This is a genomic window from Streptomyces sp. M41(2017), assembly GCF_002078175.1.
Classification (GTDB): Bacteria; Actinomycetota; Actinomycetes; order Streptomycetales; family Streptomycetaceae; genus Streptomyces.
The window spans coordinates 2862283-3323655 of record NZ_MWFK01000001.1; the positions used below are offsets into that span (position 1 = coordinate 2862283).

Here is a 461373-nt window from a genome sequence, read left to right on the forward strand (position 1 = left end):
CGCCCGGGTGGCTACACCCGTATCACCAAGATCGGTAACCGCCGTGGCGACAACGCGCCCATGGCTGTCATCGAGCTGGTCGAGGCCCTGACCGTGGCCCAGCAGGCCACCGGTGAGGCCGAGGCCGCGACCAAGCGTTCCGCCAAGGACGCCGAGGCTCCGGCCAAGGTCGAGGACACCAAGGTCGAGGACGCCACCGAGGCTCCCGCCGAGGAGTCGAAGGACGCCTGAGGCACCGCCTCGCTGTGAGTGGGTCCGTCCCTTCGGGGGCGGGCCCGCTTTCGCGTTTCCGGCGCCGACGCCGGGCTTGAGAGGATCCACGAGTGAGTGACGAAGCAGAGCCCGGGTTCGTACGGGTACGGATGGACCTGTCCTACGACGGGAGCGGGTTCTCCGGGTGGGCGAAGCAGGCCAGTGGCCGCAGGACCGTCCAGGGCGACATCGAGGACGCGCTGCGGACGGTGACGCGGACGAAGGACACCACCTACGAGCTGACCGTGGCCGGGCGGACCGACGCCGGGGTGCACGCGCGCGGCCAGGTGGCCCACGTCGACCTGCCCGAGGAAGTGTGGGCGGAGCACCGCGAGAAGCTGCTGAAGCGGCTCGCCGGACGGCTGGAGAAGGACGTCCGGGTGTGGTCGCTCACCGAGGCGCCCGCGGGGTTCAACGCCCGCTTCTCGGCGGTCTGGCGGCGGTACGCCTACCGCGTCACCGACGAACCCGGTGGTGTCGATCCGCTGCTGCGCAGTCATGTCCTGTGGCATGACTGGCCGTTGGACGTCGACGCCATGAACCGGGCCGCCGAAGGGCTGCTGGGGGAGCACGACTTCGCCGCCTACTGCAAGAAGCGCGAGGGCGCGACGACCATCCGTACGCTCCAGGAACTGAGCCTGGTGCGGGGCGCGGACGGCGTCATCACCGCGACCGTGCGGGCCGACGCGTTCTGCCACAACATGGTGCGCTCGCTCATCGGCGCCCTGCTGTTCGTGGGGGACGGCCACCGAGGACCCGACTGGCCGGGCAAGGTGCTCGCCGCCGGGGTACGGGACTCCGCCGTCCACGTCGTACGCCCGCACGGACTGACGCTGGAGGAAGTCGGCTATCCCGCCGACGAGTTGCTGGCCGCGCGGAACAAGGAGGCGCGGAACAAGCGCACGTTGCCCGGCGCGGACGGCTGCGCCGGCTGCTGACCGCCGGAGGCGGCCGGGGCGCACCCGGCCGCCGTACGGGGGGAGTTACTGCGCGGCGGCCGCGGAGGCCTGGGCCTCGCCGCGGCGGCGGATCTGCCGGAAGGCGAACTCGGCCAGGTCGTCGCCGCTCGTGAACACCGCGGTGTCCTTCGTCGTCACGTCCTTGCCGTTGCTGAAGCCGGCGAGGGTGAAGTAGGCGTACCGGCCGTAGGCGTTGGTGGTGGAACGGCAGACGGCCGCGTCGCAGAAGGCCTTGACGCCGTTGCCCGACAGGGACGAGATGATGCTCTTCTTGTCCGCGTCGGCCTTCGCCTTGGTCGCCTTGGCCTCGGAGTCGAAGACCGCGACACCGACCGTGACCGCGACGCCGTCCTTGCTGTAGGTGACGCGCAGGAAGCGGGTGCAGCCGTCCTTGGTGAGGACCGGCGGGAGCGTGCCCTTCGCGGCCGAGGCGCAGTTCTTCGTGTCGGCCGTCGGGCCCTTGCGGTAGACGCGGTCGCCCATGGTGAGCTGCGTACCGGGGAAGAGGATGTCCGGACTCAGCGGCGCCGTGTCCTTCTGCGCGCTGGATATGAACTCCTTCGGATCCAGCGGCGGCGGAGCCGAGGTCGGCTCGAACGACGGCGCCGGTTCCGAGGAACTCGGGATGTCCGCGGTGGCGGGCAGGTTCGACGGCTGGTTGGACGCCTGGTTGCTCCCGTTGGCGTTCACGACGGCCATGGCCACGGCAGCGCCGACCGCCACGGTGGCCACCGCCCCGCCCACGATGAACAGCAGCCTGCGGCGCTTGTTGCGCGTCTCGGAAGCCTCCGCCAGCGCGGCCCAGTCGGGGCTCGCGCCGGTCTGCTGGCCGCCCCACTGGGACTGTTGCTGAGAACCCGGCTTCCAGGGGTCCCACGGGGCCTGCCCCTGCCCACCCTGCCCATAACTCATGCGCCGCATCTTAGACGGGCGTTGGGGGGTGCCGTTCCGCTCCATCGAGCACTTGAGCCCCTAGCGTGATCTGAATGCGGACGGGCAAAAGTGACATCTCCGGGTGGTTGGTACGCCGGGCGTCCTGGCATGCGTGGGCGGTGACGGCTGTGGTGCTCTGCGCACATGTCGCCGGGGTCGCGCGGGCCAGTGCGGACGGTGGGATGGACAACGCGATCGTGGTCCGGGCCGCGCGCACCTGGCTGGACGGCGGATCGCCCTACGCCGACCGGCACTTCCTCTATCTGCCGAGCGCGGTGCTCGCCGCGGTGCCGCAGGCGGTGCTCCCGGACGCGGTGCTGCGGGCGCTGGTTCCGCTGACCGTGACGGCGCTGCTGCTCGCGGGCTGGGTGTGGGCGCTGCGGATCCACGGGGTGCCGGGACGCAGCCGGCTGGGGGTGCTCGGTCCCGCCGCCCTCGCGCTCGGGTTCGCGCCCTTCGGGCACCTCGTCTCGCTCGGCAACTGGACCGTGACGGCCGCCGCCGCGCTGCCGCTCGCGCTGCTGCTGGCCGCGCGGGAGCGCTGGGGGTGGGCCGGCGTGGTCGTGGGCGCCGCCGTGGCCCTCAAGCCGCTGCTGGCGCCGGTGGCGCTCCTCTTCGTCTTCGCGCGCCGGTGGCCGGGGCTCGCCGCGGTGGTGCTGGTGCCGGCCGTGGCGTCCGGCGGCGCGGCGCTGCTGATGCCCGATCCCACGGGGTTCGTGACCCGGACGCTGCCGTTCCTGCTGCGGGGCCACGACACGTTCGTCACGCTCTACGAGGCGTCGCCCGCCGCTGTGCTGCCCCGGCTCGGGGTGCCCGGCCCGGTCGCCGTCCCGCTCGCCTGCGCCGCTGCGGCCGCCGGGGTCGTCTGCGCGTACCGCCGCTGGTCCCGCGGTGCTCCGGGGCCGCTGCGGCTGGTCGAGACCGCGGTGCTGCTGATGCTGTCGGCGTTCCTGGTGTCCCGGCCGTCGTACGACCACTATCTGCTGGTCGTGGTGCCGCTGCTGCTCGCCGGGCTGCCGTATCCGGACTCGGTGACCCGGGGGCCCTGGTTCTGGCTGGCACTCGTACCACAGGTGCCCGGGGCGGACTGGCCCTGGCTGGAGCCGGTGACCCGACGCGCGTTCCGGGACTGCTTTACCCTGGTGGTGACGACCGCGGCAGTGGTGCTCCTGCACCGCCGCCATCAGGCTCTCCGCGGCCCAGGCCCCTTCGTCGCACAGCGACAGGGACGACGGGCCACGCGGGTGTGATCACTCGCGTTTTGACCCGTCCGGGGCACCGCGGGTAAGCTTGCGATTCGTTATGTGTATTGGCTTGCTCATTCTCACGTGAGGGGCCCTTACACCGGTCCACCGGGGCTGATGACCAGCGACCAGCACGCGGTATGCGTCACCGCAGTGCGGTCAGGGCTGTCGTGATCGTCCGTGGTGGCCATGTCAGGACCCACTCACTGAAGAAGCGAAGGCTACGACCGTGCGTACGTACAGCCCCAAGCCCGGCGACATCACTCGCCAGTGGTACGTCATCGACGCCCAGGATGTCGTCCTGGGTCGTCTGGCGACCACTGCAGCGAACATCCTGCGGGGCAAGCACAAGCCGATCTACGCCCCCCACGTCGACGCTGGTGACTTCGTCATCATCATCAACGCGGACAAGGTGCACCTTTCCGGCAACAAGAAGACCCAGAAGCTGGCGTACCGCCACTCCGGTTACCCGGGTGGTCTGCGCTCCGTCCGTTACGACGAGCTGCTGGCGAAGAACCCCGAGAAGGCCGTCGAGAAGGCCATCCGGGGCATGGTTCCCAAGAACACCCTGGGCCGCCAGGTGCTCTCGAAGCTGAAGGTCTACGCGGGCGAGAACCACCCGCACGCTGCGCAGCAGCCGGTCCCGTTCGAGATCACCCAGGTCGCGCAGTAGTTCCGGCCACCCCCTAAGACATAAAGAAATCTGAGGAGAATCGTGGCCGAGACCACTGTTGAGCAGCCGGTCGAAGAGACTGAGCTCGTCGACGTCGAGAACTACACCACCGAGTCCGAGGTGCCTGTCGAGGGCGAGTACACCTCGGAGTCGCTCGCGGGCCGCTTCGGTGACCCGCAGCCGGCCGCCGGCCTGGGCCGTCGCAAGAACGCGATCGCCCGTGTCCGGATCGTCCCGGGCACCGGCAAGTGGAAGGTCAACGGGCGCACGCTCGAGGACTACTTCCCGAACAAGGTCCACCAGCAGGAAGTCAACGAGCCCTTCAAGGTGCTCGAGCTCGACGGCCGCTACGACGTCATCGCCCGCATCTCGGGTGGCGGCGTCTCCGGTCAGGCCGGTGCCCTGCGCCTCGGCGTGGCCCGCGCGCTGAACGAGGCCGACGTGGACAACAACCGCGCCGCCCTCAAGAAGGCCGGTTACCTCAAGCGCGACGACCGTGCGGTCGAGCGCAAGAAGGCCGGTCTCAAGAAGGCCCGCAAGGCTCCGCAGTACAGCAAGCGTTAAGCTTCGCTGCCTGCACGTACGCGTTGTACGCGTAGCTTCGAACGCCCCGGCGGCACGCCACAGTGCCGCCGGGGCGTTCGTTTATCACAGCGCTGGGCGTATAACGGCACAAGGTGCTCAAAGGCTCATGTGATCGGATGACCTCCGTATTCTTCGGGGGGAATTTCGTACTCTGAAGCTTCCTCAGGAGGACAAGTGGGACGACTCTTCGGCACGGACGGCGTGCGCGGTGTCGCCAACGCGGATCTGACGGCCGAGCTCGCGCTCGGGCTCTCCGTGGCGGCGGCGCACGTACTCGCCGAGGCGGGAACCTTCGAGGGCCACCGGGCTGTGGCGGTGGTCGGGCGGGATCCGCGCGCGTCCGGGGAGTTCCTGGAGGCCGCGGTGGTCGCCGGTCTCGCCAGCGCGGGCGTGGACGTCCTGCGGGTCGGTGTGCTGCCCACCCCCGCGGTGGCGTATCTCACCGGTGCGCTCGGCGCCGACCTCGGCGTGATGCTCTCCGCCAGCCACAACGCCATGCCCGACAACGGCATCAAGTTCTTCGCCCGCGGCGGGCACAAGCTCGCCGACGAACTGGAGGACCGGATCGAGGGCGTCTACGAGGAGCACCGCACCGGTGCTCCCTGGGACCGCCCGACCGGCGCGGGCGTCGGCCGGGTGAACTCCTACGACCAGGGCTTCGACCAGTACGTCGCCCATCTCATCGGGGTCCTGCCGAACCGTCTCGACGGTCTGAAGGTCGTCCTCGACGAGGCGCACGGCGCCGCCTCCCGGGTCTCGCCCGAGGCGTTCGCACGGGCCGGTGCCGAGATCATCACGATCGGCGCGGAGCCCGACGGGCTGAACATCAACGACGGCTGCGGCTCCACCCACCTGGACCTGCTCAAGGCGGCCGTCGTCGAGCACGGCGCCGACCTCGGCATCGCGCACGACGGTGACGCCGACCGCTGCCTCGCCGTGGACCACACGGGCGACGAGATCGACGGCGACCAGATCCTGGCCGTCCTCGCGCTGGCGATGCGGGAGCGTTCCGTACTGCGCTCCGGCACCGTCGTCGCGACGGTCATGTCCAACCTGGGCTTCAAGCTCGCCATGGAGCGCGAGGGCCTCGCCCTCGTCCAGACGGCGGTCGGTGACCGCTATGTCCTGGAGGAGATGAAGCGGCACGGCTACGCCCTCGGCGGGGAGCAGTCCGGGCACGTCATCGTCCTGGACCACGCCACCACCGGCGACGGCACGCTGACCGGCCTCCTGCTGGCCGCCCGGGTCGCGCAGAGCGGCCGTACGCTCCGCGACCTCGCCTCGGTCATGGAGCGCCTGCCGCAGGTCCTCATCAACGTGCCGGACGTCGACCGGACGCGGGTGAACACCTCCGCCGAGCTGGCCACCGCGGTCGCCGACGCGGAGCGGGAGCTCGGCAGCACCGGACGGGTGCTGCTGCGCCCCTCCGGCACCGAGCCGCTCGTCCGCGTGATGGTCGAGGCCGCCGACATCGAGCACGCCCGCTCGGTGGCCGCGCGCCTCGCCGACGCCGTGAAGTCGGCGCTGGGCTAGGACCGTCCGGGAGACCTTCGTCCCAGCCGTGAGGCCCGGCACCCCCCGACGGGGGGTGCCGGGCCTCACGGCGTGCGGGGGCTACGCGGCGACCTTGCGCCCGCGCTGCAGCGCCCAGAACCACTTCTGGGCCATGAGCGTGAGGATGCCGGCGAGGACGATGCCGAGCAGGTTGAACAGCAGTTGCTTGGTGGAGCCCCAGGTCTGCCCCATGTCGCCGTAGCTCAGGGCCACCGCGGCGTTCGCCGCCGCCGGCACGGTCGTCACGGAGATCGCGACACCGACCAGGGCCCCGGACTTCGCCGAGGTCAGCGACAGCATGCCGGCCGCGCCCGCGAGGACCGCGACCACGAACGAGAACCAGTCCGGGGCGTAGACGAAGCCCGTGTTGGGGCGCGGGCCCTCCAACCGGGCCTCGGTGAACAGGCCCACCCCGTCCATGAACAGGCTGAAGAGCACCGTCACCGCCATGGCGATCGCGAAGCCGGCCAGCAACGCCGTCAGGGAGCGCAGCGCCAGGCGCGGGGCCCGTTGCACGGTGGCGGTGCACAGGCCGGCCAGCGGGCCGAACTCCGGTCCGACGGCCATGGCGCCCACGATCAGCACCGCGTTGTCGAGCACGACACCGCAGGCCGCGATCATGGTGGCGATCGTGATGAACGCGATGTAGGTGACCGACAGGGTCGACTCCTCGTGCGTGGCCTCCTCCAGGTGCTCCCACAGCACCGCGTCGGCGCCCTCGCCGGGGGCGTCCTCCTCCGCCTTGTCGGCGCGCTGCGACAGGGAGAGGTCGATGTCCTCGACCGCGATCGAGCCCGTGCGGTCGATGCCCAGGTCCCGGAGCCCGCCGATGAGTTCGTCGCCCGCCTCCCGCGCCACGTCGCACAGCACGACGTCCCCGGCCGGATTGCGGGCGGCTCCCGGCAGGACGACGACATGGGCGGTGCCCACCGTCGCCTCGATGAGGCGCACCACGTCGTCGGTCCGGTCGGCGGGGGTGATCAGGCGCAGATGCAGCATGGCCGCAGCGTAGTGGTCAGAGTTTGCGCAGGCTCAGGCGCTGCACCTTGTGGTCCTGGCCCTTGCGTACGACGAGGGTCGCCCGGCCGCGGGTGGGGGCCACGTTCTCCAGCAGGTTGGGCTTGTTGATGGTGCGCCAGGTGGTGCGGGCGTAGTCGAGCGCCTCGTCCTCGGAGACCTGGGTGTACTTGCGGAAGTACGAGTCCGGGTTCTGGAAGGCGGTCGCGCGCAGCTTGCGGAAGCGGTTCAGGTACCAGTGTTCGATGTCCTCGGCGCGGGCGTCGACGTACACGCTGAAGTCGAAGTAGTCCGCGAGGCCGACACGGGTGCGGCCGTCCTTGCCGGGCAGGGCCGGCTGGAGCACGTTCAGGCCCTCGACGATGAGGATGTCGGGGCGGCGGACCGTCAGTCGCCGGCCGGGCACGATGTCGTAGATCAGATGCGAGTAGACGGGGGCCGTCACCTCGTCCTTGCCGGCCTTGATGTCGGCGACGAAGCGGGTCAGCGCCCGCCGGTCGTACGACTCGGGGAAGCCCTTGCGGGACATCAGGCCGCGCGCTTCGAGCTCCTTGGTGGGAAGCAGGAAACCGTCCGTGGTGACCAGCTCGACGCGGGGGTGCTCGGGCCAGCGGGAGAGGAGCGCCTGGAGCAGACGGGCGACGGTGGACTTGCCGACGGCCACGGAACCGGCGACGCCTATGACGAACGGGGTGCCCGCCTGGGAGCCCTTCTCGCCGAGGAAGGTGTTCAGGGCGCCTCTGAGGCCGTCCGTCGCCCCGACGTACAGGTTCAGGAGTCTGGACAGCGGCAGGTAGATGTCCCGCACCTCGTCGAGGTCGATGACGTCGCCCAGGCCACGCAGTTTCTCGACCTCCTCGGCGTTCAGCGGGAGCGGCGTCTTTTCGCGCAGCGCGCTCCACTCGGCACGGGTGAGGTCGACGTAGGGAGTCGCCTCCGGCTTGGACCGGTGGGCGCTCCGCGGCAACGAGGAGACCGGAGAGATCACAGTCCATTGTTACGGGAGTATGGACGGGATGGAGGGTGGGGTCCGTCACGCCGGGGGCCGCGGGGTGGAATCGGGGGTCCGGCGGGCCTGTGCGGAGGGTGGCTGGAATTTCCGATATCGGGCACGGAATGCCGGTATCGGAACGGGGTCGGCCCGTACGCTGCCGCCATGTGCGGAATCGTGGGATACGTGGGGTCGCAGTCGGCGCTTGACGTGGTGATGGCCGGACTGAAGCGGCTGGAGTACCGGGGATACGACTCGGCGGGTGTCGCCGTCCTGGCGGACGGGGGGCTCGCCGCCGCGAAGAGGGCCGGGAAACTGGTCAACCTGGAGAAGGAGCTGGTCGACCGGCCGCTGCCGGCCGGCACGACGGGGATCGGACACACCCGCTGGGCCACCCACGGAGGGCCGACGGACGCCAACGCGCATCCGCACCTCGACAACGCGGGCCGGGTCGCCGTCGTCCACAACGGGATCATCGAGAACTTCGCGTCGCTCCGCGCCGAACTGGCCGAGCGGGGCCACGACCTGACCTCCGAGACGGACACCGAGGTGGTCGCCCATCTGCTCGCCGAGGAGTTCTCCTCGTGCGCGGACCTGGCGGAGGCCATGCGGCTGGTGTGCCGGCGTCTGGAGGGCGCGTTCACCCTGGTCGCGGTCGACGCGGACGATCCGGACGTGGTCGTGGGCGCGCGCCGCAACTCGCCGCTGGTGGTGGGGGTCGGCGAGGGCGAGGCGTTCCTCGCCTCCGACGTCGCGGCGTTCATCGCCCACACCCGTTCGGCGATCGAGCTGGGGCAGGACCAGGTCGTCGAGCTGCGCCGGGACGGTGTCGTCGTCACCGGGTTCGACGGCAGCCCCGCCGAGGTGCGTTCGTACCACGTCGACTGGGACGCGTCGGCGGCGGAGAAGGGCGGCTACGACTACTTCATGCTCAAGGAGATCGCCGAGCAGCCGAAGGCGGTCGCCGACACCCTGCTCGGGCGGATCGACGCGGCCGGTTCGCTGTCCCTCGACGAGGTGCGCATCCCGGTCCGGACGCTGCGCGAGATCGACAAGGTCGTGATCGTCGCCTGCGGCACCGCGTTCCACGCCGGTCTGATCGCCAAGTACGCCATCGAGCACTGGACGCGCATGCCGTGCGAGGTGGAACTGGCCAGCGAGTTCCGCTACCGGGACCCGATCCTGGACCGGCAGACCCTCGTCGTCGCGATCTCGCAGTCCGGCGAGACCATGGACACGCTGATGGCGCTGCGGCACGCCCGTGAGCAGGGTGCCAAGGTCCTGGCGATCTGCAACACGAACGGTTCGACGATCCCGCGCGAGTCCGACGCGGTCCTCTACACGCACGCCGGCCCCGAGGTGGCCGTCGCCTCCACCAAGGCCTTCCTCACCCAACTGGTGGCCTGCTACCTGGTCGCGCTGTACCTGGGCCAGGTGCGCGGCACCAAGTGGGGCGACGAGATCCAGGCGGTCATCCGGGAGCTGTCCCGGATCTCCCGCGAGGTCGAGCGGGTCCTGGAGACCATGGAGCCGGTACGGGAACTGGCGCGCTCCCTCGCCCACAAGGACACGGTGCTGTTCCTCGGGCGGCACGTGGGCTACCCGGTCGCGCTCGAAGGGGCCCTGAAGCTCAAGGAGCTGGCGTACATGCACGCCGAGGGGTTCGCGGCGGGCGAGCTGAAGCACGGGCCGATCGCGCTGATCGAGGAGGACCTGCCGGTGGTGGTCATCGCGCCGTCGCCGCGTGGCCGCTCGGTCCTGCACGACAAGATCGTCTCCAACATCCAGGAGATCCGCGCCCGGGGCGCCCGCACCATCGTCATCGCGGAGGAGGGCGACGAGGCGGTCGTCCCGTACGCCGACCACCTGATCCGCGTCCCGGCCACCCCCACCCTGCTCCAGCCCCTGGTCTCGACGGTCCCGCTCCAGGTCTTCGCCTGCGAACTGGCGACGGCCCGCGGCAACGAGGTGGACCAGCCGAGGAACCTGGCGAAGTCGGTGACGGTGGAGTGAGCGGGTGTCGGGCCCGCTCCGGTGGAGGCGCCCCGACGGATCGGTGACGCGGTTTTCGCGGCGGGTGTCGCGGGAGCCGCGGGCGCGCGGAAGGTGGTCCGAGAGCTTTAGGGTGCCGTCATGAGCATCATCGGGGTCGGGATCGACGTGGCCGAGATCGAACGGTTCCGGGCGTCTCTCGAACGGACGCCGGGGCTGGCCGAACGGCTCTTCGTGGAGCGGGAGTTGTCCTTGCCGAGCGGCGGGCGGCGGGGGGTCGCCTCGCTGGCGGCGCGGTTCGCGGCGAAGGAGGCGCTCGCCAAGGCGCTGGGCGCGCCGGCCGGCCTGCACTGGACGGACGCCGAGGTCTACGTCGAGGACAGCGGCCGGCCCCGCCTGCGGGTGAAGGGCACGGTCGCGGCCCGGGCGGCCGAACTGGGCGTGCGCTCCTGGCATGTGTCGCTCAGTCACGACGCCGGGGTGGCCTCGGCGGTGGTGATCGCCGAGGGGTAGCGGCCCGTCCGCCGGGGCACCCTCCCCGCGGCCGGGGCGGCGCGCCGTGCGGCGGTGCGGGAGACTCGGAAGCATGCGTACTGCGTACAGCGTGGAGACCGTAAGGGCCGCCGAACGGGAGCTGATGGCACGGCTTCCCGAGGGGGCGTTGATGCAGCGGGCCGCCGCCGGACTGGCCGCCGCCTGCGCGGACCTGCTGGGGCGGGTGTACGGCAGCCGGGTGGTGCTGCTCGTGGGCAGCGGAGACAACGGGGGCGACGCCCTCTACGCCGGAGCGCGTCTCGCCCGGCGCGGGGCCGGGGTCACCGCGGTGCTCCTCGCACCCGACCGGACGCACCCGGAGGGACGCGCGGCGCTGCTGCGCGCCGGGGGCAGGACCGCCGCGCCCGACAGCGCCGAACCGCTCCTGCGCCGTGCCGACCTCGTCGTCGACGGGATCGTGGGGATCGGCGGCAAGGGCGGCCTGCGGCCCGACGCCGCACGGCTCGCCGAACTCGCCGACGCCTCCCGCGCCGCGGTCGTCGCCGTCGATCTGCCGAGCGGCGTCGAGGCGGACACCGGCGAGGTGCTCGGCGACGCCGTCCGCGCCGACCTGACCGTAACGTTCGGCACGCACAAGCCGGGACTTCTCGTCGATCCGGCGCGCGGGTACGCCGGTTCCGTCCACCTCGTCGACATCGGGCTCGACCTCCCGGAACAGGCCGACCTGGAGGCGTTGCAGCACGCCGACGTCGCCGCCCGGCTGCCCCGGCCGGGTGCGGCCAGCGACAAGTACCGGCGCGGTGTCGTCGGGATCGCCGCCGGGTCCGCCCGCTACCCCGGCGCCGCGGTGCTCGCCGTCTCCGGCGCGCTGCGCGGCGGGGCCGGTGCCGTGCGGTACGTCGGGCCCGCCGCGGACGCCGTCATCGCGCGGTTCCCCGAGACGCTGGTGTCCGGCGAGGGGCCCGCGAAGGCCGGCCGGGTGCAGGCCTGGGTGGTGGGCCCCGGCATCGGCGACGACGCCACGTCCGTGGCGGAGGTGCTCGCCGCGGACGTACCGGTCCTGGTGGACGCGGACGCGCTCCGGCTCGCCGACCGGGAGACCGTACGGGCCCGGAGCGCGCCCACCCTGCTGACCCCGCACGCCGGAGAGGCCGCCGCGCTGCTCGGGGTCGCCCGCGAGGCGGTGGAGGAGGCGCGGCTCGCCTCGGTCCGGGAACTGGCGGGCCTGTACGGGGCGACGGTGCTGCTCAAGGGCGCCACCACGCTGGTCGCCGGTCCGGTCGGCGGCCCGGTGCGGGTGAACGCGACCGGCACGGCGTGGCTGGCCACCGCCGGCAGCGGGGACGTCCTGTCCGGGCTCGCGGGGTCGCTGCTGGCCTCCGGCCTGTCCGCCCTCGACGCCGGCAGCGTGGCCGCCTATCTGCACGGCCTCGCGGGCCGTTTCGCGGCGGACGGCGCCCCCGCGGGCGCCCACGACGTGGCCGCGGCCGTCCCGGAGGCGTGGCGCGACGTGACGGACTGAGGCCCGCGGCGGTCCTCGGCGCGACGGAGTCCGGGCCGGGCGGCGGCGGGGCCGGGCGGCGGCAGGGCCGGGCGGGCGGCGGCCGGCCGGGCGGGCGGGCGACGGAGTCCGGGCCCGGGCGGGCCCGGAGCGGGACCGCTCCCGCCCGCGGGTGGCCGCGCGCTGACCGGCCCGGCGTCGCCCGCCGTGGCGGGGCGCACCACGCTCCGGGCCCGCCCGGGCCCGCAGCGTGAGGGCCGCGTTGCACAGATCGGGGGACCCTGTGCGCGCGGCTCACCCCGGGGCGTCGGCTCGTTGCGTATGGCTGATCGCATGATGAGCAGACGAATGGCGTGCCGGGTGACCGCGGTGCTGCTGGCGGTGGCGGCGGCCCTGCCCGTGGGGACGGCCACGGCCGCGCCGGGACCGCCCCCGCCCGCGGGTGGCCGCGCGCTGACCGGACCGGCGTCGCCCGCCGTGGCGGGGCGCACCACGGCTGCGTGCGCTGCGGGGAGGGGCCCGTACCAGCGGCAGGTCGAACGGTGGCTGAGACTCGCGGTGGACGGCAGGCAGTCAGCCGCGGACTGCGAGGCCGTGCGGGCCTTCCAGACGCGGCAGGGCATCAAGCCGGCGAACGGTTACGCCGGCCCCGTCACCTGGGCCCGGATGCGCCTGCTGTCCGCCCGCACCGCCCCGACGGACGCGGGGGCGGAGGGGGCGACCGGCGCCGCGTCCGGTCCTGCGACCGGCGCCGTGGCGGGCCCCGCGAGCGGCTCCGCGGCCCGTCCCGCGAGTGGCGCGGTGACCGGCGGGGCGAGCGGCCCGGCGGCCGGCGTCGTGGCCTCCGCCGGCTGCCCCGTCCGCTCCTACCGGGTCGCCTGCGTCGATCTCAAGCGGCAGCTCACCTGGGTGCAGAAGGGCGGCAAGACCCTCTTCGGGCCGGTCGCGATGCGCAGCGGCGGCGCCGGACACCGCACCCGGACCGGCTGGTTCCGGATCTACTGGAAGCACAAGAACCACTGGTCGTCGCTGTACAACGCGCCCATGCCGTACGCCCAGTTCTTCAGCGGCGGGCAGGCCTTCCACGCCGTCCAGGGAAGCATCCACACCACCGGCGGCTCGATGGGCTGCGTGAACCTGCGGCTCGCCGACGCACGGAAACTCTGGAGCGTCCTCAAGACCCGTGACCACGTGTACGTGTGGGGCCGCAGGCCCGGCAGCTAGGGAGCCGTTCGGACCGGTCGGGGTCCACCGCCGGGCCCGTCGCGGGGGCCGGTGCCGGAAGGGGGTCGTGCCCCTCTGAGAGACTGGGGCGCGATGACAGAGACAGCACACCCGCGGACGGCACCCCTGCGCGCCCGCGCCGAGATCGATCTGGCCGCCCTGCGCGCCAACGTGCGGGCCCTGCGCGCCCACGCGCCGACCGCGGCCCTGATGGCCGTGGTCAAGTCCGACGCGTACGGCCACGGAGCGGTCCCCTGCGCCCGCGCGGCGCGGGAGGCCGGCGCCACCTGGCTCGGCACGGCCACCCCGGAGGAGGCGCTGGCGCTGCGCGCGGCCGGGATCCCGGGCCGCATCATGTGCTGGCTCTGGACCCCGGGCGGCCCCTGGGCCGAGGCGATCGAGGCCGACCTCGACGTGTCGGTCAGCGGCCTGTGGGCGCTGCACGAGGTCACGGCCGCCGCCGAGGCCGTCGGCGCGCCGGCGCGGGTGCAGCTCAAGGCCGACACCGGACTCGGCCGCGGCGGCTGCCAGCCCGCCGACTGGCCGGAGCTGGTCGCCGCGGCCCTCGCCGCCGAGGCCCGCGGCCTCCTCACCGTGACCGGCCTCTGGTCGCACCTCGCCTGCGCCGACGAGCCGGGGCACCCCTCGATCCAGTCCCAACTCACGCTGTTCCGCGAGATGGTGGCCCACGCCGAGCAGCAGGGCGTGCGCCCCGAGGTGCGGCACATCGCCAACTCGCCCGCGACGCTGACGCTCCCCGAGAGCCACTTCGATCTCGTACGGACCGGGATCGCCGTGTACGGGATCTCGCCGAGCCCCGAGGTCGGCACGCCGGGCGACTTCGGGCTGCGGCCCGTGATGACGCTGAGCGCGTCGCTGGCCCTCATCAAGCACGCCCCGGCCGGTCACGGCGTGAGCTACGGACATCACTACGTCACCCCCGGCGAGACCACGCTCGGCCTGGTCCCCGTCGGCTACGCGGACGGCATCCCGCGGCACGCCTCCGGAACCGGACCGGTCCTGGTCGCCGGCAAGTGGCGCACGGTCGCGGGCCGGGTGGCGATGGACCAGTTCGTCGTCGACCTCGGCGGTGACGAGCCCGAGCCCGGTGCGCAGGCCGTCCTGTTCGGCCCCGGCGACCGGGGCGAGCCGACCGCCGAGGACTGGGCCCGCGCCGCGGGCACGATCGCGTACGAAATCGTCACGCGCATCGGAACCCGCGTCCCCCGCGTCTACGTGAAGGTGAACGAGGAACAAGTGGGGTAACACCCCTGGGCCGACAGGTACGCGGGACCCGAGGGGCGGAACGCGGCGGGTGACGCGTGCCGTCCGGACGCCGGATCAGCAGCGCACGGCCGAGAGCCGACAGCCGGAACGAGGAGGAGCGGGACGTGAGCGAGAGCAGCGTGGAGGCCGTCGTGAGCGCGGCCTCGGCCGCCGCCTCCGCCGGGAACTGGCGCAGGGCCGGGGTGGCCGGCGCCGCGATAGGCGTGGTCGCGGCGGGGGCCGCGGCCGGAGTCGCGATAGAGCGGCTCACGGTCGGCCGCGGCATGCGCAGGAAGGCCCGTCTCGCCCTCGACTCGGCCGGCCCCTACGGCGCGCTGCGCGGCACCCCCGGCAAGGCGTTCGCCGAGGACGGTACCGAGCTGTACTACGAGGTCGACGAGGCCGAGCCGGAGGCACCACTCGGTCCGCGCCGGCGCCGCCTCTTCGGCCGCAAGGCCCCCGCCCCCGTCACCGTCGTCTTCAGCCACGGCTACTGCCTGAACCAGGACTCGTGGCACTTCCAGCGGGCCGCGCTGCGCGGGGTGGTGCGCACGGTGCACTGGGACCAGCGCAGCCACGGCCGCTCCGGGCGGGGCGCGGCCCAGCTGAAGGACGGCACGCCGGTCACCATCGACCAGCTCGGCGGCGACCTGAAGGCGGTCATCGACGCGGCGGTGCCCGAGGGGCCGATCGTGCTCGTGGGGCATTCCATGGGCGGCATGACGGTGATGGCGCTGGCCGACCGGTTCCCCGAGCTGATCCGCGAACGGGTCGTCGCCGTGGCCCTGGTGGGCACGTCGTCGGGGCGGCTCGGCGAGGTCAACTTCGGCCTGCCGGTCGCGGGCGTCAACGCCGTCCGGCGGGTGCTCCCCGGTGTGCTGAAGGCGCTCGGGCAGCAGGCCGCCCTGGTCGAGCGCGGACGGCGGGCCACCGCCGACCTGTTCGCCGGGGTCATCAAGCGCTACTCGTTCGCCGGCCGGGACGTCGACCCGGCGATCGAGCGGTTCGCCGAACGGATGATCGAGGGCACGCCGATCGACGTGGTCGCCGAGTTCTACCCGGCGTTCACCGACCACGACAAGACGGCCGCGCTCGCCCACTTCGCCGAGCTGCCCGTCCTCGTCCTCGCCGGCGTCAAGGACCTGGTGACACCGAGCGAGCACAGCGAGGCCATCGCCGACCTGCTGCCGGACGCCGAGCTGGTGCTCGTCCCCGACGCGGGACACCTCGTCATGCTGGAGCATCCCGAGGTCGTCACCGACCGCCTCGCCGACCTCCTGGTACGCGCGGGAGCCGTCCCGGCAGGAGCTACGGTGGGTGGCTATGGAAGCACCAGCAGCAGCGCACAACCCGGCTGAGTCCACGCGGGACGCGGCCGGCGCGCAGATCACCGTGACCTCCCCCGAACAGATGCAGGAGCTGGGCCGCAGGCTGGCCCGGCTGCTGCGCGCCGGCGACCTCGTGATGCTGAACGGCGAGCTGGGCGCGGGCAAGACGACGCTGACCCGGGGCCTGGGCGAGGGGCTCGGGGTGCGCGGCGCCGTCACCTCGCCGACCTTCGTCATCGCCCGGGTGCACCCCTCCCTCGTCGAGGGACCGCCGCTGGTGCACGTCGACGCGTACCGCCTGGGCGGCGGGCTCGACGAGATGGAGGACCTCGACCTCGACGTCTCGCTCTCCGACTCCGTGATCGTCGTGGAGTGGGGCGAGGGCAAGGTCGAGGAGCTGACCGACGACCGGCTGAACATCGTCATCCACCGTGCGGTCGGCGACACCACGGACGAGGTGCGGCACGTGACGCTCACCGGCCTCGGCGAGCGCTGGGCCACCACCGTCCTGGACACCCTCGCCGGCTGACCGGCACGAGCGCCGGGCCACCGGCCAGGGCCGCCGCCGCGTCGCCGGGCGGTTCGTACGTTCGGCCAAGTATCCGACAGGACGTCGGCAAGATATTGCGTTCGGTGTCCCGCCCGTGGTCACATGGACTCCAGTGCGTGGTTAGGTCTACCTAACCACGCTGGCCCCCGAAGCCCCAGGAGGCGTCCATGTCGGCTTCAGAGTCGGCCGCAGTGCCGGCCGCGGACCGTGAGCTGCCGATGGCGCCGCGCGCGACGGGCGGGGTGTCGATGAGGGACCTGCTGGCGGCCTCCGCCGCGGCGGAGGCGGTCTCCCGGCCGCCCCGCGCGCCCCTGGGCGAGCCGTACACCACGGACCGTGCCCACCGGGCCGCCGCCGAGGAACCCCGCAGGGCCGCCTGACGGATCCGCCGGCCCGACCGGGCCGTACGCGCCGTCCTACTTGATGACGACGACCTTCACGTTGACCACGGCGAACTCCCACATCGCGTTCGCGTCGGCGCGGGACGTCCGGATGCCGCCGAGCTTCTTGCTCGGGTCCGGCGCGGTCGTGGAGCCGTCCACCGCCGCGCTGAACCCGATCGCGACGCCGTTGACCAGCGTGAACCGCACGAGGTGCTCGATCGGCACGCCGTCGGACCCGGTGAGGGAGCCCGACCGTGTCGTCACCGCGTAGGTGCCGGGAGCCGGGTCGACCGTGCCGGGGGTGACCTCGAAGGTGCGCCGCACCTTGTTGTTCCCGCCGACCAGCCACACGCGGTCGTCGTCCGTCGAGTACACGACCCGCTCGCCGCTGCCGGACCGGCCGGGCAGCGCGGCGGGGTTCTTCTTGTCCCGGGGTGCCTTCGACGTGGAGGCCTTCGGTGTCGCGCTCGCGTTCGGTTTGCCCAGGGCGTCCGGAACGCTCGCGGACGCCTGGTAGGCGAGGAAGCCGACTACGGCGAGAGCCGCCACGGTGAGCCCGGCCACGAATCCCGAGCTGCTCCTAGCCACCTTGTGTGCCCACCTCTCGACCTTCGTACGTCTTTGCTGTGACGGTAGCAGCAGAGGGACGGGACTCCCGGGCGGCCGTACGTCCGGCTCGGGCGCCGTAGGCTGTTTGCGTGCTCTTGCTCGCTCTGGATACCGCCACTCCCGCCGTCACCGTCGCCCTGCACGACGGGACGGCCGTCGTCGCCTCGTCGAGCCAGGTGGACGCGCGACGGCACGGGGAACTGCTGCTGCCGGCCGTCGACCGGGTGCTCACCGAGGCCGGTCTCGGGCTGGACGCCGTCACCGGCGTCGTCGTGGGCGTCGGCCCCGGCCCGTACACCGGCCTGCGTGTCGGCCTCATGACCGCCGACACCTTCGGACTCGCCCTCGGCGTGCCCGTCCACGGTCTGTGCACCCTCGACGGGCTCGCGTACGCGGCCGACGTGGAGGGTCCCTTCGTCGTCGCCACGGACGCCCGCCGCAAGGAGGTCTACTGGGCGCGGTACACCGACCCCCGCACCCGGGTGTCGGACCCCGCCGTGGACCGCCCCGCCGAGATCGCCGAGTCGGTCGCCGGGCTGCCCGCCGTCGGCGCCGGCGCCCTCCTCTACCCCGACACCTTCCCGGACGCCCGCTCGCCCGAGCACGTCTCGGCCGCCGCGCTCGCCTCGCTGGCCGCCGAGAAGCTCGCGGCGGGCGAGGAACTGGAGCCGCCCCGGCCGCTGTACCTGCGCCGCCCGGACGCCCAGGTGCCCAAGAACTACAAGGTGGTCACCCCCAAGTGACCGCCGAGCTGCGCGAGATGCGCTGGTGGGACATCGATCCCGTACTGGAGCTGGAGAAGGAACTCTTCCCCGTCGACGCCTGGTCCCGGGGCATGTTCTGGTCCGAGCTGGCCCACGCGCGCGGGCCGCAGGCCACCCGCCGCTATCTGGTGGCCCGCGACGGCGACCTCCTCGTCGGGTACGCGGGGCTCGCCGCCTCGGGCGACCTCGGCGACGTGCAGACCATCGCCGTGCGCCGCGACCAGTGGGGCACCGGCCTCGGCGCCCGGCTGCTCACCGAACTGCTGCGGGCCGCGAGCGCCTTCGACTGCGCCGAGGTGATGCTCGAGTGCCGCGTGGACAACGTGCGCGCGCAGAAGCTCTACGAGCGCTTCGGCTTCGAGCCCATCGGCTTCCGGCGCGGCTACTACCAGCCGGGGAACGTGGACGCCCTGGTGATGCGCCTGCACGACCCCTCCTCCTCCGTACAAGGAACAGAGACCCATGGCTGACGAACCTCTCGTCCTCGGCATCGAGACCTCCTGCGACGAGACCGGTGTCGGCATCGTCCGCGGCACCACGCTGCTCGCGGACGCGATCGCGTCGAGCGTCGACGAGCACGCCCGCTTCGGCGGTGTCGTGCCCGAGGTCGCCTCCCGCGCGCACCTGGAGGCGATGGTCCCGACCATCGAGCGGGCGCTGAAGGAGGCCGGGGTCTCGGCCAGGGACCTGGACGGCATCGCCGTCACCGCGGGACCCGGTCTCGCGGGCGCGCTGCTCGTCGGCGTCTCGGCCGCCAAGGCGTACGCGTACGCGCTCGGCAAGCCGCTGTACGGCGTCAACCACCTCGCCTCCCACATCTGCGTGGACCAGCTGGAGCACGGCGCGCTGCCCGAGCCGACGATGGCCCTGCTGGTGTCCGGCGGGCACTCCTCGCTGCTGCTCTCCACCGACATCACCTCCGACGTACGGCCGATGGGCGCGACCATCGACGACGCGGCCGGCGAGGCCTTCGACAAGATCGCGCGGGTGCTGAACCTCGGCTTCCCCGGCGGTCCGGTCATCGACCGGTACGCGAAGGAGGGCGACCCGAAGGCGATCGCGTTCCCGCGCGGTCTGACCGGACCGCGCGACCCGGCGTACGACTTCTCCTTCTCCGGTCTGAAGACCGCCGTGGCCCGCTGGATCGAGGCCAGGCGGGCGGCGGGGGAGGACGTGCCGGTGCGCGACGTCGCCGCGTCGTTCCAGGAGGCCGTGGTGGACGTGCTCACCCGCAAGGCCGTCCGGGCCTGCAAGGACGAGGGTGTCGACCACCTGATGATCGGCGGCGGAGTGGCCGCCAACTCGCGGCTGCGCGTGCTCGCCCAGGAGCGCTGCGAGGCCGCCGGGATCCGGCTGCGGGTGCCGCGCCCGAAGCTGTGCACGGACAACGGCGCGATGGTGGCCGCGCTGGGCGCCGAGATGGTCGCCCGCAACCGCGCCGCCTCCGACTGGGACCTGTCCGCGGACTCCTCCCTGCCGGTGACCGACCCGCATGTGCCGGGGCACGCGCACACGCACGATCACGTGCACGAGGTGTCGAAGGAGAACCTCTACTCGTGACCGTCGCGCTGATGTGGGAGGCCCGGGCGGTCGCCGGGCGGGGCGACGACCTGCTCGCCTGGGTCCGGCGGCAGGAGGTCGCGGGAGCTCCGGTGCGGCGCGAGGTCCTGCGGGCGCCGCAGGACCGGGTCCTCGTCATCACCTGGTGGGACGCCGCCTACGACGCCGACCTGCCCGAACTCCCGGAGCCGGACGGGGAACTGGTGGCCCGTGCCGTGCACCGGTGGCGGTTCGAGTCGGTGGCCGGGGACTGACGGGACGCCGGCCGGCGCCGAGGGGGCTGCTGGTGCCGTCGCCGGAGGCGCCCTCGGCGGGACGGTGGACCTGATCCACCCGACCCCACGATTGCGCCCCCGGACCTGTCCGCGGGAGGCTCCCGCGGTGCACGTCAGGCGCCCGTCGACACCTCGCAGCGCAGCCGCCGGTCCGCGCCCGTCACCCGTCGCGGCCCGGTCAGTGTCAGCCGCGCGGTGTGCCGCGCCTCCGCGCTCGACGCCCCCAGCCGCAGTTCCAGCACTCCCGGCTCGACCACCCGCTCGCCCGAACGGTCGGTGAAGGCCGACAGGTCGGCGTGGAAGCCGAAGGTGACCCGGCGGGACTCCCCGGGCGCCAGGTCCAGACGCCGGTAGCCGATCAGGCGCACGTCCGGACGCGTCACCGACGCCACCGGGTCGTGCAGGTAGAGCTGGACGACCTCGGTGCCGGCGCGGTCGCCCGTGTTGCGGACGGTGAGCGAGACGTCGTAGGAGCCGTCCGTGGTGATCTCGGTGTCCCCTCCCTGGAAGTCCTCCCACGCGAACGACGTGTACGAGAGACCGTGGCCGAACGCGTGCAGCGGGGTCGGATCCAGGTTGCTGACCTCGTTCGCGAGGCCGAGCGGAGGCTGGAGATAGGTCCACGGCTGGGACCCGGGCAGCCGCGGCACGCTCACCGGGAGCCGTCCCGAGGGACCGACGCGCCCGGACAGGACGCCGGCCACCGCCGGACCGCCCTCCTCGCCCGGGAAGAACGCCTGCACCACCGCGCCCAGCCGGCCCTCCCAGCGGCCCAGCGCGTAGGGGCGGCCGGTCAGCAGGACGAGCACCACCGGGACGCCGGTGTCGACCAGCGCGTCCAGCAGCTCGCCCTGCACTCCGGGCAGCCGGAGATCCGCGGCGTCGCAGCCCTCACCGGAGGTGCCCCGGCCGAACAGTCCGGCCCGGTCGCCGAGGACCGCCACGCACACGTCCGCCTCGGACGCCCGCGCCACCGCCTCCGCGAAGCCGGACGCGTCGGGGTCCGAGACGCCGCAGCCCTCGGCGAACGTCACCTTCGCGTCCGGGAGTTCGGAACGCAGGGAGTCGAGGACGGTGGGGATGTCGATGCCCGCCGGGACGTCGGGGTGGTGCGTGAGCACATGGGACGGGAAGGAGTAGCAGCCGAGCATCGCGAGCGGATCCGCCGCGCGGGGGCCGACGACCGCGACACGGCTCCCGGGCGCCAGCGGCAGCGCCCCGGCCGGGTTGTCCAGCAGGACCACCGACGCCTGTGCCAGCCGGCCGGCCAGGTCACGGTTGGCCGTCGAGTCCAGGTCGACGGGACCCGCGGGCTCCGGCCTCCAGTCCTCGTCCAGGAGGCCCAGCTCGCACTTCTGCAGCAGTACACGGCGGGCCGCCCGGTCGATGAGCGCCTCCGGGGTGCTGCCTCCGCGTACGGCGTTCACCAGGGGCTTCCCGTAGCAGTTCACCGTCGGCAGTTCGACGTCGATGCCCGCCTCCAGCGCCGCGTGGGCCGCCTCGGCGGGGCTTGCGGCGACCCGGTGCAGGGTCTGCAGGAAACCGACGCCGAAGTAGTCGGCGACCACGGTTCCGGTGAAGCCCCAGCGCTCCCGCAGGAGTTCGGTCAGCAGCCGCGCGTCCGCCGACGCGGGCACGCCGTCCGTCTCGTTGTACGCCGCCATCACGGAACGGGCGCCGCCCTCGCGCAGCGCCATCTCGAACGGCGGCAGCGTGACGTCCGCGAACTCCCGTCCGCCGGCCCGCACCGGAGCCAGGTTCCGTCCGCCCGCCGAGGACGCGTACCCGGCGAAGTGCTTCAGGGTGGCGACGATCCCGGCCGACTCCAGGCCCCGCACGTACGCCGTGCCGATCGTGCCGACGAGGTAGGGGTCCTCGCCGATCGTCTCCTCCACCCGGCCCCAGCGCAGGTCGCGGACCACGTCGAGGACGGGGGCCAGGCCCTGGTGCACGCCGACCGAGCGCAGGTCGTCGCCGATGCGCCGGCCCAGCTCCTCGACCAGCCCCGGGTCGAAGGTGGCGCCCCACGCGAGCGGGACGGGGTAGGCCGTCGCGCGCCAGGCGGTGAACCCCGCGAGGCACTCCTCGTGCGCGACCGCCGGGATGCCGAAGCGGCCGGCGTCCGCGATCGCGCGCTGGGCGCGGGCCAGCGCCCGCGCGCCCAGCTCCGGGTCCACCGGGGCCGTGCCGAAGGAGCGGGTCAGCTGGCCGAGCCCGAGCGTGATCAGTTCGTCCCAGTCGTGGCCGGCGGTCATCTCGTGCTGGAGCGGGGCGACCCCGTCGCCGTCCGTGGCCGCGCCCACCCACACGCCGTACAGCTGTGCGGTCTTCTCCTCCAGGGTCATCCGGGAGAGCAGGTCGTCGACGCGGACGGCGGCGGTCAGCGAGGGATCGCGCCAGGGAGCGGTGGTCATGAAACTCCTGTCGGTGAATGGGGGGTCGACTGCCCCTGGTCGTACGTGTTCACTTGCCGCCCACACCCATGAGGCCGCCGACCAGCGCGCGGCGGGCCACCAGGTACACGACGAAGATCGGGACGCCGGAGAGGACCACGGAGGCCAGCAGCGCGGGGATGTTCACGCCGAACTCGCTCACGTAGTTGAACAGGCCGAGGGTCAGCACCCGCGGTCCGTCGGACTGCGTGAAGATCAGCGGGAAGAGGAGTCCGTTCCAGGCCTGGAGTGCGGCGTAGACGACCACGGTGCTGATGCCGCCCTTCGCCAGGGGGACGACGAGCTGGAACAGCATCCGGGTGGGGGAGGCGCCGTCCAGGGCCATCGCCTCGTACAGGTCCTCCGAGATGTCCCGCAGGGTGCCGGTGAGGATCAGCACGGACACCGGCATCGCGAAGGCCGCCGTCGGCAGGATGATCGCGAGCAGGCTGTCGTACAGGTCCAGCTTGGCGATCATCAGGTAGAGGGGGACCACGACGGCCTGCGCCGGGATCGCCACGCCCAGCAGGAACAGCCGGAAGGCGGCTCCCGACCAGATGCTCCGGGTCCGTACCGCGACGTACGAGAGCGGGACGCAGAGCACCAGGACGATCGCCACGACGGCGGCCGCCGCGAGGACGGTGTTCCACAGCAGGTGGCCGAAGCCGTTGTGCAGGACCGTGTCGTAGTTGTCCAGGGTCGGGTGGGACGGCGGCTTCAGGGCGTTGTGGCCCAGGGCCTCGCTCTGGTGGGTGAGCGACGCCGAGATCATCGCGTAGACCGGGACGACCACGACGGCCAGCCAGAGCACCGAGCCGAGGCCGGCGAGCGGGTTGGCGCGCCCGGACCAGTGCTTGCGGCGGCGCGGGGCCGGATCGGTGCCCGGGGCCGGGCCCGTCCTCACGGGGCGCTGCAACGTGTCGTGCGACACCTCGTCACATTCCTTCCCGGGTGCTGCGCATGGCGCCGAAGCCGGACAGCCGCACCATCAGCAGGGACAACGCGGTCGCGGCGATCACCAGGAACGAGGCGATCGCGCTCGCGTAGCCGAAGTCGTAGCTCTTGAAGCCCGCCTGGTACATCAGGTACGGCAGGATCGCCGTGTCGGTGCCGGGTCCGCCCTGGGTGAGGATCAGGACCGTCTCGAAGTACGTGAGCGAGCCGACGATCATCAGCACACCGGACGTGGTGGCCGTGTTGCGCAGCTGCGGCAGCGTGATCGAGAAGAACTGGCGCAGGCGTCCGGCGCCGTCGATGGCCGCCGCCTGGTAGAGCACCTCGGGGATCTGCCGTGCGCCGCCCTGGTAGATCAGCGTGTGGAACGGGATGAACTGCCAGCCGCCGACGAACACGATCGCGAGGAACGCGCCGCTGGTCGTGCCGAGCGTGTCCGCGTGGATGATGCCGAAGTTCGGGTCGAGCAGCGCGTAGAACAGCAGCGAGATCGCTGTCGACGACAGCAGGAACGGCGTGAAGAAGATCGCCGAGAGGATCGCGCGGTTGCGCTGCCTGCCCGCCGCCCACACGCCCAGCAGCAGCGAGATCACCGTCTGGAACGCCCAGCTCACCACGGTCAGCGCCACGGTGACCGTCAGCGACTGGGTGAGCCGGTCGTCGTTCAGGAGCTTGCGCCAGTTCGCCAGGCCGACCGGGCGGGGGTCGCCCAGGCCGTTCCACTGGGTGAAGGAGAGGTAGAAGGCCAGGACCATCGGGGCGACGGCGAAGAACGCGAAGAACAGGATGGCGGGCAGGGCCAGGGCGGCGCTCGGGCGGCCGGCCCTGTCGTGTGCGGCGGAGCGGGGGCGGCCCGCGGTGCGCGGGCCGCCCTTGACGTGCGCTGTGCTCACTTCAGCCCCTGGAGCGCCGACACGAACTGGTCCGGCGAGGACTTGCCCACGAACAGCTTGTTGACCTCGGTGAGCATCGGGGTCGACACGTTCGGGGCGACCGCCTGGTCCCAGCTCAGCGTGAACGCCGGTGCGTCCTGGACCATCTGGTACTGGAACTTGGCGAACTCCGGGTTGGGCGAGGCGTCCAGCAGGCTCGCCGCGTTCGAGGTGGCCGGCACGTCGCCGTTGGCGATGAGTTCCTTGGTGTAGGCCTCGGAGGCGCTGTCCCGCAGGAACGCGATCGCCGCGTCCTTGTTGGAGGTACGGGCGTTCACCGACCAGTAGTTGGTGGGGTTGCCGACCACGTTGCGGATGTCGCCGGCGCCGCCCTCGAACTTCGGGAAGGCGCACCAGCCCAGGTTCTTCCTGGCGAAGTCCGGGAACTTGCCGAGCTGCGTGGAGTACTCCCACGATCCCATCAGGTGCATCGCCGCCCTGCCCTTGGCGAAGACCGCCGGAGCGCCGCCGTTGCCGTAGCCGACCGAGCTGTAGCCCTTGCCGAAGGCGCCGTCGTCGATCAGCTCCTTGACGGTCTGGGCGGCCTTGAGGACGGCCGGGTCGCCCCAGCCGGAGGCGTCGCCGTTCTTGATCTTCTCGAAGACGTCGGGGCCGCCGATCCGGTCGACCAGGTACTCCAGCCACATCAGCTCCGGCCAGATGTCCGAGCCGCCCAGCGCGAACGGGGTGATCTTCGCCTTCGTCAGCTTGGCGTTGATGTCGAGCAACTGGTCCCAGGTGGTGGGCGGCTGGAGCTTGTGCTCGGCGAAGACGGTCTTGTTGTAGAAGAGGATCACGGGCTGCATGCCCCGCATCGGCACGCCGTAGTTCTTTCCGTCCAGGCCGCCCGCGCTGAGCACCGACGGCAGGAAGCCGCTCTTGAGCACGGGGTCGGACGCGATGACGTCGGTCAGGTCGACCAGCTGGCCGGCGTCCTTGTACGCCTTGATCGAGCCGCCGCCCCAGTTGAAGAACACGTCGGGGGCGTTGGGCGAGCCCATCGCGGTGCGCAGCTTCGCCGGGTAGTCCGTGGCGGGCACCTTCTGCAGCTTGACGGTGCCCTTGGTCTTCTTCGCCGCGGCCGACGCGTTGAACCGGCTGACGGACTTGACCTGGATCTTCGCCGCGTCGTCCCCGTAGACGAACGCGGTGAGCGTGCCGCCGCCGCCCGAGCCGCCGTCGGAGCCGCAGGCGGTGAGCCCGCCGACGGAGGCCAGGGCGGTCGCGCCCGCGCCGAGGAACCAACGTCTGCTGTAGGACTCCATGGGACGGCACCTCTCGGTATGCGCGACGACTCCACGACGAGCCGACGCGAATGTTTCGAGTTGAACTTCGAATGTTCCGGGAACGTAGGGCGATTGGGAGGGTTCGTCAAGAGGTCGCGCAGGGATACGATCGCGGACATGAAGCCTGGGAATTCCGTGGAAGCGCGGACCGCGACGCTCGCCGAGATCGCCCGTGAGGCCGGGGTCTCGGCTCCGACTGTTTCGAAGGTGCTCAACGGCCGCGCCGATGTCGCCCCCGCGACCCGCACCCGGGTCGAGGAGCTGCTGCGCGGCCACGGATACCGGCGGCGCGGGGGAGAGGCGGGCCGGTCCCCCCTCCTCGACCTGGTCTTCCACGAACTGGAGAGCGCCTGGGCGATGGAGGTCATCCGGGGTGTCGAGAACGTGGCGCGGGACGAGGGGCTGAGCGTCGTGCTGTCGGAGAGCGCCGGCCGGCTGACCCCGGGCCGGACCTGGGCCGACCAGGTCGCGGCGCGCCGCCCGTACGGCGTGATCCTGGTGCTGTCCGGTCTCGACGAGTCCGGTCGGGCGCTGCTGACCAGCAGATCCGTGCCGTTCGTCGTCATGGACCCGGCCGGCGACCCGGGCGACGGCGTGCCGTCCATCGGTGCCACCAACTGGCACGGAGGCCTCGCCGCGACGCGCCATCTCGTCGAGCTGGGCCACACCCGGATCGGCGCGATCACCGGGCCCTCGCAGATGATGTGCAGTCGCGCCCGGGTCGACGGCTACCGGGCCGCGCTGGAGACGGCGGGGCTGCCCGTCGACGCCGGTCTGATCCTCCCCGGCACCTTCCATCACGAGAGCGGCTACCGGGCCGGGCTCGAACTCCTGCGTCGGCCCGACCGGCCCACGGCCGTCTTCGCCGGCAACGACCTCCAGGCGCTCGGCCTATACGAGGCGGCCCGCGAGCTGGGACTGCGGATTCCCGAGGACCTGAGTGTCGTCGGCTTCGACGATCTTCCCGTGGCGCGCTGGGTGGGTCCGCCCCTGACGACCGTGCGGCAACCGCTGACGGAGATGGCCGAAGCGGCGGCGAAGCTGGTGCTCGAACTGGGCCGGCAGGAAAGGCCCGCGGCCGGGACGCGGATGGAATTGGCGACCAGCCTGGTGGTCCGCAGCAGCACGGGGGCGCCTCCCGCGTGACGTCGGGCCCGGCGAGCGGCTTCCCCGCGCGCCGTCCGAAGCCGGTCGGACCTGCGATCGAAACTTTCGAAGAGTTCCCGGTCGTGGAAGCGGGCCCGGCGAGGGTCCTGCGGGCGACGAGCAGCGCCGAGGCGTCCCCGCCCCGAGCGGACCCTTCCGAACAGCCCATTCCGCTTGGTTCCTTCGGGGGGTGCCGGCCCGTGCCGCGTACAACCAATGCGCCGACCGGCGAGTCTCGTGCGGTGAGCCTGAGACCGTGACGGGAGGGCCTCCTCATGAATTCCCCGCGTCCGCGCACCCGTTGGGCGGGAGCCCTCGCCGTCGTCGTGCTGGCCCTGGTGGCTCCCACCGGGCGCGGTCCGGCGGGCGCGACGACGGTGCCCGTCACACCCGCCTTCGTCCCGGTGCCCGCGGCCTCTCCCGTGCGCGAGGACTTCGACGGAGACGGATACCCGGACCTCGTGGTCGCCGACGGCACCGCCACGGTCGGCGGACGGCGCGGCGCCGGCCGCGTCACGGTGCTGTACGGCGGTCCGGACGGCCTGTCCGTGGGCGACGCCGGCCGGCGGGCCGAGATCAGCCGGGCCACCCGGGGTGTCCCGGGCGCACCGGTCGCGGGGGAGGGGTTCGGGTCCCGGGCGGCGCGCGGGGACCTGGACGCCGACGGCTACGCGGACCTGGTCGTCACCACCGCGGGGACGAGTGACGCCGTGATCGTCTGGGGCGGTCCGCACGGCCTGTCCGGAGCCACCTCGGTGCCCGCCGCCATCGCGTGGACGGGCGACCTCGACGGCGACGGCCTGCTGGATCTGGTGCTCCTGCGCCCCGCCCGCGGCGACGGAGCCCCGGGCACCCGGGCGACCGTCCGGACCGGCCCGGTGCGCCGTACGGGCGTCCCCGCCCGGGAGGCCGCGCTCGACCCGGGCGGACTCGCGCACGTCGAGGTCGTCGGCGGTGCCACCGGGGACGTGGACGGTGACGGCCGGGACGACCTGGTGCTCTCCGCGCGCTGCGGCGCTGGTGCCTTCTGCACGTACGTCTACCGCTCCACCGGCTCCGGGCCGGTCCGCACCGCCGGACACCGCGGCGGCCCCGCCGTCGCCGTCGGTGACCTCGACGGGGACGGCTACGCGGACGTCGTCGTGGACGCCGGCACCCGGGCCGATCCCGCTCCGGATGCCGCGCACGACGGCGGGCCCGCCCGGCGGTTCGACGTGGCGCACGGCTCCGCCGCCGGGATCGGCGAGCGCGTCGCGTGGACATCGGTGACGGTGCCGCCGACCTCCGAGGGCCCGGCGCCGTCGGGAGCCGGTGCGCGCGACGGCCGGTCCGGAGCCGCGGTGGCCCTCCTGGACACCGACGCCGACGGCTGCGCCAACCTGGCCGCCCCGGCGGCCGGCGAGGCCGCCGGGGACGGCACGTTCCGGGCCCTCTCCGGCTGCCCGGAGGCGGCCGCCGCGAACGCGGTGCGCAGGCGCTGACCTCGTCCGGGGAAGAGACTTCCGGGGGAGACGACAAAAACTTCGAGGAAATTCCGGGACGGTGTCGAAACCGTCCTCGCCCGATCGACGCACAGGTGAGAGGCGGGGACGATCCCCGTCCCGAGAGCCACCGAGACACGAGGAGTCACCATGCCCCGCTACCTGTCACTCGTCCAGATCGACGAGAGCACCGCGCCCGCCGAGGGCCCCAGCCCCGAGCTGATGCAGCGCATGGGCGAACTGATCGAGGAGATCACCAAGGCGGGCGTCATGCTGGAGACCGAGGGTCTGACACCCTCCGCGCAGGGCAAGCGCGTCCTGTGGTCGGGCGGCGAACTGACCGTCACCGACGGCCCCTTCACCGAGTCCAAGGAGGTCGTCGGCGGCTACGCGATCATGCAGTGCAAGGACATGGCCGAGGCCCTGGAGTGGACCAAGCGGTTCCTGAAGGTGCACGAGGAGCACTGGACGGTGACCTGCGAGGTGCGCGAGATCGCCGGCGGCTGAGCGGTCCGCTTGGCCGGGGGCCGTCGCGGGTGTCTGATGGTGGGCTGTGGAACAACAGCCCACCCAGGCCCCCGGCGGCGGCGTCGACACGGCCGTCGAGACCATCTTCCGCATCGAGTCGCCCCGCATCATCGCGGGCGTCGCGCGGATCGTCCGTGACGTCGGCATCGCCGAGGAACTCGCGCAGGACGCCCTGGTCGCGGCGCTGGAGCAGTGGCCGCGGGACGGTGTGCCGGACAACCCCGGGGCCTGGCTGACGGCGACCGCCAAGCACCGCGCGATCGACCTCGTACGCCGCAGGGAGCGCTACGCGCGCAAGCTGGAGGAGGTCGGGCGGGACCTCTCGCTGTCGGCGCCGCACCACGTCGACGAGCCCTCGGATCCGGACGACATCGACGACGACCTGCTCCGCCTGGTCTTCACCGCCTGCCACCCCGTGCTGTCCGCCGAGGCCCGGATCGCGCTCACCCTGCGGCTCGTCGGCGGTCTGACCACCTCCGAGATCGCCCGCGCCTACCTCGTCCCGGAGGCGACGGTCGCCCAGCGCATCGTGCGCGCCAAACGGACGCTCGCGGCCAGGGCCGTCGCGTTCGAGGTGCCGTACGGTCCGGAGCGCGAGGTACGCCTCGGGTCCGTGCTGGAGGTCATCTACCTCGTGTTCAACGAGGGGTACGCGGCCACGGCGGGCGACGACCTGCTGCGTCCCGCGCTGTGCGAGGACGCGCTCCGGCTGGCCCGTGTGCTCGCCGAGCTGATGCCGAAGGAGCCCGAGGTGCACGCCCTGGCGGCCCTGCTGGAGCTCCAGGAGTCCCGCGCCGCAGCCCGGACCGGACCCGGTGGCGAACCCGTCCTCCTCAAGGACCAGAACCGTCGCCGCTGGAACCGCATGCTGATCCGCCGGGGTTTCACCGCGCTGGGCCGCTCGAACGCCGTCGGCACCGGCAGCCCGGGTCCCTACGCCCTCCAGGCCGCCATCGCCGCCTGCCACGCGCAGGCCCTCACCTACGAGGACACGGACTGGCCGCGGATCGCCGCCCTGTACGGGGCGCTGGCGGCACGTGTCCCGTCGCCCGTCGTCGAACTCAACCGCGCCGTGGCCGTCTCCATGGCCGAGGGCCCCGGGCCCGCGCTGGAGATCGTCGACGCCCTCACCGGTGAACCCGCCCTGCGCGACTACCACCTGCTGCCCAGCGTGCGCGGCGACCTGCTGGCACGGCTCGGCCGGACGGCGGAGGCGCGGGCCGAACTCGAACGGGCGGCCGCGCTGGCGCGCAACGACCGGGAACGCGCCCTGCTCACGGACCGGGCGCGGGACCTTCCTGGCTCGTGACCCGGTGACCCGTCCGCGGGGTCAGGTCGTGGCTGGCCGCGCGGGGGCTCCGACGAGCATGGTGGGGGCGCCCGCCACCCGGGTGAGGAACACCGTCGCGGACCGGGGTCCCTGGGGCTTCACCTTGCGCCGCAGCTCCTCCGGCTCGACGGCCGACCCGCGCTTCTTGACGGTCAGGACACCGACCTCCCGCTCCCGCAGGAGCGCCTTCAACTTCTTCACGTTGAAGGGGAGCCGGTCGGTGATCTCGTACGCCGAGGCGTACGGCGTGGGGCGCAGCTCGTCCGCGGTGACGTACGCGATCGTCTCGTCGACGAGTCCGCCGTCCAGGTCCTCGGCCACCTCGGCGACCAGGTGCGCCCGGATCACGGCGCCGTCCGGCTCGTACAGATAGCGTCCGACCGTCCGGACCGCCGGGTCGGGCAGCCCGCGGCCGCGCAGTTCGCGCGGGCCCGGCAGCAGGGTGGCGCGCACCAGGCCCGGTTCGGTGCCGAACCACAGCACCGCCTCCTTGACGTCGCCGCCGTCGGAGATCCACTCGGCCTCGGCCTCGGCGGGGACCGCCTCGTGCGGGATGCCGGGCGCGATCTTCAGCGCGGCGACGGGAGCCTTCGTGGCGGCGCCGACCGCCCAGGACAGGGGCGGCGAGTAGGCCTCCGGGTCGAAGATGCGGCCCCGGCCGCCCCGGCGCCCGGGGTCGACGAAGACGGCGTCGTATCCCGCCGTGTCCACCTCGGTGACATCGGTCTCGCGCACCTCGATCAGGTCGGCGAGCCCCAGCGCGTCGGCGTTCGCCCGGGCCGCGGCGACCGTCAGCGGGTCGCGGTCCACGGCGAGGACGCGGATGCCCGCGCGGGCCAGCGCGATCGCGTCGCCGCCGATCCCGCAGCAGAGGTCGGCGACGGAGCGGACGCCCAGTACGCGCAGCCGTTCGGCGCGGTGGACCGCCACGCTCGTGCGGGTGGACTGCTCCACCCCGTTCGGCGTGAAGAACATCCGCCCCGCGTCCTCGGCCCCGAACTTCGCCACCGCCCGTTGCCGCAGCCGCGCCTGCCCGAGGGCCGCCGAGACCAGCTCGGCGGGGTGCTCACGGCGCAGCCGGGTGGCGACGGCCAGCTCCTGCGCCGGTTCGGTGCCGTGCACCTCGTCGAGCAGGGCGCGGCCCTCGGAGGTGAGCAGGGAGGCGAAGGAGACGTCGTTCACCCGGCCATTGTGGGCCAGTCGGTGGACGGTGTGCCTCCGGCCGCGGTGTCGGGGCCGCGTCAGGGAGGTGACCTGCGAGGATCCCGGCCCATGCGACCCGTACGACAAAACTATAAGAACGGCGCACATCGGGCCGGCGTGCGCTGCGGGATCGGCGCGCTGGCCCTCGCCGTCCTCGTCTCCGGCTGTGCCGCCGAGGGCTCCGGCTCCGGCGCCGCCCGGCCCGCCGCCGGTCAGCAGGCCGGCCGGCTCCAGGCCGGGCCCGCCCGCGCCCTCGACTCGTACGCCCTGCGGCTCCGCAAGGCGCAGGCCGCCCGCACGTCCGTCGCCCGGCGCTGGGGACTGCCCACCGCGCCCCTGATGCCCCCGGCGCCGCCCGCGAGGAAGCCGGTCATCGAGGCCCGCAAGGGATTCGAGGTCGACGGCCAGAAGGAACTGGGCCTGCCGCCCGTCTTCACGACCGTCCCCACCAAGGACAGGGTCGTCTTCCTCACCATCGACGACGGCGAGGAGAAGGACCCGCAGTTCCTGCGCATGATGAGCGAACTGAAGATCCCGTACACCGTCTTCCTCAGCGACTACCTGATCAAGGACGACTACGGGTACTTCCGGAAGATGCGGGACCGCGGCATCACCCTCAACAACCACACGCTGCACCACCCGTACCTGCCCGGCCTCTCCTACGCGCGGCAGAAGCACGAGATCTGCGGCATGCAGGACGTGATGAAGAAGCAGTTCGGCAAGCGCCCCTCGCTCTTCCGCCCGCCCTACGGCAACTACAACCAGGACACCCTGCGCGCCGCCAAGTCCTGCGGGATCAAGTACGCCCCCATCTGGGACGAGGAGGTGTTCGTCGACCACTGGGAGTACCGCGAGGAGGACCAGGACCTGCACCCCGGCGACATCGTCCTCACCCACTTCCGCGGTCCCAAGGACTGGAAGGGGACCATGCCCGACCTGGTCCGCCGCTTCCTGAAGAGGATCACGGCCGAGGGCTACGCGGTCGCGCGCCTGGAGGACTACCTGTGAGGCTGCGGGTGCCGGTCGCCGGACTGCTCGCGGCGCTGCTGCTCACCGGCTGCGCGCAGTCCGTCGACCCGATCGAGCGGCTGGGCAAGAAGGCGGCGCAGCGGGTGCACCCGCAGGAGACGGCGTACCGCCGCTGGGGCCTGACCGCCCCGCTGGCCCCGGCGCCCCGTGCGCCCGCCCGGACCGCCGCGCGCACCGCGGGCCCGGGTCTGCCGCCCGTCGTGGACCACGTCCGCACCCGCGACAAGGTCGTCTTCCTGACGTTCGACGACGGAGCCGAACGCGATCCGCGGTTCGTCGACATGGTCCGTGAACTGCGGCTGCCCGTCAGCATGTTCCTCACGGACAGTGTCGTCGGGCCGGGGTACGCGCACTTCGCCCGGCTGCGCGAGGTCGGCGCGACCGTCCAGAACCACACCCTCGACCACGCCTCCCTGCGCGGCCTGCCCTACGCGGGCCAGCGCGCCGAGATCTGCGGGCAGCAGGACAAGCTCCGGCAGCGCTTCGGCATCCGGCCCCGGCTGCTGCGGCCCCCCTACGGCCGGTACGACGCGACCACGCTGCGGGCCGCCGGTGACTGCGGGGTCAGCGCGGTCGTCCTCGGCAGGGCCCCCGGCGCGCACCGGCTCCGGCCGGGCGACATCCTCACCGGCTTCGACGAGCCCGACCTCACGGACGCCACGGTCCGGTTGCTCCGGCGCATCCAGGCGGAGGGCTTCACCCCCGCACGTCTGGAGAACTACCTCTAGAGCCGGAGCCGGACCCGGAGACCTACCTCCGAAAGGGTCCGTCCGCACGTTCTGAGGGGCCGTCCGGGCCGCGCCACGCCGCCGGCTTTGGCACTCCGCTTGACCGAGTGCTAATCGCAGTCATAGTGTCAGGCCTGGCACTCCCCCCTGGAGAGTGCCAATGGCGAAGGGCAGATCCGGCACCCGCGACGACGGATCGACCCGGTCGCCACCTCAGACAGTTAACCCCGTGAGATCTCCGAAGGGGGAGGTCGGATCGTGACGACCGCCAGCTCCAAGGTTGCCATCAAGCCGCTCGAGGACCGCATTGTGGTCCAGCCGCTCGACGCCGAGCAGACCACGGCCTCTGGCCTGGTCATCCCGGACACCGCGAAGGAGAAGCCCCAGGAGGGCGTCGTCCTTGCCGTGGGTCCGGGCCGCTTCGAGGACGGTAACCGTCTTCCGCTCGACGTCACCGTCGGCGACGTCGTGCTCTACAGCAAGTACGGCGGCACCGAGGTGAAGTACAACGGCGAGGAGTACCTCGTCCTCTCGGCTCGCGACGTGCTCGCGATCATCGAGAAGTAATTCACCGGGCAAGGGCGTCCGGGGGCTTCCCCCGGACCACCCGACACCCAGCATTGCAGTGAACTGCGCCCCTGGCCCCCGCTACTTCTCTTGAACCGGGCGCTGGGGGCGCCGTTCGTTTCTCCCAAAGTTTCCGAGAGGGCTGAACCGCTCCCATGGCGAAGATCCTGAAGTTCGACGAGGACGCCCGTCGCGCCCTTGAGCGCGGCGTCAACAAGCTTGCCGACACGGTGAAGGTGACGATCGGCCCCAAGGGCCGCAACGTCGTCATCGACAAGAAGTTCGGCGCCCCCACCATCACCAACGACGGCGTGACCATCGCCCGTGAGGTCGAGGTCGAGGACCCGTACGAGAACCTCGGTGCCCAGCTGGTGAAGGAGGTGGCGACCAAGACCAACGACATCGCGGGTGACGGTACGACCACCGCCACCGTGCTCGCCCAGGCGCTCGTGCGCGAGGGCCTCAAGAACGTCGCCGCGGGTGCCTCCCCGGCGCTGCTGAAGAAGGGCATCGACGCGGCCGTCAAGGCGGTCTCCGACGAGCTGCTCGCCACCGCGCGCCCGATCGACGAGAAGTCCGACATCGCGGCCGTCGCCGGTCTCTCCGCCCAGGACCCGCAGGTCGGCGAGCTCATCGCCGAGGCGATGGACAAGGTCGGCAAGGACGGTGTCATCACCGTCGAGGAGTCCAACACCTTCGGTCTGGAGCTGGACTTCACCGAGGGCATGGCCTTCGACAAGGGCTACCTCTCGCCCTACATGGTGTCCGACCAGGAGCGTATGGAGGCCGTCCTCGACGACCCGTACATCCTGATCCACCAGGGCAAGATCAGCTCCATCCAGGACCTCCTGCCGCTGCTGGAGAAGGTCATCCAGGCGAACGCCTCGCGGCCGCTGCTGATCATCGCCGAGGACGTCGAGGGCGAGGCCCTGTCGACCCTGGTCGTGAACAAGATCCGCGGCACGTTCAACGCCGTCGCCGTGAAGGCCCCCGGCTTCGGTGACCGCCGCAAGGCCATGCTCGGCGACATCGCCACCCTCACCGGTGGTCAGGTCATCGCCGAGGAGGTCGGCCTCAAGCTCGACCAGGTCGGCCTGGACGTGCTCGGCACCGCCCGCCGCGTGACCGTCACCAAGGACGACACCACCGTCGTCGACGGTGGCGGCAGCTCGGACGAGGTCGCCGGCCGCGTCAACCAGATCAAGGCCGAGATCGAGAACACGGACTCCGACTGGGACCGCGAGAAGCTCCAGGAGCGCCTCGCGAAGCTCGCCGGCGGCGTGTGCGTGATCAAGGTCGGCGCCGCCACCGAGGTGGAGCTCAAGGAGAAGAAGCACCGTCTGGAGGACGCCATCTCCGCGACCCGCGCCGCGGTCGAGGAGGGCATCGTCTCCGGTGGTGGCTCCGCGCTCGTCCACGCCGTCAAGGTCCTCGAGGGCAACCTCGGCAAGACCGGCGACGAGGCCACGGGTGTCGCGGTCGTCCGCAGGGCCGCCGTCGAGCCGCTGCGCTGGATCGCCGAGAACGCCGGCCTGGAGGGCTACGTCATCACCTCCAAGGTCGCCGAGCTCGACAAGGGCCAGGGCTTCAACGCCGCCACCGGCGAGTACGGCGACCTGGTCAAGGCCGGCGTCATCGACCCGGTCAAGGTCACCCGCTCCGCCCTGGAGAACGCCGCCTCCATCGCCTCCCTGCTCCTCACGACCGAGACCCTGGTCGTCGAGAAGCCGGCCGAGGACGAGGGCGACGCCGGTCACGGCCACGGCCACGGTCACTCCCACTGACGCACCGCGTCGTGAGCACGGCCACGCCCGCCGCGGCATGAGCACGTGAAAAGGTCCCCGTTCCCTACGGAACGGGGACCTTCTCGCGTAACGAAGCCCGACTCACGTCGTCATCCCCCTCACTGGGGGCCGTACTTGCGCCCCGTCTTCGACGTGATCCCGCCCAGCAGCGCGCGCGGTGTCACCTTCACCACCCCCATCAGGACCTTGTACCGGGCGTCGGGGATGGACAGCGTCCGGCCGCGTGCCAGGTCCGCCAGCGCCGCCGCGACCAGCTTGTCCGCGTCGAGCCACATCCAGTTCGGGATGTTGTCCGTGCCCATCCCGGCCCGCTCGTGGAACTCGGTCCGCACGAAACCGGGGGCCAGCGCCATCAGCCGTACGCCGCTGCCCGCGAGATCCTTCGCCGCGCCCTGCGTGAACTGCACGACCCACGCCTTCGACGCCCCGTACGTCCCGCGCGGCACGAACGCGGCCACCGACGCCACATTGACGATGCCGCCCCGGCCGCGCTCCCGCATGGCCTCGGCCGCCGCCGACGTCAGCCGCAGCACCGCCTCGCAGTGCACCTTGAGCATCGTCAGCTCGTCCGCCATCGACACGTCGAGGTAGTGGCCCTTGTTGCCGAAGCCCGCGTTGTTGACCAGCAGGTCGACCGGGCTCCTGCGGTCCGAGAGGCGGGCGGCGACCGCCTCGATGCCCTGGTCCGTCGCCAGGTCGGCGGTCAGTACCTCCGCCTCGATGCCGTGCCGGTCGTGCAGCTCGGTCGCCTGTTCGTGCAGCCGCTTCGTGTCCCGCGCCACCAGCACGAGGTTGTGCCCGTCCGCCGCCAGCCGCCGCGCGAAGGCGGCACCGATTCCCGCGGTCGATCCCGTAATCAGAGCCGTTGTCATGGCGCAAGGTTAGTGACCTGCTCAGCGGCCCCGCGCCCGGTGCCGCCCAACGCCCGGCCGCGCTCCCCGACTTCCCCGCACCCGGACCGGCCGGCCCGGGACACCCCTCATCCGCCGTGCTGCGCCACGTACTTCTCGGCGGCCGCCCGCGCCTCCGGATGCAGTGCCTCACCGGCCGCCAACAGGCCCGGAAGCAGCTCCCGTCGGGTCGTGACCGCGCGGAACTGGACGGCGACGGTCACCTCGTGAGCCGGCCGGTGGACGATCCGGACCGCGTCCCCGGCACGGATCTCACCGGGCACGATCACCCGCAGGTACGCGCCGGGAGCGCCCCGCAGGGTGAACCGCTTCACCCAGCCCTTCTCGCCCAGGTGCTCCTGGAAGGTCCGGCACGGGATGCGGCCGCTCGTGATCTCGAGGACCACCTCGGAGCCGATCCGCCAGCGCTCGCCGATCAGCGCGCCGGACACGTCGAGCCCCTCCGTCGTGAGGTTCTCGCCGAACGCGCCGTTCGGCAGGGGACGGCCCAGCTCGCGCTCCCAGGCGTCGAGGTCCTCGCGTGCGACCGCGTACACCGCCTGGTCGTCGCCGCCGTGATGGCGCAGATCGCACACGGTGTCCCCGGCGAGCCCGCTCGCGGCGATCCCCTTCGGACCGGGGGCCGTCACGCGCACGCTCCCTCCGACCGGCCGCTTGTCGATCCCGGTCACGCCGTCCGGGTGGTCCGTGTAGTCGACGGACCGTGCCCGGCCCACGTTCAGCGACAGAAGCTTCATGGAGACACGCTAAGTGATCCCTTCCAAAGCGTCGACGCAGTATTCGGCGCTGTGTCCAAGCCTCGCTTATGCTCAAGAAGTGATCGAGGCCCGTCATCTCCGTGTCCTGCGCGCCGTCGCCACTACAGGTTCCTTCTCGGCGGCCGGCCGCGAGCTGGGCTGCACCCAGCCCGCCGTCAGCCAGCAGATGAAGGCGCTGGAGGCGTCGGTCGGCACTCCGCTGCTCATTCGCACGGGCCGCGAGATGCGCCTCACCCAGGCGGGTGAGGCGCTGGTCCGGCACGCGGCGAGCATCCTGGCCGGCCTCACCGCCGCCGAGGAGGAGGTGGCCGCCATCGCCGGACTGCGCGCGGGCCGCGTCCGGCTCGTCTCGTTCCCCAGCGGCAGTTCCACCCTGGTCCCCACCGCCCTCGCCGCCCTGCGCGCCGCGCACCCGGGCACCCGCGTCTCCCTGGAGGAGGCCGAACCGCCCGAGTCCGTCGAGAAACTCCGGGCGGGCGACTGCGACATCGCGCTCGCGTTCCGGTACGAGGGCGCACCGGGCGTCGAGGAGTGGGACGACCTCGTCGTACGGCCGCTGCTGACGGACCGTCTGGTCGGGCTGGTGCCCGAGCGGCACCGGCTCGCCCGCGCGGAGTCCGTCTCCATCGGGGAGTTCGCCGCCGAGTCGTGGATCGCGGGCTGCCCGCGCTGCCGGGGTCAGCTCGTCGAGGTCTGTCGCGGCGCCGGGTTCGAGCCCCGCATCGACTTCGCCACGGACGACTATCCGGCCGTGGTCGGGCTGGTGGCTGCGGGACTGGGTGTCGCCGTCCTGCCCGAACTCGCGATCGAGTCCGTGCGACCGAAAGGTGCACGCACGGTGACGGTGGAGCCCGCGGTACGGCGCGAGATCGTGGCCCTCACGCTCCCCGACCTGGCCGAGGTGCCGGCGGTGGCCGCGACGCTGGACCGGCTCGCGCGGGCGGCGGCCCGCTAGGAACGCGCACGAGTGCCCTCAGGAGCACCCGTTATGCAGAAACGTTCCTTCAAGTGTTCGAAGAAGCAGGGCCGCTGCCGCTGCCGCCGCCGGTGGCCGATGCCGTGACCAGCCGGTTGCGGGCCCGTCCCATGAGCTCTTCGCGCTCGTCCTCGGTCAGTCCGCCCCACACGCCGTACGGTTCGCGCACCGCGAGCGCGTGTGCCGCGCACTCGGCGCGTACCGGGCATCTCATGCAGACCTCTTTGGCCGAGTTCTCGCGAGCGCTCCGTGCCGCACCGCGCTCGCCCTCCGGGTGGAAGAAGAGCGAGCTGTCGACCCCGCGGCAGGCCGCGAGGAGCTGCCAGTCCCAGAGGTCCGCGTTCGGACCGGGAAGGCGGGAGAAATCTGCCATTGCGTGTCCCCTTGTTGCCGTTCTGGGCTGCTCTGTGCCCACCGACCGTACATCTACGATCTAAGGAGATGAAAATATGACTCATTGCGAATCTAGCCGCAGACACCAGCAAAGGGGAAGAAAACAGGCTAAATGGGGCATAGGTTGTGATGAAACGTTGAGGGTCGGCGCGCATGTCTGCACCGTGTCCGCGCCCTCACGTACAGTGCCGATGACGACCGACTGCCCCGTAACTCTTTCGGGTGACCATCGTTGAGATGGACGGAGGCGGTCGAAGGAACAAGCGCTCGGGCAGACGGTCCTATCCGTCGGCGAGTGTCGACCGCACAGGTGACGATTCGTAACAGCCTGGAGGCTCAAGGTGACGCGCATCAGCTGCGGAGGGCGGCCATGACATCCGTCCTCGTCTGCGACGACTCCCCGCTTGCCCGAGAGGCGCTCCGCCGCGCGGTCGCGACCGTGCCCGGTGTCGAGCGCGTGACCACGGCGGCCAACGGCGAGGAAGTCCTCCGCCGCTGGGGTGCCGACCGCTCGGACCTGATTCTGATGGACGTACGCATGCCCGGACTGGGCGGCGTCGAGACGGTCCGGCGGCTGCTGTCCGCCGACCCCGGTGCGCGCATCATCATGCTCACCGTCGCCGAGGACCTGGACGGCGTGGCACTCGCCGTCGCCGCCGGCGCCCGCGGCTATCTGCACAAGGACGCCTCACGGGCGGAGCTGCGCGCCACCGTGACCCAGGCGCTCGCCGACCCCACCTGGCGGCTCGCGCCGCGCAGACTGCGTTCGGCCGAGATGGGCGCCGCGCCCACGCTCACCGCGCGGGAGATCCAGGTGCTCGAAGGGATGAGTCACGGCCGCTCGAACGCGGAGATCGGCCGTGAGCTGTTTCTCTCCGAGGACACGGTCAAGACCCACGCCCGGCGACTGTTCAAGAAGCTCGGCGCCTCGGACCGGGCGCACGCGGTCGCGCTGGGATTCCGCTGGGGTCTGGTCCGCTAGGTGAGCGGACTCGGGGGTATGACGGTAGTAGTCCCTACCCGCCGGACGGCGGGTGGGGCCGGGCCCTCGAAGAGAGTGTCTTCGGTGTCCGATCCCCGTTTCCCGGCGGATGCCGCATCCTTGAGGTGTGGAGTTCCTCGGGGACAAGTCGGACGAGCGGAAGGGGAGGGCGCAGGAGATGAGTTCCGGCGCACCTGCTCATAACGCTTCGGTGCACAACTACGGACGCGGTGCCGCGGACGCTTCGACGCCAAGGCACCATGGACCGATGCGCGAAGACGAGACGACGGGGATCGGTGCGCTCGTCCATCGCGCGGTCGACGGCGACGAACAGGCGACTCACGACCTGCTCGCCCACGTACACCCGCTCGCGCTGCGCTACTGCCGCACCCGTCTGTCCCGGCTCCCGGGCGACGCGCGGCACTTCGTGGAGGACCTGGCGCAGGAGGTCTGCGTCGCCGTCCTTCTCGCCCTTCCGCGGTACAAGGACACCGGCCGCCCCTTCGAGGCGTTCGTCTTCGCCATCGCCGCGCACAAGGTCGCCGACCTCCAGCGCGCCGCGATGCGCCACCCGGGGTCCACGGCCGTTCCCTCCGACGAGATGCCGGAGCGGCCCGACGACTCCCTCGGCCCGGAGGAGCGCGCGCTGCTCAGCAGTGACGCCGAATGGGCCAAGAAACTCCTCGCCAACCTCCCCGAGAACCAGCGTGAGCTGCTTCTGCTGCGGATCGCGGTGGGTCTCACGGCCGAGGAGACGGGGCAGATGTTGGGAATGTCACCGGGCGCCGTCCGGGTCGCCCAGCACCGTGCCCTGAGCCGGCTGCGCGCCCTGGCCGAGCAGTAGGAATCCCCTCCCGCATCCCCGTGCTCCGGCTTGCCGGGACGTCCTCCTCCGCTCCCGGCTGCGCGCGACGTCGTGCGATGCCGTACGCCGGCGATCGACCTGATTCCGCGCTCCCGGTGCTCGTCCTTCGTTGCCCTTCGTGTGCGGTGGGTCTCTTTCCCCCTGCGCGCGGGGCGCCACGCGTACGGAAATGCCACCCCGGCATCCTTCGGCCGGCTCCCCGGTCGTGCCCCGGGAGCCCCTCGGGGCACCGTTCTGAACACGGATGACGGAATACCCGTACGAACATACGAAGCCGGTGCTGACCCGGAACCGTGGAATGAGAGAGCCGTGCTTCCCGTTAGCATGGACATCCGCACCGATCAAGGCCATTTGGGGAAGGTGTCATGACTGCCAACGTCGACGGAGTGCCCGCCAAATTCGCGACACTCGGGCTGACCTACGACGACGTGCTGCTGCTGCCGGGCTCGTCGGACATGGCGCCCGACCAGATCGACACCGCCTCGCACATCTCGAAGAACGTCCGGGTCAACATCCCGCTGCTGTCCGCCGCCATGGACAAGGTCACCGAGTCGCGCATGGCGATCGCGATGGCCCGCCAGGGCGGCGTCGGTGTTCTGCACCGCAACCTCTCCATCGAGGACCAGGCCAACCAGGTCGACCTCGTGAAGCGTTCCGAGTCCGGCATGGTGACCGACCCGATCACCGTGCACCCGGACGCCACGCTCACCGAGGCCGACGCGATCTGCGCCAAGTTCCGCATCTCGGGCGTGCCGGTCACCGACGGCGGCGGCAAGCTGCTGGGCATCGTGACCAACCGCGACATGGCCTTCGAGACCGACCGTTCGCGCCAGGTGCGCGAGGTCATGACGCCCATGCCGCTCGTCACCGGCAAGGTCGGCATCTCGGGCAACGACGCGATGCAGCTGCTGCGCCGTCACAAGATCGAGAAGCTTCCGCTCGTCGACGACGCGGGCGTCCTCAAGGGCCTCATCACCGTCAAGGACTTCGTCAAGGCGGAGAAGTACCCGAACGCGGCCAAGGACGGCGAGGGGCGCCTGCTGGTCGGCGCGGCCGTCGGCGTGGCGGGCGACGCGTTCGAGCGCGCCCAGGCCCTGATCGAGGCCGGCGTCGACTTCATCGTGGTCGACACCGCGCACGGCCACTCCCGGCTGGTCGGCGACATGGTCGCCAAGATCAAGTCGAACTCCTCCGGCGTCGACGTCATCGGCGGCAACATCGCCACCCGCGAGGGCGCGCAGGCGCTCATCGACGCGGGCGTCGACGGCATCAAGGTCGGTGTCGGCCCGGGCTCCATCTGCACGACCCGCGTCGTCGCCGGCATCGGCGTCCCGCAGGTCACGGCGATCTACGAGGCATCGCTCGCCGCCAAGGAGGCCGGCGTCCCGGTCATCGGCGACGGTGGCCTCCAGTACTCCGGCGACATCGCCAAGGCCCTGGTCGCGGGCGCCGACACGGTGATGCTCGGCTCGCTGCTCGCGGGCTGCGAGGAGTCGCCGGGCGAGCTGCTCTTCATCAACGGCAAGCAGTTCAAGTCGTACCGCGGCATGGGTTCCCTGGGTGCCATGCAGACCCGTGGCGAGCAGCGCTCCTTCTCCAAGGACCGCTACTTCCAGGAGGGTGTCGCCTCCGACGAGAAGCTCGTCCCCGAGGGCATCGAGGGTCAGGTGCCCTACCGGGGCCCGCTCTCCGCGGTCGTCCACCAGCTCGTCGGCGGTCTGCGCCAGTCGATGTTCTACGTCGGCGGTCGCACCGTGCCCGAGCTCCAGGACCGTGGCCGCTTCGTCCGCATCACCTCGGCGGGTCTCAAGGAGAGCCACCCGCACGACATCCAGATGACGGTCGAGGCGCCGAACTACAGCCGCAACAAGTAGGCGCGCACCAGCGATCGACGGGCGCCACGCGTGCGTGGCACCCCGACAGGGCGGCTCCGGAAGGTTCCGGGGCCGCCCTTGTCGTGGGCGTCGGGGATACTGGGGAGCGCAGAAGCGAAGAGGGAAAGGCCACAACGTGACTGAGATCGAGATCGGGCGCGGCAAGCGCGGCCGCCGGGCGTACGCCTTCGACGACATCGCCGTCGTCCCGAGCCGCCGTACGCGGGACCCGAAGGAGGTCTCGATCACCTGGCAGATCGACGCCTACCGCTTCGACCTGCCCTTCCTGGCGGCCCCGATGGACTCGGTCGTCTCCCCGGCCACCGCGATCCGTATCGGAGAGCTGGGCGGCCTGGGCGTCCTGAACCTGGAAGGCCTCTGGACGCGGTACGACGACCCGCAGCCGCTGCTCGACGAGATCGCCGAGCTGGACGCGGACACCGCGACACGCCGCCTCCAGGAGATCTACGCGGCTCCCATCAAGGAGGAGCTGATCGGGCAGCGCATCAAGGAGGTGCGCGACTCCGGGGTCGTCACCGCCGCCGCGCTGTCCCCGCAGCGGACCGCGCAGTTCTCCAAGGCCGTCGTCGACGCGGGCGTGGACATCTTCGTCATCCGCGGCACGACGGTGTCCGCCGAGCACGTCTCCGGTGCCGCCGAGCCGCTGAACCTGAAGCAGTTCATCTACGAGCTGGACGTCCCGGTGATCGTCGGCGGCTGTGCCACGTACACCGCGGCCCTGCACCTGATGCGCACCGGCGCGGCCGGTGTCCTCGTCGGCTTCGGCGGCGGCGCCGCGCACACCACGCGCAACGTCCTGGGCATCCAGGTCCCGATGGCCACCGCGGTCGCCGACGTCGCCGCGGCCCGCCGCGACTACATGGACGAGTCCGGCGGCCGCTACGTGCACGTCATCGCCGACGGCGGTGTCGGCTGGTCCGGCGACCTCCCCAAGGCGATCGCGTGCGGCGCCGACTCGGTGATGATGGGTTCCCCGCTCGCGCGCGCCACCGACGCGCCGGGCCGCGGCCACCACTGGGGCATGGAGGCGGTGAACGAGGAGCTGCCGCGCGGCAAGAAGGTCGACCTCGGCACCGTCGGCACCATCGAGGAGATCCTCACCGGTCCGTCGCTCATCCCGGACGGCTCGATGAACATCTTCGGCGCCCTCCGCCGCGCGATGGCGACCACGGGCTACAGCGAGCTCAAGGAGTTCCAGCGCGTCGAGGTGACGGTCGCGGACTCGCAGCACAAGCGGTAGTTCTGCCGCTCGCACGCCGTATCGAGAAGGGCCCGACCACCGGACGGTGGTCGGGCCCTTCTCGTGTGCTCGGACCGTGTCAGGCGCCCATCAGGAACACCTGGCCGGGCATCCTCAGAGCCCGGCCTTGCGCGTGCTCTGGAACGCCACGTAGGCCGCGATCGCGAAGAAGACGAAGGTCAGCGGGTCGGCCTCGGCCTTCCAGGCTTCCTGGACCACGTCGAAGTGGTCGAAGAAGACCTCGCTGAAGCCGACACCGAACTGCTTGGCGCCGATCATGGCCTCGCCGATCAGCTGGCCGAGGTAGATGGACGCGACCGAGACGATGACGCTGACGACCGGCAGGGTCTGGTTGCGGCCTCCGAGGCGGCCCGCGGCGATGCCGACCAGGAAGCCGACGCCGACCGCGGCGTAGCCGATCTCGTGCTTGGTGGCGCCGATGATGAGGCCGTACAGGATCGCGGAGATCACACCGGCGCCGAGGGCGGCGACGACGCCGAGCACCAGGTTGTTGCGCACCGGCACGGCCGGGGCGACGGGCGCGACCGGGAAGCCCGGCTGGGGCGCGCCCTGCGGACCTGCCTGCTGCGGGAAGCCCGGCTGCGGCGCGGCCGGCTGGGCGGGCTGACCGGCGTACGGGTTGTTCTCGACCGGCGCGGCGGACTGGCCGGCGTACGGGTTGTCGTCGACCGGCGGACCGGGCGGCGGCGTGGTCTGGCTCATGTGGGATCCCCCCCAGGGATACGAGCACACCTGTGTGGTGCGCGGGAAGCGTTCGCGCACGCGTGCGGGACGCCCGGGACGTGGGCGTACTTGTGTGCGAGAGCTGCCGCAGATTAGCAGGCGGGAGTGACAATCCGTGAGGGGAATGTCCGGGGTCAGAGCCGGTGTGCCGCGCCGGTCGGGGTCGCTCCCCTTGTGTCCAGGAGGAGTTGGGCCTTCACGGACAGTCCCTGCAGGTCGTACGTGCGGTGCTGCTGCAGCAGGATCGTCAGGTCGGCGTCGGCCGCGGCCTCGTAGAGGGAGTCCGCGCGGGGCACGGGCCGGCCGAGGACGCTCCAGGCGGGGACGTGCGGGTCGTGGTAGCTGACGGAGGCGCCGAGTTCCATCAGGCGCACGGCGATCTCGTGGGCGGGGGAGCCCTGTTGGTCGGCGATGTCCGCCTTGTAGGTGACGCCGAGGAGGAGTACGCGCGCGGCGCGGGCGGATTTGCCGTGCTCGTTGAGCAGGGTGGCGGCGCGCTGGATGACGTACTGCGGCATGTGGCTGTTGACCTGTTGGGCCAGTTCGACCATCCGCAGGGGACGGCCCGAGTGTCCCGCGAGGTCCTGGGGGATGCCGTGTCCGCCGACGCCGGGCCCGGGCCGGAACGCCTGGAAGCCGAACGGCTTGGTCTCCGCGCAGCGGATGACGTCCCACAGGTCGACGCCGAGGTCGTTGCAGAGGACGGCCATCTCGTTGACGAGGGCGATGTTCACGTGCCGGAAGTTGGTCTCCAGGACCTGCACGGTCTCCGCCTCGCGGGGGCCACGCGCGCGGACGACCTTGTCGGTGAGGCGCCCGTAGAAGGCGGCCGCCGACTCCGTGCATGCCGGTGTGAGGCCGCCGATGACCTTGGGGGTGCCGGCCGGGGTGAAGTCGCGGTTGCCGGGGTCGACCCGGCTGGGCGAGTAGGCGAGGTGGAAGTCGCGTCCCGCGCGCAGTCCGGAGCCGGATTCGAGGAGCGGGCGGAGGAAGTCCTCCGTGGTGCCGGGGTGCACGGCCGATTCCATGATCACCGTGGTGTGCGGCCGCAGTCGGGCGGCGAGGGTGCGGGCCGCCGTCTCCACCTGGGTGAGATCGAGGGTGCCGTCCGCGCCCCGGGGGGTCGGCGCGCAGATCACGGCGGTGCGGACGCGGCCCAGCTCGGCCGGGTTCGCGGTCGTCCGGAAGCCCCCCGAGAGCATCCGGCGCAGTTCCGCGGGGGTGAGGGAGCCGCTCTCCGGCCCCGTTTTGTAGCCGACCGTGGAGATGCCGGCGGTGACCGCGGCCTGGGCCAGGGGCAGGCCGAGATGACCGAGTCCGATGACGGCGAGGTCTGCGGGCATGGAGTGGGCCGTCCTTCCCAGTAACCGAAGCGGGACAGGTGCGCAAGCCCTGTGGACAGGATGGGCGAGAGCAATGTCAGACTAGGAGTAAATATGACCGATTTGCGGGATTGTCCGCCCAAGATTCCCTGCGAGTCGCCGAGTGTTGTCCACAGGCTGAGGATGGACGGTGGCCGAGGAGGGGCAAGACGGTCAGACTTGGGCAGGTGGGGATGTGAGCCGGGCGTCGTCCGGCAGTGCGGCCAGCGCGACAACAGCGGGAGGCAGCGGTGAGGACAGCGACACTGGGGCCGGCGGAGCGAGCCGAGTCACTGGCGGGAATGGCCGAGCGGGAGCTGGACGTGCTGGTGGTGGGCGCGGGTGTGGTCGGCGCGGGCACCGCTCTGGACGCCGTGACACGCGGCCTCTCCACCGGCCTGGTCGAGGCGCGTGACTGGGCCTCCGGGACGTCGAGCAGGTCCAGCAAGCTGATCCACGGAGGACTGCGCTATCTGGAGATGCTCGACTTCGCGCTGGTGCGTGAGGCGCTGAAGGAGCGCGGCCTGCTGCTCGAACGGCTGGCGCCGCACCTCGTGAAGCCCGTCCCGTTCCTGTACCCCCTTCAGCACAAGGGCTGGGAGCGCCTGTACGCGGGTTCGGGCGTCGCGCTCTACGACGCGATGTCGATGGCCCGCGGCCACGGACGCGGCCTGCCCACCCACCGTCACCTCTCCCGCAGCCGCGCCCTGCGCGTCGCTCCGGCCCTGAAGAAGGACGCCCTGGTCGGCGCCCTCCAGTACTACGACGCCCAGATGGACGACGCCCGCTATGTGGCGACCCTGGTGCGCACGGCCGCGGCGTACGGCGCGAAGGTCGCCAACCGCGCCCGGGTCACCGGCTTCCTCCGCGAGGGCGAGCGGGTCGTCGGCGCGAGGGTGCGCGACGTCGAGGGCGGCGGTGAGTACGAGATCCGCGCCAAGCAGGTCGTCAACGCCACGGGGGTGTGGACCGACGACACCCAGGCGCTGGTCGGGGAGCGCGGCCAGTTCCACGTCCGCGCGTCCAAGGGCATCCACCTGGTCGTGCCGAAGGACCGGATCAACTCCTCCACGGGACTGATCCTGCGCACCGAGAAGTCCGTGCTCTTCGTGATCCCCTGGGGCCGCCATTGGATCATCGGCACCACCGACACCGACTGGGACCTCGACAAGGCGCACCCGGCGGCGTCCAGCGCCGACATCGACTATTTGCTGGAACACGTGAACTCGGTGCTCTCCGTCCCCCTCACCCGCGACGACGTCGAAGGGGTGTACGCCGGGCTCCGGCCGCTGCTGGCCGGGGAGTCCGACGCCACCAGCAAGCTGTCGCGCGAGCACACCGTGGCCCACCCGGTGCCGGGGCTCGTCGTGGTGGCGGGCGGCAAGTACACGACCTACCGCGTGATGGCCAAGGACGCCGTGGACGAGGCGGTGCACGGGCTGGACCAGCGCGTCGCCGAATGCGTCACCGAGGAGACCCCGCTGGTGGGCGCCGAGGGATACCACGCGCTGTGGAACGCGCGAGCGCGCATCGCGGCCCGCACCGGCCTCCATGTGGTGCGCGTGGAGCACCTGTTGAACCGCTACGGCTCGCTCGCCGAGGAACTCCTGGACCTCATCGTGGCGGACCCGACGCTCGGCGAACCGCTGCCGGCCGCCGAGGACTACCTCCGGGCCGAGATCGTCTACGCCGCCTCCCACGAGGGCGCCCGTCACCTCGACGACGTGCTGACCCGGCGCACCCGCATCTCCATCGAGACGTTCGACCGCGGCACCCGCAGCGCCCGCGAGGCCGCCGAGTTGATGGCGCCGGTCCTCGGATGGGACAAGGACCAGATCGAGCGCGAGGTCGAGCACTACCAGAAGCGTGTCGAGGCCGAGCGGGAGTCCCAGCGTCAGCCGGACGACCTGACGGCGGACGCGGCGCGGCTCGGAGCGCCGGAGATCGTGTCGTTCTGACCGGCGCGGTGCGGTGGGTGAGGGGCGGCTCCGGACGGGGTCGCCCCTCACCCGTGCTCGCACCGCCACCGGCCGCCGGTTCCCCGCTGCTGTCACTCGAAAGGATGCCGTGAGCTGGGATCTTCGCCCGGGGCCCGGCCGTTCTACGGGGTGCGGGGACAGAACTCGGCGGCGAGCACGGCCGGTTCGAGTGCCGGTCCGTGACCCCGCCCGTGTTCACCCGCCGCGCCGGCCCCGCGCGGGTCGAGCTCGGTGACGTCGGGACCGTCCGCGGTGTACGCGCGGCCGTGCGGCGGGGGCAGGGAGGCATGGGCGCCCGGGAAGGAGGCGCCGGTCGGGCGGAGGGGGGTGATGATGCGTCGCTCGGCCTCGGCGGCGTACGAGCGGCCGGTGTCCTGCTCGACGACCCTGCCGAGCAGGACGTAGTTGGTGTTCGAGCAGGCGAAACGGCCGAGGCCGGTGGGGGGATGGGGGAGCGCGATGCGTGCGGACTGAAGCGGTGTCAGGGGGACGGTGCCCCCGGTGTCCGAGGTGAAGTCGTACAGGCCGCCGATGTGGCGGAGCAGGGCGCGCCGTGGTGCGGCGGCCGTCGTCGCCCGCGCCGCGCACCAGACCGGGCGGACGGTCGTCCACGGAGTCGGACAGGGACAGCCGGTGTCCGGCGGCGAGTTGCGGGACGACCGGCGCGACGAACCTCTTGGTGACGCTTCCCGGGCGGAAGGGGTCGGAGCGGGCGATGCCGACACCCGCGTTCGCGAAGCGGGCGTTCGGCCCCTCGGCGGCGAGCAGCGCGGCGCCCGGAGCGCCTTCGTGGGCCACCAGGCGGGTGAGCGCGGTGTCCGAGGCCGGGTGGCGGGGCCCCGCGAGGCGGCGATGACCGTTTCCAGCAGGCCGGTTTGGGCCATGCCGAGGAGGGCCGGGGTCACGGGTATCGCCACGAGTGTCCGAGGTGTCCGGGGCTGCGGTATCGGCGGCGGTCTCCTTGGCGCGGCCCGGCACGGGGGACGTTTTTGTGCGGGAGGCCAGGTGGGGAGCGTGTGCGGGGCTCCGGGGGCCGGACGGGCGCTCTGGGTGGGGTGCGACCGTTGTGGGGGCGTTGGCGGGGGCCCGTCGTCTCACTGGCTGAGCTGTTGCGGTTCCAGGGCCCCCCAGGGCGTCGGGCACTTGTCGGGTGAGGGACAATGAAGGCTCTGTCAGGGCGGGTTGCATGAGGGGACGCATGTCGGAGGCGGAGCGGGCGGGAGCATCCCGTCAGGACAAGAGCGAACGTCTCCTCGCCGGGCGGTACCGGCTGGGGGATGTTCTCGGCCGCGGCGGCATGGGCACGGTGTGGCGCGCGCAGGACGAGACCCTGGGCCGCACGGTCGCCGTGAAGGAGCTGCGGTTCCCGTCGAGCATCGACGACGAGGAGAAGCGCCGGCTCATCACGCGCACGCTGCGGGAGGCCAAGGCGATCGCGCGGATCCGGAACACGGGCGCGGTCACCGTCTTCGACGTCGTCGACGAGGACAACAGGCCGTGGATCGTGATGGAGCTCATCGAGGGCAAGTCCCTCGCCGAGGCCATCCGTGAGGACGGGGTGCTCACGCCGAAGCGCGCCGCCGAGGTGGGTCTCGCCATCCTCGACGTGCTGCGCGCGGCGCACCGCCAGGGCATCCTGCACCGGGACGTGAAGCCGTCGAACGTGCTGATGTCCGACGACGGCCGCGTCGTGCTCACCGACTTCGGCATCGCGCAGGTGGAGGGCGACCCGTCCATCACCTCGACCGGCATGCTCGTCGGAGCCCCCTCCTACATCTCGCCCGAGCGGGCGCGCGGTCACAAGCCGGGCCCCGCGGCCGACCTGTGGTCGCTGGGCGGACTGCTGTACGCGTCGGTGGAAGGCGTGCCGCCGTACGACAAGGGTTCCGCGATCGCGACGCTCACCGCCGTGATGACGGAGCCGGTGGAGCAGCCGAAGAACGCGGGCCCGCTGGAGAGCGTGATCTACGGTCTGCTCGCCAAGGACCCCGAGCAGCGGCTCGACGACGCGGGCGCCCGCGCCCTGCTGAACGAGGTGCTGCGCGAGCCCGAGCCGAAGGCCGCCGAGCCGGAGCCGTTGGACGCGACGAAGGTCGTGACCCTGCCGCCGGTTCCTGAGGAGGGCCTGGGACGCCGGAGTTCGGGCAGCGGTACGGGCTCCGGAGCCCGGAAGGGCGAGGAGGCGTCCGAGCGGTTGCGCGGGGCGCTGCGTTCGGTGCGCAAGGCGGCTTCGGCCGCCGGAGCCGCCACCGCCGCGGCGACGACGCGTGCGAAAGCCCCGGGCGGGTCCGCGGAGATCTCCGGTGCGCGGAGCGCGGCCGGGACGGCTGACCAGGGCAAGGAAAAGGACAAGGCAAAGGGCACGGGCGGGAGCGCCGGCGCCGCGTCCGGTGGGGCCGCGGCCGCTGACGCCTCCGTGGCGTCTCGGTCCGAGGGGCTGCCGGGGCCCGCGGAGTCGGGCACGTCCGAGGACACCGGTCGTGACGGTTCGTCGGTGAACTCCAGTTCGGCCGGGGAAGCCGGTGCGGCGGGTGCCGCCACGCGGAGCACCTCCGGGTCCGGATGGCCGGCGGCCCCCGAGCGGCGGCCGCGGCCGGTGCCGAAGGCGTCGCTGACGGACGTCGTGCCGCGCCGCACGCTGGTGGTCATCGCCCTCGTGGTGGCGCTGGCGGTGCTCGGCACCGTCCTCGCCCTCACTCTCGGCGGCGGGGACGACAGCGGTACCGAGGACAACAAGGGCGGTGCCGCGCCGACCGCGTCCAGCGGGGCGAGCGCCGGCAGCGACAAGGACTCCGGCACCAAGAACGACGACAAGGACGACAAGGGCTCCGAGCACACCGACAAGGGCGACTCTTCGGGCTCCGGTTCGGGTTCGAAGGAGTCCTCGGGCACCTCGTCGGATCCGAGCGCCGGCGCCTCCGAGGGTTCGGGCGGCGACGACAAGGGCTCGGGCTCCACCGCGGAGTCGACGTACAGGAGCAGTCAGGGGTTCTCGATCGGGCTGCCGAAGGGCTGGAAGTACCAGTCGGCGGACTCCGCCGGGGCGCGGTTCTCCGGGCCCGACGGGCAGCGGCTCCTCGTCGGCTGGACGACGACACCCAAGGACGACCCGGTCGCGGACTGGCGCAACCAGGAGCGCTACATGACGCGCCCCCAGTACACGCGCCTGCGCATAGAGAAGGTGGACTACCGCGGCTGGAACGCGGCCGACTGGGAGTTCACCCACGTGGACGGCGGCACCAAGTACCGGTCGATAGACCGAGGTTTCGTTGTGAACGCGCATCAGGGGTACGCGTTGATGTACACGGCGAAGGCCTCCGCCTGGGACAGCACGCTGCGCAAGGAGACGTGGAAGACGCTGAGTCAGACGTTCCGGCCGAAGTCGTGACGTACCGCTCGCCGAGGTGACGTTCCGCCACGGATGGACGGCCTGAGATCTCGCATCACCGCTCTGCGGGTTGCCTCGGGCACGTATCGTGAGTGGTTGCGGACCGTACGAAGCCGTAACGGGACGCAGGGCGAACGGAATTGACCGACCGGTCGGCTGGGGGAGGCATCGTGGACGAATACGCGGGACGCGTACTCGCGGACCGGTACCGCCTGCCACTGCCGCCGTCCGACGAGTACGAACTCGCCGAGAGCCGAGCCTTCGACACCTACAGCGGGCAGGAAGTCCTGGTGCGGCAGGTGCCGTTGCCGGAGGTCGTCGAGGCCGAGATGCTCGACGCGGACGGCCTGCCCGAGGGTTTCGTCGCGCGGGACGGCGGGGCCCGGCGGGCGTCCGCGCGCACCACGCGCCGGCCCGCCGAACCGGCCGTGCGGCGTGCGATCGAGGCCGCCCAGGCCGCCGCGCAGATTCCCGACCACCCCCGGCTCGACCAGGTCTTCGACGTGTTCGCCGAAGGCGGGTCGCTGTGGATAGTCAGCGAGTTGGTGCCCGCGAGGTCGCTGGCGGCCCTGCTCGCCGAGAAGCCCCTCAGCCCGTACCGAGCCGCTGAGGTCGCCTCCGACGTCCTGACCGCACTGCGGGTCCTGCACGCGCACGGCTGGGTGCACCGGAACATCACCGCGCGCACGGTCCTCGTCTGCGACGACGGCCGCGTGCTGCTGACCGGACTCGCGGCGGGTGCGGCCGAGGAGGCGCTGTGCGGGTACGACCCGGTTCCGGTCCGCGAGGACGACCTCGGAGCTGAGCCCGGCCCCGGGGCCGGGACGGGCACCGAGACCGTCGCCCGCCGAGGCTTCGCGGGGCAGCCGGGGCCCGGCGGCCGGACCGGCCCGGGGGCGCAGCGGGGCACCGGCGACCAGACCGGCCCGCGCGGCCACGGTCCCGCGGGCGGGATCGGATTCGGAGGCGGCACCGCGCACGGGGTCGCCGTCGCGGCCACCTCGGGCGCCGACGCGGAAGAGGCCCGGCGCGCGGCCATCGAGGCCCGTGCCGAGCAGGGCACGCCCGTACCGGGCGAGCCCACGCCAGGAGCACCGGCCCGCGGCCCGCGCGCTCTCGAAGCGGGCGGCCCCGCCCGTCCGGGAGGCCCGCGGCCGGGACCCGGCGAACCGGTCGAGACGCCCGGGGCGGGCGGCCGGGCGGACGGTCCCGGGGGCGACATCCGTGCGGCGCGCGCGGGAGCCATCGCCGCGTACCGCGCGGGAGCGCGAGCCGCCGCCCGCGTGCAGGAGGAGCAGCGGGGCGATCCGCTCGCCCTCCCGGCGCCCCGGCCCGGGGCCGGCGGCGAGCAGGCCCAGGAGACCGAGTCGCACGGGCAGTACCCGCAGCAGGGCCCGTACGGGCAACCGCTTCAGCCGGGGCAGTACGGCGCCGGTCCCTCGCCGTACGGCCAGGGGTACGACCCGGCGGCCGACCCCCAGCAGGCCCCGGGGTACGGCTCCGCGGCCGACCCGCAGCAGACCCAGGCGTACGGCGTTCCCCAACTGCCCGCCCAGGGTGGACAACAGCGTCCGCCCAGCGCGCCCCCCGGCCAGATAGCCGACCCGTACGGAGTCGGCGGCGCCGGCTGGCACGGCGCGCAGCCGCGCTCCGCGCGAGGCCCCGGCGGGGACGGCGGCCAAGGGCGGCCCACGCTTCCGGGTGGAACGGCGGGCCGGCCGGGCCCGGGAGCCACGGGACACCGCAACCCCGCGTTGGGTCCGGCGCAGCAGCAGCGCTCCGCCACGGAGTACGGCGGCCGTCCCGGTGCGCCCGGGCCCGCCGGCGCGCCGGACAGCGGAAGAACGCAGGGCAACCGGGCCCCCGAGGGCTGGGTTCCCGACAACAGTCACGGTCCCGGCGGCCTCCGCGCCACCCAGATCCCGGGGCAGCAGCGCGGTTACCCGGACGCGGGCCACACCGGGGTGCCCGGCACCTCGCCGGCCGCGCCGGTTCCGGACCGCACCCGCGCTCCCGGTGCCCCTCAGCTCGCCGCTCCCGCCTCGCACGGCACCCAGGGTGCGAGCGGTGGATGGGGCGAACTGGTCGCCGGTGCGCCGCCGCGCCGCGGTCCCGCCACCGCGCTCGCCGCCGAGCGGGCACGGCAGGCCCGGATGGCCGTGGTCGGGCCGGTCACCGAACGCTGGGCACCGGAACAGGCCGGCCCCGTCCACGAGAACTGGCAGCTGGCGGCCCCCATCGGCCCCGCCACCGACCTGTGGGCACTGGGCGCCCTGCTCTTCCGCGCCGTACAGGGCCATGCGCCCTACCCGGAGGAGAACACGGCCGAGCTGGTCCAGCTGGTGTGTGCCGAGCCGCCCGCCTTCGCCGAGGAGTGCGGCCCGCTGCGTCCCGTCGTCGAGTCGCTGCTGCGTCAGGACCCCACCGAGCGGCTGGACTTCGAAGAGCTGCGCGGCTGGCTGCGGTCGCTGGTGCGCTCCGCGCCGGAACCCGAGGCAGGGGCGCACGTCGTGGCCGCGCCGCCCGTCGACCCGAGCCGGCTGCCGATCGTCCGGCGTCGGGGCGAGCTGGTCCGCAGGCGCCGCGCCGGACTTCCCGCGACGAGCCCGCACGCCCGGCACAGGCGCGGCAGGCGGGAGGGCTCCGGCAAGCCCCGGAGCCTGGGGCGCAACCTGGTCCTCCTGGTGCTGCTCCTGCTGGTCGCGGCGGTCGCGTACGCGATGGTCTTCCTGCCCAAGGCCGGTGAAGGCGGCACGGACGACCAGGGCACCGGTGCCGTCGGGCAGGTCAGCCCCGCCCCCGACACCGGTGGCGGCACCGACGCGAGCAGCGAGCCGCGGCCCGACCAGACCTCGCCGTCCGCCGACAAGAGCCCGTCGGGGAAGGCGAGTTCGACGTCCGGTGGCAGCGCCGGCGATCCCGATGTCGCACAGGGCTTCACGCTTCGCAAGGACCCCGCGGGATTCCGGGTCGCCGTCGCGAGCGGCTGGGACCGCACGCCGAAGAACGGACGCGGTCAGGTCGTCTACTCCCACGGGGACTTCGAGCTGATCGTCGTCCCGGGCCGGGACAGCACGAGCACCTACGGCAGCGACCCGATGACGTACCAGCGGGAGAGCGAGAAGGAGTTGCAGCCCTTCCGCGACTCGACGTGGGCCACGTCCAGCGGGATGCGGCGCATCGACGTGGGCGGCCGGGTGATGGCCGAGGGTCAGTTCACCTGGCAGGACTCGGCGGGACGTTCGCTCTATGTGCGCAACCTCGCGATCATTACCGGCGGGCACTACCACGTGGTGCAGCTGCGCGGCCCGGAAGCCGAACGCGACGAGGTGACGCGGCTCTACGAGCAGGCTTCCGCCACCTATCAAGTCACCGGCTGAGCAGGCTCCCTGACCGTCCGGCACGGTTCCGGACCGCGTGGGGCCGCGTTCGGGCAGCTGAGGACGGCCGAACACCGAACGGTTCCCTCCCCTACACGGAAGGGAGAACCGTCACAGTGCTGTCTCCGTACGACCCCGCTTGTTCCCTGCGCGGTGACCGATCTTTAGTCTGACCCTGTCAAGACCATTGCGGGGAAACGTGAATCAGATGCAGGGCCTGCTCCTTGCGGGCCGCTACCGGCTTGTGGACTCCATCGGCAGCGGTGGCATGGGCCGGGTGTGGCGTGCGCACGATGAGGTGCTGCACCGCACGGTCGCGGTCAAAGAGCTGACCGCCGCGCTGTACGCAGCCGAGGGCGATCGCGCCCGGCTGCTCGCCCGTACCCACGCCGAGGCGCGGGCCGCGGCCCGGATCAACCACTCGGCCGTCGTCACCATTCACGACGTGCTGGAACACGACAACCGGCCCTGGATCGTCATGGAGCTGGTCGAGGGCAACTCGCTGGCCGACGAGGTCAAGGACCGCGGCAGGATCGAACCGGCCGAGGCGGCGCGGATCGGGCTGTGGGTGCTGCGCGGGCTGCGCGCCGCGCACGCGGCCGGTGTGCTGCACCGCGACGTGAAGCCGGGAAACGTCCTGCTGTCGCCCGACCGGCGTGTGCTGCTCACCGACTTCGGGATCGCGCAGGTCGAGGGCGACACGACCATCACGCGCACCGGCGAGATCGTCGGGTCCGTCGACTACCTCGCGCCCGAGCGGGTGCGCGGCCACGATCCCGGCCCGTCCTCCGACCTGTGGGCCCTCGGGGCCACGCTGTACACGGCGGTGGAGGGACGTTCGCCGTTCCGGCGCACCTCCCCGCTGACCACGATGCAGGCCGTCGTCGACGAGGACCCCGAGCCGCCGCGGAACGCGGGTGCGCTGGAGCCGGTCATCACCGCGCTGCTCAGCAAGGAACCGGAGGCCAGGCCCGGTCCCGCGGAGGCCGAGGAGATGCTCGCCGAGGCCGCCGAGGGCCGCCGCCCGCGGACGGCGCAGGCCCACGTACCGACGGCCCAGCACACGGACACGCGCGTCGACCCGAACGCCGTCCGGGGGAACGGGCCCGGCGGGAACGGTACTCACGGGGGCGGAACCCACGGCGCCCCGTCCTACGGGGGCGGGCCCTATGGACCGTCCACCGGAGGGGCAGGTCCCGCCGGGACCGCGTACCAGCCGCTGCCCGCGCCCGGTGGTCCGGTGCCGGGGAGGCGGCGGCGCGGCCGTACCGTCGCGCTCGTCCTGGTCCTGGCCGCGGTGGTCGGGGGCGGCGGTGCCGTGGTCATGCGGTACGCGGACGACTGGCGGCACGACACCTCGTCCGTCTCGACGGGGGGCAGCAAGGGCACCGGCGACAAGCCGACGCCGACGCCCTCGGACAGCGCGTCCAAGGCGCCCGCCGACAGCCTGCCCAAGGGGTGGGTGCGGGTGAAGGACCCCCTGGGCTTCCGCCTCGCCCTGCCCGGCAAGGACTGGGAGCGCACGGTCAACGGCTCCCAGATCGACTACAGCCCCGACGGCGGCCAGCACTTCGTCCGGATCGCCATCGACGAGTCACCGGACTTCGACGACCCGTACCGCCATCAGCTCGACCTGCAGCAGCAGCTGAAGAAGCTGAAGAACTACACGAGCGACGGTCCCGGGGCCAACACCTTCCGGGACTGCCGCGGCTCCCTCTGGGACTTCACCTGGACCGCCGAGGAGGGCAAGACCGACTTCCCGGGACTGCGCCGCGCGATCGAGGAGACCTACATCTCCCGCAAGGGCGTCGAGTACGCGATCTACATGTCCTCGCCGCTGGAGGACTGGATCGTGACGCGTCAGCAGTTCGGCGCGGTCCTGCGCAGTTGGTCCGAGGCCGGATAACACCCACGGCGACGACACCGCTCCGGAGGGTCTCCGTCCGTTGGTGCATCATGGGGCCCATGGGGACCGAGGGGGAGAACGTCCGTTTGATCGCGGGCCGTTACCGGCTGGAGGCGAGAATCGGCCGGGGCGGCATGGGCGTCGTCTGGCGCGCCACCGACCACCTGCTCGGCCGTCAGGTCGCCGTGAAGGAACTGGTCCTCGACGACTCGCTCTCCGCCGAGGAGACCCGCCTCCAGCGTGACCGCACCCTGCGCGAGGCGCGAGCCGTGGCACAGCTGCACCACCCGCACATCATCGTCGTCCACGACGTCGTCGTGGACGACGAACGCCCGTACATCGTCATGGAGTTGATCGACGGCGGTTCGCTCGCCGAGCGGATCTCGGCGCGCGGTCCCGTCGACGCCCGCGAGGCCGCCCGCATCGGCATCGACCTGCTCGGGGCGCTGCGCCGAGCGCACGAGGCCGGTGTCCTGCACCGCGACCTCAAGCCCGCCAACGTCCTCGTCGAGGCCGGCACCGACCGAGTCGTCCTCACCGACTTCGGGATCGCCCAGGTCGCGGGCGCCACGACGCTCACCGAGACCGGCGCGTTCGTCGGCTCGCCCGAGTACACCGCGCCGGAGCGGATGGCGGGGGCGAGGACCGGACCCGAGTCCGACCTGTGGTCGCTGGGTGCGCTGCTGTGCACGCTGCTGAGCGGCGCGTCCCCCTTCCGCCGTGACTCGCTGGGCGGCATCCTGCACGCGGTCGTCGTCGACGAGATCCGTCCCCCGGCGCAGGCCACGCCCCTGCTGCCCGTCGTGCGGGGCCTGTTGGAGCGCGACCCGGAGCGGCGGATCGACGCGGCCGAGGCGGAGCGGCTGCTGCGGGCCTTCCGTGACACCGGCCGCACCCCGCGATGGTCCGCCCCGTACACGCCCACCCGGCGGGACAATCCGCTGCACCGGCCGGCGCCCAGGCCGTCGCCCTCTTCCGGTACGACGGAGGAACACCCGCCCAAACAGTCCGCGCGGGGTCTGCTGGTCGCCGCCGCGCTGGTCGCCGCGATGGCCGGGGCGGGAGTTTCGGCGGCGGCCCTGCTGATGCACGACGGTGGTGACGGGAACGGCCCGCCGCCCTCGTCGAGCGCGCCCGGCAGTACGACCCGCTCCCCGGGCGAGGGCCCTTCGGCGTCCGGTACCCGTCCGGCGTCGCCCGCCAGCGCCGCCCCCACGGTCACCGGCCGCGAACCCGCGACCGCCACCGGCTCCCGTCCCGCGCCACCCTCCGGATACCGCCTGGCGTCCGATCCGTACGGCTTCGCGCTGGCCGTGCCCGAGGACTTCACCCGGGACCCGCAGGGCGAGCGGGTCTTCTACATGTCACCCGGGCAGGTCTTCCGTCTCGGCGTCAAGGTGTCCGAACCCGCGTCGGGCGGCCCGCTCGGTGTGATGCGCCGGGCGGCGGACAAGGGGTCCTCCACCAACCCGGGCTACCGCGACGGCCGCGTCACCCGGACCACGCGCGGCGGGCACCCCGCCGCCCTCTGGGAGTTCACCTGGGACGGCTTCACCGCGGCGGAGGGTGCCCGGCACACCTACGACCTGTGCTGGGAGGAGGGCGACCGGATGTACGACGTGTGGGTGTCGGCGCCGGTCGGCCGGCTGACGGAGGCGAAGGAGTACTTCGACGTGGCCGTGGACACCTTCGCCCGCACGTGACGGCCCGGTCCTGAACAGGCGTTCGCGGAAGAGCAGTTCACGCATTCCGGCATGAACGGGAGATAAGGGATGGTGCGCGTCACGGGTCTGTGACCGGCGGGCGACAGGGCTGGATACCGACGGCCCCGCCGCGATAGAGATGACCCATGAGCGACAACGGGGGAGTCCCTCACGGGGGCGAAGAACCGACGAGTTTCGGTCTGCAACCACCACGGGCCGCCGCGCCGGGACACCGGCCGGAGGCGCAGGCCGCCGTCCCGTACCCGGGCAATCCGTACGCCACGCCGACCCGGGTCGTCCCGGAGCAGGCGCAGCCGGAGCAGGAGGCGCGTCCGGCGCCGCCCGTGCAGGACCCGGGCGCCGGGCGGCTCATCGCCGGCCGCTACCGGCTGCTCTCCAAGCTCGGCCACGGCGGCATGGGCACGGTGTGGCGCGCCAAGGACGAGACCGTGGACCGCGAGGTCGCCGTCAAGGAACCGCGCGTCCCGGACCATCTTCCCGAGCGTGAACGCGCCAATGTGTACGAGCGGATGCGGCGCGAGGCGCGCGCCGCGGCACGGCTCGACCACCCGGCCGTCGTGAGTGTCCACGATGTCGCGGTCGTGGACGGCCGGCCCTGGATCGTCATGGAGCTGGTGCGCGGCCGGTCGCTCGGTGACGCCCTCCAGGAGGGCACCCTCGGCGTCCGCGAGGCCGCCCGGATCGGCCTGGAGGTGCTCGGTGCGCTGGAGGCGGCGCACGCGGCGGGCGTCCTGCACCGGGACGTCAAGCCCGACAACGTGCTCCTCGGCCGGCACGACCGGGTCGTGCTCACCGACTTCGGGATCGCCCAGATCGAGGGCGAGACCAGCCTCACCGACACCGGCGGCTTCGTCGGCTCGCCCGAGTACATCGCTCCGGAGCGGGTGCTGGGGCAGCGGCCGGGCCCCGCCTCCGACCTCTGGTCGCTCGGCGTGGTGCTCTACACGGCGACCGAGGGCGTCTCGCCGTTCCGTCGCAGCAACACGCCCGCCACGCTCCAGTCGGTCCTCAACTCCACGCCGACGGCGCCCGCCTCGGCCGCGGGCCCGCTCGCCGAGGTGATCAACGGCCTGCTCGCCAAGGACCCCTCGCACCGCCCCGGCGCGGACCGGGTCCGGCGTCTCCTGGAGGAGGCGGCCCGGCCTCCTGCCCCGGCGCCGACGCAGGTGGTCACCGTCGCGAGCCCGACGGGGCCGGCCGGGACCGGCGGCCTCACCGTCCGGCTCGGCCGCAAGGCGCTGATCGGCGTGGGCGCGGCGGTCGTCGCCCTCGCGCTGGCGGCGTACCTGGTGATCGCCGACCCGTTCGCCGGACCGCTGCCCGACGGCTGGAGCAGGCATCACGTGACGGACGTCGCCGCGACGCTGGCGGTGCCGGCCGACTACCAGCAGTCCACGCCGGACCGGTCCTCGGACAAGACGCACTGGGTCACGTACACCGACTGGAGCGGCAGCATCTGGATCGGGCTGACCCTCGCGAAGAAGTCGGAGGACGCGAACAAGGAGATCAAGGACTCCGCGGCGGCCGAGATGTACGCCGACAACGGCGACTTCAAGCAGAGCGGCGAGTACAGCCTGAGCATGCCCGAGGGGCCGCATTCGAAGACCGAGGGCGACACGACCTACCGGGGCAGGAAGTCCGCCGAGAACACGCTGACGTACAAGACCACCGACAGCGAGAACCCGCGCCCGCGCGAGCTGCGGCTCTTCTACTACAAGTCGGCGGCCGGCGACATGTACAAGCTCACGGTCAGCTACCCGGGCAAGGGCGACTTCACCGATCGCGGACGCGAGGTCGCCCGGCAGGCCATCGCGAACCTGGACGTGGACAAGCTGTGAGCGAAAAACTGCGGCACCGGCGATCGCCGTACCGACAACGCCCTGATCAGCGTATTTGCTGCCAGTGATCGCTGGCGGTGTGTGAGTGGTCGGTGAAAGGACGTTACCGACGGGTACCCAAAGGGGGCGAGCGGGCATACCCTGCCGCTCATGACGGACTCGCAGGCCGCGGAGCAGGCCACGGAAAAGACCGGCACCGACGAGACGGCCGCCGCCGACGCGGCAGCCGGAGCCACCGCGCTGCCCGACACGGATCCGGCCCCCGCCGCCGAGGCACCCGACGCGGCGCCGGCAGCGGCCGCCGAGACGCCGGACGCCCAGACGCGGACCGCCGAGACGCCGGACGCCGCGGCGGTCCCGGTCGCCGCCGCCCCGGACGAGGCCGGCGTCAAGACGGCACCCGTCGGCACCAACCCCCTCGCCCCCGCCCCCTCCGGCGCGCGCACCGCGGCGGACGTCGTGACCCCCGAGCTGGTCGCGCAGCTCACCAAGGGAGTCGTCGGGTCCGGACGGACCGCCAACCACACGCCGTTCACCGGCGAGAAGCTGGCCGACCTGCCCGAGTCCACCCCCGAGGACGTGGAGAAGGCCTTCGAGCGGGCCCGCGCCGCCCAGGTCGCCTGGGGTGCCACCCCCGTCCGGCAGCGCGCCGCCGTCCTGCTGCGCTTCCACGACCTCGTGCTCGCCCGCCAGGCCGAGGTGCTGGACCTCATCCAGCTGGAGACGGGCAAGGCCCGGCTGCACGCGCACGAAGAGGTCCAGGCCGTCGTGGTCGCCGCCCGGCACTACGGCCGCAAGGCGCCCGCCTATCTGCGCCCGAAGCGGCACACCGGCGCCGTCCCCACCCTCACCAAGGTCACCGAACTGCGCCACCCGCGCGGTGTCGTCGGGCAGATCGCGCCCTGGAACTACCCGCTGGAGCTGTCGGTCGGCGACGCGCTGCCCGCCTTCGTCGGGGGCAACGCGGTCGTCATGAAGCCCGACACCGAGACCTGCCTGACCGCCCTGTGGGCGCGTGACCTGCTCGTCGAGGCCGGGCTGCCCGCCGAGGTGTTCCAGGTCGTCCTCGGGGACGGGCCCGTCGTCGGACCCGAGGTCGTCCGGCACGCCGACTACGTCTCGTTCACCGGCTCCACCCGCACCGGCCGCGAGGTCGCCCAGGGCGCCGCCGCCCGGCTCGTCGGGGTCTCCCTCGAACTCGGCGGCAAGAACGCGATGGTGGTCCTGGAGGACGCCGACATCGACAAGGCCGCCGCGGGCGCCGTCCGCGCCTGCTTCTCCTCGGCCGGCCAACTCTGCATCTCCATCGAGCGGTTGTACGTCCACGAGTCGGTCGCCGACGCGTTCGCGGAGCGGTTCGCCGCCCGCACCAGGGCCATGCGGCTCGGCACGTCCCTCGCGTACGGGGCGGACATGGGGTCGCTGGTCGGCGAACGCCAGCTGGAGACCGTGACGCGACACGTCGAGGAGGCCGTCGCCAAGGGCGCCACGGTCCTCGCCGGCGGTGTCGCCCGCCCCGACATCGGCCCCTACTTCTTCGAGCCCACCATCCTCGACGGGGTGGAGGCGCCGATGGCCGTCTGCGCCGAGGAGACCTTCGGGCCCGTCGTCTCCCTCTACCGCTTCTCGACCGAGGACGAGGTCGTCGAACTCGCCAACGCCACTCCGTACGGGCTCAATTCGTCCGTCTGGACGAAGGACGGCCGGCGTGGCCGCGCCGTCGCGGCCCGGCTGCGCACCGGCACGGTGAACGTCAACGAGGGGTACGCGCCCGCGTACGGCAGCGTCCAGTCGCCGATGGGCGGCATGAAGGACTCCGGCCTCGGCCGCCGGCACGGCTCCGAGGGCATCCTCAAGTACACCGAGGCGCAGACCGTCGCCCAGCAGCGCCTGCTGCCGATGGCCCCGTCCCTCGGCATGGACGACGAGAAGTACGCGGCGTTCATGAGCCGGAGCCTGAAGGTCATGAAGGCGTTCCGCCTCCGGTAGGCCCCGTCCCGCCCGCCCGGTCCCAACCGTTCTCGACGAGGAGAGCAGCACGTGTCACAGGAGAGCTCTGTCCAGGAACAGCCGGACGCGGCAGCGGACACCGGCGAGGGAACGTACGACTACGACGTGCTCGTCGTCGGCTCCGGCTTCGGCGGCTCCGTCACCGCCCTGCGGCTCACGGAGAAGGGGTATCGCGTCGGTGTCCTCGAAGCGGGCCGGCGCTTCACCCGTGAGGCGCTCCCCAAGAACTCCTGGGACATCAGGAACTACCTCTGGGCCCCGCGGCTCGGCATGTACGGCATCCAGCGCATCCATCTGCTGGGCAACGTGATGGTCCTCGCGGGCGCCGGGGTGGGCGGCGGTTCCCTCAACTACGCCAACACCCTCTACGTGCCGCCGAAGCCGTTCTTCGACGACCCGCAGTGGAAGGACATCACCGACTGGGAGGAGGAGCTGAAGCCGTACTACGACCAGGCCCGGCGCATGCTGGGCGTGCGGCTCAACCCGACGATGACCCCGTCGGACGTCCACCTCAAGGCGGCGGCCGAGCGGATGGGCGTCGGGGACAGCTTCCACCTGGCGCCGGTCGGCGTGTTCTTCGGCGACGGGCAGGACGCGGACGGAGCGGCGAAGGCGACGGCGGGCCAGGAGGTCGCCGACCCCTACTTCGGCGGCGCGGGCCCCGCGCGCAAGGCGTGCACCGAGTGCGGCGAGTGCATGACCGGCTGCCGTCACGGCGCGAAGAACACCCTCAACGAGAACTACCTCTACCTCGCGGAGAAGGCGGGCGCCGTCGTCCACCCCATGACGACGGTCGTGTCGGTCACGGACGACTCGCGGGGCGGGTACGCCGTACAGACGCTCCCGACGGACGAACGGCGCAAGGGGGAGGGGCGCACGCTCACGGCGCGCCGGGTCGTCCTCGCGGCCGGCACGTACGGCACCCAGACCCTGCTGCACCGGATGAAGGCGGGCGGGCAGCTCCCGTACCTGTCGAAGCGGCTGGGCGAGCTGACCCGCACCAACTCCGAGGCGCTGGTGGGCGCGCAGACCGACGACCGGCGGTACCGCAAGCTGCACGGAACGCCCAAGGCCGACTTCACCCGGGGTGTCGCGATCACCTCCTCGATCCACCCGGACGAGAACACGCACATCGAACCCGTCCGTTACGGCAGGGGATCCAATGCGATGGGCGGCCTCTCCATCCTCCAAGTCCCGTACGCGGAGAGCTCGTCGAGGGTCGCCGGCTGGTTCGCCAACGCGGCCCGGCACCCACTGCTCGTGCTCCGGTCGCTGTCCAACCGGCGCTGGTCCGAGCGCACCATCATCGGGCTCGTGATGCAGTCGCTCGACAACTCCCTGACGACGTACCTGAAGCCGAAGGGCGCGGGCAAGGGGCTGTTGACGGCACGTCAGGGACACGGCGCCCCCAACCCCAAGCAGATCAAGGCGGCCTCCCAGGCGGCCACCACTCTCGCCGAGGAGATCAACGGCTTCGCGGGCAGCAACGTCGGCGAACTGATGGGCACGCCGCTCACCGCGCACTTCCTCGGCGGCTGCCCGATCGGCGCCGGCGCGGAGGACGGGGTCATCGACCCGTACCACCGGCTGTACGGCCACCCGGGGATCTCCGTCGTCGACGGTTCGGCCGTCTCCGCGAACCTCGGCGTCAACCCGTCCCTGACCATCACGGCGCAGGCCGAGCGGGCGATGTCCTTCTGGCCCAACAAGGGCGAGGCCGATCCGCGTCCGGCGCCGGGAGCCGCGTACGAACGCCTCAAGGCGGTCGAGCCGTCCCGGCCCGCGGTCCCGGCCGACGCGTTCGGCGCGCTGCGGCTCCCGTTCCTGGGCATGCCGACGGTGCCGCCGAAGGCATAGACCGGACCACCCACCCAGGGCCCCGCGGAGGGCCCGAGCGGAGAAGGACCACGCGAAGAAGGACCTGCGCCCCCCTCCTGGCGCAGGTCCTTCTCCGTGTCCGGGCCGAGGCCCGCGTGCTGGGGTGTCCGTTCGTGTTACGCGGTCGCGTCACCGGACTTGCGGCGACGGACGACGATCAGCGCGCCGGCACCGGCGACGACGGCGATACCGCCGGCGAGCGCGATGGTCGGCAGGGCGGAGGACGAACCCGTCTCGGCGAGCGAGCCGGTGGCGTCCACCTTCTTGACGTCCTTGATCTCCTTCGCGCCACCGGTCTGCGGCTTGGAGTCCGGCGGGTCGCCCGCGTCCGAACCGGCGGCCAGGATCGCGAACTCGTAGATCCAGCCGTTCGGGTCGTCCGCGATCCAGCAGCCCGCGTCGTCCGCGTACTGCGCGAAGCCCGCGGTGATGCCGACGGCGTCCGGCACCTTGCCGCTGACGCTCAGCCGGAGCTGGTACGAGGTGGAGGCGCCCGCGTTCAGCGAGAACGGGGTGAACGTGCCGCCCTCGCCCGCCGCGCCGGCGACCTCCTTCCAGGAACCGGAGGCCTTGTCGAGGACCTGGACGGTGATCTTGCCCGAGTAGTCCCTGCCGTCCCAGCCCGCGGCCGCGACGCCGATCAGCGGGGTGATGTCCGCGATGGCGCGGTCGCCGTGGTTGGAGACGTTGTACTTGAAGGCGGTCCAGCCGCCGCCCGCGACGATCCGCTGGGGCAGGCCCGTCAGGCTGCTGGTGAGGTCGGCGCTCAGCTCGCTGACGTCCTCACCGTTCTCGTCGACGCAGATGTCCGCCGGGGTGCTCCCGCTCGGACTCGGCGAGGCGGAGGAGGACGGCGAGGCGGACGCGGACACCGAGGAGGACGCCGGTGCGGACGCGGAGGGGCCGGAGCCGCCCGGCGTGGTGGCCGTCGCCGGGGCGGACGTGGCGTCCGTGGGCTCGGGGGTGGTCTCGGACGAGCTCGGCGAGGCCGACGGGGACGGAGACTCGGACGGGGAGGCGCTCGCGCTCGGGGTGGCGCTCTCCTCCGCGAAGGCGGCCGGGGCGACCGACAGCAGCGCGAGCGGGGCTATGACAGCCGTCGCGGCCGCGGTGGCCAGGGCACGGCGAATCTTCATGAAGACCTCGGGAGTCCGGTGCGCGTCGACGCGAGGCGCACGGGTGGTTGGTGCGGTTGAGGCCTCCGCTGTGGGGCGCGGGTGTGGCCGTTGGTTCTGCAGGTGTGACCGGCGAAGGCCGCGAAGGGTTGTCCGGTACTTCACAGAATTCTTATGTGGGCTGAGTCACATCCATATGCGCCTTGTGTACATGCATTCGAACGGCTTAGAACTGACCCTCGTGTCTGAGAAGCAGCCCGAAGAAGCCGGGCCCCCAGCGGTTCCTGACGATGTGTGGGAGCGTTTCGCGCGCGACAGCGAGCGCGACATCCGGAGCTCCGCGCCGAAGGAGCCGTCCGCGCGGGCTCGCCTGGTGACGGAGCGGCTGCGCCAGGAGGACGCCCGGGCGGCCGAGCGCTCCCGCCGCACCTTCCGCAGGACCCCGCCGCGCCCCGCGCAGCCCGAGGGCTGGCGGACCGGCCCCGCCTGGCGCGAGATGGACGGACGCGCCGCCCGGCGCCGGAGGCTGTGGGCGATCCTCGGCATCCCGCTCGCCGTCGCCGTCGCGGTCGTCGCGATGAAGCCGTCCCTGCTGCCGGGTGACCCCTTCGGTACGTCGCCCGACACTCCCGTGGACACCCTCCCGCTGCCCGCGGAGACCACGGCACCGACCGCGCCGCCGTCCGCCGACGCATCCGGAACGCCCACCCTGGACCGGCCGTTCGCCGGATCGCCCGCAGAGCGCTGGGCCGACGGCGCGGCCGGCATCGTCCTGCCGAAGGCCACCCCGGTCGGCTCGCTCACCGAGGAGCAGGTCGCGACCGCGCTGGACAACACGAAGAAACTGCTCGTCGGGGCGAATCTCGCTCCGGCGACACTGCGCGGGGAGCGTCCCGCCGCGGCGATCGCCGTCCTCGATCCCAAGGTGCCCGGCATGATCCGTGACGTGAACCGGTGGCTGCGCGCACCGGACCGCGAGCACGATCCGCTGGTGCTCTTCAGCCGGTTCGACCCCGACGAGGCCCGCCCGGTCGGGAAGGTCGTCAAGACGCGTGGCCGGATCACGTTCAAGGCGGGCAAGAACGCGGCCGTGGTCGTCCACGCCGACTACACCTTCGTCTACCCGGTGACCCCGGCCGACGGGAACTCCACCGAGGTCGCCCGCACCATCGTGCGGCGCGTCGTCGATGTCGCGTTCTCCGACCCGCGGAAGTTCCAGGTCACCCCCGGCAAGGTGCGGATCGTCGAGTTCAGCGAGGACATCGGCAACTCGGCCTGCGACGTCTACGACGGCTTCCTGCACCCGCAGTTCGACTCGACCGGCACCCCCGGAGCGGCGCCGACCGGCCCGACGACCGACCCCTACGACCGCAGCCGTGACATCGGGAGTGCCACCACCGGCAGCTGTGGCACGGTGTCGCGCACCTGACCGCGTCCGCGGCCGACGCCCGCTCGCCCCGGGCCGTGTCCGTGCCCGGGCACGGCGAAGGGCCCCGCGGAACGGTGTCCGAAGGGCCCTTCTTCCGTCAGCACCGACGTCAGGGCAGCGCCGGTGCCTGGAGGCGGCGCCGGGGGGGGGGGTGCGCCGCTGGTCACGGGGTGGTCGCGGCGAGGGGGCCGCGGCACGAATTCAGTTGTGCGCTGTTCTCGCTCGTGCGGATGTCGCGACGGCCTCCGCAACCGTCCGGCATCCCTGAACAGATTCCGCCGGGCGGCCCCGGGCGTCCCCGGAGCCGACCGTCCATGAGTGACCGGGCTGCTGTCCCCTGCCGTCCGGTCACACCACCTGGAGCGAGGTCCCACGACGCACGGCACGATCCGTACGTCTCATCGCTCCAGCGGAGCCACGCGTGGTTCTTTCGGGCCCGCCCCTGGCTGGCACGGACACCAGGAGAAACGAAGCCCGCGCCGCCCCGGTCACGCGCCGTACGGGTGAGAGGCGATGCGTACGTGCGTACGCCGGGTAAGGGGCCGTCAGCCCTGGACGCCGGGGGCCCGTCGTCCTGTCGCGTGCGGGATCGGAGTCGCGTGGGCGGTCAGACCCGGCCGCGGCACAGTTCGAGGAGGGTCATGGCCAGCGAGGTGCCCGGCTTGCCGAGCGCCTCCCGGTAGTGGCCGAGGATCTCCATCTCGCGGGAGAGGTTCACCCGGCGGCCGCCGGAGGTCATCCGGGCCTCCTGGATCACCGCCGAGACGGCCATCCGTTCCTGGACGAGGCCGATGATCCGGTCGTCGAGTGCGTCGATGCGCTCACGGGCGCCGGTGATCACGTCGGCGGCCTCGTCGGTGCGGGCGCCGGTCTTGTCGAGTACGTCGGTCATGGCGGGGCTCCTCGGTGGAAGGGGTGCCCCGGAGCCGCCGGGCCCGGAAACGGCAGACGCCCCGGGCCTTGTCGGCCCGGGGCGCCTGGGAAGTCGCTTGTCAGTTGCTCAAGCAGCACGACCATGGCAGCCGGTGGGCCGGTTGCCATAGGTAAACAGGAACGTCGTGTGCGTGAGCATGACGGCAGTATGCACGCGTGCGGGGACCGCGGCCAAGCCGGTTCGGATCGTGAGACCCCGGGCCGGGAGACCGGGCGGCGCCACCCCCACCCAGGCCCCCGGTAGAATCGGCCCCACACCCTTTGCTCACCGCCGGAAGGCAGACCGTGCCAGAAGCGTCCCCCGCCGCCCCCGACACCGTCCTGGTCGTCGACTTCGGTGCGCAGTACGCCCAGCTCATCGCCCGTCGCGTCCGTGAGGCCCGGGTCTACAGCGAGATCGTGCCGAGCAGCATGCCGGTCGAGGAGATGCTCGCCAAGAACCCGGCCGCGATCATCCTCTCCGGCGGCCCCTCGTCGGTGTACGCGGAGGGCGCCCCGCGCCTGGACCGCACGCTCTTCGACGCCGGCGTCCCCGTCTTCGGCATGTGCTACGGCTTCCAGCTGATGGCGACGACCCTCGGTGGCACGGTCGACAACTCCGGCGCCCGCGAGTACGGCCGTACGCCGCTGCACGTCTCGAAATCCGGCTCCACCCTCTTCGAGGGCACCCCGGACGAGCAGCCGGTGTGGATGTCGCACGGCGACGCCTGCTCCGCCGCTCCCGAGGGCTTCACCGTCACGGCGTCCACGGACGTGGTCCCGGTCGCCGCCTTCGAGAACGACGAGAAGAAGCTCTACGGCGTCCAGTACCACCCCGAGGTCATGCACTCCACGCACGGCCAGCAGGTGCTGGAGCACTTCCTGTACCGCGGCGCGGGCATCACCCCGACCTGGACCACCGGCAACGTCATCGACGAGCAGGTCGCCCTCATCCGCGAGCAGGTCGGCACCAAGCGCGCCATCTGCGGGCTGTCCGGCGGTGTGGACTCCGCGGTCGCCGCGGCCCTCGTCCAGAAGGCCATCGGCTCACAGCTCACCTGTGTGTACGTCGACCACGGTCTGATGCGTCAGGGCGAGACCGAGCAGGTCGAGAAGGACTTCGTCGCCGCGACCGGCGTCCAGCTCAAGGTCGTGGACGCGGAGGAGCGCTTCCTCACCGCGCTCAAGGGCGTCTCGGACCCCGAGGAGAAGCGGAAGATCATCGGGCGCGAGTTCATCCGCGTCTTCGAGCAGGCCCAGGCGGAGATCATCGCCGAGGCCGCCGAGGGTGAGGATGTCGCCTTCCTCGTGCAGGGCACGCTCTACCCGGACGTGGTCGAGTCCGGCGGCGGCACCGGCACGGCCAACATCAAGTCCCACCACAACGTGGGCGGTCTTCCCGAGGACCTCGAGTTCCAGCTCGTCGAGCCGCTGCGCCAGCTGTTCAAGGACGAGGTCCGGATGGTCGGACAGGAACTCGGCCTGCCGGACGAGATCGTCCAGCGCCAGCCGTTCCCCGGCCCCGGCCTCGGCATCCGCATCGTCGGCGAGGTCACCAAGGAGCGCCTGGACCTGCTCCGCGCCGCCGACGCCATCGCCCGCGAGGAGCTGACCGCCGCCGGTCTCGACCGGGACATCTGGCAGTGCCCGGTCGTCCTGCTCGCCGACGTGCGCAGCGTGGGTGTCCAGGGCGACGGCAGGACGTACGGCCACCCGATCGTGCTCCGCCCGGTGTCCAGCGAGGACGCCATGACGGCCGACTGGTCCCGCCTGCCGTACGACGTCCTGGCGAAGATCTCGACGCGCATCACGAACGAGGTCGCGGACGTCAACCGCGTCGTGCTCGACGTGACGAGCAAGCCGCCGGGCACCATCGAGTGGGAGTAGCCCTCCCGCGAGGGGTGCTCCTCCCGCGGGTGGCGGTGATCCCGTCGCGCGTGGGTCCGACAGGCCCTAGGTCCGCTTGAGCGTGCGCACCGGCGCGCCGGGCTTCCAGACCTGGACGACCAGATATTTCTCGTCCTCCACGTAGGTCCGTGTGACCTCCGTCAGTTCGGTGCGGAAGAGGTGGAACGGCTCCGGCGGTTCCACCTCTTTCCCGTACGCGGCCTTCGCGGGGTCGCCGTCGCCGACCTCGACGGCCCGGCCGCTCACGCGGACGTCGCCGCCGCCCATGTCCGTGCCGGCCCCCGGGTTCGCCTGGAGCGCGAAGCGCGGGTCGCGGCGGAGGTCGAGGGCCTTCAGCGAGTCCGGCATCATGCCGAGCCACAGCTCGCCGCCGACGATGCGCACCTCGATGCCGGACGTACGCGGCGAGCCGTCCCGGCGAAGGGTCGCGAGGGTGTGGTGGGTGAAGGCGCCGAAGCGGGCCTCGACGGTGGCGGCGAGTTCGGGTTCGGCTGCGGAGAGGGCGTCCCAGTTCATGCGCTCCAGTCTGCCGTCCATACCCGACATCTTCTGTCGTGTTTCCGGCGATGCTCGGCCCCGTCCCGTCCTCTTCCGGGCCCCGTTCCGTTTTTTCTCACCCGGAACACCATCTCTCCCCGGCCACCCCTGTTCTCCTGCGCTGACCCCGGGTAACTTCCGCTCCGTACCGAACACGCCAGTGCTGGAGGACCTATGCACGGGCCCACCCCGCCCCTGCCCCGCCCCACCGACCAGCTGCGGTTCGCCATGCCGCCGATGCACGAGTCCCTCGACGACGAACGGCAGCACCGCAAGGAGCGGCTGGCCGGCGCGCTGCGCCTGTTCGGGCGGCTCGGCTTCGAGGACGGTGTCTCCGGGCACATCACCGCACGCGACCCGGAGTACAGCGACTGCTTCTGGGTCAATCCCTTCGGCATGCCGTTCAAGCACGTCACCGTGAGCGACCTGGTGATGGCCAACCAGGACGGCCAGGTCGTCCAGGGCCGCTATCACGTCAACCAGGCCGCGTTCACCGTGCACTCGCAGGTCCACGCCGCCCGCCCCGACGTGGTCGCCGTCGCCCACTGCCACTCCGTGCACGGCCGCGCCCTCGCCGCCCTCGGCGACCTGCTCGACCCGATCACCCAGGAGAGCTGCGCCTTCTACGAGGATCACGCCCTCTACGACGCGTACACCGGGGTCGCCGTCGACGCCGAGGAGGGCCGCAGGATCGCGAACGCGCTGGGCAGCCGCAAGGCGCTGGTGCTGCGCAACCACGGGCCGCTGACCGTCGGGGACTCGGTGGACGCCGCGGCCTGGTGGTTCCTGTCCATGGAGCGCTCCAGCCAGGTCCAGCTCACCGCGAAGGCCGCCGGCCGCCCCCTCCTCATCGACCACAAGCAGGCCGTCGCCACCCGCGAACAACTCGGCGGCGACCTGGTCGCCTGGATCAACTACCAGCCCCTGTGGCAGGACATCAGCCGCAGCGAACCGGATCTCCTGAGCTAAGGGCCGTCCCGTAATCCCCGGTGGATCAGCGCGCGGCGTCAGATGCGGTGCATCGCAAGGCGGAGGGTCGTCCTCATACTGGGCGTATTCGGGCGATCCGACAACGCGGCGAGGTGCCGTAGCTGTCGTCGTGCGCCCGCCGGGGATTACGGGACAGCCCTTGGGGCCGCGGGCGGCCCTAGAAGCCGCGCAGGACCGCCGCCTTCGTCAGGGCGAACTCCTCGTCCGTCAGGACGCCGTCGCGGTGCAGGTCGCCCAACTCCCGCAGCCGGCGCAGCAGTACGTCGTGGTGGTCGGAGCGCGGCGGCACGACCGCGGCCGCCCGAGGGGCGTCCGCGGCCTCGCCGGCGCGCGTCGAGGGATGCGGCAGCCGTGCCGTGACCGCCGCCGCGACCAGGGCCGTGAGCAGGTCGCGGCGGGTGCTGCCCCACAGGTGGAGGGCGTACGGGTCCTTCTCCGCCGGCAGTTTCGAGAACACGGCGTCCCGCGTCACGAAGCGCAGGAAGCCGTCCTCGAAGCCGGAGTTGGGCAGCCACTCGACCTGCACCAGGTCGCCCGTCGCGATGATCCGCGGCCCCGTCGCCCGCTTGACCCGGTCCGAGGTGTCCGCCCAGTCGATCCGTACCTGCGTCCCGTCGAAGGACACGGTCCCGTCGCTGGACCGGACCGACACCGGGACGGGCGGGCCCGTGAGCAGATACGCCGTCGCCGGCTCCTTCGGGATCTGGTCCAGGAGCAGTGCGCGGCGGATCTCCTCGGCGACGTACGCGGCGACACCGGAACGGTCCACGTCGACCGCCAGCCGGTAGGGGTCCGCCGCGTCCGGGAGCCGGCCCCCGGTCGCCTGGAGCAGCGGATCGGCGCCCTCGCGCAGCCGCAGTCTCAGCCGGCCGCGCTTGCGTTCGGGCTCGTGCGCGACACCCGCCACCGCCTCCAGCGGGACGGAGACCTCCCCATACGTCTGCCGGAACAGCGGGACGCTGCGGTGGAGTCCCGGCGTGATCCGGACCGTGCTGCCGTCGAAGGCCCAGGTCCCGTCCCGCTGGATGATCTCGGCCATGGGGAAATTCTCGCAGCCGGGTCAACACGGAGTCCCGCACTTCACCCGCGCTGACCCGACCTGACGAATGCGGCCGGTGCTCCGTACGGCACAATTCGCTGTCAATAAGGGGCAGTTGTGGGTCGGCTGTACGAGAGTTCCGGCGCGGGAAGGCGGCAGTGGGCGTGGCGGTGCAGGAGGCGAGACACGGTGCGGGGCACGGTGCCGGGTCGGGTGCCGGATCGGGCACCGGACAGGGCGGCGGGCAGGGCGCGGGCCGGGGTGGTGGCCCGGTCGGCGGGCAGGACGGGACACGGGGCGGGGGAGCGGGCGTGCACGAGGGTGGCTGCACGTGCGGGGACTGTCCGCACGGGGCGCGTACGGGGCACCGGCGCGCGGTCGCCGAGTTCCTCGCCAAGCGCGACGCGTTGGCGTCCGGACAGGGCCTGCCCGCCGGCGTCGCGCACTCCGCCTCCGCGTCCCGGCAGTGGGTGTCCGACGAACTCACCCAGTCCGCGGACCTCGTCGCCGAGCGCGGGCGCCTCGACGGCGAGGCCTGGCTGGGGCGGTTGTGGCGCTCCACCGCGTACACCGTCTGGGGCGCCACCGTCGCCCTCCTCCTCGTCCAGGCGCTCACCGCGATCGGCGCGGGCTGGACGGCGGCACGGACCGCCGGGCTGGTCGCCGCGGTCGTCCTCGCCGGACTGCTCACGGGGGCGGCGTGGCTGCACCGGGCGCGCGGCGGTGCTCTCGCTCCGGTCATCGGTGAGGACAATCGTCTCTCCACCTCCCGTGCGGTCGCCGCCGGTTGGGTCCTGCTCGCCGTGTACGCCGTGCTCGTGCTGGTGGGCCGGCTCGGCGCCGCCTCCGGGCACGGCCGGCGGGACGAGCTCATCGCCGGGCTGGAACTCGCCCGCGGCGCCGGGATCGTGACCGTCGTCGCCGTGGTGTGCGGGGTCGCGGTGCTCGTGCGCAGGGTGGTGGGGCTGCGGGTGCTGGGGCAGCGGCTGCAGAAGGTGCGCGCGGACCGGCCGCGCGCGGCCGACCTGCTGACCGACGACTCGGGGCGCGGCAGTTTCGCCGACATCCAGTACGTCGTGATCAGCGCGGTCGCTCTCGTCTTCGCGGCGGTGCGGTTGGCGCGGCGGCCGTCGCAGCTGCCGGACCTTCCGTGGGGGCTCGCCGTGCTGGTGCTGGTGTCGGCGGCCACCTATCTCGCCGGGAAGTACGCCGAGGGCGGCCGACCGGTGATCCTCTCCGTGGTCCGCGCCCGCGAGGCGGGCGACCTCGACGCGCCGATCCGCACCGGGGACGACATCGAGATCCGGGGGGCCGGCTTCGTCCCGCCGGGCGCACAGGGCGCCGCGCGGCTGTCCCGGATGGTCGTACGGATCGGGCCGGTGCACGTCCACGTCCCGCTGATCCCGGTACCCGGCGGCTTCAGCAACCCGACGGACGCGGTCCTGACCGTGCCGGTACCGGTGGACGTCGAGGCGGGCCGGGTCGAGGTCCAGGTGGTGACGGCGGCGGGCGTGGAGACGAATCGGTACGGCATCGATGTGACGGAGTAGGCCGCGGGGTGGCCGCGGTTCGCGGTGCCGGTGCGGTGGTGGGTCGGGGCCGTGCCGGTACATCCGCCCGTCGCCGTTGAATCAGACGTGGGTCGAGCAGCGGGACTGCTCGACCCGGACGTATGCGACGGGCATCTGATGTACCGGCACGGCCCCTTCCGCCGGATGCCGTCCGCGGTCCGTGTGTGGCCGGGGCGGTCTCGTCCGCTCGGGGGAAACTTGCAGCCCCTCCGGCGTTCGAGGAGCGGGGTCCGGGGCGGAGCCCCGGGTACGGGTCGGGTAGGGGCGGAGGGGGCGAGGGGCGGTTGGTGGGGTCGGGCCCGGGCGTCCTGGAAGTCGGGGCAGGAAAAGGGGGCGGGTGTTGAGCGCGGAAGCGTGTTCGTACGTATGGTCTGTTGAGGGGTCAACAGAACCCGGGTGAGAGGCGGCGCAGAGCGATGACTCACGGTATGCGGTCGGACACGCACGACCCGTATCTGGAGGAGAGGCGAAGCTGGCGGGACACCGCGAGCCGCTACGCCCTGCTCCCCCTACGCGTCTTCCTCGGCGTCACCTTCATCTACGCCGGCCTGGACAAACTCACCGACAGCGCCTTCCTGAAGTCCTCCGGCTCGGGCTCGATCGGCGACATGATGCGCACGGTCCGCGACTCCTCCGCGATCCCGGCCCTCGTGGACCTGTCCCTGAAGAGCCCCGTCGGCTTCGGGTACGCCATCGCGTTCGGTGAACTGGCCGTCGGCATCGGCACGCTCATCGGCCTGCTGGCCCGCATCGCCGCGCTGGGCGGCGCCCTCATCTCGCTCAGCCTGTGGCTGACGGTGAGCTGGGCCTCGGACCCGTACTACTACGGCAACGACCTGATCTATCTGATGGCGTGGCTCCCCCTCGTACTGGCGGGTGCTTCCGTCTTCTCGCTCGACGCGGCGCTACGGTCCCGGCGCGGGCAACGCGCCGGGTCCTACAACTAGGGCCGCCTGATCCGGGGCTGCGACCAGGAACCGGATCACGACGAGGAACCCACGCCGCGCGGGCGCCTGTCCGCGCGGCGTCCGCGTACCGCGTGGGTCACGGAGGCCACCGCGCTCGCCAGGCACAGGCCGCCGACGACGACCGGGATCATCACGAACCACGGGGTCACCCACCAGCCGCCGGCGTCCCCGGCGAAGGCGACGCCCGCGCCGGTGAGGGCGAAGCCCGCGACCAGCTTGCCCGGCTGGAACTCATGACGCGGCACGAGCCACCTCCGCCTGGCCCACGCCGACCTGGAGATCGAGGTCGAAGGTGCCGCCGTCCTTCACGACCGTCGCCGGAGGCAGGGTCAGCTGCTTGTGCTTGCCCGGTTGCACGTCCACGTCCTTCTCGTTGTCGCCCGGCAGTTGGATGTCCCCGACGCCCACCTCGATGGTGAGCCGTACCGTCGCGCCCTTGGGGACGATCACCTTCAGCCGGCCCGCGCCCACCTGCGCGTTCGTCTTCACCGTCTGCCCCTTGGCCAGGTCGACGTGGCTCAGGTCGAGGGTGCCGACGCCCGTGCCGAGGTCGTAGTCGGGCCGGACGTCGGCCGCCGACACGGGGATCCAGTCGGTCCGCACCCAGTGCGTGGTGATGTCCTTCGGCAGGGCGGCGGAGGCGGCCAGCAGGCCCGCCGTCACCACGGCCAGGAAGATCGACCCCGCGCCCGTCCGTCCGAGGAAGGCACTCAGGGCGATGCCCAGGCCGAACACGACGAGCGCGGCGGCGAGGCCGGCCTGGAGGCTGGTGCCGAGTGCCTGGTCGTCCCAGGTCAGCCCGGTGCCGAGGCCGCCGGCCAGCAGGGCGAGGAGGAAGACCCGGCCGCCGATCCACCGCGAGCCGCGCTGTCTCGGCTCGCGGCCTCGGTGCGGATCGGTCCGTGAGGTGCCGCGGGCGATGTTGAGCGCCGCCGCCACATCCCGGTCCTGGGCCTCCCCGGGGCCCCACAGATAGCCGGTGCCGCCGACGTGCGAGCCGTCCTTGACGATCGGGTCGCGCCACCAGGACGGGTACGACGCGGGCACCGGGGGGGCCTGTGCCGCCGGCGGAGCGTCGGCGGCCGCCTGGGCGGCGAGCGGGTCGGGGTCCGGGGCGTCCCGGTGCCGCGACCAGTACCCGGCGCCCGCCAGCAGCAGCGAGAGGACCACGGCGAACGTCAGCACGCTGCCGTTGTTGAGCATCGAGAGGAAGACACCGCAGCCGACCAGCGCGAACAGCACGGCGGCCAGCGCCTGACCGTCGACGCGGCCGGTGAGCAGCTTGCGGACCTCGTTCTCCTCGTCGTCGTCGTACGGGACGAAGAGCCAGGCGAACCCGTAGAAGATGAGGCCGATGCCGCCGGTCGCGGAGAGCACCGCGAGCACGACCCGGAAGATCACCGGGTCCATGTCGCACTGCCGGCCGAGCCCGGCGCAGACCCCGCCGATCATCTTCTGCCGGCGGTCGCGCCGGAACCGGGCCGGGATGTCGGAGACCGCGGTCGCACCGCCCCGTCCCGCCGTGCGGCCCTCCCCGGGAGCGCGCGGCTCGTCACCTGGCCCGGAGCCGGGGCCCGGCTCCGCCGCCGCGTGCTGCTGATCTGTCATGCGTCCATGGTGACGGGCGGGAGGGCCCGGCGGCAGTCGGGACGACCCTGGCAGAACCCTGATATCCGGCCCCGAGGGTGTCCGAGGGTGTCCCGAGGGAGAGGCGGGAGCAATCGAGGGGAGGGGCGGGGGCGTTCTCGGGCGCCGGATCCGGGAGATCCGTGGGGCGTCCCGGAAGATCAGGGGAGTATCCGGGGCCGACCCTGATGCCCGGGCCCGTCGGGCGTGTGACCATCGATGCCATGCCGGAAGCCGCAACCCTGCCCGTCGACGACCCGCGGCCCGCGCGCAAGCTCTACCGCAGCAGCGACGGACGCTGGCTCGGGGGCGTGGCGCGCGGGCTCGCCGGGCACCTCGGGCTGCCCGTGATCTGGCTGCGCCTGATGTTCGTCGGCCTGTTCATGGCGGACGGACTCGGCGCCCTGCTGTACGCGGCGTTCTGGTTCTTCGTGCCGCTCGGCGTCGGCGGCGTCGGCGCCGGCCGCACCCCGGCGTTCACCGCGGAGACCTCGCCGGACGGCCGCCGCAGGCTCGTGGCCCGCAAGCCCGACAAGGGTCAGATCGTCGCCCTGCTCCTCATGGTCGTCGTCGCCCTGGTCTTCGTCGGGAACGTGAATCTCGGCGGCGGCACCAAGGCGTACCTGTGGCCCACGGTCCTCGTCGGTGCCGGTGTCGCCCTGGTCTGGCGCCAGGCGGACAACGCGCGCCGGGCCCGCTGGGCCGAGGTCGGCCGCCGTCGCCGCACGCTCACGCTGCTGCGGTCCGCGGCCGGTGTCCTGCTGGTCACCGCCGGCGTCTCCGGGATATTCGTCCTCCAGGGCTCGGCGGCCCACCTCGGCTCGGTGCTCCAGGCCGCCCTCGCGGTCCTCGTCGGCATCGCGCTCCTCGCCGGCCCCTACCTCGTGCGCATGACCCAGGACCTCTCCGAGGAGCGACTGATGCGCATCCGCGCGCAGGAGCGGGCCGAGGTCGCCGCCCACGTCCACGACTCGGTGCTGCACACCCTCACCCTGATCCAGCGCAACGCGGAGAGCCCCGGCGAGGTGCGCCGCCTCGCCCGTGCCCAGGAGCGCGACCTGCGGGCCTGGCTCTACAAACCGGAGGGGACGGGCAAGGACGAGGACGAGGAGCCCGACACCCTCGCCGAGGCCGTCCGGCGCAACGCCGCGGAGGTCGAGGACAAGCACGGCGTCCCCATCGAGGTCGTCGTCGTGGGCGACTGTCCGCTCGACGAGGGCCTGACCGCACAGATGCAGGCCGCGCGGGAAGCGATGGTGAACGCGGCCAAGTACGGTGGCGACGGCGGCGCCGTACAGGTCTTCGCCGAAGTCGAGGGAAGGACGGTCTTCGTGTCCGTCCGCGACCGCGGCCCGGGGTTCGACCTCGACGCGATACCCGCCGACCGCATGGGCGTCAGAGAATCGATCATCGGCCGCATGGAGCGCAACGGCGGCACGGCGCGACTGCGCGCGGTGCCGGACGGCGGCACCGAGGTCGAGCTGGAGATGGAGAGGGCGGAGAAGACGTCATGAGCGACGCGAACGAGCCTGTTGAGTCCGGCGGCACCGAGGACGGACGCCGGGTGCGTGTGGTCCTCGTCGACGACCACCGCATGTTCCGTACGGGCGTGCAGGCCGAGATCGGGGAGACCGGGCGGACCGGCGTCGAGGTGGTCGGAGAGGCCGCGGACGTCGACCAGGCGGTCACCGTCATCACCGCCACCCGTCCCGAGGTCGTCCTCCTGGACGTGCACCTTCCCGGGGGCGGCGGCGTCGAAGTGCTGCGCCGCTGTGCCCCGTTGATGGCCGACGCCGAACAGCCGGTCCGCTTCCTCGCGCTGTCCGTGTCGGACGCCGCGGAGGACGTCATCGGCGTGATCCGCGGCGGCGCCCGGGGCTACGTGACCAAGACGATCACCGGCACGGACCTCGTCGACTCCGTCTTCCGTGTCCAGGACGGCGACGCGGTCTTCTCCCCGCGCCTCGCCGGCTTCGTCCTCGACGCGTTCGCCTCCACCGACGCCCCGCCCGTCGACGAGGACATGGACCGCCTCACCCAGCGCGAGCGCGAGGTCCTGCGCCTCATCGCCCGGGGGTACGCGTACAAGGAGATCGCCAAGCAGCTGTTCATCTCCGTCAAGACGGTCGAGTCCCACGTGTCGGCGGTGCTGCGCAAGCTCCAGCTGTCCAACCGCCACGAACTGACCCGATGGGCCACGGCACGACGGCTGGTGTGAGGCCGTCGGCCGGGCCCGGGGACCGGAACCCCCGGGTCACACCACCCGCGTGGCCCCCGCGAACGGCATCTGGTCGATCGGGGCCAGACGGACCGGCGCCGACGGGTTCGGGGCGTGGATCATCTGGCCGTCGCCCACGTAGATGCCGACGTGACTGATGCCCGAGTAGAAGAACACGAGGTCGCCGGGCTGGAGTTCGGAGCGGGAGACCCGTTGGCCCGCGTTGATCTGCGCGTACGTCGTCCGGGGCAGGGACACTCCGGCGGAGCGGTACGCGGCCTGGGTGAGCCCGGAGCAGTCGAAGGCGTTGGGGCCGGTGGCACCCCACACGTAGGGGCTGCCGAGTTTCGAGTAGGCGAAGGCGACGGCCTCCGCCGCACGCGAGGTGGGCGCCGCGGTCGTACCGGACGAGCCGGACGTACCCGCCTCGGCGGCGGTCACCGGGGCGGGTACGCGGGCCGAGGAGCGTGAGGCGCGCTGCTGTCCGCCCTCCGCGCCCTGTTCCGCGTACTGCGTACGCTCAGCGGGGCTGAGCCGGGCCAGCAGGCCGCGGGCCGCCTCCAGCTTCCCGGTGATCGTCTTCTTCTGGCGCTTCAGCTCGGCCTGTCGGGCCTTGAGCGAGGTCAGTTCGACATGGGCGGCGCCCCGCAACTGCTCGATCTCCCGCAGCTGTTTGCGCACCCCGGCGACGGCCGCCGACTGGCGGGTGCCGACCCGCTCGGCGAACGCGGCACCGTCCAGGTACCGATCGGGGTCGTCGGACAGCGCGAGCTGCACGGCGGGGTCGATGCCACCGCTGCGGTACTGCGCCGCCGCCATCGAACCGAGCGCCTCCCGCGCCGAGTTGAGCCGGTCCTCCTTGCGGGCCGCCTCGTCCCGCAGGGTCCGCAGGTGCTTCTCCGCCGTCTTGGCCTTCTCCTCGGCGCCGTTGTACTTCTCGGTGGCGACCTCCGCCTCCTTGTACAGCGTGTCGACCTTGGCCTTCACCTGGGTCGGCGAGAGCTGGGGATCGGCGTGGCCGACCCCGTCGAAGGCGGTCGCCGTCGCCGCGCCCGCGAGGGCGATGGTGACTGCAGTGCGGGCCGTGTTTCCACCGATAGAGCGCTGCCTGGTCCTGCGGTGCGCTGCCACGAGGGCCCACATCCTTCCGTGCGACCGTCCCTGTCGGGCCGGTCAAGCGGTGACATGTCCGGCGGCGGCCCACACAGGGGGAGCGTGCCGCCGCCGGACCTTCTCGGCGGTGGTGTCCGGCCGGCCGCCCCTGGCCCGGGCGGGTTGGTGGAACGCCGGTCACCTGGGGGAGGACGCTAAACCTGCGCGTGCGGCGTCGGTGACACCATGTACGGAACTGTCGCCACTGGATCGCCCGGTGACCGAACGCGACCGGTATCCCCGCCCGGCCTCACCGACTTCACCCAGCTCGCTGACCGAAGCGGCGAATCCCGGACGACCGGAGTGACTCCGGTGCTATGGCTGACGGCCGGTGCCCACGAGCCCGGGGAGGGCCCGGTGACCGGAGGGGCCGGGGCGAAGGGGTGGCCCGGTGGGAGGACGCCCGAGGGTGCCCGATTAGGCTCCGGCCCCATGGACGTACTCATCCATCTCTTCGTCGGCCTGCACATCATCGGCATCGCCGCGCTCCTCGGCGGCTTCCTCACCCAGATGAAGGCGATGGGCCGCGGCACCGCCCGCTTCGTCCCCGCGATGCTGCACGGCGCGCTCACCATGCTCGTCACCGGTGTCGCGCTCGTGGGCCTCAACCAGGCCGACGACAACACGGTCGACACCGTCAAGATCGGCGTGAAGCTGGCCCTGCTGATCGTGATCCTCGGACTCGTCTACGTGAAGCGGGACGACGAGAAGGTCGACAAGAACCTCTTCGGCCTCGTGGGCCTGCTCACCGTCGCGAACATCTTCATCGCGGTCCTCTGGACCTGACCGGCCGGCCTCCTCCCGGGTCGCCGGGTGTGGCACCCCGCGCCGTCGACCGCGCCGCCAGGACCGCGCCCGCGGCGACCGCCAGCCACGCCGCCACCGAGAGCCACAGCAGGACCTCTCCGAGCCCCTTGAGCCAGGACACGTCGAGGGCGGCCGAGACGGCGAGGGCGGCCACCGCCGTCATCCCCATCGGGAACACCGTCCCCCAACGCTCCAGCGCGTAGCGCGGGCGCGGCCACACCACCTCCGCCACGAGCAGCACGCAGAACCCGACGAGGGCCAGCGTCACCAGCACGGTGGTCGTCGCCCGCAGCGCACCCTGGTCGTCGTCGTTCCACAGGTACGGGTTCACGTGGTGCGCGGCGACGAGCGCGGCCCCCGCCAGCGCCGAGATGCCGAGGGCGCCGCCCGCGATCCAGTGGTCCCCGGCGCCCCGTGTCACCTCCCGCACGTCGAACCGCGTGTACGCGATCACGTAGAGGATGAGCCCCAGCCAGAACAGCACCATCGCGGCATGCGCGAGCCAGTCCCAGCGCTCGGCCGACGCGACCGCCGAGCCCAGCACCGACAGGCCCTGCGTGGCCACGCAGACGAGGAACACCCCGCCCGTCGCGCGCCGCCGCCAGTGCCGTACGACGGCCACGAGCAGCACGGGCCAGAGCAGGGCCGCCAGTGCGAGGAGGGCCTCGGCCAGGGTCTGCCACCCCAGTGCCGAGAAGCGGATGCCGAGCACGGTCGTCGCCGCGACGGCGGTCAGCCCGGCCGGTGTGCCGGCCTCCCGGACCCACCGGGCCCGGTCCCGCACCAGCCGGACGGCGAAGTCCGCGGCGAGCGCCAGCCAGCCGACGGACGCGAGGGCCAGCGCGATCCGGGAGAGGGTCTCGTGGTCGGTCAGATGCAGGCCGACCGAGAGGATGCCGGTGGCCATGACGGCGGCCCCGGCGGCGGGCGCCCGCCGCGCCCACCAGGCGGGGATCTGAGGACGGTCTGACGTATCCGGCATGTCGGGCATGCGCCCGATGCTAGGGACCGCGGGACCGGTTGCCGGTGGGGCACGCGTGCGTGGCGCCGATTCGGCCTCCCCGCGCGCGTGCCCGCGAGAGGCGCCTAGGCGGGGCGCACCACGCTGTGGATCGCCGAGGTGCCGTCGTAGTAGATCGACTCCTCGCGGACGTACGCTCCCGGCTTCGGCGCGTGGATCATCATGCCGTTGCCGATGTAGAGCCCGACGTGGCTGATGTCGTCGTAGAAGAAGACCAGGTCACCGGGCTTGGCGTCGGTGAGGGAGACCGTCGTGCCGGCGTTCACCTGGTCGTAGGTGACACGCGGCAGGGAGACACCGGCGGCCTTCCAGGCGGCCTGGGTCAGGCCCGAGCAGTCGTAGGAGTCCGGGCCGGTCGCGCCCCACACGTACGGCTTGCCGATCTGTGTGCGGGCGAAGGCGAGCGCCTTGCCGGCCTTCGTCGTGTACGAGGGGTCCGTGGCCGTCGCGCCGGACGAGCCGGTGGTGCCGCCCGACGACGACCCCTGCTCGGTGGTCTTCTCCTTGGCCGCCTTCTCCGCCGCGGCCTGCTGACGCGCCAGGTCCGCCGCCTTGGCCGCCGCCTGCTCCCGCTTCTTCTTCTCGATCGCCGCCAGCCGCGCCTTCTCCTCGGCGGTCAGCTTCGAGAGCAGGTCGCGGGCCGCCGAGAGCTTGCGCTGCACCGTCGCCTTGGACGTCTTGAGGGCGTTCTGTGAGGTGGTCAGCGACTGGAGGCTCTCGCTGGCCTCGGTGCGCTTCTTGGTGGTCGCCGCCTGCTCGGTGACGTAGTCGTCGACGGCCGCCTTCTGCCGGGTCGTCAGACGGCTCATCAGCTGCGTCTGGTCGAAGTAGTCCTGCGGGTCGTCGGCGAGCAGCAGCGTCGCGGTGCCGGGCGTGGAGGCACCCGTGCGGTACTGCGCGGCGGCGAACGAACCCAGCTCCTCGCGCGCGGAGTTGAGCTTCTCGGTGCGCTCGGCCACGTCGTCGAGGAGGGTGTCGACCCGCTTGCGCTGCTTGGTGGTCCTCTCCCGGGTGGCGTTGTACTTCTCGGTGGCCGTCTCGGCCTGGTGGTAGAGGTCGTTGACCTTCTTCTCGACCTCTTCGACGCTGGGCTTCGGCGCGGCCGGGGGCGCGGCGTTCGCCGTCTGGGAGAGCAGGGCCACGGAGGTGAGGGCCGCCGTCGCGAGGGCGGGGGTCCGTATGCCTGCCATGCGCGAACCCGTAGGACGCGACTTGCGGTGCGACGCCAAGAGAGGCGACTCCTTCCGTCATCCGCCTACCGGGTTAGCTGTCGGGTTCGGGCGGGTGGTTCCGGAAGGTTTGCCCTACGGTCCTGGCCCCTCGGGGCGGTCGGACCGATTCACCCCAGGTCGGTGGGTCCCCGGCTCCGGCCGCCTGGTGGGCGGGCCGAACTCGGCGGAGGCCGCTCGGCCCGGCGACGTTCGCCGGTTGCGGTCGGGCGGCCTTCCAGCACGCTAGCCAACTCGTGTGGCCCGTGTGAAGGTTGGAGTGCGATATGCCCGATACATTTTCGTGACCTTGGCCATGTGCGGCGTCGCGTACGCCCGATGTGCGTGGTGTGTGTCACTTTGCGGGGGCGCCCCGGGGTCGGCTCCTCGCTGGTCGGTTGCCGTGGTGGGGGCCGGTCGTACCCGCTCCGACGTGCGCGTACCGTGACGAGCCGGTCACGCGCACGGGTCACGGGTTCCCGTCGAGTTCTCGGGGTGGCCGCGGTGTGTCAGTGGGGCCGCCTAGACTCGGAGAGCGATGAGCAGCCTCTTTGACGACAGCTTCCTGGCGGACCTCAAGCCCTCCGCGGGCCACGAGGACGAGCACCCGCCGCCGCCCGAGGACGAGCACGCGCCGGAGCCGGCCGCGGACGACCTGTTCGGCGGCCGGTTCGACGTGCCGCCGAGCCGCGACGCGTACTACCGCGACGGCGCCCACCGGCCCGCGGTGGACCCCGCGGCCCTGCTCGACGGGCTGAACGAGAACCAGCGCGCGGCCGTGGTCCACTCCGGCTCCCCGCTGCTCATCGTGGCCGGCGCGGGCTCCGGCAAGACCCGCGTGCTCACCCACCGCATCGCCCACCTGCTCGGCGAGCGTCATGTGCACCCCGGCCAGATCCTCGCGATCACCTTCACGAACAAGGCCGCCGGCGAGATGAAGGAACGCGTCGAGCAGCTCGTGGGCCCCCGGGCCAACGCGATGTGGGTGATGACCTTCCACAGTGCCTGCGTCCGCATCCTGCGCCGCGAGAGCAAGCAGCTCGGCTTCACCTCGTCCTTCTCGATCTACGACGCCGCCGACTCCAAGCGTCTGATGGCGCTCGTCTGCCGCGACCTCGATCTCGACCCGAAGCGCTTCCCGCCGAAGTCGTTCAGCGCCAAGATCTCGAACCTGAAGAACGAGCTGATCGACGAGGAGGACTTCGCCGCGCAGGCCACCGACGGTTTCGAGAAGACCCTCGCCCAGGCCTACGCGATGTACCAGTCGCGGCTGCGCGAGGCCAACGCGCTCGACTTCGACGACCTGATCATGACCACGGTCAACCTGCTCCGTGCCTTCCCGGATGTCGCCGAGCACTACCGCCGCCGCTTCCGGCACGTCCTGGTCGACGAGTACCAGGACACCAACCACGCGCAGTACGCCCTCGTGCGGGAGCTCGTCGGCACCTCCGAGCACCCCGTGGACGTCCCGCCGAGCGACGCCGACCTGCCGCCCGCCGAGCTGTGCGTCGTGGGTGACGCCGACCAGTCGATCTACGCCTTCCGCGGCGCGACCATCCGCAACATCCTCCAGTTCGAAGAGGACTACCCGAACGCGACGACGATCCTCCTGGAGCAGAACTACCGCTCCACGCAGACGATCCTCACCGCCGCCAACGCGGTCATCGAGCGCAACGAATCCCGCCGCCCCAAGAACCTGTGGACGAACGCGGGCGCGGGCTCGAACATCACGGGCTACGTCGCGGACACCGAGCACGACGAGGCCCAGTTCGTCGCCGACGAGATAGACCGTCTCACCGACGCGGGCGAGGCCAAGGCCGGCGACGTCGCGGTCTTCTACCGGACGAACGCCCAGTCCCGTGTCTTCGAAGAGGTCTTCATCCGCGTCGGCCTGCCCTACAAGGTCGTCGGCGGAGTCCGCTTCTACGAGCGCAAGGAGGTCCGGGACGTCCTCGCCTACCTGCGGGTGCTGTCCAACCCCGAGGACTCGGTCCCGCTGCGCCGCATCCTGAACGTGCCCAAGCGCGGCATCGGCGACCGTGCCGAGGCGATGATCGACGCCCTGTCGCAGCGCGAGAAGATCAGCTTCCCGCAGGCCCTGCGCCGTGTCGACGAGGCCTACGGCATGGCCGCCCGTTCGACGAACGCGGTCCGGCGGTTCAACACGCTGATGGAGGACCTCCGCACGATCGTCGAGTCCGGCGCGGGCCCGGCCACCATCCTGGAGGCCGTCCTCGAACGCACCGGTTACCTCGCCGAGTTGCAGGCGTCGACCGACCCGCAGGACGAGACCCGCATCGAGAACCTCCAGGAACTCGCCGCCGTGGCCCTGGAGTTCGAGCAGGAGACCAGTGAGGACGAGACCCCGGCCGGACTCGCGGCGTTCCTGGAGCGGGTCGCGCTCGTCGCCGACTCCGACCAGATCCCGGACGAGGAGGACGGCAACGGCGTCATCACCCTGATGACCCTGCACACCGCCAAGGGCCTCGAATTCCCCGTCGTGTTCCTGACCGGCATGGAGGACGGCGTCTTCCCGCACATGCGCGCCCTCGGGCAGGTCAAGGAACTGGAGGAGGAACGCCGCCTGGCCTACGTCGGCATCACCCGCGCGCGGGAGCGGCTCTACCTCACCCGTTCCTCGATGCGCAGCGCGTGGGGACAGCCCTCGTACAACCCGCCCTCCCGCTTCCTGGAGGAGATCCCGGCGACGCATCTGGACTGGAAGCGCACCGGCGCGATCTCGTCCCAGCCCGCCGGCCCCGTCTCCGGTGTCGCGGCCTCCCTGTCGTCCACGCGCTCGCGGTCCGCGGCCTCGGGAGCGTCCGGGTTCGCCACCCGTCGTGGTGTCTCCGAGAAGCCGGTGGTCGCGCTCGCCGTCGGCGACCGCGTCACGCACGACCAGTTCGGCCTCGGCACGGTCGTCGGGGTGAACGGCACGGGAGCGAACGCCGAGGCGACGGTCGACTTCGGCGAGCCCAAGCCGAAGCGACTCCTGCTGCGGTACGCACCGGTGGAGAAGCTGTAGCCCGAGCGGCACGACAGCCCGACAGCGACGGTCCTACGGAGGGGTCCGGATCTCGACGAGAGGTCCGGACCGCTTTCGGCGGCGTGGGTTACGTGGGGTCCAGACCGTGGCTGCGCAGCCACGGGAGCGGGTCGATCGCCGAACCGCCGGCCGGGCGGACCTCGAAGTGCAGGTGCGGGCCGGTCGAGTTGCCGGAGTTTCCGGAGAAGGCGATCTGGTCTCCGGCCTTCACGGTGGTACCGGAGGACACCTTGTAGGTGGAGAGGTGGCAGTACCACGTCTCCGTCCCGTCCTTCGCGGTCACGATCATCATGTTGCCGTACGCGCTGTTCCACTGCGTCCGGACGGTCCCGTCGGTCGCGGACATCACCGTCGTCCCGTACGAGACGGGGAAGTCGATGCCCGTGTGCACGGACATCCAGTTGATGCCGGCCTGGCCGAAGTAGGCGCTGAGGCCCTTCTGCGCCACGGGAAGGACGAACTTCGGACGCAGCCGCTCCTTGCGGGCCGCCTCCTCCGCCGCCTTCTTCTTCTCCAGGACCTGCTGCGCCTTCAGGTCGATGCGCTCCTGGGTGCGGCTCGCCCGGTCGGCGAAGTCGTCCGCGCCGGCGGACAGACTCTGCAACTGCGTGTCCAGCTTGTTGTTCGCGGTCGACGGCTTCACCGCGGTCGCGTCCGAGGCGCTGGCCGTCGTTTCCTTGGTGTCGTCGCCGCCGACACCGCCCACCGAGGCCGCCGCGATCCCCGCGACACCCATCACACAGGCGGAGGGCACCGCGATGGTCAGCAGGGCGGAACGTTTCGCGGGACTGCGGCGCCGGGAACGGGAGGAGGTCCGCGACGCGGCGCGCGGCGCCGGCGTGATCTCCTCCATGTCGTCGAGCAGCGGGGTCTCCCGCTCGTCGCCATAGGCCTCGTACGCCTCGAAGTCGTCCTGCGCGCCCTGCTCTTCGCGCTCCGGGAAGGAGCCGTCCGCGTCGGCGGAGTGGCCGGCCTCGTCGAACTCGCCCTCTTCGGAGCCGAGTTGACCGAAGGTGGCGGGCTGGAAGGTGGCGGTCGCCTGCTGGTCGAAGGGGACCGGGGCGGCCTGCTCGGGCTGCTGCTCGTAGATCTCGGTCCGCGGGTGGTCGTACGCCTCCGTCTGCGGGTGGTCGTACGTCTCCGTCTGCGGGTGCTCGTACGGACCGTACGGGTCCTGGCCGCCGACGGTGTTCCACTGCGTCGCGTCGTACGCGCCGGTCTCCTGCGTCGCGGCGTTCCACTGCTGGGTGCCGTCGAGCTGCTGCCCGGGCTGGAGCCAGGCGCTCGCGTCCCACTGGCCCGAGGAGTCGGGGCCGGGGTGCTGCGCGGGGATGTCGGCGAGCTGCTGGTAACCGCCGGCCCAGGCCGTCGTGTCGTAGGCGCCGGTGTCGTACGCGGCCTGGTGCTGCGCCGCGTAGGGGTCGCCGTTCATCGTCTGGTGGGCGCCGGTGTTCCACTGCGTGGCGTCGTACGAACCCGTGCCGCCGGCCTGGCCCGGCATGTCGCCGAAGAGCGGGTCGGTGGCGAAACTCGCGGTGGCGTAGGCGCCGGTGGTGTTCGCGTTCGCACCGGGATCGTACGCGCCGACGGAGTGGTCGCCGTACACGGTGAAGTCGCCGTACTGGGCTTCCTGACCGCCGTAGGGCGCGTAGAGCGCGGAGGCGGCATCGGAAGCCGGGGCCGGGGGAGTTGCTGTCCCCGACGGGTGACGGTCGTTCACCAACTTCTCTTTCGCCTCGACAACAGGGGCTGGCAGAGCAGTGCGGTGACTGTACCCGGCGGTATGCGGGCGCGACAATCTTCGGCAGGTTTCCCCTGCGCGGGAAACGGGCATTCGGCCGTGTTTCGGGGGAGGGCGGGCAAGGCTTTGGCCTGGCGTTCGATGATTGTTCGAACTTTTGCTGTGATGGGACGCGGTCAGGCGACCGTGAGACCGCCCCTGCGGGCCGCGGGACGGGCCGCCGGCGCCTCCGTGTCGAGTGCCTGCCGGATCCCGGTCGCGACGGCCGGGTGCACCGGGAGCGCGAGATGGCCGACCCCGCTCACCCGCACGTTCTGCGCGAGCAGGTCGGGATGCTCGACGCAGGCCGCCTCCAGCGGGTCCATCAGGTGGTCCAGATCGCTCCAGAAGCCGACGAACTGCGTACGGCAGCCGGGGGCGGGCCGGGACAGCTCCTCGATCACCGAGGAACCGGGGCGCATCTGGCGGACGATCGGGTGCGCGTTCATCAAGGGGGCGACCCGGGTGCCCGAGTGCGGGGTGCCGAGGGTGACGAGGGTGCGGACGTGGGTGTCGCCGCCGAGGCACTGCGCGTAGTACCGGGCGATCAGGCCTCCGAGGCTGTGGCCCACGATGTCCACCCGGTCGTGGCCCGTGCGCTCGCAGATCTCCTCGATGTGGCGGCCCAGCAGCTCTGCCGCGGTGCGGATGTCGCACGTCAGCGGAGAGTAGTTCAGCGACTCGATGTGCTGCCGTCCGTGCTGGGCGAGGTTGCGGCGCAGCAGGAGGAAGACCGAGCGGTTGTCGATGAAGCCGTGCAGCAGCACGACCGGCGGCCTGGCCGGCGTGGGCAGCTTGGTCGCGTCGTCGTCCGGGGAGGGGAGCGCCGGTACGACACGGCGTTCCGCGGTGATACCGGAGGGGTAGAGGAGGAGGTGTCCGGCGAGGATCGCCAACTCCAGAGCCGTGGCCTTCAGCAGGGCCACCGAGATCCCGGCGAGTTTGGTCGGAAACAGACGCTGACAGAGGGGAAGAAAGGGCGATACCGTCCCTGGGACCTTCATGGCCGACCTCCCGTCGGCACGCGGCAGGACCGCTCTGTCCCCCGTGTGCCCTAGTGGAAAGCCGTGACACCGGTGCCGGCGGTGACCGACGGCGCCTGCCCGGCGCTGTCGTGCCCTCGCCGATGTGCCTCATCACCGCGGAGTCCCGCTGACGACGCGGTGGCGGGGCCACCTGGTCGGCGGCTCTCCTGTGCGCCGGCTCCGGCGAGGCCCGTACGCCGCACTCCCGTGCGGCGCCAGTGCCGCGATGCGGAACCTGCGCGGCGAACTTGTCCCACTGTGTGATTTCCCCCTCGGTCTCCGCCGTGAAACTGCCGGTTACGGGATGCTGGCGATAACGTTCGTTCACTTCCGTGGTCGACTATGACGCGGAACGCTTGTGCCGCCTGGCGTGTCCGGTCCTTCGGAGCGATCCGGAAGGCCGGGTGTGGCGAGGGGCTGAACGTGCGATAGGTGTCAGTGGTCAGTAGATGTCGACGGCGTCGGCAGTGACTGAGTGCTTACGCCAGGTGATGACTGGTGGCTTTCTGTAGTCGAATCTGCAGTCGCCGGTCGGTCGTCGCCGTCGTTCCGTGTTCGTCGTTGTGCAGTCGTTGAGTCGGTGTTCTTGCTTCATGGAGGCAGTGATGGGTGTGGCAGCCGGACCGATCCGCGTGGTGGTGGCCAAGCCGGGGCTCGACGGTCACGACCGCGGGGCCAAAGTGATCGCGCGGGCGCTGCGCGACGCCGGTATGGAGGTCATCTACACCGGGCTCCACCAGACGCCCGAGCAGATCGTCGACACCGCGATCCAGGAGGACGCCGACGCGATCGGGCTGTCCATCCTCTCGGGTGCCCACAACACGCTCTTCGCGGCCGTCATCGAGCTTCTCAAGGAGCGCGAGGCGGAGGACATTAAGGTCTTCGGCGGCGGCATCATCCCCGAGGCGGACATCGCGCCCCTCAAGGAGAAGGGTGTCGCCGAGATCTTCACCCCGGGCGCGACGACCACGGCGATCGTGGACTGGGTCCGGGAGAACGTGAGGCAGCCCGCGGGCGCCTGAGCGCGGCTGTCTGCCCGGGGCGCCGGGACACCTCGGGGCCCCGATCTCCAGGGTTCCTGTCCGACGGAGGGGCCGGCTCGCCGGGTGCTCCGGGCCCGGGCCGGCGAGCGGTGGCTCGCCCGTCCACCGGCCGCCGCGACGCGCCCTTCTGCTCCGCCCGTCCACCGGCCGGCGGGACGCGCCCTTCTGCTCCGCCCGTCCACCGGCCGGCGGGACGCGCCCCTCTGCTCCGCCCGTCCGTGCGGGTCGCGTGAGGCGTCACCCCGCCGCGGCCGGAGGCGTCAGCTCGGTGGCCATGGCTGCTCTCAGGCGCAGGGTCGTCACCAGGCGCTGGAAGGCCTCGGACCAGTAGCCGCCGGCGCCCGGTGTCGCGTTCTCCGTCTCGTCCGGGACCGAGGTGAGACCGTCGAGACGCCCCGCCTCCGCCGGGTCGAGGCACCGCTCGGCCAGCCCCATCACGCCGCTGAAACTCCAGGGATAGCTGCCCGCGTCCCGTGCGATGTCGAGCGCGTCGACCACCGCCCCACCGAGGTTCCCGGCCCAGGGAACCGCGCACACCCCGAGCAGCTGGAACGCCTCGGACAGGCCGTGCGTCCCGATGAACCCCGCCACCCACTCGGCCCGTTCGCCCGCGCCCAGGGTCGCGAGGAGTTTGGAGCGCTCGGCCAGCGACACGGCCCCCGGCCCACCTGCCTCCGGTGCGGAGGGCGACCCGAGCAGGGCCCGTGACCACGCGGGATCGCGCTGCCGGACCGCGGCCCGGCACCAGGCCGCGTGCAGCTCCTTCTGCCAGTCGTCCGCCACGGGCAGCGCGACCGTCTCCTCCGGTGAACGCCCGCCGAACCGCTCCTGCCAGGTCCGGAGCGGCGCCGCCTCGACCAACTGACCCAGCCACCAGGACCGTTCACCCCGCCCCGCCGGAGGCTTCGGCACCACGCCGTCCCGCTCCATCCCGGCATCGCACTCGTGCGGCGCCTCGACCACGATCATGGGCGTGTCGCGTGTACGGTCGACGGCCACGCACGAGCCCGCCCGGGCCGCCATCCGCGCGGCGAGCGCGGAACCCGGCAGCGCGGAGAGGAGCTCCGCGGCGGTCGCCCGTACGTTGCGACTGCGGTCGGACAACGCCCGCTCCAGGAAGGGCTCGTCGTCGGCGCCCAGCCGGGACCGCAGGGAGTCGAGGAACATCAGCCGGTCCTCGGCCCGTTCCGTGGTCCATGTCGAGACGAGCAACTCCCGCGCGGCGGCGGGATCCTCGGCCCGTACCGCCGCCAACAGCGCGACCCGCTCGGCGAACAGGCCCTCCTGCCAGAGCTGTTGGACCCGCTCGCTCTCCTCCGGTCCCGGCAGCGAGGTGCCACCGCCCGGTGCGGAACGCAGCGCGAACCGCCACTCCGGGTTCAGCCGCGCCAGCCACAGCGCCCGCGGCCCGGCGAACGCCAGCGCCGCGGGCCGCAGGTCCGTACGTCCCCGGGCGGCGTCGAGCAGTGCGGGAAGCGTCTGCGGTGGTGCGGCGAATCCATGGGCGTTCGCCGAGGCCAGCCACTGCGGCAGCAGTTCCATGAGGTCCGGGGCCGCTCCTCTGCGACCGCCGCCTCCCGCGCCGGGCCGGTCCGCGAGAAGCATCGCCAGTCTGCGGGCGGCGGCGGGCGGCAGCGCGGTCCGCGGATCCGGCGCGGCGGGCTCCGGGCGGGCCGCCGCCCGCGCCGGCCGCACGCCGGCCCGGCGCCGCACGGTCTCCACCGCGGCCGCGTCCAGCAAAGCCACCGGAGGTTCCTGTCCCGGGTCCCGCAGCGGCGGCGTGCGGCGCTCGGTCCCCAGGAGCGCCACGGTGACGAGATCCTCCCAGGAACCGCCGACAGGGGTGTCCGGCGAAGCCGACGTCGTGTTCATGAGCGACCTTTCCTTGTCGAGGAGATCGGCGGGGTCCTTGTGGCCGGCGGCGCCGACAGTCCCGGAGCCGAGAACGGACCGGAGACCCGGTGCCGGAAGCGGTGACCGGCGTGCTGCCGGCACTCGGGGAGCGTCCCGGAGGCGGGTCGAGCGGGTCGAGCGGGCCGAGCGGGCCGAGGGGGGCGGCCGTGGTCCGGCGTGGCCGGAACGGCGCGCCGGGTGCCGGCCCTCAGCACAGCGGCACCGCCTCGCCCCCGTCCTCCGGCCACGCCGTCAGGGGAGTGAAGCCACGGTGGCCGCACTCGCCGAAAACCGTGACCGGGGTTCCGCCGGAGAGGGCGACCAGACGCCACAGGTCGGGACGCGACCGCGCGGCGGGAGTGATGGGCAGAGCGAACTCTCCGTCCGCGTCCGCCAGTTGCCAGGAGTCGCCGTCGAGTGTCGGGACGACCCCGCCCAGGGTGACCGGACACGAGTCCAGCCAGGGGTCGGTGCGCAGAGCCTCTCCGTAGCGAGCGGCGGCCTCCGACGTGGTCAGGCCCTTCGGGCGTATCGCCGCGGGCGCGGGGGGCGAGAACCGCTCGCCCAGTGCCACCCGCACCTGTCCGGCGCCCGGGTAGGAGGACACCTCGGCCTCGAAGGCCAGCCCCACGGGAAGCGCCGGCTCGGGTGCCCGTCCGGCCGCTCCGTAAGAGAGGAGAAGCGCGGTGCGCCCCGACGCGGCACCGTGCAGCCAGATCCTGCGGGTCGTGAGCTTGGCGTCCGCCGTGTCGTACTGCGCGAGGACCAGCCAGTGGTCGCGCACCGGCGGACCGTCGGCCGAGCCGGACAGCCCGACGCGGGAACGCACCGTCGCCGCGAGGCCGTCCGGCAGTTCCTCACGGCGCAGCCAGCCCTGGTCGAGGAGATGGAGCAGCGCGCACTCCTCCAGCAGACGCACCGGCCAGCCAGGCCCCGAGGACGGGATCGCACCCAACTCCCGCACCCGGGCGGCCAGCCCGGGTGCCTGCGCGTCCACCATCCGGGCCGCCGTCTCCTCCCACATCCCGTACCCCGCGCGCTCCGCCGCGGCGAGACCGCCGCGCAGCAGGTCGGCCAGCCGCTGCTCCAGCTCCGCCGCACCCGCGCTGATCCGCTCGGCCCGGCGCTCCGCCCTGCGCCGCGCGGCCTCGGGATCAGCGGAGGCGGACGCTCCAGATCCCCCGCCCGCCGTCCTCCTGTCCTCCGCGCGCTTGCGCCGACCCGCCATCCACTCCTCGGCCCAGCCCGGCGCCTGCCCCGACGGCACCGCGCCGTCCGCACCCGACCAGAGCAGCAGCAGCCCGAGCGCGTGCTTGCACGGGAACTTCCGGCTCGGGCAACTGCACTTGTACGCGGGTCCGGCGGAGTCCGCGATGTCCACGACCGTCTGATACGGCTTGCTGCCGCTTCCCCTGCACAGTCCCCATACCGCCCCCTCGTCAGAACTGCCCGCCTCGGACCACGGGCCGGCCGCGCCGAGCTTGCTCCCCGCCTTGCGTGACGCGACGTCAGGCGCCAGTGCCAGCACCTGATCCGCCGTCCAGCGCACCGCCTGCTGTGTCATGCCTCCGAAGGTAGATCCCGCCACTGACAATCGGCCGCGGCGAGTGCATGTGTGCAGGTCAGGGCCGATTGTCAGTGGCGTGGTGCACGGTGGAACCAGATCCGAACCGGCCGAGCTGGAGGGGGACCGAGCCATGTCCGTGTCCGTTGAACCGACGTCCGCGCAGACACCCGCGGGAGAGAGCGGGCAGACATCCGCGGGAGCGCGTGCGGGGGGCGGCGCGAACGCGGAGGGTGAGGCGCTGCGACCGCACGCCGAGCACGCCTTCGCCGCCGAACTCGCCGCGCTCGCGGCACAGGACGACCGGCCGCGCCCGGTCCGCTGGCGGATGTCGCCCTGGGCGGTGGCCACCTACCTGCTCGGCGGCACCCTGCCGGACGGCACCGTGATCACCCCCAAGTACGTGGGGCCGCGCCGCATCGTCGAAGTCGCCGTCACCACCCTCGCCACCGACCGCGCCCTGCTCCTGCTCGGCGTGCCGGGCACCGCGAAGACCTGGGTGTCCGAGCATCTGGCCGCCGCCGTCAGCGGCGACTCGACCCTGCTCGTCCAGGGCACGGCGGGCACGCCCGAGGAAGCCATCCGGTACGGCTGGAACTACGCGCAGTTGCTCGCGCACGGCCCCAGCCGGGACGCGCTCGTGCCGAGCCCCGTCATTCGGGCCATGGCGGAGGGCATGACGGCCCGCGTCGAGGAACTGACCCGCGTCCCGGCGGACGTGCAGGACAGCCTGATCACGATCCTGTCGGAAAAGACCCTGCCGATACCGGAGTTGGGCCAGGAGGTGCAGGCCGTCCGCGGCTTCAACCTGATCGCCACGGCCAACGACCGCGACCGCGGGGTCAACGAACTGTCCAGCGCGCTGCGCCGCCGCTTCAACACGGTGGTGCTGCCGCTGCCGGAGACCGCCGAGGCCGAGGTCGACATCGTGTCGCGCCGGGTCGACCAGATCGGCCGCTCCCTCGATCTGCCCGCCGTTCCGGAGGGCATCGAGGAGATCCGCCGTGTGGTCACCGTCTTCCGCGAGCTGCGCGACGGGATCACGGCCGACGGACGCACGAAGCTGAAGTCGCCCAGCGGCACCCTGTCCACGGCCGAGGCGATCTCCGTCGTCACCAACGGCCTCGCGCTGGCCGCCCACTTCGGTGACGGCGTCCTGCGGGCCGGCGATGTGGCGGCCGGCATCCTCGGCGCCGTCGTCCGTGACCCGGCGGCCGACCGTGTCATCTGGCAGGAGTATCTGGAGGCCGTCGTCCGCGAGCGCGAGGGCTGGAAGGACTTCTACCGAGCCTGCCGCGAGGTGAGCGCATGAGCGAAATGCCGGACGACGCGCTGACCGGGCCGCGGCCCCCGGTGGCCGTCCGGGGTGCGGGGCCGCTGCTGCTCGGCGTGCGCCATCACGGGCCGGGGTCGGCACGGGCCGTGCGGGCCGCGCTGGAGGCCGCCGCCCCGCGGGTCGTGCTGATCGAGGGACCCCCGGAGGCGGATCCCCTGGTGCACCTGGCCGCCGACGGGGACATGCGGCCCCCGGTAGCCCTGCTCGCCCATGTCGTGGACGAGCCGGGGCAGTCGGCCTTCTGGCCGCTGGCCGAGTTCTCACCGGAGTGGGTGGCGATCCGCTGGGCCCTGGACCACGGAGTGCCGGCCCGTTTCATCGACCTTCCCGCGGCCCACACCCTGGCCTGGGGGAAGGCGGACGCGGACCGGGCCGGCGAGCGACCGGGCGGCACACCGCCCGCGGTACCGGACGGCCCTGTCGAGGCCCACGCCGCCCGACCCGGCGACCCCGGTCCCGGTCCCGGTGCCGGGACGTTTCCGGACACCGCTCTGCCGGACGGGACCGACGGCCCCGCCGGGGCGGACGGGAGCACGGACCGGGCAGCCCCGGACGGGGTCGGGCCGCGGGACCCGTCCTCCGGGGCCGGGGGATCGGGCGATCCGGAGGAGACCGCGGGGCCCGGTGAGGGCGTGGCCGAGGCCGTGCGGATCGATCCTCTCGCCGTGCTCGCCGAGACAGCGGGGTACGACGACCCGGAGCGCTGGTGGGAGGACGTGGTCGAGCACCGCGCCGCCACCGCCGGTGACCCCTTCGCGCCCTTCGGCGTGCTGGAAGAGGCGATGACCGCGCTGCGCGAGGCGTACGGAGTCGGGGGACACGACCGGGATCTGGTGCGCGAGGCGTACATGCGGCTCCAGATCCGCTCCGCGCAGCGCGAGTTCGGGGACGACGTGGCCGTGGTCTGCGGGGCCTGGCACGTGCCCGCGCTGCGGCAGAAGGCCACCGTCGGCGCCGACCGGGCCCTGCTGAAGGGCCTGCCGAAGGTGAAGGCCGATCTGACCTGGGTGCCCTGGACACACCGCAGGCTCTCCCGCGCCAGCGGATACGGAGCGGGCATCGACTCACCCGGTTGGTACGGGCATCTGTTCGGCGCCTCCGACCGCCCGATCGCCCGATGGATGACGAAGGTCGCCCGGCTGCTGCGCGACGAGGACCGGAGCGTGTCGTCGGCCCACGTCATCGAGGCGGTGCGGCTGGCCGAGACGCTCGCCGCGATGCGCGGGCGCCCGCTGCCGGGGCTGACGGAGACGACGGACGCGGTCCGGGCGGTGATGTGCGAGGGCTCGGACGTGCCGCTGGCACTGGTGCGCGACCGGCTCGTCGTCGGCGACGTACTGGGAGAGGTGCCGGAGTCCGCCCCGGCGGTGCCCCTGCAGCGGGACCTCGCGCGGTCCCAGCGCTCCCTGCGGCTCAAACCCGAGGCGTTGGAGCGGGAGGTGGAGCTCGACCTGCGCAAGGAGACCGACGCCGGCCGCAGCAGACTGCTGCACCGGCTGCGCCTCCTCGGGATCGGCTGGGGCGAGCCCACGACGTCCCGCGGCAGCACCGGCACCTTCCGCGAGACCTGGCGGCTGCGCTGGGAGCCGGAGCTGTCGGTACGCGTCGCCGAGGCGGGCGTGTGGGGCACGACCGTCCTGGCCGCGGCCACGGCCAAGGCCGAGGCGGATGCCGTGGGCGCACCCTCGCTGGCCGACGTCACCGCGCTCGCCGAGCGCTGCCTCCTCGCCGAACTCCCGCACGCGCTGCCCGTGGTGATGCAGGTCCTCGCCGACCGGGCCGCCCTCGACGCGGACGTCGGCCACCTCGCCCAGGCGCTGCCCGCGCTCGTCCGCTCCCTGCGCTACGGGGACGTGCGCGGCACGGACACCCACGCCCTCACCGATGTCGCCGCCGGTCTCGCCGAGCGCGTCTTCGTGGGCCTCCCGCCCGCCTGCGCCGCCCTGGACGGCGACGCCGCCGCGGAGATGCGCGGGCACGTGGACGCCGTGCACGGGGCGGTGGCGCTGCTCGGCGAGGCGACCGGCGGCGCGGCCCCGGCCGACGGCACCCGCGGGGGCATACGAGGGCGCTGGCACTCCGTTCTGCGCACCCTCGCCGTACGCGACACCGTTCCCGGCGTCATCCGGGGCCGGTCGGTCCGACTCCTGCTCGACGAGGGAGAGTTGGCACAGGAGGAGGCCGCGCGGCTGATGGGTCTGGTGCTGTCGCCGGGCACCGAGCCCGCCGACGCGGCCACCTGGATCGAGGGGTTCGTCGGAGGCGGATCGGGCGGCGGGATGCTGCTCGTGCACGACGAGCGGCTCCTCGGGCTCGTGGACACCTGGCTGACCGGGGTGCCCGCGGACGCCTTCACCGACGTGCTGCCGCTGCTGCGCCGGACGTTCTCGGCGTACGAGTCGGGGGTGCGCAGAACGCTCGGAGAACTCGTCCGGCGCGGCCCGGGAGCCCGTGCGAACACCGCCGCGGCGGGCTCCGGAATCCCCGGCTTCGCCCCCGACCTCGACACCGACCGCGCGAACGCCGTCCTGCCCGTGCTGAGCCTGCTGCTCGGCCTCGTCGCACCCGGCGGCGCGGACGGCACCGACAGCCCGGGCGCCGGCGCCGGGTCCGGCGGCCGCCCGGACGGAGCACGTCACGACAACGACCTTGTGAGGGTGACCCCATGACCGAGTCCGTGCTGAGCGCCGGGGACGAGCGGCTGCGCCGATGGCGGCTCGTGCTCGGCGGTGACGAGGCCGACGGCACCGGATGCGTGCTCTCCGGGAACGACGCCGCGATGGACGGAGCGCTCGGCGCGCTGTACGGGAAAGGAGGCAAAGGGCAGTCGGGGAAGGACCGTTCGGCGGGGCTCGGGGCGTCGGCGCCCTCGGTCGCGCGCTGGCTCGGCGACATCCGCACCTACTTCCCGTCCTCCGTCGTCCAGGTGATGCAGCGGGACGCCATCGATCGGCTCGGGCTCTCCGCCCTCCTCCTGGAGCCCGAGATGCTGGAGGCGGTGGAGGCCGACGTGCACCTCGTGGGCACGCTCCTCTCACTGAACAAGGCGATGCCGGAGACGACCAAGGAGACCGCGCGGGCCGTCGTGCGCAAGGTCGTCGAGGACCTGGAGAAGCGGCTCGCGACCCGTACCCGGGCGACCCTGACCGGCGCCCTCGACCGCAGCGCCCGTATCAGCAGACCCCGCCACCACGACATCGACTGGAACCGCACGATCGCGGCGAACCTCAAGCACTACCTGCCCGAGTACCGCACGATCGTGCCCGAGCGGCTGATCGGATACGGGCGGGCCTCCCAGTCGGTGAAGAAGGAGGTTGTCCTCTGCATCGACCAGTCGGGATCGATGGCCGCGTCCGTCGTGTACGCCTCCGTGTTCGGCGCGGTCCTCGCCTCGATGCGGTCCATCGCCACCCGGCTCGTCGTCTTCGACACGGCGGTCGTCGACCTCACCGACCAGCTCGACGACCCGGTCGACGTCCTCTTCGGCACCCAGCTCGGCGGCGGCACCGACATCAACAGGGCGCTCGCGTACTGCCAGTCGCAGATCACCCGGCCCGCCGACACCGTCGTCGTCCTGATCAGCGACCTCTACGAGGGGGGCATCCGCAACGAGATGCTGAAGCGGGTCGCGGCGATGAAGGCGTCCGGGGTGCAGTTCGTGACGCTGCTCGCACTGTCCGACGAGGGGGCGCCCGCGTACGACAGGGAGCACGCCGCCGCTCTCGCGGCGCTCGACGCACCCGCGTTCGCCTGCACGCCCGACCTGTTTCCCGAGGTCATGGCGGCGGCGATCGAGAAGCGGCCGCTACCGATACCGGACGTGCGATGAGAAGAGGCGGCAATCCGGACATGAATACCCATCGGTAACAGGGGACTTGCGCGACCTCGGGCGTCCCGTGGAGGATCGAAGCGGCCAAAGGGTCCCGTTCCGCCGCTCCTTGGCGGAGCGTGCCCCGGCGTGGGCAGTGTCAGGCCTTCGCGTTCGTTCGCGGCCCTTCGTATCCCTTCGCACGGGAGGACCCTCCCCGTCTTGACCCGGTCAGCGCCATCGTCGGGTGCTGTTCCGCGCCCGGCGCGCGGTGCGGCCGGTCGGCGTGCGCTGCAAGGGGCCCTGCTGGCAGGGGGGCTGTCCGCGCTCGGATTCCTCCTCGGAGGACAGGCGCACGCCGCCGACGGGCCGGCGCACCCGATCCGGCTGACCCATCCGGCACCGGCCCGGGGCGTCACCGAGACGCGCACCCCGCACGGGTCACCGCCGACCCGGACCGTGTCCGTCCCCCGCACTTTGCCGGGCCGCGTCGAGAAGCCGGGCGACCTCACCGGGCACCCCGTGGGCGACCGTGGACCGTCGGCCGACTCCGCGCCGCCGCTCTCCCTCTCCCTCTCCCTCCCCGGCGTCGACGTCGGCGCCGGGGACGCGGTGGGCGCACAGGCGTCGCCGTCCGCCTCACCCCGTCCACGCGGCCGTACGGCGGCCGACCCGGGTCGGGGCACGTCGCCCGGCAGCGTGCACCCGGGCCGCGCCGCCGAGCGACGGCCGGCGACCGGGGGCGTCGAGCGGGCGGTTCCCGAGGTCGTCCCGTCGGTCCCGTCGGTCCGCGAGCCGGTCCGGCCGGCCGGGAAGGCCGTGGTCCGGCCGGTGGCCGGAGCCGCCGGGCCGTCGGCCGCCGCGGCGGTCGTACGACCGGTCACCGGAGCTGCCGGGCGGCCCCTCGGCGCTCCCACCGACGTACTGAGCGGGGGGCTGCCGGTCCCCGCCCTGTCGGACTCGGACATCCTGCCGACCCTCCCGACCCGGCTGGGGCTCCCCGCGCTCCCCACACTTCCCGCGCTCCCTGTTCTGCCCGCCCTCCCGCGGACGCACCTTCCGGGTCTCCCGGAAGGTGCCGGGGCCGCGCTCCCGGAGGTTCCGGGGACGCCCGTCCTCCCGGCGCCCCCCGGCGTCGACCCGCAGGATCCGCTTCGGCCCATGACTGCGCGCGCGGAGCGCGGGGCCGTCGAGGAGCGGGCCGCCGGCCGGGCCGTGGCCGTGGTGGACGGCTCGTCCCTCTCCGGCCCCGCCGCCGTGGCGGCCTGGAGGCCCGCGCTCGGGCCGGGCCGGCCCGGTGCGCGGAGCGGTGACGTGGGGGTTGGCCGTGGCACGGACGGTGCGGACGTCCGTCCGGTCTCCGGCCGGCAGACGCCTCCCGGCGGAGCGACCGGGGCGACGGGCAGCCAGTCCGCCCTCGACAACGCGGCCCCGCGGCACGCGGAGGTCCCCGCGGTCACCCCGAGCCACAGGGCGCCGCAGCCCCTCGCGCGCGGCGTCTCCACGGCGACCCCCGCGTCCGGGACCGGCGACCGGTACCGGGACATCCCCGTCTTCCCCGGCTAGCTCCGCACCCCGCGGCCGGGCGGCGGACGGGGCCGGGGCGTGCGTGCACACCCCGCCCGCCCCACGGCGGCCCCGTACGTCTCGTGCACCTCGTCCGCCCATACCGGGTCCCGAGCATCGGGTGCATGCGCCGTCCGTCCGGGCGTCGCACTCCTGTCGCACCGCCGGACCGCACAGCACCGGCCGCGCAAGACCGTGGTTCGGCGCTGTGCACCGCGCCACCGCCGCGCCGGCGGAACGGTCGCGCGGCAGACCATCCGCTTCCGCGGGGCCATGGGCCGGAGGGCCGGAATCCACCGGATCCCTCCGCCCCAAACCCGCGGGAGGGCCGGACGACCCCCATTGGGGTGGGGGTCGTCCGCCCTGGGCCCTTCGGGGCCGTCAGAGGGGCCCCACCAGGCAAACCCCAGCCTGGTGGGGCCCCGTCCGGCCCGATCTGTGACAGGTATCACCGCTCAGGTGTGATCTGCGATTTAGGGACCCGCGTCCAGCGGCGATAACCTGCCGGACGGACATGCCGCGCACTCGGACATCGTGTGCGCCACCCTTGTGACAGCGGACGTCACGTTGCCCTTCGCGGCACGCCCACGCATCCAACGAACCGCGAGATCACTGATAGGGACGGACGCGCGTGGACCTGTTCGAGTACCAGGCGAGGGACCTCTTCGCCAAGCACGGTGTACCGGTGCTGGCCGGTGAAGTCATTGACACGCCTGAGGCAGCCCGCGAGGCGACCGAGCGTCTTGGCGGCAAGTCCGTCGTCAAGGCCCAGGTGAAGGTCGGTGGCCGTGGAAAGGCCGGTGGCGTCAAGCTCGCCGCCACCCCGGACGAGGCCGTCGCCCGCGCGACGGACATCCTCGGCATGGACATCAAGGGCCACACGGTCAACAAGGTGATGATCGCCGAGACCGCGCCCGAGATCGTCGAGGAGTACTACGTCTCGTACCTCCTCGACCGCACGAACCGCACCTTCCTCGCCATGGCGTCCGTTCAGGGCGGCGTGGAGATCGAGGTCGTCGCGGAGGAGAACCCCGAGGCCCTGGCCAAGGTGCCGGTCGACGCCAACGAGGGCGTCTCGATCGAGAAGGCCCGCGAGATCGCCGCCCAGGCGAAGTTCCCGGCCGAGGTCGCGGAGCAGGTCGCCGAGATCCTGGTGACGCTGTGGGACACCTTCATCAAGGAGGACGCCCTCCTCGTCGAGGTGAACCCGCTCGCCAAGGTCGCCTCCGGCAAGGTCATCGCCCTCGACGGCAAGGTGTCCCTCGACGAGAACGCCGAGTTCCGCCAGCCCGACCACGAGGCGCTCGTCGACCACGCGGCGGCCAACCCGCTCGAGGCCGCCGCCAAGGCCAAGAACCTCAACTACGTCAAGCTCGACGGTGAGGTCGGCATCATCGGCAACGGCGCGGGTCTCGTCATGAGCACCCTCGACGTCGTCGCCTACGCCGGCGAGAACCACGGTGGGGTCAAGCCCGCCAACTTCCTCGACATCGGCGGTGGCGCCTCCGCCGCCGTCATGGCGAACGGCCTGGAGATCATCCTCGGCGACCCGGACGTCAAGTCCGTCTTCGTCAACGTCTTCGGTGGCATCACCGCCTGTGACGAGGTCGCCAACGGCATCGTCCAGGCGCTGCAGCTGCTCGCCGACAAGGGCGAGGCAGTCACCAAGCCGCTGGTCGTGCGTCTCGACGGCAACAACGCCGAGCTGGGTCGCAAGATCCTGTCGGACGCCAACCACCCGCTGGTCCAGCGCGTGGACACCATGGACGGCGCGGCCGACAAGGCCGCCGAGCTCGCGGCTGCGAAGTAAGGGACGAGGGACTAAACAGCCATGGCTATCTTCCTCAACAAGGACAGCAAGGTCATCGTCCAGGGCATGACCGGTGCCACGGGTATGAAGCACACCAAGCTCATGCTCGCGGACGGGACGAACATCGTCGGCGGCGTGAACCCGCGCAAGGCGGGCACCTCCGTCGACATCGACGGCACCGAGATCCCCGTCTTCGGCACGGTCGCCGAGGCCATGGAGAAGACCGGCGCCAACGTGTCCGTCCTCTTCGTGCCGCCGGCCTTCGCCAAGGCCGCCGTGGTCGAGGCGATCGACGCGGAGATCCCCCTCGCGGTCGTCATCACCGAGGGCATCGCGGTCCACGACTCCGCTGCCTTCTGGGCGTACGCGAAGGCGAAGGGCAACAAGACCCGCATCATCGGCCCGAACTGCCCCGGTCTCATCACCCCGGGTCAGTCCAACGCCGGCATCATCCCGGGCGACATCACGAAGCCGGGCCGCATCGGTCTGGTCTCGAAGTCCGGCACGCTGACGTACCAGATGATGTACGAGCTCCGTGACATCGGCTTCTCGTCGGCCGTCGGCATCGGTGGCGACCCGGTCATCGGCACGACGCACATCGACGCGCTCGCCGCGTTCGAGGCCGACCCCGACACCGACCTGATCGTCATGATCGGCGAGATCGGTGGCGACGCCGAGGAGCGGGCCGCGGACTTCATCGCGAAGAACGTGACCAAGCCGGTCGTCGGTTACGTCGCGGGCTTCACCGCGCCCGAGGGCAAGACCATGGGCCACGCCGGCGCCATCGTCTCCGGTTCCTCCGGCACGGCCGCCGCGAAGAAGGAGGCCCTCGAGGCCGCCGGTGTCAAGGTCGGCAAGACGCCGACCGAGACGGCCAAGCTCGCGCGCGAGATCCTCGCCGGCTGAGCAGCCGCACGGCACACACGCCGGTGGGCCCGCACCTCTTGGGTGCGGGCCCACCGGCGTTTCCGTGCACCGGAGCGCCCGGTCCGGGACAGGGACATCAGCGGATGTCGGGGACCAGCCGCTCGGGACCGCTCGACGTCTGGGACCTCAGCTTGGCGCGCAGGACCAGTTCCTCGGCGGACAGGGGGCCGGGCGCCGAGCGGGGTGGCAGACCGTGGATGGTCTCCGGCGGTGACAGCGGCGCCTCGTAGTGGTCCGGCGCGGTGCGCAGCGTCAGCGCCGTCACGCCGATGAGCAGGACCGTGAAGGCGATGGCCGCGCGCGTCCACTGCCGGGCGCGGTGCTCGCCGTGATCGCGGACGGTACGGGGCTTCGCCGCGCGCAGCCGCTCCGAGCTCCCGAGTTCGGTGAGCCGCCGGTGCAGGTCCTCGGGGAGCGCCAGCTCGGGCAGCCGGGCCGCGACGGCCTCGCGCGCGTGGAGCACCCGGTTGGCGGCCGCGGGCGTGCTCGCCTCCGTCTCCGCCGCGGTCTCCGGAAGCCCGAGCCCGACCCCGTCGTAGAGGAGCAGCGTGCGCCGGTAGACCGGTGGCAGGGTGAGCAGGACGTCGAGGAGGGCCCGTTCGGAGCCGCCGGCGGGCGGTGCCTCCGGGTGCCGGTAGCGCGGGCGCAGCCGGTGCCAGGGGGAGAGCGCGTACTCGTACGCCGTCGCCCGCACCCAGCCGGCCGGGTCCCGGTCCACGGCCACCTCGGGCCAGCGGTACCAGGCGAGTTGGAAGGCCCGCTCCACGGACTCGCGGGCCAGCTCGCGCCGCCCGGTCAGCAGATAGGTCTGCCGTACCAGGGCGGGGGCGGCGAACGCGTAGAGGGCGTCGAAGGCCTGAGCGGGCGTCAGTGACGGCTCGCGTACGGCGGAGTCCCGGTCCGTGTCCCCCCGTTCACCCTCCCCGCCGGGCCGGTCCGCGTCCCTGTCCACGGCGCCGCGGTCCCTGTGCTCGGCGGGCTCCGGGCCGTCGGCCGTCCGGTCCTCGGAGGCGCGGCGGTCCTCGGAGACGCGGTTCGCCCGGGACGGCGGTGGTGCTCCCGCTCCCACCAGGGCGGGCACGGAGCCTTCCTGACGGCCACTCACCGCGTCGTCCGAAAGGGTCGTCCCTACGCCCAGCAGCCTCACGTACGCCTCCAGCTTGCGGCCGCGCGGTGTCGTCCGGCCGGTCTCCCACGAGCGCACCGTCGACCGGCTGACTCCGAGCCGGGACGCCAGTTCCGCCTGTGTCAGCCCCCGGGCCTCCCGCAGACGGCGGCGCTCCTTCGGCGCGGGCAGCGGGGTGGCGGAGCCCTGTGTCATGTCGGATCCCACCGGGCGCCCTTTCGTACGAAAAAGTACATAACTGCATATTGAGCGACACATCGGGGGTTCGCCTGTTACGACGAGAAAGCGCGTGTCGTTGGGAGCATGACGTGCGTGACCCAAATCACCGACCGCAGGCTCTCGTTGTCGCCCCTGCTCACCCGGATGCGCGACAGATCACCCGGACTGGCCGCCAGCCTCCTGGGTGGCGCCCTCGCCGCGGGGCTCGGACTCGGCTCGTTCGCCGTCCTCGTCATGGTGCTGTGGATCAGCTCGCCCTACCCCGACAGCGGGCCGGACGGAGCGCTCCATGTCGCCGCCGCGCTCTGGCTCCTCGCGCACGGCGTCGAGCTGATCCGCACCGACACCCTGTCCGGCGTGGCGATGCCGGTGGGGGTGACCCCGCTCCTGCTGCTCGCCCTCCCGGCGTGGCTGCTGCACCGGGCCGCGCGCGAGGCGGCCGACGTGACGTCGGAGGCGTCGCCGCGCACGGCCTGGGCCGGCGTGGTGGCCGGCTATCTGGCCGTCGGCTGGGCCGCCGCGCTCTACGCCTCGGGCGGCGCGTTGCGCCCCTCCTGGCTGTGGGCCGTGGTCTGCCTGCCGCTCCTCGCCGCGAGCGCCGCGGGAGCGGGCGTCTGGACCGCGTACGGACGCCCGTGGGGACCGCTGCCGCTGTCGCTGAAACGCGCGGTGGAGGCCGCGCCCTTCACCCGGGCGGGTCCCCTGGCCGGTGTGCGGCGTCTCGTCGCCGGGGACGACGACCGGCTGCTCGGCGGAGCGGCACGGGCCGCCGCGGCCGGGGCAACCGTCCTCGTCGGGGGCGGCGCGCTGCTGGTCGCGGTGTCCCTGGTGTGGCACGGGGGAGCGGCCCGGGGCTCGTTCCTCCAGCTCACCGGCGTGTGGTCCGGACGGTTCGCCGTCCTGCTGCTCTGCCTGGCGCTGGTCCCGAACGCGGCCGTGTGGGGCGCGTCGTACGGGCTCGGTCCCGGCGTCGTCCTGACCGCGGGGCATGTGGCCGGTCCCCTCACCGCCGCGGCCTCGGGGACACGCGGCCCGACCGATCTGCTCCCCGCGTTCCCGCTGCTCGCGGCGGTGCCGGGGGCGGGTTCGGGAGAGCCGCTGAACTGGCTGAGCGGTGTGGTGCCGGTGGCCGCCGGGGTGACGCTGGCGTGGTTCGTGGTGAAGGCGGGGACCGCGCCGCCCGGGACCGGCGGTCGGGCCGAGACCTGGTCGCGCGGCCGGACGGTGTCCGTCGTGGCCCTCGCGGCCTGCTTGTGCGGAGTCGTGCTCGGCCTGCTCGCCGGGCTCGCCGGAGGACCGCTCGGCGTGGCCGCCCTGGCGCACTTCGGACCGGTGTGGTGGCAGGTGGGACCGGCGGCCGCGATCTGGACGGCGACCGTCGGGATTCCCGTCGCGGTGGGCGTCCACGCGTGGAAGGGCCGGGGCGCCCCGGCGCCCGTGCGCGCGGTTGCCCCCCGCGGCGCGGCACCCCGCCCCGCCGGCCCCCGCTTCCGCCGGGTGCCCCGGGTACGGATGCCCGCGTGGACGCCGTGGCGCACGAAGGGCACGTCCGCTCCGTCGCCGGCGGCCGTACCGACGCCCGTCCCCTCGCCGTTCTCGCCCGCCCGGGCCGAGTCGGCGCAGCGGGTCGAACCGGCGGTGCTGGAATCCGTCCTCGAGGACCTCGAGCCGTACGACGTCCTGCCCGGCGCGGCGGCTCCGGCGGCTTGGCACGAGGACACCTCCCGGGAGGAGCGCTGGGCGGCGCTGCGCAGGGCGGCCGGGGCCGACGCCCCGGAGGCCGACGCCCCCTCCGATGCCACCTCCGATGCCGACGGCGGCCGGGGGACCCGAGACGCCCGGGGCGACGCGAGCGGCGCACCCCGGTCCGCGTCGGACGATCTGGGCCGGACCGCCGAGGACGAACCGCGCCTGTCCGGCGGGGACGACCAGAGGCCGTCCGGCGGGGACGACCCGGACCGCTCCGATCCGGACGGCCTCAGCCGCACCGGGAGCGAGAGCACCGGCGGCGCGGACCACTCCGGCTGAGTGGCCTCCGACCGGTCCCCGGCCGGCCGGGGACCGGTCAGGCGATCCGGCGGGCGAACGAAAGGGCCGGCTCCCCTCGTGAAGAGGGGAGCCGGCCCTTGGCGTCCGATGCTCCGGGACGGCCCGGTGCGCGGTGCTAGTCGCTGGTGCCGAGCACGCCGCGCAGTTCCTTCGGGAGCAGGTCGTTGCAGGACTTCTTCGCCGCGCTCGTCAGGGCGTCGTTCGTGCAGGAGTAGTAGTCGCTGTAGACGAGCTGGGCCGTGAACGTCGCGCCGACCATCAGGATGGCCAGCGAGGCGGTGACCAGGCCGCTCACCGCCGCGGTCGTCTGCGGACGGGCATGCGAAGCGGGCTGCTGGGGGCGGGCGTTCTGATCGGCCGCCGGAGCGTCCGGGGCCGGGACGCGCGCCTTGCCGCGCAGGGCGCTGACGCCCCAGTACAGCGCGAGCGCGCCGAGCAGCAGCGCCACGTACGGCCAGCTGAAGAGCGCGAAGAAGAACGCCCACATGCCGGAGAGCAGCGCATAGCGGGCACGGCGCTGGGAGGGGTCCGTCGGGTCCCAGCGCATGTTCGAGCCGGGGCCGCTCTGGGCCTCCGGGGTGTTCTGGCCCTGCGGCGCCCCGGGCCGGTCACCGAAGCCGCCGCCGCTGGAGGGACCGGGCTGCCGGTCGCTCCAGTGACTCCACGGGGAGTGCTCGGACCCGTCCTGGTCCCCGCCCTCGCCGTTCTGCCCGGAGCCCTGGCCGTGCCGGCGCGGCTGCCAGGGACGGTCGGGCGTGCCCTCGGGCGGCGGCGCGAACGGGTTGTCGTCCGCGTCCGGGGAACTCGACGGCTTCGACGGCTTGGAGAGATCGGCCGGGCCCGACGGGGGAGTGTCCGGGGTGTCGGGGCCGTGCTCGCCCGGGGTGCCGCCGTCGCTTCCCCCCGCCGAGCCGCTGCCGCTCCCGCCCGCGGAGCCGGGGCCGCCGCCTGTGGAGCCGTCCCCTCCCGACCTGGGCGGGGTGGACGAAGGGCGCCGCTCGCGCAGCAGGAGCGGAGGGAGTCGGAGACTGCGGTCCGGCATCAGGTGAGCGTCTTCCCCTTGGTGGTTCTGGCGGGCGGCGTGTGCGCACGGCAGCGGGCTCCGGGCCCCCGGGCGCGCGCCCCGGGCGTTTCCGGTGCGGGTGCAACTGGTGGTACCGGGGCCGGCTGCCCCGTGCGTGGTGGTGCTCGTCCCAGGTCAACGTCCCGTGTGCGCAGGGCGTTCCCCGCGCCGGACGGTCTTCCCGGGTGGATCCTCCCCAGACGCTACCTTCCGGCCCCGCCCCCGTCCCGTGGGGGCCGCCCGGTGTGCCGGTATCGTTGCTGACGGTCGGCCGCTTCGTAGACTTCCCCGTATCCCGGGGCGCGAAGCATTCGTACGACCGTACAAACGCTCCCCCGAGAAAGGGCCCCGTCGTGGCCAAGGCCAAGCGCCTCGTCGTGCTGGTCTCCGGATCAGGCACCAATCTGCAGGCACTGCTCGACGCCGTCGCGGAGGCGGGCCCCGCGGCCTACGGTGCCGAGATCGTGGCCGTCGGCGCCGACCGGGACGGCATCGAGGGGCTCGCCCGCGCCGAGCGCGCCGGACTCCCGACCTTCGTCCGCAAGGTCAAGGACCACGGCAGTCGGGACGACTGGGACCGCGCGCTCGCCGAGGCGACCGCCGCGTACGAGCCTGACCTCGTCGTCTCCGCCGGGTTCATGAAGATCGTGGGGAAGGAGTTCCTCGCCCGGTTCGGTGGACGCTTCGTCAACACCCACCCGGCGCTGCTCCCCAGTTTCCCCGGCGCCCACGGCGTCCGCGACGCGCTCGCGTACGGAGCCCGGGTCACCGGCTGCACCGTCCACTTCGTCGACGACGGCGTCGACACCGGACCGATCATCGCCCAGGGCGTGGTCGAGATCCGCAACGAGGACGACGAGAGCGCTCTGCACGAGCGCATCAAGGAAGTCGAGCGAAGGCTGCTCGTCGATGTCGTGGGGCGGCTCGCCCGCAACGGCTATCGCATTGAGGGACGAAAGGTAGTTATCCAGTGACCGCCGACAGCACAGTCACGGCCGAGAGCACCGAAGGCACCAAGCGGGTCGTCCGGCGCGCGCTCGTCAGCGTGTACGACAAGACCGGCCTCGAAGAGCTGGCCCGCGGGCTGCACGCCGCCGGCGTCGAGCTCGTCTCCACCGGTTCCACCGCCGCGAAGATCGCCGCGGCCGGTGTGCCCGTCACCAAGGTGGAGGAGCTGACCGGCTTCCCCGAGTGCCTCGACGGCCGCGTCAAGACGCTGCACCCGAAGGTGCACGCCGGGATCCTCGCCGACCTGCGCCTCGACAGCCACCGGCAGCAGCTCGCCGAGCTGGGCGTCGAGCCGTTCGACCTGGTCGTCGTCAACCTCTACCCGTTCCGGGAGACGGTCGCGTCCGGCGCGACCCCCGACGAGTGCGTCGAGCAGATCGACATCGGCGGCCCCTCGATGGTCCGCGCCGCCGCCAAGAACCACCCCTCGGTCGCCGTCGTCACCAGCCCCGACCGCTACGGCGACGTCCTCGCCGCGGCGCAGCACGGCGGCTTCGACCTGCGCACCCGCAAGCGCCTCGCCGCCGAGGCCTTCCAGCACACGGCCGCGTACGACGTCGCCGTCGCCTCCTGGTTCGCCTCCGACTACGCGCCGGTCGACGAGTCGCGGTTCCCCGACTTCCTCGGTGCCACCTGGGAGCGCGCGCACACCCTGCGCTACGGCGAGAACCCGCACCAGCCCGCCGCGCTGTACACCTCCGGCACCGGCGGCCTCGCCGAGGCGGAGCAGCTGCACGGCAAGGAGATGTCGTACAACAACTACACGGACACGGATGCCGCCCGCCGTGCCGCGTACGACCACGACGAGCCCTGTGTCGCGATCATCAAGCACGCCAACCCGTGCGGCATCGCGGTCGCGTCGAACGTCGCCGAGGCGCACCGCAAGGCGCACGCCTGCGACCCGCTGTCCGCGTTCGGCGGTGTGATCGCGGTCAACCGGCCGGTCACCAAGGAGATGGCCGAGCAGGTCGCGGAGATCTTCACCGAGGTCATCGTCGCGCCCGAGTACGAGGACGGCGCCCTCGAAGCCCTCACCAAGAAGAAGAACATCCGCGTGCTGCGCGCCCACAGCGCCCCGTCCGCCCCGGTCGAGATCAAGCCCGTCGACGGCGGCGCGCTCCTTCAGGTCACCGACCGCCTCCAGGCCGACGGCGACAACCCGGCGAGCTGGACCCTCGCGACCGGTGACGCGCTGAGCCAGGGCGAGCTGGACGAGCTGGCCTTCGCCTGGCGCGCCTGCCGCGCCGTGAAGTCCAACGCGATCCTGCTCGCCAAGGACGGTGCCTCGGTCGGCGTCGGCATGGGCCAGGTCAACCGCGTCGACTCCGCGAAGCTCGCGGTCGAGCGGGCCGGCGCCGAGCGTGCCCGCGGTGCCTACGCCGCCTCGGACGCGTTCTTCCCGTTCCCCGACGGCTTCGAGATCCTCGCCGAGGCCGGCGTCAAGGCCGTGGTCCAGCCCGGCGGTTCGGTCCGTGACGAACTGGTCGTGGAGGCCGCGAAGAAGGCCGGCGTGACGATGTACTTCACCGGGACGCGCCACTTCTTCCACTGAGCATGTGCCGACGACCGAGGCCCCCGGCCCTCCTCAGGGAGGGCCGGGGGCCTCGGTCGTACCGCGACGGTCCGTTCCCGACGGCCGTCGAGAGCGTCAGTGCTGGATGACCATCGTGCTCGCGGCCTTGTCGTGCCAGCCCTGCTGGCGGCCCGACTTGTCCCAGAACGGCGACAGGTAGACCACGAGCTGGCCGATGCCGCAGACGATGCCGCCGACGAGCGGGATGATCCAGCGGATGAACGAGGCGCCCAGGCCGGGCTTCTGGCCGGTGTCGGCCTTCACCACGCGTATGCCGACGGCGAGTTTGCCGAGGGTGCCGCCGACCAGACCGGTCATCAGCCACTCGTAGAGCAGGCCCACCACGGCGAGGATGCCGATCACGGCACCGAACTTGGCGGCGATGTCGGAACCCGCGTTGTCCATGCAGGTCTGGTAGTCCACGGCGTTCGGGTCGCAGTCCTTCGCGGCACCGACGGATCCGGCCACGCCGGCGAAGCCGAGGATCACGTAGATGACGAAGAAGGCGGCGCCGTCGATCGCGCGGGCGCCGAACCGGCGTCCCATCGACGCGACCCGCGGGCCGGGCCCTGCCGGGTAGCCGTAGCCGGGCTGGCCCTGCGGGTAGCCGTAAGCGGCCTGGTTCGGGTCGGGGTAGCCGTATCCGGGCTGGCCCTGCTGCGGGTAGCCGTAACCCTGCTGCGGAACGCCGCCCGGTGCCTGCGGGTAGGGGGGCTGGCCCTGCTGCGGGTAGGGCGGCTGTCCCTGCTGCGGATGGCCGTAGCCCGGCGGTGGGTTCTGCGGCTGTCCGTACGGGTTGTCCGGCGCGCCGAAAGACATGGCGAATTTCCTCCGTTGCAAAGGCGGGGACGAAGCGGATTGCGTGGAGGAACGTGGCGATACGAGCGGTTTGCCCCCCAGCACTGACCGCGATAGTGCGTCGTTCATCGTGATCGGGAGGGCGCATTTTGTCCAGCTCGTCGGATGAGCTGTTGTGCAGTCGCAATCTGCTTGATCACGCTCTTCGGGCGGCCGCGGCCCCTCGCCGCGTCCAGGGGTGCCCCGGATTGGAACCATGACCCCGTCATCCGGGAGGATGGGGTCATGACCGCCCAGATTCTCGATGGCAAGGCCACCGCAGCCGCGATCAAGTCCGACCTGACCGTCCGCGTGGCGGCCCTGAAGGAGAAGGGCGTCACGCCCGGCCTCGGGACGGTCCTGGTCGGCGACGACCCCGGCAGCCAGAAGTACGTCGCGGGCAAGCACCGCGACTGCGCCCAGGTCGGTATCGCCTCCATCCAGCGCGAACTGCCCGCGACCGCCACCCAGGAGGAGATCGAGGCGGTGGTCCGCGAGCTGAACGAGGACCCCGCCTGCACCGGCTACATCGTCCAGCTGCCGCTCCCCAAGGGCATCGACGAGAACCGCATTCTGGAACTGATGGACCCCGACAAGGACGCGGACGGCCTCCACCCGATGAACCTCGGGCGCCTCGTCCTCAACGAGCCGGCCCCGCTGCCCTGCACCCCGAACGGCGTCCTCACCCTCCTGCGCCGCTACGGCGTGGAGATCAAGGGCGCCGAGGTCGTGGTCGTCGGCCGCGGCGTGACCATCGGACGTCCGATGCCGCTGCTGCTGACGCGGCGCAGCGAGAACGCCACGGTCACCCAGTGCCACACCGGCACCCGTGACCTCTCCGCCCACCTCAAGCGCGCCGACATCATCGTCGCCGCCGCCGGATCCGCGCATCTCATCCGGGCCGAGGACGTGAAGCCGGGCGCCGCCGTCCTCGACGTCGGTGTCTCGCGCAGCGCCGAGGGCAAGATCGTCGGGGACGTCCACCCGGACGTCGCCGAGGTCGCCGCGTGGATCTCCCCGAACCCGGGCGGCGTCGGCCCGATGACCCGCGCCCAGCTGCTCGTCAACGTGGTGGAAGCGGCGGAGCGCAGTGTCGGCTGACGGCGGCATCCACCGGTCCGGCGAGGGCGCGGCCAACGGCGCGCGCACGGCCGACGACGCCGAGGCCCGTATCGAGGAACGGTCCGCGGTGCGCGCGGGCGCGCGGGCCGAGGCCGCTCCGGCAGCGGAGAACGGGACCCGCGCCGAGCGGGCGGCCGACGCGGAGGCGCACACCGGGGCTCCGGACCCGGCGGAGACAGAGGCGAGCGACCAGGTCGGGACGAAGGGCGTGACGGTCGCCGAGTCCGCCGCCGAGTCGGAGTCGGCGTCCGAGTCGGAGTCCGATGCCGATGCCGACATGACGGTGCGGGACGCCGTCAGCGCTCCTGACGCCGACGGCAGGCCGCGCCGCACCACGCGCCGCTTTCCGCTGTTCACCCGGGACACCGCGCGACCCGAGGGCGGTGGCCGGGCCGCGCCCCGTGACGCCCCGGCCCCCGCGCGCCAGTGGCCGATCCTCACCGTCCTCGCGGCGGTCGGGCTCGGCCTGCTGCTCACCGCGCTCGACGTGTTCCGGGCCGGCACGATCCTGATCGGCGCCGCGCTCATCGCGGGCGCCGTGATGCGCTGGGTCCTGCCGAGCGTGGGCATGCTCGCGGTCCGGTCCCGGTTCACGGACATGGTCACGTACGGCGTCCTCGGCGTCGTCATCGTGCTGCTGGCGCTCATGGCCCAGCCGAAGCCAGTGCTGGTGATCCCGTTCCTCGACGACACCCTGCATTTCACGGTCCGCTGAACCGCGGCCTCACGCGGGCGCACGTGACGGTGGCCCGTCCTCTCCCCGGGGAGGACGGGCCACCGGTCTTTTCAGGTGGTCGGTGGTGCGCGGTGCGGCGTGGGCCGGTCCGTCAGCAGACGATGTACGACATCGACAGCGACGAGAACGACGTGCCGCTCGGCGCCTTCAGCGTGACGGGCGAGGAGTCGCCCTTCGGTCCCGCCCAGTTGCTGTCGACGTGGCCGCCGTTGGTGAGCTTTCCGCGGACGAACGGGCAGCGGCCGTCGGACTTGGTGTCGTGGACCGTCCCCGTGACCTTCGTGTCGTAGTTGCACCACCAGCCGTTGGCGTAGCCCTGGCCGCTGGAGATGGACCAGTTCTGGGTGCAGGAGTCCGCCGCCGGCGCCTGCACCGCGGCGGTGGCCGCGGGGGCCATGGCGAGCCCGCCGCCGAGCAGCGCGGCGGCGGCCAGGGCACCCGCCACGCGGCCCCGGATGCCCGTGTTCGTGGCGCCGGTCGTCCTGTTGGTCGTCCTCGTGGTCATGGATCCGATTCCCCTCTTCGGATGCGGTCCGGCGGTCCGCCGGCCCGTTGTTCGAAGACGGCCGGTGGTCGGCCGGTCCGTCGTGTTCCCGAACGTACGGTCCGGCGCCACCGCGACGCATCCCGCGCCGGTTGCAACTCCGACCACACCAGCGGAAGTAGCGGATCACGGCTCTGCAACCACCGGAGTACCGCGCTGGGTTGACGCCCACGCTGTGCCGCGGCGCTACGCTGCGCCGATGCGCTTCCGGCCGCCCCGCCCGCTCGCCGTCGACACGCTGACAGCGCTCGCCATGGTGTGCGTGGCCGTACTCCTCGGCCAGGAGTCGGCGGCCCAGGGCTGGCCCGAACTCGACGGCCCCGCCTACGTCCTGGTGGTCCTCGCGCATCTCCCGGTGGCCCTGCGCGGCAGGGCGCCGCTCGTGGTCCTCGCGGCCGTGGAGACCGCGAGCGTGCTGTACATCTCCGCCGGCTACTGGCCGGTGGTGAGCACGTTCGGCCCGATGCTCGCCCTCTACACGGTCGCCTCGGTGCGGCAGGCCCGCACCACGGCCGTGTGCGCGGGTGTGTTCGTGGCCGTATGGGTCTACGCCGGGATCGTGAGCGACAGCGACGCCATGACCTCCGTGGTGGCCCAGGCGCTGGTCTTCTCGGCCGTCCTGTGGCGCTTCGGGCACCTGGCCCGGCGCGCCGCCGAACTCGCCCGGGAACTCCGCGCCGAACAGGCCGAACGGTTCCGCCGCGAGGTCGCCGAGGAACGCGGGCGCATGGCACGGGAACTGCACGATGTCGTCGCCCACCACATGTCGGTGGTCTCCGTGCAGGCGGGGCTCGCCCGTTTCGTCTTCGACTCCGATCCGGCCACCGCCCGCGCCGCCCTCGGCACCATCGGCGACGCCAGCGGTGACGCCCTGGAGGAACTGCGGCGCATGCTCCAGGTGTTGCGCGAGGAGGACCTGCGCGATCCGGACCGCGGCCCCGAGGCGCCCATGCCCGGACTCGCGCGCCTCGGCGATCTCGTCGAGCGGGTGCGCGCCGGGGGAGTCCCCGTCGAACTGCGCGTCGAGGGCACCCCGCGTCCGCTCGCCCCGGGCGTCGAACTCTGCGCGTACCGCGTCGTGCAGGAGTCCCTCACCAACATCCTCAAGCACGCCCACCGGGCGGCTGCGGTGGTCGAACTCCGATACGGGGAGCACGAGATGACCGTCGTGATCACGGATGACGGAGAGGGGGTGATTCCGGACAGACTGCCGGTCGGCGGCGGGCACGGCTTGATTGGCATGCGCGAGCGGGCCAAGCTCTACGGCGGGACGATCAGTATCGGCCCGCGGAGCGAGGGGGGATTCGCCGTGCGGCTGACCCTGCCCACCACCGCGCGGGCCGCACGGCGGGGGGACGAGACCACGGCATGACGACAGTGCTCGTCGTCGACGACCAGTACCTGATCCGGGCCGGTCTCGTCGGGCTCCTGAAGGCCGCGCCCGGTGTGGAGGTCGTCGGGGAGGCGGAGGACGGCGACGAAGCGGTACGCCTCGCCGCCGTGACCCGGCCCGACGTGATCCTCATGGACATCCGGATGCCCGGTACGAACGGCATCCTGGCCACCGAACGCATCCTCGCCGAGGCCGCAGACCCCGCTCCCCGCATCCTCGTCCTGACCACCTTCGACCTCGACGAGTACGTGTACGGGGCGCTGCGGGCCGGCGCGTCCGGGTTCCTGCTGAAGGACTCGGGGCCCGAGCGGCTGCTCGCCGCTGTGGCCGCGGTCGGCGGCGGTGACGCGCTCTTCGCGCCCAGCGTCACCCGCCGCCTCGTGGAGGCCTTCGCCCGCCAGGCCGGTCCCGTCCCGGGGGCGGAGGCGCCGCCCGACCTCGCCGCGCTGACCTCCCGCGAGGTCGAGGTCCTCAAACTCATCGCGGGCGGCCTGTCCAACCTGGAGATCGCCGACCGCCTGTACATCAGCGAGGCGACGGTCAAGACCCACCTCAACCGGACGATGACCAAACTCGCGCTGGACAGCCGGGCACAGGCGGTCGTCGTCGCCTACGAGACGGGACTCGTCACGCCGGGCCGGTGAACGCGGGTGCGGCCGGTCCGGGGCACGGGTCATCGGTCACGGGTGCGGAGGGCGGTCCGGGTACGACAGCGGCCCGTCCTCTCCCCCGAGTAAGGACGGGCCGCGATCGGGCGGGTGGACCGCCTGGGGTCAACCCTTGTGCACCGGGCACGGCCCGTTCAACAGCCGGCCGGTCCCTGTGGCACGGAAGTGACCGTTCCGGTACGGTGTCCGCGCCCTGCTACGGGAACCGCCCGACTGGGGCCGCCGGAACGGCAGTCGGGGCGCGGTCGCAACGCCGGTCGGGGCGGGTGGGCGAGTGCCCGCCGGGGCGGTCGTCGATGGCCCCGCTGTCCGCTGTCCGCTGTCGCTGTCGGTGTCCACCGCCCGGCCCGTCCTCCGCTCCGGACCGGTCGTCCGCCCTGCGGCTCCTGACCGCTTCTGTGGCCTCTGAGGTCACCCATGTGTCCTCGTTGTGTCGATGTGTTGACAAGTTTGGTGATGTGCGCCGAACGGCCTGTTCGTACGGGCTGCCGATGGAACACTGGATCGTGGTCCGGGCGGCGCACGACGGTGCCCGTCCCGGCCTGAATGCACCCGTGCGCCCCCGTTCCCGGAACTGGAGACCGGACCGGGCGCATCCCTGGGGGTAGCCAGAACGGGGACGCGGCGGGAGGCCGTGCCGCTCCCGCCCGACACGGCGACCGGGAGCACGGGAGACGCACGCGGGGGAAACGTCGTGCACGAAACGGGGGAAGAGGGGGGAAGGAATGCCTCGTTGGAAAGGCCTGCCGGACGAACTCGATCCGCAGGTCAAGGAGTTCGCCGGACAACTGCGACGGCTCGTCGACCGGAGCGGGCTGAGCATCGCCGCCGTGGCCGACCGCACGGGCTACAGCAAGACGTCCTGGGAGCGCTATCTGAACGGGCGGCTGCTCGCGCCCAAGGGGGCGGTCGTCGCGCTGTCCGAGGTGACCGGGGCGAGCCCCGTCCACCTCACGACCATGTGGGAGCTGGCCGAGCGCGCCTGGAGCCGCTCGGAGATGCGGCACGACATGACGATGGAGGCGATCCGGATATCCCAGGCGCGCGCCGCGCTCGGGGAGTTCGGGCCGGCGGCCGGTGCCAAGGGGGGCGCCGCGAGCGGGGGCGGCGGGCGGCAGGCCACGGCGGGCCGACGGGCCGGCAGCGCGACCGCGACGCCGGGGATCGCCGGGCCGGCGGGGGTCTCACCCACGATGCCGCCGAAGGCGACACCGTCGACGACGCCCTCGGTGTCGCCGTCCGTGCCGCTCCAGCCGACCGGGCGGGACGGGGGCGAACCGTCGTACGGCGGGACGTCGTCGTCCCGGTCGGGTTCGGGCTCGGGCCCACGTACGGGAGGGGGAGCGGGATCCGGTGGCGGTGGCGGTGGCGGTGGCGCCGGCGCTGGTGGCTGGGGGGTTGTCGCGCCGCCGCGCGGCGGCGCGACAACCGGTGCGCCCAGGCCCGGTGCGGACGCGGCGGCCGGAAAGCCGGCGCCGCAGGACGCGCGGCCCGCGGGGGCGGGGGAGGACCGCGCGCGGCGCAAGCGGCGGCTGGTGATGTTCCTCGCCGGGGTCGTGGGGGCCCTGGTGGTCGTCGCCGTGGCCGTGTACCTCACCGGCGGCGGGGACAAGAAGGAAGCCGGCGGTACCCGGAAGTCGCCGGCGGTGTCCGCGAGTACCCAGCCCGATCTGCCGCCCGGCGTGAAGTGCGCCGGGGCCCCGTGCACCGGCAAGGACCCGGAGAACATGGGCTGCGGCGGTGAGTTGGCCACGACCACCACCAGTGTGACGGTGGGCACCACGCTGGTGGAGGTGCGCTACAGCAGGACGTGCGGGGCCGCTTGGGCGCGGATCACGCGGGCGGCGCCGGGGGACCGGGTCGACGTGTCGTCCGGGTCCGCGGCGCGGCAGACGGGGGCGGTCGACGCGGACACGGACGCGTACACGCCGATGGTCGCGGTCAAGGACGCGGGGGACGCGCGGGCCTGCGCGACGCTGAGGACCGGGCAGAAGGGCTGCACGAAGTAGGCCCCTCACGTACCTCACGTACGAGAAGTAGGCCCTCACGTGCGAGGAGCGTCAGCCCCTCCGGCGTCGACGAGCGGAGCCCGGGGTCGGAGGGGCGGGTTCGCGCCGGTCAGGCGGAGGGGGCCGAGGGGGCAAAGAAGGTCTGCCGGGGGCCTCGGAGAAATTTCCGCCGGAGGGTGAATGAGTTCACGGAAAGGGGGCAGGCGAGCCGTACCCCCACGGGATCCGGCGCTGTCGGGAGAGGGCGAAACCGCCTCCCCCGACCCCGGCACCCACCTGGCGGCCGCCGAGCCCACCCCCTCTCCCGGGCCCGGCGACCGCCTCCCCCCGGGATCTGTGGGGTGGGCCACACGGACCCGGACGTACGGGGTCCCGGATGCGCGATAGCCTGACGGCGGATCTCTCTTGACGCCGAGAGATCGATCATCGAACTCCTTGATCGATCATTGCGGCGGTTGCCGGGGAAGATCCTGCACCCGGGGCAGGGACGCCCCACCGCCTGCTGTCATACGGAGAACGCCATGACCCGCACTCCCGTGAACGTCACCGTCACCGGCGCGGCCGGCCAGATCGGTTACGCCCTGCTCTTCCGCATCGCCTCCGGCCAGTTGCTCGGCGCGGACGTGCCGGTCAAGCTGCGCCTCCTGGAGATCACGCCGGCGCTGAAGGCCGCCGAGGGCACCGCCATGGAGCTCGACGACTGCGCCTTCCCGCTCCTCCAGGGCATCGACATCACGGACGACCCGAACGTCGCCTTCGACGGCACCAACGTCGGCCTCCTCGTCGGCGCCCGCCCCCGTACCAAGGGCATGGAGCGCGGCGACCTGCTCTCCGCCAACGGCGGCATCTTCAAGCCGCAGGGCAAGGCGATCAACGACAACGCCGCGGACGACGTCAAGATCCTGGTCGTCGGCAACCCGGCGAACACGAACGCGCTCATCGCGCAGGCCGCCGCCCCGGACGTACCCGCCGAGCGCTTCACGGCGATGACGCGTCTGGACCACAACCGCGCGCTGACCCAGCTCGCGAAGAAGACCGGCAGCACGGTCGCCGACATCCAGCGTCTGACGATCTGGGGCAACCACTCCGCCACGCAGTACCCCGACATCTTCCACGCCACGGTGGGCGGCAAGAACGCGGCCGAGGTCGTCAACGACGAGAAGTGGCTCGCCGAGGACTTCATCCCGACCGTCGCCAAGCGTGGCGCCGCGATCATCGAGGCCCGTGGCGCGTCCTCGGCCGCCTCCGCCGCCAACGCCGCCATCGACCACGTGTACACCTGGGTCAACGGCACGGCGGACGGCGACTGGACCTCCATGGGTATCCCGTCGGACGGTTCGTACGGCGTGCCGGAGGGCCTCATCTCGTCCTTCCCCGTCACCACGAAGGACGGCCGCTACGAGATCGTCCAGGGCCTGGACGTCAACGAGTTCTCCCGCGCCCGCATCGACGCCTCCGTCAAGGAGCTCGAGGAGGAGCGCGAGGCGGTCCGCGGTCTCGGCCTGATCTGACCTGCCCGGACCGCCTCCGCGGAGGCGGTCCCCGGCGGTGAACCACGACGCCCGGACGGCGAAAGCCGTCCGGGCGTCGGTGCGTTGAGGCTCGTCGGTGCGTTGGCGCTCGTCGCTCGACGGTGCTCCTCGGCAGTCGGGGCTACTCCATCCCCCGCTTCCCCGGCGCCCAGAACGGCTTCGTCACCACCGTGCGCCGGTCCCAGCCGGATTCCTGCACGAGGATCCGCCGCACGCTCTGCACGGTCCGGGCCTCGCCCGCGACGTACGCGACGCCGCCCGGCGGCGGGTTCAGCCCCCGTACCGCGTCGGCGAGGGAGCCGGTGCCGCGCAGCGTCCAGCGGAGGCGGTCCGCGTGCGGGAGCGGGAGCCTGTCCTCGGGGGTCCGCGTCTCCAGGCAGCCCGAGACGTCCGCCGACGCGGGCAGCGCCGCCAGCATGGACCCGAACGCGACCGACGCCGTCTCGTCCCCGACGAACACATGGTGCGTCGCGTCCGGACGCAGCACGAACGACCCCTCGGGCCCGCCGAATCGGACCGTGTCCCCGGTGCGCACGCTGCGTCCCCAACGGGCCCCGGGTCCCGCGCCCTCGTGGTCCAGCACGCACAACTCGACGGCGCCGGCGGGGTCGTAGCGCCAGACCGAGTACGTCCGCCGGGTCAGCGTGCCCTCCACCAGGACCCGCACCTGTTGTCCCGGCCGTGGACCGAGGCCGGCCAGGGCGGGGCCCTCGACGCGCAGACGCCGCATGCGCGCGGCCACCGGTTCGGCCTCGGTCACCGTGCCCTGGAGCATCAGCCGGTCGAGGACGCGTGTGAGCAGCGCGGGCATCGAATACTCCTCGGGGGAGGGGGTGTTGGGGCGTGAGCGGAGGGCGCGTTGTCACCGTAGAGGTGTCTGCGGGCGGGTTCCAGCGCGGGTTCGTCGCGGGACGTGTGCGCGGCTCGTCATCGTGAGCGGGGGGAGGAGGGCTCGACCGGCCGGCAGAGCGTGGGGATGTGTCGCGCGGGCGGACGGGGCTGGTGGGGCGTACGGAAAGTACGCATCGAACAGACGTGCTTTGTCGCCATAAAGAGGGGTGCTGCGGGGGCGAACGTCACTATCGTCGTTGCGTACGGTCCGCCCGGGTCAGGGGAGCGACCGGGTCCGGCGATCAGGCGTCGGGGCTCGGCCGGCGGACGGGGCCGTGCCGGAGCGGGGGTGACGGGATGGCGCAGCGATGGGACGCGGACCGCCGGCAGTGGGTCGACGACGGTGACGAGGGCGACGGCCGTGAGGACCGTGACCCTGCGAGTCCTGCCGACGGCGGCCGGGGGCAGGGGGACGGGGAGCAGCGGAACGGCGAATGGTGGGCCGCCGCCACCCAGGCCGGGGCCGTGCGGCCCGACCTGTACCCGCCGCCGCCCGCCGGGACGCCCGAGGGGCCGCCGTCGCCGCAGCAGTCCTGGCCGCCCCAGCAGCATTCGCCCGCCTGGTCGCCGCCCGCCCAGCCGTGGCCCGGGAGCGGGGCGCCCCCGTCCGACGGGGGCCGGGGGCAGGGGCCCGGGGACTCGCGGCGGCTGTTGCTGGTGATCGTCGCCGTGGCCGTTCTCGCGGGCGGCGTCGGGGGCGGGCTCTGGGCCCTCACCAAGGACGACGCGGCGAACCGTGGGACGCGGGGCGCATCGGCCGGACCCGCCGTGACCGTCACGGCGACCACCGGTGTCCCCTCGGACGGCCCCTACAACACCGGTGACGAGGGCGCCTACGCCGATCCGGCCTCGCCCACCGCCCCGGCGCCCTCCCCGGGATACAGCAGGGCGGTCGATCCGCTCGGCTACACCGTGGACGTGCCCGTCGGCTGGGCGCGCGACCAGACCCAGGGGAAGCTGGCGCCCGTCGTCACCTACACGGCCCCCGGCGGTGACCGCAAACTCATGGTGTTCCAGGTCAAGGAGGTCTCCGTGACGGACTCCTCGGCGCAGGCCCAGGACATCGCGGAGGGGTTCAAGGGCTACCGGTACCTGAACCGGCGGAGCGGCGCCGACTGGACGGAGTTCAGCTACCGCTACGACAGCAGGCAGTTCGGGGCCACCGAGACCATCGACCACCGCTTCCAGGCGGCGGACGGCACGCCGTACGCCATCGTCGCCAGCGGCCCCGCCGGTACGGACATGAGCGGCCGGCTCACGACAGCCGTGGACTCCTTCTGCCCGACCGGGTCCGCCTGCGGCGCCTGATCACCGCCGTACGGCCTGTCATTCGCCCCTTCTCATCCTGTTTTGGCGGGTTTTTCCGTGACCTGGCGCACTTTCGGTGCCCGGTTGTGCATGCATCCGAGGCCGAGGGGCATGTGCTCACGGCCCCCGGGGTCACACCTGTGTGACTCAGGGGCGTCGAACAGGAACGGAAGGCAACACCGATCATGGCCGGACAGCAGCAGGCAGAACAGACCATCCACGTGGGCGGCGAGTGGCGTGCGGCGCTCTCCGGCGCGACGCGCGAGATCCTCGACCCCGCCGATGCCCAGCCGTTCGCCGTGGTCGCGGAGGGCGACGAGAAGGACACCGACCTCGCGGTCGCCGCCGCGCGCCGGGCCTTCGACGAGGGCCCCTGGCCGCACACCCCGGTCGCCGACCGCGCCGCCCTGCTGCGCCGCGTCGCCGACCTCCTCGTCCGTGACCGCGAGGAACTCGGCCTGCTGGAGAGCCGGGACGCGGGCAAGACCGTGGAGGAGGGGCGCGTCGACATCGACTGCGTCGCCGACGCCTTCCGCTACTTCGCCGACCTCGTCGTCGGCGAGGGCGGCGGACGTGTGGTCGACGCGGGCTCGGCCGACATCCACAGCGTCGTCGTGCACGAGCCCGTCGGGGTCTGCGCGTTGATCACGCCCTGGAACTACCCCCTCCTCCAGGCCAGTTGGAAAATCGCCCCGGCGCTCGCCGCGGGCAACACCTTCGTGGTCAAGCCCAGCGAGATCACCCCGCTGACCACGGTCGCCCTGCTCGCCCTGCTCGCCGAGGCCGGCCTGCCCGACGGGGTGGCGGGCATCGTCACCGGCCCCGGCCACACGGTCGGCGCCCGCCTCGCCGAGCACCCCGACGTCGACCTCGTCTCGTTCACCGGCGGCCTGGTCAGCGGCACGAAGGTCGCGCGCGCCGCCGCGGACACCGTCAAGAAGGTCGCCCTCGAACTCGGCGGCAAGAACCCCAACGTCGTCTTCGCCGACGCCTGCGCCACCGAGGAGGGCTTCGACACCGCCGTCGACCAGGCCCTCAACGCCGCCTTCATCCACAGCGGCCAGGTCTGCTCGGCGGGTTCGCGCCTCATCGTCGAGGAGTCCGTGCGCGAGCGCTTCGTCGCCGAACTCGCCCGCAGGGCAGGCGCGATCCGGCTCGGCCGCGGCACCGAGGACGGCGTGGAGTGCGGCCCGCTCGTCTCCGCGCAGCAGCGCGAGAAGACGGAGGCGTACGTCGCCTCCGCGCTGGCCGAGGGAGCGGTGCTGCGATCCGGCGGCAAGCGGCCCGAGCCGTCCGACGTGCGGCCCGCCACCGGCTACTTCTACGAGCCGACCGTCCTCGACCAGTGCCACCGCGAGATGCGCGTCGTCCGCGAGGAGGTCTTCGGACCCGTCCTGACCGTCGAGACGTTCGCCACCGAGGACGAGGCCGTCGCCCTCGCCAACGACACCGAGTACGGCCTCGCCGGCGCCGTCTGGACCGCCGACGCCGGCCGCGCCCGCCGTGTCGCCGGCCGGCTGCGGCACGGCACGGTCTGGATCAACGACTTCCACCCCTACCTCCCGCAGGCGGAGTGGGGCGGCTTCGGCAAGAGCGGCGTCGGACGGGAACTCGGCCCGGCCGGACTCGCCGAGTACCGCGAGACCAAGCACGTCTACCAGAACCTCGCGCCGCAGCCCGTTCGCTGGTTCGCCGGCTGAACCCCGCAGGGCCGGCCCCGCCGGCCGGCCCGACGGCCGACGGCACGGCGCCGGGCGCCCGTCCACCGTCCGCGCGGGCGGCGAACCGAACCGCCGTCCTGCGCGGACCCGTACCCCGACATCCCCGGCGCCCCTCCGTCCCCATCCCCGTCCGCGTCTTCGTCCCCCTCCCCCTCCCCAACCCCCCACCGCACAAGGCACCTTGGAGCACATTCCATGTCCCAGCACGAGAACAGGTACGACTACGTCGTCATCGGCGGCGGCACGGCGGGCTCCGTGATCGCGTCCCGCCTCACCGAGAACCCCGACGTCACCGTCGCCGTCATCGAGGGCGGGCCCAGCGACGTGGGCCGCGACGACGTCCTGACCCTGCGCCGCTGGATGGGCCTGCTCGGCGGGGAACTCGACTACGACTACCCGACGACCGAACAGCCGCGCGGCAACTCCCACATCCGGCACAGCCGCGCCCGGGTGCTCGGCGGCTGCTCGTCGCACAACACCCTCATCGCGTTCAAGCCGCTGCCGTCCGACTGGGACGAGTGGGAGGCGGCCGGCGCCAAGGGCTGGGGCGCGGTCCCGATGGAGGCGTACTTCGCGCGGCTCCTCAACAACATCGTGCCGGTCGACGAGAAGGACCGGAACGCCATCGCCCGCGACTTCGTGGACGCCGCGCAGACCGCGCTCGACGTGCCCCGCGTCGAGGGCTTCAACCAGAAGCCGTTCACCGAGGGCGTCGGCTTCTTCGACCTCGCGTACCACCCGGAGAACAACAAGCGCTCCAGCGCCTCCGTCGCGTACCTGCACCCCGTGATGGACGAACGCCCCAATCTCACGCTTCTGTTGGAGACCTGGGCGTACAAGCTGGAGGTCGACGGGACCCGCGTCACCGGCGTCCACGTCCGCACGAAGGACGGTGAAGAGGTCCTCGTGAGCGCGAAGAACGAGGTGCTGCTCTGCGCGGGCGCCGTCGACTCCCCGCGCCTGCTGCTGCACTCGGGCATCGGCCCGGCCGGTGACCTGGAGGAACTGGACATCCCCGTCGTGCACGACCTGCCCGGCGTCGGCGAGAACCTCCTCGACCACCCGGAGTCCGTGATCGTCTGGGAGACCAACGGGCCGATCCCGGAGAACTCCGCGATGGACTCCGACGCGGGCCTCTTCGTGCGCCGCGACCCCGAACAGCAGGGCCCCGACCTGATGTTCCACTTCTACCAGATCCCCTTCACGGACAACCCGGAGCGCCTCGGCTACGAACGCCCCGCGCACGGCGTCTCGATGACCCCCAACATCCCCAAGCCGCGCAGCCGCGGCCGCCTCTACCTGACGAGCGCCGACCCGGCCGTCAAGCCCGCCCTCGACTTCCGGTACTTCACCGACGAGGACGACTACGACGGCCGCACCCTCGTCGACGGCATCAAGATCGCCCGCGAGATAGCCAAGGCCGAGCCGCTCGCCGGCTGGCTCAAGCGCGAGGTCTGCCCCGGCCCCACCGTCACGGACGACGAGGAACTCAGCGCGTACGCACGCCAGGTCGCGCACACCGTCTACCACCCGGCGGGCACCTGCCGGATGGGCGAGGCTTCCGACGAACACGCGGTCGTCGACCCCGAGCTGAGGGTCCGCGGCCTCGAAGGCATCCGGATCGCCGACGCCTCCGTCTTCCCGACCATGCCCGCCGTGAACCCGATGATCGGGGTGCTCATGGTCGGCGAGAAGGCCGCCGAACTGATCGGAGGCGGTGCGTGATGAGTACGACCACCGACGTGAACCCGCCCGCCGAGGACGACAGCACGGCAGTCGGCACCCCGACCACCCGGCCCGGCGAAGGAGTCGAGATGACCGGCGACGAGACCCAGCCCGTTTTCTCCGTACAGAACCTGTGGAAGGTGTTCGGCCCCAAGGCCGACCGCGTCCCCGGCGACCCCCGACTCGCCTCGCTCGACACCGCCGAACTCCGCGAGGCCACCGGCTGCACCGCCGCCGTCCGCGACGTCAGCTTCGACGTCCGCAAGGGCGAGGTCTTCGTCGTCATGGGTCTGTCCGGCTCGGGCAAGTCCACCCTCGTCCGCTGCCTCACCCGGCTCATCGAGCCGACCTCGGGCCGTCTCGCCATCGACGGCGAGGACGTCCTCGCCATGGACAAGGGCCGGCTGCGCGAACTGCGCCGCCACCGCGCCGCCATGGTCTTCCAGCACTTCGGCCTGCTGCCGCACCGCTCCGTCCTCGACAACGTCGCCTACGGCCTGGAGATCCAGGGCGTGCCGCGTGAGGAACGCCGCGCGAAGGCCGCCGAGGTCGTCGCCAAGGTCGGCCTGGAAGGCATGGAACAGCGCAGGCCGGGACAGCTCTCCGGCGGTCAGCAGCAGCGCGTCGGGCTGGCCCGCGCACTCGCCGTCGACCCCGAGGTCCTGCTCTTCGACGAGCCGTTCAGCGCGCTCGACCCGATGATCCGGCGTGACATGCAGGAGGAGGTCGTCCGGCTGCACCACGAGGAGGGCCGCACGATGGTCTTCATCACCCACGACCTCTCCGAGGCACTGCGCCTCGGTGACCGCATCGCCCTGATGCGCGACGGACGGATCGTCCAGCTCGGCACCCCCGAGGAGATCGTCGGCTCCCCGGCCGACGACTACGTCCGCGAGTTCGTCCGGGACGTACCCCGCGAGCAGGTCATGACCGTCCGCACGGCCATGCGGCCGGGCGACTGCGGCGCGACCGAACACCCCGGCGCCCTCGCCCCCGGCACCGTCGTCGCCGACGCCATCAAGACCGTCTCCGGCAGCGGACGCGCCGCCTGCGTCGTCCAGGACGGCCGCTGCCTCGGCGTCGTCGACCACGAACGGCTGCTCGCCGTCGTCGCCGGCTCCGACCTGAACACCGGCGCGGACGCCCGGCCCGGCGCGGACGCCCGGACCGGCGCGGACCCACGCGCCGGAGCGGACCTGCGGAAGGAGGCGGTGTGATGGCCACAGTCACCGCGTCCGCCCCCCGCACCGTCCTGCCCGCCCGCCTCCGGCACCCCGCCGTCGGCAAACTCCTGCTCCTCGCCGTCGTCGCCGCGGTCCTCGTGCCGCTCGCCGACGCCCGCTGGGCCAGCGGCAGCTGGCCGCACGCCCTCACCGTCGACCTGACCGAACCGCTCGGCAAGGCCAGCGACTGGATCATCGACAACCGCGACAGCCACCCGCTGTTCCTCTACTTCTTCGGCTACGTCAGCAACGCCGTCGTCCTCTCCGTACGCGGCGTCTACCTGCTGCTCCTCGCGGCCGGCTGGGCCGGAGTGACCGCCGTCGCCGCCGTGGTGGCCTGGCGCGCCGCCGGGGTCCGGCTCGCGCTCGGCACCGGCGCCGCGTTCCTCGCCTGCGGACTGCTCGGCATGTGGGTGCCCACCATGCAGACCCTCGCGGTCATGGTGGTCGCCGTCCTCGCCTCCGTCGTCCTCGGCGCCCTGCTCGGCCTCGCCGCCGGGCTCTCCGACCGCACCCACCGCGCGCTGCGCCCCGTCCTGGACACCATGCAGGTGCTCCCGGCCTTCGCGTACCTGCTGCCGGTCGTGCTGGTCTTCGGCATCGGCGTCCCCGCGGCCGTCCTCGCCACCGTCGTCTACGCCGCGCCGCCCATGGCCCGCCTCACCGCGCTCGGACTGCGCGACGCGGACGAGGGCGTGATGGAGGCCGTCGCCTCGCTCGGCACCACGGCCCGCCAGCGTCTGCTCACCGCACGCCTCCCGCTGGCCCGCAAGGAACTCCTCCTCGGCCTCAACCAGACGATCATGATGGCGCTGTCCATGGCCGTCATCGCGTCCGTCATCGGCGCCGGCGGTCTCGGTGACCGCGTCTACCAGGCCCTCGCCTCCGTCGACGTGGGCGCCGCCCTCTCCGCCGGCATCCCGATCGTGCTCCTCGCCGTCGTCCTCGACCGCGTCACCGGCGCGGCCGGCGAACGCCTCGGCGAGGCCCGCACGAGCACCCCCTGGCTGTACGGAGCGGCCGCCGCCGTGGTCGTCGCCGTCGCCGGGCGACTCGTCGGCCGGCTGGACTGGCCCGACGCCTGGGTCGTCGACATCGCCGAGCCGGTGAACAACGGCGTCGACTGGATGACCGACCACCTCTACTCGGGCGTCCCCTACATCGGCGGCACCGCCGACTGGGCCGGCCACTTCACCACCTGGGTCCTCGACCCCGTCCGGGACGGCCTCCAGTGGCTGCCCTGGTGGTCGGTGCTGCTGATCGTCGCCGTCCTGGCCTGGCTCATCGGCACCTGGCGCACTGCGCTCACCGCCGTCCTCGCCATGGCCGCCATCGGTGTCCTCGGCGTGTGGAAGCCGTCCCTCGACACCCTGTCGCAAGTCCTCGCCGCCGTCGCCGTCACCCTCGTGATCGGCTTCGCCGTCGGTATCGCCGCAGCCCGCAGCGAACGTTTCGAGCGACTGCTCCGGCCGGTCCTCGACGTCTTCCAGACCATGCCGCAGTTCGTGTACCTCATCCCCGTCGTCGCACTGTTCGGCGTCGGCCGCGCACCCGCCGTCGCCGCGGCCGTCGTCTACGCGCTGCCCGCCGTCGTCCGCATCACGACGCAGGGACTGCGCGCCGTCGACCCGGCGGCCATGGAGGCCTCGCGCTCGCTCGGCGCGACCCCCGCGCAGCAACTGCGCCAGGTCCAGCTCCCGCTCGCGCGCCCGGCGCTGCAACTCGCCGTGAACCAGGGCGTCGTCCTGGTCCTCGCCGTCGTCATCATCGGCGGCCTGGTCGGCGGTGGCGCGCTCGGCTACGACGTCGTGTTCGGCCTCGCCCAGGGCGACCTCGCCACCGGCCTGGTCGCCGGCGCCGCGATCGTCTGCCTCGGCCTGATGCTCGACCGGGTGACCCAGCCCACCGAACGCCGCGTGAGGAAGGGAGCCTGACATGCGACTCCGTACGACATCCGCGGCCCTGGCCGGTACATCGGCCCTGCTGCTGCTCACCGGCTGCGGCGCCGCCGACATGACCAAGCAGGCCTCGCCGTTCGCGAACGCCCAGGGCGCCAAGACCGTGACCCTGTCCGTGCAGTCCTGGGTCGGCGCCCAGGCCAACGTGGGCGTGGCGCAGTACCTGCTCGAACACGAGCTGGGCTACCGCGTCGACACCGTCCAGGTCGACGAGGTGCCCGCCTGGGACGCCCTCAGCCAGGGCCGCGTCGACGCCATCCTGGAGGACTGGGGCCACCCCGACCAGGAGAAGCGCTACGTCACCGACAAGAAGCTCATCGCCCCCGGCGGCGACCTCGGAGTGACCGGGCACATCGGCTGGTACGTCCCCACGTACTTCGCCAAGCAGCACCCCGACGTCACGAACTGGAAGAACCTGAACAAGTACGCCGACCAGCTCCGCACCCCCGAGAGCGGCGGCAAGGGACAGCTCCTCGACGGCTCCCCGTCGTACGTCACCAACGACAAGGCGCTGGTGAACAACCTGAAGCTGGACTACCAGGTGGTGTTCGCCGGTTCGGAAGCCGCGCAGATCACGCAGATGAAGCAGTTCGCGAAGGAGAAGAAGCCCTTCCTCACGTACTGGTACTCCCCGCAGTGGCTGTTCGAGAAGGTCCCGATGACCGAGGTGAAGCTGCCCGCCTACAAGGAGGGCTGTGACGCGGACGCTGCGAAGGTCGCCTGCGCCTATCCGCACACCCCGCTGCAGAAGTACCTCAACGCCGACTTCGCGAAGACCGGCGGGAAGGCCGCCGCCTTCCTGAAGAAGTTCAAGTGGACCACCGAGGACCAGAACGAGGTCTCCCTGATGATCGCCAACGACAAGTTGACGCCGCAGGAGGCAGCGAAGAAGTGGGTCGACCAGCACAGGTCGACCTGGCGGGCCTGGCTGCCCTCGTAGCCGGAGCGCGCGCGACGGGGGCGGGGCCGACCGATACGGCCCCGCCCCCCACCCATCACGCCGGTCCGCCGCGGGCCCTGCGCGGACTACCTCAGCTCCGCCGCGATGTCCTCCAGCGCCCTGGCGGCCCTGCGCTGCAGCCCCGGCCCGAACGTGACCCGGGTGGCGCCGAGTTCACCGAGTTCGGCCGCCGGTACGCCGTCGAGCCGGGCGAACACGTTCAGCGGACCGCGGATGCCGGACCGCAGCAGCGGCAGCACGCCGGCCGGCGCCCCGATCGGGTACACACAGTCCGCCCCCGCGGACACGTACAGCGCGGCCCGCTCGATGACCCGCTCCGGATCACCGTCGCCGTACTCGAAAACGTCGACGCGGGCGTTCACGAACAACTGGTCCGCCGCCGCGCTCCGCACCTCCGCCAGCCATGCGGCGTGCCGTTCCGCGTCCTTGAGGGCACCGGCCTCGGAGTCCTCCAGATTGCAGCCGACGGCGCCCGCCTCCAGGAGCCGCTCCACCAGTTCCTTCGGCGCGAGCCCGTAGCCACCCTCCACGTCCGCCGACACCGGCACGTCGACCGCCCGGGCGATCCGGGCGATCGCCGCGAACATCTCGGCGGCCGGCGTCTGCCCGTCCGCGTATCCGAGGGAGGCGGCGACGCCGGCGCTCGGGGTCGCCAGCGCCGGGAAGCCCGCGTCGGCGAACACCCGCGCGCTCGCCGCGTCCCACGGTCCGGGCAGCACCAGCGGATCGTCCGGCACGCGACCGTGATGCAGCGCCCGGAACCGCTCCACCCCGCTCACCACGCGGAGACCACGGCCGGAACCGCGGCGGTCCGCGCTCCGGCGGCGGTCACGCGTGCTGCCCGGCCCGGTAGTGACCGGGCACCATGCGGCAGGTCACGCCGAACCGGTTCCAGGAGTTGATGACCGTGATGCAGGCGATCAGCTGGGCCAGCTCGGTCTCGTCGAACTGCTGCGCCGCCCGCTCGTAGACCTCGTCCGGCACGAAACCGTCCGTGAGCACCGTGACGGCCTCGGTCAGCTCGACGGCCGCGAGCTCCCGCTCCGTGTAGAAGTGCCGCGACTCCTCCCACGCGCCGAGCTGCACGATCCGCTCCACGCTCTCGCCCGCCGCGAGCGCGTCCTTGGTGTGCATGTCGAGGCAGAAGGCGCAGTGGTTCAGCTGCGAGGCGCGGATCTTCACCAGCTCCAGGAGCACGGGATCCACCCCGCGCCGGGCCGCCGCGTCCAGCCTGACCATCGCCTTGTAGACGTCGGGCGCGAGCTGGGCCCAGTTCAGCCGCGGCGTGTGCTCGGGCGCGTACGGCGCACCCTCGCCGGCCGTGGTCGTGGTGTCCGTCGTCGTGCCGCTGGTCATGGCATTCCTCCCGGTGGTCCGCGCGGTCGGGCACCGCGCCGTCGTGTCACCGACACTACGAGGGGAGTAGCCCAGGAGTATGGTCCATTCCCATGGCGAAAACATGGGCCACTCTGGGCGTCGACCTCCATCTGGAACCCACCGGATCCGGCGTCCGCAAGGGGCTGACGGACGCGCTGCGCGAGGCCGTCCGGGGCGGCAGGCTCGCCCCCGGAACCCGCCTCCCCTCCTCCCGCTCGCTCGCCGCCGATCTCGGAATCGCCCGCAACACGGTCGCGGACGCCTACGCCGACCTCGTCGCCGAGGGCTGGCTCACCGCACGCCAGGGATCCGGGACCCGGGTGGCCGAACGGACCGTCGCGCCGCAGGGGGCCGAGCCCGCGCAGCGCCGCCGCGAACCGAGCCGCCCCGCCTACGACCTCGTCCCCGGCAGCCCCGACCTCGCCTCCTTCCCCCGCACCGCCTGGCTCAAGGCCGCCCGGCGCGCCCTGACCGACGCCCCCCACGAGGCCCTCGGCTACGGCGACCCGCGCGGCCGCCCCGAACTGCGCGTCGCCCTCGCGGGCTACCTCTCCCGCGCCCGGGGCGTCCGCGCCGACCCGGACCGGATCCTCGTCTGCTCGGGCTTCGCGGACGCGCTGACCCTGCTCGGAACGGTCCTGCGGCAGCGCGGCCTGCGATCGGTCGCGGTCGAGTCGTACGGGCTCGACGCGCACTGGAACCTCCTGCACCGGTCGGGCCTGCGCACGACCCCGCTCCCGTTCGACGAACTCGGCACGGACACACGGGACATGGCGGGTGCGCGCGCCGTCCTGCTCACACCCGCCCACCAGTTCCCGATGGGTGTGCCCCTGCACCCGGACCGCCGGGCCGCCGTCGTCGACTGGGCCCGCCGCACCGGGGGACTGGTCCTGGAGGACGACTACGACGGCGAGTTCCGCTACGACCGGCAGCCCGTCGGCGCGCTCCAGGGACTGGACCCCGACCACGTGATCCACATGGGCACCGCGAGCAAGTCCCTGGCCCCCGGGCTCCGCCTCGGCTGGCTCGTCCTGCCGCCGTCGCTCGTGGACGAGGTCGTCTCCCTGAGGGCGGGGGGCGGTTGGTCCACCGGTGTGCTGGACCAGCTGACCCTCGCGGAGTTCATCACCTCCGGCGCGTACGACCGTCACGTGCGCGCCGCCCGGCTCAGATACCGGCGCCGCCGCGACGCCCTCGTCGCCGCGCTCGCCGCCCGCGCGCCCGCCGTCCGTGCCACCGGCATCGCGGCCGGCCTGCACGCGGTGCTCCAACTCCCCCCCGGCACCGAGCGGTCGGTCGTCCAGGCCACCGCCTGGCAGGGGCTCGCCGTGCACGGCCTCGCCCGCCACCGGCACCCCGACGCCTCCGTCCCCCCGCTGGACGCCCTGGTCGTCGGCTACGGCACCCCGCCCGACCACGCCTGGTCCGGCGCCCTGGACGCCCTGTGCCGCGCCCTGCCGTGAGGCGATGCACCGGGCGGGGTGGGGCTGTGCGGGGCGAGGCGGTGCGCCGGGCGGGGTGGGGCGGTGAGGCGGCGGTGCGCCGTACCGGGCGGTACCCGGGCCCACGCGCTGTCCCGGGTCCTGCCGTGGAGGCGCGCGCTGTCCCGGTCCCCGCCGTGAGGCCGCGCGGTGTGCCGCGGGGTGCCGCGGGGCCCGTACCGACCAGGGGCGCCCGCCCTCACCCCTGAGGCGACCCGGCGTCCGCGGACTCGTGCTCCGTACCCGTCTCCGTGCCCGGTGCCTCACCGAACCGGGCCAGGGCCAGCGCGCCCGCCACGGCCACCGCGAACCCGAGGACCGCCAGCCAGGTCAGCCCTTCCCGCGTCCGGTCACCGAGCCAGATCACGCCGACCAGCGCGGGCCCGATCGTCTCCCCGATGACGAGTCCCGCGGTGGCCGTCGTCACCGACCCCCGCTGCAGGGCGGTGGTCAGCAGCAGGAAGGCGGCTCCACCACCGACGAGCAGCGCGTACGTCGCCGGGTTGCTCAGCAGGCTCCCCGGGTCGAGGTCCTCGATCAGCCGCACCGCCACCTCGACGACACCGAACCCGAACCCCGCCCCCAGACCCAGCGTGAGCGCCCGTCCCCGGTCGGGCAGCCGGCCGCCGACGAGCCCCAGCAGCAGGACCACCACGGAGATCCCCAGCATCGCGTACTTCAGTCCGAGGGACCCCGTCCGGTCGCCCTCCGCCCCCGACGCCAGGCCCAGCATCGCGAGACCCGCGCACACCACCGCCACCGCGCCCCACTCGACACGGCTCAGCCGCACATGGATCAGCCACGAGGCCACCACCGCGGTCACGGCGAGGCTCGCGGCGAGCGCCGCCCCGACCGCGTAGATGGGAAGGGACCGCAGCGCGGCGATCTGCAGCAGGAACCCGACGCCGTCCAGGGCGAGTCCGGCGAGATAGCGCCACTGCCGCAAGGCACGCAGCAGCAGCGTCGCCGCACCCGCGGCCCCGCTGTCGGTCCCTCCCTCACCGGCGGCGCGGGCGGCCATTGCCTGGAGAACCGTCGCCGTACCGAAACAGACCGAGGCACCAAGGGCGCACACCATTCCAAAGAGCACGAAGCGACTGTAGGGGACAGCGCGGCGCGGGGGGCCGACGCGGGCTCGGCGTGCGCGCTCTCTAATCTGGACTCCGACCAAAACATGATCTGCACAGAACAACGGGGGAACGGAATGGCAGACGTACAGCGCCGGCTGCGATCGGGCACGGTCGTCCTCGGCGGCATGGGACTCCTCGCGGCGGCTCTCACCGCCTGCTCCTCGGACGCCCCCGACAAGCGCTGTGTCGACCGTGACAGCTACCGGCTCGGCAAGGGCTACGAGGTCGTCTCCGACAAGAACTGCACCTCCACCAAGTCCTCGACCCACGGCACCTGGTACTACGGCGGCACGAGCAAGAGCGGCCGGATCGACGGCGGCTCCTTCACCAAGCCCAGCAAGGGATCCGGCAGTTCGAGCGGCGGCAGCCACGGAGGCGGCGTCGACCGCGGCGGCTTCGGCGGCGGCAAGGGCGGCTCGGGCGGCTGATCATCGCGGGCCGCACATTGCACGGCCGTTTCAAAGGCCCCCGCCCCGTACCCGCAACCGCCCCCGCGCCCTCCCCCCACAACCCCACCCGCGCCAGCTCGCCCGGCGCGCCCGCCGAACACCGACCCCGACCACGGACCCCGCCGACCACAGACCCCGCCGACCACAGACCCCGGACAGAGACCCGACCCCATGGAACGCCGCACCATCAGCCCCCGCCCCGGCTGGCAGCAGACCGTCGAGGAGCAGGGGCTCGTCTACCCGCTCACCCGCCACCCCGACGACTCGCTGCGCCCCTACTGGGACGAGAGCGCCCACTACGTCTTCTCGCTGCCCGAGATCGAGGCACTGGAGGAGGTCGTCGAGGAACTGCACGGCATGTGCCTCGCGGCCGCAGCGCACATCGTCGAGCAGGGCCGCTTCGCCGACCTCGGCATCGACGACCCGCGGGTCGCGGCGGCCGTCGCCGAGTCCTGGCACCGGCGCGCCGAACTCCCCTCCGTCTACGGCCGGTTCGACCTCCGCTACGACGGCACCGGACCGGCGAAACTCCTGGAGTACAACGCCGACACCCCGACCTCACTCGTGGAGGCCGCGAGCCCCCAGTGGTTCTGGATGGAGGACCGCTTCCCCGGCGCCGACCAGTGGAACTCCCTGCACGAACGCCTCGTCGCCGCCTGGAAGAAGCAGGGAGCCCTGCTGCCGCCGGGCAGCCCGCTCCACTTCGCGCACTCCGCCGCCGACGAACTCGGCGAGGACCTGATGACGGTCGCCTACCTGAAGGAGACAGCCGAACAGGCCGGCCTCGCCACCGACTGGATCTCCATGGAGGAGATCGGCTGGGACTCCCTCTCCGGCCGCTTCGTCGACAACCGGCTCCGCTTCATCCGCAGCTGCTTCAAGCTCTATCCCTGGGAATGGCTCACCGCCGACCGGTTCGCCGACCACGTCCTGGACACCCTCGACAACGGCGGCGGCACGGGGAGCACCCTGTGGATCGAGCCCGCCTGGAAGATGCTCCTCTCCAACAAGGCGCTCCTCGCGATCCTCTGGGAGCTGTACCCGGGCCACCCCAACCTCCTCCCTGCCTACCTCGACGGCCCCCGCGAACTGGCCCGCACGAACGGATACGTCGCCAAGCCCCTCCTCGGCCGCGAGGGCGACGGCGTGACGATCCACGAGCCCGGCGCCGACCCCGTCGTCCGCGAAGAGGCCTGCTGCTACCAGGAGCTGGCGCCGCTGCCCTCCTTCGACGGCAACCGCGTCGTCCTCGGCGCCTGGGTCGTCGAGGACGCGGCGGCGGGCCTCGGCATCCGCGAGTCCTCCGGCCTCATCACCGACGAGTACGCCCGCTTCCTGCCCCACGTGATCCTCTAGAGCCCCCGCCCCGGCCGGGACGGCGAGGCGCGCTCTACGCCCCCAGTACCTCCCGCAACTGCCCCAGCCCCCAGTCCAGGTCCTCCTTGCCGATGACCAGCGGCGGGGCCACCCGGACGGTGACGCCGTGGGTGTCCTTGACCAGCACACCCCGGTCCATCAGCTTCTCGGAGATCTCCCGCCCCGAGCCGAACTCCGGGGCGATGTCGACGCCCGCCCACAACCCCCGCCCGCGCACCGCCGTCACATGCCCCGAGTCGGTGAGCCGCGCCAGCTCGCGGTGCAGATGCGCGCCGAGCTCGGCGGCCCGCTGCTGGTACTCACCCGTCCGCAGCATCGCGATCACCTCCAGCGCCACCGCGCAGGCCAGCGGATTCCCCCCGAACGTCGACCCGTGCTCCCCGGGCCGGAACACGCCCAGCACCTCCGCGCTCGACACGACGGCCGACACCGGCACCACCCCGCCGCCAAGTGCCTTCCCGAGGACGTACATGTCCGGCACCACATCCTCGTGCTCGCACGCGAACGTCCGTCCCGTGCGCCCGAGTCCCGACTGGATCTCGTCCGCGACGAACAGCACACCCCGCTCCCGCGTCAGCTCCCGCACCGCCGGCAGATAGCCCGGCGGCGGCACCAGCACACCGGCCTCCCCCTGGATCGGTTCGAGCAGGACCGCCACCGTGTTCTCCGACACCGCCGCCCGCATCGCCGTGAGATCGCCGTACGGCACGATCTCGAACCCCGGCGTGTACGGGCCGAAGTCCGCCCGCGCCTCAAGGTCCGTCGAGAAGCTGATGACCGTCGTCGTCCGCCCGTGGAAGTTGTTGCCCGCGACGACGATCTTCGCCCGCCCCTCGGGCACACCCTTGACCCGGTACCCCCACTTCCGGGCCGTCTTCACCGCGGTCTCCACGGCCTCCGCGCCCGTGTTCATCGGCAGCACCATCTCCATGCCGCACAGCGACGCCAGCTCCCGGCAGAAGTCCGCGAACCGGTCGTGGTGGAAGGCCCGCGACGTCAGCGTCACCCGGTCCAGCTGCGCCTTCGCCGCCTCGATCAGCCGCCGGTTGCCGTGGCCGAAGTTGAGCGCGGAGTAGCCGGCCAGCAGGTCGAGGAAGCGACGCCCCTCGACATCCGTCATCCACGCCCCGTCCGCCGTCGTCACGACGACGGGCAACGGGTGGTAGTTGTGCGCGCTGTGCGCGTCGGCCGAGGCGATGAACGCCTCCGTCGTCTCCAGGGCATCCATGGCGCTCACCGGAACTCCGTTCTCCGACCCGCGAAAGGGTGGGCTTGTGGCCTCCTTCCTATCGTCGCTCGCATGGTGGACGCGGGAACCCGGTGATCCGGCGCGCCCGGTAGGCTGACCGGCGGGGCCGTGACTGGCGCGCTGGGATGGGACCGACCATCGGGGAGCGGCACCCACGCTGTGACTTCTCCGGGAACCGTCCCGGCCCTCCGGCCGCTGCATCCGGCCGCACGAGGGCACCGGGCCGTGTCCGGGCGGAAGCCCCGGCAACCGAGTGCCGTGCGCCTGGGCCGACCCGTGAACGCTGAACGCCACGTCCGGAGGCCGTCATGCCAGAGCCCCTTTCCACCGAGTCCACCGCCTTCCGCAGCGCCCTCGACGTGATCAGGGCCGTCGAGCCCCGCGTCGCCGACGCCATCGGCCAGGAAGTCGCCGACCAGCGCGACATGCTCAAGCTCATCGCGTCCGAGAACTACGCCTCCCCGGCCACCCTCCTCGCCATGGGCAACTGGTTCAGCGACAAGTACGCCGAGGGCACCGTCGGCCGCCGCTTCTACGCCGGCTGCCGCAACGTCGACACCGTCGAGGCCCTCGCCGCCGAACACGCCCGCGAACTCTTCGGCGCCGAGCACGCCTACGCACAGCCGCACTCCGGCATCGACGCCAACCTCGTCGCCTTCTGGGCGGTCCTCGCCGCCCGCGTCGAGGCCCCCGCCCTCGCCAAGGCGGGCGTCCGCAATGTCAACGACCTCACCGAGGCCGACTGGGCCGAACTGCGCCAGGCCTTCGGCAACCAGCGGATGCTCGGCATGTCCCTCGACGCCGGCGGCCACCTCACCCACGGCTTCCGCCCGAACATCTCCGGCAAGATGTTCGACCAGCGTTCCTACGGCACCGACCCCGCGACCGGCCTCATCGACTACGAGGCCCTGCGCACCTCCGCCCGCGAGTTCAAGCCGCTGATCATCGTCGCCGGATACTCCGCCTACCCCCGCCTGGTGAACTTCCGCATCATGCGGGAGATCGCCGACGAGGTCGGCGCCACCCTCATGGTCGACATGGCCCACTTCGCCGGCCTCGTCGCCGGCAAGGTCCTCACCGGCGACTTCGACCCGGTGCCGCACGCCCAGATCGTCACCACCACCACGCACAAGTCGCTCCGCGGCCCGCGCGGCGGCATGGTCCTGTGCGACGAGACCCTCGCCGAGCAGGTCGACCGCGGCTGTCCGATGGTGCTCGGCGGCCCCCTCCCGCACGTCATGGCCGCCAAGGCCGTCGCACTCGCGGAGGCCCGCCGCCCCGAGTTCCGCGCCTATGCGCAGGCCGTCGTCGACAACGCCCGTGCCCTCGCCGAGGGCCTGATGCGCCGCGGCGCCACGCTGGTCACCGGCGGCACGGACAACCACCTCAACCTCATCGACGTGGCCTCCTCCTACGGCCTGACCGGCCGTCAGGCCGAGTCGGCCCTGCTCGACTCGGGCATCGTCACCAACCGCAACTCCATTCCCGCCGACCCGAACGGCGCCTGGTACACCTCCGGTATCCGCATCGGCACGCCCGCGCTGACCACCCGTGGTCTCGGTGCGGCCGAGATGGACGAGATCGCCGGTCTGATCGACCGCGTCCTCACCGCCGCCGAGGCCGGCACGACCGCCAAGGGCGCTCCGTCCAAGGCGCAGCACGTCCTCGACGCGAAGATCTCCGACGAGATCGCCCACCGCGCCACCGACCTGCTGGCGCCGTTCCCGCTCTACCCGGAGATCGACCTCGGCTGACAGCCGCCCACCGGCCGGCTCCTACAGGTCGACCAGCTCCTGTCGTGGCTCCCGCGGCGATCCGGCGTTCTCGCGCCGGGTCGCCGCGCGGCGTCTGCACCAGGGAATGCCGGCGCCCAGCAGCAGCCCCGCCGCGACTCCGGCCAGCGCCCACTCCGCCCGCTCCCGCGCCGCCCGTCCCGTGGACACCGGCGCCGCACGCTGCGGACCGAACAGCTTTCCGTCCTGCGCCAGCTGCCCGAACACCGAGCGCGGCGCCCGATGCCAGCGGATGTCGTCGTCGACCACGTCGGGTGAGACGTCCGTGCGCACCCACGGTGTGCCGTCCGGCGCGAGGAACACCTGGTCCTGCCGCTCGACGGCGACGTCCCCGCCGGGGGCGCGAGCTGTCTGCGGCCAGCCCCCGACACCGGTCAGCCCCCAGACGACCGTGGCCCGCACCGCCGGATAGTCGCCCTGTGCCCATGCGTCGGGCACCTGCTCCGTGCCCGTGAACCGGGGCGCCAGCAGCCGCCACAGCCGCCCGAAGTCCCGGTCCTCGGAGCGCAGTGTCGTCGTCCGGCCGGTGTCGCCGGCGATCACCAGAGCCAGGTCCGGGCTGTCACCTCTGCCGAGGCTCTCGGTACCGACCGCGGCCCGGGACAGAGCGACGCCGACCGTCAGCGACGCCGACAGGGCCACCGCCACCAACACGAGGAACCGCCCCCACACCCCCGCCCTGCCCCTTCGATCCCACCGGCCCCTGCACGTCATCCGTCCCCCCATGTCGTCAGCCCCTCGTTCCCTCGGCCTCTCGGCTTCTCGTTCCTTGGCCGCTCGTCCTCTCGGCATCGCACCCGCCGTCCCGCCCTGGCGCGCCACCCTCAGCCGGTGGGGCCCGCACGAGACGTCTCACTCCTGGTACACCGCTCGACCCCTCGGGGTTCCCTCCCGGGACCCGCGGACTTCGGCCCGGTCGCGCGGGCAGCGGGGCGGGCTACGTCAGCGAGCGCGCGATCTCCAGCGCCCGCGCCTTCGAGGACACTCCCTCCAGCCGGAGCGTCACCTCGCCGTGGTGCGTCCACAGCAGCGTCGGCCCGGCGGTCCGCTCGGCGTGGTCGAAGCCCTCGCCGTCCGCGTCGAGGAGCCGGAAGCTCAGAACGTGCGGGCGCGCGAACCACAGCGCGGGACTGCCGAGCGTCTCCCCGTCGCCCAGGCTCAGCCACTCCGGCGGCTCCCGCACGGTCTTGGTGAAACCGATGTCCAGCCGGGCCGGAAACGCGTCGATCCGGACCGTGTGACCGTGCTCGCGCCAGCACAGGTTCATCAGCAGGCGCCCCTTCGGCTCCGGTGTCACCGTGATCGTGTCCGGCGCCCCCAGCGCGCCGGGCACGGGCGGGGTGAACCCGGCCCGCCGCGCTGCCTGAGCCGATGTCAGGGAGGGGCCGGGGCAGCCCGGCACCCGGGCACCGGCCGAGGGCGCCACCGACGGGTCGTACCGCACCTCGACGCCGCCGAAGTCGAACCAGTCGACGACCGCGGCGCGCACCGGAGGGGTGAGGACGAGCACCGTCAGCACACCGCACAGTCCCGCCGTCAGAACGCGCCAACGCTCCCGCGCCCAGCGGCGCACCGGCCGCAGCCGCGCGCCGGGCCGCGAGGGCCGGCCGGTCAGCGCGGACGGGGTCGCGCCGTGCCGCCGCGTCGAGGCCGGGGACGCCTCCATCGCGAGCAGTTCCGACAGCACCCGCTCGGCCATCGACTCGCCGCGATCCGCGCCGTCCGTTCCCGGTCCGTCCAGCGTTCTTCCGAGCGCCAGCAGTTCGTCCCGCAGCCGGGCGGCGTCGGCGGGCCCCCGCCTCCCGCGGCCGAGGCCCGGTCCCGCACCGGCGACGCCGTCGCCCTCGTCCGCGCCCGCGTCCTTGTACGGCTCACGCATGGTCGGCACCCCCTTGTCGGGGCTGCCGGGGCTGCCGGGGCAGCAGCGGCTCGTGGGGTTCGAGAGCGGGCAGGAGCCGGCCCAGTCTGCGCAGGGCGCGGTTGAGCCGGGACTTCACCGTGCCCCGGGGCCAGCCCAGCGCCTGGGCCGTCTCCGGCTCGTCCATCTCCAGCAGATAGCGGTAGGTGACGACGAGGCGGTGCTCCTCGCTCAGCTGGTCCAGGCCGGCCAGCAGCGCCGCCCGGCGCTCCGTCTCCAGGGCCGCGAGGGCCGGGTCCGTGGATTCCGGTATCAGCGGTTCCGCCTCGGTCAGCGCGGCCTCCCGGCCGGCCAGGGTGCGCTGACGCACCGCCGTGCGCACGGTGTTCCTCGCTTCGTTGGCGACGATCGACAGCAGCCACGGCTTGAACGCCGAGCCCTCCCGAAAGCGCTCCAGCGAGCAGTACGCCTTGATGAAGGCCTGCTGCACCACGTCCTCCGCGTCCGCACCCGCGCCGAGTGCTCTGGCCGCCCTGATCGCGATACCCGTGTGGGCACGGACCAGCTCCGCGTACGCCTCCGGCTCTCCGGCGCGTACGCGGGCGATGACCTCGGCCTCGTCGACGACGATGCGGCCCCCCTCCCGCGTCCTCACACTCTTGGTACACCGCTCGGGGCCCATCGGTTCCCACGCGTGTCCCCGCTGTTTCCGGCCAGTTCCGGAGCGGGTCCCGGTACCTGAGAGAATGGTGAGCATGGCCTCTGACAGTCCTCGCGTGCTCTCCGGAATCCAGCCCACGGCAGGCTCGTTCCACCTCGGCAACTACCTCGGCGCGGTCCGCCAGTGGGTGGCCCTGCAGGAGTCCCACGACGCTTTCTACATGGTCGTCGACCTGCACGCGATCACGATCCCGCAGGACCCCGCGGACCTGCGGGCCAACACCCGGCTCGCCGCGGCCCAGCTCCTCGCCGCGGGCCTCGACCCGGAGCGCTGCACGCTCTTCGTGCAGAGCCACGTGCCCGAGCACGCGCAGCTCGCGTGGATCATGAACTGCCTGACCGGCTTCGGTGAGGCCTCCCGCATGACGCAGTTCAAGGACAAGTCCGCCAAGCAGGGCGCCGACCGGGCGAGCGTCGGCCTGTTCACGTACCCGATCCTCCAGGTCGCGGACATCCTGCTCTACCAGGCCAACGAGGTGCCGGTCGGTGAGGACCAGCGACAGCACATCGAGCTGACCCGCGATCTCGCCGAGCGCTTCAACGGCCGCTTCGGCGCGACGTTCACGGTCCCGAAGCCGTACATCCTCAAGGAGACGGCGAAGATCTTCGATCTCCAGGACCCGGCGATCAAGATGAGCAAGTCGGCGTCGACGCCCAAGGGCCTCATCAACCTGCTCGACGACCCGAAGGCGACGGCCAAGAAGGTCAAGAGCGCGGTCACCGACACGGACACGGTCATCAGGTATGACACGGCGGAGAAACCGGGTATCAGCAATCTGCTGACCATCTACTCGACCCTCACCGGGACCGGTATCGCCGAACTGGAGCAGAAGTACACGGGCAAGGGCTACGGTGCGCTGAAAACCGACCTCGCCGAGGTCATGGTCGACTTCGTGACGCCGTTCCGTGAGCGCACCCAGCAGTACCTGGACGACCCGGAGACCCTCGACTCGATCCTCGCCAAGGGTGCGGAGAAGGCCCGTGCCGTCGCCGCGGAGACGCTCTCCCAGGCGTACGACAAGGTCGGCTTCCTGCCCGCCAAGCACTGAGGGACGGGGCCGCCGCGTCGGCGGGGGCCCAATCCGTACGGCGGCCCCTACCACAGCGCCTTCGGCAGTCAGTACGAGACGAGCGCGACACTCGTACGGCCGCCAATAGAGGGCCTCACCGCCGTACAGTCGATAGCCGGACAGGCCGTACAACGGCCCCTGTCCGCCCCGCACCACCACCGACCGGACCATGGAACGACGACAGGAGACGACGTGGGGACCGTAACGATCGGCGTGTCGATCGCGGTCCCGGAGCCTCACGGCAGCCTGCTCCAGGAGCGGCGCGCGGGCTTCGGCGACCCCGCGGCTTCCGGCATCCCCACGCACGTCACCCTGCTGCCGCCGACCGAGGTGGAGGAGACGGCGCTGCCCGCGATCGAGGCGCACCTCCTCGACGTCGCCGCGGCCGGGCGCCCGTTCCCCATGCGGCTGTCCGGCACGGGCACCTTCCGCCCCCTGTCACCGGTCGTCTACGTCCGGGTGGCCGAGGGCACGGAGGCCTGCACCTGGCTCCAGAAGCAGGTCCGGGACGCCTCCGGCCCCTGCGCCCGGGAGCTCCAGTTTCCGTACCACCCGCACGTCACCGTGGCCCACGGCATCGACGACGAGGCGATGGACCGCGCCTTCGAGGCACTCTCCGGCTACGAGGCCCAGTGGCCCTGCACCGGGTTCGCGCTGTACGAGCAGGGCCCGGACGCTGTGTGGCGCAAGCTCCGCGAGTACGTCTTCGGCGGCGCCGTGGTCCCCCCGCAGGCCTGCCCCTCGGAGCGCGGCACCAACACGACTCTGCCCGCGCTCTGACGGCGGTCCGCCGGCGCCGGTCCACACGCGCGTGCCCCCGGGCCCATGGCTCCAGGGGCACGGCGTGTCGAGTGCTTCAGAGCGGCAGGCGACGGAACAGCCCGCGCGGCGCGTGTCGCAGGGCGGACATGACCACCCGCAGCGCCCCCGGTACCCACACCGTCTCCGACCGGCGCCGCAGCCCCAGCTCGATCGCGGCGGCCACCGCCTCCGGGGTGGTCGCGAGCGGCGCCTCCGGCAGGCCGGCCGTCATCCGGGTGCGGACGAACCCCGGACGGACGATCATCACGTGCACGCCCGTTCCGTGGAGGGCGTCGCCGAGCCCTTGCGCGAACGCGTCCAGACCGGCCTTGCTGGAGCCGTAGATGAAGTTCGAGCGACGGGCGCGCTCGCCCGCGACCGAGGACAGCACCACCAGGGAGCCGTGCCCCTGCGTCTGGAGGGCCCGCGCGCACACCAGGCCCGACGAGACGGCCCCCGTGTAGTTGGTCATCGCGACCCGTGCGGCCGCGACGGGCTCGCGCTCGTCCAGCGCCTGGTCGCCGAGGACCCCGACCGCCATCAGGACCATATCGATGTCGCCCTCGGCGAAGACCTTGCCGAGCGCCTCCTCGTGGGACTCGGGGTCCAAGGCGTCGAAGGCGACCGTACGGGCGTCCGCGCCGAGCGCGCGCAGCTGTTCGGCGGCCTCCTCCAGGGCGGGCGTCGGCCGTCCGGCCAGCCACACCGTGCGGGTGCGCCGGATGATCATCCGGCGCGCGGTGGCCAGCGCGATCTCGGACGTGCCGCCGAGGATCAGCAGGGACTGGGGGATACCGAAGGCGTCCTTCATGACAGCTCCTTGGGACGGGGACGAAACGACGAGGCCGGGACAGGTGCCCGGGAACACCGGGGGAGGGGTGGCCGGATGCGCTCTACAGGCCCAGGCGGCGGGACAGGTCCGAGGTGAAGACGCCCCGGGGGTCCAGCTCGCGGCGCAGCGAGCGGAACGCGTCCAGCCGGGGATACATCGCGGCCAGCAGTTCGGGCCGGAGCCGCGCGTCCTTGGCGAGGTAGACACGCCCCCCGGCACCCGCCACCTGCTCGTCGAGTTCGTCGAGGAAGGCGCCGAGGCCCGGCAGGTTCGCCGGGATGTCGAGGGCGAGGGTCCAGCCGGGCATCGGAAAGGACAGCCAGCCCGGATCGCCTTCCCCGAAGCGCTTCAGGACGGCGAGGAACGACGGGCAGCGGTGTTCCGAGATCCGCCCCACGATGCGCCGCAGGGCCTCCTCCTGGCCGTGCCCGACGACGAACTGGTACTGCACGAACCCACCGCGCCCGTAGACGCGGTTCCAGTGCGGTACCCCGTCGAGGGGGTGGAAGAAGGTCGGAATGCGCTGGAGCTCGCCGGTACGCGCGCGGGGCGCCTTGCGGTACCAGAGCTCGTTGAAGAGGCCCACCGTCGTCCGGCCGAGGAGCCCCTCCGGTACGAAGGCGGGTGGCGCCGGCAGTCGTGAGGGGCGGAACGCCAGCGGGTGCCGGCGCGCCCGCGGGGGCAGCGCGTTCAGCGGGGCGTGGTCGCCGCGGGTCAGGACCGAGCGGCCCATGTTCGCCCCGCGCGCGAGGAGGTCGATCCAGGCGACCGAGTAGCGGTAGAGGTGGTCGGTGGCGGTCAGCCGGGCCATGAGGTCGTCCAGGTCGACCGCACGCTCGGTGTCGACGGACATCAGCGCGGTCTCCACGGGCTGGAGGCGGACGGTCGCCGTGAGGATCACGCCGGTCAGGCCCATGCCGCCCGCCGTGGCGTCGAAGAGGGGCTCGCCCCGTCCGACCGTCCGGATCTCCCCGTCCGCGGTCAGCAGCTCGAAGGAGAGCACGTGCCGGGCGAACGAGCCGGACCCGTGGTGGTTCTTGCCGTGGATGTCCGCGCTGATCGCCCCGCCCACCGTCACGTAGCGGGTCCCGGGGGTGACCGGGACGAACCACCCGAGGGGGAGCAGCACCTCCATCAGCCGGTGCAAAGACACCCCGGCGTCGCACAGGACCGTGCCGCCGCTCACGTCGATGGCGTGGATCCGGTCGAGGCCCGTCATGTCGAGCACGGCCCCGCCCGCGTTCTGCGCCGCGTCGCCGTACGCCCGTCCGAGCCCCCGGGCGATCCCGCCCCGGGTGCCGCACTCCCGGACGGCGGACGCCGCCTCCTCGTAGCTGCGCGGGCGGACCAGTCGGGCGGCGGTCGGGGCGGTGCGGCCCCAACCCGTGACGGAGACGGTGTCGGCAGGCATGCCCGTGACCGTAGCGCCGCCAAGGGTGCACACCGGGGCAATCCCCCCAGGCCCCCACGGCTCCTCACCGAAATGGGTGATTAATGGGATGTCGTCCAAGATTGCCGTAATTCTGCGGCTCCTCACTAGAAGAGTGAGATCACATGGACGAACTTGACGACCGTGACGACATGGATCGGCGGCTTGACGGCCATGGCCACCGTGGTGGCGAGAGAACCCGGCCACGCCACGACCATGACGAGCCCGACCGCATGGACCGGCAGCGTGACGCCGTCGATCGCCGGCTTGACGACCTTGATCGCATGGACCAGCTTGACGACCTTGACGGCTCTGACCGCATTGATCGCGTCGGTCGTCATCACGAAGGACACGTAGACGTCGACCGCTCGCGCGACGACATGCACCGCGACGACATGCACCGGGACGACGACAGCATGGACCGCGACGACGACAGCATGGACCGCGGCGGCCCAGCCGGCAGGGACCGGCGCGGCGGCCGTGCGGACCGGAGCCTCGACGGCATGGACCGGCGGCTGCTGTCCATGGTCCACGCCTACGGCGACCACCCGCGCATCGCGGCCACCGCCCGGGCTCTGTCCCGGAGCGGTGAACACGGCGCGCTCTGGCTCGCCGCCGGACTCGCCGGCGCGGCCGTCGACCGGGAGCGCCGAGGCGCCTGGCTCCGCGCGACCGTCCTCACCGCCACCGCGCACCTCGCGAGCATGGGGGTGAAGCGGATCGTGCGACGCCCCCGCCCCACCCATGTGAGACCGCTGGTGCGCACGGCGGGACGGCACTCCTTCCCCAGCTCGCACGCCACTTCGGCGGCGGCCGCCGCGGTCTCGTTCGGCGCGCTCGGCGCGCCGGTCGCCGTGCCGCTGGCCGCCGCGATGTGCCTCTCGCGTCTCGTGGTCGGTGTCCACTACCCGACCGACGTCGCCGCGGGCGCCGCCCTGGGAGCCGCGACGGCCGGACTGGGCGCCCGGTGGATCGGGGTGCGCCATGGCTGAGCGCACGGCGCTCCTGGAGCGCGCCCCCGCCCTTGCGCCGCCCCCGAGAAGCCTGACCGGACTGGTCCGGGGGCTCGTCAGGACCGCGCGCCCCCGTCAGTGGGTGAAGAACGTGCTCGTCGTGGCCGCCCCGGCCGCCGCGGGCCAGCTGTTCTCCCGCCACGCGCTCGGCCAACTCGCCGTCGTCTTCGCGCTGTTCACGGCCTCCTCCGCCGCCGTGTACCTGATCAACGACGCCCGGGACGCCGCCGCCGACCGCGCCCACCCCGTGAAGCGCCACCGTCCGGTCGCCGCGGGCCAGGTCCCCGTGCCCGTCGCCTACGCCGTCGGCGGCACCCTCGCGGCCCTCGCGCCCGCCCTCGCCGCCTGGCTCTGCTCACCGGCCGTCTGCGCGTTGCTGACCGCGTACATCGGGATGCAGCTGGCGTACTGCGTCAGCCTCAAGCACGTGCTCGTCGTGGACCTCGTCGTCGTCACCACCGGCTTCCTGATGCGGGCGATGGTCGGCGGCCTGGCCCTCGGCATCCCCCTGTCGCGCTGGTTCCTGATCACCACGGGCTTCGGGGCGCTGTTCATGGTGTCGGCGAAGCGTTACTCCGAGGCCGTGCAGATGGCCGGGAAAGCGGGCGCCACGCGCGCGTTGCTCACCGAGTACACGACCGGCTACCTGCGGTTCGTGTGGCAGCTGGCCGCCGGAGTGGCCGTCCTCGGCTACTGCCTGTGGGCCCTGGAGGAGGGAAGCGTGCCCAGCACCGGCCTGCTGCCCTGGCGCCAGCTGTCCATGGTCGCCTTCATCTTCGCCGTCCTGCGGTACGCCGTCTTCGCCGACCGGGGCACGGCGGGCGAGCCGGAGGACGTCGTCCTGCACGACCGGGCGCTCGCCGTCATCGGCCTCGTCTGGCTCGCGATGTACGGGCTCGCCGTGGCGAACTGGTGAGCGTCACCGAGCATCCCGCCGGCCCCGGCCCCGGCCCCGGCCCCGGCCCCGGCCCGGGTCCTGTCCCCGGTCCCCTCGCGTCCGGGGCAGTCCTCACGGAACCGGTCGTCCGAGGAGTCGCCCGTCCCGGGCCCGGACCCCGCACGCGGTTCCTCCGCGAGGTCGCCGGGTTCGCCGCCGCCGGCCTCCTCGCGTACGCCGCCGACCTCGGCCTCTTCCTCTGGCTGCGTGGTCCCGCGGGCCTGGATCCGCTGACCGCCAAGGCGCTCTCCTTCCTGGCGGGCTGCTCCGTCGCGTACGCCGGGAACGCGCTCGGCACCTACCGGCACGCGGCTCGGGGGCCCCGCCAGTACGCGGTCTTCTTCGCCGTGAACATCGCGGGCGCGCTGGTGCAGATGCTGTGCATCGCCGTCAGTCATTACGGGCTCGGGTTCACCTCACAGCAGGCCGACACCGTCTCCGGTGCGGGAATCGGCATGGCGATCGCCACTGTCCTGCGTTTTTGGGGTACCCGCACATTGGTTTTCCGAGGCGAGGGCAGAGTCGGATCATGGACTGGCTGAAAAAACTTCCCGGCGTGGGGCCTCTGGTCGTACGTCTGATGACCACGCACGCGTGGCGCTCGTACGAGCGGCTGGACCGGGTGAAGTGGACGCGGCTCGCCGCGGCGATGACCTTCATCAGCTTCGTGGCGCTCTTCCCGCTGCTGACCGTCGCCGCCGCGATCGGTGCCGCGACGCTGAGCACCCAGCAGCAGAAGGACCTCCAGGACAAGCTCGCCGAGCAGGTGCCGGGCATCTCCGACCAGCTCGACATCAACAGCCTCGTCCAGAACGCCGGCGCCATCGGGCTCATCGCGGGTGCCCTGCTGCTGGTCACCGGCATCGGCTGGGTCGGTTCGATGCGGGAGTGCCTGCGCGCGGTCTGGGAGCTCCCGGACCCCGAGGAGAACCCCTTGCTCCGCAAGGGCAAGGACGGCGGTGTGCTCGTCGGCCTGGGCGGCGCCGTGCTCCTGACGGTCGTCGTCTCCACGCTCGCGTCCACGGCGGTGGGCTGGTCGTCGCGGCAGATCGGCATCGACGAGAACGGCTGGGGGAGCGTGCTGCTCCAGGTCATCGCCTTCGCGGTGGCCGTCCTCGCCGACTTCCTCGTCCTGCTGTACGTCCTCACCCTGCTGCCCGGCGTCCAGCCGCCCCGCCGCCGGCTGATCGTCGCCTCGCTGATCGGCGCGATCGGCTTCGAACTGCTCAAGCTGCTGCTCAGCGGTTATATGCGGGGCGTTGCCTCGAAGAGCATGTACGGCGCCTTCGGGGTGCCGATCGCACTGCTCCTGTGGATCAACTTCACCTCGAAACTGCTCCTTTTCTGTGCCGCCTGGACGGCGACGGGGAGCAAGGAGGAGGAGCTGGGGCAGGCAGGGGAACCCGCGGAGGCCGACACGCCGACGACGACCGAAGAGGGCGCGGAGGAGGCCGAGGCGGACGCGGAGGCCGCCGAGGCGAGGGGAGCGGGCGCCGCGGAGGCGCCGGCCGGTCCGGGCGACCCGGGAGCCGGTCCCCGCGCGCCGTCCGGCTCGGAGGGCCACCGCACGGCCTGATTGCCGGGGACGGGTTCCCGAAGCCCCGGCACGGAGAAGTCCCGGCACCTCACGGGTGCCGGGACTTCTCCGTGCCGGACGCTCGGCGGCGCCGGCGTGTCAGCTCTTGGAGCGGCCGGGCCAGCGGCGGTTCACGAGGTAGACGCCCGCGGCGAGCAGGACGAGGACGCCGCCCGTGATGGCGAGCGCGATGCCGACACCGCTCGAACCGCCCTTCGCGGAGGCGGAGGAGGCCGCCACGGGCTTCTTCGAGGCGTCGGGGGTGGCGCTGCCCGAAGCCGTCGCGCCCGGCTGCGCGGAGGTGTCGACGCCCTTGGGCGGCACGAGTTCACCCACCGGCTGGGCCTTGCCCGAGGCGTGGAAGCCCCAGTCCAGAAGCCGCGCCGCCTCCTTGTAGACCTCGTTGTGCTCGCTCTTCTCCGGGTTCATGACCGTGACGAGCAGCACCTTGCCGTCCCGCTCGGCGACCCCGGTGAAGGTGGCGCCCGCGTTGGTCGTGTTGCCGTTCTTCACCCCGGCGATGCCCTGGTAGGTGGTGACATCGCTGTCACCCGTCAGCAGCCGGTTCGTGTTCTGGATCTCGAAGGACTCGCGGGTCGTCCGGCCCTTCGCGTTCTTCGCCGTCCCGCCGGGGAACTTGGCGCGCACCGTCGAGCAGTACTCCCGGAAGTCCTTCTTCTGCAGACCCGACCGGGCGAACAGCGTCAGGTCGTACGCCGACGACACCTGGCGGCTCGCGTCGTAGCCGTCCGGGCTCACCACGTTCGTGTCGAGCGCCTGGAGGTCGTCGGCGTGCTCCTGCATGTCGCGGACCGTCTGGTCGACGCCGCCGTTCATCGCGGACAGGACGTGCACCGCGTCGTTGCCGGACCGCAGGAAGACACCGAGCCACAGGTCGTGGACCGAATAGGTCTCGTTCTCCTTTATCCCCACCATGCTGGAGCCCGAGCCGATGCCCGCCAGGTCGGAGGAGACCACCTTGTGCGCGGTGCTCTTCGGGAACTTGGGCAGCAGCGTGTCGGCGAACAGCATCTTCAGCGTGCTCGCCGGGGGCAGCCGCCAGTGCGCGTTGTGCGAGGCGAGGACGTCACCGGACTCCGCGTCGGCGACGATCCAGGAGCGGGCGGTGACGTCCTTGGGCAGCACCGGCACACCGCTGCCGAGGTTCACCTGGCTGCCGGGGAGGCCGAGCTGCGCGCCGCCGACGGTCGACATGTTCGCCGGGGGAGTGGCGGACGGCGAGGCCGACGGGGACGCCTCGGGGCTCGTGTCGGCGTCCGCGAACGCGGGCGCGGTGAGGGACAAGGTCAACAAGGTGGCTGAAGTGACCAACAGGGATCGCTTGATGGTCTTTTTCGACTCGGGCACGGTCGAGAAATTACAGGGCCGAGGGCGGGAAGTCCTACCGCCGCCCGGGGAGGTGTGCGCGCCCTCCACACCCCGGCGCCGGGTCGCGGTCGGCGACGGCGATACTGAACCCATGAAGCTCAGCCGCCCCATCTCCTGGTTCCTGCTCGCCTTCGGGGTGTGGAGTTGGGTCATCTGGGTCACTTTCATCAAGAACCTGTACAAGGACGGCAGCGGGCTCGCGTTCGACGACGCGGGTGATCCGACGGCCTACTTCTGGGTGCATCTCACGCTGGCCGTCGTCTCCTTTGTCTTGGGGACGGTCGTCGGGGTCATCGGGTTGCGCGGCGTACGCGCCGCGCGCCGGACGTCGTAACGGAGCCGGGCGCCATGGTCATCGTGTTCGTGCTGGTGGGCGTGGCCGCACTGGCCGTGCTCGGCGGGTTCCACTGGTATGCCTGGCGCCGCCTGGTGCGGGACACCACGGCAGGCCCCGGAACGGCCCGCCGGGTGGGCGCCGCCCTCTTCGTCGCCGGACCGCTGCTGATGCTCGGCGCCGTGGTGAGCGAGCGCGCCGGCGCCCCCTTCTGGTTGCAGCGGACCCTGGGATGGCCCGGGTTCCTGTGGATGGCCCTCGCGCTCTACCTGCTGCTCGCGCTGCTGGTCGGCGAACTCGTACGGCCTCTCCTGCGACGGGCCCTCGACCACCGAGCCGCGACACGACGGACCGCGGAAGCGGAAGCCGTCGCCGACTCCGGCTCCGGCTCCGGCTCTGAAGCCGTCGCCCACGGAACGACGGTCGGCGTGCCTCGCACCCCGGGCGTGTCGGCCTCGACGGAACCGGCCGCCGAGGAACCGTCCGCGACGAAGCACACCGAGCCCGCCGCTCCGGAAGAGCCGCGAGAGCCGCGAGAGTCCGCAGTGTCGCCGGGCGGCACGGAGGCCCCCGTGGCCGGGCCGCTCGCGGCTCCGTCGCGCCGCCTCTTCGTCTCCCGCGTCGTGGGCGGCGCCGTCGCCGCCGCCGCGGTGGGCACCGTCGGATACGGCACGTACGGCGTGCTGCGCGGGCCCGCGGTGAAGCGGGTCACCGTGCCGCTCGCCAAACTGCCGCGGTCCGCCCACGGATACCGGATCGCCGTCGTGAGCGACATCCACCTCGGACCGGTGCTCGGGCGCGGCTTCGCGCAGAAGGTCGTCGACACCATCAACTCCACGCAGCCGGACCTCATCGCCGTCGTCGGCGACCTGGTCGACGGCAGCGTCAAGAACCTCGGTCCCGCGGCCGCCCCGCTGGCCGGGCTGCGGGCCCGGCACGGCGCCTACTTCGTCACCGGGAACCACGAGTACTTCTCCGGGGCCGCGCAGTGGGTCCGGGAGGTACGGGAGCTGGGCATCCACCCCTTGGAGAACGCCCGTACCGAACTGGCCGGATTCGACCTCGCCGGCGTCAACGACGTCCAGGGCGAGAGCGAGGGACACGGTCCCGACTTCGACAGGGCGCTCGGTGACCGGGACACCGCGCGGGCCTGCGTCCTGCTCGCCCACCAGCCGGTGCAGATCCACGACGCGGTACGGCACGGCGTCGACCTCCAGTTGTCCGGGCACACCCACGGCGGACAGCTGTGGCCCGGGAACTTCGTCGCGGCCGCCGCCAACCCGACCGTCGCGGGGCTGGAGCGCTACGGCGACACCCAGCTCTACGTCTCCCGGGGCGCGGGCGCCTGGGGGCCGCCGACGAGGGTGGGCGCGCCCTCGGACATCACCGTCGTGGAGCTGGCCTCGCGAGAAGCCTGAGAGCCCGCTGTGAGGCGTCCGGCGAGGCTGTCCGCATCGTTGTCGAACACTCTCCCGAAACCGCCTCCTCTCCTGAAACTCCTGTGATTAGGTGATCCGCGTCACCAGGGGAGTGGCCTGCGGTGGGCCTTGGGGAGGGCACCGATGCGATCGGTTCGGGTAAGAGTTCTGGCCGTACTACTCGTCCTGGCGGGCGTGGGTGTGGCGGGCTGGCAGTTACTGCCGAAGAAGGAGAACACCGACCGCACCATCACGGTCGGCACGACGGACGCCGTCACCTCGCTCGACCCGGCCGGCGCCTACGACGCCGGGTCCTGGGCGCTGTTCAGCAATCTGTTCCAGTCGCTGCTGACGTTCGAGCCCGGCGGCGCCGAACCCGTACCGGACGCCGCGAAGAGCTGCGCGTTCTCGGGCTCCGGCCTGCGGACCTATCGCTGCACGCTCCGCGACGACGTGGCGTTCCCGAGCGGACGCAGGATGACCGCCGAGGACGTGAAGTTCTCCTTCGAGCGGGTCAAGCGCATCAACGCCGAGGTGGGGCCCGCCTCCCTGCTGTCGACGCTCGGCACGGTGGACGCGAGCGGGCAGACCGTCACCTTCCATCTGTCCTCGCCCGACGCGACCTTCCCGTTCAAGGTGGCGACCGGTGCGGGCTCGATCGTCGACCACACCCGCTACCCGAAGCGCGCCCTGCGCACCGGGACCGCCGCGGACGGCACAGGACCGTACACGCTGAAGAAGTACGTGAAGGACCAGCAGGCCGTCCTCGCCCCCAACTCCCGTTACGAAGGCGCCGTCAAGGACCTCGGCAGGCCCGTCGTCCTGAGCTACTACCCCGACTCGCAGGCGTTGCAGGCGGCCTGGAAGGCGAAGAAGTTCGACGTCTCCGCACGCCAGCTGCCGCCCGCCATGCTCGCCCGTCTCTCGCCGAGCGACCCGAAGCAGCGGGTCACGGAGGCGGAGAGCGCCGAGACCCGCAACCTCGTGCTGAACGTCCGCGCGTCCTCGCCGCTGCACGATGCGCGGGTCCGGCAGGCCGTCGCCTCGCTGATCGACCGCGAGCAGCTCGTCGAACGGACGTACAGGGGGACCACCGAGGCGCTGTACGGGCTGATCCCCGCGGGGATCACCGGCCACTCGACGTCCTTCTTCGACGCCTACCCGAAGCCGGACGCCAAGAAGGCGCGCGCCCTGCTGACCGAGGCCGGGGTCACGCTGCCCGTGCGCTTCACCTACGGATTCGCCGAGGGCCGGGGCGCGGCGGGCGAGGAGGCCACCGAACTCAAGCGGCAGCTGGAGGCGGGCGGACTGTTCAAGGTGACGACCAAGGGCTACGAGTGGACGGACTTCCAGAAGCGGTACGCCGAGGGCGACCTGGACGCCTGGGCGGTCGGCTGGGTCGCGGACTACCCCGACCCCGACACCTTCGGCGCGCCCCTCGTCGGCACCGGCAACTCCATGAAGAACGGCTACAGCAGCAAGGACGTCGACCGGCTGATCCGGGAGACGCAGCAGGACAAGGACCGCAGCAGGACGACCGACTCGTTCCGGCGCATCCAGGAGTCCGTCGCGCGGGACGTTCCGCTGATCCCGCTGTGGCAGCGCAAGGACTACGTCCTCAGCAGCGAGGACGTCGGCGGTGGCCAGTACCTGTCCGACGGAACCGGCGTCTTCCGGCTCTGGAGGCTGGTCTGGATCTGACGGACCCCTCGGCCCCCGTGGCGCCGTCGGCGGCGCCACGGGACGGCCGTCAGGAGTGCGGAGTCGATCCGTACGCCGTCAGGAAGCGGTCCCGGAAGGCGCTCATTTTCCAGACCGGCGCGTTGTGCTCGGGCTGGAGGCCGTCCGTCCAGCCCCAGTCCGCGATCCGGTCGAGCACCTTCGGGTCCTTGGCGACGATCGAGACGGGTACGTCGCGGCTGGCGTGGTCGCCGCTGACCCGGGCGATCGGCTGGTGGTCGCCGAGGAAGATCAGGACGGTGTTCTTGTCGCCGTACTTCACCAGGTAGTCGATGAGGCTCGTCACCGAGTACTGGATGGACTTGCCGTACTCCTCCTTCGACTTCCGCGCGTCGGTGATGATGTCCCCGGGCCGCTTGCCGGCCTTCTCGATCGCGTCGTAGACCGATCCGTCGCCGACCTGGTCCTGCGGGACGGTCCTGGGGATGGGTGCCCACGGCTGGTGACTCGACGTCAGGATGATCGTCGACATGAGCGGCTTGTCGTGCTTCTTGCCGTGCACCAGGCGCTCGAACGCGGTCAGCGCGTACTGGTCGGGCATCGTGGACCAGCTGAACTTCGGGCCCCGGTAGCCGAGGTCGCGGGAGTCGTAGAGCTTGTCGATGCCGTAGAACTTCTGCTCGGGCCAGGCCTTCTGGACGCCCGGCATCACGCCCACGGTGTCCCAGTCGCCCGTCTTCGCGAAAGCGCCGGGGAGCGTGAGGTGATCTCCCGCGGTGACCGTGCGGTAGCGCTGCTGGTTGTTGATCCACAGGCCCGACAGGAAGGTCGAGTGGCCGAGCCAGCTGCTTCCGCCGTACGTCGCCGACGTGAGCCAGCCGCTCTTCGCCGCGAACCCGGCCCCGGTGAGCTTCCTGTTCTCCGCGGTCAGGGTCGCGTCGACGCCCGGAGCCATCACCGGGTCCTCGATGGCGCTGCGTCCGTAGCTCTCGATGAAGGTGATCATCATGTCCTTGCCGCGCAGGTCCGTCAGGAGCTGGTCCGGCGGTGTGTTCGCGAAGGTGTCCTTCTTCGCGATCTTCTGGAACTCGGCCTCGTCCCTGATCGTGTCGCGCACCCGGTGGGCCCGGTCCTGGACCGCCAGCGCGACATGCTCGGAGGCGATGGGCACGCCGGTGACCTGCACGCCGAGCGCCGCGCACGTCACCCAGACGATGGCCGCCACCAGCGTGGCGCGCGTCGCCACCTCGGAGTTGCGGGCCACCAGGTTGCCCAGCCGAACCACCGACAGCGTGACGAGCGCCAGGACGGCGATCACGAGCACCACGGCCAGGATCGCGATGCCGAGCGCCCCGCCCCCGCCGAAGGTGTCCTGGAGGTAGGCCTGCGCGTCGCTGAACAGGGCCCAGTCGAGGACGACGTTGAAGCCACGGCCCAGGTATTCGTTGAAGCCGACGTCGAGGAGGTTCAGCACGGTCAGGACGCCGAGGGCGAGCCCGGCGACCGCCGAGACGGCGATCCGCGGCCTGCGCGGCAGGACGAGCACCAGGGCGGCTCCGAACACCGCCTCCACCGGCACGCGCAGGAACTGCGCCGGGTGGAACTGGTCCGCCTTGCCGGGCATGAGCAGAGCGAACAGCACGAGTACGGCGGCGAGACCGGTCACCGTCCACGCGAGGACGGTCGCCGCTACCGGATACCGCCCCCGCCACCCACGCACCCGCCCGCTCGGCGGAGCGGCCTCTCCGACCCCTCCGGCCGAGGGGGCCGCGGGGCCCGTGTCCCCGTCCTCGTCCGTGCCCCCGTCCGTGCCCTCGTCCGCGTGGCCGGCCGGCGGGGGCGAGGAGACCGGGACCGGTTTGTCGCCGTCGTCCCCGCCGTCGTCCCCGCCCTCGTCGTCGTCGGACGAGGACCCGGCACCGCTCCGGGCCGGGACCTCGCCCTCCGGCGCCCGCACGACCGGCTCCGCATCGGTCGCGCCGCGCTCGGGCTCCGGGTCCGTCGCGTCCTGCGCGGTGCCGACGGCCGGTTCTCCCTCGGCGGCGGGAGCGGGCTGCTCGGGCCCGGAGGAGGACGCGCCCCGCCCGGGCTCCGCGTCGGTGGTGTCCCGCGCGTGATCGGGGGAGTCCGCCGACGCGTCCTGGGAGGCCGGGCCGGGCTGCTCGATTCCGGGGGAGGGCGCGTCCGGTTCGGGCGTCTCCCGTTCCGGCGTCTCGTCCGTGTTCGGCAGCTGTCGAGAGCTCGATGTGAACGACAACCCGGCGGTCCTTCCGTGCGCGGCGCGGTGGTGGCGTGACGGACCGGGGCGTGGAGACCGAGGCCGCCTTCATCGAGGTGTACGGGACCGTGCGCGCCGGTGTTCAATCGCCCGGGTCAGCATCTCCCCAAGTCCGTTCCCGCAGGTCACAACGGCGCCAGAGGGGTGCCTCAGCCGCGGCGGGTCGGGCGGGCCGGCCCGAGGCGCCCGCGGATCCGCCGCCTCACCGCACGGGCAGGGTGACCGTGACGTCGAGGCCCTCGCCGGGTGCCGTCCGCACGGCGACGCTGCCCCCGTGGGCCGTCACCACGCCGTGCACGATGGCCATGCCGAGTCCGCTGCCCGCGCCGCGACCCGTCCGGAAGAAGCGGTCGAAGACGCGCGTCGCGTCCTCCTCGGCGAGCCCCGGACCCTTGTCCGCGACACACAGCCGTACGACACCGTCCGCGCGCTCCAGGCCGATCCGCACCGGCACGTCGGCGGGGGTGTGGGTGCGCACGTTGCCCACGAGGTTGCCCAGCACCTGGCGCAGCCCGGACTCGTCGGCCTGCACGAGCAGGGTGCCGTCGGCGTCCACGGTCACCGGGCGGCCGGGCTGCTGAGCACGCAGGTCCTCGGCGGCGTCCCGCACCAGCCGGCTCAGGTCGACGCTGCGGAAGCGCAGTTCGGGCCGCTGGTCGAGGCGGGCCAGGGTGAGGAGTTCGTCGACGAGGCGGCCCATGCGGTCGGCCTCGCCGTTCATCCGGTCCCAGGCGCGGCGGCGCTCGACGGGGTCGGTGAGCATCCCCTTGTCGTAGAGCTGGAGGTAGCCGCGTATCGCCGCCAGCGGGGTGCGCAGTTCGTGCGAGGCGTCGCCGACGAACCGGCGCAGCTGGGCGGTGCTGCGTTCGCGGGTCCGGTGGGCCGATTCGACTTGCTGGAGCATGGAGTTGAGGGCGAGCCGCAGCTGTTCGACCTCCTGGGTCGGGCGGTGGCTGGAGGGCACGCGCCGGGTGAGGTCGCCGTCGGCGATGGCCGACGAGGTCTCCACCATGGCCTCCAGCGGCAGCATCCTGCGGCGCACGCTGAACATGGTGAGGCAGGCGAGGAGCGCCAAGAGCAGGGTGCCGACGGTCAGATCGAGCTTGAGGGCCTTCGCGATGCCCTTGTGCAGCCCGTCCGTCGAGGTGGCGAACAGGACGTACGTGCCGTCGGCGAGGCGGGCTCCGGTCGCCCGGTAGTCGGCGCCGTGGACGGTGATGTCGTGCGGGTCGTCGTCGCGGGCGAGTGCTCCGGGGTCGTCCACGGCGGTGGCGAACGCGCGCTGTGTGTCGGTGGGTTCGAAGCCGGCGACCTCGACGGCCCGGCCCCGCCGGTCGACGGCGGCGAAGAGGGAGTCGGGCTTGGGCGATCCGTCCACGGCCGGCCCGATCCGGTCCCGGACGAAGGTCAGGGCGGTCAGCGAGTCGATCTGGGTCATGGTGAGCCGGGAGACGCCGAGCGATTCGCGGGTCTTCACGAGCTGGGTGTCCACCTGGTCGAGGAGATAGTGCCGCATGCCCATCAGGCTCACGGCGGTCGCCGTCACGATGCCGAGGGCGAGGAGCGCGACGTTCGCGAGGGTGAGCTGGCCGCGGAGCGAGTGGACGCCGTGCCGGCGGCGCGGGCGGGGGAGCGAGGACCGGACGGGCGGCCTCACGCGAGCCCGTACCCGACGCCCCGCCGGGTCTGGATCACCGGTGGCCCGAGCGGTTCGAGCTTGCGCCGCAGATAGCTGATGTACGTCTCCACGACCGTGGACTCGGCCGGATGCTCGTACTGCCAGACGTGGCGCAGGAGTTGTTCCTTGGGCACGATCCGTCCGCCGTTGCGGACGAGGAAGCGCAGCAGGGCGTACTCCGTGGGGGTGAGCTCGACGGTGGTGCCCGCGCGGTGCACACGGTACGTCGTCTCGTCCAGTTCCAGATCGCCGTACCGCAGCGGCGGGCGCTGCGGCAGGACGTCGTCGGGCCGTGTCCGGCGCAGCACGGCGGTGATGCGGGCGACGACCTCGTCGATGTTGAACGGCTTGGTGATGTAGTCGTCGCCGAAGCCGAGGGCCCCGACGATCTCGGCGGGCGCGTCCCGCGCGGTGAGAAACACGATGGCCAGTCCGGGCCGGCGCGCCCGCAGTTCACGGCCGAGGGCCCGGCCGTCGCCGTCCGGAAGCATGATGTCGAGCAGGGCCGCGTCGGGGCGGGTGCGCTCGGCGAGTTCGAGGGCCTCGCGGACGGTCCCGGCGGCCATCACCTCGAACCGGTGGTAGCGCAGCGCGATGGTGAGGACGTCGGCGATGCTCGGCTCGTCCTCGACGACGAGGACGGTGGATCCCTCGTGTGCGCTCATGCCCCCAGTATCGGCGCGGCCGTCGACGGCGGGGGCGGTTCCCCCTTTGGAGTTCCTTGAGAGTCATGGGCGCGTCGTGTCGCCCGCTGCGCGGCGCCGTCGATCCTGGTGCGCAGGACCTGGGGGACCGACCGATCGACCAAGCGGACAAGGAGCGTTGAGCGTGGCGGCATTGGCACGTTGGTGCTATCGGCATCGGCTGGTGGTCCTGTTGCTGTGGGTGGGCGCACTGTTCGGTCTGGGCTTCGCGGCGACCACCGCGGGCACGGACTACGCGAACGTGTTCTCGCTCCCGAACACGGACTCCAAGCGCGCGTACGACCAGATGGAGAAGGCCTTCCCGGAGAGCGCGGGAGACACCGACACGGTGGTGTGGAAGGTCGAGGAGGGGACGGTCGGGGATGCGTCCGTCCGTTCCCGGATCCAGCCCGCGCTGGACGAGATCGCCGGCATGAAGGGCGTCGGCGCCGTCGCGGGACCGTACGAAGGGGAACGGGGCGCCGCGCAGATCAGCCGGAACGGCAGGATCGCGTACGCCCAGGTCACCTTTACCGAGCAGGCGAACGCCGTACCCAAGGAACTCGTCCAGGACGTCCTCGACACCGCCCGGGACGCCGGACGGGACGGGCTCCAGGTCGAGTTGGGCGGTCAGGCGATCCAGCGGGTGCAGGAACCGCCCACCGGGCTCGCCGAGATGGTCGGCATCCTGGCCGCGGCCGTCGTCCTCTTCCTCGCGTTCGGCTCGTTCTTCGCGATGCTGCTGCCCATCGGCATCGCCGTCTTCGGTGTCGGTACGGGCCTTTTCTCCACGCAGTTGCTCAGCCACAGCACCGACATCCCCGACCTGGCCCCGCTGTTGGCGACCCTGATCGGTCTCGGTGTCGGCATCGACTATGCGCTGTTCATCGTCACCCGCCACCGGCGGGGCATCCTGCGCGGCATGGAGCCCGAGGAGTCGGCGGTCACCGCCCTCAACACCTCGGGCCGGGCGGTGCTGTTCGCGGGCGGCACGGTGTGCATCGCGCTCGCCGGCATGCTCGTGACGAACCTGCGCTTCCTGGACGGGGTGGTCATCGGGACGTCCCTCACGGTCGTGTTCAGCGTCCTCGCGGCCACCACCCTGCTGCCGGCCCTGCTGGGAATGCTCGGTGCGCGGGTGCTCAGCCGCCGCCAGCGGCGCAGGCTCGCCGAGCGGGGTCCCGAGCCGGAGCGGACGAGCGGCGCCGCGGCCCGCTGGTCCTCGACCGTGCAGCGCCGGCCCAAGGCGATCGCCGCCGTCGCGCTGGCCGTCATGGCGATCCTCGCGATCCCCGTCCTGTCGCTGCGCCTCGGCGCCACCGACCAGGGCAACGACGACGCCACGACCACCACCAGGAAGGCCTACGACCTGCTCGCGGAGGGCTTCGGGCCCGGCTTCAACGGCCCCTTGCAGGTGGTGGTCACCGCCGGTGACACGGATGCCCTGGTGAAGGGCATCGACGGCACACCCGGCGTGGCCAGGGTCGCCGCGCTGCCGCCCGCGCACGGTGTGACCGTCGTCCAGGTGGTGCCGACGACGTCACCGCAGTCGCAGAGGACCGACGAGCTCATCGACACCCTGCGGGACCGGGTCATCCCGGACGCGGGCGCGACGGCGCACGTCGGAGGTGTCACCGCCGTGTCGAAGGACTTCGCCACGATCACCGGCGACCGGCTCCCGTACTTCGTCGCCACGATCATCGGGCTCGGTTTCCTGCTCCTGCTGGTCGCCTTCCGCTCGCTGGTGGTCCCGCTGACGGCCGCGCTGATGAACCTGATCGCCGCCGCCGCGTCCTTCGGCGTCCTCACCGCGGTCTTCCAGTGGGGCTGGGGCCTGGAACTCCTCGGCCTCGGCAAGGAGGGCCCGATCAACGCCTTCCTGCCCGTCATCATGCTCTCGCTCCTCTTCGGGCTGTCCATGGACTACCAGGTGTTTCTGGTGAGCCGCATGCACGAGGAATGGGTGCACACCAAGGACAACGCCCGGGCGGTTCGGGTCGGTCTCGCCGAGACCAGCCGGGTCATCAACTCCGCCGCACTGATCATGGTCTGCGTCTTCCTGGCCTTCGTCCTGAGCGGCGACTCGGGGGCCGCGATGGCCGGCGTCGGGTTGGCCGCCGCCGTCGCGCTGGACGCCTTCATCCTGCGTACGGCCCTGGTACCGGCCGCGATGCACCTGCTCGGCGACTCCAACTGGTGGCTGCCCGCGGGTCTTGAGAAGCGGCTGCCACACCTGGCGGTCGAACCGGCCGAGGCGCCGCCCGCCGAGGAGCCCGCCCCCGTCGAGGGCGGCGCGACCGTCGTCCACGGTCTCGTCCGCGACGCGGAGGGTGTGCCCGTCGACGGCGCGGTCCTCACCCTGCTGTCCAAGGGCGGCCGTCAGCTCGACCGCGTGACCTCGCTGGCCGACGGTTCGTACATCGTCTCGGTCCCGGCGCCGGGCACGTATCTGCTCTCGGCGACGGCCCGTTCGTACGGGGCACGGGCCCGGCACGTCGTGGTGGCCGACCAGCCGCTGGTGCACGACGTGGAGCTGACGGCGGGCGAGGTGGACGCCGACGCGGTCAACTGAGGCCACGACCCGGGTGAACGGACGGCGTAAGGGGCTCCCACCATGGACGGGCGCCCCTTACGCCTCCTTCTTGCCCGCCTTCTTCGCGGGCCTGTCCGTCTTCTTCGCCGGGTCGGGCAGCGCCTTCGTCATCCCGGGCAGGAAGTCCGTGAACAGCTCGTGCACCTCGTGGACGAGGGGACGCAGCAGCCGGAACCGGGCCAGCGAGACACCGCGCGCGGTCAGCCGCGCACCGCGCTCGGCGAGCCGGTAGCTGCGCTCGCGGCCCTCCGTACGGTCGAAGACCCAGTACAGGACGAGCCCCATCTGGGAGAGCCACATCAGCTCCGGGAGAATCTCGCGCAGCTCCTCGGGCACCTTCGTCCTCGCCCCGGCCAGCACCTCCTTGTGGACGCTGATGGCCTCCGCGCGCGCGTGCTCCGACTCGGGGGAGAAGGGGCTGAGCGGGCTGTCCGGGTCCGCGGCGTTCTTGAAGAACTGCACCGCGAACTCGTGGAAGGGCGTGGCGATGTCCAGCCACACCTTCAGCACGCCGCCCAGCCGGGCCTCCAGGTCGGTCTCGCGGTCCAGCACCTCGCGGACGGCCTCCTGGTGCTCGCTCGCGATCCGGTCGTAGAAGCCCTGGATCAGGTGCTCCTTGCCGGCGAAGTAGTAGTACGCGTTCCCGACCGAGACCCCGGCCTCCTGGGCGATGGCCCGCATGGTCGTCTTGTCGTAGCCCCGCTCCTGGAACAGCCGCATCGCGGTCTCCAGGATCAGGGCCCGGGTCTGCTCGCTCTTGCCGGGGCTCCTGCCCGCTTCCTTGCCCGCCGGGTCGGGGGAGGCGGAGGGCGCGGAGGACTCGCTGGGGCCGGGGCTGTCTGTCGGTGCTGGCACGGGACGAGCCTAACGAGTGGGAGCGGGGGAGCATCCGCCGCTGTCGCAGGGCGGCGCGTACGTCCAGCCCGCCGTCGGGTCGTAACTCCATCCGTCGCCCCAGTGGTAGGCCCCGCCGCCCCACCGCTCGGACCGCTGCGCCTCACGCCACTTGGCGGCGGCGAGAACGGCACCCCGGGCGAACTTCGCCCCGGTGGGGGTGCTCAGCCGGTGGGCCAGCGCCCGGTACTCGCGCAGCGCCCACAGGGTGACGATCCAGGCGGGCGCGCCCTGGTAGACCTGGCCCGCGTCGCCCACGACGGTGATCTCGCTCAGGGTGGATCGGTGGTCGAGCCCGGGGAAGCGGCGCCGGGCCTCTTCGGACCCGACGGGCACGAAGCGCAGGGGGACCAGCTGCGCCTGCCGGGCGAGCCAGTGGGTCAGGAAGGCGCACAGCGAGCAGCGCGGGTCGTGCAGGACGGTGAGCCCGCGGACCGGGACGCGTGAGGCGTCCCGGTCCGGGCCGGCCTGGATGCCGGTCACCGCTCTCACATCCCGGCCGCGGGCGCGGCCCAGTCGGTCGGCTGCACCGGCGGGGTCTGCTCCCGCTCCATGACGCCCCGGCGGCGGATCTTGTTGAGCACGTACACGTTGCCCAGGTGCATGACGCCGAGGACCAGCAGGACGACGCCCAGCTTGGTCGAGAGGGCCTCGAAGATCTCGCGGGCGTTGGCGATCTCGTCGCTCTGGTGCAGGTAGAGCGCGACGAAGCCCAGGTTGACCAGGTAGAAGCCCACCACCAGCAGGTGGTTGACGGCATCGGCGAGCTTCTCGTTCCCGCGCAGGACGTCCGACAGGAAGATCCGCCCGTTGGTGCTCAGTGTGCGCGCCACCCAGACCGTCAGCGCGATGCTGACGAGCAGATAGATGACGTACGCGACGACTGTGAGGTCCATGTCCCCACCCCTTCTTGAACGCGTTCAAAACGCTGTCAGGGATGAATGTAGACCTGCTTTTGAACATGTTCAAGTCGGATCCGGGCAGACTTCGGCGCCGAAGCCCGTACGTGTGCGCCGCCCCTACTCTCAGGCCCTGCGCGCGAGTTCCGGGCGCTTGGTGTAGTCCGTCAGGCCGATGACGTTGCCCCAGGGGTCGGCGAACTCGACGGTCCAGCCGGTGGCGACGGAGAAGGGCTCGTCGAGCGGCGGGATGCCCGCCGCCGCCAGGGCGCGGGCCGCGGACCGGGCGTCGGGCACCTCCAGCCACAGTCGTGGCGACGCCCACGGCGGCGGCCGGTGGCTCAGTTCGTCGTCGAGGCGCAGCAGCACCCCGGGCGTCTCCTTGCCGATCTTCAGCAGGGCGATGCCCGCCTCGTCGAGCCGGAAGGCGAGCGGGAAGCCGGCCCGCTCGTAGAAGCTCACCGCCTCGCCGAGATTCCCGACGGGCAGCAGTACGTTGTCGAGTCCGAGCAGCTCGTATGACACGTCATCTGACATTCCATCAGGTTAGGGAGCGGCAGGGACGGTGATCGCGGGCCGGACCGGGGGCCGACCATGTGATCACCCGTTGAGGCGATCCACGCCACCGTCACCGCCACCGTCACCGTCACCGCCGACGGCGGGCGGGGGCCGGAGCGGCGCCGGTCGGCGATCCTCGGCCGGCACCTTCGGGGAGCGGAGTGCGTGCGGCGAAGTCCGTGCGGCGAAGTTCGTGCGGCGAAGTTCGTGGGGCGGAGTCCCTGCGGTGGAGTCCGTGCGGTGGAGTCCGTGCGGCGGACCCACTTCTGTGCCGCGGGCCTCCTCCTGCAAGATGGCCTGACCGATCGTCGCCTTCGAACCCCAGTCCCGCGCCGTCCCGTGCGGGCACACCAGGAGTCAGCACCTTGACCGACCAGCCGCACCAGCCGCCGCAGCCCCCGAACCAGCCGCCCGGCTACGGCTACCCGAACGCCGGAGCGACCCCGCCCGGCGGTACCGGCCCCTACAGCGCCGGGCAGCCCGGCCCGTACGCCCAGCAGGGCCCGTACGACAACCCGGGTCAGTACGGCTACCCCGGGCCCGGCGGGTACCCGGGCCCGGGCGGCTACGCGGGGCCGGGCGGGTACCCGGGTGGTCCGGTCCCGCCCGGCACCTACACCGGCGACCCGAACGCTCCGTACGGCTACGACCCCTACGGCCGCCCGTACTCCGAGAAGTCGAAGATCGTCGCCGGTGTCCTCCAGCTCGCCCTGGGCAGCCTCGGCATCGGGCGTTTCTACATGGGCAACGTCGGCATCGGCATAGCCCAGCTCCTCACCTGCGGCGGCCTCGGTGTCTGGTCCCTGATCGACGGCATCATGCTGCTCGTCGGCAACAGCGCCACCGACTCCGACGGCCGGGTCCTGCGTGGCTGACTCCGTCGCGGCGCGCCGGTTCGCGCTGCGGCATCCGGCGGCGGCACCTCTCGCGGTGCTCGCCGCCGGGACGGCCGGGGCCGGCTATCTGTACGTCACCGATCCGCACGAGCCGGGCCACCTGCTGCCCGGCTGCCCGTTCCGGTATCTCACCGGTCTGCTCTGCCCCGCCTGCGGCGGCACGCGCATGGTCTACGACCTGATGCACGGTCACCTCGCCGCCGCCTGGCACGACAACCGGATGCTGCTCCTCGCCGCGCCGTTCGCCCTCGCCCTGCTGGCGCGCTGGATGGTCGAGGGGCTGCGCGGTCGCCGGTGGAGCCCTCGGCTGAAGCCGCGTACGCAGGTGCTGGTGCTTCTGACGGCGGTCGCCTGGACGGTGCTCCGCAACGTCGTCTAGCCGAGGGGCGGTCGCTCCCCCTCGGCAGCGAACGGATCATGATCACGGAATGGGCAAGATTGATCAATTTCTCTCCCATGACGTGCATGAATCTCCGTACGCTCCGACGGCACAGGGGGGACGACGTGCACGCCGGCCATGGGTGGTCTCCGCCATGGGACCCCTCCTGGGCGCTCACCGGAGCGAACCGCTCCGGCCGTCTTCAGTGATCCAGGAGCAGTACTCATGACCGTCCCCACCCCTGACGCGCCCTACGGCTACGACCCCCAGGGCCGTCCCTACTCCGACAAGTCCAAGGTGATCGCCGGAGTTCTCCAGCTGTTCCTGGGCGGCTTCGGCGCCGGCCGTTTCTACGTCGGCTCCACCGGTGTCGCCATCGCCCAGCTCTTCACCTGCGGCGGCCTCGGCGTCTGGGCCCTGATCGACGCGATCCTGTTCTTCACGAGCAACGACCGCACCGACAAGCAGGGCCGCGTCCTGCGCGGCTGACGGCATGCGGAAGGGCCCCGCTCCCGAGTGGGGAGCGGGGCCCTTCGGCCGTGCGGGGAACGGTCAGAAGCGACGCGTGATCAGCGCGCGCTTGACCTCCTGGATCGCCTTCGTGACCTCGATGCCTCGGGGGCAGGCGTCCGTGCAGTTGAACGTCGTGCGGCAACGCCACACGCCGTCCTTGTCGTTGAGGATCTCCAGCCGCTGCTCGCCGGCCTCGTCACGCGAGTCGAAGATGAAGCGGTGGGCGTTCACGATGGCGGCCGGACCGAAGTACTGGCCGTCGTTCCAGAACACCGGGCAGGACGACGTGCACGCCGCGCACAGGATGCACTTGGTGGTGTCGTCGAACCGCTCGCGGTCCTCGGCCGACTGCAGACGCTCGCGCGTCGGCTCGTTGGTGTCCTTCGTGATGAGGAACGGCATCACGTCGCGGTACGCCTGGAAGAACGGGTCCATGTCGACCACGAGGTCCTTCAGCACCGTCAGGCCCTTGATGGCCTCGACCGTGATCGGCTTCTCGGGGTTCAGGTCCTTGATCAGCGTCTTGCAGGCCAGACGGTTCTTGCCGTTGATCCGCATGGCGTCCGAGCCGCAGATGCCGTGCGCGCAGGACCGGCGGAACGTGAGCGTGCCGTCCTGGTCCCACTTGATCTTGTGCAGCGCGTCGAGGACACGCTCCTTGGGGTCGATCTCCAGCTGGAAGTCTTCCCAGACCGCGTCCGCCGAGACCTCCGGGTTGTACCGGCGGATGCGGAACGTGGCGGTGATGTACGGGGAGTCGGCGAAACCGGGCTCGGGCGTGCCGGCCGCGTCCGCCTTGTCCAGGGTGGGAGTAGCCATCAGTACTTACGCTCCATCGGCTGGTAGCGGGTCTGGACGACCGGCTTGTAGTCGAGACGGATGGACTCGGTGCCGTCGTCGCCGACCTCGCGGTACGCCATGGTGTGGCGCATGAAGTTGACGTCGTCGCGGCTCGGGTAGTCCTCGCGGTAGTGACCGCCGCGGGACTCCTTGCGCGCGAGCGCCGAGACGGCCATGACCTCGGCCAGGTCGAGCAGGTTGCCCAGCTCGATGGCTTCGAGGAGGTCCGTGTTGAACCGGCGGCCCTTGTCCTGGATCGAGACGTTCAGGTAGCGCTCGCGCAGCTCCGCGATCTTCTCGACCGCCGTCTTGATCGTCTGCTCGGTGCGGAACACCATCACGTTGGCGTCCATGCACTCCTGGAGCTCCAGGCGGATCGCGGCGACCCGCTCGGTGCCCGTGGAGTCGCGCAGGCGCTCGACCTGGGCCACGACCTGGGAGGCCGGGTTCTCGGGAAGCTCGACGAAGCCCGTCTTCTCCGCGTACTCCGCGGCGGCGATGCCGGCGCGGCGTCCGAAGACGTTGATGTCGAGCAGCGAGTTGGTGCCGAGACGGTTGGCGCCGTGCACGGAGACACAGGCGACCTCACCGGCGGCGTACAGGCCCGGGACGACCGTGGTGTTGTCCGAGAGGACCTCACCCTGGACGTTGGTGGGGATGCCGCCCATGGCGTAGTGCGCGGTGGGCTGGATCGGGATCGGGTCCGTGTAGGGCTCGATGCCGAGGTAGGTGCGCGCGAACTCCGTGATGTCGGGCAGCTTGGCGTCCAGCTGCTCCGGCGGGAGGTGCGTGAGGTCGAGGTAGACGTGGTCGCCCTCGGGACCGCAGCCGCGGCCCTCACGGATCTCCGTGTAGATGGAGCGCGAGACGACGTCACGGGACGCGAGGTCCTTCATGACCGGCGCGTACTTCTCCATGAAGCGCTCGCCGTCCTTGTTGCGGAGGATGCCGCCCTCACCGCGGGCGCCCTCCGTCAGCAGGATGCCCATGCGCCAGATGCCGGTCGGGTGGAACTGGAAGAACTCCATGTCCTCCAGCGGCAGCCCGCGACGGTAGACGGCGGCCTGGCCGTCGCCGGTCAGCGTGTGCGCGTTGGAGGTCACCTTGAAGAACTTGCCGGTGCCGCCGGAGGCGTAGATCACGGACTTCGCCTGGAAGACGTGGATCTCGCCGGTCGCGAGCTCGTAGGCGACGACGCCCGCCGAGTGCTTGACGCCGTCGACCTCGGTGATCAGCTGGTCGAGGACGTAGAACTCGTTGAAGAACTCCACGCCCTCCTTGACGCAGTTCTGGTACAGCGTCTGGAGGATCATGTGGCCGGTGCGGTCCGCGGCGTAGCAGGACCGGCGGACCGGGGCCTCGCCGTGGTTGCGGGAGTGACCGCCGAAGCGGCGCTGGTCGATCGTCCCGTCGGGCGTCCGGTTGAAGGGCAGGCCCATCTTCTCCAGGTCGAGGACCGAGTCGATGGCCTCCTTCGCCAGGATCTCGGCGGCGTCCTGGTCGACCAGGTAGTCGCCACCCTTGACCGTGTCGAAGGTGTGCCACTCCCAGTTGTCCTCCTCCACGTTGGCGAGCGCCGCGGCCATGCCGCCCTGCGCCGCGCCGGTGTGGGAGCGGGTGGGGTAGAGCTTCGTCAGCACGGCGGTGCGGCTGCGCTTCGTCGACTCGATGGCCGCGCGCATGCCGGCGCCGCCGGCGCCGACGATGACGGTGTCGTACTTGTGGATCTTCATGAGTGGTTGCCTCAGCCCCGTGCCTAGCGGATGTTCGGGTCGAAGGTGAAGATCACCAGCGTGCCCAGCAGGATCGTGAACACCGTGGCGGTGTACAGCAGGCCCTTCAGCCACAGGCGCGTGTTCGCGCGCTCCGCGTAGTCGTTGATGACGGTACGCAGGCCGTTGGCGCCGTGCAGCATGGCGAGCCACAGCATGGCCAGGTCCCAGACCTGCCACCAGGGGTTCGCCCACCGGCCGGCCACGAAGGCGAAGCCGATCTTGGAGACGCCGCCGTCCAGGACGAGCTGGATGAGCAGGTGGCCGATGACCAGGACGACCAGGACGATGCCGGACAGGCGCATGAAGAGCCAGCCGTACATCTCGAAGTTGCCACGGGTGGACTTCGGGGTCTTCTTGGTGCGCTTGCGGGGGGCCTCGATGAACGGGGCCGGGTTGTCGACGCTGTACGCCGAGAACTCTCCGGCACCCTCGACGGGGCCGATGCCGGAAGCGGCGGTGTCAGTAGTGGACATCTGCGTCAGCTCCCGAAGACTTCGCGGAATGCGTGCCCGAGCACGGGGTAGAGCGCCCCGGCCATCAGCACGACCCAGACACCGACGACGGACCAGAGCATCTGCTTCTGGTAGCGCGGGCCCTTCGACCAGAAGTCGACGGCGATGACACGCAGGCCGTTCAGCGCGTGGAACAGGATGGCGGCGACGAGGCCGTACTCCAGCAGCGCGACGATCGGGGTCTTGTACGTGGACACGACCTTGTCGTAGTCCTCGGGGGACACACGGACGAGAGCGGTGTCCAGCACGTGTACGAACAGGAAGAAGAAGATGAGGACGCCGGTGACTCGATGAGCCACCCAGGACCACATTCCTTCCCGGCCGCGGTACAGCGTTCCAGCCGGCACGGAAGAACCCTCCGGGAGCGGGGATTGGGGCCGCGCCGGCTTCTGTGTCGGACGGGCCCGGCCGGGTACGGTCCACCGGCCCCGGCCATCGTAGCGACGTGTTGTCGGAACGCTTACAGCGGCCCTATCAATGTGATCAAACTGGCAATCAATCAGCCACGTTCGGGCTATTACGGGCGCCCGGCATCGGCGTGACCCGGCCGGGGAGCGTCCGCGCCGGTGAACCGGACGGCGAGACGGGAGAGCCGGCCGCGGGCCAGCCGCCGCAGCTCCTCGGCGGTGGTGACCCGCTCCTCCTCGGGATCGTTCGTCAGCCGTGACCGGATGCCCGCGAGCACCTGGTCGAGCGCCTCGCCCGGGGGGAAGCCGTCCAGACAGATGACGAACACATGCCCGAACCGGCTCTCGTAGGCCGCGTGCGCGGCGCTGAGCGCGGTGTGGGCGGCCGAGTAGGCCCCGTCCGGGAGGAGCGTCAGCGACTCGCCGGCCAGGGCTTCGGCCAGGTCGGCCGGGGTCAGGTCGTACGCCGCCTCGTCGGAGGCGGCGAGCAGCGCGGCGAGATCCGGGTAGGGCCGGTGGGCGGCGAGCCGGTGCGCCCAGCGCAGGCTGCGGCAGCAGGTGAGCAGGGCCCGGGTGACCGCTTCGGCCGGCGCGGCGTTGAACTCGTCGAGGCGGGCCGGGGACGGAGCCGCGCTCTTCTGCTCGGGCAGGGCGACCTGGCCGGGGAGGCGAGGGAGACGGTGAGACGTCAGCGTGGATCCTCGGCGGTAAAGGGAGGAGGGGCGACGTCCCGTGAGCGTGACGTGCGCGCGATACGTGTGTTTCGGCAGGGGGAGAAGTGAAACCTGTGCCGCTCACGCTATCGAGGTGTGGCAAAGGCTGTCCGACGGACGCCCGAATTTCACCCGGACGGGAGAGTTTCGGAGCGCTCGGTGGACGGTAGCGGTGGCGGCCGGGGCAGAGTTCACGGTGGAGTGGGCAGGTGGACACCCCGACGGGGGAGTACACCTGGTCGGAAGAGTGGATCTTTTGGGGAGGGGCCTCGGTGACGGAATGAGGGTGACGGCGTGAGTGGAGGCAGGCGGCGTGCGCCGCGGCGGCAGGCATGGTGGCAAGGCCGCGCCCAGATCGCCGCGGGCGGTCTCGCCGTCGCCGGCGTCGTCGCGGTCGCCGTGATCGTCTGGCCGGGCGGCGACAGCGGGGAACCGGCCGGTGCGGGCGACGCCTCGAAGGCCGCGACCGCCGGCGTGTCGCCCAGTCCCAGCCCCTCGCCGAGCAGGAGCTACCCCCTCTCGCGGGCCCCGCGCACCATTCCCGCCGTACGGGAGCACACCGCGGCGCACGGCCCCGGCTGGCGCCCCGCCTCCGGTGGCCGGGTCGTCGTGGACGACTCCGGTCTCGCCGACGAGGGCAAGCTGCTGGCCGGGGAGCTCAAGCTGACGTACGCGGGCCAGGACGACCCGAAGGACGGCGACGTCGAGCTGGGTCTGAACGACGGCACCGCGGGCCCGGAGTCGTACACCCTCACCGTGAAGAACCACCGGGTCACGATCAAGGGCCCCGCGGAGGCCGGCGTCTTCTACGGCACGCGCACCCTCAAGCAGGAGGTGCACGGCGGCGGCACCGCCCCCGAGGGTGTGGTGAACGACCGGCCCGCGAAACCGCAGCGCGGGTTCATGCTCGACATCGCCCGCAAGCACTTCACGGCGGGCTGGATCGAGGACCGGGTGCGCGAGCTCGGCGACCTGAAGTTCAACCAGCTCGGCCTGCACTTCTCCGACGACCAGGGCTTCCGCATCGAGTCCGACACCCACCCCGAGATCGTGTCGAAGGAGCACCTGAGCAAGGCCGAGGTCCGCCGGATCATCGCGCTCGCCGCGAGCCGGCACATCACCGTCGTCCCCGAGATCGACTCGCCCGGACACCTCGGCGCGGTCATCGCCGCGCACCCCGACCTCCAGCTCCGCAACGTCTCCGGGACCGCCACACGCGGTGCCGTCGACATCTCCAAGCCGGCCGCGGCGGACATCGTCGACGACCTGCTCAACGAGTACGCGGACCTCTTCCCCGGCGCCTACTGGCACATCGGCGGCGACGAGTACCAGGCGCTGACGGTGTCGAACCCGGCAGCGTCCTTCCCGCAGCTCGCCACCGCCGCGCGCGCCAAGTACGGCGCGGGCGCGAGCGTCGCCGACCTCGCGACCGGCTGGCTGAACGACCGCGCGGCCGTGGTCCAGGGGCACGACAGGACAGCACGCGCCTGGAACGACGGCTTCTTCCGGGGCGGCACCGTCCAGGCCGACGGCGATCTCCAGGTGGCGTACTGGACCGGCAAGGAGATCGGGGCCCGCCCCCCGGCCGAGTACCTGTCGGCGGGCCGCAAGGTCATCAACTACAACGACGAGTTCCTCTACTACGTCCTCGGCGAGCCGCAGACCTTCGTCTATCCGACCGGACAGCGCATCTACGAGCAGTGGACGCCGCTCGTCCTGCGCGGCACGGCGGCGGTCCCGGCGACGTACGACCCCCAGATCCTCGGCGGGTCCTTCGCCGTCTGGTGCGACCTGGCGAACTCGCAGACGCAGGACCAGATCGCGGCCGGCATCCGGATGCCGCTGCGCGCCACGGTCCAGAAGCTGTGGGATCCGGGCAGGCCCGAGCTGTCGTGGACGGAGTTCTCGGCGCTCGCGAAGCGGCTGGGCTGAGCCCATGGGCCGAGCGGTCGGCCCAGGGCGATCGGCCCGGCCGCGCGACGCCGGCCCGCTGCTCGCCGCCATGCGTCGAAGGCACTGACTCGGGCAGTTCCCGGCGGGCTGGAGCCGGTCGCAATCGGCTGGCCGCGTGGCTCAGCAGAACCGTATCTTCCGGATACGTATTCGTGTGCCGGGCGTGACCCTGGGGAGGGGCGCGCCCGGCTCGTCGTGCCGGCACCCCGTCGTGCCGTGCACCTGGGGGTTCTCATGACCATGCCGCCGTCGCACTCCGTCCCACCGAGGCCCGTCTCGCCGATGCCCGCGGCGCGGCCGCTCCCCCCGCTGCCGCCCCTTCCGTCCCCGAACGGACCGGCCTGGCTGCGCTCACCGGTCGGCCTCGGCAGAGCCGCCGTCGCGCTGCTCGCGCTGGTGATCGCCGCCGACCTGTTCGCGGTCTGGGCGGACTGGACGATGTACGACGTGTCCGGGGCCCTCGCCGGCGGCGACTTCGGCGACGGCGTCCAGGACCGGGCCGCCGACGCGGACACGCTGGTCACGACGTCGGGCTACGCCCAGTCGGCCACGATGGTGGGGTCCGTCGTCGTCTTCCTCCTCTGGTTCCTGCGGGTCCGCACCAACGCCGAGGTGTTCAGCCCGCACGGGCACAGCAAGTCCCGGGCGTGGGCCGGCTGGGGATGGTTCGTCCCCGTGGTCAGCCTGTGGTTCCCGCGCCGCGTGACGCTGGACATCTGGGACGCGAGCGCTCCCGCGGGGTCCCGGAGCGGCCACGCCCTCGTCAACGTGTGGTGGACCTTCTGGGTCCTCACAATGCTCACCGACCGGGTGTCCAGCAGGTCGTACACCAAGGCCGGCACGGCCGGGGAGATCCACGACGCCGCCGCGCAGGTCCTGTTCTGCGACGTCGTCGACATCGTGGCCGCGGCCCTGGCGATCCTCGTCGTGCTGAGGCTGACCCGCATGCAGCACCTGAAGGCGCTCCAGGGCCCCGCCGCGCACGCCGGCTGACACACGTCCGACGGGCACCGGTTCGTCCCTTTCTCTGGTCAACCCCGGCACCCCTGTGGTGTATTCGGCCCCAGCCGCCGAACCGAGACACCCGGGGGGAACCGGTATGGGGTACTGGGGCTATTTCGTCGTGGGCAGAAGCGAGCAGCCGCTCTCCCGGACCGCCGCGCTGGCCGGGGTGCCCGGCCTGCTGTCCCGGACGACGGCACCCGGCGGCTGGCAGGTCTGGGAGTACCCGGGCGCGGGGACCGGGATCGGGAGCATGAAGGTGCTCGCCCGCGAGACCGGGGCACCCGCGCTCTTCGGGTACGTGATGGACAGTGCCTGCGTGGCGGTGGAGGCGGCGACGCCGTCCGGCGACGCGTGGAGCGCCTGCCTGGCCCGGAACGTCATGGCCGGCCATCTCGTCGGCGCCGACGGCGGACTGGGCGTGGACGACTACTTCCTGGAGCCCGCCGACGCGGCCGCGCGGGCGGTCGCCTGGGCGGCCGGGGCGGGCCACTCGGTGACCGCCGAAGCACTGCTCGCCGTCCTGGAGGCGGAGCCGGAGGCCGGGCCACAGGGCCCCGGCGCGAAGTCGGGAGAGGTGGCCGAAAATCTGCTCTTCCAGCTCCTCGACCGGCTCGGTGTGGTGCCACTGTGACACTCCTGGACCGTTGCACGCAGTAAGGGGAAGTGCGGGCTCCGTAAAGCGAGGGCGCCCTGTTGAGGCATTTCGAGGGAGTCGTGATGAGTCTGGTGGAACTGATCGCTCAGGCCGACGAGAGAAGTCTGGCAGCGAGCGGTCTGGCTTGTTTGGATCGGTGCGTTCCGCTGCTGGGCGGTGACGACGACGTCCTGCGCCCCCTGTGGGCGTGCCTCGTGGAGGCGGACGCCTGGGCCGAGTGGGGCACGCGTCTGGAGCAGGCGCGCGTCAAGCTGGACCCGGGGGTGCCCGAGCCGCCCGTCACCGACGAGGACCACGCGGCCCTCCTCACCCGCCTGATGCTCGACACCGTTCCGGAGCGGCCCTCGGAGGGGGAGTTGCGCGCCTGGGCGGACGTCTGCTCGCTGACGGCGCTGCGGGCGCATCGCCGTCTCGACCACGCCGACGACACCACGTCCTGGCCGACGGTGCGCGAGGAGGGCCGCACGGAGGGGCTGTCCCCGCTCGTCTCCGCCGAACTGCGCCGCCAGACCGCCGTCCTGGAGCTCCTCGCCGAACACGGCACGGGCGGACTGCGGTTCGTGCTGGACACGTCGGTCGAGGCCCGGCGCGTCCTGCGGGCGGTGGTGGCGCGCAGGGCGCGGGGACGGGCGTAGGACACGCGGAGACGGGGGCGACGGCCGGCGGCGGTCGGGGGAACTCCGGGCCGGCGGGGGCCGGGAGGACCCCGGCCCCGCGTTCCCGGCGGTCGCAGCCGGACGTCGACGGATCCGGCCCCGCGCCGCTCGGACCGGCGCGGGCCGGGCCTGCGGCGGCCTCGGCCGCCTCGGTGTCCGCGGTGTCCGGGTGTCCGCGGTGTGCGCGTGGCTCGGGACGGCCCGGCGGACGGCTGCCAAACCTGCGTGCCTGGGGGGTTCCTGTGAGTGTCCTGGGGTGGAGATGGCGGTCCTGGGACGGTGTCGCGAACCCCCGCCGATCCGGGTGACGAATCAGGCCGCCGCCACGCTCTACCGAATGTGAACGCTCCTCGGACAACCAGGCCTTCAGCTGCGACGAAGCCCGTTCGCTGGGCGGCCGACTCGGTCGCGACCATGCGGGAGGGCGCCCGTCTGCGCCTCGACTACTCCGCGCAGAGTCTGTGGCGGGTCGACCGCATGATCGACGAGATACGCAGGGAGGGAGCACCGTACGCAGCCGTCGAGAGCGTGCTGCGCGGGTTCGGCGCGTACGCCGGTGAGGTCGTCGCCCGCCGTACGGGCGCCGAGTGGTGGGAGACCGGTGGCGAACACTGGCTGCGCACCCCCGACGGCCGCCTCTGGGACCCGATCGACGAGGCCCGTCGCGCCTATGTGGGCGACGGCTCCCTGCGTCTGCTGTGCCGCGAGGCCACGCGGCGGTAGCCGGCCGTCCGGCGCGGACGCCGCCGGGGGCGGTCCGGGGCAGCTGACGTGCTGTGACATTTCCGTGGGGACCGGCGCTGATGACCATGAGGGTGTCGGCGCGGTCGGCCGTGTCGGCAGAACACACTCGGGCGAACTCGGCGTGAACGAGGACAGTGTTGGGCCAGGGAGGGGAACCCCGCCGCGGGCGGCCGTACGACGCGGAACTGGGCGTGGCCGTCGCGCGGGCGCAGGAGGGTGACGAGGCCGCCTTCGCCGTCGCGTACCGGACCGTGCAGCCCGGACTGCTCGGATACCTGCGCGGGATCGTCGGGGACGACGCGGAGGACGTGGCGTCCGAGGCCTGGCTGGAGATCGCCCGGGACCTGGGGCGGTTCCGCGGTGACGGCGCGGGGTTCCGCGGCTGGACCGCGACCATCGCGCGGCACCGCGCGCTGGACCATCTGCGGCGGCTGAAGGCACGGCCCCGGGGCACGCCCATCGAGCAGGACGTGCTGGAACTGCCCGGCGGACACAGCACGCATGACGAGGCGTTGGAGACGCTGTCCACGGAGTACGCGCTGGAGCTGGTCGCGGGGCTGCCGCGCGACCAGGCCGAGGCGGTTCTGCTGCGCGTTGTCGTCGGCCTCGACGGACCGGCCGCGGCGCGGGTGCTCGGCAAACGCCCGGGCGCGGTGCGCACCTCCGCCCACCGGGGTCTCAAGCGGCTCGCGCGCCTGCTCGCGGCCGAGGGTGTGACGGACGAGGCGCCCCCGACGCTGGGGGATGCGGGATGAACCCCGGAGCGGCGGGCTGAGAGGGAACCGGCATGGGACCGGACGGAGTGCCTGTGGAACCCAGGAAGGCGGCGGACCCCACGGGGCCCGGCGGGAGTGAACGGCGGGGCGACGACGGTTCCCCCGGCCGTCGGGTCGCCGACGCCACGGGCCCCGGCGCCGACTCCGGCGGACGGGTCGCTCTCAGGGGCGGCGGAGGCGGACGTGGTGTCGCCCTCGGGGTACGGGCCGCCGTCGGGTCGCTGCTCGCCGCCGCCATGCGCGGTCGCTCGGTTGACGGCGAGGCGGAGGCGCACGCCGTCGCCGCCTTCCGTGCCGCCCGGGACGACGGAGCGCACGCCGCCCCCACCCGCCGACGGGACGACTGGCGCCACCGGAGGGGCGCGGGCACGACCGGGAGCAGGGCGAACGCCGAACGGCCGGGGGACGCGGGGGAGACGGGGGAGGCGGGGAACACGTCGGACGCGGGAGCGCCGGACACGGCGACCTTCCCGGCGGAAACGGTGGGAGCGGCGGAGGCGACCGGCGGGGCGGCCGGAGCGACGGCGGTGGCTCGGGTTCAGCGGCAGGCCGGGGACCGTACGGATTGAGCCACGGCCGGGCCGGGCGGAGCCGGTGCATGTGCCGAGGAGTGGTGCCGATGGCAACGGCCGGGGCCGCCACCCCCCACAGGAGAGGCCCCGACCGTCGCGCGGCACGGGCCGCGCGGCGGCCCGTACTCAGTACAGCGCCGCGACTGCGTTTTGTGTCACACCTCGCTCCGTCACCAGGTAGTTGCACGTTGTACGAACATGGACGGGGAGCTGTTTCAGGCCGTAACGTTCCATTCGCGCCGGGTGCGGACGACCGACGGGACCGTGACCACGGGGACCGGAGACCGCGGGCCGCGTGGGCCTGTGACCAGAACCACGCGGGACCCGGGACCGCGACCATTCATCGAGGAAGCACGACGGCGAGACAACCGGTCCGCGAGAGCGGTACCGGACGGGGCGCACAGAGGGGCGCGGGGGTGCTGGGGGACGACGCGGAGCTGACCGCCGCGGTGCGTGCTGCGCAGGACGGGGACGAGACCGCGTTCCGGACTGTGTACCGCGCCGTGCACCCACGGCTGCTCGGCTACGTACGGACGCTGGTCGGAGAACCGGACGCGGAGGACGTCACGTCCGAGGCCTGGCTGCAGATCGCCCGCGACCTGGAGCGGTTCAGCGGAGACGCGGACCGGTTCCGCGGCTGGGCGGCGCGGATAGCCCGCAACCGCGCCCTGGACCACATACGGATGCGCGGACGCCGCCCCGCGACGGCCGGCGACGAGACCGAACTGGCCGGCCGGCCCGCCGAGTCCGACACCGCGACCGAGGCCATCGAGTCGCTGGCCACCGACAGCACTCTCTCGCTCATCGCCCAGCTCCCCCAGGACCAGGCGGAAGCCGTCGTCCTGCGGGTCGTGGTCGGCCTCGACGCCAAGTCCGCGGCCGAGACGCTGGGCAAGCGTCCGGGCGCCGTCCGCACGGCGGCGCACCGCGGTCTGAAGCGGCTCGCGGAGCTGCTCGACGCGGATGCGGAATCCACCGGCGCGCTTGACGCCGTTCCCCAGCAAAGAGGATCGCGCACCCGCGCGGTGACGTCCGCCGGTGTGACGCATACGCGTTCGCGGACGCAGAAGGACATGTGATGGCCGACGAGCACTACAGGTGGCTGGACGCCGACGCCGTGGAGCGTCTGCTGCGCGGAGAGCCGCTGGAAGCCGTCGACGCGGACACGCGCGAGCAGGTGGAGCGGCTCGCCGGAGCACTCGACGCCCTGATCGCCGAACCCGCCCCGAACAGCGACGAACTCCCCGGCGAGGCAGCCGCGTTGGCCGCGTTCCGTAAGGCGCGCGAGAACGCCGACGGAGCCGCCGCGCCGCTCGGCCGGCGCGATCTCGCGCGCTCCGCGGCCCATGCCGCCGACGCCGGTCTCGTACGGATCGGGCGGCCGGCCGCGCACGGACGGCGCACCCGGTGGGGGCGCCCCACCCGGATCGGGCTCGCCGCCGTGCTGGCCGCCGGGATGGTCGGCGGGGTCGCCGTCGCGGCCGGAACCGGAGCGTTGCCGACGCCGTTCACCCGCCAACACCCGGACCCCGCCGCCTCGGTCACGGCGATCCGGACTCCCGACCGTCCGCTCGGCTCCCCCGGGCCCACCGTCTCCGGCGGCATCGGTTCCGTGGTGCCGTCGCCCGACGGCCCCTCGGGCCGGCCGTCGGGCGACGCGCCGACGTCCGCGGGGCCGGACACCGCCGACGCGTCGGGCCGGCCCGGCGACGACGCCACCGAGAGTGCCGACCGCGATCCCGCGTGGTTGAACCGGGCGCGTACGTACTGCCGTGACGTGCTCGACGGCAAGGACCTCGCCGGGGAGCGCCGCCAGCTCCTGGAGCACGCGGCCGGAGGCGGCCGCAGGATCAAGCTGTACTGCGCGGGCCTGCTCGGCCGCCGGGCCGGCGCCGGTGACGGCAAGAGCGCAGGGGACGACGGCAAGCAGGGCTCGGGCCGCGGGTCCGGCCAGGACGGCCGGGACGACCGCGGGGACCAGGGCGACGACGACGGACACCACATAGGGCGCGGCAACGACCCCCGGGGCAACGGGGGCGTCGTCGCCCCCGTACGGCCCGGGCACCCCGCCCCGGTCCGGCGCCTGCCGGTCAGGCCCGGGACGTCCCCGGCGCCCCGGCCTGCGGCGACGCCGCTGCCCGCTCCCTCTCCGTGAGGCGCGGGGCCCGGTGCGGCCGCCCCTCGGGTCGCCGCTTCCGGGAGTCCGGCCTCCGCCCGACCAGGTGGTACGCCGCTGACCTGCAGTTTCGTTTTTCCTTGAACTTTTCCTCCGGCCCGGTGTGACGTTTTCAGCCGCCGTGACGCAGTAAGGGGTGAGCCGACTGGTCATCGGCCGTCGCACGGAGCCGGGGTTCCCCCCGTACCCACGGCTCCGTGCACCTGGCGCGGGCGGGACACGTTCCCCCGGTCCCGCCCGCGCCCCACTCCTTTCCCGCCCCACCCCCGCAGCGCCCCGTCACCAGTAGACGACGACCTTGTCGCCGTTCCGGACCTGCGCGAACAGGGCCGACACCTTGCTCTGGTCACGGACGTTGACGCAGCCGTGCGAGGCGCCGTAGTAGCCGCGCGCGGCGAAGTCCGAGGAGTAGTGCACGGCCTGGCCGCCGCTGAAGAACATCGCGTACGGCATGGACGTGTGGTAGAGCGTCGACACGTGATGGCGTGACTTGAAGTAGACGGTGAACACGCCCTCGCGGGTCGGCGTGTACTGCGAGCCGAACCGCACGTCCATCTCCGAGACGGTCCTGCCGTCGACCATCCAGCGCAGGGTGCGGCTGGTCTTGCTGACGCACAGCACCCGCCCCGTCAGACAGCGCGGATCGGGCTTCGCGGCCGGCTGCCCGCCGTACGGGTACAGCTCCCAGTCGGCCGGATCGTGCGTCATCTTCTTCAGACGCTGCCAGGTGACGGCGTCCATCTGCCCGGTGCTCGGCAGCCCCCGCTTGCTCTGGAACCCCTTGACGGCCGCGACCGTACGGTCGTCGTACGTCCCCGTCGGCGGGGTGATCAGCCAGGCGACCTGGTGCAGCCGGGCCTGCGCCGAGCGGATGTCGTCCCCCCGGTCGCCGCTCGACCAGAGGACCTTGGCGGGGACTCCCTTCGAGGCGGCCGGGGTGCCGGCCCTGCCCTCGGCGCCGGTCGTCGGCTTGTCGTCGTCGCCCTTACCGGGCGCGAGCGAACCGTCGATCCGCACGGGCGCCGCGGTCTTCCCCGACGCGTCCACACCCTGTGCCGTGCAGCCGCTCAGCGCGGCCAGCGCCACCAGCGCGGCCAACGGTCTCTTCATCCCTGTGGTACGCATCCGGACCCCTGTTCCACCCGTCCTGTCGTGCACATCAGGCCCCCCTCTCGCCCCGCGCCCCCTGAGATGCTCCCCGCGGGTGACCGGTCACGAACCAGGCGGCATGGGGGCAGCGAACACGAGAACCCCCCGCCCCCACGGACGCACATGCGGTCGAGGACGTTCCGACCTGGGCGATTCCTCCGTATGGGTGAGCGGGAACGGAGTCCGCGCGCCCGGGCCGTGCTCACCACGCTCCCCGGCGGCGAACGACCCGCCCGGGCCCCGGCCATGACGGACGTGTGAGACGGGGCGGTGCGGTGTCGTAGGTGCGTGCGACACTCACTTTCATGCTTGGTGTCATCGATCTCCCCACCTATCTGGCGGGGCTTGTGCTGATTGTCCTGTTGCCGGGACCGAACTCCTTGTACGTGCTGTCGGTCGCCGCCCGGAAGGGTGTGCGTACGGGGTACAGGGCCGCCGCGGGTGTGTGGTGCGGGGACACCGTGCTCATGACGCTCTCCGCGGCCGGTGTCGCGTCGCTGCTGCAGGCGAACGAGGTGCTGTTCGGGATCGTGAAGTACGCGGGCGCCGGCTATCTGACCTGGCTGGCGTTCGGAATGCTGCGGGCCGCGTGGACGATGTGGCGGGCCCGCCGGGAGGCCGCCGTCGAGAGCGCGGAGGCCGAGCCGGTGGCCGGGGAGCGGCCGTTCCGGCGAGCGTTCGTGATCAGCCTCTTCAACCCGAAGGCGATCCTGTTCTTCGTCGCCTTCTTCGTGCAGTTCGTCGACCCCGGCTACGCCTACCCGGCGCTCTCCTTCGTCGTGCTCGGCGCCTTCGCCCAGCTCGCGAGCTTCCTCTACCTGACCGCGCTGATCTTCAGCGGTACGCGGCTCGCGGCCGCCTTCCGCCGCCGGCGGCGCCTCTCCGCCGGCGCCACCACCGCGGCCGGCGCCCTCTTCCTCGGCTTCGCGGTCAAGCTCACGCTCGCCAGTGCCTGAGACCCGCCCTCAGCCGAGGGGCAGGCCCACCGTGGCCGCGTACGCCGGCAGCGTGCTCGTCGTGCTGCCGGCCCAGCCGACGTAGCCGTCGGGGCGGACGAGGAAGACGCCGCTGCCGTACTTCTGGCACGCGTCGACGCGAGCCGTACGGACGCCCGGCAGTGCCCGCGGTTCCTCGTCCATGCCGACCGTCAGCAGCGTCCAGTGCGGTCCCCGGAACACATCGAAGAGCCGGACGCCGCCGACCGTCGCGTCGGGGGCCCGGTCACCGGCTCGCAGCGCTCCGTCCGGCAGCTCCGTGCGGGTCTCCACCGCGAGGGACGAGCCCCGGTAGCCGAGGCCGAGTTGACGGGTCGCCGCCCCGCGCCGGGTCTCGCCGCGGTGCACCCGCGTCGACAGGCCGAGCATGTCGGCGGCGACGGGCCGCCGTTCCGCCTCGTAGGTGTCGAGAAGGGCGGCCGGTGCCGCGCCGCTCAGCACCGCGCCCAGCTTCCAGCCCAGGTTGTAGGCGTCCTGGACGCTGGTGTTGAGCCCCTGCCCGCCGGCCGGCGAGTGCACGTGCGCCGCGTCCCCGGCGAGGAAGACCCGGCCTGCCCGGAAGCGGTCCGCGAGGGCGGCACGTGGCCGGAAGTCCGAGGCCCACCGCACCTCGGTCACGTCCTCGGGCGCGAGATGGGAGCGCGCGGCGACGGTCTTCCGGGTGCCCTCCAGGGACAGGTCGACGTCCGTGCCCTCCGGGAACTGCGCCACGGCCTGGAAGTCCTCCGTGCCGGCCAGCGGGCAGATCGCCAGGAAGCCGCCGGAGTCCGGGCTCGGCGGGAAGACGTGCCAGTTGTCGCGGTCGAGGCCGGTGATCCGGACGTCCGCGACGAGCAGGGGATGCGGGTCGACGGTCTCCCCGGTCATGGCGATCCCGAGCGCGCGCCGCACGACGGAGCGACCCCCGTCCGCGGCGACGACGTACCGGGCGTGGACCGGCGCCCCGGAGGCGAACTCCACGGTCACACCGGCCCCGTCGTCGCCGGCCGCGTCGCCACCGGACCTCTCGGTCTCCTCGATCCCGACGACCTCGCGGCCGAAGGCGACCCGTCCGCCGAGTTCCTCCAGACGCGCGAAGAGGATCTCCTGCGTACGCCACTGCGGCACCATCCACGGTGTCGAGTACGGCGAGTCGTCGGTCGTGTCGGCCGGGTCGAACATCCGGTGCTCGCCGGCGCGCCGGCCGTCCTGCCAGATCATCCCCACCGGGTACTCGCCGCCCGCCGCCCGGATCGCGTCGAGCACGCCGAGGTCGTCGAAGACCTCCATGGTGCGCGGCTGGATGCCCTTGCCGCGTGAGCCGGGGAAGAGCGCGCCGGCCCGCTCGACGACCAGGGCGTCCACCCCGCGCCGGGCGAGATCCGCGCCGAGGGCGAGACCGGTCGGGCCCGCGCCGATGACGAGTACGTCCACGGTGTCCTTGTCGGTGCGCACGTCCATCCACTCCTTAACGCCGTTAAGTTCCTTGCTTCGGAGCATGCGCTTAACGGCGTTAAACTGTCAAGCGTGGCCACCGAGAGAACTCCGAGGACCCAGCGCCCCCGGCTGGACAAGAAGCAGGTCGTCGAGACCGCCCTGCGGCTGCTCAACACGACGGGCCTCGACGGCCTGACGCTGCGGGCGATCGCCAAGGAGCTGGACGTGCAGGCGCCCGCGCTCTACTGGCACTTCAGGAACAAGCAGGAACTGCTCGACGAGATGGCCACCGAGATGTACCGACGGATGGCCGCGGACGTGGGGGAGGACGCGGAGGGCGGCTGGCGGGAGCGGCTGCTCGCCGCCAACCGCGGACTGCGCGCGGCCCTGCTGAGCTACCGCGACGGCGCGAAGGTCTTCAGCGGATCACGCTTCAACGGCACCGTGCACGCGGTCGAGATGGAGCGCACGCTGAGGCTCTTCACCGACGCGGGCTTCACCCTCGACCAGGCGGTCCGCGCGGCCACCACCGCGTATCTCTACACGCTCGGCTACGTCACCGAGGAGCAGGGCGTCCAGCCCCTGCCGGGCGAGCGGCGCGAGGGCTACGACGTACAGGAACGCGCCCGCCGCATGGCCGACTTCCCTCTGTCGGCTGCGGCGGGCGCGGAGATCTTCGAGAACTACGAACGGCACTTCGAGGAGGGTCTGGAGCTGGTCGTGGCCGGTATCGAGACGCTCTACGGGATCGGCTGAGAAGGCGTCACCGGAGGGCCGGCTGCGGGCGCGGCTTCGCCAGGGCCGAGCGCAGCCTCGGAGTGAGCCGGTTCTCCACGAAGCGGTTCAGCAGCCAGGCCAGGAGCAGCATCGTGACGACCGTCGCCGGGAAGGTGGCGTAGGACGGCAGGTGCAGGGTCCGGTGATAGGCCTGGATGGCGACCCAGCCCAGGTGTTCGTGTACGAGGTAGAACGGGTACGTGAGCGCGCCCGCGACCGTCAGCCAGCGCCAGTTGGCCCAGTTCAGCCAGCCCAGGGCGATCGCGGCGACGGCGACGTAGCCGAAGGTGACGACCAGCATGATCCCGAGGGCCGAGCGGTCGGAGAAGAACTGGGGGTTCGGGGCGTGCCACAGGCGGTCGACGGCGTAGTGCTGGCCGATCAGCCAGCTCACCCCGACGATGCCCCAGGCGTACGCGTCCCGGCGGTCGCGGTGGACGAGGTAGAGGCCGACGCCGCCGATGAAGTACGGGGCGTACTCCGGCATCAGGACCATGTTGAGGAGCGGTTCGTTCACACCCTGCGCGACGGCCGCCGCCAGGGTCCAGCCCGCGCAGAACAGGATCACGCGCCGCCGGTCGGCGCCGGGCAGCACGATGCAGAGCGCGAAGAGGGCGTAGAAGCGGACCTCCGCCCACAGGGTCCAGCAGACGCCCAGTACCCGGTCCACGCCCAGCGGCTGCTGGAGCATCGTCAGATTGAGCAGCGCGTCGCTCGGCGAGACCGCCTTGTACGCGACGACGGGCAGCGCGAACACCGCGGTGACGATGATGATGGCGGCCCAGTACGCGGGCAGCAGCCGGGAGGCGCGCGAGGCGAAGAAGGAGCGCAGGGGCCGGCCCCAGCCGCTCATGCAGATGACGAAGCCGCTGATGACGAAGAAGACCTGCACGCCGAGGCAGCCGTACGCGAACAGCTGGTGCAGGGCGGGGAACTGGTGCTTCGGCGAGGTGCCCCAGGCCTGCGTGACCTCGCCGTCCCGGCCGCCGTAGTGGTAGCACGCCACCATCAGGGCCGCGATCAGCCGCAGGCCGTCCAGGGCGCGCAGCCGGTTCTCCCGGCGGGCCGCGGGCTTGGGCGCGGCAGGCGTCTCGGCAGGAGGCAGCACCGTGCGGACCACGGTGCCGGTTGACGTCCCGCGGGCCTCCTCGGGCGTGTCGATCACAAGGTTCCCCTCCATGGGACTCAGCTGGCCCACAGCACGTTAGTCCGATAGTCGGGGATGCTTGCGCCATGGCGAGGCCGGTTCGTCGTCCCGCCCACAGGCGTTCACCTGTGCGATACCCCGGTGTTGACAACTCTTCCGAATCGTCACAAATCGCCCAAGCGCTCTAAGGTGCGGCCGAACACGTGTCGGGGAACGACGGCGGTCCGGAACGAGGCCGGAACGGCAGAGCGGGGAGCGGGGCCCGGCCGCATCCGGCCGCTCCCCGCTCCCCGCTCCTCCGCCACCGGACCACGGCGCCTTCCCGGCCGCCCCGGATGCCGTCAGGCGCTCCGGTGGCGGCCTCCGCCGTGACCGGAGCCGAAGGCCCGCCGCAGTGCCGTACGGCCCGCCTCAGCGCCCCACGGCCCGCTTCAGCGAGCGGGCCCGCCGGGCGACCCGGCGGACCGTGGCGTTGCGCGGGATGAACGCGAGCTGTGCCGGGACCGCGCCCGGCAGAGCCAGCGAGGTGAGGCGCTTGCGCTTGAAGTAGCGCCAGGTGTGCTGGTCCAGATGCCGCGTCAGATAGCTCTCGGCCGCCGGGCGCAGATCGGGGTGGATCTTGGGCTGCATCGCGAAGCCCACGGCCCGCAGCAGCTTCGTCACGTCCGCCACGTCCATGCCGGTGCGCTGTCCCGTCACGGCCGCCCGGTCCGACAGCTCGGGCAGCAGCGCGTCGACGATCGTGACCGGGACCCGGTTGCTGTTCTCGTACGGGGTGAGGCGGTCCAGCAGCGAGCCGGTGCCGACCCGGGCGACCGGCAGGCCGTACAGCGCGGACGCCGTGAGCAGTGCCGTCGAGAAGCAGCCGACGACCAGGGCGGGCCGCATGCGCTGGTACAGGACCTCGGCGAGGACCGGGGTGTCGACCACCGTGAGGTCCGCCCCGAGCCGCTCCGCCTCGCGCTCCAGCAGGCGCGACCAGCGGGCCGGCGCCGTCGGGTGCGGCTTGAACACCACACGGGTGTGGCCGAGGGCGATCGCGCCCTTCAGCATCCGTACGTGGAGGTCCTCCTCTTCCTCGGCGGTGAGGATGCCGAGTGCGGAGAGGTACTGGCCGAGCAGCAGCGCCGGTTCGTCCAGGGCGGGCAGCGCGTCGCCGGTGTCCACGAGTTGCGCGAGCACCTTCACGAACGCGTCCGTGGGCACGATCTCCGGTTCGACGCCGAACTCGGTGAGCAGCAGCGGCGTGAGACCGGGGACCAGGTCCAGGTGCAGCAGCCGGGTCACCCGGGTGCCGACCAGCGGGTCGATCTTGTTGCGGGTGGGCCCGTAGCTCATCAGACCGTCGGCGTAGACGGTGACGGGCGCTCCCATGAAGATCTGCGAGATGCCGAGCGCCGGGTTGACCTGGATCGACTCCACGGCCAGCTCGACGTCGTCGTCGCCGAGGTTCCAGGCGAGCCGCAGGTGCCGCTCCCACAGCGGTACGTCGTCCGGGCGCGGGGCCCAACCGCCGGGGTGGAACGGGGAGATGGTCTCGTTCCAGGAGATGACGTCGTCGAAGCGGCCGCGCAGCTGCTCGAAGCCGGGCATCTCGTCCACGCCGGGCGTCGTCTCGGGCGTCGCCGCGTTGTTCGAGACGAGCAGGATGCGCCGGTCGGCGGGCCCGAAGCCGTCGGTGTCGAGGGCCGCGGCGAGCGTGGCCGTTCCGTACAGCGTGGACGCCATGAAGATCTGGGTGGTCACGCGGCCACCCCCGCGGTCGGCGCGGGGCGCCGGCGCAGTCGGCGCAGCCGTGTGGCGCGCTGCACGTCCATGGAGTCGAGGGCTTCGTCGAGCACGTCCTGCGGCATGCGCCGCAGCGTGACGGCGCTCATGGACTTCAATTTCCGTGCCACCGCCGGCTCGAACCTTTCGATGGATCCCAGGTGATGGGAAATGATCGCGCAATAGGTGCGCACGGCTTTCGGCAGCAGTTTGTCCGCGTCCCGGTCCTCGGCTGTTTCGGCCACCACCTGGTCGAACGCGCGAATGAAATCGAGTTGGCGCACATCGCCGATCTGGGTGAGCGAGGAGGCGACACCACGCCGGTAGAACACGCCCAGCAGCCCCACGGTGGCGAAGGATTCGGCCTCCCGGTGCAGCTTCCAGATCCACGGCCGGTCCTCGGCCGTGCGCAGCCCGTCGGTGAAGTGGAGCAGCCCGCGGTCGACGAGCCGGCGGTGGTAGATGCCCGCCCAGGCGTAGGCGTAGTCGACGGAGGTGGACCGGTCTGCGGGGAGGATGGCGTCGCGCGGATTCAGGACGACTCCGCGGCGGCCGTGCGGGACACGGTGCACCGAACGGGCCCGCGCCGTGCACTGGACATGGTCCGTGCGCACGAAGTCGCAGCCCAGGTCCTCGATGGAGGACAGGAGTTGTTCGTAGTAACCGGGGGCGAGCCAGTCGTCCCCGTCGAGGAACGTGAGGTACTCGCCACGCGCTCTGTCGATCCCGGTGTTGCGCGCGGTGGCCAGTCCTCCGTTCTTCTCGTGTCTGACATACACCGCGCCCGGGAGCTCGCGCTCCGCGCGCGCGAGAATGTCCGGTGTCTCGTCGCGCGAGCAGTCGTCGACGAGAATGAATTCGAAGTCCTGTCGTGCGTTCGCACGCAGGCTCTTCAGAGTGTCTGGCGCGTATTGCTGCACGTTGTAGAACGGCACGATGACGGAGAGCTTGACCACCCCTGTGACGTTAGGGGGCGGCCCGGCATTCGTCTTGACCGTTGGTGGGATACGAGGTGAACGACGCGTGGCGGTACCGTGAACCACGTCGTTTTCCGGGGCGTTCGCGGGCTGATTCGCCATTCGTCGGTGTGCTGTTAACCGTTTGTTGCATTCTGGTTGGGCCGCTCCTCGAAATGGCTTCCTAGCGTCTAGGACGTGCCAGCAAGTACCACGAAGTCCCTGCGGGTGGCCGTCCTCGCGGATTCCGACACCCGGTGGAAATGGGGTTCGCTCACCGCGACCCGCATCGCCCCGGCCGAGTCGGACGTCCGCCTCGACGGATTCCTCCTGCGCGGCCGTGCCACCCCGACCGCCCGCCAGCTCGAAGAGGTCGGCGTCCGAGCGGACTCCCTCCGCGAGGTCACCGCCGTCGAGTTCCTGCGTGAGCTGGGCAAGGAGAGCGACGAGGGCCGAACCCGCGACACCCACGACAACTACGACGTGGTCGTCCTCGCCCTGGTCGGCGGTGCCGTCCAGGCGGTGCTGCACGGCCTGGCCCGCGCCTGGGAGGGACGGGCGAAGCGGCCCCTGGTCGTCACCGGCTACGTCGGCGTCGTCTACGAGAAGCTCGCCGACGGTCTGCTGCTGCGGCACGGCGCGGACCTGGTCCTCGCCAACTCCCGTCAGGACGCGGACCGTTTCCGGGCCGTGTACGAGGGGGTCGGCGCCGACGCCGGGTCGGTGACCGAGGTCGCGCTGCCCTTCCTCGGCGGGGCCGCGTACACCGAGAACGACCCCTACACGGTCGTCTTCGCCGCCCAGCCCTCCGTACCGGAGAACCGCAAGGACCGTACGTACCTGCTCGACCGGCTGATCCGGCACGCACGGCTGCACCCGGACCGCGAGGTCCTGCTCAAGCTGCGCTCCAGGCCGGGCGAACACACCACGCACATCGAGGAACTGCCCTACCAGAAGCTGGTGCAGAAGGCGGACCCGCCGGCCAACTTCCGGCTGGTCTACGGACACATGGGCGAGGTCCTCGACCGCACCGACCTGCTGGTCACCATCAGCTCGACGGCCGCCCTGGAATCCCTGCACCGCCGCATCCCCACCGTCGTCCTCAGCGACCTCGGGGTGCGCGAGGCGCTCGGCAACCACCACTTCGTGGGCTCCGGCTGCCTCGCCTCCTGGGACCAGCTCGACGAGGGGCACCGCCCGGTGCCCGACGCGGCCTGGGTCGCCCGGCAGGGCGTCGCGGCCGAGGGAGGCGCGTACGAGAGGGCCTTCGACGCCGCCCGGACGCGCATCACCGAGCTGCTGGAGGCGGACGAGCTGCCGCCCCTGGCCCCCTACTACACACCCGTCACCGCGCCCGGCTACCTGCCCGGCATCCTCGCCCGCCATCACCTCGGCCCGGACGGCAGCCCGCTGCCCGGCGCCCCCGCCGCGGACCGGGAGCCCAGCCCCGTACGGCAGATCGTGCGCCGGGCCGCCCGCGGCGCCTACCGCCACGGCGTCCAGCGCGTCGCCCCCGTCATCCGGCGGATGGGCGACCTGTGACGGCCCCGGAACCCGGCGGCGCCCGGCGCCGCGCACCCCACGCCTCTCTCGCCTCCCGTCAAGGAGAACAGCGCATGACCAACTCGGAAGCGGGCCACCCCGCGCCGGTGCGCCGCGTGCTCGCGGTGATCCCCGCGCGCGGCGGCTCCAAGGGCGTGCCCGCGAAGAACCTCCTCCCCGTCGGCGGCGTCCCGCTGGTGGCCCGCGCGGTGCGCGAGTGCCGCTCCGCCCGCCTCGTGACGGACGTCGTGGTCTCCACCGACGACCAGGCCATCGCCGCCGCAGCCCGCCAGGCCGGCGCCGAGGTCGTGCTGCGGCCCGCCGCCATCGCCGGCGACACCGCCACCTCCGAGGCCGCCGTCCTGCACGCCATGGACGCCCACGAGGCGCTGCACGGCTCCCCGGTCGACGTGGTGCTGCTCGTGCAGTGCACCAGCCCCTTCATCATCCGCGAGGACGTGGACGGTGTGGTGAACGCGATCCTCGCGGAGGGTGCCGACACCGCCCTGACCGTGGCGCCCTTCCACGGCTTCGTGTGGCGGGACGCCGACGACGACCCGGCCGCCCCGGTGGCCGCCGACACCGGCCGCACGGCCGTCGCGGGCGGCACCGACACCCTCGTCGCCGACACCGCCGTCAGCGGCGGCTACGGCGTCAACCACGACAAGTCCTTCCGGCCGCGCCGCCAGGACCGCCCGCAGGACCTGCTGGAGACCGGCGCCGTCTACGCCATGGAGGCCACCGGCTTCCGCGCGGCCAGGCACCGCTTCTTCGGCCGCACCGAACTCGTGCGCACCGACCCGGCCCGCGTGCTGGAGATCGACGACCCGCACGACCTCGCCCGCGCCCGGGCCCTCGCGCCGCTCTTCGACGCGACCAGGCCCGGCTCCCTCCCGACCGCCGCCGACATCGACGCGGTCGTCCTCGACTTCGACGGCACCCAGACCGACGACAGGGTGCTGATCGACTCCGACGGACGGGAGTTCGTCTCCGTGCACCGCGGGGACGGACTCGGTATCGCCGCCCTCCGCAGAAGCGGACTGACGATGCTGATCCTGTCCACGGAACAGAACCCGGTCGTCGCCGCCCGGGCCCGGAAGCTCAAGATCCCGGTCCTGCACGGCATCGACCGGAAAGACCTCGCACTGAAGCAGTGGTGCGAGGAGCAGGGCATCGCGCCTGAGCGCGTGCTCTACGTCGGCAACGACGTCAACGACCTCCCCTGCTTCGCCCTCGTGGGCTGGCCGGTGGCGGTCGCGAGCGCCCACGACGTCGTGCGCGGCGCCGCACGCGCGGTCACCACCGTCCCTGGTGGCGACGGCGCGATCCGAGAGATCGCCAGCTGGATCCTCGGCCCTTCTCTCGACTCCCTCGACAAGTAAGGAACCTCCCCACCATGAGCACCAACTCCCGCCTGCGCCAGTTCGGTTCGAAGACCGCCGGTCCCGGCCACCCCGTCTACGTCGTCGGCGAGATCGGCATCAACCACAACGGTGAGCTGGAGAACGCCTTCAAGCTCATCGACGCGGCCGCCGAGGCCGGCTGCGACGCCGTCAAGTTCCAGAAGCGCACCCCGGAGATCTGCACCCCGCGCGACCAGTGGGACATCGAGCGCGACACCCCCTGGGGCCGCATGACCTACATCGACTACCGCCACCGTGTGGAGTTCGGTGAGGACGAGTACCGCCAGATCGACGAGTACGCCAAGAGCAAGAACATCGACTGGTTCGCCTCCCCGTGGGACACCGAGGCCGTCGCCTTCCTGGAGAAGTTCGACGTCCCGGCCCACAAGGTCGCCTCCGCCTCGCTGACCGACGACGAACTGCTCCGCGCCCTGCGCGGCACCGGCCGCACGGTCATCCTCTCCACCGGCATGTCGACGCCGAAGCAGATCCGTCACGCGGTCGAGGTCCTCGGCAGCGACAACATCCTGATGTGCCACGCGACGTCGACCTACCCGGCGCAGGCCGAGGAGCTCAACCTCCGCGTCATCAACACCCTCCAGGCCGAGTTCCCGAACGTCCCGATCGGCTACTCCGGTCACGAGACGGGCCTGCAGACCACCCTCGCCGCGGTCGCCCTCGGCGCCACCTTCGTCGAGCGCCACATCACCCTCGACCGCGCGATGTGGGGCTCCGACCAGGCCGCCTCCGTCGAGCCGCAGGGCCTCACCCGCCTCGTCCGCGACATCCGCACCATCGAGGCCTCCCTCGGTGACGGCGTCAAGAAGGTCTACGAGTCGGAGCTCGGCCCGATGAAGAAGCTGCGCCGTGTCCCGGGCGTCGTCGCCGAGGCCGAGATCGCCGCGGCCGCGGGCGAGCCCGTCTCGGTCTGAACGCCCTGAACTCCTTACGACGGGACGGTCGTACGACGATGAGCCCCCGCGCCGGATCCATCGGCTCCCACACTCTCGCCTTCGTCGAGAGCCCGGTACAGCTCCTGAACGTGCTGGAGTGGGCGCACACCCAGGCCCACGACGCCGCGGCACCCGGCGCGGGGTTCACCCTCGTCGTCCTCTCTCCCAACGACCCGATGACCCGCGGGCAGCTCCGTCGCATGGCGGAGCTGGCCCGCGACGAGGGTCACACGGTCCGCTGGGAGGAGGCCCGCGGCGGCACCACGGCCCCCTTCCACACCATCGGGGGACTGGCGCCCATGCTGCGCCGCGCCCGGCGGATCGTCATGGGGGACCCGTTCTCCCGGTACGTGCAGCTGTTGCTGACCATCACCCGGGCACAGGACCTGGTCGTGGTCGACGACGGCACGGCGACGATGGAGTTCGTCGCCCAACTCGCGGGCGGGGAAAGGCTGGTGCGCTGGCACCGGCGCGGAGGCCGGCCCGGACCGCGGGACGTCCTCTTCGCCCCCGTCTCCGGAGCGGCCCGCCGCAGACTCACGCCGAACGACCGGCGCAGCGTCGAGGTGTTCTCCTCGATGCCGATCGACTCGGCACCGGACGGCGTCCGGATCACCGCCAACGACTTCTCCTGGACCCGGTCCCGGTTCGGGCCGCCGCGCATCACCAAGGGCGCGGACCTGGTCGGCACCTCGCTCGTCGAGACGGGCGTCGTCGACCCGGACCGCTACCTGGACGCGGTCCGCGGGCTCGCGAAGGCCCACGGCGCCACCCGCTACTTCGCGCACCGCCGGGAGAGCACCGACAAGCTCCACCGGCTGGCGGTGGAGACGGGGCTGGAGATCGTCCGCCCCGACCTGCCGCTGGAACTGATCGCCCGCCGCGGCCCCATAGGGCGGACCATCCTGAGCTTCCCCTCCACGGTCGTGCACACGCTGCCGCTGGCCCTGGTCGGCACCGACGTGCGGGTCGCGGTCTGCGACATCGACCCGAGCTGGCTCACGGAGAACGCCTCGCCCCGCGCCCAGGGCTTCCTCTCGGGAGTCACGGGAACGGCCCGCGACGTCCACCGCCTCTCGGCGGTGTCCGCCGTCTGACCGCAGGACCGGGGCCGCGCCCCGGTCCGCACGACACCCCACCCCGAGCCCGGCGCCCACCGCGCCGGGCTCCTCGCGTCCGTCACCCGCCCGCGCGCGACGAGTGACACAGCGTGACGGCACGAGGGTGCCTCGACCACGCCTCCGGAAATCGGTCGCGCTCGTGTGAGACCGTGGAGAACAGGTGCGGGAAGGGACCCGGGCACGCCGGGTGTTCTCCGTACGGATCGGCGGGCGACCCCCGGCCGAGTCGGATCACAGCCGGTCACCAGCCCCGTCCAAGATCCAAACGTCCGAAAAGCCGGGCGAGTTTACCCATCCCCGAAGACAGCCATGCGTGGCGCGGCCAGTTTTTCTTCCCCTAACGGGCTGAACTTTTGTTGATCGTGGGTTAGTTGGCCGCCCGATCGCCTTACCCTTCAAAGGGTGAACCAACTGATGACCCGAGAGTCCGAGGCCGATCTCCCCGGGGAACCGTTGCTCCCCGGCGCGCTGCCCGAGGCACTGCGCGCCGAACTCGTGGCGTTCCGACGCGACTTGCACATGCACCCCGAGCTCGGCAACCAGGAGTTCCGCACCACCGCCGCGATCAAGGCGCGCCTGGAGCAGGCGGGCCTCGCGCCGCGCGTCCTCGCCATCGGGACCGGCCTCATCTGTGACATCGGAGGCCCGGACGACGTACGCCCCCGGCTGGCGCTGCGCGCCGACATCGACGCGCTCCCCATTCCGGACACGAAGAGTGACTGCGCGTACCGCTCCACGGTTCCCGACCGCGCCCACGCCTGCGGTCACGACATCCACACCACGGTCGTGCTCGGCGCCGGCCTCGTCCTCGCCGACCTGCACGCCCAGGGCCTGCTGCCCCGCCCCGTGCGGCTGATCTTCCAGCCCGCCGAGGAGGTGCTGCCGGGCGGCGCCCCGGACGCGATCGACTCGGGGGTCCTCGACGGCGTGGGCCGGATCGTCGGCGTGCACTGCGACCCGAAGGTCGACGCGGGGCGCATCGGACTGCGACACGGCGCCATCACCTCGGCGTGCGACCGGCTCGAAGTGTCCCTGGACGGCGCGGGCGGACATACCGCGCGCCCCCACCTGACCACGGACCTCGTCACGGCCGCCGCCCGCGTGGTCACCGACGTGCCGGCGCTCGTCGGCAAGCGCGTGGACGCCCGCAGCGGGCTCGCGGTGACCTGGGGGCGCATCGAGTCGGGCCACGCCTGCAACGTGATCCCGCAGCACGCCGAGCTGTCCGGAACCGTGCGCTGCCTGGATCTCGATGCCTGGCGGGCCGCGCCCGACCTCGTGCACGCGGCCATCGACGAGATCGCCAACCTCTACCGCGCGAAGTCCGAGATCAACTACATCCGGGGCGTGCCTCCGGTGGTGAACGACCCGGCCGTCACGGACCTGCTCCGCGACGCGATGACCGCCCGGCGCGGCGCGCAGTCCATCGAGGACACCGAGCAGAGCCTCGGCGGCGAGGACTTCTCCTGGTACCTGGAGCACGTGCCCGGAGCGATGGCCCGCCTCGGGGTCCGCACGCCCGGTGACCGCACCACCCGCGACCTGCACCGGGGCGACTTCGACGCGGACGAGCACGCGATCACGGTCGGGGTGGAGATGTTCACCGCCGCGGCCCTCCTGGACGAGCTGGTCTGAGGTCGGCGGGCGCGTCCGGTGACTCCGGTCGCGCCCTCGTGCCCCCCGTCGTAGCGTGGTGTCCCGCCACGTGACAGCGCGTGGCGGCCGGTCACATGTCGACCGTCGGGCCGTGGGCGGTGCATCCCCGAACGCACCTTTCGGTCCCGTGGTTCACAAGGACGTAACCGGCCATCGGCACGAATGGATAACGGCCACGCGGAACCCCGTTCCCTGGATGGTCTACGCGCGTTAATGTGCGCCGAACTCAGCACCCACTGCGGGGCTTTGGAGAATGGGGAGCTTCAGATGCGTCGGATAGCCAGCCTGACCCGCGTCGCGGTGGGGGTCGCGTCGCTCGCACTCGCCGCCACGGCCTGCGGCGGCACCAGCAACGACAGCGGCGGCAGCAGCGACAGCAGCAAGGACGCCAAGGGCCTCGCCATCGCGTACGACGTCGGCGGCAAGGGCGACCAGTCCTTCAACGACGCGGCGTTCTCCGGCCTGGAGAAGGCCCAGAAGGAGTTCGGCTACAAGACGGCCGACATCGAGCCCACCGACGGTGAGACGGACGCCGACAAGGAGCAGCGCCTGTCGTCGCTCGCCAAGCAGGGCTACAACCCGGTCATCGGCATCGGCTTCGCCTACGGTCCCGCTCTGGAGGCCGTCGCCAAGAAGTACCCGAAGACCACCTTCGGCATCGTCGACTCGGTCGTGGAGGGCAAGAACGTCGCCTCCCTGGTCTTCTCCGAGCAGGAGGCGTCCTACCTCGCCGGTGTCGCGGCGGCCAAGGCCACCAAGACCAACACCGTGGGCTTCGTGGGCGGCGTGGACGTTCCCCTCATCCACAAGTTCGAGGCCGGCTACACGCAGGGCGTCAAGGACACCAAGCCGAGCGTGAAGGTCCTCTCGCAGTACCTGACGCAGACCGCCGAGGAGGGCGGCTTCTCCAGCCCCGACAAGGGCAAGGCCGCCGCCGAGGGCCAGCTGGAGAAGGGCGCCGACGTCATCTACGCCGCGGCCGGCCTGTCCGGTCAGGGTGTCATCGAGGCCGCCTCGAAGGCCGGCAAGTACGCGATCGGTGTCGACTCCGACCAGTACAAGCAGGAGGCGCTCGCCAAGTACAAGGGCGCCATCCTGACCTCCGCGCTCAAGGACGTCGGTGGTTCGGTCTACACGCTGGCCAAGTCGGTCCACGACGGCAAGCCGCTGACCGGCACGCAGACCTTCGACCTCAAGGTGAACGGTGTCGGCCTCGCCGACAGCAACCCGAAGATGGCGGAGATCCCCGGCCTCACCGACGCGGTGGCCAAGGCCAAGGCGGCCATCGTCGACGGCACCATCAAGGTCAAGACCTCGTAGTCGTCCCGGAGTGGGGTGATGCGCGGCGGGCCGGACCCGCCGGCGCCACCCGGCATCACCCGGACGCGTCATGACGGAGCGGGCGGGCACCCCAGGTGCCCGCCCGCTCCGTCGTCCGTCCGCGGGGTCACCCATAGCCACGGTGTCTTTGCGGTCGGCAAGCCCCGGGCCCGTCGGCGGGTGGCGTCGGGCACAGCCGCATAACAAGGTGGACAGAAGGGGTTTTCTAGTTGGTCTACGCGCGTTAATCTGCGGCGAAGCCAGCGCCGAAGCTGAACCGTCAGGCGCTTGTACGACAGGAGCACAACGAATGCGCCGGGTTACCCGCATCGCGCTCGCAGGTACTGCGACCGCCTCTCTCGCCCTCGCCCTCTCCGCCTGTGGCGGCACCTCGACCTCCAGCTCGTCCTCGGACAGCAAGGGCGACAAGGGCCTCGCCATCGCGTACGACGTCGGTGGCAAGGGCGACCAGTCCTTCAACGACGCCGCGTTCGAGGGTCTGAAGCAGGCCAAGGCCGAGTTCAAGTACGAGACCGCCGACGTCGAGCCCACGGACGGCGAGACGGACGCGGACAAGGAGCAGCGCCTCGTCTCGCTGGCCAAGCAGGGCTACAACCCGGTCGTCGGCATCGGCTACGCCTACGGCCCGGCCGTCAAGGCCGCCGCCGCGAAGTACCCGAAGACCACCTTCGGCATCGTCGACGACTCCACCGTCACGGCGAAGAACGTCGCGGACCTGGTCTTCTCCGAGCAGGAGGCGTCCTACCTCGCCGGTGTCGCGGCGGCCAAGGCCACCAAGACCAACACCGTGGGCTTCGTCGGCGGCGTGGACGTTCCGCTGATCCACAAGTTCGAGGCCGGCTTCGAGCAGGGCGTCAAGGACACCAAGCCCGGCGTGAAGGTCCTCTCGCAGTACCTGACCCAGACGGCCCAGGAGGGTGGCTTCTCCAGCCCCGACAAGGGCAAGACGGCCGCCGAGGGCCAGATAGAGAAGAAGGCCGACGTCGTCTACGCGGCGGCCGGTCTGTCCGGTCAGGGTGTCATCGAGGCCGCCTCCGCCAAGAAGGTCTGGGCGATCGGTGTCGACTCCGACCAGTACCGGCAGGAAGCCCTCGCCAAGTTCAAGGACTCGATCCTGACCTCGGCCACCAAGGACGTCGCCAAGGCGGTCTACAACGTGGCTAAGTCGGTCAAGGACGGTAAGCCGGAGAGCGGTATCGTACGGGGCGATCTGAAGTCGGGTGAGGTCGGTCTGGCCGACTCCAACCCGGAGTTCAAGAGCAACACCGCGATCCAGGACGCCGTCAAGGCGGCCCAGGAGAAGATCATCAGCGGCGAGATCAAGGTCAAGTCCAGCTGACGAGCAAGACCTCAGGAGCAGCCAATGCGGTCCCGGGAAGGTGTGGGTACGCCTCCGTGTCGTCGGACACGGGGTGAGGCCCGTACCGCCCCGGACCCGCTTGGTAACCGTGGGGTTACGTCCGCTCAACGGGATACGAGGAGTCTGGCTCTTCGTATCCCGTTCTCGCGGCGCGTGGCCCCTTTCGTTGCCGTAGGGGCGCTACGCGCGTAGACGACCCCCTTTCCCTCAGGAGAGTGCGCCATCAACGCGTCCAGCAGCCCTCCGGCCGACGCGGTCGACGGTCAGGCGACCGCCGTCGAACTCGCCGGGATCACCAAGCGGTTCCCGGGCGTCGTGGCCAACCACGACATCCACCTCAGCGTCCGCAAGGGCACCGTGCACGCCCTGGTCGGCGAGAACGGCGCCGGCAAGTCGACGCTGATGAAGATCCTCTACGGCATGCAGAAGCCGGACGAGGGCACCATCGCCGTCGACGGCGAGCAGGTCACCTTCTCCTCGCCCGCCGACGCCATCGCCCGCGGCATCGGCATGGTCCACCAGCACTTCATGCTGGCGGACAACCTCACGGTCCTGGAGAACGTCGTCCTCGGCAGCGAGAAGCTGTACGGGATCGGCGGCAAGGCCCGCCGCAAGATCGTGGAGCTCTCCGAGCGCTACGGCCTCGGCGTCCGCCCCGACGTCCTCGTCGAGGAACTCGGCGTCGCCGACCGTCAGCGGGTGGAGATCCTCAAGGTCCTCTACCGCGGCGCCCGCATCCTCATCCTGGACGAGCCGACCGCGGTCCTCGTGCCGCAGGAGGTCGACGCGCTCTTCGACAACCTCCGCGAGCTCAAGGCCGAGGGTCTGTCGGTCATCTTCATCTCGCACAAGCTGGGCGAGGTTCTCTCCGTCGCCGACGACATCACCGTCATCCGGCGCGGCACGACGGTCGGCACCGCCGTCCCGTCCGAGACGTCGCCGCGCCAGCTCGCCGAGCTGATGGTCGGCAGCGAGCTGCCCACCCCGGAGACCTCCGAGTCGACCGTCACCGACAAGGCCGTCATCCAGGTCGAGGACCTCACCGTCCTCGCCAAGGGCTCCGTGTCGCTCGGCAAGGGCTCGGCGAGCCTGCTCATGGACGAGGTGGAGCGCGGCGCCGTCCGGCTCGTCCTCGACCACGTCTCCTTCACCATCCACGCCGGTGAGGTGATGGGCATCGCCGGTGTCGAGGGCAACGGCCAGACCGAGCTCATCGACGCGCTGATCGGCCTCAAGGCCGCCGACTCCGGTGTCATCCGTTTCACCGGCGACGACGTCACCTCCTGGTCGACCCGCAAGCGCCGCGAGGGAGGCATCGGCTACATCCCCGAGGACCGCCACCGCCACGGCCTCCTCCTGGAAGCCCCGCTGTGGGAGAACCGCATCCTCGGCCACGTCACCGAGAAGCCCAACGCCAAGGGCATGTGGCTCGACATCAAGGGCGCCCAGAAGGACACCCGTCGCATCGTCGAGCAGTACGACGTGCGCACCCCCGGCATCGACGTCACCGCGGCCTCGCTGTCCGGCGGCAACCAGCAGAAGCTGATCGTCGGCCGCGAGATGAGCCACAAGCCGAAGTTCCTGATCGCCGCCCACCCCACCCGCGGTGTGGACGTCGGCGCGCAGGCGCAGATCTGGGACCAGATCCGCGCGGCACGCCGCGAGGGCCTCGCCGTCCTGCTGATCTCCGCCGACCTGGACGAGCTGATCGGCCTGTCCGACACCCTCCGGGTGATCTACAACGGCAAGCTGGTCGCCGACGCCGACCCCGCCACCATCACCCCGGAGGAGCTCGGCTCGGCCATGACCGGCGCCGCCTCCGGCCACCTGGAGAACGAGGAGCTCGCCGAAGCGGCCGAGCTCGACGAGCACACCGACACTCCGGCAGACGCCCCGGAAGACGAGGCCCGCTGATGAAGAAGTTCGACAAGGAGCGCCTGCTCCTCGCAGTGGCCGGGCCGGTCATCGCGCTCGTCGTCGCCGTGGCACTGACCTCGATCGTGCTGCTCGCCTCGGGCAAGAGCCCGTTCGAGCCGTACTCGATCATGTTCGAGCAGGCGACGTTCTCCGACATCCAGGTCCTGATCATCAACCAGGCGTCGCTGTACTACATCGCGGCGCTGGCGGTGGCCATCGGCTTCCGGATGAACCTGTTCAACATCGGTGTCGACGGCCAGTACCAGCTCGCCGCCATGATGGCCGCGATCGTCGGCGCGCACGTCGCGCTGCCGGCCGCGCTCCAGGTGCCGCTGCTGATCCTGACCGCCGTCTGCACCGGCGCCTTCTGGGCCGGCATCGCCGGTGTCCTCAAGGTGACCCGCGGGGTCAGCGAGGTCGTCGCGACGATCATGCTCAACGCGATCGCGACCTCCGTCATCGCCTACCTGTGGCTGCCCGACGTCTTCGGCGTCAAGCTCGGCAACAACAACACCACCGGCGAGATGCACAAGTCCGGCTGGGTCCCCGGGTTCGACATGGGCGAGTCGGGCGAGATCTACGGTCTCGTCATCCTCGCGGCGGTCCTCGGCATCGGCTACTGGATCGTCCTGAACCGCACCCGCTTCGGCTTCGACCTGCGCGCCTCCGGCGCCTCCGAGTCGGCCGCCGCGGCCAGCGGCGTCGACCCCAAGCGCATGGTGCTCACCGCCATGCTCGTCTCCGGCGGCATCGCCGGTCTCGCGGGCCTGCCGATCCTCCTCGGCGACACCCACACGTACAGCCTCAACTTCCCGACCGGTATCGGCTTCCTCGGCATCGGCATCGCGCTCCTCGGGCGCAACAGCCCCGTCGGCATCGCCTTCGCGGCCCTGCTGTGGGCCTGGCTCGACAAGGCCTCCCCCGAACTCGACTTCCACGGGTACGACAAGGAGATCGCGGTCATCATGCAGGGCCTGATCGTGATCGCCGTCGTCGTCTCCTACGAGTCCGTGCGCGAGTGGGGTCTGCGCCGCCAGCAGCGCCGCGTCGGCGCGGAACTCGCCGCGGGCCACGCCCTCGCCACCGACAACACCCAGAAGGAGGTGGCTGGCCGATGACCACCGCAACCGACGTCAACCAGCCCACGCAGCAGCCCGCGGCTCCCACCGGCCGCCGGATGTCGCTCCCCGTCCTCCTGCTGGTCATCGCGGGCGGCCTGGCGCTGACCTCGATCGTCCGCATCATCACGGGCGCCGACGGCATCACCAACGTCAGCCAGATGTCGACCGCCCTCCAGCTGGCCGTCCCGATCGGCCTCGCCGGTCTCGGCGGTCTGTGGGCCGAGCGCTCCGGCGTCGTGAACATCGGCCTCGAAGGCATGATGATCCTCGGCACCTGGTTCGGCGCCTGGGCCGGCTACCAGTGGGGCCCGTGGACCGGTGTCCTGGTCGGCATCATCGGCGGCTGCCTCGGCGGCCTGCTCCACGCGATCATCACGGTCACCTTCAACGTCAACCACATCGTCTCCGGTGTGGCCATCAACATCCTGGCGCTCGGTGTCACCCGCTACCTCTCCCCGCTCGCCTTCGTGGGCAAGCAGGGCGGTTCGGCCAAGCAGTCCCCGCCGGTCGACTCGCTCGGCCACTTCACCGTGCCGGGGCTCTCCGACTGGCTGACCACCCTGAACTCCAAGGGCTGGTTCTTCATCTCGGACATCGCCGGTCTGCTCGGCGGCCTGGTCACCAACGTGTCCTGGCTGACCCTGATCGCCATCGCCCTGATCCCCGGGACCTGGTGGATCCTGTGGCGCACCTCGTTCGGGCTGCGCCTGCGGTCCTGCGGCGAGAACCCGGTCGCGGCCGAGTCGCTCGGCGTGAACGTCTACAAGTACAAGTACCTCGCCGTGATCATCTCCGGCGGTCTGGCCGGCCTCGGCGGCGTCTTCCTCTCCATCGTCGCCAACCCCTTCTACCTGGAGGGCCAGACCAGCGGACGCGGCTACATCGGTCTCGCCGCGATGATCTTCGGCAACTGGATGCCCGGCGGCCTCGCCCTCGGCGCCGGCCTGTTCGGCTACACCGACAGCCTCAACCTGCGCGGCGGCTCGGCGAACGTCCACGCCCTGCTGCTGCTCGGCGCGATCCTGCTGCTCATCGGCGCGATCTGGCTGGCCGTGAAGAAGAAGTACGTCTCCGCGGTCGTCACCCTGGCCGTCGGCGTCCTCGTCTTCCTCTGGTACTCCCTGACCAACGAGGTGCCGAACCAGATCGTCTCCGCCACGCCGTACGTCATCACCCTGCTCGTCCTCTCCCTCTCGGCCCAGCGCCTGCGCATGCCGAAGGCGGACGGCCTGCCGTACCGCAAGGGGCAGGGCAAGTGACCACCGCCGGCGCGGACCCCGCGCTCGTCGACTGGGAACAGCTGCGGGAGGTGGCCCGCGCGGCGATGAACCGCGCGTACGCCCCCTACTCGGGCTACCCGGTCGGCGCCGCCGCCCGCGTCGACGACGGCCGCACCGTCTCCGGCTGCAACGTCGAGAACGCCTCCTACGGCCTCTCGCTGTGCGCCGAGTGCGGTCTGGTCTCCGAGCTGCGCAACACCGGCGGCGGCCGGCTGACGCACTTCACGTGTGTCGACGGGCGGGGCGAGGTCCTCGTCCCGTGCGGCCGCTGCCGCCAGCTGCTGTTCGAGTTCGGCGGGCCCGACCTCGTACTGGAGACGCCTGCCGGACTCCTGCCCCTCTCCGAGATGCTGCCGCAGGCCTTCGGCCCCGCCCATCTCCGCCAGTAACGCCGTGCGGCCCCTCCCTGCGCGACCGACCGTCGCGGGGGAGGGGCCGCTCATCTTCCGGAAGGAAAGCCATGTCCGCCATGTCCATGGACGCCGTCTCCGTCATCCGCACCAAGCGCGACCGTGCCGAACTCAGTGATACGCAGATCGACTGGGTCATCGACGCGTACACCCGCGGCGAGGTCGCCGACTATCAGATGGCCGCCCTCAACATGGCGATCCTGCTCAACGGCATGAACCGCCGTGAGATCGCCCGCTGGACCGCCGCGATGATCGCGTCGGGCGAGCGCATGGACTTCTCGTCCCTGTCCCGCCCGACCGCCGACAAGCACTCCACGGGCGGCGTCGGCGACAAGATCACCCTCCCGCTGGCCCCGCTCGTCGCAGCGTGCGGCGCGGCCGTGCCGCAGCTGTCCGGGCGCGGCCTCGGCCACACCGGCGGCACCCTGGACAAGCTGGAGGCGATCCCGGGCTGGCGCGCCCTGCTCTCCAACGAGGAGATGCTGCACGTCCTCGACACCACCGGCGCGGTCATCTGCGCCGCCGGTGACGGGCTCGCCCCGGCCGACAAGAAGCTCTACGCGCTGCGCGACGTCACCGGCACCGTCGAGGCGATCCCGCTGATCGCGTCCTCGATCATGTGCAAGAAGATCGCCGAGGGCACCGGCTCGCTGGTCCTCGACGTGAAGGTCGGCTCCGGCGCCTTCATGAAGACCATCGAGGACGCCCGCGAACTCGCCTCCACGATGGTCGGCCTCGGTACCGACCACGGCGTGAAGACGGTCGCGCTGCTCACCGACATGTCCACGCCGCTCGGTCTCACCGCCGGCAACGCGCTGGAGGTCCGCGAGTCGGTCGAGGTCCTCGCCGGCGGCGGCCCCGCCGACGTCGTCGAACTCACCATCGCCCTGGCGCGCGAGATGCTCGACGCGGCGGGCGTGAAGGACGCCGACCCGGCGAAGGCGCTCGCCGACGGCTCCGCGATGGACGTGTGGCGCCGCATGATCGCCGCGCAGGGCGGTGACCCGGACGCCGCGCTGCCCGTCGCCCGCGAGCAGCACGTCGTGACGGCCCCGGCCTCCGGAGTCCTGACCCGCCTCGACGCGTACGACATCGGCATCGCCGCCTGGCGCCTCGGTGCCGGACGCGCCCGCAAGGAGGACCCGGTGCAGGCCGGTGCCGGCGTCGAGCTGCACGCCAAGCCGGGCGACACGGTGACCGCGGGCCAGCCCCTCTTCACCCTCCACACGGACACCCCGGACCGCTTCGACTACGCGCTCCAGGCGACCGAGGGCTCGTACGACATCGCGGCGGCGGGCACGGACTTCAAGGCGTCCCCCGTGGTGCTGGAACGAATCGCCTGACCTGCGGTTTCCCCTTTCGGGCGAACGGGACCGGTGGACCTCCACCGGTCCCGTTCGGCATCCGAGCCCGCCGCAAACGCCGCCGCAGGCATCCCGCTGCGCTTCCTGAGCCCGGCGAACCCGTCAAGCTCCCCACGCCGTTCGGCCTCGTCATCGAGACCAGCGACTTCCCCGCGAACTGTGCGGACCGCGCGGGCACCCCGCCTCACCCCAGCACCGCCGCCACCACCACGAGCACCGGTACCGCCGCGATCGTCGAGAGCAGGACCGACTCGCGGGCCAGGGTCTCGCCGACCCGGTAGCGGGAGGCGTACGTGAAGAGGTTCTGGGCGGCGGGGAGGGCCGAGGTGACCACGACGTCCAGCAGCGGGGCGCCGTGCAGGCCGAACACGGTGACGGCCAGGGCCCAGGCGGCCAGCGGCTGGCCCACCGCCTTCAGCGCCACCGACAGCAGCACCGGGGCCCGGTCGGCGCCACGGCCCGGCAGGCTGCTGCCGCACAGCGAGATGCCGAACGCCAGCAGCACGGCCGGCACCGACATCCCGCCGATGAGCTGCAACGGATCGAGGACCGGCCCCGGCACCTTCAGGCCCGTCGCCGACACCACGACACCGCTCAGCGAGCCCACCGCGATGGGGTTGCGCAGCGGGGCGATCAGCCGCCGCCACACCGGCCCCTTGTCGCCCTGTGCGGACAGGTCGAGCACGGTCAGGGCGATCGGCGTCACCATGATCTGCTGGAACAGCAGCACGGGCGCCACCAGCGAGGCGTCGCCCAGCACGTACACCGCGATCGGGATGCCCAGGTTCCCGGAGTTGACGTAGCTGGAGCAGAGCGCGCCGATCGTCGTCCGGCCCAGGCCCCAGCGCCGTACGGCCCCCGCCGCCACGAACACCCCGGCCGCCACGGCCGTACTCATCGCCGTCACCAGCAGCCGGGTGGAGAAGACCACCGACAGGTCGGCCCCCGCGAGCGTCGTGAACAGCAGCGCGGGCGAGGCCACATGGAAAGCGAGCTTCGTCAGCACCTCCCGCCCGTTGTCCCCGAGACAGCCGCGCCGCCCGATCACGTACCCGACGCCGATGACCACGGCGATCACGGCGAAGCCCGTCAACACCCCCTGCACGGCGCCTCCTTCGTGTGGAGGAGGCCGTCGGGTATCGCGGGGGGCGCCGGTTCGTGGGACATACACCCAACCCAACGGGGAAGGCTGGGCGCAGGTCAATGTGATCTGTGCGGGGCGCACCGCAGCACGCTCGCCGCAGGCTGCCGGGACGTGCCGCCGCGCCCGCGATGAGTTCCGAGCCCCCGGACGGTCTACTGACTGTGGATTCCGCGACACCCGCCGTACTCGTGCTGCCAGGACTCGTCACCCGCGACGAGGTGCCCCGGCTCTGCGCCGACGTCCGCGCCCGCCTGGAAGCGACCGGAGGAGGCGTCGTGGTCTGCGATGTCGCGGGCCTCGGACCGCCCGGACTCGCCGCCGTCGACGCGCTGGCCCGGCTGGAGCTCACGGCCCGGCGGGCCGGGGGCCGGATACGGCTGAAGGACCCCGACCCCGCGCTGCGTGCCCTACTCGACCTCGTCGGCCTCCGCTTCGACACCGCCGCCGGTGCCGCCCCGGACCCCGGAGGCCGTGAGTGCCGCGACCTCCTCGGGACCGTCCAGGTGCGGCGGGAGCCCGAACAACGGGAACCAGCGCGCGGTGTCGAGGAAGCAGTGGAACCCGGTGATGCGGCCCTTTGAGATCTCCAGCGCCTGGACCGCCCAGGGCACGTAGCCCCCGGCTTCCTCGTCCGGCTTGTAGTGCGCGAAGCCCGGCAGGCCGTTCACCTCGACCGGGATCAGCCGCGAGTTCGCGCAGGCGGCACCCATCGTCGTCATGAAGCCGGTGATGTCCGACGTGCCGCGCAGCCACAGGTCGAACGGCGGCATCGTCATGATCGCGTCCTCGTGGAGGAGCGCCGTCAACGCGGTCATGTCATAGCCCTCGAACGCCGCCACATAGCGCTCCAGGAGCTTCTGCTGCTCCTCGTCCAGCGGGTCCGAGGTGGCGGCGTCCGCGCCCTCCCCCTCGCTCTCGGCGAGGGTGGCGCGGGCTCGCTGGAGCGCGCTGTTGACCGACGCGACCGTCGTGCCGAGCAGCTCGGCGACCTCGCTCGCCCGCCACGCGAGGACCTCGCGCAGGATGAGCACCGCGCGCTGCTTGGGCGGGAGCTGCTGGAGGGCCGCCATGAAGGCGAGGCGCACGGACTCCTTGGCGACCGCGGCCTCCGCCGGGTCACCGGTCGTGGGCAGCACACGGGCGTCGGGCATCGGCTCCAGCCAGGTGTTGTCCGCGCGGGGGGTGAGGGCCGCCTGGGCGAGCGGTGAGGGGCCGGTGAGGTCCATCGGGCGCGCCCTGCGGTTGCCCGCGTTGAGCATGTCCAGGCAGACGTTCGTCGCGATGCGGTACAGCCAGGACCGCATAGAGGAGCGGCCCTCGAACTTGTCGTAGCTGCGCCAGGCGCGGACCATCGTGTCCTGCACCGCGTCCTCGGCCTCGAAGGAGGAGCCGAGCATCCGGTAGCAGTACCCGGTCAGCTCGACCCGGTGCTTCTCCAGCCGGACGTCCAGGTCTGCCGTCGTCGCCGTGCCCTCGCTCATAGCCAACCCACCCCTGTGGCCTGTTCTCCGTCCCGCGCGTCATTGCGCCGGCACTTCGGAAGCTACCGCAGCCCACTGACAATGGCGTGCGGAGCGGGGAAACCCGCAGGTCGAAGGGGTGGTGCGGGAGGCCGATTCCGCGCCTGCGCGGGCGCGGAATCGGCGCGCGGCGGGCTCTCAGCGGGCGAGAGCCCGCGCGCGGCACCCTCTCAGTGGGCGAGCGCGGGCGTCCTGCGGGCCGCGGCGCGTGCCGCGTGCGAGCCGGCCAGGGTGATCGAGACGACGCCGAGCACCGCGAGGAGCCCCATGACCACCGTGCCCGCCCAGCCGCCGGCGTGGAAGGCGACCGCGCCGAGCGTGCTGCCCGCGCTGGAGCCGATGTAGTACGCGGACTGGTAGAGGGCCGAGGCCTGTGCCCGGCCGTGCTGCGCGGTGTGGCTCACCGACGAGGACGCGACCGCGTGGCCGGCGAAGAAGCCCGCCGTGATCAGTACGAGGCCGAGCAGGACCAGGACCAGCGAGTCCCCGAGGGAGAGCAGCAGCCCAGCCGTCGTGGTCCCGCCCGCCAGGTACAGGGAGCCGCGGCGGCCGACCCGGCCGACCAGCCGGCCCGCCGTCGACGCGGACACCGTGCCGACCAGGTACACCAGGAAGATCGAACCGACGATGCCCTGGGGGAGCGAGAAGGGTGCCTCCGTCAGGCGGTAGCCGATGACCGTGTAGACCCCGCCGAACACCATCATGAACAGCGCGCCGATCGCGTACAGCCGGCGCAGCAGCGGGTTCGCGAGGTGGTCGCGCACCGTGCGGGCCAGCACCCGGGGCCGCAGCGAGCCCTGCGCGAAGTGCCGGGGTGCGGGCAGCAGCATCCGGAAGGCGACCGCGCAGGCCACGGCGATCAGCCCGATCACACCGACGGCCACCCGCCAGCCCCACTCCTGGGCGACCCAGCCGGTGATCACCCGGCCGCTCATCCCGCCGACGCTGTTGCCCGCGACGAACAGGCCGATCGCGGTGATCAGCGCCTTGGGCCGGACCTCCTCCGCCAGATACGCGGTCGCCGAGGCCGGGAGGCCCGCGAGGGCCGCGCCCTGCACCGCCCGCAGAGCCACCAGCGCGCCGATCGACGGCGCGAAGGGCACGAGGAGACCGACGGACACCGCAACCGCCAGGGAGGCCGTCATCAACGTACGGCGTCCGAAGCGCTCCGACAGGGCGCTCATCGGGAGGACGAACAGGGCCAGTCCGCCGGTCGCCGCCGACACCGTCCAGCTCGCCTCGCTCGCGCTCACCGCGAAGTCCGCGGAGACGAGCGGGAGGAGGGCCTGCGTGGAGTAGAGGAGCGCGAAGGTCGCGACACCCGCAAGGAAGAGCGCGAAGCTCATCCGGCGGTAGCCGGGCCCGCCCGGGGCCATACGGGAATCGGTGGTGTCGGTGTCGGGGGCTGACGAGGTGGCGGCCACCGTGGTGGACGCCCCGGTACTGGCGGAAGGCATGCCTCGAACGTAGGGACCCGTCGTTCATCCGTCCAATGCATGGAATCGCCATAATCGTTCCCATGGCGCATCAGCAGAGGTCAGAGGCTCACCTGTCACCGTTCAGTGACACAGAAGACATCGGGAACATGGCCGCCGTGCTCGCTCCGCGGCTCGCCCACTTCGCGGGTGTCGCGCGCACCGAGCACGTCACCCGCGCCGCGCAGGAGATGCAGGTCCCCCAGTCCACGCTCTCCCGGTCGCTGGTCCGGCTCGAACAGGACCTGGGCGTCGACCTGTTCGCCCGCCGCGGCCGGACCCTGTCGCTGACCCCCGCGGGCCGCACGTTCCTGTCCTCGGTGGAGCGCGCCCTCGCGGAGATCGAGCGCGCCGCCGACGAGGTCCGCGCCGACGCCGACCCGGCCACCGGCAAGGTCGCCTTCGGCTTCCTGCACACCATGGGCTCCGAGACCGTGCCCGGTCTGATCCGGGCCTTCCGCGCCGACCATCCGCGGGTGCGCTTCAGTCTCGTGCAGAACTACGGGGAGGCCATGCTGGAGCGGCTGCGCTCCGGCGAACTGGACCTGTGCCTCACCTCGCCGGTGCCGGACGCGCCGGACCTGGTGGGCCGCCGTCTCGACGAGCAGAAGCTGCGGCTCGTCGTGCCGGCCGATCATCCGCTGGCCGGCCGCAGGCGCGTGCGCCTGGCCGAGGCGGCCGACGAGAGCTTCGTGACCCTGGAACCCGGCTACGGGATGCGCCGGATCACCGACGACCTCTGCCAGGAGGCCGGGTTCCGGCCGCGCATCGCCTTCGAGGGAGAGGAGGCGGAGACCCTCCGCGGCCTCGTCGCGGCCGGCCTCGGTGTCGCCCTGCTGCCGCCACCGGCCGTCGCCCGCCCGGGAGTTGTCGAACTGACGGTCACCGCGCCGCGGGCCGTCCGCGAGATCGGTGTCGCCTGGCTCGACGGGCACCCGGACACCCCGCCGGTGGCCGCCTTCAAGAAGTTCCTGCTGTCCCGCAGGGGCCGCCTGCTGCCCGACTGACCCACCGCGCGCCGCGTGACCCGCCCTGGGGCGGGTCCGCGAAGTCTCGCCGGCCCGGGGACGCCTGGCACGCACGCTCGCCGCACCGGCCCCGGACCCGAGTACGTCCAGTGGGCAGGCCTGCGCCCTGCACACCGAGAGCACGCTTCCCCGAGCTCTCGGCTGCGTTCGAGCAGGGGAGGCGCCAATGACGCCGCCGGGCCCGTGCTTCGGCGGACGACGTGACGTCGCGGACACCCCCTAGCGGCGCAGCGACTGTCCGAAGCCCGCCGCGAGCGGCATCCGCAGGCCCAGCGGCGGCGGGGCGGCGAACGCGTCCTCGACGGGCCGGGAGAAGGAGTGGCCGAACAGCGACCCCAGCACGAAGTCCTCGGCCAGGGAGAGGACTTCGTGCCGGTGCTGGTGCAGCGCGTGTCCGTCGGAGTGGACCTCGAAGCGGCAGATGTCGCGGTTGGCCTTCTTCGCGCGTGCCGCGAGCCGGAAGGACAACTCCGGGTCGGTGCGCTCGTCGTTGGTGCCGTGCACGATCAGCACCCGTCGCCCGGCCAGCTGTTTCACCGGTTCGGGTGGCGCCGCGACGTCCTCCTCCGGCAGCCAGGGTGCCAGCGCCAGCACGGAGTTGACGGCGGTGTGGCCGCCGGCGCGCAGAGCGGCCCGGGCGCCCATGTCGATGCCGGCCAGGCACACGGGGACGTCCCCGTAACGGCGTACGACCTCGTCCGCGGCCCAGGACGCGTCGCCCGCGAGATGGGCCTCGCCGCCGTTCCAGCCGCGGACCCGGTAGTGCACCACGTGCGTGACCAGGCCTTCCGTCCGCCCCGCGCGGGACAGCCTGCGGCCCAGCGCGCGAACGGAGGCGGCCGCCATCATGGGAGAGGGTCTGCGGTCCGAGGTCTGCTCGCCGCCCGGCAGCAGCAGAACAACCCCGCTGACCGCCGTCGGCTCCGGGCCGAGCGCCCTCCCCAACCGGGCCATCCGAACCGGCGTCGCTTGCTGTGCCATGACAGAACAGTGTCAGAAGCATCGGTGTACGCCACCCGTCCGCACGGTCACCGTTACGTATCGACGGATCTGTGCACCAGGAGTTCTACGCGCGTAGGGGCTAGAGTGCGAAAATGACGAGCCAGATCCGGAACACCCCGAGCTCGGAACAGATCCGCCGGGCGCCCAAGGTCCTGCTGCACGATCATCTCGACGGGGGCCTGCGCCCCGGGACGATCGTCGAACTCGCCCGGGAGTCGGGCTACTCGAACCTCCCCGAGACCGATGCCGACAAGCTCGGCCTCTGGTTCCGCGAGGCCGCCGACTCCGGTTCGCTGGAGCGGTACCTGGAGACCTTCGCCCACACCTGCGCCGTCATGCAGACCCGCGAGGCACTGGTCCGGGTGGCCCGCGAGTGCGCCGAGGACCTCGCCGAGGACGGTGTCGTGTACGCCGAGGTGCGGTATGCGCCCGAACAGCACCTGGAGGGCGGGCTCAGCCTCGAAGAGGTCGTCGAGGCGGTCAACGAGGGTTTCCGGGAGGGGGAGCGGCTGGCCCGGGAGAACGGCCACCGCATCCGGGTCGGCGCGCTGCTCACCGCGATGCGGCACGCGGCCCGCGCCCTGGAGATCGCCGAACTCGCCAACCGCTACCGCGATCTGGGCGTCGTCGGCTTCGACATCGCGGGCGCCGAAGCCGGGTTCCCGCCCACCCGGCACCTGGACGCCTTCGAGTACCTCAAGCGCGAGAACAACCACTTCACGATCCACGCCGGCGAGGCGTTCGGACTGCCGTCCATCTGGCAGGCCCTCCAGTGGTGCGGCGCCGACCGGCTCGGCCACGGCGTCCGCATCATCGACGACATCACGGTGCGCGAGGACGGTTCGGTCGAGCTCGGGCGGCTCGCCTCCTACGTCCGGGACAAGCGCATCCCGCTGGAGCTGTGCCCGAGCTCCAACCTCCAGACCGGCGCCGCCGACTCGTACGCCGAGCACCCGATCGGGCTGCTGCGGCGGCTGCATTTCCGCGCCACGGTCAATACGGACAACAGGCTGATGTCCGGGACGAGTATGAGCCGGGAATTCGAGCACCTTGTCGAAGTGTTCGGTTATTCGCTCGACGACATGCAGTGGTTCTCGGTCAATGCTATGAAGTCAGCATTCATTCCTTTCGATGAACGACTTGCCATGATCAATGACGTGATCAAGCCCGGATATGCAGAACTCAAGTCCGAATGGCTGTTCCAGCAGACCGCCTCGACCAGCGGTTCTGTCGGGGATCAGGCCTGATCGGAGCGGGTGGAAAGCGGCCGGGTCTTCACTTCTTCTCCATGACTCGGCCGCTTTTCGATGTTTGCGGACGGCGGGTTCGCGTGTTTACGGTTCTGGACCGCTCACATCCCCGTCTTCAAGGACGCATTCAATATGAAGCAGTCTGCAGCCAAGACCCTCGGTGTCGCCGCTCTCGGTGCCGCGTTCGCCGCCGCCGGCGCGGGTGCCGCGAACGCCGCCCCGGCCGTGCCGGACGCCTCCTCGGCGCTGGACACCGTCACCCGGACGCTCCCCGCCGAGAACGTCGCCAAGGCGCTCCCCGGTGCCGGTGAGGCGCTCGCCCAGGGTCAGAACGCGCTCGGCACGGGCGTCGCCGCCGCGCAGCCCGCCGCCGCGCGACTGCTCGCCGACGGCCCCGCCGCGCCGGTGGCCGGACTGCTCGGTGGCCTGCCGGTGCAGGGCCTGCCCACGCACGGCCTGCCGGTGAACGGGATCCCGCTGGGCTGATCCCCCCCCGGCAGATCCGGCCCCCTTCCCCGCCGACCCGGGGTCTTTCTGCTGTGCGAACGCCGGTGGGGCGCACCCGAGACGGGTGCGCCCCACCGGCGTTCGCCGTGCGAGGGGCCGGGTGCCGCCCGGGTCACCGGGCCGTTCACCAGGCGGTGCGGGAGGCCTTGTCCTCGGAGGGGAAGAGGATCCACAGCGCGATGTAGAGCAGGAACTGCGGGCCGGGGAGCAGGCAGGACACCACGAAGATGACGCGCATCGTGGTCGCGGAGGTGCCGAAGCGCCGTGCCAGCGCAGCACAGACTCCGCCGATCATGCGGCCGTTCGTGGGGCGGGCAAGGGCGGTCATGGTGGCTCCTTCGCGAACCGTCGTGGAGTCCCGGCGAGCCGGTCTCCGTCGTCATCGGCGCGTTCACCGATGTCTTCGACAGTACGAGGACGAAGGGGGGCGAAGCGTCGCTCTACGGAGCGATGCCGACCCTGGGAATCGTCGGGGTCAGACCCTGAGCGGGGTCCTCCCGGAGAACGGTCGCCCGGTGCCGCGTCTCCGCCCGGCGACGGATCCCGGCGCGCACGGCGGGTACGACCGCGAGGTGCGCGAGGGCCACCCCGAGAGTGTTCAGCAGGATCGAGTCGATGTCGACGACCTGGCCGGGAACCCCGGTCTGGAGCAGCTCTATGCCCAGCGACAGCAGGGTGCCCGCGGCGACCGTCCGCAGCAGCGAACCGAGCGTGGAGACCGCGAGCCTGCCACTCGCCAGCGGCAGCAGCACCCCCAGCGGGGCGAGCAGTCCGAGCCCCGCGGCGATCCGGCGGGCCGCCGCCTCCGGGTCCAGTGCCAGGTCGGCTCTGATGCCGGCGAACGGCCGCAGATTGGCGGCACTCACCCAGGGGACGTCCAGCGGGCGCAGGGTGATCCAGGCGACGAGGGCGAGGTGTGCGACGAGGAGGACACCTCCTGCCACACGGACGCGGGTGACGGCACGGTCGCCGTCCGAACCAAGACGCTGCACGTCCCCCAAGACGCCGGGTCCGGCACGATCGGTTCCGGGGCCGGGATTTTCACCCCGGCCCCGCTCACGAACCCTCGACCGCCGTCGCTCCCGGGGACTCGGTGCCCGGCGAGGAACGCACCTCGGGCGTGCAGGTGTACGTGCGCAGCGGGTCGGGCGCCGGACCGCCGAGGACGACGGTGCCGTCGTCCCGCGCCGCGGCCGAGTCGGAGAACGTGCAGACGATCTGTGCGAGGGCCGTCGGCGTGAGGTCCGCGGGGGAGGTGCTCAGCCGCAGTGTGTCCTCGGGGTCCCGGCCGTGCGGCCCGCCGACCGTCATCCCGCCCCGCACGTCCGTCGAGTACCGAGCCTGCTGTTCCGGCGTCGACGGAGTCTCGGCGAGTTCGTCGAGCAGGCCCTGGGCCACCAGGACGCGGCGCGCCGCCTCCGCCGTGCCGTCGGGGATGCGCACCGACCGGTCGACGGTGACCAGCTGCGCCGAGCAGATCAGGAACACCTGGACGGGCACACCGCCCGAGGACGGGGTGGCCGTGTCCTGGCCGGACAGCGCGCAGGGAACACGGGAGGGAGCGGGTCCGAAGTCGGTGGGGACCTGCGTGGAGCGGATTCCGCACCCCGTGAGCAGCGCGGCCAGCAGCGGCAGCGCCAGCCAGGGCCGCATCCGCCCCGGCAGGGGCCGCCGGGCCGGGTGCGGGGCTTCGTCGTGGGCGTGGGCGCGTGCGGGGGTCATCCGGCGGTGCCTTCCGTGCCGTTTCCGTGCGCGGGGTCCTCGGACTGCTCGCCCGGGTCGTCGTCGAGAAGCTGCGACGCGTCGTGCGGCAGCCGCAGCGTGAACACCGCCCCGCCCTCGGGAGAGTTCGCCGCGGTGATCTCACCGCCGTGGATGTGCGCGTTCTCCAGCGCGATGGACAGGCCGAGACCGCTGCCCTCCGAACGCGGCCGGGACGCGCTGGCCTTGTAGAACCGGTCGAAGACATGCGGCAGGACGTCCTCGGGGATGCCGGGGCCGTGGTCCCGTACCGCGATGACCAGCTGCTCGCCCTCCACCCGTACCGCCACGCGGACCGGCGAGCCGCCGTGCTTGAGCGCGTTGCCGATCAGGTTCGCGAGGATCACGTCGAGGCGGCGCGGGTCGACCCGGGCCATGATGCCGCGCTCGGCGTCCAGTTCGACGGCGTCCAGCCAGGCGCGGGCGTCGATGCACGCGGTGATCTGGTCGGCGATGTCCACATGGTCCAGGACGAGCCGGGCGGTGCCCGCGTCGAAGCGGGTCACCTCCATGAGGTTCTCCACGAGGTCGCCGAGGCGCCGGGTCTCGCTGACGACCAGCCGGACGGCCGGCTCGATCATCGGGTCCACGCTGCCGGTCTCCGCGTCCAGTTCCTCTTCGAGGATCTCCGTGACGGCGGTGATCGCGGTGAGCGGGGTCCGCAGTTCGTGGGACATGTCGGCGACGAAGCGCCGGGACGCCTCGTCCCGCGCGCTCATGTCCGCCACGCGTTTCTCCAGCGCCTCCGCCGTATGGTTGAACGTCCTCGACAGATCGGCGAGTTCGTCCGTGCCGGAGACCCGCAGCCGGGTGTCCAGCTTGCCCTCGCCGAGCCGGCGGGCCGCGATGCCCAGCCGGTGCACCGGCTTGAGGACCGTGGTCGCGGCGGCCTGGGCGAGCAGCGCCGAGCCGATCAGCGCCAGCCCCGTCGCGATCCCCAGCGACCAGGCCAGCGAATTGAGGTCCTTCGCCTCCGGCTCCAGCGACTTGAGCATGTAACCGGTCGTGGTGCCGCCGATCACCCGCGCGCCGCCCACCAGGTACGGCTTGTCGTGGTCCGTGATCCGCTGCCAGTACAGGTGGTAGGCGGACTTGTTGTTCGAGGAGAGCGACTGCTTCTTGTCCACCGCCTTCTGGAGGGAAGCGGGCACGTCCTCCAGGGTGAAGGTGTCCAGCTCGGAGTTGCCGACGACCGTCTTCCCCGTCTCGTCCTCGGCGACCAGCAGCACGCTGAACCGCTGACTGCTGTTCGCCATCTGCCCGGCCGTGCGCTGCAGTTCGTCCTGGCCGGGGTGCACCGGCAGCATGCTCGCGTGGTTGCGCATCTCCTGCTGGAAGTCGCGCAGCACGGCGTCCTGCGTACGCGTCAGGACGGCCTCGCGGTTCAGCCAGTACGCGATGCCGGACGCCGAGACCGCGGCGGTGAGCGCCACCAGCCCGAACACCACGACCAGGCGCAGCCGCAGACTGGTGAAGCGCAGGCCGGACAGGAGCGCCTTGCGCGCCGCGGCCCAGCCGCGGAGCTTGCCGTGCGGTTTCGTCACTGAGGATTGTCCAGCCGGTAGCCGACGCCCCGCACGGTACGGATCAGGGTGGGCGACGAGGGCACGTCCTCCACCTTGGCGCGCAGCCGCTGCACACAGGCGTCGACCAGCCGTGAGTCGCCCAGGTAGTCGTGCTCCCACACCAGCCGCAGCAACTGCTGGCGGGACAGCGCCTGTCCGGGCCTGCGGCTCAACTCCAGGAGCAACCGCAGCTCGGTGGGCGTCAGTTGCAGGTCCTCACCGTTCTTCGTGACCGTCATGGCGGCGCGGTCGATGACCAGCGAGCCGAACGACGCCGAGTCGTTCGCCTCCCGCTCGCCACGGCGCAGCACGGCACGGATCCGGGCGTCGAGCACCCGTCCCTGCACCGGCTTGACCACGTAGTCGTCGGCACCGGACTCCAGCCCGACCACGACGTCGATGTCGTCGCTGCGCGCGGTCAGCAGGATGATCGGCAGCTGGTCGGTGCGCCGGATGCGACGGCACACCTCGAAGCCGTCGATGCCGGGCAGCATCACGTCCAGCACGATCAGGTCCGGCCGCTGCTCGCGCAACAGCTTCAGACCGTCCTCTCCGGTGGCAGCGGTGGCCACACGGTGTCCCTGGCGCGTCAAAGAGAGCTCCAGGGCCGTACGGATGGCGTCGTCGTCCTCGATCAGCAACAGGGAAGGCACGGACGTCATTCTGGCCCATGTCATGGCCGGGTATCGACCGTTGGAGCGCTCCCACTCCTCTCCTCCCCGATACCTGCCCCGCGCCGGACGGGCCGACGGCACCACGGATCCGTCTGCGTAGTCGTACCGCTCTTCTCTGTGACCGGCCTGTGCCGTGCCTGCGCGGGACCCCTGTGACAGGTCTGTGACAGTCGGCGGACACGGCCATGAAGTGGCCCGGGCAAGCTTTTCGTCACAAGGCAGGACGCACCACAGAACGACCGAAGCACCGGTACTCCACGACGGGGGGCGCGAGATGAACACACTGCACAGCACGATTACTGGCGCGGTTGTCACGCGGCTCCACGACGTCAACCGGGCTGCGGAGAAGTCCGGCGCCGTGATCGGGCGGGGGTGCGATCGCGGCGCCGGGCGTCAGCACACCGTGCACATGAAGGTGGTTGACGCCCGCACGGGGGAGAACACCACGGCGGCCACCGTCGTGGGCACGACCGGGGGGAAGGCTCACGGGGGAGCCGCGTACGGGGAGGTCTCGGGGGAGCGTCACTCGCTGTCGGAAGCGGAGTTCACCGCTTACGTCCAGGAGCGCCGCGCCTCCCTGTACGCAACCGCCTACCACCTGACCGGTGACCGCTTCGAGGCCGAGGACCTGCTGCAGAGCGCGCTGTTCTCGACGTACCGCGCCTGGGACCGGATCACCGACAAGGCCGCGGTCGGGGGCTACCTCCGCCGCACCATGACGAACCTGCACATCAGCGCGTGGCGCCGCCGCAAGCTGAACGAGTACCCGACCGAGGAACTGCCGGAGACGCCCGGCGACACGGACGCGATGCGCGGCACCGAACTGCGCGCCGTCCTGTGGCAGGCGCTCGCCCGGCTGCCCGAACTCCAGCGCACGATGCTGGTCCTCCGTTACTACGAGGGCCGCACCGACCCGGAGATCGCGGAGATCCTCGACATCAGTGTCGGTACGGTGAAGTCCAGCATCTGGCGCTCGCTGCGCCGGATGCGCGAGGACGAGGTCCTCAGCTTCGGCCGTGACGAGGAGGAGTCCTTCGGGGAGCTTGTCGCCTGAAGGTACGGGGGGAGCGGTAACAGACCGGGGGGCGTCGGTTCCGGGGGGAGCCGACGACGGTCGTGGGGGGATCCAACGGGGTCACGGGGGACCACGGGGGAGACGAAGAAGGTCCAGGCGGACGGGGGTCCGCCTGGACCTCTTTCGTTGGTCGTCGTCCTGCGTTCCTCGTCGCCCGCGCGGAGGGGCTCGGGGACAGCCCTAGGCCGCCGTGCGGTGCGAGGGCGTCCGGTGTCCGGCCGCCGCGGCGGTCAGCCGGCCCAGTGCCTCGGCCTTGTCGCAGGGGTGCGCGCCCAGCGCCGCCTGGCGGGCCACGATGGAACGCTCCGTACGCATCAGCCGCCAGCCGCGGCGCAGCAGGAACGGCACCGACTTGCGGCCCTCCCTGAGGTCCCGCACGAAGCGGCGCCGGAACGTGGTCACCGCGCCCCGCGACAGGCACAGCGCGTCGGCGAGGACGCCGAGTTCACGGCAGCGCTCGACGATCTCGGCGGCGAAGATGCCCTCCGCGATGAACACCGGGGTGCGTTCCATGCGCAGCGTCTCGGCGCCGGTCCGGGCACTCAGCGCGATGTCGTACACGGGGATGTCCGTACGTCCCGTGCGGCACAGTTCCTCGATGGCGGCGACCGCGGTGTCGGCGTCCCAGGACAGCGGGTGGTCCCAGTCGATGTCCTCGCTGCCCTCGACCTGGGGCAGCGTGGGGTCCGTGGCTTCCTTGTAGAAGTCGTCGAGACGCAGCACGGGGAGCCCGGAGTCGGCTGCGAGAAGGGACTTCCCGGAGCCGGAGGGACCGCAGAGCAGCACCACGCGGGTGGGTATCGGGGGGTGGGAGCCCAATTCACTGCACCTTCTGTGACAGGTCCGGCGGCGCCGCGCGACGGCGCGGCTCCCGGACATTATCCCCGGCTTCGGCGCCGCGGCCGACGGGTACCGGGCTTCCTTCACCGACTGGCGGTGATATGCCTGTTGACCCGCAGGGGCTAATCCGGCGCCCGTACCGCCCGTGACGGGAGCCCCGTCAACTACTCTGCGTGTCGATCCCGTTGCCCTCCGCCAGAGAACTCCAGTCAGAGAACTCCCGCTCTCCGCTAGTCAAAGAGGAAAACCCTGATGGTGCGACACGCAGCCCAGCCGACCTCCCTGGCCCGTACGACCGCGCGGATCGCCGCGGCGGTCGGTGTGGTGGCCGCCGGTGCCGCCGCGGCCTCCCCGGCCGTCGCGGACTCGGCCCCCGTCGTGGACGTCATGCGCACCCGGCCCACCTCGCTCGGCAGCATCGACCCGCAGGCCGGACTCCAGGCGCTGACCGGAACCGTGGGCTATGTCACGGGCCCGGTCGAGGGGTTGAAGCCCAACCCGCTGGCCGGCACGGGCGTCGACCCGCTCGACAACGGCGTGGGCACCCAGCTCGCCGACTTCAAGCCGCTGTCCTCGAAGGCCCTGACGGGACCGCTGGCGCAGGCCCCGTCGGTCGGCAGCATCCCGGTGCTCGGCCAGGTGACCGGCCTGCTGCACTGACCCGAGGCGGCCCCGGGCGGCGTCCCGGCGGCCCCGCGGACAGGAGAGAGCCGCGCTCCCCCCGGACGGAGGGGGAGCGCGGCTCTCCGTTGCCCGGAGCCCCAGGGACACGGATCGGGGCCCCGGCGGCGCGGACGTCGCTTCATGACGTCACCGCGTGGCCGTGCGGACGGCCACGGATCAGTACGAGGAACCCGAGACGCCCAGGGCGCCCGTCGGGTGCCAGACCGTCTTCGTCTCCAGGAACGCCGTCAGGCGCTCGGTGCCGGGAGTGCGCGCGTAATCCACAGCCTGTGGACGGACGACGCGCTTCAGGTTGTCCGCGGCGGCGATCTCCAGCTCCTCGGCCAGCTCCTCGTCCGCTCCGGCCAGGTCGATCGCGTTGACGTCCTGGTGCGCCGCCAGCGGGGCCGCGATCTCCGCGGTCCTGCCCGACAGGATGTTCACGACACCGCCGGGTACGTCGGAGGTGGCCAGCACCTCACCCAGCGACAGCGCCGGGAGCGGGGACTTCTCGCTCGCGATCACGATCACCGTGTTGCCGGTGGCGATCACCGGGGCGATCACCGAGACCAGGCCGAGGAACGACGACTCCTGCGGTGCCAGCACCGTGACGACGCCGGTCGGCTCCGGGGACGACAGGTTGAAGAACGGGCCCGCCACCGGGTTCGCGCCGCCCACGACCTGGGCGATCTTGTCCGTCCAGCCCGCGTACCAGACCCACCGGTCGATCGCCGCGTCGACGACGGCCGCCGCCTTCGACTTCGACAGGCCCTCGGCCTCCGCCACCTCACGGGCGAACTGCTCCCGGCGGCCCTCCAGCATCTCCGCGACGCGGTAGAGGACCTGGCCGCGGTTGTACGCCGTGGCGCCGGACCAGCCGCCGAACGCCTTGCGCGCGGCGACGACCGCGTCCCGGGCGTCCTTGCGCGAGGACTGCGGAGCGTTGGCCAGCCACGTGCCCTTCGAGTCGGTCACCTCGTACACCCGGCCGCTCTCGGAACGCGGGAACTTGCCCCCCACGTACAGCTTGTAGGTCTTGAACACGCTCAGACGCCGCTGCTCGGACTTCTCGACTGCGCTCATTTATCGCTCGCCCTCCTGGCTCGACGGGGCGAGGTACGCCTCCAGGCCGTGCCGGCCGCCCTCGCGGCCGTAGCCCGACTCCTTGTATCCGCCGAACGGCGAGGTGGGGTCGAACTTGTTGAACGTGTTGGACCAGATCACGCCCGCGCGCAGCTTGCTCGCGACGGCGAGGATGCGGGAGCCCTTCTCGGTCCAGATGCCCGCCGACAGGCCGTACTGCGTGTTGTTGGCCTTGGCGACCGCCTCGTCCGGGGTGCGGAACGTGAGGACGGACAGCACCGGGCCGAAGATCTCGTCGCGGGCCACGGTGTGCGCCTGGGTGACGTTCGTGAAGAGCGTCGGGGCGAACCAGTAGCCGGACGAGGGGAGTTCACAGGCCGGGGACCAGCGGTCGGCGCCCTCGGCCTCACCCTGCTCGACGAGCGAGGTGATCCGCGCGAGCTGCTCCGCGGAGTTGATCGCGCCGATGTCGGTGTTCTTGTCCAGCGGGTCGCCGAGGCGCAGGGTCGACAGGCGGCGCTTGAGCGAGTCGAGCAGTTCGTCGTGGATCGACTCCTGGACCAGCAGCCGCGAACCCGCGCAGCAGACCTGGCCCTGGTTGAAGAAGATGCCGGTGACGATGCCCTCGACGGCCTGGTCGATGGGCGCGTCGTCGAAGACGATGTTCGCGCCCTTGCCGCCCAGTTCGAGCGTGACCTTCTTGTGCGAGCCCGCGACCTGCCGGGCGATCGCCTTGCCGACAGCGGTGGAACCGGTGAACGCCACCTTGTCCACGTCCGGGTGCGCGACCAGGGCCGCGCCCGCGTCGCCGTACCCGGGAAGGATGTTGACGACGCCCCTGGGCAGGCCCGCCTGGCGGCAGATGTCCGCGAAGAACAGCGCCGAGAGCGGCGTGGTCTCGGCGGGCTTCAGCACCACCGTGTTGCCGGCCGCCAGCGCCGGGGCGATCTTCCACGCCAGCATCAGCAGCGGGAAGTTCCACGGGATGACCTGGCCGGCGACGCCCAGCGGGCGCGGGTTCGCGCCGAGACCGGCGTGGTCGAGCTTGTCGGCCCAGCCCGCGTAGTAGAAGAAGTGCGCGGCGACCAGGGGGAGGTCCGCGTCGCGGGTCTCCTTGATCGGCTTGCCGTTGTCCAGCGTCTCCAGGACGGCCAGCTCGCGGCTGCGCTCCTGGATGATCCGGGCGATGCGGAACAGGTACTTGGCGCGCTCGGAGCCCGGCAGCGCCGACCACTTCACGAACGCCTTGCGGGCGGCCTTCACCGCGCGGTCCACGTCCGCCTCGCCGGCCTGGGCGATCTCGGAGAGGACCTCCTCGGAGGAGGGGGAGACGGTCTTGAACACCTTGCCGTCGGCGGCCTCGGTGAACTCACCGTCGATGAACAGGCCGTAGGACGGGGCGATGTCGACGACGGAGCGGGACTCGGGCGCCGGGGCGTATTCGAATGCGGAAGCCATGATGGATCAGTCCACCGTCACGTAGTCGGGGCCGGAGTAGCGGCCGGTGGCCAGCTTCTGACGCTGCATCAGCAGGTCGTTCAGGAGGGAGGACGCGCCGAAGCGGAACCAGTGGTTGTCCAGCCAGTCCTCGCCCGCCGTCTCGTTCACCAGGACGAGGAACTTGACCGCGTCCTTGGTGGTGCGGATGCCGCCGGCCGGCTTCACGCCGACCTGCACCCCGGTCTGGGCGCGGAAGTCGCGGACGGCCTCCAGCATGAGCAGCGTGTTCGCGGGCGTCGCGTTCACCGCGACCTTGCCGGTGGACGTCTTGATGAAGTCGGCCCCGGCCAGCATGCCGAGCCAGCTCGCGCGGCGGATGTTGTCGTACGTCGACAGCTCGCCGGTCTCGAAGATGACCTTCAGGCGGGCGGCGCCCGAGGCCTCCTTCACGGCGACGATCTCGTCGTACACCTTCATGTAGTGGCCCGCGAGGAACGCCCCGCGGTCGATGACCATGTCGATCTCGTCGGCGCCCGCGGCGACCGCGTCACGCACGTCGGCCAGCTTCACGTCGAGGGCGGCACGGCCGGCCGGGAACGCGGTGGCGACGGAGGCGACCAGCACGCCGGAGCCGGCGACGGCCTCCTTCGCGACGGCCACCATGTCGGGGTAGACACAGACCGCGGCGGTGGTGGGCGCGGTGCGGTCCGTCGGGTCCGGGAGCACCGCCTTGGCGCCGAGCGCCCGGACCTTGCCCGGGGTGTCCGCGCCTTCCAGCGTCGTCAGGTCGACCATCGAGATGGCGAGGTCGATCGCGTACGCCTTCGCGGTGGTCTTGATGGAACGGGTGCCGAGCGAGGCGGCGCGCGCCTCCAGGCCGACCGCGTCTACGCCGGGCAGCCCGTGGAGGAAGCGGCGCAGCGTGCTGTCGGACGCGGTCACGTCGGCGAGGGCAGCGGGTGCAGAGGTGGGCATGGTCACCAGACGAGCATATCTACGCGCGTAGCTGCTGTACAGCCCCGAGGACGGGATCGGGAGGGACGGTCGCCCGGGGCGGCCGGACGCGTCGTCGAAGCCGGTGGGGCCGATGGGGCCGATGGGGGAAAGGCCATTGCCGGGCGCGTGGGGGCGGCCGTCATCGAAGCCGGTGGGGCCTTGTCGGGAAGCGGTTGTGGGGGCGCGGCCGTGGCGTGCGGCGCGGCGGGGTGTGTGTTTCCTCTCGGGGGCCGCTGCCGGGCCGGCCCGTGCGGCAGGCCCGTGCCGCCCCCGGTGCTCGGGGAATCCCGTTCCCTGAGCACCGGGGGTCGGGAAACCCCGTTCCGTGGGCGGCGCCCCGGATGCGGCGGGCGCCGGCAAGAGGGCGGCCCCGGGCTCCGAGGGGTGGGTCAGATCGCGGGCGGTACGGCCGGGGCCTTCGCGTCGATCTGCCAGCAGGCGGCCGTGAAGCGGATCTCGTCGGCGTGGACGAACGGCGCGAAGGCCGGGCGGACCGTCTCGACGACCCGCTCGCGCGTCGCCTCGTCCACCGCGCGCAGGGCCGTGCCGACCGGACCGAACCGGGTGAACCACCACACGAGCTTCTCGGCGGGGAGTACGCAGGTCGCGTCGACGGGCCGGATGTCGATGTCCTCCCAGCCGCCCTCCTCCAGCAGCCGGCGGACCCGGTCCGCGTCCGCGAAGGCGAACTGACCCGGGGCGTCGGGCTGCCGTTCCGGGAGGTCGGGCAGGAGCGGAGCCGCGGCCCGTTCGGCCGTCGTCATGAACGGGTTCTCCGCCAGGTCGCGCCAGGCGATGAACCGCAGTCCCGCCCCGGCCCGAGCGGCCCGGCGCAGGTTCGCGAAGGCCCGTACCGAGTCCTCGAAGAACATCACCCCGAAGCGTGAGACGACCGCGTCGAAGGCCCCGGCCTCGAAGGCGTGGTCCTGCGCGTCGGCGCGGACGAACGAGACCGGTACGTCCTCCCGCTCGGCACGCGCCCCGGCCGCCTCCAGCATCGGCCCGGAGATGTCCACGCCCACGCAGGCCCCCGCGGGCCCCAGCCGCCGCGCGAGGGCCACCGTCGTGCCGCCCGTGCCGCACCCGACGTCGAGCACCCTGCCCCCGCGTCCCTCCGGGACCGCCTCGACGAGCAGGTCCTGCAGCGGCCGGTACAACGCGTCCACCACGTCCTGGGCCTCGACCCAGGCGTTGCCCGACGGGCCGTTCCAGCGCGCCGCCTGCTCGTCGTCCGGCTTGCCCTTGGCTTCCATGACCGCCTCCTGTGGTTGCCCTCACGGCAGGGAGATGACACCGTCTTACTTCAAGTCGACTTGAGGTCAAGAGGATGCCGGACCTGGACATCGCCGAAGTGGCGCGCCGCGCCGCCGTGCCCGCCTCCACCCTGCGCTACTACGAGGAGAAGGGGCTGATCTCCTCCACGGGCCGGCGCGGCCTGCGGCGGCAGTTCGACCCGGGTGTGCTGGAGCGGCTGGCGCTGATCGCGCTCGGCCGGTCCGCCGGATTCTCGCTCGACGAGATCGGCCGGATGTTCGCCCCTGACGGGCAGCCGCGCATCGACCGCCGGATGCTCGCCGACAAGGCCGACGAACTGGACCGGACGATCCGCGAACTCGGCGTCCTCAGCGACTCCCTGCGACACGCCGCCGTCTGCCCGGCCCCGAGCCATCTGGAGTGCCCCACGTTCCGGCGCATCCTGCGCAGCGCCGCCACCGGCGTGGCCCCCGCGCGGGCGGTGCCCCGGAGGAAGGCGCCGGGCGCCTGACGGCGCACCGCCGCCGTCGCGGGCCGTCACGCGCACCTCGCGGCCGTGACGTCGGACACCCCGAGGCCGTCCTCGGACCCTGACGCGTCCGGCCCTCCGGTCACGGCCGGGACGCCCGCGCGCCGAGGCGGGGCGGGTGGTGGACCCGCCCGGCGCGTCAAGGGGGAGAGGAGAGTTCGCGACCATAGTGAGACCCCACCGAGCTCAAGCGCGCGGCGCTCGTCGGGCACAATCGGGGCCATGAGCACCCCGGACCACCAGTCACCCCTCCCGGACGCCTCGCGACCCGAGGCCAAGGACCGGATCTACCGGTCGCCCGCCGGGATCGCGGGCGGCGCCCTGCTGCTGTTCATCGCGGGCTGGCTCGGCGTCGACGCCCTGGTCTCCGGAACCGGCCGCACCCCCTGGCTGGCTCTCGCCGCGCTGATCCTGGTCGTCCCGCTGGTGGCCGCCTTCACGCTGCGTCCCGCGGTCTACGCGAACGAGGACCGGCTCCGCATCCGCAACCCGCTCCGCGTGATCGTGCTGCCCTGGAGCAGGGTCGCCTCGCTGCGCTCGTCCTACTCGAACGAGGTCGTCGACACGGACGGCACCAAGTACCAGCTCTGGGCCGTGCCGGTGTCGCTGCGCGCCCGCAAGAAGGTCGCCAAGCACCAGGGGCGGGCCGCCACCGGGAGCCGTGGTGTCGAGGGGCGGATGGCGGGGATGGGCCGTCCGTCGCCGTTCGGCCGCGGCGCCGCCGCCGACGCGCCGACCCGGTCGCAGACCGACCAGGCCATGGACGACCTGCGCGGACTCGCGGAGGCCCGGGCGCACGAGCCCGAGGCGCAGGGCGAGGTCACGGTGCGCTGGGCGTACGAGGTGATCGGCCCCGCGGTCGCGGGCGCGGTCGTCCTGGCCATCCTGATCGCCACGGGCTGAGCCCACCGGGCGCCGGGCCGCTCCCGTCCGGCCCCGTCCGGCGTCCCGTTGCTCCGGGCAGCACGAAGGGGGCGCCGCGTCCTGGAACGCGGCGCCCCCTTCGGCGTACGGGCAACCGGAACCGGCCGGTGCCCCGCGGTCAGATGCCGGCCGCCGCCGACAGGTCCCGCTTGATCGTGGCGAGCAGGTCGGCGGCCCGCGCGTGGGCCGCCGGGAGCGCGGCGTGACCGGCGACGGGCACCACGACCTCCAGGTAGCACTTCAGCTTGGGCTCGGTGCCGCTCGGGCGGACGACTACCCGGGCGCCGTCCAGGGTGTAGCGCAGCCCGTCCGTGGGCGGCAGCAGCTCCGTGCCCTCGGACAGGTCCTCGGCCCTCGTGATCGAGAGGCCCGCCAGCTCGGTGGGCGGCTGCTCGCGCAGCCGGCGCATGGCGTCCGCGATGACCGACAGGTCCTCCACGCGCACCGAGAGCTGGTCGGTGGCGTGCAGGCCGTGGGTGACGGCGAGGTCGTCGAGCAGGTCGAGCAGGGTCCGGCCCTGTTCCTTCAGCTCGGAGGCCAGCTCGGTGATGAGCAGGGCGGCGGTGATGCCGTCCTTGTCGCGTACGCCGTCGGGGTCGACGCAGTAACCGAGCGCCTCCTCGTAGCCGTAGCGCAGACCCTCGACACGGGCGATCCACTTGAACCCGGTCAGGGTCTCCTCGTACGGCAGGCCCGCGCCCTCGGCGATCCGGCCGAGCAGCGAGGAGGAGACGATCGACTCGGCGAACGTGCCGCGCGCGCCGCGCCGGACCAGGTGCTCGGCGAGCAGCGCGCCGACCTCGTCGCCGCGCAGCATCCGCCAGTCCCCGCCGGCCGGGACGGCCACGGCGCAGCGGTCGGCGTCGGGGTCGTTGGCGACGATGATGTCCGGGCCGCTCGCGCGGGCCCGGGCGAAGGCCAGGTCCATCGCGCCCGGCTCCTCCGGGTTGGGGAAGGCGACCGTCGGGAAGTCCGGGTCGGGCTCGGCCTGTTCCGCGACGAGCACCGGCTCCGGGAAGCCGGCCCGCGCGAACGCCGCGAGGAGCACCTCCTTGCCGACGCCGTGCATCGGCGTGTAGACGGTGCGCGCGGTGCGCGGCGACCCCGCGGCCAGGACGGCGTTCGTACGGGCCAGGTAGGCGTCCAGGACGCCCTCGTCGAGGATCTCCCAGCCGGACTCGGGGCGGGGTACGTCGGCGAGCGCCCGGACCGCGGCGATCTCTGCGGCGATCTCCGCGTCGGCGGGCGGCACGATCTGCGAACCGTCGCCCAGGTACACCTTGTAGCCGTTGTCGCGGGGCGGGTTGTGGCTGGCGGTGACCTCCACGCCCGCGACCGCGCCGAGGTGGCGTATGGCGTAGGCGAGGACGGGGGTGGGCAGCGGCCGGGGCAGGACGGCGGCGCGCAGGCCGGCGCCGGTCATCACGGCCGCGGTGTCCCGGGCGAAGTCGGCGGACTTGTGACGGGCGTCGTAGCCGATCACGACCAGTCCGCCGGTCTCGCCCCTGGCCTTCAGGTACGCGGCGAGTCCCGCCGCCGCCCTGATGACCACGGCGCGGTTCATCCGCATCGGCCCCGCGCCGAGTTCCCCGCGCAGGCCCGCGGTGCCGAACTGCAGGGTCCCGGCGAAGCGGGCGGCGAGCTCGGTGACGTCCTCGGCGTCGACGAGCTTGGCGAGTTCCTCACGGGTCTCCGCGTCGGGGTCCTCGGCCAGCCACGCCTTGGCCCGCGCGATGAGTTCGTCCTGCACCTCGGGTGCACCTCTCTTCGGTCGTACGGTTCCGTCTGCCCGGTCGTTCCGCCCCCGGAGCCGGGGACGGACCTCCCGCCGCCTACAGGCGGTCCAGCACCTGGGTCAGGAGTTCCCCCATGCGCACGGCCGAGTCGCGGCCCGCCTGGAGGACTTCCTCGTGGTTGAGGGGCTCGCCCGTCATACCGGCGGCGAGGTTGGTCACGAGCGAGATGCCGAGGACCTCGGCGCCCGCCTCGCGCGCGGCGATGGCTTCGAGGGTGGTGGACATGCCCACCAGGTCCGCGCCGATGGTCCGGGCCATCCGGATCTCGGCCGGCGTCTCGTAGTGCGGGCCGGGGAACTGGGCGTAGACGCCCTCTTCGAGCGAGGGGTCGACCTCCTTGCACAGCGCGCGCAGCCGCGGCGAGTACAGGTCGGTGAGGTCGACGAAGTTCGCGCCGATGATCGGCGAGGTGGCCGTCAGGTTGATGTGGTCGCTGATCAGCACGGGCTGGCCGGGGCGCATGCCCTCGCGCAGGCCGCCGCAGCCGTTGGTCAGCACGATGGTCTTGCAGCCGGCGGCGACGGCGGTACGGACGCCGTGCGCGACGGCGGCGACCCCGCGGCCCTCGTAGAAGTGGGTGCGGCCGAGGAAGACCAGGGCGCGCTTGTCACCGATCGCGTACGAGCGGACCTTGCCGCCGTGGCCCTCGACGGCCGGGGCCGGGAAGCCGGGCAGCTCGGTGACCTGGAACTCGGCCTCGGGGGTGCCGAGGGCGTCCACGGCCGGAGCCCAGCCGGAGCCCATCACGAGGGCGACGTCATGGGTGTCGGCGCCGGTCAGCTCGCGCAGGCGCGTGGCGGCGGCGTCAGCGGCGGCATGAGGGTCGCCCTGGATGTCGTCCGGAAGAAGAGATGCGTTCACGCGCATGAGGGTAGCCGGTCCGGGCCTACGCGCGTAGATGACAGAGCTCACGGTCTTGCGATCGTTGTCTTGTCGTTTCCGACGAAAACAGGGGAGGGACTGCCCGCGGGGGCGCCGGGCCCCGGAGAGACGCCGGGGGAGAGGGGCGCGCTCAGCAGGGGCGCTTGCGGATCTCCATGACGTAGTCGTGCGGCGCCCCGGCGGACTCGGCGGCGTCCGCCAGCTCACCCAGATACCGCGCCGAGGGGAGTCCCCCCTCGTACCCGTTCAGTACGTACACCCAGGCGGGCTCCTCGCCCTCCAGGGTGTGCACCCGTACGCGCATCCGCCGGTAGACGTCGAGGCCGACGCCCTCCCAGCGGTCCATGGAGTCCTCGTCCAGCGGCGCGATGTCGTACAGCGCCACGAAGACCTGGGACCGCGGAGCCTCGACGATCGTGGCCAGCGCGCCCTCCCAGCCCATGTGCTCGCCGCCGAACGTCAGCCGCCAGCCGGTCAGCCAGCCCGTGGCGCGCAGCGGCGAATGCGGGGCGCGGCGCGTCATGAGCCGCGGGTCGAGATTGCCGGCGTACGCGGCGTAGAGCGACATGGGGTCGAGGGTACGGCAGCGAAACGTCCGTCTCTCGCGTAACAAAGTGACCCGGATGCCCGCTCCGGGACCCCCTGGGCGGAAGCATCTTGAAGCGTGCGGGACAATGGAGTACGTGACTCGGATCGTGATCATCGGTGGCGGACCCGGCGGATATGAAGCTGCGCTGGTGGCAGCGCAACTCGGCGCGGAGGTGACCGTCGTCGACTGCGACGGTCTGGGCGGGGCGTCGGTGCTCACCGACTGCGTACCGTCGAAGACCCTGATCGCCACGGCCGAGGTGATGACGACCTTCGACTCCTCGTACGAGGAGCTGGGCATCATCGTCGCCGACGACACCCCGCCCGAGGAGCAGGCGGCCCGGGTGGTCGGCGTGGACCTCGGCAAGGTCAACCGCCGTGTGAAGCGCCTCGCGCTCGCCCAGTCGCACGACATCACGGCCTCGGTGACCCGCGCCGGCGCCCGTGTGCTGCGCGGCCGGGGCCGGCTGGAGGGTATGCAGGCACTGGACGGCTCCCGCAAGGTCGTCGTCCGCGCCGCCGACGGCAACGAGGAGACCCTCACCGCCGACGCCGTCCTCATCGCCACCGGCGGTCACCCCCGCGAACTGCCCGACGCCCAGCCCGACGGCGAGCGCATCCTGAACTGGACGCAGGTCTACGACCTCGACGAGCTGCCCGAGGAGCTCATCGTGGTCGGTTCCGGTGTCACCGGTGCCGAGTTCGCCGGCGCCTACCAGGCGCTCGGCTCCCGCGTCACCCTCGTCTCCAGCCGCGACCGCGTGCTGCCGGGCGAGGACCCCGACGCCGCCGCCGTCCTGGAGGACGTCTTCCGCCGCCGCGGCATGAACGTGATGGCCCGCTCCCGCGCCGAGTCCGCCAAGCGGGTCGGCGACCGCGTCGAGGTCACCCTCTCCGACGGCCGCGTGATCAGCGGCACGCACTGCCTGATGGCGGTCGGCGCCATCCCGAACAGCAGCGGGATGGGCCTGGAGGAGGCCGGCGTCAAGGTCCGCGACTCCGGGCACATCTGGACCGACAAGGTCTCGCGCACCACCGCCCCCGGCGTGTACGCGGCCGGCGACGTGACCGGCGTCTTCGCCCTCGCCTCCGTCGCCGCCATGCAGGGCCGGATCGCGATGTACCACTTCCTCGGCGACGCGGTGGCCCCGCTGAACCTGAAGACGGTGTCCTCGAATGTCTTCACCGACCCCGAGATCGCCACGGTCGGCTACACGCAGGCCGATGTCGACGCGGGCAAGATCGACGCCCGGGGCGTCAAGCTGCCGCTGCTGCGCAACCCGCGCGCCAAGATGCAGGGCATCCGCGACGGCTTCGTCAAGATCTTCTGCCGCCCCGGCACCGGCATCGTGGTCGGCGGTGTGGTGGTCGCCCCGCGGGCCTCGGAACTGATCCACCCCATCTCGATCGCGGTCGACAACAATCTGACGGTCGAACAGATCGCGAACGCCTTCACCGTGTATCCGTCCCTGTCGGGCTCGATCGCCGAGGTCGCCCGTCAGTTGCACACCCGCAAGACCGCGGGCGAGGGCTGACCCCGCGGGGCGGCTCTTCGCTGGTCACAGGGAGTCGGGGCGCATTCCGGCGGCATAGGCGGACCGATTAGGCCCGTATACCACTCCGTGCCCTGCCATGCGAACAACTTCTGTTATTCGGCGCAAACTGCTGAAAGCAGACGGTCGTTGGGGTTACTGTCAGTTTCGTGTTCGCTGCAGAACGTCGCCAATTGATCCTCGAAATGGTGCGAGCGAATGGGGCCGTGTCGCTCCGTGAGCTCGCCCGCGTCGTCCAGACCTCCGAAGTGACCGTACGGCGGGACGTGCGCGCACTGGAGGCAGAAGGACTCCTCGACCGCCGGCACGGCGGTGCGGTATTGCCGGGCGGGTTCACGCGAGAGTCCGGCTTTCCGCAGAAATCACATCTCGCGACCGCCGAGAAGACGGCCATCGCCGATCTTGCCGCGGGTCTCGTCGAAGAGGGTGAGGCCATCGTGGTGGGGGCGGGCACCACCACGCAGGAGCTGGCCCGCCGGCTCGCGCGCATCCCCGGCCTGACCGTCGTCACCAACTCCCTGCTGGTGGCCCAGGCGTTGGCCCATGCCAACCGTGTCGAGGTCGTCATGACCGGTGGCACGCTGCGCGGTTCCAACTACGCCCTGGTCGGATCGGGTGCCGAGCAGTCCCTCCAAGGGCTGCGCGTCTCCCGGGCGTTCCTCTCCGGGAGCGGTCTGACCGCCGAGCGCGGGCTCTCCACGTCCAACATGCTCTCGGCGTCCGTGGACCGCGCTCTGGTCCAGGCGGCCGCGGAGGTGGTGGTCCTCGCCGACCACACGAAGCTCGGCGCGGACACCATGTTCCAGACCGTGCCGACCGACCTGATCACCCGTCTGGTCACGGACGAGCCGCCCGCGCACGACGACCGCGCGGCCACCGAACTGCAGGCCCTGGCCGATCAGGGTGTCCAGATCGCGGTGGCCGGGTCATCGGCATCGGGCGGTGCGGGAGGGGACCCGCATCCGGCGGGGCGCCAGCAACGCCGGGACGTACCCCTCCCGGGACCGCGCCGCGGCCAGGTCGTACCGGGCTCGGGACCACAGCTACGCAGCGCGACGGTGATGGGGGACCAGCCCCCGGCCGAAAGGGCACGGGTGGCCGACCTTCGACGTCGCTGAGCGGTGCCGGCGGTCCGTGGAACGGACAGCGGGGCACCTTTCGCGCCCCGCCCGGCTCATGGCCGCAGACCACGCAGGGTCAGATTCAGCAGACGGTCGGCCAGCCCGGAGTCGTCCGGGGTTTCCTCCGCCGCCAGCGCGATCGCGTTGGTCAGCTGGAGGAGGTCACCGATCGACACGTCGTCGCGTACGGCGCCCGACTCCTGGGCGCGGAGCAGCAGGGCGCTGCCCGCCTCCCGCATCGGGCCGCTGCACCGGGCCAGATGCGAACCGTCGTCCCGCGCCGCCGACATGAGGGCGCGTGCGAGCCCGCGGTACTCACTCGCGTGGGTGACGATCGCGCGCAGCCAGTCCACCAGGGCGGTGCACGGCTGCGGGGCGTCCAGCAATGCGCGTGAGCGGCTCAGCAGGTCGCTCACGGCCTCCTCGAAGACCGCGCTCAGCAGTGCGTGCCGGTTCGGGAAGTGGCGGTAGAGCGTGCCGATGCCGACGCCCGCGCCGCGGGCCACCTCCTCCAAGGAGGCGTCCGTGCCGTGTTCGGCGAACGTGGACCGGGCCTCCGCCACCAGACGTCCGTAGTTGCGGCGGGCGTCCGCGCGCATGGCGCGTGGCGGTTCCCCGTCGGCGGGTCGCGGCCCCGGGTTCGGGTCCCGGGCGGGATCGGACGTGTCGGCCGGCTCCTGTGCGGTCGCGTTCACCGTCGCTGCCATCTGACCTCTCTCGCCGGGGCCGACTCCCTCGCTCGGCCGGTCCCCAGGATGCCACTGGTCGTCGACCGGGTGGGCTCGGGCAGTACCCGGCATCTCGGGGCTTCGCCCCCGCCCCGGCTCCCGGCATTTGGTCCGGTGTCTGTCCGGTGGGGGGGCGCGCGGGTCCTCGCGCCCCTGGAGGGGCCCCGGGGTGGTGGGGCTTTGCCGCGGGTGGCACGGGGCTTTGACCCGGGCCGGCACCGGGCCGTGGTCTTCGCTGCCGGCCGGTGGGGGCTGGTCGCGCAGTTCCCCGCGCCCCTGGAGGGTCCCTGGGCAGCACCTCGCGTTCCGGGGCGTTGCCACGGGGAGGGTCCCCTGGACGGCACCCCGCGTTCCCGGGGCGTTGTCGCGCGACGCACTGCGCCCGGCGGGCCGCAGGTGCGGTGCCGGGCGCAGGGGAGTGGGTCGGGCAGGTGGCCCGAGCCGTGTCGGTCAGTCCTTGATCTCGCAGATCGCGGCACCGGAGGTGATGGACGAGCCGACCTCCGCGAGCAGACCCTTGATGGTCCCGGAGCGGTGCGCGTTCAGCGGCTGCTCCATCTTCATGGCCTCCAGGACGACGACGAGGTCGCCCTCCTTGACCTCCTGGCCCTCCTCGACGGCCACCTTCACGATGGTGCCCTGCATCGGCGAGGCGAGCGTGTCGCCCGAGGCGGCCGGGCCGGACTTCTTCGCGGCCCGGCGCTTGGGCTTGGCGCCCGCGGCGAGACCGGTCCGGGCCAGGGACATGCCGAGGGAGACGGGCAGCGAGACCTCGAGGCGCTTGCCGCCGACCTCGACGACGACCGTCTCGCGGCCGGGCTCGTCGTCGGTCTCGCCCTCGGCCGGAGCGGCGAACGGCTTGATCTCGTTGACGAACTCGGTCTCGATCCAGCGGGTGTGGATCGTGAACGGGTCGCTGGAACCGGTGAGTTCGGGAGCGAACGCCGGGTCCGTGACGACCGCGCGGTGGAACGGGATCGCCGTCGCCATGCCCTCGACGTCGAACTCGGCGAGCGCGCGCGAGGCCCGCTGGAGCGCCTGCTCACGGGTGGCGCCGGTGACGATCAGCTTGGCGAGCAGGGAGTCCCAGGCCGGGCCGATGACCGACCCGGACTCGACGCCCGCGTCCAGCCGGACACCGGGGCCCGACGGCGGGGCGAAGGTCGTGACCGTACCGGGCGCCGGAAGGAAGTTGCGGCCCGGGTCCTCGCCGTTGATACGGAACTCGAAAGAGTGACCCCGCAGTTCGGGGTCGCCGTAACCGAGCTCCTCGCCGTCGGCGATACGGAACATCTCGCGCACCAGGTCGATGCCCGCGACCTCCTCGGTGACCGGGTGCTCCACCTGGAGACGGGTGTTGACCTCCAGGAAGGAGATCGTGCCGTCCGTGCCGACGAGGAACTCGACGGTTCCCGCGCCGACGTAGCCGGCCTCCTTCAGGATCGCCTTCGAGGAGTCGTACAGCTCCTGCACCTGGGCGTCCGAGAGGAAGGGGGCCGGGGCCTCTTCGACCAGCTTCTGGTGGCGGCGCTGGAGGGAGCAGTCACGCGTCGACACGACGACCACGTTGCCGTGGGTGTCGGCCAGGCACTGCGTCTCCACGTGCCGCGGCTTGTCGAGGTAGCGCTCGACGAAGCACTCGCCCCGGCCGAACGCCGCGACGGCCTCACGGACGGCCGACTCGTAGAGCTCCGGCACCTCTTCGAGGGTGCGGGCGACCTTCAGGCCGCGCCCGCCACCACCGAAGGCGGCCTTGATGGCGATCGGCAGGCCGTGCTGCTCGGCGAACGCGACGACCTCCTCGGCGCCCGACACCGGGTCCGGGGTGCCGGCCACCAGCGGGGCACCGGCGCGCTGCGCGATGTGCCGGGCGGCGACCTTGTCACCGAGGTCGCGGATGGCGTGCGGCGGCGGACCGATCCAGATCAGGCCCGCGTCGAGAACGGCCTGGGCGAACTCGGCGTTCTCGGAGAGAAATCCGTATCCGGGGTGGATGGCGTCCGCACCCGAGTCCTTGGCGGCCTGCAGCACCTTGGCGATGTCCAGGTAACTGGTGGCCGGGGTGTCACCGCCCAACGCGAACGCCTCGTCCGCCGCACGGACATGCAGAGCGTCCCGGTCCGGTTCCGCATACACGGCAACGCTCGCGATCCCGGCATCCCGGCACGCCCGGGCCACGCGGACAGCGATTTCGCCACGGTTGGCGATGAGCACCTTGCGCACGATGGCTCCCTCCTTGAAACAAGCCGAGTTTAGGGACAGCCAACACGACGTTTCGACCCGTCCCCGGTGGTGAGCTTGCCCACACGGAGCGTGATACGAGGCTCGCCCTACCCGCGAAATCCCTTGTGGCACCGCAGCACGCAGGAGTCCTTGGCTGAACCCTAGCCCGCCGATGTGGTCAAGGTCTCTGTGGCTCCGTGCTGCGGCCCACAACGATTCTTTGTGGAGTCCCTACGAATGGCCCAACGATTCTTTGCCCTCGGCAGAACCCTTGTCCCGGGGTTTACCCGTTAGTAGCGTTCGGGATGTCTCGAACGTACTTGGGGTAACAGCACGCGGAAGTGGGTGGGACCGGTGGTGCGCAGACCGGTGGCATGGGTGACGGCGCTCGTGCTCTTCGCGGAGGCGATCGGCGTCGCGCTCCTCAACTGGTTCCTCGGCGTGGTCGTGGACCGTCAGGACATGTCCTTGGCGGGGCTCGACTCCGACACGATGGCCGTCTCGTCGAAGATCGGCGGCCTGGTCTTCGGCCTGTACTTCGTCGCGTGTGCCGTGTCCGCGCTGCTGGTCGGCGTACGCGACCGCGCGCCCGGTCTCGTCGGGCGTGTCCTGCTGATCAGCGCCGCGGTGGTGCACGCCCTGCTGGGCGCCTTCACGGTGGGCCTGGTCGGCTGGGGCGCCTTCGTCTTCATGATGGTCGTGCTGGGCCTGATCGTGTTCACCCTCCTGGCGTACGACCGCCGGGAGGCGGGCCCGGTCGACGCCGTACCGCCCGGTGGCGGAGGGGACGGCGAGGGCCTCCGGCGCGAGGACGGTGCCGGACAGGGCGCAGGCCAGGGAGGGACCGTCGACCTGGGGAAGGACGCCGGCGACGGCGGCCAAGGGGGTGTCAGGCACGGCGACGGAGGAACCGCCGTCGTCCCGCCGCCCGCTCCCTCGGCCTCCTGAGCGGGGGCTCCCCGCCCGGCGGAGAGCCTCTACTTGTCCTGCGGTGCCCACAACTCCGTGATGCCCACGCCCAGTTCGGCGAGCAGCTTGCGCACCAGCGGCAGCGAGATGCCGATCACGTTGCCGTGGTCGCCGTCGATGCCCTCGATGAACGGGGCCGACCGGCCGTCGAGCGTGAACGCGCCCGCCACGTACAGGGGTTCGCCCGACGCGACGTACGCGGCGACTTCCGCGTCCGTCGGCTCGCCGAAGCGGACGACCGTGGACGCCGTGGCGGACACCCAGCGCTTGCTCGCCGTGTCCCAGACGCAGTGCCCCGTCTGGAGCGTGCCCGCCCGGCCGCGCATCGCCTTCCAGCGCGCCGTCGCCTCCTCGGCGTCGGCGGGCTTGCCGAGCGCCTCGCCGTCCAGGTCCAGCACCGAGTCGCAGCCGATCACCAGCGCGCCCTGGACCTCCGGGCGGGCCGCCACGACGGAGGCCTTCGCCTCGGCCAGCGCGAGGGCGAGTTCGGCGGGGGTGGGCGCGGTGACGGCGTCCTCGTCGACCCCGCTCACGATCACCTCGGGGGCGAGTCCGGCCTGCCGCAGCAGGTTGAGCCGGGCGGGGGACTGCGAAGCGAGCACGAGACGGCGGCGCGGCTGATCGGTCATGCCGTTCAGGGTATCGGCGCCGATCGGCCCGTGCGCCGGCCGCCGTTGATCGGCCCCGGAGCGTTCAGCGCACCCCCAGCACGATCATCGCGACCACCATGGCCAGCGCCATGAGAACCCCCAGGCGCCGCAACATGGTCTGCATGTCGCGGAGCTCCTTGGGCGGCTCGTTCTCCGGGTCGGACCACAGCATGTCCTCGATCGTGCGACGGCCGCGCCGCCGGGCGCCTGAGTACGCGTACTCAACTTGCGCACGCCACACGTAAACGGTTCTCCAGTTCCCTTAGTGCCGTCCATGCTGCTACGGTCGTGGTCCTAGCTAAAGGGACTACAGTCCCCTTTGGGTGACTCGGGAGAGGGAACCGTCATGTTCACCACCGCCTGGACCGCACCGCCCCAGCTCCCCGCGGAAGGCTTCACCCCGAACTGGTCGCGCGAGGGCTTCTGGCGCCAGTCGCTGCGCCAGGCCGTCCGCCTCACCGCGGGAGGCGACCGGCTGCGCGTACGGCTCTCCAACGCGTACGGCACCTCGCCCCTGCGCATAGCGGGCGCCACCGTCGCCCGCACCGCCCGCGGAGCCGCCGTCGAGCCGGGCTCGGTGCGCCGGCTCACCTTCGCGGGGGCGGCCGACGCCGTGGTCCCGGCCCGCGCCGACCTCCTCAGCGATCCCGTCGAACTGTCGCTGGAGCGGCTGGAGTCGGTGACCGTCACCCTGCACCTCGACGCGGTGACCGGGCCCGCCACCTTCCACGCACAGGCCTTCGCGACCAGTCACCGGGGTACCGGGGACCGACTCCACGACGTCGAGGGGCACGGCTTCACGGAGGCCACCGAGTCCTGGTAATTCCTGTCCGCCGTCGAGGTCGACGCGGGCGGACGCGGAGACGGGGTCGCCCTCTTCGGCGACTCCATCGTGGACGGCTTCGGCTCCACGCCGGGCGCGAACCGGCGTTGGTCCGACCGGCTCGCCGAACGCACCGGCCGGCCCGTCCTGAACGCCGGTATCGGCGGCAACCTGCTGCTCAACGACTCGGCCTGGTACGGCGAGAAGGGCGTCCACCGGCTCGACCGGGACGTCCTCGGACACCCGGGCGTGGACACCCTCGTCGTCCTCCAGGGCGTCAACGACATCGGCTTCAGCGAGACGGACGACCAGCCGACCTACCGGCCCGCCCCGGTCGTCGAGGCCGACGACCTCATCGCCGGGTATCGCGAGCTGATCCACCGGGCCCGCGCCCGCGGACTGCGGGTGATCGGAGCGAACCTGCTGCCCTTCGGCGGCTCCGACCACTGGGGCGAGCACGCGGCGAAGGTCGCTCACGAGGTCGACGCGTGGATGCGCGACCCGGCGCACGGCGCGTGGGACGCGGTCGTCGACCTGAACCGTGCCCTGGCCGACCCGTCGGACCCGGACCGGCTGCACCCCGCGTACGACTTCGGCGACCACCTGCACCCGGGCGACGCCGGATACGCGGTGATGGCCGAGGCCGTCGCGAAGATCCTCTGAGGGTCCTGTCCCAGGTCGTGTCCGCAACGTCTCGCCTGCCCGGCGACGCCTGGCACGAGCTCTCGCACCTGACGCGCGGGGCCGCCCTCCGGGCGGACGACGCGACCTTGCGGACGCCCCCTAACCGGGCCAGTACGTCCGCCCCCAGGCCGTCGCGCCCGGCTGCGGAAGCCGGTGCGCGGCGACCCGGGCCGGGTCGGACCAGGAGTCGCGCGGCCGGGGCGCGCCCGACGGCTCGGCGGCCGCCGCCGCGGCACGCGCGCGGACCACCGCCAGGGTGGCGGCCAGCTCCTCCGGGGTCGGATTGCCCCGTACGACCTTGATCGTCATGTCTAGCTCCCAGGGGTCGGGGCGTGCGGCGGTCTAGAGCGGGATGTTGCCGTGCTTCTTCGGAGGAAGTGATGCCCGCTTCGTCCGCAGCTGACGCAGACCGCGGACGACGTGCGCACGGGTCTGCGACGGCATGATCACGCCGTCGATGTAACCGCGCTCGGCCGCCGTGTACGGGTTCAGCAGCGCGTCCTCGTACTCCTGGATCAGCCGGGCACGGGTGCCTTCCTGATCCTCGGCGGCGGCGATCGTGCGGCGGTGCAGGATGTTCACCGCGCCCTGCGCGCCCATCACCGCGATCTGCGCGGTCGGCCACGCCAGGTTGAGGTCGGCGCCCAGGTGCTTGGAGCCCATGACGTCGTACGCGCCGCCGAACGCCTTGCGGGTGATGACCGTGATCAGCGGGACGGTCGCCTCCGCGTAGGCGTAGATCAGCTTGGCGCCGCGCCGGATGATGCCGGTGTGCTCCTGATCGACACCCGGGAGGAAGCCGGGCACGTCCACGAACGTGAGGACGGGCACGTTGAACGCGTCGCAGGTGCGGACGAACCGTGCCGCCTTCTCGCTCGCGTCGATGTCCAGACAGCCGGCGAACTGCATCGGCTGGTTCGCGACGATGCCCACCGGACGGCCCTCGACCCGGCCGAAGCCGGTCAGAATGTTCGGCGCGAACAGCGGCTGCGTCTCGAAGAACTCGGCGTCGTCCAGGACGTGTTCGATCACCGTGTGCATGTCGTACGGCTGGTTCGCGCTGTCCGGCACGATGGTGTCCAGCTCACGGTCCTCGTCCGTGAGGGTGAGGTCCGCCTCCTCCGGGAACGCCGGCGCCTCGCTGAGGTTGTTGGACGGCAGGTACGACAGCAGCTGCTTGACGTACTCGATGGCGTCCTTCTCGTCACCCGCCATGTGATGGGCCACGCCCGACACGGCGTTGTGGGTGCGGGCGCCGCCCAGCTCCTCGAAGCCGACGTCCTCGCCCGTCACCGTCTTGATGACGTCGGGACCCGTGATGAACATGTGCGAGGTCTGGTCGACCATGACCGTGAAGTCGGTGATGGCGGGGGAGTACACCGCACCGCCCGCACAGGGGCCGACGACCAGGCTGATCTGCGGAATGACGCCCGACGCGTGGGTGTTCCGGCGGAAGATCTCGCCGTACATGCCCAGCGCGCTGACGCCTTCCTGGATCCGCGCGCCGCCCGAGTCGTTGATGCCGATGACCGGACAGCCGGTCTTCAGGGCGAAGTCCATGACCTTCATGATCTTCTGCCCGTAGACCTCGCCGAGGGCACCGCCGAAGACGGTGAAGTCCTGCGAGAACACGGCGACCGGGCGGCCGTCGACCGTGCCGTAGCCCGTGACGACGCCGTCGCCGTACGGACGGTTCTGCTCCAGGCCGAAGTCGGTGGAGCGGTGCCGGGCGAACTCGTCGAACTCCACGAAGGAGTCCTCGTCCATCAGCAGGTCGATGCGCTCACGGGCCGTCAGTTTGCCCTTGGCGTGCTGCTTTTCGACGGCGCGCTCCGAGCCGGCGTGCGTCGCCTCCTGGATGCGGCGCTGCAGGTCCGCGAGTTTGCCCGCGGTGGTGTGGATGTCGGGGTGGTGCAGCTCTTCCGGCTCGGACATCGGGATGCGGCTCCCTGCCTGCTCTAAGGGGACGTGAGGGGCGGTGCTCAGAAGGGGGACTTGCTACTCATCCGTAGCGTAGTGCTGTGGCTACCGTTCGGCAGTGCGGCGTTTACCACACCTAGGCTGGGTTGCATGACGCCGCGAGATGCTTCAGACGCGCACGACAACCGCTGGTCCGACCTGGGCCGACCGCCGCTCAACGGCACAGCCCTGCGGCGGGCGCTGGTCCGCGACGACGGCCTGTGGACCGACGTGGAGGTCGTGCAGCGCACCGGATCCACCAACACCGACCTGGCCGGTCTCGTCGTCAAGGAGAACGCCGACGAGGGCGTGGTCCTCGTCGCCGAGGAGCAGAACGCCGGGCGCGGCCGGCTGGACCGCCGCTGGACGGCGCCCGCCCGCTCCGGCCTCTTCTTCTCCGTGGTGTTCAAGCCGGCGGGGGTCCCCGTCGAACGCTGGGGCTGGCTGCCGCTGCTCACCGGAGTCGCCGTCGCCACCGCTCTCTCCCGCACCGCCGGAGTCGACACCGCCCTGAAGTGGCCCAACGACCTGCTGGTCTCCGTGGACGGCGAGGAGCGCAAGGCCGGTGGCATCCTCGCCGAGCGCGCGGGCGCCGACGCGGTCGTGGTCGGCATCGGCATCAACGTCACCCTCCGCGCGGAGGAGTTGCCCGTGCCGGGCGCCGGATCGCTGGCGCTGGCGGGTGCGACGACCACCGACCGCGACACCGTGCTGCGGGCGGTGCTGCGCTCACTGGAGGAGTGGTACCGACGCTGGCGCGACGCGTCCGGGGACCCCGCCGCCTCCGGTCTCCAGGAGGCGTACGCCGCCGGCTGCGCGACCCTCGGCCGCGTGGTCCGCGCCGAGCTGCCCGGCGGCCGCTCGATCGTCGGCGAGGCCGTCGCCGTCGACGGCGACGGCCGCATCGTCATCGCCACGGAGGACGGAGTGCAGGAACCGGTCGGTGCGGGCGACGTGATCCACCTGCGGGCTGTCTGAGGGCCGCGGGACGAGGGGCGCAGGGGCGGCACCCCCGCGGGGTCGGAGATACCGGGGGTCACCGGTGCTGTACGGCCCGTGCGCGGGGCTCGTCGCGGGGTGCGAAAAGTGCCCGTACGCCACCTTCGGGGACCCGCTCCGGCCAGGTCGTGCCATCGGGAGTGAGCCAGCGCACACCTGCCGTAGAGTTGAGCGCGGTCGATACCTGACCTCGGCAGATCGGAAGGGCAGCAGGCGTGACCGTCGACGACACCGGCTCCGGCACGGGTGCTCACCCTGCCCCGGACGGCGAGCCGGGCCGTACCGCCGAGCCGGTCACGGACGCGACCTCCGCACGGGCCGCCGCGAGCGGCGGGACCGGACAGGAGGCCCGGCCGGACGACCGTACGAGCGAGGATCCCGGACCCCGTGGCGACGGCCACCGCGGCGAGGTGAGCGGCGTCCGCGAGGACGACGCGACCGACACGCGCGCGCAGGCCAGGCCCGACGGACGGCCCGAGCTCAGGTCCGACGCCCGGCACGAGGCGAACGGCCGGGTGGACGCGCCGACCGACCCGGACTCCGACGAGGACCCCCTCGCGCTGCGCCTGGAGGGCCTCATCCTGGGCGCCGAGCGGCGCTACACCCCGTTCCAGGCGGCCCGCAGCGCGGGCGTCTCCATGGAGCTGGCGTCCCGTTTCTGGCGGGCGATGGGCTTCGCCGACATCGGCCAGGCCAAGGCGCTCACGGAGGCGGACGTCCTCGCGCTGCGCCGGCTCGCCGGTCTCGTCGAGGCAGGCCTGCTGAGCGAGGCCATGGCCGTCCAGGTCGCCCGCTCCACCGGGCAGACCACCGCCCGTCTGGCCGAGTGGCAGATCGACTCCTTCCTGGAGGGCCTGACCGAGCCCCCGGAACCGGGGATGACCCGCACCGAGGTCACGTACCCCCTGATCGAGCTGCTGCTGCCCGAGCTGGAGGAGTTCCTCGTCTACGTCTGGCGGCGTCAGCTGGCCGCCGCCACCGGCCGGGTCGTGCAGGCCGCCGACGACGAGGAGATGGTCGACCGCCGTCTCGCCGTCGGCTTCGCCGACCTGGTCGGGTTCACCCGGCTGACGCGCCGCATGGAGGAGGAGGAGCTCGGCGAACTCGTCGAGGCCTTCGAGACCACCGCCGCGGACCTGGTCGCCGCCCATGGCGGCCGGCTCATCAAGACGCTCGGCGACGAGGTGCTCTACTCCGCCGACGACGCCGGCGTGGCCGCCGAGATCGCGCTGCGGCTCATCGAGACGATGGCGAACGACGAGACGATGCCGGAGCTGCGGGTCGGCATCGCCTTCGGCACGGTCACCACCCGGATGGGCGACGTGTTCGGCACGACCGTGAACCTGGCGAGCCGCCTCACGTCGATAGCGCCGCGTGACGCCGTCCTGGTGGACGGCGCCTTCGCGGAGGAGCTGACCCGCACCGGCGACGCCCCCGCCTCCGAGGCGGAGGCCGCCGAGGCAGCGGCCGCCGCGGAGAAGGAGGGCGAGGAACCCCCGTCGTACCGCTTCGCGCTCCAGCCCATGTGGCAGCGGCCGGTCCGTGGCCTCGGCGTCATCGAACCGTGGCTGCTGGCCCGCCGGGACACCGAGACGTAGCCCTTCCGGCCCTTCTCCGGCACCACCGCGTCCGTCGCTCCGGTCGCTCCGTACGGTCCGGTCGCTCCGACCGGGACCCGCCGGCGGTGTCACCCCTGTTGCCCGGGGGAGAGCAGTCCGCCCACGCAGATCCCCACGATCGGTACGCACACGCCCGGCCGGTGCGTCGGCGCCGGTGCCCTGGTGGTCGGAGCCTGCGTCGGCGTGTGGCGCGGAGCCGTGGCCGTGGGTGCGGGATCCGGTGCCTGCGGGGGCCGGGTCGTGGACGTGTCCGTGGGGATGCCGGTGGCGCCCGGCCCGCCGGTGTCCAGGTCGTCGGTGTCCGGGGCGTCGGCGTGGCCCGCCGGTGCGGCGCCGCCCGACGCCGTCGGGGTCGGACCGGGGGTCGGACCGACCCCCGGGGTGGGGCTTGCGCTCTCGCCGCCCATCGCGGCCGTCGCCGTGGCGACACCGGGACGTGCGGGCGGCGGTACGGCCTCCACGGTGGTGACGGCGTCGTCCGCCGGGTCGGTGTCGGCGGCCGTGGGTGTCCCGCCCCGTGGCTCCGCGTCCGCCGGGCCGCCGCCTCCGCCGATCCCGGTCATCGACTCCGGTGCCATCCGCGCGAGGCTCAGCACTCCCGCCGCCAGCGCGAGTCCCCCCGCGGCGAAGAGCACCCGCCGTCGCCGGGGTCTGCGATGCCGTCCCCGTCCGGAACCCGGGAGGAGCGGGTCGGCGGCGGTGTCGGGCGCCGCCACGGCGCCGGGCGCCCAGGGGGCCTCGCCCGACCGGCCCATGGGCGTCGGTACCGGCACGGTCCTCGGCGCCGGTACGGCAACGGTCCGGTCCATGGCCTGGTCCACGGCCTGGTCCATCGCGGGGCCGTCCCCCGCGGCCGGGACGCCGGTCCGCCCTCCGGGACCCCCGAGCCGGCCGGCTCCCTTCACGGCGGAAACGTTCCTGGAGACGCCCGGGGCGCGGTCTCCGGTTGTCGCGACGACATCCGGAGCGACGGGTCCGCCGGGCTTCGCGAGGGGCTTCGGCGGCCGTACGGTCCCGGGCGCGCCCGCGTCGGCGGACCGGGGCGCCGGGACACCGGCCGCGCCGCCCGGAACCGGAACCCCCGTCGTCGGGGACGCCGTACTCGCCGCCGCGGCCGCTCCCGCCGTCCCCCTCGGCGCCGGAATCCCGCCGGCCCCCGCCTGCCGGGCCGCGGCCGGGGATCCGGGCTTCGGTGCCACGGTCAGGGGCGGTGTGGCCCACACCTTGGCCGCCCTGCCGGGTCGGGCGGGCCTGTCCCGGACGGCGCGGGCGTCCGCCGGGGCCGCTGCCGCGGCGACCGGGGTGTCGGCCGTCGGTCGTGAGGCCGAGGGTGCGCGGACGGGCGCCCGTGCCGTGCCCGTCCGAGCCGGATCGATGGCACCGGCGGTGAACGACGAGGGAGCGTTCGTCGCCACTCCGAGGGAGGTCGCCCGAACCCAGCGGGCGCGCGTCGGCGCGGGCGTCGTGCCGGCCTGTGACGCGGGCGGGACCGGTCCGGCCGGCGTCGCTCCGGGCGGGGTCCGGCGTACCGCCCCCGGACCCGGGCGGGCGTCGCCGGCCTGCGGCGTCTCGCGGTCTGTCATGGCCGTCCCTCCCCGGTGCGCCGATGCCCCGCATGCGCTGTGGCGGTGCGCAGATTAAGCACGGGACGGGGTGAGGGGTACGGGAGTCGGGGCCGATGTCACCCGAACGAGGGGGTGCGCGACCAAGGGGTGGGTTTCGCCGGACGGCGTCGGCTGCGATGATCGGGAGATCGATTGTTAACCCGCGTTAACCTGGAGGGTGTCATGGCGGAGCAAGGGGCGGAGCGACCCGCGGACCAGGGCGGGGAGCCGGGCGAGCGGAGGTTCGGCGAGTTCGTCGCCGTACGACGGCACGGGCACGTCGCCGAGCTCGTCCTGGACCGGCCCAAGGCCATGAACGCGGTGTCCACCGAGATGGCCCGGTCGATCGCGGGGGCCTGCGAGGCACTGGCCGCCGACCGGGAGGTCCGTGTGGTGGTGCTCACCTCCACGCATGAGCGGGCGTTCTGCGTCGGGGCCGACCTGAAGGAGCGGAACTCCTTCACGGACGCCCAACTGGTGCGGCAGCGGCCCGTCGCGCGGGGCGCCTACACCGGTGTCCTGGAGCTGCCGATGCCGACCGTGGCCGCCGTGCACGGGTTCGCGCTGGGCGGCGGGTTCGAGCTGGCGCTGTCCTGCGACCTGATCGTGGCCGACCGCACGGCGGTCGTGGGCCTGCCCGAGGTGTCCGTCGGGGTGATCCCCGGCGGTGGCGGCACGCAGCTGCTGCCGCGCCGGGTCGGTGCCGCCCGCGCCGCCGAGCTGATCTTCTCGGCCCGCCGCCTGGAGGCGCCCGAGGCGCGGGAGTTGGGCCTGGTGGACGAGCTGGTGGAGGCCGGACAGGACCGTACGGAGGCGCTCGCCCTGGCCGCCCGGATCGCGGCGAACTCGCCGGTGGGGCTGCGCGCCGCCAAGCGCGCCCTGCGTCTCGGGCACGGGCTCGACCTGCGGGCCGGCCTGGAGGTGGAGGACGCGGCCTGGCGTTCGGTCGCCTTCTCCGGCGACCGCGCGGAGGGGGTCGCGGCCTTCAACGAGAAGCGCACCCCGGACTGGCCCGGGCAGTAGGCCCGGCCCCCTGTTCGCCCCACCAATGACCCGAATATAGGTAAATGTCCCTAACCTGGGGTGATGGGAGAGGACAGGCGGCTGAGGGCCGTGGTGACGCTGGCGCAGGGGATGGCCGCGGCGCACACGCCGCGTGAGTCGTGGCGGGCCGCGGCGCTGGGCGCGTGTCACGCGCTGACCGGGAGCTTCGCCGCGCTCTCCGTCTGGGAGCGCGAGCTCGGCCGGCTGCGGGTCCTCGTCAATGTCGGCGACCGCGCGCCGGACGAGGCGGAGTTCCCCGACGGCGAGGCCTATCCCGTCCACCAGTTCCCCGAGATCACCGAGTTCCTGCACGAGCGGTGGGCGGGCGGGGGCGAGCCCAACGCCTGGGTGGAGACCGCCGACGGTCCGGCGGCCGGTCCCGCCGGGTACTGCCATCAGCGGGTCGCCGCGCTGCGCAGGCGCGGGCGCGGCTGCTGCGTCGTCGCGCCGATCGTGCTCCACGGGCGGGCGTGGGGCGAGCTGTACGTGGCCCGGCGGGCCGGGGCGCCCGTCTTCGCCCGCTCGGACGCCGACTTCGCGACCGTCCTCGCCTCGGTCGTCGCCGCCGGGATCGCCCAGACCGAGCGGCTGGAGGAGGCCCGGCGGCTGGCCTACACCGACGCCCTGACCGGGCTCGCCAACCGTCGCGCCGTCGACGTACGCCTCGACGAGGCCGTCGAGCGGCACCGGACCGACGGGACCGTGGTCAGCCTCGTCGTCTGCGACCTCAACGGGCTCAAGCGCGTGAACGACACCCGCGGCCACGCCGTGGGCGACCGGCTCCTCGAACGGTTCGGGTCGGTGCTCTCGCTCTGCGGGGCCATGCTGCCGGGCACCCTCGCCGCACGGCTCGGCGGCGACGAGTTCTGCCTCCTCGCGATCGGCCCCGCCGCGGACGAGGTGGTCCGGATCGCCGACGAACTCTGCCGCCGTGCCGCCGAGTTGGAGCTGGGGGAGGGGGTGGCGTGCGGGGTCGCCTCGACCGAGGACCCGATCGGGCCCGTACGGTCGGCGCGCCGGCTGTTCCGGCTGGCGGACGCGGCCCAGTACCGGGCGAAGGCCGTCCGGGCGGCGAAGCCGGTGGTCGCCGGGCGCGAGGGCCCCGACGATCCGGTCATCCGTCTCGCCGACACCCCGGCGCCCCCGGCGGGCGAGCGCCGACGGTTCCGGGGGCGGCACGACCCGCCCCGCTCCTGAGGGTCCACGGGGCGGCAGTTGTGACGTACGTCGGAGTAAGGGGTCAACCCGCCGTCCACTAGTGACATCATCGAATTCACTGCGTACGCTCCTGAATATGGATATGCACACTGTGGTGGTGGGGACGTCCGGGGTGACCGCGTCCGACGTACTCGCCGTGGCGCGCGACGGCGCCCGGATCGAACTCTCCGGCGAAGCGGTGGCGGCCCTCGCCGCGGCCCGCGAGATCGTCGACGCGCTGGCGGCCAAGCCGGAGCCCGTCTACGGCGTCTCCACCGGCTTCGGCGCCCTGGCCTCCCGGCACATCAGCCCGGAACTGCGCGCCCAGCTGCAGCGCAACATCGTCCGCTCGCACGCCGCCGGCATGGGCCCGCACGTCGAGCGCGAGGTCGTCCGCGCACTGATGTTCCTGCGGCTCAAGACCGTCTGCTCGGGCCACACCGGCGTACGGCCCGAGGTCGCGCAGACGATGGCCGACATCCTCAACGCGGGCATCACCCCGGTCGTCCACGAGTACGGCTCGCTCGGCTGCTCCGGCGACCTCGCGCCGCTCTCCCACTGCGCGCTGACGCTGATGGGCGAGGGCGACGCCGAAGGCCCCGACGGAGTCGTCCGGCCCGCCGGCGAACTCCTCGCCGCCCACGGCATCACCCCCGTCGAACTGCGCGAGAAGGAGGGCCTCGCCCTCCTCAACGGCACCGACGGCATGCTCGGCATGCTGGTCATGGCCCTCGCCGACCTGGAGACGCTCTACAAGTCGGCCGACGTCACCGCCGCGCTCTCCCTCGAAGCCCTGCTCGGCACGGACAAGGTCCTCGCCCCCGAGCTGCACGCCATCCGGCCGCACCCCGGCCAGGGTGCCAGCGCCGCCAACATGCTGGCGGTGCTGAAGGGTTCGGAGCTCACCGGCCACCACCAGGACGACGCCCCGCGCGTCCAGGACGCCTACTCCGTGCGCTGCGCCCCGCAGGTCGCGGGCGCGGGCCGCGACACCCTCGCCCACGCCCGTACGGTCGCCGAGCGCGAGCTGGCCTCCGCCGTCGACAACCCGGTCGTGCTGCCCGACGGACGCGTCGAGTCGAACGGCAACTTCCACGGCGCCCCCGTCGCCTACGTCCTCGACTTCCTCGCCATCGCGGCGGCCGACCTCGGCTCGATCGCCGAGCGCCGCACCGACCGGCTGCTCGACAAGAACCGCTCGCACGGACTGCCGCCGTTCCTCGCGGACGACGCCGGTGTCGACTCGGGCTTGATGATCGCCCAGTACACGCAGGCCGCGCTGGTCAGCGAGATGAAGCGGCTCGCCGTACCGGCGTCCGCCGACTCCATCCCCTCCTCCGCCATGCAGGAGGACCACGTCTCCATGGGCTGGTCGGCCGCGCGCAAGCTGCGGACCGCGGTGAGCAACCTGGCCCGCATCGTGGCGATCGAGCTGTACGCCGCCACCCGCGCCATCGAACTCCGCGCGGGCCTGACCCCGGCCCCGGCGTCGCAGGCGGTCATCGCCGCCGTCCGCGCGGCCGGCGTCCAGGGCCCCGGCCCCGACCGTTTCCTCGCCCCCGACCTGGAGGCGGCGGACGCGTTCGTCCGCGCCGGCGGTGTCGTGACCGCCGTGGAGCCGGTGACCGGGCCGCTCGCCTAGCGGATCGGCCCCCTGGGGCAGGTGGTGTGTGGGCCCGGCGACCGCCGGGCCCACACACCCCGCCTCGCACCCGCGTATCAGTGTGTGCTACTGTCTCATTGATACGTTTTTGGTACCCATTTACTTTGTGCGCCTGATCGGAATCCTCCGCAGGCGCGTTTTGTTTTACCGGCATCTCCGGCATTACCCGGTGCATGCTCCGGATGGGGGCCCACTACCTGTTCAGGAGAACAACATGGCTACCGGCACCGTGAAGTGGTTCAACTCGGAAAAGGGCTTCGGCTTCATCGAGCAGGACGGCGGCGGCCCCGACGTCTTCGCGCACTACTCGAACATCGCGAGCTCCGGCTTCCGTGAGCTCCTCGAGGGCCAGAAGGTCTCCTTCGAGGTCACGCAGGGCCAGAAGGGCCTGCAGGCGGAGAACATCATCCCCGCCTAGTTCGCGACGCGCTTTTCCAGAGCCGGGTCCCGCGCCTTCGGGTGCGGGTCCCGGCTCGCGCTGTGACAGCTCATGCAGGTGGTGAGCGCTTGTGTGTGCAGTCCGTGGGGCCCAGGAAGGAAATCCAGATCCAGCATGACTCGATCCGAACGTCCCGTCCGTAAGCGGCCGGCAAACGCACGCGCCGCACAGACCGGCGGCTCCGCGAAGAGCGCCGGCCGCGCCACCGGCCGGGGCGCGGGCCGCGGCCCCGTCCGCAAGGTGACGCCGCCTCAGGAGTTCTCGCTCCCCGAGACCATCACCCCGGCGCTGCCCGCCGTCGAGTCCTTCGACGCTCTGGACATGCCCGCCGCCCTGACGAAGACCCTCACGGCCCAGGGCGTCACCGAGCCCTTCCCGATCCAGGGCGCCACCCTGCCGAACTCCCTCGCCGGGCGCGACGTGCTCGGCCGCGGACGGACCGGCTCCGGCAAGACGCTCGCCTTCGGGCTCGCCCTCCTCGCCCGCACGGCCGGCCGCCGTGCCGAGCCGAGGCAGCCCCTCGCGCTCGTCCTCGTCCCCACCCGCGAGCTCGCCCAGCAGGTCAACGACGCGCTGACGCCGTACGCCACCGCCGTCAACCTGCGTGTGGCCACCGCCGTCGGCGGCATGTCGATCGGCCGTCAGGCCGGCACGCTGCGCCGCGGCGCCGAGGTTCTCGTGGCCACCCCCGGGCGGCTCAAGGACCTCATCGAGCGCGGCGACTGCGCGCTCGGCCAGGTCGCGATCACCGTCCTGGACGAGGCCGACCAGATGGCCGACATGGGCTTCATGCCCCAGGTCGTCGCCCTGCTCAACCAGGTCGAGCCCGGCGGCCAGCGCCTGTTGTTCTCGGCCACGCTCGACAAGAACATCGACCGGCTCGTCCGGATGTTCCTCACCGACCCCGTGGTGCACTCCGTCGACCCGTCCGCGGGCGCGGTGACGACCATGGAGCACCACGTGCTGCACGTCGCCGACGAGACCGACAAGAAGGCCGTCGCCACGCGCATCGCCGCCCGTGACGGCCGGGTCATCCTCTTCGTCGACACCAAGCGCGGCGCCGACCGCTTCACCAAGCGGCTGCTCGCCAGCGGTGTCCGGGCCTCCGCGCTGCACGGCGGGCGCAGCCAGCCGCAGCGCAACCGCACCCTCGACCAGTTCAAGAACGGTCAGGTCACCGCGCTCGTCGCCACGAACGTGGCGGCCCGCGGCATCCACATCGACGACCTCGACCTCGTGGTCAACGTCGACCCGCCGACCGACCACAAGGACTACCTCCACCGCGGCGGCCGTACCGCCCGCGCCGGAGAGTCCGGCAGCGTCGTCACCCTCGTGCTCCCCGAGCAGAAGCGCGAGATGACCCGGCTGATGGCGGACGCCGGCATCACGCCGCGCACCGCCCGTGTCACGTCCAGCGACGAGGAGCTCGCGCGTCTCACCGGCGCCCGCGAGCCTTCAGGCGTCCCGGTCGTCATCGAGGTCCCGCAGCAGGCCGAACAGCCCAAGCAGCGGCCCAAGGCGCGACGCGCCACGGGTGGCGGCGCCAGGCGTCCGGCCACCGGCGGCACCGGATCGGCCCCCCGTCAGGGCACCGGATCGGACGGTCAGCCGCGCCAGCAGCGCGGCACCGGCCGCCCGGCCACGGGAGGCACGGGCGGCGCCCGACGCACCAGCGGCGGCGCCGCACCCCGGCGCGCCGAAGGCGGCGGCGCGGGTGGCCGTCGTGCCGAGGGTGGCGCGGCACCGCGTCGTTCCGAGGGCGGCGCGGGCACCGGCCGTTCCGGCGGCACCGGCACCGGCCGCGGGCGCGCCCCGCAGCGCGGCGGCGGCCAGACCGGCGGCGGTCGCAGGGCGGCCTGACCGGCCGGACCCGGTACAGCGTGGCGGAGGCCCCGCGTCCCTTTCGGGGGCGCGGGGCCTCCGCCGTGTCCGGGGCTTGCCCGGTGTCCGAGGAGCGACGCCCGTCAGCGGCGGAGGGCCACGCGGGGGGCGGGGGACGGGACCGGAGGTCGCGATCGAGCGCGCCCCCGTGCCCGGGCCGTCACGCGGCCGGGCGGGGCGGTGGTGAGCCGGGTGGTGTCCCGCGGCTTTCGTACCGGCCGGTCACCGCATCCGCCGCGCGGGACGGCTTTCGTACCGGCCGGACGTCGCATCCGCCGCGCGTGACGGCCGTCGTGACGGTTCCGCCGGGACGTGCCCGGCGGCCGACGGCACCGGGGGCGGGTGCCCGGGACGTTGCCCCGGCGCCGCCGACCACGCGTGGCCCGGTGTCGGCCGGTCCCGGGGCGGCCGGGCGTGAGCCTCGCTCCCGGTACGGAGGCGGGCCGCCTCCGGTGGGCTCAGAGGTCGCCGAGGAAGCCGGGGTCGATCTTGTCCAGCTTCAGGCCGAACTCCCGGTGCAGATCGAGGAGTTCGGCGAGCGGGACCGGGCGGCGGCTGGTGGACATGAGGTCGCGGCGGGCCTCCGCCGACCACAGGAACGGCACGACGGACAGCCCCTGGGCGCCGGTGAGGGCGCCGGACTCCGCCCGCCAGCCGGGCCACCGCAGCGTGTCGTAGAACTGGTCCGTGCCCTCGCTCAGCAGCCACTGGAGCCATGCCCCGTGGCCGACTTCGAGCGCCTCCCACTTCAGTGAGTCCGGCGCGAAGTACACGATCTCGCCGGGATGCCCGGGGCGCCCCACCGACTCCGGGTCGGCGCCGTTCAGGACGAAGACCCCGCCCAGCACGTCATGACCCACGACGAGTCCGCCGTCCTGGGGGCGCCAGGCCGGATCGAACCGCTCGGGGAAGCCGTTGACCTCGGCGAGCGAGGGCAGGTCGGTCGAGCCTCCCGGCAGCCCCGCCGACGCGTCCTCGGCCGGACTGCCGTAGATCCGCACCCAGCCGCTGTCCAGCACCACGCCGCCGCAGTTGAGCACCATCCCGCCCAGCCAGGACCGGGCGGTGACCTGGAGCTGGAGCAGGCTGGCCCGGCCCAGCGCGGGGTCCACGGGCAGGACCTCCATGGACACGCCGCTGGCGTCGAGCGCCTTGGCCAGCAGCGGCCAGGCCGGCTCCTCGACGTCGGTCAGCTCGCTCAGCTCTCGCATGGCTTCCCCGTGGGTTGTCCGGAACGCGGTGGGCTTGCTCGGTGGGCCGTCGTGCTGTCAGTGGGCCAGGGTGCGTTCGCGGCGCACGGAGTACGCCACGAATCCCGCCCCGAGACCGAGGAACACCGTGCCGCCGACGACGTAGGGCGTCGTGTTCACGGCGCCGGTGTCGGCGAGTTGGGGCCCGGTGCCGTCGGAGGCCGTGTCCTGCGCGGTGCCGGACGGGGTGTCCGGCGTGGTGTCCGACGGCGGGGGAGTCGCGGTGCCGGCGGGCGCGGACGCCGGTGCCGACCCGCCCGGGGAGGACACGTCCGGGGTCGCGTTGGCGGACGGGACGAACCAGAGGGCACCCAGGAGGGTCCCCGCTGCGGTGGCGGTCAGCAACGATCGACGTGCGGCGGACACGAAATATCGATCCCCTTGTGGCGCTGGCGAATTGGCCGTGTGGGGCGATGCTAATGAAAGGCGCGGGTCGTGGGAAAGTCGCGTAACCCACGGGCCGTACGCTCCCTCCCATGAGTACCCCTGAGACATCACAGTTTGTCCGGCTTCGTGTCGAACTGGTGCTGGAGATCGGTGACGCCGGCGCGGTCACCAAGGCCGCGCTCGGCCGGATCGCCGAGGACGAGGCCATGCCGGCGGACGAACGGGCGCACGCCGAGAGCGCAGTGACGGAAGACACGGCGGAGGCCCTCGCCTATCTCGTCGATCCGTTCGACCTGGTCAGCGAGGTGCCGGGGACGGAACTCGCCCAGGCGTCGTGGAGCAGCGAGCCCATCGACTACGACCCCGATTCGCCTGATTGGGACCTCGACGAGGATGATGCGGACGAGGACGACGAGGAAGACGTGCGCGGCTGACGCGGTTCGGGCGACAGGAGACCCCGGGCGGCAACCACCGCCCGGGGTTTCTCGTCTCCGTAGACGCACGGGCCACCTGCGTACCGCACCGTCCGCATGCCCGGAGTGGTGTGCCCCACATTCCAGCGGGAAGTGGAACGGGACGAACCGGTCGTAGCGTTGACAGTCCTTACGGGGCTCTCGTGTCTTTTCGGGATTCGGCAACGATGGAGAAGCGTGTGATGACGGACAGTAAGCGGCGCAAGGGTCTCATGACCGCGTCCGCACTGCTCGGCGGGGTGCTGGTGCTCTCTGCGTGCAGCGGAGGCGATGACGGCGGCGGCAAGGCCGGCGCATCGGACACCGGTGACGGAGCTTCGTCGCAGGCCAAGGTCGACGAGGCCGCGGCCAAGAAGACCTCCGAGGCCCAGATCAGGATCACGCCCAAGGACGGCTCCGACAACGCGTCGATCAACAACGGCACGGCGGTCACGGTCAGCAAGGGCAAGCTCACGTCCGTCACGATGCAGACCTCGACCGGCACCGCCGTCGCCGGTCGGATATCCGCGGACAAGAAGAGCTGGAAGCCCACCGCTCAGCTGAGCCGCGCGACCACGTACAAGATCGCCGCCGAGGCCGCCGACTCCTCGGGCCGCGTCGCCCACGAGAACGCGTCGTTCGCCACCGTCTCCCCGGCGAACAGCTTCATCGGCAACTTCACGCCGGAGGACGGCTCCACCGTCGGCGTCGGCATGCCGGTCTCGATCAACTTCGACAAGGCGATCACCAACAAGGCCGAGGTGCAGAAGGGGATCTCCGTCTCCTCCAGCAGCGGCCAGGAGGTCGTGGGGCACTGGTTCAGCGCCAACCGCCTGGACTTCCGCCCCGAGGACTACTGGACCGGCGGCTCCACCGTCACCCTGAAGCTGAACCTCGACGGTGTCGAGGGCGCGAACGGCGTGTACGGCGTGCAGCAGAAGACGGTCACCTTCAAGATCGGCCGCAACCAGGTCTCCGTCGTCGACGCCCAGACGAAGACGATGAAGGTCATGCACGACGGCAAGACGATCAAGAGCATCCCGATCTCGGCCGGTTCGCCGGAGAACAAGACGTACCAGGGCCAGATGGTGATCTCCGAGAAGTTCAAGGAGACCCGGATGGACGGCTCGACCGTCGGCTTCAAGAACGACGACGGCAAGGGCGAGTACGACATCAAGGACGTGCCGCACGCGATGCGTCTGTCGAACTCCGGCACCTTCATCCACGGCAACTACTGGGGCGCGAAGTCCATCTTCGGCTCCGCCAACACCAGCCACGGCTGCGTCGGCATGTCCGACACGAAGGGCGCCGGCGACCCCAACACGCCTGCCGCGTGGTTCTACAACAACTCGCTGATCGGTGACGTCGTCGTCGTCAAGAACACCGGCGACAAGACGATCGCCCCGGACAACGGCCTCAACGGCTGGAACCTGGACTGGGCGGCCTGGAAGGCCGGTTCGGCCGTCTGATCCCGCCCGCACAGCACACGCCGATGCGGCGGCGACCCCCACGGGGTCGCCGCCGCATCGGCGTCCTCGGCGTTCTCGGAGGTCTCGCCGCATCGGCGTTCTCAAAGGTTTCCGGGCTCGGCCACAGCCTTCTCATCGTTCTTTTATTTCGGCCTTATCCCTTCATCACGCGCCGTACCTAGCTTGCGGCCATGTTCTTCACCTACCTGAGGCGCGAACTGCGCCGCCGCAGAAAGGCGGCCCTCGTCGTCGCCTCCGGGCTCGCCCTGGGCATCGCCCTGGTCATCGTGGTCAGCTCCGTCTCCTCGGGCATGGAGAAGGCCCAGGGCAAGGTCCTCCAGTCGCTGTACGGGCTGGGGACCGACATGACGGTCACCAAGGCGGCCGAACCGGCCACCAGCACCAGCCAGCGTCCTCGCTTCAACTTCGACGCGAACGACAACGGCTCCGACAAGAAGCAGAGCAGCGACCGCGTCATGGTCCAGGGCTTCCAGACCCTCGCCTCCTCGACCGTCGCCAAGGTCGACACGCAGGAGGGCGTGGCGGACGCCGTCGGCGGGCTGAGCCTCCAGGTCATCCGGGTCAACGGCCAGTTCACGCGCGGTCAGTTCCAGCAGGCCCCCGGTCAGCAGGGCGGCAACCGGCGCGGCGGTGCCCAGCCCTCGCCGCAGGGGACCGTCAAGGGCGGCGGCGCCGACTTCGACGTCAACAACTACTCGGTCTACGGCACCGACGTCACCAAGCCCGCCCTGGGCCCGCTGACATCGTCGAAGATCACCAGCGGCCGCACGTTCAAGACCTCCGAGACGAACGCCAAGGTCGTCGTCGCGGACACCTCCTACGCCAAGGAGAAGAAGCTCAAGGTCGGCGGGACCGTCACCGTCAAGAGCGTCAAGTACACGATCATCGGCATCGCGACGCCGGACAGCGGTGACGCGGCCGCCAACCTGTACATGCCGCTCCAGCAGGCGCAGACGCTCAGCGACTCCAAGAACAAGGTCACGACGATCTACGTGAAGGCCTCGGACTCGCAGCAGATCTCCGGCGTCAAGAGCACCATCCAGAAGAACATCTCGGGCACCACGGTCACCACCTCCGCCGACCTCGCGGACACCGTCTCCGGCTCGCTGTCCACGGCCTCCGACCTCGCCTCGAACGTCGGCAAGTGGCTCTCGATCGCGGTGCTCGTGGCCGCGTTCCTGGTCGCGGGACTGCTCACCTCCTCCGCTGTCTCCCGCCGCGTGCGCGAGTTCGGCACCCTCAAGGCGCTCGGCTGGACGTCGAGCCGCGTGACCCGCCAGGTCGTCGGTGAGGCCGTCGTCAACGGCCTCGTCGGCGGCGTCCTCGGTATCGCGCTCGGTCTCGCGGGCGCCTACGTCGTCACCGAGATCAGCCCCAACCTCCAGGCACAGCTGGGGAGCACGGGCGGCGGAGGCGGCTTCGGCGGCGGCGGAGGCGGCGGCTTCGGAGGGGGCGGTGGCGGCGGTGGCTTCGGCGGCCCGGGCCGGCAGACCGCGTCCAAGGCCCTCGACGTCGCGCTCACCGCGCCCGTCAGCGTCAACACGATCGTCGTCGCGGTCGCCCTGGCCGTCGCCGGCGGTCTGATCGCCGGCGCCTTCGGCGGCTGGCGCGCCTCCCGGCTGCGCCCCGCGGACGCCCTGCGCCGCGTCGAATAAGCCCCGCCGTACTCACGTATCCCAGGAGTTGCACCATGTACGAACTCAGAGGCGTCACCAAGCGCTATACGCGGGGCAAGGAGACCATCGACGCACTCGCCGGAATCGACCTCACGATCGGGGACGGCGACCGGCTCGTCATCCAGGGCCCCACCGGCGGCGGGAAGTCCACGCTCCTCCAGATGCTCGGCGGACTCGACCGCCCCACCGCCGGGAGCATAGAACTCGACGGCACGGACATGGCGAAGCTGTCCGAGGCCAAGCTCACCCGGGTGCGCAGCGAGAACATCGGGTTCGTCTTCCAGAGCTTCAACCTGATCCCCACGCTCACCGCCCAGGAGAACGTCGAGACCGCGCTCGTACCGCTCGGCGTCAAGACGAAGCAGCGGCGTGAACGCGCCGCCGCCGCACTGGAGTCGGTGGGGCTCGCCGAGCGGCTCGGCCACCTGCCCGCCGAACTGTCGGGCGGCCAGCAGCAGCGCGTCGCGATCGCCCGCGCCCTCGTCAAGCAGCCCAAGGTGCTGCTCGCCGACGAGCCCACCGGCAACCTCGACGAGTCCATGCGCGACGAGATCATGGACGTGCTCGAAGCCATGTGGAAGGAGCACGGACTGACGTTCATCATGGTCACCCACGACTCCTCGATCGCGAAGAAGGCCCCGCGCGTCGCGACGATCCGCAAGGGACGGATCACCGTCAAGGAGAACGCGAAGGCGTAGCGATGTGCTCGCAGCGAACGGGTCGCCGGAAGCCGGGCTTCCGGCGGCCGTTCGTGTTTCTGTGGGGTATGACCGCATCGACCGTCGAATACGTCCGCTACCGGATCCCCGAGGACCAGTCGGGCCCGTTCCTGGCCGCGTACACCCGCGCCGCCGTCCACCTTGCCGCCGCCCCCGAGTGCCTGGAGTACGAACTCGCCCGCAGCGAGGACGACTTCGAGAACTTCATCCTGCGGATCATCTGGACGTCGAGCGAGGCCCACCTGGAGGGCTTCCGGCAGTCCGACCGCTTCCAGGACTTCCTGGCCGAGATCGGCCCCTACGCCGGCGCCATCGAGGAGATGCGTCACTACAAGCCGACGGCCGTACGCGGTCAGGGATCCGCCGTCCCCACCCTGTACGCCTGGGCGGGCGGCACCGAGGCGTTCAACCGCCTCACCGACGTGTTCTACGACAAGGTCCTCAAGGACGACCTCCTCGCCCCCCTCTTCGCCGACCTCGCGCCCGAGCACGCCGCCCACGTCGCCGCCTGGCTCGGCGAGGTCTTCGGCGGCCCCACGGACTACTCCGACACCCAGGGCGGGCACGGCCACATGGTCGCCAAGCACATGGGCAAGGGCATCACCGAGGCTCAGCGCCGCCGCTGGGTCAACCTCATCCAGGACGCGGCCGACGACGCCGGGCTGCCCACCGACGCCGAGTTCCGCTCCGCCTTCCTCGCCTACGTGGAGTGGGGCACGCGGCTGGCCGTCCTCTTCTCCGCCCCGGACGCGAGCCCGCCCGGAGAGCAGCCCGTGCCGCGGTGGACGTGGGGTGCCGCACCGCCGTACCAGCCGTGACGGCGCGGAGCCGGGGCGACGGGCCGTCACGGCTGGTACGGCGGTGTACTGGGATCGGCCTACTGGGATCGCCCTACTGGGGTGAGGAGGCGCCCGCGCGGGTCGCGTCCGTGCCCCAGGACGCCAGCAGCCGCAGCGCCTCGGCCGACGGGGACCCCGGCTCCGCGTGGTACGTGACGAGGGCCAGCTCGGCGTCGTCCACCAGCCGGAACGACTCGTACTGCAGAGCGAGATCGCCCACCAGCGGATGCCGCAGCAGCTTCACCCCGTGGCTCTTCTCCTTCACGTCGTGCGTCGCCCACAGCCGGCGGAAGTCCTCGCTCTTCACCGACAGCTCACCGACCAGCGCCGACAGCCGCGGATCGTCGGGATGGCAGCCCGCGTCCATCCGCAGATGACAGACGATGTCGATCGCCTTCTGCTCCCACTCCACGTACAGCTCGCGGTACTCGGGCCGCAGGAACACCATCCGCGCCCAGTTCCGCTCCTGCGGCGGCAGCTCCGACCAGTCGCCGAACACGGCGGCCGCCATCCGGTTCCAGCACAGCAGGTCCGACCGCCGCCCGGTGATGTACGCGGGAACGCCGTCCATCGTGTCCAGCAGCTGGCGCAGCGCGCCCCGCACCTGCTGCGTCCGCGCGGTCTGCTTCTTCTTGTGCTGCTTGGGCTTCGCGAGGTGCGTCAGATGGTTGTGCTCGGCGTCCGACAGGCGCAGCGCCCGCGCGATCGCGTCCAGCACCTCCGCCGACACGTTCCGTCCGTTGCCCTGTTCCAGGCGCGTGTAGTACGCCACGGACACTCCGGCGAGCTGCGCCAGCTCCTCGCGGCGCAGTCCGGGCACCCGGCGGTGCCGCCCGAAGTCCGGCATCCCGACGTCCTGGGGCTTCAGCCGGGCCCGGCGGGTGCGCAGGAACTCGCTGAGTTCGGCACGTCGGTCCAGCGGCAGGCCCGCCTCACCGGCGGACCCCGCAGAGGGCTGTTCATCCATACGTCCAGTATTCCCGGTCGTACGCCGAGGAGCCTGACCCCGCCAGTAGTAGGACCAGCGAACGTACGCAGAGCCGTGACCTGGGTGAATCCCGGGAGATCGGGCACGCTTGAAACCGTGCCCGATGCAAGGAACCGGACAGCCGGGCACCGTACAGACCACTCCCGAGGAGAACCCCGGCATGACCACAGTCGCTGCGTACGCCGCTCCCGCCGCCAAGGCTCCGCTGGAGCGCACCACCATCGAGCGTCGCGAGGTGGGCGAGCACGACGTCCTGATCGACATCAAGTTCGCCGGCATCTGCCACTCCGACATCCACCAGGCCCGTGAGGGCTGGGGCGAGGCCATCTTCCCGATGGTCCCCGGCCACGAGATCGCCGGCATCGTCTCCGAGATCGGCTCCGGCGTGACCAAGTTCAAGGTCGGCGACCGGGTCGGCGTCGGCTGCATGGTCGACTCCTGCCGCGAGTGCGAGAACTGCGAGGCGGGCCTGGAGCAGTACTGCCTCAAGGGCAACGTCGGCACGTACAACGCCGTCGGCAAGGACGGCGCGCCCACCTACGGCGGCTACTCCGAGAAGATCGTCGTCGACGAGAAGTACACCCTGCACATCCCCGAGGGCATCTCCCTCGACGTGGCCGCGCCGCTGCTCTGCGCCGGCATCACCACGTACTCCCCGCTCAAGCACTGGAACGCGGGCCCCGGCAAGAAGGTCGCCGTCCTCGGCATGGGCGGTCTCGGCCACATGGGCGTCAAGATCGCGCACGCGCTCGGCGCCGAGGTCACGGTCCTCTCCCAGTCGCTGCGCAAGAAGGACGACGGCCTGAAGCTGGGCGCCGACCACTACTACGCGACCAGCGACCCGAAGACCTTCGAGGAGCTGCGCGGCACCTTCGACGTGATCCTCTCCACCGTCTCCGCGCCGCTGGACCTGGACGCCTACCTGTCCCTGCTGCGCACGGACGGCGCCTTCGTGAACGTGGGCGCGCCGGAGGAGCCGGTCCGGCTCAACCTGTTCTCCGTGATCGGCGGCCGCAAGACCCTCGCGGGCTCCGGCATCGGCGGCATCCAGGAGACCCAGGAGATGCTGGACTTCTGCGCCGAGCACGGCTTCGGCGCGGAGATCGAACTGATCGCCGCGTCCGAGATCAACGAGGCCTACGAGCGGGTGCTGGCGAGCGACGTCCGCTACCGCTTCGTGATCGACACGGCCACCATCTAGCCGCGTCCTCCAGCCACGTCCTCGGAGACCGGCGAGCCCGCTGGGGCCCGCCGCCGTTCCTGACCCCCGTCAGCCTGGGCGCCGATCCGGTCGTACGACCGGATCGGCGCCCTCGCGCTGCCTACGCGCGGCGGTACCACCTCGGGACGCGACGCGTGTCCCGACCGGCGGCCTAGAGGGACGCGGACCGCACGTCGTCGCGCCGCTCGGACCGTGCGCTGCCGGTGGCGGCCTGTCCGCGGAGGCGAGCGGCGTCCTGGCCCGGCGGGCTGCCGAACTGCCGTCGGTACTCGCGGCTGAACTGGGACGCGCTGTCGTAGCCGACCGCGAACCCGACGCCCGCCACGTCGTCCGTGCTGCTCATCAGCCGCAGCCGGGCCTCCTGCAACCGGATCCGTTTCTGGAACTGGATCGGAGTCATCGCCGTCACCGCGCGGAAGTGCCGGTGGAACGGCGAGGCGCTCATCCCGGCCAGCCGGGCCAGGTCCTCCACCCGCAGCGTCTGCGCGTGGTGGTCCCTGATCCAGCGGACGGCCCGGCTGATGTGCCGCAGCCGGCTGTCGGCCAGCCCGATCTGGCGGACCAGCGCACCCTGCTCACCGGTGATCAGCCGCCACAGGATCTCCCGTTCGATCATCGGCGCGAGGATCGGCAGGTCGGCGGGCCGGTCCAGCAGCCGGACCAGCCGCACCACCGCGTCCAGCAGGTCCGGCGAGGCGTCGCTGACGGCGAGGCCGGGCGGGGCGGTGCGGGAGGAGGGAGGACGCGGGGTGCGGGAGGAGGGGGGATGCGGGGGACGGGTGCCTGTGCGGCCGGCCCCCGCCGTCCGGGCCGCCTCCGCACCGGCCCGCTCCCCGGCTCCTGTCGGCGTTCCGGCTCCTGGTCCCGCTGCGGCTCCTGTTCCCGGTGCGGCCCCGGCTCCCGTTCCCGTGCCCGCCCCGGCCTCGGCGAGGAGAAGCGAGGCGATGTCCGGGGGCCTCAGGGTGAGCCCGAAGGCGAGGAACGGCTCCTCGGGGGAGGCCCGCGTGTAGTGGCCGGTCACCGGCAGGTCCACCGAGACGACCAGGTACTGCCCCGCGCCGTAGTCGTGGATCCGGTCACCGAGCGTCAGCCGCTTCGCGCCCTGCGCGACCACCGCGAGTACCGGGTCGGCGATGCTCGACGTCGGGGCGGAGGGGTGGTCCACGCGGGACAGCATGATCCCGTACGGCGCCGACCCGGCTCCGTCGACGTGCCGCAGGATGAGGTCCCGCAGCGTCCGCAGGCCGTCCGGGGAAGCATTGCGGTTGCCGGACGGGTGCGGGGAACCGGGCCCTGGGTCCGGCGGGGCGAGCGTCCGGAGGGGTTCGTCTGGGTACACGTTCGATCCAAACACCCGAGCTTGCGGGCGGCAACGCCGATTCCGGCCGATCGGGCAGGATCGTGCAAGAGGCCGGTCGGATCGCCCTAACGATCGCGCAGCTCACAGTGGTTTGCTCGAAGAGCCGGATTCCCACCCACTCTTCCAGGGAGCATTCCATGGCACTCGACTCGTACGTCAGCCTCGGCCGGTCCGGCCTCAAGGTGAGCCCCTTCTGCCTCGGCGCGATGAACTTCGGCGAGGACGGCGGCTTCGGCTGCGGGGTCGAGGAGTCCGAGAAGATCCTCCAGGGCTACCTCGACCGCGGCGGCAACTTCGTCGACACCGCCAACTTCTATACGAACGGCCACTCCGAGGCGATCCTCGGCGACTTCCTCGCCGCCCGTCCCGGCCTGCGTGACCGGCTGGTGCTGGCCACCAAGTTCTTCGGCAACCTCCACCTCGGCGACCCCAACGGCGGGGGCGCGGGACGCAAGGCGATCATCGGTCAGCTGGAGGACTCGCTGCGCCGGCTGCGCACCGACCACGTCGACCTGTACTGGCTGCACAACCACGACTGGGCCACCCCGGTCGAGGAGACCCTGCGCACCCTGGACGACCTCGTCACCGCGGGCAAGATCCGCTACGTCGGCTTCTCGGACACCCCGGCCTGGTTCACGGCCAAGGCCCACACCACCGCACTGCTGCGCGGCTGGACCCCGGTCACCGCGCTGCAGATGGAGTACTCCTTGCTGGAGCGCACCATCGAGGGCGAGCTGATTCCGCTGGCCGAGGACGCGGGGATGGGTCTGCTGCCGTGGAGCCCGCTGAAGAGCGGTTTCCTGTCCGGGAAGTACACCCGGGACCGGCGCACCCCGGCCGACACCCGGCGTTCGGCCGTGCTCGGCGGTCCCACCGACGACCAGTTCGAGGTGATCGACGTCCTCGCCGCGGTGGCGGAGGAGACCGGCGCGACATCGGCGGCGGTGGCGTTGGCGTGGGTGCGGGCCCGCCCGGGCGTCAGCTCGACCCTGATCGGCCCGCGCACCCTGGACCACCTGGAGGCGAACCTGGCGGGCCTCGACCTCCGGCTCGCCCCGGAACAGACGGCCCGGCTCGACGAGGTGTCGGCCCCGGCCCTGAACTTCCCGTACGCCCTCAACCACCAGGTCGGCGCGATGCTCAAGTACGCGGGCGCGACCGTGGACGGCCGGCCGAGCCAGGTGTACCCGCCGCTGCTGGCGGACGCGGCGCGCTACTGAGGCGGGGGCTGTCGGAGGGGCGGGGCCAGGGCCAGGGCCAAGGTCGGCCCGGGTACGGAGTGGGGCGCGCCGTCGACAAGGACGCGCCCCACCTGGCTCCCGCTGGACCTCCTCCTGGACCTCCTGCTGTGCCTCCTACTCGGCGCCGTTCGCCGCGAACGTCCACACGGCGTGGTCGCCGGGGCCGACGACCAGCGTCGAGTGCCCGATCCGCTCCACGTGACGGCTCTTCACGGTCCGGTTGAGCGACAGGTCGATGCGCCGCACGCCCGCCTCGGAACGTGGGACGGTGTCGAACCGGACGGCGGTGCCGCCGCCCTCGGCGACGACGCCACCGTTCGGCACGGTCCGGACGGCGAACCCGCCGGCACGCAGCAACGGGACGGTGTCGGCGAGGTCGCCTTCGGTGACCGCGATGCGGACGGAGGTGACGTCCCGCATCAGGTGGGTGCGGTAGTCGTCGGACAGGTAGCGCTCCCGGCCGACGTCACCGGGGAAAGCCGCCGGCTCGGTGTTGCCGCGCGGGTCGGCGAAGTACTCCGGCCGGTACTCCATCGCCCAGGCTCCGTAGGCGTCGTACGTCGTGGTGGTGAGGATGCCGTCGAACCACGGAACGGGGACGCCGTCACCGAAGTCACGTGTCTGGAGGAACTCGACGGGGGTGACCCCCGCGTCCTTCAGCCCTTCCTCGACCGTCGCGATGTCGCCGGCCCGCTCGGTGGACAGCCCCGTCCCGGCGGAGCCGAGAGTGCCGTCCTGGCCCCCCACGTCACCGATCCCGAGCAGCTCCAGGTAGGTCTCACGGCCCATCAGGTAGCGGCCGGTCCAGATCTGTCCGTCGGCACCGGTGGTGGTGCGGACCTGGAAGTTGGCGAAGTCCCGCAGATAGGCGGAGTGCTCGATGGCGTCGGCGGTCTCCCGGTCGAAGACGCCGTAGGTGTGGTTGAAGAACAGCAACTGCCGTTGGTGACCCGACGGGCCCCCCTCGGCCTGGGCCGTCCCGACCCCGCCCCCGATCGCAGCGGCGAGCGCCACGGCGAGCACGAGGATCATCCGTAAAGTCCGGCGAAATGTCCGGCGAATCAGCATGCGAGGGATCGTAGAACGAGGAGCCCCCGACCGCCTTTCCTTTCGAACCAGGCCGAAACGAAGGGTGCGGGGCGGGGGCGCTGTTAGGGTGCGGCGCCGTGAGTACGGACATCCACGGCGGCATCGAGTTCCGCCATCCCGGCACCGGTACCGACCACTACGACGGTGAGCCGTGGGTGACGGCCATGGACCTCTGGCCGCTGTACGACGAGACGAGCTACGCGGCCTTCGGCTGCCTCTTCGGGGTACGCAACCAGGCGGGCTTCCGGCCGATCGCACCGGGACGGGGCCTTCCCGCTGATCTGTCGTCCGGGATGCGTGCGCAGTTGGGCACCGGGGCGGAGAAAGACGGCCTGCACAGCGCGAGCTGGGTCAGCTGGGCTGAACTCGCGGCGATCGACCTGCGCGCGACGACGGAACGCGTGGGGTGGACGACCGGCGAACCGGCCTACTCGTACGAGCCGGTGACGGTCGGTGCGGTGCTGGGCGATGAGACGCACTGGCCCCACGTCTTCAACGTGATGAAGGCCCTGGCCGGACGCTTCGGAGACGACGGGGTCCGCCTGGTCGTGGCCTTCGACTGAGGGCGCGGAGCCGCCGGCCGCACAACATGGTGAGCGCGATGAGCGGCGCCGCGTTCTCACACGCCTAGGACCGCAAGAGGGCCAGTACGTCCTCGGGCAGGGGGTACGGCCGCTCGGTGGGCAACAGTTCTGCGGCCCGGTCGAGTTCACCGGACCGGACCAGGGCGTGAACCTGCTGGGCGAGCCGGGTCACGTCCTGGATGCCGACGATCCACTCGTCGGCGTATCGGGTCGCGGCCTCGCCCGCCAGGCCGAGTTGGAGCGACCGGTACGGCAGGGGGGCGAGCCGCAGATCGCGCTCCGGATCCCACTGCACGCGCGTCGGCGCCTGCCGCAACTGCCGCTTCCAGTCGTCCTGGTCGGCATGCAGCCCCCGCACGTAGTGGGACAGGCACGCGTTGCGCAACGCCCACGCGAAGCCGGCCCGGCTGATCTCGACGGCGAGGACGGTCTCCTGGCCGGCCTTGGTGCCCCAGCCGCAGCGGTACATCATCCAGAGGAAGCTGGGCTTCACCCATGTCATCCGGTCCCGCTTCCACGCCGTGGGAAACCGTCCCGTCCGTACGGCGGGCACGCCGATCTCCGGGGGGTACGCCTGGTAGACGGTGATCGTGTCCTCCGTATGGAGGGCGCGGACGCGATGTCGGGGTTCTTCCATGGCTACAGGGTGCGGCCGGTGGACTCGGGAGGGCTATCGGATTTCAGGCGCCCTGTCCGGCCTCCGCGATCTTTGCCGCGCCATGAGCGACGCCGCCAGGGACTTCGGCTAGCGTCCCGGCGGAATGACTCGGGGGTCGCGGGACGGGGGTGGGGGACCGGATGAACCGCAGGGTTGGATCCCGGCTCCGGGCGGGAGGGCGCGTCGACCGGCGCCCCTTGATCGTGAGCGCCGGGCTGCTGGTGGTGGGCGCGATCCTGGCCTGGTTCGCCGCCACGCACTTCGCCTACGCGGCGGGCCTGGCGGGGAAGCCGGGGCATCTCCGCGTCGCGTCGTGCTCGTGGACCGGCGCCGGAGGCCACCGTTACCCGCACTGCCACGGCACGTTCCGCTCCACCGACGGAGCGGTGGTGGACCCGGACGCCGCGATCGACACGAAGCTGCGCGTCGGCAGCACGGTCACCTTGCAGCAGACATCCCACGGCACGTACGAGCAACCGGGGCTCCCCGCCTCCTGCGGCTGGCTTGCGCTCACTCAACTCGGCGTGTTCACAGGCCTCCTGTCCCTCCTGGCCGCCCGCAACAGGCACGGCACCCGCCGAACTCCCCGCCCCCTGCGCCTCGTCATCGGCACCCTCGCCACCACGACGCTGGTCAGCGCGCTGGTGGGGGGAGTGGCGGGGGTGGCCGGGGCTTTCTGAGACGGGCCCCGCCCATCGGTTCGGATGCTGGGCCACGACAAAGCTCCGCTCATCTCCTATCGCACTGACCTGCACGGATGCCGCGATCCAGCTGCCTTCGGCAAGTGGATATGCGGGACGACCATTGCTGGTTAGAGTCGTTCCGTCACACCTGGTTGTGGGGACAACCAGAGCACATCGGGGAGGGCCTGCAACATATGAGTCGTCGCTCAACCGGCGTGGTCGGCGTCTGGGCAGAGGTGCAACGGCAGCAGCAACGCCAGCTGGAGGCCGAGGCCAGACGGCGGAGGCAAGAAGCGCAGCAGGCACGTGCCTATCAACGGCGGGCGGCGCAGGGGCACCGGGAGTACAGGCAGGCGGAAGCGCAACGCCGGACGGAGGAACTGGACGCGCAGGTCGCCTCGCTGCAAAGCCTTCTCGCGTCGGGGTGTCGGGCTCCTGCCTTCAGGGCGTCCTCACTCATGCGGCGTGAGGAGATCCAGCCCTTCGCTCCGGGACCGTTGGCGCAGCCGGTGGCCATGCCCGACTTCAGCCAGTACCAGACGCAGAGCGGGTGGACAGCCAACCGCCGAGCCCAGGTCCAGGCCGAAGCGCGGACCCGTTTCGAGCGGGACTGGCACGCGGCCCAGGCGGCGGAGGCCCGTCGGCAACATCAACTGGCGTCGTACCGGCGGGAGCACCAGCAGTGGGCCGATGCCCAATCGGCCGATGTGAGACGACACAACGCCGGCATCGTCCAGGTGACCGACGGAGTGGGGCGCCGTGACCCCGACGCGGTCGTGGAGTACTTCTCTGCCGCTCTCTACGCCTCGTCCGCATGGCCGGAGGGCTTCCCCCGACAGGTGACGGCAGCCTATGACGCGGCAGCCCGGCAGCTGGTGTTGGACTGGGAGCTGCCCGCCTACGACGTCGTCCCTGACGTCAAGTCCGTCCGCTACGTGTCCGGGACCGACCAGGACAAGGAGACCGCCCGACCAGTGGGCCAGCGTCGCGCCCTTTACCGGGAGGTGCTCGCGCAGTGCATGCTCCTCGTACTGCACGAGCTGTTCGCCGCCGACGAACTGGGCGCACTTGAGTCGGTGACCTTGAACGGGTTCGTGGACGGGCATGACCCGACGACGGGCCGACCGGGCCAGATCCACTTGGCGACCGTGATGGCTTCCGCCTCGACGTTCCGTGGGCTCCATCTGGCGCAGGTGGACGCAGGCAGTTGTCTGGCCGATGCGCTGCGCGGACAGCTCTCGGCGCGCCCCGATCAACTCACCGCGGTGCGGCCGAGTCGCCGTCCGCAGGATGTCGGGAACCGCGTCGTCGCGCATGGCAGCGATGAGGAACCCGACCTGTACGCGATGGATCCCATCGCCTTCGAGGATCTCGTTGCCGAGCTCTTCCGTGCCATGGGGATGCAGGCGGTCACGACCCAACGCTCGAACGACGGCGGCGTGGACGTCGACGCGCTGGACCCGACGCCGATCCGGGGCGGGAAGATCGTCGTTCAGGTGAAGCGCTACCGGAACACGGTGCCGCCCACAGCCGTACGTGACTTGTACGGAACGGTGCAGGACGCCGGCGCCAACAAAGGCGTTCTCGTGACGACTTCGGGATTCGGACCGGGGTCGTACACCTTCGCCAACGGCAAGCCGTTGGAGCTGATCCCGGGCGCAGAGCTCGTCGACCTTCTGCATCGGCATGGCCTTCGTGGCCGGCTGGGCGAGGGCGCCCGTCAGTCTGCGGCACGGCCGGCGGCATCGGGCCCCGGGACGCGACTGCCCGACGCGTACAACATCCTCGGCATGTCGTGGACGGGCAGCGTCGCTCTGGATGTGTGTGCGCTCGTCTGCCGCGGCAACCGAGTCCTCAGCGACGACCACTTCGTCTTCTTCAACAACCCGCAGACCGCCGACGGTTCCGTACGTGCGCTGGCCCCCACCGCCCCTGACAAGGCGGCTGTCTGCGTCGCCTTCGACGGATTGCCGCGAGAAGCCGACCGGTTCGTCCTCGTGGCCGCGATCGACCCGGAGGTCAACCCGAACGCCGACCTCTCCGGATTCACCGATGCCCGCATCCGCCTTCTCGACCCAGGGATGACCGAACTGGGGCAACTCGAGGTGTCCGACGGCCGAGCCGGTGAAACCGCCTTGGTGCTCGGCTCCTTCCGCCGCAGGTCGAACGGCGACTGGGACTTCGTCCTGGGAGGCAGGGGCTACACCGGCGGCTTGGAGGAACTCGTCCAGGATTTCGGCATAGAGGTCGACTAGACCGAACACGCCCGGCCTCGCAGCCGACCGGCGAACGGTTCACGTCTGTCCGGAACGGCGGGCAGCCAAAGGCGCAGCACGCTCCGGTCACGCGTCAGCGCCGAGGCGCCTGCCGTCCGGGGTGAACGACCGTGCTCTCGGCAGCCGACGAACGCTTCGAGAAGCAAGGGGGCCCGGGCCTGGAACCTCCGGCAGCCGCCGGCGATCCCCTCCTCCGGCTGCCGTGCACATCCCACGCTCAGCCCTCCGAAGGAGCGACCCCGATCGGGCAGGAGACCCCCGTCCCAGTGAACCTGATCTGTGCAGTGACCCAGTGGTCACTGCACAGCTACACCAGGAATGAGGGCGATAAGTCCGGAAAGGAAGCTGCCTGCCGCTGCGAGTGTGACGAGAGTGGCCTTGCCGTCGGAGAACAGTCCAGAGCAGGACGCGCGCACCTGTCGCCGGAGGGTCAGTATCCGGAGACCCCCCCCAGGACCCCGGCCGCTCAGTGCGACAGGGTCGCCGGGCTGCCGCCGTTCGCCTCGTAGCCCGCGACCGCCATGGCGCGGTATATCGCGTAGTCCCCGGCGGGGTCCCGGGTCAGGGTCCAGGGCAGGGCGCCGACGTGGCCGTCCACGTGGACCAGCTGGTTCATCGCCTCGGACCAGCGTTCGCCGCGGACCAGGAAGAAGACCAGGAGGTGGCGGACGTGGGCGAGCATCGGGTCGTCGGGGCGGGCGGCGTGGACCGCGTAGAGCGCGCCGTGGACGGCCTTCGTCACGACCTCGCTCTGGTAGAAGGCGCGGACCAGGTTCACCTCGGGGAGGTGCTCGAAGACGGCGAAGAGGGGCATCGCAGCGAGGAGCGAGCCCTGCGGGGCGCGGGCCGCCGCGGCCTCCGCGAAGGAGTACGCCACCTCGCGCGAGCCGTGCCACTTCTCGCACCAGTAGTGCAGGGCCGCCAGATGCGCGCCCATGTGGGAGGGGGCGCGGTCCAGGATCTTCAGCCAGACCTTCTCGAACTCCGGCTGCGAGTAGGCCAGTCCGCGCGCCACCGACAGCTCGATGATGTACGGGATCGGGTCACCGGGGGACAGCAGTGCCGCCTCGCCGCACGCGGCCCGCGCCTCCTCCATGATGATCCGGAAGTCGTCCGTGCCCGGAGTCGACGTGCGCCACGCCTGCTGCACCAGGAACTCTGCGTGCACCGCCGCGCCCCCGGCGTCCTTGGGGGCCTCGGCGCGCCACACCCGCAGCCACTGGCCGCCGGGCGTCTCGCTGACCCCGCCGGGCCGCTGCTGGAGTTCCAGGGACGCGGCGCCCGCGAACGCCTGCACCCGTTGCCACCGCGTCTCGCCGGCGATCTCCGTGCCGGCCAGCAGCTGCGAGGCCGCGTGATGGTCCTGGCCGCGCTGCACGACGTCCAGGACGTCCAGCAGGTCCGTGTCGGGGCCCGGCATGCGGATGTCCAGCTCCTCCTGCCGCAGGAACCCGTAGTTCGCCGGGTCCGCGGCGTCCGGGTCACCCGGCGAGACCAGCTGTACACCGGCGCGCCTGCGCCGCAGCACCGGCAGCAGGACCAGGCTGAACATGCACAGCGCCATCAGGACCCAGAGAATCTCCATGCCACAAGCGAACCAGACGGGTCCGACAATTGGCGAACCCGGTCCCCAGCCCACCGACGCGCTACCGACCTGCCCGTTCCCGGAGCGGGTACACGGCCCCCGGTGGCCCCCTCCCGTCGGGCGCTCCGCCGGGAGCCGGACCCGCGGTGGAGTCCTGTCGCCGGAACCGCCGCCCGCCGCCCGCAGCCCGGCCCCGGCCCGTCCGTCCGCCGCGGAGCCGCCGCGCAGCCGCCGCCGCGGCAGCCCCGCGGCCCGGCCCCTTCACCGCGTCCGCCGTCACCACCCTCGCGGGAGCACTACGCTCGGGACCCATGAGCGACAGGCACATCAGTCAGCATTTCGAGACCCTCGCGATCCACGCGGGCAACACCGCCGATCCCCTGACCGGCGCGGTCGTCCCGCCGATCTACCAGGTCTCGACCTACAAGCAGGACGGCGTCGGCGGGCTGCGCGGCGGCTACGAGTACAGCCGTAGCGCCAACCCCACCAGGACCGCCCTGGAAGAGAACCTCGCCGCCCTGGAGGGCGGTCGCCGCGGCCTCGCGTTCGCGTCCGGACTGGCGGCCGAGGACTGCCTGTTGCGTACGCTGCTGAGCCCGGGCGATCACGTGGTCATCCCGAACGACGCGTACGGCGGCACGTTCCGTCTCTTCGCGAAGGTGGTCTCCCGCTGGGGCGTGGAGTGGTCCGTCGCCGACACCAGCGACCTGGAGTCGGTGCGCGCGGCGATCACCCGGAAGACGAAGGTCATCTGGGTCGAGACGCCCTCCAACCCGCTCCTCGGCATCACGGACATCGCCGCGGTCGCGCAGGTCGCGCGGGACGCGGGCGCCCGGCTCGTCGTCGACAACACGTTCGCCACGCCGTACCTCCAGCAGCCGCTGGCGCTCGGCGCGGACGTCGTCGTGCACTCCCTGACCAAGTACATGGGCGGCCACTCGGACGTCGTCGGCGGCGCCCTGATCACCGGGGACCAGGAGCTCGGCGAGGAGCTGGCGTACCACCAGAACGCGATGGGCGCGGTCGCCGGGCCCTTCGACTCCTGGCTGGTCCTGCGCGGCACCAAGACGCTCTCGGTGCGCATGGACCGGCACAGCGAGAACGCGGGCCGCGTCGCGGACATGCTCAGCCGGCACGCGCGCGTGACGAGCGTCCTGTACCCGGGCCTCCCGGAGCACCCCGGTCACGAGATCGCCGCGAAGCAGATGCGGGCGTTCGGCGGCATGGTGTCCTTCCGGGTCGCGGGCGGCGAGGAGGCGGCCGTCGAGGTCTGCAACCGCGCCAAGGTGTTCACGCTCGGTGAGTCGCTGGGCGGCGTGGAGTCGCTGATCGAGCACCCGGGACGTATGACGCACGCGTCGGTGGCCGGATCCGCCCTGGAGGTCCCCGGTGACCTCGTCCGTGTCTCCGTGGGCATCGAGAACATCGACGACCTGCTCCAGGATCTGCAGCAGGCCCTCGGATAACGGACGGCACCGTCACCAGTTCGACAGGGGTGGAGTCGTCTCCGACGGCGGCTCCACCCACGGGTGAACCGTGACCGCCCAGATCACGAAGACCGCGGCCGCCGCGCACAGCAGCACCCACATGACCCGCCGTGCCGCTCTCCGACGGCGCAGCATGCGCCCGCCCCGGCGGACGACCTCGCCGTAGAGGTCGGGCGGGACCACGGGCGGGGTCCGCTCCAGCATGCGGCGTACGGCCGCCTCCCGCTCCGGCAGGTTCATGACGGAGCCACCTCCATCCGGGCGGGCGCCGGGCCGCGCGGCGGATGGAGCAGCGTCGCCGTCGCCCGCGCGCAGATCACCCGTACACGCTCCACGGGGAGCCCGAGCAGGGCCGCGGTCTGTTCCTCGGCGACCCCCTCGTACAGCCGGAGGACGAGGATCAGCCGTTCGTTGGGCGTGAGCCGGGCCAGGACGCTGTCCGGGGCCGGGGAGGGGCGCAGCCGCCCGAGCCCGCCGTACTGGTGCCAGGCGGCCCGCTGGAAGCGCACGGCGAGCTGCTGGCGGGTGCTGTCGTAGGGGTCCTCGCCGTGCAGGCGGTCCCAGGTGGCGTACGTGTGGGCGAGGGACAGGGTGAGCAGGCGCCGCGCGCGCGGGTTGGCGTCCCCGGGTTCCGCCGTGAGGAGGGTCGCGGTGTGCAGCAGCCGTCCGGCCGCGCCCGCGATGAACGCCTCGAACTCCCGGGCCCGGCGAACGCCTTGGGACGCATGCCGTTCTCGCACCATGCCTCCCGCCTGAGGGCGACCTGTGAAACGGGTCCGCTGCCGCGTGCGGCCCGCCGCACCGATGTCGACGAGGACCCGGTCTCATATGAGGGCAGCCGCGGCCTTCCGGTCAAGAGTCCCGCGCACACACGCGGGTGAACCGCGATCCTCGCGCGCGTGCGCACACCCGGCCCGCGCGCGTGCGTCGCGTGTGCGCACGCGCGCCAGGGTCATGGACGCCGGGGATGCCCGGAGCGGCGGGCGGCGCCCGTGAGGCTTGCGGGAGCGAGGCTCAGGAGGACGCTTCGGTGTCCGCCGCCGGTACGCCCTGGGCGGCCTGGCGGGCGGAGAGCGCGGTGTTGAAGCGGGTGAGGAGGGAGCAGAAGGCCTCGCGCTCCTCCGGCTCCCAGCCGGTGGTCAGTTCGGCCATCAACTGGCGCCGGGAAGTGCGTACTTCGTCGAGCCGGGCCTGGCCGCGCGGGGACAGCTGGAGCACCACGGCGCGCCCGTCCTCGGGGTGCGAGGTGCGCTTGACGAGTCCGGTGTCGACGAGCGGGGCGACCTGCCGGGTGACCGTCGAGGAGTCGATCCCCATGCTCGCGGCGAGCGCCTTGACGCCCATCGGACCCTCCTTGTCGAGGCGGTTGAGCAGCAGGTACGCGGCGCGGTCCATGGAGTTGCGCACCTGCCCCACTCCGCCGAGCCGGGTCTGTTCCGCACGGCGCGCGAAGACCGCGACCTCGTGCTGGAGGGTTTCGAGGAGACCGGTGTCACCGACGGTCGTCATGTCCATCGACATCTCTGGTGTAGTGGGCATGGCCGGGGGCTCAATTCATGCGTGGGGAGCTGGGTTGGGGGACAGGGTACGCGGCTGGGGCGCGGGCCGTACCGGGGCTGGGCAAACCCGGTCTCGGAGGGTGGTCACGACGGGAGTGCGCCCGCGTGAACTGCGAGACTCGAGGTCATGAGCTACAGCACGGCCGACTCCTTCCCCAGTGTGACTCTCGATGACGTGCGCGGCGCGCAGAAGATGCTCACCGGGGTGGCGCGGACGACCGCGATGGAGGGCAGCCGGTACCTGACGCGCCTGGTGGGGGCGCCGGTGCACCTCAAGTGCGAGAACCTCCAGCGGACGGGTTCCTTCAAGCTGCGGGGTGCCTACGTGCGCATCGCGGGCCTGCTCCCGGAGGAGCGTGCCGCGGGTGTCGTGGCGGCGAGCGCGGGAAACCACGCGCAGGGCGTCGCGCTCGCGTCCTCGTTGCTCGGGGTGCGGTCCACGGTCTTCATGCCGACCGGGGCCCCGCTGCCGAAGGTGGCGGCCACCCGGCACTACGGCGCGGAGGTGAGGCTGCACGGTCAGGTGGTCGACGAGACACTGGCCGCCGCGCAGGAGTGCGCCGTCCGTACGGGGGCCGTGTTCATCCACCCCTTCGACCACCCCGACATCATCGCGGGGCAGGGCACGGTCGGCCTGGAGATCCTGGAGCAGTGTCCCGAGGTGCGCACGATCGTCGTGGGCATCGGCGGCGGCGGCCTCGCGGCGGGCGTGGCGGTCGCGGTGAAGGCGCTGCGCCCGGACGTACGGGTCATCGGGGTGCAGGCCGAGGGCGCGGCGGCGTATCCGCCCTCGCTGGCCGCCGGCCGGCCGGTGTCGATCGAGCGGCCGGCGACGATGGCGGACGGCATCAAGGTGGGGCGCCCCGGTGACGTGCCCTTCCGGCTCGTCGAGGACCTGGTCGACGAGGTCCGCACGGTCTCCGAGAACAACCTGTCCAGTGCGCTGCTGCTGTGTCTGGAGCGCGCCAAGCTGGTCGTCGAGCCGGCCGGCGCGAGCCCCGTCGCGGCCCTGCTGGCCGATCCGGAGGCCTTCGAGGGCCCGGTGGTGGCGCTGCTGTCGGGCGGGAACGTGGACCCGTTGCTGATGCAGCGGATCCTGCGGCACGGCATGGCGGCGGGCGGCCGCTACCTCGCCGTCACGCTGCGGCTGACCGACCGGCCCGGCGCTCTGGCCACGCTTCTCGGGGTGTTGTCAGTGGCGGATGCCAATGTTCTCGATGTGAGTCACGTACGGACCGATCCGCGGCTCGGGCTCACGGAGGTGGAGGTCGAGCTCCAGCTGGAGACGAAGGGCCCCGAGCACTGCGCCGAGGTCAATATGGCGCTGCGCGAGGCGGGCTACACGGTCATCGACTGAGGTCGGAGCCGCTGTCACCGTCCGGTCGCCCTCCGTGTCGAAACCCATTGAGGGACGCGATACATCGCGTTATGGTGTGTGCGTCGACTCGACTCGATGTCCGGGTGGGGTCGCGCCGGGAAAACTATGCTCATTGGGTAAAAATCCGAGAAATCCCCAAAGACGTGGAGAACTCTTATGCCAGGCGCCATCTATGCCGAAGGCCTGGTGAAGACCTTCGGTGACGTAAGGGCTCTGGACGGCGTCGATCTCGATGTCCCGGAAGGAACCGTCCTCGGCCTCCTCGGACCGAACGGCGCGGGCAAGACGACCGCCGTCCGCTGTCTCACCACCCTGCTGCGCCCCGACAGCGGCAAGGCCGTGGTCGCGGGCATCGACGTGCTCAAGAACCCCGACGCGGTCCGCCGCAGCATCGGCCTCTCCGGACAGTTCGCCGCGGTCGACGAGTATCTGACCGGCCGGGAGAACCTCCAGATGGTCGGCCAGCTCTACCAGATGAGGGCGAAGGCCGCGAAGGTCAGGGCGACCGAGCTGCTGGACCAGTTCAACCTCACGGACGCGGCCGACCGCACCACGAAGACGTACTCGGGAGGTATGCGCCGCCGGCTCGACCTGGCGGCCGCCCTCGTGGTGTCGCCCCCGGTCATGTTCATGGACGAGCCGACCACCGGCCTCGACCCCCGCAACCGCCAGCAGCTGTGGGAGGTCATCAAGCAACTGGTCTCCGGGGGCACGACCCTGCTGCTGACCACGCAGTATCTGGAAGAGGCCGACCACCTGGCGCACGACATCTGCGTGGTCGACCACGGCCGCGTCATCGCCCGCGGCACCGCCGACGAACTCAAGGCGCAGACCGGCGGCGAGCGCGTCGAGGTCGTGGTGCACGAGCGCGACCGCATCGCGACGGCCTCCGAGGTGCTCCGCGGCTTCGGCAAGGGCGAGACCACGGTGGAGCAGCACACCCGCAAGCTCACGGTGCCGGTCAGCGGCGGCGCCAAGCTCCTCGCGGAGGTCATCCGCGAACTGGACGCGCGCGGCATCGAGATCGACGACATCGGCCTGCGCCGCCCCACCCTCGACGACGTCTTCCTCTCCCTCACCGGCCACGCCGCCGAGCAGGAGTCCGTGGAGGACACCCCGGAAGACGGCGCCGACCAGCGCAGCAAGGAGACCGCGAAATGACCGCCGCCACCGACACCGTGCAGGTCATGCCGCGCGGCAGCGCCATCGGCCAGTCCGTCAGGGACTCCCTGGTCATGGCCAGGCGCAACCTGATCAGGATGTCCCGGATCCCGGAGGTGGTGATCTTCGGGCTGATCCAGCCGATCATGTTCGTGGTGCTGTTCACCTACGTGTTCGGCGGCTCCATGAAGATCGGCGGCAGCACCAGCTCCTCCGCCTACACCAACTTCCTGATGGCCGGCATCTTCGCGCAGACCGTCACGTTCGCCACCGCGGGCGCCGGAGCGGGCATCGCCGACGACATGCACAAGGGGCTCGTCGACCGCTTCCGCTCGCTCCCCATGGCGCGCGGCGCGGTGCTGACCGGCCGCACCCTGGCCGACCTCGTGCAGACCGCGCTGACCCTGCTCGTCCTCGCGGGGGTCGCCCTGCTGGTCGGCTGGCGCGTCGGCTCGTACGGCAGCACGAACGCGTTCCGGGTCGCCGGGGCCTTCGGCCTGCTCCTCCTGCTGGGGTACGCGTTCACCTGGATCGGGGCGCTGATCGGCCTGTCGGTACGGACACCCGAGGCGGCCACCTCCGGCGGACTGATCTGGCTCTTCCCGGTCACCTTCATCTCGAACGCGTTCGTGGACACCAGCAACATGACCCCCTGGCTGCGGCACGTCGCGGACTGGAACCCGTTCAGCGCCACCGTGCAGGCCTGCCGTGTCCTGTTCGCGAACCCCGGGCAGTCGACGTCCGGCGCCTGGCCCATGCAGCACTCGGTGTGGGCCTCGGTCATCTACTCGGTCCTCATCGTGCTGATCTTCCGGACCCTCGCGGTCCGGAAGTACCGCTCGGCCACGGCGTAGGCAACGGTCGGTGACCGCAAGCGGTGAGCGCAGCCGTGACCGCAGTCGGTGACCGCACCCGATGACCCGCCGGGTGAGCGGGTCCGGACATGGCGATGCCCCCGGCTTCCGGCCGGGGGCATCGCCGTGGTCGCTGGTCCTGGGGCTCAGCCCTGGTAGGGCACGGCCTTGAGGATCTTCACCTTGGCGAGCTTGCCGTTCGGCAGCTCGTACTGGGCGTCCTCGCCGACCGACTTGCCGGTCACGCCGGAGCCCAGTGGGGACTGCGGGGAGAAGGTCTCGATGTCGGAGCTCGCGTACTCGCGGGAGGCGAGCAGGAAGTCCAGGGTGTCGTCCTCGTCGCCGTCGAAAGCGATGGTGACGACCATGCCCGGTGCGACCGCGCCGTCCGCCGCGGGAGCCTCGCCGACCTTGGCGTTCTCCAGGAGCTGGGTCAGCTGGCGCACACGGAGCTCCTGCTTGCCCTGCTCTTCCTTGGCCGCGTGGTACCCGCCGTTCTCGCGCAGGTCCCCCTCCTCGCGCGCGGCCGCGATCTTGGCGGCGATCTCCGTGCGCGCAGGACCAGACAGGTGATCCAGCTCGGCCTTGAGCTGGTTGTACGCCTCCTGGGTCAGCCAGGTGACGTTCTCGCTGGTCTGGGTCACAGGTGCTCCTCGTAGGTACTGGGATACAAAGCATCGCCCTACCCAGAAGAATGTGCTTTCACGGGTGGGCGAAACCACGAGCCTAACAATTCAGTGGCCCGGAGGGGAGGACATAAGACGTCAGAATTACGTCGACGCAGGTCAGCGTCGGATACCGACAGTGATCACCGGGCCGCGTCCGGGGCGCCCGCGCCGCGTGGAACGGGGAGCGCGTTCAGCCGCTGTGACAGCCGAGGAGCTCCGCCGTGGTGCCCCGGGCCGTCGTCCGCAGCGTGACGACCTTGTCGATGCGGGACGCGTCCTGGTCGAAGCGGAAGTCCGCGCGGCCCACCTCGACCCCGTCGGCGTCCTGCGACCGCACGGTGCAGTAGCCGCTCGAACCGGCGTCCTTGTGCACCTCCAGGTGCGCCTCGACCGCGGTGTCCGAGACGGCCTTGAAGGTGATCACCTGGGCGCTGATCTTGGTGCCACCGATGTAGTCGTAGCCGAACCAGCCGATCAGGGCGATGAGCACGACACCGAGGACACCCCCGACGACCTTCAGCCTGCGGTCCGCCCGCTCGTCCGCGGAGCGGCCGTACCGGCCCTCGGGCAGCCGCGTGCTCGCCGTCGTCATGATCGTCCTCTCGGCCGGGCCCCCGAACGGGGACCCCGGAATTATTCGCCCCCCGATTCCGTCACTATAGAAGCCGCCCATCGCGCTGATTCACGCCGGGCGCCGACAGCGACCTACCCAGGCGACAGCCGACCGACCGAGGATTGAGTCTTGACTGACCAGCTGCGACTGATGGCCGTGCACGCCCACCCCGACGACGAGTCGAGCAAGGGCGCGGCCACCATGGCGAAGTACGTGTCCGAGGGGGTGGACGTGCTGGTCGTGACCTGCACGGGCGGGGAGCGCGGCTCCATCCTCAACCCCAAGCTTCAGGGCGACACGTACATCGAGGAGCACATCCACGAGGTGCGCAAGAAGGAGATGGACGAGGCCCGCGAGATCCTCGGCGTCAAGCAGTGGTGGCTCGGCTTCGTCGACTCGGGCCTGCCCGAGGGTGACCCGCTGCCCCCGCTCCCCGAGGGCTGCTTCGCCCTGGAGGACGTCGACAAGGCGGCCGGCGAGCTCGTCCGGCAGATCCGCTCGTTCCGCCCGCAGGTGATCACCACCTACGACGAGAACGGCGGTTACCCGCACCCCGACCACATCATGACCCACAAGATCACGATGGTGGCGTTCGAGGGCGCGGCGGACACCGAGAAGTACCCCGAGGCGGAGTTCGGCCCGGCCTTCCAGCCGCAGAAGCTCTACTACAACCAGGGCTTCAACCGCCCCCGCACCGAGGCGCTGCACCACGCGCTCCTCGACCGGGGCATGGAGTCGCCGTACGGGGACTGGCTGAAGCGCTGGAGCGAGTTCGAGCGCACCGAGCGCACGCTGACCACGCACGTTCCCTGCGCGGACTTCTTCGAGATCCGGGACAAGGCGCTCATCGCGCACGCCACCCAGATCGACCCGGACGGCGGCTGGTTCAAGGTCCCCATGGACCTCCAGCGGGAGGTCTGGCCGACCGAGGAGTACGAGCTCGCGAAGTCCCTCGTCGATACATCCCTCCCCGAGGACGACCTCTTTGCGGGCATCCGCGACAATGCCTGACATGAGCGCAAGCCTGGCACTGACGCACCTCGCCCCCCTCGCCAAGGAGGTCGACGAGAACAAGGTCACCCCCGGCGTCCTCGGCTTCATCGTCTTCGCGGTGATGGCCCTGGCCGTCTGGGGCCTGATGAAGTCCATGAACCGCCACATGGGCAAGGTCACCTTCCCCGAGGACGCCGACACCAAGGCGGACTCCGGCACCGCCGACCGGACCGGCTCCGCCCCGGCGGCCACCGGCCCCGGCACCGCGGGCTCCGGCTCCGGCGGAGCCGCGCCCGCCAAGGGCTGACCACGGCTTCCCCGGACCCCGCACAGCGGTGTCCGGGCGGCCCGCCCGGTACGAGCGGCCCACCCGGCCCGGCGCGGCCTCAGTCCCGAGCCGCCCTCACCGCCACGCCCATCACGTCACGGGCGTGGCGGCCCGGCACCATGCCCAGACGCCACGCCTGCCAGCCCGCGTCCAGGTCGACGCCCCGCTCCAGAAGGAGCTGGTAGGCCTCGATGCAGTCGTCGAGCTTGCCGTCCCGCGTCGCGTGGCCGGTCCGCGCCAGCTGCGCCAGCTCCTCCTGGGCCACCGCCGCCCCCACCTCGTAGCCGCCGGGCGCCGCGTAGGGAAGCAGGGTGCTGCGCAGGAAGCGCGCCCAGTCCTCGCCGCGGTGGTCGCCGTACGACGCGAACAGACCCACGGCCTCGTCGCACAGCGCCATGGCCTGCTGGGCGCGGCCGTTGCCCGCGTCGACGACCGCGAGCTCCAGACACGTCCAGGCCTCGCCGTGCGCCACCCCGATGCGCTGGAAGTCCGCCCGGGCGTCCACCAGGAGCTGGCGGGCGAAGCCGGAGTTGCGCAGCGAACCCGTCTGCGCGGCCCGCTGGTCGCGGGTCACCCGGGCCGAATGGTGCCGGGCGCACGCCAGCCCGTACACGTCCCGCATGCGGGAGAACATCGTCCGTGAGCGCTCCAGCTCGCGCACCGCCTGGTCGAGATTGCCGGTCTCCTCCAGCGCCTGGCCCAGGTAGTACACCGTCCACGCCTCGCCGCGGGCGTCCTCGTTCTCCCGGTGACGCGACGCCGCCTGACGCAGCCCGTCGACCGCGGACGACGGGTCGCCCTCCACCAGGCGGGCCCGGGCCAGCTGGGTCAGCGCCCAGGCCTCACCGCGGGCGTCGCGGGTACGGCCGTACAGATCGAGCGCCTCACGCAGCTCCCGGTCGGCGCGCGGCACGTCTCCCATGCGCAGCCCGAGCTGCCCCAGCTGGAAGTGCGCCCACGCCTCGCCGTGCACCGAGCCGCTCGCGCGGTGCAGGACCAGCGCCTCGGTCAGCAGGTCCAGCGCCTGGGCGAGCCGGGACCTGTCCCGTTCCACCGCCGCCAGCGCGTGCATCGTCCACGCCCGGTCCGCCGCCAGCTCCGGGGAGGCCTGCAGGTCCATGGCCTCCTGGAGCTTCGCCGCCGCCTCGGTCAGATTGCCCTGGTGATGCAGCGTGATGCCCAGCGAGCACAGTGCCCGCGCCGCGCCCGCGTCGTGGTGCGCCTCGAAGTACAGGTCCACCACCGACGCCAGCGTCGTCCGCGCCTTGTCCAGCTCACCGAGCTGACGGGCCGCGATACCGGTGCGCCACTGCACCGAGCGGACCAGCAGCCCCTGGTCGACGGCCTGCGTCAGCTCGCTGATCTCGCCGAGGCGGTACAGGTCGCCCCGCAGCAGGCAGTAGTCGCACAGGGCGCCCAGCAGGTTCAGGACGGCGGACTGGTTCACCCCCTCCGCGTGCCGCAGGGCCGCCGTGATGAAGCTCGACTCGTCGTCCAGCCAGCGCAGCGCGGCGTCCAGCGACGTGAAGCCGTGCGGCCCGAACTGGTCGGCGCGCGTCGACGTCTTGCCGTCGACCAGGCGGATCACCGAGTCGGCGAGCTCCGCGTAGTTCACGATCAGGCGTTCCTGCGCGGCCGTGCGCTCCGTCGCCTCCTCCTCGTCGAGGAGCCGGGCGGTGGCGAAGGCCCGGACGAGGTCGTGCAGGCGATAGCGGCTGCCGCGCACGTGGTCGATCAGGCCCGCCTGCGAGAGCGCCGTCAGATGCCGGGTCGCCTCGGGTTCGTCGGTCGCGAGGAGCGAGGCCGCCGCCGCGGCGCCGAGGGAGGCCCGGCCGGCCAGCGCCAGCCGGCGCAGCAGCCGGCGGCCCATGTCCGACTGATCCGTGTACCGCAGCCACAGCACCCGCTCGACGGGTTCCACCGGGCCGTACGCCGCCAGGTCGGTCGCGAGCCGGCGGGCGGTGCGCGGACCGAGCGACGAGCCCGCCACGCGCAGCGCCAGCGGCAGTCCGCCGCACAACTCCCTTACCTGGTCGATCGATTCGGCGTCGTACGGGCCGGTGCGGTCCTGTGCCGACGCGGTGAGCAGTTCCTCCGCGCCCGCCGCGTCCAGGGCCTCGACGGGGAGCTGGTGCACCCAGGCGGGGAGGTCGGCGGGCAGGTCGAGCGGCTTGCGCGCGGTGACCAGGACGAGGCTCTCCGAGCGCTCCGGTACGAGGGTGCGCACCTGCTCGGCGTCGCTCGCGTCGTCCAGCACGATCGTCACCGGCAGGCCCGTCAGATGCTGGTGGTACAGCTCGCTCAGCCGTCTGACCTGCTGGTCCTGCGAGGAACGCTCACGGAACAGGAGCTGTTCGCGGGGCGCGCCCAGCCGGTTCAGCAGATGGAGCAGCGCGTCGCGGGTGGTGAGCGGTGGGTCGTCCGGGCTGTCGCCCCGCAGGTCCACCACGCACGCGCCGCGGAACTGGTCCTTGAGGGCGTGCGCCGCGCGGATCGCGAGCGTGCTGCGGCCGGAGCCCGGTGCGCCGTGCAGCACGACGACCGTCGGTTTCGTCTCCGTGCTCGCCCGGGCCGCCTGCACCCACTGCGCGACCCGGGACAGCTCGGTCCGGCGTCCGGCGAACGGGCCCTCCGACTCGGGAAGTTGGCCGAAGGACTGCTCCAGGACGTTGCGTCTGCGGGCCGCCGCGCTCTTGTCGGTGCGCCGCAGCTGGGGCGCACCCTTCTTCGCGCCGGTCGACGCGTTGAGTACCCGCTGCTGGTCGAGGAACGGCCGGATGCCCCGTACCTCCAGGGCGGTCAGCCACTGGAGCCGCAGTTGTTCGGGGCCGCCGGGCTGGCCCAGTGCCCCGGCGCGGCGGCTCGCGGCCGGCACGTGCGTGGCCGTCACCTTGAGGACGGTGGCCGCGGCGCCCGCCACCGCCACCGTCGCCCCGGTACCGACAGCCGTGCCCGCGCCGGTACCGAGCGCCAGGTCGGCCACGACGGCCGCCAACGCGCCAACGGCAGCCACCAGCAGCGGAGTTCCGGACCCCTCGCGCGCGTAGCGCTGCCCGAACGTCTGCTGTCCGGCCGCCGCCTCGTCCAGGGCCCGTGTGTACGTCGCGTACTCCTCCGCGGCCGTCTCCGCCATCGCGTCGAGCGCGGCCCGCGCCCGCGACAGCAGCACCCCGCCGTCGACACGCCCTCCCGACCGGCGCACCTCCTCCTCGACGGCCCTGGCCAACAGGCGCTCGGCCTCCGCCCGGTGGCTCTCCCGCATGTCACGTCCCCCTCCGGCAGCAACTCCTTGGCCTATGAGTGTCCTTCGGGAGCGACCTGAGCGCGAGAGGGCCGACGATCACCCTCACGCCGCCTGCCGCGGGACGGGCCGCGTTGGGCGGATCGGGTGGTGCGCCCGCGCCGGGCCCGCAGGCCGTCCCGCCCCGGGCGGGGAGCCGTCAGGCAGGATGGAAGCATGCCGAACCGACTGGCCCATGAGACGTCCCCCTACCTGCTCCAGCACGCCGACAACCCCGTCGACTGGTGGCCCTGGTCGGCCGAGGCCTTCGAGGAGGCACGCCGGACCGGCCGGCCCGTCCTGCTGAGCGTCGGCTACAGCAGTTGTCACTGGTGCCACGTCATGGCCCACGAGTCCTTCGAGGACGAGGCGACCGCCGCCTACCTGAACGAGCACTTCGTGAGCGTCAAGGTCGACCGGGAGGAGCGCCCCGACGTCGACGCCGTCTACATGGAGGCCGTACAGGCGGCGACCGGGCAGGGCGGCTGGCCCATGACGGTCTTCCTCACCCCGGACGCCGAGCCGTTCTACTTCGGCACCTACTTCCCGCCCGAGCCCCGTCACGGCATGGCCTCCTTCCGGCAGGTCCTGGAGGGCGTGTCCGGCGCCTGGGCCGAGCGGCGCGACGAGGTCGCCGAGGTCGCCGCGAAGATCACCCGCGATCTCGCCGAGCGGGAGATGAACTTCGGGGACAGCGGTGTGCCCGGCGAGGAGGACCTGGCCGGCGCACTGCTCGGCCTCACCAGGGAGTACGACGCCGCACGCGGCGGCTTCGGCGGGGCGCCCAAGTTCCCGCCGTCCATGGTGATCGAGTTCCTGCTGCGCCACCACGCGCGGACCGGTTCCGAGGGCGCGCTCCAGATGGCCGTCGACACGGGCGAGCGGATGGCCCGCGGCGGCCTGTACGACCAGCTCGGCGGCGGTTTCGCCCGCTACTCCGTCGACCGCGACTGGGTGGTTCCGCACTTCGAGAAGATGCTCTACGACAACGCGCTGCTCTGCCGCGTCTACGCCCACCTCTGGCGGTCCACCGGGTCGGACCTCGCCCGGCGGGTCGCCCTGGAGACCGCCGACTTCCTGGTGCGTGAACTGCGCACCGGCGAGGGCGGGTTCGCCTCGGCGCTGGACGCCGACAGTGACGACGGCACGGGACGGCACGTCGAGGGCGCGTACTACGTGTGGACGCCCGCGGAGCTGCGCGAGGTCCTCGGGGACGCGGACGCCGAACTCGCCGCCCGGTACTTCGGAGTCACCGAGGAGGGCACCTTCGAGGAGGGCGCCTCGGTGCTCCAACTGCCCCAGCAGGAAGGGGTCGTCGACGCGGCGAAGGTGGCGTCGCTGCGAGAGCGGCTGCTCACCGCGCGGGCGGAACGGCCCGCCCCCGGACGGGACGACAAGGTGGTCGCGGCGTGGAACGGCCTCGCGGTGGCCGCCCTCGCGGAGACCGGCGCCTACTTCGACCGCCCCGACCTGGTGGAGGCCGCGATCGGCGCCGCCGACCTCCTCGTCCGCCTGCACATGGACGACCACGCTCGGCTCGCCCGGACCAGCAAGGACGGCCGGGCCGGTTCGAACGCCGGGGTCCTGGAGGACTACGCGGACGTGGCGGAGGGCTTCCTCGCGCTGGCGTCCGTGACCGGCGAGGGCGTCTGGCTGGAGTTCGCCGGATTCCTGCTCGACCACGTCCTCGCGCAGTTCACCGACGCGGAGTCGGGCGCCCTCTACGACACGGCGGCGGACGCCGAGCAGTTGATCCGCCGTCCGCAGGATCCCACCGACAACGCGACGCCCTCCGGGTGGAGCGCGGCGGCCGGAGCTCTGCTGTCGTACGCCGCGCAGACCGGCGCCGAGCCCCACCGCGCCGCCGCCGAGCGGGCGTTGGGCGTGGTGAAGGCGCTGGGGCCGCGGGCGCCGCGGTTCATCGGCTGGGGGCTCGCGGTCGCGGAGGCGCTGCTCGACGGGCCCCGGGAGGTCGCCGTCGTCGGCGAGTCCGGTGATCCCGCCACGACAGCCCTGCGCCGTACGGCACTTCTGGGGACCGCGCCGGGTGCGGTGGTGGCGTTCGGGGTGCCGGAGAGCGACGAGCTGCCGCTGCTCGCCGGGCGGCCCCCGGTGGACGGCAGGCCGGCCGCATACGTCTGCCGGCACTTCGTGTGCGACGCCCCGACGACCGACCCTGAGGAGCTGCGCGCGACCCTGATCAGCCCGAACGCCTGACGGGACGCGGCTCGCACCCGGCCGGGCGTGTTCCGCCGAGGGGCCGGGGTGCGGGCTGCCGGTTCCCGGGCTCCGGTTCCGGGCACGGTCTGCCGAGGGGAACCGGTGTACGCGGCGTCAGGTCCCGAACTCCGCGAGGGCGCGTTCCACGACGGTCTCCAGCCGGTCGTGGTGCGCGCCCTTCCAGTAGGCGCGCCCGCAGTCCGCGCACTGCGCGAACACGTCGTACGACCGCTCGGTGCCGCCCTCCAGCCGGTCGGCGACCTGTTCCTTGGTCGCCTCGGCGAGGAGGCCGTTGCAGGCGGTGCAGCGGGTCCACGGTTTCAGCTCGGGCGCGAACCGGCCCAGTACGTCGCGGAGCTGGTCGTCGGGCCGGGTGCTGTAGACGAAGCCGCCCGCCCACAGCTCACGGCGGTGCAGCAGTCCGCGGTCGCGGCTGAGCAGGACGCGTCGCTCGGCCGCGGACCGTGCGGCGAGGGCGGGGTCGCCGATGTCGGTGGACTCGTAGGCCGCGTCGACGCCGAGGAGCCGGAGCCGGCGGGCCAGGGTGCCGAGGTGCACGTCGAGAAGGAAGCGCAGCGGAGCCCCGGGGACGCGCTGTGGTCGCTCGACGGCACGGACCCGGACCGACTCGCCGGCCGCCGGGATGTGCGAGAAGGGCACCTCCGTGCCGTCCACGACCAGGGCGCCGACCTCGGTGAGCGGGACGCCGAGCGACTCGACGACATGGCCGAGGGTGGAGGAGCCGTCGGTGGCGGCGGGGGTGGCTCCCGCGCGGCGGGCGTGCGGGACGAACAGCCCCAGTTCGGGGGCGAATTCGATGTGGATCTCCGGTCCGTTCACGCGGTCAGGATGACATGCGGGGCGCTCCCGCGGCCTCCGGGTTTCGCGGCGGCAGACCGTGCTCCAGGACGCTGACGGTCCGGTCGACGAGGTCGGCGAAGTCCTCGCGGTGGCCGGTCTCGGCCCAGTACAGGGAGGTCTCCATCAGCCCGCCGATCAGGGACATGGCGAAGACGCGGACCTCCAGGCTGTCCGGGTCCCGGCCGACGCGCTCCGCGATGGCCCGGCTGAGCAGTCTCCCGGTGACCGAGGCGCTCTCCATCATCCGGGACCGCACCGCGGGGACCTCGACCATCAGCCGGGTCCGCAGCCGGGAGACCTCGGGCTCCTCCGACCCGCCGAGGCCGATGGCCTTGCGGAGCACGTGGCGCAGGGAGTCGAACCAGGGTTCGTCGGCGGGGCGCTCCCGCAGTTCCTGTTCCAGCAGGGGGTCGTACTCGTCCGTGAGGACGATGTCCTCCTTGGTGGGGAAGTACCGGAACACGGTGGAGGGGGAGACCTCGGCCGCCTCCGCGATCTGCTCGACGGTCGTGGCGTCGTACCCCTGTGCCTCGATGAGCCGGTACGTCGCCTCGCGGATCGCGATGCGGGTCTTGATCTTCTTCCGTTCGCGGAGCCCCGGCTGGGGCTCCGCGGCGGGAGTGGAACTCTGTGCGGTGGCGGCCATGGTCCTCATTGTCCGGCATCGGCCGGAGCCGGGGCCATGCTGGTGTCCTCCTTCGGCGCGGGCACGGAAGGGCGGGCGCCGGGCAGCAGCGCGGCGGCCAGCAGCGCGGTGACCAGCGCGGCGACGCCGCTGACGAGCAGGACCAGGTCCATGCCGTGGACGTAGGCGGCGTCGGCGGAGGCGGCGAGGGCATGGTCGCCGAGCCGGGCGGCGACCACGTGTGCGCCGACCACGGAGTCCCCGGCGGTGTCCGCGGCCGCGCGGGGCAGGGCGGAGGTGTCGAGCCGGTCGGTGTACGCGCTCGCCAGCAGCGAGCCGAGCAGGGCGATGCCGATCGCCCCGCCGACCTGGCGCACGGTCATCAGCAGGCCGGAGCCGCTGCCGGCCCGGTCGCGGGGGAGGGCGCCGAGCGCGGCGGACATGGAGGGGACGACGGCGAAGCCGAAGCCGAGTCCGGCGACGGACAGCCACAGCGCGGTGAAGCCGTAGCCGTCGTCGACGGTCGTCCGGCTGCCGAGGAACGCGGCGAAGGCCAGGGTGACCAGACCGGCGCTGATCACCGCGCGGGCCCCGAACCGGGCGAGCAGCGGCTGGGCGGCCCGGGAGGCGATCAGCAGTCCGCCCATCATCGGCAGCATCCGTACGCCGGTCGCGAGCGCGTCGTGGCCGAGGACGGCCTGGAGGTACTGCGGCAGCACGAACATCAGGCCGGAGAGCACGAACATGACGAGCGTCGCGGCGAGCGTGTTGAGCAGGAAGCCGCGCTGCGCGAGCAGGGAGAGGTCCAGCATCGGGCGGACGGCGCGGCGCTCCCGTACGACGAGCAGCGTGATGAGGACGACGGAGGCGGCGAAGCAGGTGAGCACGAGCGGGTCGCCCCAGCCGCGTCCCGGGGCCTCGATGATGGCGTAGATCAGCACGCTGAGGCCGACCGCGGTGAGCGCGGTGGAGACGGTGTCCACCGTGGGCGAGGCGGGGTCGCGGGTCTCGGGGAGCAGGAGCACGCAGGCGGCGATGCCGATGGCCGCCATCGGCACGTTCACCAGGAAGACCGATCCCCACCAGAAGTGGTTCAGCAGCCAGCCGCCGATGATCGGGCCGAGCGGCAGACCGAGCGCCGAGGCCGCGGAGACGGCTCCGACGGCCTTGGTGCGCTCGTCGGGTCCGAAGAGCGAGGGCAGTACGGCCAGGGCGAGCGGCATGACGAGCGCGCCGCCGACCCCCATCAGGGCGCGAGCGACGATCACCCAGGTCACGTCGGAGACGAGGGCGCCGGCCAGGGATCCGGCGAGGAAGACGCCGAGCCCGGTGATGAGCATCCGGCGGCGTCCGAAGCGGTCGCCGAGCAGGCCCGCGGGGAGCATGAGCGAGGCGAAGACGACGACATACGCGTCGGCCGTCCATTGCTGCTGTCCGGTGGAGGCGCCCAGGTCACGGGCCATCGTCGGCAGTGCGACGTTCAGGATCGTCATGTCGAAGCCGAGCACGAGCATGCTCGCGACCAGGGCCCCGAGGGCCCACCAGCGGCGCGGGTCGCGCCGGACGGCACCGTCGTGCGTGATAGTCACCATGAAATGAGAGTAACTATCAAAAGGGCATGACTGTCAATCCACTCATGCTGTCATTTCGTGCCGCCCGTCGCGGGTTCGCCGTCTGTCGGGGGCTCCCGGAAACGCGCAGTGGCCGCGACTCGAGAGTCGCGGCCACTGCCGAAGAAAGGGGTCCCGGGGCCGGTGGCGCCCGGGGAGGGGTCATCCGTGCTGGTAGGCCACCAGGGAGATGCCGACGTAGTGCACGACGAACGCCGCGAGGGTCAGCGAGTGGAAGACCTCGTGGAAGCCGAAGTAGCGAGGGGAGGGGTTCGGGCGCTTGATGCCGTAGATGACCCCGCCCGCGCTGTAGAGCAGGCCGCCCACGACGACCAGGACGAGGACGGCGATGCCGCCGGTGCGCATGAAGTCGGGGAGGAAGAAGACCGCCGCCCAGCCCATGGCGATGTAGCAGGGGGTGTAGAGCCAGCGCGGGGCGCCGACCCAGAACACCCGGAAGGCGATGCCCGCCGCCGCGGCGGCCCAGATGCTCCACAGCAGCCACTTCCCCTTGGCGTCGGGGAGCAGCAGCATCGTGAGCGGGGTGTAGGTGCCGGCGATGATCAGGAAGATGTTCGCGTGGTCGAGTCTGCGCAGGACGCCGTCCATCCGCGGGCTCCAGTCGCCCCGGTGGTAGAGGGCGCTGACGCCGAACAGCAGGCAGGCCGTCAGGGCGAAGATCCCGCACGCGACGCGGCCGCGAGGTGAGTCCGCCAGCGCGGTGAGGATCAGTCCGGAGATGAGGGCGGCCGGGAACATGCCGAGGTGCAGCCAGCCGCGGAGCTTGGGCTTGATCTCTTCCGACAGGGTGTGCGCGACGGACCCGGGGCCGGCGGCCGGCGAGTCCGTGGGCGCGTCGGGGACGGACGCAGTCATGGTCCGAATCGTACCTACGGAACCGTAAGTTACGCGTCAGTCCGACGTAAGGAGCCGCCAATAGTGGCCATGCTCTCACGCGGCTGGCCGGGCGGCGCGGGGGTACTCACGGTGAACCCGAAGCAAGCGGGGGGAAACCCTCCGGCGAGTGGCGATGCTCACTCCGCTCAGGTGTGAGGCCCTCTGGACATATGGGCGGTTCAGTCGGATGATCAAATGAGTGCGGTCGGCACCGGATGAGCGCCAGGGGGTCAACCACCGTGAAGCATCCGGGTCGCAGCCCCCACGGGGCACAACAACAAAACCCTCATTTAGGAGCAATCGTGGCGCGCGACATCGCGGCTCCCGTCCCGACCAACCACAAAGAACTGATCTCGTGGGTCAACGAGATCGCCGAACTGACCCAGCCGGACAACGTGGTCTGGTGCGACGGATCCGAGGCCGAGTACGAGCGACTGAGCGAGGAGCTCGTCCGCAAGGGCACCTTCAGGAAGCTCGACCCGATCAAGCGCCCCAACTCGTACTACGCGGCCTCCGACCCGACCGATGTCGCCCGGGTCGAGGACAGGACCTTCATCTGCTCCGAGAAGGAGCAGGACGCGGGCCCGACCAACCACTGGAAGGCTCCCGCAGAGATGCGCGAGATCTTCGCGGGAGAGAAGGGCGTCTTCCGCGGCTCCATGAAGGGCCGGACGATGTACGTCGTCCCGTTCTGCATGGGCCCCCTCGGTTCGGACCTGTCCGCGATCGGCGTCGAGATCACCGACTCCGCCTACGTCGCCGTCTCCATGCGCACCATGACCCGCATGGGACAGCCCGTCCTCGACGAACTCGGTACCGACGGCTTCTTCGTGCGTGCTGTGCACACGCTCGGAGCGCCGCTCGCCGAGGGCGAGGCGGACGTGCCGTGGCCGTGCAACTCCACGAAGTACATCTCGCACTTCCCCGAGACCCGTGAGATCTGGTCGTACGGATCGGGCTACGGCGGCAACGCCCTGCTCGGCAAGAAGTGCTACGCCCTGCGCATCGCGTCCGTGATGGCACGCGACGAGGGCTGGCTCGCCGAGCACATGCTCATCCTCAAGCTGACGCCCCCGCACGGCGAGTCGAAGTACGTCGCCGCCGCCTTCCCGAGCGCCTGCGGCAAGACGAACCTCGCCATGCTGGAGCCCACCGTCTCCGGCTGGACCGTCGAGACCATCGGCGACGACATCGCCTGGATGCGTTTCGGCGAGGACGGCCGGCTGTACGCCATCAACCCCGAGGCGGGCTTCTTCGGCGTCGCGCCCGGCACCGGTGAGCACACCAACGCCAACGCGATGAAGACCCTCTGGGGCAACTCCGTCTTCACCAACGTGGCGCTCACCGACGACAACGACATCTGGTGGGAGGGCATGACGGAGGAGACTCCGGCCCACCTCACCGACTGGAAGGGCAACGACTGGACGCCCGAATCCGGTTCGCCCGCCGCGCACCCCAACGCCCGCTTCACGGTGCCCGCCTCGCAGTGCCCGATCATCGCGCCGGAGTGGGAGGACCCGAAGGGCGTGCCGATCTCGGCGATCCTCTTCGGCGGCCGCCGTGCCACGGCCGTACCGCTGGTGACGGAGTCCTTCGACTGGAACCACGGCGTCTTCCTCGGCGCGAACGTCGCCTCCGAGAAGACGGCCGCCGCCGAGGGCAAGGTCGGCGAGCTGCGCCGCGACCCGTTCGCCATGCTCCCGTTCTGCGGCTACAACATGGGCGACTACATGGGTCACTGGGTCGACGTCGCCAAGGACAAGGACCAGGCGAAGCTCCCGAAGATCTACTACGTGAACTGGTTCCGCAAGAACGACGCGGGAAAGTTCGTGTGGCCCGGCTTCGGCGAGAACAGCCGCGTCCTGAAGTGGATCGTCGAGCGCCTCGAAGGGAAGGCCGAGGGCGTCGAGACCCCGATCGGCGTCCTGCCGACCCGGGAGTCCCTGGACACCGACGGACTCGGACTGGCCGACGCCGACCTCGACTTCCTGCTCACGGTCGACAAGGAAGTCTGGCGCGAGGAGGCCGCGCTGGTCCCCGAGCACCTCAACACCTTCGGCGAACACACTCCGACCGAGCTGTGGGACGAGTACCGCGCGCTGGTGCAGCGCCTGGGCTGACGCACCCCGCCGCTCCGCGGCCGGTCCCGTTGCCCTGACCTGCGACGTCGTCCGGACCGGCCGCGGTGACAGCACCCCGCCGGGCCCCGCACACCCCTGTGCGGGGCCCGGCCGCTTCCGTCCCCGGCAGCATCGCCCGTGCGGGAACGGGACGGCCGGAAAACGGCCGTCACTGCGAGCGGCCGCGCTCCTCCAGATAGCGGGTGTGTGACTCCTGGCGCCGGGCCTCCGTCTCGCGCAGCGCCGCCGCGAGCCGGTCCGCCTCCTCCTGCAACACCGTGAGCTGGCGCTCCAGATGGCGCTCCGGCGGATCCGTGCCGGGAGCCAGCCGGGTCCACCACCGGGTCCGCACGAAGGTGTCGACCGCCTCCGGGACGTCCTGCCGTACCGCGCGCGACAGGGCGTGCACGCCCTCCGGGTCCTGCGCGAGGACCTCGGCGACCCAGCCGGGGTCGAGCAGCGCGGTGAGCACCTCGGTCAGTTCCGTGAGCCGGCCGGCGGCCGCCGGCGGCAGCTCCACCCCGTCGAGATACTCCCGCAGTGTTCCGAAGTCGCCGCGCAGTTCCTCCAGTTGGGCGGAGGGGTCGGGGAAGTCGGGGAGGGGCGGGCGCTCCGGCGGGGCGATCAGCGCGCCCGCGCCGTACAGACCCGCGACGACCACCGGCCAGTACGGACCGGCGATCCCGGCGAAGGTCAGCGCGAGCCCGGCGATCCCGCACGCGCTGCCGGTGAGGTTCTTGCGGGACTCCAGGAAGCCGACAAGCCTATTGGTAGCCACGGATCTCCTTGAAGGCGCCGTCGAGTGAGCCCTTCTGAGCGTCGAAGAGACGGCCGCCGGTCAGGTCGGCGATGTGCTGGAGCTCGTCGCGGTCGGAGTCGCCGAAGAGGATCGGGAAGACGGGGATCTGCCGCTGTCCGTCCGGCAGCCGGTCGTAGAAGGCGTCGAAGTCGGACGGGCTCGCGCCCCGGGTGTTCTCGCCGTCCGTCATCAGCACGACCGAGGTGAACGTGTCGTCGTCGGCGCCGAGATGCTCGTACGCCTTCTCCAGTGACGTGTAGATCGCGGTGTCGCCGTCGGCGCTCAGCGAGCGGGTGTCGGCGCGGATGGCGTCGAGTCCGGCCTTCGGGTCCTCGGGTCGCACGACGTGCGTGCGGACGCTCTTGACGTCCGATCCGAACGGCATGAGCGTCACCTCCTCGCGGTCGCGGAAGTCGCCGGTGAGATCGCCGAGCGCCTTCTTGAGCCGGTCGAGCCGGTCGCCGTCCATGGAGCCCGAGGTGTCCAGGACGTATACGGTCCTGGACGGCCGGCGGAGCTTGTTCTCGTAGGCGTCGAGGAGCTTGTCGGCGACGGACCGGCTTCCGGGGAAGGGGAGTTCGCGCCGGCGTCCGGTGTCGAGTCCCGCCGCCGGGGCGACGGAGGCGACGACCGGGCGCCGGTGGGTCGTCTCGGTGATCCGCCGCTGGCTGTCCGGAGCGCGCAGCGCCTCGGCGAGACGCCGGACCGTCTCGCGGGTGTCCGCGGAGGACGCGGCGAGCGAGGAGAGCGGGTAGTCGGCGGTCACCACACCGTCCCGGGGACGGATGACCGTCAGACCCTTGACGCCCTTGAGGACGGACTCGTAGTTGAGCAGGGCGTCCACCGTCCCGCGGCGCTCGTAGGCGGTGGCCAGCCAGCCGGACGAACCCGACGTCAGCTTCTGTCCCCCGAAGAACTTCCGCAGCCGGGGCGTCGCCCTGTCCACGTCGGCGGTCGTGAGGGCCGACTGGGCGCCGGACAGCCCGGAGGCCACCGAGATCAGCGTGGAGAAGCCGGAGTTGGAGCGCGCCGGATCGGTCATGCCGTACGTCAGCCTCCCTTCCGCCACCGCCTTCTCCACCTGGGACCAGGTCACGTCGTCGGGCTTCCAGCCGAGCGCGGTCACGGTGGCCGGCTCGACCCCGATCGCCACCGGGCTCGACATGACCGGTGTCTCCGAGACGACCTTCCTCGCGGCCTCCGGGCGCAGGTGCAGATAGTCGTCGGAGGAGAGCCACAGGGCGTCGTAGGCGTCGTCCGCCGTGCCGCGCGCGAGCAGGTCCACGGCGGCGAGCGTGCCCATGTAGGTGGGCCTGACCGTGATGCCGGTGTCCTGCCTGATCCGGTCGAGGACCGGCTTCATGTCGCTGAGTTCGCTGGAGGCGAGGATCCGGAGGGTGCCGGGCTCGGGGGCGTTGCCGTCCCCGGACCTCCCTTCGCCCTGGGACGTGCACGCGGTGACGGCGAGCAGCGCCACGGCCGCGCAGGCCGCCTGTCGGAGGTGTCTCATCCGAGCCCGCCCTCCAGTGCGCCCTGGGTGCGGCTGCGCTCCAGACGGCCGCCGGCTTGCTGGAGTTCGGACGTGAGGGACTCCACCGTCGCGGCCATCGTCTCGGTCGCCCGCACCTTGTACGTGTCGATGGCGTCGAGGGTGCGGTAGATCTCCTGGAAGGCGTTGCGCAGGGTCTCTGCGCCGACGGCCGGGTCGGCGGCGATGCGCTGGATCTCGCCGCTCTGGGTGGCGAGCATCTCGGCGTTGCCGCGGATGAGGTCCTCGGTGGTGCCGCGCAGGGCGTTGACCTGGTCGACGACCTTGCGCTGGTTGTCCAGCGCGGAGGCGAGCATCACGGAGATGCGCAGGGCGGAGACGGTGGTGGTGGCCGCGCGGTCGACGCCCTTGATGAGTTCCTCGTTGTTGCGCCGGACGACGTCCATCGCGAGATAGCCCTGCGCGCAGACGGCGAGCTGGGTGAGCAGGTCCTGCTGCTTCTGCCGGACGGGGAAGAGGACGTCGGAGCGCAGGGTGTCGGCCTGCGCCGGGTCGGTGGTGTCGACGCCCGCGATGTGGTCCTCGACGGCGCCGTCCAGGGCCCGGGTCAGCACGACGTACTCCTGGAGCTTGCCCATCGTCTCCCAGAGGCGGACGCGTTCGGTCTGCAGGGCCGCGTTGTCCCTGCGCAGTTCGTCCTGGCCGCCGCGCAGCGAGCCCACGATCTTGTTCAACGTGCCCTGGGCGGAGGCGTACTTGGCGACGTGGTCGCGCAGCCGGTTGCCGCCGGGGAGCTTGGAGAGGAACCTGCGGCCCTTGCTCGCCGACAGATCGCGCGGGTCCAGGTCCTCGACCACGCGGCGGAGTTCGACGAGTGAGCCCGCGACGTGCGACTGGGCGTCCTCGCCCGTGGAGGGCAGGCTGCGGATGGTCCGTTCCAGCATCCGGTTGGACTGGGCGGCGGCGCCGCGCATCTCGCTCGATCCCAGCCCGGCGATCTCGCCGACCTTGCCGGCGAACTCGGGCGAGCGGACGTCCAGGACGGCGAGTCCCTCGATGTACTCCGCCGCGCGCCGGGCCATCTCGTCCTGTACGGCGGCGTCGACGGGCACGAGCCCCCCGGCCTTCTCGCGCGGCACGGGCGCCACGGCCTCGGGCGGAGTGAGCGTGAACGGGTCTTCGGTGGTCATGCGCTTCCCCCTAGTTCCCGGCCCGGCGCGCCATCTCGTGCAGCACCTTGGAGGCGGGCACGGGCGCCTGCCGGACGCCGGTCAGCTTCTGGTTGAGGTAGGTGGCGTGGGCGGCGGTCGCCGCGGTGAACTCGGCGGTCGCGCCCTGCGGCCGGAAACCGTGCCGTACGGCGAGCCGGCGCAACGCCGGGTCCGTGCTGAGGAGTTCACCGAGCGCCCGGCCCTCGGGCGTGAGCGGTACGACCGTGTGGTCGCTGTTGGCCGTGGTGTCCGGGTAGAGCACCGTCAGGTCGCCCGCGTCCTGGCCCTCGGTGAGCAGGGCCGCGACCTGGGACTCGTAGACGAGGACGAGGGGGTTGCCGACGCCGCTGACGAAATCCCGGAACTCGGCGTCGCTGCTGGACTGCTGGGCTCCCTGGACGCTGACGAGTTGGTGCATCAGGGGTGCGGTCCGGCCGATCGCGGCGTCGTCGGCCACGACGTTCCCGCCGTTGGCGACGTAGGACGCGGCGGCGAGATAGAGGGCGCCGGAGTTGGAGGTCTCCGGGTCGGTGCTGGCGATGAACAGCGTGCCGGTCAGCTCGCCGTGTGCCGAGGTGCCCTTGAGCTGTTGCCAGGTCCGGTCGTGCCGGGCGGCGTCCAGGTAGGCCGCCATCCTCAGCGTGCCGGTGTTCTTGGCGAGGGTGGCCAGTCCGTTGGCGGCGAGGACCTGTGCCGCGCTGCGATGGGCGACCACGACGAGGGGCGAGTAGAAGGGCCGGGGGAGGGGCCGGCGGACGTGGTACTTGTCCGCGAGCTCGTCGGCCGGCGCCTGGCTGGAGGGGAAGGCGAAGTCGTACCCCTTGAGGTCGAGGCCCTCCATGGCCCAGGACCCGGAGGTCTCCGTCTTCACGGTGTAGCCCTTGGCGGCGAGGGCCTTCACCACATCGGGGTCGGCGAAGAACTCCGCCTTCTCCGAACCGATCACACCTTGCACGGTCTTCGTTGCCGTGCCCTTGTCCTGACCATCGCGGCCCGCGACGACGGCTGCTGCCACTCCGCCGATCAACAGGACCGCCAGGACGATCCCTGCGATACGTCTCACGCCTGGAGCGTGCACCTCGGAATCCAACGTTCCCCGTCTCGGAGGGTGAACGCGGGGTGACGACCGGGTCCCGGTACGCAACCGGAGGGGCAGCCGCCGGTCCGGCGGCGCGGGAGGGTCCCGGGGCGATGCGTGCGGGGCGCGTGCCGGGAGCGGGCGGCGGGCGTGGCCCTCATGAGGCACCCGGTCCGCGCGTCGCGGTCGAAGCGCGCGGACCGAGGCCGATCGAGGGGCCCCGGGCCCGGTGGTGCGGGGCCGGGGTGCGGGGCCGGTGGTGCCGGGCTCAGCGGGTGGCGAGCTCGCGGGCGCCGGTGGCCGCGGCGTGCGCGTCCATGCGCTCCGCGGACAGGATCGCCGCGGACGTGTCGGCGCGGGAGGCGGCCACGACGAGGGCGCGGCCGGCGAGGTCGTGGGCGCGCCGGTGCAGGGTCACGAGCCGGGCCTCACCGACGGCGGCGGCCGGGGCGCGGACCGGCGTGGAACCGCCGCGCAGGCGGGTCACCTGACCGGCGAGTCGCTCGGCGGCGGTGTCGAGGTCCGCGGACGGTGCCACCGTGCGGATCTCGTCCGTCACCGCGAGCAGCGCCGCGAGGTGACCGGCGAGCTGGATGTCCAGCTCCTCCTCGCGGGACCGGTGGGGGAAGTCCGAGGAGGGGGTGCCGGCCACCGTGTGGACCGACTTCGTGCGGATCGGTTCGTACATGGGAGGGCCTCCTGTGCCTGACAGGAAACCATCCTAGCTTGGATCTGGTCTAAAGTTGAGTCGGTTCGCGGAAGTGGACGGGGCGCGCACGGAGGGTGAACGCCGTGCACGCCCGGGCGCCCTCCGTCACGGCTGGCTGTAGCCGTCCAGGAAGGTGCCGATCCGCGTGACCGCGTCCGTCAGGTCCCCGACCGACGGGAGCGTGACCACCCGGAAGTGGTCCGGCTCGGGCCAGTTGAAGCCCGTCCCCTGGACCACCATGATCTTCTCCCGCTGCAGCAGGTCGAGGACCATCTGCCGGTCGTCCTTGACCTTGAAGACCTTGGGGTCGAGGCGCGGGAAGAGGTACAGCGCCCCCTTGGGCTTCACGCAGGTCACGCCCGGGATCTGCGTCAGCAGCTCGTGCGCCACGTCCCGCTGTTCCTTCAGGCGGCCGCCCGGCAGCACCAGTTCGTTGATCGTCTGACGTCCGCTGAGCGCCGCGACCACGCCGTGCTGGCCCGGCATGTTCGCGCACAGCCGCATGTTCGCGAGGATCGTCAGTCCCTCGATGTAGGAGTCCGCGTGCCCGCGCGGCCCGGAGATCGACATCCAGCCGACGCGGTAGCCCGCCACCCGGTACGCCTTCGACATGCCGTTGAAGGTGAGGGTGAGCAGGTCCGGGGCGATCTTGGCGGTCGCGGTGTGCGTGACCCCGTCGTAGAGGATCTTGTCGTAGATCTCGTCCGAGCAGACCAGCAGGTTGTGCCGCCGGGCGATGTCGGTGAGCCCCCGCAGCATCGCGTCGTCGTACACGGCGCCGGTCGGGTTGTTCGGGTTGATGATGACGATCGCCTTGGTGCGGTCGGTGACCTTCCGCTCCACGTCCGCGAGGTCGGGCATCCAGTCGGACTGCTCGTCGCAGCGGTAGTGCACGGCCGTGCCGCCGGACAGCGAGACGGCGGCCGTCCACAGCGGGTAGTCCGGCGCCGGTACGAGGACCTCGTCGCCGTCGTCCAGCAGGCCCTGCATCGCCATCACGATCAGCTCGGAGACGCCGTTGCCGATGAAGACGTGCTCGACGTCCGTCTCGATGCCGAGGGTCTGGTTGTGCATGACCACCGCACGCCGGGCGGCGAGCAGGCCCTTGGCGTCGCCGTAGCCGTGCGCCGACGAGACGTTGCGGAGGATGTCCTCCAGGATCTCCGGCGGACACTCGAACCCGAAGGCGGCCGGGTTGCCCGTGTTCAGCTTGAGGATGCGGTGACCGGCCGCTTCCAGCCGCATCGCCTCCTCAAGAACCGGACCCCGGATCTCGTAGCAGACGTTGGCGAGCTTCGTGGACTGGATCACCTGCATGTCCGTGAGCTTACGGCCGCGTAACGAGGACCGGGGGGTGTTTTTCACCACGTGAGACGTGATGGTTCGGGCGTCTTTGTCCGCGCGATACTCCGAAAGCCCTGGTGATCGCGGCGGCGCACCGCCGGGACCCGGGTCCACGGGGCCGCGAAGCCCGCCGGGGGAGGTTCCTCCCTCAGGGCGACGGAAGACCCCCGGCCGGCCGTCCCTCCCAGTAGGTTGACCCTGCCGTACGGGGGAGGCAGGGCGTGGAGTTCTCGCTGTTGAACGACGAGCCGGTGAGCGGGCCGGGGGACGATCTGCTGGGCGCGGGCCGGGCCGCCCGGGAACTCGCCCGGCTGCTCCACGGCTCACGCGCCGCGACCCCGTTCACCCTCGCGGTGGACGCGGGGTGGGGCATGGGCAAGAGCAGCCTCATGCGGCTGGTGGACGCCGAGCTGGGGGCCAGACAGGGTGTGCACACCGTCTGGTACAACGCCTGGACCTCCACCGGGGCCGACGCCCTGGAAGGGCTGATCAAGTCCGTCCTCGTGCGCTTCGACCGCCGGGTGCTGCGGCGCGCCCTCCAGCGCGTCTCCGAGCGGCGGGCGCTCGTCGGGGTGTTCCGGGCGGCGCTCACCGTCCTGTCCGGACCGCTCGGCGCCGCCGCCCTCGTCGACCGGCTCTGGCAGGACCTGTCCGTCGACGCGCGCTCCCGCAACGCCATGCGCGACGCGCTGCGCGAGCTGACGGCGGAGTGGACCGCGTCCGCGCCCCACGACACCCGGCGCCTCCTCGTCGTCTTCATCGACGACCTCGACCGCTGCTCGGAGGAGACCGTGCTCGCGGTGTGCGAGGCGGTGAAGGTGTACCTCGACGTGCCGGGGCTCGCGTTCGTCATCGGGTGCGACCGCTCCGCGCTCGGACCGGACGGACTCCTGCGCGACCTGTCGCCGGCCGGCTCGGCCTTCATGGAGAAGGTCCTCCAGACCAGCTACCGGGTGCCGGTCCCGGCGGCGTCCGAGGTCCGCGCGTACGTGGACGCCTGCGCACGGCGCTCCGGCATCCAGGACCTGCTGGACGACCACCTCGCCGAGCTGATCGCCCGGCGCTCGGCCCGCAACCCGCGCCGGATCAAGCGGCTCCTCAACGGCTTCGGCCTGGAGTCCGCGCTCAACCCCGTCTGGCAGGCCTACAGCGCCGAGGCCGTCATCCGCGTCCTGCTCCTCCAGCAGCTGTACCCCGACTTCTACCGGGTGCTGCTCGCCCGCGACGGCGCCGACGTGCACGCCGCCCGCGAGTTCCTCCGCTACCGGGCGGCCCGCCGGGTGCTCGGACGGCCGTTCGCCCGGCCCGTCGAAGGGGACTGGGACGTGGCGGTGGGCTGTCTGCGCGCGTACGGACTGATCGCCCCGGAGCGGGACGGAGGGGACGGGGCCCAGGACTGGAGCGAACTGCTCGCCCGCCTGGAGGAGCAACTGCCCACCGGATTCCCGGACCTGGCGCTCGACGCGAACTTCGGCCGGCTCGTCGAGGACCTGATGGCGCTGGACGAGGTGGACGACCTGGTGGGGCGGTTGCAGCAGGGAGTGCCGCAACTCGCGTCGGTGCGTGCGGACGACGGTCCGGAACCCGCGCGCGCCGGAACCGCCCGGCGGCCGTACACCGGGATGGAGATCCTCTGGGTCGACGACCACCCCGAGCGCAACACCCGGTTCGTCGACGCGCTGGAGGAGCGCGGCGCGCGCGTGCGGGTGGCCACCGGCCGGGACGGCGCCGAGCGGGCCTTCGTGGCCGACCGGATCGACCTGCTCGTCTCCGACGTGCAGCGCGGGTCGGACCGCGCGGCGGGGCTCACGGATCTGGCGGGCTGGCGGGAGAGCGGGCTGTACCGGGGGCCGGCCGTCTTCTTCACCAACCGGGTCACGCCGAACCGCGAGGCGCTCGCGCGGGCCGTCGACGCCCGCGTGGCCACGAGCGAGGCGTTGCTCCTCCGGTCCGTCCAGGAGGCTTACGAACAGACCGTTCTGTAAAGGGTGTTGTTCGGGACATCCCCGGCCGGAAACCGCTTCTTGTCCACCCGCCCCACCCCCCTCACAATGCGCATGACAAAACAGAAGGTGGCCGGAAGACCTCCGGTCGCCCCACGTCGCAAGAGGGGACCCCCACATGAGAAAGCCTCTCGTCGCCGCGCTCTTCGCCCTGGTGATCGCCGGGGCCGGCGCGGCACCCGCGGTCGCGGCACCCGCGCCCGAGTCGGCTCCCGCGCACAGCTCGGCCTCCGCCGTCACCGCGGACACCGGGGCGCCGGCCCTGAAGGCCGTCAGCCTCGCCGGGACCGTCGCGCTCAGCAACTGCTCCGGATCCGTCGTCCGCTTCCCCAACTCGGCGGACACCGACCCGGCGCTCGTGCTCTCCAACGGGCACTGCCTGGAGACCGGCTTCCCGGAGCCCGGTGAGGTGATCGTCGGCCAGAGCTCCAGCCGGACCTTCGGCCTGCTCAACTCGGCCGGCACCAAGGTCGCCACGCTGCGGGCCAGCAAGGTCGCGTACTCCACGATGACCGACACGGACATCACGATCTACCAGCTCACCAGCACCTACGCGACCATCAGGAACTCGTACGGCATCAGCGCGCTGACGGTGCAGAACACGCACCCGACCGCCGGTACGGCCATCACCGTGGCCTCCGGCTACTGGAAGAAGCTCTACAACTGCAACGTCGACGGGTTCGTGTACCGCCTCAAGGAGGGTGACTGGACCTGGAAGGACTCGGTCCGTTACACCTCCGCCTGCAACACCATCGGCGGCACCTCGGGCTCCCCGGTCGTCGACCAGGCCACCGGCAAGGTCGTCGCCGTCAACAACACGGGCAACGAGGACGGCGAGCGCTGCACGGTGAACAACCCGTGCGAGGTCGACGCGAGCGGCAATGTCACCGTCCGCCAGGGCATCAACTACGCCGAGGAGACCTACCAGATCCCGGCGTGCTTCACGACCGGCAACAAGCTCAACCTGGCCGCGAGCGGCTGCGTCCTGCCCAAGCCGTAGGTCCCGTCCGGGAACGGGCCGACGGGGGCGGGCGGTCACGCCGTGCGGCGGACCGCCCGTCCCGCCAGGACGTCCGTCCTGCGGCCGTCCTCGACGACGAACCGCCCGTCGATCAGGACGTGCGGGATACCGGTCGGCAGCGTGCGCGGCGCCTCGAAGGTCGAGCCCGCCGCCACCGTCGCCGGGTCGAAGAGGACGAGGTCGGCGCGGTAGCCCTCGCGGACGAGCCCGCGGTCGGGCAGCCTCAGCCGGGCGGCGGGCCTGCCGCTGAGGTGGGCGACGCACTCCTCCAGCGACAGCACGCCCAACTCCCGTACGTACCGGCCGAGATAATGCGGGAAGGTGCCGTAGGCGCGCGGGTGCGGCTTGTCGCCGCGCAGGATGCCGTCGGAGCCGCCGGTGTGCACCGGGTGCCGCATGATGGCGCGGACGTTCTCCTCGTGGCCGACGTGCTGGAGGATCGTCGGGCCGAGACCGTCCTCGACGAGCAGGCGGCGCGCGGTGACCCAGGGCGCCTCGCCGCGCAGGTCGGCGGCGTCCTGGACGGACCGGCCGACGTACCAGCCGAGGTCCGGGTCGCTCACCCCCGAGATCTCGATCGTGCGCCACTCGATGGGCACGCCGTGACAGCCGTCGGCTCCGAGGACCTCCATGTGGTGCCGGATGCGTTCGGCGGTCGTGTCGTCCCGCAGCCGGGCGAGGACCGCCTCCGGCCCGCCCTCGCTCGCCCAGCTCGGCAGCATCGCCACGAGCGTGGTGCAGCCGGGCGTGTACGGATACGTGTCGAGGGTGATGTCGGCGCCGCCCGCGAGCGCCGTGTCGAGCAGGGCCAGCAGGTCGGGCGCCTTCCCCTCGTTCACGCCGAAGTTCATGGTGGCGTGGGCGAGATGCAGCGGGCAGCCGGCCTCGCGGGTGAGGGCCACCATCTCCTCGTACGCCGCGAGGGCTCCCGCCCCGTAGGAGCGGTGGTGCGGGCAGTAGTAGCCGCCGTGCTCCGCCACCACCCGGCACAGGGCGGTGAGTTCGGCGTCCTTGGCGTACATCCCGGGGGTGTACGTCAGCCCGGAGGACATGCCGACGGCGCCCTCGCGCAGGCCGTCCGCGACCAACTGCCGCATCCGGTCCAGCTCCTGAGGAGTGGCGTCGCGGTCCTCCCAGCCGACCGCCAGCATGCGGACGGTGCCCTGGGGGATCAGGTACGCGGCGTTCACCGCGATGCCCTCGCCGTCGAAGCCGTGGTCGAGGCGGTCCAGGTACTCGCCGACGGAGCGCCAGGTGAAGTCGATGTCCTCGCCGTAGCCGTTCCACCCGGTGATCGCCCGGCGGACCTCGGCGAGCGTCCGGTCGTCCACCGGTGCGTAGGACAGGCCGTCCTGGCCGAGGACTTCGAGGGTCACGCCCTGCGCGGCCTTCGCGCTGTGGTCCGGATCCCGCAGCAGCGCGAGATCGCTGTGCGCGTGCATGTCGATGAAGCCGGGGGCGAGGACGAGCCCCTCCGCGTCCAGCTCACGTGTCCCGCGCGGCCGTTGACAGCCCGCGGCCGCCGCCTCCTTCACGATCGACACGATCCGGCCCTCGCGGACGGCCACGTCGGCGCGGTAGGAGGGGGCGCCGCTGCCGTCGGCGACGTCCACGTCCCGGATGACGAGCTCGGCGTGATCCATGGAACGACCCAACTCTTCTAGAAGAACGTGCGGATGTAGTCGACGACCGTGCCGTCCGCCTCGACCAGTGGGATCAGCTGCCACTTGTCGAAGGACGTGCACGGATGCGACAGGCCCATGCCGAGCCAGTCGCCGACCTCCAGATCCGCCTCCGGTCCCGTCCGCAGCCAGGCGTGCTGGTCGGAGAGGCCGGTGACCTCGACGCCGTCCGCCGGGCGCTCGGCACCGTCGCGGCGCACCACCTGGGCGAGGGGGAGGTCGAGGTCGTAGGCCGCGTCCCGCTTGCCGGCGTTCGCGAACGCCTGCTCGGCCGAGGGCCGCGAGACGACCTGCGCCCAGAGCCGGAACGCCGGGTGCAGCGCGCCCTCCTCCGGGACCCGGGTGAAGGGCGTCAGCTTCCGGTAGTGGCCGTCGTCGTGCGAGACGTACGCGCCCGACCGGAGCAGCTTCAGGACGGGCAGGGAGAGGTCGGGGATCTCCGCGAAGACGTCGGCGACCGCGTCGAACCAGGCGCTGCCGCCCGCGCTCACCACGACCTCGTCGAGGCCCTTGAACCGTCCGGCGCCGTCGAAGGACACCGCGAGCGCGGTCAGCCGGCGCAGCCAGGCGTGCACCCGCTCCGGGTCGGCGTCCGGCACCTCGCCCTCGTAGCCCGCGACACCCACCAGCCGGAGCGTCGAGGTGGCCCCCACCGCGTCCGCGACCGCCGCGCACTCCGCCTCCGTCCGCACCCCGGTACGGGCGCCCTCCCCGGCGGCCAGCTCGACGACCACGTCCACCGGGCGGGCGCTCGCGTCCAGAGCGGCGTCCATCAGTTCCACACCGCGCACCGAGTCGACGTAACAGACGAAGCGGAAGTCCGGGTCCCCGGCCAGCTCGGCGGCGATCCAGCGCAGCGCGGCCGCGTCGACGAGCTCGTTCGCCAGGAAGATCCGGTCGACGCCGAACTCCCGGGCCACGCGCACCTGGTGGGGGACGGCGAGGGTGATGCCCCAGGCACCGTGCTCGATCTGCTGGTGGAAGAGCTGCGGGGCCATGGACGTCTTGCCGTGCGGGGCGAAGGCGAGCCCGTGCCGGGTGGCGTACGTCTCCATCAGTTCGAGGTTGTGGGCCAGGCGCTCGGCGGAGAGGGCGAGCACCGGGGTGGTGAAGCCGTCCGTGAAGAGGTTCCTGCGCCGCGCGGCCAGCTCGCCCACGGTCAGGCCGTACGCGTCCGGGGGGAGGCCCTTGAAGCGGTGGTCGACGCGGTCCGCCGCGAGAGCGGCCAGTGATGCGGCGGCGGTGTCGGCGCTCATGGAGCCTCCTTGGTGTCCGTGTCCCGGGTGCTCGGAACAGGTGCGCGGTGTGCTGCGGCCTGAGCATGTTGCATGGTGTGCAACGCTCATTGCGTATGTCGCTTACCGCTGTCTAACATCCCAGCCAACGCAGGGTCAACGGTGCCGTTCGCCGCCGTCGGCCGCTACAGCGAGGAGCCCCGACCATCGTGACCAGCAACGGACCCGCAGGCGCAGCGTCCCCCGACGCGACCGCCGACACCGGCACCGACGCCCGCGCCGGCGGCGTGGACGTGGTGGCGCTCGGCGAGTCCATGGTCACCTTTCTGCCCACCCGGGCCGGGCGCCTCGCCGACGTACCGTCCTTCGAGCGGGGCATCGGCGGCGCCGAGTCCAACGTGGCCTGTGTCCTCGCCTCTGCCGGACACACCGCGCGCTGGGTCTCCCGGGTCGGCGCCGACGGGTTCGGAGACCACCTCGTGGAGGCCGTCGCGGCGTACGGAGTCGACACCTCCGCCGTCCGCCGCGACCCAGACCGGCCGACCGGCATCTACTTCCGCACCGCGGGCGACCGGGCCACCGACGCCCACGAAGTCGCCTACTACCGCGCCGGATCCGCCGCCTCCGCGATGACCGCCGACAACACCGACCTGGCCGCCACCCGGTCGGCGCGCGTCCTGCACCTGTCCGGCATCACCGCCGCCCTGTCCGCCGGCTGTCTGGCCCTGATGCGCGAGCTGACCGCCCCGCGTCCCGGCCGCCCCCTCGTCTCCTTCGACGTCAACCACCGCCCGGGACTCTGGCGCGACCACCCCGAGGGCCCGCGCGTCCTGCTCGACCTCGCCCGCGGCGCCGACCTCGTCTTCGTCGGCGACGACGAGGCGAGCGAGGCCTGGGACCTGCACGGGGCCCGGGCCGTCCGCGAGGCCCTGCCCGAACCGGACGTCCTGGTCGTCAAGCACGGCGAGGACGGAGCCGTCGTCTTCGACAGGCGGGCCGGCGAAGGGGCCGTGCCGGCCGACGGCATCTTCGTCCCCGCCCTGCACGTCGACGTCGTCGCCGCCGTCGGCGCCGGGGACGCCTTCGCGGCCGGATTCCTCTCCGCCACCCTGCGCGGCCTGCCCGTCCGCGACCGCATCCGGCACGGCCACCTGATGGCCGCCGCCGCCCTCACCGTCCCCGGCGACCTCGCCCAGCCGCCCGCCCGCGGCCACGCCGACCGGCTGGCCGCACTCGACGACCGCGCCTGGGAGACACTTCGTCTCGGCCCCGGCTGGACCGAAGCCGACGCACGGGCCGCCGAGGAGGTACGTACGCCATGAGCCAGACCGTCGACCGAGCGCTGAGCATCCTGCCGCTGCTCGCCGAGGGCCCCGCCGACCTCGGACAGGTCGCCGAACGCCTCGGCGTCCACAAGTCCACCGCGCTCCGCCTGCTGCGCACCCTCCACGAACACGGCCTGGTCCACCGCCAGTCCGACCAGCGCTACCGCCTCGGAGCCCGCCTCTTCGCCCTCGCGCAGGAGGCCGTCGAGAACCTCGACGTCCGCGAGATCGCCCACCCCCACCTCGTCCGCCTCAACGAGCAGTGCGGCCACACCGTCCACCTCGCCGTGTACGAGGAGAACGAGGTCCTCTACATCGACAAGGTGGAGAGCCGCTACCCGGTGCGGATGTACTCGCGGATCGGCAAACCCGTCGCCATCACCGTCGCCGCCGTCGCCAAACTGCTCCTCGCCGACCTGCCCGAGACCGAGCGGCGGGCCGTCGCCGACAAACTCGACTACCCCCTGTACACGGCCCGTTCGACCCCCAGCGCCGCCGCCTTCATGAAGGAACTGGCGACGGTGCGCGAACAGGGCTGGGCCACCGACCTCGGTGGCCACGAGGAGTCCATCAACTGCGTCGGCGCGCCCATCCGCGGCGCCGACGGACGGGTCGCCGCCGCCATGTCGGTCTCCGCGCCCAACGTCGTCGTCACCGCCGACGAACTCCTCACCCTTCTCCCGCTGGTGCGCCGTACGGCGGACGCCATCAGCCGCGACTACTCCGGCAAAGCCCCCACGAAGGAATGATCACCGCATGACCGACAAGACCGCTCTCACCCCCTCGACCCACACCACCCCGCCCGCGAAGTTCTCGCACGGCGTGAAGAAGGGCAACATCCTCCAGGTCGCCGGCCAGGTCGGCTTCCTGCCCGCCGAGGACGGCAAGCCCCCGACGCCCGCCGGGCCCACCCTGCGCGAGCAGACCCTCCAGACCCTCGCCAACGTCAAGGCGATCCTCGAAGAGGGCGGCTCCGGCTGGGACGACGCGATGATGATCCGCGTCTACCTCACCGACGTCGACCACTTCGCCGAGATGAACGAGATCTACAACCAGTACTTCGAGGAGCAGGGCCTCACCGCGCCCCCCGCCGCCCGCACGACGGTCTACGTCGGTCTGCCGGCCGGGCTCCTCATCGAGATCGACGTCCTCGCCGTCCTCGGCTGACGTCCGCTCGCGGGCTCACGCCCGTCCGACTCCCGCACCCCGTACGTCATCACGGTGCGGCGCCCCCATCCAGGAGGCGCCGCACCGCGATACCCCCTGCCCGAAAGCACCATGGACTTACGAAAACGAGGCCCTCCACCCATGTCGTCGTATCCGCTCGCCGCGACAGCCCCCGAGACGCCACCGCACACCGGCGGCCTCCTGACCCTCCTCGACGGCACGGCCGGACTGCTCACGGTCGCCGCCCTCGGTATCGCGCTCCTGCTCTTCCTCATCATCAAGGTCAGACTCCAGCCGTTCGTCGCCCTGCTCGCCGTCTCCATAGCCGTCGGCCTCGCCGCCGGACTCTCCGTCACGGAACTGTTCGGCACGGTCCAGAAGTCCGACGCGGTCTCGGTCATCGAGTCCGGCATGGGCGGCATCCTCGGCCACGTCGCGATCATCATCGGCCTCGGCACCATGCTCGGCGCCATCCTCGAAGTCAGCGGCGGCGCCGAGGTTCTGGCCACCCGCCTGCTCAACCTCTTCGGCGAGAAGCGCGCCCCGCTCGCGATGGGCCTGACCGGCCTCATCTTCGGCATCCCGGTCTTCTTCGACGTCGGCATCTTCGTCCTCGCGCCGCTCGTCTACGCCTCCGCCAAGCGCTCCGGCAAGTCGATCCTGCTCTACTGCCTGCCGCTGCTCGCCGGCCTGTCGATGACCCACGCGTTCCTGCCGCCGCACCCCGGCCCGGTCGCCGCCGCCGGACTCCTGCACGTCCAGCTCGGCTGGGTCCTGCTCATGGGCATCATCTGCGGCGTCCCGTCCGTCCTCGCCGCCTGGGTCTACGCCGCCTGGATCGGCCGGCGCATCTTCGTCCCCGTGCCGCAGGACATGGTCGAGGCGGCCGAGGAGGCCAAGCAGGCCGTCGTCGAGGAGCAGCGCGCCCAGGGCGTCGAACCGCGCGAGCAGCCCGTCCCGCTCGGCACGGTCATCGGCATCATCGGTACGCCGCTGGTGCTGATCCTCGCCGCCACCTTCTCCTCGATCGTCCTGGACCCGTCCACCCTGCGCTCGGTCATCGAGTTCTTCGGCAGCCCGTTCGTCGCCCTCACGATCGCTCTGCTGCTCGCCTACTACCTGCTCGGCATCCGGCGCGGCTGGTCCCGCAAGTCCCTGGAGACGGTGTCGACTTCGTCCCTCAAGCCGGTCGGCAACATCCTGCTGGTGGTCGGCGCGGGCGGCATCTTCGGCGCCGTGCTGAAGGCGAGCGGAGTCGCCCAGGCCCTCTCGGACACCTTCCACGACGTCGGCCTGCCGATCATCGTCCTGGCCTATCTCATCTCCCTGGTGCTGCGGGTCGCGCAGGGCTCGGCGACGGTCGCGATCGTCACCACGGCCGGTATCGTGGCGCCGCTCCTGACCGAGGGCGACCACTCCCAGGCCTTCGTGGCGCTCGTCATCATGGCGATCTCGGCGGGCTCCATCTTCGCCTCGCACGTCAACGACGGCGGCTTCTGGATGGTCGCCAAGTACTTCGGCATCAGCGAGCGCGACACCCTGCGGACCTGGACGGTTCTCGAATCGGTGCTGTCCGTCGCGGGGTTCGCGGTGGCCGCCGTGGTCAGCCTCTTCGTCTAGCGGGGACGGGCCCTCCCATGTAACAGAGGCATAGCTAAGTAGGGGCTGGCTGTGTCCGGCACAGGATCTTCGACCATACTTCGCGCTGTGGAGCAGCGCATAGGTTCGAAGAGCCAGCCCCTGGACGCCGCCGCGGTGAACCCGGCGTACATCCCCGGGCTTACGTCACCCGTGCCCGCGGAACCGGAGGACGCGGTCGAGGAGACCGGGGAGGGGACCGCGGAGGAGACGCCCTCCGCGGCCGCCTCCGACCCGGCGGTCCCCGACGACGCGGTGCCCGACGAGGCGCCGGACGCGGAAGCCGAGGACGCCGGGTCGGGGGTCGCGTCCGACGAGGAGGCCGATGCCGAACCGGAGGGCCCGGTCTTCGAGGCCTCCGACCGGCGGGCCTCGATCAGAGCCGACCACGGCGGAGTCCGCCTGCGTCTGGACGACCAAGAGGCGGAGTTCCGCTGGGACGAGATCGGCGCGGTGGAGACGGAGTCGCCCCGCTTCGGCAAGCGGTTCACCGTCACGGTGCACACGCCGGACGCCCGTTGGTACCCCATCGAGATCGAGGCCGCGGCCCGCTCCCGCTTCAAGGAGTGGGAGGAGCAGCTCGACGCCGTCCTGGACACGTACTTCGAGGACGGCGCCGAAGCCGATGCCGATGCGGACGCCGAGGGCGAACGGGAAACGGCGGAGGCGGAGCCGACGGATGCCGAGGTGACGGACTCCGAGCCGAAGACCGCTGACAGGTCCGCCGAGAAGTCGGCCGGGAAGCCCGCCGACGAGGCCGAGGGCCGTTAGCCGGTACGGGGATCCGCGCGCCCGGTGAGGCCGGCCGCGCGGATCCCCGGCCGTCGGCCGGTTCGTTTCCTAGGCGCAGTACTGCGCCGCCTTCCCGATCGACCGGTACATGCAGTCGGCGTTCTCCAGGAGTTGGAGCACCGCGTCCCTGTTGCGTGAGGTCTCGCGCTCGATGACCTCGTCCGGCGGGTAGAAGCCGCCGCCCGAACTGGACGTCGGATACATCTCGAAGGTGAAGTCGAAGATCTTCTGGGTGCCCCACAGGTAGTCGTCGATCGAGCCGTCCGTGATGTACAGGTCGCTCGACTGCTCGGCGGTGTAGCCGTTGCTCGCGGCCATCTTCCGTCCGACGGTCCTGAAGGCGTTCTGGTCGTCCGCCGTCATGCCCGTCGCGGTGTCCGAGTAGGTGTAGCCGAAGGGCCACAGCACCAGTTCGCTGTACGTGTGGAAGTCGATCCCCGCGGTGATCTGCTGCTTGCCGCCGACGACCCGGCCGCGCACGAAGTCGGCGACGACCTTCACCTCGGGCGCCGACTCGGCGGACGCGCCCCGGTAGGTCTCCGAGGACGTGGAGCCCGAAGAGCCGCCGCAGCAGCCCCACTTGTAGTTCCAGTTGCGGTTCAGGTCCGTGCCGACGTACGAGGAACCGGAGTTGGGCTGCCGGTTCTTGCGCCACGAGCGGTAGGAGCCGGTCGCGATGTCGTACTCGCCGCCGTCCGGGTTGAGGTCCGGGACGATCCAGATCTCACGGTTGTTCACCATGTTCGTCACGCGCGCGTCGCCGCCGTAGCCGGCCCCGAGTTCGCGCAGGAGATACAGCGCCATCTCCACCGTGAGGTGCTCGCGGGCGTGCTGGTGGAAGGTGAGGAGCACCTCGGGCTCGTTCTCGTCCGTGCCGACGTTGTCGCTGACCTTGACGGCGATGATGTCGCGGCCCTGGTAGGACCGGCCGATCACCCGTTTGCTCATGATGGCCGGGTAGGCCGCCAGCCGCTGGTCGATCTCGGCGTTCGCCTCGGCGTAGTTGTGGTACTTCGCGTCGGCCGTCGGGAAGTCGAAGAGGCGGGTGCCGCCGCTTCCGGCGGCGCGGTCGGGTGCGGCGCCCAACGGGGAGACGGTGTATCCCTGGCGGCGCAGCGCGGTGATCTGGTCGGCGCGGCCCGAGACGACGACGGTCTCCTCGTCGGACTCGTCCACGGTGACGCCCGATCGCTGGATCGCCGTACGGGAGACCGGAGTCGAGGCCTGGTGGATCTCGTACTGGCGGATGTCGTCGGGGGAGGACGCGGGGGTCCGTGCCCCGTTCGCGGTGGCGTCGGTGGCGGTGGCGGTGAGGGGGGCCGCGAGGGCGAGGGCCGCGAGGACGGCGAGTGCGGCGGTGCGCCGTCCGCCTCTTCGCGCTCCGTGGGGGCTGCCGCGGCCGCGTGTGCGAAGTCGCATGAAATCTCCTGGATTCTCCTGGAATTCCGGTGTCTCCCCGGAATGGTGGAGTGGAGCGGGGGGTGGTTCATGGCGACGTGCCGGTGCGGATGTGGGGCTCATCGTGCGGCTATGGCATGAGCAGGTCAAGACATGCCCATGAAGGAGTGACGGGAACCGGCCGCGGGCGGGGGCTGTTGGAGGGTGGTCCGGACGCGGCGTCCGAGGTGCGGGCTCTGGTACCAGGCTGTGCACATCGCGTGGCGATCGGCCTACGCGCCCTTGTGCCCGCCCCCGCCTTTGCGCTTTCTTGAACCGCATGACGGAGACCACCGGCACGTCAGCGCCAGGGGAGACCGGCCCGACCGTCTCCCGCCCCCGCAGGTCCAGTTGGAGGTACATCGGGCCCGGCATCGTCGTCGCGGCCACCGGCGTCGGGGCGGGGGACCTCGTCGCGACGCTGATCGCGGGCAGCAGCTTCGGCTACACGCTGCTGTGGGCCGCCGTCATCGGCTGCCTCGTCAAGATCTCGCTGGCCGAGGCGGCGGGCCGCTGGCACCTGTCCACCGGCCGCACCCTCTTCGACGGCTGGGCGAGCCTCGGCCGCTGGACCACGTACTTCTTCGTCGTCTACGTGGTCGTCTGGGGCTTCGTCTACGGCGCCGCCGCGATGTCGTCGAGCGCGCTGCCCCTCCAGGCACTGTTCCCCCACGTCATGGGCCTCCCCTGGTGGGGCGTGGCCTGCGGGCTGGTCGGCCTCGTCTTCGTCTGGTTCAACAAGTACGCGGTCTTCGAGAAGGTCATGACGGTCCTGGTGGGCGTCATGTTCGTGGTGACGGTGTACCTGGCGATCCGGGTCACGCCGAATCTGCCGGAGGCCTTCGCGGGCCTGCTGCCCGTCCTCCCCGACGAGAAGGACTCCGTCCTCAACACCCTCGGCCTGATCGGCGGGGTCGGCGGCACCATCACACTGGCCGCCTACGGCTACTGGGTCAACGCGAAGGGCTGGACCGACACCGGCTGGATGAAGGTCATGCGGCTCGACAACCGCGTCGCCTACGCCACCACGGGCATCTTCGTGATCGCGATGCTCTTCGTCGGCGCCGAGATGCTCCACTCCTCCCACGTGGCCATCGCGAGCGGCGACAAGGGCCTGATCCAGCTCGGCGACATCCTGGCGGCCGAATACGGCACGGCGACCGCGAAGTTCTTCCTCATCGGGTTCTTCGCCACCTCGTTCACCTCGCTGATCGGGGTCTGGCACGGCGTGAGCCTGATGTTCGCGGATTTCGTCGCCCACTACCGCGGCGGCGGGGAAGGGGCCGAGGAGGTGGCGGCGGGCCGGCACGACCGGTCCTGGGCCTTCCGCGGGTACCTCCTGTGGCTGACCTTCCCGCCGATCGTCCTCCTCTTCCAGGGCCAGCCGTTCCGCCTGGTCATCCTGTACGGGGTGCTGGGCGCTGCCTTCCTGCCCTTCCTCGCCCTGACCCTGCTCCGCCTCCTCAACTCCTCCCGCACACCGCGTGAATGGCGCAACGGGCCGCTGAGCAACTCCATGCTCGTGATCGCGGGCGTGCTGTTCCTGGTCCTGTGCGTCAAGCAGGTCTGGGACCAGCCGTGGGCGGACTTCCTCTAGACGTCCGCTACGACAGGCCCGACCACCGCGCGTCGGCCGCGACCGCCTTCAGCTCGGAGAGCGTCAGGGCCGGGGTCGACCGGGTGGCCGCGGCGTCCTGACGGTCGGTGTTGAACGCGGAGACCACCACGCGCAGCCCGTCCGGCCGGATCGTGTCGGCGGTCCACATCACGACCCCGGCGCCGCCCTTCTCGCCGGGCGCCTTCTTCGTGACGACCTTCGTGCCGTCGGGCAGGGTCTCGGCGTCGCCGAACAACTGGCCCTCCACGTCGCCCATGTTCGGCTGCACGTTGATCTGCACCAGGCTGCGGCCCTTGCCGTCGTCGACGACCACCCAGGCGTACTCCTGGTCGTCGGCCCCCCGCGACCTCACGGTGACGTCCGAGGGGAGGAGCGAGACCAACTGGTCCAGGACGGCCTCGCCGTCGGCCGCCGGGTGCGGTGTCGTCGTGGGCGCCGCCGGTTCGGACGGCTTCGGCATCAGGCCGGCCGCGGTCCGCCACACGGAGGCCGTCGCGGCCTGCTTCAACCCGGCGGGCGACAGCGGGGGTTCCGGGCGGGTCACGGGGCTGTCCTTCTCGGCGGCTGCGTTCCACTCGGAGACGGTGACCTGCCGGCCGGTCGGGGTGAGGAGCTGGGCGTACCAGTACTTCGTGTCGGCGCGCCGGTCCGGGTACTCGTAGCCCTGGAAGATCATCAGGCGCGAGCCGTCCCGGAGCGTGCTCGTGTGGCACGCGTCGTAACCCGCCGCGCTCCTGTCCGGGCAGGTGACCGCCTCCCCGGCCTCCGGGCTCGCCGGGTCCACCACGCTCACCGCGACCGAGACCGCGGCCTTGCCGTGTCCGTCGTCGTAGACGGCGTACGCGTACGGGCCCAGCGGATGATCCGTGGGGCGGCCCGCCTCTTCGCTGAACCTGCCCTTGGGGAGCGTCCTTTCGAGGGCGCGGATCATCTCGGCGGCCGACATCCGGCTGTGCTTCTCCGTGCCGGACTTCGCGGTGGCCGCGGCCACCGGGGCCCGTCCGGCGTCCGTGCCGGGCAGCAGCAGCGCCCCGCCGACCCCGACGAGCGCGAGCCCGGCCACGCTCCCGGTCAGCGCGATCCGGCGCCGGGACCGCAGGCGCCGCCCGCGTGCCTCGCCCTTCGCGGCCAGCGTCCGCCGGTCGGGATCGAACCCGTTGCCGGTCCGGTGCAGGGCGTTGCCGAGCCGCTCCTCGAAGAGGTCGTCGGCGGGAGAGTCGTCGAGGGGCATGGGGAACCACCCTTTCTGGTGAAGGAGAGGAAGCAGGGGAGGAGAAGGACATGCGGGGGAGGGGAAGGACGGGGAACGGCCGGCTCAGGGCGCCACGTGCTCGCTGAGGCTGCCGCCCAGGACCGTGCGCAGCCGGGCCAGCGCCCGGACGCTGCGGGTGCGGACGGCGGCCGAGCTGGTGCGCATCACCTCGGCCGTCTCCTCGACGCTGCGGTCCTCCCAGTAGCGCAGGACGACGACCGCCCGGTCCTTCGGCGGCAGCCCGCGCAACGCCTCGACGAGCGTGAGCCGCAGCGGTGTGTCGCCACCGCCGGCGGCCGGGTCGGGAAGGTCGGGGAACACGTCGGTCGCGCGCTCCGAACTGCTGCGTAACCGCCGGTGCGCCAGGAACGTGCGGGTCAGCACGGTCTGCGCGTACGCCGCCGGGTTGTCGCTGCGGGACACGCGCCCCCAGCTCACGTACATCCGCCCGAGCGCCTCCTGAACGAGATCCTCGGCCAGATGGACGTCCCCGCCGGTCAGCAGACAGGCGGACCGGTACAGATGCCCCGCCCGGGCACCCGCGAACTCCGCATACCCGTCCCCCTGGACCTTCCTCATCCGACTCCCCCGGGTGGCCGTGAACTCGACGCCGTCACTTAACTGATGCGCCGGGCCCCGGAAATGTTTCACCCCGTTCCCCACGGAAGCGGGGAACGGGGTGAAGGGGAAGGGCCGTGCGTCAGGGGTGTCGGGCGGTGGGAGCGGGGTTACATCGCGTGGACGTGCGGGCCGACCGCGTTCGACCAGGCGTTGCCCGCCGACGCGTCCCAGTTGGTGGACCAGGTCATCGCGCCGCGCAGACCCGGGTAGGTCTTGGAGGGCTTGAACGAACCGCAGTTGGTGCCCTTGGCCAGGCAGTCGAGGGCGTTGTTCACGATGGACGGGGAGACGTAGCCGCTGCCCGCGCCGCTGGTGGAGGCGGGGAGGCCGAGGCCGACCTGCGAGGGGGCGAGGCCGCCTTCGAGCTGGATGCAGGCGAGCGCCGTCAGGAAGTCGACCGAGCCCTGCGAGTACACCTTGCCGTCACAGCCGAGCATCGAACCGCTGTTGTAGTACTGCATGTTGACGACGGTGAGGATGTCCTTGATGTTCAGCGCCGTCTGGAAGTAGCCGTTCGACGTGGACTGCATGTCGATCGTCTGCGGGGCCATCGTGATGACCAGGGACGCGCCGGCCTTGGCGGACAGGGACCGCAGGGCCTGCGACATGTAGGTCGCGTTGAGACCGTTCTCCAGGTCGATGTCGACGCCGTCGAAGCCGTACGTCTGCATCAGCGAGTAGACCGAGTTGGCGAAGTTGGTGGCCGACGCGGAGTCGCTCACCGAGATCGTGCCGTTCTGGCCGCCGATGGAGATGATGACCTTCTTGCCCGCCGCCTGCTTCGCCTTGATGTCGGCCTTGAACTGGTCGACGGTGTAACCGCCGAGGCCGGCCGAGTCGAGGGTGAAGCTCACCGCGCCGGGCGTGGTCGTGGCGTCCGCGAAGGCGACCGCGATGATGTCGTACTGCGACTGGACGGCGGAGAGCTTCTGGACGGTCGCGCCGTTGTTGAAGTTCTGCCAGTAGCCGGTCACGGCGTGTGCGGGCACGTTGCCGCCTCCGCCACCGCCGGAGGTGGCGGCCGTCTTCCCGGTGACCGTCGACGACTTCACCGACTCACCGGCCGCGTTGGTCGCCGTGACCTGGAACGAGTACGACGTCGAGGCGGCGAGCCCCGAGACGGTCGCGGAGGTCCCGGTCACCGACTGGACCTTGGAACCGCCCTGGTAGACGTTGTAGCCGGTCGCGCCCGACACCGTGCTCCAGGCGAGGGAGACGGACGAGGAGGTCGTGGAGGACACGCCCAGGCCGCCGGGGGCCGCCGGGACCGTCGGAGCCGGGTCGCCGCCACCGCCTCCGCCGTCGGGGCCGAGCACCGAGAGGTCGTCCGCGAAGTAGGCGGCCTGTCCGTACCAGCCGTGCGTGTAGACCGTCACGGACGTGGTCGAGGCGCCCGTGGTGAAGGTGGTCTTCAGCTGCTTCCAGGACGAGGAGTCCGGCGTCCACGTCGACACGTCCGTGGTGCCCGTGCCCGTCGCCCCGAGGTAGGAGTAGCCGCCCTGCACCCACGCGCTCAGCGTGTAGGTCGAGTTGGGCTTGACGGCAACGGACTGGGTGCACTGCGCGTTGTCCTGCCCGGCGGGCGTGGCCTTCAGCGCCGCCGAACCGCCGTGCACCGGCGAGGAGACGGTCGCGCCGCTGCCCGCCGAACACGTCCAGTTGGAGAGGCCGGACTCGTAGCCGCCGTTCTTGGCGTTGTTGACGTCCGCGGCCTGGGCCTGGCCGGCCAGACCGGTGAGGGAGAGGACGGATGCGGTGACGACGGCGGCGAGGGTGCCCGCCCATCTCCGCCTGGGCATTCTGGTGACGCGGTCCACTGGGTCCTCCGGGGGAGAGGTGGGGGAGGGGGATCGGAACGGTGGCCACCGCCGGTGGATACAAGTTGGTCCAGACCAATCCGGTTGTCAAGACCTCTGGAGCGCCCAACACCCCTGTCAGGGGCTTGAGTTGCCCCACGCGCGTCTTACTCTCCGTTGATCACTCCCGTACCTTCGGTGAGATGATCTCGCTGATTCGGTGTTGAGCGGGCCATGCCGTGGATATGGTGCTGATGCAAGAGGACGTCACCGTGACGATCTGAGGCCGTTCGAGGTCGTCCGTGATGCTCCATGGCGATAAAAGGGGCGATCTGAGGCGGTGGTTGACCACCCCGCCGCAGCGAACGGGGTGTGTGCAGCGTGCCGACCGCGATAGCCGTCACCAGTCCCGACCTGGTGCTCCCACCGCACGACCGGCAGACCCCGCCCGCGGTCGTCCAGCCCCTGGACACCCTGGAGGCATCCCTCACCGGGATGCACGCCCTCATCGAGCAGCACGGATACGTCATCGCCCTGTACCCCTCCTCCGCCGAGGGGCCCGTCATCCAGCGGCTGCGTACGGTCCGCTCCGTCCTGGAGAGCGACCGCATCGCGCTGCTCGGACTCGACCTCCCGCCGCTCGGAATCGCCCTGCTCGCCCAGCAGTTGCGCCAGTTGTCCGTCTGCGACTTCAGCCCCGGCGTGCTGGCCTCCGCCGCCCGGCTCCTCGCGCACTACATCTACGCGGGCGCCCTGCTCGGTTCGGTCGCCAAGCTCGACCGCGTCCCGGTCACCCTCGGCTCGCACGCCAAGTCCTGGGTGCCGGGCGCCCAGTTCGCGGTCCTCGCCAACCCGCGCCCCGAGATCGTCCGAGTCGGCCAACAGGATTTGTCCGGGCCGGAGTTCGGCACCCGGCTGCTCTCGGCGGCGGGGCAGCCCCCCTCCGAGTGGGTCACCGAGACCCTCGCCCCGGCCTGGCGCGTCCAGAGCGCCGCGACCGTCCCGCTGCCGGCCGAATCGGCCCGCTGGTGGGGGACGTCACGCCTCGTCGAGTTCGCCGCCGGGCTGTACGACGTCTCGGTGCTCTATCAGCTCGTCTCGTCCGTACGGCGGGAGCAGTGCCACTGGTGCGGCCTCGAACTCATCGGTGACCGCTGCGGGTTCTGCGCCGCACCGTTGCCACCGTCCGCCGCGCAGGAGCTTCCGGCCACCGTCGTCCGGGCAGCCTCCTCGGTACGCGCACTGCCCCGGGGTGCCACCTAGGCCCCGGTATCACCGGCCACATCCGAACAGCACCAGGCACCACCGCACGACCCGCCGTCCCCCGCAGATCGAGGTTGTCCGGAGCATGCTGCACCACCCCGGGGCACACCCCCCGGCACCTTGGCAGAACAGACAGCTCGGTCCCGTCCCCGGTCCCGCTCCACGAGGTGAGATTCAGTGAACTCGCGCCAGCGCCGCGGCGTCATCCTGCTGGTCCTCTCGGTCCTGTGCGCCCTCGGCGCCTTCGCCGGAGTCCTCTCGGTGATCCGCGACGTGAACTCCAAGGTCGGCCCGGAGGTCACGGCGTACCGCCTGAAGGACGACATCGCGCCCTACAAGGAGCTGACGGCCGACCAGTTCGAGAAGATCTCGATGCCCGAGCGATGGCTGTCGTCCACCGCCGTCACCAGCCTCTCCCAGATCCGCGGCAAGATCGCCGTCACCCAGCTGGAGAAGGGCTCACTGCTCCAGGCCGACATGATCGTCGAGCGGCCCCGGCTGGCCGCGGGGCAGCAGGAGATCGCCATCATGATCGACGCGGCGACCGGTGTCGCGGGCAAGATCAACCCCGGCTCGCGGGTGAACATCTACGCCACCTTCAAGGCCGAGAACGACAAGGGCGTCGACCAGTCCAAGGTGATCGTCGAGAACGCCCGCGTCATCGACGTCGGCAAACTCACCGCGCTCGACCCCGGCCAGTCCAGCTCCGACCGGCGCAACAACGCCAACCAGGCCGTCCCCATCACCTTCGCCCTCGGCACGGCCGACGCCCAACGCGTGGCCTACGCCGAGTCGTTCGCCGAACACGTCCGGCTCGCCCTGGTCGCGGGAGGCTCCGACGCGGCCGTCGCGCCCGGCGACCGTACGTACACCCTCGATGAGGACAAGTAGGAGGCCGCGCATGAGGTCCATGCCCACGGGGCGCTGCCGGAGTCCCCGCCCGAGGCCCCCACGTACCGCCCGGGACCCGAGGCCGGCGCCGCGCACGCGTACCGCGCGGGCCCGGCGGCCCGCGGCGCCACGCGCCCACGAGGAGCTGGGCCGATGACCGTCCGCATCCTCTCCGCCGTCGGCGACATCGACTCGGCCCGCGCCCTCACCACCCTGCTGAGCCAGCTCGCCGACGCCGAACCCGCCCCGCCGGTCCCCGACTCCACGGCCCTGCTCGACACGCTGGCACGGCTGGCCGCCGAGTCCCTGGACGAACTGCCCGAAGTGGTCCTCGTCCACGAACGCATCGGCCCCGTACCGGCGTTGGACCTGATCCGCGACCTCGTGATGCGCTTCCCCGCCGTCGGCGTCGTCCTCATCACCGCCGACACCAGCACCGGCGTCCTGACCGCCGCCATGGACTCCGGCGCCCGCGGCATCATCGGGCTTCCCCTCGGCTACGACGCCCTCGCCGAACGCGTCCAGGCGGCCGCCTCCTGGTCCGCCGGCATGCGCCGCCACCTGCACAGCGGCGCACCCGCCCTGTACACGGGCCCCGGCGGCACCGTCGTCACCGTGACCGGCGCCAAGGGCGGTGTCGGCGCGACCGTCACCGCCGTCCAACTCGCCCTCGCGGCCCAGGCGTCCGGCCGCAACGTCGCCCTGCTCGACCTCGACCTCCAGTCCGGCGACGTGGCCTCCTACCTCGACGTGCAGTTCCGCCGCTCGGTGGCCGACCTCGCCGCCATCACCGACATCAACCCGCGCGTCCTCCAGGACGCCGTCTACACCCACGACAGCGGCGTCGCCCTGCTGCTCGCCCCCGCCGAGGGCGAACGCGGCGAGGAGGTCACCGACCGGGTCACCCGCCAGGTCCTCGGCGCGCTCCGCTCCCGCCACGACGTGGTGGTCGTCGACTGCGGCTCCCAGATGAACTCGGCGACCGCGGCCGCCGTCGAACTGGCCGATGTGGCCCTGCTGCTGGTCACCCCCGACGTCGTCGCCGTCCGCGCGGCCAAGCGCATGGTCCGGATGTGGGACCGCCTCCAGATCCGCAAGGCGGAGGAGACCACCACGGTCGTCAACCGCTTCGCCCGCGGTACGGAGATCCAGCCGTCCCTCGTCGAACGCGTCACCGGCACCAGAGTCGCCCGCACCTCCGTCCCCGCGGCCTTCAAGGAACTCCAGGCCGTCGTCGACGCCGGCCGGCTCCAGGACCTGGACGCCCGCTCGACCGTCAAGCAGGCCCAGTGGACCCTGGCCGGCGAGCTGGGTCTCGTGGTCGCTCAGGAGGGCGGGGCCGGCGGCCGGCGGCGCAAGGCCCCGGTGGCCGACCGGGGCTCGCTCAGCCTGCGCCGCCGGGGCGGCGACCGGGGAGCCGTCACCCTCGAGTTCGCCGGAATGTTCCCGCTGCTGCTCGTCGTCATGACGATCCTGTGGCAGTGCGTGCTGTACGGCTACTCGTACTCCCTCGCCGGGAACGCGGCCGACGAGGCGGCGCGGGCCGCGACCGCCGCGTACGCGGTCAACGGCGACGTCGGCGGCGCCTGTGCGGCGGCGGGCAGCAAGCACCTCCCGGGCGCCTGGCAGGGCGCGGGTATCGGCTGCGCCCCGGCCGGCTCGGTCATGAAGGCCACCGTCGACGTCGACGTGCCGCTGTTCTTCCCCGGTTTCGACGCGGGTTTCCACGTGAGGGGCACGGCGGGCGCGGCACTGGAAGGGGACGACGGATGAGGACGTTCCTGCGACGGGCACCGGTCCTCCTGCCGGGCTTCCGCCTCGCACTCCGGCGCCGGCGCCACGAACCGGGGTGCACCGATCCGACCCGCGCGGCGCGCGGCGGCGCACGCCGGGCCGGGAGCGGCCGTACGGCGGCCGGCCGTCGGGCCGCCGGCCGGCTCTGCGCCACCGGAGCCCGCCGCGCCGGGAGCGCCCCCGCCGCCCCGGCGACGCACGCCGTCCTGACACCGGGCGCCCGCTGCCCGGCCCCGGCGCCGGTCACCAGCGGCCCCCCGGCCGCTGCCACCCGCCGCCGCGCCCGCCGTGCCACCCGCCGCCTGCGGGACGACCGGGGCGTCTCCATCCTGGAGTTCACCGGATTCCTGCCCATCCTGCTGCTCATCGGCATGGCGACGATCCAGCTCGGCCTCATCGGGTACGGCGCGAACCAGGCCGGTTCCGGGGCACGGGCCGCCGCGCGCGTCGCCTCCCAGGGCGGCGACGGCGCCGCGGCAGGACAGGCCGCCGTCAGCGGCTGGCTCGACCCGCAGGTCGCGCCCGCCCGGGGGGCCGACCTCACCACCGCGACCGTCACGGTCCACGTCCCGGGCGTGATCCCGCTGTTCGGCGGCTACGACCTGTCCCGCAAGGCCACCATGCCCACCGACGACTGACCGGGAGGAGCCGACACCATGAGCCTGCGTTCCCGCATCGCGACCCCCGACGAGGGGGGACCCGCCCGTGAGGACGGACACCTCGTCGCCGTCTACCGCGCGAAACTCCTCGAGGAGATCGACCTCGCGGAGATGTCCAGCCTGGCCGCGGCCGAACGCCGCGTCCGCCTCGAACGCGTCCTCGGCCACATCATCAGCCGCGAGGGCCCGGTCCTGTCCTCCGCCGAACGCTCCCAGCTGATCCGCCGGGTCGTCGACGAGGCCCTCGGACTCGGCGTCCTCGAACCGCTCCTCGCGGACGCCTCCATCACCGAGATCATGGTCAACGGCCCCGACTCGATCTTCGTCGAGCGGGCCGGCCGCGTCGAGCAGCTGCCGCTGCGCTTCGCGTCGAACGAGCAGCTCATGCAGACCATCGAACGCATCGTCTCGACGGTCAACCGCCGCGTCGACGAGTCCAACCCGATGGTCGACGCCCGGCTGCCCACCGGCGAGCGCGTCAACGTCATCATCCCGCCGCTCGCCCTGACCGGCCCCACCCTCACCATCCGCCGCTTCCCGCGCGCCTACACACTCCCCGAACTGATCGGCCTCGGCTCCCTCGACGAGCAGATGCTCATGCTCCTCGCGGCCTTCGTCCGGGCCCGCTTCAACGTCATCGTCAGCGGCGGCACCGGCAGCGGCAAGACCACCCTGCTGAACGCGCTGTCCGGACTGATCCCGTCCCACGAGCGCATCATCACCATCGAGGACTCCGCCGAACTCCAGCTCCAGCAGGAGCACGTCATCCGCCTGGAGTCGCGGCCCCCGAACGTGGAGGGCAAGGGCCAGATCACCATCCGCGACCTGGTCCGCAACTCCCTGCGCATGCGCCCCGACCGGATCATCGTCGGCGAGGTCCGCGGCGGCGAGACCCTCGACATGCTCCAGGCCATGTCCACCGGCCACGACGGCTCGCTCGCCACCGTGCACGCGAACTCCGCCGAGGACGCCCTCATGCGCCTGCAGACCCTCGGCTCCATGTCCGAGGTGCAGATCCCCTTCGAGGCGCTGAAGGACCAGATCAACTCGGCTGTCGAAGTCGTCGTCCAGCTCTCCCGGCACGCCGACGGCTCCCGCAAGGTCACCGAGATCGCCCTGCTCGTCTCGCACGGCCGCGAACAGTTCCGCGTCAGCCCCGTCACCCGGTTCGTGCCCCGCCCCGTCGGCCCCGACCGTGTCGTCCGGGGCCACTTCGAGCACCTCCCGCTGCCCCGCTCGGTCGCGGAGAAGCTGTACGTCGCCAACGAGCCGCTGCCGCCCGCCTTCGGCGTCGCCGAGGCCATCGACCTCCTCCCCACCCGGCAGGCCATCGGATGACGCCGCCCACCTCCGAAGGGAGGCTGCCATGAACGACCCCGCCCTCCTCGCCCTCGGCGGAACCGTCCTGTGCGGCACACTCGCCGTCGCGGGCGTGCACACCTACGCCTCGGGCCGCGCCCAGCGCCGGGCGCTCGTCGACCGCCTCTCCGGCACCGGCCCGCCGCGCACCGGCGCCGGCCGTGTCCGGCACTTCGCGGGCGTGGACCGCAGGCTGCGCCGCACCCGGCTCGGCCGCACGATCCACCTGCGCCTCTCGGCCACCGGACTCGACATCACCGCAGGGGAGTTCTTCACCTACGTCACCGCCGTGGTCGTCGCCCTCTGGCTGATCGCCGCCGCCACCCTCGCCCCCTTCTTCGGCCCGATCGCCGCCGTCCTCGGGGTGTGGAGCGCGGCCATCTTCCTCAACTGGCAGCGCCAGAAACGCATCGAGGCCTTCATCAACCAACTCCCCGACGTGGCACGCCTGCTGGCCAACGCCACAGCGGCCGGCCTCGCCCTGCGCACCGCGCTCGCCATGGCGGCCGAGGAGCTGGAGGCCCCGGCGGGCGAGGAACTCGCGCACGTGGCGGACCAGCTGATGCTGGGGCGGACCATCGACGACGCCCTCGGCGAGCTGTCCGAGCGGCTGCCGTCCCGCGAACTCATCGTCCTCGTCACCACGCTGGTCCTCGCGAACAAGGCGGGCGGCTCCGTGGTCAACTCCCTGCGCAACCTGACCCAGACCCTGGAGGACCGCAAGGAGACCCGGCGCGAGGTCCGCACCATGCTCTCCGAGGTCAACGCGACCGCCTTCACCGTCCCGCTCCTCGGCATCGGCTCCCTGATCCTGATCAACTCCTCCAACGAGGGAGCCCTCGCCCGCGTCACCGGCTCGCCTCTCGGCCAGGGCCTCGTCCTGCTGGCCCTCGGCCTCTACACCGTGGGCTTCTTCGTCATCCGCCGCCTCGGCAAGATCGAAGTGTAGGGAGGGGTCACCATGCTGCCGCTGCTGCTCGCCGTCCTGATGGGCGCGGCCGTCGCCGGCGTCCTCCTGGGCGTCCGGATGATCCGCGCCGACGCCAAGCTCCCCAGCGACCTCCAGCTCGCCCTGGAGGTCGGCGGCACCCGTGTCTCCACCGCGGACTCGGCCGTCGACCGCCTCGGCATGCGCTTCGCGCCGACCGTGCTGCGCCTGATGGGCCCGCGCCGCGTGGACGCCAAACGCCGCCGCATCGACATGGCGGGCAACCCCGGCGGCCTGACGCTCAACCGCTACGCCGCCCGCCGCGCGGTGTACGGCATCTTCGGCGTCGTCCTCGGTCTGGTCTTCCTCTCCAACGGCCAGCTCCTGTTCGCCGTGCTCACCCTGGCCTTCGGCCTGGTCGCCGCGGACGCCCTGATCTGGCAGGCGGTCCGGGAACGCAAGGACGTCATCGACCGCACGCTGCCCGACTTCCTGGACGTCCTCGCCGTCGTCGTCTCCGCGGGCCTCGGCTTCCGCCAGGCACTCGACCGCGTCGCCGAGAAGTACGAGGGCCCCTGGGCCGACGAACTGCGCATCACCCTGCGCCAGATGGACATGGGGGTCAGCCGCCGCCAGGCCTTCGACGAACTCCGCCGGCGCAACTCCTCCGAGCAGGTCGCCCAGTTCGTCTCGGCCCTCCAGCAGGGCGAGGAGCTCGGCTCACCGATCGCCGAGACGCTCATCCAGCTCGCCACCGACATGCGCCGCACGGACGCACAGAACGCCCGCCGCCGCGCCGCCAAGACCATCCCCAAGGCGACCATGGTCACCCTCGTCTTCATGCTCCCCGCGACGATGATCCTCATCGCCACCGGCATGTTCCTGGGCTCGGGAACGAACTTCGGCTCGATCCTGGGGCGCTGATGGACGGCATCCTGCACCGCCTCGCGCAGACCGTCCGCTCGTGCGGGCCCGGCCCGCTCGCCCGCCCCGGACGCAACCGCGCACGGGGCACCGGCTACCTTGCCGACGACGTCCCCGCACCCGGCGGCGTCCGCCTCCAGCTCAACGCCCTCCAGGCGCTGTGCCGCCAGGCCTTCGGCGTCCGCCTCGCCGCCATCGCCGTCGGCGCCCCCTTCGCGATGACGAACGCGGCCGACGGCCTCGCGCGCTACGCCGTCCTCGCCGCCGCCGTCCTCGGCGTCATGGGTTCCTACGCCATGCTCCGCGACTGGGAGCGCTTGGGCCCCCGCCTCCTCGCCCACCCGAGTCTGATGGCCCTGGACCTCAGCTTCGGCGCGATCCTGCTCCTCACCGCGTCCCCGGCCTCCCCCCTCGCCTACGCCACGGTCTGCACGCCTCTCCTGTCCGGCCTCCTCTACGGCTGGCGTGGCGCGGGCGTCTTCACCGGTCTCCAGTTCGTCGTGCTCCTCACGGTGTTCCGGGCCTGGGAACACCGGCCCGGAGCCGGTGCCAACACCCTGCTCATCGCGGGGTTCTGCGTCGGCGCCGGCATCATCGGCGTCACCCTGCGCAACCTGATGTTCCGCTTCGGCACGGCCAGCCAGGCCCTGTCGGAGGCGACCAGCAGGCTCGCCGTCGCCGAGGCCGTCGAGTCCGAACGGGCGCGCCTGGCGCGCGAGATGCACGACTCGGTGGCCAAGACCCTGCACGGTCTCGCCCTCGCCGCGGACGCCCTCGCCGCCTCCGCCGACGCCGCTGACCCCGAGGCACTGCGACGTCAGGCGACCGTGGTGGCCGGTGCCGCGCGCCGCGCCGCCACCGAGTCCCGCACCCTCCTGTCGGACCTGCGCCGCCACACCGACCTCACGGCCCCGGACGCTGACCTCCTGCCCGAACTCCGGGCGCTGGCGGCCGACTTCCAGAACCGGACCCGTATCCCCACCCCCGTGCGTCACCGGGGCGGGGTGCCGGTCCTGCCCTGCGCGGCGGCCCACCACGTCCTCGCGATCGTGTCCGAGGCGTTGGAGAACACCCACCGCCACGCGGGCGCCAGCCGGGCCGCCGTCGAACTGGCCGTGGCCGAGGACGAGTTCTCGGTCCGCGTCCTGGACGACGGAGCAGGCCTCCCCGAGGCCGCCACCCCGGACCTGCTCGCCACCTGGTCGAGATCCGGCCATTTCGGCCTGCTCGGCATGACGGAACGCGCCGCCTGCGTCGGCGGCCGGCTCGCGCTGGACCGAGCACCGCAGGGCGGCGCCGAGATCCGTCTCACCGTCCCTCTCCGCGGGGCCGCCCGCCTCGCGGCCCCCACCGACCAAGAGGAGGCCGCACATGCCTGACCAGGCACTTCCCGGCCCGCCCCTGCGCGTCCTCGTTGCCGACGACAACCCGGTCGTACGGGCCGGACTGACCGCCCTGCTGGAGGCGCACCCCGGCACCGTGGTGGTCGCGGCGGCCCGGGACGGCGAGGAGGCGCTGGCCTGCGCCCTGCGCCACGCACCCGACGTGGTCCTCCTGGACGTCCGCATGCCCGGCACCGACGGCCTCACCGCCCTGCCCCGGCTGACCAGGATCGCCCCGGTCATGATGCTCACCTACAGCCGCGAACCCGAGGTGGTGGCGGAGGCCCTGCGCAAGGGCGCGGCCGGCTACCTCGTCCATGGCGAGTTCACGGCGGCCGAACTGATCTCCGCCGTACGGGACGTCCGCAACGGCCTCTCCGCTGTCCCGGATTCACTCGGAGTTTCCTACCAACCAGAGCCATTCTCTTCGCACCTGCAACCATCTGTGTCACAGTCGTCGGAAGCTCGGCCCGCGGTGGCGGCGGGACTTCATCGCCGCGCTCCCAACCGTGCGGATTTCGGCCTGAGTTCAAGGGAGGTGGAGGTGATGGACCTCATCGCCGCAGGCATGAACAACCGCCAGATCGCCGCCACCTGCTTCATCACCGAGAAGACCGTCAAGAACCACATCAACCGCATCTTCGCGAAGCTGCACAGTTCTTCGCGCAGCGAAGCGATCGCCCACTGGCTGGGCACGGCCCGCGAGGGGTGGGGCCGATGACTCCCCGGACCGGAAGTTGGGCCCCTGGGCCCACCCGGAGTAAGGGCCTTCTCACGTACGGTGCACGGGTCGTTAGTGGCGTCGGGTGGGAGGGCAGTGCTGATGAGCAGGTTCGCCATGTGGACACGAACCGTGATCTCCCGCATGCGGGACACGAACCGGGACGCGGGAGCGGGGTTCGTGGAGTACGCGGGGTTGATGATCATCATTGCGGGGATCTTCACGTTGATCGACCAGATCGGCCTGGACGGTTTGATCTCGGGTGCGATCAGGACAGCGGTCACCTCGGTCACCGGTGGCTGAGCCGGCCGGTTCGCGGTGACCGGGGGCAGACCCTCCCCATCTACATCTGGCTGACGGGGGCTCTGCTCTTCGCCGCGTTCGCCTTCTTCGCCTTCGCCCAAGCAGCGTCCGCCCGCAATGGAGCACAATCCGCGGCGGACGCTGCGGCGTTGGCAGCTGCGCGGGACGCGCGGGACGAGTTGGTCGACGGACTCACCGCCGCTGTCGGCACGGACGACCACTGGCTGGACTGGCTGGACGGCGACCGGTTCGAGGGGGCGGGAGCCTCGGCCGCGGCTGCCCGGCTGGCCGCCGAGAACGACTCGACAGTGCAGGGTGGCGCCCAGCCCACATTGGTCAACGGATTCCCCGGCTATCACGTGGCCATCGAGACCCGCTACACGGTCGGAGACTCGATCATCCCCGGGACGGAGAACCGCCACGCGAAGGCTCAGGCGACGGCGGTCGTCGAACCGCGTTGCACCTTCGCCGCAGACGCCGATCCCACGAAGCTGGTGCAGTTGGACTGCGACGGGCATCTCGTGGACATCGATCCCGAAGACTTCGATTCGGACGACCTTCCCGATGCGTCCGTGCTGTTCTCCGTGCATCTGGCCGAGTGAGAGGAAGCCGTACCGATGGATCTCCGGCACACCATGAAGGGCCGCAGGACTATGGCCGCGGTGGCGATCACTACTGGGCTGCTCCTCACGGTGTCCGGGTGCGGCGGGGGAGACGGCGACGACAAGCCGACGGCGACCGCGTCCTCCACCTCATCGGGTCAGGGGGGAGGCGACGACGGGAAGCAGGAGTCGCCGTCCGCGAGCCCCGACCAGGTACTGGCCGAGGTCAAGGGTGACGACGTGACCCTCACGATCGCCTCGGCGGTGCGGGACGGGGGCGGATTCGTGACGGTGAGCGGCAAGGTCACCAACACCGGGAGCCAGTTCTGGATCGCCTCGAACTGGCGGGGTGACGAGCGCGAGTTGAGCAGGAACGGCGCTTCGTTGGCCGGCGCGGCACTGGTCGACAGCAAGGGCAAGAAGAAGTACCTGGTCCTGCGAGACACCCAAGGCCGTTGCCTGTGCACGAAGTTCGACGGCGGCGGCGTGGACGTCGGAAAGTCGGCGGACTGGTTCGCCCAGTTCCCCGCACCCCCCGCCGACACCACCTCCGTCGACTTCCAGGTGGGCTCCATGCCTCCCGCCTCCATCGAGATCTCCGAGGGCTGAGCCATGGCCCTCGCTCCCCGTGCCGCCGCCACGACGTTCACGGCCCTCGCCGTACTGGTCACCCTCGGTCTTCCGGGCCCCGCCCACGCCGACGACGACCCCAGCGCCCCACCCGGCAGCGTCACCACGTCCCCACCTCCGGACGTCGACGCCAACAGCCCCGGGCTCAAGCTGGCCGACGGTGCCACGCTCGCGGCCGCCAAGGTGCTGGACATCAAGTCGGTCGTCGAGGACCTGGGAGGCGAGGAACGCCGGGAGGACACCAACGCGGATGTGACGTTCGCGCTCCAGGCCGAGGTCCTCTTCCCGAAGGACAGCTCGAAACTGAACCCGGACGCCCAGTCCCGTATCCAGGCGATCGCGGACGAGATCAAGGCCCAGAAGGCCACCACCGTCCGCGTCTTCGGGTTCACCGACAACCTCGGTTCGTACGCGCACGGTCTGACCCTGTCGAAGAACCGCGCGGAGCAGGTCCACGACCGGCTGGCCGCCGCGCTCGGTTCGTCGGACACGGACATCACGTTCGAGGTGCGGGGCTACAGCGAGGACTACCCCATCGCCGACAACACCTCGGAGCAGGGCCGCCGCAAGAACCGTCGTGTGGAGGTGTCCTTCCCGAGGGGCTCGGCAGGCGACGCGTCGTAAAGCGCTTGTCGCGGGGGCACGGCGTCGGTAGGAAGGCGGGATGACGTCACTCGGTGTTGTCTTCCGGCCGCAACTGCCCCCCGAACGCCTGCGTGCCGTGGCGCGCGCGGCGGACACGGCGGGGCTCGACGAACTGTGGCTGTGGGAGGACTGCTTCCTCGAAGGGGGCGTCTCCGCCGCCGCGGCCGCCCTCGCCTGGACCGAACGTCTGAAGGTCGGCGTCGGCCTGCTCCCGGTCCCGTTGCGGAACGTCGCCGTGACCGCGATGGAGGCCGCCACCCTGCACCGGCTCTTCCCGGGACGCGCCGCCGTCGCGGTCGGCCACGGAGTGCAGGACTGGATGGAACAGGTCGGAGCACGCGCCGCATCACCCCTCACGCTGCTGCGCGAACACCTCGACGCGCTGCGCGCCCTGCTGCACGGCGACCATGTGTCCAGGGACGGCCGATACGTGAAGCTGGACGGGGTCGCCCTCGACTGGCCGCCCGCCTCGGCGCCCGAGATCCTCACCGGCGCCACCGGCCCCCGGACGCTCCGGCTCGCCGGGGAGGCCGCCGACGGGACCGTCCTCACGGCGTCGACGACCCCCGACGGGGTACGGCGGGCCCGGGACCTCATCGAGGAGGGGCGGAAGAAGGCCGGTCGGACGGACGGCCGGCACCGGGTGATCGTCTACCTCCATGCCGCGACCGGGCCCGACGCGGCCGCCCGGCTGCGCGCCGAGACGGTCGCCGACGGCGAGGACCCGACGGCGGGGCACGGGGCCGCCGGGGACGCGGAAGCCGTCGCCGAGGCCGTCCGGCGGGTCGTGGACGCGGGAGCCGACACCGTGGTCCTCCAGCCCACCGCCGACGAACCGGATCCCGAGGGCTTCGTCCGCTTCGCCGCCGAGCAGGTGCGCCCCCTGGTCCCCTGAGCTGCGGGGCCCTCGAAAATCCGTCGCCGCCGGCCCCGTCCGTTGCGACAATGCGCCCATGACCACCACGCGCACCTTCGAGGACCTCGTCGCCGAAGCCGAGGCCGCGTCCGTCGACGGCTGGGACTTCTCCTGGTTCGAGGGGCGGGCCACCGAGGAGCGGCCCTCGTGGGGGTACGCGCGGGCGATGGGGGAGCGGCTGGGGCGCGCCCGCGCCGCCCTCGACCTCCAGACCGGCGGCGGCGAGGTGCTGAACTCCGCCCCGAAGCTGCCGCCGCTCCTCGCCGCCACCGAGGGCTGGCCGCCGAACGTCGCGAAGGCGACCGCGCTGCTCCACCCCCGAGGTGCCGTGGTCGTCGCGTCCCCGGAGGAGGCCCCGCTGCCGTTCGCCGACGGCGCGTTCGATCTGGTGACGAGCCGGCACCCGGTGGCGACCCACTGGGACGAGATCGCCCGTGTGCTGTGCCCCGGCGGCACCTATTTCTCCCAGCAGGTCGGGCCGGCCAGTGTCTTCGAACTCGTGGAGTACTTCCTCGGCCCGCTGCCCGAGGAGGTCCGCACCGGCCGGGACCCGGAGGCCGCCCGACGCGCCGCCGAAGCCGCCGGGCTCGATGTCGTCGACCTGCGCTCGGAACGGCTGCGCGTCGAGTTCCGGGACATCGGAGCCGTCGTCCACTTCCTGCGCAAGGTGATCTGGATGGTCCCGGGATTCACCGTCGAGGCGTACCGGCCCCGGCTGCGCGACCTGCACGAGCGGATCCAGGCGCAGGGTCCGTTCGTCGCCCACAGCAGCCGTTTCCTGATCGAGGCACGCAAACCGGGCGGGGCTGCCTGACCGGTGCCCGCTGGGGAGTTCCAGCCGCGCGATCGGCCGTTGCCCGGGCGAGAGGGCGGTCCACGGCCCGCTCGCGGGGATTGACCGAAAAAACCCCAATGAAGGGCACTCGGTATGAGATGCCCGTCCGGATGACGGACGGGTGCGGGGTGAGCGGCGGACGTCAACCGGCCGATCTGCACAGGGTTTCCACATCGTTATCGAGAGTGGCTCGCCTGGGCTGTTCGCCTGACGTAAGTTCAGACCAAGGTAATTCGCGTGAGCAAAGCTGCGCGTGTGGCACCGCGCAGTGGAGGGGGCTGCGCGGTGCTGCCTTCGTGGAGTGACGTGACGTCAGCCGTCCTGGACCACGACCCGTACGCCACGCTCCACGCCCCACCGCTCCATGGAGCCGGCCTCCGCCTCCAGGACCGCCCGGGCCCGTGGGCGGGGAAGCCCCACCCGACCCGGACGCATCGTGCGTACCGCGAGGACCCGTGACGCGCGGTCCAGATAGGCGACGTCGATCGGGAACCGCATCCCCAGCGTGTGCACCGAGTTCGCCGGGGTCAGCAGCAGTGCACCCTCGATCCCGTCGCGCCCGAGCAGTCCGCGTCGCCGGGCACGCGCCGTCGCGGCCCGTTCCAGCGGGACCGGCCCGGACGTTCGCTCCGTAGTGAAGGTCGTCATGGCTGCGAAGCTAGCGACGGCGTCAAGGGAGCAGGCCACGCCCGTCACCCGCCCGGAGTACCTCGCCGGGCATCGGGGCGCTCCCCCCGAAACGGCTCCGAACCCATTGGATCTCCACCGATCCTTCGCGATTCCCTTTGAATCAGCTGGGATTCGGCCATGATCACACCCGGAATCGATGGTTCCGCGCTCATCTCGGCGTCGTCGGCCGACTCCGGAGAGTAGTTGTGGCACGCGGATGCACGCAGCATCACTTACGAAGGGTTATCGTGGAAACCCCCCCTCGGGCCGGTCCGTCTCCCCCCCCACGGACCGGCCCGTTTTTTGTGCCCGCGTCGGCCCGTCCGGCGGGCGCCCCCGTGCGCCCCCTGAGCGGGGCGCCGGTGGATGCCGGGGAATCCGGTGACACAGTGCCGCCCCGCGGCGGGTCCGTCCCCGACCAGCCCTTCCCGGCGGACACCCGCCCTCTTTCGTTCGGCCGGGTGTCCCTCGACGGTGGGTTCCCGGCCCGGGAGCCGGGCGTCCCGTATCCTCCGGCGCGGTCGGGGGAGCGGCATCCGGTCCCCTCCTCACGGTGCCGGGCACGACGGCCGGAGCGCACCCGGGCCCTCCTGTGCCGCTCTGTCAGGTCTCTGACACCCCTTGGCGGAGCCCCTGTTTCACGGGGGTAGGCTTCGCCCCGGGGGACCGCCATATGGACAGGGACTGTGCTCGGGCGCGCCTGTCCCATCCGCACGGAGGGGCTGACAACACGTGACCTTGCGCGACAACCTGCGCCGTCTGCTGGTCAGGTTCTATGCACGCAGGGTGGAAGGCCACCTCGACCACGACCAGGTGCCGAAGCACATCGGGGTCATCATGGACGGCAACCGGCGCTGGGCGAAGGCGGCGGGCTCCACCACCGCCCAGGGCCACCGTGCCGGAGCCGACAAGATCGAGGAGTTCCTCGGCTGGTGCTCCGAGACGGACGTCGAGGTCGTCACCCTGTGGCTGCTGTCCACCGACAACTTCGACCGCCCGCAGGAGGAGCTCGGTCCGCTGCTCGGCATCATCGAGGGCGTCGTCCGCACCCTCGCGGCCGACGGCCGCTGGCGGGTGCACCACGTCGGCACGCCGGACATCCTGCCCTCGCAGATGCAGTCGGCCCTCAAGGAGGCCGAGGAGACCACCGCGCACGTCGAGGGGATAGTCGTCAACGTCGCCATCGGCTACGGCGGACGCCAGGAGATCGCGGACGCCGTCCGCGCGATGATCCTGGACGCCGACGACAAGGGCACCTCGATGGAGGCGCTGGCCGAGGCCGTCGACGTCGACCTGATCGGCAAGCACCTCTACACCGGTGCCCAGCCCGACCCCGACCTGGTGATCCGGACCAGCGGAGAGCAGCGCCTGTCCGGATTCATGCTCTGGCAGACGGCCCACTCCGAGTACTACTTCTGTGAAGTCTTCTGGCCGGCGTTCCGCAAGGTCGACTTCCTGCGCGCACTGCGTGACTACGCGGCGCGACACCGCCGCTACGGCGGCTGATTTCCGGGGTCCCGCGGTGAGGTCGTGCGGGCCCCGGGGGGCGTACGTCATCGGGAGTTAACGCACGCGCCGTCCGCTCCGGCTGCATGGCTTGGCGCGTTCGAGGGCATAACGCTTGCAGGTCGACGCCCGAACCACGGGTGTCGTATCTCAGCGGACGGCACGGGGCCGTCCGCCCGGGAGGCCCTTTGCACCAGCCCGACCGTGCGGTCAGTACGGACGAAGCGGAGGGCCGGTTCTCGGCCCGTGCATCGGTGCCCGAGACCGGTCCAGATCTCCTTCGTCGCTCCCCGACCTCATCCGAGGGGGTACGTCCTTCCGTGGTGACCAGCACAAAGCGCCGCACGCCTGACCGGCGCACCTATGTTCTCGACACCAGCGTCCTGCTGGCCGATCCCAACGCCCTGAGCCGCTTCGACGAGCATGAAGTGGTGCTCCCGATCGTCGTGGTCACGGAGCTGGAGGCCAAGCGGCACCATCCCGAACTCGGCTACTTCGCCCGGCAGGCACTGCGCCTGCTCGACGAGTTCCGGGTCCGGCACGGCCGCCTCGACTCCCCGATCCCGGTCGGGGAGCTCGGCGGGACCGTCCGCGTCGAGCTCAACCACTCGGACCCCAGCGTCCTGCCCAGCGGGTATCGCCTGGGGGACAACGACTCCCGCATCCTCGCCGTCGCCCGCAATCTCCAGGCCGAGGGATTCGACGTCACCGTCGTCTCGAAGGACCTGCCGCTCAGGATCAAGGCCTCCTCCGTGGGCCTCCTCGCCGAGGAGTACCGCGCGGAGCTGGCCATCACGGGCTCCTCCGGCTGGACCGGAATGTCCGAACTGACCCTGCCGGGCGAACAGGTGGACATCCTCTTCGAGGAAGGGCACGTCTACGTCCCCGAAGCGGCCGACCTGCCCGTGCACACGGGCCTGACGATCCAGTCGGAGCGTGGCAAGGCCCTCGGCCGTGTCACCGCCGAGGGCAACGTCCGGCTGGTGCGCGGCGACCGGGAGGCGTTCGGCATCAAGGGCCGCAGCGCGGAGCAGCGCATCGCGCTGGATCTGCTGCTCGACCCGGACATCGGGATCCTGTCGATGGGCGGCCGGGCCGGCACCGGCAAGTCCGCGCTCGCGCTCTGCGCGGGTCTGGAGGCCGTCCTCGAACGCCGTCAGCACCAGAAGGTGATGGTCTTCCGGCCGCTCTACGCGGTGGGCGGGCAGGAGCTCGGCTATCTGCCCGGCTCCGAGTCCGAGAAGATGGGCCCCTGGGCCCAGGCGGTGTTCGACACGCTCTCCGCGGTCGCCAGCCGCGAGGTCATCGAGGAGGTCACGGCGCGCGGCATGCTGGAGGTCCTGCCGCTCACTCACATCCGCGGCCGCTCCCTGCACGACGCGTTCGTGATCGTGGACGAGGCCCAGTCCCTGGAGAGGAACGTCCTGCTGACGGTCCTCTCCCGGATCGGCGCCAACTCGCGGGTCGTTCTGACCCACGATGTGGCGCAAAGGGACAATCTGCGGGTCGGGCGGTACGACGGAGTGGTCGCCGTCGTCGAGAAGTTGAAGGGCCATCCGCTCTTCGCGCACGTCACGCTGAATCGTTCGGAGAGGTCACAGATTGCGGCACTCGTGACCGAAATGCTGGAGGACGGGCAGATCTGATCCCGACTGTCCCCACCTGGTCAAAGGGTGGTTGATACACGCTGGTTGGCGCCGTCCGGCAAAGGCGAAGGAGCCTAGCCGGGCGGCGTCCTGCTGCGCGGCCGTTTCCTGAAAAGACCGGCCGCAAACGAGGTGTGAGCTTTCACACGCGGCGGGGAATTGCCTTGCGGCGTCGGGTTACGGCTAGAGTCTCACTCCTGTCAGGCCCCGCATACGACACACCTGTACCCCCAGCGGTACGGCACCACCGGAACCTCAGAACTCCATAAAGCCGTCGTATGCCGCCCGCGCACCACGCGGCGCTCCCCGAGCGGGAGTTGCCCACCGGGCCCGTGCCTCCCGTGACCCCGCAGTTGGGAGGCCAGCGCCAAGGGGCACGATTGCGTCCGCGAGGGTCACCTAAGCGGGCATGCTGGAAGGAAACCGTGTGAGCCGGATTTCGGTCCGGGGATTCGCAGTGGCCTCGGCCACCGCGGTCACCGCCGTTGGAAGCGTCGTCGGAGTTGCCTCGGGCAGCACCGCTCAGCCCTCGATCGACGCCGAGGCGACGGCAAGCGACTCGACCCTCCTCGCGGACATCCCCACGGGCCAGCAGGCCCAGGTGCAGACCGCGTCCCTGACGCAGCAGGCCGACGCGCAGGCCATCGCCGCGGACGCGAGCGCCAAGAAGGACGCGGAGGAAGCCGCCCGCAAGCAGGCGGCCGACGACGCCGTGGCCAAGCAGAAGGCCGCGGAGAAGGCCGCGAAGGCCGAGAAGGAGGCCAAGGAGCGCAAGGAAGCGGCGGAGAAGGCCAGCCGTTCCGCGACGCGCGACGCGACCACCTTCAGCGTCCAGTCCTCGTACTCCGTCGCGCAGATCCAGGCGATGGCCCGCCAGATGGTGCCGAGCGGGCAGTTCCAGTGCTTCAGCAACATCGTGAACCACGAGTCCAGCTGGAACTACAAGGCGGTCAACGCCTCCTCCGGTGCCTACGGTCTCTTCCAGGCTCTTCCCGGTTCCAAGATGTCGTCCGTCGGTTCCGACTGGCAGACGAACCCGGCCACACAGATCAAGTGGGGCCTCAATTACATGAACGGCCGGTACGGCAGCCCCTGTGAGGCGTGGTCGTTCTGGCAGGCGAACAGCTGGTACTGAGCCGCACGCGGCACGTCCGGCGCTCAACCTTTCGAAGCCCCTCCCCGTCATAGGGGGAGGGGCTTCGGCCATGTACGGTCGGATCCGACGACTCCTGGGGGGAGTGGTGGGGAGCAACGGGGGAAAAGGACGCATCATGTCGCGAGTACCAGGGTGGCTCGGCAGGCTCGGCGCAGGACTCACCGAGCTGGGAGAGCGGTTGGACGAACGCCGGGCCGAGGTCGAGAAGGAGTCACAGGGCTCCCCCGACCTCCAGGACCGGCACGCAGTGCCTGTTTCCGTCGAGAAGTCGGACGGACCGGTTCCCGACACGCCGGAAACGCCCGGTTCCCCGGACGACCTGAACGACCTGGACGTCCTGGACGGCCTGGATGACCTGGGTTCCCCCGAAGACCCGCTGGCCGGCCGTGAACCGGCCGTGCTGCCGGCCCGGCGCCCCGCCTCCGAGAAGACGTCCACGTCGGCCTCGTACGTCCTGACGCCCCGTCCGGACCCCGCGCTCGCCGTGCCGTGGGGAGTGCGCGTCGCCGCCGAGGCCGGCTGGCGGCTGCTCATCCTCGCGGGCACGGTCTGGGTGCTGATGCGCGTCATCAGCGCGGTGCAACTGGTGGTGCTGGCCTTCGTGGCCGCGCTCCTCATCACCGCGCTGCTCCAGCCGACGGTGGCCCGGCTCACGCACCACCGGGTGCCACGCGGCGTCGCCACCGCGCTCACCGCGATCCTCGGCTTCGTCATCATGGGGCTGATCGGCTGGTTCGTGGTCTGGCAGGTCCAGGAGAACATCGACAATCTCTCCGGCCAGATCCAGGACGGTATCGACGAGCTGCGCAAGTGGCTCCTCAAGGGTCCGTTCCACGTGACGGACAAGCAGATCAACGAGATAGCGAAGAACCTCCGCGAGGCGGTCGGCGCGAACACCGACCAGATCACCTCGGCGGGCCTCCAGGGCGTGACGGTCATCGTCGAGGGCCTCACCGGCATCCTCCTGACGATGTTCTCGACGCTCTTCCTGCTCTACGACGGCAAGCGGATCTGGGAGTGGTCGCTCAAGCTCGTCCCGGCCGCCGCCCGTCCCGGAGTCGCGGGCGCGGGTCCGCGCGCCTGGCGCACCCTCACGGCGTACGTGCGCGGCACGGTGATAGTCGCCATGATCGACGCCATCTTCATCGGCCTGGGCATCTACTTCCTCGACGTGCCCATGGCCGTCCCGCTCGCCGTCTTCATCTTCCTCGGCGCGTTCATCCCGCTCGTGGGCGCGGTCATCTCCGGAGCCCTCGCGATCGTCGTCGCCCTCGTCACCCAGGGCGTGTTCACCGCCCTGATGACGCTCGCCGTGGTCCTCGCGGTCCAGCAGATCGAGGGGCACGTCCTGCAGCCGTTCATCCTCGGCCGCGCGGTGCGCGTCCACCCGCTCGCGGTGGTGCTGTCCGTCGCGGCGGGCGGCATGGTCGCGGGCATCGGCGGAGCCGTCGTCGCGGTCCCGCTCGTCGCGGTCACCAACACCGTTGTCACCTACCTGCGTTCGTACGCGCACGAGGCGGGCCAGCGCCATTCGCCCGAGCCCCGGGGCGCCACGGCGCTCGACCCGGCACCGGCGAAACGGCTCACACCGTAGGCGATTCCGTGCCGCTCCGGGGGACCGGAGGCGGCACGGAGAACGAAGAACGCGCAGGGCCCCGCTCACCGTCGAGGTGAGCGGGGCCCTGCGCGTGGTGCGGAGCGAGGACTACTCGGCGAGCACGGCCTCGGCGTCCAGCGTGGCGCCGACGGCCTGGAGAACGGCGGCGATCTTGAACGCCTCCTGGATGGTCTCCCGGTCGACACCCGCCTTGCGGAGCACCTGCTCGTGCGAGTCGAGGCACTGCCCGCAGCCGTTGACGGCGGAGACGGCGAGCGACCACAGCTCGAAGTCGACCTTGTCCACGCCCGGGTTGCCGATGACGTTCATCCGCAGACCGGCGCGCAGCGTCCCGTACTCCGGGTCGGAGAGCAGGTGCCGCGTGCGGTAGAAGACGTTGTTCATCGCCATGATCGCGGCGGCCGACTTGGCGGCCGTGTACGCCTCGGGCGACAGCCGGTCCTTCGCGTCGGGCTCCAGCTCACGCAGCACGCGCGGGGAACGCGACGCGATCGCGCAGGCCAGCACCGTGCCCCACAGCTGCTGCTGCGGGAGGTCGCTGTTGCCGATCACCGAACCGAGGTTCAGGCGAAGGTCCTTGGCGTAGTCCGGTATGGCGGACTTCAGTTCGTCGAGAGCCATGGAAGATCACTCACCGGCCAGCAGGGCGACCGGGTCGAGCGTCGTCTCGCCCTTGGTCCAGTTGCACGGGCAGAGCTCGTCCGTCTGGAGAGCGTCCAGGACCCGCAGGACCTCCTTGGGGTTACGGCCGACGGAGCCGGCGGTCACCATGGAGAACTGGATCTCGTTGTTCTGGTCGACGATGAAGACGGCACGCTTGGCGAAACCGTCCTCGCCCTCGATGCCGAGGTCACGCATGAGCTCGTGCTTCGAGTCGGCCATCATCGGGAAGGGCAGGTCACGCAGGTCGGCGTGGTCCTTGCGCCAGGCGTGGTGCACGAACTCGGAGTCGCCGGAGAACCCGAGGACCTGGGCGTCGCGGTCGGCGAACTCGTCGTTCAGCTTGCCGAAGGCGGCGATCTCGGTGGGGCACACGAAGGTGAAGTCCTTGGGCCACGCGAAGACGATCTTCCACTTGCCTTCGTAGGTCTTGTGGTTGATCTCCTCGAACTCCTGGCCCTTCTCCAGCGAGACGCAGGCGGTCAGGTCGAACTCGGGGAACTTGTCACCAACAGTGAGCACGCATTCTCCTTGCAGCGGGGAGCCGTCCCTTTTGGGGGCGTTTCCCTTGGGTTGGACGAACGTGATCGTGGCACAGGCTGCATTGATTCGGGAAATAGCTACACTCGGTCGGGTTGATCGGTTACGTCTATCAGTAACCGTCGGTGAAGCGATGCGGAGAGAGAGGTGCGGCCGTGGCGAGCTCCAGCCGCGAGGCCGGCCCGGTGGGCGGCACACCGGCGGTGGGTGGAAGCGTCCCCGGCGCGCGGGCGGTCCCCCTCGGCCGGGGCCCCACCATCGGCCGCACGGGAGCCAAGGGCAACGGGCGTCGTCAGCCCAGCCTCGCCCAGCTCCGCGCCTTCGCCGCCGTCGCCGAGCACCTGCACTTCCGCGACGCGGCCGCCGCGATCGGCATGAGCCAGCCCGCGTTGTCCGGAGCCGTCTCCGCCCTGGAGGACACCCTCGGCGTGACCCTGCTGGAGCGTACGACCCGCAAGGTGCTCCTGTCGCCCGCCGGAGAGCGTCTCGCCGTACGCGCCAAGGCGGTGCTGGAGGAGGTCGGCGCGCTGATGGAGGAGGCGGAGGCCGTCCGCGCGCCGTTCACCGGAGCCCTGCGCCTCGGTGTCATCCCCACCGTCGCCCCCTATCTCCTGCCCACCGTCCTGCGGCTCGTCCACGAGCGCTACCCCGACCTCGACCTCCAGGTGCACGAGGAGCAGACGGCCAGCCTGCTGGAGGGGCTCGCGGTCGGGCGGCTCGACCTGCTGCTCCTCGCCGTGCCGCTCGGAGTGCCCGGTGTCACCGAACTCCCTCTGTTCGACGAGGACTTCGTACTGGTGACCCCGCTCGACCACTGGCTGGGCGGCCGGGAGGGCATCCCGCGCGAGGCGCTGCGCGAACTGCGTCTCCTGCTGCTCGACGAGGGGCACTGCCTGCGCGACCAGGCCCTGGACATCTGCCGGGAGGCCGGACGCGCCGACGCCCCCGTCACCACCACCGCCGCGGGACTGTCCACCCTCGTCCAGCTGGTCGCCGGAGGACTCGGCGTGACCCTTCTGCCGCGCACCGCCGTCAAGGTGGAGACGACGCGCAGCAACCAGCTCCTGACCGGATACTTCGCGGACCCGGCACCCACGCGGCGCATCGCGCTCGCCATGCGCGCGGGCGCCGCCCGCGGCACCGAGTACGAGGAACTGGCGGCGGCCCTGCGCGACGCGCTCCGTCCGCTGCCCGTCCGGATGGTGGGTCCCCGGGACTGAACCGCCGCACACAGGCGGTCATTTGAGCGACCGATGAAGGCGTCCGAAAGCCGGGAATTCTCAACTTCCGTCAGGTAGCGCTACTCCGGCGAATCCTCGTTTCCCGGCTGATACACATACCCCCTCAGTGTGACGCGTCAGGCGTCTGTGCGAAATGCCGGAAGGTCCAAGGGGAGCGATGTCGGGCGATCGGGATTCCCTCGGCCGGGTCGGATTCGACCTGCTGACGATCGCGCTGAGCGCATGCCGACAGGCCCGGGCGACGGGAAGACTGCGGGTGTCCGGAAGGCCGGGGGGCGTCTTCCACCTGCGTGACGGCTGTGTCGTCGCCGTCGAGAGCCCCGGCGCCCCCGGACCCGAGGCGCGTCTGCTGCGCTCCGGCCGGGTCGGCGGTGAGCAGTGGGCCGACCTGCTCCGGGAGGCGGGCGGCAGCCGGTGGCCGCAGGCCGGGCTGATCGCGCACGGGTACGCGGGCGCCGCACAGCTCCGGGTTGTCTGCATGATGGCGATGCAGGACGCGGCGTTCGCCGTCGTCGCGGGAGAGGTCGAGGCGTGCGATCCGCTGGACGCCGACTTCGAGCCGTACGCGCCCGTCGAGCAGGGGGAGACGCCGGGACGCCTGTTGCAGGACGCGGCGCGCAAACTCGCGGCCGTCGCGGCGCTGCCCCGTCCCGTGCGACCGGACCGCGAACGCCCCGTGCAGGCGGCGGTGCCGGACGAGTTACGGGACCGACTGCCCGCTCCGCAAAGGGAGTTGCTGGCCCACGCCGACGGCCGGCGGACCGCTCGCGACATCGCCTTCGCGACCGGCCTCGGCGTCTACACCGCCACCGTCGGGATGGCCCGCCTGCTCGGCGACGGACTCCTGGAACTGCCCGACGCGCCGGAGTCCGCCTCCCCGGTCACCGTACGCATCCCGCCCACCGAGTCCCTCAGGAAGCGGTCGCCGTCCACCGTGCCGGGCCCCGATCCGGAGCTGCTCTCCGCGCTGGCCGCGGCGCTGACCGCCGGAACGGACGACCCCGACCCCGACTCCGACCCCGCTCCCGATCCGGACGCGGAGACCGCCGGCCCCGCCGACCCGCCCGCGGTCGAAGAGGGCGACCGAACCCCCCGTACGGACACCTCCGAGGCGGTCGGCGGTGATTCCGGGGGCGTTCGCGACGGCGAGATCCCCGGCCACCGCGATACCGCGGGACCGGCCGCCGCGCCCCGGTCGGTGTCTCTCGTACTCCCCGGTCCGGACGCCCCGTCCCTGCCCCGCCGTGAACCCGGAGCGAGCGGAATCACCGAGACGCTCGCCCCGGAAAGAGCTGCGGTGAGCTGGAAAGGGTTCTTCCGCCTGCGGCACCGCATCTGGACGCCGGATTCCGGCACCTGACCCCGCACCGCCCTTCTTCTCGACCAAACGCACCCCATGACCAGGGAGTTCAGCTCATGAATCACGAGGCATTGGCCAACGAGATGAGAGGCCTCCGGGAACGGGTGACCGGAATCACCGACACGGCGGTGGCCGCCGCCGACGGCATGCTCATCGCGGCCGACACCGCCGACACCATCGAGGCGGAGAGCCTCGCCGCGATCGCCGCCGCCGGACTCGGCATCGCACGCCGCGCGACCGCCGCGACCGGCCGGGGCGTCTTCCGGCAGACCGTGACCCACGGCAGCCAGGGATGCGCCGTCTTCTACGCGGTCGGCGACACCGCGCTGATGATCGTCCTCGGCGACGAGGGCATCGACCTCGAGCGGCTCCACGAGCAGACCCGCCCGGTCCTCGGACGCATCGGTTCGATCCTCGCGGGCGACGATCCCGAGCCGGCCGCCGGAACCCCGTACACCTCCGGCCCGTTCGCCGGAGCCGTGACCGAGACAGCGAACGCGAACGAAGGGGTATGACGACATGGCCACCAAGCAGATGCGACCGGGCTTCTCCGACCAGATCATGGGCCTGGTGAAAGCACTGCGCACCGACGCCCCGGACTGCGTCGCCTCCGGCGCCGTCGACATGTCGACGGGCATGCTGCTCTCCTACGAGACCGTAGACAACCACCCGCCGGAGGTGCTGGACCTGCTCGCGGGCGCGACGCTCGACCTGTTCCAGGGGCGTACCGTCCAGATGATCGAGGACGTCTTCAAGGAACGCCGCGGCGTCGAGACCGACCAGCACTTCTTCCAGGAGATCCTCGTCAACAGCGAGAACCTCACCCACCTCTTCGTGCGCATGAACGACCAGCAGGACGTGGTCGCCGTGGTCGTCTGCCGCAAGGCGGTGAACGTGGGCATGCTCTTCGCCCAGGTCCGCCGCGTGGTGCGCGAGTACAGCATCTGAGACGCGCGCAGGTGGCCCTCCCGAGGGGGAGGGCCACCTGCGGCGGCGGCGCGCTACGCGGGCGCGGACTACTCCGTGCGCAGCCCGTCCGGCCGCATCAGCCGGATCAGCGGCGGCAGGCTGAGCAGGGTCACGAGCAGGACGACTCCCGCGCCGATGCCCGTCATCGACAGCATGCTCGGCCAGTCGACCCGCACCGGGGTGTCCGTCATCTTCAGCAGCACCGTGCCGAGGGTGAGCCCCACCACCGAGGCGAGGGCGAGTCCGAGGGCGATCGGGATCGCGGTCTGCCACAGCACCGACATGCTGAGCGTGCGGCGCCGGGTGCCGAAGGCGACCAGCGCCGACAGCAGCTTCCTGCGCTCGCGCAACTGCTCCAGCTGCGAGACCAGAAGGCTCGCGCCGATCAGGAAGAGCACGCAGGTGGCGCCGACGAACAGGCCGGTGCGGATCGAGGTGAAGCGCCGGGACTGCTCACTGGCCGTCCAGGTCATCGCCTCCGCGAACGGGCCGATCGACGCGGCGGTGTTCCGCACGTGCTCGTTCACGTCCGGCACCGAGCGGTCCAGCCTGACGTAGACCTCACCCTGGAACGCGCCGGCCGCGCTGCGCGGCAGCGCGCCCCGGGTGACGAGGATGCCCCCGCGGTCGTAACCGGTCGGGTCCTCCCGTCCCTCCACCGTGCGGATGGCGTGCGGCAGGGTGAAGGGCGCCTCGGACGCCGCACCGCCGTTGTAGCTCGGGTCGATGTAGATCGTCCGGCCCGGCTGGGCCAGCTTCGGGGTGTCGTTGTCGTACTGCGCGTGCCGCACCGCGAAGACGTCACCGTCCTTGCAGGAGGGCAGCTCGGCCACCTCGCGCAGGGCGGTGCAGTCGCCGACCGTCACGGCCGCCGACAGTCGGGCCTCCTTGCGGCGCTCTCCCGCGTAGGCGGTCGACAGTGCGACGACCGTGCGGACTCCCTCGGTGCGGCGGAGTTTCCCCGCGGCCCCGTCGAGCGCCACGCCGGCCGGAACGGTGACCGACATCTGGGCGCGCGACAGGTCCTTCGCCGAAGGCTTCGTGTAGTCGCCCTCCACACCGGCGAACAGCATCTGCAGCGCGATCGCGCCGGCCACCGCCACGGCGATGCCGTTGACCATGCGGGCCGCGGTCCCGCTGCTCAACTGGAGCCGGCGGATCGCCAGTTGCCAGGCGACCCCGCCCGAGTTCAGCCGGGAGACGACCGCCTCGACGACCCAGGGCAGCAGGGCCGTCACACCGACCAGCAGCAGGATGACACCGCCGATCACCATGGACTCGTTGAAGTTCCCGTTGTCCCGCCCCTGCCCGACCATCGGGTAGAGCAGGGCCAGTCCGCCGAGCGGCAGCAGCAGCCGCCACCACAGGCGGCGCTTCGGGGGCCGCGCGGTGCGCACCACGCCCAGCGGCTCGATGACGACCCCACGCAGCGCGAAGAGGGTCACGCCGACGGCCGCCGCCGGGACCGAGACCGCGACCAGCGCGACCAGCGCGGGCGCGGGGCTGAGGTCGCCCGGGAAGACGCTGATCTCGAACAGGTCGATCAGTCCGGCGAGTTGGCGGCCGAGCAGGAAGAACCCGGCGCCGAGGACCAGTCCGAGCAGGGCTCCGGCCATGGCCTCGCCGGCCGCGACCCGCCGCGTCATGCGCCCGTCCGCGCCGACCAGCCGCAGCGCGGCGAGCCTGCGGTCGCGCCGCTCGCCGCCGAACCGCACCGCCGCGGCGATGAAGACACCGACCGGCATGAGCAGCACGACGAAGACGATCAGGATGAGCAGCAGCAGGACCGGGTCGAGCGACTCGGAACGGCTCTTCGAGCCGAAGGCGTCGATGCGCTCGATCCGCCCCGACAGCTTGCCCGCCACGGACAGGCTGTCGCTGCCCGCGTAGTAGGCGAGTTCGTGCGGTCCGATCAGCCCGGAGTCCGCGATCGTCCCGGTGACGCGATAGGGCAGGCGGTCGCGCAGCAGCGCTCCGTCGGCGGACTTCAGCAGTCGGTCGAGGGCGGGGGAGACGACCATGTCGCCGGGGTGGGGGAAGGTCCGCAGGCCCGGCGGCAGCGGGGCACGGTCCCCCTCGGGCCGGAGCAGCCGGCCGCGCACGTCGGCGGAGCGGTAGGTGGTGTCGGTGCTGCCGACGAGGAGGGTGCGGTCCGACTTCTTCATGACCGTCGAGCGGAAGGTCATGTCGTTGCGGTCGCGTTCCCGGTCGTGCCGGGAGGACAGCGCGCTCGGGATCGACGTGGTGAGCAGCAGCAGCGCCACTCCGAGGCCGACCCCGACGGCGGTGAGCAGCACGCGCACCCAGGCCTCACGGCCGCCGGTCATCGCGAACCTGGCGCCCATCCCGAGGTCGCGGGACCACTGCGGAAGCCTCGGGGCGGTGCGGGCCGCCCCGGTGGGGGCGGCGGGGGACGGGCGGTCACTCATACGATCCGCTCCATGTCACGGGACTTCCCGTCGCGTACGACGATCTCGCGGTCCGAGTAGGCGGCCACGCGGGCCTCGTGCGTGACGAGCACGACGGCGGCGTTGGTCGAGCGGGCGGCGTCGGTGAGCAGCTGCATCACGCGCTCGCCGTTGAGGGAGTCGAGCGCCCCGGTCGGTTCGTCGGCGAACAGCACGCGGGGGCTGGTGACCAGCGAACGGGCCACGGCGACGCGCTGCCCCTGGCCTCCGGAGACCTCGCCGGGCCGCTTGCCCTTGACGTCGTCGACCTCCAGGCGCTCCATCCACGTGAGGGCCGCGCGCTCGGCCTCCTTGCGTCCGCTGCCGTTCAGCCGCAGCGGCAGGGCGACGTTCTCGACGCAGGTCAGCTCCGGGACGAGCTGGCCGAACTGGAAGACGAAGCCGAACTCGGAGCGGCGCAGCGCACTGCGCTGGGCGTCGTTCATCGTCGCCATCTCGCGGCCGTTGTACGTGATCGAGCCCGAGTCGGGGGTGACGATGCCGGCGAGGCAGTGCAGCAGGGTCGACTTGCCGGAGCCGGAGGGGCCCATCACGGCGACGACCTCGCCCGGGTGGATGGAGAACTCCGCCCCGTCCAGGGCGGTGGTCGGGCCGTAGGCCTTGCGCAGCTCCGACGCGGTGAGCAGGGAGCCGGGAGGAGGGGTGGTCGAGGTCATCGGGTCGTCACCGCCTCGGCGAGCTTGTCGAGCCGCGCGGCGGTCAGTTCCAGCCAGCGCAGATCGGCCTCGAGGTGGAAGAGGGCGTGGTCGCAGATCAGCTGGTCGGCCAGGTCGCCCTTGCGCTTGCGTTCGGTCAGCATGCGCATCATGCGCAGGTGCTCCGAGCGCTGGGTGTCGAGGATCTCGCTCGCGTCGCGATGCGTCAGCAGTGCGAGGACGATCTTCGTGTAGAGGGTCGACTGGAGGTAGGGCTCGGGCTTCTCGGGCGTGGCGAGCCACTGCTGGACGTCGGTGATCCCGGCGTCGGTGATGGCGTACCGCTTGCGCTCGGGACCGCCGCCCGCCTCTATGCCGTCGACCTCGACGAGGCCGTTCTTCAGCAGGCGCGACATCGTCGAGTAGACCTGGCCGTAGTGCAGCGGCCGGTCGTGACCGAACTTCTCGTCGAAGGCCCGCTTCAGGTCGTAACCGTGGCGCGGGCCGGACTCCAGGAGCCCCAGGAGGGTGTGACCGATGGACATGCGGAGCACTCTACACAGCGGGTATACATGGTGTGTATACGCGTGGTGCAGAGTGCGGGGAGGGGCGGGGGCGGAGGGATGTGGCCGGGGAGAAGTCGCCTGGCCAGGAGGCATTGTCACGGTTTCGAATCAGGCTCCGACGTCCCCGTATCGCGAGGCTCTTGAGGCCTACTCACCCGCGCGAGACCCTCCGGCGGGGCGAGCCCCGCTCCGCCGGCGCCCCGGCGGACCGAGGGCGTGAGCCGCGACTCCCTCAGCTCTCCGGATCCCCGGAGACCGGGGGCCGGCCCCGGCGCGGGATCGGGCCCGCGCCGCCGGGCAGACGCCCGGCCTCGCCGAGGGCGCGGCGCAGCAGGAACTCGATCTGCGCGTTGGCGGACCGCAGTTCGTCGCCGGCCCAGCGGGCCAGTGCCTCGTACACCAGCGGGTCGAGCCGCAGCAGTACCTGCTTGCGCTGCTGCTGCGGCCGACGCGGCGGAGTTCCCTCCGTGGGAGACGTCACTGGTAGAGGGACCCCGTGTTCAGGACGGGCTGCGCCGCGCGGTCACCGCACAGCACCACCATCAGGTTCGACACCATCGCCGCCTTCCGCTCGGAGTCCAGCTCCACGATGTCGCGCTCGGTGATCCGGGTGATCGCCGCCTCGACCATGCCGACCGCGCCGTCCACGATCTGCCGCCGCGCCGCGACGATCGCTCCGGCCTGCTGGCGCTGGAGCATCGCGGAGGCGATCTCGGGAGCGTACGCGAGGTGCGTGAAGCGCGACTCGATGATCCGCACGCCGGCGGCGGCCACGCGCGCGTGCAGTTCGACCGCGAGCTTCTCGGTGATCTCCTCGGCGTTCCCGCGCAGTGACAGGCCGTCCTCCTCGTGCGCGTCGTAGGGGTACTCGATGGCGATGTGCCGGACCGCCGCCTCGGTCTGCGTCGAGACGAACTCCCGGAAGTCGTCGACCTCGAACGTGGCCTGGGCGGTGTCCTGCACGTTCCACACCACGACCGCGGCGAGCTCGATCGGGTTGCCGTAGGCGTCGTTGACCTTGAGGACGGCGGTCTCGTGGTTGCGGACACGGGTCGAGATCTTGGTGCGCGACGTGAGCGGGTTCACCCAGCGCAGTCCGTCCTGGCGGATCGTGCCGCGGTAGCGCCCGAAGAGCTGGACCACGCGGGCCTCGCCCGGCGCGACGGTGTTGAGGCCGCACATCGCGAAGAACGCGGCGACGGCGACCAGGACGCCCAGGATGATCAGCGCCGCCTGGGCGCCGCCGGACCGGACGACCCCGCCGCCGACGGCACACAGGGCGGCTCCGGCGAGCAGTCCGAGGAGGCCGAGCAGCAGCGCGAGCCCCCCGCCGATGCTGTGCGCGGTGAACTCCCGCACGTGCGGCGCGGGCATCTCGGGGAGGTCGGTCGGCGGCGTGGGGTCCGGTGCGCCCGGGGCGGGCGAGGACGCGTGGGAAGCGTGTGACGACATGGTGGGTCCCCCCGTTCGTACGGCATAGCTTCGGTCTAGCTAAGTGATATCACTTTACCTCGCATCGCAACCTTCGGTGCCTCCTGGTCGTCGGTTTTGTTGGGGCCCGTGCTGAGGGCGTGCTGATTGTCACGTCCGGAAAAGACCGGATCGGCGGCCCTTTGTCATAGCGCGCGGTGTTAGCTTGCTGAGCTGACCGGAGCGACGAACGTGTGTGCCACACGAGAGTGAAGCGGAGCGGATCGACCCATGGGACGAGCGGAAGAGAGACGAGCGCGGCAGGCGCAGGGCCGCCGCGCGGCGCCCAAGCGCTCGTCCGGACACGAGTCGGTGGGCCCCGGCGGCGCGACGCCGGGCGGGAAGAAGCCCCGCCGCACCGGCATACGCAGGTTCGTGAACTGGAAGACGATCCTCGGCACGTTCCTCGGCGTCTGCCTGCTCGGCATGGGCGCCTTCCTCGTGCTCTACATGGTCGTCTCCGTGCCCGAGGGCAACGCGGCCGCGCGCCTGCAGAGCAACGTCTACGAGTACGGCGACGGCAAGACCCTCGCGCGCACCGGCAAGGTCAACCGCGAGATCGTCGACCTGTCCAAGGTGCCGAAGCCGGTCCAGAAGACCTTCGTCGCCGCGGAGAACAAGTCCTTCTACAGCGACTCCGGCGTCGACCTCAAGGGCACCGCCCGCGGTCTGCTCAACACCCTCTCCGGCAAGGGCAAGCAGGGTGGCTCGACGATCACCCAGCAGTACGTCAAGAACTACTACCTCAGCCAGGACCAGACCGTTTCGCGCAAGCTGAAGGAAATGGTCATCTCGCTGAAGGTGGACCGCAAGAAGTCCAAGGACGACATCCTCGCGGGCTACATCAACACCAGCTACTACGGCCGCAACGCGTACGGCATCCAGGCCGCCGCGCAGGCCTACTACCGCGTCGACGCGGACAAGCTCAGCGTCGCGCAGGGTGCCTACCTCGCCTCGCTGCTCCAGGCGCCCAGCCAGTACGACTGGGCGGTCGCCACGGACACCGGCAAGCGCCTGGTGCAGGCCCGCTGGAACTACACGCTCGACAACATGGTCGAGCAGGGCTGGCTCGGCTCGGGCGAGCGGCAGGGCCTGAAGTTCCCCAAGCCCAGGGACCCCCAGGGCGCGGCGGGCATGCAGGGCCAGACCGGCTACCTGGTGACCGAGGCGCAGGACGAACTGGCCCGGCAGCTCGTCGCCCAGGGCAAGGCGGCCGACCTCGACGACGCCAAGGCGCTGGTCGACGCGGGCGGCTGGACCATCAAGCTCAACATCGACAAGAAGAAGCAGGCCCTGCTCGAGAAGACGGTCAAGAAGCAGCTGACCGGCAAGCTGGACCCGAAGAAGCGCAAGGTCGACGCCAACATCCAGGCGGGCGCCGCGTCGGTCGATCCCAAGACCGGCAAGGTCGTCGCGATGTACGGCGGTCAGGACTACTTCAAGCACTACATCAACAACGCGACCCGCCGGGACTACCAGGCGGCCTCGACGTTCAAGCCGCTGATCTTCGCCGCGGCGCTCGCCGAGGAGGCCAAGACCCGCTCCGGCAGGCCGATCACCGCGAACACGATCTACGACGGCACGAACCGCCGTCCCGTCGTGGGCAGCGACATCGCCTTCGCCCCGCCGAACGAGGACGAGCACAGCTACGGCGACGTGACGGTGCAGACCGCGATGAACAAGTCCATCAACGCCGTCTTCGCCCAGATGGGCGTCGACGTCGGCATGGACGAGGTGCTGAAGGTCGCGGGCAAGCTCGGCATGAACACCAAGGGGCTCCAGGCGGTGCCCGCCCAGACCCTCGGCTCCATGGGCGCCAGCCCGCTGGAGATGGCGGGCGTGTACGCGACGCTCGACAACCACGGCAAGAAGGTCACCCCCTCGATCCTCGCCTCGGCCGAGCACAAGGACCTCACGGTCGACGTACCCGACCCCGTCGGCGGCCAGGTCATCAGCCGGGAGGCCGCCGACACGGTCACCTCGGTGCTCACCGGCGTGGTCGACGACGGCACGGCCCGTGTCTCGGTGCGGGACAACCCGTCCCGTGACGGCCAGCAGGTCGCCGGCAAGACCGGTACGTCCGACAACAACAAGTCGGCCTGGTTCACGGGCTACACGCCGAACCTCGTCACCTCGGTCGGACTGTTCGGCGAGGACGCCAAGAACCACCACCAGGTGCCCATGAAGGGCGCCACCGGCCTCTTCGCCGAGGGCGGCCGTGTCAACGGCGGTGGCTTCCCGGCGCAGATCTGGGCGGCGTACACCTTCGGCGTGATGGACGGCAAGGTCAGCAAGTTCGACCTCGACACCACCTCGGGCGCCGCGGTCGAGCCGACCGACACACCGACCATCAGCGAGTCGCCGTCCGACACGCCGTCGTCGACGCCGACGACCGAGGAACCGTCGTCGGAGCCGCCCTCCAGCAGCAGTCCGCCGACGCCCTCGGACAAGCCGACGACGACCCCACCGTCGTCACCGCCTCCGTCCACGCCGTCGCAGACCCCGACCGGACAGCTCCCGGACAACCCGTTCGGCCAGGACGACCAGAGCCAAGGGCAGTAACCACGACAGCACGCGGCACGTGAAGAGGGGCACCCGGAGACCCGGGTGCCCCTCTTCACGCTTCCGCGTCTCCGCCGCGGACCTCAGCCCCGGTTCAACTCGAACCAGACGACCTTCCCCGTGCTCAGCCGGGTGGCGCCCCAGCGCCGGGCCAGCTTGTTCACCAGGTACAGCCCGCGGCCGCCCTCGTCCGTGGCCCGCGCCTGCCGCAGCCGCGGCAGCTGCGGCACGTCGTCGCCGACCTCGCAGCGCAGCACGTCCGTCCGCAGCAGTCGCAACGTCACCGGCCGCGACGCGTAGCGCACCGCGTTCGTCACGACCTCGCTGACCAGCAGCTCCACCGCGTCGGTCATGTCCTCCATGCCCCACCGCGCGAGCGCCCGCCGGGCCAGCCGGCGTGCCCGGCCCGGCGCCGCGTCCTCCGGCTCCAGGAACCAGTACGCGACATCGCTCGGCGCGATCCCGTCGAACCGGGCCGCGAGCAGCGCGATGTCGTCGTCCCGGTCGCCCGGGCCGAGCATGTCGAGCACCTCGTCGCAGAGGGCCTCCAGCGGCGGCGGATGATCCGGGCCGGTCAGCGCGGCCGTGGCGGCGAGCTTCTCGCGCAGCTGCTCTATCCCGGTCCAGACGTCCCGCAGCCGCGACTCCACCAGGCCGTCCGTGTACAGCAGCAGCGTCGCCCCCGCGGGCGCGTCGAGCTCCACGGCCTCGAAATCGACCCCGCCGACCCCGATGGGCGCGCCCGGCGGTACCCGCAACACCTCGGCCCGGCCGCCCAGGTGCAGCAGCACCGGCGGGGGATGGCCCGCGTTGGCGATCGTGATCCGGTGCGACACCGGGTCGTACACGGCGTACAGGCAGGTCGCCATGCGGTCCGTGCCGAGCCGTTGCGCCTGCTCGTCGAGGTGGTGCAGCACCTCCTGCGGAGGCAGGTCGAGCCCCGCGAGGGTCTGCGCCGTCGTCCGCAGCTGGCCCATGATCGCCGCCGACGTCATCGAGTGACCCATGACGTCGCCCACGACCAGGGCGACCCGGCTGCCCGGCAGCGGGATCGCGTCGTACCAGTCCCCGCCGACCCGCGCGGTCTCCGCGGCCGGCAGGTACCGGGACGCCAGCCGCACACCCGTGGGCCGCGGCAGCGTCTCCGGCAGCATCGTGCGCTGCAACTCGTCGGCGATGTACGCCTCGCGGCCGTACAGCACCGCCTTGTCGATCCCGAGCGCGCTGTGGGTCGCGAGCTGGGCGGCGACCAGCAGGTCGTCCGCCTCGAACGCGATCCGCTCCGGGCGCCGCAGGAACAGGGCGGCGCCGATCACCCGGCGCCGGCCGCGCAGCGGCGCGAGGATCGCGCGCTGTCCGCTCGGGACCGCCAGATCGTCGCCGAGCAGCTCCGGCAGCGCGGCGCGGGCCGCGGGGGCGTCGGCGAACACCGGCCGCACTCCGCGCAGCACCTCGGCCAAAGCGCCGCCCGGGCGCACCTCACACAACTCCGCGGTCATCGCCGACAGCTCGTTGGGTTCGGGACGCGCGAGAGGCAGGAAGCCGCCCTCGGTGTCCCGCTCCTCGGGAATCCGGTCGGTCCGGCGCAGCCGCAGCACCAGGGGTCCCGTCGGCCGCTCGTCGCCGACCGGCAGCGGATCCCGCAGATAGACGAGGATCGCGTCCGAGAACGTCGGCACGGTCGCCCGGCACAGCCCCATGACGATCTCGTCGAGGTCGATGCCCCGGGCGATCCGCCGGGTCGCGGCGCCCACGAAGCGCAGCCGGTCGCCGTCCCGCCGCATCGGCATCGGCCCGCCCTGCGGCAGGCTCTGCCCCGTACGGCGCTCCTTGCCGCCCGAGGCGCGCGCGGAACGGTCCTGCTCCGCGTCCGGCTGCACCGGGATGCTCTCCGGCGCGGGCCGCGGGCGGTGCGGATCCGGCTCGGCGGCCGAGGGCTGGGAGTGCTCCGCGCCCGCACCGGGCGCGGCCGGCGACGGCGCGTCCGTGCCGGGGCCGCGCGAGGCGTCACCCGCGCGGGCCTGAAGAGGTAAGGCGCCGGACCCGGGCTGGGGGGACGGCTGGTCCGGGGTACGCAGGAGCGCCCCGCGAGGGTCCGCGGGGGCGGCCGGCCGGCCGGCGCCGTTCTGCCGGCGCTCGTGCGAGGTGGGGTGCTCCGTCACGCGTGTCGAGTCCATCCGTCCGGGGCTGCGCGCCGTGCGCGCAGTTCGTCCCGCAGCCCCGATACCCGGAATGTGTGCCCCAGGAACGGATTCTGCGTGTCGTCAGGTGTGGAACCGGTGGTGGGCACGGCCGGCGCATGGCCGGGAACGGCCCGCGGACGGCCGGAAACGGGCCGTGCCGAACACGGCGTCAGGACCGCAGCCCCCGCCCGCACGACCGTCGTGACGCCACCGCGCGGAGCGACCGGACCTCGGCCGGACACGCCGCCGTACCCCTCGTACCCCTCGCTCACGTCCTGCCGCCCCTCGGTGACATATGGTCAAGCCCGGCTCATCATGCGGGAGTTGTTGCTGCCGTGCGCCCTTGCGGAAGACGATCCTACGGTTGTACCACGGGGGCGCATCAAGGGTCTCATGAGGACACGTGCGCGGGCGTACGGTCCCAGTCATCCGGCAGAGCGGGAACCGGCCAGGCCGGGTCGGGCCTCCAGAGCTGCCATCCGTCCGAGAACGGCGACCCCCACGCGCGGATCACCTCCACCGCCGACCACCCCGCTTCTCGTACCCGCGCGGCCAGTTGAGCATCCATCAGACCGGCCCGCTGCGCCATCGCGAACTCGTCCTCGTCCAGCCAGCGCCAACTCCGGTCCGGGTGAACCGAGATGTCGAGGAAGTGGTCCTCGGAGTCCACCCCGCCCGCCCAACGCGTCAGCGGCGCCTCCAGGTTCACGTACCAGTTCTTGAAACGCCAGCCCGGCTCCCAGAAAAGCCACACCGACCAGGGATCGCCCGGCCGCGCCAGCTTGAGCACCCCGGTCCCGAACCACCGGTCGCGCCGCACCGTCCGCGGCTTGGTGTAGCGCGACTCCAGCGGCTCGCCGTGCACCGGCGACCCGTCGGCGAGCACCGGCTTCACACATTCGGTGCCCGGCGCCATCCACACCGCGAGCAGCTCGGCGTCGTCCCGTACGACCGTCACGGGGCGGCAGATGTGGACGTGCTCACCGGCGTTCTCCCGGTACCGCCACAGGATCTGGTGCCCGGGCTCCCAGAACGCCGCCGGCCCGCCCGCTTCCGCTCGTCTCACCGCTCCACCGTCTGCCATGAACAGATATTAGGTGCCCAGGGCATGCGACGCTGCGGCACGCGTCATGGTTCCCGCCGGCGCCGGGGACCTGTTACGGAGGCGTCATCAGGTGTTTCTCCCCGGCGGCGGGCCGTTACGGACGCGTCATCCGCAGGACATCCAGCGCTTCGTCGAGCTGCTCCTCCGTCAGATCCCCCCGCTCCACATAGCCCGACTCCAGCACCACCTCGCGGATGGTCTTCCGGTCCGCCAGCGCCTTCTTCGCGACCTTCGCGGCCTCTTCGTACCCGATGTACTTGTTCAGCGGCGTCACCACCGACGGCGAGGACTCCGCGTACTCCCGGGCCCGCTCCCGGTGCGCGACGATCCCGTCCACCGTCCGGTCGGCGAGCAGCCGCGACACGTTCGCGAGGAGCCGCACCGACTCCAGGACGTTCTTGCCGATCACCGGCAGCATGACGTTCAGCTCGAAGTTCCCGGCCGCGCCCGCGACGGCGACCGTCGCGTCGTTGCCCGTCACCTGCGCGGCGACCATCAGCACCGCCTCGGGAATCACCGGGTTCACCTTGCCCGGCATGATCGACGAGCCCGGCTGGAGATCCGGCAGGCTGATCTCGGACAGCCCGGTGCGCGGTCCCGAGGCCATCCACCGCAGATCGTTCGCGATCTTGGTCAGGCCGACCGCGATGGTCCGCAGCTGCCCGCTCGTCTCCACGATCCCGTCGCGCGCGCCCTGCGCCTCGAAGTGGTCGCGGGCCTCCGTCAGCGGCAGTCCGGTCGTCCGGGCCACCTCCGCGATCACCGCCGCGGAGAACCCGGGCGGCGTGTTGATGCCGGTGCCCACGGCGGTGCCGCCCAGCGGCAGTTCCGCCAGCCGGGGCAGCGAGGCGCGCAGCCGCTCGACCCCGTACCGGACCTGCGCCGCGTACCCGCCGAATTCCTGGCCCAGCGTCACGGGCGTGGCGTCCATCAGGTGGGTGCGGCCCGACTTGACCACGTCGGCGAACTCCTCCGCCTTGCGGCCGAGGGCGGCGGCCAGGTGCTCCAGCGCGGGCACCAGGTCGCGGGTCACCGCGGCGGTCGCGGCGATGTGGATCGAGGACGGGAACACGTCGTTGCTCGACTGGGAGGCGTTCACGTGGTCGTTCGGGTGCACGTCCCGGCCCAGCCGCTCGGTCGCGAGCGTGGCGACGACCTCGTTGGTGTTCATGTTGGAGGACGTCCCGGAGCCCGTCTGGAACACGTCCACCGGGAACTGCTCGTCCCAGCGCCCCTCGACGACCTCCGCCGCCGCCTCCTGGATCGCCTCGGCGACATCCTTGTCGATCACGCCCAGCTCGCCGTTCACCTTCGCGGCGGCCGCCTTGATCCGGGCGAGGGCCTCGATGTGCGCGCGCTCGATGTGCTGCCCCGAGATCGGGAAGTTCTCCACGGCGCGCTGGGTCTGCGCCCGCCATTTCGCGTCCGCGGGCACCCGCACCTCACCCATGGAGTCGTGCTCGATCCGGTACGCGCCTTCGCCCTGGCCATCTGCCATTGGTGACACCTCCATGGGGGACAGCATCCAGGAGGCGACGCGTGTTCCCGCCCGGGCGCGCGCGGCACGCGGAACCCGTGTCCGGCGCCGTCCCCGGACACGACGAACGGCCGCCAGCTCGACGGCCGTTCGTGGGGTTCGTGGAAAGCCCGGGGGCGCGGGCCACTACGTCACCGGGGAGAGCGCGCGCCCTACTGCGCGAGGCCGGGGCCCCGCACCGGGATGGACGTGAACGTGGGCGCGGGCGCCGGGTCCTGGAAGAAGTCGTTGCCCTTGTCGTCGACGACGACGAACGCCGGGAAGTCCTCGACCTCGATGCGCCAGACCGCCTCCATGCCGAGTTCCTCGTACTCGACGACCTCGACCTTCTTGATGCAGTCCTGGGCGAGACGGGCGGCCGGGCCGCCGATCGAGCCGAGGTAGAAGCCGCCGTGCGTGCCGCAGGCGTCGGTGACCTGCTTGCTGCGGTTGCCCTTGGCCAGCATCACCTTGGAGCCGCCCGCCGCCTGGAACTGCTCGACGTAGGAGTCCATGCGGCCGGCCGTCGTCGGGCCGAACGAGCCGGACGCGTACCCCTCGGGCGTCTTGGCCGGGCCCGCGTAGTACACCGGGTGGTCCTTCAGGTACTGCGGCATCTCCTCGCCCGCGTCCAGCCGCTCCTTGATCTTGGCGTGCGCGATGTCGCGCGCCACGACGAGCGGGCCGGTGAGCGAGAGCCGGGTCTTGACCGGGTGCTGCGTCAGCGCGGCGAGGATGTCCTCCATCGGCTGGTTGAGGTCGATCTTCACGACGTCGCCGGCCTCGTCGAGGTGCTCGTCCGTCGTGTCCGGCAGGAAGCGCGCCGGGTCGGTCTCCAGCTGCTCCAGGAAGACACCCTCGGCGGTGATCTTCGCGACGGCCTGGCGGTCGGCGGAGCAGGAGACGGCGATCGCGACGGGGCAGGACGCGCCGTGCCGGGGCAGTCGCACCACGCGCACGTCGTGGCAGAAGTACTTGCCGCCGAACTGCGCGCCGATGCCGATCTTCTGCGTCAGTTCGAAGACCTTCTGCTCCAGGTCCTTGTCCCGGAAGCCGTGGCCCAGTTCGGAGCCCTCGGCCGGGATCTCGTCCAGGTAGTGCGCGGAGGCGTACTTCGCGGTCTTCAGGGCGTACTCGGCGCTGGTGCCGCCGACGACGATCGCCAGGTGGTACGGCGGGCAGGCGGCCGTCCCCAGGGAGCGGATCTTCTCCTCCAGGAACTTCATCATGGAGCCCTCGTTGAGGACCGCCTTCGTCTCCTGGTAGAGGAACGACTTGTTGGCGGAGCCGCCGCCCTTGGCCATGAACAGGAACTTGTAGGCGCCGCCGTCGGTCGCGTACAGCTCGATCTGCGCCGGCAGGTTCGAGCCGGTGTTCTTCTCGTCCCACATGGTCAGCGGGGCCATCTGCGAGTAGCGCAGGTTGAGGTTCTTGTACGCCTCGTAGATGCCGCGCGACAGGGCCGCCTCGTCGCCGCCCTCGGTGAGCACGTTCTGCCCGCGCTTGCCCATGACGATCGCGGTGCCCGTGTCCTGGCACATCGGCAGGACACCCGCGGCCGCGATGTTCGCGTTCTTCAGCAGGTCGAGCGCGACGAACTTGTCGTTGCCCGACGCCTCGGGGTCGTCGATGATGCGGCGCAGCTGGGCGAGGTGCGCGGGCCGCAGATAGTGCTGGATGTCGTGGATGGCCTCCTCGGCGAGCGTGCGCAGCGCCTCCGGCTCCACCTTGAGGAACGTGCGCCCGTCGGCCTCGAAGGTGGAGACACCCTCGGAGGTCACCAGCCGGTAGGGAGTGGTGTCCTCTCCCTGGGGGAGCAGATCGGTGTACGCGAACTCAGGCATCTCGCCCATTCCTCACTCGACAGACAGCGGCGTGCCTCCATTGGCAGCGTCCACCAGCGTAGGACCTGGCGCGGGTGCCGAGTCTGTGAGGTAAGGCTCAGTTCGGACACCGGACGGACGCCCGGTTCTCCACAGGGGGCTCGGAAGGGGTAGTCGCGATCTATCGCGTTTGGGTACGCTGCTGTCGTGGACCTTCAGAAGAGCTCCGACGCGACCCCGGCCCCGGCGGCGCCCCCGGTCGAGCTGCGCGCCTCCGACGCCGACCGCGACCGGATCACCGACATCCTGCGCGACGCCCTCGCCGAGGGCCGCCTCACGCCGGAGGAGCACTCCGAGCGCGTGGAGGGGGTGCTGGCCACCAAGACGGTGGGCGAGCTCGACCGCTTCGTCCGGGACCTGCCCGCCGCGCACACCGGCCGCGCGACGCCCGCCTACGCGTCGGCGCCCAACCGCCCCACGGCGGGCGCGATCCCGGTCGACGCCGACGAGAGCGTGGTGGCGGTGTTCAGCGCCGCCGTCCGCAAGGGCCGCTGGCGCGCGGGCCGCCGGATCCACGCGTACGCGGTGTTCGGCAGCGTCGAGATCGACCTGAGCGAGGCGATCTTCGAGTACCAGCAGGTCGTGATCAAGACGGTCTCCGTGTTCGGCAACATCGAGATCCGTGTCCCGGAGAACGTCTCGCTGCGCGGCAACGGCGGCGGCGTGCTCGGCAACTTCGAGGTGCACACGATGGATTCGGGCGACCCGGACGCCCCCGTGGTGTACATCGACGGCCTCGCCGTCCTCGGGAACGTGGAGGCGCGGCCCAGGCGCGGCAAGCTCGTCGCGGACATCCTGGACCGCGTCACGGGCCGGCTGAACGACCGGATCGCCGACCGTGTGGACCGGGGTTTGCGCAAGCACCTGGACCGTTGACGCTTGTGAACGCGCGGGCGGTGCGCGGGCATTGGTTCCGTCGTGGACGATCGATCACGCGGGAGAACGCCCGGGCTTGGGAACGCAGTGCATAGGCGCGCGCACAGCGGGTAGGCCTTGCTGCATCGTCTCTTGGAGGGCGCTGTGGAACTTCCCCCGGCGCCCGGCACGCTCGCGAAGCCGTCGTCAGGAGTAGACCGTGCTGCAACCGCCGCATCAGTCCCTGCAGGTAGCTGCCGTACCGGCCCAGCGGGCGCCAGTGCGGGACAGGGATCAGGAAGCGCCATGGCACACGGAGGCGGTGTGCCGCCGCGACGAGGCCGGCCTGTTCTTCGCCCCCTCCAAGGAGCCCACCGCGGCCCGGCTCTCCCGTGAGGAGGCCGCCAAGCGCGTCTGCGCCCGCTGTCCGGTGATGGTCGAGTGCCGCGAACACGCGCTCCTGCAACCCGAGCCGTACGGCGTCTGGGGCGGCCTGACCGCCGCCGAGCGCCGCGTCGTGCTCGCCCGGCGCCGCCGCCGCGACGTGGAGCTCCAGAAGGCCGCGCGCGGGACGATAGCCGCGGCCGGCTGACCTCCCGGCCGGGAGCGGCCGCGTACGGGAATCCGAACGGGAGACGGAACGGGAAACCGTCAGGCCTCCCATCGGTCCACGCACGGAAAAGGGGCGCCCCTCCGCACAAGGGGCGCCCCTTCCGCGCCATGCGGCGCCCGGCCGGTGCCGCCGGCCGGTGGTCCTACTTGGCGCGGTCGAAGTCGATCGCGCTGTACGCGCGCAGCTTGCTCAGCCGGTGCTCCGACGTGATCTGGCGGACCGTCCCGGACTTGGACCGCATCACGATCGACTCGGTCGTCGCGGTCTCGGGGCGGTAGCGCACCCCGCGCAGCAGCTCGCCGTCGGTGATGCCGGTGGCGACGAAGAAGACGTTCTCGCCGGAGACCAGGTCGCTCGTGCCGAGGACGCGGTCGAGGTCGTGGCCGGCGTCGACCGCCCGCGCGCGCTCCTCGTCGTCCTTGGGCCACAGCTTGCCCTGGATGGTGCCGCCGAGGCACTTGACCGCACAGGCCGAGATGATGCCCTCGGGCGTGCCGCCGATGCCGAGCAGCAGGTCGATGCCGGTGCCCTCGCGCAGCGCCAGGATCGAGCCCGCGACGTCGCCGTCGGAGATCAGCTTGATGCGCGCGCCGGTCTCCCGGATCTCCTTGATGATCCCGTCGTGGCGGGGCCGGTCGAGGATGACGACGGTGACGTCCTCGGGGGTGACGCGCTTGGCCTTCGCGACGCGGCGGATGTTGACCGACACGGGCGCGTTGATGTCGACGAAGTCGGCGGCCTCCGGGCCGGTGACCAGCTTGTCCATGTAGAAGACAGCGGACGGGTCGAACATGGTGCCGCGGTCGGCGGCGGCCAGGACGGCGATCGCGTTGGTCATGCCCTTGGCGGTGAGCGTCGTCCCGTCGATCGGGTCGACGGCGATGTCGCACTCGGGGCCGGACCCGTCGCCCACGCGCTCTCCGTTGAAGAGCATCGGGGCTTCGTCCTTCTCGCCTTCACCGATGACGACGACGCCGTTCATCGAGACGGTGGAGACGAGGGTCCGCATGGCGCGGACGGCGGCGCCGTCGGCACCGTTCTTGTCGCCGCGGCCCACCCAGCGTCCCGCGGCCATCGCGGCGGCCTCGGTGACGCGGACGAGTTCGAGGGCGAGGTTGCGGTCGGGGGCTTCCGACGGGACTTCGAGTTCGGACGGCAGATGATGCTCGGTCATCGAGACGCACCTTTCTGATACGACGACGGCCGGATGAGGGTGGTGCCCCCGACTCTATCGCCAGGCTGACAAAATGAGCAGGGGGGCCCACGGATGAGCACGCCAGGGCACCTGCGACGATAGGGGCGTGGCAGGTACGAAAGGCAAGCAGTCGGTCCGGGACATGATTCTCTCCCTGGGCCTCATCGGGCTGATGGCGGGCGTCATCTACATCTTCATCCCGCACGACGACTCCGCGCCCGATCTCAAGCGGGTCGACTACCGGGTCGAGCTGCTGACCGCGCGCCGAGCGGCGAGCTACCCCGTGGCGGCCCCCGCCGGGCTGCCGGCGGAGTGGAAGCCGACCTCGGTGCGGTACGACGGCAGCGAGTTCGATGTCTGGCACCTCGGCTTCCAGGACCCCGACGGTCAGTACGTGGCGGTCGAGCAGTCCACTCAGCGTGCGCCCGTCTTCATCGACTCGGCCAGTCAGGGCGCGCGGGCGACCAAGGTGACCCAGCGCATCGGCGACCGGACGTGGCAGCGCTACGAGGGCGACCACTACGACGCGCTCGTCCTCAAGGGCGACGGCGCCACGACCGTGGTGACGGGTACCGCGTCCTTCGGCGCCCTCACGAAGATGGCGCAGTCGCTCAAGACGACCTAGGGCGTCCCCGCCAGGGCGTCCCCCCGGGGCCGCGCCGTGAGGCGCACCGGCCGCGCGCGAACGTACGAGAAGGGCCCCCGGCGGTGTGCCGGGGGCCCTTCTGCCATGCGGGTGCTGCCGGGATCGTCCCGGGCGGCGTGGTCCGTCAGACGGTCGTGATGACCTGGTCGAGCTCCAGGCGCGGGGAGCGCGGGAACCAGGCGTCCTCGCCCGGCTTGCCGATGTTGACGATCATCAGCGGAGTGTGGTCGTCGTCCAGGAACTCCTTCTGGATCCCGGCGAAGTCGGCACCGGTCATCGGGCCAGCGGCGAGGCCCGCGGCGCGGACGCCGATGATGAAGTACGCGGCCTGCAGGGCGGCGTTCAGCAGGGCGGCGCTCTCACGGGCCGGGCGCTCGGAGAAGAACAGGTCCTTCGCGGCGGGGAAGTGCGGCAGCAGGGCCGGCAGCTCCTCGTGGAACTCGTTGTCCGCGGACAGGATCGCGACCAGCGGGGCGGCGGCGGTCTTCGCCTGGTTGCCCTCGGCGAGGTGCCGCACGAGGCGCTCGCGGGCCTCGGGGGAGCGGACCAGCGTGATGCGCAGCGGCGACTGGTTGAAGGCGGTCGGGCCGAACTTGACCAGGTCGTAGATCGCCTGGACCTGCGCGTCGGTCACCGGCTCGTCGGTGAAGGTGTTCGCGGTGCGAGCCTCGCGGAACAGCAGGTCCTGAGCGGCGGGGTCAAGGACGAGAGACATGAAAGAAACCTTCTCGGTGCGTGCGGTGGATCCGTGGGGGATCTGTTGGCACCACCGACATTACGACGAGTAGGTTGAAAGTTCAACCAAAGTCGGAGCAGGGTGATCCGCTTCACAGCGGCACAGCGCTGGTGCGGCACAGTGGCCGCCGGGCGGCATGGCAGTAGATGGTGGTGCGGCACGGCGGCGGGGCGGCACGGCGGCGGGGCGGCTCCTGCCGGGAGCCGCCCCGCCGTGGACGATCACATGCCTACCGGGAGCCCGCGTCCCCGGGCTCGCCGCCCGCGGCGCCGCCCTCTCCGGACTCCTCCTCGGCGAGGGCCGCGTCCAGCCGGGCCCGCGCGCCCTCCAGCCAGCGCCGGCACACCTTGGCCAGCTCCTCGCCGCGCTCCCAGAGCGCCAGCGACTCCTCCAGGGTCGTACCGCCCGCCTCCAGGCGGCGTACGACCTCGATCAGCTCGTCCCGTGCCTGCTCGTACCCGAGCGCCTCGTCCACCTTGCTGGTCATGCGCCCACCCTATGCATCGACTCGAACCGTGAATTCACCCTCGGCGACCCGCGCCCGCAGCGTCTCGTCCGCCGTGACCTCCGCCGGGTCACGGACCACGTGCCCGTCGGCCTTCTGGAGCACCGCGTACCCGCGCTGGAGGGTCGCGGCGGGGGAGAGGGCCACCACGCGCGCGTGCGTGTGCGTCAGCTCCGAGTCCGCCCGGTCCAGGAGGTGCCCGAGCGTGCGCCGGCCCCGGTCGAGCAGGGCCGCCACCTGGTCCGCCCGCTCGTCGATCATCCGGTGCGGGTCCTCTATCGAGGGCCTGGCGAGCGTGTGCGCGAGGCCACGCTCCTCCCGGTCGAGGAAGGACTGCACGCTGCGGCGGGCCCGGTCGCGCAGGAACCGCACCCGCTCGTACTCCTCGCCCACGTCCGGCACGACCTTCTTGGCGGCGTCGGTCGGCGTGGACGCCCGCAGGTCGGCCACGTGGTCCAGCAGCGGGTTGTCCGGCTCGTGCCCGATCGCCGACACCACCGGCGTACGACAGGCCGCCACCGCGCGGACGAGCTGCTCGTCCGAGAACGGCAGGAGGTCCTCGACGCTGCCGCCGCCGCGTGCCACGACGATCACGTCGACGTCGTCGCGCGCGTCCAGGTCCTTCACGGCCTGCACGACCTGCGGCACGGCGTGGACGCCCTGTACGGCGACATTGCGCACCTCGAAGCGCACGGCGGGCCAGCGGTGCCGCGCGTTCTCCAGGACGTCCCGCTCGGCCGCCGAGGCGCGCCCGCAGACCAGCCCGATCAGCTGCGGCAGGAACGGCAGCGGCTTCTTGCGGTCGGCCGCGAACAGCCCCTCGGCCGCCAGCGACTTCTTCAGCTGCTCCAGGCGGGCGAGCAGCTCGCCCACGCCGACCGGCTTGATCTCGGTCGCCCGCAGGGACAGCTGCCCCCGCGGCGCGTACCACTCCGGCTTCGCCCGGACCACCACGCGGGCGCCCTCACTCACCACGTCGGCGACCGCGTCGAACACCTGCCGGTAGCAGGTCACGCTCACCGAGATGTCGAACGACGGGTCGCGCAGCGTCAGGAAGACGACGCCCGCGCCGGGGCGCCGCGACAACTGGGTGATCTGCCCCTCGACCCAGACCGCGCCGAGCCGGTCGATCCATCCCCCGATGAGCCGTGACACCTCGCCGACGGGCAGCGGAGCGTCCGCGGACGTGTTGAGAGCCATGCGCCGAGCGTAGTGGCCCCCACCGACATCCCCGCACCCTGCGGCGCCCGTCCCCGCACCCTGCGGCACCCGCCCCGGCCGCACCCCGTGGGCGCCGAGGAGCGGGCGGGTCCGTGTCCCCGCGGCGGTCGCCCGGGCCGGCCGACGATCCGCCGACTCCGCCCTCAGACCGCTCCGCCGGGCGCGTCCTCGTCCGTCCCCCGGCCGGACCGGCCGCGCTGGGCGAACAGGACCGTCAGGCCGACCGCCAGCCAGATCGCACCCACCACCTGGGCCGTTCCGGAGGCCTCGACGATCACGGCGACGGTGATCGCCGCGCCCAGCACGGGGACGAGGACGTGCCGCCACCAGACGGGAGGCCCGCTCCTGCGCCGTACGGCGAACCAGCCCACCACCGACGCGTGCAGCAGCGTGAACGCGGTCAGCGCGCCGATGTCGACCACCGAGACCAGCTTGTCGAGGCCGTCGTCGCGCCGCGCCGCCCACACCGCCGCGACCAGCGTGATCACCGCCGCGCACCCCAGCGCCGCCCGCGGCACCCCGGAGTCGGTCCGGGACAGCACCCGAGGCAGCCGTCGGTCACGGGCCATCGCGTAGAGCAGCCGCCCGGCCGCCGCCTGTCCGGCGAGCGCCGCGAAGGCCGCGCCGATCGCCTTGCTGACCGCCACCAGGTTGTGCAGCCACGCCCCGACGGAGGCGTCCACGGCGTCGTAGAAGGCCGCGCCCTGCTTGCCGGGGTCCGCCGCGAGCTGAGCGGACGACAACGGCTCCAGCAGTGCCACCAGATACGTCTGCGCCACGAACAGCACACCCGCCAGCGCCAGACAGAACAGCACCGCCCGGGCCACCTTCTCCGAACCGCCCGTCACCTCCTCCGCGAAACTCGCGATCGCGTCGAAGCCGAGGAACGACAGGACGGCCACCGACACCGCCCCGACGACCGCCGACAGCGCGAAGGCGCCCTGCGTGCCGTCACCCGCCAACGGGGACAGCCAGTCGCGGTGGGCGCCGTCGCGCGCGAGCATCACGACCGCCGACACGACGAAGATCAGCAGGACCACGATCTCCAGGGCGAGCACCAGGAAGCCGACCCGCGCCGCGGTGCGCACCCCCCACAGGTTCAGGAGCGTCGTGATCACGACGGCGAGGGCCGTCCACACCCACCGGGAGACCTCCGGGACCAGGGAGTTCATCGCGATGCCGGAGAACAGGTAGGCCACCGCCGGGATCAGCAGATAGTCCAGCATCACCATCCACCCGGCGACGAACCCCGCCTCCTTGCCGAGACCCGCGCGCGCGTAGGCGAACACCGAACCCGCCTGGGGGACCACCCGAACCATCTGCGCGTAGCTGAACGCGGTGAACGCCATCGCGACCGTCGCGACGAGGTAGACCAGCGCGACCGCCCCGTGCGACTTCGCGTCGAGCGTCCCGTACACGCCGACCGGTGCCATGGGGGCGATGAACAGCAGCCCGTAGACGACCAGGTCACGGAAGCCGAGGCTGCGCCGCAGCCCGTGCTCCGGGGCTCCGGCGCCGTCAGTGGTCCGGGTGTCGGACATCGTGCCTCCCGAGGGTCGTGCGGGCCCCACCCCTCCCGGCTTCCCAGTCTCCCCAAGGAGACGATCTTTGACCCGCCGGGTACGGCCTTACGAGAGGCGATCTTCGACCGGCCGGGTACGGCCTTACGATGGGTGCCATGACTGCTTCGACTGGCCGCCGTGTCCTGCTCGCCGCCCCCCGGGGCTACTGCGCGGGCGTGGACCGTGCCGTGATCGCCGTCGAGAAGGCCCTTGAGCAGTACGGGGCCCCGATCTATGTCCGTCACGAGATCGTCCACAACAAGTACGTCGTGCAGACCCTGGAGAAGAAGGGCGCGATCTTCGTCGAACAGACGGCGGAGGTCCCCGAGGGCTCCATCGTCATGTTCTCGGCGCACGGTGTCGCCCCCGCCGTCCACGACGAGGCCGCCGCCGGCAAGCTCGCCACCATCGACGCGACCTGCCCGCTGGTCACCAAGGTCCACAAGGAAGCCGTCCGTTTCGCCGACGACGACTTCGACATCCTCCTCATCGGTCACGAGGGTCACGAGGAGGTCATCGGCACCTCCGGCGAGGCCCCCGACCACATCACCCTCGTCGACGGCCCCGCGGACGTCGCCAAGGTCGAGGTCCGCGACCCCTCCAAGGTCGTCTGGCTCTCCCAGACCACCCTGTCGGTCGACGAGACCATGGAGACGGTCGACGCCCTCAAGGAGAAGTTCCCGCAGCTCATCTCCCCGCCGAGCGACGACATCTGCTACGCCACGCAGAACCGCCAGCTCGCGGTGAAGCAGATGGGCGCCGAGGCCGACCTGGTGATCGTGGTCGGCTCGCGCAACTCCTCCAACTCGGTACGGCTCGTCGAGGTCGCCAAGCTCGCCGGCGCCCGTGAGGCCTACCTGGTGGACTTCGCCGACGAGATCGACGAGGCGTGGCTGGAGGGCGTGACCACGGTCGGCGTCACCTCGGGAGCCTCCGTCCCGGACATCCTCGTGGAGCAGGTCCTGGAGCGGCTCACGGGCCACGGCTTCGAGGACGTGGAGATCGTCAAGGCCGCCGAGGAGTCCATCACCTTCTCGCTGCCCAAGGAACTGCGCCGCGACCTGCGCGCCGAGGCGGCCGCCCTGGTGGCGGAGCGCACCGGTGGTACCGCCGGGAAGTGACCGTCAGTCCCACGACGTAACGTAGGGCCATGCAGATCTTCGGTGTGGACATTGGCGGATCCGGGATCAAGGGTGCCCCCGTGGACCTTGACCGCGGAGACCTCGCGGAGGAGCGCTTCAAGGTGCTCACCCCGCATCCGGCGACGCCCGACGCGGTGGCCGACGGCGTCAAGGACGTCGTCGACCACTTCGGCTGGTCGGGCCCGGTGGGCATCACGTTCCCGGGCGTGGTCACCGGCGGCTCCACGATCCGTACGGCGGCCAACGTCGACAAGTCCTGGATCGACACCGACGCGGGCGCCCTGCTCGGCGAGCGGATCGGCGGCCTGCCGGTGACCGTGCTGAACGACGCGGACGCGGCGGGCGTCGCGGAGATGCAGTTCGGCGCGGGCAAGGACCGCAGCGGCACGGTCATCCTGCTCACCTTCGGCACCGGCATCGGCAGCGCCCTGTTCATCGACGGCGAGCTGGTCCCGAACACCGAGCTGGGCCACCTGGAGCTGAACGGCCACGACGCGGAGAAGAAGGCCTCCACCAAGGCCAAGGACGACAACGAACTGACCTGGGAGCACTGGGCGCGCCGCGTCACCAAGTACCTGGCGCACGTCGAGATGCTGTTCTCCCCGGAGCTGTTCATCATCGGCGGCGGTGTCAGCCGCAAGGCCGACAAGTTCCTGCCGCTGATCGAGGGCGTCACCGCGGAGATCGTCCCGGCCCAGCTCCAGAACAACGCGGGGATCGTCGGCGCCGCCATGCGGGCCGCGAAGCTCGCGCAGTAGCTCAGCGGGCCTGCCGGCCGACCTGCGGCCCGCGTGCCGGAGCCGCCTGGCCCGTCTGGCCCGTCTGTCCTGCCTGCGCCGCCTGTGCCCTGCGCCGGGCGGCGCGGCGGGCCATGAGACGGATCCGGCGCACGAGCACCACGAGGCCCGCGATCAGCGTGCCGCCGTACAGCCACCCGGCCTGGAGGGCGAGGGCGGTGACCAGGCTCATGAAGCGGCCGCCGATCCCGCCGTCGCTGTCCCCGGCCACCGGCAGCAGCCCGAAGGTGAAGGCGATCGGCACGACCACGGGGGCGGTCACCAGGTCGCCGGGCCGCACCCACAGCGCGGTCAGCACGCACACCGGCAGGAACAGCACCCCGTAGACCGTCTGGGAACCTCCGAGGAGGAGCTGGTCCAGGCAGGCGAGGGTGAACAGCGTGGCACCGCAGAACAGCCCGCTGCCGAGCCCGGTGAGCCGCGGGTTCGGCAGCCGCCGTCCCGCCCGCGCACCCGCCGCGGCGGGCCTCCGTACCGCCGGGGCATTCCGACGGACACCGTCGGACACGGCACGCCCGGCCTGCGCCGGAACGGGCATGCCGCGTCGCGGCCTGTACTGAGGGGGGCGCGTCCTGTGTTGCTCCACCGGACCAACTTAGGTCGTTTTATGTGTGGAACCGCTCTTCGGACACGCCGGAGAGCCACCGAAGACGAGGCCATGGAAAGACCTTGGCCATGCGTTCGATACCTCGCCGGGAGGCGCCGGGGCACGCCGTAGACTGGTGGATCGGCCCGCGCTCTCCGAGGGCCCATCGCCCATCCTCCTCGTACGGGAAGTCGCAACGTGTCGCTCACGATCGGAATCGTCGGACTGCCCAATGTCGGCAAGTCGACCCTGTTCAACGCCCTGACCAAGAACGACGTGCTCGCGGCCAACTACCCGTTCGCCACGATCGAGCCGAACGTCGGCGTGGTCGGCGTCCCCGACCCCCGTCTGACCAAGTTGGCCGAGATCTTCTCCTCGCAGCGCGTGCTGCCGGCGACCGTCGACTTCGTCGACATCGCGGGTATCGTGCGCGGCGCGAGCGAGGGCGAGGGCCTGGGCAACAAGTTCCTCGCGAACATCCGCGAGTCGGACGCGATCTGCCAGGTCATCCGTGCCTTCAAGGACGAGAACGTCGTGCACGTCGACGGCAAGGTCTCGCCCAAGGACGACATCGAGACGATCAACACCGAGCTGATCCTCGCCGACCTCCAGACGATCGAGAAGGTCCTGCCGCGCCTCCAGAAGGAGTCGCGCATCAAGAAGGACATCGCGCCCAAGGTCGCGGCGGTCGAGGCGGCCCAGGCGATCCTGGAGAAGGGCGACACGCTCTTCTCCGCGGGCATCGTCCAGGGCTCCGGCAAGGAGGAGCTGCTGCACGACCTGCACCTGCTCACCACCAAGCCGTTCCTCTACGTCTTCAACGTGGACGAGGACGAGCTGGTCGACGAGGACTTCAAGGCGGCGCAGCGCGCCCTGGTCGCCCCCGCCGAGGCGATCTTCCTCAACGCCAAGCTGGAGCAGGACCTCGCCGAGCTGGACGAGGAGGACGCCATGGAGCTCCTGGAGTCGGTCGGCGCCGAGGAGCCCGGCCTCGCCACGCTGGCCCGCGTCGGCTTCAACACCCTCGGCCTGCAGACCTACCTGACCGCAGGCCCCAAGGAATCCCGCGCCTGGACCATCAAGAAGGGCGCGACCGCTCCCGAGGCCGCCGGCGTCATCCACACCGACTTCCAGAAGGGCTTCATCAAGGCCGAGGTCATCTCCTTCGCCGACCTGGTCGAGATGGGCTCGGTCGCCGAGGCCCGCTCCAAGGGCAAGGCCCGCATGGAGGGCAAGGAGTATGTGATGCAGGACGGCGATGTGGTGGAGTTCCGCTTCAACGTGTGACGGGTGACACAACACCACGTCGCTGATCTGGCAAACGTGCAGGTCAGATGGGGTCCGACTCTTCGGAGTCGGGCCCTTAGTCTTTTCCGTGCTGGGATGGTGCTGGGATAACTGAACCCTCGTCACCTGTCGTCATCCCTGGTCATCCGTACCGTGCTGGGATCGTGCTGGGATGGGGTGAGGGCGCCCGTGCTGGGATTTGTGCGAGCGGGGCGCTGGCCGAGTGTGAAGGTAGGCGGACGTGGCGCTTTTCCTACTCGTTTGACACAATCGGTGGCATGGCTGAGGCGACGTACGGCATTGGGGAAGGGCCGGCGACGCGGGTGAGCTTGTCGCTGCCCGAGGGAACCGCGGAGGCGATTCGGGCGCGGGTGGGGAAGCGGGAGTTCTCCGCGTTCATCGCCGAGGCGGTCGAGCGTGAGTTGCGCGGGCAGGTTCTGGACGAATACCTGGCGGACTACGAGAGCCGCAAGGGGCCGGTCTCCGAGCCGGCTCGTCAGCGGGCGCGGCAGGTCTTCGACGAGGTGTTCGCCGAGGAGGCCGAGTGGCCCGCCGCAGGCTGAGTCACGAGGGGACGCTCGTCCTCGACAGCGAGGGACTCTCGAAGCTGCTCGCTGACGACGAGCAGGTGGTGGCTCTGATCGCCGAGGCGCGCTCGCGCGGCATGGAGGTCGTGATCAGTGCGCTCACCATCATCGAAGCTGTCCACGCCCGTACTAACAGGTCCCGCCTGAACTGGGTGCTTTCCGGGCTGCGGGTCGTCCCCGTCGGCGACGAGGAGGCGAGGGCTGCCTCGAAGTTGCTGATGAATGCCGGGTTGCACGGGCACAAGTACGCGATCGATGCGGCCGTCGCCGAGGCCGCGCTGCGACAGCACCGCCCCGTGGTCATGCTGACTTCCGATATTGACGACATGGCCAAGCTGTGCGGCGAGCGGGTCCGGCTCGTGGCGGCGTGATGTCCCTTGGTCCGGCTCAGTAGGAGCGGGGTCCGTAGGGGCTCCAGTGGCCGAGTAAGGGCTTGAGGTCGTCGCCGCTGGGTTTCGGCGGCGTGGGCAGTTTCGGCGCTGAGACCGATTCGGTGAGGATGTGGAGATGCGCGTCCGTGAACGCCAGCCACGCCTCGACCTCGGTCCGCTCCTGCCCGGGCGGAAGTGATGTGGCATGGACGCCTACTGCTGCGACGTATTCGGTCAGGCGCCTGGCCTGGTACCAGGTGTCTGCCTGTTCTCCGAGGTGTTTGACGCGGTAGGCATGGGCGTAGGCGGCGTGGGCTTCCTGCATGGCGGCTTCCCAGCGCTTTCGCTCGACCTCTCGGGCTTTCTGGTCCGCGAGGCGTTTGCGCTCCGCGGCTTCGCCACGGAGGCCGACCTCCTGCACGATCTCGGCGAGTTGCTCTTCCAGAGACCGGTCGGGGAGATCCGCCCATTCGCTTGCACGGTGCGGGCTGCCGCCGCGGAGTATGAAGCGTAGGCGGCTTGAGGGGGTGTAGTCGAAGCGGCGGTGATGGAGAAGCGCGGGCTTCACGAGGACAAGAGTGTTGTCCTCGGTGAACAGGTCGCAGATCTGGCCTCGATCCACTTCATGGCGGATTCCTTGGACAGGGCTTCGAGGGAAGCGGTGCGCGGGGCGAGTGCGGTCCTTGCGGCGAGCGTGTCGCGGAACAGTTCGACGGGGGACAGGGGACGGGGAGCGGGGAATGGCGAGTGCGGAACGGAGGTGGCGGGCCGCCGGGGAATGGGTGTGCGGGGCCCGTCGCTGCGGGCGGTGACGAGCTGTGGCTGCCGCCGTTCAGGAGCCTCGCGCCGACGCCAATCGCGCTTTGCATCAGCGGCATACGATGTTGCGCATGACGCAAAGTGATGGCGAGCTGGACAGCCTCGTGCGCAAGCGGATCCGTGCCCTGCGGGTGGCGCAGGGCTGGTCGCTGAAGGAGCTGGCCTCGCGCGCCCGGCTCAGTCAGTCCACGCTCAGCCGTATCGAGAACGGGCAACGGCGCCTGGCGCTGGACAGCCTCGTGACGCTGGCCCGCGCGCTCGACACCACCCTGGACCAGCTGGTCGAGACGGCCTCGGACGACGTGGTCGTCAGTCCCATGATCGACGCCGCCCACGGGCTGATGCGCTGGCCCGTCAAGGGCGACCCCGGCATGAGCGTCGTACGGCAGCGCATGACCGAGCCGCCGCCGGACAACCCCGCCCGTATGCGGGCGCATCCCGGCCGCGAATGGCTCGTCGTCCTGTCCGGCACCGCGATCCTGATGCTGGGCCACCGGCGCTTTCGCGTGGAGACCAACCAGGCCGCGGAGTTCCCCACGATGCTGCCGCACGCCATCGGGGCCGAAGGCGGGCCGTGCGAGATTCTCGGCATCTTCGACCGCGACGCCCGCCGCGGCCACCAGCGTCCTGACGGCGGTGCCGACGCCGGTGCCGACGCGGGTTCCGGTGCCCGTGACGGTGACGGTCCCCGCGCCTGAGGGATCGCGGTACTGGCTGTCTTGCGTGTGCGGCCCTCCGATTCGCGACTTTGTTGCGGAAACGGCAAGGACTCGTGCCATGCGCGCATGTCCGCCCTAGCGTGGGGGCATGGCTCACGCACACCCGCACCCCCACTCGTCCGGTCATGACAGCCACGACGGCCACGACAACTCCGGGGCCCCCGGCGGCTCCGGCGGCCAGGACCGTCATCGCCACCAGGGCGGTCACTCCCACTCCGGCGCCCACGCGCACTCCGGCGACACCCTCGACGGCCAGGCGGAGATCCTCGACCTCGACGCGGAAGTCCTCGCCGAGCACCTCGCCTCCGTCACGTCATGGCTGCCGACCGGGACGTCACCGCGCCGGATCGTGGACCTGGGCTGCGGGACGGGAGCGGGCACCTTCGCCCTCCTCGACCGGTTCCCCGAGGCGGACGTGACCGCCGTCGACTTCTCCGCCGCGCACCTCCAGCGGCTGCGGGAGAAGGCGTGCGCCCGGGGCGTGGACGGGCGGATCCGTACCGTGCAGGCCGACCTCGACACCACCGTCTGGCCCGACCTCGGCACACCCGACCTGGTGTGGGCGTCGGCCTCGATGCACCACATGGCCGACCCGGACCGGGCGCTGCGCGCGGTGCGCGACGCCCTCGCGCCCGGCGGACTGTTCGTGGTCCTGGAACTGGCCGGCTTCCCCCGCTTCCTGCCCGAGAACGCCCCGGAGGAGAGGCCCGGCCTGGAGGAGCGCTGTCACGCCGCGAGCGAGCGGTGCCACGCCGAGCACGTGCCCCACCGTGGCGCCGACTGGGGCCCGAAGCTCACCGCCGCCGGATTCACCGTCGAGGCCGAACGTGCCCTCACCGTGCACATCGAGGGCTCGCGTGACGCGGCGGTCGGCGCCTACGCCCTGGAGAGTCTGCGGCGCCTGCGCGGCACGGTCGCCGACGGGCTTCCGGCCGAGGACCTCGCCGCGCTGGACCGGCTGCTCGACACCGACGGCCCGCACAGCATCCTGCGCCGCGACGACCTGGAGGTGCGCACCGAACGCACGGTCTGGGCCGCGCGCCGGGGCGCCTGACGGCCCCCGCGGGGCGGTACGGAGGGACTCAGGCGGCGGACGTCCAGCCGGCGGGGTCGGCGGTGCTGGCGTCCCGGTCGCGCCGCGACCGCCGCTTCTCCGCGGCCCGCGCGAGCGCCCACGCGGCGCCGGTGAGCGGCAGGGCCGCCCACAGGGCGTAGAGCGCCGTGCGGTGGGTGTGCGCGCCGAGCACGGTGAAGGCGGCCGCGGACGCCATCGCTAGGGCGAGGTGCAGGCACAGGAGGCGGCCGAGGAGACGGGCGATCGTGGTGGCTGTGTGGGCGGTCACCGTGAACTCCTGGCAGTCGGGCCGACCGTGGAGGCGGTCGTACGGGTGGTGCCGGACAGGAGTGGGGGGACGTCGTACGGGTGGTGGTGCGCGGGGGTGCGATCAGGATGCCCCTGCCGCCCACGGGGACGTCTGCATGATGCAGCCATTCCTGAAATCTCCCCGAAACGGGGCGAGTTGACACTCGAATCGGAACGGATCGGGACGGAATCGGATCTTCCGTTGGTTCGGACCTGGCGGGAAAGAGACGATCACGGCCGAAGACGACCCCTGCCCGACCGGAGGCTGCCCCTCTTGCGACACATCCCGGTCGGTCGGGTGTGGTGTCACGGCGAGGAGTTCCGGGCCTGCTGCCGGTGCCGGTACTGCTGTCGGTGTCGGTGTCGGTGTTTGGGCTCGGGCGGCGGGCAGACGGAGGGCACGGCTTCGTCGGTCGCGCCGCGGTCGTCCGTGGCTCGCCCGGGAACGGTGGCTCGCCCGGGACCGGTGTCAGCGGTGCGTGGAAAGATGCGCGCATCGGACGGCGGACGGCGCGCGACGGGCGGCACGTGAGGGGTGTCATGGCGGGTACGGAGGAGGCGGTGAGCGGGCGGGGTGCCGGCGGGCAGGTGCCCGTGGCGCAACCGCCCGTCGGGCGGCAGGCGCGGGTTCTGCTGGCGGAGGCCACGCGGCTGCACGAGGCCGCCCGCACGGTGCTCGCCGACCACACCCGCGCCGTCGAGGCGGTCCGCTCGGCCCTCACCCCGCTCCGGGACGAACTCGTCGCCCGGGAGCTGGAGTCCATCCCCGTCTCCCGGCTGAAAGACGTCACCGAGGGCCGGCTGCGGCTCGCGGCCGTCGAGGCCGCCGGACTCGCCTCGGTGCGCGCCGTGCACGAGGCGAGCCGCTACGAGCTGCGGCAGATCCCGGGCGTCGGCGCCCAGACAGCCGACCAGGCGCTCGCGGCGGCCCGGCAGATCGCGCGCGCCGTCGGGGAGACCGTCTCCGTACGGATCGACGTCGACCATCCCGAACCCCGGACCACCGCCCTCGTCGTCGCGCTGCGCCGGCTCGTCGAGGCCGGACCCGAACTGCGGCGGGCCGTGGACGCCGCCCGGCGGCTCGACGAGCGCATCGGCGCCCTGCTCCCCGAAGCGGCGCCCGCCGCCGGCTGGCTGCGGCTCGCGGTCACCGGAAGGCGTCGCAGGCAGAGCGCGTTCGCCGCGACCGTCGCCCTGCGCGACCTCACGGCCGACGCCGCCGCCCGAGACGTGCGCCTGCTGCTCGCACAGGCCTCCACCGACCTGCTGCGCGAACCGGCCTCCGAGATCGAGGCCTGGGTCGACTTCGAGCTGCACTCCGCGGAGTACTACAGCCAGCTCGCCGAGATCGCCGACCACCCCGCGGGCGCCGCCGACGTGGAGGCGGCCGAGGGGTTCCTGCCGTCCGAGGTGGCCGAGCGCGTGCACGCGCAGCGCCTGGACGACACCCACCGCCGGGTCTCGCTGCGCGGCTACCAGTCCTTCGGCGCCCGGTTCGCCCTCGCCCAGCGCCGCGTCGTGCTCGGCGACGAGATGGGCCTCGGCAAGACCGTCCAGGCCATCGCCGCGCTCGCCCATCTCGCCGCCGACGGCCACACCCACTTCCTCGTCGTCTGCCCGGCCAGCGTCCTGATCAACTGGACCCGGGAGATCGGCACCCGCAGCACCCTGCGCGCCCTCCCCGTCCACGGGGCCCACCGGCAGGACGCGTACAGGGAGTGGCGCGAGCGCGGGGGCGTCGCGATCACCACGTACGACGTGCTGCACACCCTGCCGGTACCGGACGGCACCGGACCGGGGGCCGTCGGCGGGGCGCCGCCCGGGATGCTCGTCGTCGACGAGGCCCACTACGTGAAGAACCCGGACGCCCGCCGCTCCAAGGCGGTCGCCGCCTGGACCGCCCGCTGCGACCGGGTGCTCTTCCTCACCGGTACGCCGATGGAGAACCGTGTCGAGGAGTTCCGCAGCCTCGTCCGCCACCTGCGTCCCGACCTGCTCCCCGCGATCCACAACAGCAGCGCCGCCGCGGGCCCGCACGCCTTCCGTACGGCCGTCGCCCCCGCCTATCTGCGGCGCAACCAGCGCGACGTGCTGACGGAACTGCCCGCGCTCGTCCAGGTCGACGAGTGGGAGGAGTTCGGACCCGCCGACCGGAAGGCCTATCGCAGGGCGGTCGCGGCGGGGAACTTCATGGCGATGCGCCGGGCCGCCTACGCCGACCCGGAGCGGTCCGCGAAGCTCCAGCGGCTGCGCGAACTGGCCGCGGAGGCCGCCGCGAACGATCTCAAGGTGGTGGTGTTCTCGTACTTCCGTGACGTGCTCGCCGCCGTCCAGCAGGCGCTGCGGCCCGGGGACCAGGAGGGGCCGGGGAGAAGGGTGTTCGGGCCGATATCGGGGAGCGTGCCCGCGGCGGACCGGCAGCGCCTGGTCGACGCGTTCACCGAGGCGGACGGGCACGCGGTGCTGCTCTGCCAGATCGAGGCCGGCGGCATCGGTCTCAACCTCCAGGCGGCGTCCGTGGTCATCCTGTGCGAACCGCAGGTCAAGCCGACCCTGGAGCACCAGGCCGTGGCCCGCGCCCACCGGATGGGGCAGGTCCGTCCCGTCCAGGTCCACCGGCTGCTCGTCGCGGACAGCGTGGACGACCGGCTGTTGAGCATCCTGCAGAACAAGGCGTTGCTCTTCGACGCCTACGCCCGCCGCAGCGACATCGCCGAGGCGACCCCGGACGCCGTCGACGTCTCGGACAGCGGCCTGGCGCGCCGGATCGTCGAGGAGGAGCAGCAGCGACTCGCGTCCGCGTCCGAACCGGAGGCCGAGACCGAGACCGAGACCGAGCCCGAGGCCGGACCGCAGCCCGAGGCCGCATCCGAGCGCGCGTCGGACGGCGGGTCCGAGCGCGCATCCCGGGCCGAGCCAACGGCTTGACGCCGACAGGGCGCCGCCTTCACCGCCGGGCCACGGACCCCGCCGTCACCTCCGTGCCGTCCCCCTCTCTCGCCTCGTCCCCGCCTGCCCGTTGGCCCCCACCCCGCCTCCACGCTCGACCTCACTCCCGCGCCATCCCCGTCTTCACCCCCGCGCCGCACAGCGGCACCACCGTCTCGCGCCCGCCGAGCGCGCCGTCCCGCACCGCCGCCCAGCAGGCCACCCCGGTCGACTCCACGTACAGGCCGCGGCTCGCCAGATCCGACTGGGCGTGCCGGATCTGGTCCTCCGTCACGGTCAGGAAGGCGCCCCCGGAGGCGCGTACCGCGCGCAGGATCTGGCGGGCCCGGGGCGGCTTCGGGATCGCGATGCCCTCGGCGAACGTGGGCGCTGTCGCCGTCACCCCCACGAGGTCCTCGGCACCCTCGGACCAGGCGTGGGCGAGCGGCGCGACGGCCGCCGACTGGACGGCGTACAGCGCGGGCCTGCGGTCGATCAGCCCCGCTCCGTGCAGTTCGGCCACCGCCAGCGCGGCACCGAGCAGCAGCGTGCCGTTGCCGACCGGTACCACGACGACGTCCGGCAGCCGTCCGCCGAGGTCCTCCCAGAGTTCGTGGACGTAGGTCTTCGTGCCGTGCAGGAAGTACGGGTTGAAGACGTGCGAGGCATAGAACACGCCCTCCTCGTCGGCCGCCTCACGCGCCGCCCGTGCCGTCGCCTCGCGGTCGCCCTCGACCACCCGCAGCCGTGCCCCGTGCGCCTCGATCTGCTCCAGCTTCTTCGGGGAGGTGCCTTCGGGCACGTACACGGTGCAGGGCAGGCCGGCCCGCGCGCAGTACGCGGCGACCGCCGTGCCCGCGTTGCCGCTGCTGTCCGCCAGGACCTGCCGCGGACCCAGCCGCAGCGCCAGTTCGGCCAGCAGCACCGCCCCCCGGTCCTTGAACGACAGCGTCGGCATCAGGAAGTCGAGCTTCGCGGAGACATCCTCGCGGAGGGACACCAGCGGGGTGCGGCCCTCGCCCAGGCTCACGGTGGGCGAGGCCAGCGGCAGGCATTCCGCGTACCGCCACAGCGAGTTCACCCGGCCGGTCAGCGACGAGAGCGGGGCCGGGGTCGGGGAGAAGTCCAGATCGAGCGGCCCCCGGCACACCGGGCAGCACCAGGCGAGCGAACCGGAGGGGACGCGGGTGCCGTCCGTGGGGCAGAAGCAGTCCGGCAGTGCAGTCATACGCGCAGGTTAGACGCGGCCGGTGAGTGATGGTGTGTCACCGGCGTTCGGCCATAGGCGTGTTACCCCCGTGGCCCCACCGCGTCCGTTCCCGGCACCGCAGCCCGGCGGACCGGCCCGAACCGCATCCTCCACCCGACCCTGAGCCGTACCCCGGACCCGTACCCCGGACCCGCACACCGGCCTGTCCCCGTCCGTACTCCCGCCCTCCGTCCCGCCCGCACCCGCGCCCCCCTTACGATGCGCGCAGCCATCCGGCAGCCGTACGCAGGTTCCACCGCGCGTGGACTAGGAGCAAGGGAACTCGTGGCCATACCCCCGCCGCCCGGGCCGCAGCAACCAGAGGGCCAGCACCCGCCGCACGGGGCACCGCCGGGCGCTCCGGGGACGTCCGGGCCGTACCCGCCCCCGAACCCGCAGGTTCCGAACCCGCAGGTTCCGAACCCGCAGGTTCCGAACGCGCAGGGCCCGTACCCCCAGGACCCGTACCAGCAGGGTTCGTACCCGGGCCCGTACCAGCAAGGTCCCCACCAGCACGGCCCCTACCAGCAGTCCCCGTACGGGACCCCGTACCAGACCTGGGGCCAGGGGTACTCGCCGTACAACCGCCCCGCACCCGTCAACGGGCTCGCGATCGCCGCGCTCGTCCTCGGCGTCCTCTGCTTCCTGCCCGGGGTCGGGCTGGTGCTCGGGATCGTGGCACTCGTCCAGATCGGCAAGCGCGGGGAGCGCGGCAAGGGCATGGCGATCGGCGGCATCGTGATGTCGTCGATCGGCGCCCTGCTGGTCGGGCTGATGTTCGCCACCGGGGGAGCGGACGACTTCTGGAAGGGCTTCAGCGAAGGGGCGGCCGGAAACACCTTCTCGCTGAGCAAGGGCGAGTGCTTCGACGCGCCGGGGGACAGCCTGGAGGGCCTCGCCTACGACGTCGACACGGTGCCCTGCGCCGGGAAGCACGACGCCGAGGTGTTCGCCTCGGTCACCGTGGCCGGCGACTCCTTCCCCGGCGACTCCGCGGTCACCGACCAGGCCGACGACAAGTGCTACGCGCTCATGGACGCCTACGCGATGGACGCCTGGGCCGTCCCGGACGACGTCGACGTGTACTACTTCACGCCGACCGCGCAGAGCTGGCGCATCGGGGACCGAGAGATCACCTGCATGTTCGGGAACACCGACGAAAAGGGCACGCTGACCGGCCCGCTGCGCAAGGACGTGACGACGCTCGACGGCGACCAGTTCGCCTACCTCGACGCGGCACGCCTCCTCAACAGGGCGATGGAGTCGGCGCCCGACGAGGAGTATGTGGAGGACGACCTGCCGGGCCACAAGAAGTGGGCGCACAGGGTCTCCGACGCGATCACCGAGCAGACCGGGCAGCTCCGCCGCCACACCTTCGACCCGGCGGCGAGCGGCCAGGTCGAGGCCCTGCTGAAGAACCTCGACCGGTCGCGGAAGGAGTGGGAGAAGGCCGCCGAGGCGCGGGACGCGGACGCGTTCTACGCCCACTACGAAAAGGGCGCCAAGCTGATCGACGGCAGCACGACGGTCACCACCCGCGAGGCTCTGGGTCTTGCCACCACCCCGCCGACGGGCGGCGGCTCCGGCGGCGGTGACGGCGGTGGCGAAGGCGGCAGCGGCATGGAGGTGTGACGGCGCCCATAGCGGGGAGAAAGTGCCTGCGTAAAGCCCTTGGGGGCCTCGCGTCATCACATCGAGTGATTCTCTGGCCTTTGCTTGCATGGCACAACCCACGGTTGCCACGCTGTTGCTGTCTGTACAACCTGATGGGAGCGGCTAAGTGACTTTCGGTGAACAGCCGGCCTACCTGCGCGTCGCGGGGGATCTCCGTAAGAAGATCGTCGACGGTTCACTGCCACCGCACACCCGCCTCCCCTCGCAGGCGAGGATCCGCGAGGAGTACGGGGTGTCGGACACCGTCGCCCTGGAGGCGCGGAAGGTCCTGATGGCGGAGGGGCTCGTGGAGGGCCGTTCCGGCTCCGGTACGTATGTGCGCGAGCGCCCGGTGCCGCGCCGGGTGGCCCGGTCGGGATACCGGCCGGACAGTGGCGCGACCCCGTTCCGCCAGGAGCAGGCCGACATGGCCGCGCGCGGCACCTGGGAGTCCCACAGCCGGCAGGTCGAGGCGAGCGGCGCGATCGCCGAGCGGCTCGCCATCCGGCCCGGCGACCGCGTGATGTGCACGAACTACGTCTACCGCGACGGCGGCGAGGCGATGATGCTCTCCACCTCCTGGGAGCCGCTCGCCGTCACCGGGCGTACGCCGGTGATGCTCCCCGAGGAGGGGCCGCTCGGCGGCATGGGCGTCGTCGAGCGCATGGCCGCCATCGACGTGATCGTGGACAACGTCACCGAGGAGGTCGGCGCCCGCCCCGGTCTCGCCGAGGAACTCCTCGCACTGGGCGGCGTCCCCGGTCATGTCGTCGTCGTCATCCAGCGGACCTTCTATGCCTCGGGCCGCCCGGTCGAGACGGCGGACGTGGTGGTCCCGGCGGACCGGTACCGCATCGCGTACCACCTGCCGGTGAAGTGACCTGCCCTTGACGGGCGTTGCGCCCGCCGGCCGGTGACGTGAGCCGGAGGTCCCGGTGGGCGGCCGGCCCGGTTGGAATCTGGCCTTTCTCAACTCCCGGGCGCGGAAGGGTCTTCGCCCTGTTCGCGGGCGCGCGGGGGGCGGTCGACGGCGTGTTCGGCGGCGTGCGCCCCCGGGGAAGGCGTCCCCTCCTGGCTGGTTGCGTACCTCTTTGTGAAAAGCCGTATTCGCTGCGTGAAGGTTAGGCGTAGGCTCGGGCATATGCGCAGTGGGGTTTCGTTAGAGGGCGGGGCAGGACGGGGGCCCGGGGCGGGAAGCGGAGGGGCTGGATGAACGACGGCACGATCACTCTTCCCTGGCTCGTCATACGGCAGGACGACAACGGCAATCGCTACCGCGTCGGCAGGTACGCGACCCGCGCGGAGGCGCAGAAGACCGCGGACAGCCTCGACGCCCGCGGTCACAAACAGCTCTACTGGGTCGAGCGGATCGGGCAGAACGGCACCCGGTGATCCGCCGCGTCGGGACCCGCGCTCCGCTCCCGTAGGCTCCGGCGCATGACGGAACGGATCGTGGTCGTCGCGGGCGCCCTGGTGCACGAAGGGCGCCTGCTCGCCGCCCGCCGCAGCGCACCTCCCGAACTCGCCGGGCGCTGGGAACTGCCGGGCGGCAAGGTCGAGCCGGGGGAGGCCCCCGAGCCGGCGCTCGTGCGCGAGCTGCGCGAGGAGCTGGGCGTCGAGACGGAACTCCTGGAGCGCGTCCCCGGCGAGTGGCCGCTGAAGCCCGGTCACGTCCTCGTGGTCTGGGCCGCCCGACTGCGGACCGGCTCCGCCGCCCCCCGTCCGTTGCAGGACCACGACGAACTGCGCTGGCTCACCCCCGAGGAGATCTGGGACGTGGACTGGCTGGACCAGGACGTGCCGGCGGTCAAGGACGTGCTGCCGCTGCTCGGTCCCCCGCGCGGGTGATCCCCCGGCGCCGCCCCGCGCGCGGGGCGCGGTCGGGCCCGGGGGGTGTGGCGCGGCCCGCGCGCGACGCGTACGCCGTTCGCCCCACAGGGGACGGCCCAGTGCGGTAAACCGGCGTCGATATCGGGTATGTGACCACTAATCCCACGAAACCGGACATGGGTGTGAGTTCCTGGTCTGGGAAGTGATCGATGTGATCGACACCGAAGGCGACTGCGCGGAGTGGACCTTTCCGGCGGATCCCGGTGCTGTCCGCACCGCCCGTGCCGCCGTCCGGGGACAGCTGCGTGCGTGGGAGCTGGATTCCGTCGGTGACATCGCGGTCCTGCTGGTCAGCGAGCTGGTGACGAATTCCCTGCGCCATGCGACGGGCCCCATCGGCGTCCGTCTGGTGCGCCCCGTGGACGGGCAGCGGGCCCTGCGCGTCGAGGTCTCCGACCCCCTGCCGGACCCGCCGCGCGAACGGTCCGCCGCCGCCGAGGACGAGAGCGGTCGCGGACTCCAACTGGTGGCCGGTTCGTGCAGAAGCTGGGGCACCTGGCCCGGCGACAACGGAAAGACCGTCTGGTTCGAACTCGCCGTGCCGGGGTGAGGAGAACCGAGGGTTTCGGGCGAGGCCCGCAGCGGGGTTTCGGCCGGGTCCCGAGGGACACCCGTCCGGTCCCGAAGCGGCAGCTCGGGGCCGGGATGAGCCCGCCGCGCCGGGTGGTGGGACGAGGGGACGGGGCGTGCGCTCGGCGCCCGACTGGTTCAGGCCACTGGCGGGTGTCGGATTCTTTGATTCGACGGGGCGCCACCTGGTTAGAAGACTGGGAGTATGTCGCGGCCGGTCCAAAAACCATCGGGACCGTGCTGTGATCGTGAACACCGTGTTGTGCGGCGCCGTAGTGCTGGATACTGCGGGCAGCCGCCCCCGGTGACCGGTGCCGGACGCGGTGAGCTGGAGGGGACGGTTCGCGTGAGCGAGATACCAGCGAAGGCCACGGAGTCGGAGGACCCGTCGGGCGGCGCGAGGGCTGATGCGGCGAGCGATTCCGCGCGCACGGCCCCCGGCGACGACGCGGGTGACACCTCGGGCGAAAGGGCGGGCGGCGCGGCGGCCGGCCCGGCCGGAGAGGCGTCCGGCGAGGCGCCGGGCGACGCGATGTGGCAGACCAGTCCACCCGGCTCGATCTACGACTACATCAAGGTCGCGTCCTTCTCGATAGGCGCCGACGGGCTGGTCGACCAGTGGAGCCTGCGCGCCGAGCAGATCTTCGGGATCCCCGCGGAGCGGGCCGTCGGCATGGACCCCATCGAGGCGTTCGTCACCGCCGACCGGCGCGAGTTCGGCCAGCGCAAGATGGCGGAGATCCTGGACGGCCGCGAGTGGACCGGCGTGGTGCCCTTCCGGCTGCCGGCCGCCGAGGGCACGGCCGAGCCCGTGGAGGGTCTCGCCGAGGTCTATGTGATGCCGACCACGACCGAGGACGGCGAGCGGGCCGCGGTGTGCATCGTCGTGGACGTCCGCACCCTGCGCAGCATCGAGACCGACCTCGCCGCCTCGCAGGCGATTTTCGGTCAATCTCCGTTCGGGTTCCTGCTGATCGACACCGACCTGCGGGTCCGGCGGGCCAACGAGCGGTTCGCCTCGATCTTCGGCGGTGACGTCGACGACCACCACGGCAAGGGCGTCCACGACTACCTCCCGCACCCGGAGGCCGAGCGCGTCACGGCCGTCCTGCGCCGCGTCCTCGAAACAGGCGACTCCATCACGGACATGCACGTCACGGGCTACGTGCCCGGCTCCGAGGAGCGCCGCCACTGGTCCGTGAACCTCTACCGCGTCCACAGCGGAAGCGGCCGTCCGATCGGTATCGCCTGGCTCGGAATCGACATCACCTCCCGCCGGGCGGCCGCCCGGGAAGCGGCCGCGGCGCGGCGCAATCTCGCCCTGCTGAACGAAGCGGGCGCCCGCATCGGCAACTCCCTCGACCTGGAGACCACCGCGCGCGAACTCCTCGACGTCGTGGTCCCCGGCTTCTGCGACCTCGCGACGGTCGACCTGTACCAGGGACTGCTCGCCGGGGACGAGGCTCCGCCGGGGCTCGTGGACGGCAGCGCGGAACTGCGCCGGGTCGCGTTCGCCAGCGCGGTGTCCGACGCGCCGTTCGCCGGCGGCCAGGCACCCGTCGCGGTCGGCGCCGTCCACCACTACCCCTTCAACTCGCCCTGCGCGGACGCCCTGCGCACCGCCAAGCCGCAGTACATCCCCGCGGACGACGGCGGCCTCATCCAGTCCACGCTGGCCGTCCCGATGGTCGCCCACGACACGGTCGTGGGACTCGCCCAGTTCTCCCGGACGAAGGGCAGCGAACCGTTCGGGGAACGCGACCGGTCCCTGGCCGTGGAACTGGCCGCCCGCGCGGCCGTCTGCATCGACAACGCCCGGCTGTACCGCCGTGAGCACGAACGCGCCCTCATCCTGCAGCGCTCCCTGCTGCCCCCGGGCGACCCCGAGGCCTCCGGCCTGGACATCGCGTGCCGCTATCTGCCGGGCAACGCGGCGACCGAGGTGGGCGGCGACTGGTTCGACGTGATCGAACTCCCCGGCCACCGCACCGCCCTCGTGGTGGGTGACGTGATGGGCCGCGGCCTGCGCGCCGCCGTGGCGATGGGCGAACTCCGCACGGCCGTACGCACCTTGGCCCTGCTCGATCTCGAACCCGCCGAGGTCCTCTCCGCGCTGGACGAGATCGCCCGCGGCCTCGGCACCCCCGGCGGCGTCCAGCAGGCGACCCGCACGGCACGCCAGCCCCGCGACGCCGACCTCTCCGAGGTGTACCTCGCCACCTGCGTCTACGCCGTCTACGACTCCGTGACCCGCCGGTGCACCTTCGCCAACGCGGGCCACCTCCCGCCGGTGCTGGTCGAGCCCGGCGAGACCGCGCTGATGCTCGACGTGCCGCCCGGCATGCCCCTCGGAGTGGGCGGCGAGCCCTTCGAGGAGGTGGAGGTCGAACTGCCCGAAGGTGCGCTGTTGGCGCTCTACACGGATGGACTGGTCGAATCGCGCGACCATCCGCTCGACGAGGGCCTCCAGGCGTTCGTCGGTGCGCTCACCGACCCCACCAGCCCGCTGGAGGACGTCTGCGACCACGTCCTCAACACCCTCGACACCCATCACGGCGAGGACGACATCGCCCTGCTGATGGCCCGCGTCCAGGGGCTGCCCGCCGACTCCGTCGGCGACTGGACCCTGCCGCGCGAGCCGCGCAGTGTGGGCCGCGCCCGCGAGTACGCGCGCACACAGCTCGTCGCCTGGGACCTGGAACCGCTCGTCGACACGACGGAGTTGCTGGTCAGCGAGCTGGTCACCAACGCCCTGCGGTACGGCGAGGGCGAGATCAGACTGCGGCTGCTGCTCGACCGCACCCTCGTCTGCGAGGTCTGGGACGCGGGACTCGTCCAGCCACGCCGCCGCCGCGCCCGTGACACCGACGAGGGAGGACGCGGCCTCCAGCTGGTCGGTCTCCTCTCCGCCGGCTGGGGCTCCCGCAGGACCCCGCGCGGGAAGACGGTCTGGTTCGAACTCCCGCTGCCGGACGGGGAGACGAGCCTCACCGACCCGGCCGAGGCGCTGCTGAGCCTGTTCTGAGACCGACGCCCGCTCCGTGACCCGGCCGCGGCCCCCGCACCCGCGGGGGATCGGGTCAGACGGTGGGCGTCGCCCGGCGGCCCCGGGTACGCGGGCCGCCGTAGCTCACCGGGCCCGCGCCCTCGCCGAGGAGGATCCCGCCGAGCACCGCGCCGCCCGCCCCGGCGCCCGCGTCGCCGCTCACGGGGCTGCCGTGCGCGCGTACGTCCCGTTCGGCGAGCCGCCGTGCCTCCTGGGCGAGTTCGCCGCCCCGCCGTACGGCCGTCGAGGTGGGCGAACCCGGGCCGAGCAGGGCTTCCGCCTCCGCCAGCCGGGTCCGGGCCGCGCTGCCGACGGCTCCTCGGTGCGTGCCGATGAAGCCCGCGGCGGCGGCGAGCGCGCCGCGGGCCGGCAGCAGCGCGTCGTCGCGCAGGTCGGGAACCTCGCCCTCTCCCGCCTCGGAGAGCAGCGCGGCCGCCTCCGTCACCCGGCGCAGCGCGTCCGGCGGATCGTAGGGACCGGACGCCGTCTCCCGGCGTACGCCCGCGAGGAGCACCCCGGCCCGGGCGAGCCGTGCGTCACCGCCGAGGGGGAAGGGATCGGTCTCCCCGGTGACCGGCGCGCGGCCGTGGACCACGCCGGAAATGGCCTCCGCCGACGCGAGAGCCGCCGGCAACCGCGCGGCGGCCGTGGCCAGTTCGTCCGCCAGCCGGTCCACCCCGTCCAGCAGGACACCCGCCTGCGCCACGGCGGCCTCGGCCGCGCGCAGGGAGGCGGCCGCCTGCGTCGACTCGCCCCGGTCCGCGCACTGGCGGGCCAGGTTGAGCCGGAGGCCGGCGAACACCAGCCGGTCCTTGGCCTGTTCGACGTCACCCGCGACCGGGAGTGAGGCGCCGGGGGCGTACCGCTCGTGCAGGGCGGCGAGCGCGGCCTCGGTGGCCGGAGTCCGTCCGGCAAGCTCCCTGAAGCGCGTCTCCGCCCTTTCCACGGCCGCGGGGGTCTCCCGCTCCAGCGCCCGGAGCTGGTCGAAGCCCGGCGCCGCCGCGTCCAGCCGCCGCCCCGCGTCCTCGCACCGGGCGACGATCTCGTCCAGTACGTCCCGGCGGTCGTCGCCGTCCGGTGCGGTCTCCGCGTCGTCGAGTCGCTGCCGCAGCCGGAAGGCGGCCCGCAGTGCGGCCTCCGCGTACGCCAACGCCTCCGCGTAAGGGGTCACGGCGCCGGGCGCGGCGCGGTCGGCCGCGCAGCCCAGCTCCTCGGCCGAGGCACGTACGCAGTCGTCGAGGCCGACCAGCAACTCCCGTGTCCGGGCGTCCAGTTCCGGCAGGGATATGAGGTGGTGCCCGCTGCCGCCGGGTGTCGTCCGTGTCGCCACGCGTCGTCTGCGCCGCCCGTACCCGTAGGCCGCCAGCGCTCCCGCCGCACCCGCCGCGACGAGCGGCGGCACCAGATCCCCGGTCGTGGCCCCCACCGCCTCGGAGGAAGGGGCGGCCGGAGCGGTGACACCCTCGCTCCGCGCGACCGTCACCGTGGCCCCGCCCGCGACGCCCGCCCCGCTCCGTCCGCCGGCCCCGCCCGCCAGCGGCAGCACCAGCCACCCCACCGCGGCCAGCCCCCCGAGCACGGCGTGCGTCACCCGCACGGCTCTGTGCGACGGGGCCCGGGGCGACCGGCTTCGACTCGAGGACGACGTCACATTTGGGAGCGTATGGCCGTCGGACCGCCTCCGCGACCCGGATCCACCGAGGTGGGGACGCCTAAGGTACGAGGGGATACGGGGGCGTACGGGAGGGGTGCGAGGGATGGACACGGGGCGGGACAGCGGGCCGGACGAGCAGCGGGAACGCGGCGGGGCGACGACGTCCCGGCAGGATCCGCCCGGCCCGGCCGTGCCCCGGCAGGGCCCGTCCGACCCGACCACCGGGCCCGCACCCCTGCCGCCCCGCTCCGGCACCCCGGCACCGCCCGGGACGGAACCCGCCGACGGGCCGCGGTCGGACGAGGAGACACCCTCACGCTCCGGCCAGGACACCGGCCCGACCCCGGGCGGGGCCTCTCCGTACCGGCGGCTCGTGCGTGGCTGGCGCCACCCGCGCCTGCGGACACCCAGGCGGATCGCGCTCGGCCTGGTGCTGCTCCTGCTGTTTCCCCTCCTCGCCGGCGGCATCGCCCTGCGGGTGAACTACGCCGGTGACCCGGCCGCCGGAACCCGGACCCGGAACCGGGACGCGCTGTGGCTCGGGCACGCCTGGGTGGACGGCCGGAAGAGCGACGCGGACCTCGACGCGCTGGCGGAGCGGCTGCGGAGCACCGGCATACGCGACCTGTACGTCCACGCGGGGCCGCTGGAGCACGACGGCTCGCTCCCGGCGACGGCATACCCGTCCGCGGGGCGGCTGATCGCGGCCGTACACGAGCGCCTGCCCCGCGTCCGGGTCCAGGCCTGGCTCGGCGACGAACTCGCGACCGAGACCCCGGACGGCATGCGGCTGCGACGGGCCGGCACCCGCGACGCCGTCGTGCGGTCCGCCGGCCGGATCCTGGACGCCGGGTTCGACGGCGTCCACTTCGACCTGGAACCCCTCCACTCGGGCGACACCCACTACCTCGCGCTCCTGGACCGCCTGCACGCCCTCACCCGCGCCCGGCACGTCCAACTCTCCGTCGCCTCCCACCAGATCGACCCGCTGCCGGGCCTGCACTCCGCGGCCGGCACCGTGACCGGACACCCCAAGTGGTGGTCCCAGGCCTACTTCGGGCAGGTCGCCCGCCGGGTCGACCAGATCGCCGTCATGTCGTACGACACCGCGATGCCCCTCCAGAGCCTGTACGGCGGCTACGTCGCCCAGCAGACCGCGCTCGCCCTGGAGGTCACGCCGAAGTCGACGGACCTCCTGATGGGCCTGCCGTTCTTCCACGAGAACAAGATGGGCCACAGCGCGTACGCCGAGACGGTCGCCGCGGCCGTCCGCGGAACCCGCCTCGGCCTCTCCCGCACGGACCGCACCCGCGAACACTTCGGCGTCGCCCTCTACGTCGACTTCGCGGCCACGGAGACCGACTGGACGGCGTACCGCGAGGACTGGGTCGGCAAGGAGTGACGTCCCCGGCGACGGCGTGCCATGATCCGGGCACGCCCCGTGGGCCGGGGCGGTGCGGGAAAGGCGAGGTGGGGACGGATGCACGGGTACCTCGTGGGACTGGCGGTGGCGGCCGTCACGGTCGGCGCGGGACTCGGCGTCGCGGCGATCGCGGCCTCCTGGGTGCCGCCGTTGGTCCGCCGCCGGGTCGTCCGGCCGAGGCTGTGGGGCTGGGGCGCGCTGAGCGGGTCCCTGGGCCTGTCCCTGTTCATGCTCCTGGGGCCGTTCCACGGCCCCGACGCCGACATGACGCCGTACGCGATGACCGGAATGGCCCTGTTCCTCGCCGGCCAGGCGCTCCAGATCCTCGGGCAATACCCGGGGCGCGTCGCCGAGCCCGCTCGCACTGACGTCAACTGACGCGCCATCGCATAGGGCGTGGAGCCAGGGGCGGGGAGTCGCTCCCCGCCCCGACCGGGTTCTCGCTCCGGGCCGTCCGGCGGGTCTCAGCCCCGCCGCCGCCCGATCTTCGAGCCCAGCCACACCAACGGGTCGTACTTGCGGTCGACGGCTCGTTCCTTGAGCGGGATCAGCGCGTTGTCCGTGATCTTGATGCCCTCCGGGCAGACCTCGGTGCAGCACTTGGTGATGTTGCAGTACCCGAGGCCGTGTTCGTCCTGGGCCGTGCGTTTGCGGTCCAGTCCGGAGTCCGCCGCCGCGTCCAGCGGATGCATGTCGAGCTCGGCCACCCGCATCAGGAACCGGGGACCCGCGAACGCCGGCTTGTTCTCCTCGTGGTCACGGACGACATGGCAGGTGTCCTGGCAGAGGAAACACTCGATGCACTTGCGGAACTCCTGCGAGCGGTCGACGTCCTCCTGCATCATCCGGTACTCGCCGGGCCCGACGTCCGCGGGCGGCACGAAGGCCGGGACCTCGCGCGCCTTGGCGTAGTTGAAGCCGACGTCGGTCACCAGGTCCCGTACGACGGGGAACGCGCGGAGCGGGGTGACGGTGATCGTCTCCTCGCGGGTGAACACCGACATCCGTGTCATGCACAGCAGCCGCGGCCGGCCGTTGACCTCCGCGGAGCACGAACCGCACTTGCCCGCCTTGCAGTTCCAGCGCACCGCCAGATCGGGGGCCTGCGTCGCCTGGAGCCGGTGGATGATGTCGAGCACCACCTCGCCGTCGTTGACCTCGACCTCGAAGTCCTTCAGGCCGCCGCCCTTCACGTCCCCGCGCCACACCTTGAAGCGGGCCTCATAGCTGCTCACTCGTAGAGCTCCTCTTCGGCGAGGTACTTGACCAGCTCCTCCTTCTCGAAGAGGGAGAGCAGGTCGGGGCGGATGGGTTCGGTGTCCTCGCGGGTGAGATCGATCTGGCCGCGGACGGGATCGGTGGCGGCCAGTCCGCCGCTGGGGTCGGTGAGCCGGCACAGCAGGTTGGCCCGGCGCCAGACGCGCTCCATCGCGGGATGGTCCTCACGGGTGTGCCCGCCGCGGGACTCCGTGCGCTCCAGCGCCGCCCTGGCCACGCATTCGCTGACGAGCAGCATGTTGCGCAGGTCGAGGGCGAGATGCCAGCCCGGGTTGAACTGCCGGTGCCCCTCGACGCCGGCCCTGCGTGCCCGGACCCGCAGGTCGGCGAGCTTCTCCAGCGCCTGCTCCATCTCGGCCTCGCGCCGGATGATGCCGACCAGGTCGTTCATGGCCTGCTGGAGCTCCTGGTGCAGGGTGTACGGGTTCTCGGGCGGGCGGCCGTTGTCCTCGCCGGGTACCGGGCCCTCCGCCGAGAAGGGCCGCAGCGCCTCCGCGGCGGCCGTGTCGACCTGGACCTCGTCCACGGGGGGACGGTCGCCGGTGCGCCCGGCCGCGTACTCGGCGGCGTGCTGTCCCGCGCGCCGCCCGAACACCAGCAGGTCGGAGAGGGAGTTGCCGCCGAGCCGGTTGGAGCCGTGCATGCCTCCCGCGACCTCGCCGGCCGCGAACAGGCCGGGGACGCCGCGCGCCGCCGCCGTGTCCGAGTCGACCGCGATGCCGCCCATCACGTAGTGGCAGGTGGGCCCGACCTCCATCGCCTCGGCCGTGATGTCCACGTCGGCCAGCTCCTTGAACTGGTGGTACATGGAGGGGAGTCGGCGCCGGATCACCTCGGCGGGCATCCGGGTCGACACGTCGAGGAAGACCCCACCGTGCGGCGATCCGCGACCGGCCTTCACCTCGGAGTTGATGGCCCGCGCGACCTCGTCGCGGGGGAGCAGTTCCGGTGGGCGCCGGTTGTGGTCCGGATCCTCGTACCAGCGGTCGCCCTCCTCCTCCGACTGCGCGTACTTCTCCTTGAAGACGTCCGGGATGTAGTCGAACATGAAGCGTTTTCCGTCGGAGTTGCGCAGTACCCCGCCGTCGCCGCGGACCGACTCGGTGACGAGGATGCCCTTGACGGACGGAGGCCAGACCATGCCGGTCGGGTGGAACTGCACGAACTCCATGTTGAGCAGCGGCGCCCCGGCGAGCAGCGCGAGCGCGTGCCCGTCGCCGGTGTACTCCCACGAGTTGGACGTCACCTTGAAGGACTTGCCGATGCCGCCGGTGGCGATCACCACGGAGGGGGCTTCGAGGACGAAGAAGCGGCCCGACTCGCGCTCGTAGCAGAAGGTCCCGGACACCCGCTGCCCGTCCTTGAGGATCCGGGTGACGGTGCACTCCTGGTAGATCTTCAGGCGGGACTCGTAGTCGCCTGTCTCCCGCATGTCCTCCTGCTGGAGGGAGACGATCTTCTGCTGGAGCGTGCGGATCAGTTCGAGCCCGGTGCGGTCGCCGACGTGCGCGAGGCGCGGGTACTCGTGGCCCCCGAAGTTGCGCTGGGAGATCCGCCCGTCCTTCGTGCGGTCGAAGAGGGCGCCCCAGGTCTCCAGTTCCCAGACCCGGTCGGGTGCCTCGCGGGCGTGCAGCTCGGCCATTCGCCACTGGTTGAGGAACTTGCCGCCGCGCATGGTGTCGCGGAAGTGGACCTGCCAGTTGTCGCCGGAGTTCACGTTGCCCATGGCGGCCGCGATGCCGCCCTCGGCCATCACCGTGTGGGCCTTGCCGAACAGCGACTTGCAGATCACCGCCGTACGGGCGCCGCGCTCACGTGCCTCGATCGCGGCACGCAGTCCGGCGCCACCGGCACCGACCACGACGACGTCCCACTCCTGTCGGTCGACCACGGACATCAGGGGGCTCCACCCAATCTAGAAGAAGCGCGGATCGTCGAAGACGCCGGACGCGACGAGGTACACGTAGAAGTCGGCCACCGCCACACTGATCAACGACGCCCAGGCCAGCTGCATGTGACGGGCGTTCAGCTTTCCGACCCACTGCCACATCCGATAGCGCACGGGATGCCGGGAGAAGTGCTTCAGCTTCCCGCCGACGATGTGCCGGCAGGAGTGGCAGGACAGGGTGTACGCCCAGATCAGCGTGATGTTGGCGAGGAACACCAGCGAGCCGAGGCCCATGTGGCCCCAGGCGTAGTGCTCGTCGCGGAACGACAGCACGGTGTCGTACGTGAGGATGCCGGCGACGACGAGGGCCGCGTAGAAGAAGTACCGGTGGACGTTCTGGAGGATCAGCGGGAAGCGGGTCTCGCCGGAGTACTTCTTGTGCGGCTCGGCGACCGCGCAGGCCGGTGGGCTGGCCCAGAAGCCGCGGTAGTAGGCCTTGCGGTAGTAGTAGCAGGTCAGCCGGAACCCGAGCGGGAAGACCAGGATGATGATGGCGGGCGAGATGCCCCACCAGCTCCCGAAGAGGTCCGCGTTCGGCCCGGCGTGCATCGTCCTGCACCGCTCCGCCAGACAGGGCGAGTAGAACGGCGAGACGTACGGCGCCGCGTAGTAGTCCGTGTCCGCGAAGGCCCGCCACGTCGAGTACACGATGAAGGCGAGCAGCCCGGCGGCGGTGACGGCGGGTGCCAGCCACCAGCGGTCGGTCCGCAGATGCGGTGCGTCGATCGCGGCGCGCGTACCGGCGCGTACACCGCCGCTGTTCAGATGGGGTTCCGTACCAGTGGCCAACTTCGCACTCCGGTCGGGTTCGGGGGCGCGCCGGTGTCGAGGGCGCTCAGTGGGTGGGACCGTGGGAGGAGCCGAGACCCTCGTCGTCGGAGTCGGTCCACAGCGAGCTGTCGTACGGGGTGTCGGGGATCCGCACCAGGTCGGGCCGTGGCCCGGACGCGGGTCCCGCCGGTCCGGGGACGGCCGGGAGCCGGGCCGGGCCCGTGCTCGCCTCGCGCAGCAGCGCGACGCTCTCGCGCAGGTGGTCGGCGTCGGCGCGGACGCGGCGCATCTCCAGGCCGGTGCCCAGGTCCTGTTCCAGCCGTCGCACCGACCGCAGCAGGTCGTCGAGGCAGCGCTGGACCGTTGTCAGGTCGTCGTGCACGGACATGACTTGCCCTCACTTCCGGGCCCCGTGGCCCCAGGCGGCAACGTTCATGCGCCTGCGAGTGTTGCGCGTCACACACACCCGTGTGAAGGCGTGTGCACGGATTGAGGGCTCATCCGTCCGAGATCGCGCCGTGCGCGCGGCGGTCTTCCTCCGTGCGCCGGTCCGCGCGCCCTTCAGACGGTCCGCGCGCCCCCGTCAGGAACCCGCGCCGAGGGTCGGTGCTCCGTGCGGCCGGTGCCCGGTCCCCGCGCACCGGCCGCAGCCCAGGGCGCCGGGCCCGGGATTGCGCCGCACGGGTGGGGTTCCGCGCCGCTGCCGCCGTGTCGCCCCCTCCGCCGGCCTTCGCTCGCCTTCAGTGGGCGCATAGATCTGATCAGCTCCAAATAAGCCCAATGGTGATCAGAAGCAGTACGTGCCCCAGACAGCGGAGCGTCCCCCGGAGGTTGCAGTGATGTCCCACGACGGCGTCGGACTGCGCGCGGTGATGCGCTCGGCCGCATTCCTCACCGCGGGCGTGCTCGCGGTACCCCTCCTCTCCGCCTGCAGCGCGGACGACGAGGGGGACAGGCCGGCGGCCGCGCAGGACATCGCTCCCGCGTCCCGAGACCAGGTCGCCGACGGCGGCACCCTGCGCTGGGCGGTGGACGCGGTCCCGGAGACGCTGAACGCATTCCAGGCGGACGCGGACGCGGCCACCTCCCGGGTCGCCGGCGCCGTCCTGCCCTCGATGTACCGGCTCGACGCGAACGGGCGGCCGCGGATCAACCCCGCCTACCTGGAGTCGGCCAAGGTCGTCGGCACCGAGCCCAAGCAGGTGGTGCTGTACAAGCTCAACCAGCAGGCCGTCTGGAGCGACGGGCGCGAGATCGGCGCCGCCGACTTCGCCGCCCAGTGGCGCGCCCTGTCCGGCAAGGACTCCGCGTACTGGACGGCCCGCAACGCGGGCTACGACCGCATCGAGAAGATCGAGCGGGGCAAGAACAACCTGGAGGTCCGCGTCACCTTCGCGCGGCCCTATGCCGACTGGAAGTCACTCTTCTCGCCGCTGTACCCGAAGAGCGTCATGGGCACCGCGGACTCCTTCAATGACGGAGCCCGGCGCAAGCTCAAGGTCTCCGCGGGCCCCTTCGCGGTGAAGAAGGTCGACGTGAAGGGCGGCCAGGTCCAGCTCACCCGCAATCCGCGCTGGTGGGGCAGCCCCACCAAGCTGTCCGAGATCGACCTGGTGGCCGTGGCCCGGGACAAGCGGGCCGCCGCGCTCGCCGCCGACGAGCTCGACATGGCCGAGATCGACCCCGCGGACGCCGAGCGCATCACCGCGGCCCGCGGCAGGTCCGGCCCGCTGAAGGGCGCGTCCGCCACCGGCACGCAGTCTCCGGGAGCCGGGCGGGACAAGGGCGAGAAGGACGACTCCGGCGAGAAGACCGGAAAGAGCAAGGACGAGAAGGCCCGGGACGACGGCAAGAGCAAGAGCGGGACCAAGACCGAGAGCGACAGCGACGAGTCCTCGGACGCCGACGAGAAGGACACCACCGGCGCCGAGGGGAGCAAGGCGAAGGCCGCGGACCGGCAGGCCGCGCTGAGCGCCTTCGTGGTGCGCAAGTCCCTCGAACCCGCCTACACCCAGCTCGCCCTCAACGGTTCCGAGGGCCCCCTGGCCGACGAGCGGGTCCGCCGCGCCGTGGCCCGCGCCCTGGACCGCAAGGAACTGGCCCAGGTGGTCCTGAAGCCGCTGGGACTGCCCGCCGAGCCGGTCGGCAGCCACCTCGCCCTCATCGGGCAGGCGGCGTACTCCGACAACAGCGGCGCGCTCGGCGGCCAGGACACCGCCGAGGCGCGGGCGCTCCTCGCGGACGCCGGCTGGGTGCCCGGCGGACCGGTCACCGAGCAGAAGAAGACGGAGAAGGCCGCCGGGTCCAAGGGCAAGAAGGCCGACACGGACGACAGCCCGGGCGACGACGGGACGTACATCGTCGGCGAGGACAACAAGCCGTCCGAGGCCGACCGGGACCTGCGCAAGGACCCGAAGGACCACACCGGCGCGCACGAGCGGACCAGCGCGCAGTCCGGCATCCAGGCGGACGAGCAGCAGGCCGGCAAGCAGTACGCCAAGCAGGGCGGGGCCCAGGGCGCGTACGCCCCGAAGGGCACGGCCGCACCCGCGGGCGCCGCGTCGGGCGCGCTCGCCAAGGACGGCAAGCCGCTGACGCTCCGCTTCGTCCTGCCCTCCGGACAGGGCTCCGAGTCGCTGCGGGCCGTCGCCGACAGGATCGCGCAGATGCTCCAGCGCATCGGCATCCGCACGGACATCTCCAAGGTGTCCGACGCGAGCTACTTCAAGGACCACATCGCCTCGGGCCAGTACGACCTGGCGCTGTACTCGTGGCCCGGCTCGGCCTACCCGGCCACCGACGCCCGTCCGATCTACTCCAAGCCCGTCCCGGCGGCCGACGGCTCACTGAGCGTGGAGCAGAACTACACCCGCGTCGGCACCGACCAGGTCGACCAACTGTTCGACCAGGCGCTCTCGACGCTGGACGAGAGCGAGGAGCGCTCCCTGGTCCGCAAGGCCGACGCCCGCATCTGGGCCGCGGCCGGTTCCATCCCCCTCTACCAGCGCCCCCAGCTGACCGCCGTCCGCACCGGTCTCGCCAACGCCGGAGCCTTCGGTTTCCAGACCCCGGTGTACGAGGACATGGGCTTCCTGAAGAAGGGCGCGCACCCCGTGGCGAGCCCGTCGAAGACCGGATGACCTGCGGATGAACCGTGCGGGCCCGCCCCATGGCGGGCCCGCACGGACCCGCCCCCCGTGGCCCTGCGGAGGTTGCCTCCGCCAGGGCCACGTACGATGGGGTAAGGCCGTGGCGTGTTCAGCCCGGCAGGCCCCGCGACGCGGAGGCCGTCCACTCACTCCGGGAGAAGCGCCTCAATATGGCCACGCGCCACGACATCCGCAACGTCGCCATCGTCGCCCACGTCGACCACGGCAAGACCACTCTGGTCGACGCCATGCTCAAGCAGGCCGGTGCCTTCGCCGCGCACGCCGCCGAGTCGCTCGACGACCGCATGATGGACTCGAACGACCTGGAACGTGAGAAGGGCATCACGATCCTGGCGAAGAACACGGCGGTCAAGTACCACCCGAAGGATGGCGGCGAGGCCATCACGATCAACATCATCGACACCCCCGGCCACGCCGACTTCGGTGGTGAGGTCGAGCGCGGCCTGTCGATGGTGGACGCGGTCGTACTGCTCGTCGACGCCTCCGAGGGCCCGCTCCCCCAGACCCGCTTCGTGCTGCGCAAGGCGCTGCACGCCCGGCTCCCCGTCATCCTGTGCATCAACAAGACGGACCGCCCGGACGCGCGGATCGACGAGGTCGTGAACGAGGCCTACGACCTCTTCCTCGACCTCGACGCCGACGAGGACCAGATCGAGTTCCCGATCGTCTACGCGTGTGCGCGTGACGGCGTGGCCTCGCTGACCAAGCCGGAGGACGGCACCGTCCCGGCCGACAGCGACAGCCTGGAGCCGTTCTTCACGACGATCCTCGAATCGGTCCCGGCCCCGTCCTACGACGAGACCGCGCCGCTCCAGGCCCACGTCACGAACCTGGACGCCGACAACTTCCTCGGCCGTATCGCGCTGCTCCGTGTCGAGCAGGGTGAGCTGCGCAAGGGCCAGAACGTCACGTGGATCAAGCGCGACGGCACCATGGCGAACGTCCGCATCACCGAGCTGCTGATGACCGAGGCGCTCACCCGCAAGCCCGCCGAGAAGGCGGGCCCCGGTGACATCTGTGCCGTCGCCGGTATCCCGGACATCATGATCGGCGAGACCCTCGCCGACCCCGAGAACCCGATCGCGCTGCCGCTGATCACGGTCGACGAGCCGGCGATCTCCATGACCATCGGCACGAACACCTCTCCGATGGTCGGCCGCGGTGCGACCGGCAAGGGTGCGGACGCCAAGGCCGCGGTCAAGGACCGCAAGGTCACCGCCCGCCAGGTCAAGGACCGGCTCGACCGCGAGCTGATCGGTAACGTCTCGCTGCGGGTGCTCGACACCGAGCGTCCGGACGCGTGGGAGGTCCAGGGCCGTGGTGAGCTCGCGCTCGCCATCCTGGTCGAGCAGATGCGCCGTGAGGGCTTCGAGCTGACCATCGGCAAGCCGCAGGTCGTCACCCAGATCGTCGACGGCAAGGTGCACGAGCCGGTCGAGCGCATGACGATCGACGTCCCCGAGGAGCACATGGGCGCGGTCACGCAGCTCATGGGCGTCCGCAAGGGCCGGATGGACAACATGTCGAACCACGGCTCCGGCTGGGTCCGTCTGGAGTTCGTCGTCCCGTCCCGCGGCCTCATCGGCTTCCGTACGGAGTTCCTGACCGGCACGCGCGGCACGGGCATCGCCCACTCGATCCACGAGGGTCACGAGCCCTGGTTCGGCACCCTGACGACCCGTAACAACGGCTCGCTCGTCGCCGACCGCGCCGGAGCCGTCACCGCGTTCGCGATGACGAATCTCCAGGAGCGTGGCGTGCTGTTCACCGACCCCGGCACCGAGGTGTACGAGGGCATGATCGTCGGCGAGAACTCGCGCGCCGACGACATGGACGTGAACATCACCAAGGAGAAGAAGCTCACGAACATGCGGTCGGCCGCGGCCGACTCGTTCGAGGCGATCGTTCCGCCGCGCAAGCTCTCGCTGGAGCAGTCCCTGGAGTTCTGCCGCGACGACGAGTGCGTCGAGGTGACCCCGGAGGCCGTTCGCATCCGCAAGGTCGTCCTGGACCAGAAGGAGCGCGGTCGCTCCGCGAGCCGCGCCAAGCACGGCTGATCCACCGGCCGTAGCGCCCTGTCCGACCCGCCGCGCCGCCGCTGAGCCGGCCGGCCGGGACGGGCCGATCCGCTCGTCGTGACGAGTGGATCCACCGGCAACCGAGCCCGGGTGCCCCCAAGCATGGGGGCACCCGGGCTTTTCGCAACCCGTTTTCCGTCTCGTCATGTCCGAAATGCGGAGCCCCTCGACCGATACGCATGTAACACGTCCGTTTCGGGGGCTTCTCCGGCGGATCATTTTGTCCAGATTTTGGAAGATGTACGCGGTAGCTGTGATGGAACCGAGACCTAAAGGCTGTGGTCGGTTATCTGGCTCATGTCAGATAGTTAGCCGCGTAACGCTCGGGTCAATGGGTCATGCGCTGTGGGGACAGTGCCGACTCACGAGCACAGTGGGGTGCTTGATCCTCCGTCAGGGGTGTCGGAGGTCAGCAGTGCCCCTCCTGTCCGTGCACCGGTTGAGTCATGAGGAGGTACCCATGTGCGGTGTCACCAGCACCATGTGGGTCACATCGTCCCCCGCGATCCGCGACGAGGCGGAGTTCCGATCACGCCTCTGTGCCCGCGTGCGCTGACGCCGCGGCCCGGGCGAAGGCCCGGCCCGGTGCGTCGCTGAGCACCACCCGGTTCCCCGTTCTTGTCGGCGGACCCCGATGTGGTTCCAACTACGCGCGTCCGACTGGGAGTTCCGGTCGGCGACCGGGTAATTGACGTCTCTTCTCAACCGAACGGCGGCCTGGCACACCAGGTGACGGCCGCCGACTCGGCGCAGCTTCTTCCGCTCCGGCGGACCGGCCGCGTCCGGGTACGGCACACCCACACTTGCGGAATGGGCGAATTGTGACGAGTCCTATCGAGACTGAGGACGGCGCTGGACCGGTCGCCGTGGACGACGGGCAGGTGGCGGCCGCGCGACCCGAGGCCGACCAGCTCGTCGGCCGGTCTCCCGGCCAGTTGATGTGGATCCGCTTCAAGCGGGACCGCTCGGGGGTCATCTCCGCCTATGTCGTGGGGTTCTACTTCCTGATCGGGATCCTGGCGCCGCTGATCGGCAAGCTGTACGGCAAGAACCCGTACACGGTGTACGCGGACGAGCGTCCCGAGCTCTTCGACAGCGCCGGCGTGCCGGTCCAGCCCAACGGCGGTATCAGCAGCGAGTTCTGGTTCGGCCTGGAGCCGGGCAACGGCTACGACGTCTTCACCAAGCTGATCTTCGGCATCCGGACCTCGCTGATGATCTCCGTGGCGGTGACGATCGCGGTCGTGATCACCGGCATCCTGCTGGGAGTCACCGCCGGCTACATCGGCGGCAAGGTCGACTACGGCATCAGCCGTGTCATCGACTTCCTGCTGGCCTTCCCCTCGCAGCTTTTCTTCATCGCGAGCATGCCCGTCGTGGTCTCCCTCTTCGTGAGTCCCCGCGACGAGACACCCACCTACGTCCGCGTGGTCGCGCTGATCGCGGTCCAGTGGGTGCTCGGCTGGATGAGTCTCGCCCGCATCCTGCGCGGCACCGCACTCGCCCTGCGCGAACGGGAGTTCATCGAGGCGGCCAAGGTGAGCGGCGCGCCGCCCTGGCGGATCATCCGCAAGGAGGTGCTGCCCAACGTGGTGACACCGCTCCTCGTGCAGGCCACCTACCTGCTCCCGAACTTCGTGACGATCGAGGCGGGCCTGTCGTTCCTCGGTGTCGGCATCGTCGAACCGACGCCCGACTGGGGACAGATGTTCTCCAAGGCCTCGACCGAACTCGTCCTGCAGAACGACATCACCTACATGTTCTTCCCGGGCGTCTCGATGATCATCTTCGTCGTCGCGTTCAACCTGCTCGGGGATTCGGTCAGGGACGCCTTCGATCCCAAGACGGCTCGCTGACCACAGAGTTGTGGGCGCCTTCGCCCCGATTTCGAACGGCACTTCCACAGCACATCAACGGCACTTCACTGGTCGACCAAAAGCGACTCACCAGCACCGCAGGTGCACTTGTTCGCACTGGTGATACACAGATGGGTAGGAATCTGAGTGATGAGTAGGGGCGGACGCCACGCATACGCCGCGATCTCCGTGCTCGCGGCGGGAGCTCTCGTGCTCACCGGTTGCAGCAAGGGCGGCAGCGACAGCAAGGACGACAACAAGAAGGACAAGGAGAACGCGCAGCGGCAGCAGGCGTCGATCAAGTTCGGCGACGCGGCCGACTCCACCGGCCCCGCGGCCGAGGTTCCCGGCGCGAAGAGCGGCGGCACGATGGAGGTCCTCCAGCGTGACAGCTACGCGCACCTCGACCCGGGCCAGATCTACGTGTCCGACGAGGGTTCCCTCGCGACGCTGATCCACCGCGGTCTGACCGGCTACAAGGCCACGAGCGACGACGGTTCCAAGCACGAGGTCGTCGGCGACCTCGCCACCGACTCCGGTACGACCACGGACGGCGGCAAGACCTGGAAGTACACGCTCAAGGACGGCATCAAGTTCGAGGACGGCACGCCGATCACGTCCAAGGACGTCCGGCAGACCATGGAGCGCCTCTTCGCGCCGTTCATCAACCAGGGCCCGCCCTACATCCAGCAGTGGCTCGCGGACAGCCCGGGCGCGGACTACCGCAAGCTGCTGAAGGACGGCCCCTACAAGGGCAAGCACCTGCCGGACAGCATCCTGCAGACGCCGGACGACAAGACCATCGTCTTCAAGTTCAAGCAGCCGCACGCCGACCTTCCGTACGCCCTCGCCATGGCGGGCTACGCGATCGTCTCCGCGAAGGGTGACACCAAGGAGAAGTACGACCGGGCGCCGGTGGCGGCCGGACCGTACAAGATCCAGTCGTTCAAGTCCGGCAAGTCGATGGTCCTGGTGAAGAACACCAACTGGGACCCGAAGACCGACCCGATCCGCCACCAGTACGTGGACAAGTTCAACTTCACGTTCAACCAGCAGTACGAGGCGTCCACCAAGACGCTGCTGTCCGACTCGGGTGCCGACCAGGCCGGCATCAGCTTCAACAACCAGGTCGACGCGGGCAACCTCTCCAAGGTCCTCTCCGACCCGAAGATGAAGTCCCGTACGGTGTCCGGCTTCCAGCCGTACGTCGGCCAGATGAACATCAACATGAGCCACCCGGCCCTCAAGGACAAGAAGATCCGCGAGGCCATCGCCTACGCCCTGCCGATCACGCCGTTCGTGCGTGCCTTCGGCGGCAACGACGCCATGCAGGTCGCCGGCGGTCTGATCAGCCCGACTGTCAGCGGCTACGACGCCTCGTTCGACCCGTTCGGCAAGATCAAGAAGCCGGCCGGTGACCCGGACAAGGCCAAGGCCCTGCTGAAGGAAGCGGGCAAGGTGGGCATGAAGCTGACCTTCGGCTACATCAACACCCCCGAGGGCCAGCAGTACTCCACCGCCATGGCCGCGGGTCTGAAGAAGGCCGGCTTCGACGTCCAGCGCCAGGAGATCCCGGCCGAGACGTACTACGACCAGGTCAGCAAGCTCGACAACAACTACGACATCTTCCACACCGCGTGGGGTGCCGACTGGCCGTCCGCCTCGACCGTGATCCCGCCGCTGTACGACGGCCGCGGAATCGCCGACGGCGCGCAGAACTACTCGCAGGTCAACGACCCCAAGGTCAACGCGGACATCGACCGCATCAACAAGATCACCGACCCGGTCAAGGCCGCGGCCGCGTGGGAGAAGGTCGACCAGTACCTGGTCAAGGACGTCGTCAACGTCGTCCCGACCGCGTACTACAAGCAGACTCAGATCGCCGGTTCCAAGGTCGGCGGCCTGGTCTACGACGACGTGATCGGTGGCGTCGACCCGCGTCGCCTGTTCGTCAAGTAACCGTCGCTCTGACGGGGCCCGGTGCACCTGCCGCTCGACGAGCGGCACGCACCGGGCCCCGCCGGGCCCGCTGACGTCTGAGAGCTGCCCCTGTCATGCTGCGCTTCCTCGTTCGCCGCTCACTCGGCGCCGTCGTCATCCTGTTTCTGCTGAGTATCGTCGCGTTCCTGCTGTTCTTCGGGATGCCGAGGGACCCCGGGCTGCTGATGTGCGGCAAGACATGCACGCCTGCCAACCTCGAGAACATCCATCATGTGCTCGGGCTCGACAAGTCGATCCCCGAGCAGTACTGGATCTTCCTGCACAACCTCGTGCTGGGCAGCAGCGACTTCACCCAAGGGCCGTGCCCCGCGCCCTGCTTCGGGTACTCGTACCACACCAACGAGCAGGTCTGGGGCACGCTCATGGACCGGCTGCCCACCACCGTCTCGCTGACGCTGGGCGCCGCCGTCATCTTCCTCTTCGTCGGCCTCGGCACGGGCATGTTCTCCGCCTGGAAGCGGGGCACGCTCTTCGACAAGACGGTGACGGCCGGGGCCATGATCCTCAGCTCGATGCAGATCTACTTCCTGGGTCCGCTGGCGCTGGCGGCGCTCGTCTACCAGACCCACCTGTTCTCCAAGCCCGCCTACAACGACTTCCTGGCCAACCCCGCGACCTGGTTCAGCGGACTGCTCATCCCCTGGGTGATCCTCTCCACGATCTTCGCCTCGCAGTACACGCGTATGGCGCGCTCGTCGATGATCGAGCAGCTCCAGGAGGAGCACGTCCGCACCGCGCGCGCGAAGGGCATGTCACGCAAGTACGTGTTCTTCCGCTACGCCTGGCGCGGTTCCCTCATCCCCATCGTCACCATCTTCGGCATCGACCTCGGCTCGCTGCTCGGCGGCGCGATCATCACCGAGTACACGTTCGGCCTTCCCGGACTCGGCCAACTCGCCGTCCAGGCCGTCTTCTTCAGCGACCTTCCGCTGCTGCTGGGCGTGATGCTCTTCTCCGCCGCCATGATCCTGCTGTTCAACATCATCGTGGATGCCTGCTACGCCTTCATCGACCCGCGCGTGCGGCTGTCCTAGGAGCATTCCGTGACCACTCTGACCAAGGAATCGGGTGCCGGCGTACCGGCGGACTCGGGCGCCTTCCTCTCGGTGCGTGACCTGTACGTCCGGTTCAAGACCGAGGACGGCGTCGTCAAGGCCGTCGACGGGCTCTCCTTCGACCTCGAACGGGGCAAGACCCTCGGCATCGTGGGGGAGTCGGGCTCCGGCAAGTCGGTCACCAACCTGACCGTCCTCGGCCTGCACAACCCGATGTTCACCAGCATCGAGGGCGAGATCGTGCTCGACGGGCAGGAGCTGATCACCGCCCGCGAGTCGGAGTTGGAGAAGGTGCGCGGCAACAAGGCCGCGATGATCTTCCAGGACCCGCTGACGGCCCTGTCCCCGTACTACACGGTGGGCCGGCAGATCGCCGAGCCGTTCATGAAGCACACCGGGGCGTCGAAGAAGGCGGCCTGGGACCGGGCGGTGGAGATGCTCGGCAAGGTCGGCATCCCGAACCCGAGGGAGCGGGCGAAGGACTACCCGCACCAGTTCTCCGGCGGTATGCGCCAGCGCGCGATGATCGCCATGGCGCTGGTCTGCGACCCCGACCTGCTCATCGCCGACGAGCCGACCACCGCGCTCGACGTGACCGTCCAGGCGCAGATCCTCGACCTCCTGAAGGACCTCCAGCAGGAGTTCGGCTCGGCGATCATCTTCATCACGCACGACCTGGGCGTCATCGCCGACATGGCCGACGACATCATGGTGATGTACGCGGGCGGGGCGGTGGAACGCGGCTCCGTGAGCGAGGTGCTCCGGTCGCCCCAGCACCCGTACACCTGGGGCCTGTTGAACTCGATGCCGCGCCTCGACTCGGACATCGACACGCCGCTGGCGCCCATCCCCGGCGCGCCCCCCTCCCTGCTGAGGCCGCCGTCCGGGTGCCGGTTCCACCCCCGCTGCACCTTCCAGGGCGAGGTCGGGGGCACGCGCTGCGTGGACGAACCTCCGCTGCTCCCGGCGGGCCGGGGAGGCGCCTGCCACCTCACGGCCCAGCAGAAGCAGGCCATTTTCATCGAGCAGATCAAGCCCCGGCTGCGTTAGGGAGAACAGCGTCATGAAGGAAGACGTCGCGAAGGACGTCCCGACGGGTGATGCCACGCTGCCCGCTCCGCGCGCGGCCACGGACGGCGGCTCCGACGAGCCGTTGCTGGTGGTCGAGAAACTGGTCAAGCACTTCCCGGTCAAGGGCGGCTTCCCGATCCGGCGCACCATCGGCGCCGTGCAGGCGGTCGACGGCATCGACCTGACCGTGCACGTGGGCGAGAGCTTCGGCCTGGTCGGCGAGTCCGGCTGCGGCAAGTCGACGACCGGCCGGCTCATCACCCGCCTCCTCGAACCCACCGGCGGTCGGATCAGCTACCGCGGCCAGGACATCAGTCACGCCAGCCGCAAGCAGCTGGCGCCGATCCGCTCCGAGATCCAGATGATCTTCCAGGACCCGTACTCGTCGCTGAACCCGCGGCAGACGGTCGGCAAGATCATCTCGGGTCCCATGGAGGTCAACGGGATCAACCCGAAGGGCGGCCGGGAGAAGCGCGTCCGTGAACTCCTGGAGACGGTCGGTCTCAACCCCGAGCACTACAACCGCTTCCCGCACGAGTTCTCCGGCGGTCAGCGTCAGCGCATCGGGGTGGCCCGTGCGCTCGCCCTGGAGCCGAAGCTCATCGTCGCGGACGAGCCGGTCTCGGCCCTCGACGTCTCCATCCAGGCGCAGGTCGTCAACCTCCTCCAGCAGGTGCAGAAGGAGATGGGCATCGCGTTCCTGTTCATCGCCCACGACCTCGCGGTGGTACGGCACTTCTCGCAGCGGGTCGCGGTCATGTACCTCGGCAAGGTGATCGAGGTCGGCGACCGGGAATCGATCTACACCCGGCCCCGGCACCCCTACACGCACGCCCTGCTGTCCGCGGTGCCCGAGGTCGAACTGGACGGCACGGGCGGGGACCGGCGCGAACGGATCCGGCTCGCGGGTGACGTGCCGTCGCCCATCTCCCCGCCGTCCGGCTGCCGGTTCCGCACCCGCTGCTGGAAGGCGCAGGACAAGTGCGCCCAGGAGGAGCCCCCGCTCGTGCGGCTCGGAGGGAACTCCGAAGGCCACCTGACCGCCTGCCACTTCCCGGAGGAGCCGTCGGTCGCCGCGCGGGCGGAGGACATCGTCCTCGACCCCGCGCTGGCCGCGCTGGAGAAGGACGACCAGGGGAGCCCCGAGTAGCGCGACAGGGGCCACACAGAGCGCGAGGCACCCCATCGGTGCGCGGGCGGGTCCGGCCTCTGGGCCGGGCCCGCCCCTTCGCGTGTCTCAGACGGCGCCGGCGACGGTGATGATCTCGGGGGAGCGGGGGGACAGCGGCTCCCTGCCCCAGTCCCCGTACTGCTCCCGCACGACGAAGCCCGCGTCCCCGAGTAACCCGCGCAGCGCGTCCGCCCCCAGGAACCGCAGGGTGCTGCGGCTGACCCGGGGCCGCTCCCAGTCCGGGTGCTCGAACGTCTCGCTGAACGTGACCCGGTCCCGGAGGACGGGCCCCTCCACCCGGTGGCTGACCCGTACGAAGCCCCCGCACGCGTCACTCACCTCGCGCGCCCGGTCGGGCGTCCACGTCTCCCACGCCCGCGCGGCGGGATTGCGCGTCTCGAACACGAACCGGCCCCCGTCACCGAGAGCCCGCCGTACGGAGGCCAGCGCCGTGCGCACCTCGTCGTCGCCGAGCAGCACCTGGAACGCGTGCCCCGTCATCACCACGAGGTCGAACTCCCGCTCCCAGCGCGCCGATCCGAGATCCCCGAGCACCCACTCGGCGGCGGCCCGCCGGCGTGCCTGCACCAGCATCGCCGCGGCGGGGTCGAGCCCGCACAACCGCCCCCCGTGCCCGGCCTCCCGGGCTCTCGCCAACAGCCGCCCCGTCCCGCACCCGACATCGAGCACGGACCGCGCGGACATCACCAGGTCCAGATAGAAGTCGTCGCCCGCCCCCCATGGATTGAGCTGGTCGTACAGGGCGGCGAGTGACACGTCACTGAACGAACGATCAGCCATCGCAGCAGTCTCTCAGCCAACGGGTCCGTCCGAAACAGTGATCACCAAGGAATCCAGCACCGGAACAGGTGAAGATTTGGCAAGGCTGGAGGGGTGCACGTGCCGAGCTCGATGAGCTGGTCGGTGAAGCACCCGGGTACGGCCGGCCCCTGCTCTTTCCGGACCGTCATCCGTACGCGGGCGGGCCCGGCCACTGCGCCGCCCGTCTGGAGGACACCGACGGCTTCGAGGTCGAGCTGGTGGTGCGGCAGGTCAGCGGACGATCCGCCCCCGGAGCATGATGCGGGTGGGGTGGTGGAGGGTCTCCGGGGTCGTGCGGGGGTCCGTCGCGTAGACCGTGATGTCGGCCGGGGCGTTCTCCGTCAGGGACGGAAGGCCGAGGAAGGCGCGGGCCGTCCAGCTCGCCGCGCCGACCGCGGCTTCCGTGGGAAGGCCCGCCTCGATGAGGTGCTCGACCTCGGTGGCGACGTTGCCGTAGGGCGCGGAGTCCGTGCCCGCGAGGACGGTGACCCCGGCGTCGTACGCTTCCCGGACCCGGCGGATCATCGTGCGGTGCCCCGCGTGCCAGAGCCGGCCACGGGTGTTGTCCTTGATCCGGGTGGCGCTGTGCGCGAAGGCGGTGAGCGTCGGGACGTAGGCGCTGCCGTGCCCGGCCATCAGGTCCACGCACTCCTCGGGCATGCCCATGCCGTGCTCGATGGAGTCGACCCCCGCGCGGGCCGCGCCCAGCACGCCCGCCGCCGACTGGCAGTGCGCGGCGACCCGGCCACCGGCCGCGTGCACGCCGTCGACGACGGCGCGGAGCAGCTCGTACGGCACCGGCGGGGCCTCGAAGTCCCAGTCGCCGATGAGCTTGCACCAGCCGTCGTGCGCCTTCGCCTCGGCCACCGCCGCGGCGACCAGGTCCTCCGTCACCGTGTGGAACGCGGCACCGCGGGAGAGCCCGGCCCAGGCCAGCCAGCGCCCCGCCGTGATCATCCGCGGTGAACGGGGGTCCTCGCGCAGTTCGTCGGGGATCTCGCCCAGCAGTCCGGGAAACCGCAGAGCCGTGACCCCGGCATCCCGGTGCGCGGCGATCTGCTCCGCGAAGACCTCGGGATCGAAGCGCGCCTCGTCCGCGGCCGAACTGCCGGGATGCGTGTGGACGTCGACCAGACCCGGCAGCAGGAACCCGCCGTCGGCGACGGTCTCCGCCGGCACGGACGGGCGCGCGAAGGTGATCCGGTCACCGAGTGTCCAGAGGTCGCGTACGGCTCCGTCGGGCAGGACGGTGCCGCGCAGGTGATAGGGCATGGCGCCCGAGTCTGGCGGGGGTGGTCATGAACGGCAAGTGCGGTTTCTCCGGAGCCCGTTAATCGGTCGACACAGGACCCGGCGCCCGGGATGCTTCACCCCGATGACTTCGACTTCGCAGACACGTACGGACACGCCCGCGGCCTGGGACGAGCGTACCCAGCTGACCACTTTCCTCGACTACGCCCGTGCCACCGCCCGCGCCAAGTGCGAGGGGCTCTCGGAGGAGGACGCCCGCAAGGCGCCGCTGTCCGGGTCTCCGCTGATGACCCTCAGCGGGGTCGTGAACCACCTGCGCTGGGTGGAGTACTACTGGTTCCAGGTCGTCTTCCTCGGTGAGGAGGACGAGGGGCCCTGGACGGACGAGGACCCGGACCGCGAGATGCGGATCGCCGTCGACATCCCGCTGGCCGAGATCCTCGACGCCTACGAGGAACAGAACACGCGCTACCGCGAGTTGGTCGCCGCGCACGATCTCGACGCGAAGGCCCAGCGGCCGATCCGGGACGGCCGGCACGCCGACCTGCGCTGGATCCTCCTGCACCTCGTGGAGGAGACGTCACGCCACAACGGCCACATCGACATCCTGCGCGAACTGGCCGACGGCCGGACCGGGGGCTAGACCATGGGAGACACAGGGACGTTGAACCCGACCATCCGCACGATCACCTTCGACTGCACCGGCGACCCGTACGACCTCGGGCTGTTCTGGAGCGAGTTGCTCGGCCGCCCGCTCGCCGACGACGACAAGCCGGGTGATCCCGAGGCGGTGATCACCGACCCGTCCGGCGGTCCGACCCTGCTGTTCGTCCACGTCGAGGAGGGCAAGACGGCGAAGAACCGCGTCCATCTCGACCTGGAGCCGCACGGGCGCACCCGCAGCGCGGAGGTCGAGCGTGCCGTCGCTCTCGGCGCCCGCCGGATCGCCGACCACACCCGCCCGGACGGCGGCGGCTGGGTCGTCCTCGCAGATCCGGAGGGGAACGAGTTCTGCGTGGAGCGGGGCGAGCTGGGCTGAGGCCCCCGCCGCGCGGCCGGCACGCCCTCGGGGCCCGGGCCGGCCCGCGAAGAAGGCCCGCACCCAGGAGGGCGCGGGCCTTCGTTCCCCTGGAACAGGACGTTCGTGGGCTCGGGTCAATGGGCCGGTGAAGGTCGGTTCCGAAAGGGAGCGGCTGACGAATTGGGGTGTGTCAGACCGCCGCCTCGGGGTCCTTGGAGAAACGCGGGGCCGGAACGGTCTCCGTCGTCTCCGGGTAGTGGCACGCCGTCAGGTGGCCGGCGTTGCTGCCCGAGATCTGCACCAGCGGCGGAGCCTCGGAGGCGCACTTGTCCGTCGCCTTCCAGCAGCGGGTGCGGAACCGGCAGCCCGACGGCGGGTTGAGCGGCGAGGGCACGTCACCCTTGAGCAGGATGCGCTCGCGGGCCGGGACGTCGTCCGCGGTCGCCTCGGGCACGGCCGACATCAGCGCGCGGGTGTACGGGTGACGCGGGTTGTCGTACAGGTCCTCGCGGTTGGCGATCTCGACGATCTTGCCGAGGTACATGACCGCGACCCGCTGCGAGAAGTGCCGCACGATCGCGAGGTCGTGGGCGATGAACAGGAACGCGATCCCCAGGTCCTTCTGCAGCTCCTGGAGGAGGTTGACGACCTGCGCCTGGATGGAGACGTCGAGCGCGGAGACGGGCTCGTCCGCGACGATGAGCTTCGGCTCCAGGGCGAGCGCGCGGGCGACGCCGATGCGCTGACGCTGGCCGCCGGAGAACTCGTGCGGGAAGCGGTTGTAGTGCTCGGGGTTGAGACCCACGGTCTCCAGGAGCTCGCGGACGCGGTTCTCCTGGCCGCCCTTCGGGTTGATCCCGTTGATCTCCATCGGGCCCGAGATGATCTTGCCGACCGTCTGCCGCGGGTTCAGCGAGGCGTACGGGTCCTGGAAGATCATCTGGATCTCGGAGCGGACCGGCGCCAGCTGCTTGCGGTTGGCGTGCGTGATGTCCTGGCCGCGGTAGCTGATCCGACCGCCGGTGGGCTCCAGCAGCCGTGTGACGAGCCGGCCGGTCGTCGACTTGCCGCAGCCGGACTCGCCGACCAGGCCGAGGCTCTCGCCCTCGGCCACCTGGAAGTCGAGACCGTCGACGGCCTGCACCGCGCCGATCTTCCGCTTGAAGGGGAAGCCGCCCATCACCGGGAAGTGCTTGGTCAGCCCGGTGACGTCCAGGAGGGGGTTCGTGTTGCTCATGATCGTGAAGTCCCGTCTCAGCTACGTCAGTGCGACCGGGTCGCGGCGAGGTCGGCGAAGTATTCCTGGCGCTGGTCCGCCGTGAGGTGGCAGGCGGCACCGCGCCCGTCCGTGACCTGGAGGAGCGGCTGCTCGGTGGAGCAGAGCCCGCCCTCGACCTTCTCCTTGAAGGTGCACCGCGGGTGGAAGCGGCAGCCGGACGGAGGGTTCAGCAGCGACGGCGGCGAACCGGGGATCGGCGACAGCGGTACGTCGACCGGTCCGTCCAGGCTCGGCATCGAGCCCAGCAGACCCCAGGTGTACGGGTGCTGCGGCGCCCGCAGCACCTCCTTCTTGGTCCCGCGCTCCACGCACCGGCCGCCGTACATCACGAGTACGTCGTCCGCGATGTCGGCGATGACACCGAGGTCGTGGGTGATGAAGATGATCGCGGTGCCGAACTCCTGCTGGAGGTCCTTCAGCAGGTCCATGATCTGCGCCTGCACGGTCACGTCGAGCGCGGTGGTCGGCTCGTCCGCGATGAGCAGCTCGGGGTCGCAGACCAGCGCCATGGCGATCATCGCGCGCTGGCGCATACCGCCGGAGAACTGGTGCGGGTAGTCGTCCACACGCACGTCGGGCTGCGGGATGCCCACCCGGCGCAGCATCTCGATCGCCCGCTCCCGGGCCTCCTTCTTGGAGGCGCCGGTGTGCTTGCGGTACGTCTCGCCGATCTGCTTGCCGATGGTGTGGTACGGCGACAGCGAGGCCAGCGCGTCCTGGAAGATCATCGACATCTTGTTGCCGCGGAGCCGCTCCATCTCCCGCTCGGAGGCGGTCAGCAGCTCCTTGCCGTCGAGCAGGATCTCGCCGTCGATGGCGGTGCGGTCGCGGTCGTGCAGGCCGAGGATCGTCAGGTTCGTGACGGACTTGCCGGAGCCCGACTCGCCCACGATGCCGAGCGTCTTGCCCTTGGCCAGGTCGAAGGTGAGACCGTCGACGGCCTTGACGACGCCGTCTTCGGTGGAGAAGTGGACCTTCAGATCCCTGACGGACAGGAAGGGCTGCTGATCGGTGCTCGTCACGGGGACGCTCCTGAGGGGGGTGATGCCGGGGTTGCTGTCGGGGGCGGGGTGCCCGGGGTCAGGCGAGCCGGATCCGCGGGTCGATGAGGGCGTACACGGCGTCGACGATGATGTTGAAGAACACGATCGCGCCGGCGGACAGGATGGTGACGCCGAGCAGCATGGGCAGGTCGCTCTTGCTCACGGAGTCCACCGCGAGGCGGCCGATGCCCTGGATGCTGAAGACGGACTCGGTGATGATCGCGCCACCGATCAGGGTGCCCAGGTCGATGCCGAAGACGGTGACGATGGGGCCCATCGCGCCGCGCCAGGCGAACCGGAAGAAGACGTTCCTGCGGGACAGCCCCTTGGCCCGGGCGGTGCGGACGTAGTCCTCGCTGAGCTGCTCGACGAGCTGCGAGCGGGTCATACGCGTGTAGTTGGCGGTGAAGATGATCGCCAGCGTCAGCCACGGCAGCAGCATCCCGGAGAGCCAGCCGACCGGGTCCTCGGTGAGCGGCGTGTACGAGGGCTGCGAGAACAGGTGGATCTTGGAGACCAGGAAGAACATCGCGACGTAGCCGACGAAGTAGATCTGGAGCGAGGAGCCGAACAGCGAGGCGGAGCTGGCGAACTTGTCCAGGAACCGGCCCTGCTTGACGGCGGCCAGCATGCCGGCGCCGATGCCGAAGACCAGGAAGACGACGGCCGCACCGAACGCCAGGGAGAGCGTCGTCGGCAGGCGGTCCAGGATCGTGCCGAGGACCGGCTCGCGGTTGGCGAAGGAGTAACCGAGGCACGGGGCGTTGCAGTTGCCGAAGCTGCCGTACTCGCGCCCGACGAACACGCCCTTGAGCCAGTCCCAGTACTGCACGGGGATCGGGTGGTCGATGCCCAGGTTGTGCCGGATCTGCTTGAGCATGTCGGGCGTGCAGTTCTTGCCGCACGACATCATCGCCGGGTCACGCGGGATGGCGTAGAACAGCCAGAAGGTGATGGCGCTGATGATCAGCAGGATGACCAGCGCGCCGAGGACTCGGCGGATGAGAAAGCGGGACATGGGGGCGTGACTTTCCGGACGGGGCGCCGTCGCCGGGGGCGTGAAGGGGGGTGGGCCTGAGGGGGCGGCCGGGCGAACGGCCGCCCCCTTGGGTCGTACGGCTTACTTCATCGCGTAGAGCTTGGTGAGCGCGATGCAGGTGTTGCCGCTGTCGTAGATGACGTTTCCGACCTTGGATCCGTACATCCAGTTGCGGATCGAGTGGTAGTCCGGGACCACGGCGGACGTCTCCATGATCTGGCGGTCCACGGCGCCCCAGGCCTTGTTCGCGGCCTCGGTGTCCGTGATCTTGGCGGCGGCGTCGATCGCCTTGTTGATGCTCGGGTCGTTCAGCTGCGCGTAGTTGCTGCGGCCGTCGCCGATGTTCTTGCCGCTCCAGCAGGGGTAGAAGACGGAGTAGCCGTTCGGCCAGTCCGGGCTCCAGCCCGCGGCGAACAGGTCGAAGTCGTTGTCGATCTTGCCGATCTGGGTGTAGAAGGTCGACTTGTCGATCTGCTTGTTGACGACCTGGAAGCCGGCGGCCTCCAGAGCGTTCTTGATCGCCACGGCCTGCTTCTGGGCGTTGTCGGACTGCTGGTACGCGATGACCAGCTTCTGGCCGACCTTGCCGGCCTCCTTCAGGAGCGCCTTGGCCTTGGCCGGGTCGCCACCGGGCTTCTTGGTCACGCCGTACAGGTCGAACTTCTGGTAACCCGGGGTCACGGGCGAGAGGACCGTGGTGGCCAGCTCGCTGGTGGAGGCGCCACCGCGGATCGTCTGCAGCTGCTGGTGCGGCCAGGCCCAGTTGATGGCCTGACGGACCTTGACGTCCTTGACGCGGGTCATGTTGATCGGCCAGTAGTACGTGACCGTGTCGACCTCGGTGAGGACGCGCTTCTTCAGCTTGGCGTTGGTGAGCACCTGGGCGATGCGCTCGGCCGCGACCTCGTTGAAGATGGCCATGGCGTGCTGGTCCTTGCCGGAGTCCGCGATGAAGCGGTCCGTGGCAGCCAGCGGCTGGAAGCCGAACTGGAAGACGAACTGGTCCGGGTAGTTGTTGCGGATCGAGTCCGTCGCCGGGTCCCAGTGCTCGTTGCGCACGTAGGTGAGCGACTTGCCGATGCTGCGGCTGCCGATCTTGTACGGGCCGGAGGAGAAGGGACGCTTGTCGTACTTCTCCTTCGTGTCGTGCTTCTTGTTCACCAGGCCGTAGCCGGGCATGGCGAGCGTGAAGTTGAAGTCGGCACGCGCCTCGTTGAGGTGGAACGTGACCGTCTTGCCGTCGATCTCGATGGAGTCGAGCTTCTTGCCGCTGTAGGGGCCCTTGTACTTGTCGCCGCCGACCAGCCACTGCTGGACGTAGCGGGGACCCTCGGTGACGAAGGAGGCGAAGAGGCGCTCGAAGGTGTGGCGGAGGTCGTCACCCGTGATGTCCGAGCCGTCCTCCCACTTCAGACCGTCCTTCAGCGTGAAGGTCCAGGTCTTGCCGCCGTCCTTCGTGGTGCCGGCGTCCGTGGCCGCGTCACCGACGAGGGTGGCGCCACCCTTGTTGTCGATCTTGTAGCCGGTGAGCCCACGCAGGATCGGCCGGGTGATGGCGCCCTCGGTCGAGACGTAGATCTGGGCCGGGTCCATGTGGTCCATGTCGAACTGGTCGAGCGAGTAGATCGTCCCGCCCTTGACCGCTCCCGGGACCTCCGGCGCGGGGCCGGTGGAGTCGGCCTTCGTGCCGACCAGGATCGCCTGGGTCTTGGAGCCGCTGACCGAGGGGACCTTGCGGCTCGACTTGTTGTCGCTGCCGCCGCCACAGGCGGTCAGCACGGACGACGAGGCCGCGACCACGCCGGTGGCGATCAGGAAGTTTCTACGGGAGAAAGACATGGAGAATCCTGCCTTATAGGGACGATCGAGACGGATGATCCGGCCGCACGACACTGAACCGGCCGGGTGGAGCTGTGGTGGCTACCGCTTGGACTTCGGGTCGAGCGCGTCGCGCACCGAATCGCCGAGCAGGTTGAAGGCGAGGACGAAGATCACCATGGACAGGCCCGGGAAGAGCATGAAGGTGAGGTCCTCGGTGTAGAACTGGGCGCCGCGCTGGATCATGACGCCCCAGTCCGGGGTCGGGTCGATGATGCCGACGCCGAGGAAGGCCAGGCCCGCCTCCGCGGTCACGTACGCCGGGAGCATCAGGGTGGACTGGATGATGATCGGAGTCCACAGGTTGGGCAGCAGTTCCTTGAACACGATCCGCCGCGAGGAGGCGCCGGTGACCTTGGCGGCCTCGATGTACTCGCGTTCACGGAGGCCGAGGACCTGGCCGCGCAGCAGACGCGCGATGGAGGCCCAGCCGAAGCCGGAGAGGACCACGATCAGGGAGATGGCCCGCAGCGAGGTGGGGATGTTGTCGTCGGGGGCGACGAAGAGCCCGTAGACCACCGGCATGAAGGCGATGAAGAACAGGGTCGAGGGGAACGACAGCAGGATGTCGATGACCCGGCCGACGAAGTAGTCGGTGCGCCCGCCGAGGTAGCCCGCGGTGACGCCGACGATCACGCCGACGATCGTGGTCACCAGGGTCGCCGCGACGGCGATGCCCAGGGAGGTGCGGATGCCGTAGAGCAGGAAGGTGAAGACGTCCCGGCCCAGCTGGGGCTCGATGCCGAACCAGAACTCCGAGCTCATTCCGCCGTTGGCGCCGGCCGGGTAGGAGAAGGCGTCGAGGAGTTCCGGGCGCTCGCTCGCGTAGGTCGTGTACGGGTTCTTCCCGTACAGCTTGGCTATGAGCGGGGCCAGAATCGCGATCGCAAAGAAAAAGATCACGATGTACGCGGATATGACACCGGTGCGGTCACGCTTGAACCGCTTCCAGGCGAGTCGTCCCGGGGAGCGACTCTCCGAGCCCTTGGGGTTCATGGACGAATCCGGGATCGATCCGATCTCGTCGGTCACCTCAAGCGATGCGGCCGCGGAAGGAGTGGGGAGTGTCATGGTGCTCCATGCCCGATGGGGTCAACGGCATCCGCAGGGCGCTCCCTACGGGCTACGCCGGACTTTTTCAACGCAATTCATGCAAGGTCAATAAAATCTCGGTCGCCTTGGGTTTCTCTTTACTCTCTTTACTTCCACTTGACCGGAACGTAACTACGCGGGTAGCGCACTGTGGCCGTTCCGTGTCCAGATTCGGACCAACTGCGCGAAACGGTCAATGAGTTCGATAACCGGACGGTGGAGTCTCGGAATGCGTACATCTGGTGCGCGCAAATGAACGGTTCGGCATCGAACGGTGTAGATCCATTGCGCTGATCTTCAAGATCCTTTGCTGGATCTTTCTGACGCCGCGTCCGGAGCGCCTCCTCCCGGAATCGGTCCAGATCCGTCCGGATCGATCCATCCGGATGGAGTTGCCACCCGGAAGGGTGGAGTGAATGTGCGATACGGCTCATATGGACAGATATTGGGCCGTAAAGGCACGACGCACCGGAGCCGAGCACGACCCCGGCGCCGGCGGCACAGCGCACTCTTGAGGAGGCACTCCATGCGTGGAGCCACGCACGCCAGATGGGCCGCATGTGCGGTGGTGGTAGCCCTCGCGGCGACCGCCTGCGGGGGCGGAGGGAGTGACAGCGGCGGCGGCGACGGCTCCGGCACGGTCAGTTCTTCCTGGGGCGACCCGCAGAACCCGCTCGAACCGGCCAACACCAACGAGGTGCAGGGCGGCAAGGTCCTCGACATGATCTTCCGCGGGCTGAAGCGGTACAACGCCAAGACCGGCGCCGCCGAGGACATGCTCGCCGACAAGATCGAGACCACGGATTCGCAGAACTTCACGATCACGATCAAGAGCGGCTGGAAGTTCAGCAACGGCGAGACGGTCACCGCCCAGTCCTTCGTGGACGCCTGGAACTACGGCGCCAGCCTGAAGAACAACCAGAAGAACGCGTACTTCTTCGGCTACATCGACGGCTACGACAAGGTCCACCCCGAGTCGGGCAGCCAGAGCGCCGACACGCTCTCCGGGCTGAAGGTGACCGGCACGAACACCTTCACCGTCAAGCTCAACCAGAAGTTCTCGACGTTCCCGGACACCCTCGGTTACGCGGCCTACTCGCCGCTGCCCAAGGCGTTCTTCGACGACCACGCGGCCTGGGTGCAGAAGCCGGTCGGCAACGGCCCCTACACGATCAGCTCGTACACCAAGGGCTCGCAGATGTCCCTGGTGAAGTGGGACGACTACTCCGGGGACGACAAGGCGCAGAACGGCGGAGTGGACCTCAAGGTCTACACGGACAACAACACCGCCTACAACGACCTCCTCGCCGGCAACCTCGACCTCGTCGACGACGTGCCCGCGGCCCAGCTCAAGAACGCCAAGAGCGACCTGTCCGGCCGGTACATCAACACCCCGGCCGGCATCATCCAGACGCTCGCCTTCCCCTTCTACGACCCGAAGTGGAACACCAGCGGCGCGAAGAAGGTCCGGCAGGGTCTGTCCATGGCGATCAACCGCCAGCAGATCACCGACACGATCTTCCAGAAGACCCGCACCCCCGCCAGCGACTGGACGTCACCGGTGCTCGGCGAGAAGGGCGGCTTCCAGAAGGGCCTGTGCGGCGACTCCTGCGACTACAACCCGTCCCAGGCCAAGAAGCTGGTCCAGGAGGGCGGCGGCCTGCCCGGCGGCCAGGTCAAGATCAGCTACAACGCGGACACCGGCTCCCACAAGGAGTGGGTCGACGCCGTCTGCAACTCCATCAACAACGCCCTCGGCAACAACAAGGCGTGCGTCGGCAACCCGATCGGCACCTTCGCCGACTTCCGCAACCAGATCGGGCAGCACAAGATGCCCGGTCCGTTCCGGGCCGGCTGGCAGATGGACTACCCGCTGATCCAGAACTTCCTGCAGCCGCTGTACTACACGAACGCCTCGTCCAACGACGGCCAGTGGACCAACAAGGACTTCGACAACCTCGTCAACCAGGCGAACGCGGAGACCGACACCGGCAAGGCCGTCAAGCTCTTCCAGCAGGCCGAAGGCGTCGTGCGGGACAACATGGCCGCCATCCCGCTCTGGTACCAGAACGGCAGCGCCGGCTACTCGGACAAGGTCTCGAACGTGGCGCTCAACCAGTTCAGCGTCCCGGTCTACAACGAGATCACCGTCAACTGAGCCGCCCGGGGCGGGCCCGCCGCGCGGGCCCGCCCCACTACTTCCGGAGCACTCATGGGACGGTATGTCATCCGGCGCTTGCTGCAGATGATCCCGGTCTTCATCGGCGCCACACTGCTCATCTTCCTGATGGTCAACGTGATGGGCGACCCCATCGCGGGCCTGTGCGGCGACCGGCAGTGCGACCCCGCCACGGCCGCCCAGCTGCGTACGGAGTTCGGCCTCGACAAGCCCCTGTGGCAGCAGTACCTGACCTACCTGGGCAACATCTTCACCGGCGACTTCGGCACCGCGTTCAACGGACAGCCCGTCACCGAGCTGATGAAGTCTGCCTTCCCGGTCACCATCCGGCTGACGATCGTCGCGATCCTCTTCGAGATCATCATCGGCATCACGCTCGGCGTCATCACCGGCCTGCGCCGCGGCCGGCCCGTCGACACCGGCGTCCTGCTGCTGACCCTCGTCGTCATCTCCGTGCCGACCTTCGTCACCGGCCTGCTGCTCCAGCTGCTCCTCGGTGTCGAATGGGGCTGGATCAAGCCGTCGGTCTCCCCGGAGGCCACCTTCGGCGAGCTGATCGTGCCGGGCCTGGTACTCGCGTCGGTGTCCCTCGCCTACGTGACCCGGCTGACACGGACCTCCATCGCGGAGAACAGGCGGTCCGACTACGTCCGCACGGCGGTCGCCAAGGGCCTGCCCCGGCGCCGGGTCACCATCCGGCACCTGCTGCGCAACTCGCTGATCCCCGTGGTCACGTTCATCGGCACCGACATCGGCGCGCTGATGGGCGGCGCGATCGTCACCGAGCGGATCTTCAACATCCACGGTGTCGGCTACCAGCTCTACCAGGGGATCGTCCGTCAGAGCACCCAGACCGTCGTCGGCTTCGTGACCGTGCTCGTCCTCGTCTTCCTGGTCGCCAACCTCCTCGTCGACCTCCTGTACGCCGTACTCGACCCGAGGATCCGCTATGCCTGAGCAGCCGCCGTACGAGGAACAGCCGCACCACGGCCCCGAGGGCCCTCCCAAGGAGGACCTCGCCATGGCCGGGACGGGCTTCGGCGGCCCGATGGATCTGGGGTCGAGCGAGGCCGAGACGCTGGAGCGGACCCCCGGCGGCCCCGAGGGGACCGGGCCGGCGGAGAAGCCGCGCTCCCTGTGGTCGGACGCCTGGCGGGACCTGCGCCGCAACCCCGTCTTCATCATCTCCGCGCTCGTGATCCTCTTCCTGGTCGTCATCTCCATCTGGCCCGGACTGATCACCTCCCAGAGCCCGCTCCAGTGCGACCTCGCCAAGGCGCAGGAGGGCTCCCAGCCCGGACATCCCTTCGGCTTCGACGGCCAGGGCTGCGACGTCTACACCCGGACGGTCTACGGCACCCGGATCTCCATCAGTGTCGGTGTGCTCGCCACGCTCGGGGTCGCGATCCTCGGCTCGCTGCTCGGTGGGCTCGCGGGCTTCTACGGCGGGATCAGCGACTCCCTGCTCTCCCGGCTCACCGACATCTTCTTCGCCATCCCCGTCGTCCTCGGCGGCCTGGTCCTGCTGTCCGTGGTGACCAGCAACACGATCTGGCCGGTGGTCGGCTTCATGGTGCTGCTCGGCTGGCCGCAGATCTCCCGTATCGCGCGCGGCTCCGTCATCACCACCAAGCAGAACGACTACGTCCAGGCGGCTCGCGCCCTCGGTGCCTCCAACTCCCGTCTGATGCTGCGGCACATCACCCCGAACGCGGTCGCCCCCGTCATCGTCGTGGCGACCATCGCACTCGGTACGTACATCTCCCTGGAGGCGACCCTGTCGTACCTGGGCGTCGGTCTGAAGCCCCCCACGGTCAGCTGGGGGATCGACATCTCCTCCGCCTCCGCGTACATCCGCCAGGCCCCGCACATGCTGCTGTGGCCGGCCGGCGCGCTCGCGATCACCGTGCTCGCGTTCATCATGCTCGGCGACGCGGTGCGCGACGCCCTCGACCCGAAGCTGAGGTGACCGACGTGCTGCTCGAAGTGCGCGACCTGCACGTGGAGTTCCGGACCCGGGACGGAGTCGCCAAGGCCGTCAACGGCGTCAACTACAGCGTCGACGAGGGCGAGACGCTCGCCGTCCTCGGCGAGTCCGGCTCCGGCAAGTCGGTGACCGCCCAGGCCATCATGGGCATCCTCGACACACCACCCGGGAAGATCACCGGCGGCGAGATCCTTTTCCAGGGCCGCGACCTGCTGAAGCTCAAGGAGGAGGAGCGGCGCAAGGTGCGGGGCGCCGAGATGGCGATGATCTTCCAGGACGCGTTGTCGTCCCTGAACCCCGTACTCAGCGTCGGCGAACAGCTCGGCGAGATGTTCACCGTGCACCGCGGGATGTCCCGCAAGGAGGCCCGCACCAAGGCGATCGAGCTGATGGAGCGGGTGCGTATCCCGGCCGCCGCCGAGCGCGTGCGCGACTATCCGCACCAGTTCTCCGGCGGTATGCGCCAGCGCATCATGATCGCCATGGCGCTGGCCCTGGAGCCCGCCCTGATCATCGCGGACGAGCCGACCACCGCGCTCGACGTCACCGTGCAGGCCCAGGTGATGGACCTGCTCGCGGAGCTCCAGCGCGAACTCGGCATGGGACTCATCCTCATCACCCACGACCTCGGGGTGGTCGCGGACGTCGCCGACCGGATCGCCGTGATGTACGCCGGACGGATCGTCGAGACGGCACCGGTCCACGACATCTACAAGGCCCCCGCCCACCCCTACACGAAGGGGCTGCTGGACTCGATCCCGCGCCTCGACCAGAAGGGGTCCGAGCTCTACGCGATCAAGGGGCTGCCGCCCAACCTGATGCACATCCCGCCGGGCTGCGCCTTCAACCCGCGCTGTCCGATGGCCCAGGACATCTGCCGCACCGAGGTGCCGCCGCTCGCGGAGGTCGACGCGGACCGCGGGAGCGCCTGCTTCTTCTGGAGGGAATGCCTCGATGGCACAGACAGCCACTGAACCCCTGCTGGAGGTCAGCGGGCTGGTCAAGCACTACCCGCTCACCCAGGGAATCCTGTTCCGGAAGCAGGTCGGCGCGGTCAAGGCCGTCGACGGGGTGGACTTCGCCCTCGGACGCGGCGAGACCCTCGGCATCGTCGGCGAGTCCGGCTGCGGCAAGTCGACGGTCGCCAAGATGCTGGTCAACCTGGAGAAGCCGACCGGCGGAACGATCAAGTACAAGGGCGAGGACATCACCCGGCTGTCCGGCCGGGCGCTCAAGGCCGTGCGCCGCAACATCCAGATGGTCTTCCAGGACCCGTACACCTCGCTCAACCCCCGGATGACCGTCGGCGACATCATCGGGGAGCCCTACGAGATCCATCCCGAGGTGGCTCCGAAGGGCGACCGCAGGAAGCGGGTCCAGGACCTGCTGGACGTGGTCGGGCTCAACCCCGAGTACATCAACCGCTATCCGCACCAGTTCTCCGGCGGTCAGCGCCAGCGCATCGGCATCGCCCGCGGCCTCGCGCTGCGGCCCGAGATCATCGTCGCCGACGAACCCGTCTCCGCGCTCGACGTCTCCGTGCAGGCCCAGGTCATCAACCTGCTGGAGAAGCTCCAGGACGAGTTCGACCTCAGCTACGTGTTCATCGCGCACGACCTGTCGATCGTCCGGCACATCTCCGACCGGGTCGGGGTGATGTACCTCGGACGCATCGTCGAGACCGGCAGGGACGCCGAGATCTACGACCATCCGACGCACCCCTACACCCAGGCACTGCTCTCCGCCGTGCCCCTGCCGGACCCCGAGGCCCGGGAGCACCGGGAGCGGATCATCCTCTCCGGGGACGTGCCCTCACCCGCGAACATCCCCTCGGGCTGCCGGTTCCGCACCCGCTGCTGGAAGGCGCAGGAGCGCTGCGCGCTGGAGGTGCCGCTGCTCGCGGTGCCGGCCGTGTTCCGGATCGGTGACAGTCCGGCCGCCCACGACTCCGCCTGCCACTTCGCCGAGGAGAAGCAGGTCGTCCCGCCGGAAGAGCCTCCCGGCGGGGCCGCATAACCGTACAAAGGTGAGCGAACGTCGTTAACACGCAGGCAACTTGGCGGAAGCGGTACCGATATACGGACACGCCAAGGTGAACACCGTACGGCCGTGCGGGTGCCGTAAACGAGCCGGGGTGCGCCATGTCACCCCGGCTCGTTGCCGCCTAGGCCGGGGTCGCGCCGGGCGGGGTGAGTCCCAGTGAGCGCTTCAGGAAGTCCACCTGGAGGAGGAGCAGGTTCTCCGCCACCGTTTCCTGCGGGGTCATGTGGGTGACGCCCGACAGCGGGAGTACCTCGTGCGGGCGGCCGGCGGCCAGCAGGGCGGAGGACAGCCGGAGGGTGTGCGCCGCCACCACGTTGTCGTCCGCGAGCCCGTGCACGAGCATCAGGGGCCGGTGCGGTGCGGCGGGCGCGGACAGCCCCTCGTCGGTCACGAGCGAACTCCCCGCGTAGACCGCCGCGTTCGTGGCCGGATCGCCGAGGTACCGCTCCGTGTAGTGGGTGTCGTACAGCCGCCAGTCGGTGACGGGCGCGCCCGCGATACCCGCGTGGAAGACGTCGGGGCGGCGCAGCACGGCGAGCCCCGCGAGCCAGCCGCCGTAGGACCAGCCGCGGATCGCGACCCGTGACAGGTCCAGCGGGAACCGTTCCGCGAGCGCGTGCAGCGCCTCGACCTGGTCGTCGAGCGTGACCGTGAAGTCGTCGCGGATCGCCTTCTCCCAGGCGGGGGAGCGCCCCGGGGTGCCGCGCCCGTCCGCGACGACCACGGCGAATCCCTGGTCGGCGAACCACTGCGAGGTGAGGTGGGCGTTGTGCGCGGCCAGCACCCGGGGGCCGTGCGGGCCGCCGTACGGGTCCAGCAGGACCGGCAGGGGATTGTCGCCGTCGTAGTCGTTCGGCATAAGCACGGCGCATGGGATTTTCCGTGCGCCCCCCTGTGTGAGTGTCACGCGCGGGGACAAACCGGGGTGTTCGGCGTGAGACGTGATGGTCGTCGTGCTCTTGGCGCCGCGCAGCACCTGCACCTGGGTGCCCGGCCGGTCGAGTGCCGACGACACGAGCACGGTCACGCCCCCGGCGCGAACCGCCGAGTGCACGCCGGGCTCCTGTGAGAGGCGCTCCACCCCCAGCTCGTTGACGCGGTACACGTGCACCTCGCCGGTCTCCGGCAGGGCCGCCGCCTCGCCCGCCGACGCCGCGACCAGCACGTCGTCGGCCGACACGTCGAGCACCGCCCGGACGTGCAACTGCGCGCCGGTCAGCGGCCGTTCGCCGAACGCCAGGACCCGCGCGCCCCCCTCGTCGGCGATCCGCACGAGCTGTCCACCGGGGCTCCAGCACGGCACCCCGGGGAAAAGATCAAGCCAAGTTGGATCTTCGTCCGCGTGCACCATCCGCGTCGAACCGGAGTCCGGATCCACGGCCAGGTAGAGCTGACTGCGCTGGTCCCGCGCCTGCACGAGGATCAACGGCGCACCCGCCGCTGACCAGTGCGCATGCGCCAGATACGGATACCGCGCCCGGTCCCACGAGACCTCCGTGCGTGCCCCGTCCACCCCGACCACGAAGAGCCGCACCTCCGCGTTGGCGCCGCCCGCCGACGGATACGCCACCCGCTGCGGCTCGCTCTCCGGACGCGCCGGATCGGAGATCCACCAGCGCCGCACGGGGGAGTCGTCGACCCGTGCGACCAGCAGGCTGTCGCTCTCGGGCGACCACCAGAAGCCGCGGGAACGCCCCATCTCCTCGGCTGCGATGAACTCCGCCAGACCGTACGAAACCGACCCTTCTCCGGCCGGCGACTCCGGCTCGGCGAGCGCGCGGTCTCCCTCGCCGTCCGCCCCGACGACCCGCAGGGCGCCCCCGGCGACGTACGCCACGAGCCGTCCGTCGGGCGACGGCCGCGGGTCGATCACCGGCCCGGGGACGCGGAGTTCCCGTGCCGTCCCCGCCCGCAGCTCCGCCGTGAACAGCCGCCCCGAAAGAGTGAAAGACGCCAGCTCGACGGCTGTGTCGGTGGCATATCCGACGATCCCCGCACCGCCCTCGCGGCTGCGTTCGCGGCGCGCCCGCTCCGCCGCCGGGAGCCGCTCCGTGGCGCCCCCGAGGAGCGCGGCGGGGTCGGCGGCCGGCCGCTCCCGGTTCTCCGCCACGTCGAGAACCCACAGCTGGTTCGCCCGGTCCGTACCGGACGAGGACCGCAGGAACACCACGCGGGAACCGTCCGGCGCCACGGTGAACGCCCGTGGTGCACCGGAGGTGAACCGCTGCGTCCGGGCGGACCGGCGGGGGAAGGACAGAGGCTCGTTCGTCATGCCCCGACCATATTGGCCATGCGCCCCCTTGTGCGGCCGTGCGCCGATCGATGCGCGCGTACGGATAGTTATGATCACTAGCGCTGCGTGGGTAAGAACCTGCTGGCTGCTGGAACGACGTACCCGACCCCGTACGAGCCCGTACGGGGATCTGTATGTCACCCGTACAACCCCCCTGGTCCCTGGGAACTTTGGAGGTGAGCCGCCGTGGCACTTTCGATTTCGGCGGTGGTGCTGCTGGCGATCATCGTCTTCATCCTGGTGAAGAAGTCAGGACTGAAGGCCGTTCACGCCTTGGTGTGTGTCCTGCTCGGGTTCTACCTCGCCTCCTCGACGATCGCGCCCACGATCAACGATCTGACGACGAACATCGCGGGGATGATCGGCAGCATCAAGTTCTGACCGGTCAGCCCCCGGACGCGAACGACACGAAGTCGGCCCAGGCTCCCGGCGTCACGGCGAGCCGGGGGCCGGCGGCGTTCTTGGAGTCGCGGACGAGGACTGCGCCGGGGGTGGTGGCGACCTCGATGCAGGAATTCCCGTCGGGGCCGTCGCTGTAGCTGCTCTTGAACCACGCCAGTTCGGAGACATCCTGGGCTGAGGTGGTGCGGATCATGTTTCTCCCAGCACTTGCTCGATGAAGGCCAGCGACTCCCGAGGCGTGAGTGCCTGGGCCCGGATGGTGCCATACCGCAGCTCAAGGATCCTGAGCTGTTTCGGATCCGAGATCGGTCGACCGCTGTACGCCCCGTCGGAGCGGCCGACCGCGGTACCGTCCGCAAACTTCAGCACTTCGATCTTTCCGCTCAGTCCGGGATGGGCGTCGGCGTTCGTCGGCATCACCTGGAGCGTGACATTGCGCAACTGGGCCACCTCCAGCAGATGTTCGAGCTGCTGATGCCACACCATTGTGCCTCCGACCGGACGGCGGAGGGTCGCCTCTTCCTGGACGAAGCAGAGACTCGGAGCGGGTACACGCTCGAAGATCGACTTCCTGGCGATACGGGCAGCGACCATCCGGTCCGCCTCTTCAGGCGTGTACGCCGGTTGCCATGCCTCGAACAGGGCTCGCGCGTGCGCAGGAGTCTGCAGTAGCCCGTGCAGGCTGAGCCCGACGTAGGCCCCGAGCTCGACTGCCTGGGCCTCCATGTTGGCCAGCTCCCGCACTTTGCGCGGATACCTGACCTTCGCCACGTCCTCCCGCATCGCCGAGAGCAGCCCACCCGCCCCCAGCACCTCGTCCGCCATGTCCAGGTACTCGGGGCGCGGGATCCTCTTCCCGCTCTCGATCTTGTAGACCATGTCCTCGCCGTACCCGACCGCCTCACCGAACTCGGCGGCCCGCATCCCCACCGCCTCGCGCCGCAGCCGCAGTTGCCGCCCGACGGTCGCGACGACCGCGACGCCCCAGTCGTCGTCCGGGTCCACCTCCCAGCCCGGCTCGTCCGCCTCGCTCTTGAGCCGCCTCACGTCGTCCACCGACATCCCGCACCCCTCCGCCGTACCGCTGAACCTCAACGCGCCCTACCCGTACGACGGTTCCGGACAGCCCGGACAGGACCGGACAAGCTCCGGACAGTCACCGTACGTACCGGCGTCGTCACTGTTCACGGTAGGTGCGCCCCGCCACGCTGAGTGACGTGAACCAAGAAATCGCCGACCCCGAGGTCCAGCTGTCGGGGACCGTCAGGAACTCCAGCGTTCTGCTGTCGCCGACCCCGCGCGGTGCCCGGCTCGCCCGGCTGCTCGCCACCGAGCAACTGCGCGCCTGGGGGCTGCCCCTGGACCGGGCGCCGCAGGTCGTCGCCGAGCTGGCGGCCAACGCGGCGACCCACGGCCGGGTGCCGGGGCGCGACTTCCGGCTCACGCTCTACGTCGTCGGCGGCACCCTGCGGATCGAGGTCACCGACACCCGGGGCGACCGGGTCCCGGAGATGCGGCACCCGGTGGGGGAGGCGGAGTCCGGCCGTGGGCTCGTCCTCGTCGACGCGCTGGCCGACCGCTGGGGGGTCGCGCCGGGGCCGCATCCGCGGAAGACCGTGTGGGCGGAGATCGGCCTGCCACCGGAACCCGTCCGTTCGTGCTGCGGTGCCGGGAACGGTCTTTCCCGAGGAACACAAAGGTGAAATGACCCGGCCAAGCCCCACCCCACCCGCTCCCGGCGACGCACTCACTCGCGCGAGTGAACATCACCGACTCGGCTGGATTCGTGGGCGGTTGGCTGCCCTACGCTCGGCGCAACACAACAGCAGACATGCGACGGCCCTCGCCGGGACGCCAATCCCAGTGCGAGGGCCTGACCACCGAGGAAGTAGGAGCTTCCCGATGGATACGCAGAACCCTAGCGCGCCCCCGCGCGCCCGGTCCCGGGTTGCCGCCAACGGCCATCCGAACCGGGGACCCGTCCGGGCCGGTGGTGTCATCCACGACAACACCCGCCACACCACCCGCTTCACGGTGATCGGCAATCACCTCGCCCAGCACCCGGAACTGTCCGGGCTCGCGATCGGACTCGGCGTCCACATCCAGTCCCTCCCCGCGGGCGCGCCCGTCGACATCAGGACCCTGACCGCCCGGTTCCCCGAGGGCGCGACCCGCATCGCGGCGGCCCTGCGCGAACTCGAGGCCCACGGCTACCTCCGCCGCACCCGCGAACGCGTCCCCGGCGGCCGGATCGTCACCCGTACGGTCTCCTGCAACCAGCCGGTTCGCGGAGGCGAGGCCCGCCCCGGGCCCCGGAGGGCGACAGAGGCCGCGCGGCGTGACGCGCGGGAGCAGCCGGTGCGTCAGGGCGGGTTCGGCCCCGAGGGCCCCGGTCGTGGCCGCACGGCGGCGGACCGGGGCCCGCACCCGGTCTCGTACGAGCCGGGTGAACGGCGCGAGGGGCGTACCGCCCGGGCGGCCCTCCCCGAGGTGCCTCGCCCGTCCTGCACCGCCCCCGACCTGCTGCGGACCGCCACCGACCTGCTCGCCGGCCTTCACCGACGCGACCCGCGCCTGCTGCTGTCGGGGGACGACACCGCCCACCTCGCCCCGGGTGTCGCCGCCTGGCTGGAGCGGGACGTCGACGCGGGTTCCGTGACCCTGGCCCTGACCAGGGACCTGCCGCCGGAGGGACTCAGGCGCCCGGCAGCGTTCCTGGCCCACCGCCTCACGGCGCACCTGCCTCCGCCCCCGCCGTTCCGCGCTCCCGCTCCACCACCGGACGTCCGGCACCGGCTCCAGAACTGCGACGGGTGCGACCGCGCCTTCAGAGCCCCCGAACCCGGCCGCTGCCGCGCCTGCACCCCCGCCGTCGGCAGCGCCGCCTGATGCCCGGCGCCCGGGGCTGCCCGAGCCCGCTCCGGCCGGTGCCTCGTACGCTGGCCCCATGACGGAACTGCCCGACCGGCGTCTGCTCCTGGTGCACGCGCACCCGGACGACGAGTCGATCAACAATGGCGCGACCATGGCCCGCTACGCGGCCGAGGGCGCCCATGTGACGCTGGTGACCTGCACCCTCGGCGAGGAGGGTGAGGTCATTCCGCCCGGACTCGCCCATCTCGCCGCCGACCGCGAGGGCGGACTCGGCGCGTTCCGCACCGGTGAGCTGAGCGCCGCCATGAAGCAGCTGGGCGTCCACGACCACCGCTTCCTCGGCGCCCCGGGGAGGTTCCGCGACTCCGGGATGATGGGCGTCGAGCAGAACCACCGGCCGGGCGCCTTCTGGTCCGCCGATCTGGACGAGGCCGCCGACAGCCTCGTGGAGGTCGTCCGTGAGGTGCGCCCCCAGGTGCTCGTCACCTACGACCCGGACGGGGGATACGGGCACCCGGACCACATCCAGGCGCACCGCGTCGCCACCCGCGCCGCCGAACTGGCCGCCGACCCCGCCCACCGGCCCGACCTCGGCGACGCCTGGCGGATCACCAAGACCTACTGGAACCGCATGCCGCGACCGGTCGCCGAGGAGGCCTTCGCCCGGCTGCGCGCGGCGCTCCCCGAGCTGCCGTTCGAGCGGGCCGCCGCCGTCGACGACGTACCGGGCGTGGTCGACGAGGCCACCGTCACCACCGAGATCGACGGAACCGCGTTCGCCGCAGCCAAGATCGCCGCGATGCGCGCGCACACCACCCAGATCACCGTGGACGGCCCGTGGTTCGCGCTCTCGAACGACCTGGCCCAGCCCCTCTTCACCACCGAGTACTACGAGTTGGTGAACGCGCCGCGCCCGGCCGTGCGGGAGAGGGACCTCTTCGAGGGGATCGCGGGGATCGACGGGACCGGGAGGGCAGCCCGGTGAGGGACGCACGAGTGACGAGCACGACCCGGCGAGGGACGGATCTGTGATGAGTACGACGGGACAGCGCGGCGGCGGAAGCATGCTCGCGCAGCCACTGACACGGCCCTCGGGCGGGCGCATCGCCGCCTACGCGGGGCTCTTCCTGCTCGGCGCGGTCGTCGGAGCCGCCGGGGCGCTGGTGCAGCCCGGCTGGTTCCCGCTCGGGCTGCTGCTCGCGCTGGCGGGCGCCGCCGGACTCTTCCTCGGCGGCTCCCGCGCCACCGGAACCCGCGCGGGAGCCGTCGCGCCCGCGGCCGGCTGGGTGCTCTCGGTCGTCCTGCTCACCGCCAGTCGCCCGGAGGGGGACTTCCTCTTCGGCGCCGGGATCGGTTCCTACCTCTTCCTCCTCGGAGGGATGGCCGTCGCTGTGATGTGCGCCACCCTGGGTCGAGGACGGCAACCGGGCGGCTCCGGTGCCCGACTTGGCAAGTGACGTACTACTTCGCCGTATCGGTCAGGTGCGGGTCGCGTGCGAGTTTCCCCATCGGGCGAGGTTTGCGCGCCGGACACGGCCAGTATGGTGGTGCGCGCCGCCGAGCTGCCCGAGATGAGGTCGAGGAAACGGGCGGCGGAGCCAACCGGGAGAACCTGCCTTGAGTCGTGAAACTGACAGTTCGTCCTCCGGGCCCAACGGGCGCGGTGGAGCCGCGTACCCGTCGGGGACGCCGCCGTACGGGACCCCCGCGGCTTCCGAGAGCGGTGCCGACGCGGGCCGTTCGGCCGCCGGCAAGCCGCCGGAGGAGCGCAAGACCGAGACCACCCTGACGACCCGGATCCGGATCAACATCCCCGGATCACGGCCCATCCCGCCCGTGGTCGTCCGTACACCCGTCGCGGACACCGACGCGCCCGCCGAGGGCGTCGACGGCCCGAACAGCGGTGCGGCACCGTCGTCCCGCGGTACGAGCGCGCCCACGGGTGCCTCCGCGGCGGTCACCACCACGGCCCCGTCCGTACCCGCTCCCGCACAGGCACCGCCCGGGGACCAGCCCGAAGGGCCGGAGGAGAAGACCAGCGACTGGTTCGCCCCCCGCAAGTCCGGTGCCCCCAAGGGCGGCCAGGGCGGCGGCTCGACCAACGGGGCCGGACTGCCCGGCGGTTCGGCTCCCGCCGGGCTCGCGGGCGCCGGCAGCCCCGCCGGTCAGGGTGGCGCTTCGGGCAACCGGCCCGGCACCGGACGGCCGACGCCGTCCGGCGGCGCGGGCCCGCTGGGCATCACCGGCGGGGTCCGCCCCGGCGGCACGAACGGCGGCGGCACGAACGGCGCCGGCCTGCCCGGTGCCACCGGCGCCGGACCCGTGGCTCCCGGCCACGGCGGCGGCACGGGGTCCTTCGACGTCTCCGGCGCGCTGCGCGACACCGGTTCGTTCCCGGCCGTCGGCTCGCACGGCGGACCGGGCGGTCAGGGCGAACCGCGCCGCGACGACCTCCCCTACTTCTCCGAGGGCGCCCAGGGCGGCCCGTCCGGCGCGACCGGCGGTCCCGTCACCGGTGACGGCCCGCTGCTTCCCCCGGCCGGCCCGGGCGTCGCTCCCGGCAGCCTCGCGGCGGCACCGGGCCACGGCTCCGGTCCCGGCAACCCGAACCCGAACCCCAACCCGGGCGCGGGACAGGGATATCCGGGCGGCGGCCTGAGCGGCGGTCTCAGCGACGACACCGCGATCCTCACCCCGCAGAAGCCGGCACCCGACCCGGGCCCCGGCGGCTACGGCGCTCCCGTGGACAACGTCTCCGGGCACACCCTGACCAGCGGCATCCCCGTCATCAACCCCGGCCAGAACTCGCCGTTCGGGCCCGGATCGCACCCCGACGGGCCGCTGCCGCACACCCCGCCGAAGCTGCCCGAGCCGGTCCAGCAGCCGCCCGCAGCGGCGAAGCAGACGAAGAAGAAAAAGGGCCGCAACAAGCCGGCGCTCCTCGGCGTCCTCGTCGTGGTCCTGGCCGGCGGCGCCTACGGCGCGGGCCTGCTGATGAACCACTCGGACGTCCCCAAGGGCACCACGGTGCTCGGCGTCGACATCGGCGGCGGCACCCGCGACGACGCCGTCAGGAAGCTCGACGACGCGTTCGGCGACCGTACGAACAAGGCGCTCAAGCTCTCCGTCGACGGGGACACGGTCTCCCTCAAGCCCGACCAGGCCGGACTCCAGCTCGACTCCCAGGCCACGGTGCGTGCCGCCGCGGGCAGCGACTACAACCCGGTCTCCGTGATCGGCTCGCTGTTCGGCCGGCAGCGCGTGGTCGAACCGAGCATGCCGGTCGACGAGGAGAAGCTCCAGGCCGCCCTGGAGCGCGCCGCGAGCGGTGCCGGTTCGGCGAGCGACGGCACGATCAAGTTCCAGCCGGGCAAGGCCGTTCCCGTCTACGGCAAGGCAGGCAAGGGCATCGACATCACGCCGTCGATACAGGCCGTCGAGGACGCCTACCGCGCCCAGGTGGAGACCAACGCGACCACCCCGGTGAAGGTGGCCACGACGACACGGCAGCCGACGGTGTCGAAGGACGCGGTGGACCAGAAGATGGCGTCGTTCGCGAAGCCGGCGATGTCGGCGAACATCACCGTCCGGACGGACGCCGCCCACACCATCTCCTTCAGCCCGCAGAACTCCATCTGGAAGTTCCTGAGCGTCCGGCCGGTCAACGGCAAGCTCGTCGAGCGGTACGACCTCAACGTGCTCAAGTCGCTGTACGGGGGCGCCTTCGACGGCGTCACGGTCACCAAGGGAGACGGCAGCAAGAAGCCCGTCAGCCCCCAGGAGGTGGCCTCCGCCGTCGGCCGGGCCCTGGTCGGCAAGACGGCCGCGGACCGCGTCGTGACCATCCCCACCGACCCCAGCTAGGGTCGGCCGCGGGGACGCGGGACAGCAGCGCGCCACGAGGGCGTCCCACCGGGTTCGTACCGGTGGGACGCCCTCGAGCCGTAGGGCGTCCGTGCGCTGTATGACGTCTGTGCGCCGTATGACATCTGTCATCCGGGACCGAGGACACAGCGCACTGCCGTCCGTACCCCCTCCGCGGCCACGATGGACGGCATGACAACCACTGCGACTGCGGCGGCCACCACCTCGGTGGTCGGGTTCGAATCGGTGACCAAGAGCTACGGCGACGTCCGGGCCGTGGACGCGCTGACGCTCGACCTGCACCCGGGCGAGACCGTCGCCCTGCTCGGCCCGAACGGCGCGGGCAAGTCGACCACACTGGACCTCCTGCTCGGTCTGAAGAACGCCGACAGCGGCACGGTCCGGGTGTTCGGCACCAGCCCCCGCGAGGCGATCGTCGCCGGCCGCGTGGGCGCCATGCTGCAGAGCGGCGGCCTGATGGACGAGGTCACGGTGGGCGAGCTGGTCAAGCTCGCCTGCGACCTGCACCCCCGGCCCTACCGCGTCACCGACGTCCTCTCCCGGGCCGGCATCACCCAGATCGCCGACCGCAAGGTCAACAAGCTCTCGGGCGGCCAGGAGCAGCGCGTCCGCTTCGCGCTCGCCACCGCCGGCGACAGCGACCTGATCGTCCTCGACGAGCCGACCACCGGCATGGACGTCACGGCACGCCAGGCCTTCTGGGCCACCATGCGCGAACAGGCCGACCAGGGCCGCACGGTCCTCTTCGCCACGCACTACCTGGAGGAGGCCGACGCCATCGCGGACCGCGTCCTCGTGCTCCACCGGGGACGGCTGCTGGCCGACGGCACCGCCGCCGAGATCAAGGCCAGGGCAGGCGCCCGCCGGGTCGCCTTCGACCTGGAGGGCCCCATCGACGAGACCCCGCTGCGCGCCCTGCCCTTCCTCGCCTCGATCGACGTGTCCGGGCAGACCGTCCGCATCCAGTCCGCCGACGCCGACGCGACCGTCCACGCGCTGTACGGACTCGGTGTCTACCCCCGCAACCTCGAAGTCGCCGGGCTCGGTCTCGAGCAGGCCTTCGTCGCCATCACCGCCGCCGAAGAGGCCAACCGCACCGCCGCCGAGGAGGCGACCTCCAAGTGAACAGTCTCATCAAGCTGGAGATCACCCGCGCCCTGCGCAACCGCAAGTTCCTGTTCTTCTCGGTCATCTACCCCTCGGCCCTGTTCCTGCTGATCGCGGGCAACGCCGACAGCACGACCAAGGTGGACGGCACCGGACTCACCCTGCCGACCTTCTTCATGGTCTCCATGGCCTCCTTCGGCGCCCTGACCGCCGTGCTCATGGGCAACAGCGAGCGCATCGCCAAGGAGCGCGAGAGCGGCTGGGTACGGCAGTTGAGGCTCACCACGCTGCCCGGCCGCGGCTACGTCCTCGCCAAGACCGCGAGCGCCGCCGTGATCAGCCTGCCGTCCATCGTCATCGTGTTCGTGGTCGCCGCCGCGGTGAAGGACGTCCGCCTGGACGCCTGGCAGTGGCTCGCGCTCACCGGCGTGATCTGGGCCGGCAGCTTCGTGTTCGCCGCGCTCGGCGTGGCCATCGGATACGTGGCGAGCGGTGACGCGGTCCGCCCCATCACGATGATCGTCTACTTCGGCCTCTCGATGCTCGGCGGCCTGTGGATCCCCTCGACGACCTTCCCGGACTGGCTGCAGAACATCGCGAAGTGGCTGCCCACGCACGCGTACGCTGCCCTGGGGCAGGCCATCGAACTGGGCGACGCCCCGCACGCGAAGGACATCGCCATCCTCGTCGTCTTCTTCGCCCTCTTCGCGGGCGGCGCGGCGTGGCTGTACCGGAAGGACACGCTGAAGGCGTGAGTGCCATGACGGAAGACCCGCTGCCCGACGGGGCCCGCCAGGACCGGCTGGTGCAGATGGGGGAGCCCCCGCGCACCCTCCGCGAGGCCCTGGTCAAGTCCCTGTGGATCGTCATCTGGCTGGTGTTTCTCAGCTCGCCGGTCCAGGACCTCGTCTCCGGCGAGCACACCACGCGGGCCACCGTGGCCGGCTGGATCGGCCTCGCGGCCTTCGTCGCGGTCTACCTGACGCTGGTCTTCCGGAACATGGGCAGGGCCACCGCGGACATCCGCAACGTGGCCCTCATGGTCCTCGCCCTCGTCGCGCTCGCCGTCGTCCTCTGCCTCACCCTCGGCCCGCCCTGGCTCGGTCTGTTCGTGTACGTCTCGGTGGCCTGCGGGACGGCGTTCCCGCTCCGGGTGTCCTACTGGACCATCCCGCTGACCGCCGTCGTGATGCTCCTCGTCGGCCTGCACGCCGGGGAGAAGGACGCCCGGGACCTGATCCTCCTCGTCGTCCTGATCGGCTTCGCGATGACGGGCGTACGCCAGCTCGTGCGCACCACGGTGGAGCTGCGCCGGGCGCGGGCCACCGTCGCCCAGCTCGCCGCGAACGAGGAGCGCCTGCGGCTCGCCCGGGACCTGCACGACCTGCTCGGCCACTCGCTGTCGCTGATCACGCTGAAGAGCGAACTGGCCGGGCGGATGCTGCCCGACCACCCCGAGAAGGCGGCCCAGCAGGTCGCCGACATCGAACAGGTCAGCCGCCAGGCCCTGGTCGACGTCCGCGAGGCGGTCACCGGCTACCGGCGGCCCCGGCTCGCCGGCGAACTCGCCGGAGCACAGGTCGCCTTGACCGCGGCGGGCGTCGTCGCCGACCTGCCGGCCGAACCCGACCTGCACGGGGTGTCCACCGAGAGCGAGTCCGCGCTCGCCTGGACGCTGCGCGAGGCGGTCACCAACGTCGTACGGCACAGCGGTGCCCGGCGCTGCACGGTGGAACTCGTCCGCCGCCAGACCCTGGACGGTCCCGTCCTCGAACTGTCGGTGGAGGACGACGGCTCCGGCGGCTCCGGCGGCACCCCCGGCAACGGCCTGACGGGGCTGACCGAACGCCTGGAGAAGGCCGCGGGATCACTGGAGGCGGGCCGCACCCGGCACGGGTTCCGGCTGGTCGCCCGCGTCCCCCTCACCGACGAACGGGCCCCTGTGGGCCCGGCGGACGACACCGTAGGATCCGGTGCATGAGCCGCATGATCAAGGTCCTGCTCGCCGAGGACCAGTCGATGGTCCGCGAGGCGCTGGCCGCCCTGCTGGGACTCGAGCCGGACATCGACGTGGTCGCCCAGGTGGCCCGCGGCGACGAGGTGCTCGCGGCCGCCCGGGCCCACGACGTGGACGTGGCGCTCCTCGACATCGAGATGCCGGGCATGACCGGCATCGAGGCGGCGGCGGAGGTCCACCGGGAACTCCCGGGCATCAAACTGCTCATCCTCACGACCTTCGGCCGTCCCGGCTACCTCCGCAGCGCCATGGAGTCCGGCGCCGACGCCTTCCTCGTCAAGGACGCCCCGGCCGCCCAACTCGCCGCGGCCATACGCAAGGTGCTCGCCGGCGAGCGCGTCATCGACCCCACCCTGGCCGCCGCCGCACTCGCCGGCGGCGCCAACCCGCTCACCGACCGCGAGCGCGAGATCCTCCGCGCCGCGGCGGACGGCTCCACCAACGCCGAACTCGCCACCGCCCTCCACCTCTCCCAGGGCACGGTCCGCAACTACCTCTCCACCGCCATCCAGAAACTCGCGGTCCGCAACCGCGCGGAGGCGGTCAGAACGGCCCGGGAGAAGGGCTGGCTCTGAGGGGCCGAGAGCTGCGGAGCCACGTCAATCGCGCCTGATCAGCTCCGGATTGATGTCCCGGCCCACCAGCGGCAACGTCCCCACGGCCGCGACCCCCACCACACCGAGTGCGGCGATGGCCAGCAGGGGCAGGCCCACCGAGTCCCAGAAGATCTCGCCGCCGCCGGTGACGAGATAACTGGACTCCGCGAGTCTGCCCGCGACGAGTGCGAGGGCGAGCCCGATCGCGAGCGGCAGCACGACCTGGGCGCACTGGACGGCCCGCAGTGTTCCGGCCCGTGCCCCGATCAGGGTCAGGGCCGTGACGTGCGCCCGGCGTTCGACGGCACGGTCCGTGACGGCGACCAGGAACGCGGCGACGCCGATGACCAGCCCCATCACCATGCCGAGGCCGAGCAGTGTCTCGATGACGCCGATCTGCTGGAGTCCGTCGATGTTGACGCCGATGGGATCGACGTCGGCGGTCGGAGCGGCGGCGCCGATCCCGTCGAGCACCCGGCGGACGGCGTCCGGATCGGAGCTGCCCGTGAGGACGTAGCGGGCCGATTCCGGGCGCGCCGTGGCCGGCAGTACCGAAGGCGGGACCAGCACGGCCGCGCCCCCGACCGCCGAGGGGTCGTAGGCGCCGTAGACGACGCGGTCGGACGGCAGCGCGACGGACAGCGTGGCGCGCTGTCCGTCCTTGCGGATCCGGAAGGTGAACGTGGCACCGGGGTGCACCCCCGGGTCGGCGGCGGAGTTCGGGTCGACGAGTCGCAGGACCCTGCCGTCGACGCAGCCCTCGGAGTGCTCGACGAACTCCCGTAGTTGGGCGCAGGTGGCGACGAGCGCGGTGACCTGCGGCTCCACCCGCGAGCCGCCCTTGAGAGACACCCACGAGTCCATCGTCAGGGCGTGGGCCCGGACGCCCGGTACGTCCGCGAGGTCCCGCTGCTGGTGGGAAGCGAGGCCCGACAGGGCGATGGAGTAGTCCTGCGCGGGGCTGTCGGGCCGGGTGACCTGGTTCTCCTCGATCAGGATGCCCTGAGCCAGCGAGGCGGCGTACACGAGGAGGACGAGTCCCGTGACCACGCGCATGGTGCTGCCCGGTTCCACCTCGTTGCGGCGCATCGCCAGGTTCAGGGTGAGCGACTGCGTGGCTCCCGCGACCTTCCGGGCGAGTGTGTACGAGAGCAGCGGCAGCGTCAGGACAAGACCGGCGCCGGTCAGCAGCACGCCCGCCGGGACGAGGAGTGCGGCCGGGCCGTCGCTCGACGCCGGGTGGGTGGTCAGCCCGGTCGCGCAGTAGCCGGTCACGATGCCGAGGCCGGAGACCAGGAGCAGACCGCCCCAGCGCGAGGGCGCCTCGGGCAGGGCCGTGCGGCGGACGGCGAGCGGGTTGGTCGCGGCGCTGCGGGCGCTCGCCCGTCCGACGAACCAGGCGAGCGCCGGGCAGCCGATCAGGCAGATGCCGACGGTCGTCGGCGAGAGCGCGCCGTCTCCGGGATACCACCGCAGCTCCGGCAGCCCGGTCCGGGACATCACCTGGTTGAGGACCACGTACTCGCCCAGGCCCAGGACGGCGCCGAGCAGGGAGGCGATCACCGTCTCGGCCGCGTTCACCCGCTGGGTGCCCCGCACGCTCAGTCCGAGCAGGCGCAGCGCCGCCAGACGCCGGGTGCGGCTGGCCGCGGAGAGCCGCGCGCAGACCGAGAGGAAGACGCCCAGGGGAAGCAGGACGATGGTGGCGAGGGCGAAGCGCAGGATGGTCAGCGTGGAGGGATCGACGGCGGCGATCGGCGCGTAGCCGTAGCCGAATCCCGTCAGCACACGTCCCCTTCCGCCGAGTTGGGCCCGGGTCGTACCGACGTACGCGTACAGCTCGTCCGGACCGGTCAGACCGGCGGCGCCGATCACGCCTTTCTCGCGGCCCGGCAGCAGCCCCTTGAGGCCGGGTTCCTCCCGCAGCAGCTCCTTCACCCGGGGGGAGACGAACACCTCACCCGGGCGCGGGAGGTGGCGCAGGCCGGGCGGGACGGCGGAGGCGTCCGTGCCGCGGGCGACGAAGACGCGGGTGAACGCCTTCGAACCGTGCGGGTCCGAGCGCTCCAGGACCAGACTCGACCGGGCGGAGGGGGTGTGCGAGGACGTGATGGGCTCCCTGGCGGCGGCCCTCCCGTCGTGCGCGTCCAGGATCGCCGGGATGGTCAGGACCAGCGCGAGACAGCACACCCCGAGGGAGCCGCCCGCGGCCATCAGCAGGAAACGGACACGGTTGCCGCGCCCGGCACCGAGCAGCAGGCGCAGCCCGAGCAGGAACTCCTTCACAGCGGCTCCCCCGGGGACAGGACTCCGTCGGTCATCGAGTAGCGGCGGTCGGCCTGCGCGGCCACCGCCGGATCGTGGGTGACGAGGACGACCGCGGTGCCCTGCGAGCGGGCCAGGCCGAGGAACTCCTTCAGCACGGCGGAGGCGTTGGCGCTGTCGAGCGAGCCGGTGGGTTCGTCGGCGAAGACGACGGCCGGGCGGTGGACGAGGGCCCGGGCCACGGCGACACGCTGGCTCTGCCCGCCGGACACCTGCGACGGCCGGCGCTCGCGCAGTCCGCCGAGTCCGAGGCGGCCGAGGACCTCACCGGCGGCGGCGAGGGCGGGACGCTTGCGCTGTCCCGCCAGGCGCAGGGGCAGGGCGGTGTTCTCCTCGATGGTCAGCTCCGGGAGCAACTCGCCGTACTGGAACACGAATCCGAAGTGTTCGCGGCGCAGCGTGCTGATCTCCTCGTCGCTTAGCCCGCCGAGCGGCCGCCCCTCGAACCGCACCTGCCCCCGGGCGACAGGCAGCACGCCCGCCAGGCAGTACAGGAGCGAGGACTTCCCCGAGCCACTCTGCCCCGTGATGGCCGCGACCTCCCCGCGCGCCACGGAGAGATGCGCGTCCCGCACGGCGAGCTGAGCCCCATAGGAAAGGTCGACTCCCGTGGCCGAGAGGATCTCCGGGGCATGGGTTTCCGAACTGCTGATGGCTTCCCCCAAGAAGCGAACGGGCCCAGGTGTGCACCCCTGGGCCCTCGATCGTGCGGTGCGCCGACTACCGTCGGTAGTGCTTGGTCACGGAGCAGTTGTCGGGGTGCAGAGAGCCCCGGTCACGGCAGACACGTATGTACGCGTCGGACGTGTAGCGCTCGTCACCGCTCCAGTTCAGGTAGTCCTGCGGGACGGTCTTCTTCTGCTTGCCGGAGTACCGGCTCCAGCTGTAGCCCTCGACGCGAACCTGCGTGTACACGTTGTGCCCGTCGCCGTTGTCGGCGTCCTTGAGGTTGCCCTTCCACTCGAAGGCACCGTGGTTCGTGCCGGCGGGCCAGAACGTGTACTGGCCGGAGTTGAGTTCGGCACCACCGGTGGTGAGCTTCGGAATGGTGTGCCACGAGCTTGCGAACGCGGTTCCGGCGCCGGCGGCGAACAGGCCGGCCGCCAGGATCCCTACTGCGAACTTCCGCACTTGATTCTCCCGTTGTTTGTCGGTCCTGGTGGTCATGTTGCGTTCAGGACCGTGGCGGAGAGTAACAAGTGGTCACGGGGTGAAAATGGCTCGTATGTGCGGCTGTTGTCGATTTGGGGCGGGCTGTCATCCCGGATACCGGGATTGCTTTTCTGGGATCTTGCCCGAGCTTGACCGGAAGATGTTCGTTCGGGAGGCAACCGGAAAGGGGAATCCTCCGTCGGATCCCGTTTCCGTCAGTTGAGCATCGCCCGTGCCGCCAGGGCCTGTTGGCGGACCCGGGTGGCTGCGGGTTCGTCGACCGTCGAGACCACGTCGGCGTAGGCGTCGAGTTCGGCGGCGCCGGTCAGGAAGTCGCCTCGTTGGACGAGGAGTTGCGCGCGTTCGTAGCGCAGCCGGGCCGGGTGGGAGGGGAGCAGCAGGGAGAGTTCGACCGCCCAGAGGGAGACGTCGGAGCGCTCCGGGCGGGCGGTGGCCCAGGCGCGGACGTTGTTCAGGATGCGCTGGATCACATCGAGCGGCTCGGCGGGGGAGAGCATCGACGGGTCCAGCGGGGCGCCCGTCGCACCCGCGACGAGGAGTTCCGCGTCCGCCCCGGCGAGAACCCGTCCGCCGTCGAAGGGGTCCGCGAGCACCTGCTCCTCGGGCGGTCCGAAGCCCACCACGAAGTGGCCGGGCAGCGCGACCCCGTAGACCGGCGCCCCGGCCCGGCGGGCGACCTCCATCCACACCACGGAGAGCAGGATGGGCAGCCCGCGCCGCCGCCGCAGGACCGAGTGCAGCAGGGACGACTCCAGCCGCTGGTAGTCGGCCGGCAGCCCCCGGAATCCGCGGCGCCCGCCGAGCAGTTCGGCCAGTGCGGTCGCCCAGGACCGCGGGCCGCCCGGGCGGAAGGGCAACTGCCCGGCCAGATCGTCCAGTTCGATCTGCGCGGCGTCGATCCCCGCCTCGTCCAGCGTGCCGTCCGCCGCGGCTCCCACCAGCAGACAGAGCAGCGCGAGATCAGGGCGTTCGGCCCGCGCCTCCGCGGCGAACCGCCGCCGCACCTCGTCGGCTCGCTCCCTCTCCGGGGGCTGCGGGGAAGACATAGCGGGTTCGTGCCCCTTCACGCCGATCGATACGTCTCGGCACCGCCGGATCCGTCCGGCCCCGGGGTGGCGTCGCCGACCGCGGGAACGTCCGAGGGCGTGGCCGTCGCTGCCGGGGGCGCGCCCGCGGAGGCGTCCCGCTCGCTGCCGGTGGCTTCCGCGGCCTCCGTCCCCGCCGCCCACCGGTAGTGGTGGTACGCGTGGTGGGCGGAGAAGCCCAGGCCGGCGTACAGGGTGCGGGCCGCCGTGTTGTCCGTCTCCACCTGGAGCCAGGCCGCCGACGCGCCCTCGGCCAGGGCACGGTCGGCCAGGGCGGCCATCACGGTGGTGGCGAGGCCCCGGCGCCGGTGCGCGGGGTCCACCTCCACGGCCGCGAATCCGGCCCAGCGGCCGTCCACCACGCACCGGCCGATCGCGGCCGGCGGCTCACCCTGCGCCCCCGGAACCGTCGCGAACCACACCGAGGGCCCGCTGCCCAGCACCCGCAGGGCCACCTCGCCCACCCCCTTGCGCTGGTAGCGGCCGAGCCACGACACGTCCGCCGTCCGGGAGAGGGCCACCTCGGGTGCCTCGCGGTCGGCGAGCGGCGCGAGGGCGCCGATCCACAGTTCGGCGGTCACCTCGCTCGACCAGCCACGCGCCTCCAGCGCCGCGCACAGCAGTTCCTGCGTGCCCTCGGCGCCGGTGCTGGTCTGGATGTAGGCGGGGAGTCCGCGGTCGCCGTACCAGTCCCGGACGACGGTCAGGGCGTCGTCCAGCGGCACGCCCGGGTCGCCCAGCGGCAGCACGGAGTTGGCGCGCCGGGTGAACCCGCCGGCGGCGCGCAGCTCCCAGTCGCCGAGCCGCTCGCTCTCCACCGGACGCCAGGCCCGCGCGGCGACCCGCGCCAGCTCCTCGTACGTCGCGGCCGGGCCGCGACGCCGCGCCGGGGCGGACGGGACGACCTTGCCCGCGACGAGCGTCGACTCCGCGATCCGGACCCGCTCACCGGTCCGTCGTGTGATCAGCAGCACACCGTCGTCCCATGATGTGAGAACACCGACCGTATCGGTGAACTTCTCCACCGTGTCTCCATCGTCCGTCATGCGGCGCACCGAGACGCGTTTGCCCACGTCAGCAGCGGTGATACGGACCTCGAGTCGGCCGGAAGCAGAGATTTCCACGGGTCGGTCCACCCCTCCTGTTCGGATCATGCCCAAGAACGGAGATACTAGGGGCGGGCATCGACGACGCCGCGCTCCCGCGCGCCAGGCGGCGGAGCCTACGCAGGCCCGCCAGCGCCCTATCGAGGAGGAACGACAGCGTGACCTACGTCATCGCGCAGCCTTGTGTCGACGTCAAGGACAAGGCGTGCATCGAGGAGTGCCCGGTCGACTGCATCTACGAGGGCTCCCGGTCCTTGTACATCCACCCGGACGAATGCGTCGACTGCGGAGCCTGTGAGCCGGTGTGCCCGGTCGAGGCGATCTTCTACGAGGACGACACTCCGGAGGAGTGGAAGGACTACTACAAGGCGAACGTCGAGTTCTTCGACGAGCTCGGCTCGCCCGGCGGCGCCAGCAAGCTGGGCCTGATCGAGCGCGACCACGCCTTCATCGCAGCCCTTCCGCCGCAGAACCAGTAGCACCGGTGAGCGGACCGCCGGGGCACCCCCGGCGGTAGCTCGAGGAGCGCCGCCTCGGTCCCGTACGGCCTCGATCGCTCCGATCGCCGTACGGGACCGAGGCATTTGCCGTTCCGGCCCGTGCGGCGGCCCGTGTCCGTCCGGACGGGCCGTGGGCAGGGCCGTCAGCACGACACCGTACGGGTCGTACGTACGAGAAAGTGAGCCCGATCCCGTGTCCGCAGTCTCCGACCGGCTTCCCACCTTCCCCTGGGACAAGCTGGAGCCCTACAAGGCGACCGCCGCAGCTCACCCGGGCGGCATCGTCGACCTGTCCGTCGGTACCCCGGTCGACCCGGTGCCCGAGCTGATCCAGAAGGCTCTGGTCGCCGCCGCGGACTCGCCCGGCTATCCCACGGTGTGGGGCACGCCCGAGCTGCGGGACGCGCTCACGGGATGGGTGGAACGACGGCTCGGCGCCCGGGACGTCACCCACCGCCACGTCCTGCCGATCGTCGGCTCCAAGGAACTCGTCGCCTGGCTGCCCACCCAGCTGGGCCTCGGCCCGGGGGACAAGGTCGCCTACCCGCGCCTCGCGTACCCGACGTACGAGGTCGGCGCGCGGCTCGCCCGAGCGGACTCCGTGGCCTACGACGACCCGACCGAGCTGGACCCGACGGACCTGAAGCTCCTGTGGCTGAACTCCCCGTCGAACCCGACCGGCAGGGTCCTCTCCGCGGCCGAACTGACCCGGATCGTCGCCTGGGCCCGCGAGCACGGCGTCCTCGTCTTCTCCGACGAGTGCTACATCGAACTGGGCTGGGAGGCCGAGCCGGTCTCCGTCCTGCACCCGGACGTCTGCGGCGGTTCCTACGAGGGGATCGTCTCGGTCCACTCGCTGTCCAAGCGCTCCAACCTGGCCGGTTACCGCGCCGCGTTCCTCGCGGGCGACCCCGCCGTCCTCGGTGAGCTGCTGGAGATCCGCAAGCACGGCGGCATGATGACCTCCGCGCCCACCCAGGCCGCCGTGGTCGCGGCCCTCGGGGACGACACCCACGTCCGGGAACAGCGCGAGCGCTACGCCGCCCGCCGCACGGCCCTGCGCGACGCCCTGGTGCGGCACGGCTTCCGGATCGAGCACAGCGAGGCGAGCCTCTACCTCTGGGCCACCCGCGACGAGTCCTGCTGGTCGACGGTGGCGCACCTCGCCGAGCTGGGCATCCTGGTCGCTCCGGGTGACTTCTACGGCACGGCCGGTGAGACGTTCGTCCGCGTGGCGCTGACCGCCTCGGACGAGCGGGTGGCCGCCGCGGTGGAGCGCCTCACCTCCTGAGCCGCGCCCGGCGGCGCGGTGGCGTGACGCGGCCGGGACCAGCGAAACGGGGGTCCGGGGAAGCGAGTTCCCCGGACCCCCGTCGTCCTACGACGGCCCCGCTAGCCGAGCGGCAGGCCCTTGAGCGGCAGCTGGTCGGTCGGCAGGCCGCCCTTGGTCACGCCGTCCGTCGGCAGGCCGCCGCCGGTCGCGGTCTTCGCGGTGTCACCCAGGAGACCGCCGGCCTGGCCGGCCGTGTCCCCGGCCACCTTCTGGGCGGCGGGCGTCACGGTCTTCGCGACCTTGCCGCCGGCCTTGCCCGCGGCGGGCACCGCCTTCTTGACCGTGTCGCCACCGGACTTGCCGGCCGTCCCGGTGACGTTCTGCGTCGCTCCGTCGACGGTGTTGCCGACGCTCGCCCCGTCCAGGGCGGTCAGTCCGCCGAGGTCGGGGGTGGCCGGCAGTGCGGCCGCCGCGTTGGCGGAGCCGGCCGCACCGACCACGGGCGCCGCTCCCGCTGCGATGAGCAGCGCGACACGGGCGATCCGGCGGGTCAGGGGGAGGGACATGGTGCTCCTTAGACGGGAGAAAACGGTGAACTGTCCGACCGGTCCGGGGTACCGGCTGCTGGTGTGCCGCCGGTGATCGTTCCGGGCTCGGACGCAGTGACTACCGCTCGAAGCCGTCGAAGGTTGCGGTGACCCGACGTAAAGAGTTGGTAATGCGTCGCATAATCAGTTGTGGATAAAAACGGGCAAACGGAGTCTGTCGGCAGGGGCTGACGAATCCTTACGGCCCTTTGTTCTCAAGGGATTTCGCGAACCGCCGAGTGAGCGAGCGAAATGCCGTACGGAACGTCGGCCCGTCGCGGGCGGGGTAATCCGCACGAGTGAGGGCCCGTACTACTGCCCGGTGACGATCCGGACCTCGGACGCGGCCTTCCCGGTGGGCGAAGCGCCCTTCGCGTCGGTCGTGTGCCACGACCCCTCGGAGCGTCCGGCGGTCCACTCGCGCCCCGCGTACGACACCCGTTCGATGTGCAGCGCCGAGGAGTTGGCCACGGCCCAGTGCGCCAGCTCCCAGCCGCGCCGGAGCGTCCCGGTCCCGGAGGTGGCGCCCTCGCGCACCGGAACGGTCACGGTCCCGCCGCCGGACCCCGGCGAGGGCGATGCCGAGACCGCCGCGCCGGCGGAGGCGGTGGCCTCCGGTGACGGCGAGACACCCGCCGCGCCGACGGTCGCGCCCGCCTCCTGGAGGACGTCCCGCCCGAAGTCCTTGGCGAGCGCGCTGCGCACCGCGTCCGCACCGCCCGCGGGGGTCGCGTCCGGACGACCCTGACAGGTCAGCGTGGCGGCGGCGCGGCCGGTGAGGGCGGCGGCCAGCAGTGTCGCGTCCGGCTCGTGCTTGGCGTACGCCTGGGGGAAGCCGCTGCGCTGCACCCGCTGGGCCGCGACGGTGAGCGGCAGCCGCGAGTAGCCCGGAACCTTGGCCAGGTGCTCGTAGAAGATCCCCGACGCGTACGCCGGGTCCATGATCTGGCGCGGTGTGCCCCAGCCCTGTGAGGGCCGCTGCTGGAACAGACCGAGCGAGTCGCGGTCGCCGTGCCGGATGTTGCGCAGCCCCGACTCCTGGAGCGCCGTCGCGAGCGCGATGGCCACCGCGCGCTCGGGCATCCCCCGGGAGGTGCCGACCGCCGAGATCGTCGCCGCGTTCACCGCCTGCTCGGGGCTGAACTCGTACGACGCGCCGTCGCCCTTGCCGGAGACGACGCTGCACCGGGGCGCACCCGTGCCGCCCGTCAGGTACTGCACGGCGAGGTAGCCCGCGAGCGCGAGCAGGACCACGAGGGCTCCTCCGAAGCGGAGGAACCTGCGGCGCGGACGCCGGGCGGGGGTGGGGGACGGCTCTGACACGCGTACAAGGTACTGGAGGTCCCTGCCGGCGCCCCCTGTGACTGTGGACAACCTTCGGGACGGCCGGGACGTACGACTGTTTCCGGCCCTTCCGGCCGCTTCTGGGCCCTTCGGGGGCGCCGGTCCGGCGCGCTAGGGTCGACGCCATGGCCGACACCTCCCTTGACCTCGCCCTGGACGCAGCCGAGCTCACCGCGCAGCTCGTCGACTTCCCCTCGGAGAGCGGCGACGAGAAGCCGCTCGCGGACGCCGTCGAGGCCGCCTTGCGTGCCCTGCCGCATCTGACGGTCGACCGGTACGGCAACAACATCGTGGCGCGCACGCACCTGGGCCGCGCCGAGCGCGTCGTCCTGGCCGGTCACATCGACACGGTGCCGATCGCCGACAACGTGCCCTCCCGGCTCGACGAGGACGGCGTGCTGTGGGGCTGCGGCACCTGCGACATGAAGTCGGGCGTCGCGGTCCAGCTCCGGATCGCGGCCACGGTCCCCGAGCCCAACCGCGACCTCACCTTCGTCTTCTACGACAACGAAGAGGTGGCGGCCCACCTGAACGGGCTGAAGCACGTCTCCGACGCCCACCCGGACTGGCTGGAGGGCGACTTCGCGGTCCTTCTCGAACCCTCCGACGGGCAGGTCGAGGGCGGCTGCCAGGGCACGCTGCGGGTGCTCCTGAAGACCCGCGGCGAGCGGGCCCACTCCGCCCGCAGCTGGATGGGGTCGAACGCGATCCACGCGGCCTCCCCGATCCTCGCCGCGCTCGCCGCGTACGAGCCGCGCTACCCGGTCATCGACGGCCTGGAGTACCGCGAGGGACTGAACGCGGTGGGCATCTCCGGCGGGGTCGCCGGCAACGTCATCCCCGACGAGTGCGTCGTCACCGTCAACTTCCGCTACGCGCCCGATCGCACCGAGGAGGAGGCGATCGAGCACGTCCGCGCGGTCTTCGCCGACTGCGGTGTGGACGAGTTCGTCGTCGACGACCACAGCGGAGCCGCCCTGCCCGGGCTCTCCCACCCGGCCGCCGCCGCGTTCATCGAGGCCGTCGGGGGCACCCCGCAGCCCAAGTACGGCTGGACCGACGTCTCCCGCTTCAGCCGCCTCGGCGTTCCGGCGGTCAACTACGGCCCCGGCAACCCCCACTTGGCGCACAAGAGGGACGAGCGGGTGGAGACGGCCAAGATCCTCGCGGGTGAGGAGCGACTGCGCTCCTGGCTCACCGCCTGAGACGTACCCGACGGCGGTTCGTGGCGGACATGCCCACGTCCCCCCGCCGTAACCAGCGGAGATCTACGCTGGGGCGGAACGACCTTCCCCAGGACCCGGCTCCGGCCGGGGCGGGGGAGACCCGTACGCGGAGGGAGTGGACATGGCTACTGGCAACCCGGAGGGCAAGAAGCGGCCACCGGAGGAGCAGCGGCTGGGCCCGGTGCTGCGCAGGCGGGACCAGGTGCAGGCGAGCACCACGGACCAGCGGCTGCTGGACGCGGGAGGCCCGTCCGACTGGGTGCACACCGACCCCTGGCGGGTGCTGCGCATCCAGTCGGAGTTCATCGAGGGCTTCGGAACGCTGGCCGAACTGCCGCCCGCGATCAGTGTGTTCGGATCCGCGAGGACGCCCGTCGACTCGCCCGAGTACCAGGCGGGCGTCGCCCTCGGGCGCGGCCTCGTCGAGGCCGGGTTCGCCGTGATCACCGGCGGTGGCCCCGGTGCCATGGAGGCCGCGAACAAGGGCGCGTGCGAGGCGAAGGGCATCTCCGTCGGCCTCGGCATCGAGCTCCCCTTCGAACAGGGGCTCAACCAGTACGTCGACATCGGCCTGAACTTCCGGTACTTCTTCGTCCGGAAGATGATGTTCGTCAAGTACGCGCAGGGCTTCGTGGTCCTGCCGGGCGGACTCGGCACCCTCGACGAGCTGTTCGAGGCGCTCACCCTGGTCCAGACGCAGAAGGTCACCCGGTTCCCCATCGTGCTGTTCGGCACGGAGTACTGGGGCGGCCTCGTGGACTGGCTGAAGAACACGCTCATCGCCCAGGGCAAGGCCTCCGAGAAGGACCTGCTGCTGTTCCACCTGACCGACGACGTGGACGAAGCGGTGGCCCTGGTGTCGAAGGAGGCCGGCCGCTAGGCCCTGTCCGCAAAGTCTCGCCCGTCCTCCGGGTGGACGACGCGACTTTGCGGACACCCCGTGGGAACGCCGCCCCGGCACCGGCCGGGTCTCGGAGGGGCTGCGCGGCCGGCCCCTCCGCCGTCCCGGCGGGTGCCGCACCCGTCCCCGTCCGCTAGGCCAGCCCCCGCCGGGCCACAGCCGGCGGCCGGTGGCCCGCGATCGACGCCACCATGTCCAGCACCTGCCGGGTCTCGGCGACCTCGTGCACGCGGTAGACCTGGGCCCCCAGCCACGCGGACACGGCGGTCGTCGCCAGCGTGCCGACGACCCGCTCCTTGACCGGCTTGTCGAGCGTCTCGCCCACGAAGTCCTTGTTGGAGAGCGAGACGAGCACCGGCCACCCGGTCTCGACCATCTCGCCGAGCCGCCGGGTCGCCTCCAGGCTGTGCCGGGTGTTCTTCCCGAAGTCGTGCCCGGGATCGATGAGGACCGACTCGCGCGGCACCCCCAGGGAGACCGCGCGCTCCGCCAGACCGAGCGTCACCCGCAGGATGTCGGCCATCACGTCGTCGTACGCCGCCCGGTGCGGACGGGTCCGCGGCTCCGTCTCCCCGGCGTGCGTGCACACCAGGCCCACCCCGTACCGGGCGGCCACCTCCGCCAGCCGCGGGTCGACCCCGCCCCAGGCGTCGTTCAGCAGATCGGCGCCGGCCTCGCAGACCGCCTCGCCCACCTCGTGCCGCCAGGTGTCGACGCTGATGATCACGTCCGGGAACGTGCGGCGCACCTCGGCGACGAAACCGACCGTACGGCGCGCCTCCTCCTCGGCGGTGACCTCCTCGCCGGGGCCGGCCTTCACCCCGCCGATGTCGATGATGGCGGCGCCCTCGGACACGGCCTGCTCCACGCGCGCGAGGGCGGGCTCGTCGCGGAAGGTGGCGCCCTGGTCGTAGAACGAGTCCGGGGTCCGGTTCACGATCGCCATGATCACCGGCTCCCGCGGGTCGAATTCCCGCCTGCCCAGCCTGAGCATCCCCTATGACCTCTCCCAGTGGTTACCGCCGATGAGCCGCCTGCGACCTTAACTGTCAGACTCGCATGGCACGATCGGAGCCTGACACTTCCGGCGGCAGACTGCTGTCCGGCAGCATCAGCACCTCCGGCACCAGCGGTCGCCGGGCATCCGTACTTCGCGCCGACGCGCTCCGCGCCGGCACCAGAGCGTGGGGACCTCCAGCGATGTTCATGTTCTTGTTCCTCGTCGTCGCGCTCGTCGTCGTGGTCGCCGCGGTCACCGTGTCCGTGGTGGGCGGCGGCGAGAGCACCCCGCTTCCCGACGCCGAGCCCGAGCGCCTGCACGACCCGCTGCCGTACGACCGTCCGGTGTCCCGGGGCGACGTGGACGCGGTGCGCTTCCCGGTCGCCGTGCGCGGCTACCGCATGGCGGACGTGGACGACGTCCTCGGGCGTCTCAGCGCCGAGATCGGTGAGCGGGACGCGCGGATCGCCGACCTGGAGTCCGCGCTCGCGGGGGCCCGCGCGGCGACCGCCCCCACCTCGCTGCGCAAGCACCCCGAGGACGAGCGGTGAGCGACGCGCTGGCCGGTCCCGACGGCGTGCTCCGCTGCCCCTGGGCCCTGTCGACCGAGGACTACGTGGCGTACCACGACGAGGAGTGGGGCCGCCCGGTCCACGGCGACCAGGCGCTGTACGAGCGGCTGTGCCTGGAGGCCTTCCAGTCCGGCCTGTCCTGGATCACCATCCTGCGCCGCCGCCCCGGGTTCCGTGCCGCGTTCGCGGGCTTCGAGATCGCCGAGGTCGCGGCGTTCACGGACGCCGACAAGGAGCGCCTGCTCGGCGACACCGGGATCATCCGCAACCGCGCCAAGATCGAGGCGACGGTCGCCAACGCGCGCGTGCTGGCCGACTGGGCCCCGGGCGAGCTGGACGAGCTGATCTGGTCCTTCGCCCCCGACCCGGCGACCCGCCCGGCGCCGCGCGGGCTCTCCGACGTCCCCGCCGTCACCGACGAGTCGACCGCCCTGTCCAAGACGCTCAAGAAGCGCGGCATCCGCTTCGTGGGCCCCACGACCGCGTACGCCCTGATGCAGGCGTGCGGACTGGTGAACGACCACCTGGCGGACTGCGGGGCCCGCGACGCCGTCTGACGTACCCGGGCGGCGGTGACCTGCCGTGCGGGGCGAGACGCGACGGGGAGGGGTGTGCGGGCCGTTCACCGCTCGCACGCCCCTCCCCGTCGACCGTCCCGTCGATCGTCGGCCGGTCAGCGTCCGAGGTACTTCGGCTTCTCCTTGTCGACGAACGCCTGGACCGCGATGGTGTGGTCCTCGGAGGCACCGGCGCGCGCCTGGAGTTCGTCCTCCTTCTCCAGGGTCTCGTCGAGGGAGTGGGTCAGCCCGAAGGCCAGGGACTCCTTCAGTGCCGCGTAGGCGAGCGTCGGCCCCGCGGCCAGCGCCCGAGCGACCTTCTCCGCCTCCGCGCGCAGCTCCGTGGCCGGAACGAGCCTGTTCGCGATACCCAATTCGTAGGCCTCCTGCGCGCTGATGCTGCGTGGGAAGAGCAGCAGGTCGGCGGCGCGGCTCGGGCCGACGACCCGGGGCAGCGTCCAGGAGACCCCGGAGTCCGCGGTCAGCGCGACACCGGCGAACGAGGTGTTGAACGCGGCGGTGTCGGCGACGACGCGGTAGTCCGCGGCGAGCGCGAACCCGAAGCCCGCACCGGCCGCGACGCCGTTGACGCCGGCGACCACCGGCTTCGCGGCACCGGTCAGGGCCCGCACGATGGGGTTGTAGTGCTCGCGCACGGTACTCATGGTCCGGCCCTCGCCGGACTGCTTGTCGGACGCGAGCAGCCCGATGTGCTCCTTGAGGTCCTGCCCGACGCAGAACGCCCGGTCGCCCGCGGCGGTCAGCAGGATCGCCCGCACGCCCTCGTCGGCCGCCGCCTCCTGTGCCGCGTCGCGGAGGGCGACCTTGGTCCCGGTGTTCATCGCGTTCATCGCCTCGGGGCGGTTCAGCGTGATCGTCGCGAGTCCGTCGCTCACCTCGTAGAGCACGGTGTCGGCCATGGTGGGTCCCCTCCGGTGTCGCGGCTCCGTCGTACCGGCCGGTACGTCCTGTCCGATGACAGCATGGCGGAGATCACCGGCGGTGGAGCCGGGCGGTCATGTGACCTGCGTCAAAGAATTCCGGGTCCTGGAAGTCCATGCGGCGGCGCAGTATCGCAGTCACATCGCCGAATTGAGTGGTTTTGCTCAAGCGCGTTGCGCAAGCGATGCCGACTGATGTTGGTCATCGGGTCTGGAGATGCGGGATAATGGCCTGGAAGCAATGTGTTCGATGCCGGTGACGTGTGTCCTATGAGAGGACGTGCGTGCCCTCCGAGGGGGCCGTCGGCGACGATGAGCTGGTTTCAGGAAGGGGAACGAGCATGGCGGCCATGAAGCCGCGGACGGGCGATGGCCCGCTCGAGGTGACCAAGGAGGGGCGGGGCATCGTCATGCGCGTTCCGCTCGAAGGCGGCGGTCGGCTCGTCGTCGAGCTGACCCCTGACGAGGCCGACGCGCTCGGCGACGCTCTCAAGAAGGTCGTCGGCTGACGCGGAACGCGACCCTACCTTTTCGGCTTCCCCGGCACCGTACCTGGTGCCGGGGAAGCTGTCTTTTCGGGCGGAGAACACCGCCCCGAAGCCTTGGCCGGAGTGCACCACGGCCAAGAACGGCCTGGTCAGGGCTGTGCGACGGGCCGTGCGGTGGGGACGGGCGGCCGTCTCCGGTCAGCGCTTGACCGCGCACAGCAGGCCGTCGCCCACCGGCAGCAGCGACGGCACCAGCTCCTGGCTCTCGCGCACCGCGCGCAGCAGTTCGCGCAGCCGGCTCACCTCGACCGGCTGGGGTCCGGAGTCCACGGTCCGGCCGTCCGCGAAGACGCCCTCGAAGACGACGAGCCCGCCGACGCGCAGGAGGCGCAACGATTCAGCGAGGTAGTCCAGACACTCCAGTCGGTCGCCGTCACAGAAGACGAGGTCGTATCCCGCGTCCGCGAGGCGGGGCAGGACCTCCAGCGCGCGACCCGGGATGAACCGGGCCCTGTTGCTGGCGAAACCGGCGGCACGGAAGGCCTGGCGGGCGATCTGCTGGCGCTCCGGCTCCGGATCCACGGTGGTCAGTACCCCGTCCGGCCGCATGCCGTGCAGCAGATGGATTCCGGAGACGCCGGTCCCGGTCCCGATCTCCGCGACCGCCTTCGCGTCCACGGTGGCGGCGAGCATCCGCAGCGCCGCGCCCGTGCCGGGAGACACCGAGCGCATGCCTGCCTCGCGGGCCCGGTCCCGGGCCCAGCGCAGCGCCTCGTCCTCGGCGACAAAGGCGTCGGCGAACGCCCAGCTCGTCTGCCGGTTGCCGGTAATGACCCTCTCCTGTCCCCGTGGTTGCCTGGGCGTGACTGTATCCGTTGGTGCCGGGAACCTGCTGATGGGACCGGGCGTTTAGAGGGGTGGGGAAACAGAGCGGGGGAAAGACGATGGACCAGCGCACGGAGCGAGGTGACGGGCAGGTGCTGACGCACCCATATGAGCCCGTATCAAATTCTCGTAAAACCGCTTATCCGGAGCTAACGGGCGAGGTGGCTATGGTAGGGGCTCCACTGGACACCACCAGAGCCGACAGGGGAGGTGCGGCTGCGCCTGTGGATCGAGGCGGAGTGCTCCGGCGCCTGCTCAGATCAGCGGGTGAGCCGAAATCCGTGACCGACAACGCTGACCAGCCCCACGCTGCTGCCCCTGTGCAGACCGCGACGTTCACCACCGACGCGGAGTCGCAGCCGTGGACTCCGCCCACGTGGGAGGAGATCGTCAGCACCCACAGCGGCCGCGTCTACCGCCTCGCCTACCGCCTCACGGGCAACCAGCACGACGCCGAGGACCTCACTCAGGAAGTCTTCGTCCGCGTCTTCCGCTCGCTGTCCACGTACACGCCCGGCACCTTCGAGGGCTGGCTGCACCGCATCACCACGAATCTCTTCCTGGACATGGTGCGCCGAAAGCAGCGCATCCGTTTCGACGCCCTCGGCGACGACGCGGCGGAGCGCCTGCCCAGCAGAGAACCCTCCCCGCAGCAGGTCTTCAACGACGCCCACTTCGACGCCGACGTCCAGCAGGCGCTGGACACCCTCGCGCCCGAGTTCCGCGCCGCCGTCGTCCTCTGCGACATCGAAGGACTGTCGTACGAGGAGATCGCCGCGACCCTGGGCGTCAAGCTCGGCACAGTCCGCTCCCGGATCCACCGCGGCCGCTCCCAGCTGCGCAAGGCCCTGGCACACCGGTCCCCCGAGGCCCGCGCCGAGCGACGCTCGTTCGCGGCCCGCGTGCCCGTGCTGGGGGGAGGGGGCGCGACCGCGTGAGTGGAACCCGTCCCACACCTGCCGAGCAGCACCTGGGGGACCGACTTTCCGCCCTCGTGGACGGAGAGCTCGGTCATGAGTCGCGCGACCGCGTCCTCGCCCACCTCGCGACCTGCGCGAAGTGCAAGGCCGAGGCCGACGCGCAGCGACGCCTGAAGAACGTGTTCGCCGAAATGGCCCCGCCGCCCCCGTCCGAGAGCTTCCTGGCCCGCCTCCAGGGGCTGCCCGGGGGAGGGGACTCCGACAGCGGTTCGCCCTTCGGCCACGGCGCGTTCGGAGGAAGACTTCCCGGCGGCTCCGCGAGCCCGGGCATGCCCGGCGTCTTCGGAGTGCGCGGTGAGCCCTTCGGCTACGTGCCCGCCGGACCGCACGCCGACGTGCTGCCTCCCTCCTCCGGACGCGGCTTCCGTATCCATGACGTCAGCCGTCACGAGGCCGAGCGGTCGGCCTCGCGCGGTCTGCGCTTCGCCGCTGCCGCGGCGGGCGCCGTCTCGCTGGCCGCCGTCGCGCTCGGCGGAGTGTCGACCGGCATCGCCGGGGACACCGTCGACGCGCGCGGAGGCTCCGGCCTCGGCAGCAATGTGACGCCGGCGCGGACCCAGGGCACCGGCACGCCCACGACCCCCGAGGCACAGCGCCGCCGGTCGGTCGGGCCCCTGCTCGCCCAGGGCGAGCGCTCCCTCGGCAACGCCCCGGTCGCCCCGACCGAGGTGTCCGCCCCGCTGCTGCCCGGAGTCCCCGCTCCGGCGGACCGCGGCACGGACGCCGTGCACACGCTGACGACCCCCGTGGTCGCCGGTGCCGCCGCCATGTCCCCGTTGATACGCCCGCTCAGCAGCGCCCAGCCGGTCTCGCTGAACACGTGGTCCCCCGCCTCGGAGGCCACGGCCCCGGGCCTGCTCGCCGCCCCCGCCGCCTCACCGTCCCCCTCATCGACCGCGTCCCCCACCTCCCCCTCCGCTCGTAGCCTTCGCTGACCACGTCCTCTGCGCGGCGGCCCGTGAACCTGGTTCAATCCGGGGTGGGCCGCGCCCGCGGGAGGGATTCCGGGCGGGGCGTCGACCGGTCTGTGGTGACCGTCGGCGAGTTGTGCCGCGGGCCAGGTGTGGGGAGAGCATGAACGAGGGGAAGCCCACGAAGGCGAAGTGGTGGAACAGGCCCCGGCCGCACGGCACGGGCCCCGACACCCCACCGGCCCCTCCCGGGAACCCGGACCAGGGACCGGCCCCCGAAAGCCCTGCCGCCCAGCCGGCGGCCGAGCGGGGCGACACCGCCGAGCGTCCCGGCCACTCCGAGACCGTTCCCGCACAGCCGGGCCCGGCCGTTCGGATGGCCGAGACCGGCGAGGGCACCGCCCACGGAGACGCGCACCCGCCGACAGCGCGCGAGACAGCGCGCGAGACCGACAGCGGTGACTACGAACTTGCCCGGCCCGCCACCGACAGTGGCCCGGCGCCGGACTCCGCCCCCGCGCACCCGAACCCGGCGCCGGACTCCGCCGCCGTGCAGCCGGACCCGGTGCGGGACTCCGCCGCCGTGCAGCCGGATCCGGTGCGGGACTCGGCCCCCGTGCAGCCGGACCCGGCGCCGGACTCCGCCCCCGCGCACCCGGCCCCGGTGCGGGACTCCGCCCCCGTGCAGCCGGACCCGGCGCCGGACTCCGCCGCCGCGTACCCGGACCCGGTGCGGCACTCCACCCCCGCGCACCCGGACCCGGCGCCGGACTCCGCCGCCGCGCACCCGGACCCGGTGCGGCACTCCACCCCCGCGCACCCGGACCCGGCGCCGGACTCCGCCGCCGCGTACCCGGACCCGGCGCCGGACTCCGCCCCCGCGTACCCGGACCCGGCGCGGGAGCGCGTCCCCTCGGACACCGGATCCACCCCCCGCTCCGACCTCGGTGGCGCTCTCGACCGTGACGCCCGTTCCGACAGGCCATCCCCGGGCGTCGAGGTCGTCGGCGGCTCCCCCGAGGGACCCTCCGGTGCGGCGCCTGGCGCTCCGCACAGCCCCGACCCTGCCGCCTCGTGCCCGACCGACGACGGAACGGGCCTCCGGGAGGACGGCGACTACGAGTTGGCGCGGCCCGCTGTGGCGCGTCCGGAGCCCCTGCACGGGTCCGACCCCAACAGCACCCCTCCGTACGGCCACCCCGGCCCCTGGGCCCCCGCCCCGCCCGTCCAGCACCCCACCGCACCCCACGCCCCGGGCCCCGACCTCTCCGCCGCGATCCCGGCGCAGGCCCGGACCTCACCCCTCGACCCCGTGCCCCAGGACGTCACGTCCCCGGCATCCGCCGCGCCGAGCGACCCGCAGCCTCCCGAGGAAGCGGTCCCCGATCCCTGGCGGAACTACGACCCCTGGGCCGCTCCGGCGCCGCTCCAGCAGAACGGGGGCGCCGTGCCCACCGCGACGCGGCGCCGCGGGCGGACGCGGAGGACCCTCGTCCTCGGGGCCGTCGTGCTCGCGCTCGTGTCCGGCGGGGTCGGCGGCGTCGTGGGCGCGTATCTGCAGCGCAACGAGGGGGTGACGAAGGTCGAGCTGCCGCAGGCCGCCGAGGAGGCCCCCGGCCGGCCCTCGGACAGCGTGGCCGGCATCGCGGCGCACGCGCTTCCCAGCGTCGTCACCCTGCACGTGAGGGGGAGCGAGGAGGAGGGCACCGGCACCGGCTTCGTGCTCGACGGCCGCGGACACATCCTCACCAACAACCACGTGATCGAACCCGCAGGCGACAGCGGCGAGATATCCGTGACGTTCAGCGGCGGCGAGACCGCGAAGGCGAAGCTCGTCGGGCACGACAGCGGCTACGACCTCGCCGTCGTCAAGGTCACCGGCGTCTCCGGACTCACCCCCATGCCGCTCGGGAACTCCGACAGCGTCCAGGTCGGCGACCCGGTCGTCGCCATCGGCGCCCCCTTCGACCTGGCCAACACCGTCACCTCCGGGATCATCAGCGCCAAGGAGCGGCCCATCACGGCCGGCGGCGAGAAGGGCGACGGCACCGACGTCTCGTACGTGGACGCCCTGCAGACCGACGCCCCGATCAACCCCGGCAACTCCGGCGGCCCGCTCCTCGACTCGCGGGCCCGGGTCATCGGCATCAACAGCGCCATCCGCTCCGCCGACAACGGCTCCGACCTGGAGAGCGGTCAGGCCGGCTCCATCGGCCTCGGCTTCGCCATCCCCGTGAACCAGGCCAAGCGGGTCGCCGAGGAACTCATCAACACCGGCCGGGCCACCCACCCGGTGATCGGCGTCACGCTCGACATGAACTACACGGGCGACGGCGCGCGGGTCGGCGCGAAGGCCGCCGACGGCGGTCCGGCGGTCAGCCCGCGCGGACCCGGCGCCGAGGCGGGCGTCAAGGCGGGCGACGTGATCACCGAGGTCGACGGCACGCGCGTGCACTCCGGTGAGGAACTCATCGTCAGGACCCGCGCCCACCGGCCCGGGGACCACCTAAGGCTCACCCTGCGCCGGGGCGGAGCGGAGCGCACGGTGACCCTCGTCCTCGGGTCCGCCGACGGCGACTGAGGGCCCACGGGCACCGGCGCGGGAATGACACGAACCTCACAGCGGAGGACGACACCGCAGCTCCGGACGGCAAACATCACGGAAAACCGGAGGTGCACAGCAAGTCGGAAGCCCCTGGACAGTTCCGGACGGACGGGATCGCCGGGTACCGTTGGTCACGGCCCGGACCACGGAACACTCCCGAGGGCCGAGGACCGGACATCGCAAGGAGCTACCAGGTGTTCAATGACATAGGACCACTCGAGCTGGTGACGCTCGTCGTCCTCGCCGTCCTCGTGTTCGGTCCGGACAAGCTCCCGAAGATGATTCAGGACGTCACGCGCACCATCCGCAAGATCCGTGAGTTCTCGGAGAGCGCCAAGGCGGACATCCGTGACGAGCTCGGCCCCGAGTTCAAGGACTTCGAGTTCGAGGACCTGAACCCCAAGACGTTCCTGCGCAAGCAGCTGGACAACGACGAGCTGGGGCTCAAGGAGATCCGTAACGGCTTCGACCTCAAGAAGGAGATGGCCGAGGTCACGGACGCGGTGCACAGCCGCGAGTCCGACTCCTCCGCCTCCGCGAACGGCTCGGCCGGCGGCTCCATCGACATGACGAAGAAGCCCGAGAAGGCCGACCCGGACGAGCGCCCGCCCTACGACGCCGACGCCACCTGATCCACGGCGTCAGCCGCACACCACCGAGCCGGGACGCCGAGCCGGCACCCCGTGCCGGGACACGGGCCGACACACCGGCTCCGTGCCGGTGCGGCGGGGCCGGAAAGATGCCCCGCCCGGCCCGTTTCCGCCGTGTACACGCCCCACGCACCGGGCGCTTTCGCCGCCGCTCGCAGCGGTGTGGCTATGCTGCCCAGTTGTTGTGCGGACCGAAGGACGCCCGAGGGGGGCGGGCCACCCGGTCCGCCGAGAGCGAGGAGGCGTCCGGCAGATGGAGACGACAAGTCGGGTAGGCGCGCAGGCGCCGGCCGCGGACGGCGGACAGCAGGTCCCCACCGCCCGGCGTACGGTCGACGGCTACCTGCTGGCGCCCTTCCCCTGGTACGGCCTCGACGAGGCCTTCACGGGGCCGCGTTGGCTGATGCAGGTGGGCATGTCGGCGGAGGGCGTCGTCGAGCACGGTTCGATCGGCCACGGCGACGAGCCGGTGGTGCGCCCCGAACCGGCCGACGACAAGGAGCGGTTCGCGGTGGTGGTCACCGTCGCCGCCAACCCCGACCGGCGCAGCGCCGACGGCACGGGCCTGCTGGAGGCCACCTCGGTCTCCTCGGCCGCCTGGCTGGCCGGTGTGGGGCTCCTGTCCTTCACCTGGCCGGGCCAGATGGACCACACGCTGCGCGACGACTGGCTGGACCAGCAGACCGAGACCGCCTGGGTGCTGGCCGACGACCTGGACGGCGCGGACTGGTCCACGCTGTCCCTCCCCGTGGACGGGGTCCCCACGACCTTCCACTACCGCGAGTCCGAGTTCGGCTGGGTGCTCGCCGGCTCCACCCAGGAGGGCGTCCACGTGGGCGCCTACGGGCGGGGCATGAGCGCGTACGGACTGGGCTTCGCGATGATCAAGGACATCGGGGCGTACGCCTAGGACAGGCGGCCGCGGCCGGTACGAAGGAGGGGCGCCGTCCGTGCGGACGGCGCCCCTCCTTCGTCTGCGGACCGGGATCCCCGCACGGGCTCCTAGAACTTGTTGCGCGGGGTGATCCCCAGCGACATGCCCGACAGGCCGCGCTGGCGGCCGCCGAGCTTGCCCGCGATGGCGCGCAGGGCCGAGCCCGCGGGGGAGTCGGGGTCCGTCAGTACCACCGGCTTGCCCTCGTCGCCGCCCTCGCGCAGGCGGACGTCGATCGGGATGGAGCCGAGGACCGGGACCGCCGCGCCGGTGGTGCGGGTCAGGCCGTCGGCGACCGACTGGCCGCCGCCCGTGCCGAACACGTCGACCATCTCGCCGCAGTGCGGGCAGGGCAGCCCGGACATGTTCTCGACGACACCGACGATCTTCTGATGGGTCTGCACGGCGATCGAGCCCGCGCGCTCGGCGACCTCGGCCGCCGCCTGCTGCGGAGTCGTCACGACGAGGATCTCCGCGTTCGGGACGAGCTGTGCCACGGAGATCGCGATGTCGCCGGTGCCCGGCGGGAGGTCGAGGAGCAGGACGTCGAGGTCGCCCCAGTACACGTCCGCCAGGAACTGCTGGAGGGCGCGGTGCAGCATCGGGCCGCGCCACACCACCGGCGCGTTGCCCGGGGTGAACATGCCGATGGAGATGACCTTCACGCCGTGCGCGGACGGCGGCATGATCATGTTCTCGACCTGGGTCGGACGGCCGTCCGCGCCGAGCATGCGCGGTACCGAGTGGCCGTAGATGTCGGCGTCCACGACACCGACCTTGAGGCCGTCGGCCGCCATCGCGGCCGCCAGGTTCACGGTGACCGAGGACTTGCCCACGCCGCCCTTGCCGGACGCGACCGCGTAGACGCGGGTCAGCGAGCCGGGCTTGGCGAACGGCACCTCGCGCTCGGCGGTGCCGCCCTTCAGCGCGGTCGCCAGCTCGCGGCGCTGTTCGTCGCTCATCACGTCGAGTTCGACCTCGACGGCGGTGACTCCCTCGACGCCGGCGACCGCGTCGGTCACGCGCTGCGTGATCGTGTCCCGCATCGGGCACCCGGAGACCGTCAGGTACACGGCGACCGCGACCGTGCCATCCGCGCCGATCTCCACCGATTTGACCATCCCCAGCTCGGTGATGGGTCGGTTGATCTCGGGGTCGTTCACCGTCGCCAGTGCTTCACGCACCGCGTCTTCCGTAGCCATAGGGACGATGGTACGGCGCTCCCCAGGGGCCCGGGAAAGCCCCGTCACCGGTCGTCTACGTCACGTGCCCGCGACCGTTCCGCCGGGAATACGACGCGCTCGTCCCCTGACCCCTCCGCGTACCGCTCCTCCAGCTCCCTGACCAGGTCCTGGAGCTCGGAGCGGATCCAGTCGCGGGTGGCCACCTCGCCGAGGCCCATCCGCAGGGCCGCGATCTCGCGGGTGAGGTACTCGGTGTCCGCGATGGAGCGTTCGTTCTGCTTGCGGTCCTGTTCGAGGTTGACCCGGTCGCGGTCGTCCTGCCGGTTCTGCGCGAGCAGGATCAGCGGGGCCGCGTAGGAGGCCTGGAGCGACAGCATCAGCGTCAGGAAGATGAACGGGTAGCCGTCGAAGCGCAGGGCGCCCGGGGCGAAGATGTTCCACAGGACCCAGACGATGATGACGATCGTCATCCAGACGATGAACCGTCCGGTGCCGAGGAAGCGGGCGATGCGCTCCGACAGCCGCCCGAAGGCCTCCGGGTCCCACTCGGGCAGGAACCGGCGCCGCGGCGGCAGCGGCTGGTCGAGCCGGCCACGACGGGGGGCCGCGGTGGCCCCGGTGGCGGCCCGCTCCCGGCTCTCGCGGTCAGCGCCCACGGCGTCCCCCTCCGCCGGAACCGCCGCCCGGTCCCGCTCCGGGGTCCGCGTCCGCCCGTCCGTCCCCGGCACGGGCGTCCTCGGCCCCCGCGTCGTCGCGTACGGCGTGCTGCACGTCCTCGGGGACGCCCTCGTCGAGGTGGAACTCCGTCTCCCGCCAGTCGTCGGGCAGCATGTGGTCCAGCACGTCGTCCACGGTCACCGCGCCGAGCAGCGAGCCGCTCTCGTCGACGACGGGCGCCGCGACCATGTCGTACGTGGCGAAGAACCCGGCGACCACGGGCAGTTCGTCCTCCGGGGCGAGCGGCTGGAGGTCGTCGTCCACCAGCGAACCGACCAGCGTGAACGGCGGGTCGCGCAGCAGCCGCTGGAAATGCACGGCGCCGAGGTACTTGCCCGTCGGCGTCTCGTCCGGCGGGCGGCACACGTAGACCTGGGCGGCGAGCGCGGGGGAGAGGTCGGGGTTGCGGACCCGGGCCAGCGCGTCGGCGACAGTCGCGTCGGGACGCAGCACGATCGGTTCGGTGGTCATCAGACCACCCGCCGTCCGCTCCTCGTACGCCATCAGCCGGCGCACGTCGGCCGCATCGCCGGGCCGCATCAGGGTCAGCAGCCGCTCCACGTCCTCGGTGGGCAGCTCGGCGAGGAGGTCCGCTGCGTCGTCGGGGTCCATCGCCTCCAGCACGTCGGCCGCGCGCTCCTCCTTGAGCTTGCCGAGAATCTCGATCTGGTCGTCCTCGGGCAGCTCTTCGAGCACGTCGGCCAGCCGGTCGTCGTCGAGGGCCGCGGCCACCTCCCCGCGCCGTTTCGGCGACAGGTGGTGCAGGACGTTCGCCAGGTCGGCCGGGCGCAGCTGCTCGAAGGTGGCGAGGAGGCTCTCCGCGCCCTGCCCGTCCTCCTCCAGGGCGACGCCGGTGACGGCGGACCAGTCGACGGTCAGCGTCTCGCCCTTGCTGCGCCGGAAGGTGCCGCTGCGGCCCTTGCGCACGAAGACCCGGTCGATCTCCCAGTCGCGGCGGGCCGGGAGCTGCTGGATGGACACGTCGAGGACCGTGACCTCCTCGCCCGTCTCGACGAGGGTCACGAGCCGGTCGAGGAGTTCGCCGAAGATGAGCCGTTCGGTGGGCCGTTGCTCGAAGCGGCGGACGTTCAGGACGCCGGTCGAGATGACCTGACCGGACTCGATGCCCGTCACCCGGGTCATGGGCAGGAAGATGCGGCGGCGGGTGGACAGTTCGACGACCAGGCCGAGCAGCCGGGGCGGCCGCCGGCCCACCCGCAGCATGGCGACGAGGTCCCGCACACGGCCCACCTGGTCGCCGTTGGGGTCGAAGACGGCGACACCGGCCAGGTGCGAGACGAAGATCCGGGGGGCACCTGCGGCCATGCCCGCGCCTCCTTCGCTTCGAAGCGTTCTGTGCCGGTCTGTCCGCTCGGGTGGGCTTCAGGCTAGCCCGTCCCGGTCGGATACGCCCTGGTGGGCGGTCCGGACGGACTGCCTCCGCCGGGCGGCCGCGGCACCGGTACGCTGCCGTACGCCGCCCAGCACCGCGCACGAAAGGCAGCCCCACCTGTGACTGCAATTCCCCCGGGCCGTACCCGCAGAGTCGCGATGGTGGGCGCCGTGTGCGCCCTGGCGGTGACAGGGACGGCGGGGCTGTCGGGGTGCGGCAGCGAGGACCCGGACGCGGGCACGAACGGGGTCGGAAGACTGCCCGCCGCCACCATCCAGGCGAAGACGAAGAAGGCCGCCGAGGACGCGAAGACCGTACGGCTGTCCGGGACCGTCGTCTCGAACGGCACCACGTACACCCTCGACATGCGCCTCAAGTCCGACGGCGGCACCGGCTCGGTGACCTCCAAGGGGGCCAGTTTCCGGCTGCTGCGGGTCGGCGAGCACCTCTTCCTCAAGGCCGACGCGCAGTTCTGGGCGCACCAGGACGACAAGAACGGCGACAAGCCGGGGGACACCGCCGCGGCCGACAAGCTGGAGGGCATGTACGTGAAGGTGCCGACCGGCGACCCCGCGTACAAGCGGTTCAGCGGCTTCACCGACAAGGACGTGCTGCTCGACGGGCTGCTCGGCCTGCACGGCACGCTCGCCACGGACGGGCACCACGAGCAGGCCGGGGTCCGCACCATCCGCATCACCGGCGACAAGGGCTCGGGCGGGGCCCTGGACGTCTCGCTGAAGGGCACCCCGTACCCGCTGCTGCTGGTCCGCGCGGGCAACGCCGGCACGCTCCGGCTGACCGACTGGGGCAAGGACTTCTCGCTGGAGGAGCCGTCGGAGAAGGAGACGGTCGACTACGGGCAGCAGCTGCCCACCTCGTAGCCCGCGCCCACCGGCCCGTGCCGTCGCCCGGTCCGGGGCCCGCTAGGAACTGTCTGACAAATGATCTTGGCTGGGTTCGCGAAGCCAGAGGATGAGTGCCGCGAGGTGGAGTCCGGCCCGGTAGCGGGCGGCGAGTTTGTCGAAGCGGGTCGCGATGGCGCGGAACTGCTTGAGCCGGTTGAAGCAGCGTTCGACGACGTTGCGGGCTTTGTAGAGGTCGCGGTCGAAGACCGGCGGTCTGCCTCCGGCCCGTCCGCGCCGCACGCGGTTGGTCTTCTGGTCGGCCTTCTCCGGGATCACTGCCCGGATGCCCCGGCCTCGCAGCATCTGGCGGATCGCCCGTGACGAATACGCTCTGTCGGCGATGACCGCATCGGGCCTGCGGCGCGGCCGGCCGACGCCTGCCCGGGGCACTCGCACGGCGTTCAGGACCTCGTCGAAGACGGTGGAGTCGTTGACGTTGCCCGGCGTGACCACGACGGCCAGGGGCAGACCCCGGCCGTCGCAGGCCAGGTGGACCTTGGTGGTCAGCCCGCCGCGGGACCGGCCGAGCGCCTGGCCAGCCGCCGTGCGTGCCGGATCTTCCAGTTCGTCCCCCGCCGCTGCCCCCTTTTGCGGGCACCGGCGGCGTGCTGGTGGGCCCGGTTCATCGTGGAGTCGACCGACACGGTCCACTCCACCGCCCCGGCCGAGTCGTCGCGGACCTGGATCTCCTCGAGCAGGCGTGCCCAGGTCCCGTCCGCCTCCCAGCGGGCGAACCGCTCGTAGACCGTCTGCCAGGGCCCGTACCGTTCGGGCAGGTCACGCCACGGAGCACCCGTCCGCAACCGCCACAACACCCCGTTGATCACCTGCCGGTGATCCCGCCACGGACGACCCCGCCCGTCAACACCCGGCAACAACGGCGCTATCCGACCCCACGCCGCATCCGTCAACTCGCCACGACCCACCACAAGATCAATTATCAGACACGGCCTAGCGGCGCTTGCGGCGCTTCAGCAGGAGGCGCGGGAGCGCGGCGGGGATCTCCTGGCGGGTGGTCGCCGCGGTCGGCAGCGGCCGCTGTGCGAGTGATCCGTCGGGCAGCCCGGCGGTCGCGCCCGTCGGTTCCAGGCGGACGAGCCGGCACTCGCGGGCCCAGCGCTCGGGCATGGCCTCGCCGTCGGGCGCGTTCAGCCGCTTGCCCTTGAGCTCGCCGACGGCGGCCTCCCACTCCGGGGTGCCCGCCGCGAGTTCGGTGACGCGCGCCGACCAGGAGACGAGCCGGCCGCCCTTGTCCTTGCTGCGCACGGTGACGACCGCGTCGCCCCCGTCGGTCAGGCCGGGCAGCGGCTGCTCGCCGGGCCCGTCGCCGAGCAGGAGGACGGCCCCGTCGGCCCAGACGTGCCAGAGCGGACGGGTGGGCACCTCCCGGTCCGGACCGGGAGGTGCCGGCAGGCTGCCGGCGCGCACCCAGATCAGCCCGGACTTCTTGGTGGCCTCCTCGATGAGGGCCCGGTCGAGCAGCTCGTGCGTCATGGGCCCAGCCTATCCAGGCCCTCCTAGAGCCAGCCGTTGCGCTTCAGGATGCGGTGGATGGAGAGACAGAGCCCGACCGTGACGGCCATGACGACCGGGTAGCCGTACCGCCAGTGCAGCTCCGGCATGTGCTCGAAGTTCATTCCGTACACACCACACACCATCGTCGGTACGGCGATGATCGCGGCCCAGGACGTGATCTTGCGCATGTCCTCGTTCTGTGCGACGGACGCCTGCGCGAGGTTGGCCTGGAGGATCGAGTTGAGCAGTTCGTCGAAGCCGAGGACCTGCTCCTGGACGCGCGCGAGGTGGTCGGCGACGTCACGGAAGTACTTCTGGATGTCGGGGTCGACCAGCCGCATCGGCCGCTCACTGAGCAGCTGCATCGGGCGCAGCAGCGGCGACACCGCCCGCTTGAACTCCAGCACCTCGCGCTTGAGCTGGTAGATCTGCCCGGCGTCCGTGCCGCGCGGGGAGCCCTTGCGGCCCGGCGAGAACACCTCGGTCTCGACCTCGTCGATGTCGTCCTGCACGGCGTCCGCGACCGCGATGTACCCGTCGACGACGTGGTCGGCGATCGCGTGCAGCACCGCCGAGGGGCCCTTGGAGAGCAGCTCGGGGTCGTCCTGGAGCCGGTGCCGCAGCGCGCGCAGCGAGCCCTGCCCGCCGTGCCGGACCGTGATGAAGAAGTCCCCTCCGGTGAAGCACATCACCTCACCGGTCTCGACGATCTCGCTGGTCGCGGTGAGCCGGTCGTGCTCGACGTAGTGGATGGTCTTGAACACGGTGAACAGGGAGTCGTCGTAGCGCTCCAGCTTGGGGCGCTGGTGGGCCTGTACGGCGTCCTCGACGGCCAGCGGGTGCAGGCCGAACTCCCGGGCGATACCGGCGAACTCGTCCTCCGTGGGCTCGTGCAGGCCGATCCACACGAACCCGCCGTCGCGGCGCACCTGGCGCATCGCCTCGTGCGGGGTGAGCTGGGTGAGCGTCTCGACGCGGGCGCCGTCGCGGTAGACGGCGCAGTCGACCACGGCCGACGGGGTGCCGGGGTCACGGGTGGTGTCGTACGAGCCACTGTCCTTGCGCAGCGGCGGACGGGGGCGGACCGCGGCGCGCAGGTCACGGATCATCGACATGGCAGGCTCCTTTTCGCAACGGAGGCGGCCTGCGACGGGTGGAACTACCCGGAATGGGGACGTCCTGACTGCGGATGTTTGGCACGTCCACAAAGCGGGGAGCACCGCACCGTCGCGGTGGCAGCTTCGCTACTGATTCAGATCGGACAGATCAGGGGTTCAGATCGGACAGATCAGGCGGAAACGAAGCGCTCTTCCGTGGTGCACCGGGCAACGCTGACACGTATGCACACGATTGCGGGAGACGGCAGCCGGCAGGGCTGAAAGACCAGCGGGACCAGCTACGGACTCAGCGACAGGAAGAGCGGGTGGTACTGCACGATCGACTTCGATCCATTGCAGCCCCACCTCCTCCGGTCGGTCCCCCGTGGGGGACGAGCCATCCCCCGAAGGGGAGTCTGTCTCCCTCCGAAGGGGAGTCAGATCAGTCTCAGTGCGTCGGAGCCTTCGGGGCCAACTCCCGCAGCGCCATGAGGGCATGAGGGGTGCGTCCGATACCAGCTGCTCCGACCAGCGGCCAAGACTATCAGCGCACCGATGTGTCAAGGCGCAGCTTTGCGCGTTGTTGACCACGGGGTGCGGTGCCCGCCCTGGTGGGCGGCCCCGCCTATGCTCGGCGCATGGCAGATGTTCTCCCCCTGGTCGAGGCCCGTTTGCGCTCCGCGCTGGGCGAACCCGACGCGCGCGCCGCGGTCACCTTCCTCGGTACCGACCGCATCGAGGTGGTGCGCTTCACAGAGGGCGACGTCGTCCGCTACGCCACGCTCGGCATGTCCGCCCAGCCGATGGCCGACCCCACCGCGGCGCTGGCCGACCCGGTGAAGGGCCCGCGCGCCGAGCTGATCCTCTCGGTCCGCCCGGCCGGCGCCGACACCGACAAGGTGCTCCGCCCGCTGGCCGTCCTCGCCGCCTCGCCGCAGGTCGAGGGTCTGATCGTGGCCCCCGGCGCCTCCCTCGACGTGGGGGAACCGCTGTGGCCCGGCGCGCCGTTCACCTCGGTCCTGGTCGCGGAGTCCGGCGCCCTGGTGGAGGACCTGGAGCTCGACGAGCCGGCCGATCCCGTGCGATTCCTGCCGCTGCTCCCCATGACCCCGAACGAGGCGGCGTGGAAGCGGGTGCACGGCGCCGCCGCGCTTCAGGAGCGCTGGCTGAACGGCGGGACGGACCTGCGCGATCCGTTGCGCAAGTCCGTCCCACTCGACTGATCTCCGAGCCTGACAGGACGTCAACTGTCCTGCCCCTCAGGTGAATCGGCGGCCTCTGTCCGGTTCGGGCCGGCTCGACCGGCCCGGCCGGCTCAGTTCGCGAAGACCGTGACACCGTCCTCGGTGGCGTGGGCCGGCTCCAGCTCCTGTGCCTCGTGGGTGAGGGCGTGCCGCCGGACGAGGACCACCGCGGCGCCGAGCAGCGCGGTGACCGCGGCCACCACGAACGGGATGCGGACGTCGGTCCACTCCTCGATCTTCGGTGCGAAGAACGGCGCCGCGGCCGCGGCGAACCAGCGCACGAAGTTGTAGCCGGCGCTCGCCACCGGTCGCGGCGCGTCGGAGACCCCGAGGGCCAGCTCCGTGTAGACGGTGTTGTTCACCCCGATGAAGGCGCCGGACAGGATCGTGCAGACGATCGCGGTGGTGTGGTCGCCGTACCCGAGGGCCAGGACGTCCGCCGCGAGCAGCACCAGCGAGCCGCCGAGCACCTTGAGCGAGCCGAACCGCGCCTGCATGCGCGGTGCCGCGATCACCGAGAAGACCGCGAGCAGCACACCCCAGCAGAAGAACACCGCGCCCGACTTGTAGGGCGTCATGTTCAGCACGAACGGGGTGAAGGCCAGCACGGTGAAGAACGTGTAGTTGTAGAAGAACGCGGATGTCGCCGCGGAGGCGAGGCCGCCGTGCCCGAGGGCGCGCAGCGGGTCGAGCAGGGACGTCTTGCGTGCCGGCTTCGGCTGTTCCTTGAGGAACACCGTGATGCACAGGAAGCCGATCGCCATCAGGAACGCGGTGCCGAAGAACGGGTAGCGCCAGCTGGCGTCACCGAGCAGCGCGCCGAGCAGGGGGCCGCAGGCCATGCCGAGGCCGAGCGCGGACTCGTAGAGCAGGATCGCCGCCGCGCTGCCGCCGGCCGCGGCGCCGACGATCACGGCGAGGGCCGTGGAGACGAACAGCGCGTTGCCGAGACCCCAGCCCGCCCGGAAGCCGACCAGTTCGCCGACCGACCCCGAGGTGCCGGCGAGCCCGGCGAAGACCACGACGAGCGCGAGGCCGAGCAGCAGGGTCTTCTTGCCGCCGATGCGGCTGGAGACGAAGCCGGTGACCAGCATCGCCACGGCGGTGATGAGGAAGTACGAGGTGAAGAGGAGCGACACCTGGCTCGGGGTCGCGTCGAGGCCCTTGGCGATGGAGGGCAGGATCGGGTCGACGAGCCCGATGCCCATGAAGGCGACGACGGACGCGCCGGCCGTCGCCCAGACGGCCTTGGGCTGGCGCAGGAGGCCGCCCGCGCCCGCGTCGAACGTGTCCCCTTCGGCGGGGGCTTCCGTGCTGCTGATCATGCCCGCTCCTTCACTGCGTACCGGCCAGATCGTTGTGCTATACACACGATAAGTTAGGTGGCCTAATTAATGCAAGGTACACACAGTTTTGTCGTGTCAGGCACACGCCGGACGGGTGATCGTCCTTGACGCGAGGAAGGACGGGGAGGACCGTTGGGCTCTATGAGGGGCGAACCCAGTTGCCCGAAGTGTGGTGGCCGGGTCAGGGCTCCCGGCCTCTTTGCCGACTCGTGGCAGTGCGATGTGCACGGCACGGTGCATCCGCTGCAGCCCGTGATCCCGCCCAGCGTCGAGGCCCTCGGTGTGGTCGTGCACCGCGCCCGGGTGCCGGTATGGATGCCCTGGCCGCTGCCCGTCGGCTGGCTGTTCACCGGCGCCTCCTTCGCCGGCGACGACCGCAGCGGTGGGCGTGCCACCGCCGTCGCCTGCTCGGGCCCGGGGCCGCTCGGCGGCATGGGTGAGCTGATCCTGGTCGCCGAGGAACTCGGCGTGGGCCTCGGCGCGCGGTACGCGGGCGTCGACGGACCGGACCCCGGACCCTCCATGAACGTCGAGAAGCCCCCGCAGGCGAAGGTGCTCGCGGCCGGCCGCCCCACCCCCCTCTGGCACGTGCCCAGCGCCCCCGACGACCGCGCCGTCTTCGCGGGCGAGGCCCTCGGGATGTGGCTGTGGGCCGTCGTCTGGCCCGAGCAGACCGGGCTGCTGATGTACGACGAACTGGTGCTGACGGATCTGCGGGACGCCGGCGCGGAGGTCGACCTGCTGCCCTGCGGGGCACTGTCGCCGCGGATCCTGGAACCCTGAGCCCGTCTCCGGGGCCCACGAGGCGGGCTGCGGCGCCGGGGAACGCCGGGGCCCCCGCCCGTCCGCGGGTGTAGGGGGCGCTCGGCCGGTTCGGGTGTGACAGGAGTGCCTCGGATTCCCGTTATCCTTGAGCGTCCCGTCCGTCCCGTCACCGCTTGGAGTCCGCGTAGTGCGCATCGACCTGCACGCCCACTCCACCGCGTCCGACGGCACGGACACCCCGGCCGAGCTGGTGCGCAACGCCGCCGCGGCCGGGCTGGACGTCGTCGCGCTGACCGACCACGACACCACCCGCGGGTACGCCGAGGCCGTCGCCGCGCTGCCCGAGGGGCTCACCCTCGTCACCGGCGCCGAACTGTCCTGCCGCGTCGACGGCATCAGCATGCACATGCTGGCCTACCTCTTCGACCCCGAGGAGCCCACCCTGCTCGCCGAGCGCGAGCTGGTGCGGGACGACCGGGTGCCGCGCGCCCAGGCCATGATCACCAGGCTGCGCGACGCGGGCGTGCCGATCAGCTGGGAGCAGGTGGCGCGTATCGCGGGCGACGGGTCCGTCGGCCGCCCGCACATCGCCTCCGCGCTCGTCGAACTGGGCGTCGTCGACACCGTCTCCGACGCCTTCACCGAGGAGTGGCTCGCCGACGGCGGCCGCGCCTACGTCCCCAAGCACGAGACCGACCCCTTCGAGGCGATCCGGCTCGTCAAGGGAGCCGGAGGCGTCACGGTCTTCGCGCATCCCGCGGCGGCCAAGCGGGGCCACACCGTGCCCGAGTCGGTGATCGCCGAGCTGGCCGCGGCGGGCCTCGACGGCATCGAGGTCGACCACATGGACCACGAACCGTCCACCCGGGCCCGACTGCGCGGCCTGGCGGCCGAACTGGGGCTGCTCACCACGGGCTCGTCCGACTATCACGGCAGCCGCAAGACCTGCGTGCTCGGCGAGTTCACCACCGACCCCGAGGTCTACGGAGAGATCACCCGCCGCTCCACCGGGGCGTTCCCGGTCCCGGGAGCCGGTGGAGCCTGATCCCGGAGGGTCCCCTCCTGGTCCGGGGCGCCGGGCGGACACCCGCCGGCCACCGGTCGCCGACGCCCGGCCGACCTGAACCGGATCCCACCGTCACGGCGTGTCCGCCGTACCGCACGGCCCTTCCCTGTAGGCGCCCGTCGGTCCCGGACGATTCGTGCCGCCCGCCGCGGAACCGCCCCTGTGGGCCGGTCCGTGCCGTCGGGCGCACGTGACCTCCGGCGCCGGCCGGGGTCCCGCCGCCCGGCGCCCGCACGCGTCAGGTCCCCGTCCCGCCGACCGCGGGACGCCCGTCCACCCCGGCGGACGGAACACCCGTCCGCCCCCGCTCACCACGCGCAAGGCTCTTCCTCACCATGTTCGACGTCGCCGTCTTCGGCTCCCTCTTCCTCACGCTCTTCGTCATCATGGATCCCCCCGGGATCACCCCGATCTTCCTGGCGCTCACCGCGGGCCGCCCGGCCAAGGTGCAGCGACGGATGGCCTTCCAGGCGGTCTGCGTCGCCGGCGGCGTCATCACCGTCTTCGGGCTCCTCGGCCACCAGATCCTGAACTACCTGCACGTCTCCGTGCCCGCGCTGATGATCGCGGGCGGACTGCTGCTCCTGCTCATCGCCCTCGACCTGCTGACCGGCAAGACCGACGAGCCGAAGCAGACCAAGGACGTCAACGTCGCCCTCGTGCCCCTCGGCATGCCGCTGCTCGCCGGGCCCGGAGCGATCGTGTCCGTGATCCTCGCGGTGCAGAAGGCCGACTCGGTCGCCACGCAGGTCTCGGTGTGGACCGCGATCCTCGCCATCCACGTCGTGCTGTGGATCGTGATGCGCTACTCGCTGCTGATCATCCGTGTCATCAAGGACGGCGGCGTGGTGCTCGTGACCCGGCTCGCGGGCATGATGCTCTCCGCGATCGCGGTGCAGCAGATCATCAACGGCGTCACCCAGGTGATCCAGGGCAGCTGAGCCACCGGGCCCCCGGCCCCGGACGCCCCCGGACACGCGGAACCCCGTACGGCATACGTGCCGTACGGGGTTCCGAAGTCTCTACATCAATAGACGGCCGCGGTCCGCAGCGCCGCGTGTCGGCGCCACCGGTCGCGTCCTCGCACTACGGGAAGTATTACGAAGCGGTCGAATCGGCGGGGCGGATCCACAGGCGCTGTCCGATGGCGGCGGCCTGCTGAACGATCCTGTTGACGGAGGCGGCATCCACGACGGTGCTGTCCACGGGGGTTCCGTCGACATCGTCGAGTCGCATGATTTCGAAGCGCATGGGCTTCTCCCTTCGTCTGGTCATCCTCCTGAGGAGAACTACTTGTACGGAAAACCGGGGCATCGGTGTCCCGGCTTCCGTATGTATCCAACGGGATGCTTGTTACAAACATTCCCTACGCTAAGGAAATTTTTCGAGAACCTAATTACTGAGCGGTAAGCCGGGTGGCGGAGACTGACCGCCGCCGGTTGTGTTCGCAGCGTGACCGCCAGGACAATGGTCGTGATGAACGACGACCACGCGGCGCTCGCCGCCCGCATCGACCGCACGAACGAGCTGCTCCAGCGCATGCTCGCCGAGGTGGCGAAGACACCCTCCACGCACGCGATCTTCGTCGACGCCGGCTATCTGTACGCGGCCGCGGGACGGCTCGTCGCCGGCACGGAGGACCGCCGTTCGTTCGACCTGGACACCGAGGGTCTTATCGAGGCGCTCATCGACCGGGCCCGCACGATCTTCGCCGACAGCCGACTGCTCCGCGTCTACTGGTACGACGGCGCCCGGCGCCGCATCCACACCTCGGAGCAGCAGTCGATCGCCGAACTCCCCGACGTCAAGGTCCGGTTGGGCAATCTGAACGCCAACAACCAGCAGAAGGGCGTCGATTCGCTCATCAGGTCCGACCTGGAGTCCCTCGCCCGGCACCGCGCCATCAGCGACGCGGCCCTGCTCGGCGGCGACGAGGACCTCGTCTCCGCGGTCGAGGCGGCGCAGGGCTACGGGGCCCGGGTCCACCTCTGGGGCATCGAGGCGCCCGAGGGCCGCAACCAGGCCGAGCCGCTGCTCTGGGAGGTCGACAGCCAGCGGACGTTCGACCTCGACTTCTTCAAGCCGTACGTGGCCCGCCGGACCGCCCAGTCGTACGACCCGACGGCGGCGACCCGGCCCAGCCGGGAGGACGTGCGCTTCGTGGGCGCCCAGATCGCCGCGAAGTGGCTCGCCGCGCGGGGCCGGGAGTCCCTCGTGGAGCTGCTGCCCGGCCACCCCTACCTCCCGGGATCGGTCGACCAGGATCTGCTGGTCGAGGCCGAGGGCCTGCTCCAGTACTCGCTCCGTGGACAGTCCGACCTGCGACGCTCCCTGCGGGACGGCTTCTGGGAGCACCTTCAGGCGCAGTACTAGGTCCGTCAGCTGTCAGCCGTCGGCCGTGTCCCAGAAGGCGGCCAGGGCGCGCGCGGTCTCCAGCGGCTGATCCGCGTTGGGGGAGTGCTCCGCCCCTTCCACGACCGTGCGCCGGGCATCGAGTCGTACGGCCATGTCGTCCAGCAGATGTACCGGCCAGGTGTCGTCGTGTTCGCCGGAGATCACGTGCTTGGGCAGCGGCACGGCGGCCAGTTCGGCGACACGGTCCGGTTCCGTGCACAGCTGGCGTCCGGTGGCGACGAGCTGGGCAGGGCTGTTGGCGAGCCAGCGGCGGCGCAGGTCCGCGAGGTCGTCGAGTCCCGCGTCGAGGCCGCCGGTGTCGGTCTCCTCGGGCGGCTCCATCGCGCGGATCGCCTCCCACACCTCGTCCATGCCCATCACGGCGAGCGCGTCCCGCAGCAGCTTCACGCGCTGCTGCTGAGGCGTGGAGATCTGCGCGGGTCCTGACGCCATGAGCGTCAGCGAGCGGAACGGCGACGGGTCGAGCAGCACCGCCGCCCGGGCGATGTGGCCGCCCAGGGAGTGGCCCAGGAGGTGGACGGGGGCGCCGATCGCGGCGGCCTGTGCGAGGGCGTCGCGCGCCAACTCGTCCTGCGCGTAAGGGGTTTCGTCGTCCAGCGGTCCGCCGGTCTCGTACTGCCCACGCCCGTCCACGGCCACCGTGCGATACCCCGCCGCGGCGAGCGGCGCGTGCAGCGCGACGAAGTCCTCCTTGCTGCCGGTGAACCCGGGCAGCAGCAGCACGGTCCCGGTCAGCGGCCCGTCCGGCGCCGCGTCGAGCACGGCGAACTCACCGCGCGCGGTCGCCAGGCGGTACGCGCGGACACCTGCGGGCGGGACGAACGTGTAGGGCCTGCTCATGCACAGGAGGCTATAGGGCACCCGTGAAGGCCGCTCGGGGAGGTGAGGGGCACCCGGGGCCCGGTGCGCCGCGGCAAGGCGGCACGCCCCCGGCCCCCGGTGTCCGCGGCACGCCCCGGCCGGGCGCCCGTCGGGCGGGAAACGCCGACGGCCCGGTCCCACCGGGAGGTGGGACCGGGCCGTCGGCAGGAGATCAGCTCTCCGCGGGCTCCGTGGCGGCCGCCTTGCGGGTGCGGCGGCGGGTGGCCGGCTTGGCCTCGGCGTCGTCCGTGGCCTGGGCCGGGATGTCGGCGTCGGCGACGGCCTTGCGGGTGCGTCGGCGGACGGGCTTGGCCTCGGCCGTCTCGGTGGCCTCGGCGGTGTCCGTGACGGTGCTCGCGGCCTTGGCGCGAGTGCGCCGCGGCTTGGCCGGAGCCTCCGCGACACCCTCCGCCGTGTCGACCACGGCCTCCGCGGCCTTGCGGGTGCGGCGGCGGGTGGCCGGCTTGGCCTCGGCGTCGTCCGTGGCCTGGGCCGGGATGTCGGCGTCGGCGACGGCCTTGCGGGTGCGTCGGCGGACGGGCTTGGCCTCGGCCGTCTCGGTGGCCTCGGCGGTGTCCGTGACGGTGCTCGCGGCCTTGGCGCGGGTGCGCCGCGGCTTGGTCTCGGCGACCGCCTCGGCGACCTCGGCCGCAGCGGCCTCGACGGTGTCGACGACGGCCTCGGCGACCTTGCGGGTCCGACGACGAACCGGCTTGGCGGGCGCCTCGGGCACCTCGACGGTCTCGACGACCGTCTCGGTGACCGGTGCCGCCTCGGCGGTCTTGCGGGTCCGACGACGGGCCGGCTTGGCCGGCGCCTCGACGGCGTCCGCGACGACCTCGGCGGCGACACTCTCGACCACGGCCTCCGCCGCGGTCACCGCGGCCTCGGCGTTCTCGATCGCCTCGATGCTCTCGGCGGTCTTCCGGGCCCGCCGACGGCGCGGCTTGGCCGCCTCGTCGGTGACGCCCTCGGCCGTCGCCACGGCGGTCACCGCGGTCTCGGCCACCGGAGCGGTCGTGGCGGCCGGCTGCTCGGAGCCCGATCCACCGCGCGTACGACGACGGCGGCGCGGCGTCCGGGGCTCGGTGGCCCCGTCCGACGCGGGCGTCTCCGTGGTGACCTCGGGGGCTGCCGAAGGCGTCGCCGCCGCCTCGCCGTTGCGCGTGCGGCGCCGGCGGCGCGGGGTGCGCTCCGAACGGTCGCGCTCGCGCTCGACAGGGGTGGCCACCGGCGCGGCCGAACGGCCACCGCGGCCACGCGGACCGCCACGGCCACCGGTCTCGCCCAGGTCCTCGACCTCTTCGGCCGCGAGCCCGGCGCGGGTGCGCTCGGAACGCGGCAGGACACCCTTGGTGCCGGCCGGGATGCTGAGCTCCTCGAAGAAGTGAGGAGAGGTCGAGTAGGTCTCCGGCGGGGCCGGGAAACCGAGGTCCAGCGCCTTGTTGATCAGCTGCCAGCGCGGGATGTCGTCCCAGTCGACGAGGGTGATCGCGATGCCCTTGGCGCCCGCGCGGCCGGTACGGCCGATGCGGTGCAGGTACGTCTTCTCGTCCTCGGGGGACTGGTAGTTGATGACGTGGGTCACGCCCTCGACGTCGATACCGCGGGCGGCGACGTCGGTGCAGACCAGCACGTCGACCTTGCCGTTGCGGAAGGCGCGCAGCGCCTGCTCGCGGGCGCCCTGGCCGAGGTCGCCGTGGACCGCGCCGGACGCGAAACCGCGCTGCTGGAGCTGGTCGGCGAGGTCGGCCGCGGTGCGCTTGGTGCGGCAGAAGACCATCGCGAGACCGCGGCCGTCGGCCTGCAGGATCCGCGCGACCATCTCGGGCTTGTCCATGTTGTGCGCGCGGTAGACGAACTGCTTGGTGTTCGCGACCGTCGCGCCCGAGTCGTCCGGCGTCGAGGCGCGGATGTGCGTGGGCTGCGACATGTAGCGGCGCGCGAGGCCGATGACCGCGCCCGGCATGGTCGCCGAGAACAGCATCGTCTGACGACGGGCCGGCAGCATGTTCATGATCTTCTCGACGTCGGGCAGGAAGCCCAGGTCGAGCATCTCGTCGGCCTCGTCGAGGACGAGCGCCTTGATGTGGCCGAGGTTGAGCTTCTTCTGGCCCGCGAGGTCCAGCAGACGGCCCGGGGTGCCGACGATGACGTCGACGCCCTTCTTGAGGGCCTCCACCTGGGGCTCGTAGGCGCGGCCGCCGTAGATGGCGAGGACGCGTACGTTGCGGACCTTGCCGGCGGTCAGCAGGTCGTTGGTCACCTGGGTGCACAGCTCGCGCGTCGGGACGACGACGAGGGCCTGCGGGGCGTCGGTCAGCTGCTCGGGCGTCGCCCGGCCCGCCTCGACGTCCGCGGGGACGGTGACCCGCTCCAGGAGCGGGAGGCCGAAGCCCAGCGTCTTGCCGGTGCCGGTCTTCGCCTGGCCGATGACGTCGGTGCCCGTGAGGGCGACCGGGAGCGTCATCTCCTGGATGGGGAAGGGGTTGATGATGCCGACGGCCTCAAGGGCTTCGGCCGTCTCGGGAAGGATTCCGAGCTCTCGGAAAGTCGTAG

411 protein-coding genes, 1 pseudogene and 1 riboswitch (1 of these 413 only partly in view) are annotated in these 461373 nt (G+C 71.8%); of the genes and pseudogenes, 242 read left to right on the forward strand and 170 right to left on the reverse strand.

What is annotated here, in order from left to right; genetic code table 11:
* Positions 1–231, forward strand: the 3' end of a protein-coding gene (gene rplQ / locus B0675_RS12665; protein WP_081218902.1) for a 50S ribosomal protein L17. The gene continues 267 nt to the left of window position 1, outside the view; the window shows 231 of its 498 coding nt (coding positions 268–498); its start codon lies beyond the left edge, outside the window; its stop codon occupies positions 229–231.
* Between the two features lie 92 nt (positions 232–323).
* Positions 324–1190, forward strand: a complete 867-nt coding sequence (truA, locus tag B0675_RS12670; protein WP_081218903.1) for a tRNA pseudouridine(38-40) synthase TruA — start codon at positions 324–326, stop codon at positions 1188–1190.
* A gap of 45 nt (positions 1191–1235) precedes the next feature.
* Here the strand turns inward: truA and B0675_RS12675 are convergent, their stop codons facing one another.
* The gene (locus B0675_RS12675) at positions 1236–2123 is read right to left on the reverse strand and encodes a hypothetical protein (RefSeq protein ID WP_081221749.1); all 888 of its coding nucleotides are present in this window, start codon (positions 2121–2123) and stop codon (positions 1236–1238) included.
* Positions 2124–2197: 74 nt separating this feature from the next.
* On the opposite strand from B0675_RS12675, the gene B0675_RS12680 reads away from it, so the two are divergent.
* The 4 genes from B0675_RS12680 to glmM all read left to right on the forward strand — a co-directional run bounded on the left by B0675_RS12680 (position 2198) and on the right by glmM (position 6179).
* Complete coding sequence (locus tag B0675_RS12680; protein ID WP_081218904.1) at positions 2198–3394, forward strand: glycosyltransferase 87 family protein; 1197 nt, start codon at positions 2198–2200, stop codon at positions 3392–3394.
* 223 nt (positions 3395–3617) lie between these two features.
* The gene (gene rplM, locus B0675_RS12685; protein WP_037626954.1) at positions 3618–4061 is read left to right on the forward strand and encodes a 50S ribosomal protein L13; all 444 of its coding nucleotides are present in this window, start codon (positions 3618–3620) and stop codon (positions 4059–4061) included.
* A 42-nt stretch (positions 4062–4103) separates the two neighbouring features.
* Positions 4104–4625 (forward strand): 30S ribosomal protein S9, encoded by a 522-nt coding sequence (rpsI, locus tag B0675_RS12690; RefSeq protein ID WP_081218905.1) that lies wholly within the window; start codon positions 4104–4106, stop codon positions 4623–4625.
* 195 nt (positions 4626–4820) lie between these two features.
* Positions 4821–6179 (forward strand): phosphoglucosamine mutase, encoded by a 1359-nt coding sequence (glmM, locus tag B0675_RS12695; protein WP_081218906.1) that lies wholly within the window; start codon positions 4821–4823, stop codon positions 6177–6179.
* 81 nt (positions 6180–6260) lie between these two features.
* On the opposite strand, the gene B0675_RS12700 is transcribed toward glmM, so the two are convergent.
* Both B0675_RS12700 and coaA read right to left on the reverse strand, forming a co-directional pair.
* Positions 6261–7199: a DUF389 domain-containing protein gene (locus B0675_RS12700; protein WP_081218907.1), complete on the reverse strand. Its 939-nt coding sequence runs from the start codon at positions 7197–7199 to the stop codon at positions 6261–6263.
* Between the two features lie 16 nt (positions 7200–7215).
* A complete protein-coding gene (gene coaA / locus B0675_RS12705) occupies positions 7216–8205 on the reverse strand; it encodes a type I pantothenate kinase (protein WP_081218908.1) in 990 nt (329 codons plus the stop codon).
* A gap of 168 nt (positions 8206–8373) precedes the next feature.
* On the opposite strand from coaA, the gene glmS reads away from it, so the two are divergent.
* From glmS to B0675_RS12750, 8 genes are all read left to right on the forward strand, one after another.
* Complete coding sequence (gene glmS / locus B0675_RS12710) at positions 8374–10221, forward strand: glutamine--fructose-6-phosphate transaminase (isomerizing) (protein ID WP_081218909.1); 1848 nt, start codon at positions 8374–8376, stop codon at positions 10219–10221.
* Between the two features lie 120 nt (positions 10222–10341).
* Positions 10342–10713 (forward strand): holo-ACP synthase, encoded by a 372-nt coding sequence (locus B0675_RS12715; protein ID WP_081218910.1) that lies wholly within the window; start codon positions 10342–10344, stop codon positions 10711–10713.
* A gap of 73 nt (positions 10714–10786) precedes the next feature.
* Positions 10787–12217 (forward strand): NAD(P)H-hydrate dehydratase, encoded by a 1431-nt coding sequence (locus B0675_RS12720; protein WP_081218911.1) that lies wholly within the window; start codon positions 10787–10789, stop codon positions 12215–12217.
* Between the two features lie 312 nt (positions 12218–12529).
* Complete coding sequence (locus B0675_RS12730) at positions 12530–13420, forward strand: L,D-transpeptidase family protein (RefSeq protein ID WP_241539768.1); 891 nt, start codon at positions 12530–12532, stop codon at positions 13418–13420.
* 93 nt (positions 13421–13513) lie between these two features.
* Entirely contained in the window at positions 13514–14686 is a 1173-nt protein-coding gene (alr, locus tag B0675_RS12735) for an alanine racemase (protein ID WP_081218914.1), read from the forward strand.
* 125 nt (positions 14687–14811) lie between these two features.
* Positions 14812–16044 carry an alpha/beta hydrolase gene (locus tag B0675_RS12740; RefSeq protein ID WP_081221750.1) on the forward strand — a complete coding sequence of 411 codons (1233 nt, stop codon included), beginning with the start codon at positions 14812–14814 and terminating at the stop codon, positions 16042–16044.
* Positions 16010–16543, forward strand: coding sequence for a tRNA (adenosine(37)-N6)-threonylcarbamoyltransferase complex ATPase subunit type 1 TsaE (gene tsaE / locus B0675_RS12745; protein WP_081218915.1), 534 nt, complete (start codon positions 16010–16012; stop codon positions 16541–16543). Before B0675_RS12740 ends, tsaE begins: the two co-directional genes overlap by 35 nt.
* 188 nt (positions 16544–16731) lie before the next feature.
* Positions 16732–16944 (forward strand): hypothetical protein, encoded by a 213-nt coding sequence (locus tag B0675_RS12750; protein WP_143661066.1) that lies wholly within the window; start codon positions 16732–16734, stop codon positions 16942–16944.
* A 36-nt stretch (positions 16945–16980) separates the two neighbouring features.
* Here B0675_RS12750 and B0675_RS12755 read toward each other — a convergent pair whose 3' ends face one another.
* The gene (locus B0675_RS12755; protein ID WP_081218917.1) at positions 16981–17535 is read right to left on the reverse strand and encodes a hypothetical protein; all 555 of its coding nucleotides are present in this window, start codon (positions 17533–17535) and stop codon (positions 16981–16983) included.
* 110 nt (positions 17536–17645) lie between these two features.
* Here B0675_RS12755 and tsaB point away from each other — a divergent pair, with 110 nt between their 5' ends.
* Genes tsaB through B0675_RS12775 form a run of 4 tightly spaced genes read left to right on the forward strand, consistent with a single transcriptional unit; the run spans position 17646 to position 20134 of the window.
* Positions 17646–18299 (forward strand): tRNA (adenosine(37)-N6)-threonylcarbamoyltransferase complex dimerization subunit type 1 TsaB, encoded by a 654-nt coding sequence (gene tsaB / locus B0675_RS12760; RefSeq protein ID WP_081218918.1) that lies wholly within the window; start codon positions 17646–17648, stop codon positions 18297–18299.
* A gap of 17 nt (positions 18300–18316) precedes the next feature.
* Positions 18317–18790: a ribosomal protein S18-alanine N-acetyltransferase gene (gene rimI / locus B0675_RS12765; RefSeq protein WP_081221751.1), complete on the forward strand. Its 474-nt coding sequence runs from the start codon at positions 18317–18319 to the stop codon at positions 18788–18790.
* Entirely contained in the window at positions 18783–19880 is a 1098-nt protein-coding gene (gene tsaD, locus B0675_RS12770; RefSeq protein ID WP_081218919.1) for a tRNA (adenosine(37)-N6)-threonylcarbamoyltransferase complex transferase subunit TsaD, read from the forward strand. Before rimI ends, tsaD begins: the two co-directional genes overlap by 8 nt.
* The gene (locus B0675_RS12775) at positions 19877–20134 is read left to right on the forward strand and encodes a hypothetical protein (protein WP_081218920.1); all 258 of its coding nucleotides are present in this window, start codon (positions 19877–19879) and stop codon (positions 20132–20134) included. The genes tsaD and B0675_RS12775 overlap by 4 nt, the downstream gene beginning before the upstream one ends.
* Positions 20135–20268: 134 nt before the next feature.
* Here the strand turns inward: B0675_RS12775 and B0675_RS12780 are convergent, their stop codons facing one another.
* The 4 genes from B0675_RS12780 to B0675_RS12795 all read right to left on the reverse strand — a co-directional run bounded on the left by B0675_RS12780 (position 20269) and on the right by B0675_RS12795 (position 25738).
* Positions 20269–22569, reverse strand: coding sequence for a glycoside hydrolase family 3 N-terminal domain-containing protein (locus tag B0675_RS12780; protein WP_081218921.1), 2301 nt, complete (start codon positions 22567–22569; stop codon positions 20269–20271).
* Between the two features lie 49 nt (positions 22570–22618).
* Positions 22619–23491 carry a carbohydrate ABC transporter permease gene (locus B0675_RS12785; protein WP_081221752.1) on the reverse strand — a complete coding sequence of 291 codons (873 nt, stop codon included), beginning with the start codon at positions 23489–23491 and terminating at the stop codon, positions 22619–22621.
* A gap of 31 nt (positions 23492–23522) precedes the next feature.
* Positions 23523–24344, reverse strand: coding sequence for a sugar ABC transporter permease (locus B0675_RS12790; protein WP_239155346.1), 822 nt, complete (start codon positions 24342–24344; stop codon positions 23523–23525).
* 86 nt (positions 24345–24430) lie between these two features.
* On the reverse strand, positions 24431–25738 hold the full coding sequence (locus B0675_RS12795; protein WP_081218923.1) for an extracellular solute-binding protein: 1308 nt from the start codon (positions 25736–25738) through the stop codon (positions 24431–24433).
* A gap of 138 nt (positions 25739–25876) precedes the next feature.
* Here B0675_RS12795 and B0675_RS12800 point away from each other — a divergent pair, with 138 nt between their 5' ends.
* The 4 genes from B0675_RS12800 (at position 25877) to B0675_RS12815 (ending at position 30223) form a co-directional block, all read left to right on the forward strand.
* Positions 25877–26905: a LacI family DNA-binding transcriptional regulator gene (locus B0675_RS12800; protein WP_081218924.1), complete on the forward strand. Its 1029-nt coding sequence runs from the start codon at positions 25877–25879 to the stop codon at positions 26903–26905.
* 275 nt (positions 26906–27180) lie between these two features.
* The gene (locus tag B0675_RS12805; RefSeq protein WP_081218925.1) at positions 27181–28386 is read left to right on the forward strand and encodes a VCBS repeat-containing protein; all 1206 of its coding nucleotides are present in this window, start codon (positions 27181–27183) and stop codon (positions 28384–28386) included.
* Positions 28387–28536: 150 nt separating this feature from the next.
* On the forward strand, positions 28537–28893 hold the full coding sequence (locus B0675_RS12810; protein WP_081218926.1) for a YciI family protein: 357 nt from the start codon (positions 28537–28539) through the stop codon (positions 28891–28893).
* Positions 28894–28939: 46 nt separating this feature from the next.
* Complete coding sequence (locus tag B0675_RS12815; protein WP_081218927.1) at positions 28940–30223, forward strand: RNA polymerase sigma factor; 1284 nt, start codon at positions 28940–28942, stop codon at positions 30221–30223.
* Positions 30224–30244: 21 nt separating this feature from the next.
* Here the strand turns inward: B0675_RS12815 and B0675_RS12820 are convergent, their stop codons facing one another.
* Positions 30245–31426: a methyltransferase domain-containing protein gene (locus B0675_RS12820; protein ID WP_241539769.1), complete on the reverse strand. Its 1182-nt coding sequence runs from the start codon at positions 31424–31426 to the stop codon at positions 30245–30247.
* A 90-nt stretch (positions 31427–31516) separates the two neighbouring features.
* Between B0675_RS12820 and B0675_RS12825 the strand changes: the two genes are divergently transcribed.
* The 4 genes from B0675_RS12825 to groL all read left to right on the forward strand — a co-directional run bounded on the left by B0675_RS12825 (position 31517) and on the right by groL (position 35555).
* On the forward strand, positions 31517–32455 hold the full coding sequence (locus tag B0675_RS12825; RefSeq protein WP_081221753.1) for a polysaccharide deacetylase family protein: 939 nt from the start codon (positions 31517–31519) through the stop codon (positions 32453–32455).
* The gene (locus B0675_RS12830) at positions 32452–33204 is read left to right on the forward strand and encodes a polysaccharide deacetylase family protein (protein ID WP_081218929.1); all 753 of its coding nucleotides are present in this window, start codon (positions 32452–32454) and stop codon (positions 33202–33204) included. Before B0675_RS12825 ends, B0675_RS12830 begins: the two co-directional genes overlap by 4 nt.
* A gap of 258 nt (positions 33205–33462) precedes the next feature.
* A complete protein-coding gene (groES, locus tag B0675_RS12835) occupies positions 33463–33771 on the forward strand; it encodes a co-chaperone GroES (protein WP_077796719.1) in 309 nt (102 codons plus the stop codon).
* A 155-nt stretch (positions 33772–33926) separates the two neighbouring features.
* Positions 33927–35555 (forward strand): chaperonin GroEL, encoded by a 1629-nt coding sequence (gene groL / locus B0675_RS12840; RefSeq protein WP_081218930.1) that lies wholly within the window; start codon positions 33927–33929, stop codon positions 35553–35555.
* Between the two features lie 119 nt (positions 35556–35674).
* On the opposite strand, the gene B0675_RS12845 is transcribed toward groL, so the two are convergent.
* Both B0675_RS12845 and B0675_RS12850 read right to left on the reverse strand, forming a co-directional pair.
* Entirely contained in the window at positions 35675–36448 is a 774-nt protein-coding gene (locus tag B0675_RS12845) for an SDR family oxidoreductase (protein ID WP_081218931.1), read from the reverse strand.
* Positions 36449–36555: 107 nt separating this feature from the next.
* The gene (locus B0675_RS12850; protein WP_081218932.1) at positions 36556–37224 is read right to left on the reverse strand and encodes an MOSC domain-containing protein; all 669 of its coding nucleotides are present in this window, start codon (positions 37222–37224) and stop codon (positions 36556–36558) included.
* Between the two features lie 79 nt (positions 37225–37303).
* On the opposite strand from B0675_RS12850, the gene B0675_RS12855 reads away from it, so the two are divergent.
* Positions 37304–38200 (forward strand): LysR family transcriptional regulator, encoded by an 897-nt coding sequence (locus tag B0675_RS12855; protein WP_081218933.1) that lies wholly within the window; start codon positions 37304–37306, stop codon positions 38198–38200.
* A 49-nt stretch (positions 38201–38249) separates the two neighbouring features.
* Here B0675_RS12855 and B0675_RS12860 read toward each other — a convergent pair whose 3' ends face one another.
* Entirely contained in the window at positions 38250–38594 is a 345-nt protein-coding gene (locus tag B0675_RS12860) for a WhiB family transcriptional regulator (RefSeq protein WP_081218934.1), read from the reverse strand.
* 390 nt (positions 38595–38984) lie between these two features.
* Here B0675_RS12860 and B0675_RS12865 point away from each other — a divergent pair, with 390 nt between their 5' ends.
* The 4 genes from B0675_RS12865 (at position 38985) to B0675_RS12880 (ending at position 43596) form a co-directional block, all read left to right on the forward strand.
* Positions 38985–39596, forward strand: coding sequence for a response regulator transcription factor (locus B0675_RS12865; RefSeq protein WP_003948568.1), 612 nt, complete (start codon positions 38985–38987; stop codon positions 39594–39596).
* Positions 39597–39864: 268 nt separating this feature from the next.
* A complete protein-coding gene (locus B0675_RS12870; RefSeq protein WP_081218935.1) occupies positions 39865–40440 on the forward strand; it encodes a sigma-70 family RNA polymerase sigma factor in 576 nt (191 codons plus the stop codon).
* 386 nt (positions 40441–40826) lie between these two features.
* Positions 40827–42335: an IMP dehydrogenase gene (gene guaB / locus B0675_RS12875; RefSeq protein ID WP_081218936.1), complete on the forward strand. Its 1509-nt coding sequence runs from the start codon at positions 40827–40829 to the stop codon at positions 42333–42335.
* A 136-nt stretch (positions 42336–42471) separates the two neighbouring features.
* On the forward strand, positions 42472–43596 hold the full coding sequence (locus B0675_RS12880) for a GuaB3 family IMP dehydrogenase-related protein (protein ID WP_081218937.1): 1125 nt from the start codon (positions 42472–42474) through the stop codon (positions 43594–43596).
* A 114-nt stretch (positions 43597–43710) separates the two neighbouring features.
* Here B0675_RS12880 and B0675_RS12885 read toward each other — a convergent pair whose 3' ends face one another.
* Positions 43711–44319, reverse strand: a complete 609-nt coding sequence (locus B0675_RS12885; protein WP_081218938.1) for a hypothetical protein — start codon at positions 44317–44319, stop codon at positions 43711–43713.
* 155 nt (positions 44320–44474) lie between these two features.
* On the reverse strand, positions 44475–45683 hold the full coding sequence (locus B0675_RS12890; RefSeq protein WP_081218939.1) for a nucleotide sugar dehydrogenase: 1209 nt from the start codon (positions 45681–45683) through the stop codon (positions 44475–44477).
* 269 nt (positions 45684–45952) lie between these two features.
* On the opposite strand from B0675_RS12890, the gene B0675_RS12895 reads away from it, so the two are divergent.
* Complete coding sequence (locus B0675_RS12895; RefSeq protein WP_081218940.1) at positions 45953–47659, forward strand: glycerol-3-phosphate dehydrogenase/oxidase; 1707 nt, start codon at positions 45953–45955, stop codon at positions 47657–47659.
* A gap of 143 nt (positions 47660–47802) precedes the next feature.
* Here the strand turns inward: B0675_RS12895 and B0675_RS12900 are convergent, their stop codons facing one another.
* Positions 47803–48405, reverse strand: a complete 603-nt coding sequence (locus B0675_RS12900; RefSeq protein ID WP_347108719.1) for a serine hydrolase — start codon at positions 48403–48405, stop codon at positions 47803–47805.
* 473 nt (positions 48406–48878) lie between these two features.
* Here B0675_RS12900 and B0675_RS12905 point away from each other — a divergent pair, with 473 nt between their 5' ends.
* From B0675_RS12905 to B0675_RS12935, 7 genes are all read left to right on the forward strand, one after another.
* The gene (locus tag B0675_RS12905) at positions 48879–51068 is read left to right on the forward strand and encodes a serine/threonine-protein kinase (protein ID WP_081218941.1); all 2190 of its coding nucleotides are present in this window, start codon (positions 48879–48881) and stop codon (positions 51066–51068) included.
* Between the two features lie 170 nt (positions 51069–51238).
* The gene (locus tag B0675_RS12910; protein ID WP_081218942.1) at positions 51239–54448 is read left to right on the forward strand and encodes a protein kinase; all 3210 of its coding nucleotides are present in this window, start codon (positions 51239–51241) and stop codon (positions 54446–54448) included.
* Between the two features lie 208 nt (positions 54449–54656).
* Positions 54657–56354 carry a serine/threonine-protein kinase gene (locus B0675_RS12915; protein WP_081218943.1) on the forward strand — a complete coding sequence of 566 codons (1698 nt, stop codon included), beginning with the start codon at positions 54657–54659 and terminating at the stop codon, positions 56352–56354.
* Between the two features lie 59 nt (positions 56355–56413).
* Positions 56414–58057, forward strand: coding sequence for a serine/threonine-protein kinase (locus B0675_RS12920; RefSeq protein ID WP_081218944.1), 1644 nt, complete (start codon positions 56414–56416; stop codon positions 58055–58057).
* Positions 58058–58203: 146 nt separating this feature from the next.
* Complete coding sequence (locus tag B0675_RS12925) at positions 58204–59916, forward strand: serine/threonine-protein kinase (RefSeq protein ID WP_081218945.1); 1713 nt, start codon at positions 58204–58206, stop codon at positions 59914–59916.
* 150 nt (positions 59917–60066) lie between these two features.
* Positions 60067–61905, forward strand: coding sequence for a succinic semialdehyde dehydrogenase (locus tag B0675_RS12930; RefSeq protein ID WP_241539770.1), 1839 nt, complete (start codon positions 60067–60069; stop codon positions 61903–61905).
* 126 nt (positions 61906–62031) lie between these two features.
* Complete coding sequence (locus B0675_RS12935) at positions 62032–63783, forward strand: GMC family oxidoreductase (RefSeq protein WP_081221755.1); 1752 nt, start codon at positions 62032–62034, stop codon at positions 63781–63783.
* Positions 63784–63920: 137 nt separating this feature from the next.
* Here the strand turns inward: B0675_RS12935 and B0675_RS12940 are convergent, their stop codons facing one another.
* Complete coding sequence (locus B0675_RS12940) at positions 63921–64940, reverse strand: LAETG motif-containing sortase-dependent surface protein (protein ID WP_081218946.1); 1020 nt, start codon at positions 64938–64940, stop codon at positions 63921–63923.
* Between the two features lie 220 nt (positions 64941–65160).
* On the opposite strand from B0675_RS12940, the gene B0675_RS12945 reads away from it, so the two are divergent.
* On the forward strand, positions 65161–66348 hold the full coding sequence (locus tag B0675_RS12945) for a hypothetical protein (RefSeq protein WP_107482616.1): 1188 nt from the start codon (positions 65161–65163) through the stop codon (positions 66346–66348).
* 607 nt (positions 66349–66955) lie between these two features.
* Here the strand turns inward: B0675_RS12945 and B0675_RS12950 are convergent.
* Positions 66956–67240 (reverse strand): chorismate mutase, encoded by a 285-nt coding sequence (locus B0675_RS12950; RefSeq protein ID WP_081218947.1) that lies wholly within the window; start codon positions 67238–67240, stop codon positions 66956–66958.
* A 326-nt stretch (positions 67241–67566) separates the two neighbouring features.
* On the opposite strand from B0675_RS12950, the gene guaA reads away from it, so the two are divergent.
* The gene (guaA, locus tag B0675_RS12955) at positions 67567–69147 is read left to right on the forward strand and encodes a glutamine-hydrolyzing GMP synthase (protein WP_081218948.1); all 1581 of its coding nucleotides are present in this window, start codon (positions 67567–67569) and stop codon (positions 69145–69147) included.
* A 66-nt stretch (positions 69148–69213) separates the two neighbouring features.
* Here the strand turns inward: guaA and B0675_RS12960 are convergent, their stop codons facing one another.
* Entirely contained in the window at positions 69214–69684 is a 471-nt protein-coding gene (locus tag B0675_RS12960) for a pyridoxamine 5'-phosphate oxidase family protein (RefSeq protein ID WP_081221757.1), read from the reverse strand.
* Between the two features lie 195 nt (positions 69685–69879).
* On the opposite strand from B0675_RS12960, the gene B0675_RS12965 reads away from it, so the two are divergent.
* Complete coding sequence (locus B0675_RS12965) at positions 69880–70674, forward strand: class II aldolase/adducin family protein (protein ID WP_081218949.1); 795 nt, start codon at positions 69880–69882, stop codon at positions 70672–70674.
* A gap of 178 nt (positions 70675–70852) precedes the next feature.
* On the opposite strand, the gene B0675_RS12970 is transcribed toward B0675_RS12965, so the two are convergent.
* On the reverse strand, positions 70853–71734 hold the full coding sequence (locus B0675_RS12970) for a DUF4429 domain-containing protein (protein WP_081218950.1): 882 nt from the start codon (positions 71732–71734) through the stop codon (positions 70853–70855).
* A 311-nt stretch (positions 71735–72045) separates the two neighbouring features.
* Here B0675_RS12970 and B0675_RS12975 point away from each other — a divergent pair, with 311 nt between their 5' ends.
* Positions 72046–73284, forward strand: coding sequence for a hypothetical protein (locus tag B0675_RS12975; RefSeq protein WP_081218951.1), 1239 nt, complete (start codon positions 72046–72048; stop codon positions 73282–73284).
* Between the two features lie 437 nt (positions 73285–73721).
* Positions 73722–74252, forward strand: coding sequence for a DoxX family protein (locus B0675_RS12980; protein WP_081218952.1), 531 nt, complete (start codon positions 73722–73724; stop codon positions 74250–74252).
* Between the two features lie 35 nt (positions 74253–74287).
* On the opposite strand, the gene B0675_RS12985 is transcribed toward B0675_RS12980, so the two are convergent.
* Both B0675_RS12985 and B0675_RS12990 read right to left on the reverse strand, forming a co-directional pair.
* Positions 74288–74518 (reverse strand): hypothetical protein, encoded by a 231-nt coding sequence (locus B0675_RS12985; RefSeq protein ID WP_081218953.1) that lies wholly within the window; start codon positions 74516–74518, stop codon positions 74288–74290.
* Entirely contained in the window at positions 74505–75881 is a 1377-nt protein-coding gene (locus B0675_RS12990) for a PspC domain-containing protein (protein ID WP_081218954.1), read from the reverse strand. Before B0675_RS12990 ends, B0675_RS12985 begins: the two co-directional genes overlap by 14 nt.
* A gap of 242 nt (positions 75882–76123) precedes the next feature.
* Here B0675_RS12990 and B0675_RS12995 point away from each other — a divergent pair, with 242 nt between their 5' ends.
* Entirely contained in the window at positions 76124–77413 is a 1290-nt protein-coding gene (locus B0675_RS12995; RefSeq protein WP_107482789.1) for an ATP-binding protein, read from the forward strand.
* The gene (locus tag B0675_RS13000) at positions 77410–78117 is read left to right on the forward strand and encodes a response regulator transcription factor (RefSeq protein ID WP_081218956.1); all 708 of its coding nucleotides are present in this window, start codon (positions 77410–77412) and stop codon (positions 78115–78117) included. The genes B0675_RS12995 and B0675_RS13000 overlap by 4 nt, the downstream gene beginning before the upstream one ends.
* A gap of 36 nt (positions 78118–78153) precedes the next feature.
* On the opposite strand, the gene B0675_RS13005 is transcribed toward B0675_RS13000, so the two are convergent.
* The gene (locus B0675_RS13005; protein ID WP_081221758.1) at positions 78154–79248 is read right to left on the reverse strand and encodes a C40 family peptidase; all 1095 of its coding nucleotides are present in this window, start codon (positions 79246–79248) and stop codon (positions 78154–78156) included.
* Between the two features lie 453 nt (positions 79249–79701).
* Between B0675_RS13005 and B0675_RS13010 the strand changes: the two genes are divergently transcribed.
* On the forward strand, positions 79702–80055 hold the full coding sequence (locus B0675_RS13010; RefSeq protein ID WP_081218957.1) for a hypothetical protein: 354 nt from the start codon (positions 79702–79704) through the stop codon (positions 80053–80055).
* On the opposite strand, the gene B0675_RS13015 is transcribed toward B0675_RS13010, so the two are convergent.
* Positions 80033–81058 carry a tellurite resistance/C4-dicarboxylate transporter family protein gene (locus tag B0675_RS13015; RefSeq protein ID WP_081221759.1) on the reverse strand — a complete coding sequence of 342 codons (1026 nt, stop codon included), beginning with the start codon at positions 81056–81058 and terminating at the stop codon, positions 80033–80035. The genes B0675_RS13010 and B0675_RS13015 overlap by 23 nt on opposite strands.
* A 104-nt stretch (positions 81059–81162) precedes the next feature.
* Positions 81163–82326, reverse strand: coding sequence for a C40 family peptidase (locus tag B0675_RS13020; RefSeq protein WP_081218958.1), 1164 nt, complete (start codon positions 82324–82326; stop codon positions 81163–81165).
* Between the two features lie 7 nt (positions 82327–82333).
* Positions 82334–82505, reverse strand: a riboswitch (cyclic di-AMP (ydaO/yuaA leader).
* A 338-nt stretch (positions 82506–82843) separates the two neighbouring features.
* Between B0675_RS13020 and pcrA the strand changes: the two genes are divergently transcribed.
* Positions 82844–85330: a DNA helicase PcrA gene (gene pcrA, locus B0675_RS13025; protein ID WP_081218959.1), complete on the forward strand. Its 2487-nt coding sequence runs from the start codon at positions 82844–82846 to the stop codon at positions 85328–85330.
* 88 nt (positions 85331–85418) lie between these two features.
* Here pcrA and B0675_RS13030 read toward each other — a convergent pair whose 3' ends face one another.
* Positions 85419–87185, reverse strand: a complete 1767-nt coding sequence (locus B0675_RS13030; protein ID WP_081218960.1) for a M23 family metallopeptidase — start codon at positions 87183–87185, stop codon at positions 85419–85421.
* 83 nt (positions 87186–87268) lie between these two features.
* The gene (locus B0675_RS13035; protein WP_081218961.1) at positions 87269–88135 is read right to left on the reverse strand and encodes an alpha/beta fold hydrolase; all 867 of its coding nucleotides are present in this window, start codon (positions 88133–88135) and stop codon (positions 87269–87271) included.
* Between the two features lie 626 nt (positions 88136–88761).
* Here B0675_RS13035 and B0675_RS13040 point away from each other — a divergent pair.
* Positions 88762–89178 carry a cobalamin B12-binding domain-containing protein gene (locus B0675_RS13040; protein ID WP_081218962.1) on the forward strand — a complete coding sequence of 139 codons (417 nt, stop codon included), beginning with the start codon at positions 88762–88764 and terminating at the stop codon, positions 89176–89178.
* Positions 89179–89436: 258 nt separating this feature from the next.
* On the opposite strand, the gene B0675_RS13045 is transcribed toward B0675_RS13040, so the two are convergent.
* The gene (locus tag B0675_RS13045) at positions 89437–91071 is read right to left on the reverse strand and encodes a DUF5691 domain-containing protein (RefSeq protein ID WP_081218963.1); all 1635 of its coding nucleotides are present in this window, start codon (positions 91069–91071) and stop codon (positions 89437–89439) included.
* Positions 91072–91300: 229 nt separating this feature from the next.
* Positions 91301–92656 (reverse strand): SWIM zinc finger family protein, encoded by a 1356-nt coding sequence (locus B0675_RS13050; protein WP_081218964.1) that lies wholly within the window; start codon positions 92654–92656, stop codon positions 91301–91303.
* Between the two features lie 133 nt (positions 92657–92789).
* Between B0675_RS13050 and B0675_RS13055 the strand changes: the two genes are divergently transcribed.
* From B0675_RS13055 to sucD, 6 genes are all read left to right on the forward strand, one after another.
* Positions 92790–93968, forward strand: coding sequence for an AAA family ATPase (locus B0675_RS13055; protein ID WP_179165290.1), 1179 nt, complete (start codon positions 92790–92792; stop codon positions 93966–93968).
* 5 nt (positions 93969–93973) lie between these two features.
* Positions 93974–96661, forward strand: coding sequence for a DUF5682 family protein (locus B0675_RS13060; protein ID WP_241539930.1), 2688 nt, complete (start codon positions 93974–93976; stop codon positions 96659–96661).
* Positions 96658–97821: a VWA domain-containing protein gene (locus B0675_RS13065; RefSeq protein ID WP_081218966.1), complete on the forward strand. Its 1164-nt coding sequence runs from the start codon at positions 96658–96660 to the stop codon at positions 97819–97821. The genes B0675_RS13060 and B0675_RS13065 overlap by 4 nt, the downstream gene beginning before the upstream one ends.
* Before the next feature lie 438 nt (positions 97822–98259).
* Positions 98260–99366, forward strand: coding sequence for a hypothetical protein (locus B0675_RS13070; RefSeq protein WP_143661067.1), 1107 nt, complete (start codon positions 98260–98262; stop codon positions 99364–99366).
* A gap of 631 nt (positions 99367–99997) precedes the next feature.
* The gene (gene sucC, locus B0675_RS13075) at positions 99998–101176 is read left to right on the forward strand and encodes an ADP-forming succinate--CoA ligase subunit beta (protein ID WP_081218968.1); all 1179 of its coding nucleotides are present in this window, start codon (positions 99998–100000) and stop codon (positions 101174–101176) included.
* A 21-nt stretch (positions 101177–101197) separates the two neighbouring features.
* Positions 101198–102082 (forward strand): succinate--CoA ligase subunit alpha, encoded by an 885-nt coding sequence (gene sucD, locus B0675_RS13080; protein WP_081218969.1) that lies wholly within the window; start codon positions 101198–101200, stop codon positions 102080–102082.
* 97 nt (positions 102083–102179) lie between these two features.
* Here sucD and B0675_RS13085 read toward each other — a convergent pair whose 3' ends face one another.
* Positions 102180–103424, reverse strand: a complete 1245-nt coding sequence (locus B0675_RS13085; protein ID WP_081221761.1) for a helix-turn-helix domain-containing protein — start codon at positions 103422–103424, stop codon at positions 102180–102182.
* Between the two features lie 108 nt (positions 103425–103532).
* Here B0675_RS13085 and B0675_RS13090 point away from each other — a divergent pair, with 108 nt between their 5' ends.
* Positions 103533–105476, forward strand: a complete 1944-nt coding sequence (locus B0675_RS13090) for a DUF6350 family protein (protein WP_241539771.1) — start codon at positions 103533–103535, stop codon at positions 105474–105476.
* Between the two features lie 136 nt (positions 105477–105612).
* Here the strand turns inward: B0675_RS13090 and B0675_RS13095 are convergent, their stop codons facing one another.
* Complete coding sequence (locus B0675_RS13095) at positions 105613–106539, reverse strand: hypothetical protein (protein ID WP_081218970.1); 927 nt, start codon at positions 106537–106539, stop codon at positions 105613–105615.
* 374 nt (positions 106540–106913) lie between these two features.
* Between B0675_RS13095 and purN the strand changes: the two genes are divergently transcribed.
* Both purN and purH read left to right on the forward strand, forming a co-directional pair.
* Positions 106914–107534, forward strand: a complete 621-nt coding sequence (gene purN, locus B0675_RS13100) for a phosphoribosylglycinamide formyltransferase (RefSeq protein WP_081218971.1) — start codon at positions 106914–106916, stop codon at positions 107532–107534.
* On the forward strand, positions 107531–109120 hold the full coding sequence (gene purH, locus B0675_RS13105) for a bifunctional phosphoribosylaminoimidazolecarboxamide formyltransferase/IMP cyclohydrolase (protein ID WP_081218972.1): 1590 nt from the start codon (positions 107531–107533) through the stop codon (positions 109118–109120). Before purN ends, purH begins: the two co-directional genes overlap by 4 nt.
* Before the next feature lie 96 nt (positions 109121–109216).
* Here the strand turns inward: purH and B0675_RS13110 are convergent, their stop codons facing one another.
* Positions 109217–109960, reverse strand: a complete 744-nt coding sequence (locus B0675_RS13110; protein WP_081218973.1) for an RDD family protein — start codon at positions 109958–109960, stop codon at positions 109217–109219.
* Between the two features lie 264 nt (positions 109961–110224).
* Here B0675_RS13110 and B0675_RS13115 point away from each other — a divergent pair, with 264 nt between their 5' ends.
* Complete coding sequence (locus B0675_RS13115; protein WP_081218974.1) at positions 110225–111079, forward strand: bifunctional methylenetetrahydrofolate dehydrogenase/methenyltetrahydrofolate cyclohydrolase; 855 nt, start codon at positions 110225–110227, stop codon at positions 111077–111079.
* Positions 111080–111308: 229 nt separating this feature from the next.
* On the forward strand, positions 111309–111815 hold the full coding sequence (locus tag B0675_RS13120; RefSeq protein ID WP_241539931.1) for a DUF3017 domain-containing protein: 507 nt from the start codon (positions 111309–111311) through the stop codon (positions 111813–111815).
* A gap of 112 nt (positions 111816–111927) precedes the next feature.
* On the opposite strand, the gene B0675_RS13125 is transcribed toward B0675_RS13120, so the two are convergent.
* A complete protein-coding gene (locus B0675_RS13125; protein ID WP_081218975.1) occupies positions 111928–112341 on the reverse strand; it encodes a hypothetical protein in 414 nt (137 codons plus the stop codon).
* Positions 112342–112579: 238 nt separating this feature from the next.
* Between B0675_RS13125 and B0675_RS13130 the strand changes: the two genes are divergently transcribed.
* The 4 genes from B0675_RS13130 to B0675_RS13145 all read left to right on the forward strand — a co-directional run bounded on the left by B0675_RS13130 (position 112580) and on the right by B0675_RS13145 (position 117961).
* Positions 112580–113752, forward strand: a complete 1173-nt coding sequence (locus B0675_RS13130; RefSeq protein WP_081218976.1) for a sensor histidine kinase — start codon at positions 112580–112582, stop codon at positions 113750–113752.
* On the forward strand, positions 113749–114417 hold the full coding sequence (locus B0675_RS13135) for a response regulator transcription factor (protein ID WP_081218977.1): 669 nt from the start codon (positions 113749–113751) through the stop codon (positions 114415–114417). The genes B0675_RS13130 and B0675_RS13135 overlap by 4 nt, the downstream gene beginning before the upstream one ends.
* Before the next feature lie 749 nt (positions 114418–115166).
* Complete coding sequence (locus tag B0675_RS13140) at positions 115167–116450, forward strand: XRE family transcriptional regulator (protein ID WP_081218978.1); 1284 nt, start codon at positions 115167–115169, stop codon at positions 116448–116450.
* A gap of 521 nt (positions 116451–116971) precedes the next feature.
* Positions 116972–117961 (forward strand): malate dehydrogenase, encoded by a 990-nt coding sequence (locus B0675_RS13145; protein ID WP_081218979.1) that lies wholly within the window; start codon positions 116972–116974, stop codon positions 117959–117961.
* Positions 117962–118103: 142 nt separating this feature from the next.
* Here B0675_RS13145 and B0675_RS13150 read toward each other — a convergent pair whose 3' ends face one another.
* Positions 118104–118793, reverse strand: coding sequence for a siderophore-interacting protein (locus tag B0675_RS13150; protein WP_081218980.1), 690 nt, complete (start codon positions 118791–118793; stop codon positions 118104–118106).
* Between the two features lie 377 nt (positions 118794–119170).
* On the opposite strand from B0675_RS13150, the gene B0675_RS13155 reads away from it, so the two are divergent.
* The 6 genes from B0675_RS13155 (at position 119171) to B0675_RS13180 (ending at position 127748) form a co-directional block, all read left to right on the forward strand.
* Positions 119171–120181 carry a hypothetical protein gene (locus tag B0675_RS13155; protein WP_081218981.1) on the forward strand — a complete coding sequence of 337 codons (1011 nt, stop codon included), beginning with the start codon at positions 119171–119173 and terminating at the stop codon, positions 120179–120181.
* A gap of 185 nt (positions 120182–120366) precedes the next feature.
* Positions 120367–121881 (forward strand): aldehyde dehydrogenase family protein, encoded by a 1515-nt coding sequence (locus B0675_RS13160; protein WP_081218982.1) that lies wholly within the window; start codon positions 120367–120369, stop codon positions 121879–121881.
* Between the two features lie 216 nt (positions 121882–122097).
* The gene (locus tag B0675_RS13165) at positions 122098–123627 is read left to right on the forward strand and encodes a GMC oxidoreductase (protein ID WP_081218983.1); all 1530 of its coding nucleotides are present in this window, start codon (positions 122098–122100) and stop codon (positions 123625–123627) included.
* A gap of 89 nt (positions 123628–123716) precedes the next feature.
* Entirely contained in the window at positions 123717–124844 is a 1128-nt protein-coding gene (locus B0675_RS13170; RefSeq protein WP_107482790.1) for a glycine betaine/L-proline ABC transporter ATP-binding protein, read from the forward strand.
* A complete protein-coding gene (locus tag B0675_RS13175; protein WP_081218985.1) occupies positions 124844–126784 on the forward strand; it encodes an ABC transporter permease subunit in 1941 nt (646 codons plus the stop codon). The genes B0675_RS13170 and B0675_RS13175 overlap by 1 nt, the downstream gene beginning before the upstream one ends.
* Position 126785: 1 nt before the next feature.
* Entirely contained in the window at positions 126786–127748 is a 963-nt protein-coding gene (locus B0675_RS13180) for an ABC transporter substrate-binding protein (RefSeq protein WP_081218986.1), read from the forward strand.
* Positions 127749–127834: 86 nt separating this feature from the next.
* Here B0675_RS13180 and B0675_RS13185 read toward each other — a convergent pair whose 3' ends face one another.
* Complete coding sequence (locus tag B0675_RS13185; RefSeq protein WP_081221763.1) at positions 127835–128548, reverse strand: isocitrate lyase/phosphoenolpyruvate mutase family protein; 714 nt, start codon at positions 128546–128548, stop codon at positions 127835–127837.
* A gap of 49 nt (positions 128549–128597) precedes the next feature.
* On the reverse strand, positions 128598–129125 hold the full coding sequence (locus B0675_RS13190; protein WP_081218987.1) for a carboxymuconolactone decarboxylase family protein: 528 nt from the start codon (positions 129123–129125) through the stop codon (positions 128598–128600).
* A gap of 92 nt (positions 129126–129217) precedes the next feature.
* Between B0675_RS13190 and B0675_RS13195 the strand changes: the two genes are divergently transcribed.
* Positions 129218–130609: a PLP-dependent aminotransferase family protein gene (locus tag B0675_RS13195; protein ID WP_081218988.1), complete on the forward strand. Its 1392-nt coding sequence runs from the start codon at positions 129218–129220 to the stop codon at positions 130607–130609.
* A gap of 217 nt (positions 130610–130826) precedes the next feature.
* On the opposite strand, the gene B0675_RS13200 is transcribed toward B0675_RS13195, so the two are convergent.
* The gene (locus tag B0675_RS13200; RefSeq protein ID WP_081218989.1) at positions 130827–131705 is read right to left on the reverse strand and encodes a hypothetical protein; all 879 of its coding nucleotides are present in this window, start codon (positions 131703–131705) and stop codon (positions 130827–130829) included.
* Positions 131706–131831: 126 nt separating this feature from the next.
* On the opposite strand from B0675_RS13200, the gene B0675_RS13205 reads away from it, so the two are divergent.
* Entirely contained in the window at positions 131832–132185 is a 354-nt protein-coding gene (locus B0675_RS13205) for a hypothetical protein (RefSeq protein ID WP_081218990.1), read from the forward strand.
* A gap of 192 nt (positions 132186–132377) precedes the next feature.
* On the forward strand, positions 132378–133562 hold the full coding sequence (locus B0675_RS13210) for a glutathionylspermidine synthase family protein (RefSeq protein WP_081218991.1): 1185 nt from the start codon (positions 132378–132380) through the stop codon (positions 133560–133562).
* A gap of 34 nt (positions 133563–133596) precedes the next feature.
* Here B0675_RS13210 and rocD read toward each other — a convergent pair whose 3' ends face one another.
* Positions 133597–134802, reverse strand: a complete 1206-nt coding sequence (rocD, locus tag B0675_RS13215) for an ornithine--oxo-acid transaminase (RefSeq protein WP_081221764.1) — start codon at positions 134800–134802, stop codon at positions 133597–133599.
* Between the two features lie 338 nt (positions 134803–135140).
* Here rocD and B0675_RS13220 point away from each other — a divergent pair, with 338 nt between their 5' ends.
* A complete protein-coding gene (locus B0675_RS13220; RefSeq protein ID WP_081218992.1) occupies positions 135141–136586 on the forward strand; it encodes a glycine hydroxymethyltransferase in 1446 nt (481 codons plus the stop codon).
* Between the two features lie 21 nt (positions 136587–136607).
* Here the strand turns inward: B0675_RS13220 and B0675_RS13225 are convergent, their stop codons facing one another.
* The 3 genes from B0675_RS13225 to B0675_RS13235 form a co-directional block, all read right to left on the reverse strand.
* A complete protein-coding gene (locus B0675_RS13225) occupies positions 136608–137297 on the reverse strand; it encodes a hypothetical protein (RefSeq protein WP_241539772.1) in 690 nt (229 codons plus the stop codon).
* Positions 137298–137562: 265 nt separating this feature from the next.
* Positions 137563–138504, reverse strand: coding sequence for a hypothetical protein (locus B0675_RS13230; RefSeq protein ID WP_081218993.1), 942 nt, complete (start codon positions 138502–138504; stop codon positions 137563–137565).
* A complete protein-coding gene (locus tag B0675_RS13235) occupies positions 138497–139138 on the reverse strand; it encodes a sigma-70 family RNA polymerase sigma factor (protein ID WP_241539773.1) in 642 nt (213 codons plus the stop codon). The genes B0675_RS13230 and B0675_RS13235 overlap by 8 nt, the downstream gene beginning before the upstream one ends.
* 100 nt (positions 139139–139238) lie before the next feature.
* On the opposite strand from B0675_RS13235, the gene trpS reads away from it, so the two are divergent.
* Positions 139239–140252, forward strand: coding sequence for a tryptophan--tRNA ligase (gene trpS / locus B0675_RS13240; RefSeq protein WP_081221766.1), 1014 nt, complete (start codon positions 139239–139241; stop codon positions 140250–140252).
* Positions 140253–140465: 213 nt separating this feature from the next.
* A complete protein-coding gene (locus B0675_RS13245) occupies positions 140466–141053 on the forward strand; it encodes a 2'-5' RNA ligase family protein (protein WP_081218995.1) in 588 nt (195 codons plus the stop codon).
* A gap of 76 nt (positions 141054–141129) precedes the next feature.
* On the opposite strand, the gene B0675_RS13250 is transcribed toward B0675_RS13245, so the two are convergent.
* From B0675_RS13250 to B0675_RS13260, 3 genes are all read right to left on the reverse strand, one after another.
* Positions 141130–141885 carry a decaprenylphospho-beta-D-erythro-pentofuranosid-2-ulose 2-reductase gene (locus B0675_RS13250; RefSeq protein ID WP_081218996.1) on the reverse strand — a complete coding sequence of 252 codons (756 nt, stop codon included), beginning with the start codon at positions 141883–141885 and terminating at the stop codon, positions 141130–141132.
* Positions 141886–141967: 82 nt separating this feature from the next.
* Complete coding sequence (locus B0675_RS13255; RefSeq protein WP_081218997.1) at positions 141968–143317, reverse strand: FAD-binding oxidoreductase; 1350 nt, start codon at positions 143315–143317, stop codon at positions 141968–141970.
* Between the two features lie 125 nt (positions 143318–143442).
* On the reverse strand, positions 143443–143736 hold the full coding sequence (locus tag B0675_RS13260) for a hypothetical protein (protein WP_143661068.1): 294 nt from the start codon (positions 143734–143736) through the stop codon (positions 143443–143445).
* A gap of 102 nt (positions 143737–143838) precedes the next feature.
* On the opposite strand from B0675_RS13260, the gene B0675_RS13265 reads away from it, so the two are divergent.
* From B0675_RS13265 to B0675_RS13280, 4 genes are read left to right on the forward strand one after another with little or no spacing between them, the layout of a single operon-like run.
* Positions 143839–144327 carry a phosphatase PAP2 family protein gene (locus B0675_RS13265; protein WP_241539932.1) on the forward strand — a complete coding sequence of 163 codons (489 nt, stop codon included), beginning with the start codon at positions 143839–143841 and terminating at the stop codon, positions 144325–144327.
* Complete coding sequence (locus tag B0675_RS13270) at positions 144320–145264, forward strand: decaprenyl-phosphate phosphoribosyltransferase (RefSeq protein ID WP_081218999.1); 945 nt, start codon at positions 144320–144322, stop codon at positions 145262–145264. The genes B0675_RS13265 and B0675_RS13270 overlap by 8 nt, the downstream gene beginning before the upstream one ends.
* Positions 145261–145827, forward strand: coding sequence for a GtrA family protein (locus B0675_RS13275; protein ID WP_081219000.1), 567 nt, complete (start codon positions 145261–145263; stop codon positions 145825–145827). The genes B0675_RS13270 and B0675_RS13275 overlap by 4 nt, the downstream gene beginning before the upstream one ends.
* Complete coding sequence (locus tag B0675_RS13280; RefSeq protein ID WP_081219001.1) at positions 145815–146861, forward strand: YihY/virulence factor BrkB family protein; 1047 nt, start codon at positions 145815–145817, stop codon at positions 146859–146861. Before B0675_RS13275 ends, B0675_RS13280 begins: the two co-directional genes overlap by 13 nt.
* A gap of 99 nt (positions 146862–146960) precedes the next feature.
* On the opposite strand, the gene B0675_RS13285 is transcribed toward B0675_RS13280, so the two are convergent.
* Positions 146961–148229, reverse strand: a complete 1269-nt coding sequence (locus B0675_RS13285) for a D-alanyl-D-alanine carboxypeptidase (RefSeq protein ID WP_347108743.1) — start codon at positions 148227–148229, stop codon at positions 146961–146963.
* Positions 148230–148341: 112 nt separating this feature from the next.
* On the opposite strand from B0675_RS13285, the gene B0675_RS13290 reads away from it, so the two are divergent.
* From B0675_RS13290 to B0675_RS13300, 3 genes are all read left to right on the forward strand, one after another.
* The gene (locus B0675_RS13290; protein WP_081219002.1) at positions 148342–148584 is read left to right on the forward strand and encodes a hypothetical protein; all 243 of its coding nucleotides are present in this window, start codon (positions 148342–148344) and stop codon (positions 148582–148584) included.
* 14 nt (positions 148585–148598) lie between these two features.
* Positions 148599–150002, forward strand: a complete 1404-nt coding sequence (locus B0675_RS13295) for a metallophosphoesterase (protein ID WP_081219003.1) — start codon at positions 148599–148601, stop codon at positions 150000–150002.
* Positions 150003–150146: 144 nt separating this feature from the next.
* The gene (locus B0675_RS13300) at positions 150147–151703 is read left to right on the forward strand and encodes an ABC transporter substrate-binding protein (protein ID WP_081219004.1); all 1557 of its coding nucleotides are present in this window, start codon (positions 150147–150149) and stop codon (positions 151701–151703) included.
* Between the two features lie 49 nt (positions 151704–151752).
* Here B0675_RS13300 and B0675_RS13305 read toward each other — a convergent pair whose 3' ends face one another.
* From B0675_RS13305 to B0675_RS13315, 3 genes are all read right to left on the reverse strand, one after another.
* Complete coding sequence (locus tag B0675_RS13305) at positions 151753–153939, reverse strand: sulfatase-like hydrolase/transferase (RefSeq protein WP_107482618.1); 2187 nt, start codon at positions 153937–153939, stop codon at positions 151753–151755.
* A gap of 223 nt (positions 153940–154162) precedes the next feature.
* Positions 154163–155617: a HAMP domain-containing sensor histidine kinase gene (locus B0675_RS13310; protein WP_081219005.1), complete on the reverse strand. Its 1455-nt coding sequence runs from the start codon at positions 155615–155617 to the stop codon at positions 154163–154165.
* Positions 155614–156303 (reverse strand): response regulator transcription factor, encoded by a 690-nt coding sequence (locus B0675_RS13315; protein WP_081219006.1) that lies wholly within the window; start codon positions 156301–156303, stop codon positions 155614–155616. Before B0675_RS13315 ends, B0675_RS13310 begins: the two co-directional genes overlap by 4 nt.
* A gap of 172 nt (positions 156304–156475) precedes the next feature.
* Between B0675_RS13315 and B0675_RS13320 the strand changes: the two genes are divergently transcribed.
* Entirely contained in the window at positions 156476–158893 is a 2418-nt protein-coding gene (locus B0675_RS13320) for an MMPL family transporter (protein ID WP_081219007.1), read from the forward strand.
* Positions 158894–158950: 57 nt separating this feature from the next.
* On the opposite strand, the gene B0675_RS13325 is transcribed toward B0675_RS13320, so the two are convergent.
* From B0675_RS13325 to B0675_RS13335, 4 genes are all read right to left on the reverse strand, one after another.
* Positions 158951–159769, reverse strand: coding sequence for a TetR family transcriptional regulator (locus B0675_RS13325; RefSeq protein ID WP_081219008.1), 819 nt, complete (start codon positions 159767–159769; stop codon positions 158951–158953).
* 9 nt (positions 159770–159778) lie between these two features.
* Positions 159779–160291: a DCC1-like thiol-disulfide oxidoreductase family protein gene (locus tag B0675_RS41935; protein ID WP_241539774.1), complete on the reverse strand. Its 513-nt coding sequence runs from the start codon at positions 160289–160291 to the stop codon at positions 159779–159781.
* A 5-nt stretch (positions 160292–160296) separates the two neighbouring features.
* Entirely contained in the window at positions 160297–160704 is a 408-nt protein-coding gene (locus B0675_RS41940) for a hypothetical protein (RefSeq protein ID WP_241539775.1), read from the reverse strand.
* A 129-nt stretch (positions 160705–160833) separates the two neighbouring features.
* Positions 160834–161244: a VOC family protein gene (locus B0675_RS13335; protein WP_081219009.1), complete on the reverse strand. Its 411-nt coding sequence runs from the start codon at positions 161242–161244 to the stop codon at positions 160834–160836.
* 386 nt (positions 161245–161630) lie between these two features.
* On the opposite strand from B0675_RS13335, the gene B0675_RS13340 reads away from it, so the two are divergent.
* The 3 genes from B0675_RS13340 to B0675_RS13350 all read left to right on the forward strand — a co-directional run bounded on the left by B0675_RS13340 (position 161631) and on the right by B0675_RS13350 (position 163029).
* Positions 161631–162140: a TM2 domain-containing protein gene (locus B0675_RS13340; protein ID WP_081219010.1), complete on the forward strand. Its 510-nt coding sequence runs from the start codon at positions 161631–161633 to the stop codon at positions 162138–162140.
* Entirely contained in the window at positions 162133–162540 is a 408-nt protein-coding gene (locus tag B0675_RS13345; RefSeq protein WP_081219011.1) for a DUF2752 domain-containing protein, read from the forward strand. The genes B0675_RS13340 and B0675_RS13345 overlap by 8 nt, the downstream gene beginning before the upstream one ends.
* A gap of 225 nt (positions 162541–162765) precedes the next feature.
* Complete coding sequence (locus B0675_RS13350) at positions 162766–163029, forward strand: TM2 domain-containing protein (RefSeq protein ID WP_081219012.1); 264 nt, start codon at positions 162766–162768, stop codon at positions 163027–163029.
* A gap of 63 nt (positions 163030–163092) precedes the next feature.
* On the opposite strand, the gene B0675_RS13355 is transcribed toward B0675_RS13350, so the two are convergent.
* The 5 genes from B0675_RS13355 to B0675_RS13375 all read right to left on the reverse strand — a co-directional run bounded on the left by B0675_RS13355 (position 163093) and on the right by B0675_RS13375 (position 167279).
* Positions 163093–163872: a succinate dehydrogenase iron-sulfur subunit gene (locus tag B0675_RS13355; protein WP_081219013.1), complete on the reverse strand. Its 780-nt coding sequence runs from the start codon at positions 163870–163872 to the stop codon at positions 163093–163095.
* Positions 163872–165626 (reverse strand): succinate dehydrogenase flavoprotein subunit, encoded by a 1755-nt coding sequence (gene sdhA, locus B0675_RS13360; protein ID WP_081219014.1) that lies wholly within the window; start codon positions 165624–165626, stop codon positions 163872–163874. The genes B0675_RS13355 and sdhA overlap by 1 nt, the downstream gene beginning before the upstream one ends.
* Positions 165627–165649: 23 nt before the next feature.
* On the reverse strand, positions 165650–166141 hold the full coding sequence (locus B0675_RS13365; protein ID WP_081219015.1) for a succinate dehydrogenase hydrophobic membrane anchor subunit: 492 nt from the start codon (positions 166139–166141) through the stop codon (positions 165650–165652).
* A gap of 5 nt (positions 166142–166146) precedes the next feature.
* On the reverse strand, positions 166147–166527 hold the full coding sequence (gene sdhC / locus B0675_RS13370) for a succinate dehydrogenase, cytochrome b556 subunit (RefSeq protein ID WP_081219016.1): 381 nt from the start codon (positions 166525–166527) through the stop codon (positions 166147–166149).
* A gap of 170 nt (positions 166528–166697) precedes the next feature.
* Positions 166698–167279 (reverse strand): 2-oxo-4-hydroxy-4-carboxy-5-ureidoimidazoline decarboxylase, encoded by a 582-nt coding sequence (locus B0675_RS13375; RefSeq protein WP_081219017.1) that lies wholly within the window; start codon positions 167277–167279, stop codon positions 166698–166700.
* Between the two features lie 420 nt (positions 167280–167699).
* Between B0675_RS13375 and B0675_RS13380 the strand changes: the two genes are divergently transcribed.
* The 9 genes from B0675_RS13380 to B0675_RS13420 all read left to right on the forward strand — a co-directional run bounded on the left by B0675_RS13380 (position 167700) and on the right by B0675_RS13420 (position 175816).
* Complete coding sequence (locus B0675_RS13380) at positions 167700–169232, forward strand: glycoside hydrolase family 20 protein (protein ID WP_241539933.1); 1533 nt, start codon at positions 167700–167702, stop codon at positions 169230–169232.
* 255 nt (positions 169233–169487) lie between these two features.
* On the forward strand, positions 169488–170246 hold the full coding sequence (locus B0675_RS13385) for a DUF4328 domain-containing protein (protein WP_081219019.1): 759 nt from the start codon (positions 169488–169490) through the stop codon (positions 170244–170246).
* A gap of 106 nt (positions 170247–170352) precedes the next feature.
* Positions 170353–170889 (forward strand): hypothetical protein, encoded by a 537-nt coding sequence (locus tag B0675_RS13390; protein ID WP_081219020.1) that lies wholly within the window; start codon positions 170353–170355, stop codon positions 170887–170889.
* Positions 170890–170975: 86 nt separating this feature from the next.
* Entirely contained in the window at positions 170976–171548 is a 573-nt protein-coding gene (locus B0675_RS13395; protein ID WP_081219021.1) for a hypothetical protein, read from the forward strand.
* Between the two features lie 360 nt (positions 171549–171908).
* A complete protein-coding gene (locus B0675_RS13400) occupies positions 171909–172292 on the forward strand; it encodes a hypothetical protein (RefSeq protein ID WP_081219022.1) in 384 nt (127 codons plus the stop codon).
* Positions 172293–172450: 158 nt separating this feature from the next.
* On the forward strand, positions 172451–173068 hold the full coding sequence (locus B0675_RS13405) for an RNA polymerase sigma factor (RefSeq protein ID WP_081219023.1): 618 nt from the start codon (positions 172451–172453) through the stop codon (positions 173066–173068).
* A 53-nt stretch (positions 173069–173121) separates the two neighbouring features.
* Positions 173122–173658 carry a hypothetical protein gene (locus tag B0675_RS13410; RefSeq protein WP_081219024.1) on the forward strand — a complete coding sequence of 179 codons (537 nt, stop codon included), beginning with the start codon at positions 173122–173124 and terminating at the stop codon, positions 173656–173658.
* Positions 173659–174077: 419 nt separating this feature from the next.
* Positions 174078–174740: an RNA polymerase sigma factor gene (locus B0675_RS13415; protein ID WP_081219025.1), complete on the forward strand. Its 663-nt coding sequence runs from the start codon at positions 174078–174080 to the stop codon at positions 174738–174740.
* On the forward strand, positions 174740–175816 hold the full coding sequence (locus B0675_RS13420; protein WP_081219026.1) for a hypothetical protein: 1077 nt from the start codon (positions 174740–174742) through the stop codon (positions 175814–175816). The genes B0675_RS13415 and B0675_RS13420 overlap by 1 nt, the downstream gene beginning before the upstream one ends.
* Positions 175817–176116: 300 nt before the next feature.
* On the opposite strand, the gene B0675_RS13425 is transcribed toward B0675_RS13420, so the two are convergent.
* Entirely contained in the window at positions 176117–176962 is an 846-nt protein-coding gene (locus B0675_RS13425) for a L,D-transpeptidase family protein (RefSeq protein ID WP_179165291.1), read from the reverse strand.
* A gap of 329 nt (positions 176963–177291) precedes the next feature.
* Here B0675_RS13425 and leuE point away from each other — a divergent pair, with 329 nt between their 5' ends.
* Entirely contained in the window at positions 177292–177942 is a 651-nt protein-coding gene (gene leuE / locus B0675_RS13430) for a leucine efflux protein LeuE (protein WP_081219028.1), read from the forward strand.
* A 9-nt stretch (positions 177943–177951) separates the two neighbouring features.
* Here leuE and B0675_RS13435 read toward each other — a convergent pair whose 3' ends face one another.
* The gene (locus B0675_RS13435) at positions 177952–179421 is read right to left on the reverse strand and encodes an FAD-dependent oxidoreductase (protein ID WP_081219029.1); all 1470 of its coding nucleotides are present in this window, start codon (positions 179419–179421) and stop codon (positions 177952–177954) included.
* 66 nt (positions 179422–179487) lie between these two features.
* Here B0675_RS13435 and B0675_RS13440 point away from each other — a divergent pair, with 66 nt between their 5' ends.
* Positions 179488–180153 (forward strand): TetR/AcrR family transcriptional regulator, encoded by a 666-nt coding sequence (locus B0675_RS13440; RefSeq protein WP_081219030.1) that lies wholly within the window; start codon positions 179488–179490, stop codon positions 180151–180153.
* Positions 180154–180160: 7 nt separating this feature from the next.
* On the opposite strand, the gene B0675_RS13445 is transcribed toward B0675_RS13440, so the two are convergent.
* From B0675_RS13445 to B0675_RS13455, 3 genes are all read right to left on the reverse strand, one after another.
* Positions 180161–181282, reverse strand: coding sequence for an acyltransferase (locus tag B0675_RS13445; RefSeq protein ID WP_241539934.1), 1122 nt, complete (start codon positions 181280–181282; stop codon positions 180161–180163).
* Positions 181283–181732: 450 nt separating this feature from the next.
* On the reverse strand, positions 181733–183067 hold the full coding sequence (locus B0675_RS13450) for an alpha-2,8-polysialyltransferase family protein (protein ID WP_081219032.1): 1335 nt from the start codon (positions 183065–183067) through the stop codon (positions 181733–181735).
* Entirely contained in the window at positions 183064–184044 is a 981-nt protein-coding gene (locus tag B0675_RS13455; protein WP_081219033.1) for a glycosyltransferase family 2 protein, read from the reverse strand. Before B0675_RS13455 ends, B0675_RS13450 begins: the two co-directional genes overlap by 4 nt.
* A gap of 198 nt (positions 184045–184242) precedes the next feature.
* Between B0675_RS13455 and B0675_RS13460 the strand changes: the two genes are divergently transcribed.
* The 12 genes from B0675_RS13460 (at position 184243) to B0675_RS13515 (ending at position 199491) form a co-directional block, all read left to right on the forward strand.
* Positions 184243–185586 carry a DUF6716 putative glycosyltransferase gene (locus B0675_RS13460; RefSeq protein ID WP_081219034.1) on the forward strand — a complete coding sequence of 448 codons (1344 nt, stop codon included), beginning with the start codon at positions 184243–184245 and terminating at the stop codon, positions 185584–185586.
* A gap of 74 nt (positions 185587–185660) precedes the next feature.
* Complete coding sequence (locus tag B0675_RS13465) at positions 185661–186968, forward strand: N-acylneuraminate cytidylyltransferase (RefSeq protein ID WP_081219035.1); 1308 nt, start codon at positions 185661–185663, stop codon at positions 186966–186968.
* 14 nt (positions 186969–186982) lie between these two features.
* On the forward strand, positions 186983–187921 hold the full coding sequence (locus B0675_RS13470) for an N-acetylneuraminate synthase family protein (RefSeq protein WP_081219036.1): 939 nt from the start codon (positions 186983–186985) through the stop codon (positions 187919–187921).
* A 38-nt stretch (positions 187922–187959) separates the two neighbouring features.
* Entirely contained in the window at positions 187960–189039 is a 1080-nt protein-coding gene (locus B0675_RS13475; RefSeq protein WP_081219037.1) for a hypothetical protein, read from the forward strand.
* A 438-nt stretch (positions 189040–189477) separates the two neighbouring features.
* Positions 189478–190698: a M20 family metallopeptidase gene (locus B0675_RS13480; protein WP_081219038.1), complete on the forward strand. Its 1221-nt coding sequence runs from the start codon at positions 189478–189480 to the stop codon at positions 190696–190698.
* 288 nt (positions 190699–190986) lie between these two features.
* Positions 190987–192039 (forward strand): BMP family ABC transporter substrate-binding protein, encoded by a 1053-nt coding sequence (locus B0675_RS13485; protein WP_081219039.1) that lies wholly within the window; start codon positions 190987–190989, stop codon positions 192037–192039.
* A gap of 310 nt (positions 192040–192349) precedes the next feature.
* On the forward strand, positions 192350–193399 hold the full coding sequence (locus B0675_RS13490; protein WP_081219040.1) for a BMP family ABC transporter substrate-binding protein: 1050 nt from the start codon (positions 192350–192352) through the stop codon (positions 193397–193399).
* A 243-nt stretch (positions 193400–193642) separates the two neighbouring features.
* The gene (locus B0675_RS13495; protein WP_081219041.1) at positions 193643–195334 is read left to right on the forward strand and encodes an ABC transporter ATP-binding protein; all 1692 of its coding nucleotides are present in this window, start codon (positions 193643–193645) and stop codon (positions 195332–195334) included.
* Positions 195334–196455, forward strand: coding sequence for an ABC transporter permease (locus B0675_RS13500; protein ID WP_081219042.1), 1122 nt, complete (start codon positions 195334–195336; stop codon positions 196453–196455). Before B0675_RS13495 ends, B0675_RS13500 begins: the two co-directional genes overlap by 1 nt.
* Entirely contained in the window at positions 196452–197717 is a 1266-nt protein-coding gene (locus B0675_RS13505; RefSeq protein ID WP_081219043.1) for an ABC transporter permease, read from the forward strand. Before B0675_RS13500 ends, B0675_RS13505 begins: the two co-directional genes overlap by 4 nt.
* A complete protein-coding gene (locus tag B0675_RS13510) occupies positions 197714–198127 on the forward strand; it encodes a cytidine deaminase (RefSeq protein WP_081219044.1) in 414 nt (137 codons plus the stop codon). The genes B0675_RS13505 and B0675_RS13510 overlap by 4 nt, the downstream gene beginning before the upstream one ends.
* Positions 198128–198207: 80 nt before the next feature.
* Positions 198208–199491 (forward strand): thymidine phosphorylase, encoded by a 1284-nt coding sequence (locus B0675_RS13515; RefSeq protein ID WP_081221770.1) that lies wholly within the window; start codon positions 198208–198210, stop codon positions 199489–199491.
* A 205-nt stretch (positions 199492–199696) separates the two neighbouring features.
* On the opposite strand, the gene B0675_RS13520 is transcribed toward B0675_RS13515, so the two are convergent.
* A complete protein-coding gene (locus B0675_RS13520; protein WP_081219045.1) occupies positions 199697–200617 on the reverse strand; it encodes an AEC family transporter in 921 nt (306 codons plus the stop codon).
* Between the two features lie 167 nt (positions 200618–200784).
* Here B0675_RS13520 and B0675_RS41945 point away from each other — a divergent pair.
* Positions 200785–201024, forward strand: a pseudogene (locus B0675_RS41945) (STAS domain-containing protein); the annotation flags it as partial.
* A 39-nt stretch (positions 201025–201063) separates the two neighbouring features.
* On the opposite strand, the gene B0675_RS13530 reads toward B0675_RS41945, so the two are convergent.
* Together B0675_RS13530 and B0675_RS13535 are read right to left on the reverse strand one after the other, a co-directional pair.
* A complete protein-coding gene (locus B0675_RS13530) occupies positions 201064–202137 on the reverse strand; it encodes a sigma-70 family RNA polymerase sigma factor (protein WP_081219047.1) in 1074 nt (357 codons plus the stop codon).
* A gap of 209 nt (positions 202138–202346) precedes the next feature.
* The gene (locus tag B0675_RS13535) at positions 202347–203633 is read right to left on the reverse strand and encodes an MFS transporter (RefSeq protein WP_081219048.1); all 1287 of its coding nucleotides are present in this window, start codon (positions 203631–203633) and stop codon (positions 202347–202349) included.
* A gap of 62 nt (positions 203634–203695) precedes the next feature.
* Here B0675_RS13535 and B0675_RS13540 point away from each other — a divergent pair, with 62 nt between their 5' ends.
* Entirely contained in the window at positions 203696–204658 is a 963-nt protein-coding gene (locus tag B0675_RS13540) for a LysR family transcriptional regulator (protein WP_081219049.1), read from the forward strand.
* A gap of 240 nt (positions 204659–204898) precedes the next feature.
* Here the strand turns inward: B0675_RS13540 and B0675_RS13545 are convergent, their stop codons facing one another.
* Positions 204899–205660 carry an alpha/beta hydrolase gene (locus B0675_RS13545; RefSeq protein ID WP_081219050.1) on the reverse strand — a complete coding sequence of 254 codons (762 nt, stop codon included), beginning with the start codon at positions 205658–205660 and terminating at the stop codon, positions 204899–204901.
* 113 nt (positions 205661–205773) lie between these two features.
* Between B0675_RS13545 and B0675_RS13550 the strand changes: the two genes are divergently transcribed.
* Both B0675_RS13550 and B0675_RS13555 read left to right on the forward strand, forming a co-directional pair.
* Positions 205774–206928: an adenosine deaminase gene (locus tag B0675_RS13550; RefSeq protein WP_081219051.1), complete on the forward strand. Its 1155-nt coding sequence runs from the start codon at positions 205774–205776 to the stop codon at positions 206926–206928.
* A 135-nt stretch (positions 206929–207063) separates the two neighbouring features.
* Positions 207064–207417 carry an ATP-binding protein gene (locus tag B0675_RS13555; RefSeq protein ID WP_081219052.1) on the forward strand — a complete coding sequence of 118 codons (354 nt, stop codon included), beginning with the start codon at positions 207064–207066 and terminating at the stop codon, positions 207415–207417.
* Positions 207418–207562: 145 nt separating this feature from the next.
* Here the strand turns inward: B0675_RS13555 and B0675_RS13560 are convergent, their stop codons facing one another.
* The 5 genes from B0675_RS13560 to afsQ1 form a co-directional block, all read right to left on the reverse strand.
* Entirely contained in the window at positions 207563–207766 is a 204-nt protein-coding gene (locus tag B0675_RS13560; RefSeq protein WP_081219053.1) for a PspC domain-containing protein, read from the reverse strand.
* Between the two features lie 112 nt (positions 207767–207878).
* Positions 207879–208430, reverse strand: a complete 552-nt coding sequence (locus B0675_RS13565) for a VanZ family protein (protein ID WP_081219054.1) — start codon at positions 208428–208430, stop codon at positions 207879–207881.
* 64 nt (positions 208431–208494) lie between these two features.
* On the reverse strand, positions 208495–209091 hold the full coding sequence (locus B0675_RS13570) for a hypothetical protein (RefSeq protein ID WP_081221771.1): 597 nt from the start codon (positions 209089–209091) through the stop codon (positions 208495–208497).
* Positions 209092–209156: 65 nt separating this feature from the next.
* Positions 209157–210743, reverse strand: coding sequence for a HAMP domain-containing sensor histidine kinase (locus B0675_RS13575; protein WP_081219055.1), 1587 nt, complete (start codon positions 210741–210743; stop codon positions 209157–209159).
* The gene (gene afsQ1 / locus B0675_RS13580) at positions 210740–211417 is read right to left on the reverse strand and encodes a two-component system response regulator AfsQ1 (protein ID WP_037625670.1); all 678 of its coding nucleotides are present in this window, start codon (positions 211415–211417) and stop codon (positions 210740–210742) included. The genes B0675_RS13575 and afsQ1 overlap by 4 nt, the downstream gene beginning before the upstream one ends.
* 295 nt (positions 211418–211712) lie before the next feature.
* On the opposite strand from afsQ1, the gene B0675_RS13585 reads away from it, so the two are divergent.
* Positions 211713–212492 carry a SigE family RNA polymerase sigma factor gene (locus B0675_RS13585; protein WP_081219057.1) on the forward strand — a complete coding sequence of 260 codons (780 nt, stop codon included), beginning with the start codon at positions 211713–211715 and terminating at the stop codon, positions 212490–212492.
* A 201-nt stretch (positions 212493–212693) separates the two neighbouring features.
* On the opposite strand, the gene B0675_RS13590 is transcribed toward B0675_RS13585, so the two are convergent.
* Positions 212694–213332 carry a uridine kinase gene (locus tag B0675_RS13590; protein ID WP_081219058.1) on the reverse strand — a complete coding sequence of 213 codons (639 nt, stop codon included), beginning with the start codon at positions 213330–213332 and terminating at the stop codon, positions 212694–212696.
* Positions 213333–213605: 273 nt separating this feature from the next.
* Here B0675_RS13590 and B0675_RS13595 point away from each other — a divergent pair, with 273 nt between their 5' ends.
* Positions 213606–214013, forward strand: a complete 408-nt coding sequence (locus B0675_RS13595; RefSeq protein ID WP_081219059.1) for a hypothetical protein — start codon at positions 213606–213608, stop codon at positions 214011–214013.
* Between the two features lie 180 nt (positions 214014–214193).
* Here the strand turns inward: B0675_RS13595 and B0675_RS13600 are convergent, their stop codons facing one another.
* The 4 genes from B0675_RS13600 to B0675_RS13615 all read right to left on the reverse strand — a co-directional run bounded on the left by B0675_RS13600 (position 214194) and on the right by B0675_RS13615 (position 218788).
* Positions 214194–215099 (reverse strand): aldehyde dehydrogenase family protein, encoded by a 906-nt coding sequence (locus tag B0675_RS13600; protein ID WP_081219060.1) that lies wholly within the window; start codon positions 215097–215099, stop codon positions 214194–214196.
* The gene (locus tag B0675_RS13605) at positions 215100–216557 is read right to left on the reverse strand and encodes an aldehyde dehydrogenase family protein (RefSeq protein ID WP_081219061.1); all 1458 of its coding nucleotides are present in this window, start codon (positions 216555–216557) and stop codon (positions 215100–215102) included.
* A gap of 6 nt (positions 216558–216563) precedes the next feature.
* On the reverse strand, positions 216564–217514 hold the full coding sequence (gene deoC / locus B0675_RS13610) for a deoxyribose-phosphate aldolase (RefSeq protein WP_081219062.1): 951 nt from the start codon (positions 217512–217514) through the stop codon (positions 216564–216566).
* Between the two features lie 410 nt (positions 217515–217924).
* Positions 217925–218788 (reverse strand): class I SAM-dependent methyltransferase, encoded by an 864-nt coding sequence (locus tag B0675_RS13615; RefSeq protein WP_081219063.1) that lies wholly within the window; start codon positions 218786–218788, stop codon positions 217925–217927.
* A gap of 74 nt (positions 218789–218862) precedes the next feature.
* Here B0675_RS13615 and B0675_RS13620 point away from each other — a divergent pair, with 74 nt between their 5' ends.
* Together B0675_RS13620 and B0675_RS13625 are read left to right on the forward strand one after the other, a co-directional pair.
* A complete protein-coding gene (locus B0675_RS13620; protein WP_081219064.1) occupies positions 218863–219300 on the forward strand; it encodes a helix-turn-helix domain-containing protein in 438 nt (145 codons plus the stop codon).
* Positions 219301–219540: 240 nt separating this feature from the next.
* Positions 219541–220221, forward strand: a complete 681-nt coding sequence (locus B0675_RS13625) for a PH domain-containing protein (RefSeq protein ID WP_081219065.1) — start codon at positions 219541–219543, stop codon at positions 220219–220221.
* A gap of 139 nt (positions 220222–220360) precedes the next feature.
* Here B0675_RS13625 and B0675_RS13630 read toward each other — a convergent pair whose 3' ends face one another.
* From B0675_RS13630 to B0675_RS13640, 3 genes are all read right to left on the reverse strand, one after another.
* Entirely contained in the window at positions 220361–221992 is a 1632-nt protein-coding gene (locus B0675_RS13630; RefSeq protein WP_081219066.1) for a phospho-sugar mutase, read from the reverse strand.
* Positions 221993–222074: 82 nt separating this feature from the next.
* Positions 222075–222899 (reverse strand): purine-nucleoside phosphorylase, encoded by an 825-nt coding sequence (locus B0675_RS13635; protein WP_081221772.1) that lies wholly within the window; start codon positions 222897–222899, stop codon positions 222075–222077.
* Between the two features lie 151 nt (positions 222900–223050).
* Positions 223051–223488, reverse strand: a complete 438-nt coding sequence (locus tag B0675_RS13640; RefSeq protein ID WP_081219067.1) for a gamma-glutamylcyclotransferase — start codon at positions 223486–223488, stop codon at positions 223051–223053.
* Positions 223489–223594: 106 nt separating this feature from the next.
* Between B0675_RS13640 and B0675_RS13645 the strand changes: the two genes are divergently transcribed.
* Together B0675_RS13645 and B0675_RS13650 are read left to right on the forward strand one after the other, a co-directional pair.
* A complete protein-coding gene (locus tag B0675_RS13645) occupies positions 223595–225043 on the forward strand; it encodes an NAD(P)H-quinone dehydrogenase (RefSeq protein ID WP_081219068.1) in 1449 nt (482 codons plus the stop codon).
* Positions 225044–225210: 167 nt separating this feature from the next.
* Positions 225211–226179, forward strand: coding sequence for a DeoR/GlpR family DNA-binding transcription regulator (locus B0675_RS13650; RefSeq protein ID WP_081219069.1), 969 nt, complete (start codon positions 225211–225213; stop codon positions 226177–226179).
* Positions 226180–226235: 56 nt separating this feature from the next.
* Here the strand turns inward: B0675_RS13650 and B0675_RS13655 are convergent, their stop codons facing one another.
* Together B0675_RS13655 and B0675_RS13660 are read right to left on the reverse strand one after the other, a co-directional pair.
* A complete protein-coding gene (locus B0675_RS13655) occupies positions 226236–226781 on the reverse strand; it encodes a TetR/AcrR family transcriptional regulator (protein ID WP_081221773.1) in 546 nt (181 codons plus the stop codon).
* A 579-nt stretch (positions 226782–227360) separates the two neighbouring features.
* Complete coding sequence (locus B0675_RS13660) at positions 227361–229133, reverse strand: biotin carboxylase N-terminal domain-containing protein (RefSeq protein ID WP_081219070.1); 1773 nt, start codon at positions 229131–229133, stop codon at positions 227361–227363.
* A 354-nt stretch (positions 229134–229487) separates the two neighbouring features.
* Between B0675_RS13660 and B0675_RS13665 the strand changes: the two genes are divergently transcribed.
* Positions 229488–230081: a hypothetical protein gene (locus tag B0675_RS13665; protein ID WP_241539777.1), complete on the forward strand. Its 594-nt coding sequence runs from the start codon at positions 229488–229490 to the stop codon at positions 230079–230081.
* 29 nt (positions 230082–230110) lie between these two features.
* Here B0675_RS13665 and B0675_RS13670 read toward each other — a convergent pair whose 3' ends face one another.
* Both B0675_RS13670 and B0675_RS42425 read right to left on the reverse strand, forming a co-directional pair.
* Positions 230111–230731 carry a nucleoside triphosphate pyrophosphatase gene (locus tag B0675_RS13670; protein WP_081219072.1) on the reverse strand — a complete coding sequence of 207 codons (621 nt, stop codon included), beginning with the start codon at positions 230729–230731 and terminating at the stop codon, positions 230111–230113.
* A 64-nt stretch (positions 230732–230795) separates the two neighbouring features.
* Positions 230796–230924, reverse strand: a complete 129-nt coding sequence (locus tag B0675_RS42425) for a hypothetical protein (RefSeq protein WP_266616068.1) — start codon at positions 230922–230924, stop codon at positions 230796–230798.
* 174 nt (positions 230925–231098) lie between these two features.
* On the opposite strand from B0675_RS42425, the gene B0675_RS42550 reads away from it, so the two are divergent.
* Positions 231099–231575 (forward strand): hypothetical protein, encoded by a 477-nt coding sequence (locus B0675_RS42550; RefSeq protein WP_347108769.1) that lies wholly within the window; start codon positions 231099–231101, stop codon positions 231573–231575.
* Between the two features lie 3 nt (positions 231576–231578).
* Positions 231579–232238, forward strand: a complete 660-nt coding sequence (locus B0675_RS42555) for an SGNH/GDSL hydrolase family protein (RefSeq protein ID WP_347109753.1) — start codon at positions 231579–231581, stop codon at positions 232236–232238.
* A 120-nt stretch (positions 232239–232358) separates the two neighbouring features.
* Here B0675_RS42555 and B0675_RS13685 read toward each other — a convergent pair whose 3' ends face one another.
* Complete coding sequence (locus tag B0675_RS13685; protein ID WP_081219074.1) at positions 232359–232568, reverse strand: acyl-CoA carboxylase subunit epsilon; 210 nt, start codon at positions 232566–232568, stop codon at positions 232359–232361.
* Between the two features lie 33 nt (positions 232569–232601).
* Positions 232602–234194, reverse strand: a complete 1593-nt coding sequence (locus tag B0675_RS13690) for an acyl-CoA carboxylase subunit beta (RefSeq protein ID WP_081219075.1) — start codon at positions 234192–234194, stop codon at positions 232602–232604.
* A gap of 135 nt (positions 234195–234329) precedes the next feature.
* On the opposite strand from B0675_RS13690, the gene B0675_RS13695 reads away from it, so the two are divergent.
* Both B0675_RS13695 and B0675_RS13700 read left to right on the forward strand, forming a co-directional pair.
* Positions 234330–235196 (forward strand): biotin--[acetyl-CoA-carboxylase] ligase, encoded by an 867-nt coding sequence (locus tag B0675_RS13695; protein WP_081219076.1) that lies wholly within the window; start codon positions 234330–234332, stop codon positions 235194–235196.
* A gap of 236 nt (positions 235197–235432) precedes the next feature.
* Positions 235433–236815 (forward strand): adenylate/guanylate cyclase domain-containing protein, encoded by a 1383-nt coding sequence (locus tag B0675_RS13700; RefSeq protein WP_081219077.1) that lies wholly within the window; start codon positions 235433–235435, stop codon positions 236813–236815.
* An 89-nt stretch (positions 236816–236904) separates the two neighbouring features.
* Here the strand turns inward: B0675_RS13700 and B0675_RS13705 are convergent, their stop codons facing one another.
* A complete protein-coding gene (locus B0675_RS13705) occupies positions 236905–237669 on the reverse strand; it encodes a hypothetical protein (RefSeq protein WP_241539778.1) in 765 nt (254 codons plus the stop codon).
* A gap of 954 nt (positions 237670–238623) precedes the next feature.
* Here B0675_RS13705 and B0675_RS13710 point away from each other — a divergent pair.
* The 5 genes from B0675_RS13710 (at position 238624) to B0675_RS13730 (ending at position 244643) form a co-directional block, all read left to right on the forward strand.
* Positions 238624–239463, forward strand: coding sequence for an enoyl-CoA hydratase-related protein (locus B0675_RS13710; protein ID WP_081219078.1), 840 nt, complete (start codon positions 238624–238626; stop codon positions 239461–239463).
* A gap of 63 nt (positions 239464–239526) precedes the next feature.
* Complete coding sequence (locus tag B0675_RS13715; RefSeq protein ID WP_081219079.1) at positions 239527–240681, forward strand: sensor domain-containing diguanylate cyclase; 1155 nt, start codon at positions 239527–239529, stop codon at positions 240679–240681.
* Positions 240682–240784: 103 nt separating this feature from the next.
* Entirely contained in the window at positions 240785–242323 is a 1539-nt protein-coding gene (gene hutH / locus B0675_RS13720) for a histidine ammonia-lyase (RefSeq protein WP_081219080.1), read from the forward strand.
* Positions 242324–242558: 235 nt separating this feature from the next.
* Positions 242559–242762, forward strand: coding sequence for a cold-shock protein (locus B0675_RS13725; RefSeq protein WP_030794464.1), 204 nt, complete (start codon positions 242559–242561; stop codon positions 242760–242762).
* 135 nt (positions 242763–242897) lie between these two features.
* Positions 242898–244643, forward strand: coding sequence for a DEAD/DEAH box helicase (locus B0675_RS13730; protein WP_081219081.1), 1746 nt, complete (start codon positions 242898–242900; stop codon positions 244641–244643).
* A 479-nt stretch (positions 244644–245122) separates the two neighbouring features.
* On the opposite strand, the gene B0675_RS13735 is transcribed toward B0675_RS13730, so the two are convergent.
* Positions 245123–245875, reverse strand: coding sequence for a DUF2625 family protein (locus B0675_RS13735; protein ID WP_081219082.1), 753 nt, complete (start codon positions 245873–245875; stop codon positions 245123–245125).
* Positions 245876–245932: 57 nt separating this feature from the next.
* On the reverse strand, positions 245933–246280 hold the full coding sequence (locus B0675_RS13740; RefSeq protein ID WP_081219083.1) for a hypothetical protein: 348 nt from the start codon (positions 246278–246280) through the stop codon (positions 245933–245935).
* A 110-nt stretch (positions 246281–246390) separates the two neighbouring features.
* On the opposite strand from B0675_RS13740, the gene B0675_RS13745 reads away from it, so the two are divergent.
* The 5 genes from B0675_RS13745 to B0675_RS13765 all read left to right on the forward strand — a co-directional run bounded on the left by B0675_RS13745 (position 246391) and on the right by B0675_RS13765 (position 251456).
* Positions 246391–246735: a hypothetical protein gene (locus B0675_RS13745; protein WP_081219084.1), complete on the forward strand. Its 345-nt coding sequence runs from the start codon at positions 246391–246393 to the stop codon at positions 246733–246735.
* 206 nt (positions 246736–246941) lie between these two features.
* Entirely contained in the window at positions 246942–248222 is a 1281-nt protein-coding gene (locus B0675_RS13750; RefSeq protein ID WP_179165292.1) for an Ig-like domain-containing protein, read from the forward strand.
* 191 nt (positions 248223–248413) lie between these two features.
* Positions 248414–249898: an ABC transporter permease gene (locus B0675_RS13755; RefSeq protein WP_081219085.1), complete on the forward strand. Its 1485-nt coding sequence runs from the start codon at positions 248414–248416 to the stop codon at positions 249896–249898.
* 35 nt (positions 249899–249933) lie between these two features.
* Positions 249934–250617 carry an ABC transporter ATP-binding protein gene (locus B0675_RS13760; protein WP_081219086.1) on the forward strand — a complete coding sequence of 228 codons (684 nt, stop codon included), beginning with the start codon at positions 249934–249936 and terminating at the stop codon, positions 250615–250617.
* A gap of 68 nt (positions 250618–250685) precedes the next feature.
* Entirely contained in the window at positions 250686–251456 is a 771-nt protein-coding gene (locus tag B0675_RS13765; RefSeq protein ID WP_081221776.1) for an antibiotic biosynthesis monooxygenase, read from the forward strand.
* A 73-nt stretch (positions 251457–251529) separates the two neighbouring features.
* Here B0675_RS13765 and B0675_RS13770 read toward each other — a convergent pair whose 3' ends face one another.
* A complete protein-coding gene (locus tag B0675_RS13770) occupies positions 251530–252444 on the reverse strand; it encodes a helix-turn-helix transcriptional regulator (RefSeq protein ID WP_081219087.1) in 915 nt (304 codons plus the stop codon).
* A gap of 181 nt (positions 252445–252625) precedes the next feature.
* Here B0675_RS13770 and B0675_RS13775 point away from each other — a divergent pair, with 181 nt between their 5' ends.
* The gene (locus B0675_RS13775; protein WP_081219088.1) at positions 252626–253666 is read left to right on the forward strand and encodes an NAD(P)-dependent alcohol dehydrogenase; all 1041 of its coding nucleotides are present in this window, start codon (positions 252626–252628) and stop codon (positions 253664–253666) included.
* A gap of 172 nt (positions 253667–253838) precedes the next feature.
* On the opposite strand, the gene B0675_RS41950 is transcribed toward B0675_RS13775, so the two are convergent.
* A complete protein-coding gene (locus B0675_RS41950) occupies positions 253839–254930 on the reverse strand; it encodes an AraC family transcriptional regulator (protein ID WP_241539935.1) in 1092 nt (363 codons plus the stop codon).
* Between the two features lie 254 nt (positions 254931–255184).
* On the opposite strand from B0675_RS41950, the gene B0675_RS13790 reads away from it, so the two are divergent.
* Positions 255185–256267: an aldo/keto reductase gene (locus tag B0675_RS13790; RefSeq protein ID WP_081219089.1), complete on the forward strand. Its 1083-nt coding sequence runs from the start codon at positions 255185–255187 to the stop codon at positions 256265–256267.
* Positions 256268–256402: 135 nt separating this feature from the next.
* On the opposite strand, the gene B0675_RS13795 is transcribed toward B0675_RS13790, so the two are convergent.
* A complete protein-coding gene (locus B0675_RS13795; protein WP_081219090.1) occupies positions 256403–257320 on the reverse strand; it encodes a DUF5829 family protein in 918 nt (305 codons plus the stop codon).
* Between the two features lie 134 nt (positions 257321–257454).
* On the opposite strand from B0675_RS13795, the gene B0675_RS13800 reads away from it, so the two are divergent.
* Positions 257455–257940: a hypothetical protein gene (locus B0675_RS13800; RefSeq protein WP_081219091.1), complete on the forward strand. Its 486-nt coding sequence runs from the start codon at positions 257455–257457 to the stop codon at positions 257938–257940.
* Positions 257941–258004: 64 nt separating this feature from the next.
* Here B0675_RS13800 and B0675_RS13805 read toward each other — a convergent pair whose 3' ends face one another.
* Positions 258005–258598: a DUF4291 domain-containing protein gene (locus tag B0675_RS13805; protein WP_081219092.1), complete on the reverse strand. Its 594-nt coding sequence runs from the start codon at positions 258596–258598 to the stop codon at positions 258005–258007.
* Between the two features lie 161 nt (positions 258599–258759).
* Here B0675_RS13805 and B0675_RS13810 point away from each other — a divergent pair, with 161 nt between their 5' ends.
* Both B0675_RS13810 and B0675_RS13815 read left to right on the forward strand, forming a co-directional pair.
* On the forward strand, positions 258760–259299 hold the full coding sequence (locus B0675_RS13810; RefSeq protein ID WP_143661069.1) for a hypothetical protein: 540 nt from the start codon (positions 258760–258762) through the stop codon (positions 259297–259299).
* 197 nt (positions 259300–259496) lie between these two features.
* Positions 259497–261557: a restriction endonuclease gene (locus tag B0675_RS13815; protein WP_179165293.1), complete on the forward strand. Its 2061-nt coding sequence runs from the start codon at positions 259497–259499 to the stop codon at positions 261555–261557.
* 487 nt (positions 261558–262044) lie between these two features.
* Here the strand turns inward: B0675_RS13815 and B0675_RS13820 are convergent, their stop codons facing one another.
* A complete protein-coding gene (locus tag B0675_RS13820) occupies positions 262045–263163 on the reverse strand; it encodes a hypothetical protein (protein ID WP_081219094.1) in 1119 nt (372 codons plus the stop codon).
* 311 nt (positions 263164–263474) lie between these two features.
* Here B0675_RS13820 and B0675_RS13825 point away from each other — a divergent pair, with 311 nt between their 5' ends.
* On the forward strand, positions 263475–264629 hold the full coding sequence (locus tag B0675_RS13825) for a cystathionine gamma-synthase (RefSeq protein WP_081219095.1): 1155 nt from the start codon (positions 263475–263477) through the stop codon (positions 264627–264629).
* A gap of 12 nt (positions 264630–264641) precedes the next feature.
* Here the strand turns inward: B0675_RS13825 and B0675_RS13830 are convergent, their stop codons facing one another.
* The 3 genes from B0675_RS13830 to B0675_RS13840 form a co-directional block, all read right to left on the reverse strand.
* Positions 264642–264890: a hypothetical protein gene (locus B0675_RS13830; RefSeq protein ID WP_081219096.1), complete on the reverse strand. Its 249-nt coding sequence runs from the start codon at positions 264888–264890 to the stop codon at positions 264642–264644.
* Positions 264887–265390 (reverse strand): sigma factor-like helix-turn-helix DNA-binding protein, encoded by a 504-nt coding sequence (locus tag B0675_RS13835; RefSeq protein WP_081221778.1) that lies wholly within the window; start codon positions 265388–265390, stop codon positions 264887–264889. The genes B0675_RS13830 and B0675_RS13835 overlap by 4 nt, the downstream gene beginning before the upstream one ends.
* Positions 265391–265664: 274 nt before the next feature.
* Positions 265665–266171, reverse strand: a complete 507-nt coding sequence (locus B0675_RS13840) for a MarR family transcriptional regulator (RefSeq protein WP_081219097.1) — start codon at positions 266169–266171, stop codon at positions 265665–265667.
* A 165-nt stretch (positions 266172–266336) separates the two neighbouring features.
* On the opposite strand from B0675_RS13840, the gene ilvA reads away from it, so the two are divergent.
* The 3 genes from ilvA (at position 266337) to B0675_RS13855 (ending at position 269602) form a co-directional block, all read left to right on the forward strand.
* Entirely contained in the window at positions 266337–267566 is a 1230-nt protein-coding gene (gene ilvA, locus B0675_RS13845) for a threonine ammonia-lyase (protein ID WP_081219098.1), read from the forward strand.
* Between the two features lie 177 nt (positions 267567–267743).
* Positions 267744–268748 (forward strand): ATP-binding cassette domain-containing protein, encoded by a 1005-nt coding sequence (locus B0675_RS13850; RefSeq protein ID WP_081219099.1) that lies wholly within the window; start codon positions 267744–267746, stop codon positions 268746–268748.
* The gene (locus tag B0675_RS13855) at positions 268745–269602 is read left to right on the forward strand and encodes an ABC transporter permease (protein WP_081219100.1); all 858 of its coding nucleotides are present in this window, start codon (positions 268745–268747) and stop codon (positions 269600–269602) included. The genes B0675_RS13850 and B0675_RS13855 overlap by 4 nt, the downstream gene beginning before the upstream one ends.
* A 146-nt stretch (positions 269603–269748) precedes the next feature.
* Here the strand turns inward: B0675_RS13855 and greA are convergent, their stop codons facing one another.
* Both greA and B0675_RS13865 read right to left on the reverse strand, forming a co-directional pair.
* Positions 269749–270246 carry a transcription elongation factor GreA gene (gene greA / locus B0675_RS13860; RefSeq protein WP_081219101.1) on the reverse strand — a complete coding sequence of 166 codons (498 nt, stop codon included), beginning with the start codon at positions 270244–270246 and terminating at the stop codon, positions 269749–269751.
* Between the two features lie 214 nt (positions 270247–270460).
* The gene (locus tag B0675_RS13865; protein ID WP_081219102.1) at positions 270461–270862 is read right to left on the reverse strand and encodes a DUF4307 domain-containing protein; all 402 of its coding nucleotides are present in this window, start codon (positions 270860–270862) and stop codon (positions 270461–270463) included.
* A gap of 150 nt (positions 270863–271012) precedes the next feature.
* Here B0675_RS13865 and mca point away from each other — a divergent pair, with 150 nt between their 5' ends.
* Both mca and B0675_RS13875 read left to right on the forward strand, forming a co-directional pair.
* On the forward strand, positions 271013–271894 hold the full coding sequence (gene mca, locus B0675_RS13870; protein WP_081219103.1) for a mycothiol conjugate amidase Mca: 882 nt from the start codon (positions 271013–271015) through the stop codon (positions 271892–271894).
* Positions 271887–272183, forward strand: coding sequence for a hypothetical protein (locus B0675_RS13875; RefSeq protein ID WP_081219104.1), 297 nt, complete (start codon positions 271887–271889; stop codon positions 272181–272183). Before mca ends, B0675_RS13875 begins: the two co-directional genes overlap by 8 nt.
* A gap of 79 nt (positions 272184–272262) precedes the next feature.
* Here the strand turns inward: B0675_RS13875 and B0675_RS13880 are convergent, their stop codons facing one another.
* A complete protein-coding gene (locus B0675_RS13880; protein ID WP_081219105.1) occupies positions 272263–275466 on the reverse strand; it encodes a tetratricopeptide repeat protein in 3204 nt (1067 codons plus the stop codon).
* 195 nt (positions 275467–275661) lie between these two features.
* Here B0675_RS13880 and B0675_RS13885 point away from each other — a divergent pair, with 195 nt between their 5' ends.
* Complete coding sequence (locus tag B0675_RS13885; RefSeq protein WP_081219106.1) at positions 275662–277701, forward strand: thioredoxin domain-containing protein; 2040 nt, start codon at positions 275662–275664, stop codon at positions 277699–277701.
* 117 nt (positions 277702–277818) lie between these two features.
* Here B0675_RS13885 and B0675_RS13890 read toward each other — a convergent pair whose 3' ends face one another.
* From B0675_RS13890 to B0675_RS13905, 4 genes are all read right to left on the reverse strand, one after another.
* Complete coding sequence (locus B0675_RS13890; protein ID WP_081219107.1) at positions 277819–278544, reverse strand: Mut7-C RNAse domain-containing protein; 726 nt, start codon at positions 278542–278544, stop codon at positions 277819–277821.
* Positions 278545–278548: 4 nt separating this feature from the next.
* Positions 278549–279211: a TetR family transcriptional regulator gene (locus B0675_RS13895; protein ID WP_107482621.1), complete on the reverse strand. Its 663-nt coding sequence runs from the start codon at positions 279209–279211 to the stop codon at positions 278549–278551.
* Positions 279212–279216: 5 nt separating this feature from the next.
* Positions 279217–280782 (reverse strand): MFS transporter, encoded by a 1566-nt coding sequence (locus B0675_RS13900; RefSeq protein WP_081219109.1) that lies wholly within the window; start codon positions 280780–280782, stop codon positions 279217–279219.
* Between the two features lie 180 nt (positions 280783–280962).
* Positions 280963–281676 (reverse strand): hemolysin III family protein, encoded by a 714-nt coding sequence (locus B0675_RS13905; RefSeq protein WP_081219110.1) that lies wholly within the window; start codon positions 281674–281676, stop codon positions 280963–280965.
* A gap of 323 nt (positions 281677–281999) precedes the next feature.
* On the opposite strand from B0675_RS13905, the gene B0675_RS13910 reads away from it, so the two are divergent.
* Positions 282000–283817, forward strand: coding sequence for a phosphoenolpyruvate carboxykinase (GTP) (locus B0675_RS13910; RefSeq protein WP_081219111.1), 1818 nt, complete (start codon positions 282000–282002; stop codon positions 283815–283817).
* Between the two features lie 169 nt (positions 283818–283986).
* On the opposite strand, the gene B0675_RS13915 is transcribed toward B0675_RS13910, so the two are convergent.
* The 6 genes from B0675_RS13915 to B0675_RS13940 all read right to left on the reverse strand — a co-directional run bounded on the left by B0675_RS13915 (position 283987) and on the right by B0675_RS13940 (position 290420).
* Positions 283987–284595: a hypothetical protein gene (locus B0675_RS13915; protein WP_081219112.1), complete on the reverse strand. Its 609-nt coding sequence runs from the start codon at positions 284593–284595 to the stop codon at positions 283987–283989.
* Positions 284582–286126 (reverse strand): VWA domain-containing protein, encoded by a 1545-nt coding sequence (locus B0675_RS13920; RefSeq protein ID WP_081219113.1) that lies wholly within the window; start codon positions 286124–286126, stop codon positions 284582–284584. Before B0675_RS13920 ends, B0675_RS13915 begins: the two co-directional genes overlap by 14 nt.
* Positions 286123–287295: a toxic anion resistance protein gene (locus B0675_RS13925; protein ID WP_081219114.1), complete on the reverse strand. Its 1173-nt coding sequence runs from the start codon at positions 287293–287295 to the stop codon at positions 286123–286125. Before B0675_RS13925 ends, B0675_RS13920 begins: the two co-directional genes overlap by 4 nt.
* Before the next feature lie 10 nt (positions 287296–287305).
* The gene (locus B0675_RS13930; protein ID WP_081219115.1) at positions 287306–288379 is read right to left on the reverse strand and encodes a substrate-binding domain-containing protein; all 1074 of its coding nucleotides are present in this window, start codon (positions 288377–288379) and stop codon (positions 287306–287308) included.
* 283 nt (positions 288380–288662) lie between these two features.
* Positions 288663–289082 (reverse strand): hypothetical protein, encoded by a 420-nt coding sequence (locus tag B0675_RS13935; RefSeq protein WP_081219116.1) that lies wholly within the window; start codon positions 289080–289082, stop codon positions 288663–288665.
* 126 nt (positions 289083–289208) lie between these two features.
* The gene (locus tag B0675_RS13940; protein ID WP_081219117.1) at positions 289209–290420 is read right to left on the reverse strand and encodes a pyridoxal phosphate-dependent aminotransferase; all 1212 of its coding nucleotides are present in this window, start codon (positions 290418–290420) and stop codon (positions 289209–289211) included.
* A gap of 248 nt (positions 290421–290668) precedes the next feature.
* On the opposite strand from B0675_RS13940, the gene B0675_RS13945 reads away from it, so the two are divergent.
* Together B0675_RS13945 and B0675_RS13950 are read left to right on the forward strand one after the other, a co-directional pair.
* The gene (locus tag B0675_RS13945; RefSeq protein WP_081219118.1) at positions 290669–292432 is read left to right on the forward strand and encodes a P-loop NTPase fold protein; all 1764 of its coding nucleotides are present in this window, start codon (positions 290669–290671) and stop codon (positions 292430–292432) included.
* A gap of 136 nt (positions 292433–292568) precedes the next feature.
* Positions 292569–293450 carry a serine protease gene (locus B0675_RS13950; RefSeq protein WP_081219119.1) on the forward strand — a complete coding sequence of 294 codons (882 nt, stop codon included), beginning with the start codon at positions 292569–292571 and terminating at the stop codon, positions 293448–293450.
* 35 nt (positions 293451–293485) lie between these two features.
* On the opposite strand, the gene B0675_RS13955 is transcribed toward B0675_RS13950, so the two are convergent.
* Both B0675_RS13955 and B0675_RS13960 read right to left on the reverse strand, forming a co-directional pair.
* A complete protein-coding gene (locus tag B0675_RS13955) occupies positions 293486–295114 on the reverse strand; it encodes a D-aminoacylase (RefSeq protein ID WP_081219120.1) in 1629 nt (542 codons plus the stop codon).
* Between the two features lie 17 nt (positions 295115–295131).
* Positions 295132–296409: an amino acid deaminase gene (locus B0675_RS13960; RefSeq protein WP_081219121.1), complete on the reverse strand. Its 1278-nt coding sequence runs from the start codon at positions 296407–296409 to the stop codon at positions 295132–295134.
* A gap of 266 nt (positions 296410–296675) precedes the next feature.
* On the opposite strand from B0675_RS13960, the gene B0675_RS13965 reads away from it, so the two are divergent.
* From B0675_RS13965 to B0675_RS13985, 5 genes are all read left to right on the forward strand, one after another.
* Positions 296676–297710: a sugar kinase gene (locus B0675_RS13965; protein WP_277625247.1), complete on the forward strand. Its 1035-nt coding sequence runs from the start codon at positions 296676–296678 to the stop codon at positions 297708–297710.
* Positions 297707–298462: an IclR family transcriptional regulator gene (locus tag B0675_RS13970; protein ID WP_081219123.1), complete on the forward strand. Its 756-nt coding sequence runs from the start codon at positions 297707–297709 to the stop codon at positions 298460–298462. The genes B0675_RS13965 and B0675_RS13970 overlap by 4 nt, the downstream gene beginning before the upstream one ends.
* A gap of 7 nt (positions 298463–298469) precedes the next feature.
* Positions 298470–298880, forward strand: a complete 411-nt coding sequence (locus B0675_RS13975) for a RidA family protein (RefSeq protein ID WP_081219124.1) — start codon at positions 298470–298472, stop codon at positions 298878–298880.
* 141 nt (positions 298881–299021) lie between these two features.
* Entirely contained in the window at positions 299022–300500 is a 1479-nt protein-coding gene (locus B0675_RS13980) for a gluconate:H+ symporter (RefSeq protein ID WP_081219125.1), read from the forward strand.
* Positions 300501–300587: 87 nt separating this feature from the next.
* A complete protein-coding gene (locus B0675_RS13985) occupies positions 300588–301289 on the forward strand; it encodes a hypothetical protein (RefSeq protein ID WP_081219126.1) in 702 nt (233 codons plus the stop codon).
* 69 nt (positions 301290–301358) lie between these two features.
* Here B0675_RS13985 and B0675_RS13990 read toward each other — a convergent pair whose 3' ends face one another.
* Positions 301359–302729 (reverse strand): M14 family metallopeptidase, encoded by a 1371-nt coding sequence (locus tag B0675_RS13990; RefSeq protein WP_081219127.1) that lies wholly within the window; start codon positions 302727–302729, stop codon positions 301359–301361.
* Between the two features lie 298 nt (positions 302730–303027).
* On the opposite strand from B0675_RS13990, the gene B0675_RS13995 reads away from it, so the two are divergent.
* Positions 303028–304344, forward strand: coding sequence for an Nramp family divalent metal transporter (locus B0675_RS13995; RefSeq protein WP_081219128.1), 1317 nt, complete (start codon positions 303028–303030; stop codon positions 304342–304344).
* Between the two features lie 7 nt (positions 304345–304351).
* On the opposite strand, the gene B0675_RS14000 is transcribed toward B0675_RS13995, so the two are convergent.
* The 3 genes from B0675_RS14000 to B0675_RS14010 form a co-directional block, all read right to left on the reverse strand.
* Positions 304352–305596: a hypothetical protein gene (locus B0675_RS14000; protein WP_081219129.1), complete on the reverse strand. Its 1245-nt coding sequence runs from the start codon at positions 305594–305596 to the stop codon at positions 304352–304354.
* Between the two features lie 84 nt (positions 305597–305680).
* The gene (locus B0675_RS14005; RefSeq protein ID WP_081219130.1) at positions 305681–306196 is read right to left on the reverse strand and encodes a SigE family RNA polymerase sigma factor; all 516 of its coding nucleotides are present in this window, start codon (positions 306194–306196) and stop codon (positions 305681–305683) included.
* A gap of 149 nt (positions 306197–306345) precedes the next feature.
* Complete coding sequence (locus B0675_RS14010; RefSeq protein WP_081219131.1) at positions 306346–308037, reverse strand: glycoside hydrolase family 18 protein; 1692 nt, start codon at positions 308035–308037, stop codon at positions 306346–306348.
* 378 nt (positions 308038–308415) lie between these two features.
* Between B0675_RS14010 and B0675_RS14015 the strand changes: the two genes are divergently transcribed.
* From B0675_RS14015 to B0675_RS14085, 15 genes are all read left to right on the forward strand, one after another.
* The gene (locus B0675_RS14015) at positions 308416–309297 is read left to right on the forward strand and encodes a hypothetical protein (protein ID WP_081221779.1); all 882 of its coding nucleotides are present in this window, start codon (positions 308416–308418) and stop codon (positions 309295–309297) included.
* Between the two features lie 177 nt (positions 309298–309474).
* Positions 309475–310188: a Flp pilus assembly protein CpaB gene (cpaB, locus tag B0675_RS14020; RefSeq protein WP_081219132.1), complete on the forward strand. Its 714-nt coding sequence runs from the start codon at positions 309475–309477 to the stop codon at positions 310186–310188.
* Positions 310189–310341: 153 nt separating this feature from the next.
* A complete protein-coding gene (locus B0675_RS14025) occupies positions 310342–311961 on the forward strand; it encodes an AAA family ATPase (RefSeq protein ID WP_081219133.1) in 1620 nt (539 codons plus the stop codon).
* Positions 311958–312620, forward strand: coding sequence for a TadE/TadG family type IV pilus assembly protein (locus tag B0675_RS42560; protein WP_081219134.1), 663 nt, complete (start codon positions 311958–311960; stop codon positions 312618–312620). The genes B0675_RS14025 and B0675_RS42560 overlap by 4 nt, the downstream gene beginning before the upstream one ends.
* A gap of 18 nt (positions 312621–312638) precedes the next feature.
* On the forward strand, positions 312639–313979 hold the full coding sequence (locus B0675_RS14035) for a CpaF family protein (RefSeq protein ID WP_081219135.1): 1341 nt from the start codon (positions 312639–312641) through the stop codon (positions 313977–313979).
* A gap of 28 nt (positions 313980–314007) precedes the next feature.
* The gene (locus B0675_RS14040; RefSeq protein ID WP_081219136.1) at positions 314008–314949 is read left to right on the forward strand and encodes a type II secretion system F family protein; all 942 of its coding nucleotides are present in this window, start codon (positions 314008–314010) and stop codon (positions 314947–314949) included.
* Positions 314950–314961: 12 nt separating this feature from the next.
* Entirely contained in the window at positions 314962–315852 is an 891-nt protein-coding gene (locus B0675_RS14045) for a DUF5936 domain-containing protein (RefSeq protein WP_081219137.1), read from the forward strand.
* Complete coding sequence (locus tag B0675_RS14050) at positions 315852–317231, forward strand: histidine kinase (protein WP_081219138.1); 1380 nt, start codon at positions 315852–315854, stop codon at positions 317229–317231. Before B0675_RS14045 ends, B0675_RS14050 begins: the two co-directional genes overlap by 1 nt.
* On the forward strand, positions 317224–317955 hold the full coding sequence (locus tag B0675_RS14055; RefSeq protein WP_081219139.1) for a response regulator transcription factor: 732 nt from the start codon (positions 317224–317226) through the stop codon (positions 317953–317955). The genes B0675_RS14050 and B0675_RS14055 overlap by 8 nt, the downstream gene beginning before the upstream one ends.
* A 102-nt stretch (positions 317956–318057) precedes the next feature.
* Positions 318058–318258 carry a hypothetical protein gene (locus tag B0675_RS14060; RefSeq protein WP_081221780.1) on the forward strand — a complete coding sequence of 67 codons (201 nt, stop codon included), beginning with the start codon at positions 318058–318060 and terminating at the stop codon, positions 318256–318258.
* The gene (locus B0675_RS14065) at positions 318255–318860 is read left to right on the forward strand and encodes a pilus assembly protein TadG-related protein (protein WP_179165402.1); all 606 of its coding nucleotides are present in this window, start codon (positions 318255–318257) and stop codon (positions 318858–318860) included. The genes B0675_RS14060 and B0675_RS14065 overlap by 4 nt, the downstream gene beginning before the upstream one ends.
* A gap of 15 nt (positions 318861–318875) precedes the next feature.
* Positions 318876–319469, forward strand: coding sequence for a hypothetical protein (locus B0675_RS14070; RefSeq protein WP_081219140.1), 594 nt, complete (start codon positions 318876–318878; stop codon positions 319467–319469).
* Positions 319470–319472: 3 nt separating this feature from the next.
* Positions 319473–320114: an OmpA family protein gene (locus B0675_RS14075; protein ID WP_081219141.1), complete on the forward strand. Its 642-nt coding sequence runs from the start codon at positions 319473–319475 to the stop codon at positions 320112–320114.
* Between the two features lie 40 nt (positions 320115–320154).
* Positions 320155–321030 carry an LLM class flavin-dependent oxidoreductase gene (locus B0675_RS14080; protein ID WP_081219142.1) on the forward strand — a complete coding sequence of 292 codons (876 nt, stop codon included), beginning with the start codon at positions 320155–320157 and terminating at the stop codon, positions 321028–321030.
* A 58-nt stretch (positions 321031–321088) separates the two neighbouring features.
* Positions 321089–321865 (forward strand): class I SAM-dependent methyltransferase, encoded by a 777-nt coding sequence (locus B0675_RS14085; RefSeq protein ID WP_081219143.1) that lies wholly within the window; start codon positions 321089–321091, stop codon positions 321863–321865.
* 333 nt (positions 321866–322198) lie between these two features.
* Here B0675_RS14085 and B0675_RS14090 read toward each other — a convergent pair whose 3' ends face one another.
* Entirely contained in the window at positions 322199–322534 is a 336-nt protein-coding gene (locus B0675_RS14090) for a DUF192 domain-containing protein (protein WP_081219144.1), read from the reverse strand.
* Positions 322535–323287: 753 nt separating this feature from the next.
* Between B0675_RS14090 and B0675_RS14095 the strand changes: the two genes are divergently transcribed.
* The 4 genes from B0675_RS14095 to B0675_RS14110 all read left to right on the forward strand — a co-directional run bounded on the left by B0675_RS14095 (position 323288) and on the right by B0675_RS14110 (position 328457).
* Positions 323288–324061, forward strand: a complete 774-nt coding sequence (locus B0675_RS14095; protein ID WP_081219145.1) for an isoprenyl transferase — start codon at positions 323288–323290, stop codon at positions 324059–324061.
* 320 nt (positions 324062–324381) lie between these two features.
* Positions 324382–325707: a PhoH family protein gene (locus tag B0675_RS14100; RefSeq protein ID WP_081219146.1), complete on the forward strand. Its 1326-nt coding sequence runs from the start codon at positions 324382–324384 to the stop codon at positions 325705–325707.
* Positions 325708–326116: 409 nt separating this feature from the next.
* A complete protein-coding gene (locus tag B0675_RS14105; protein ID WP_081219147.1) occupies positions 326117–326842 on the forward strand; it encodes a transglycosylase SLT domain-containing protein in 726 nt (241 codons plus the stop codon).
* Positions 326843–326978: 136 nt separating this feature from the next.
* A complete protein-coding gene (locus tag B0675_RS14110) occupies positions 326979–328457 on the forward strand; it encodes an AI-2E family transporter (RefSeq protein WP_081219148.1) in 1479 nt (492 codons plus the stop codon).
* A gap of 111 nt (positions 328458–328568) precedes the next feature.
* On the opposite strand, the gene B0675_RS14115 is transcribed toward B0675_RS14110, so the two are convergent.
* Both B0675_RS14115 and B0675_RS14120 read right to left on the reverse strand, forming a co-directional pair.
* Complete coding sequence (locus tag B0675_RS14115) at positions 328569–329102, reverse strand: alkyl hydroperoxide reductase (protein ID WP_081219149.1); 534 nt, start codon at positions 329100–329102, stop codon at positions 328569–328571.
* Between the two features lie 6 nt (positions 329103–329108).
* A complete protein-coding gene (locus tag B0675_RS14120) occupies positions 329109–329663 on the reverse strand; it encodes a peroxiredoxin (RefSeq protein ID WP_081219150.1) in 555 nt (184 codons plus the stop codon).
* A gap of 275 nt (positions 329664–329938) precedes the next feature.
* Here B0675_RS14120 and B0675_RS14125 point away from each other — a divergent pair, with 275 nt between their 5' ends.
* The 4 genes from B0675_RS14125 (at position 329939) to B0675_RS14140 (ending at position 333230) form a co-directional block, all read left to right on the forward strand.
* The gene (locus tag B0675_RS14125; RefSeq protein WP_081221782.1) at positions 329939–330901 is read left to right on the forward strand and encodes a LysR substrate-binding domain-containing protein; all 963 of its coding nucleotides are present in this window, start codon (positions 329939–329941) and stop codon (positions 330899–330901) included.
* Positions 330902–331079: 178 nt separating this feature from the next.
* Positions 331080–332282 (forward strand): hypothetical protein, encoded by a 1203-nt coding sequence (locus B0675_RS41370; protein ID WP_081219151.1) that lies wholly within the window; start codon positions 331080–331082, stop codon positions 332280–332282.
* A 56-nt stretch (positions 332283–332338) separates the two neighbouring features.
* Entirely contained in the window at positions 332339–332797 is a 459-nt protein-coding gene (locus tag B0675_RS14135; RefSeq protein WP_107482623.1) for a roadblock/LC7 domain-containing protein, read from the forward strand.
* A 4-nt stretch (positions 332798–332801) separates the two neighbouring features.
* Positions 332802–333230, forward strand: a complete 429-nt coding sequence (locus B0675_RS14140; protein ID WP_081219152.1) for a hypothetical protein — start codon at positions 332802–332804, stop codon at positions 333228–333230.
* A 68-nt stretch (positions 333231–333298) separates the two neighbouring features.
* Here B0675_RS14140 and B0675_RS14145 read toward each other — a convergent pair whose 3' ends face one another.
* From B0675_RS14145 to B0675_RS14165, 5 genes are all read right to left on the reverse strand, one after another.
* Positions 333299–335680 carry an FtsX-like permease family protein gene (locus tag B0675_RS14145; protein ID WP_081219153.1) on the reverse strand — a complete coding sequence of 794 codons (2382 nt, stop codon included), beginning with the start codon at positions 335678–335680 and terminating at the stop codon, positions 333299–333301.
* Positions 335677–336375, reverse strand: coding sequence for an ABC transporter ATP-binding protein (locus B0675_RS14150; protein WP_081219154.1), 699 nt, complete (start codon positions 336373–336375; stop codon positions 335677–335679). The genes B0675_RS14145 and B0675_RS14150 overlap by 4 nt, the downstream gene beginning before the upstream one ends.
* Positions 336372–336899, reverse strand: coding sequence for a PadR family transcriptional regulator (locus tag B0675_RS14155; protein WP_081221784.1), 528 nt, complete (start codon positions 336897–336899; stop codon positions 336372–336374). Before B0675_RS14155 ends, B0675_RS14150 begins: the two co-directional genes overlap by 4 nt.
* Positions 336900–337152: 253 nt before the next feature.
* On the reverse strand, positions 337153–337401 hold the full coding sequence (locus B0675_RS14160; RefSeq protein ID WP_081219155.1) for a hypothetical protein: 249 nt from the start codon (positions 337399–337401) through the stop codon (positions 337153–337155).
* A complete protein-coding gene (locus B0675_RS14165; RefSeq protein ID WP_081221785.1) occupies positions 337398–338294 on the reverse strand; it encodes an SPFH domain-containing protein in 897 nt (298 codons plus the stop codon). Before B0675_RS14165 ends, B0675_RS14160 begins: the two co-directional genes overlap by 4 nt.
* A 327-nt stretch (positions 338295–338621) precedes the next feature.
* On the opposite strand from B0675_RS14165, the gene B0675_RS14170 reads away from it, so the two are divergent.
* On the forward strand, positions 338622–340952 hold the full coding sequence (locus tag B0675_RS14170; protein ID WP_081219156.1) for a transglycosylase domain-containing protein: 2331 nt from the start codon (positions 338622–338624) through the stop codon (positions 340950–340952).
* An 83-nt stretch (positions 340953–341035) separates the two neighbouring features.
* Here B0675_RS14170 and B0675_RS14175 read toward each other — a convergent pair whose 3' ends face one another.
* From B0675_RS14175 to B0675_RS14190, 4 genes are all read right to left on the reverse strand, one after another.
* The gene (locus tag B0675_RS14175; protein ID WP_179165294.1) at positions 341036–343129 is read right to left on the reverse strand and encodes an ATP-binding SpoIIE family protein phosphatase; all 2094 of its coding nucleotides are present in this window, start codon (positions 343127–343129) and stop codon (positions 341036–341038) included.
* A 397-nt stretch (positions 343130–343526) separates the two neighbouring features.
* A complete protein-coding gene (locus B0675_RS14180; protein ID WP_081219157.1) occupies positions 343527–344219 on the reverse strand; it encodes a DUF402 domain-containing protein in 693 nt (230 codons plus the stop codon).
* Positions 344220–344334: 115 nt separating this feature from the next.
* On the reverse strand, positions 344335–345738 hold the full coding sequence (locus tag B0675_RS14185; protein WP_081219158.1) for a class II fumarate hydratase: 1404 nt from the start codon (positions 345736–345738) through the stop codon (positions 344335–344337).
* Between the two features lie 191 nt (positions 345739–345929).
* Positions 345930–347600 carry a fumarate hydratase gene (locus B0675_RS14190; protein WP_081221787.1) on the reverse strand — a complete coding sequence of 557 codons (1671 nt, stop codon included), beginning with the start codon at positions 347598–347600 and terminating at the stop codon, positions 345930–345932.
* Positions 347601–347786: 186 nt separating this feature from the next.
* On the opposite strand from B0675_RS14190, the gene B0675_RS14195 reads away from it, so the two are divergent.
* Both B0675_RS14195 and B0675_RS14200 read left to right on the forward strand, forming a co-directional pair.
* Positions 347787–348515 (forward strand): DUF1707 domain-containing protein, encoded by a 729-nt coding sequence (locus B0675_RS14195; RefSeq protein WP_081219159.1) that lies wholly within the window; start codon positions 347787–347789, stop codon positions 348513–348515.
* A 199-nt stretch (positions 348516–348714) separates the two neighbouring features.
* Complete coding sequence (locus B0675_RS14200) at positions 348715–349086, forward strand: WhiB family transcriptional regulator (RefSeq protein ID WP_081219160.1); 372 nt, start codon at positions 348715–348717, stop codon at positions 349084–349086.
* 163 nt (positions 349087–349249) lie between these two features.
* On the opposite strand, the gene glpX is transcribed toward B0675_RS14200, so the two are convergent.
* Positions 349250–350281 (reverse strand): class II fructose-bisphosphatase, encoded by a 1032-nt coding sequence (gene glpX / locus B0675_RS14205; RefSeq protein ID WP_081219161.1) that lies wholly within the window; start codon positions 350279–350281, stop codon positions 349250–349252.
* 127 nt (positions 350282–350408) lie between these two features.
* On the opposite strand from glpX, the gene B0675_RS14210 reads away from it, so the two are divergent.
* Positions 350409–350927, forward strand: coding sequence for a DUF4245 domain-containing protein (locus B0675_RS14210; RefSeq protein ID WP_081219162.1), 519 nt, complete (start codon positions 350409–350411; stop codon positions 350925–350927).
* Between the two features lie 145 nt (positions 350928–351072).
* Here the strand turns inward: B0675_RS14210 and B0675_RS14215 are convergent, their stop codons facing one another.
* The 4 genes from B0675_RS14215 to B0675_RS14230 all read right to left on the reverse strand — a co-directional run bounded on the left by B0675_RS14215 (position 351073) and on the right by B0675_RS14230 (position 354951).
* Positions 351073–351663, reverse strand: a complete 591-nt coding sequence (locus tag B0675_RS14215; RefSeq protein ID WP_081219163.1) for a malonic semialdehyde reductase — start codon at positions 351661–351663, stop codon at positions 351073–351075.
* A gap of 250 nt (positions 351664–351913) precedes the next feature.
* Positions 351914–352171: an exodeoxyribonuclease VII small subunit gene (locus tag B0675_RS14220; RefSeq protein WP_081219164.1), complete on the reverse strand. Its 258-nt coding sequence runs from the start codon at positions 352169–352171 to the stop codon at positions 351914–351916.
* A 9-nt stretch (positions 352172–352180) separates the two neighbouring features.
* Complete coding sequence (xseA, locus tag B0675_RS14225) at positions 352181–353389, reverse strand: exodeoxyribonuclease VII large subunit (RefSeq protein ID WP_081219165.1); 1209 nt, start codon at positions 353387–353389, stop codon at positions 352181–352183.
* 164 nt (positions 353390–353553) lie between these two features.
* Complete coding sequence (locus B0675_RS14230; RefSeq protein WP_081219166.1) at positions 353554–354951, reverse strand: APC family permease; 1398 nt, start codon at positions 354949–354951, stop codon at positions 353554–353556.
* Positions 354952–355079: 128 nt separating this feature from the next.
* On the opposite strand from B0675_RS14230, the gene B0675_RS14235 reads away from it, so the two are divergent.
* Complete coding sequence (locus B0675_RS14235; RefSeq protein ID WP_081219167.1) at positions 355080–356093, forward strand: 4-hydroxy-3-methylbut-2-enyl diphosphate reductase; 1014 nt, start codon at positions 355080–355082, stop codon at positions 356091–356093.
* Between the two features lie 29 nt (positions 356094–356122).
* Positions 356123–356872, forward strand: a complete 750-nt coding sequence (gene ppgK, locus B0675_RS14240) for a polyphosphate--glucose phosphotransferase (protein WP_081219168.1) — start codon at positions 356123–356125, stop codon at positions 356870–356872.
* Between the two features lies 1 nt (position 356873).
* Here the strand turns inward: ppgK and B0675_RS14245 are convergent, their stop codons facing one another.
* Positions 356874–357449: a DUF6542 domain-containing protein gene (locus tag B0675_RS14245; RefSeq protein ID WP_081219169.1), complete on the reverse strand. Its 576-nt coding sequence runs from the start codon at positions 357447–357449 to the stop codon at positions 356874–356876.
* 246 nt (positions 357450–357695) lie between these two features.
* On the opposite strand from B0675_RS14245, the gene ychF reads away from it, so the two are divergent.
* The 3 genes from ychF to B0675_RS14260 all read left to right on the forward strand — a co-directional run bounded on the left by ychF (position 357696) and on the right by B0675_RS14260 (position 359742).
* A complete protein-coding gene (gene ychF / locus B0675_RS14250; RefSeq protein ID WP_081219170.1) occupies positions 357696–358784 on the forward strand; it encodes a redox-regulated ATPase YchF in 1089 nt (362 codons plus the stop codon).
* A gap of 278 nt (positions 358785–359062) precedes the next feature.
* Positions 359063–359347: a hypothetical protein gene (locus tag B0675_RS14255; protein ID WP_081219171.1), complete on the forward strand. Its 285-nt coding sequence runs from the start codon at positions 359063–359065 to the stop codon at positions 359345–359347.
* Complete coding sequence (locus B0675_RS14260) at positions 359329–359742, forward strand: PIN domain-containing protein (RefSeq protein WP_081219172.1); 414 nt, start codon at positions 359329–359331, stop codon at positions 359740–359742. Before B0675_RS14255 ends, B0675_RS14260 begins: the two co-directional genes overlap by 19 nt.
* A 16-nt stretch (positions 359743–359758) precedes the next feature.
* On the opposite strand, the gene B0675_RS41955 is transcribed toward B0675_RS14260, so the two are convergent.
* A complete protein-coding gene (locus B0675_RS41955; RefSeq protein ID WP_241539780.1) occupies positions 359759–360364 on the reverse strand; it encodes a hypothetical protein in 606 nt (201 codons plus the stop codon).
* Between the two features lie 259 nt (positions 360365–360623).
* Between B0675_RS41955 and B0675_RS14275 the strand changes: the two genes are divergently transcribed.
* Both B0675_RS14275 and B0675_RS14280 read left to right on the forward strand, forming a co-directional pair.
* Entirely contained in the window at positions 360624–361259 is a 636-nt protein-coding gene (locus B0675_RS14275; RefSeq protein ID WP_081219175.1) for an XRE family transcriptional regulator, read from the forward strand.
* A 109-nt stretch (positions 361260–361368) separates the two neighbouring features.
* Complete coding sequence (locus tag B0675_RS14280; protein WP_081219176.1) at positions 361369–362334, forward strand: class I SAM-dependent methyltransferase; 966 nt, start codon at positions 361369–361371, stop codon at positions 362332–362334.
* Between the two features lie 28 nt (positions 362335–362362).
* Here the strand turns inward: B0675_RS14280 and B0675_RS14285 are convergent, their stop codons facing one another.
* Positions 362363–362623, reverse strand: coding sequence for a hypothetical protein (locus B0675_RS14285; RefSeq protein ID WP_081219177.1), 261 nt, complete (start codon positions 362621–362623; stop codon positions 362363–362365).
* Between the two features lie 560 nt (positions 362624–363183).
* On the opposite strand from B0675_RS14285, the gene B0675_RS14290 reads away from it, so the two are divergent.
* Complete coding sequence (locus B0675_RS14290) at positions 363184–365571, forward strand: DEAD/DEAH box helicase (RefSeq protein ID WP_081219178.1); 2388 nt, start codon at positions 363184–363186, stop codon at positions 365569–365571.
* Between the two features lie 121 nt (positions 365572–365692).
* Here B0675_RS14290 and B0675_RS14295 read toward each other — a convergent pair whose 3' ends face one another.
* Positions 365693–366799: a threonine synthase gene (locus B0675_RS14295; RefSeq protein WP_081219179.1), complete on the reverse strand. Its 1107-nt coding sequence runs from the start codon at positions 366797–366799 to the stop codon at positions 365693–365695.
* A 306-nt stretch (positions 366800–367105) separates the two neighbouring features.
* Here B0675_RS14295 and B0675_RS14300 point away from each other — a divergent pair, with 306 nt between their 5' ends.
* From B0675_RS14300 to B0675_RS14325, 6 genes are all read left to right on the forward strand, one after another.
* Complete coding sequence (locus tag B0675_RS14300; protein ID WP_241539781.1) at positions 367106–368452, forward strand: DUF4190 domain-containing protein; 1347 nt, start codon at positions 367106–367108, stop codon at positions 368450–368452.
* A gap of 148 nt (positions 368453–368600) precedes the next feature.
* On the forward strand, positions 368601–369353 hold the full coding sequence (locus B0675_RS14305) for a GntR family transcriptional regulator (RefSeq protein ID WP_081219181.1): 753 nt from the start codon (positions 368601–368603) through the stop codon (positions 369351–369353).
* 329 nt (positions 369354–369682) lie between these two features.
* Positions 369683–369865 (forward strand): SPOR domain-containing protein, encoded by a 183-nt coding sequence (locus B0675_RS14310; protein ID WP_081219182.1) that lies wholly within the window; start codon positions 369683–369685, stop codon positions 369863–369865.
* A 45-nt stretch (positions 369866–369910) separates the two neighbouring features.
* On the forward strand, positions 369911–370321 hold the full coding sequence (locus B0675_RS14315; protein WP_081219183.1) for a (deoxy)nucleoside triphosphate pyrophosphohydrolase: 411 nt from the start codon (positions 369911–369913) through the stop codon (positions 370319–370321).
* Positions 370322–370505: 184 nt separating this feature from the next.
* Positions 370506–370913 carry an ATP-binding protein gene (locus tag B0675_RS14320; protein ID WP_179165295.1) on the forward strand — a complete coding sequence of 136 codons (408 nt, stop codon included), beginning with the start codon at positions 370506–370508 and terminating at the stop codon, positions 370911–370913.
* Positions 370914–371279: 366 nt separating this feature from the next.
* Positions 371280–373958: a SpoIIE family protein phosphatase gene (locus tag B0675_RS14325; RefSeq protein ID WP_081221788.1), complete on the forward strand. Its 2679-nt coding sequence runs from the start codon at positions 371280–371282 to the stop codon at positions 373956–373958.
* A gap of 55 nt (positions 373959–374013) precedes the next feature.
* On the opposite strand, the gene B0675_RS14330 is transcribed toward B0675_RS14325, so the two are convergent.
* Positions 374014–375570 carry a hypothetical protein gene (locus B0675_RS14330; protein WP_241539782.1) on the reverse strand — a complete coding sequence of 519 codons (1557 nt, stop codon included), beginning with the start codon at positions 375568–375570 and terminating at the stop codon, positions 374014–374016.
* Between the two features lie 166 nt (positions 375571–375736).
* Between B0675_RS14330 and B0675_RS14335 the strand changes: the two genes are divergently transcribed.
* The gene (locus B0675_RS14335) at positions 375737–377035 is read left to right on the forward strand and encodes a hypothetical protein (RefSeq protein ID WP_107482625.1); all 1299 of its coding nucleotides are present in this window, start codon (positions 375737–375739) and stop codon (positions 377033–377035) included.
* 78 nt (positions 377036–377113) lie between these two features.
* Positions 377114–377434 carry a hypothetical protein gene (locus B0675_RS14340; protein ID WP_107482626.1) on the forward strand — a complete coding sequence of 107 codons (321 nt, stop codon included), beginning with the start codon at positions 377114–377116 and terminating at the stop codon, positions 377432–377434.
* 86 nt (positions 377435–377520) lie between these two features.
* On the opposite strand, the gene B0675_RS14345 is transcribed toward B0675_RS14340, so the two are convergent.
* The 4 genes from B0675_RS14345 to B0675_RS14360 are packed head-to-tail and all read right to left on the reverse strand — an operon-like array spanning position 377521 to position 381441.
* Complete coding sequence (locus B0675_RS14345) at positions 377521–378291, reverse strand: succinate dehydrogenase/fumarate reductase iron-sulfur subunit (RefSeq protein ID WP_081219187.1); 771 nt, start codon at positions 378289–378291, stop codon at positions 377521–377523.
* Entirely contained in the window at positions 378288–380231 is a 1944-nt protein-coding gene (locus B0675_RS14350) for a fumarate reductase/succinate dehydrogenase flavoprotein subunit (RefSeq protein WP_081219188.1), read from the reverse strand. The genes B0675_RS14345 and B0675_RS14350 overlap by 4 nt, the downstream gene beginning before the upstream one ends.
* 18 nt (positions 380232–380249) lie before the next feature.
* Positions 380250–381071: a hypothetical protein gene (locus tag B0675_RS14355; protein ID WP_081219189.1), complete on the reverse strand. Its 822-nt coding sequence runs from the start codon at positions 381069–381071 to the stop codon at positions 380250–380252.
* Between the two features lie 46 nt (positions 381072–381117).
* On the reverse strand, positions 381118–381441 hold the full coding sequence (locus B0675_RS14360; RefSeq protein WP_081219190.1) for a hypothetical protein: 324 nt from the start codon (positions 381439–381441) through the stop codon (positions 381118–381120).
* 451 nt (positions 381442–381892) lie between these two features.
* Here B0675_RS14360 and B0675_RS14365 point away from each other — a divergent pair, with 451 nt between their 5' ends.
* The 7 genes from B0675_RS14365 to B0675_RS14395 all read left to right on the forward strand — a co-directional run bounded on the left by B0675_RS14365 (position 381893) and on the right by B0675_RS14395 (position 393434).
* On the forward strand, positions 381893–384193 hold the full coding sequence (locus tag B0675_RS14365; RefSeq protein WP_081219191.1) for an ABC transporter family substrate-binding protein: 2301 nt from the start codon (positions 381893–381895) through the stop codon (positions 384191–384193).
* A gap of 179 nt (positions 384194–384372) precedes the next feature.
* Positions 384373–386280 (forward strand): translational GTPase TypA, encoded by a 1908-nt coding sequence (gene typA / locus B0675_RS14370; protein WP_081219192.1) that lies wholly within the window; start codon positions 384373–384375, stop codon positions 386278–386280.
* Positions 386281–387167: 887 nt separating this feature from the next.
* Positions 387168–388157, forward strand: a complete 990-nt coding sequence (locus B0675_RS14375; RefSeq protein ID WP_241539783.1) for an ABC transporter permease — start codon at positions 387168–387170, stop codon at positions 388155–388157.
* A gap of 150 nt (positions 388158–388307) precedes the next feature.
* Positions 388308–390116 (forward strand): ABC transporter substrate-binding protein, encoded by a 1809-nt coding sequence (locus tag B0675_RS14380; RefSeq protein ID WP_081219194.1) that lies wholly within the window; start codon positions 388308–388310, stop codon positions 390114–390116.
* 95 nt (positions 390117–390211) lie between these two features.
* On the forward strand, positions 390212–391192 hold the full coding sequence (locus B0675_RS14385) for an ABC transporter permease (RefSeq protein ID WP_081219195.1): 981 nt from the start codon (positions 390212–390214) through the stop codon (positions 391190–391192).
* Positions 391193–391201: 9 nt separating this feature from the next.
* Entirely contained in the window at positions 391202–392263 is a 1062-nt protein-coding gene (locus B0675_RS14390) for an ABC transporter ATP-binding protein (protein ID WP_081219196.1), read from the forward strand.
* 13 nt (positions 392264–392276) lie between these two features.
* Positions 392277–393434, forward strand: coding sequence for a dipeptide ABC transporter ATP-binding protein (locus B0675_RS14395; protein WP_081219197.1), 1158 nt, complete (start codon positions 392277–392279; stop codon positions 393432–393434).
* 87 nt (positions 393435–393521) lie between these two features.
* Here B0675_RS14395 and B0675_RS14400 read toward each other — a convergent pair whose 3' ends face one another.
* Complete coding sequence (locus B0675_RS14400; RefSeq protein ID WP_081219199.1) at positions 393522–394256, reverse strand: class I SAM-dependent methyltransferase; 735 nt, start codon at positions 394254–394256, stop codon at positions 393522–393524.
* 68 nt (positions 394257–394324) lie between these two features.
* Between B0675_RS14400 and B0675_RS14405 the strand changes: the two genes are divergently transcribed.
* Positions 394325–394537, forward strand: coding sequence for a hypothetical protein (locus B0675_RS14405; protein WP_241539784.1), 213 nt, complete (start codon positions 394325–394327; stop codon positions 394535–394537).
* On the opposite strand, the gene B0675_RS14410 is transcribed toward B0675_RS14405, so the two are convergent.
* On the reverse strand, positions 394509–395549 hold the full coding sequence (locus B0675_RS14410; RefSeq protein WP_081219201.1) for an amidohydrolase family protein: 1041 nt from the start codon (positions 395547–395549) through the stop codon (positions 394509–394511). The two genes, B0675_RS14405 and B0675_RS14410, sit on opposite strands and share 29 nt — an antisense overlap.
* 103 nt (positions 395550–395652) lie before the next feature.
* On the opposite strand from B0675_RS14410, the gene B0675_RS14415 reads away from it, so the two are divergent.
* Positions 395653–396171, forward strand: coding sequence for a DinB family protein (locus tag B0675_RS14415; RefSeq protein ID WP_081219203.1), 519 nt, complete (start codon positions 395653–395655; stop codon positions 396169–396171).
* Between the two features lie 3 nt (positions 396172–396174).
* Entirely contained in the window at positions 396175–396567 is a 393-nt protein-coding gene (locus B0675_RS14420; RefSeq protein WP_081219205.1) for a VOC family protein, read from the forward strand.
* Positions 396568–396739: 172 nt separating this feature from the next.
* On the opposite strand, the gene B0675_RS14425 is transcribed toward B0675_RS14420, so the two are convergent.
* From B0675_RS14425 to B0675_RS14445, 5 genes are all read right to left on the reverse strand, one after another.
* Complete coding sequence (locus B0675_RS14425; RefSeq protein WP_081219208.1) at positions 396740–397786, reverse strand: dipeptide ABC transporter ATP-binding protein; 1047 nt, start codon at positions 397784–397786, stop codon at positions 396740–396742.
* Between the two features lie 26 nt (positions 397787–397812).
* A complete protein-coding gene (locus B0675_RS14430; RefSeq protein ID WP_081219210.1) occupies positions 397813–398850 on the reverse strand; it encodes an ABC transporter ATP-binding protein in 1038 nt (345 codons plus the stop codon).
* Positions 398851–398908: 58 nt separating this feature from the next.
* Positions 398909–399889: an ABC transporter permease gene (locus tag B0675_RS14435; protein WP_081219212.1), complete on the reverse strand. Its 981-nt coding sequence runs from the start codon at positions 399887–399889 to the stop codon at positions 398909–398911.
* Positions 399890–399991: 102 nt separating this feature from the next.
* Complete coding sequence (locus B0675_RS14440; RefSeq protein ID WP_081219213.1) at positions 399992–401749, reverse strand: ABC transporter substrate-binding protein; 1758 nt, start codon at positions 401747–401749, stop codon at positions 399992–399994.
* 81 nt (positions 401750–401830) lie between these two features.
* Positions 401831–402859 (reverse strand): ABC transporter permease, encoded by a 1029-nt coding sequence (locus B0675_RS14445; RefSeq protein ID WP_107482627.1) that lies wholly within the window; start codon positions 402857–402859, stop codon positions 401831–401833.
* Positions 402860–403406: 547 nt separating this feature from the next.
* Here B0675_RS14445 and B0675_RS14450 point away from each other — a divergent pair.
* The 5 genes from B0675_RS14450 to B0675_RS14470 all read left to right on the forward strand — a co-directional run bounded on the left by B0675_RS14450 (position 403407) and on the right by B0675_RS14470 (position 409062).
* On the forward strand, positions 403407–405038 hold the full coding sequence (locus B0675_RS14450) for an ABC transporter substrate-binding protein (RefSeq protein ID WP_081219217.1): 1632 nt from the start codon (positions 403407–403409) through the stop codon (positions 405036–405038).
* A 54-nt stretch (positions 405039–405092) separates the two neighbouring features.
* Positions 405093–406016: an ABC transporter permease gene (locus B0675_RS14455; protein ID WP_081219218.1), complete on the forward strand. Its 924-nt coding sequence runs from the start codon at positions 405093–405095 to the stop codon at positions 406014–406016.
* Between the two features lie 64 nt (positions 406017–406080).
* Entirely contained in the window at positions 406081–407028 is a 948-nt protein-coding gene (locus tag B0675_RS14460) for an ABC transporter permease (RefSeq protein ID WP_241539940.1), read from the forward strand.
* Positions 407029–407033: 5 nt separating this feature from the next.
* The gene (locus B0675_RS14465; protein ID WP_081221790.1) at positions 407034–408020 is read left to right on the forward strand and encodes an ABC transporter ATP-binding protein; all 987 of its coding nucleotides are present in this window, start codon (positions 407034–407036) and stop codon (positions 408018–408020) included.
* A complete protein-coding gene (locus tag B0675_RS14470) occupies positions 408001–409062 on the forward strand; it encodes a dipeptide ABC transporter ATP-binding protein (RefSeq protein ID WP_081219223.1) in 1062 nt (353 codons plus the stop codon). Before B0675_RS14465 ends, B0675_RS14470 begins: the two co-directional genes overlap by 20 nt.
* 148 nt (positions 409063–409210) lie before the next feature.
* On the opposite strand, the gene B0675_RS14475 is transcribed toward B0675_RS14470, so the two are convergent.
* Positions 409211–411361: a prolyl oligopeptidase family serine peptidase gene (locus tag B0675_RS14475; RefSeq protein WP_081219225.1), complete on the reverse strand. Its 2151-nt coding sequence runs from the start codon at positions 411359–411361 to the stop codon at positions 409211–409213.
* 207 nt (positions 411362–411568) lie between these two features.
* Here B0675_RS14475 and B0675_RS14480 point away from each other — a divergent pair, with 207 nt between their 5' ends.
* Positions 411569–411763 carry a hypothetical protein gene (locus tag B0675_RS14480; protein WP_081219228.1) on the forward strand — a complete coding sequence of 65 codons (195 nt, stop codon included), beginning with the start codon at positions 411569–411571 and terminating at the stop codon, positions 411761–411763.
* 4 nt (positions 411764–411767) lie between these two features.
* Here the strand turns inward: B0675_RS14480 and B0675_RS14485 are convergent, their stop codons facing one another.
* Together B0675_RS14485 and B0675_RS14490 are read right to left on the reverse strand one after the other, a co-directional pair.
* Positions 411768–411977: a DUF397 domain-containing protein gene (locus tag B0675_RS14485; RefSeq protein WP_081219230.1), complete on the reverse strand. Its 210-nt coding sequence runs from the start codon at positions 411975–411977 to the stop codon at positions 411768–411770.
* Positions 411974–412846: a helix-turn-helix transcriptional regulator gene (locus B0675_RS14490; RefSeq protein WP_081219232.1), complete on the reverse strand. Its 873-nt coding sequence runs from the start codon at positions 412844–412846 to the stop codon at positions 411974–411976. The genes B0675_RS14485 and B0675_RS14490 overlap by 4 nt, the downstream gene beginning before the upstream one ends.
* Before the next feature lie 155 nt (positions 412847–413001).
* Between B0675_RS14490 and B0675_RS14495 the strand changes: the two genes are divergently transcribed.
* The 9 genes from B0675_RS14495 to B0675_RS14540 all read left to right on the forward strand — a co-directional run bounded on the left by B0675_RS14495 (position 413002) and on the right by B0675_RS14540 (position 422242).
* Entirely contained in the window at positions 413002–413487 is a 486-nt protein-coding gene (locus tag B0675_RS14495; RefSeq protein WP_081219234.1) for an ATP-binding protein, read from the forward strand.
* Positions 413488–413686: 199 nt separating this feature from the next.
* On the forward strand, positions 413687–414673 hold the full coding sequence (locus B0675_RS14500) for a helix-turn-helix domain-containing protein (RefSeq protein WP_081219236.1): 987 nt from the start codon (positions 413687–413689) through the stop codon (positions 414671–414673).
* Between the two features lie 58 nt (positions 414674–414731).
* The gene (mshB, locus tag B0675_RS14505) at positions 414732–415643 is read left to right on the forward strand and encodes an N-acetyl-1-D-myo-inositol-2-amino-2-deoxy-alpha-D-glucopyranoside deacetylase (protein ID WP_081219239.1); all 912 of its coding nucleotides are present in this window, start codon (positions 414732–414734) and stop codon (positions 415641–415643) included.
* 46 nt (positions 415644–415689) lie between these two features.
* The gene (locus B0675_RS14510) at positions 415690–416115 is read left to right on the forward strand and encodes a DUF6113 family protein (RefSeq protein WP_081219241.1); all 426 of its coding nucleotides are present in this window, start codon (positions 415690–415692) and stop codon (positions 416113–416115) included.
* 160 nt (positions 416116–416275) lie between these two features.
* On the forward strand, positions 416276–418522 hold the full coding sequence (locus B0675_RS14520) for a hypothetical protein (RefSeq protein ID WP_179165296.1): 2247 nt from the start codon (positions 416276–416278) through the stop codon (positions 418520–418522).
* Between the two features lie 192 nt (positions 418523–418714).
* Entirely contained in the window at positions 418715–419668 is a 954-nt protein-coding gene (locus tag B0675_RS14525; RefSeq protein ID WP_179165297.1) for an ABC transporter ATP-binding protein, read from the forward strand.
* On the forward strand, positions 419665–420405 hold the full coding sequence (locus tag B0675_RS14530; protein WP_081219246.1) for an ABC transporter permease: 741 nt from the start codon (positions 419665–419667) through the stop codon (positions 420403–420405). Before B0675_RS14525 ends, B0675_RS14530 begins: the two co-directional genes overlap by 4 nt.
* Positions 420406–420410: 5 nt before the next feature.
* The gene (locus B0675_RS14535) at positions 420411–421631 is read left to right on the forward strand and encodes a histidine kinase (protein WP_081219247.1); all 1221 of its coding nucleotides are present in this window, start codon (positions 420411–420413) and stop codon (positions 421629–421631) included.
* Positions 421628–422242: a response regulator transcription factor gene (locus B0675_RS14540; protein ID WP_081219248.1), complete on the forward strand. Its 615-nt coding sequence runs from the start codon at positions 421628–421630 to the stop codon at positions 422240–422242. Before B0675_RS14535 ends, B0675_RS14540 begins: the two co-directional genes overlap by 4 nt.
* Positions 422243–422266: 24 nt before the next feature.
* On the opposite strand, the gene B0675_RS14545 is transcribed toward B0675_RS14540, so the two are convergent.
* From B0675_RS14545 to B0675_RS14565, 5 genes are all read right to left on the reverse strand, one after another.
* On the reverse strand, positions 422267–424549 hold the full coding sequence (locus tag B0675_RS14545; RefSeq protein WP_081219249.1) for an FtsX-like permease family protein: 2283 nt from the start codon (positions 424547–424549) through the stop codon (positions 422267–422269).
* Positions 424546–425253 (reverse strand): ABC transporter ATP-binding protein, encoded by a 708-nt coding sequence (locus B0675_RS14550; protein WP_241539785.1) that lies wholly within the window; start codon positions 425251–425253, stop codon positions 424546–424548. The genes B0675_RS14545 and B0675_RS14550 overlap by 4 nt, the downstream gene beginning before the upstream one ends.
* A gap of 55 nt (positions 425254–425308) precedes the next feature.
* On the reverse strand, positions 425309–425719 hold the full coding sequence (locus tag B0675_RS14555) for a hypothetical protein (RefSeq protein WP_241539786.1): 411 nt from the start codon (positions 425717–425719) through the stop codon (positions 425309–425311).
* Between the two features lie 236 nt (positions 425720–425955).
* Positions 425956–426828 (reverse strand): transglutaminase-like domain-containing protein, encoded by an 873-nt coding sequence (locus B0675_RS14560; protein WP_179165298.1) that lies wholly within the window; start codon positions 426826–426828, stop codon positions 425956–425958.
* Complete coding sequence (locus B0675_RS14565; RefSeq protein ID WP_107482628.1) at positions 426825–427970, reverse strand: GNAT family N-acetyltransferase; 1146 nt, start codon at positions 427968–427970, stop codon at positions 426825–426827. The genes B0675_RS14560 and B0675_RS14565 overlap by 4 nt, the downstream gene beginning before the upstream one ends.
* Positions 427971–428110: 140 nt before the next feature.
* Between B0675_RS14565 and fdxA the strand changes: the two genes are divergently transcribed.
* Positions 428111–428431 carry a ferredoxin gene (gene fdxA, locus B0675_RS14570; RefSeq protein WP_030573070.1) on the forward strand — a complete coding sequence of 107 codons (321 nt, stop codon included), beginning with the start codon at positions 428111–428113 and terminating at the stop codon, positions 428429–428431.
* A 214-nt stretch (positions 428432–428645) separates the two neighbouring features.
* A complete protein-coding gene (locus B0675_RS14575) occupies positions 428646–429743 on the forward strand; it encodes a bifunctional succinyldiaminopimelate transaminase/glutamate-prephenate aminotransferase (RefSeq protein WP_081219252.1) in 1098 nt (365 codons plus the stop codon).
* A gap of 101 nt (positions 429744–429844) precedes the next feature.
* Here the strand turns inward: B0675_RS14575 and B0675_RS14580 are convergent, their stop codons facing one another.
* Both B0675_RS14580 and B0675_RS14585 read right to left on the reverse strand, forming a co-directional pair.
* The gene (locus tag B0675_RS14580; protein WP_081219253.1) at positions 429845–430291 is read right to left on the reverse strand and encodes an ATP-binding protein; all 447 of its coding nucleotides are present in this window, start codon (positions 430289–430291) and stop codon (positions 429845–429847) included.
* A gap of 333 nt (positions 430292–430624) precedes the next feature.
* A complete protein-coding gene (locus B0675_RS14585; protein WP_081219254.1) occupies positions 430625–431635 on the reverse strand; it encodes a heavy metal transporter in 1011 nt (336 codons plus the stop codon).
* Positions 431636–431781: 146 nt separating this feature from the next.
* Here B0675_RS14585 and dapE point away from each other — a divergent pair, with 146 nt between their 5' ends.
* Positions 431782–432861 carry a succinyl-diaminopimelate desuccinylase gene (gene dapE / locus B0675_RS14590; protein ID WP_081219255.1) on the forward strand — a complete coding sequence of 360 codons (1080 nt, stop codon included), beginning with the start codon at positions 431782–431784 and terminating at the stop codon, positions 432859–432861.
* A gap of 142 nt (positions 432862–433003) precedes the next feature.
* Positions 433004–433762 (forward strand): TIGR00730 family Rossman fold protein, encoded by a 759-nt coding sequence (locus tag B0675_RS14595; protein ID WP_081219256.1) that lies wholly within the window; start codon positions 433004–433006, stop codon positions 433760–433762.
* A gap of 154 nt (positions 433763–433916) precedes the next feature.
* Here B0675_RS14595 and folP read toward each other — a convergent pair whose 3' ends face one another.
* Positions 433917–434777 (reverse strand): dihydropteroate synthase, encoded by an 861-nt coding sequence (folP, locus tag B0675_RS14600; RefSeq protein ID WP_081219257.1) that lies wholly within the window; start codon positions 434775–434777, stop codon positions 433917–433919.
* 206 nt (positions 434778–434983) lie between these two features.
* On the opposite strand from folP, the gene B0675_RS14605 reads away from it, so the two are divergent.
* A complete protein-coding gene (locus tag B0675_RS14605) occupies positions 434984–435334 on the forward strand; it encodes a DivIVA domain-containing protein (RefSeq protein WP_081219258.1) in 351 nt (116 codons plus the stop codon).
* The gene (locus B0675_RS14610; RefSeq protein WP_081219259.1) at positions 435331–435912 is read left to right on the forward strand and encodes a DNA-3-methyladenine glycosylase I; all 582 of its coding nucleotides are present in this window, start codon (positions 435331–435333) and stop codon (positions 435910–435912) included. The genes B0675_RS14605 and B0675_RS14610 overlap by 4 nt, the downstream gene beginning before the upstream one ends.
* A gap of 116 nt (positions 435913–436028) precedes the next feature.
* Here B0675_RS14610 and B0675_RS14615 read toward each other — a convergent pair whose 3' ends face one another.
* Positions 436029–436832 carry an enoyl-CoA hydratase-related protein gene (locus B0675_RS14615; protein WP_081219260.1) on the reverse strand — a complete coding sequence of 268 codons (804 nt, stop codon included), beginning with the start codon at positions 436830–436832 and terminating at the stop codon, positions 436029–436031.
* Between the two features lie 362 nt (positions 436833–437194).
* On the opposite strand from B0675_RS14615, the gene B0675_RS14620 reads away from it, so the two are divergent.
* The gene (locus B0675_RS14620) at positions 437195–437362 is read left to right on the forward strand and encodes a DUF3117 domain-containing protein (RefSeq protein WP_003966491.1); all 168 of its coding nucleotides are present in this window, start codon (positions 437195–437197) and stop codon (positions 437360–437362) included.
* Positions 437363–437539: 177 nt separating this feature from the next.
* On the opposite strand, the gene B0675_RS14625 is transcribed toward B0675_RS14620, so the two are convergent.
* Positions 437540–438073, reverse strand: a complete 534-nt coding sequence (locus B0675_RS14625; protein WP_203660035.1) for an O-methyltransferase — start codon at positions 438071–438073, stop codon at positions 437540–437542.
* A 392-nt stretch (positions 438074–438465) separates the two neighbouring features.
* On the opposite strand from B0675_RS14625, the gene sigE reads away from it, so the two are divergent.
* From sigE to B0675_RS14650, 5 genes are all read left to right on the forward strand, one after another.
* Positions 438466–439164, forward strand: a complete 699-nt coding sequence (sigE, locus tag B0675_RS14630; RefSeq protein ID WP_081219262.1) for an RNA polymerase sigma factor SigE — start codon at positions 438466–438468, stop codon at positions 439162–439164.
* Complete coding sequence (locus tag B0675_RS14635; RefSeq protein WP_081219263.1) at positions 439161–440141, forward strand: anti-sigma factor; 981 nt, start codon at positions 439161–439163, stop codon at positions 440139–440141. The genes sigE and B0675_RS14635 overlap by 4 nt, the downstream gene beginning before the upstream one ends.
* A 772-nt stretch (positions 440142–440913) precedes the next feature.
* Positions 440914–442698: a trypsin-like peptidase domain-containing protein gene (locus B0675_RS14640; protein WP_241539942.1), complete on the forward strand. Its 1785-nt coding sequence runs from the start codon at positions 440914–440916 to the stop codon at positions 442696–442698.
* Between the two features lie 218 nt (positions 442699–442916).
* Positions 442917–443354, forward strand: coding sequence for a sec-independent translocase (locus B0675_RS14645; protein WP_081219264.1), 438 nt, complete (start codon positions 442917–442919; stop codon positions 443352–443354).
* Between the two features lie 271 nt (positions 443355–443625).
* Positions 443626–444282, forward strand: a complete 657-nt coding sequence (locus B0675_RS14650) for a hypothetical protein (protein ID WP_081219265.1) — start codon at positions 443626–443628, stop codon at positions 444280–444282.
* A 92-nt stretch (positions 444283–444374) separates the two neighbouring features.
* On the opposite strand, the gene B0675_RS14655 is transcribed toward B0675_RS14650, so the two are convergent.
* Genes B0675_RS14655 through B0675_RS14665 form a run of 3 tightly spaced genes read right to left on the reverse strand, consistent with a single transcriptional unit; the run spans position 444375 to position 447533 of the window.
* Positions 444375–445508 carry an Mrp/NBP35 family ATP-binding protein gene (locus tag B0675_RS14655; RefSeq protein WP_081219266.1) on the reverse strand — a complete coding sequence of 378 codons (1134 nt, stop codon included), beginning with the start codon at positions 445506–445508 and terminating at the stop codon, positions 444375–444377.
* Positions 445509–445552: 44 nt separating this feature from the next.
* Entirely contained in the window at positions 445553–446146 is a 594-nt protein-coding gene (locus tag B0675_RS14660) for a DUF1003 domain-containing protein (RefSeq protein WP_081221794.1), read from the reverse strand.
* On the reverse strand, positions 446136–447533 hold the full coding sequence (locus B0675_RS14665) for a CBS domain-containing protein (protein WP_081219267.1): 1398 nt from the start codon (positions 447531–447533) through the stop codon (positions 446136–446138). The genes B0675_RS14660 and B0675_RS14665 overlap by 11 nt, the downstream gene beginning before the upstream one ends.
* Before the next feature lie 186 nt (positions 447534–447719).
* Between B0675_RS14665 and B0675_RS14670 the strand changes: the two genes are divergently transcribed.
* On the forward strand, positions 447720–448481 hold the full coding sequence (locus tag B0675_RS14670; RefSeq protein ID WP_179165299.1) for a hypothetical protein: 762 nt from the start codon (positions 447720–447722) through the stop codon (positions 448479–448481).
* Between the two features lie 42 nt (positions 448482–448523).
* On the opposite strand, the gene B0675_RS14675 is transcribed toward B0675_RS14670, so the two are convergent.
* The 3 genes from B0675_RS14675 to B0675_RS14685 form a co-directional block, all read right to left on the reverse strand.
* Positions 448524–449434, reverse strand: a protein-coding gene (locus B0675_RS14675) for an IS5 family transposase (RefSeq protein WP_179165300.1) whose coding sequence is annotated in 2 segments (ribosomal slippage) — positions 448524–449095 and positions 449095–449434 — 912 coding nt in all. Because the reading frame shifts where the segments join, the coding sequence is not laid out codon by codon here.
* 22 nt (positions 449435–449456) lie between these two features.
* The gene (locus tag B0675_RS14680) at positions 449457–449999 is read right to left on the reverse strand and encodes a hypothetical protein (RefSeq protein ID WP_081219268.1); all 543 of its coding nucleotides are present in this window, start codon (positions 449997–449999) and stop codon (positions 449457–449459) included.
* A gap of 23 nt (positions 450000–450022) precedes the next feature.
* Positions 450023–451135, reverse strand: a complete 1113-nt coding sequence (locus B0675_RS14685; protein ID WP_081219269.1) for a magnesium and cobalt transport protein CorA — start codon at positions 451133–451135, stop codon at positions 450023–450025.
* 620 nt (positions 451136–451755) lie between these two features.
* Here B0675_RS14685 and B0675_RS14690 point away from each other — a divergent pair.
* A complete protein-coding gene (locus B0675_RS14690; protein ID WP_081219270.1) occupies positions 451756–452340 on the forward strand; it encodes a suppressor of fused domain protein in 585 nt (194 codons plus the stop codon).
* Positions 452341–452432: 92 nt separating this feature from the next.
* Here B0675_RS14690 and B0675_RS14695 read toward each other — a convergent pair whose 3' ends face one another.
* Positions 452433–453686, reverse strand: a complete 1254-nt coding sequence (locus B0675_RS14695) for an MFS transporter (protein WP_081219271.1) — start codon at positions 453684–453686, stop codon at positions 452433–452435.
* A 162-nt stretch (positions 453687–453848) separates the two neighbouring features.
* Here B0675_RS14695 and B0675_RS14700 point away from each other — a divergent pair, with 162 nt between their 5' ends.
* From B0675_RS14700 to B0675_RS14710, 3 genes are all read left to right on the forward strand, one after another.
* Positions 453849–454490, forward strand: a complete 642-nt coding sequence (locus tag B0675_RS14700) for a DUF6758 family protein (protein WP_081219272.1) — start codon at positions 453849–453851, stop codon at positions 454488–454490.
* Between the two features lie 169 nt (positions 454491–454659).
* Entirely contained in the window at positions 454660–455517 is an 858-nt protein-coding gene (locus B0675_RS14705) for a PHP domain-containing protein (protein WP_081219273.1), read from the forward strand.
* A gap of 356 nt (positions 455518–455873) precedes the next feature.
* Positions 455874–456479: a MarC family protein gene (locus B0675_RS14710; protein ID WP_081219274.1), complete on the forward strand. Its 606-nt coding sequence runs from the start codon at positions 455874–455876 to the stop codon at positions 456477–456479.
* A 157-nt stretch (positions 456480–456636) separates the two neighbouring features.
* Here the strand turns inward: B0675_RS14710 and B0675_RS40545 are convergent, their stop codons facing one another.
* Entirely contained in the window at positions 456637–456789 is a 153-nt protein-coding gene (locus B0675_RS40545; RefSeq protein WP_106983652.1) for a hypothetical protein, read from the reverse strand.
* A 225-nt stretch (positions 456790–457014) separates the two neighbouring features.
* On the opposite strand from B0675_RS40545, the gene B0675_RS14715 reads away from it, so the two are divergent.
* Entirely contained in the window at positions 457015–457911 is an 897-nt protein-coding gene (locus tag B0675_RS14715; RefSeq protein ID WP_081221796.1) for an NYN domain-containing protein, read from the forward strand.
* Between the two features lie 12 nt (positions 457912–457923).
* On the opposite strand, the gene B0675_RS14720 is transcribed toward B0675_RS14715, so the two are convergent.
* The gene (locus B0675_RS14720) at positions 457924–458793 is read right to left on the reverse strand and encodes an alpha/beta hydrolase (protein ID WP_081219275.1); all 870 of its coding nucleotides are present in this window, start codon (positions 458791–458793) and stop codon (positions 457924–457926) included.
* A gap of 193 nt (positions 458794–458986) precedes the next feature.
* The gene (locus B0675_RS14725; protein ID WP_241539787.1) at positions 458987–461284 is read right to left on the reverse strand and encodes a DEAD/DEAH box helicase; all 2298 of its coding nucleotides are present in this window, start codon (positions 461282–461284) and stop codon (positions 458987–458989) included.
* Positions 461285–461373 lie beyond the last annotated feature (89 nt).

Excerpts from the sequence above, each read along its gene's own strand:
- B0675_RS12675 (WP_081221749.1), bottom strand. The coding sequence starts at position 2,123 with ATGAGTTATGGGCAGGGTGGGCAGGGGCAGGCCCCGTGGGACCCCTGG.
- B0675_RS12680 (WP_081218904.1), top strand. The coding sequence starts at position 2,198 with ATGCGGACGGGCAAAAGTGACATCTCCGGGTGGTTGGTACGCCGGGCG.
- B0675_RS12700 (WP_081218907.1), bottom strand. The coding sequence starts at position 7,199 with ATGCTGCATCTGCGCCTGATCACCCCCGCCGACCGGACCGACGACGTG.
- glmS (WP_081218909.1), top strand. The coding sequence starts at position 8,374 with ATGTGCGGAATCGTGGGATACGTGGGGTCGCAGTCGGCGCTTGACGTG.
- B0675_RS12715 (WP_081218910.1), top strand. The coding sequence starts at position 10,342 with ATGAGCATCATCGGGGTCGGGATCGACGTGGCCGAGATCGAACGGTTC.
- B0675_RS12720 (WP_081218911.1), top strand. The coding sequence starts at position 10,787 with ATGCGTACTGCGTACAGCGTGGAGACCGTAAGGGCCGCCGAACGGGAG.
- B0675_RS12730 (WP_241539768.1), top strand. The coding sequence starts at position 12,530 with ATGATGAGCAGACGAATGGCGTGCCGGGTGACCGCGGTGCTGCTGGCG.
- alr (WP_081218914.1), top strand. The coding sequence starts at position 13,514 with ATGACAGAGACAGCACACCCGCGGACGGCACCCCTGCGCGCCCGCGCC.
- tsaE (WP_081218915.1), top strand. The coding sequence starts at position 16,010 with ATGGAAGCACCAGCAGCAGCGCACAACCCGGCTGAGTCCACGCGGGAC.
- B0675_RS12750 (WP_143661066.1), top strand. The coding sequence starts at position 16,732 with ATGTCGGCTTCAGAGTCGGCCGCAGTGCCGGCCGCGGACCGTGAGCTG.
- rimI (WP_081221751.1), top strand. The coding sequence starts at position 18,317 with ATGCGCTGGTGGGACATCGATCCCGTACTGGAGCTGGAGAAGGAACTC.
- tsaD (WP_081218919.1), top strand. The coding sequence starts at position 18,783 with ATGGCTGACGAACCTCTCGTCCTCGGCATCGAGACCTCCTGCGACGAG.
- B0675_RS12780 (WP_081218921.1), bottom strand. The coding sequence starts at position 22,569 with ATGACCACCGCTCCCTGGCGCGATCCCTCGCTGACCGCCGCCGTCCGC.
- B0675_RS12795 (WP_081218923.1), bottom strand. The coding sequence starts at position 25,738 with ATGGAGTCCTACAGCAGACGTTGGTTCCTCGGCGCGGGCGCGACCGCC.
- B0675_RS12800 (WP_081218924.1), top strand. The coding sequence starts at position 25,877 with ATGAAGCCTGGGAATTCCGTGGAAGCGCGGACCGCGACGCTCGCCGAG.
- B0675_RS12805 (WP_081218925.1), top strand. The coding sequence starts at position 27,181 with ATGAATTCCCCGCGTCCGCGCACCCGTTGGGCGGGAGCCCTCGCCGTC.
- B0675_RS12810 (WP_081218926.1), top strand. The coding sequence starts at position 28,537 with ATGCCCCGCTACCTGTCACTCGTCCAGATCGACGAGAGCACCGCGCCC.
- B0675_RS12825 (WP_081221753.1), top strand. The coding sequence starts at position 31,517 with ATGCGACCCGTACGACAAAACTATAAGAACGGCGCACATCGGGCCGGC.
- groL (WP_081218930.1), top strand. The coding sequence starts at position 33,927 with ATGGCGAAGATCCTGAAGTTCGACGAGGACGCCCGTCGCGCCCTTGAG.
- B0675_RS12845 (WP_081218931.1), bottom strand. The coding sequence starts at position 36,448 with ATGACAACGGCTCTGATTACGGGATCGACCGCGGGAATCGGTGCCGCC.
- B0675_RS12850 (WP_081218932.1), bottom strand. The coding sequence starts at position 37,224 with ATGAAGCTTCTGTCGCTGAACGTGGGCCGGGCACGGTCCGTCGACTAC.
- B0675_RS12860 (WP_081218934.1), bottom strand. The coding sequence starts at position 38,594 with ATGGCAGATTTCTCCCGCCTTCCCGGTCCGAACGCGGACCTCTGGGAC.
- B0675_RS12865 (WP_003948568.1), top strand. The coding sequence starts at position 38,985 with ATGACATCCGTCCTCGTCTGCGACGACTCCCCGCTTGCCCGAGAGGCG.
- B0675_RS12870 (WP_081218935.1), top strand. The coding sequence starts at position 39,865 with ATGCGCGAAGACGAGACGACGGGGATCGGTGCGCTCGTCCATCGCGCG.
- guaB (WP_081218936.1), top strand. The coding sequence starts at position 40,827 with ATGACTGCCAACGTCGACGGAGTGCCCGCCAAATTCGCGACACTCGGG.
- B0675_RS12885 (WP_081218938.1), bottom strand. The coding sequence starts at position 44,319 with ATGAGCCAGACCACGCCGCCGCCCGGTCCGCCGGTCGACGACAACCCG.
- B0675_RS12890 (WP_081218939.1), bottom strand. The coding sequence starts at position 45,683 with ATGCCCGCAGACCTCGCCGTCATCGGACTCGGTCATCTCGGCCTGCCC.
- B0675_RS12905 (WP_081218941.1), top strand. The coding sequence starts at position 48,879 with ATGTCGGAGGCGGAGCGGGCGGGAGCATCCCGTCAGGACAAGAGCGAA.
- B0675_RS12915 (WP_081218943.1), top strand. The coding sequence starts at position 54,657 with ATGCAGGGCCTGCTCCTTGCGGGCCGCTACCGGCTTGTGGACTCCATC.
- B0675_RS12920 (WP_081218944.1), top strand. The coding sequence starts at position 56,414 with ATGGGGACCGAGGGGGAGAACGTCCGTTTGATCGCGGGCCGTTACCGG.
- B0675_RS12925 (WP_081218945.1), top strand. The coding sequence starts at position 58,204 with ATGAGCGACAACGGGGGAGTCCCTCACGGGGGCGAAGAACCGACGAGT.
- B0675_RS12930 (WP_241539770.1), top strand. The coding sequence starts at position 60,067 with ATGACGGACTCGCAGGCCGCGGAGCAGGCCACGGAAAAGACCGGCACC.
- B0675_RS12940 (WP_081218946.1), bottom strand. The coding sequence starts at position 64,940 with ATGAAGATTCGCCGTGCCCTGGCCACCGCGGCCGCGACGGCTGTCATA.
- B0675_RS12950 (WP_081218947.1), bottom strand. The coding sequence starts at position 67,240 with ATGACCGACGTACTCGACAAGACCGGCGCCCGCACCGACGAGGCCGCC.
- B0675_RS12960 (WP_081221757.1), bottom strand. The coding sequence starts at position 69,684 with ATGAACTGGGACGCCCTCTCCGCAGCCGAACCCGAACTCGCCGCCACC.
- B0675_RS12965 (WP_081218949.1), top strand. The coding sequence starts at position 69,880 with ATGCACGGGCCCACCCCGCCCCTGCCCCGCCCCACCGACCAGCTGCGG.
- B0675_RS12970 (WP_081218950.1), bottom strand. The coding sequence starts at position 71,734 with ATGGCCGAGATCATCCAGCGGGACGGGACCTGGGCCTTCGACGGCAGC.
- B0675_RS12980 (WP_081218952.1), top strand. The coding sequence starts at position 73,722 with ATGACTCACGGTATGCGGTCGGACACGCACGACCCGTATCTGGAGGAG.
- B0675_RS12990 (WP_081218954.1), bottom strand. The coding sequence starts at position 75,881 with ATGACAGATCAGCAGCACGCGGCGGCGGAGCCGGGCCCCGGCTCCGGG.
- B0675_RS12995 (WP_107482789.1), top strand. The coding sequence starts at position 76,124 with ATGCCGGAAGCCGCAACCCTGCCCGTCGACGACCCGCGGCCCGCGCGC.
- B0675_RS13000 (WP_081218956.1), top strand. The coding sequence starts at position 77,410 with ATGAGCGACGCGAACGAGCCTGTTGAGTCCGGCGGCACCGAGGACGGA.
- B0675_RS13010 (WP_081218957.1), top strand. The coding sequence starts at position 79,702 with ATGGACGTACTCATCCATCTCTTCGTCGGCCTGCACATCATCGGCATC.
- B0675_RS13015 (WP_081221759.1), bottom strand. The coding sequence starts at position 81,058 with ATGCCGGATACGTCAGACCGTCCTCAGATCCCCGCCTGGTGGGCGCGG.
- pcrA (WP_081218959.1), top strand. The coding sequence starts at position 82,844 with ATGAGCAGCCTCTTTGACGACAGCTTCCTGGCGGACCTCAAGCCCTCC.
- B0675_RS13030 (WP_081218960.1), bottom strand. The coding sequence starts at position 87,185 with ATGCCCGTTTCCCGCGCAGGGGAAACCTGCCGAAGATTGTCGCGCCCG.
- B0675_RS13035 (WP_081218961.1), bottom strand. The coding sequence starts at position 88,135 with ATGAAGGTCCCAGGGACGGTATCGCCCTTTCTTCCCCTCTGTCAGCGT.
- B0675_RS13040 (WP_081218962.1), top strand. The coding sequence starts at position 88,762 with ATGGGTGTGGCAGCCGGACCGATCCGCGTGGTGGTGGCCAAGCCGGGG.
- B0675_RS13045 (WP_081218963.1), bottom strand. The coding sequence starts at position 91,071 with ATGAACACGACGTCGGCTTCGCCGGACACCCCTGTCGGCGGTTCCTGG.
- B0675_RS13050 (WP_081218964.1), bottom strand. The coding sequence starts at position 92,656 with ATGACACAGCAGGCGGTGCGCTGGACGGCGGATCAGGTGCTGGCACTG.
- B0675_RS13055 (WP_179165290.1), top strand. The coding sequence starts at position 92,790 with ATGTCCGTGTCCGTTGAACCGACGTCCGCGCAGACACCCGCGGGAGAG.
- B0675_RS13060 (WP_241539930.1), top strand. The coding sequence starts at position 93,974 with ATGCCGGACGACGCGCTGACCGGGCCGCGGCCCCCGGTGGCCGTCCGG.
- B0675_RS13065 (WP_081218966.1), top strand. The coding sequence starts at position 96,658 with ATGACCGAGTCCGTGCTGAGCGCCGGGGACGAGCGGCTGCGCCGATGG.
- sucD (WP_081218969.1), top strand. The coding sequence starts at position 101,198 with ATGGCTATCTTCCTCAACAAGGACAGCAAGGTCATCGTCCAGGGCATG.
- B0675_RS13085 (WP_081221761.1), bottom strand. The coding sequence starts at position 103,424 with ATGACACAGGGCTCCGCCACCCCGCTGCCCGCGCCGAAGGAGCGCCGC.
- B0675_RS13090 (WP_241539771.1), top strand. The coding sequence starts at position 103,533 with ATGACGTGCGTGACCCAAATCACCGACCGCAGGCTCTCGTTGTCGCCC.
- B0675_RS13095 (WP_081218970.1), bottom strand. The coding sequence starts at position 106,539 with ATGCCGGACCGCAGTCTCCGACTCCCTCCGCTCCTGCTGCGCGAGCGG.
- B0675_RS13110 (WP_081218973.1), bottom strand. The coding sequence starts at position 109,960 with ATGTCTTTCGGCGCGCCGGACAACCCGTACGGACAGCCGCAGAACCCA.
- B0675_RS13115 (WP_081218974.1), top strand. The coding sequence starts at position 110,225 with ATGACCGCCCAGATTCTCGATGGCAAGGCCACCGCAGCCGCGATCAAG.
- B0675_RS13125 (WP_081218975.1), bottom strand. The coding sequence starts at position 112,341 with ATGACCACGAGGACGACCAACAGGACGACCGGCGCCACGAACACGGGC.
- B0675_RS13130 (WP_081218976.1), top strand. The coding sequence starts at position 112,580 with ATGCGCTTCCGGCCGCCCCGCCCGCTCGCCGTCGACACGCTGACAGCG.
- B0675_RS13135 (WP_081218977.1), top strand. The coding sequence starts at position 113,749 with ATGACGACAGTGCTCGTCGTCGACGACCAGTACCTGATCCGGGCCGGT.
- B0675_RS13140 (WP_081218978.1), top strand. The coding sequence starts at position 115,167 with ATGCCTCGTTGGAAAGGCCTGCCGGACGAACTCGATCCGCAGGTCAAG.
- B0675_RS13145 (WP_081218979.1), top strand. The coding sequence starts at position 116,972 with ATGACCCGCACTCCCGTGAACGTCACCGTCACCGGCGCGGCCGGCCAG.
- B0675_RS13150 (WP_081218980.1), bottom strand. The coding sequence starts at position 118,793 with ATGCCCGCGCTGCTCACACGCGTCCTCGACCGGCTGATGCTCCAGGGC.
- B0675_RS13155 (WP_081218981.1), top strand. The coding sequence starts at position 119,171 with ATGGCGCAGCGATGGGACGCGGACCGCCGGCAGTGGGTCGACGACGGT.
- B0675_RS13160 (WP_081218982.1), top strand. The coding sequence starts at position 120,367 with ATGGCCGGACAGCAGCAGGCAGAACAGACCATCCACGTGGGCGGCGAG.
- B0675_RS13165 (WP_081218983.1), top strand. The coding sequence starts at position 122,098 with ATGTCCCAGCACGAGAACAGGTACGACTACGTCGTCATCGGCGGCGGC.
- B0675_RS13170 (WP_107482790.1), top strand. The coding sequence starts at position 123,717 with ATGACCGGCGACGAGACCCAGCCCGTTTTCTCCGTACAGAACCTGTGG.
- B0675_RS13175 (WP_081218985.1), top strand. The coding sequence starts at position 124,844 with ATGGCCACAGTCACCGCGTCCGCCCCCCGCACCGTCCTGCCCGCCCGC.
- B0675_RS13180 (WP_081218986.1), top strand. The coding sequence starts at position 126,786 with ATGCGACTCCGTACGACATCCGCGGCCCTGGCCGGTACATCGGCCCTG.
- B0675_RS13190 (WP_081218987.1), bottom strand. The coding sequence starts at position 129,125 with ATGACCAGCGGCACGACGACGGACACCACGACCACGGCCGGCGAGGGT.
- B0675_RS13195 (WP_081218988.1), top strand. The coding sequence starts at position 129,218 with ATGGCGAAAACATGGGCCACTCTGGGCGTCGACCTCCATCTGGAACCC.
- B0675_RS13200 (WP_081218989.1), bottom strand. The coding sequence starts at position 131,705 with ATGGTGTGCGCCCTTGGTGCCTCGGTCTGTTTCGGTACGGCGACGGTT.
- B0675_RS13205 (WP_081218990.1), top strand. The coding sequence starts at position 131,832 with ATGGCAGACGTACAGCGCCGGCTGCGATCGGGCACGGTCGTCCTCGGC.
- B0675_RS13210 (WP_081218991.1), top strand. The coding sequence starts at position 132,378 with ATGGAACGCCGCACCATCAGCCCCCGCCCCGGCTGGCAGCAGACCGTC.
- B0675_RS13220 (WP_081218992.1), top strand. The coding sequence starts at position 135,141 with ATGCCAGAGCCCCTTTCCACCGAGTCCACCGCCTTCCGCAGCGCCCTC.
- B0675_RS13230 (WP_081218993.1), bottom strand. The coding sequence starts at position 138,504 with ATGCGTGAGCCGTACAAGGACGCGGGCGCGGACGAGGGCGACGGCGTC.
- trpS (WP_081221766.1), top strand. The coding sequence starts at position 139,239 with ATGGCCTCTGACAGTCCTCGCGTGCTCTCCGGAATCCAGCCCACGGCA.
- B0675_RS13250 (WP_081218996.1), bottom strand. The coding sequence starts at position 141,885 with ATGAAGGACGCCTTCGGTATCCCCCAGTCCCTGCTGATCCTCGGCGGC.
- B0675_RS13255 (WP_081218997.1), bottom strand. The coding sequence starts at position 143,317 with ATGCCTGCCGACACCGTCTCCGTCACGGGTTGGGGCCGCACCGCCCCG.
- B0675_RS13265 (WP_241539932.1), top strand. The coding sequence starts at position 143,839 with ATGGACCGGCGGCTGCTGTCCATGGTCCACGCCTACGGCGACCACCCG.
- B0675_RS13270 (WP_081218999.1), top strand. The coding sequence starts at position 144,320 with ATGGCTGAGCGCACGGCGCTCCTGGAGCGCGCCCCCGCCCTTGCGCCG.
- B0675_RS13280 (WP_081219001.1), top strand. The coding sequence starts at position 145,815 with ATGGACTGGCTGAAAAAACTTCCCGGCGTGGGGCCTCTGGTCGTACGT.
- B0675_RS13290 (WP_081219002.1), top strand. The coding sequence starts at position 148,342 with ATGAAGCTCAGCCGCCCCATCTCCTGGTTCCTGCTCGCCTTCGGGGTG.
- B0675_RS13295 (WP_081219003.1), top strand. The coding sequence starts at position 148,599 with ATGGTCATCGTGTTCGTGCTGGTGGGCGTGGCCGCACTGGCCGTGCTC.
- B0675_RS13300 (WP_081219004.1), top strand. The coding sequence starts at position 150,147 with ATGCGATCGGTTCGGGTAAGAGTTCTGGCCGTACTACTCGTCCTGGCG.
- B0675_RS13315 (WP_081219006.1), bottom strand. The coding sequence starts at position 156,303 with ATGAGCGCACACGAGGGATCCACCGTCCTCGTCGTCGAGGACGAGCCG.
- B0675_RS41940 (WP_241539775.1), bottom strand. The coding sequence starts at position 160,704 with ATGGACCTCACAGTCGTCGCGTACGTCATCTATCTGCTCGTCAGCATC.
- B0675_RS13335 (WP_081219009.1), bottom strand. The coding sequence starts at position 161,244 with ATGTCAGATGACGTGTCATACGAGCTGCTCGGACTCGACAACGTACTG.
- B0675_RS13350 (WP_081219012.1), top strand. The coding sequence starts at position 162,766 with ATGACCGTCCCCACCCCTGACGCGCCCTACGGCTACGACCCCCAGGGC.
- B0675_RS13355 (WP_081219013.1), bottom strand. The coding sequence starts at position 163,872 with ATGGCTACTCCCACCCTGGACAAGGCGGACGCGGCCGGCACGCCCGAG.
- sdhA (WP_081219014.1), bottom strand. The coding sequence starts at position 165,626 with ATGAAGATCCACAAGTACGACACCGTCATCGTCGGCGCCGGCGGCGCC.
- B0675_RS13365 (WP_081219015.1), bottom strand. The coding sequence starts at position 166,141 with ATGTCCACTACTGACACCGCCGCTTCCGGCATCGGCCCCGTCGAGGGT.
- B0675_RS13385 (WP_081219019.1), top strand. The coding sequence starts at position 169,488 with ATGACCATGCCGCCGTCGCACTCCGTCCCACCGAGGCCCGTCTCGCCG.
- B0675_RS13390 (WP_081219020.1), top strand. The coding sequence starts at position 170,353 with ATGGGGTACTGGGGCTATTTCGTCGTGGGCAGAAGCGAGCAGCCGCTC.
- B0675_RS13395 (WP_081219021.1), top strand. The coding sequence starts at position 170,976 with ATGAGTCTGGTGGAACTGATCGCTCAGGCCGACGAGAGAAGTCTGGCA.
- B0675_RS13420 (WP_081219026.1), top strand. The coding sequence starts at position 174,740 with ATGGCCGACGAGCACTACAGGTGGCTGGACGCCGACGCCGTGGAGCGT.
- B0675_RS13425 (WP_179165291.1), bottom strand. The coding sequence starts at position 176,962 with ATGCGTACCACAGGGATGAAGAGACCGTTGGCCGCGCTGGTGGCGCTG.
- leuE (WP_081219028.1), top strand. The coding sequence starts at position 177,292 with ATGCTTGGTGTCATCGATCTCCCCACCTATCTGGCGGGGCTTGTGCTG.
- B0675_RS13435 (WP_081219029.1), bottom strand. The coding sequence starts at position 179,421 with ATGGACGTGCGCACCGACAAGGACACCGTGGACGTACTCGTCATCGGC.
- B0675_RS13465 (WP_081219035.1), top strand. The coding sequence starts at position 185,661 with ATGACCAACTCGGAAGCGGGCCACCCCGCGCCGGTGCGCCGCGTGCTC.
- B0675_RS13470 (WP_081219036.1), top strand. The coding sequence starts at position 186,983 with ATGAGCACCAACTCCCGCCTGCGCCAGTTCGGTTCGAAGACCGCCGGT.
- B0675_RS13475 (WP_081219037.1), top strand. The coding sequence starts at position 187,960 with ATGAGCCCCCGCGCCGGATCCATCGGCTCCCACACTCTCGCCTTCGTC.
- B0675_RS13480 (WP_081219038.1), top strand. The coding sequence starts at position 189,478 with ATGACCCGAGAGTCCGAGGCCGATCTCCCCGGGGAACCGTTGCTCCCC.
- B0675_RS13485 (WP_081219039.1), top strand. The coding sequence starts at position 190,987 with ATGCGTCGGATAGCCAGCCTGACCCGCGTCGCGGTGGGGGTCGCGTCG.
- B0675_RS13490 (WP_081219040.1), top strand. The coding sequence starts at position 192,350 with ATGCGCCGGGTTACCCGCATCGCGCTCGCAGGTACTGCGACCGCCTCT.
- B0675_RS13500 (WP_081219042.1), top strand. The coding sequence starts at position 195,334 with ATGAAGAAGTTCGACAAGGAGCGCCTGCTCCTCGCAGTGGCCGGGCCG.
- B0675_RS13505 (WP_081219043.1), top strand. The coding sequence starts at position 196,452 with ATGACCACCGCAACCGACGTCAACCAGCCCACGCAGCAGCCCGCGGCT.
- B0675_RS13515 (WP_081221770.1), top strand. The coding sequence starts at position 198,208 with ATGTCCATGGACGCCGTCTCCGTCATCCGCACCAAGCGCGACCGTGCC.
- B0675_RS13530 (WP_081219047.1), bottom strand. The coding sequence starts at position 202,137 with ATGAGCGAGGGCACGGCGACGACGGCAGACCTGGACGTCCGGCTGGAG.
- B0675_RS13535 (WP_081219048.1), bottom strand. The coding sequence starts at position 203,633 with ATGCCTTCCGCCAGTACCGGGGCGTCCACCACGGTGGCCGCCACCTCG.
- B0675_RS13540 (WP_081219049.1), top strand. The coding sequence starts at position 203,696 with ATGGCGCATCAGCAGAGGTCAGAGGCTCACCTGTCACCGTTCAGTGAC.
- B0675_RS13545 (WP_081219050.1), bottom strand. The coding sequence starts at position 205,660 with ATGGCACAGCAAGCGACGCCGGTTCGGATGGCCCGGTTGGGGAGGGCG.
- B0675_RS13550 (WP_081219051.1), top strand. The coding sequence starts at position 205,774 with ATGACGAGCCAGATCCGGAACACCCCGAGCTCGGAACAGATCCGCCGG.
- B0675_RS13555 (WP_081219052.1), top strand. The coding sequence starts at position 207,064 with ATGAAGCAGTCTGCAGCCAAGACCCTCGGTGTCGCCGCTCTCGGTGCC.
- B0675_RS13560 (WP_081219053.1), bottom strand. The coding sequence starts at position 207,766 with ATGACCGCCCTTGCCCGCCCCACGAACGGCCGCATGATCGGCGGAGTC.
- B0675_RS13570 (WP_081221771.1), bottom strand. The coding sequence starts at position 209,091 with ATGCGGCCCTGGCTGGCGCTGCCGCTGCTGGCCGCGCTGCTCACGGGG.
- B0675_RS13585 (WP_081219057.1), top strand. The coding sequence starts at position 211,713 with ATGAACACACTGCACAGCACGATTACTGGCGCGGTTGTCACGCGGCTC.
- B0675_RS13595 (WP_081219059.1), top strand. The coding sequence starts at position 213,606 with ATGGTGCGACACGCAGCCCAGCCGACCTCCCTGGCCCGTACGACCGCG.
- B0675_RS13600 (WP_081219060.1), bottom strand. The coding sequence starts at position 215,099 with ATGAGCGCAGTCGAGAAGTCCGAGCAGCGGCGTCTGAGCGTGTTCAAG.
- B0675_RS13605 (WP_081219061.1), bottom strand. The coding sequence starts at position 216,557 with ATGGCTTCCGCATTCGAATACGCCCCGGCGCCCGAGTCCCGCTCCGTC.
- deoC (WP_081219062.1), bottom strand. The coding sequence starts at position 217,514 with ATGCCCACCTCTGCACCCGCTGCCCTCGCCGACGTGACCGCGTCCGAC.
- B0675_RS13615 (WP_081219063.1), bottom strand. The coding sequence starts at position 218,788 with ATGGAAGCCAAGGGCAAGCCGGACGACGAGCAGGCGGCGCGCTGGAAC.
- B0675_RS13620 (WP_081219064.1), top strand. The coding sequence starts at position 218,863 with ATGCCGGACCTGGACATCGCCGAAGTGGCGCGCCGCGCCGCCGTGCCC.
- B0675_RS13625 (WP_081219065.1), top strand. The coding sequence starts at position 219,541 with ATGAGCACCCCGGACCACCAGTCACCCCTCCCGGACGCCTCGCGACCC.
- B0675_RS13640 (WP_081219067.1), bottom strand. The coding sequence starts at position 223,488 with ATGTCGCTCTACGCCGCGTACGCCGGCAATCTCGACCCGCGGCTCATG.
- B0675_RS13645 (WP_081219068.1), top strand. The coding sequence starts at position 223,595 with ATGGAGTACGTGACTCGGATCGTGATCATCGGTGGCGGACCCGGCGGA.
- B0675_RS13655 (WP_081221773.1), bottom strand. The coding sequence starts at position 226,781 with ATGCGCGCGGACGCCCGCCGCAACTACGGACGTCTGGTGGCGGAGGCC.
- B0675_RS13670 (WP_081219072.1), bottom strand. The coding sequence starts at position 230,731 with ATGACCGATCAGCCGCGCCGCCGTCTCGTGCTCGCTTCGCAGTCCCCC.
- B0675_RS42425 (WP_266616068.1), bottom strand. The coding sequence starts at position 230,924 with ATGCTGTGGTCCGACCCGGAGAACGAGCCGCCCAAGGAGCTCCGCGAC.
- B0675_RS42550 (WP_347108769.1), top strand. The coding sequence starts at position 231,099 with ATGTTCACCACCGCCTGGACCGCACCGCCCCAGCTCCCCGCGGAAGGC.
- B0675_RS13685 (WP_081219074.1), bottom strand. The coding sequence starts at position 232,568 with ATGACGATCAAGGTCGTACGGGGCAATCCGACCCCGGAGGAGCTGGCC.
- B0675_RS13690 (WP_081219075.1), bottom strand. The coding sequence starts at position 234,194 with ATGTCCGAGCCGGAAGAGCTGCACCACCCCGACATCCACACCACCGCG.
- B0675_RS13695 (WP_081219076.1), top strand. The coding sequence starts at position 234,330 with ATGACGCCGCGAGATGCTTCAGACGCGCACGACAACCGCTGGTCCGAC.
- B0675_RS13705 (WP_241539778.1), bottom strand. The coding sequence starts at position 237,669 with ATGGACCAGGCCGTGGACCAGGCCATGGACCGGACCGTTGCCGTACCG.
- B0675_RS13710 (WP_081219078.1), top strand. The coding sequence starts at position 238,624 with ATGGCGGAGCAAGGGGCGGAGCGACCCGCGGACCAGGGCGGGGAGCCG.
- B0675_RS13715 (WP_081219079.1), top strand. The coding sequence starts at position 239,527 with ATGGGAGAGGACAGGCGGCTGAGGGCCGTGGTGACGCTGGCGCAGGGG.
- hutH (WP_081219080.1), top strand. The coding sequence starts at position 240,785 with ATGCACACTGTGGTGGTGGGGACGTCCGGGGTGACCGCGTCCGACGTA.
- B0675_RS13725 (WP_030794464.1), top strand. The coding sequence starts at position 242,559 with ATGGCTACCGGCACCGTGAAGTGGTTCAACTCGGAAAAGGGCTTCGGC.
- B0675_RS13730 (WP_081219081.1), top strand. The coding sequence starts at position 242,898 with ATGACTCGATCCGAACGTCCCGTCCGTAAGCGGCCGGCAAACGCACGC.
- B0675_RS13735 (WP_081219082.1), bottom strand. The coding sequence starts at position 245,875 with ATGCGAGAGCTGAGCGAGCTGACCGACGTCGAGGAGCCGGCCTGGCCG.
- B0675_RS13745 (WP_081219084.1), top strand. The coding sequence starts at position 246,391 with ATGAGTACCCCTGAGACATCACAGTTTGTCCGGCTTCGTGTCGAACTG.
- B0675_RS13750 (WP_179165292.1), top strand. The coding sequence starts at position 246,942 with ATGGAGAAGCGTGTGATGACGGACAGTAAGCGGCGCAAGGGTCTCATG.
- B0675_RS13755 (WP_081219085.1), top strand. The coding sequence starts at position 248,414 with ATGTTCTTCACCTACCTGAGGCGCGAACTGCGCCGCCGCAGAAAGGCG.
- B0675_RS13760 (WP_081219086.1), top strand. The coding sequence starts at position 249,934 with ATGTACGAACTCAGAGGCGTCACCAAGCGCTATACGCGGGGCAAGGAG.
- B0675_RS13765 (WP_081221776.1), top strand. The coding sequence starts at position 250,686 with ATGACCGCATCGACCGTCGAATACGTCCGCTACCGGATCCCCGAGGAC.
- B0675_RS13770 (WP_081219087.1), bottom strand. The coding sequence starts at position 252,444 with ATGGATGAACAGCCCTCTGCGGGGTCCGCCGGTGAGGCGGGCCTGCCG.
- B0675_RS13775 (WP_081219088.1), top strand. The coding sequence starts at position 252,626 with ATGACCACAGTCGCTGCGTACGCCGCTCCCGCCGCCAAGGCTCCGCTG.
- B0675_RS13790 (WP_081219089.1), top strand. The coding sequence starts at position 255,185 with ATGGCACTCGACTCGTACGTCAGCCTCGGCCGGTCCGGCCTCAAGGTG.
- B0675_RS13795 (WP_081219090.1), bottom strand. The coding sequence starts at position 257,320 with ATGATCCTCGTGCTCGCCGTGGCGCTCGCCGCTGCGATCGGGGGCGGG.
- B0675_RS13805 (WP_081219092.1), bottom strand. The coding sequence starts at position 258,598 with ATGGAAGAACCCCGACATCGCGTCCGCGCCCTCCATACGGAGGACACG.
- B0675_RS13810 (WP_143661069.1), top strand. The coding sequence starts at position 258,760 with ATGAACCGCAGGGTTGGATCCCGGCTCCGGGCGGGAGGGCGCGTCGAC.
- B0675_RS13815 (WP_179165293.1), top strand. The coding sequence starts at position 259,497 with ATGAGTCGTCGCTCAACCGGCGTGGTCGGCGTCTGGGCAGAGGTGCAA.
- B0675_RS13820 (WP_081219094.1), bottom strand. The coding sequence starts at position 263,163 with ATGGAGATTCTCTGGGTCCTGATGGCGCTGTGCATGTTCAGCCTGGTC.
- B0675_RS13825 (WP_081219095.1), top strand. The coding sequence starts at position 263,475 with ATGAGCGACAGGCACATCAGTCAGCATTTCGAGACCCTCGCGATCCAC.
- B0675_RS13830 (WP_081219096.1), bottom strand. The coding sequence starts at position 264,890 with ATGAACCTGCCGGAGCGGGAGGCGGCCGTACGCCGCATGCTGGAGCGG.
- B0675_RS13840 (WP_081219097.1), bottom strand. The coding sequence starts at position 266,171 with ATGTCGATGGACATGACGACCGTCGGTGACACCGGTCTCCTCGAAACC.
- ilvA (WP_081219098.1), top strand. The coding sequence starts at position 266,337 with ATGAGCTACAGCACGGCCGACTCCTTCCCCAGTGTGACTCTCGATGAC.
- B0675_RS13850 (WP_081219099.1), top strand. The coding sequence starts at position 267,744 with ATGCCAGGCGCCATCTATGCCGAAGGCCTGGTGAAGACCTTCGGTGAC.
- B0675_RS13855 (WP_081219100.1), top strand. The coding sequence starts at position 268,745 with ATGACCGCCGCCACCGACACCGTGCAGGTCATGCCGCGCGGCAGCGCC.
- B0675_RS13865 (WP_081219102.1), bottom strand. The coding sequence starts at position 270,862 with ATGACGACGGCGAGCACGCGGCTGCCCGAGGGCCGGTACGGCCGCTCC.
- B0675_RS13875 (WP_081219104.1), top strand. The coding sequence starts at position 271,887 with ATGCCTGACATGAGCGCAAGCCTGGCACTGACGCACCTCGCCCCCCTC.
- B0675_RS13880 (WP_081219105.1), bottom strand. The coding sequence starts at position 275,466 with ATGCGGGAGAGCCACCGGGCGGAGGCCGAGCGCCTGTTGGCCAGGGCC.
- B0675_RS13885 (WP_081219106.1), top strand. The coding sequence starts at position 275,662 with ATGCCGAACCGACTGGCCCATGAGACGTCCCCCTACCTGCTCCAGCAC.
- B0675_RS13895 (WP_107482621.1), bottom strand. The coding sequence starts at position 279,211 with ATGGCCGCCACCGCACAGAGTTCCACTCCCGCCGCGGAGCCCCAGCCG.
- B0675_RS13900 (WP_081219109.1), bottom strand. The coding sequence starts at position 280,782 with ATGGTGACTATCACGCACGACGGTGCCGTCCGGCGCGACCCGCGCCGC.
- B0675_RS13905 (WP_081219110.1), bottom strand. The coding sequence starts at position 281,676 with ATGACTGCGTCCGTCCCCGACGCGCCCACGGACTCGCCGGCCGCCGGC.
- B0675_RS13920 (WP_081219113.1), bottom strand. The coding sequence starts at position 286,126 with ATGAGACACCTCCGACAGGCGGCCTGCGCGGCCGTGGCGCTGCTCGCC.
- B0675_RS13925 (WP_081219114.1), bottom strand. The coding sequence starts at position 287,295 with ATGACCACCGAAGACCCGTTCACGCTCACTCCGCCCGAGGCCGTGGCG.
- B0675_RS13935 (WP_081219116.1), bottom strand. The coding sequence starts at position 289,082 with ATGTACGAACCGATCCGCACGAAGTCGGTCCACACGGTGGCCGGCACC.
- B0675_RS13940 (WP_081219117.1), bottom strand. The coding sequence starts at position 290,420 with ATGCAGGTGATCCAGTCCACGAAGCTCGCCAACGTCTGCTACGAGATC.
- B0675_RS13950 (WP_081219119.1), top strand. The coding sequence starts at position 292,569 with ATGAGAAAGCCTCTCGTCGCCGCGCTCTTCGCCCTGGTGATCGCCGGG.
- B0675_RS13955 (WP_081219120.1), bottom strand. The coding sequence starts at position 295,114 with ATGGATCACGCCGAGCTCGTCATCCGGGACGTGGACGTCGCCGACGGC.
- B0675_RS13960 (WP_081219121.1), bottom strand. The coding sequence starts at position 296,409 with ATGAGCGCCGACACCGCCGCCGCATCACTGGCCGCTCTCGCGGCGGAC.
- B0675_RS13970 (WP_081219123.1), top strand. The coding sequence starts at position 297,707 with ATGAGCCAGACCGTCGACCGAGCGCTGAGCATCCTGCCGCTGCTCGCC.
- B0675_RS13975 (WP_081219124.1), top strand. The coding sequence starts at position 298,470 with ATGACCGACAAGACCGCTCTCACCCCCTCGACCCACACCACCCCGCCC.
- B0675_RS13980 (WP_081219125.1), top strand. The coding sequence starts at position 299,022 with ATGTCGTCGTATCCGCTCGCCGCGACAGCCCCCGAGACGCCACCGCAC.
- B0675_RS13990 (WP_081219127.1), bottom strand. The coding sequence starts at position 302,729 with ATGCGACTTCGCACACGCGGCCGCGGCAGCCCCCACGGAGCGCGAAGA.
- B0675_RS13995 (WP_081219128.1), top strand. The coding sequence starts at position 303,028 with ATGACGGAGACCACCGGCACGTCAGCGCCAGGGGAGACCGGCCCGACC.
- B0675_RS14000 (WP_081219129.1), bottom strand. The coding sequence starts at position 305,596 with ATGCCCCTCGACGACTCTCCCGCCGACGACCTCTTCGAGGAGCGGCTC.
- B0675_RS14005 (WP_081219130.1), bottom strand. The coding sequence starts at position 306,196 with ATGAGGAAGGTCCAGGGGGACGGGTATGCGGAGTTCGCGGGTGCCCGG.
- B0675_RS14010 (WP_081219131.1), bottom strand. The coding sequence starts at position 308,037 with ATGCCCAGGCGGAGATGGGCGGGCACCCTCGCCGCCGTCGTCACCGCA.
- B0675_RS14025 (WP_081219133.1), top strand. The coding sequence starts at position 310,342 with ATGACCGTCCGCATCCTCTCCGCCGTCGGCGACATCGACTCGGCCCGC.
- B0675_RS42560 (WP_081219134.1), top strand. The coding sequence starts at position 311,958 with ATGAGGACGTTCCTGCGACGGGCACCGGTCCTCCTGCCGGGCTTCCGC.
- B0675_RS14035 (WP_081219135.1), top strand. The coding sequence starts at position 312,639 with ATGAGCCTGCGTTCCCGCATCGCGACCCCCGACGAGGGGGGACCCGCC.
- B0675_RS14040 (WP_081219136.1), top strand. The coding sequence starts at position 314,008 with ATGAACGACCCCGCCCTCCTCGCCCTCGGCGGAACCGTCCTGTGCGGC.
- B0675_RS14045 (WP_081219137.1), top strand. The coding sequence starts at position 314,962 with ATGCTGCCGCTGCTGCTCGCCGTCCTGATGGGCGCGGCCGTCGCCGGC.
- B0675_RS14050 (WP_081219138.1), top strand. The coding sequence starts at position 315,852 with ATGGACGGCATCCTGCACCGCCTCGCGCAGACCGTCCGCTCGTGCGGG.
- B0675_RS14055 (WP_081219139.1), top strand. The coding sequence starts at position 317,224 with ATGCCTGACCAGGCACTTCCCGGCCCGCCCCTGCGCGTCCTCGTTGCC.
- B0675_RS14060 (WP_081221780.1), top strand. The coding sequence starts at position 318,058 with ATGAGCAGGTTCGCCATGTGGACACGAACCGTGATCTCCCGCATGCGG.
- B0675_RS14070 (WP_081219140.1), top strand. The coding sequence starts at position 318,876 with ATGGATCTCCGGCACACCATGAAGGGCCGCAGGACTATGGCCGCGGTG.
- B0675_RS14075 (WP_081219141.1), top strand. The coding sequence starts at position 319,473 with ATGGCCCTCGCTCCCCGTGCCGCCGCCACGACGTTCACGGCCCTCGCC.
- B0675_RS14080 (WP_081219142.1), top strand. The coding sequence starts at position 320,155 with ATGACGTCACTCGGTGTTGTCTTCCGGCCGCAACTGCCCCCCGAACGC.
- B0675_RS14085 (WP_081219143.1), top strand. The coding sequence starts at position 321,089 with ATGACCACCACGCGCACCTTCGAGGACCTCGTCGCCGAAGCCGAGGCC.
- B0675_RS14090 (WP_081219144.1), bottom strand. The coding sequence starts at position 322,534 with ATGACGACCTTCACTACGGAGCGAACGTCCGGGCCGGTCCCGCTGGAA.
- B0675_RS14105 (WP_081219147.1), top strand. The coding sequence starts at position 326,117 with ATGCTGGAAGGAAACCGTGTGAGCCGGATTTCGGTCCGGGGATTCGCA.
- B0675_RS14110 (WP_081219148.1), top strand. The coding sequence starts at position 326,979 with ATGTCGCGAGTACCAGGGTGGCTCGGCAGGCTCGGCGCAGGACTCACC.
- B0675_RS14115 (WP_081219149.1), bottom strand. The coding sequence starts at position 329,102 with ATGGCTCTCGACGAACTGAAGTCCGCCATACCGGACTACGCCAAGGAC.
- B0675_RS41370 (WP_081219151.1), top strand. The coding sequence starts at position 331,080 with ATGTCGGGCGATCGGGATTCCCTCGGCCGGGTCGGATTCGACCTGCTG.
- B0675_RS14135 (WP_107482623.1), top strand. The coding sequence starts at position 332,339 with ATGAATCACGAGGCATTGGCCAACGAGATGAGAGGCCTCCGGGAACGG.
- B0675_RS14140 (WP_081219152.1), top strand. The coding sequence starts at position 332,802 with ATGGCCACCAAGCAGATGCGACCGGGCTTCTCCGACCAGATCATGGGC.
- B0675_RS14145 (WP_081219153.1), bottom strand. The coding sequence starts at position 335,680 with ATGAGTGACCGCCCGTCCCCCGCCGCCCCCACCGGGGCGGCCCGCACC.
- B0675_RS14150 (WP_081219154.1), bottom strand. The coding sequence starts at position 336,375 with ATGACCTCGACCACCCCTCCTCCCGGCTCCCTGCTCACCGCGTCGGAG.
- B0675_RS14155 (WP_081221784.1), bottom strand. The coding sequence starts at position 336,899 with ATGTCCATCGGTCACACCCTCCTGGGGCTCCTGGAGTCCGGCCCGCGC.
- B0675_RS14165 (WP_081221785.1), bottom strand. The coding sequence starts at position 338,294 with ATGCCCGCGCCGCACGTGCGGGAGTTCACCGCGCACAGCATCGGCGGG.
- B0675_RS14170 (WP_081219156.1), top strand. The coding sequence starts at position 338,622 with ATGGGACGAGCGGAAGAGAGACGAGCGCGGCAGGCGCAGGGCCGCCGC.
- B0675_RS14175 (WP_179165294.1), bottom strand. The coding sequence starts at position 343,129 with ATGGACTCGACACGCGTGACGGAGCACCCCACCTCGCACGAGCGCCGG.
- B0675_RS14180 (WP_081219157.1), bottom strand. The coding sequence starts at position 344,219 with ATGGCAGACGGTGGAGCGGTGAGACGAGCGGAAGCGGGCGGGCCGGCG.
- B0675_RS14185 (WP_081219158.1), bottom strand. The coding sequence starts at position 345,738 with ATGGCAGATGGCCAGGGCGAAGGCGCGTACCGGATCGAGCACGACTCC.
- B0675_RS14190 (WP_081221787.1), bottom strand. The coding sequence starts at position 347,600 with ATGCCTGAGTTCGCGTACACCGATCTGCTCCCCCAGGGAGAGGACACC.
- glpX (WP_081219161.1), bottom strand. The coding sequence starts at position 350,281 with ATGACCGAGCATCATCTGCCGTCCGAACTCGAAGTCCCGTCGGAAGCC.
- B0675_RS14215 (WP_081219163.1), bottom strand. The coding sequence starts at position 351,663 with ATGTCTCTCGTCCTTGACCCCGCCGCTCAGGACCTGCTGTTCCGCGAG.
- B0675_RS14220 (WP_081219164.1), bottom strand. The coding sequence starts at position 352,171 with ATGACCAGCAAGGTGGACGAGGCGCTCGGGTACGAGCAGGCACGGGAC.
- xseA (WP_081219165.1), bottom strand. The coding sequence starts at position 353,389 with ATGGCTCTCAACACGTCCGCGGACGCTCCGCTGCCCGTCGGCGAGGTG.
- B0675_RS14230 (WP_081219166.1), bottom strand. The coding sequence starts at position 354,951 with ATGTCCGACACCCGGACCACTGACGGCGCCGGAGCCCCGGAGCACGGG.
- B0675_RS14235 (WP_081219167.1), top strand. The coding sequence starts at position 355,080 with ATGGGTGCCATGACTGCTTCGACTGGCCGCCGTGTCCTGCTCGCCGCC.
- ppgK (WP_081219168.1), top strand. The coding sequence starts at position 356,123 with ATGCAGATCTTCGGTGTGGACATTGGCGGATCCGGGATCAAGGGTGCC.
- B0675_RS14245 (WP_081219169.1), bottom strand. The coding sequence starts at position 357,449 with ATGCCCGTTCCGGCGCAGGCCGGGCGTGCCGTGTCCGACGGTGTCCGT.
- B0675_RS14255 (WP_081219171.1), top strand. The coding sequence starts at position 359,063 with ATGGCTGAGGCGACGTACGGCATTGGGGAAGGGCCGGCGACGCGGGTG.
- B0675_RS14275 (WP_081219175.1), top strand. The coding sequence starts at position 360,624 with ATGTTGCGCATGACGCAAAGTGATGGCGAGCTGGACAGCCTCGTGCGC.
- B0675_RS14280 (WP_081219176.1), top strand. The coding sequence starts at position 361,369 with ATGGCTCACGCACACCCGCACCCCCACTCGTCCGGTCATGACAGCCAC.
- B0675_RS14290 (WP_081219178.1), top strand. The coding sequence starts at position 363,184 with ATGGCGGGTACGGAGGAGGCGGTGAGCGGGCGGGGTGCCGGCGGGCAG.
- B0675_RS14295 (WP_081219179.1), bottom strand. The coding sequence starts at position 366,799 with ATGACTGCACTGCCGGACTGCTTCTGCCCCACGGACGGCACCCGCGTC.
- B0675_RS14310 (WP_081219182.1), top strand. The coding sequence starts at position 369,683 with ATGAACGACGGCACGATCACTCTTCCCTGGCTCGTCATACGGCAGGAC.
- B0675_RS14315 (WP_081219183.1), top strand. The coding sequence starts at position 369,911 with ATGACGGAACGGATCGTGGTCGTCGCGGGCGCCCTGGTGCACGAAGGG.
- B0675_RS14335 (WP_107482625.1), top strand. The coding sequence starts at position 375,737 with ATGGACACGGGGCGGGACAGCGGGCCGGACGAGCAGCGGGAACGCGGC.
- B0675_RS14340 (WP_107482626.1), top strand. The coding sequence starts at position 377,114 with ATGCACGGGTACCTCGTGGGACTGGCGGTGGCGGCCGTCACGGTCGGC.
- B0675_RS14350 (WP_081219188.1), bottom strand. The coding sequence starts at position 380,231 with ATGTCCGTGGTCGACCGACAGGAGTGGGACGTCGTCGTGGTCGGTGCC.
- B0675_RS14360 (WP_081219190.1), bottom strand. The coding sequence starts at position 381,441 with ATGTCCGTGCACGACGACCTGACAACGGTCCAGCGCTGCCTCGACGAC.
- B0675_RS14365 (WP_081219191.1), top strand. The coding sequence starts at position 381,893 with ATGTCCCACGACGGCGTCGGACTGCGCGCGGTGATGCGCTCGGCCGCA.
- typA (WP_081219192.1), top strand. The coding sequence starts at position 384,373 with ATGGCCACGCGCCACGACATCCGCAACGTCGCCATCGTCGCCCACGTC.
- B0675_RS14380 (WP_081219194.1), top strand. The coding sequence starts at position 388,308 with ATGAGTAGGGGCGGACGCCACGCATACGCCGCGATCTCCGTGCTCGCG.
- B0675_RS14385 (WP_081219195.1), top strand. The coding sequence starts at position 390,212 with ATGCTGCGCTTCCTCGTTCGCCGCTCACTCGGCGCCGTCGTCATCCTG.
- B0675_RS14395 (WP_081219197.1), top strand. The coding sequence starts at position 392,277 with ATGAAGGAAGACGTCGCGAAGGACGTCCCGACGGGTGATGCCACGCTG.
- B0675_RS14400 (WP_081219199.1), bottom strand. The coding sequence starts at position 394,256 with ATGGCTGATCGTTCGTTCAGTGACGTGTCACTCGCCGCCCTGTACGAC.
- B0675_RS14410 (WP_081219201.1), bottom strand. The coding sequence starts at position 395,549 with ATGCCCTATCACCTGCGCGGCACCGTCCTGCCCGACGGAGCCGTACGC.
- B0675_RS14415 (WP_081219203.1), top strand. The coding sequence starts at position 395,653 with ATGACTTCGACTTCGCAGACACGTACGGACACGCCCGCGGCCTGGGAC.
- B0675_RS14420 (WP_081219205.1), top strand. The coding sequence starts at position 396,175 with ATGGGAGACACAGGGACGTTGAACCCGACCATCCGCACGATCACCTTC.
- B0675_RS14425 (WP_081219208.1), bottom strand. The coding sequence starts at position 397,786 with ATGAGCAACACGAACCCCCTCCTGGACGTCACCGGGCTGACCAAGCAC.
- B0675_RS14435 (WP_081219212.1), bottom strand. The coding sequence starts at position 399,889 with ATGTCCCGCTTTCTCATCCGCCGAGTCCTCGGCGCGCTGGTCATCCTG.
- B0675_RS14440 (WP_081219213.1), bottom strand. The coding sequence starts at position 401,749 with ATGTCTTTCTCCCGTAGAAACTTCCTGATCGCCACCGGCGTGGTCGCG.
- B0675_RS14445 (WP_107482627.1), bottom strand. The coding sequence starts at position 402,859 with ATGACACTCCCCACTCCTTCCGCGGCCGCATCGCTTGAGGTGACCGAC.
- B0675_RS14450 (WP_081219217.1), top strand. The coding sequence starts at position 403,407 with ATGCGTGGAGCCACGCACGCCAGATGGGCCGCATGTGCGGTGGTGGTA.
- B0675_RS14455 (WP_081219218.1), top strand. The coding sequence starts at position 405,093 with ATGGGACGGTATGTCATCCGGCGCTTGCTGCAGATGATCCCGGTCTTC.
- B0675_RS14460 (WP_241539940.1), top strand. The coding sequence starts at position 406,081 with ATGGCCGGGACGGGCTTCGGCGGCCCGATGGATCTGGGGTCGAGCGAG.
- B0675_RS14470 (WP_081219223.1), top strand. The coding sequence starts at position 408,001 with ATGGCACAGACAGCCACTGAACCCCTGCTGGAGGTCAGCGGGCTGGTC.
- B0675_RS14475 (WP_081219225.1), bottom strand. The coding sequence starts at position 411,361 with ATGACGAACGAGCCTCTGTCCTTCCCCCGCCGGTCCGCCCGGACGCAG.
- B0675_RS14485 (WP_081219230.1), bottom strand. The coding sequence starts at position 411,977 with ATGATCCGCACCACCTCAGCCCAGGATGTCTCCGAACTGGCGTGGTTC.
- B0675_RS14490 (WP_081219232.1), bottom strand. The coding sequence starts at position 412,846 with ATGTCGGTGGACGACGTGAGGCGGCTCAAGAGCGAGGCGGACGAGCCG.
- B0675_RS14500 (WP_081219236.1), top strand. The coding sequence starts at position 413,687 with ATGGATACGCAGAACCCTAGCGCGCCCCCGCGCGCCCGGTCCCGGGTT.
- mshB (WP_081219239.1), top strand. The coding sequence starts at position 414,732 with ATGACGGAACTGCCCGACCGGCGTCTGCTCCTGGTGCACGCGCACCCG.
- B0675_RS14510 (WP_081219241.1), top strand. The coding sequence starts at position 415,690 with ATGAGTACGACGGGACAGCGCGGCGGCGGAAGCATGCTCGCGCAGCCA.
- B0675_RS14525 (WP_179165297.1), top strand. The coding sequence starts at position 418,715 with ATGACAACCACTGCGACTGCGGCGGCCACCACCTCGGTGGTCGGGTTC.
- B0675_RS14535 (WP_081219247.1), top strand. The coding sequence starts at position 420,411 with ATGACGGAAGACCCGCTGCCCGACGGGGCCCGCCAGGACCGGCTGGTG.
- B0675_RS14540 (WP_081219248.1), top strand. The coding sequence starts at position 421,628 with ATGAGCCGCATGATCAAGGTCCTGCTCGCCGAGGACCAGTCGATGGTC.
- B0675_RS14580 (WP_081219253.1), bottom strand. The coding sequence starts at position 430,291 with ATGTCCCTCCCCCTGACCCGCCGGATCGCCCGTGTCGCGCTGCTCATC.
- dapE (WP_081219255.1), top strand. The coding sequence starts at position 431,782 with ATGGCCGACACCTCCCTTGACCTCGCCCTGGACGCAGCCGAGCTCACC.
- B0675_RS14595 (WP_081219256.1), top strand. The coding sequence starts at position 433,004 with ATGGCTACTGGCAACCCGGAGGGCAAGAAGCGGCCACCGGAGGAGCAG.
- folP (WP_081219257.1), bottom strand. The coding sequence starts at position 434,777 with ATGCTCAGGCTGGGCAGGCGGGAATTCGACCCGCGGGAGCCGGTGATC.
- B0675_RS14605 (WP_081219258.1), top strand. The coding sequence starts at position 434,984 with ATGTTCATGTTCTTGTTCCTCGTCGTCGCGCTCGTCGTCGTGGTCGCC.
- B0675_RS14615 (WP_081219260.1), bottom strand. The coding sequence starts at position 436,832 with ATGGCCGACACCGTGCTCTACGAGGTGAGCGACGGACTCGCGACGATC.
- B0675_RS14620 (WP_003966491.1), top strand. The coding sequence starts at position 437,195 with ATGGCGGCCATGAAGCCGCGGACGGGCGATGGCCCGCTCGAGGTGACC.
- B0675_RS14625 (WP_203660035.1), bottom strand. The coding sequence starts at position 438,073 with ATGCGCTCGGTGTCTCCCGGCACGGGCGCGGCGCTGCGGATGCTCGCC.
- B0675_RS14650 (WP_081219265.1), top strand. The coding sequence starts at position 443,626 with ATGGAGACGACAAGTCGGGTAGGCGCGCAGGCGCCGGCCGCGGACGGC.
- B0675_RS14655 (WP_081219266.1), bottom strand. The coding sequence starts at position 445,508 with ATGGCTACGGAAGACGCGGTGCGTGAAGCACTGGCGACGGTGAACGAC.
- B0675_RS14665 (WP_081219267.1), bottom strand. The coding sequence starts at position 447,533 with ATGGCCGCAGGTGCCCCCCGGATCTTCGTCTCGCACCTGGCCGGTGTC.
- B0675_RS14680 (WP_081219268.1), bottom strand. The coding sequence starts at position 449,999 with ATGACGCACGAGCTGCTCGACCGGGCCCTCATCGAGGAGGCCACCAAG.
- B0675_RS14685 (WP_081219269.1), bottom strand. The coding sequence starts at position 451,135 with ATGTCGATGATCCGTGACCTGCGCGCCGCGGTCCGCCCCCGTCCGCCG.
- B0675_RS14690 (WP_081219270.1), top strand. The coding sequence starts at position 451,756 with ATGGCAGATGTTCTCCCCCTGGTCGAGGCCCGTTTGCGCTCCGCGCTG.
- B0675_RS14695 (WP_081219271.1), bottom strand. The coding sequence starts at position 453,686 with ATGATCAGCAGCACGGAAGCCCCCGCCGAAGGGGACACGTTCGACGCG.
- B0675_RS14700 (WP_081219272.1), top strand. The coding sequence starts at position 453,849 with ATGAGGGGCGAACCCAGTTGCCCGAAGTGTGGTGGCCGGGTCAGGGCT.
- B0675_RS14710 (WP_081219274.1), top strand. The coding sequence starts at position 455,874 with ATGTTCGACGTCGCCGTCTTCGGCTCCCTCTTCCTCACGCTCTTCGTC.
- B0675_RS40545 (WP_106983652.1), bottom strand. The coding sequence starts at position 456,789 with ATGCGCTTCGAAATCATGCGACTCGACGATGTCGACGGAACCCCCGTG.
- B0675_RS14715 (WP_081221796.1), top strand. The coding sequence starts at position 457,015 with ATGAACGACGACCACGCGGCGCTCGCCGCCCGCATCGACCGCACGAAC.
- B0675_RS14720 (WP_081219275.1), bottom strand. The coding sequence starts at position 458,793 with ATGAGCAGGCCCTACACGTTCGTCCCGCCCGCAGGTGTCCGCGCGTAC.
- B0675_RS14725 (WP_241539787.1), bottom strand. The coding sequence starts at position 461,284 with ATGACGCTCCCGGTCGCCCTCACGGGCACCGACGTCATCGGCCAGGCG.